At 71.6% G+C, this 461,373-nt stretch carries 393 protein-coding genes and 10 pseudogenes (2 of these 403 cut by a window edge); 173 read left to right on the forward strand and 230 right to left on the reverse strand.

Translation table 11 applies throughout. The features are described from left to right. A protein-coding gene (locus J2S41_RS21620; protein WP_310369922.1) for a sensor histidine kinase crosses the window boundary here: on the reverse strand, nucleotides 1-2,247 show its 5' portion. Its footprint begins 198 nt before the window's first position; 2,247 of the gene's 2,445 nt are visible here — the first part of the coding sequence; the start codon lies at nucleotides 2,245-2,247; its stop codon lies beyond the left edge, outside the window. A 187-nt stretch (nucleotides 2,248-2,434) separates the two neighbouring features. Then, entirely contained in the window at nucleotides 2,435-3,124 is a 690-nt protein-coding gene (locus J2S41_RS21625; RefSeq protein WP_310369924.1) for a TetR/AcrR family transcriptional regulator, read from the reverse strand. A gap of 83 nt (nucleotides 3,125-3,207) precedes the next feature. Between J2S41_RS21625 and J2S41_RS21630 the strand changes: the two genes are divergently transcribed. Next, nucleotides 3,208-3,891 carry a DUF4386 domain-containing protein gene (locus J2S41_RS21630; RefSeq protein ID WP_310369927.1) on the forward strand — a complete coding sequence of 228 codons (684 nt, stop codon included), beginning with the start codon at nucleotides 3,208-3,210 and terminating at the stop codon, nucleotides 3,889-3,891. A 111-nt stretch (nucleotides 3,892-4,002) separates the two neighbouring features. Here the strand turns inward: J2S41_RS21630 and J2S41_RS21635 are convergent, their stop codons facing one another. The 4 genes from J2S41_RS21635 to J2S41_RS21650 are packed head-to-tail and all read right to left on the reverse strand — an operon-like array spanning nucleotide 4,003 to nucleotide 8,181. After that, nucleotides 4,003-5,823, reverse strand: coding sequence for a glycosyltransferase family 39 protein (locus J2S41_RS21635; RefSeq protein ID WP_310369929.1), 1,821 nt, complete (start codon nucleotides 5,821-5,823; stop codon nucleotides 4,003-4,005). Between the two features lie 58 nt (nucleotides 5,824-5,881). Continuing rightward, nucleotides 5,882-6,361 (reverse strand): VOC family protein, encoded by a 480-nt coding sequence (locus J2S41_RS21640; protein WP_310369931.1) that lies wholly within the window; start codon nucleotides 6,359-6,361, stop codon nucleotides 5,882-5,884. Between the two features lie 51 nt (nucleotides 6,362-6,412). After that, entirely contained in the window at nucleotides 6,413-7,510 is a 1,098-nt protein-coding gene (locus J2S41_RS21645) for a Gfo/Idh/MocA family protein (RefSeq protein ID WP_310369933.1), read from the reverse strand. Then, complete coding sequence (locus J2S41_RS21650; RefSeq protein WP_310369935.1) at nucleotides 7,480-8,181, reverse strand: ThuA domain-containing protein; 702 nt, start codon at nucleotides 8,179-8,181, stop codon at nucleotides 7,480-7,482. Before J2S41_RS21650 ends, J2S41_RS21645 begins: the two co-directional genes overlap by 31 nt. Before the next feature lie 67 nt (nucleotides 8,182-8,248). Here J2S41_RS21650 and J2S41_RS21655 point away from each other — a divergent pair, with 67 nt between their 5' ends. Further along, on the forward strand, nucleotides 8,249-8,737 hold the full coding sequence (locus tag J2S41_RS21655; protein WP_310369937.1) for a hypothetical protein: 489 nt from the start codon (nucleotides 8,249-8,251) through the stop codon (nucleotides 8,735-8,737). A gap of 110 nt (nucleotides 8,738-8,847) precedes the next feature. Further along, nucleotides 8,848-10,890, forward strand: coding sequence for a cellulase family glycosylhydrolase (locus tag J2S41_RS21660; RefSeq protein ID WP_310369939.1), 2,043 nt, complete (start codon nucleotides 8,848-8,850; stop codon nucleotides 10,888-10,890). Between the two features lie 50 nt (nucleotides 10,891-10,940). On the opposite strand, the gene J2S41_RS21665 is transcribed toward J2S41_RS21660, so the two are convergent. Continuing rightward, nucleotides 10,941-12,179, reverse strand: coding sequence for a hypothetical protein (locus J2S41_RS21665; protein WP_310369941.1), 1,239 nt, complete (start codon nucleotides 12,177-12,179; stop codon nucleotides 10,941-10,943). Then, complete coding sequence (locus J2S41_RS21670) at nucleotides 12,176-12,691, reverse strand: SigE family RNA polymerase sigma factor (protein WP_310369943.1); 516 nt, start codon at nucleotides 12,689-12,691, stop codon at nucleotides 12,176-12,178. Before J2S41_RS21670 ends, J2S41_RS21665 begins: the two co-directional genes overlap by 4 nt. A gap of 253 nt (nucleotides 12,692-12,944) precedes the next feature. Here J2S41_RS21670 and J2S41_RS21675 point away from each other — a divergent pair, with 253 nt between their 5' ends. After that, nucleotides 12,945-15,173 (forward strand): S8 family peptidase, encoded by a 2,229-nt coding sequence (locus J2S41_RS21675; RefSeq protein WP_310369944.1) that lies wholly within the window; start codon nucleotides 12,945-12,947, stop codon nucleotides 15,171-15,173. Here J2S41_RS21675 and J2S41_RS21680 read toward each other — a convergent pair. Beyond that, the gene (locus J2S41_RS21680; protein WP_310369945.1) at nucleotides 15,163-15,825 is read right to left on the reverse strand and encodes a GNAT family N-acetyltransferase; all 663 of its coding nucleotides are present in this window, start codon (nucleotides 15,823-15,825) and stop codon (nucleotides 15,163-15,165) included. The two genes, J2S41_RS21675 and J2S41_RS21680, sit on opposite strands and share 11 nt — an antisense overlap. Beyond that, nucleotides 15,822-16,418: a hypothetical protein gene (locus J2S41_RS21685; protein ID WP_310369947.1), complete on the reverse strand. Its 597-nt coding sequence runs from the start codon at nucleotides 16,416-16,418 to the stop codon at nucleotides 15,822-15,824. The genes J2S41_RS21680 and J2S41_RS21685 overlap by 4 nt, the downstream gene beginning before the upstream one ends. Nucleotides 16,419-16,437: 19 nt before the next feature. Here J2S41_RS21685 and J2S41_RS21690 point away from each other — a divergent pair, with 19 nt between their 5' ends. Then, entirely contained in the window at nucleotides 16,438-16,818 is a 381-nt protein-coding gene (locus tag J2S41_RS21690) for a RidA family protein (RefSeq protein WP_310369949.1), read from the forward strand. Nucleotide 16,819: 1 nt separating this feature from the next. On the opposite strand, the gene J2S41_RS21695 is transcribed toward J2S41_RS21690, so the two are convergent. Both J2S41_RS21695 and J2S41_RS21700 read right to left on the reverse strand, forming a co-directional pair. Next, nucleotides 16,820-21,607 carry a diguanylate cyclase gene (locus J2S41_RS21695; RefSeq protein ID WP_310369951.1) on the reverse strand — a complete coding sequence of 1,596 codons (4,788 nt, stop codon included), beginning with the start codon at nucleotides 21,605-21,607 and terminating at the stop codon, nucleotides 16,820-16,822. 94 nt (nucleotides 21,608-21,701) lie between these two features. After that, nucleotides 21,702-22,280, reverse strand: coding sequence for an NADPH-dependent F420 reductase (locus J2S41_RS21700; RefSeq protein ID WP_310369953.1), 579 nt, complete (start codon nucleotides 22,278-22,280; stop codon nucleotides 21,702-21,704). Between the two features lie 86 nt (nucleotides 22,281-22,366). Between J2S41_RS21700 and J2S41_RS21705 the strand changes: the two genes are divergently transcribed. The 3 genes from J2S41_RS21705 to J2S41_RS21715 all read left to right on the forward strand — a co-directional run bounded on the left by J2S41_RS21705 (nucleotide 22,367) and on the right by J2S41_RS21715 (nucleotide 23,946). Next, nucleotides 22,367-22,855 (forward strand): MarR family winged helix-turn-helix transcriptional regulator, encoded by a 489-nt coding sequence (locus J2S41_RS21705; RefSeq protein ID WP_310369955.1) that lies wholly within the window; start codon nucleotides 22,367-22,369, stop codon nucleotides 22,853-22,855. A 61-nt stretch (nucleotides 22,856-22,916) separates the two neighbouring features. Continuing rightward, nucleotides 22,917-23,285 (forward strand): group I truncated hemoglobin, encoded by a 369-nt coding sequence (locus tag J2S41_RS21710; RefSeq protein WP_310369957.1) that lies wholly within the window; start codon nucleotides 22,917-22,919, stop codon nucleotides 23,283-23,285. 37 nt (nucleotides 23,286-23,322) lie between these two features. Further along, entirely contained in the window at nucleotides 23,323-23,946 is a 624-nt protein-coding gene (locus J2S41_RS21715) for a LysE family translocator (protein ID WP_310369958.1), read from the forward strand. 449 nt (nucleotides 23,947-24,395) lie between these two features. Here the strand turns inward: J2S41_RS21715 and J2S41_RS21720 are convergent, their stop codons facing one another. From J2S41_RS21720 to J2S41_RS21730, 3 genes are all read right to left on the reverse strand, one after another. Next, on the reverse strand, nucleotides 24,396-25,226 hold the full coding sequence (locus J2S41_RS21720) for a DUF72 domain-containing protein (protein ID WP_310376446.1): 831 nt from the start codon (nucleotides 25,224-25,226) through the stop codon (nucleotides 24,396-24,398). A gap of 62 nt (nucleotides 25,227-25,288) precedes the next feature. Continuing rightward, nucleotides 25,289-26,248: a permease prefix domain 1-containing protein gene (locus J2S41_RS21725; protein ID WP_310369960.1), complete on the reverse strand. Its 960-nt coding sequence runs from the start codon at nucleotides 26,246-26,248 to the stop codon at nucleotides 25,289-25,291. Continuing rightward, nucleotides 26,245-26,589 carry a PadR family transcriptional regulator gene (locus J2S41_RS21730; RefSeq protein WP_310369961.1) on the reverse strand — a complete coding sequence of 115 codons (345 nt, stop codon included), beginning with the start codon at nucleotides 26,587-26,589 and terminating at the stop codon, nucleotides 26,245-26,247. Before J2S41_RS21730 ends, J2S41_RS21725 begins: the two co-directional genes overlap by 4 nt. Before the next feature lie 117 nt (nucleotides 26,590-26,706). Between J2S41_RS21730 and J2S41_RS21735 the strand changes: the two genes are divergently transcribed. The 3 genes and pseudogenes from J2S41_RS21735 to J2S41_RS21745 all read left to right on the forward strand — a co-directional run bounded on the left by J2S41_RS21735 (nucleotide 26,707) and on the right by J2S41_RS21745 (nucleotide 29,957). Beyond that, complete coding sequence (locus J2S41_RS21735) at nucleotides 26,707-27,744, forward strand: alpha/beta hydrolase (protein WP_310369962.1); 1,038 nt, start codon at nucleotides 26,707-26,709, stop codon at nucleotides 27,742-27,744. A gap of 175 nt (nucleotides 27,745-27,919) precedes the next feature. Beyond that, nucleotides 27,920-28,354, forward strand: a pseudogene (locus J2S41_RS21740) (CE1 family esterase); the annotation flags it as partial. Between the two features lie 49 nt (nucleotides 28,355-28,403). Then, nucleotides 28,404-29,957 (forward strand): recombinase family protein, encoded by a 1,554-nt coding sequence (locus J2S41_RS21745; protein WP_310369963.1) that lies wholly within the window; start codon nucleotides 28,404-28,406, stop codon nucleotides 29,955-29,957. A gap of 633 nt (nucleotides 29,958-30,590) precedes the next feature. Here the strand turns inward: J2S41_RS21745 and J2S41_RS21750 are convergent. From J2S41_RS21750 to J2S41_RS21770, 5 genes and pseudogenes are all read right to left on the reverse strand, one after another. Further along, nucleotides 30,591-30,836: pseudogene (locus tag J2S41_RS21750) on the reverse strand (YciI family protein); the annotation flags it as partial. Between the two features lie 63 nt (nucleotides 30,837-30,899). Further along, nucleotides 30,900-31,073, reverse strand: a complete 174-nt coding sequence (locus J2S41_RS21755) for a hypothetical protein (protein ID WP_310369965.1) — start codon at nucleotides 31,071-31,073, stop codon at nucleotides 30,900-30,902. Between the two features lie 878 nt (nucleotides 31,074-31,951). Next, on the reverse strand, nucleotides 31,952-32,347 hold the full coding sequence (locus tag J2S41_RS21760) for a hypothetical protein (protein ID WP_310369966.1): 396 nt from the start codon (nucleotides 32,345-32,347) through the stop codon (nucleotides 31,952-31,954). Nucleotides 32,348-32,690: 343 nt separating this feature from the next. After that, the gene (locus J2S41_RS21765; RefSeq protein WP_310369968.1) at nucleotides 32,691-33,293 is read right to left on the reverse strand and encodes a hypothetical protein; all 603 of its coding nucleotides are present in this window, start codon (nucleotides 33,291-33,293) and stop codon (nucleotides 32,691-32,693) included. Nucleotides 33,294-33,475: 182 nt separating this feature from the next. Then, nucleotides 33,476-37,036, reverse strand: a complete 3,561-nt coding sequence (locus tag J2S41_RS21770) for an ATP-binding protein (RefSeq protein ID WP_310369969.1) — start codon at nucleotides 37,034-37,036, stop codon at nucleotides 33,476-33,478. A gap of 272 nt (nucleotides 37,037-37,308) precedes the next feature. On the opposite strand from J2S41_RS21770, the gene J2S41_RS39875 reads away from it, so the two are divergent. Beyond that, nucleotides 37,309-37,644, forward strand: coding sequence for a DDE-type integrase/transposase/recombinase (locus J2S41_RS39875; RefSeq protein ID WP_374728144.1), 336 nt, complete (start codon nucleotides 37,309-37,311; stop codon nucleotides 37,642-37,644). Nucleotides 37,645-37,744: 100 nt separating this feature from the next. Here J2S41_RS39875 and J2S41_RS21780 read toward each other — a convergent pair whose 3' ends face one another. The 6 genes from J2S41_RS21780 to J2S41_RS21805 all read right to left on the reverse strand — a co-directional run bounded on the left by J2S41_RS21780 (nucleotide 37,745) and on the right by J2S41_RS21805 (nucleotide 43,072). Continuing rightward, nucleotides 37,745-38,371 carry a hypothetical protein gene (locus J2S41_RS21780; RefSeq protein WP_310369970.1) on the reverse strand — a complete coding sequence of 209 codons (627 nt, stop codon included), beginning with the start codon at nucleotides 38,369-38,371 and terminating at the stop codon, nucleotides 37,745-37,747. Nucleotides 38,372-39,086: 715 nt separating this feature from the next. Continuing rightward, nucleotides 39,087-39,569, reverse strand: coding sequence for a hypothetical protein (locus tag J2S41_RS21785; protein WP_310369971.1), 483 nt, complete (start codon nucleotides 39,567-39,569; stop codon nucleotides 39,087-39,089). Nucleotides 39,570-39,905: 336 nt separating this feature from the next. Further along, a complete protein-coding gene (locus tag J2S41_RS21790) occupies nucleotides 39,906-40,511 on the reverse strand; it encodes a hypothetical protein (RefSeq protein WP_310369973.1) in 606 nt (201 codons plus the stop codon). 498 nt (nucleotides 40,512-41,009) lie between these two features. After that, on the reverse strand, nucleotides 41,010-41,429 hold the full coding sequence (locus tag J2S41_RS21795) for a hypothetical protein (protein ID WP_310369975.1): 420 nt from the start codon (nucleotides 41,427-41,429) through the stop codon (nucleotides 41,010-41,012). 363 nt (nucleotides 41,430-41,792) lie between these two features. Next, the gene (locus J2S41_RS21800) at nucleotides 41,793-42,749 is read right to left on the reverse strand and encodes a Mom family adenine methylcarbamoylation protein (protein WP_310369977.1); all 957 of its coding nucleotides are present in this window, start codon (nucleotides 42,747-42,749) and stop codon (nucleotides 41,793-41,795) included. Further along, the gene (locus J2S41_RS21805) at nucleotides 42,746-43,072 is read right to left on the reverse strand and encodes a hypothetical protein (protein ID WP_310369979.1); all 327 of its coding nucleotides are present in this window, start codon (nucleotides 43,070-43,072) and stop codon (nucleotides 42,746-42,748) included. Before J2S41_RS21805 ends, J2S41_RS21800 begins: the two co-directional genes overlap by 4 nt. Before the next feature lie 481 nt (nucleotides 43,073-43,553). Between J2S41_RS21805 and J2S41_RS21810 the strand changes: the two genes are divergently transcribed. Continuing rightward, a complete protein-coding gene (locus J2S41_RS21810; protein WP_310369981.1) occupies nucleotides 43,554-43,868 on the forward strand; it encodes a hypothetical protein in 315 nt (104 codons plus the stop codon). Continuing rightward, the gene (locus tag J2S41_RS21815; protein ID WP_307240571.1) at nucleotides 43,865-44,185 is read left to right on the forward strand and encodes a winged helix-turn-helix domain-containing protein; all 321 of its coding nucleotides are present in this window, start codon (nucleotides 43,865-43,867) and stop codon (nucleotides 44,183-44,185) included. Before J2S41_RS21810 ends, J2S41_RS21815 begins: the two co-directional genes overlap by 4 nt. A gap of 242 nt (nucleotides 44,186-44,427) precedes the next feature. On the opposite strand, the gene J2S41_RS21820 is transcribed toward J2S41_RS21815, so the two are convergent. The 4 genes from J2S41_RS21820 to J2S41_RS21835 are packed head-to-tail and all read right to left on the reverse strand — an operon-like array spanning nucleotide 44,428 to nucleotide 48,546. Next, nucleotides 44,428-45,570 carry a hypothetical protein gene (locus J2S41_RS21820; protein ID WP_310369989.1) on the reverse strand — a complete coding sequence of 381 codons (1,143 nt, stop codon included), beginning with the start codon at nucleotides 45,568-45,570 and terminating at the stop codon, nucleotides 44,428-44,430. After that, nucleotides 45,567-46,469, reverse strand: a complete 903-nt coding sequence (locus J2S41_RS21825; RefSeq protein WP_310369992.1) for a class I SAM-dependent methyltransferase — start codon at nucleotides 46,467-46,469, stop codon at nucleotides 45,567-45,569. The genes J2S41_RS21820 and J2S41_RS21825 overlap by 4 nt, the downstream gene beginning before the upstream one ends. Before the next feature lie 39 nt (nucleotides 46,470-46,508). Beyond that, complete coding sequence (locus tag J2S41_RS21830) at nucleotides 46,509-47,189, reverse strand: potassium channel family protein (protein WP_310369993.1); 681 nt, start codon at nucleotides 47,187-47,189, stop codon at nucleotides 46,509-46,511. After that, nucleotides 47,182-48,546 carry a TrkH family potassium uptake protein gene (locus J2S41_RS21835; protein ID WP_310376447.1) on the reverse strand — a complete coding sequence of 455 codons (1,365 nt, stop codon included), beginning with the start codon at nucleotides 48,544-48,546 and terminating at the stop codon, nucleotides 47,182-47,184. The genes J2S41_RS21830 and J2S41_RS21835 overlap by 8 nt, the downstream gene beginning before the upstream one ends. A gap of 674 nt (nucleotides 48,547-49,220) precedes the next feature. Here J2S41_RS21835 and J2S41_RS21840 point away from each other — a divergent pair. From J2S41_RS21840 to J2S41_RS21860, 5 genes are all read left to right on the forward strand, one after another. Next, nucleotides 49,221-49,829 (forward strand): DUF998 domain-containing protein, encoded by a 609-nt coding sequence (locus tag J2S41_RS21840; RefSeq protein ID WP_310369995.1) that lies wholly within the window; start codon nucleotides 49,221-49,223, stop codon nucleotides 49,827-49,829. Between the two features lie 52 nt (nucleotides 49,830-49,881). After that, nucleotides 49,882-51,168, forward strand: coding sequence for a glycosyltransferase (locus J2S41_RS21845; protein ID WP_310369997.1), 1,287 nt, complete (start codon nucleotides 49,882-49,884; stop codon nucleotides 51,166-51,168). Nucleotides 51,169-51,270: 102 nt separating this feature from the next. Next, nucleotides 51,271-52,578, forward strand: coding sequence for a Na+/H+ antiporter NhaA (gene nhaA / locus J2S41_RS21850; RefSeq protein WP_310369999.1), 1,308 nt, complete (start codon nucleotides 51,271-51,273; stop codon nucleotides 52,576-52,578). Nucleotides 52,579-52,678: 100 nt separating this feature from the next. After that, nucleotides 52,679-53,572 carry an ABC transporter ATP-binding protein gene (locus tag J2S41_RS21855; protein WP_310370001.1) on the forward strand — a complete coding sequence of 298 codons (894 nt, stop codon included), beginning with the start codon at nucleotides 52,679-52,681 and terminating at the stop codon, nucleotides 53,570-53,572. Next, the gene (locus J2S41_RS21860; RefSeq protein ID WP_307240557.1) at nucleotides 53,569-55,182 is read left to right on the forward strand and encodes an efflux permease Rv1217c-related protein; all 1,614 of its coding nucleotides are present in this window, start codon (nucleotides 53,569-53,571) and stop codon (nucleotides 55,180-55,182) included. Before J2S41_RS21855 ends, J2S41_RS21860 begins: the two co-directional genes overlap by 4 nt. Nucleotides 55,183-55,231: 49 nt before the next feature. On the opposite strand, the gene J2S41_RS21865 is transcribed toward J2S41_RS21860, so the two are convergent. Next, nucleotides 55,232-55,498, reverse strand: a complete 267-nt coding sequence (locus J2S41_RS21865) for a hypothetical protein (protein ID WP_310370002.1) — start codon at nucleotides 55,496-55,498, stop codon at nucleotides 55,232-55,234. 22 nt (nucleotides 55,499-55,520) lie between these two features. Continuing rightward, a complete protein-coding gene (locus tag J2S41_RS21870) occupies nucleotides 55,521-56,504 on the reverse strand; it encodes a hypothetical protein (RefSeq protein ID WP_310370003.1) in 984 nt (327 codons plus the stop codon). Between the two features lie 22 nt (nucleotides 56,505-56,526). Between J2S41_RS21870 and J2S41_RS21875 the strand changes: the two genes are divergently transcribed. Then, nucleotides 56,527-56,667: a hypothetical protein gene (locus tag J2S41_RS21875; RefSeq protein ID WP_310370004.1), complete on the forward strand. Its 141-nt coding sequence runs from the start codon at nucleotides 56,527-56,529 to the stop codon at nucleotides 56,665-56,667. Between the two features lie 475 nt (nucleotides 56,668-57,142). On the opposite strand, the gene J2S41_RS21880 is transcribed toward J2S41_RS21875, so the two are convergent. The 10 genes from J2S41_RS21880 to J2S41_RS21925 form a co-directional block, all read right to left on the reverse strand. Continuing rightward, nucleotides 57,143-57,964 carry a class I SAM-dependent methyltransferase gene (locus J2S41_RS21880; protein WP_310376449.1) on the reverse strand — a complete coding sequence of 274 codons (822 nt, stop codon included), beginning with the start codon at nucleotides 57,962-57,964 and terminating at the stop codon, nucleotides 57,143-57,145. Between the two features lie 101 nt (nucleotides 57,965-58,065). Beyond that, nucleotides 58,066-58,524, reverse strand: a complete 459-nt coding sequence (locus J2S41_RS21885; protein ID WP_307240547.1) for a hypothetical protein — start codon at nucleotides 58,522-58,524, stop codon at nucleotides 58,066-58,068. A gap of 177 nt (nucleotides 58,525-58,701) precedes the next feature. After that, nucleotides 58,702-60,000, reverse strand: a complete 1,299-nt coding sequence (locus tag J2S41_RS21890; RefSeq protein ID WP_307240545.1) for an MFS transporter — start codon at nucleotides 59,998-60,000, stop codon at nucleotides 58,702-58,704. Continuing rightward, on the reverse strand, nucleotides 59,997-61,106 hold the full coding sequence (locus tag J2S41_RS21895) for a PLP-dependent cysteine synthase family protein (protein ID WP_307240543.1): 1,110 nt from the start codon (nucleotides 61,104-61,106) through the stop codon (nucleotides 59,997-59,999). The genes J2S41_RS21890 and J2S41_RS21895 overlap by 4 nt, the downstream gene beginning before the upstream one ends. A 188-nt stretch (nucleotides 61,107-61,294) precedes the next feature. After that, a complete protein-coding gene (locus J2S41_RS21900; protein WP_307240541.1) occupies nucleotides 61,295-61,669 on the reverse strand; it encodes a hypothetical protein in 375 nt (124 codons plus the stop codon). A gap of 163 nt (nucleotides 61,670-61,832) precedes the next feature. Then, nucleotides 61,833-62,489 (reverse strand): DUF305 domain-containing protein, encoded by a 657-nt coding sequence (locus J2S41_RS21905; protein ID WP_307240539.1) that lies wholly within the window; start codon nucleotides 62,487-62,489, stop codon nucleotides 61,833-61,835. Nucleotides 62,490-62,576: 87 nt separating this feature from the next. Further along, nucleotides 62,577-63,029 (reverse strand): DUF6153 family protein, encoded by a 453-nt coding sequence (locus J2S41_RS21910; protein ID WP_307240538.1) that lies wholly within the window; start codon nucleotides 63,027-63,029, stop codon nucleotides 62,577-62,579. 151 nt (nucleotides 63,030-63,180) lie between these two features. Continuing rightward, nucleotides 63,181-64,065: a L,D-transpeptidase family protein gene (locus J2S41_RS21915; protein WP_307240536.1), complete on the reverse strand. Its 885-nt coding sequence runs from the start codon at nucleotides 64,063-64,065 to the stop codon at nucleotides 63,181-63,183. 204 nt (nucleotides 64,066-64,269) lie between these two features. Next, nucleotides 64,270-66,177: a heavy metal translocating P-type ATPase gene (locus J2S41_RS21920; RefSeq protein WP_374728145.1), complete on the reverse strand. Its 1,908-nt coding sequence runs from the start codon at nucleotides 66,175-66,177 to the stop codon at nucleotides 64,270-64,272. A 336-nt stretch (nucleotides 66,178-66,513) separates the two neighbouring features. Beyond that, a complete protein-coding gene (locus J2S41_RS21925; RefSeq protein WP_310370008.1) occupies nucleotides 66,514-67,683 on the reverse strand; it encodes a phosphoadenosine phosphosulfate reductase domain-containing protein in 1,170 nt (389 codons plus the stop codon). Between the two features lie 91 nt (nucleotides 67,684-67,774). Between J2S41_RS21925 and J2S41_RS21930 the strand changes: the two genes are divergently transcribed. Both J2S41_RS21930 and J2S41_RS21935 read left to right on the forward strand, forming a co-directional pair. Beyond that, the gene (locus J2S41_RS21930; protein WP_310370009.1) at nucleotides 67,775-69,007 is read left to right on the forward strand and encodes a hypothetical protein; all 1,233 of its coding nucleotides are present in this window, start codon (nucleotides 67,775-67,777) and stop codon (nucleotides 69,005-69,007) included. Between the two features lie 170 nt (nucleotides 69,008-69,177). After that, on the forward strand, nucleotides 69,178-69,684 hold the full coding sequence (locus J2S41_RS21935) for a helix-turn-helix transcriptional regulator (protein WP_310370011.1): 507 nt from the start codon (nucleotides 69,178-69,180) through the stop codon (nucleotides 69,682-69,684). Between the two features lie 920 nt (nucleotides 69,685-70,604). On the opposite strand, the gene J2S41_RS21940 is transcribed toward J2S41_RS21935, so the two are convergent. Together J2S41_RS21940 and J2S41_RS21945 are read right to left on the reverse strand one after the other, a co-directional pair. Next, nucleotides 70,605-71,828 (reverse strand): IS110 family transposase, encoded by a 1,224-nt coding sequence (locus J2S41_RS21940; RefSeq protein WP_310370012.1) that lies wholly within the window; start codon nucleotides 71,826-71,828, stop codon nucleotides 70,605-70,607. A gap of 243 nt (nucleotides 71,829-72,071) precedes the next feature. Further along, nucleotides 72,072-72,671, reverse strand: a complete 600-nt coding sequence (locus tag J2S41_RS21945; protein WP_310370014.1) for a hypothetical protein — start codon at nucleotides 72,669-72,671, stop codon at nucleotides 72,072-72,074. 1,061 nt (nucleotides 72,672-73,732) lie between these two features. Between J2S41_RS21945 and J2S41_RS21950 the strand changes: the two genes are divergently transcribed. Next, nucleotides 73,733-74,224: a DUF4259 domain-containing protein gene (locus J2S41_RS21950; RefSeq protein ID WP_310370016.1), complete on the forward strand. Its 492-nt coding sequence runs from the start codon at nucleotides 73,733-73,735 to the stop codon at nucleotides 74,222-74,224. Nucleotides 74,225-74,421: 197 nt separating this feature from the next. Here J2S41_RS21950 and J2S41_RS21955 read toward each other — a convergent pair whose 3' ends face one another. Then, complete coding sequence (locus J2S41_RS21955) at nucleotides 74,422-74,613, reverse strand: hypothetical protein (protein WP_310370018.1); 192 nt, start codon at nucleotides 74,611-74,613, stop codon at nucleotides 74,422-74,424. Between the two features lie 1,167 nt (nucleotides 74,614-75,780). Between J2S41_RS21955 and J2S41_RS21960 the strand changes: the two genes are divergently transcribed. Next, nucleotides 75,781-76,026: a hypothetical protein gene (locus J2S41_RS21960; RefSeq protein ID WP_510183737.1), complete on the forward strand. Its 246-nt coding sequence runs from the start codon at nucleotides 75,781-75,783 to the stop codon at nucleotides 76,024-76,026. 270 nt (nucleotides 76,027-76,296) lie between these two features. On the opposite strand, the gene J2S41_RS21965 is transcribed toward J2S41_RS21960, so the two are convergent. Together J2S41_RS21965 and J2S41_RS21970 are read right to left on the reverse strand one after the other, a co-directional pair. After that, entirely contained in the window at nucleotides 76,297-76,617 is a 321-nt protein-coding gene (locus J2S41_RS21965) for a hypothetical protein (protein WP_310370022.1), read from the reverse strand. 88 nt (nucleotides 76,618-76,705) lie between these two features. Further along, entirely contained in the window at nucleotides 76,706-77,860 is a 1,155-nt protein-coding gene (locus tag J2S41_RS21970) for an ATP-dependent DNA ligase (RefSeq protein WP_310370024.1), read from the reverse strand. On the opposite strand from J2S41_RS21970, the gene J2S41_RS21975 reads away from it, so the two are divergent. Together J2S41_RS21975 and ligD are read left to right on the forward strand one after the other, a co-directional pair. Further along, nucleotides 77,840-78,049 (forward strand): hypothetical protein, encoded by a 210-nt coding sequence (locus J2S41_RS21975; RefSeq protein WP_310370026.1) that lies wholly within the window; start codon nucleotides 77,840-77,842, stop codon nucleotides 78,047-78,049. The two genes, J2S41_RS21970 and J2S41_RS21975, sit on opposite strands and share 21 nt — an antisense overlap. Beyond that, nucleotides 78,049-79,239 carry a non-homologous end-joining DNA ligase gene (gene ligD / locus J2S41_RS21980; protein WP_310370028.1) on the forward strand — a complete coding sequence of 397 codons (1,191 nt, stop codon included), beginning with the start codon at nucleotides 78,049-78,051 and terminating at the stop codon, nucleotides 79,237-79,239. The genes J2S41_RS21975 and ligD overlap by 1 nt, the downstream gene beginning before the upstream one ends. Before the next feature lie 154 nt (nucleotides 79,240-79,393). Here ligD and J2S41_RS21985 read toward each other — a convergent pair whose 3' ends face one another. The 3 genes from J2S41_RS21985 to J2S41_RS21995 form a co-directional block, all read right to left on the reverse strand. Then, on the reverse strand, nucleotides 79,394-79,834 hold the full coding sequence (locus tag J2S41_RS21985; protein WP_310370030.1) for a DUF6283 family protein: 441 nt from the start codon (nucleotides 79,832-79,834) through the stop codon (nucleotides 79,394-79,396). Between the two features lie 428 nt (nucleotides 79,835-80,262). After that, nucleotides 80,263-81,210, reverse strand: coding sequence for an alpha/beta hydrolase (locus J2S41_RS21990; protein WP_310370032.1), 948 nt, complete (start codon nucleotides 81,208-81,210; stop codon nucleotides 80,263-80,265). Nucleotides 81,211-81,682: 472 nt separating this feature from the next. Continuing rightward, on the reverse strand, nucleotides 81,683-81,835 hold the full coding sequence (locus tag J2S41_RS21995) for a hypothetical protein (RefSeq protein WP_310370035.1): 153 nt from the start codon (nucleotides 81,833-81,835) through the stop codon (nucleotides 81,683-81,685). A gap of 926 nt (nucleotides 81,836-82,761) precedes the next feature. Here J2S41_RS21995 and J2S41_RS22000 point away from each other — a divergent pair. The 5 genes from J2S41_RS22000 to J2S41_RS22020 all read left to right on the forward strand — a co-directional run bounded on the left by J2S41_RS22000 (nucleotide 82,762) and on the right by J2S41_RS22020 (nucleotide 87,708). Further along, nucleotides 82,762-84,441, forward strand: coding sequence for a ParB/RepB/Spo0J family partition protein (locus J2S41_RS22000; protein WP_310370037.1), 1,680 nt, complete (start codon nucleotides 82,762-82,764; stop codon nucleotides 84,439-84,441). 67 nt (nucleotides 84,442-84,508) lie between these two features. Continuing rightward, a complete protein-coding gene (locus J2S41_RS22005) occupies nucleotides 84,509-85,132 on the forward strand; it encodes a hypothetical protein (RefSeq protein WP_310370038.1) in 624 nt (207 codons plus the stop codon). Continuing rightward, a complete protein-coding gene (locus J2S41_RS22010) occupies nucleotides 85,129-85,752 on the forward strand; it encodes a hypothetical protein (RefSeq protein ID WP_310370040.1) in 624 nt (207 codons plus the stop codon). Before J2S41_RS22005 ends, J2S41_RS22010 begins: the two co-directional genes overlap by 4 nt. Continuing rightward, nucleotides 85,749-86,588, forward strand: a complete 840-nt coding sequence (locus J2S41_RS22015) for a phosphoadenosine phosphosulfate reductase domain-containing protein (protein ID WP_310370042.1) — start codon at nucleotides 85,749-85,751, stop codon at nucleotides 86,586-86,588. The genes J2S41_RS22010 and J2S41_RS22015 overlap by 4 nt, the downstream gene beginning before the upstream one ends. A gap of 373 nt (nucleotides 86,589-86,961) precedes the next feature. After that, entirely contained in the window at nucleotides 86,962-87,708 is a 747-nt protein-coding gene (locus tag J2S41_RS22020; protein WP_310370043.1) for a hypothetical protein, read from the forward strand. 846 nt (nucleotides 87,709-88,554) lie between these two features. Here J2S41_RS22020 and J2S41_RS22025 read toward each other — a convergent pair. Continuing rightward, the gene (locus J2S41_RS22025) at nucleotides 88,555-89,508 is read right to left on the reverse strand and encodes an IS481 family transposase (RefSeq protein WP_310376450.1); all 954 of its coding nucleotides are present in this window, start codon (nucleotides 89,506-89,508) and stop codon (nucleotides 88,555-88,557) included. Nucleotides 89,509-90,543: 1,035 nt separating this feature from the next. Here J2S41_RS22025 and J2S41_RS22030 point away from each other — a divergent pair. The 12 genes from J2S41_RS22030 to J2S41_RS22085 all read left to right on the forward strand — a co-directional run bounded on the left by J2S41_RS22030 (nucleotide 90,544) and on the right by J2S41_RS22085 (nucleotide 99,711). After that, the gene (locus J2S41_RS22030; RefSeq protein ID WP_310370044.1) at nucleotides 90,544-91,371 is read left to right on the forward strand and encodes a hypothetical protein; all 828 of its coding nucleotides are present in this window, start codon (nucleotides 90,544-90,546) and stop codon (nucleotides 91,369-91,371) included. An 82-nt stretch (nucleotides 91,372-91,453) separates the two neighbouring features. After that, complete coding sequence (locus tag J2S41_RS22035; RefSeq protein ID WP_310370046.1) at nucleotides 91,454-91,768, forward strand: hypothetical protein; 315 nt, start codon at nucleotides 91,454-91,456, stop codon at nucleotides 91,766-91,768. 74 nt (nucleotides 91,769-91,842) lie between these two features. Continuing rightward, nucleotides 91,843-92,232 (forward strand): hypothetical protein, encoded by a 390-nt coding sequence (locus J2S41_RS22040; RefSeq protein WP_310370048.1) that lies wholly within the window; start codon nucleotides 91,843-91,845, stop codon nucleotides 92,230-92,232. 105 nt (nucleotides 92,233-92,337) lie between these two features. Further along, a complete protein-coding gene (locus tag J2S41_RS22045; protein WP_310370050.1) occupies nucleotides 92,338-93,165 on the forward strand; it encodes a hypothetical protein in 828 nt (275 codons plus the stop codon). Between the two features lie 56 nt (nucleotides 93,166-93,221). Continuing rightward, a complete protein-coding gene (locus J2S41_RS22050) occupies nucleotides 93,222-93,914 on the forward strand; it encodes a hypothetical protein (RefSeq protein WP_310370053.1) in 693 nt (230 codons plus the stop codon). 515 nt (nucleotides 93,915-94,429) lie between these two features. Beyond that, nucleotides 94,430-94,657 carry a hypothetical protein gene (locus J2S41_RS22055; protein WP_310370055.1) on the forward strand — a complete coding sequence of 76 codons (228 nt, stop codon included), beginning with the start codon at nucleotides 94,430-94,432 and terminating at the stop codon, nucleotides 94,655-94,657. A 72-nt stretch (nucleotides 94,658-94,729) separates the two neighbouring features. Further along, a complete protein-coding gene (locus J2S41_RS22060; RefSeq protein WP_310370057.1) occupies nucleotides 94,730-95,293 on the forward strand; it encodes a hypothetical protein in 564 nt (187 codons plus the stop codon). Between the two features lie 71 nt (nucleotides 95,294-95,364). After that, nucleotides 95,365-96,165, forward strand: coding sequence for a hypothetical protein (locus J2S41_RS22065; protein ID WP_310370061.1), 801 nt, complete (start codon nucleotides 95,365-95,367; stop codon nucleotides 96,163-96,165). A 257-nt stretch (nucleotides 96,166-96,422) separates the two neighbouring features. Next, entirely contained in the window at nucleotides 96,423-96,908 is a 486-nt protein-coding gene (locus tag J2S41_RS22070; RefSeq protein ID WP_310370063.1) for a hypothetical protein, read from the forward strand. A gap of 183 nt (nucleotides 96,909-97,091) precedes the next feature. Further along, entirely contained in the window at nucleotides 97,092-97,865 is a 774-nt protein-coding gene (locus J2S41_RS22075) for a hypothetical protein (RefSeq protein ID WP_310370065.1), read from the forward strand. Nucleotides 97,866-98,494: 629 nt separating this feature from the next. Further along, nucleotides 98,495-99,070 (forward strand): hypothetical protein, encoded by a 576-nt coding sequence (locus tag J2S41_RS22080; RefSeq protein ID WP_310370066.1) that lies wholly within the window; start codon nucleotides 98,495-98,497, stop codon nucleotides 99,068-99,070. Nucleotides 99,071-99,234: 164 nt separating this feature from the next. Continuing rightward, nucleotides 99,235-99,711 (forward strand): hypothetical protein, encoded by a 477-nt coding sequence (locus J2S41_RS22085; RefSeq protein WP_310370067.1) that lies wholly within the window; start codon nucleotides 99,235-99,237, stop codon nucleotides 99,709-99,711. Between the two features lie 131 nt (nucleotides 99,712-99,842). On the opposite strand, the gene J2S41_RS22090 is transcribed toward J2S41_RS22085, so the two are convergent. Beyond that, nucleotides 99,843-100,307: a hypothetical protein gene (locus tag J2S41_RS22090; protein ID WP_310370068.1), complete on the reverse strand. Its 465-nt coding sequence runs from the start codon at nucleotides 100,305-100,307 to the stop codon at nucleotides 99,843-99,845. A gap of 240 nt (nucleotides 100,308-100,547) precedes the next feature. Here J2S41_RS22090 and mobF point away from each other — a divergent pair, with 240 nt between their 5' ends. Beyond that, nucleotides 100,548-104,789: a MobF family relaxase gene (gene mobF / locus J2S41_RS22095; protein ID WP_310370070.1), complete on the forward strand. Its 4,242-nt coding sequence runs from the start codon at nucleotides 100,548-100,550 to the stop codon at nucleotides 104,787-104,789. Nucleotides 104,790-104,792: 3 nt separating this feature from the next. Then, nucleotides 104,793-105,797: a hypothetical protein gene (locus J2S41_RS22100; RefSeq protein ID WP_310370072.1), complete on the forward strand. Its 1,005-nt coding sequence runs from the start codon at nucleotides 104,793-104,795 to the stop codon at nucleotides 105,795-105,797. 157 nt (nucleotides 105,798-105,954) lie between these two features. On the opposite strand, the gene J2S41_RS22105 is transcribed toward J2S41_RS22100, so the two are convergent. Beyond that, entirely contained in the window at nucleotides 105,955-107,313 is a 1,359-nt protein-coding gene (locus J2S41_RS22105; RefSeq protein ID WP_310370074.1) for a sensor histidine kinase, read from the reverse strand. A gap of 752 nt (nucleotides 107,314-108,065) precedes the next feature. Here J2S41_RS22105 and J2S41_RS22110 point away from each other — a divergent pair. Next, nucleotides 108,066-108,698, forward strand: a pseudogene (locus J2S41_RS22110) (IS5 family transposase); the annotation flags it as partial. A 251-nt stretch (nucleotides 108,699-108,949) separates the two neighbouring features. Next, entirely contained in the window at nucleotides 108,950-109,825 is an 876-nt protein-coding gene (locus J2S41_RS22115; protein WP_310370075.1) for an IS5 family transposase, read from the forward strand. Here the strand turns inward: J2S41_RS22115 and J2S41_RS39880 are convergent. Then, entirely contained in the window at nucleotides 109,761-109,958 is a 198-nt protein-coding gene (locus J2S41_RS39880) for a hypothetical protein (RefSeq protein WP_374728260.1), read from the reverse strand. The genes J2S41_RS22115 and J2S41_RS39880 overlap by 65 nt on opposite strands. On the opposite strand from J2S41_RS39880, the gene J2S41_RS22120 reads away from it, so the two are divergent. Together J2S41_RS22120 and J2S41_RS22125 are read left to right on the forward strand one after the other, a co-directional pair. Then, nucleotides 109,893-110,069: a hypothetical protein gene (locus J2S41_RS22120; protein WP_310370077.1), complete on the forward strand. Its 177-nt coding sequence runs from the start codon at nucleotides 109,893-109,895 to the stop codon at nucleotides 110,067-110,069. The two genes, J2S41_RS39880 and J2S41_RS22120, sit on opposite strands and share 66 nt — an antisense overlap. Continuing rightward, nucleotides 110,053-110,400, forward strand: coding sequence for a hypothetical protein (locus J2S41_RS22125; protein WP_310370078.1), 348 nt, complete (start codon nucleotides 110,053-110,055; stop codon nucleotides 110,398-110,400). The genes J2S41_RS22120 and J2S41_RS22125 overlap by 17 nt, the downstream gene beginning before the upstream one ends. Nucleotides 110,401-110,658: 258 nt before the next feature. On the opposite strand, the gene J2S41_RS22130 is transcribed toward J2S41_RS22125, so the two are convergent. Continuing rightward, a complete protein-coding gene (locus J2S41_RS22130; protein ID WP_310370080.1) occupies nucleotides 110,659-111,006 on the reverse strand; it encodes a hypothetical protein in 348 nt (115 codons plus the stop codon). Nucleotides 111,007-111,461: 455 nt separating this feature from the next. On the opposite strand from J2S41_RS22130, the gene J2S41_RS22135 reads away from it, so the two are divergent. The 3 genes and pseudogenes from J2S41_RS22135 to J2S41_RS22145 form a co-directional block, all read left to right on the forward strand. Next, complete coding sequence (locus tag J2S41_RS22135) at nucleotides 111,462-112,592, forward strand: hypothetical protein (RefSeq protein WP_310370082.1); 1,131 nt, start codon at nucleotides 111,462-111,464, stop codon at nucleotides 112,590-112,592. A gap of 20 nt (nucleotides 112,593-112,612) precedes the next feature. Further along, a complete protein-coding gene (locus J2S41_RS22140) occupies nucleotides 112,613-112,753 on the forward strand; it encodes a hypothetical protein (protein WP_310370084.1) in 141 nt (46 codons plus the stop codon). A 349-nt stretch (nucleotides 112,754-113,102) separates the two neighbouring features. Beyond that, nucleotides 113,103-113,473: pseudogene (locus tag J2S41_RS22145) on the forward strand (helix-turn-helix domain-containing protein); the annotation flags it as partial. On the opposite strand, the gene J2S41_RS22150 reads toward J2S41_RS22145, so the two are convergent. From J2S41_RS22150 to J2S41_RS22215, 14 genes are all read right to left on the reverse strand, one after another. Further along, entirely contained in the window at nucleotides 113,455-114,861 is a 1,407-nt protein-coding gene (locus tag J2S41_RS22150) for an MFS transporter (protein WP_374728261.1), read from the reverse strand. The pseudogene J2S41_RS22145 and the gene J2S41_RS22150 overlap by 19 nt on opposite strands. Before the next feature lie 97 nt (nucleotides 114,862-114,958). Next, nucleotides 114,959-115,327, reverse strand: coding sequence for a MarR family winged helix-turn-helix transcriptional regulator (locus tag J2S41_RS22155; protein WP_310370087.1), 369 nt, complete (start codon nucleotides 115,325-115,327; stop codon nucleotides 114,959-114,961). 539 nt (nucleotides 115,328-115,866) lie between these two features. After that, nucleotides 115,867-116,322, reverse strand: a complete 456-nt coding sequence (locus J2S41_RS22160; protein WP_310370089.1) for a hypothetical protein — start codon at nucleotides 116,320-116,322, stop codon at nucleotides 115,867-115,869. Between the two features lie 57 nt (nucleotides 116,323-116,379). Next, nucleotides 116,380-117,456 (reverse strand): M23 family metallopeptidase, encoded by a 1,077-nt coding sequence (locus tag J2S41_RS22165; protein ID WP_310370091.1) that lies wholly within the window; start codon nucleotides 117,454-117,456, stop codon nucleotides 116,380-116,382. Further along, the gene (locus J2S41_RS22170; protein ID WP_310370093.1) at nucleotides 117,453-117,962 is read right to left on the reverse strand and encodes a hypothetical protein; all 510 of its coding nucleotides are present in this window, start codon (nucleotides 117,960-117,962) and stop codon (nucleotides 117,453-117,455) included. The genes J2S41_RS22165 and J2S41_RS22170 overlap by 4 nt, the downstream gene beginning before the upstream one ends. Next, nucleotides 117,959-118,528 (reverse strand): hypothetical protein, encoded by a 570-nt coding sequence (locus tag J2S41_RS22175; protein WP_310370095.1) that lies wholly within the window; start codon nucleotides 118,526-118,528, stop codon nucleotides 117,959-117,961. Before J2S41_RS22175 ends, J2S41_RS22170 begins: the two co-directional genes overlap by 4 nt. Then, the gene (locus J2S41_RS22180) at nucleotides 118,528-118,851 is read right to left on the reverse strand and encodes a hypothetical protein (protein ID WP_310370097.1); all 324 of its coding nucleotides are present in this window, start codon (nucleotides 118,849-118,851) and stop codon (nucleotides 118,528-118,530) included. The genes J2S41_RS22175 and J2S41_RS22180 overlap by 1 nt, the downstream gene beginning before the upstream one ends. Further along, entirely contained in the window at nucleotides 118,848-119,453 is a 606-nt protein-coding gene (locus J2S41_RS22185) for a hypothetical protein (protein WP_310370099.1), read from the reverse strand. The genes J2S41_RS22180 and J2S41_RS22185 overlap by 4 nt, the downstream gene beginning before the upstream one ends. Then, a complete protein-coding gene (locus J2S41_RS22190; protein ID WP_310370101.1) occupies nucleotides 119,446-121,308 on the reverse strand; it encodes a type IV secretory system conjugative DNA transfer family protein in 1,863 nt (620 codons plus the stop codon). The genes J2S41_RS22185 and J2S41_RS22190 overlap by 8 nt, the downstream gene beginning before the upstream one ends. After that, nucleotides 121,305-122,855, reverse strand: a complete 1,551-nt coding sequence (locus J2S41_RS22195) for a putative type IV secretion/conjugal transfer ATPase (protein ID WP_310370103.1) — start codon at nucleotides 122,853-122,855, stop codon at nucleotides 121,305-121,307. Before J2S41_RS22195 ends, J2S41_RS22190 begins: the two co-directional genes overlap by 4 nt. Further along, nucleotides 122,852-124,342 (reverse strand): SCO6880 family protein, encoded by a 1,491-nt coding sequence (locus tag J2S41_RS22200; protein ID WP_310370105.1) that lies wholly within the window; start codon nucleotides 124,340-124,342, stop codon nucleotides 122,852-122,854. The genes J2S41_RS22195 and J2S41_RS22200 overlap by 4 nt, the downstream gene beginning before the upstream one ends. Nucleotides 124,343-124,362: 20 nt before the next feature. Then, nucleotides 124,363-125,862, reverse strand: a complete 1,500-nt coding sequence (locus tag J2S41_RS22205; RefSeq protein ID WP_310370107.1) for a hypothetical protein — start codon at nucleotides 125,860-125,862, stop codon at nucleotides 124,363-124,365. Between the two features lie 341 nt (nucleotides 125,863-126,203). Beyond that, nucleotides 126,204-126,566 (reverse strand): hypothetical protein, encoded by a 363-nt coding sequence (locus J2S41_RS22210; RefSeq protein WP_310370108.1) that lies wholly within the window; start codon nucleotides 126,564-126,566, stop codon nucleotides 126,204-126,206. A 46-nt stretch (nucleotides 126,567-126,612) separates the two neighbouring features. Then, nucleotides 126,613-127,524 carry a MinD/ParA family ATP-binding protein gene (locus tag J2S41_RS22215; protein ID WP_310370110.1) on the reverse strand — a complete coding sequence of 304 codons (912 nt, stop codon included), beginning with the start codon at nucleotides 127,522-127,524 and terminating at the stop codon, nucleotides 126,613-126,615. A gap of 483 nt (nucleotides 127,525-128,007) precedes the next feature. Here J2S41_RS22215 and J2S41_RS22220 point away from each other — a divergent pair, with 483 nt between their 5' ends. Beyond that, nucleotides 128,008-128,451, forward strand: coding sequence for a helix-turn-helix domain-containing protein (locus J2S41_RS22220; protein ID WP_310370112.1), 444 nt, complete (start codon nucleotides 128,008-128,010; stop codon nucleotides 128,449-128,451). A gap of 151 nt (nucleotides 128,452-128,602) precedes the next feature. Here the strand turns inward: J2S41_RS22220 and J2S41_RS22225 are convergent, their stop codons facing one another. Together J2S41_RS22225 and J2S41_RS22230 are read right to left on the reverse strand one after the other, a co-directional pair. Beyond that, on the reverse strand, nucleotides 128,603-128,884 hold the full coding sequence (locus J2S41_RS22225) for a helix-turn-helix domain-containing protein (RefSeq protein WP_310370113.1): 282 nt from the start codon (nucleotides 128,882-128,884) through the stop codon (nucleotides 128,603-128,605). A gap of 509 nt (nucleotides 128,885-129,393) precedes the next feature. After that, complete coding sequence (locus J2S41_RS22230) at nucleotides 129,394-129,774, reverse strand: hypothetical protein (protein ID WP_310370115.1); 381 nt, start codon at nucleotides 129,772-129,774, stop codon at nucleotides 129,394-129,396. A gap of 1,037 nt (nucleotides 129,775-130,811) precedes the next feature. Between J2S41_RS22230 and J2S41_RS22235 the strand changes: the two genes are divergently transcribed. The 5 genes from J2S41_RS22235 (at nucleotide 130,812) to J2S41_RS22255 (ending at nucleotide 135,480) form a co-directional block, all read left to right on the forward strand. After that, entirely contained in the window at nucleotides 130,812-131,672 is an 861-nt protein-coding gene (locus J2S41_RS22235; protein ID WP_310370117.1) for a hypothetical protein, read from the forward strand. A 373-nt stretch (nucleotides 131,673-132,045) separates the two neighbouring features. Beyond that, entirely contained in the window at nucleotides 132,046-132,264 is a 219-nt protein-coding gene (locus J2S41_RS22240; RefSeq protein ID WP_310370118.1) for a hypothetical protein, read from the forward strand. A gap of 114 nt (nucleotides 132,265-132,378) precedes the next feature. Next, on the forward strand, nucleotides 132,379-133,098 hold the full coding sequence (locus tag J2S41_RS22245) for a tryptophan 2,3-dioxygenase family protein (RefSeq protein ID WP_310370119.1): 720 nt from the start codon (nucleotides 132,379-132,381) through the stop codon (nucleotides 133,096-133,098). Then, complete coding sequence (locus J2S41_RS22250) at nucleotides 133,095-134,240, forward strand: aminotransferase class V-fold PLP-dependent enzyme (RefSeq protein ID WP_310370120.1); 1,146 nt, start codon at nucleotides 133,095-133,097, stop codon at nucleotides 134,238-134,240. The genes J2S41_RS22245 and J2S41_RS22250 overlap by 4 nt, the downstream gene beginning before the upstream one ends. Nucleotides 134,241-134,250: 10 nt before the next feature. After that, complete coding sequence (locus J2S41_RS22255) at nucleotides 134,251-135,480, forward strand: tryptophan 2,3-dioxygenase family protein (protein ID WP_310370121.1); 1,230 nt, start codon at nucleotides 134,251-134,253, stop codon at nucleotides 135,478-135,480. A 71-nt stretch (nucleotides 135,481-135,551) separates the two neighbouring features. On the opposite strand, the gene J2S41_RS22260 is transcribed toward J2S41_RS22255, so the two are convergent. The 3 genes from J2S41_RS22260 to J2S41_RS22270 all read right to left on the reverse strand — a co-directional run bounded on the left by J2S41_RS22260 (nucleotide 135,552) and on the right by J2S41_RS22270 (nucleotide 138,301). Beyond that, entirely contained in the window at nucleotides 135,552-136,166 is a 615-nt protein-coding gene (locus J2S41_RS22260; RefSeq protein ID WP_310370122.1) for a hypothetical protein, read from the reverse strand. A 355-nt stretch (nucleotides 136,167-136,521) separates the two neighbouring features. Continuing rightward, nucleotides 136,522-137,760 (reverse strand): MAB_1171c family putative transporter, encoded by a 1,239-nt coding sequence (locus tag J2S41_RS22265; RefSeq protein ID WP_310370123.1) that lies wholly within the window; start codon nucleotides 137,758-137,760, stop codon nucleotides 136,522-136,524. Next, the gene (locus J2S41_RS22270) at nucleotides 137,753-138,301 is read right to left on the reverse strand and encodes a hypothetical protein (RefSeq protein WP_310370125.1); all 549 of its coding nucleotides are present in this window, start codon (nucleotides 138,299-138,301) and stop codon (nucleotides 137,753-137,755) included. Before J2S41_RS22270 ends, J2S41_RS22265 begins: the two co-directional genes overlap by 8 nt. 212 nt (nucleotides 138,302-138,513) lie before the next feature. Between J2S41_RS22270 and J2S41_RS22275 the strand changes: the two genes are divergently transcribed. Then, nucleotides 138,514-139,218 carry a phosphatase PAP2 family protein gene (locus J2S41_RS22275; protein ID WP_310370127.1) on the forward strand — a complete coding sequence of 235 codons (705 nt, stop codon included), beginning with the start codon at nucleotides 138,514-138,516 and terminating at the stop codon, nucleotides 139,216-139,218. 33 nt (nucleotides 139,219-139,251) lie between these two features. Here the strand turns inward: J2S41_RS22275 and J2S41_RS22280 are convergent, their stop codons facing one another. Continuing rightward, nucleotides 139,252-139,686: a helix-turn-helix domain-containing protein gene (locus J2S41_RS22280; RefSeq protein ID WP_310370129.1), complete on the reverse strand. Its 435-nt coding sequence runs from the start codon at nucleotides 139,684-139,686 to the stop codon at nucleotides 139,252-139,254. Nucleotides 139,687-139,926: 240 nt separating this feature from the next. On the opposite strand from J2S41_RS22280, the gene J2S41_RS22285 reads away from it, so the two are divergent. Next, complete coding sequence (locus J2S41_RS22285) at nucleotides 139,927-140,925, forward strand: DUF6545 domain-containing protein (protein WP_310370131.1); 999 nt, start codon at nucleotides 139,927-139,929, stop codon at nucleotides 140,923-140,925. 275 nt (nucleotides 140,926-141,200) lie between these two features. Here J2S41_RS22285 and J2S41_RS22290 read toward each other — a convergent pair whose 3' ends face one another. From J2S41_RS22290 to J2S41_RS22350, 13 genes are all read right to left on the reverse strand, one after another. Next, nucleotides 141,201-142,061, reverse strand: a complete 861-nt coding sequence (locus tag J2S41_RS22290; protein WP_310376452.1) for an inositol monophosphatase family protein — start codon at nucleotides 142,059-142,061, stop codon at nucleotides 141,201-141,203. Nucleotides 142,062-142,316: 255 nt separating this feature from the next. Then, nucleotides 142,317-142,928, reverse strand: coding sequence for a DUF6879 family protein (locus tag J2S41_RS22295; protein WP_310370132.1), 612 nt, complete (start codon nucleotides 142,926-142,928; stop codon nucleotides 142,317-142,319). 79 nt (nucleotides 142,929-143,007) lie between these two features. After that, nucleotides 143,008-144,342, reverse strand: coding sequence for a tetratricopeptide repeat protein (locus J2S41_RS22300; protein WP_310370135.1), 1,335 nt, complete (start codon nucleotides 144,340-144,342; stop codon nucleotides 143,008-143,010). Nucleotides 144,343-144,376: 34 nt separating this feature from the next. Then, entirely contained in the window at nucleotides 144,377-144,754 is a 378-nt protein-coding gene (locus J2S41_RS22305; RefSeq protein WP_310370137.1) for a hypothetical protein, read from the reverse strand. A 66-nt stretch (nucleotides 144,755-144,820) separates the two neighbouring features. Further along, the gene (locus J2S41_RS22310) at nucleotides 144,821-145,735 is read right to left on the reverse strand and encodes a hypothetical protein (protein WP_310370139.1); all 915 of its coding nucleotides are present in this window, start codon (nucleotides 145,733-145,735) and stop codon (nucleotides 144,821-144,823) included. A gap of 141 nt (nucleotides 145,736-145,876) precedes the next feature. Beyond that, nucleotides 145,877-146,482: a hypothetical protein gene (locus J2S41_RS22315; RefSeq protein WP_310370140.1), complete on the reverse strand. Its 606-nt coding sequence runs from the start codon at nucleotides 146,480-146,482 to the stop codon at nucleotides 145,877-145,879. Further along, the gene (locus J2S41_RS22320; RefSeq protein WP_310370142.1) at nucleotides 146,479-147,099 is read right to left on the reverse strand and encodes a GNAT family N-acetyltransferase; all 621 of its coding nucleotides are present in this window, start codon (nucleotides 147,097-147,099) and stop codon (nucleotides 146,479-146,481) included. The genes J2S41_RS22315 and J2S41_RS22320 overlap by 4 nt, the downstream gene beginning before the upstream one ends. 5 nt (nucleotides 147,100-147,104) lie before the next feature. Continuing rightward, the gene (locus J2S41_RS22325; protein ID WP_310370144.1) at nucleotides 147,105-148,394 is read right to left on the reverse strand and encodes a hypothetical protein; all 1,290 of its coding nucleotides are present in this window, start codon (nucleotides 148,392-148,394) and stop codon (nucleotides 147,105-147,107) included. A gap of 376 nt (nucleotides 148,395-148,770) precedes the next feature. Continuing rightward, nucleotides 148,771-149,598 carry a hypothetical protein gene (locus tag J2S41_RS22330; RefSeq protein ID WP_310370146.1) on the reverse strand — a complete coding sequence of 276 codons (828 nt, stop codon included), beginning with the start codon at nucleotides 149,596-149,598 and terminating at the stop codon, nucleotides 148,771-148,773. A gap of 27 nt (nucleotides 149,599-149,625) precedes the next feature. Next, nucleotides 149,626-150,549, reverse strand: a complete 924-nt coding sequence (locus tag J2S41_RS22335; RefSeq protein WP_310370148.1) for a S1 family peptidase — start codon at nucleotides 150,547-150,549, stop codon at nucleotides 149,626-149,628. A gap of 274 nt (nucleotides 150,550-150,823) precedes the next feature. Then, nucleotides 150,824-151,621: an SAM-dependent methyltransferase gene (locus J2S41_RS22340; RefSeq protein ID WP_310370150.1), complete on the reverse strand. Its 798-nt coding sequence runs from the start codon at nucleotides 151,619-151,621 to the stop codon at nucleotides 150,824-150,826. Nucleotides 151,622-151,963: 342 nt separating this feature from the next. Next, a complete protein-coding gene (locus tag J2S41_RS22345) occupies nucleotides 151,964-152,575 on the reverse strand; it encodes a GNAT family N-acetyltransferase (RefSeq protein ID WP_310370152.1) in 612 nt (203 codons plus the stop codon). After that, nucleotides 152,572-154,020 (reverse strand): APC family permease, encoded by a 1,449-nt coding sequence (locus tag J2S41_RS22350; RefSeq protein WP_310370154.1) that lies wholly within the window; start codon nucleotides 154,018-154,020, stop codon nucleotides 152,572-152,574. Before J2S41_RS22350 ends, J2S41_RS22345 begins: the two co-directional genes overlap by 4 nt. On the opposite strand from J2S41_RS22350, the gene J2S41_RS22355 reads away from it, so the two are divergent. Next, nucleotides 154,010-154,141 carry a hypothetical protein gene (locus tag J2S41_RS22355; protein WP_310370156.1) on the forward strand — a complete coding sequence of 44 codons (132 nt, stop codon included), beginning with the start codon at nucleotides 154,010-154,012 and terminating at the stop codon, nucleotides 154,139-154,141. The genes J2S41_RS22350 and J2S41_RS22355 overlap by 11 nt on opposite strands. Before the next feature lie 37 nt (nucleotides 154,142-154,178). On the opposite strand, the gene J2S41_RS22360 is transcribed toward J2S41_RS22355, so the two are convergent. The 5 genes from J2S41_RS22360 to J2S41_RS22380 form a co-directional block, all read right to left on the reverse strand. Further along, complete coding sequence (locus J2S41_RS22360; protein WP_310370158.1) at nucleotides 154,179-154,961, reverse strand: GPP34 family phosphoprotein; 783 nt, start codon at nucleotides 154,959-154,961, stop codon at nucleotides 154,179-154,181. A 667-nt stretch (nucleotides 154,962-155,628) separates the two neighbouring features. Continuing rightward, nucleotides 155,629-156,654 carry a CPBP family intramembrane glutamic endopeptidase gene (locus J2S41_RS22365; RefSeq protein ID WP_310370160.1) on the reverse strand — a complete coding sequence of 342 codons (1,026 nt, stop codon included), beginning with the start codon at nucleotides 156,652-156,654 and terminating at the stop codon, nucleotides 155,629-155,631. Nucleotides 156,655-156,835: 181 nt separating this feature from the next. Then, nucleotides 156,836-157,894, reverse strand: a complete 1,059-nt coding sequence (locus tag J2S41_RS22370) for an ABC transporter substrate-binding protein (RefSeq protein WP_310370162.1) — start codon at nucleotides 157,892-157,894, stop codon at nucleotides 156,836-156,838. 186 nt (nucleotides 157,895-158,080) lie between these two features. Then, nucleotides 158,081-158,767, reverse strand: coding sequence for a class I SAM-dependent methyltransferase (locus tag J2S41_RS22375; protein ID WP_310370164.1), 687 nt, complete (start codon nucleotides 158,765-158,767; stop codon nucleotides 158,081-158,083). Nucleotides 158,768-158,947: 180 nt separating this feature from the next. Further along, entirely contained in the window at nucleotides 158,948-159,586 is a 639-nt protein-coding gene (locus J2S41_RS22380) for a hypothetical protein (protein ID WP_310370166.1), read from the reverse strand. Nucleotides 159,587-160,390: 804 nt separating this feature from the next. Here J2S41_RS22380 and J2S41_RS22385 point away from each other — a divergent pair. Further along, nucleotides 160,391-161,614 carry a helix-turn-helix domain-containing protein gene (locus J2S41_RS22385; protein WP_310376455.1) on the forward strand — a complete coding sequence of 408 codons (1,224 nt, stop codon included), beginning with the start codon at nucleotides 160,391-160,393 and terminating at the stop codon, nucleotides 161,612-161,614. 47 nt (nucleotides 161,615-161,661) lie between these two features. Here J2S41_RS22385 and J2S41_RS22390 read toward each other — a convergent pair whose 3' ends face one another. Continuing rightward, nucleotides 161,662-163,494 (reverse strand): prolyl oligopeptidase family serine peptidase, encoded by a 1,833-nt coding sequence (locus tag J2S41_RS22390; protein WP_310370168.1) that lies wholly within the window; start codon nucleotides 163,492-163,494, stop codon nucleotides 161,662-161,664. Between the two features lie 310 nt (nucleotides 163,495-163,804). Between J2S41_RS22390 and J2S41_RS22395 the strand changes: the two genes are divergently transcribed. After that, the gene (locus J2S41_RS22395; protein WP_310370170.1) at nucleotides 163,805-164,188 is read left to right on the forward strand and encodes a transposase; all 384 of its coding nucleotides are present in this window, start codon (nucleotides 163,805-163,807) and stop codon (nucleotides 164,186-164,188) included. Between the two features lie 23 nt (nucleotides 164,189-164,211). After that, nucleotides 164,212-164,442 (forward strand): transposase, encoded by a 231-nt coding sequence (locus J2S41_RS39885; protein WP_374728262.1) that lies wholly within the window; start codon nucleotides 164,212-164,214, stop codon nucleotides 164,440-164,442. On the opposite strand, the gene J2S41_RS22400 is transcribed toward J2S41_RS39885, so the two are convergent. Further along, the gene (locus J2S41_RS22400; RefSeq protein ID WP_310370172.1) at nucleotides 164,399-165,349 is read right to left on the reverse strand and encodes an aminoglycoside phosphotransferase/kinase family protein; all 951 of its coding nucleotides are present in this window, start codon (nucleotides 165,347-165,349) and stop codon (nucleotides 164,399-164,401) included. The two genes, J2S41_RS39885 and J2S41_RS22400, sit on opposite strands and share 44 nt — an antisense overlap. Continuing rightward, nucleotides 165,346-165,933, reverse strand: a complete 588-nt coding sequence (locus tag J2S41_RS22405) for an HD domain-containing protein (protein WP_310370174.1) — start codon at nucleotides 165,931-165,933, stop codon at nucleotides 165,346-165,348. The genes J2S41_RS22400 and J2S41_RS22405 overlap by 4 nt, the downstream gene beginning before the upstream one ends. Before the next feature lie 35 nt (nucleotides 165,934-165,968). Between J2S41_RS22405 and J2S41_RS22410 the strand changes: the two genes are divergently transcribed. Beyond that, nucleotides 165,969-166,418, forward strand: coding sequence for a hypothetical protein (locus tag J2S41_RS22410; RefSeq protein ID WP_310370176.1), 450 nt, complete (start codon nucleotides 165,969-165,971; stop codon nucleotides 166,416-166,418). Here the strand turns inward: J2S41_RS22410 and J2S41_RS22415 are convergent. The 3 genes from J2S41_RS22415 to J2S41_RS22425 all read right to left on the reverse strand — a co-directional run bounded on the left by J2S41_RS22415 (nucleotide 166,415) and on the right by J2S41_RS22425 (nucleotide 168,840). Beyond that, nucleotides 166,415-167,005, reverse strand: coding sequence for a hypothetical protein (locus J2S41_RS22415; protein ID WP_310370178.1), 591 nt, complete (start codon nucleotides 167,003-167,005; stop codon nucleotides 166,415-166,417). The two genes, J2S41_RS22410 and J2S41_RS22415, sit on opposite strands and share 4 nt — an antisense overlap. 183 nt (nucleotides 167,006-167,188) lie before the next feature. Continuing rightward, on the reverse strand, nucleotides 167,189-168,391 hold the full coding sequence (locus J2S41_RS22420; RefSeq protein WP_310370179.1) for a helix-turn-helix domain-containing protein: 1,203 nt from the start codon (nucleotides 168,389-168,391) through the stop codon (nucleotides 167,189-167,191). A gap of 122 nt (nucleotides 168,392-168,513) precedes the next feature. Continuing rightward, complete coding sequence (locus J2S41_RS22425; protein WP_310370181.1) at nucleotides 168,514-168,840, reverse strand: hypothetical protein; 327 nt, start codon at nucleotides 168,838-168,840, stop codon at nucleotides 168,514-168,516. A gap of 200 nt (nucleotides 168,841-169,040) precedes the next feature. On the opposite strand from J2S41_RS22425, the gene J2S41_RS22430 reads away from it, so the two are divergent. Further along, nucleotides 169,041-169,214 (forward strand): hypothetical protein, encoded by a 174-nt coding sequence (locus J2S41_RS22430; RefSeq protein WP_310370183.1) that lies wholly within the window; start codon nucleotides 169,041-169,043, stop codon nucleotides 169,212-169,214. A gap of 21 nt (nucleotides 169,215-169,235) precedes the next feature. Here J2S41_RS22430 and J2S41_RS22435 read toward each other — a convergent pair whose 3' ends face one another. Continuing rightward, nucleotides 169,236-169,613, reverse strand: coding sequence for an HIT family protein (locus tag J2S41_RS22435; RefSeq protein WP_310376457.1), 378 nt, complete (start codon nucleotides 169,611-169,613; stop codon nucleotides 169,236-169,238). Between the two features lie 388 nt (nucleotides 169,614-170,001). Then, nucleotides 170,002-170,538 (reverse strand): integrase core domain-containing protein, encoded by a 537-nt coding sequence (locus tag J2S41_RS39890; RefSeq protein ID WP_374728146.1) that lies wholly within the window; start codon nucleotides 170,536-170,538, stop codon nucleotides 170,002-170,004. A 27-nt stretch (nucleotides 170,539-170,565) separates the two neighbouring features. Here J2S41_RS39890 and J2S41_RS22445 point away from each other — a divergent pair, with 27 nt between their 5' ends. From J2S41_RS22445 to J2S41_RS22455, 3 genes are all read left to right on the forward strand, one after another. Further along, nucleotides 170,566-170,733 carry a hypothetical protein gene (locus J2S41_RS22445; protein WP_310370185.1) on the forward strand — a complete coding sequence of 56 codons (168 nt, stop codon included), beginning with the start codon at nucleotides 170,566-170,568 and terminating at the stop codon, nucleotides 170,731-170,733. 488 nt (nucleotides 170,734-171,221) lie between these two features. Then, a complete protein-coding gene (locus J2S41_RS22450) occupies nucleotides 171,222-171,695 on the forward strand; it encodes a hypothetical protein (protein ID WP_310370186.1) in 474 nt (157 codons plus the stop codon). Nucleotides 171,696-171,715: 20 nt separating this feature from the next. Continuing rightward, a complete protein-coding gene (locus J2S41_RS22455; RefSeq protein ID WP_310370188.1) occupies nucleotides 171,716-172,375 on the forward strand; it encodes a 3'-5' exonuclease in 660 nt (219 codons plus the stop codon). A gap of 367 nt (nucleotides 172,376-172,742) precedes the next feature. On the opposite strand, the gene J2S41_RS22460 is transcribed toward J2S41_RS22455, so the two are convergent. Then, entirely contained in the window at nucleotides 172,743-172,976 is a 234-nt protein-coding gene (locus J2S41_RS22460; RefSeq protein ID WP_310370190.1) for a hypothetical protein, read from the reverse strand. A 29-nt stretch (nucleotides 172,977-173,005) separates the two neighbouring features. On the opposite strand from J2S41_RS22460, the gene J2S41_RS22465 reads away from it, so the two are divergent. After that, nucleotides 173,006-173,272, forward strand: a complete 267-nt coding sequence (locus J2S41_RS22465) for a PfkB family carbohydrate kinase (RefSeq protein ID WP_310370193.1) — start codon at nucleotides 173,006-173,008, stop codon at nucleotides 173,270-173,272. Here the strand turns inward: J2S41_RS22465 and J2S41_RS22470 are convergent. Continuing rightward, a complete protein-coding gene (locus J2S41_RS22470; RefSeq protein WP_310370195.1) occupies nucleotides 173,262-173,864 on the reverse strand; it encodes an NUDIX domain-containing protein in 603 nt (200 codons plus the stop codon). The genes J2S41_RS22465 and J2S41_RS22470 overlap by 11 nt on opposite strands. Nucleotides 173,865-174,606: 742 nt before the next feature. Then, a complete protein-coding gene (locus tag J2S41_RS22475; protein WP_310370197.1) occupies nucleotides 174,607-175,554 on the reverse strand; it encodes a phosphotransferase in 948 nt (315 codons plus the stop codon). A 221-nt stretch (nucleotides 175,555-175,775) separates the two neighbouring features. On the opposite strand from J2S41_RS22475, the gene fxlM reads away from it, so the two are divergent. The 3 genes and pseudogenes from fxlM to J2S41_RS22485 all read left to right on the forward strand — a co-directional run bounded on the left by fxlM (nucleotide 175,776) and on the right by J2S41_RS22485 (nucleotide 177,696). Continuing rightward, complete coding sequence (fxlM, locus tag J2S41_RS22480; RefSeq protein WP_310370199.1) at nucleotides 175,776-177,002, forward strand: methyltransferase, FxLD system; 1,227 nt, start codon at nucleotides 175,776-175,778, stop codon at nucleotides 177,000-177,002. 282 nt (nucleotides 177,003-177,284) lie between these two features. Next, a pseudogene (locus J2S41_RS39895) lies at nucleotides 177,285-177,422 on the forward strand (pentapeptide repeat-containing protein); the annotation flags it as partial. 31 nt (nucleotides 177,423-177,453) lie between these two features. After that, complete coding sequence (locus J2S41_RS22485) at nucleotides 177,454-177,696, forward strand: pentapeptide repeat-containing protein (protein ID WP_310370200.1); 243 nt, start codon at nucleotides 177,454-177,456, stop codon at nucleotides 177,694-177,696. A gap of 420 nt (nucleotides 177,697-178,116) precedes the next feature. On the opposite strand, the gene J2S41_RS22490 is transcribed toward J2S41_RS22485, so the two are convergent. The 3 genes from J2S41_RS22490 to J2S41_RS22500 form a co-directional block, all read right to left on the reverse strand. After that, nucleotides 178,117-179,346, reverse strand: a complete 1,230-nt coding sequence (locus J2S41_RS22490) for a hypothetical protein (RefSeq protein WP_310370202.1) — start codon at nucleotides 179,344-179,346, stop codon at nucleotides 178,117-178,119. A gap of 490 nt (nucleotides 179,347-179,836) precedes the next feature. After that, nucleotides 179,837-180,112: a hypothetical protein gene (locus J2S41_RS22495; RefSeq protein ID WP_310370205.1), complete on the reverse strand. Its 276-nt coding sequence runs from the start codon at nucleotides 180,110-180,112 to the stop codon at nucleotides 179,837-179,839. A gap of 498 nt (nucleotides 180,113-180,610) precedes the next feature. Further along, the gene (locus tag J2S41_RS22500; RefSeq protein ID WP_310370207.1) at nucleotides 180,611-181,051 is read right to left on the reverse strand and encodes a hypothetical protein; all 441 of its coding nucleotides are present in this window, start codon (nucleotides 181,049-181,051) and stop codon (nucleotides 180,611-180,613) included. A 652-nt stretch (nucleotides 181,052-181,703) separates the two neighbouring features. On the opposite strand from J2S41_RS22500, the gene J2S41_RS22505 reads away from it, so the two are divergent. Beyond that, entirely contained in the window at nucleotides 181,704-181,979 is a 276-nt protein-coding gene (locus tag J2S41_RS22505) for a hypothetical protein (RefSeq protein ID WP_310370209.1), read from the forward strand. A 23-nt stretch (nucleotides 181,980-182,002) separates the two neighbouring features. Here J2S41_RS22505 and J2S41_RS22510 read toward each other — a convergent pair whose 3' ends face one another. After that, on the reverse strand, nucleotides 182,003-182,317 hold the full coding sequence (locus J2S41_RS22510; protein WP_310370211.1) for a spore germination YkwD domain-containing protein: 315 nt from the start codon (nucleotides 182,315-182,317) through the stop codon (nucleotides 182,003-182,005). A 131-nt stretch (nucleotides 182,318-182,448) separates the two neighbouring features. Then, nucleotides 182,449-182,739, reverse strand: a complete 291-nt coding sequence (locus J2S41_RS39900; RefSeq protein ID WP_374728147.1) for a FadR/GntR family transcriptional regulator — start codon at nucleotides 182,737-182,739, stop codon at nucleotides 182,449-182,451. Nucleotides 182,740-182,886: 147 nt separating this feature from the next. Here J2S41_RS39900 and J2S41_RS39905 point away from each other — a divergent pair, with 147 nt between their 5' ends. Continuing rightward, the gene (locus J2S41_RS39905; RefSeq protein WP_374728263.1) at nucleotides 182,887-183,201 is read left to right on the forward strand and encodes a DUF6221 family protein; all 315 of its coding nucleotides are present in this window, start codon (nucleotides 182,887-182,889) and stop codon (nucleotides 183,199-183,201) included. Nucleotides 183,202-183,267: 66 nt separating this feature from the next. On the opposite strand, the gene J2S41_RS22515 is transcribed toward J2S41_RS39905, so the two are convergent. The 4 genes and pseudogenes from J2S41_RS22515 to J2S41_RS39910 form a co-directional block, all read right to left on the reverse strand. Continuing rightward, complete coding sequence (locus J2S41_RS22515; protein WP_310370212.1) at nucleotides 183,268-184,557, reverse strand: competence protein CoiA family protein; 1,290 nt, start codon at nucleotides 184,555-184,557, stop codon at nucleotides 183,268-183,270. Between the two features lie 142 nt (nucleotides 184,558-184,699). Then, a complete protein-coding gene (locus J2S41_RS22520; protein ID WP_310370213.1) occupies nucleotides 184,700-184,831 on the reverse strand; it encodes a hypothetical protein in 132 nt (43 codons plus the stop codon). Then, on the reverse strand, nucleotides 184,809-185,111 hold the full coding sequence (locus J2S41_RS22525) for an NUDIX hydrolase (RefSeq protein WP_310370214.1): 303 nt from the start codon (nucleotides 185,109-185,111) through the stop codon (nucleotides 184,809-184,811). The genes J2S41_RS22520 and J2S41_RS22525 overlap by 23 nt, the downstream gene beginning before the upstream one ends. Before the next feature lie 276 nt (nucleotides 185,112-185,387). Beyond that, nucleotides 185,388-185,956 (reverse strand): annotated as a pseudogene (locus J2S41_RS39910) (transposase). 26 nt (nucleotides 185,957-185,982) lie between these two features. On the opposite strand from J2S41_RS39910, the gene J2S41_RS22535 reads away from it, so the two are divergent. Further along, nucleotides 185,983-186,621, forward strand: coding sequence for a hypothetical protein (locus J2S41_RS22535; protein ID WP_310370216.1), 639 nt, complete (start codon nucleotides 185,983-185,985; stop codon nucleotides 186,619-186,621). A gap of 321 nt (nucleotides 186,622-186,942) precedes the next feature. On the opposite strand, the gene J2S41_RS22540 is transcribed toward J2S41_RS22535, so the two are convergent. From J2S41_RS22540 to J2S41_RS22550, 3 genes are all read right to left on the reverse strand, one after another. After that, nucleotides 186,943-187,068, reverse strand: coding sequence for a hypothetical protein (locus J2S41_RS22540; RefSeq protein WP_310370218.1), 126 nt, complete (start codon nucleotides 187,066-187,068; stop codon nucleotides 186,943-186,945). A 341-nt stretch (nucleotides 187,069-187,409) separates the two neighbouring features. Next, nucleotides 187,410-187,925, reverse strand: a complete 516-nt coding sequence (locus J2S41_RS22545; RefSeq protein ID WP_310370220.1) for a helix-turn-helix domain-containing protein — start codon at nucleotides 187,923-187,925, stop codon at nucleotides 187,410-187,412. Between the two features lie 1,331 nt (nucleotides 187,926-189,256). Next, nucleotides 189,257-191,260 (reverse strand): tetratricopeptide repeat protein, encoded by a 2,004-nt coding sequence (locus J2S41_RS22550; protein ID WP_310370223.1) that lies wholly within the window; start codon nucleotides 191,258-191,260, stop codon nucleotides 189,257-189,259. 412 nt (nucleotides 191,261-191,672) lie between these two features. On the opposite strand from J2S41_RS22550, the gene J2S41_RS22555 reads away from it, so the two are divergent. Genes J2S41_RS22555 through J2S41_RS22565 form a run of 3 tightly spaced genes read left to right on the forward strand, consistent with a single transcriptional unit; the run spans nucleotide 191,673 to nucleotide 194,641 of the window. Beyond that, complete coding sequence (locus J2S41_RS22555; RefSeq protein ID WP_310370225.1) at nucleotides 191,673-191,948, forward strand: CU044_2847 family protein; 276 nt, start codon at nucleotides 191,673-191,675, stop codon at nucleotides 191,946-191,948. A 6-nt stretch (nucleotides 191,949-191,954) separates the two neighbouring features. Further along, the gene (locus tag J2S41_RS22560; RefSeq protein ID WP_310370227.1) at nucleotides 191,955-193,937 is read left to right on the forward strand and encodes a trypsin-like serine peptidase; all 1,983 of its coding nucleotides are present in this window, start codon (nucleotides 191,955-191,957) and stop codon (nucleotides 193,935-193,937) included. Further along, entirely contained in the window at nucleotides 193,934-194,641 is a 708-nt protein-coding gene (locus J2S41_RS22565) for a tetratricopeptide repeat protein (protein WP_310370229.1), read from the forward strand. The genes J2S41_RS22560 and J2S41_RS22565 overlap by 4 nt, the downstream gene beginning before the upstream one ends. A 96-nt stretch (nucleotides 194,642-194,737) precedes the next feature. Here the strand turns inward: J2S41_RS22565 and J2S41_RS22570 are convergent. The 3 genes and pseudogenes from J2S41_RS22570 to J2S41_RS22575 form a co-directional block, all read right to left on the reverse strand. Further along, a pseudogene (locus J2S41_RS22570) lies at nucleotides 194,738-196,017 on the reverse strand (IS256 family transposase). Nucleotides 196,018-196,116: 99 nt separating this feature from the next. Next, nucleotides 196,117-196,524: a phosphotransferase gene (locus J2S41_RS39915; RefSeq protein WP_374728264.1), complete on the reverse strand. Its 408-nt coding sequence runs from the start codon at nucleotides 196,522-196,524 to the stop codon at nucleotides 196,117-196,119. 483 nt (nucleotides 196,525-197,007) lie between these two features. Continuing rightward, complete coding sequence (locus tag J2S41_RS22575; protein ID WP_310370231.1) at nucleotides 197,008-197,517, reverse strand: glycine-rich domain-containing protein; 510 nt, start codon at nucleotides 197,515-197,517, stop codon at nucleotides 197,008-197,010. A 318-nt stretch (nucleotides 197,518-197,835) separates the two neighbouring features. Between J2S41_RS22575 and J2S41_RS22580 the strand changes: the two genes are divergently transcribed. After that, nucleotides 197,836-198,432, forward strand: coding sequence for a hypothetical protein (locus tag J2S41_RS22580; RefSeq protein ID WP_310370233.1), 597 nt, complete (start codon nucleotides 197,836-197,838; stop codon nucleotides 198,430-198,432). An 876-nt stretch (nucleotides 198,433-199,308) separates the two neighbouring features. Here the strand turns inward: J2S41_RS22580 and J2S41_RS22585 are convergent. After that, nucleotides 199,309-199,908 carry an MFS transporter gene (locus J2S41_RS22585; protein WP_310370235.1) on the reverse strand — a complete coding sequence of 200 codons (600 nt, stop codon included), beginning with the start codon at nucleotides 199,906-199,908 and terminating at the stop codon, nucleotides 199,309-199,311. A 219-nt stretch (nucleotides 199,909-200,127) separates the two neighbouring features. Between J2S41_RS22585 and J2S41_RS22590 the strand changes: the two genes are divergently transcribed. Together J2S41_RS22590 and J2S41_RS22595 are read left to right on the forward strand one after the other, a co-directional pair. Then, the gene (locus J2S41_RS22590; RefSeq protein WP_310370237.1) at nucleotides 200,128-201,438 is read left to right on the forward strand and encodes an extracellular catalytic domain type 1 short-chain-length polyhydroxyalkanoate depolymerase; all 1,311 of its coding nucleotides are present in this window, start codon (nucleotides 200,128-200,130) and stop codon (nucleotides 201,436-201,438) included. Nucleotides 201,439-201,716: 278 nt separating this feature from the next. Continuing rightward, nucleotides 201,717-201,896 (forward strand): annotated as a pseudogene (locus tag J2S41_RS22595) (IS5 family transposase); the annotation flags it as partial. A gap of 93 nt (nucleotides 201,897-201,989) precedes the next feature. On the opposite strand, the gene J2S41_RS22600 reads toward J2S41_RS22595, so the two are convergent. From J2S41_RS22600 to J2S41_RS22625, 6 genes are all read right to left on the reverse strand, one after another. Beyond that, the gene (locus J2S41_RS22600) at nucleotides 201,990-203,105 is read right to left on the reverse strand and encodes a tetratricopeptide repeat protein (protein WP_310370239.1); all 1,116 of its coding nucleotides are present in this window, start codon (nucleotides 203,103-203,105) and stop codon (nucleotides 201,990-201,992) included. A 14-nt stretch (nucleotides 203,106-203,119) separates the two neighbouring features. Continuing rightward, nucleotides 203,120-203,539, reverse strand: a complete 420-nt coding sequence (locus J2S41_RS22605) for a tetratricopeptide repeat protein (protein ID WP_310370241.1) — start codon at nucleotides 203,537-203,539, stop codon at nucleotides 203,120-203,122. Next, a complete protein-coding gene (locus J2S41_RS22610) occupies nucleotides 203,536-205,788 on the reverse strand; it encodes a CHAT domain-containing protein (RefSeq protein ID WP_310370243.1) in 2,253 nt (750 codons plus the stop codon). The genes J2S41_RS22605 and J2S41_RS22610 overlap by 4 nt, the downstream gene beginning before the upstream one ends. A gap of 44 nt (nucleotides 205,789-205,832) precedes the next feature. Beyond that, nucleotides 205,833-206,165 (reverse strand): hypothetical protein, encoded by a 333-nt coding sequence (locus J2S41_RS22615; protein WP_310370245.1) that lies wholly within the window; start codon nucleotides 206,163-206,165, stop codon nucleotides 205,833-205,835. Between the two features lie 102 nt (nucleotides 206,166-206,267). Next, entirely contained in the window at nucleotides 206,268-208,022 is a 1,755-nt protein-coding gene (locus J2S41_RS22620; protein WP_310370246.1) for a tetratricopeptide repeat protein, read from the reverse strand. 32 nt (nucleotides 208,023-208,054) lie between these two features. Then, complete coding sequence (locus J2S41_RS22625; protein ID WP_310370248.1) at nucleotides 208,055-208,285, reverse strand: hypothetical protein; 231 nt, start codon at nucleotides 208,283-208,285, stop codon at nucleotides 208,055-208,057. 404 nt (nucleotides 208,286-208,689) lie between these two features. Between J2S41_RS22625 and J2S41_RS22630 the strand changes: the two are divergent. Further along, nucleotides 208,690-209,532: pseudogene (locus tag J2S41_RS22630) on the forward strand (cellulose binding domain-containing protein); the annotation flags it as partial. Nucleotides 209,533-209,610: 78 nt separating this feature from the next. Here the strand turns inward: J2S41_RS22630 and J2S41_RS22635 are convergent. Then, a complete protein-coding gene (locus J2S41_RS22635) occupies nucleotides 209,611-211,227 on the reverse strand; it encodes an acyltransferase (protein WP_310370249.1) in 1,617 nt (538 codons plus the stop codon). 158 nt (nucleotides 211,228-211,385) lie between these two features. On the opposite strand from J2S41_RS22635, the gene J2S41_RS22640 reads away from it, so the two are divergent. The 3 genes from J2S41_RS22640 (at nucleotide 211,386) to J2S41_RS22650 (ending at nucleotide 215,161) form a co-directional block, all read left to right on the forward strand. Next, nucleotides 211,386-213,650, forward strand: a complete 2,265-nt coding sequence (locus J2S41_RS22640) for a hypothetical protein (protein ID WP_310370250.1) — start codon at nucleotides 211,386-211,388, stop codon at nucleotides 213,648-213,650. Nucleotides 213,651-213,770: 120 nt separating this feature from the next. Next, nucleotides 213,771-214,358 (forward strand): LuxR C-terminal-related transcriptional regulator, encoded by a 588-nt coding sequence (locus J2S41_RS22645; protein WP_310370252.1) that lies wholly within the window; start codon nucleotides 213,771-213,773, stop codon nucleotides 214,356-214,358. Nucleotides 214,359-214,546: 188 nt separating this feature from the next. Further along, complete coding sequence (locus J2S41_RS22650) at nucleotides 214,547-215,161, forward strand: response regulator transcription factor (protein WP_310370253.1); 615 nt, start codon at nucleotides 214,547-214,549, stop codon at nucleotides 215,159-215,161. Here J2S41_RS22650 and J2S41_RS22655 read toward each other — a convergent pair. The 4 genes from J2S41_RS22655 to lanKC form a co-directional block, all read right to left on the reverse strand. Next, nucleotides 215,051-216,808 (reverse strand): ATP-binding cassette domain-containing protein, encoded by a 1,758-nt coding sequence (locus tag J2S41_RS22655; protein WP_310370255.1) that lies wholly within the window; start codon nucleotides 216,806-216,808, stop codon nucleotides 215,051-215,053. The two genes, J2S41_RS22650 and J2S41_RS22655, sit on opposite strands and share 111 nt — an antisense overlap. Next, nucleotides 216,763-218,481: an ATP-binding cassette domain-containing protein gene (locus J2S41_RS22660; RefSeq protein WP_310370257.1), complete on the reverse strand. Its 1,719-nt coding sequence runs from the start codon at nucleotides 218,479-218,481 to the stop codon at nucleotides 216,763-216,765. The genes J2S41_RS22655 and J2S41_RS22660 overlap by 46 nt, the downstream gene beginning before the upstream one ends. 183 nt (nucleotides 218,482-218,664) lie before the next feature. Then, the gene (locus J2S41_RS22665; RefSeq protein ID WP_310370259.1) at nucleotides 218,665-218,784 is read right to left on the reverse strand and encodes a SapB/AmfS family lanthipeptide; all 120 of its coding nucleotides are present in this window, start codon (nucleotides 218,782-218,784) and stop codon (nucleotides 218,665-218,667) included. A 65-nt stretch (nucleotides 218,785-218,849) separates the two neighbouring features. Beyond that, complete coding sequence (gene lanKC, locus J2S41_RS22670; protein ID WP_310370260.1) at nucleotides 218,850-221,402, reverse strand: class III lanthionine synthetase LanKC; 2,553 nt, start codon at nucleotides 221,400-221,402, stop codon at nucleotides 218,850-218,852. Between the two features lie 234 nt (nucleotides 221,403-221,636). On the opposite strand from lanKC, the gene J2S41_RS22675 reads away from it, so the two are divergent. After that, nucleotides 221,637-223,070 carry a WGR domain-containing protein gene (locus J2S41_RS22675; protein ID WP_310370261.1) on the forward strand — a complete coding sequence of 478 codons (1,434 nt, stop codon included), beginning with the start codon at nucleotides 221,637-221,639 and terminating at the stop codon, nucleotides 223,068-223,070. Nucleotides 223,071-223,432: 362 nt separating this feature from the next. Here J2S41_RS22675 and J2S41_RS22680 read toward each other — a convergent pair whose 3' ends face one another. The 4 genes from J2S41_RS22680 to J2S41_RS22695 all read right to left on the reverse strand — a co-directional run bounded on the left by J2S41_RS22680 (nucleotide 223,433) and on the right by J2S41_RS22695 (nucleotide 229,532). Next, nucleotides 223,433-225,010, reverse strand: a complete 1,578-nt coding sequence (locus tag J2S41_RS22680) for a helix-hairpin-helix domain-containing protein (protein WP_310370262.1) — start codon at nucleotides 225,008-225,010, stop codon at nucleotides 223,433-223,435. Nucleotides 225,011-225,144: 134 nt separating this feature from the next. After that, entirely contained in the window at nucleotides 225,145-226,323 is a 1,179-nt protein-coding gene (locus J2S41_RS22685; RefSeq protein WP_310370264.1) for a vWA domain-containing protein, read from the reverse strand. Then, nucleotides 226,323-227,504, reverse strand: coding sequence for an AAA family ATPase (locus J2S41_RS22690; protein WP_310370266.1), 1,182 nt, complete (start codon nucleotides 227,502-227,504; stop codon nucleotides 226,323-226,325). The genes J2S41_RS22685 and J2S41_RS22690 overlap by 1 nt, the downstream gene beginning before the upstream one ends. A gap of 654 nt (nucleotides 227,505-228,158) precedes the next feature. Then, complete coding sequence (locus J2S41_RS22695; protein WP_310370268.1) at nucleotides 228,159-229,532, reverse strand: hypothetical protein; 1,374 nt, start codon at nucleotides 229,530-229,532, stop codon at nucleotides 228,159-228,161. Between the two features lie 210 nt (nucleotides 229,533-229,742). On the opposite strand from J2S41_RS22695, the gene J2S41_RS22700 reads away from it, so the two are divergent. Continuing rightward, nucleotides 229,743-230,936 (forward strand): cytochrome P450, encoded by a 1,194-nt coding sequence (locus J2S41_RS22700; RefSeq protein ID WP_310370270.1) that lies wholly within the window; start codon nucleotides 229,743-229,745, stop codon nucleotides 230,934-230,936. 9 nt (nucleotides 230,937-230,945) lie between these two features. Here the strand turns inward: J2S41_RS22700 and J2S41_RS22705 are convergent, their stop codons facing one another. Together J2S41_RS22705 and J2S41_RS22710 are read right to left on the reverse strand one after the other, a co-directional pair. Next, nucleotides 230,946-231,389, reverse strand: coding sequence for an SSI family serine proteinase inhibitor (locus tag J2S41_RS22705; protein ID WP_310370272.1), 444 nt, complete (start codon nucleotides 231,387-231,389; stop codon nucleotides 230,946-230,948). Nucleotides 231,390-231,512: 123 nt separating this feature from the next. Continuing rightward, nucleotides 231,513-232,907 carry an FAD-binding oxidoreductase gene (locus J2S41_RS22710; RefSeq protein ID WP_310370274.1) on the reverse strand — a complete coding sequence of 465 codons (1,395 nt, stop codon included), beginning with the start codon at nucleotides 232,905-232,907 and terminating at the stop codon, nucleotides 231,513-231,515. A gap of 105 nt (nucleotides 232,908-233,012) precedes the next feature. Here J2S41_RS22710 and J2S41_RS22715 point away from each other — a divergent pair, with 105 nt between their 5' ends. The 3 genes from J2S41_RS22715 to J2S41_RS22725 are packed head-to-tail and all read left to right on the forward strand — an operon-like array spanning nucleotide 233,013 to nucleotide 235,792. Continuing rightward, nucleotides 233,013-233,846 (forward strand): helix-turn-helix transcriptional regulator, encoded by an 834-nt coding sequence (locus tag J2S41_RS22715; RefSeq protein ID WP_310370275.1) that lies wholly within the window; start codon nucleotides 233,013-233,015, stop codon nucleotides 233,844-233,846. A 43-nt stretch (nucleotides 233,847-233,889) separates the two neighbouring features. Continuing rightward, nucleotides 233,890-234,750 (forward strand): alpha/beta fold hydrolase, encoded by an 861-nt coding sequence (locus J2S41_RS22720; RefSeq protein WP_310370276.1) that lies wholly within the window; start codon nucleotides 233,890-233,892, stop codon nucleotides 234,748-234,750. Between the two features lie 52 nt (nucleotides 234,751-234,802). Continuing rightward, nucleotides 234,803-235,792 carry an acyltransferase domain-containing protein gene (locus J2S41_RS22725; protein WP_310370277.1) on the forward strand — a complete coding sequence of 330 codons (990 nt, stop codon included), beginning with the start codon at nucleotides 234,803-234,805 and terminating at the stop codon, nucleotides 235,790-235,792. Between the two features lie 305 nt (nucleotides 235,793-236,097). Here J2S41_RS22725 and J2S41_RS22730 read toward each other — a convergent pair whose 3' ends face one another. Continuing rightward, nucleotides 236,098-237,108, reverse strand: coding sequence for a macro domain-containing protein (locus J2S41_RS22730; RefSeq protein ID WP_310370278.1), 1,011 nt, complete (start codon nucleotides 237,106-237,108; stop codon nucleotides 236,098-236,100). A 293-nt stretch (nucleotides 237,109-237,401) separates the two neighbouring features. Between J2S41_RS22730 and J2S41_RS22735 the strand changes: the two genes are divergently transcribed. Together J2S41_RS22735 and J2S41_RS22740 are read left to right on the forward strand one after the other, a co-directional pair. After that, complete coding sequence (locus J2S41_RS22735) at nucleotides 237,402-239,096, forward strand: AbeC-like domain-containing protein (protein WP_310370279.1); 1,695 nt, start codon at nucleotides 237,402-237,404, stop codon at nucleotides 239,094-239,096. Continuing rightward, nucleotides 239,097-240,137, forward strand: a complete 1,041-nt coding sequence (locus J2S41_RS22740; RefSeq protein WP_310370281.1) for a 5'-methylthioadenosine/S-adenosylhomocysteine nucleosidase family protein — start codon at nucleotides 239,097-239,099, stop codon at nucleotides 240,135-240,137. A gap of 144 nt (nucleotides 240,138-240,281) precedes the next feature. Here J2S41_RS22740 and J2S41_RS22745 read toward each other — a convergent pair whose 3' ends face one another. Further along, on the reverse strand, nucleotides 240,282-241,577 hold the full coding sequence (locus J2S41_RS22745; RefSeq protein ID WP_310370283.1) for a hemolysin family protein: 1,296 nt from the start codon (nucleotides 241,575-241,577) through the stop codon (nucleotides 240,282-240,284). A gap of 226 nt (nucleotides 241,578-241,803) precedes the next feature. On the opposite strand from J2S41_RS22745, the gene J2S41_RS22750 reads away from it, so the two are divergent. Then, nucleotides 241,804-242,451, forward strand: coding sequence for a TetR/AcrR family transcriptional regulator (locus tag J2S41_RS22750; protein WP_310370285.1), 648 nt, complete (start codon nucleotides 241,804-241,806; stop codon nucleotides 242,449-242,451). Here the strand turns inward: J2S41_RS22750 and J2S41_RS22755 are convergent. From J2S41_RS22755 to J2S41_RS22770, 4 genes are all read right to left on the reverse strand, one after another. Beyond that, nucleotides 242,426-243,361, reverse strand: a complete 936-nt coding sequence (locus tag J2S41_RS22755) for a S66 peptidase family protein (RefSeq protein ID WP_310370286.1) — start codon at nucleotides 243,359-243,361, stop codon at nucleotides 242,426-242,428. The genes J2S41_RS22750 and J2S41_RS22755 overlap by 26 nt on opposite strands. A gap of 170 nt (nucleotides 243,362-243,531) precedes the next feature. Continuing rightward, nucleotides 243,532-244,509, reverse strand: a complete 978-nt coding sequence (locus tag J2S41_RS22760) for an ion transporter (protein ID WP_310370288.1) — start codon at nucleotides 244,507-244,509, stop codon at nucleotides 243,532-243,534. A 53-nt stretch (nucleotides 244,510-244,562) separates the two neighbouring features. Then, a complete protein-coding gene (locus J2S41_RS22765; RefSeq protein ID WP_310370290.1) occupies nucleotides 244,563-245,519 on the reverse strand; it encodes a glycerophosphodiester phosphodiesterase family protein in 957 nt (318 codons plus the stop codon). A 55-nt stretch (nucleotides 245,520-245,574) separates the two neighbouring features. Further along, the gene (locus J2S41_RS22770; protein WP_310370291.1) at nucleotides 245,575-246,231 is read right to left on the reverse strand and encodes a response regulator transcription factor; all 657 of its coding nucleotides are present in this window, start codon (nucleotides 246,229-246,231) and stop codon (nucleotides 245,575-245,577) included. A gap of 6 nt (nucleotides 246,232-246,237) precedes the next feature. On the opposite strand from J2S41_RS22770, the gene J2S41_RS22775 reads away from it, so the two are divergent. Further along, nucleotides 246,238-247,269, forward strand: a complete 1,032-nt coding sequence (locus tag J2S41_RS22775; RefSeq protein WP_310370293.1) for a sensor histidine kinase — start codon at nucleotides 246,238-246,240, stop codon at nucleotides 247,267-247,269. A 21-nt stretch (nucleotides 247,270-247,290) separates the two neighbouring features. Here the strand turns inward: J2S41_RS22775 and J2S41_RS22780 are convergent, their stop codons facing one another. The 4 genes from J2S41_RS22780 to J2S41_RS22795 all read right to left on the reverse strand — a co-directional run bounded on the left by J2S41_RS22780 (nucleotide 247,291) and on the right by J2S41_RS22795 (nucleotide 253,140). Beyond that, complete coding sequence (locus J2S41_RS22780) at nucleotides 247,291-247,911, reverse strand: hypothetical protein (protein ID WP_310370295.1); 621 nt, start codon at nucleotides 247,909-247,911, stop codon at nucleotides 247,291-247,293. Nucleotides 247,912-248,412: 501 nt separating this feature from the next. Then, nucleotides 248,413-249,153 (reverse strand): TetR/AcrR family transcriptional regulator, encoded by a 741-nt coding sequence (locus J2S41_RS22785; RefSeq protein WP_310370298.1) that lies wholly within the window; start codon nucleotides 249,151-249,153, stop codon nucleotides 248,413-248,415. 29 nt (nucleotides 249,154-249,182) lie between these two features. Next, nucleotides 249,183-250,037 carry an LLM class F420-dependent oxidoreductase gene (locus tag J2S41_RS22790; protein WP_310370300.1) on the reverse strand — a complete coding sequence of 285 codons (855 nt, stop codon included), beginning with the start codon at nucleotides 250,035-250,037 and terminating at the stop codon, nucleotides 249,183-249,185. A gap of 94 nt (nucleotides 250,038-250,131) precedes the next feature. Further along, nucleotides 250,132-253,140, reverse strand: a complete 3,009-nt coding sequence (locus J2S41_RS22795; RefSeq protein WP_310370302.1) for a discoidin domain-containing protein — start codon at nucleotides 253,138-253,140, stop codon at nucleotides 250,132-250,134. 170 nt (nucleotides 253,141-253,310) lie between these two features. Here J2S41_RS22795 and J2S41_RS22800 point away from each other — a divergent pair, with 170 nt between their 5' ends. Further along, nucleotides 253,311-254,009: an aggregation-promoting factor C-terminal-like domain-containing protein gene (locus J2S41_RS22800; RefSeq protein WP_310370305.1), complete on the forward strand. Its 699-nt coding sequence runs from the start codon at nucleotides 253,311-253,313 to the stop codon at nucleotides 254,007-254,009. 162 nt (nucleotides 254,010-254,171) lie between these two features. Here J2S41_RS22800 and J2S41_RS22805 read toward each other — a convergent pair whose 3' ends face one another. The 5 genes from J2S41_RS22805 to J2S41_RS22825 all read right to left on the reverse strand — a co-directional run bounded on the left by J2S41_RS22805 (nucleotide 254,172) and on the right by J2S41_RS22825 (nucleotide 260,351). Further along, nucleotides 254,172-255,551 (reverse strand): FAD-dependent oxidoreductase, encoded by a 1,380-nt coding sequence (locus tag J2S41_RS22805; protein ID WP_310370306.1) that lies wholly within the window; start codon nucleotides 255,549-255,551, stop codon nucleotides 254,172-254,174. Between the two features lie 109 nt (nucleotides 255,552-255,660). Beyond that, nucleotides 255,661-257,295: a methyl-accepting chemotaxis protein gene (locus tag J2S41_RS22810; RefSeq protein WP_310370308.1), complete on the reverse strand. Its 1,635-nt coding sequence runs from the start codon at nucleotides 257,293-257,295 to the stop codon at nucleotides 255,661-255,663. 77 nt (nucleotides 257,296-257,372) lie between these two features. Then, nucleotides 257,373-258,875 (reverse strand): tripartite tricarboxylate transporter permease, encoded by a 1,503-nt coding sequence (locus tag J2S41_RS22815; RefSeq protein WP_310370311.1) that lies wholly within the window; start codon nucleotides 258,873-258,875, stop codon nucleotides 257,373-257,375. Nucleotide 258,876: 1 nt separating this feature from the next. Further along, nucleotides 258,877-259,365 carry a tripartite tricarboxylate transporter TctB family protein gene (locus J2S41_RS22820; RefSeq protein ID WP_310370312.1) on the reverse strand — a complete coding sequence of 163 codons (489 nt, stop codon included), beginning with the start codon at nucleotides 259,363-259,365 and terminating at the stop codon, nucleotides 258,877-258,879. Next, nucleotides 259,362-260,351, reverse strand: coding sequence for a Bug family tripartite tricarboxylate transporter substrate binding protein (locus J2S41_RS22825; RefSeq protein ID WP_310370314.1), 990 nt, complete (start codon nucleotides 260,349-260,351; stop codon nucleotides 259,362-259,364). The genes J2S41_RS22820 and J2S41_RS22825 overlap by 4 nt, the downstream gene beginning before the upstream one ends. Before the next feature lie 98 nt (nucleotides 260,352-260,449). On the opposite strand from J2S41_RS22825, the gene tcuA reads away from it, so the two are divergent. Next, nucleotides 260,450-261,892 (forward strand): FAD-dependent tricarballylate dehydrogenase TcuA, encoded by a 1,443-nt coding sequence (tcuA, locus tag J2S41_RS22830; RefSeq protein ID WP_310370316.1) that lies wholly within the window; start codon nucleotides 260,450-260,452, stop codon nucleotides 261,890-261,892. 8 nt (nucleotides 261,893-261,900) lie between these two features. Here tcuA and J2S41_RS22835 read toward each other — a convergent pair whose 3' ends face one another. Both J2S41_RS22835 and J2S41_RS22840 read right to left on the reverse strand, forming a co-directional pair. Continuing rightward, entirely contained in the window at nucleotides 261,901-262,566 is a 666-nt protein-coding gene (locus J2S41_RS22835; protein ID WP_310370318.1) for a response regulator, read from the reverse strand. Continuing rightward, a complete protein-coding gene (locus J2S41_RS22840; protein ID WP_374728265.1) occupies nucleotides 262,563-263,735 on the reverse strand; it encodes a sensor histidine kinase in 1,173 nt (390 codons plus the stop codon). The genes J2S41_RS22835 and J2S41_RS22840 overlap by 4 nt, the downstream gene beginning before the upstream one ends. A gap of 279 nt (nucleotides 263,736-264,014) precedes the next feature. Between J2S41_RS22840 and J2S41_RS22845 the strand changes: the two genes are divergently transcribed. Continuing rightward, nucleotides 264,015-266,165, forward strand: coding sequence for a glycoside hydrolase family 3 C-terminal domain-containing protein (locus J2S41_RS22845; RefSeq protein ID WP_310370320.1), 2,151 nt, complete (start codon nucleotides 264,015-264,017; stop codon nucleotides 266,163-266,165). A 9-nt stretch (nucleotides 266,166-266,174) separates the two neighbouring features. Here J2S41_RS22845 and J2S41_RS22850 read toward each other — a convergent pair whose 3' ends face one another. After that, nucleotides 266,175-266,705, reverse strand: a complete 531-nt coding sequence (locus J2S41_RS22850; RefSeq protein WP_310370322.1) for a GNAT family N-acetyltransferase — start codon at nucleotides 266,703-266,705, stop codon at nucleotides 266,175-266,177. A 140-nt stretch (nucleotides 266,706-266,845) separates the two neighbouring features. Here J2S41_RS22850 and J2S41_RS22855 point away from each other — a divergent pair, with 140 nt between their 5' ends. From J2S41_RS22855 to J2S41_RS22865, 3 genes are all read left to right on the forward strand, one after another. Then, nucleotides 266,846-267,691, forward strand: a complete 846-nt coding sequence (locus tag J2S41_RS22855) for a peptidoglycan-binding protein (protein WP_310370324.1) — start codon at nucleotides 266,846-266,848, stop codon at nucleotides 267,689-267,691. Nucleotides 267,692-267,888: 197 nt separating this feature from the next. Continuing rightward, nucleotides 267,889-269,097 (forward strand): hypothetical protein, encoded by a 1,209-nt coding sequence (locus J2S41_RS22860; protein WP_310370326.1) that lies wholly within the window; start codon nucleotides 267,889-267,891, stop codon nucleotides 269,095-269,097. Between the two features lie 80 nt (nucleotides 269,098-269,177). After that, entirely contained in the window at nucleotides 269,178-269,651 is a 474-nt protein-coding gene (locus J2S41_RS22865; RefSeq protein WP_310370327.1) for a hypothetical protein, read from the forward strand. Between the two features lie 53 nt (nucleotides 269,652-269,704). On the opposite strand, the gene J2S41_RS22870 is transcribed toward J2S41_RS22865, so the two are convergent. From J2S41_RS22870 to J2S41_RS22890, 5 genes are all read right to left on the reverse strand, one after another. After that, nucleotides 269,705-271,030 carry a hypothetical protein gene (locus J2S41_RS22870; RefSeq protein WP_310370329.1) on the reverse strand — a complete coding sequence of 442 codons (1,326 nt, stop codon included), beginning with the start codon at nucleotides 271,028-271,030 and terminating at the stop codon, nucleotides 269,705-269,707. Between the two features lie 15 nt (nucleotides 271,031-271,045). Then, nucleotides 271,046-271,558 carry a SigE family RNA polymerase sigma factor gene (locus J2S41_RS22875; protein WP_310370330.1) on the reverse strand — a complete coding sequence of 171 codons (513 nt, stop codon included), beginning with the start codon at nucleotides 271,556-271,558 and terminating at the stop codon, nucleotides 271,046-271,048. A 452-nt stretch (nucleotides 271,559-272,010) separates the two neighbouring features. Continuing rightward, nucleotides 272,011-272,307 carry a cold shock domain-containing protein gene (locus J2S41_RS22880; RefSeq protein WP_310370331.1) on the reverse strand — a complete coding sequence of 99 codons (297 nt, stop codon included), beginning with the start codon at nucleotides 272,305-272,307 and terminating at the stop codon, nucleotides 272,011-272,013. A 4-nt stretch (nucleotides 272,308-272,311) separates the two neighbouring features. Next, nucleotides 272,312-273,211: an aldo/keto reductase gene (locus J2S41_RS22885; RefSeq protein WP_310370332.1), complete on the reverse strand. Its 900-nt coding sequence runs from the start codon at nucleotides 273,209-273,211 to the stop codon at nucleotides 272,312-272,314. Nucleotides 273,212-273,269: 58 nt separating this feature from the next. Further along, the gene (locus tag J2S41_RS22890) at nucleotides 273,270-274,007 is read right to left on the reverse strand and encodes a S1 family peptidase (protein WP_310370333.1); all 738 of its coding nucleotides are present in this window, start codon (nucleotides 274,005-274,007) and stop codon (nucleotides 273,270-273,272) included. A 105-nt stretch (nucleotides 274,008-274,112) separates the two neighbouring features. Between J2S41_RS22890 and J2S41_RS22895 the strand changes: the two genes are divergently transcribed. Then, nucleotides 274,113-275,627 carry a PP2C family protein-serine/threonine phosphatase gene (locus tag J2S41_RS22895; protein WP_310370335.1) on the forward strand — a complete coding sequence of 505 codons (1,515 nt, stop codon included), beginning with the start codon at nucleotides 274,113-274,115 and terminating at the stop codon, nucleotides 275,625-275,627. A gap of 16 nt (nucleotides 275,628-275,643) precedes the next feature. On the opposite strand, the gene J2S41_RS22900 is transcribed toward J2S41_RS22895, so the two are convergent. Together J2S41_RS22900 and J2S41_RS22905 are read right to left on the reverse strand one after the other, a co-directional pair. Continuing rightward, nucleotides 275,644-276,039, reverse strand: coding sequence for an ATP-binding protein (locus J2S41_RS22900; RefSeq protein ID WP_374728148.1), 396 nt, complete (start codon nucleotides 276,037-276,039; stop codon nucleotides 275,644-275,646). Next, on the reverse strand, nucleotides 276,023-276,343 hold the full coding sequence (locus tag J2S41_RS22905) for an STAS domain-containing protein (protein ID WP_310370338.1): 321 nt from the start codon (nucleotides 276,341-276,343) through the stop codon (nucleotides 276,023-276,025). Before J2S41_RS22905 ends, J2S41_RS22900 begins: the two co-directional genes overlap by 17 nt. Before the next feature lie 170 nt (nucleotides 276,344-276,513). Here J2S41_RS22905 and J2S41_RS39920 point away from each other — a divergent pair, with 170 nt between their 5' ends. The 4 genes from J2S41_RS39920 to J2S41_RS22930 all read left to right on the forward strand — a co-directional run bounded on the left by J2S41_RS39920 (nucleotide 276,514) and on the right by J2S41_RS22930 (nucleotide 283,892). Further along, nucleotides 276,514-278,142: an AbfB domain-containing protein gene (locus J2S41_RS39920; RefSeq protein WP_374728149.1), complete on the forward strand. Its 1,629-nt coding sequence runs from the start codon at nucleotides 276,514-276,516 to the stop codon at nucleotides 278,140-278,142. Between the two features lie 6 nt (nucleotides 278,143-278,148). After that, nucleotides 278,149-278,937: a hypothetical protein gene (locus tag J2S41_RS22920; RefSeq protein ID WP_310370340.1), complete on the forward strand. Its 789-nt coding sequence runs from the start codon at nucleotides 278,149-278,151 to the stop codon at nucleotides 278,935-278,937. Between the two features lie 351 nt (nucleotides 278,938-279,288). Beyond that, entirely contained in the window at nucleotides 279,289-281,064 is a 1,776-nt protein-coding gene (locus J2S41_RS22925; protein WP_310370341.1) for an HSP90 family protein, read from the forward strand. Continuing rightward, the gene (locus tag J2S41_RS22930; protein WP_310370343.1) at nucleotides 281,061-283,892 is read left to right on the forward strand and encodes a tetratricopeptide repeat protein; all 2,832 of its coding nucleotides are present in this window, start codon (nucleotides 281,061-281,063) and stop codon (nucleotides 283,890-283,892) included. The genes J2S41_RS22925 and J2S41_RS22930 overlap by 4 nt, the downstream gene beginning before the upstream one ends. A 325-nt stretch (nucleotides 283,893-284,217) precedes the next feature. Here the strand turns inward: J2S41_RS22930 and J2S41_RS22935 are convergent, their stop codons facing one another. Both J2S41_RS22935 and J2S41_RS22940 read right to left on the reverse strand, forming a co-directional pair. Further along, nucleotides 284,218-285,411, reverse strand: coding sequence for a hypothetical protein (locus J2S41_RS22935; protein WP_310370345.1), 1,194 nt, complete (start codon nucleotides 285,409-285,411; stop codon nucleotides 284,218-284,220). Nucleotides 285,412-285,768: 357 nt separating this feature from the next. Further along, nucleotides 285,769-287,364 carry an amidohydrolase gene (locus J2S41_RS22940; protein ID WP_310370348.1) on the reverse strand — a complete coding sequence of 532 codons (1,596 nt, stop codon included), beginning with the start codon at nucleotides 287,362-287,364 and terminating at the stop codon, nucleotides 285,769-285,771. A gap of 102 nt (nucleotides 287,365-287,466) precedes the next feature. On the opposite strand from J2S41_RS22940, the gene J2S41_RS22945 reads away from it, so the two are divergent. The 6 genes from J2S41_RS22945 (at nucleotide 287,467) to J2S41_RS22970 (ending at nucleotide 298,298) form a co-directional block, all read left to right on the forward strand. Continuing rightward, complete coding sequence (locus J2S41_RS22945) at nucleotides 287,467-288,759, forward strand: tetratricopeptide repeat protein (RefSeq protein ID WP_310370349.1); 1,293 nt, start codon at nucleotides 287,467-287,469, stop codon at nucleotides 288,757-288,759. A gap of 191 nt (nucleotides 288,760-288,950) precedes the next feature. Then, complete coding sequence (locus J2S41_RS22950) at nucleotides 288,951-291,620, forward strand: fibronectin type III domain-containing protein (RefSeq protein WP_374728150.1); 2,670 nt, start codon at nucleotides 288,951-288,953, stop codon at nucleotides 291,618-291,620. Nucleotides 291,621-291,998: 378 nt separating this feature from the next. Further along, nucleotides 291,999-293,018: an AAA family ATPase gene (locus tag J2S41_RS22955; RefSeq protein ID WP_310376463.1), complete on the forward strand. Its 1,020-nt coding sequence runs from the start codon at nucleotides 291,999-292,001 to the stop codon at nucleotides 293,016-293,018. Then, complete coding sequence (locus tag J2S41_RS22960; RefSeq protein ID WP_310370350.1) at nucleotides 293,018-294,166, forward strand: DUF58 domain-containing protein; 1,149 nt, start codon at nucleotides 293,018-293,020, stop codon at nucleotides 294,164-294,166. The genes J2S41_RS22955 and J2S41_RS22960 overlap by 1 nt, the downstream gene beginning before the upstream one ends. Beyond that, entirely contained in the window at nucleotides 294,160-296,463 is a 2,304-nt protein-coding gene (locus tag J2S41_RS22965) for a transglutaminase TgpA family protein (RefSeq protein ID WP_310370351.1), read from the forward strand. The genes J2S41_RS22960 and J2S41_RS22965 overlap by 7 nt, the downstream gene beginning before the upstream one ends. 71 nt (nucleotides 296,464-296,534) lie before the next feature. Continuing rightward, the gene (locus J2S41_RS22970) at nucleotides 296,535-298,298 is read left to right on the forward strand and encodes a hypothetical protein (RefSeq protein WP_310370352.1); all 1,764 of its coding nucleotides are present in this window, start codon (nucleotides 296,535-296,537) and stop codon (nucleotides 298,296-298,298) included. Nucleotides 298,299-298,307: 9 nt separating this feature from the next. Here the strand turns inward: J2S41_RS22970 and J2S41_RS22975 are convergent, their stop codons facing one another. The 3 genes from J2S41_RS22975 to J2S41_RS22985 all read right to left on the reverse strand — a co-directional run bounded on the left by J2S41_RS22975 (nucleotide 298,308) and on the right by J2S41_RS22985 (nucleotide 301,568). Continuing rightward, nucleotides 298,308-299,198: an NAD(P)H-hydrate dehydratase gene (locus J2S41_RS22975; RefSeq protein WP_310370353.1), complete on the reverse strand. Its 891-nt coding sequence runs from the start codon at nucleotides 299,196-299,198 to the stop codon at nucleotides 298,308-298,310. Then, nucleotides 299,182-299,913 (reverse strand): histidine phosphatase family protein, encoded by a 732-nt coding sequence (locus J2S41_RS22980; protein ID WP_310370355.1) that lies wholly within the window; start codon nucleotides 299,911-299,913, stop codon nucleotides 299,182-299,184. Before J2S41_RS22980 ends, J2S41_RS22975 begins: the two co-directional genes overlap by 17 nt. Nucleotides 299,914-299,996: 83 nt before the next feature. After that, a complete protein-coding gene (locus J2S41_RS22985) occupies nucleotides 299,997-301,568 on the reverse strand; it encodes a glucuronyl esterase domain-containing protein (protein ID WP_310370357.1) in 1,572 nt (523 codons plus the stop codon). Nucleotides 301,569-301,754: 186 nt separating this feature from the next. On the opposite strand from J2S41_RS22985, the gene J2S41_RS22990 reads away from it, so the two are divergent. Continuing rightward, the gene (locus J2S41_RS22990) at nucleotides 301,755-302,426 is read left to right on the forward strand and encodes a GntR family transcriptional regulator (protein WP_310370359.1); all 672 of its coding nucleotides are present in this window, start codon (nucleotides 301,755-301,757) and stop codon (nucleotides 302,424-302,426) included. Nucleotides 302,427-302,707: 281 nt separating this feature from the next. Here the strand turns inward: J2S41_RS22990 and J2S41_RS22995 are convergent, their stop codons facing one another. After that, nucleotides 302,708-303,853, reverse strand: a complete 1,146-nt coding sequence (locus J2S41_RS22995) for a PucR family transcriptional regulator (protein WP_374728151.1) — start codon at nucleotides 303,851-303,853, stop codon at nucleotides 302,708-302,710. A 47-nt stretch (nucleotides 303,854-303,900) separates the two neighbouring features. Between J2S41_RS22995 and J2S41_RS23000 the strand changes: the two genes are divergently transcribed. The 3 genes and pseudogenes from J2S41_RS23000 (at nucleotide 303,901) to J2S41_RS23010 (ending at nucleotide 306,975) form a co-directional block, all read left to right on the forward strand. Beyond that, on the forward strand, nucleotides 303,901-304,995 hold the full coding sequence (locus J2S41_RS23000) for a ferredoxin reductase (protein ID WP_374728266.1): 1,095 nt from the start codon (nucleotides 303,901-303,903) through the stop codon (nucleotides 304,993-304,995). Nucleotides 304,996-305,034: 39 nt separating this feature from the next. After that, nucleotides 305,035-306,156 (forward strand): annotated as a pseudogene (locus J2S41_RS23005) (fatty acid desaturase family protein); the annotation flags it as partial. 168 nt (nucleotides 306,157-306,324) lie between these two features. Further along, on the forward strand, nucleotides 306,325-306,975 hold the full coding sequence (locus J2S41_RS23010; RefSeq protein WP_310370363.1) for a DUF3159 domain-containing protein: 651 nt from the start codon (nucleotides 306,325-306,327) through the stop codon (nucleotides 306,973-306,975). Here the strand turns inward: J2S41_RS23010 and J2S41_RS23015 are convergent. Together J2S41_RS23015 and J2S41_RS23020 are read right to left on the reverse strand one after the other, a co-directional pair. Further along, a complete protein-coding gene (locus J2S41_RS23015) occupies nucleotides 306,945-308,384 on the reverse strand; it encodes a glycosyltransferase family 2 protein (protein WP_310370366.1) in 1,440 nt (479 codons plus the stop codon). The two genes, J2S41_RS23010 and J2S41_RS23015, sit on opposite strands and share 31 nt — an antisense overlap. A gap of 35 nt (nucleotides 308,385-308,419) precedes the next feature. Next, nucleotides 308,420-308,794 (reverse strand): response regulator transcription factor, encoded by a 375-nt coding sequence (locus tag J2S41_RS23020; protein WP_310370367.1) that lies wholly within the window; start codon nucleotides 308,792-308,794, stop codon nucleotides 308,420-308,422. Nucleotides 308,795-308,951: 157 nt separating this feature from the next. Here J2S41_RS23020 and J2S41_RS23025 point away from each other — a divergent pair, with 157 nt between their 5' ends. After that, complete coding sequence (locus J2S41_RS23025; protein ID WP_310376467.1) at nucleotides 308,952-310,655, forward strand: sensor histidine kinase; 1,704 nt, start codon at nucleotides 308,952-308,954, stop codon at nucleotides 310,653-310,655. Nucleotides 310,656-310,694: 39 nt separating this feature from the next. Here J2S41_RS23025 and J2S41_RS23030 read toward each other — a convergent pair whose 3' ends face one another. From J2S41_RS23030 to J2S41_RS23040, 3 genes are read right to left on the reverse strand one after another with little or no spacing between them, the layout of a single operon-like run. After that, a complete protein-coding gene (locus J2S41_RS23030) occupies nucleotides 310,695-312,749 on the reverse strand; it encodes an ATP-binding protein (protein ID WP_310370369.1) in 2,055 nt (684 codons plus the stop codon). A 9-nt stretch (nucleotides 312,750-312,758) separates the two neighbouring features. Continuing rightward, nucleotides 312,759-313,133 carry a response regulator transcription factor gene (locus J2S41_RS23035; RefSeq protein ID WP_310370371.1) on the reverse strand — a complete coding sequence of 125 codons (375 nt, stop codon included), beginning with the start codon at nucleotides 313,131-313,133 and terminating at the stop codon, nucleotides 312,759-312,761. After that, nucleotides 313,130-313,513 carry a response regulator transcription factor gene (locus J2S41_RS23040; protein ID WP_310370373.1) on the reverse strand — a complete coding sequence of 128 codons (384 nt, stop codon included), beginning with the start codon at nucleotides 313,511-313,513 and terminating at the stop codon, nucleotides 313,130-313,132. The genes J2S41_RS23035 and J2S41_RS23040 overlap by 4 nt, the downstream gene beginning before the upstream one ends. Nucleotides 313,514-313,665: 152 nt before the next feature. Between J2S41_RS23040 and J2S41_RS23045 the strand changes: the two genes are divergently transcribed. Further along, nucleotides 313,666-313,899, forward strand: a complete 234-nt coding sequence (locus J2S41_RS23045; protein ID WP_310370376.1) for a hypothetical protein — start codon at nucleotides 313,666-313,668, stop codon at nucleotides 313,897-313,899. A 202-nt stretch (nucleotides 313,900-314,101) separates the two neighbouring features. On the opposite strand, the gene J2S41_RS23050 is transcribed toward J2S41_RS23045, so the two are convergent. Further along, nucleotides 314,102-314,593: a hypothetical protein gene (locus J2S41_RS23050; protein WP_310370378.1), complete on the reverse strand. Its 492-nt coding sequence runs from the start codon at nucleotides 314,591-314,593 to the stop codon at nucleotides 314,102-314,104. Between the two features lie 319 nt (nucleotides 314,594-314,912). Here J2S41_RS23050 and J2S41_RS23055 point away from each other — a divergent pair, with 319 nt between their 5' ends. Then, nucleotides 314,913-315,554, forward strand: coding sequence for a hypothetical protein (locus J2S41_RS23055; RefSeq protein ID WP_310370380.1), 642 nt, complete (start codon nucleotides 314,913-314,915; stop codon nucleotides 315,552-315,554). A 326-nt stretch (nucleotides 315,555-315,880) separates the two neighbouring features. Further along, the gene (locus J2S41_RS23060) at nucleotides 315,881-316,063 is read left to right on the forward strand and encodes a hypothetical protein (RefSeq protein WP_310370381.1); all 183 of its coding nucleotides are present in this window, start codon (nucleotides 315,881-315,883) and stop codon (nucleotides 316,061-316,063) included. A 633-nt stretch (nucleotides 316,064-316,696) separates the two neighbouring features. Here J2S41_RS23060 and J2S41_RS23065 read toward each other — a convergent pair. Beyond that, nucleotides 316,697-319,621, reverse strand: a complete 2,925-nt coding sequence (locus J2S41_RS23065) for a glycoside hydrolase family 48 protein (protein ID WP_310370383.1) — start codon at nucleotides 319,619-319,621, stop codon at nucleotides 316,697-316,699. Nucleotides 319,622-320,480: 859 nt separating this feature from the next. On the opposite strand from J2S41_RS23065, the gene J2S41_RS23070 reads away from it, so the two are divergent. Both J2S41_RS23070 and J2S41_RS23075 read left to right on the forward strand, forming a co-directional pair. Next, nucleotides 320,481-321,935 carry a GH1 family beta-glucosidase gene (locus J2S41_RS23070; protein ID WP_310370385.1) on the forward strand — a complete coding sequence of 485 codons (1,455 nt, stop codon included), beginning with the start codon at nucleotides 320,481-320,483 and terminating at the stop codon, nucleotides 321,933-321,935. 92 nt (nucleotides 321,936-322,027) lie between these two features. Further along, the gene (locus J2S41_RS23075) at nucleotides 322,028-323,626 is read left to right on the forward strand and encodes a protein kinase domain-containing protein (RefSeq protein ID WP_310370387.1); all 1,599 of its coding nucleotides are present in this window, start codon (nucleotides 322,028-322,030) and stop codon (nucleotides 323,624-323,626) included. On the opposite strand, the gene J2S41_RS23080 is transcribed toward J2S41_RS23075, so the two are convergent. Continuing rightward, nucleotides 323,623-324,015 (reverse strand): RidA family protein, encoded by a 393-nt coding sequence (locus J2S41_RS23080; protein WP_310370389.1) that lies wholly within the window; start codon nucleotides 324,013-324,015, stop codon nucleotides 323,623-323,625. The genes J2S41_RS23075 and J2S41_RS23080 overlap by 4 nt on opposite strands. A 66-nt stretch (nucleotides 324,016-324,081) precedes the next feature. On the opposite strand from J2S41_RS23080, the gene J2S41_RS23085 reads away from it, so the two are divergent. Next, nucleotides 324,082-324,852, forward strand: a complete 771-nt coding sequence (locus tag J2S41_RS23085) for a Rossmann-fold NAD(P)-binding domain-containing protein (RefSeq protein ID WP_310370392.1) — start codon at nucleotides 324,082-324,084, stop codon at nucleotides 324,850-324,852. A 48-nt stretch (nucleotides 324,853-324,900) separates the two neighbouring features. On the opposite strand, the gene J2S41_RS23090 is transcribed toward J2S41_RS23085, so the two are convergent. The 6 genes from J2S41_RS23090 to J2S41_RS23115 all read right to left on the reverse strand — a co-directional run bounded on the left by J2S41_RS23090 (nucleotide 324,901) and on the right by J2S41_RS23115 (nucleotide 332,432). Further along, complete coding sequence (locus tag J2S41_RS23090) at nucleotides 324,901-325,323, reverse strand: roadblock/LC7 domain-containing protein (protein WP_445343930.1); 423 nt, start codon at nucleotides 325,321-325,323, stop codon at nucleotides 324,901-324,903. After that, nucleotides 325,320-328,358 carry a sensor histidine kinase gene (locus tag J2S41_RS23095; protein ID WP_310370394.1) on the reverse strand — a complete coding sequence of 1,013 codons (3,039 nt, stop codon included), beginning with the start codon at nucleotides 328,356-328,358 and terminating at the stop codon, nucleotides 325,320-325,322. Before J2S41_RS23095 ends, J2S41_RS23090 begins: the two co-directional genes overlap by 4 nt. Before the next feature lie 281 nt (nucleotides 328,359-328,639). After that, complete coding sequence (locus J2S41_RS23100; RefSeq protein WP_310370396.1) at nucleotides 328,640-329,986, reverse strand: FGGY family carbohydrate kinase; 1,347 nt, start codon at nucleotides 329,984-329,986, stop codon at nucleotides 328,640-328,642. Between the two features lie 25 nt (nucleotides 329,987-330,011). Continuing rightward, on the reverse strand, nucleotides 330,012-330,608 hold the full coding sequence (locus tag J2S41_RS23105; protein ID WP_310370398.1) for an ATP-dependent Clp protease proteolytic subunit: 597 nt from the start codon (nucleotides 330,606-330,608) through the stop codon (nucleotides 330,012-330,014). Nucleotides 330,609-330,669: 61 nt separating this feature from the next. Then, on the reverse strand, nucleotides 330,670-331,332 hold the full coding sequence (locus J2S41_RS23110; protein ID WP_310370400.1) for a response regulator transcription factor: 663 nt from the start codon (nucleotides 331,330-331,332) through the stop codon (nucleotides 330,670-330,672). Further along, nucleotides 331,311-332,432, reverse strand: coding sequence for a sensor histidine kinase (locus J2S41_RS23115; RefSeq protein WP_310370402.1), 1,122 nt, complete (start codon nucleotides 332,430-332,432; stop codon nucleotides 331,311-331,313). The genes J2S41_RS23110 and J2S41_RS23115 overlap by 22 nt, the downstream gene beginning before the upstream one ends. A 233-nt stretch (nucleotides 332,433-332,665) precedes the next feature. Between J2S41_RS23115 and J2S41_RS23120 the strand changes: the two genes are divergently transcribed. The 6 genes from J2S41_RS23120 (at nucleotide 332,666) to J2S41_RS23145 (ending at nucleotide 338,859) form a co-directional block, all read left to right on the forward strand. After that, a complete protein-coding gene (locus J2S41_RS23120) occupies nucleotides 332,666-333,694 on the forward strand; it encodes a serine/threonine-protein kinase (protein ID WP_310370404.1) in 1,029 nt (342 codons plus the stop codon). Continuing rightward, nucleotides 333,691-334,806, forward strand: coding sequence for a substrate-binding domain-containing protein (locus tag J2S41_RS23125; RefSeq protein ID WP_310370406.1), 1,116 nt, complete (start codon nucleotides 333,691-333,693; stop codon nucleotides 334,804-334,806). Before J2S41_RS23120 ends, J2S41_RS23125 begins: the two co-directional genes overlap by 4 nt. Then, nucleotides 334,803-336,410, forward strand: a complete 1,608-nt coding sequence (locus J2S41_RS23130) for a substrate-binding domain-containing protein (protein WP_310370408.1) — start codon at nucleotides 334,803-334,805, stop codon at nucleotides 336,408-336,410. The genes J2S41_RS23125 and J2S41_RS23130 overlap by 4 nt, the downstream gene beginning before the upstream one ends. Before the next feature lie 45 nt (nucleotides 336,411-336,455). Further along, nucleotides 336,456-336,863, forward strand: a complete 408-nt coding sequence (locus J2S41_RS23135) for a hypothetical protein (protein ID WP_310370410.1) — start codon at nucleotides 336,456-336,458, stop codon at nucleotides 336,861-336,863. Between the two features lie 89 nt (nucleotides 336,864-336,952). Next, nucleotides 336,953-337,126 carry a hypothetical protein gene (locus tag J2S41_RS23140; RefSeq protein WP_310370412.1) on the forward strand — a complete coding sequence of 58 codons (174 nt, stop codon included), beginning with the start codon at nucleotides 336,953-336,955 and terminating at the stop codon, nucleotides 337,124-337,126. Nucleotides 337,127-337,851: 725 nt separating this feature from the next. Beyond that, nucleotides 337,852-338,859: a hypothetical protein gene (locus J2S41_RS23145; RefSeq protein ID WP_310370414.1), complete on the forward strand. Its 1,008-nt coding sequence runs from the start codon at nucleotides 337,852-337,854 to the stop codon at nucleotides 338,857-338,859. Between the two features lie 195 nt (nucleotides 338,860-339,054). Here J2S41_RS23145 and J2S41_RS23150 read toward each other — a convergent pair whose 3' ends face one another. Next, nucleotides 339,055-341,322: a SulP family inorganic anion transporter gene (locus tag J2S41_RS23150; protein WP_310370415.1), complete on the reverse strand. Its 2,268-nt coding sequence runs from the start codon at nucleotides 341,320-341,322 to the stop codon at nucleotides 339,055-339,057. Between the two features lie 308 nt (nucleotides 341,323-341,630). Next, complete coding sequence (locus J2S41_RS23155; protein ID WP_310370416.1) at nucleotides 341,631-343,550, reverse strand: anthranilate synthase family protein; 1,920 nt, start codon at nucleotides 343,548-343,550, stop codon at nucleotides 341,631-341,633. A gap of 311 nt (nucleotides 343,551-343,861) precedes the next feature. Here J2S41_RS23155 and J2S41_RS23160 point away from each other — a divergent pair, with 311 nt between their 5' ends. Further along, nucleotides 343,862-345,511, forward strand: a complete 1,650-nt coding sequence (locus J2S41_RS23160; RefSeq protein WP_310370418.1) for an ABC-F family ATP-binding cassette domain-containing protein — start codon at nucleotides 343,862-343,864, stop codon at nucleotides 345,509-345,511. A 42-nt stretch (nucleotides 345,512-345,553) separates the two neighbouring features. On the opposite strand, the gene J2S41_RS23165 is transcribed toward J2S41_RS23160, so the two are convergent. The 6 genes from J2S41_RS23165 to J2S41_RS23190 form a co-directional block, all read right to left on the reverse strand. After that, nucleotides 345,554-346,714: an ABC transporter ATP-binding protein gene (locus J2S41_RS23165; RefSeq protein ID WP_310370420.1), complete on the reverse strand. Its 1,161-nt coding sequence runs from the start codon at nucleotides 346,712-346,714 to the stop codon at nucleotides 345,554-345,556. Nucleotides 346,715-346,721: 7 nt separating this feature from the next. Further along, the gene (locus J2S41_RS23170; protein WP_310370422.1) at nucleotides 346,722-347,609 is read right to left on the reverse strand and encodes a carbohydrate ABC transporter permease; all 888 of its coding nucleotides are present in this window, start codon (nucleotides 347,607-347,609) and stop codon (nucleotides 346,722-346,724) included. Further along, the gene (locus tag J2S41_RS23175) at nucleotides 347,609-348,454 is read right to left on the reverse strand and encodes a carbohydrate ABC transporter permease (RefSeq protein WP_310376469.1); all 846 of its coding nucleotides are present in this window, start codon (nucleotides 348,452-348,454) and stop codon (nucleotides 347,609-347,611) included. Before J2S41_RS23175 ends, J2S41_RS23170 begins: the two co-directional genes overlap by 1 nt. Nucleotides 348,455-348,501: 47 nt before the next feature. Continuing rightward, nucleotides 348,502-349,713, reverse strand: a complete 1,212-nt coding sequence (locus J2S41_RS23180; protein WP_310370424.1) for an ABC transporter substrate-binding protein — start codon at nucleotides 349,711-349,713, stop codon at nucleotides 348,502-348,504. Between the two features lie 202 nt (nucleotides 349,714-349,915). Further along, entirely contained in the window at nucleotides 349,916-350,932 is a 1,017-nt protein-coding gene (locus J2S41_RS23185; RefSeq protein WP_310370426.1) for a Ppx/GppA family phosphatase, read from the reverse strand. Between the two features lie 815 nt (nucleotides 350,933-351,747). Beyond that, nucleotides 351,748-353,046, reverse strand: coding sequence for a PA0049 C-terminal domain-containing protein (locus J2S41_RS23190; RefSeq protein ID WP_310370428.1), 1,299 nt, complete (start codon nucleotides 353,044-353,046; stop codon nucleotides 351,748-351,750). Between the two features lie 164 nt (nucleotides 353,047-353,210). On the opposite strand from J2S41_RS23190, the gene J2S41_RS23195 reads away from it, so the two are divergent. Next, on the forward strand, nucleotides 353,211-353,513 hold the full coding sequence (locus J2S41_RS23195; RefSeq protein ID WP_310370430.1) for a hypothetical protein: 303 nt from the start codon (nucleotides 353,211-353,213) through the stop codon (nucleotides 353,511-353,513). Between the two features lies 1 nt (nucleotide 353,514). On the opposite strand, the gene J2S41_RS23200 is transcribed toward J2S41_RS23195, so the two are convergent. Next, nucleotides 353,515-356,127, reverse strand: coding sequence for an MGH1-like glycoside hydrolase domain-containing protein (locus J2S41_RS23200; RefSeq protein ID WP_310370432.1), 2,613 nt, complete (start codon nucleotides 356,125-356,127; stop codon nucleotides 353,515-353,517). 132 nt (nucleotides 356,128-356,259) lie between these two features. On the opposite strand from J2S41_RS23200, the gene J2S41_RS23205 reads away from it, so the two are divergent. From J2S41_RS23205 to J2S41_RS23220, 4 genes are all read left to right on the forward strand, one after another. Further along, nucleotides 356,260-358,161, forward strand: coding sequence for an amylo-alpha-1,6-glucosidase (locus J2S41_RS23205; RefSeq protein ID WP_310370434.1), 1,902 nt, complete (start codon nucleotides 356,260-356,262; stop codon nucleotides 358,159-358,161). A gap of 163 nt (nucleotides 358,162-358,324) precedes the next feature. Then, the gene (locus J2S41_RS23210; protein ID WP_310370436.1) at nucleotides 358,325-359,668 is read left to right on the forward strand and encodes a glycosyltransferase family 4 protein; all 1,344 of its coding nucleotides are present in this window, start codon (nucleotides 358,325-358,327) and stop codon (nucleotides 359,666-359,668) included. 100 nt (nucleotides 359,669-359,768) lie between these two features. After that, on the forward strand, nucleotides 359,769-361,637 hold the full coding sequence (gene glgB, locus J2S41_RS23215; protein WP_310370438.1) for a 1,4-alpha-glucan branching protein GlgB: 1,869 nt from the start codon (nucleotides 359,769-359,771) through the stop codon (nucleotides 361,635-361,637). A 92-nt stretch (nucleotides 361,638-361,729) separates the two neighbouring features. After that, a complete protein-coding gene (locus J2S41_RS23220; RefSeq protein WP_310370439.1) occupies nucleotides 361,730-362,218 on the forward strand; it encodes a DinB family protein in 489 nt (162 codons plus the stop codon). Between the two features lie 1,263 nt (nucleotides 362,219-363,481). On the opposite strand, the gene J2S41_RS23225 is transcribed toward J2S41_RS23220, so the two are convergent. Both J2S41_RS23225 and J2S41_RS23230 read right to left on the reverse strand, forming a co-directional pair. Continuing rightward, nucleotides 363,482-364,153 carry a response regulator transcription factor gene (locus J2S41_RS23225; RefSeq protein WP_310370441.1) on the reverse strand — a complete coding sequence of 224 codons (672 nt, stop codon included), beginning with the start codon at nucleotides 364,151-364,153 and terminating at the stop codon, nucleotides 363,482-363,484. Next, nucleotides 364,150-365,541 carry a sensor histidine kinase gene (locus tag J2S41_RS23230; protein WP_310370444.1) on the reverse strand — a complete coding sequence of 464 codons (1,392 nt, stop codon included), beginning with the start codon at nucleotides 365,539-365,541 and terminating at the stop codon, nucleotides 364,150-364,152. Before J2S41_RS23230 ends, J2S41_RS23225 begins: the two co-directional genes overlap by 4 nt. 227 nt (nucleotides 365,542-365,768) lie before the next feature. On the opposite strand from J2S41_RS23230, the gene J2S41_RS23235 reads away from it, so the two are divergent. The 4 genes from J2S41_RS23235 (at nucleotide 365,769) to J2S41_RS23250 (ending at nucleotide 369,694) form a co-directional block, all read left to right on the forward strand. Then, on the forward strand, nucleotides 365,769-366,248 hold the full coding sequence (locus tag J2S41_RS23235; protein WP_310370446.1) for a DUF1707 SHOCT-like domain-containing protein: 480 nt from the start codon (nucleotides 365,769-365,771) through the stop codon (nucleotides 366,246-366,248). Nucleotides 366,249-366,388: 140 nt separating this feature from the next. Further along, nucleotides 366,389-367,201 (forward strand): metal-dependent hydrolase, encoded by an 813-nt coding sequence (locus tag J2S41_RS23240; protein WP_310370448.1) that lies wholly within the window; start codon nucleotides 366,389-366,391, stop codon nucleotides 367,199-367,201. A 98-nt stretch (nucleotides 367,202-367,299) separates the two neighbouring features. Beyond that, the gene (locus tag J2S41_RS23245; RefSeq protein ID WP_310370450.1) at nucleotides 367,300-368,400 is read left to right on the forward strand and encodes a hypothetical protein; all 1,101 of its coding nucleotides are present in this window, start codon (nucleotides 367,300-367,302) and stop codon (nucleotides 368,398-368,400) included. A gap of 88 nt (nucleotides 368,401-368,488) precedes the next feature. Then, a complete protein-coding gene (locus J2S41_RS23250; RefSeq protein ID WP_310370452.1) occupies nucleotides 368,489-369,694 on the forward strand; it encodes an outer membrane protein assembly factor BamB family protein in 1,206 nt (401 codons plus the stop codon). A gap of 13 nt (nucleotides 369,695-369,707) precedes the next feature. On the opposite strand, the gene J2S41_RS23255 is transcribed toward J2S41_RS23250, so the two are convergent. From J2S41_RS23255 to J2S41_RS23265, 3 genes are all read right to left on the reverse strand, one after another. Then, complete coding sequence (locus J2S41_RS23255) at nucleotides 369,708-370,817, reverse strand: transporter substrate-binding domain-containing protein (RefSeq protein WP_310370454.1); 1,110 nt, start codon at nucleotides 370,815-370,817, stop codon at nucleotides 369,708-369,710. 142 nt (nucleotides 370,818-370,959) lie between these two features. Then, nucleotides 370,960-371,898: a carbohydrate binding domain-containing protein gene (locus tag J2S41_RS23260; RefSeq protein WP_310370455.1), complete on the reverse strand. Its 939-nt coding sequence runs from the start codon at nucleotides 371,896-371,898 to the stop codon at nucleotides 370,960-370,962. Nucleotides 371,899-371,958: 60 nt separating this feature from the next. Beyond that, a complete protein-coding gene (locus J2S41_RS23265; RefSeq protein WP_310370456.1) occupies nucleotides 371,959-372,972 on the reverse strand; it encodes an aspartate-semialdehyde dehydrogenase in 1,014 nt (337 codons plus the stop codon). A 190-nt stretch (nucleotides 372,973-373,162) separates the two neighbouring features. On the opposite strand from J2S41_RS23265, the gene J2S41_RS23270 reads away from it, so the two are divergent. From J2S41_RS23270 to J2S41_RS23285, 4 genes are all read left to right on the forward strand, one after another. Beyond that, nucleotides 373,163-374,212 (forward strand): DUF4037 domain-containing protein, encoded by a 1,050-nt coding sequence (locus tag J2S41_RS23270; RefSeq protein ID WP_310370458.1) that lies wholly within the window; start codon nucleotides 373,163-373,165, stop codon nucleotides 374,210-374,212. A 35-nt stretch (nucleotides 374,213-374,247) separates the two neighbouring features. After that, entirely contained in the window at nucleotides 374,248-374,892 is a 645-nt protein-coding gene (gene lexA / locus J2S41_RS23275; protein WP_374728152.1) for a transcriptional repressor LexA, read from the forward strand. Between the two features lie 37 nt (nucleotides 374,893-374,929). After that, nucleotides 374,930-376,633: a bifunctional 3'-5' exonuclease/DNA polymerase gene (locus J2S41_RS23280; protein WP_310370461.1), complete on the forward strand. Its 1,704-nt coding sequence runs from the start codon at nucleotides 374,930-374,932 to the stop codon at nucleotides 376,631-376,633. Between the two features lie 115 nt (nucleotides 376,634-376,748). Further along, a complete protein-coding gene (locus J2S41_RS23285) occupies nucleotides 376,749-377,258 on the forward strand; it encodes a DUF2199 domain-containing protein (RefSeq protein ID WP_310370463.1) in 510 nt (169 codons plus the stop codon). Nucleotides 377,259-377,303: 45 nt separating this feature from the next. Here J2S41_RS23285 and J2S41_RS23290 read toward each other — a convergent pair whose 3' ends face one another. The 11 genes from J2S41_RS23290 to J2S41_RS23340 form a co-directional block, all read right to left on the reverse strand. Further along, nucleotides 377,304-378,209 (reverse strand): carbohydrate ABC transporter permease, encoded by a 906-nt coding sequence (locus J2S41_RS23290; protein ID WP_310370465.1) that lies wholly within the window; start codon nucleotides 378,207-378,209, stop codon nucleotides 377,304-377,306. A gap of 12 nt (nucleotides 378,210-378,221) precedes the next feature. Continuing rightward, a complete protein-coding gene (locus tag J2S41_RS23295) occupies nucleotides 378,222-379,130 on the reverse strand; it encodes a carbohydrate ABC transporter permease (protein ID WP_310370467.1) in 909 nt (302 codons plus the stop codon). 61 nt (nucleotides 379,131-379,191) lie between these two features. Beyond that, the gene (gene ngcE, locus J2S41_RS23300; RefSeq protein WP_310370469.1) at nucleotides 379,192-380,613 is read right to left on the reverse strand and encodes an N-acetylglucosamine/diacetylchitobiose ABC transporter substrate-binding protein; all 1,422 of its coding nucleotides are present in this window, start codon (nucleotides 380,611-380,613) and stop codon (nucleotides 379,192-379,194) included. A gap of 57 nt (nucleotides 380,614-380,670) precedes the next feature. Next, the gene (locus tag J2S41_RS23305; RefSeq protein ID WP_310370471.1) at nucleotides 380,671-381,591 is read right to left on the reverse strand and encodes a MurR/RpiR family transcriptional regulator; all 921 of its coding nucleotides are present in this window, start codon (nucleotides 381,589-381,591) and stop codon (nucleotides 380,671-380,673) included. Between the two features lie 377 nt (nucleotides 381,592-381,968). Beyond that, nucleotides 381,969-383,306 (reverse strand): radical SAM protein, encoded by a 1,338-nt coding sequence (locus J2S41_RS23310; protein WP_310370473.1) that lies wholly within the window; start codon nucleotides 383,304-383,306, stop codon nucleotides 381,969-381,971. A 206-nt stretch (nucleotides 383,307-383,512) separates the two neighbouring features. Then, a complete protein-coding gene (locus J2S41_RS23315) occupies nucleotides 383,513-386,698 on the reverse strand; it encodes an ATP-binding protein (protein WP_310370474.1) in 3,186 nt (1,061 codons plus the stop codon). A gap of 307 nt (nucleotides 386,699-387,005) precedes the next feature. Beyond that, complete coding sequence (locus J2S41_RS23320) at nucleotides 387,006-387,839, reverse strand: ABC transporter permease (RefSeq protein ID WP_310370476.1); 834 nt, start codon at nucleotides 387,837-387,839, stop codon at nucleotides 387,006-387,008. Then, on the reverse strand, nucleotides 387,836-388,789 hold the full coding sequence (locus tag J2S41_RS23325; protein WP_310370478.1) for an ATP-binding cassette domain-containing protein: 954 nt from the start codon (nucleotides 388,787-388,789) through the stop codon (nucleotides 387,836-387,838). The genes J2S41_RS23320 and J2S41_RS23325 overlap by 4 nt, the downstream gene beginning before the upstream one ends. A 96-nt stretch (nucleotides 388,790-388,885) precedes the next feature. Next, on the reverse strand, nucleotides 388,886-389,602 hold the full coding sequence (locus J2S41_RS23330; RefSeq protein ID WP_310370480.1) for a hypothetical protein: 717 nt from the start codon (nucleotides 389,600-389,602) through the stop codon (nucleotides 388,886-388,888). Nucleotides 389,603-389,638: 36 nt separating this feature from the next. Continuing rightward, nucleotides 389,639-391,123: a CoA-acylating methylmalonate-semialdehyde dehydrogenase gene (locus tag J2S41_RS23335; protein WP_310370482.1), complete on the reverse strand. Its 1,485-nt coding sequence runs from the start codon at nucleotides 391,121-391,123 to the stop codon at nucleotides 389,639-389,641. Next, the gene (locus J2S41_RS23340) at nucleotides 391,123-392,430 is read right to left on the reverse strand and encodes an aspartate aminotransferase family protein (RefSeq protein ID WP_310370484.1); all 1,308 of its coding nucleotides are present in this window, start codon (nucleotides 392,428-392,430) and stop codon (nucleotides 391,123-391,125) included. Before J2S41_RS23340 ends, J2S41_RS23335 begins: the two co-directional genes overlap by 1 nt. A gap of 123 nt (nucleotides 392,431-392,553) precedes the next feature. Between J2S41_RS23340 and J2S41_RS23345 the strand changes: the two genes are divergently transcribed. The 4 genes from J2S41_RS23345 to J2S41_RS23360 all read left to right on the forward strand — a co-directional run bounded on the left by J2S41_RS23345 (nucleotide 392,554) and on the right by J2S41_RS23360 (nucleotide 396,383). Further along, nucleotides 392,554-393,018, forward strand: coding sequence for a hypothetical protein (locus J2S41_RS23345; protein ID WP_310370486.1), 465 nt, complete (start codon nucleotides 392,554-392,556; stop codon nucleotides 393,016-393,018). 87 nt (nucleotides 393,019-393,105) lie between these two features. Further along, a complete protein-coding gene (locus J2S41_RS23350; RefSeq protein ID WP_310370487.1) occupies nucleotides 393,106-393,825 on the forward strand; it encodes a lysophospholipid acyltransferase family protein in 720 nt (239 codons plus the stop codon). Between the two features lie 171 nt (nucleotides 393,826-393,996). Continuing rightward, nucleotides 393,997-394,941, forward strand: coding sequence for an acyl-ACP desaturase (locus J2S41_RS23355; protein WP_310370489.1), 945 nt, complete (start codon nucleotides 393,997-393,999; stop codon nucleotides 394,939-394,941). 95 nt (nucleotides 394,942-395,036) lie between these two features. Then, nucleotides 395,037-396,383: a MurL-like N-terminal domain-containing gene (locus tag J2S41_RS23360; protein ID WP_374728267.1), complete on the forward strand. Its 1,347-nt coding sequence runs from the start codon at nucleotides 395,037-395,039 to the stop codon at nucleotides 396,381-396,383. Here J2S41_RS23360 and J2S41_RS23365 read toward each other — a convergent pair. Next, nucleotides 396,362-398,290, reverse strand: coding sequence for a globin domain-containing protein (locus J2S41_RS23365; protein WP_310370491.1), 1,929 nt, complete (start codon nucleotides 398,288-398,290; stop codon nucleotides 396,362-396,364). The genes J2S41_RS23360 and J2S41_RS23365 overlap by 22 nt on opposite strands. Nucleotides 398,291-398,547: 257 nt before the next feature. Between J2S41_RS23365 and J2S41_RS23370 the strand changes: the two genes are divergently transcribed. Beyond that, complete coding sequence (locus J2S41_RS23370; protein ID WP_310370493.1) at nucleotides 398,548-403,980, forward strand: ATP-binding protein; 5,433 nt, start codon at nucleotides 398,548-398,550, stop codon at nucleotides 403,978-403,980. 163 nt (nucleotides 403,981-404,143) lie between these two features. Here the strand turns inward: J2S41_RS23370 and J2S41_RS23375 are convergent, their stop codons facing one another. Beyond that, nucleotides 404,144-404,587 carry a hypothetical protein gene (locus tag J2S41_RS23375; protein WP_310370495.1) on the reverse strand — a complete coding sequence of 148 codons (444 nt, stop codon included), beginning with the start codon at nucleotides 404,585-404,587 and terminating at the stop codon, nucleotides 404,144-404,146. Then, the gene (gene fxsT / locus J2S41_RS23380; protein ID WP_310370497.1) at nucleotides 404,580-407,342 is read right to left on the reverse strand and encodes an FxSxx-COOH system tetratricopeptide repeat protein; all 2,763 of its coding nucleotides are present in this window, start codon (nucleotides 407,340-407,342) and stop codon (nucleotides 404,580-404,582) included. The genes J2S41_RS23375 and fxsT overlap by 8 nt, the downstream gene beginning before the upstream one ends. A 570-nt stretch (nucleotides 407,343-407,912) precedes the next feature. Between fxsT and J2S41_RS23385 the strand changes: the two genes are divergently transcribed. Continuing rightward, nucleotides 407,913-409,079, forward strand: a complete 1,167-nt coding sequence (locus J2S41_RS23385) for an alpha/beta hydrolase (RefSeq protein WP_310370499.1) — start codon at nucleotides 407,913-407,915, stop codon at nucleotides 409,077-409,079. A 54-nt stretch (nucleotides 409,080-409,133) separates the two neighbouring features. Here J2S41_RS23385 and J2S41_RS23390 read toward each other — a convergent pair whose 3' ends face one another. Next, nucleotides 409,134-410,753: a PucR family transcriptional regulator gene (locus tag J2S41_RS23390; RefSeq protein WP_310370501.1), complete on the reverse strand. Its 1,620-nt coding sequence runs from the start codon at nucleotides 410,751-410,753 to the stop codon at nucleotides 409,134-409,136. A 58-nt stretch (nucleotides 410,754-410,811) separates the two neighbouring features. Between J2S41_RS23390 and J2S41_RS23395 the strand changes: the two genes are divergently transcribed. The 6 genes from J2S41_RS23395 to J2S41_RS23420 all read left to right on the forward strand — a co-directional run bounded on the left by J2S41_RS23395 (nucleotide 410,812) and on the right by J2S41_RS23420 (nucleotide 415,705). After that, on the forward strand, nucleotides 410,812-411,579 hold the full coding sequence (locus J2S41_RS23395) for an SDR family NAD(P)-dependent oxidoreductase (protein WP_310370504.1): 768 nt from the start codon (nucleotides 410,812-410,814) through the stop codon (nucleotides 411,577-411,579). A gap of 98 nt (nucleotides 411,580-411,677) precedes the next feature. Continuing rightward, complete coding sequence (locus J2S41_RS23400; RefSeq protein ID WP_310370506.1) at nucleotides 411,678-412,133, forward strand: hypothetical protein; 456 nt, start codon at nucleotides 411,678-411,680, stop codon at nucleotides 412,131-412,133. Continuing rightward, entirely contained in the window at nucleotides 412,130-412,900 is a 771-nt protein-coding gene (locus tag J2S41_RS23405; RefSeq protein ID WP_310370508.1) for a sulfite exporter TauE/SafE family protein, read from the forward strand. Before J2S41_RS23400 ends, J2S41_RS23405 begins: the two co-directional genes overlap by 4 nt. Before the next feature lie 65 nt (nucleotides 412,901-412,965). Further along, the gene (locus J2S41_RS23410; protein WP_310370511.1) at nucleotides 412,966-413,775 is read left to right on the forward strand and encodes a TrmH family RNA methyltransferase; all 810 of its coding nucleotides are present in this window, start codon (nucleotides 412,966-412,968) and stop codon (nucleotides 413,773-413,775) included. A gap of 363 nt (nucleotides 413,776-414,138) precedes the next feature. Beyond that, nucleotides 414,139-414,879, forward strand: coding sequence for an LPXTG cell wall anchor domain-containing protein (locus J2S41_RS23415; protein WP_310376472.1), 741 nt, complete (start codon nucleotides 414,139-414,141; stop codon nucleotides 414,877-414,879). A gap of 289 nt (nucleotides 414,880-415,168) precedes the next feature. Beyond that, nucleotides 415,169-415,705 (forward strand): hypothetical protein, encoded by a 537-nt coding sequence (locus tag J2S41_RS23420; RefSeq protein ID WP_310370513.1) that lies wholly within the window; start codon nucleotides 415,169-415,171, stop codon nucleotides 415,703-415,705. 136 nt (nucleotides 415,706-415,841) lie between these two features. Here J2S41_RS23420 and J2S41_RS23425 read toward each other — a convergent pair whose 3' ends face one another. From J2S41_RS23425 to J2S41_RS23445, 5 genes are read right to left on the reverse strand one after another with little or no spacing between them, the layout of a single operon-like run. Continuing rightward, nucleotides 415,842-416,132, reverse strand: a complete 291-nt coding sequence (locus J2S41_RS23425) for a hypothetical protein (protein ID WP_310370515.1) — start codon at nucleotides 416,130-416,132, stop codon at nucleotides 415,842-415,844. Beyond that, nucleotides 416,129-417,340, reverse strand: coding sequence for an extracellular solute-binding protein (locus J2S41_RS23430; protein ID WP_310370516.1), 1,212 nt, complete (start codon nucleotides 417,338-417,340; stop codon nucleotides 416,129-416,131). The genes J2S41_RS23425 and J2S41_RS23430 overlap by 4 nt, the downstream gene beginning before the upstream one ends. A 58-nt stretch (nucleotides 417,341-417,398) precedes the next feature. Then, nucleotides 417,399-418,247 (reverse strand): hypothetical protein, encoded by an 849-nt coding sequence (locus J2S41_RS23435; RefSeq protein ID WP_310370519.1) that lies wholly within the window; start codon nucleotides 418,245-418,247, stop codon nucleotides 417,399-417,401. 5 nt (nucleotides 418,248-418,252) lie between these two features. Then, nucleotides 418,253-419,368: an SPFH domain-containing protein gene (locus tag J2S41_RS23440; protein WP_310370521.1), complete on the reverse strand. Its 1,116-nt coding sequence runs from the start codon at nucleotides 419,366-419,368 to the stop codon at nucleotides 418,253-418,255. Continuing rightward, on the reverse strand, nucleotides 419,369-419,842 hold the full coding sequence (locus tag J2S41_RS23445) for an NfeD family protein (protein ID WP_310370522.1): 474 nt from the start codon (nucleotides 419,840-419,842) through the stop codon (nucleotides 419,369-419,371). A 202-nt stretch (nucleotides 419,843-420,044) separates the two neighbouring features. Between J2S41_RS23445 and J2S41_RS23450 the strand changes: the two genes are divergently transcribed. Next, on the forward strand, nucleotides 420,045-421,373 hold the full coding sequence (locus tag J2S41_RS23450; protein ID WP_310376474.1) for a serine hydrolase domain-containing protein: 1,329 nt from the start codon (nucleotides 420,045-420,047) through the stop codon (nucleotides 421,371-421,373). Here the strand turns inward: J2S41_RS23450 and J2S41_RS23455 are convergent. Beyond that, entirely contained in the window at nucleotides 421,345-422,160 is an 816-nt protein-coding gene (locus J2S41_RS23455) for a DUF3097 domain-containing protein (RefSeq protein WP_310370524.1), read from the reverse strand. The genes J2S41_RS23450 and J2S41_RS23455 overlap by 29 nt on opposite strands. Nucleotides 422,161-422,276: 116 nt before the next feature. Here J2S41_RS23455 and J2S41_RS23460 point away from each other — a divergent pair, with 116 nt between their 5' ends. Continuing rightward, entirely contained in the window at nucleotides 422,277-423,077 is an 801-nt protein-coding gene (locus J2S41_RS23460; RefSeq protein WP_310370526.1) for an Rv1486c family protein, read from the forward strand. Between the two features lie 231 nt (nucleotides 423,078-423,308). On the opposite strand, the gene J2S41_RS23465 is transcribed toward J2S41_RS23460, so the two are convergent. The 6 genes from J2S41_RS23465 to fabG form a co-directional block, all read right to left on the reverse strand. Further along, on the reverse strand, nucleotides 423,309-423,773 hold the full coding sequence (locus J2S41_RS23465; RefSeq protein ID WP_310370528.1) for an Lrp/AsnC family transcriptional regulator: 465 nt from the start codon (nucleotides 423,771-423,773) through the stop codon (nucleotides 423,309-423,311). Nucleotides 423,774-423,782: 9 nt separating this feature from the next. Beyond that, nucleotides 423,783-424,172, reverse strand: a complete 390-nt coding sequence (locus J2S41_RS23470) for an Asp23/Gls24 family envelope stress response protein (RefSeq protein WP_310370531.1) — start codon at nucleotides 424,170-424,172, stop codon at nucleotides 423,783-423,785. Nucleotides 424,173-424,224: 52 nt separating this feature from the next. Then, entirely contained in the window at nucleotides 424,225-425,007 is a 783-nt protein-coding gene (locus J2S41_RS23475) for an HAD-IIA family hydrolase (RefSeq protein WP_310370533.1), read from the reverse strand. A gap of 35 nt (nucleotides 425,008-425,042) precedes the next feature. After that, nucleotides 425,043-426,125 carry a ferrochelatase gene (locus J2S41_RS23480; RefSeq protein WP_310370535.1) on the reverse strand — a complete coding sequence of 361 codons (1,083 nt, stop codon included), beginning with the start codon at nucleotides 426,123-426,125 and terminating at the stop codon, nucleotides 425,043-425,045. Nucleotides 426,126-426,245: 120 nt separating this feature from the next. Continuing rightward, the gene (fabI, locus tag J2S41_RS23485) at nucleotides 426,246-427,013 is read right to left on the reverse strand and encodes an enoyl-ACP reductase FabI (RefSeq protein WP_310370537.1); all 768 of its coding nucleotides are present in this window, start codon (nucleotides 427,011-427,013) and stop codon (nucleotides 426,246-426,248) included. 29 nt (nucleotides 427,014-427,042) lie between these two features. Further along, nucleotides 427,043-427,750: a 3-oxoacyl-[acyl-carrier-protein] reductase gene (gene fabG / locus J2S41_RS23490; RefSeq protein ID WP_310370539.1), complete on the reverse strand. Its 708-nt coding sequence runs from the start codon at nucleotides 427,748-427,750 to the stop codon at nucleotides 427,043-427,045. Nucleotides 427,751-427,914: 164 nt separating this feature from the next. Here fabG and J2S41_RS23495 point away from each other — a divergent pair, with 164 nt between their 5' ends. The 3 genes from J2S41_RS23495 to J2S41_RS23505 all read left to right on the forward strand — a co-directional run bounded on the left by J2S41_RS23495 (nucleotide 427,915) and on the right by J2S41_RS23505 (nucleotide 430,945). Further along, nucleotides 427,915-429,171 (forward strand): sensor histidine kinase, encoded by a 1,257-nt coding sequence (locus J2S41_RS23495; RefSeq protein WP_310370541.1) that lies wholly within the window; start codon nucleotides 427,915-427,917, stop codon nucleotides 429,169-429,171. 22 nt (nucleotides 429,172-429,193) lie between these two features. Next, entirely contained in the window at nucleotides 429,194-429,859 is a 666-nt protein-coding gene (locus J2S41_RS23500) for a response regulator (RefSeq protein ID WP_310370542.1), read from the forward strand. A 147-nt stretch (nucleotides 429,860-430,006) separates the two neighbouring features. Beyond that, the gene (locus J2S41_RS23505) at nucleotides 430,007-430,945 is read left to right on the forward strand and encodes an alpha/beta hydrolase (RefSeq protein ID WP_310370544.1); all 939 of its coding nucleotides are present in this window, start codon (nucleotides 430,007-430,009) and stop codon (nucleotides 430,943-430,945) included. 1,683 nt (nucleotides 430,946-432,628) lie between these two features. Here J2S41_RS23505 and J2S41_RS23510 read toward each other — a convergent pair. The 3 genes from J2S41_RS23510 to J2S41_RS23520 are packed head-to-tail and all read right to left on the reverse strand — an operon-like array spanning nucleotide 432,629 to nucleotide 435,613. Further along, entirely contained in the window at nucleotides 432,629-433,579 is a 951-nt protein-coding gene (locus J2S41_RS23510; RefSeq protein ID WP_310370546.1) for a VWA domain-containing protein, read from the reverse strand. Next, entirely contained in the window at nucleotides 433,576-434,496 is a 921-nt protein-coding gene (locus J2S41_RS23515) for a DUF58 domain-containing protein (RefSeq protein ID WP_310370548.1), read from the reverse strand. Before J2S41_RS23515 ends, J2S41_RS23510 begins: the two co-directional genes overlap by 4 nt. Before the next feature lie 4 nt (nucleotides 434,497-434,500). Beyond that, nucleotides 434,501-435,613, reverse strand: a complete 1,113-nt coding sequence (locus tag J2S41_RS23520) for an AAA family ATPase (protein WP_374728153.1) — start codon at nucleotides 435,611-435,613, stop codon at nucleotides 434,501-434,503. A 297-nt stretch (nucleotides 435,614-435,910) separates the two neighbouring features. Between J2S41_RS23520 and J2S41_RS23525 the strand changes: the two genes are divergently transcribed. From J2S41_RS23525 to J2S41_RS23545, 5 genes are all read left to right on the forward strand, one after another. Next, on the forward strand, nucleotides 435,911-436,105 hold the full coding sequence (locus tag J2S41_RS23525) for an acetone carboxylase (RefSeq protein WP_310370549.1): 195 nt from the start codon (nucleotides 435,911-435,913) through the stop codon (nucleotides 436,103-436,105). A 70-nt stretch (nucleotides 436,106-436,175) separates the two neighbouring features. Continuing rightward, nucleotides 436,176-436,715 carry a PH domain-containing protein gene (locus J2S41_RS23530; protein WP_374728154.1) on the forward strand — a complete coding sequence of 180 codons (540 nt, stop codon included), beginning with the start codon at nucleotides 436,176-436,178 and terminating at the stop codon, nucleotides 436,713-436,715. 1 nt (nucleotide 436,716) lies between these two features. Next, nucleotides 436,717-438,129, forward strand: a complete 1,413-nt coding sequence (locus tag J2S41_RS23535) for a PH domain-containing protein (protein WP_310370552.1) — start codon at nucleotides 436,717-436,719, stop codon at nucleotides 438,127-438,129. A 53-nt stretch (nucleotides 438,130-438,182) separates the two neighbouring features. Then, on the forward strand, nucleotides 438,183-438,602 hold the full coding sequence (locus tag J2S41_RS23540) for a thioesterase family protein (RefSeq protein ID WP_310370554.1): 420 nt from the start codon (nucleotides 438,183-438,185) through the stop codon (nucleotides 438,600-438,602). A gap of 10 nt (nucleotides 438,603-438,612) precedes the next feature. Then, on the forward strand, nucleotides 438,613-439,455 hold the full coding sequence (locus J2S41_RS23545; protein WP_310370555.1) for an MBL fold metallo-hydrolase: 843 nt from the start codon (nucleotides 438,613-438,615) through the stop codon (nucleotides 439,453-439,455). A gap of 7 nt (nucleotides 439,456-439,462) precedes the next feature. Here the strand turns inward: J2S41_RS23545 and J2S41_RS23550 are convergent, their stop codons facing one another. Continuing rightward, a complete protein-coding gene (locus J2S41_RS23550; protein ID WP_310370556.1) occupies nucleotides 439,463-440,074 on the reverse strand; it encodes a superoxide dismutase family protein in 612 nt (203 codons plus the stop codon). A 128-nt stretch (nucleotides 440,075-440,202) separates the two neighbouring features. Between J2S41_RS23550 and J2S41_RS23555 the strand changes: the two genes are divergently transcribed. The 4 genes from J2S41_RS23555 (at nucleotide 440,203) to J2S41_RS23570 (ending at nucleotide 447,754) form a co-directional block, all read left to right on the forward strand. Continuing rightward, nucleotides 440,203-441,132, forward strand: coding sequence for a carbohydrate kinase family protein (locus tag J2S41_RS23555; RefSeq protein ID WP_310370557.1), 930 nt, complete (start codon nucleotides 440,203-440,205; stop codon nucleotides 441,130-441,132). 321 nt (nucleotides 441,133-441,453) lie between these two features. Continuing rightward, nucleotides 441,454-442,881 (forward strand): glycosyltransferase, encoded by a 1,428-nt coding sequence (locus J2S41_RS23560; protein WP_310370558.1) that lies wholly within the window; start codon nucleotides 441,454-441,456, stop codon nucleotides 442,879-442,881. Then, the gene (locus tag J2S41_RS23565; RefSeq protein WP_310370559.1) at nucleotides 442,878-446,168 is read left to right on the forward strand and encodes a glycosyltransferase; all 3,291 of its coding nucleotides are present in this window, start codon (nucleotides 442,878-442,880) and stop codon (nucleotides 446,166-446,168) included. The genes J2S41_RS23560 and J2S41_RS23565 overlap by 4 nt, the downstream gene beginning before the upstream one ends. A gap of 125 nt (nucleotides 446,169-446,293) precedes the next feature. Continuing rightward, entirely contained in the window at nucleotides 446,294-447,754 is a 1,461-nt protein-coding gene (locus tag J2S41_RS23570) for an aminopeptidase P family protein (protein WP_310370561.1), read from the forward strand. A gap of 214 nt (nucleotides 447,755-447,968) precedes the next feature. Here J2S41_RS23570 and J2S41_RS23575 read toward each other — a convergent pair whose 3' ends face one another. Beyond that, nucleotides 447,969-448,889, reverse strand: coding sequence for an ArsR/SmtB family transcription factor (locus J2S41_RS23575; RefSeq protein ID WP_310370563.1), 921 nt, complete (start codon nucleotides 448,887-448,889; stop codon nucleotides 447,969-447,971). A 299-nt stretch (nucleotides 448,890-449,188) separates the two neighbouring features. On the opposite strand from J2S41_RS23575, the gene J2S41_RS23580 reads away from it, so the two are divergent. Then, on the forward strand, nucleotides 449,189-450,385 hold the full coding sequence (locus J2S41_RS23580) for a carbohydrate-binding protein (protein WP_310370565.1): 1,197 nt from the start codon (nucleotides 449,189-449,191) through the stop codon (nucleotides 450,383-450,385). A gap of 855 nt (nucleotides 450,386-451,240) precedes the next feature. Further along, nucleotides 451,241-453,271: an ATP-binding protein gene (locus J2S41_RS23585; RefSeq protein ID WP_310370566.1), complete on the forward strand. Its 2,031-nt coding sequence runs from the start codon at nucleotides 451,241-451,243 to the stop codon at nucleotides 453,269-453,271. A 10-nt stretch (nucleotides 453,272-453,281) separates the two neighbouring features. Here the strand turns inward: J2S41_RS23585 and J2S41_RS23590 are convergent, their stop codons facing one another. Together J2S41_RS23590 and pulA are read right to left on the reverse strand one after the other, a co-directional pair. Next, on the reverse strand, nucleotides 453,282-453,851 hold the full coding sequence (locus tag J2S41_RS23590; RefSeq protein WP_310370567.1) for a Uma2 family endonuclease: 570 nt from the start codon (nucleotides 453,849-453,851) through the stop codon (nucleotides 453,282-453,284). Between the two features lie 120 nt (nucleotides 453,852-453,971). Beyond that, nucleotides 453,972-459,470, reverse strand: a complete 5,499-nt coding sequence (gene pulA, locus J2S41_RS23595) for a pullulanase-type alpha-1,6-glucosidase (protein ID WP_310370569.1) — start codon at nucleotides 459,468-459,470, stop codon at nucleotides 453,972-453,974. A 187-nt stretch (nucleotides 459,471-459,657) separates the two neighbouring features. Between pulA and J2S41_RS23600 the strand changes: the two genes are divergently transcribed. Together J2S41_RS23600 and J2S41_RS23605 are read left to right on the forward strand one after the other, a co-directional pair. Continuing rightward, nucleotides 459,658-460,047: a DUF6841 family protein gene (locus tag J2S41_RS23600; protein WP_310370570.1), complete on the forward strand. Its 390-nt coding sequence runs from the start codon at nucleotides 459,658-459,660 to the stop codon at nucleotides 460,045-460,047. Between the two features lie 245 nt (nucleotides 460,048-460,292). Beyond that, nucleotides 460,293-461,373: the 5' end (the start) of an aconitate hydratase gene (locus tag J2S41_RS23605; protein ID WP_310370572.1), read on the forward strand. Its footprint extends 1,694 nt past the window's final position; 1,081 of the gene's 2,775 nt are visible here — the first part of the coding sequence; the start codon lies at nucleotides 460,293-460,295; the stop codon falls past the right edge of the window.

A 461,373-nucleotide genomic window follows, 5' to 3' on the forward strand; every position in this document is an offset into this window, starting at 1 on the left:
CGGCAGCGGCGGGCGGGACGCGGCCCGGGGCGTCGGCGGTGCGTGCGTGGGTGCGATCGTCTGACCTCCTACGGCGGGGATCCCGTCCTTGATCGCCGGCATCTCGGCGGTCGGGTACGAGTCGTCCATCGGCGGTTCCGCCACGGCCACCGGGGCCGCCGTGGTCGCGGGGGTCTGCGGCGCCGGTGCCGCGGCGGGCTCGGGCGCGCGGCGCGGCACGGCCGGCGGCACGGCCGCGGGCGGGGTCATCCGCTCGCGGGTGGCCGGCGGCGTGGCGGCCGCGTCCGGTGCGGTCAGGATCAGGCGGGTGGGCAACAGCACGATCGCCATCAGGCCGCCGTACGCGCTGGTGCGCAGCGAGACCTGGATGCCGCCGCGCTTGGCCAGCTCCGCGACGACCCAGAGACCGACCTGGGCGCCGTCACGCAGCGCGGTCACGTCGGGCGTGGGCGCGTCCGCGAGCATCGCGTTCGCCTTCTGCAGCGCGTCGTGCGGCATGCCGACGCCGGCGTCCTCGATCTCGATGACCACGCCGTGGCTGGCCTGGCCGCAGCTGATGAAGACCTCGGACTCCGGCGGCGAGAACGTCAGCGCGTTGTCCAGCAGCTCGGCCAGCAGGTGCGTGGTGCCGGCGACCGCGGCCGCGGCCAGCGACAGGTCCGGCGTGTTGCGCAGCGTGACCCGGCGGTACTTCTGCGTCTCCGCGATCGCGCCGAGCAGCACGCGGCGCAGCGGCACCGGCCGGTGGAACCGGCGGCCGATCTGCCCACCGGCGAGGATGACCAGGTTCTCCAGGAAGCGACGGGTCTGCGCGAGCTGGTGGTTGACGTCGAACAGCTCCGCGAGCACCTCCTCGTCGCCGAGCTTGTTCTGCAGCTCCTCGATGGTGCGCAGGCCGCGTTGCAGCGGGCGCTGCGGGCGGCGGGCGACGCCCATCAGCATCGCGGTACCGGCGGCACGGGTGGCGGCCTCGTCGACGGCCGCGCCGACCGCCGCGTTCAGCGACCGGTTCAGCACGTCCGCGAGCCGGCCGATCTCGTCCTGGCCGTAGTCGCGGCTGGCCAGCTCCACGTGCGTGTCGATCTTCTCCCGGCGGCGCAGCCGCTCCATCATCTCCGGAAGTCGCTTGTCGACCATCGTGGCCGCGTCCCGGCCGAGCTGCTCCAGGCGCACCGACAGCGCGCGGTCGACCAGGATGCGGGACTGGCGGACGGCCCAGACGATCGCGGCGACCGCGACCAGGATCGCGGCGAGGCTCACCAGCAGCGCGGTGATCAGCGTGGTGTTGGCGTCGCCGAGCGTGCGCGCGGAGACCGCGTCGGCCTGGGTGATCGAGAGGTCGAGCAGCCCGTCCGAGACCTGGGTGGTGACCGCGTCCCACGCGGCGGCGTCCACGCGCAGCCCGGGCGGCACGGTGTCGCCCCACGGCCCGGCCGCGATCAGCTCGTTCTCCGCGGCGATCAGGCGGGACCAGGCGTCGCTCTTGAGCAGTGCGTCGTACCGCTCCTTGGCGGCCGGCTCCAGGCTCTCGGCCGCCTCGTCCAGCTCGCCGTGGTACGCACCGAGCAGGCCGACGAACTCGCGGTGCTCCTCCGGCGTCAGCGACCGCGCACCGTACGCGCTGGAGATGATCGAGCCGGACCGGGACATCAGGTCGGAGACGCGGAACGTCTCGGTGGCCGTGATGCCGCCGAGCGCGCCGTCCTTGGCCGGCACCACCCGGGCCTGCTCGTCGAAGAGTGCGGTGGCCGCGTCCAGAATGCCGTCGTAGTAGTCGGTGACCTTGTCCCGCGACGTGGCCCGGTAGTCGATCGCGCTGCGCTGCTGCGGCAGCTGGTCCAGCCGGGCGACCAGGTCGTCCCACCGGGTGGTGATCGAGCGAGGCGCGATCGCCAGCGCGGTGTCGGCACTGGTCCGCATCTCCGCCAGCGCGGCGTCGGTGCGGGCGCGCTGCTCCTGGAGGTCCGGCGCGGCGGCGCCGTCGGCCTGCGCGGCGAAGTCGATGCTCAGCCGCCGTTCCCGCTGCACGTTGGCCAGCGCGGTGGCAGCCGGGATGGAGACCTCGCGCACGCTGGTGGCGACCGCGCGGGCGTAGTAGCCGTTGAAGACGAGGTATCCGGCGCCGGCCAGGGCCAGGACCAGCGCCACGACGCTGGGGATGAGGACGAGCCGGATGACCCGCCGGCTGATCGACTGCTGTCGTCCGCCCTTCGCCTGAGCGGCTCTGGTGTCGGGTCGCTTGGTCACGATGCTTCGAGGTTCCTAGCCGGGTGCGGGCATGCGGGCATGCGGGCGAAGAAAGCTGACAGCCCTCCCCATCCGCCGACCGGCCACACAGGATCGCCGGGCCCGGTCGACGAGGGCGATTCGCCGACCCTACCGAAGACGCCCGGTTTGCACCACCCTGAGTGGACGCCCAACGGTCCACAAGAGACTATCGCTGAGCTGCGGCGGCGCGTTCCAGACCGTCCAGGAGCAGGGCAAGCGTGAATTCGAACTCAGTCTGCGAGTCACACCATCCGAGGACCGGGTCGGCCGCGTCGTGCAGCTCGGCCGCGACCATCGCGGTCAGGTGCGGCAGCCGCTCCGCCATCGCGGCGAGATCCGCCTCGGCCGCGTCCACGTCCGCGGCACCGCCGGCCGCCTCCGGCCGGAACAGCTCCTGGGTGAACCCGAGCGCCATCGTCCCGAACGCGTGCACGGCCCGGTGCGCCAGCCGGTGCGACAGTCCCGCGCCGGTCATCGTCCCCACGATGCCGTCGTAATAGGCGAACAGCCGCGGCGGTACGGTCGTGCGCGCGCCGAGCAGCGCCGGCGCCCACGGGTGGCGCAGCACCACCACGCGCGCGGCCAGGAACGTCCGGCGCAGCCGCTCCTTCCAGCCGGTGGCGTCGTCCACCACGTCCGCGGCCGCGGCCTGGATCTCCGCGATCAGCGCGTCGGCCACGCCGTCGAGCAGCGCCTCCTTGCCGGGCAGATGATGGTAGAGCGACATCGCCTCGACGCCCAGTTCCGCGCCGAGCCGGCGCATGGTCAGCGCCTTCAGCCCCTCCACGTCCGCCACCCGCGTGGCGGCGGCCAGCACCCGGTCCCGGGTCAGCGGCGGGCGTTCCTCCGTGGTCATGGCTTCCCACCCTTGCATCCACCCGCTACCTTACAACGTAAGGCGTCCATTCCTCAGGACCTCGGACTCGCAGGAGCCGCCACATGCGCGCCACCGCCCGTCTCACCGGCCTCTTCTACCTCGCCCTCGCCGTCGCCGGCGCCCTCGGATACCTCACCGTCCGCCCGATGCTCTTCGCCGCCGGCGACCCGGCCGGCACGCTCGCCAACCTGACCACGCAGCCCGGGCTGGCCCGCGCCGGCATCGCGCTGGAACTCTTCCTCGTGCTCGCCCAGTCGCTGTGCGCGGTCTGGTTCTACCGGCTGTTCCGCCCCGTCGACCCGTTCGCCGCCGCCTGCATCGCCGCGTTCGGCCTGATCAACGGCATCGCCGTGCTCGGCAGCGCCGCCGCACTCGGCACCGCGTACCAGATCGCCGCCGACCCGTTCGACGGCGCCGCCGGCGCCGTCCAGCTGCTCTACCTGCTCGGCGACAACCTGTGGACGGCCGGCTCGATCTTCTTCGGCCTGTGGCTGATCCCGATGGGCGTGTGCGTCCTCCGCGCGGGCGGGATGCCCCGCGCACTCGGCTGGCTGCTCATCGCGGGCGGGCCGCTCTACGTGGCAAGCGCGTTCACGCCATACCTGCTCCCCGGCACCCCACTGGTCGACGACCTGCTCGCCATACCCGCCTCCATCGGCGAGATCTGGATGGTCCTCTACCTGCTCATCCTCGGCCCCCGCGGCATCCGCACCCCCACCCCGACACCCGCCCCAGCCCTCACCTGACCTCCCCCCCTGGCGTCGATCTAGGCCGGATTCGCGCGAACGGAGATCAACGCGCTGGAACCCGACCTAGATCGACGCCACATGGTGGGCGGGCGCGCGGGGGGGGGGTGGTCACTCGCGGGGGGTGGTGACGCCGAGGCAGGTGTCGGCGGCGGCGGTGGCGGGGGTCGGCGTCCCGGGGGGTGGCGGGGGCGTGGTGGTGGCGGGGCGCAGGATGACCGTGTAGAGGGCGCCGATGCCGAACTTGTCGGGGCCGGAGACCGTGCCGAAGTCGGTCAGTGCGGCGGCGATCTTCGCCTCGCCGGGGGTGCCTCCGGCCTGCATGCCGGCGTAGACCAGCAGGCGGGAGTAGCCGCGCGCGGTGTCGGCGAGCGGGGTGGCCTTGGCGTCCTTGCATCCGGTCCAGAGGACGTTGACCGGGGCGAGGGTGGTGGCGCCGGCGTACCACTTGATCGCGGGCCAGGCGGACGGGGTGACCAGGAGGAGATCGCCGTCCTGGCGTGCGGCGGCGATGGCGGCGACGGCGGAACGGTCGTCGACGCCGTTGGTGAGCGGGGCCGGGCGGGCGGTGGCGACCGCGGCGGGGGCCAGCGCGAGCACGGCCACGGCGGTGAGCAGGGCGGCGCCGGCGGCGGCCACGAGGGTACGGACCGCGACCGCCGGGCTCCGCAGCGCGCTCAGGGAGCGGAGCCGTGTGCCCAGGGAGCGGACCAGCGTGGCCACGATCAGATCGGTGGCGATGCCGACGGCGATGAACAGCGGTGGCAGCAGTTGAATGGCGAACCTGCCGTAGAGCGGTACCGCGTGGACCGCGGCCGCCGCGAACGCGGTGACCACGGGGGCGGCCAGGATCACCCCGAGGGCCCACCGTGGCGCGCTCCGCCACCCGGGTGCCGCCACCGCACCGGTGTGCGGCTCCGACGGCCCGGCGGCTTCCGCTCCGGACGCGGGCGCGTCACCGGAGGGCGACGGGTCACCGGGAGAAGCGTCGCCCGAGGACGCCGAAGCCCCGGCCGGCTCACCGGAGCCGGCGGGGGCGGGGGTGAGGGAGGCGCGGCGCGGGAGGAGCAGGGCGGCGAGCACGCCGGCCCCGGCCAGGAGCCAGAAGGCGGCGCCGAGCGTTCCCGGTACGCCGATCGGGTCGCCGGCCAGGGTGAACGGGCGGCGGATCAGCCATCGGACCGTGGGCACCAGGCCCTCCGGCGGGAAGCCGAGCCGGGCGTTGAGCGCGGCCAGCGCGGTGTCGCCGATCGCGAACCGCAGCGCCAGCACGTAGTGCACGCCGATCGACAGAATCCAGAGCGCGACGCCGGCCGCGTGCCGACGCACCGTCGCCACCGGACCGGCATCGCGGACCGCCACGATCAGCATGACCAGCGCGATCCCCGGCATCACCATGATGGCCGCGGTGCTGAACAGCCCGCTGATCGCCGCCGCGCCCCAGAAGGCCAGCGGGCCGGTCCAGCGCGACGGGGGTTCCGCGGCCGGGCGGCGGATCGCGGCGATCGCCAGGAACAGCAGCAGGAGCACGGTGAACGCGTCCGCGGAGTACTGCTTGAGCTCGGTGGCGTAGCGCATCAGCGAGCCGTTCACCGCGAGCAGCGTGACCAGCGCGAGCGTTCCGGCCGGGCCGAGCAGGCGGCGGCCGGCGTAGTAGGCCAGCACCAGCGTGCCGATGCCGAACAGCAGCGGGATGAGCCGCAGCGCGCGCTCACCGTCGCCCAGGATCAGCAGGACCACGCGCTCGGACCAGAGCCACCCGATCGGCGCGCTCTGGTCGTGAGCGAGGTCGGTCGCGAGACCCGCGAAGCCGCGGTCCCGGATGTTTATAGCGATCATCTGCTCGTCGAGCCAGAGCGGCCGGTCGGCGAACCACCGGGCCACTCGGGCGGCCGAGCCCAGAATGACGACGAGAAGAGCCAGTATGCGCACGATCGGCAGATGATAGCCCCGGTCGATCGTGATCGGGCGGGCGGGCGCCGGGTGCGGTTCAGCCCGCGCGCAGCACCGCGTCGAGCGTGGTGAACACGGCGTCGTCGCCGCCCTCCCACGGCGGCGCCGGGTCGGGCTGACCGGGCGCCGGGGACCACAGCCACCACAGGTCGCCCCACGGGTCGCGCATGCGGGCCAGCGTCGTCTCGCCGTAGAACGGGATCGGCTCGGTGACCACGACGGCGCCGCGCGCCACCGCCCGGGCCAGCACCTCGGCCGCGTCCCGCACCCACACCTGCAACAGGCCGGGGCGGGCCGGCCAGCCGTCCAGCCGGTCGACCATCATGAGGTCGACGGTGCCGAGCCGCACCTGCGCGTGGATGAGTTTGCCGTCCGGCATCGGCGTCCGCGCCGCCACGGTCTCGGTCACCCCGAAGACCTCGCAGACGAACTCGATCAGCCCGGCCGCGTCGTCGACGATCACGAACGGGTTCAGAGCGGCGGCGCCGTCCGGCGCCACCAGCATGGTGTCGGTCATGCCCCCACCCTGTACCGCTCAGCGGTCAACCACTGACCGCTGAGCGGCCGGTCAGCGGCGCCAGGTCTCCGCGGGCGTGAGCGGGACCGGGGACGGGCGCTCGGCCGTGGTGGTCAGCGGGATGCGCCGGCCCTCCGCGGCGGAGCGGAGCAGCGCGGTCATCGCCTCCAGCACGTGCAGCGCGAGCGCTCCCCCGGCGCGCGGCTCCGCGGCACCGGTGGTGATCATGTCGAGCAGGCCGATGCCGCGCCCGGCGTCCACGTAGCCGGCCGACGGGGGCAGCACCCGCCAGGCGTCGCCACCCAGCGGGAACACCCGGACGTCGCCGTCGAACATGTTCGGGTCCGGTACGGCCAGCGTGCCGGACTCGCCGTGCACCTCGATCGGGGCGGCGCTGGTCCGTACCCCGTCGAAGCTCGTGGTGATCGTGGAGAGCGCGCCGCCGGTGTGCTCCAGGACGCCGGTGACGTGCGTGTCCACGCCGACCGGGATGCGCTCGCCGGCGCGCGCGCCGGACCCGATGGTGCGCTCGCCGCGCAGTCGCGCGCCCGCGCCGGTCACCGCGCGGATCGGGCCGAGCAGCTGGACCAGCGCGGACACGTAGTACGGCCCCATGTCCAGCAGCGGGCCGCCGCCGGGCGCGTAGTAGAAGTCCGGGTTGGGGTGCCAGCGCTCGTGGCCCGGCGTCACCATCACGGCCAGTGCGGACAGCGGGCGGCCGATGCTCCCGGCGTCGATCGCGGCGCGCGCGGTCTGGATGCCGGTGCCGAGCACGGTGTCCGGCGCGCAGCCGATCCGCACGCCCGCCCGCGCGGCGTGCTCGACCAGCGGGCCGGCCTCCTCGAAGGTGGCCGCCAGCGGCTTCTCCCCGTACACCCCCTTCCGCTCGGTCATCGCGCGCAGCGCGATCTCGGCGTGCGCGGCCGGGATCGTCAGGTTGAGCACGGTGTCCACGTCCGGGCTGCCGAGCAGTTCGTCCACGGTCAGCGCGCGGGCGCCGGGCACGCGGGCGGCGATCGCGGCGGCCCGCTCGGCGTCCAGGTCCGCGATCGCGGCGACCCGGACCGCGGGGTGGCCGGCCAGCGTCTCCAGGTATGCGCCGGAGATGTAGCCCGCGCCTATGATGCCGATGCCGTGCGGGTCGCCCACACCATGCCCCTCTCCACGATGGTCCGTACGCTCGGGTGTTCCAGCACGTCCAGGCTGTGCCCGGGGGTCGACACGGCGATCCGGCCGGCGCCCCAGCGGCGGGTCCACACGGCCGGCGAGGTGACCGGCCGGTGCCACGGATGCCACGGCGGCGCCGGGTGCGTGGTGGTCGCCAGCACGTCGTTGAGGTCGTCGTGCAGCACCCAGTACTGCTCCGTGGTCAGTGTGAAGTCGTCCAGCCCGGTGGTGATCGGGTGTGCCGCGCCGAGCGCGGTGAACTCGACCGTGTACGGCAGGAAGTTGTCCTCCGGCCCGCCGGCGCACGCGCCCGGCTCCTTGCTCGGATGCGTGGCGAACTGCCCGCCGACCAGTTGCAGATAGTCCGACGACGCCCGGAACGAGTCCGCGATGCCGCCGTGCCACCCGGTGAACCCGGTGCCGGCCGCGACCGCGTCCCGCAGCCCGCGCACCGCGTCGCCGCCGATCTCCGACATGGTCACGCACTGCACGATCAGATCGGTGCGCGCCATCTCCGCCGCGTCCGCGTAGATCCCCGGATCGCCGCTGACCCGTACGTCGTAGCCGTTGTCCTTCAGGAACGGCAGGAACAGCTCGGTCGCCTCGACCGGCCGATGTCCCTCCCACCCGCCTCGCACCACCAGTGCCCTCATCCATCCATCATCCCGCATGGATCGGGTTTGCGGAGATCTACCGGGTACGGCGTGAAAGGCTGTCCGCATGTGGGAGACCGCCCGGATGGCCGGGTATTTCGCGGCGCACGCGGTGTGGAGCGTGTCGGACGGGGAGACGCTGGTACCGATGTACGGCTACGAGACGCCGGACGGTCGGCGCGGGCTCGACCGATTCCCCGGCGATCTGCGGGCCGCGGCCACGGCGGTGCGGGCGGCGCTGCGGGACAACCCGCACGGCGCCGTGCACGCGGTGTCGGTGCTGGACGCGTTCATCGACCTGCCGGGCGGGAAGACGGACGCGCTGATCGTGGAGGCGGTCGGCTATCCGCCGGCGGACTTCGCGCTGCGCATGGCGATTCCGTACCGGCCGGAGGACGGCGCGGCGGGGTTCGCGGTGCACCGCCCGAAGTTCCTCGGCGTGACCGGCGCGCCCCAGGAGGAGTACCAGAAGGTGGCGGAGGCGTTCTTCGAGGGCGTCGACGCGCACGAGAAGGCCGGCCCGATCTGGGCCGCTCACCTGGACGAGTCACGCTGACCGGCACGCCGGACCATCAACGTAGCTCGATTGACAAAGTTTGACGAATCAACTTAGCCTCCGCGTGACCGGGTCTTCGCCCACACCCGGAGGACAGGAGTCGCACGACCATGACACTCACGAGCCGGTGGCGAGCCGGCCTCATCGTCAGCGCCGCGGCCGCGCTGCTCGCCGGCGGGGTCGCGGTCGCGACCACCGCGCAGGCGGCGGCCGGGTGCCGGGTGACCTACGCGGTCGGGTCGCAGTGGAACGGCGGGTTCACCGCCGACGTCGGCGTCACCAATCTGGGTGACGCGCTCGACGGCTGGACGCTGACCTGGACGTTCCCGGGGAACCAGACCGTCACCCAGGCGTGGAACGCCACCGTCACGCAGCACGGTGCCGCGGCCACCGCGCGCGACGTCGGCTACAACGCGAGCCTCGGCACGAACTCCACCGTGTCGTTCGGCTTCAACGGCTCATGGAGCGGCTCCAACACCGGCCCGGCCTCGTTCGCGCTGAACGGCACCACGTGCACCGGCGCGGTCGCCCCGACCACCGGCGGCCCGGCGAGCCCCACCCCGACCGCCACGCCGCGGCCGGCCGGCAACGCCATGGAGGCGGTCGCGGCCATGCAGCCCGGGTGGAACCTGGGCAACTCCTTCGACGCGGTCGGCGCGGACGAGACCGCGTGGGGCAACCCGCGCGTCACCGAGGAACTGCTGGACAACGTGCGCGCACAGGGGTTCAACAGCATCCGGATCCCGGTCACCTGGAGCAACCACCACGGGCCGGCGCCGGACTACCCGATCGACCCGGCCTGGCTGGCCCGCGTTCAGGAGGTCGTCGGCTGGGCCCTGGACGACGGCTTCTACGTGATGATCAACATCCATCACGACTCGTGGCAGTGGATCAACACGATGCCCACCGACCGGGCTAACGTGACCGCGCGCTACACCGCGCTCTGGACGCAGCTCGCGGCCGCGTTCCGGGACGCTCCGGCGAGGCTCACGCTGGAGAGCGTGAACGAGCCGCAGTTCACCGGCTCCTCCGGTGACGCGCAGAACGCGGAGCTGCTCAACGAGCTGAACACGACGTTCCACCGGATCGTGCGCGCGTCCGGCGGCGGCAACGCCACCCGGCTGCTGGTGCTGCCCACCCTGCACACCTCCGCGGAGCAGGCCCGGATCGACGAGCTGACCGCCACGTTCACCGCACTCGACGACCCGAACCTGATCGCCACCGTGCACTTCTACGGGTACTGGCCGTTCAGCGTGAACGTGGCCGGCGGCACCCGGTTCGACGCGACCACGCAGCAGGACCTGATCGACCAGTTCGACCGGGTCCACAACGCGTTCGTGGCGAAGGGCATCCCGGTGATCATCGGGGAGTACGGACTGCTCGGCTTCGACCGGCACACCGGCACCATCCAGCAGGGCGAGAAGCTCAAGTTCTTCGAGTTCCTCGGCTACTACGCCAGGTTGCGAAAGATCACCACGATGCTCTGGGACAACGGCCAGCACTTCGGCCGGACCAGCTTCCAGTGGTCCGACCCGGAGCTGTTCGCGCAGATCAGGTCCAGCTGGACGACCCGGTCCGGCACCGCGTCCAGCGACCAGATCTACGTGCCCCGGACCGGCGCGATCACCGCGAAGTCGCTGACGCTGAACCTGAACGGCACCACGTTCCAGGGGCTGAACGGCGCTGATTACACGCTCAACGGCAACACGCTGACGCTCAGCGCCGAGACCGTCACCCGGCTGGTCGGCGACCGCGCCTACGGCGTCAACTCGACGCTCCAGGCCCGCTTCTCCACCGGCGTGCCGTGGCGGATCGACGTCATCACGTACGACCCGCCGCTGCTGTCCGCCGCGACCGGCACCACCGAGACGTTCGCGGTGCCGACGCAGTTCCGCGGCGACCAGCTGGCGACGATGGAGGCGAAGTACGCGGACGGGTCGTTCGCCGGCCCGCACAACTGGACGTCGTTCAAGGAGTTCGACGTCGCCTTCGCGCCGGACTACCCGGGCAACCGGATCGTGCTCAAGCCCGCGTTCTTCGCGGAGGTCAACGAGGGTGCACGGGTGACGCTCACGTTCCACTTCTGGAGCGGCACCACGGTCACGTACCACGTGACCAGGTCGGGCACGTCCGTGACCGGCACGCTGTCGTGACGGCGGGGGTGCGGCGGCGGAGAACCTCTCGCCGCCGCACCTCCCTCCGGTCAGGCGCAGGTGGAACGGAACGGGGTTCCGGTGGCCTCCGGCGGCATCACGTACCCGGTCACCACGCGGTTCTCGGAGAGGCCGATGAGCTCGTAGAGCGTGCCCTCCGCCGCATCCGGGTCCAGCACCCGGACCTCGCCGCCGACCAGCAGGACCGCGTGGTGGCCGCGCGAGAACACGATCGGCGCGGACACCGCCGTGCCGGCCACCGTGCCGTCCGTGGCGACGTCCGACGGCCAGATGATCTGCGCGGGCAGCCGCTCGATCTTCTTCGTCGGCACGTGGTAGCGGAACGCGGACCCGTCCGAGACCAGGCCGACCACCCAGTCGCCGCGCATCGCGGTCGGGCGCACCCACTCCGCGCCCTCGGGGAGCGGCAGGAACGCCGGATCGGCGTCCGCGGACGGCCAGATCACGCCGGTGCCGACCGCACCGTCCAGGGTGATCTCGGTGGTCTCGCCGCGGCCGATCGTGCCGAGCACGCTCTTACCGTCGTCGCCGAGCGCCACCACCTCGCCGGACCGGTAGCCCTCCGGCAGCGCCAGCTGGGTCGGCTCGGCCGCGGGCGTGGCCCAGACCACCGGCCGCTCGCCGGCCTTGCCACCGATCGCGGTGCCGGTCTCCGCGACCGCCACGGCCTGCGCCTGCTCGCCCTTGAGCGGCGTCGGCGTGTTGTCCACGTACGCGTAGGCCCGCGAGGTCTGCGAGGGCGCGTAGGCCCAGGCGACGAACGTGCCCGACGAGTTGATGTCGGTCACGATCAGCACGCTGCCGTCCCCGTCGACGCCGGGGGCCGGCGGCACCTGGCCGACCTCGGCGCCGTTGTCGAGCAGGTAGGACGTGCCGTACTTGCCTTCGCTGACCACGGTCCACCGGCCGGTGCGGTCGACCGCCATCGGCGTACCGGCACGCGCCGCGAACTCGGTGACGGCGCAGGCCGCCCCCTCCGGTGCCGGCTCGCCCACGCCCACCGGGACCGGCGGTGGCACCGGCGCGGACGACCCCGCCGCCACCGGCGTGCCGGCCGAGCCGCCGCCGGGCAGCGAGGCGAGGCCGACGCCGGCCGTCACGGCCAGCACCGCGGCGAACGTCGCGCCGCCCGCCACCGTCCGGGTGCGGCGCCGCCGCGTACCGACGCGCATGGTCTCGTCCACGTCGATCCTCGGGTCGGTCGGCGGGTCCTCCGCCAGTGGCGCGAGCATCCGCCGGGCCTCCGCTTCCTCGTTGTCGTTCTTCATCGGGATACCTCCAGGGTCAGGCTCGGCATCCGCTCGCCGAGAATCCTGCGCATGGCGGTCAGGGCGTGCTTGGTCTGGGACTTGACGGTGCCCTCGGACACGCCGAGGACCTGTGCCGTGTCGGCCACGCTCTGATCGCAGAGGAACCGCAGCACCAGCACGGCCTGCTGGTTCGGGGTGATCCGGGCCAGCGCGGCCCGCAGCACCTGCCGCTCCTCCACGTTCACGGCGCCCGACTGCTGCTCGGGGGCGGCCTCGCCGAACAGGCGCACCTTCCACCACCCCCGGCGGCGCTCGTTGAGGAATGTGCGCACGAGGATCCGGTGCACGTACCCGTCGACGTTGTCCGCCTGCGACACCCGGTGCCATCGCGAGTACACGGTGGTCAGCGTCTCCTGCACCAGGTCGTCCGCCTGGTGCGTGTCGCCGCTGAGCAGGTACGCCCATCGGCGCAGCGTCACCATCCGCCCGTGCACGTACGCGAGGTAATCGGCGTCCGTACCGTCGCTCATGTCCGCTCCTGTCGACATGTCACGAACCAGAGACACGAGCGGCCCGCATCCGGTTGTAGAAGAACCCGGAAAATCATCATGCGGTACGCGACACACCTTCCCGATCCCGGGAGGACGCGCACGCCGTGCCGGTGCACGAGCGGAAAGTAGCGAACCGGGATCAGGTTCCCAGCGAAGCGTGTAGATCTCATCACTGCCTATATCGACGCATCCTCCCTAGCATGGCCATGCTGCCTAGACAGGGAGGAATTCCTTGATATCGGTACGAAGAGGCCGCGCGCTCGCCGCCGCGGTGGTCACGCTGATGGCCGTCGGCACGGGTGCGCCCGCGACGGCGGCGGAACCCGAGGGCAGGGTGCTCAACGCCGACGGCCCGAACGCCATCGCCGGCTCCTACATCGTCGTCCTCAAGGACGCCGCCGTGACCGCGGAGGCGGTGCCCGGCACGGCCGGCGCGCTGGCCGGACGGCACGGCGGCGCGGTCGTCCGCACGTACCGGCACGCGGTGCGCGGCTTCGAGGCCACGCTCACCGAGCGCGCGGCGCGCCGGCTGGCCGCCGACCCCGCGGTCGCGTCCGTGACCCAGAACGCCACGGTGACCGGCTCGGACGTGCAGTCCCCCACGCCGTCCTGGGGCCTGGACCGGATCGACCAGCGCGCGCTCCCCTTCGACGACAGCTTCACCTACCCGGGGAACGCGCCCAGGGTGACCGCGTACGTCATCGACGGCGGCATCAACCTCACGCACGCGGAGTTCACCGGCCGGGTCCGGTCCGGCTGGGACTTCGTGGACAACGACGCGGACGCCACCGACTGCCGCGGGCACGGCACGCACGTGGCCGGCACGGTCGGCGGCACCACGTACGGCGTGGCCAAGAACGTCGAGCTGGTCGCCGTGCGCGTGCTCAACTGCGAGGGCAGCGGCACGATCGCCTCCACCATCGCGGGCATCGACTGGGTCACCGCGGACCACGAGGCCGGCACCCCGGCCGTGGCGAACATGAGCCTGAACGCCGCCCGGGTGTTCCCCGCCGAGGACGAGGCGGTACGCCGGTCCATCGCGGACGGCGTCACCTACGTGGTCTCGGCCGGCAACGACAACGGCGGCAACGCCTGCGACCACACGCCCGCGGGCGTGCGTGAGGCGATCGTGGTGGGCGCCACCGGGCCGGACGACGCCCGCGCGCCGTTCTCCAACGTCGGCTCCTGCGTGGACCTGTTCGCGCCCGGCGTGGACATCCTCTCCGCGAACATCGGCGGCGACACCGCGACCCGCCTGTGGAGCGGCACCTCGATGGCCGCGCCGCACGTCGCCGGCGCGGCCGCGCTGGTCCTGGCCGACCACCCCACGTTCACTCCGGCCGAGGTCGCGGACGAACTGCTCCGGGAGGCGACCCGGGACGTGGTCGGCGCCCCCGGCACCGGCTCACCGAACGCGCTGCTCCACGTGGACTCCACCGCGCCCGCGAACGACTTCTCGCTCGAGGTCACGCCCGCGACCGGCACCGTCACCGCCGGCGGCAGCGTCACGGCCACGGTCGCCGGCACCGTCACGCGCGGCGCGGCGCAGCAGGTCACGCTGGCGGCACGCGGGCTGCCGGCCGGCGCCACCGCGACGTTCGCACCCGCGACGATCGGTTCCGGCGGCACCACCGAGCTGACCGTCGCCACCACCGCGAAGACCGCGCCGGGCAGGTACGACGTGCTGGTCGTGGGCGCCGGCCCGAGCGCGACCCGGCCGGCCTGGTTCACGCTCACCGTCGCCGGGGCCGCCGGCTGCGTCGGCGCGAACGAGAGCAACCTCTCGCTGGAGAGCGACCACCCGGTCGAGGTGCCGATCACGATCACCGGGTGCGCCGGGAACGCGGCCGCGAACAGCACGGTCGAGGTGCACCTCGACCACACCTACGTCGCCGACCTCGAGGTGAAGCTGATCGCGCCCAGCGGCAACGAGTACAACCTGGTCAACCGCACCGGCGACGGCGCGGACGACCTCGACTACACGTTCACCCACGACCTGTCCGCGGAGCCGGCGGACGGCGTGTGGAAGCTGTGGGTGTTCGACAACGCCCCGAGTGGCTCCGGCGTGACCGACTCCTGGGCGCTGCACCTGGGCGGCGAGCAGCTGCCGGCGCCGGTCTGCGGCGGCGTCTCCGCCGCGGACCACCCGTTCCTGGACATGGAGACGGTGGAGGACCCGATCACGGTCGACGGCTGTGACCGGGCCGCGTCGGCGCACAGCTACGTCGAGGTCCGCATCCTGCACCCGCAGGAGCGCGACCTGGCCGTCTACCTGGTCGCGCCGGACGGCGAGCGGATCGGCCTCCAGGTCAACCACGCCCACTTCACGCCGAACTCCATCCGCACCTTCATCGCCGACCTCTCCGGCAAGCCGGCGAACGGCGTGTGGCGGCTGCAGGTGGCCGACGGCATCTGGGGCAGCGAGCCGGGCCTGCTGGACGGCTGGAAACTCACGCTCTAGCGTCGGCGTGCGAGGCGAACCACTCGGCGGCGAGCATCGCGAAGTCCAGCTCGGTGGTCCACTCGCCCTTGAAGAACTCGTTCTCGACCAGGCGCGCCTCCTGACGCATGCCCAGGCGGCGCGCCAGCCGGGCCGAGGCGACGTTGCGTTCGTCGATCCGCGCGATGATCCGGCGCAGGCCGAGCTCCTCGAAGCCGAGCCGGAGCATCGCGCGGGCGGCCTCGGTCGCGTACCCGTGGCCGCCGTAGGCCGGGTTGAGAATCCAGCCCACCTCGCCGCCCGCGTGCAGCCGGCTGTGATAGAAGAGGATCACGTCGCCGATCAGCTCGCCGGTCGCGGCCAACTCCACGCCGAGCGTGAGGTTCTGGCCCTCCCCGGTCAGCGCGTGGTTGGCGAACACGCCCTTGATCCGGGTCTGGATGTCGTCCCGGTTCTGCGGATTGAACGGCACGTACCGGCAGAGGTCGGGAATGCTGCGGTAGGCGACGAGCGCGTCCGTGTCCGCCAGGGTGAGCGGCCGCAGCAGCAACCGCTCGGTGCGGACGGGGTAACTGGGGTGCAGTTCACTGGGCATCGCCTGCGATCCTGCCAGCCCGCCGCCGTGGACGGCCAGCAGGCCGGCTCCCGCGACCGCGGCGCAGCCGGCGATCACCGGGTCCGGACCGTGGTGGTGACGCGGACCAGCGCCGGCCGCGGCGGCACCGAGCCGAAACCGAACCGGACCGGGGGCGTCACGTCCGCGAGCGGGCCGAGATCCGTGCCGTCCCAGGCGGCGCGGAGCTCGGCGACCGGCCGCAGGTCCCGCGCGCCGTACCACTCGCGCCGCCCGTTCCCGGCCGACCCGCGGGTACGCACGCCCGGCAGCAGCAGCCGGGCCGGGTGGTCGATCAGCGTGATCCAGGCGGGCGCGCGGGCCAGCGGCGGCGGCACGGCCCGCAGCAGCGCGCCGAGCGGGCCGCGCCGGCCGGGCCGGAAGCGCGCCACCAGCGGCCCGGCCGCGATCCGCCACCACTCCCCCGCGCTCACCTCGACCGGGCCGATCCGCACCTCGTCGAACCGGTAGGTCGCGGCCACGAACGCCGCCACGTCGTCGCCGGGCGCGAGCAGCAGGCGGTGCCCGTCCGGGCGCTCCACCATCACGTCGGAGAACGCGCCGAGCGGCGAGCGCGGCCAGTGCCCGAGCACGATCCGGGTCCCGGACCGGGTGCCCAGCCCGGCGATCCATCCGTCGAATCTCCACCGCATGTGCCGTACCCTTCCCCCGATGGCGCAGCGACGCACGGTTTCCAGCGGATCCATGTTCGAGGAGCGGATCGGGTACGCCCGCGCCGTGGTCCACGGCGATCACGTGTACGTCTCCGGGACCACCGGCTTCGACTACGCCACCATGACCATCTCGGACGACGTGGTGGAGCAGGCCGAGCAGTGCCTGCGCACCATCGGCGCGGCGCTCGCGGAGGCCGGCTGCACGTTCGCCGACGTGGTCCGGGTCCGCTACCTGCTGCCGGACCGCGCCGACTTCGAGCCCTGCTGGCCGGTGCTGCGGCGGTACTTCGGCGACGTCCGGCCGGCCGCCACCATGCTGGTCTGCGGCCTCGCCGACCCGCGCATGCGGATCGAGATCGAGGTCGACGCGCGCCGCTGAGTCAGCCGTGCGCCACGACACGGTTGCGGCCGTCCCGCTTCGCGGCGTAGAGCGCCTCGTCGGCCAGCTTGATCAGCGACTCGTGCCGGCCGACCCGGTCCGGGACGGCCGCGGCCACGCCCACGCTGACCGTGACCACGCCGTGCTCGGACAGCTCGTGCTCGTGCGCCAGCGCCGCGACCGCCGCGCGCATCCGCTCCGCCACCACGACCGCGGTCTCCCGGTCCGCGCCCGGCAGCACCGCCACGAACTCCTCGCCGCCGAACCGCGCCACCGTGTCCGTGTCCCGGACCGCGCGGACCAGCGTGCGCGCCACCTGGCGCAGGCACTCGTCGCCGGCCTGGTGCCCGTAGAAGTCGTTGAGCAGCTTGAAGCGGTCGATGTCGATCAGCGCGACGGCCAGCGGCATCCCGGGGCGCACCGACCGGCGCCAGGCCTCCTCCAGCACCTCGGTGAGCCGGCGCCGGTTCGCCAGCCCGGTCAGCGGATCGGTCACGGCCAGCATCTCGAGCTGCTCGTTCGCCGCGCGCAGCGCCTCGGTGCGCTCCGCCACCTTGCGTTCCAGGCTGGCGTAGAGCAGCGCGTTGTCCAGCGAGACGGAGAGCTGGCCGGCGATGAGCTGCACCGCGTCGATGCCGTTGACCGCGAACGCGTTGCGCCCGTGCCGGCTCTCCAGCACCAGCATGCCGCGCGGCTCGCCGCGGCTCAGGATCGGCACGATCAACATCGAGCATCCGGGTAGCGACCGCAGGTACGCGTCGCCGCGGAACCGGTCGTCGTCCGAGGTGTCGCCGATCAGCAGCGGCACGCCGGTGCGCTGCGCGTACCGGATCGCGGTCACCGGCAGCCGGCCCGCCGCCTCCGCCAACGGCACCACGTCCTCGTCCGCGTCGAGCAGGAACCAGCCGCCGGACTCCACGTCGCGCAGCACCAGCCGCACGCCGGTCGCGCCGGTCAGCGCGGTCAGCACCTCCGCCACGCGCTCCTGGAGGCGCCCGACGCGGGTGGTGGAGCTGAGCGCCTGCGACGCGCGCAGCACGGCCAGCAGGTCGACCGCGTCCGACGTGATCACGGTGCTGCCGCCGGGGGTGCGGCGGCCGGCGTCGCGCAGGAACGGGTACGCCGCGGCCAGTCGCGCGCAGACGCCGGTCGCGCCCCACTCGCCGTACCGGTGGAAGGCGTCGGTGATCAGCCGCTCGCCGGCGTGCCGCAGTCCCTCGCCCAGGTGGTACCGCCCGGCCCGCTCCGCGATCAGCGCGCGGTGCCAGGGACGGCGGCTCCCGGCCAGGTGCAGCGCCTCGTCGTAGAACCGGATCGCGCTGTCGAAGTCGGCGTCCACGGCCGCCCGCTCCGCCTCGATCAGCAGGTGCAGGTGGGCCAGGTTCGCCGGGCCCTGGGCGGCGCGCGCGGCCAGCCAGAACCGGTGGCGGTCCAGCTCGGCCAGCAGCTGCGGGCGGCGCGGCTCGCCGGGCCGCCGCAGCCGCCCGGTGAGCGCCAGGCAGCGCAGCAGGCAGCCGAGCTGGCTGAGCGGCGTCGCCACGCCGACCGTCATCGCGTCCTCGACCGAGGTGGCGCGCTCCAGCGCGTCGTCGTCGCCGAGGATCGCCGCCACCAGCGCCTCCGCGAAGAGCAGGTGGGCGGCCGCGATCGGCACGTGGCGCACCCGGGCCAGGTGGCCGGCCGCGGAGAACTCCCCGTCGTCCAGCGAGCCGGTGTTGCGCAGCGCGTGCACCAGTTGCCGCCAGCAGATCAGCCCGCCGGCGATCAGGTCGTTGCCGGTCCGGGCGGCCAGCGCGAGCCCGTGGTCCACCTCGGTGGCCAGCTCGTCCAGCGTGGCGCCGCAGTCCATCAGCATCGAGGCGCTCACCCAGTACGTGATGCCGGCCAGCACCTGGTCCCCGGCGCGCAGCAGCCCCTCGCGGGCGCGGCGGAGCTGGCGCAGCGCCTCCTCCAGCGGCTCGAACCACGGCAGCGCGGAGGTCGCGCACAGGTACCGGGCCTGCGAGGTGGCCGGTTCGTACCCGTGCGCCTCGCTCTCCGCCAGCACCTCCAGCGCGGCCAGGTATCCGGTGCGGTAGTCGTCGCGGGCCAGCACGGTGAGGAACATGACGTGCCCGACCGGGCCGATCAGCTCCCGGCACGGCCCGCCGCGCACGCGCAGCCGCACCGCCTCGGAGACCAGCCACGGTACGACCGCGGGCCGCGCCAGGTACGCGGACAGCAACATCTGGTTGATCAGCAGGCCGGCCGCCGCGGTCCCCGGGTCCGTGTTCTCCGGCAGCCCGTCCGGCGTCGACGCCCACGCGGACACCAGATCGACGCCGGTGTGCACGGCCTCCGCCAGGTCCGGCCCGTCCGGGACCGGGTGGCCGAGCGCGGCCAGCACGGCGAGCCCGAGGTCGCACGCCTCCGCCGCGCGTCCGCGCCGGGTCAGGCTGCCGGCCTGCAGCGTGGCGGCCGGTGCGAGCCGCAGCGGCGGGGCCGCGGCCCGGACCGCCTGGTAGACCGCGTCCGCCTCGTCCAGCCGGGCGAGGCCGATCAGCGCGGCGTGCCGCTCCACGTCGATCGCCAGCCGCAGCCCGTCGTCGTCCGGCCCGTCGCCGCGGACCAGCCCGGCCGCGGCGGCGAGCAGCTTCTCGGTGGCCGCGTAGTTGGAGACCAGGCGCGCGTGCCCGGCCGCGGCGACCAGCAGCCCGACCGCGCGCCGCCGCTCGGCCGGGTCGGTGACGTCCGCGGCCACCAGTTGGTACTGCTCCGCCGCCAGCCCGTCGCATCCGGGCTCCGCGGCCAGCCGGCGGGCCAGCCGCAGGTGCCGGGCGCGCCGGTCGGCCGCGTCCCGGCCGGTGTACGCGGCCTGCCGCACCCGGTCGTGCCGGAACCGCACGCCGCCGTCCGGCGCCGCGACCAGCAGCCCGTCCTCCAGCGCCGGGCCGAGCGCGCGCTCCGGGTCGCCGTCCGCGAGCACGGCCAGCACGCCGCCGGAGAGGTGACCGCCGAGGCAGGACAGGTCCGCGACCAGCTCGGCCGTGTCCTCGGGCAGCGCCGCGATCCGCGCGCCGAGCAGGCTCAGCACGTCGCCGTCGCCGATGTGCCGGCGCAGCGCCTCCGGGTCCCACCGCCATCCGCCCGGCCCGGGGGTCAGCACGCCCTCCCGGCGCAGCGCGTTGACCAGCACGACCGTGTCGAACGGGTTGCCGCCGGTGCGCGCGTGCACGGCGGCGGCCAGCCCGGCGCCGTCGTGCGCGGGCAGCCGCAGCAGCTCGGCCAGCAGCGCGCCGGTGTCCGCGTCGCCGAGGTTGGACAGCTCCAGCCGTACCGGTGGGTCGGGCATGTCCCGCCAGCGGTGAAGCAGTGCGGTGAGCGGATGGGCCGCGTCCAGGTCCGCGTCCCGGTACGTGCCGACCAGCAGCAGCCCGGTCAGCTCCTCGGCGCCCAGCACCTCGTCGATCAGGCTCAGCGGCGCCGGGCCGGACCACTGCATGCCGTCCAGCACCAGCACCACCGGCCGGTCCGGGCGCGCCACGGCCTGCAGCAGCTTGAGGCCGGCGCGGGCCAGCCGGGCGGTGGCGGTGCGCGGGTCCACGGCGCTGCCACCGGCCGGGATGCCGAGCACGGCCTGGAACTCGGGCACGATCGCGACCAGCAGCCCGGCCTCGATGCCGAGCGCGTCCCGCAGCCGCCAGCGCGCCTCGATCAGCTCCTCCTCCGGCTCGGCGAGCAGCAGCCGGGCGATCGCGGCGACCGCGAGCCGCACCGGGCTGACGTCCGCGCCGCGCCGCAACGCGTCGAAGGCCGCGGAGACGAACCAGCCGCCCGCGCCGGTGACCGTGGGCCGGAGCTGGTCGATCAGGCTGCTCTTGCCGACGCCGGGCGACCCCGAGACCAGGACGCAGCGGGTACGGCCGGCGACCGCGTCCCGGAACGCCCCGCGCAGCGTCTCCAGTTCCTCGTCCCGGCCGACCAGCCGCCCCGGGGGCACCAGCCGCGCCGGGAAGTCGTGCCCCCCGGGCGGGAACACCGCGCCGGGTTCCGCGGCCATCCGGCGCAGGTCGTGCAGCAGCCCCTCGGCGCTCTGGTAGCGGCGGCCCGGTTCCTTCTCCAGCAGGCGCGCGACGATCGCGGCGAACTGCGGGCCGGCGTCCTCCGGCGGCGCGGGCACGGTGGCGAGGTGGTGGCGGATCAGGTCGAGCGGGTCCCCGTCCCGGCCGAACGGCGGTGCGCCGGTGGCCAGCTCGTAGAGCGTGGCGCCGAGCGCGTACAGGTCCGCGCGCTGGTCGACCGGCCAGCCGGTGCGCCCGGTCTGCTCCGGTGCCAGGTACGGCAGCGTGCCGGTGATCTCCGAGTGGTGGGTGAAGCCCGGCCGCTCCTCCGCGAACGTGGTGGCCAGGTCGAAGTCGATCAGGATCGGCCGCCGCGGCGTACCCTCGGCCAGGATGTTCGCCGGGTTGATGTCCTTGTGCACCACGCCGCGCGCGTGCACGTCCGCGACCACCTCGGCCAGCTCGGTGGCGAAGCGGACCAGTTCCTCCGCGGGCATCGGCCGGCCGGCGCAGCTCTCCGCGAGCGTGGGCGCGTCGTAGCCGGCGATCGCCACCTGGTCGTCGCGCACGTCCACCGGCGCGGCCTGCTGCACGCGCGGCAGCCCGGCCAGCCGGTGCAGGATCGCGCGCTCGTGCCCGGCCCGGCGCGCGGCCTGCGGGCCGCGCGGCGTCTTGATCAGCACGCCCGGCTCGCCGGCGACCCGGACGATGCTCGTGCGCTCGCTGTCGTAGACGACGCCGTCCCTCATCGACGTCCCGATCGGCGGGCTCGCCCGGTTTGTGAGGTCTTTGCCGGAACGGCCGGTGCCCGTACCCGCCCGGGAGCGGGCACCGGCGCACGGCTCAGTTGACGACGGCGAACCCGCCGGTCCAGGTGATCTTCTCGCCGGCCGCGAGCGTGATCTGGAGGAGGGCGAGCGCCTCCAGCTCGCGGGCGCGCTTGAGGCCGCCGGCGTCGACCGCCTTCAGACCGCCGCCCTGGACGAGCGCGGCGACCGCGGCCTTGGCGTCCGCGTCATCGCCCGCGATCAGGACCGTGGTCGGGGCGGCGCCGCCGACCGAGCCGGACGCCAGCGTGCCGCCGAAGGTGGTGTTGAAGGCCTTGACCACGCGGGACTCCGGCAGTGCGGCCGCGATCTCGGCGGCGGCGGACCCGTCGGCCGGGACGACCAGGCCGTCGAAGGTCGCGAAATCGATCGGGTTGGTCAGGTCGACCACGACCTTGCCGGCCAGCTCCGCGCGGCGGGCCGCGACGACGCCGGCGACGGCCGCGTACGGCACGGCCAGCACCACGATGTCGCCGGTGACCGGCTTGCCCGCGTCCGCGCTGTTGAACAGCTCGACCGAGTTGCCGCCCTTGGCCGCGAGGCCGGAGACGGCCTGGCCCATGTTGCCGCTGCCGATGATGCTGACGTGCGCCATGACGCTCTCCCTCGTGCTCTTGGTTGTTGCTACAACCATTGCACGCACAGGTTGTCGCTACAACCATCTGTGGCACAATTGTGAACGTGGACACGCAATGGCTCACCCGCCAGCAGCTGGCGGCCTGGGTACGGCTGATCGCCGTGGTCGAGCTGCTGCCCGGCGTGCTGGACTCCCAGCTGCGCCGGGACTCGCAGCTCACCCACTTCGACTACTACGTGCTCGCGATGCTCTCCGAGGCGCCCGACCGGAAGATGCGGATGACCGAGCTGGCCGAGCACACCACCGCCACGCTCGCCCGGCTGTCCCACGTCGTACAGCGCCTGGAGGCACGCGGCCTGGTCGAACGCCGGCCCTGCCCGGGCGACAAGCGCGCCACCAACGCGCACCTCACCGAGGCGGGCTGGGCCAAGGTCCAGGAGGCGGCGCCGGGCCATGTCAACACGGTGCGCCATCACGTGATCGACGCGCTCACGCCGGCCCAGATCACCCAGCTGCACGAGATCACCGAGGCGATCCTGAACCGTCTCGACCCGGACGGGCGCGGCACCACGCTCCACCACCGGTACGACTGACGGACGCGGACCCGACAGCGCGCTTGCCCCGGCGCCGGGCGCGGATGGAGCATCGACAGACATGACGCTGTACGAGTCCATCGGGGGTGAGCCCGCGGTCCGGGCCGCCGTGGCGGAGTTCTATCGGCGGGTCGTCGCCGACCCGGAGTTGGCCGGCTACTTCGCCGGCGTGGACCTCGCCCGGCTCAAGGCGCACCAGCGCGCGTTCCTGGCCACGGCGGTCGGCGGGCCGGGTGCCTACCACGGACGGTCCATGACGGACGCGCACGCGGGCCTGGGCATCACCGGCGCGGCGTTCGACGCCGTGGTCGCCCATCTGGCGGCCGCGCTGACCACGCTCGGCGTGCCCGAGCCGGAGATCGCCCGCATCGCGGCCACGCTGGCTCCGCTGCGGGCGGACATAGTCGAGGACCGGATGAGCAACGGGTGACCTGGCGGTCGGGCAGGTCGCGGCGCACGCTGGGACAATGATCGACTGGGCCGGATTCATCCCCGCCGCGCTGCTCGTCTCGCTCATCCCCGGCGCGAACCAGCTGCTCGGCCTCGGCAACGCCGTACGGCACGGCTCGCTGCGCGCGCTGGCCGGCATCGGCGGCCGGCTGGCCGCGTTCGTGGTGCTGATCGGCCTGGTGGTGGCCGGCCTCGGCGCGGTGCTGGCCGCGTCCGCCACCGCACTCGAAGTGATCAAGTGGGTGGGCGTGGTCTACCTGGCCTGGCTCGGCGTGACCAGCCTGCGCGGCGCACTGCGCGCCGAGGCGCAGCACACCCGGTCCACCACCCGGCACGGCGTCGCACCGATCGTCACGCACGAGTTCGTGGTCGCGATCAGCAACCCGAAGGCGCTGCTCCTCTTCGCCGCGCTGCTCCCCCAGTTCACCGACACCACCACCCCCGGCGCCGACCTGCGGCTCGCCCTGCTCGGCGCCGCCTACCTCGCCATCGAACTCCTGGTCGGCCTCCTCTACATCGCGGTCGGCCGCCGCATCGGCGCCAGCGGCATCCCCGCCCGCACCCAGCGCCGCGTCGCCGTCGGCACCGGCATCACCTTCCTCGGCATGGCCGGCCTCCTCGCCGCCGACGACCTCACCTGACCCCCCGCCACCCGCCCCGCCCGCCCCGCCGGCCCCGCCCCGCCCGCGCCGCCCGCCCCGCCCCTCCGCGTCGATCTAGGGCGGATTCCCGCGGTCCGATCTCCAATCACGTGAATCCCCCCTAGATCGACGCGGAGGGGGGCGGCAGGGCGGGCGGGGCGGGCGGGTCCGGCGGGGCGGGCGGGCTGGGACGCGTGGGGCGCTGGGGAAGGCGCACGGCGGGAGCCGCGGTGTCAGTGACCACACGGATGCCGGCTCCGACCGGCGGACCGGAGCGGAGCGCCAGCGGAGTCGGAGGGGAGCCGGAGGTTTGCCCGCGGGAGCATGCGGGCCGGACCCGGCCGGGAGCGGGAAGATCGGGGTCCGGAGTCCGCGCGGTGCCCGCGGGCCGCACCACACCGGAACGGAAGCGGGGTCCGATCAGAAGCCGGAACCGGAGCGGGGTCCGATCAGAACAGGGTGAGGGGGCCGATCGGCTCCGGTTCCGGAAGGGGTGGCAGGGCGGGGATGCGGGCGCGGACCTGTGCGTGGAAGCGGCGGGCCAGGTCCGGGGCGTCCGCGTTGTCCGGGGTATGGATGAAGATCGTGGGTGAGCGGCCCTCGCGGAGCCAGTCCGCGGCGACGTCGACCCAGCGCTGCCAGCCCTCGACCGTCTCGTCCACCCTGTCCCGGCCGAGGTAGCGGATGATCGGCTGGTCGGTGAGGGCCCGGGTACGCAGCGGCATGCGCGGCTTCTTGGTCCAGGCCTCGCGCTCGCCGTCGCTGGTGGGGCGCTTCGCGAAGAACGCGGTGGTGTCGAACGGGACCCACTCGGCGCGGTGCGGGGCGAGCGTCTCCTCCAGCGCCGCCGCGGCGCGCGGGTCGTCGAAGAAGGCCTGGTGGCGGACCTCGACGGCGTAGCGATGGCCGGCCGGGAGGCGGTGCAGGAAGGCGGCCAGCGCGGGTACGTCACCGGGGCCGAACGAGCCGGGCAGCTGAATCCAGAGCGCGTGGACGCGCGGGCCGAGCGGCTCGATCGCGTGCAGGAAGTGCGCCAGCGGCTCGCGGGCGGCGGGGCCGAGCCGGTGTTCGTGGGTGACCGGTTTGGGCAGCTTGAGCACGAACCGGAAGGACTCGTCCGTCGCGGCGGCCCAGGTCTCGGTGGTCTCCCGGGACGGCGTGGCGTAGAACGTGGTGTTGCCCTCGACCGCGTCGCACCAGCCGGCGTAGGCGCGCAGCCGCTCCGCGGCGGTGGACGGGTGCGGCAGGAAGCGGCCCTGCCAGGGCTTGAGGGTCCACATCGCGCAGCCGACCGAGAGACGCATGGGGTGCACCGTAACAACGGTGCACCCCATGCCCGTGATCAGATGCGGCCGGTGCCGGCGATCCGGGCGGGCAGGCCGCGGCGGGCACGCTCGGCACGGACCGCGATCTCCACGATGTCCCACACCGCGGCGATCGCGAACGTCGCCATCACCGCGAGGCTCGCCCAGTAGAGCGGCTCGCCGCCGGGCGCGAGGCCGGGGAAGGCGGGGTTGAAGATCTCGCCACGGTACGCCAGCCAGACCACCGGCACGGCGACGGCCAGCGCGAGCACCGCGTTCGCGGCCGCGGTCGCCCGGGTGTAGCCGGCCCGGAAGACCCAGAGCGCCCAGGCGGCCTCCAGGACCAGGACCACGATGAGGTACGGCCACCAGAACGACCAGTTCGCCGGGTCGAGCACGGGCACGTCGGTGAACGTGAACTGCTGCAGCACCAGGCCGGCGATGAGCAGCACGGGCCACGCCACGTTCGGCACCAACTGGCTGGTGGCCAGCCGGTCCGGCTCGTACTTCGGCAGGTCCGCCGGCGTCCACGGGCCGGCCAGCGCACGCCGGCCCACGTCGACGCGCTCGATCACGGCGAACGTGGCGGTGGCCCAGAAGCCGAGGTGGGTGCCGACGGAGAGCGTGGTGGTGACGATGCCGCCGATCACCGGGCCGATCGCGGGCGACTCGATCAGCCGCAGCACGGTGGTGACCGTCACGACGATCGGCAGCACCACGGTGTACAGCATGATCATTAGACGGCGCCAGGCCGGATAGACCTCCGGCCCGATCAGGTGGCGGGGACGGTCGGTATATCGGTCGGCGAGCCGGTCGGGGTCGCCGAGCTCCAGCAGCGTGCGCTCGATCGCGGCCTCGCGCGTGTCGCCCGCGTCGACGCGGGCCTCCACCGCGTCCTCGATCGAGGCGCGCAGCTCACGGTCGAGGTCGGCGCGCTGACTCTCCGGTATGCGGCGCAGCGCGGTGGTCACGTACCGGTCGATGAGGGTGGCGGTCATGCGGGGCTCCCGGGGGTGTCGAGATCGGTGATGGCCTTGTCGAGGCGGGTCCACTCGGTGCGGAGCGCGTCCGCGACCGCGTCGCCCGCGGGGGTGGTCGTGTAGAACTTGCGCGGCCGGGCCTCGTCCGTGTTCCACGCGCTGGTGAGCAGGCCCTGCGCCTCCAAGCGGCGCAGCAGCGGGTACAGCGTGTTCGCCTCCACCTCGAAGCCGGCCGCGGCCAGCGTCTCGAGCAGCGAGTATCCGTAGCCGGGCGCCCGCAGCACGGTGAGGCTCGCGACGACGACCGTGCCACGGCGCAGCTCCTGCAGGTGGCTGGAGAGCGTCGCATCCATTGTCATGTCCACAACGATAGTGTGTCACACACACTATGGCAATGGCTTACAGCAAAGTGTGTGCCCACGGTGCCACCGGACGGGCGGCGCGCGCGTCTATCCGTACGAGAGAAGGGATGTCCTATGAGGAAACTTCTGCGCGCGGCCGTGGCGGTCGCGGCACTGGCCGCCACCGTCGTGGGCGTGCAGACCGCGCAGGCGGGCACCGACCCGGTGGCCGTGGCCGGCTACGACCTCGGCGACACCGCGTTCACCGACCCGGTGGACTGGCCGGACGGCGCGTCCGAACTGCGCGCGGTCGTGCACTACCCGCGGCGCTCCAGCGGCGCGCTGCCGGTCGTGGTGCTGCTGCACGGCCAGCAGTTGAGCTGCTACTCCACGGACGAGGCGGACTGGGGGTCCTGGCCCTGCCCGGCGGGCGTGCCGCCGTACCCGAGCCACCGCGGCTACGACTACCTCGGCCGCGCGCTGGCCCGGGACGGCTTCGCGGTCGTGTCGCTCAGCGCGAGCGGCCTGAACCACCACATGGGCGTGGCGCAGCAGCGCGCCCGGCTGGTCAACCGGCACCTGGAGCTGCTCAAGGAGATCACCACCAGCGGCGGCGTCCCGGTCACCGATCTCGCCACCGGGCGGCCGGCCGACCTGCGCGGCCGGCTGGACCTGACCCGCGTCGGCACCATGGGCCACTCGGTCGGCGGCGAGGGCGTCATGCACCAGGCCGCGGACAGCCAGCGCGGCGCGGTGCCCGCGGGCGTGCGCATCCGCGGCGTGGTCTCGCTGGCCTCGCCGGGACCGAGCGGCTTCTACGACACCCGGGTCACCACCGCGCCGATCGCGGTCGTCTCGGCCGGCTGCTGGGGGCTGGGCAGCGAGGAGTACACCCAGGCGGAGGGCGTGCACGGCTTCCGGACCCGGGTGGTCAAGGGCAACCACAACTTCTACAACACCGAGTGGACGACCGGCCCCGGCCCGACCGACGGCGACGACACCGAGTGCCCGGAGCAGACCGGCCGGCCGACCGCGGAGCAGCACCGGAGTCTCGCGGTCACCTACCTACGCGCGTTCTACGGGTACGCGCTCAACGGCGACCGGTCCGGCCTGCCGGTGCTGACCGGCGCGCGCCCGTTCCCCGGCGTGGCGACGGAGACGGTCACCTTCTGACGAGCGGCGTGCGCGGGGTGGACAACCGGATCGGGATTCATACACACTGATCGATGTTCCTGAGCCGGAGCGCGCGGGCCGGGCAGCCCGCGCGCTGGAGCGACCCCGCGCATCCCGCGACCCGTGAAGGAACCCACCCGTGCGATCACGACTCAAGCCCGCGCTCGCCGCGCTCATCGCGCTGCTGAGCGCCGCACTCGGCGCCGTCGTCCTGGCGCCCCCGGCCTCCGCCGCCGCACTGACCGAGATCACCTCGTTCGGGACCAACCCGAGCAACCTGCGCATGTACCTCTACGTGCCGGACACCCTGGCCGCGCGGCCCGGCCTGCTGGTCGCGGTCCACTACTGCACCGGCACCGGCCCGGCGTTCCACAGCGGCACCCAGTTCGACGAGCTCGCCGACCGGTACGGCTACATCGTGATCTACCCCTCCGTGACCCGGTCCAGCCAGTGCTTCGACGTCGCCTCCCCCGCGGCGCTCCGCCGCGACGGCGGCAGCGACCCGGTCGGCATCAAGTCGATGGTCGACTACGTGCGGGCCCGCTACCCCGTGGACGCCGGCAAGATCGCGGTCACCGGCGTGTCCAGCGGCGCGATGATGACCAACGTAGATCGAGCTAAAATGCACTAACGATGATCCAACATCGGGGGTGCAACCAATGAACATCACTGCACGGATGGCGTTATTGCGCGGCGAGTCGCCGATGCCCAGCGAGAAGCAAGGCGTTGGCTACATTCGTGTCTCAAAGGTAGGCGACCGCGGCGACGACCTCATTTCGCCAGAGCTTCAACAGCACGCCATAGAGACATGGTCCGTGAACCATGGGGTGCGTATCACAAAGTGGATTATTGAGTTGGACGAATCGGGTCGCAGCTTCGCTCGCCGCAAAGTGGCGGAAATTGTCGCCGACATCAAAGCGGGCCGCTACCAATACGTCGTCCTTTGGAAGTGGTCCCGCTGGGGCCGCAACATGCGTGAATCACAAATCTATCTCGGCCAGGCGGAAGAGGTAGGCGGCATCGTTCGCGCCGCCACTGAGGATTTTGACCCAACAACCACAATGGGGCGCTTCAGCCGCGATCAGATGCTTCTCGTGGCCCAGCTCCAGTCAGACATGCTCTCAGATAGCTGGAAGGAAGTGCATGAGCGTCGCCGCCGCTTGGGCCTTCCGCACACCGGCATGAAACACTGGGGCTATATATATGAGAACAAGTCATATCGGCCAGATCCCGATTTTTCGCCGATACTTGCGAACGCATACGAGAGGTATGTCGCCGGAGAGTCCCTTGGAAAGCTTCACAGGGAATGGAATGCGGCCGGCCTACGGACCACCAGAGGGAATCTGTGGTACCAGTCCACTCTCGGATCCATGCTCGACACCGGGTTCGCAGCCGGCTTGCTTCGGGAAAAGCAGAACACGAAGCGCAGCGGTAGAGGGAATCTTGCAATCCAGAGCTGGGACTCGTGGCGTATCGGATCCCACCAGCCGATTATTCCGATGTCCCTATGGGACGGGTACGTTGCACGGCGGCTCCAGCAGGCGGCGATGCCTCCGCGCTCACGCGTCGCAGCGTATAGCCTTTCCGCGCTCCTCAGGTGCGGGTGGGAGAACTGCAATAGCCCCATGACGATCCGTCATAGCAATCAGACACGAAGACTTCCGGACGGAACAAGCGAAAGGGTAAAGTACCGCAATTGGGCCTGCCGGGCAGCCTGGGAACGAAAGTCACATGCCCCCAATTACATCTCGCACACGCGGGCCGAAGCGCAAGTTCTCGCATGGCTAGTAAAGCAGTCTTCTCCCAATGTCGAGATCACCCGAGAAGCCAGGCGCGCCGCCGCGGCCCGCCAAGTTCAAGGAGAGACCGAGTCGCTCGACGCCGAGTTGGCGCGCCTCAAGGTGAAGCGTGCGCGGCTTGTCGATTTATATACGGATTCCGCGATTGATCGGAGCGACTACGATCGTGCGCGACATGATGTGGAGTCATTGATATCAGAGCTTTCCACACGATTGGCGACGGCGCATGCGCGGCGGAAGTCCACTGGCCCGGAGTTGGTCCGGGATTTCGGTAGCTTGCTTGACGAGTGGCCGCGACTGGCTCCACACAATCGCCGTGAAGCACTTTCTAGGGTTGTCAGCAAGTTTATTGTGCTGCCTCGAGGACTAACCGAGGCGGACGAGCGGGTACAGCCCGTTCCTCTATGGGAGTAGCAACATACATCCTCTGCTACTTTTCGTCGCATGCGGCGGCGCGATGACTACTCGAAGAACGCAGCATCACCGCAGTCTCCAATTCATCCAGGCAAGCGTCAACATGGGCGCGTGCTACGACTTCCCAGAATCGGCGCCAGCACTCCTCCCTGCTACCGATCCGACCAGACGCGCGCGAAGCTTGCTCATCTGTCACTTTGACCCCCGGCAGGCTGGCTCGCTTGTTGATGAAATCCAGAGTCAAGGGAACTCGCAGCCGGGTCGGTTGTCCACGATGCGGCTCAAATGGTTCGGGTTAGCGCATCATTTGGTTCGGTTTTCTTGTGTGAGCGTGGGCCAAGTTTCGGCAGGTCGCTGGCGTGACGCCTTGCTGCGGTGCTGCTTTTTCGTCGATTGGCTCATCGGCGGGAGGAGCCGCACCGCTGCGGGGCCGGGCTCCTGTAGCGCGGACCGCCACGCCGTCCGCTCGATCATTCGTAGCGTCGACATACCGTTTAATCGATACATGCCACAACGAACATCGATGTAAGCTGCCCGTGTAGTGGCCGACAGGAGCCTAGCTTTGCCTGGCTGGGCTGCCGCACGACGCCCGGGCCGATGATTTCTATTCGCGCGCTACGATGGCGATCAGATCCTCGTCTCCGCGAACGGGCCGTCGGTGACCAACGGTCGGACCTCGCCGTCGTAGCGGATGAACGTGCCCTCAAGTGCGAGCGCCTGGCTGTCGACGAACTCGCCGGTGGCCCCCAGCCACGCGGCGAAGTCCCGCATGTAGCGCGCGTGCGCGGAGATCTTCTCCGGCGTCTACTTCTCCATCGGCACGTCGCTGGCCGGGGCCGGCGTGCCGCGGGAGTGTTTGAGCAGCAGATACTTGGCCATCGTGCTCTCCTCGCGGAGCCGGGTGCGGATTCTCGGCGTCTCACCACAGATCGGTCTGTCGGCTCAGCCCCGCACGTCTCTCATCCAAGAACCGAGCAGCTCATGCAGGGCCTGCACGGCGGCGGCGGACTCCCGGGCGTGCACGAGCGCGCTCCGGGCCGCGTCGTTGATCTCGTCCGCCCGGCCCGAGCAGTGCAGCGCGCCCAGTCCGGTGATGACGCCCGCAAGGTCGTCCACGATCCGCCACGACTGCTCCGGCGGAATACGCCGGAGGGTGGACTCGACCTCCGCGACGACGTCCGCGATCGCGCCACCGGCCTCGGCACCGGACGGGGCGCGTCCGGGGATCGCCGATCGATGAGCCGGGAGACCCGGTCGGAGATGTCCTCCAGCAGCCCCGACGTCCGCGCCAGAACATGCGACAGCACGCTCGCGATGTCCCCGCCCAGCTTCGCCGAGTCCTGCGGGAAGTTGTGTATCGCCCCCGGATCCTGAAGCAGCGAGACCACGAGCGCCGTGCCGCTGAGGAACATGCCGATCCGCGACTGGGAGGACCCGGACGGCGGCTCCGCCATCGCCCTCGCGGCCGCGACGCCGGTCGGCCCCCAGTTCGCGAGCAGTTCCCCGGAGAGCCGCTCCACTGTGGTCGCGACGTCCCGGAACCGTGCCTCGAGGTCTCCGCCGTCACCGACGTGCCGCTGGGAGGCGAAGTCGTAGAGATCCAGCAGGTCCCGGGTCACCGACGGTGGCGGCGTGCTCCTGGGCGGCGGCCATCGGATCTCTTCGGCCTCCAGCGCCGCGTGCAGCAGGGCACCCACCTTGTGCAGGAACCGCCGGGGGTCACCGACGTCCACCGGACTCGCGGCGATTGGCGAGAACCGCGGGTCGCCGAACGGGATGCTCTGGACGTTGCGGTGCATGACGGTGACGATCGTGTGGGCGGCCGCGTCATGGTCCGCTTCCCGCCCGCGATCGAGAAGGACGGAACACTGCTTCCGCACCAACTCCAGGTCCGGTAGCAGCCACCGCAGGATCTCCTCGGGCTCCGGCGCGGGAGGCTCGGAGGATTCGATGGTAGTTCGATCCGGCCGAGTTACCCGTTCGCACCTGGGACGTCAGGCTGGTGGCAGCGTGAGCCGGTAGTCGTGGGAATCACCGTTGCCGCGTTGCGCGAGCCAGCCAGCGAGTGCTAGTTGGGGTAGGTCGCTGGAGAGCACCATCGCGGTGAACCTGTCGTACGTCAGGGCCCAGTCGGCGGGGTCGTCTTCGTTTCGCATCGCATCCGAGACGTGCTGCTCAAACCACGTAACGATATCGAAGTCGAGCAGCTGACCTTCGTCGTCTGCGGCGGCCGCGAGAGCAGCGGCCAAGTGAAGGCGGTAAAAGGCCCGTTCTCGTTGTAGGTGGGCTTCAGCTTCCGGTAGCCACTGCTCTGCTGTAACGAAAGTGGAGCCAGTGATAAATCCCCAGCGGTCGTCGTCGGTGGTGATGTCCGGACGTTTCGTCGCCATCAAGGAGTCCTTTCGGTGTTGATGGTGCCGTCGGGCCTAATTCTGGCGTGTCGGAAAAGCGGGCCGGCGCGGATGCGCCGTCCACGCTTTGCCGGATCGGATGATGCTCCAGGACGAATACGGGCTGCGGCATCCCGCTGCCCGTGCGCTCACCAGCTGGCAGGCCGAAGCCTTGGAATCCCTGATCATCGACCCGATCACCCCCGTACACTCCGTGGCCGTCCCGCGAGGGGTACCTCAAAGGACAACACCGCGCCCAAGCCATGCTCGACGCGGGGGTTCGTCGCGCACTAATCCTGCCTCACTGACCCCGAGGCCACGGCTTCGCGCCCTGGGTCACATGCTATTTCCGAGAAGGCCTCATCCGGGGCTGCAGCTCGCGCCAGGACTCGAGCGCTTCCCGACCCTTGCGTGCCGCTTCGACCGTGGCCTCGTCCAGCACGATCCAGCTCTGGCCTTCCGCGGCCGCAGTCACGCGCAGCTCGATCTGCTCAGGCGTCGACGCATCCGGGTCCTCGACGTGCTTGAAGGCAACCTTCCAGCGTGCGCGATCACCGACTCGCAGCGGCGACGGCGCGACATCGTCCTGCGTCCAGACCGCGGTCCGTTGAAGCACCTCAATGCCCGGGTTAACCCCGTTCTGTCCGGTCGGGAAAGACACGCCCTCGCTGAGCAGCTCAACGCGCACCTCGTCCAGATCGGCCGGCTCGCGTAGTTGCCGCATCAGGCGCGGCCACCCGCCTGAACCCGCCGGGTCACCGCCGACATCCTCGACCAGCGCTTCGAAGACGGGAGTCTGCTGGCGGTGCAGCGCGCGCTCGGCCGCGATCGCTGACCGGGTGGCCGCCTGTCCCGAAACCTTCGCCGCTGCTGCGGACCGCCGGGAGTACACCCAGGAGATGACTGCCGCGCCCACCGCGATGATCGTGGCCGCCCAGGCCGCCATCTAGCTTGACTCCACCGGTCCTCCACCGTTCACTCCCTACACGTGATGCACACCGTATCGATGCGACGCTCGGGGTCGGCCGCCCGAGCGCGTGCACGGCGCTGTCGGGGGCAGAGTTCTCCGCGGCCCAGCGATCACGCCGGCTCGCCAGCCCCGGGGCGGCGGCACGCCTCGGCACTCTCTTATCGCCAGCCGTGGCGCCGTTCTTCTTCCTCTGCGGCTTCGGCGGCCGCCAGAAGTCGTTGTTGCTGTTGTTTGCCGGCGATAGCAATGGATTCAAGCGCGGGTACACGCTCTTGGAGATGGGCAAAGAACTCGATGAGGTGCCGGTGGGTCGCCGCGCCGTGGTCGACGAGAAACGTGCCTGTTCGAGGGCTGGCGATGACCTGTGCGATGTCCTCAGGGGTGATGCCGCGCGCGAGCAGGATCGGGCCAAGGCTCTCGACGGCTTCGTCCTGACATCCGGCTAGCGCATCGATTAGGTTCTTGGTGCTGATCGCGTCGTCGGATAGGAGGCGGGTGGCCAACTCGCGGTCGTAGGCGGTGAGGTAGGTGAGCCAACCGCGGCTGATCCAGCGGCTGTCGCCGCAGCGTCGTGCGAGGCGTTCGCGGTGAGTTTGGGGGAGCAGCCGTAGGTGTCTTTGGCTCCCGCGAGGTTCGAACTGTGCATACCTGTCCGCGCTGCTGTCCTCGATACGGCGTGTGAACCATTGTTCGGCCATGTCGGGATCTTGCTCGGCAAGGTATCCGAGAGTTTCTGCAGCTCTGTACCGCTGGAAATCGTTGTTGATGTATTCGCAGCGTAGGCGAAGAAATGCCTCCCGCCAGCGCGGCATCCACCTAGCAGGCAGGAATGGGCCTTGATTGGTCCCTCGGCCGTAGCCGATATCGAAGGCGAGCGCGGCGCGGCCTGCAACAGCATCGTCGGAGTGGGACAGCAGGTGATGCCGTGACGCGTCGGACGCAGCGTTGAAGATGAGTTGATCCAGGATCCAGTCATCGCTGTCGTGCAGGCTCTGAAGAATCTGTGCACCCAGAGGAGTGATTTCGGGCAGAGGTAGCACGGCGGTGATTGCCGCGCGCCGCAAAGCGTCATCCCCCAGGATGACCGTCATGACTGTTTCGTCAGGCAGCGCGAGACCGTCGTCGAGGCAGCGCCGGAGTGAAGCGGTGACGAGGGGCGCGTGCTGATGGGCGACCGCAGCTTGGCACCAGGCGGGTGGGTCGATCAGGAGAGGACGCATGACGTCTGCGAGCAGGATGGTGGGATCGTGCTGGACTGCATGACGGCTGTACTTGGCCAGCACGACGGCTCGTGCACAGCCAGCTTGCGGCCCCATCCCTACAATCCGGACCGCGAGGTTGCGAAGCGCGGTGCTCTGCGCCTGCATCACCGTGTCGATGTCGCCGTCAAGGTACGGGTCGCGTTGCCCGACCAGATCGACAAGGTCGGTATCGACGCTGAACAGGGCCGGTCGGGGTTCGTCGGAGCGCCCGCGTCGTCGAAGTTCGTTGAGCATTCGGTTTGCGTGGAGGGCCACGCCTGGTGCGGCCTGAACCGCCTCGCGCAAGGATTCAATCATTGCCGTACCGCCGCGGTGCCCGGCCAGTCGTTGCTGATCAGTGACCCGGGCACCACCCGGCGACAGCCCCTCACCGAGACGCAGCCAGGAGCCTGCCAGATCGGTCAATGTCACCAGTGCCTCCGCCGGGCAAGGCGCGCCGTCGAGGCCATTGGCCGAGCGGAGCGCTCTGGCGACTTGTTCCCAGAGCCGCACCAGTTCCTCGAGGTGGTCGGCGGGCTCAACGCGATCAGCGAGAGTCGCTTGACCGGGCCTTCCGGGGTCTTGCCAGGCGGCACGGCCGTTTACGGCGAACACCGCTGAGAGCACCTCTGCGGATTGGACCCATGACTGCTCTGTGCGTCGACCGGCAAGCCAACGGAGCGTGCCGGTGAGGAGCCTGCGGCGCACCTCGAGATTCGTACCGATGTCGGGATGTATCCGGTTGGCAAGGTCGGTCAGCACATAAAGCGGATCTTGCGATGCGTGCCGATGTCCGTACGGGGTGTCATGGGCTAGATCGAGCAACGCAGCGATGGACTCCGAAGTAACCCAGCTTCGGACAGCGCTCTCGAGGAGGGTAACGGCATCGTCTCGTGCCGGATCCAACATTACCCCATGCACAGGGATCGGTTCACGAGGCGAGTTGAGCAGCTGCTTGGCCTGCGCGACGGCATAGCCGGCGGCGCTCTCGTCCAAGCGCGCGTACTCGCAGATCGTGTGAACAGTCTCTCGACTCCACTCGGATGGATCAGGAAGTGTCTGAATGAAGGACTCCACAGCATTGCGCGCGGATGACGAGCCGGTGGACAGGGCTACGTCTAGGGCGACGCGAGCGAAGTCGTGGTCGCGTCGGGGAAATGCTTTCTGAATCGTCGACCATTGGCGTTCTGGTCGTTGGCTGAAGAAGCGATGCGCGACTAGAGGCGCGCGCAGCGCAGGAAGCAATTGCCAGCCGTCGCGCGTTTCCTCCAGGAGACCATTGCGGGCGAGCCGGTGAACAACCGCGGTCAGTTGTCCGAGCGGAATTCCGATGAACGTGGCCATGGTCTCTAACGGCGCCGCAGTGACATATCCGACCGCGGCGATGCAGGCCAGCACATCAGGCTCGATCTCGGTCGTTGCGGTCTCATGGACGAATCTGATGGCGCTGTCCACCAGTGCAGATCCACTGACGACCGCGTCACTCTCGCCCTTAATGAGGAGGTTGGCAAGGATGATCGCCCAGCCGGGCCGGCCTTCGGCTTGGTCGAGGACGACGGTGCGGGCAAGGTGCCCGGTAATGCCAAGGTACTGAATGATGTCGTCGATGTCAGGCCGCGGCAGGGGCGCCAAGGTGATCGGTTCAGCGTGTGCGATAGTCCGCTGAAGATCGTCACTCTTGCTCGGCCAGGTACTAACGATGATCGAGAACGTCTGTCCCAATTGGTGGCGTGCGGCGATCAGAGCGGCGAGGACGTTGAGGCAGGCATGACCGTCGTCCACCACCACGGCTGAGGGACGCATCACCCGCAGGTCATCAGCGAGACTTGCTGCCGCAGCTGGCTCCAGGAACGTAACACCTCCTCCTAGGGACGCCAGCAGGCGCGTCTTTCCCACGCCAGCCACACCGATCAAAATAATGTCTCTAGCCCTAGCGATCATGTCGCGCAGCTGCTCCACCTCGGCCTGCCGTCCGATGAGGTCCGCCACGGCAAAACTCTGCGAAGGCCGCTCCGTCAAAGCCGACAAGTCGCCACGGACATCAAGGAGACGCTCACGCCACAAAGCATTGTTGACCAGTTGCTCCGCAAACCAGGTGCCGTCGAAAATGTGAGGCTCCGGGATGCCACGATCGGCACACAACCGGGTAAGGGTGCGTCGCTTTTGCGCGTTGATCTCACGCAGGCTCGCCACTACAACAAGATCGACCTGCAGCCCTTCCTCGGCCATCCGGGCTAGGCTGCCACGAACATTGGGCACCGGATCGCCAATAGTGGCCATCAAACGGCCCCGAGCGCTCAGATCCTCAGCATTCAACGGGAAGTAGATGTCTGCATCCCGGCCGAAATCGTGCCCGCCAGAGACCGCAGACAGGCCGGGGTAAACAGCCCTGAGGAGCGCACAAGCGCACTCTTCAAAAACGCGCGGACGATCAGGCGGGTGCCGCATCGTATCGCGGATTCTGTCGTAAAGATCCACCTGCTGACCCCTTCTCGCGCATGACTGCTGATCGAGCCACCGGCTGCACATGCTAACGACCGACAGGGACTTGTGACTCATGTGCGTAAGAGCCGGGTCGTTGTGGCGACGTCGCCGACCGTCTAAGCGGCCTGCAGACCCGGACGGGCGATGGAGTTGATCTGCCCGGCGCGTCCGCGTCACAGGCGTCTGCACTCCAGCAGGAGATCCGTGGAACGCGGTGCGAGCAGGCGACCGCCAAGGAGTAGCCGAGCCGCTGGCCGCGCAGCGCTGTGGCCAGTGTCGGGTCACCGCCACAGGCCTCGTCGCTCGCGACCCACCGACATGGCATTCCCACTGCGCGCGCCCCGTGGCGGAGGCGGCTCTACCTGGCCATCGTCATCGACCTGGCCTCATGCCGTGTCGTCGGCTGGGCGGTCACCGACCATCTCGAAACCGACCTCGTCGACGCCGCCCTGTCCGACGCCCTGGCCCGGCGCCCGCCCACCGACGGCCTCGTCTTCCATTCCGATCACGGTTGTCAATACTCCAGCGCCCAGCACGCCCGCCTCGCGAAGCGGCACGGCGTGGACCGCTTGTGGCGGGAGCGCTGGCGCGTCCGGGACTAACGCGAAGGTCAGCGCAGCGGCGTACAGCCCGTCCCAGTGCGGCGCGATCGTGCCGCACCAGCGGCGCACCTGGCTGGTGCGACACGATCTGGGGCGCCTACTACTCGGCGTCCGGCCAGGTAATCGGCTGGGTGTGCAGCAGGATGACGGCGTCGCGCTCGATCGGCCACAGCGGCCAGTTGCTGGGAATGGTCAGCCGGATCGGCATCGTCGAGTGGCCGTACCAGCCGTCAAACGGGTAGCTGGCCATCTGCAGCCCGTGCGCCCGGGCGTAGGTCTCCAGCGTCTCGGGAACCTCATCGACGTAAGGCTGGGTGAGCAGGAACGCGCCACGGCCGTTGTGCTGCACCCAGATCTGGGTGTGATCCATCCTGGCGCCGCGACACGCGGACGGCGCGGCGCACGAGTCCATCCGGTACAGACCGTGCACACAGCGCCCGGCATTGCCCTTGAACAGCAGCAACTGGTGCTCGAGAGCCCACTGCCGGGCCCGGGCGGCCACGTCACTGGTGCCGTACACACTGAACTCCTCGGCCAGCGGCGGCACCAGACTGAACCGGCTGCCCAGCATGGACGAGTCCGCCGCGTCCTGACGCGGCGGGGACACCGGGTCGCGGCCGCCGTCGGCGGTGGCGCGACGCCGGGCCTCGGTGTACGACTCTCCGGTGTCCGCCTGCCGGGTCCGGGTAGCCCGGGTCGACGCGCGCCGCTTCGAACTCTCGCTCATGATTTGATCCCTCTCAACGGAGTTCCACGCCCTCCGCGAGATTCGTCATGAGCCTGCGGTGAAGGGGTTGCTGCACACGCGCTGCGTCGGCGACGGCTTGTCCTCGTCACCCGCTCTGCGCGGCGTGGGCGCGCGATGCGGGCTCGGAAGCAGGCCGGGCGTGACCGGCCAGCTTCCACAGTAGCCCGACCGGGCAACATTATCGATCCTCGAACCGGCAAAACGATCGCTCCTGCAGCCGGGTGTCGTCGGCGGCGATCGGCCCGGCGAATACCCGGAATTCGACGTTCGAGGGCAGGTCGCGAGGGCTGGGGCGCACGCGGACATGCTCGGGTAAGCGACGTTGAGCAGGCGCAAGAGTCCTCGTCGACATACCAGAGGCCGCGGCAGCACTGGCCGGAGGTGCCCCGCCGCGGCCGCCGAGTTGGAAGTCGGTGGGCCCGTTGGCAAGCCGGGCCATGTCCTAACACATGGAGTGTTGCCAGGGCTTCATGGATCGCGTCGGCAGCCACCGCCAAGGCCGGATGTACCGTACTGGCCGGTCGTGAGGCTCGTCGGCGTGGTGGCCCCAGATCCCGCCGCTCGTCATCGCGCACACCGGCGAGGGGGTAAGACGCTTCGGTCAGAACGAGTAACCACATGGCGGCGGTAGCGACTTCCGTCGGTTCCTGAACCGGGCACACCTTCCCGCCCCGCATCCGATGGGCCTGCATGGTCAGTCAGGGTGGTTACGGTTCGCGAGGGCTTGCCGCCGGCGGTGTCCGCGTTGTTTGGCGCTGTCGGGGTCAGAACCGAGCGCGAGGCCGATCTGCTGCCACGTCGCACCGTTGGCTCGTGCGGCGTCGATAAGTCGAAGTTCGTCCTGGTCGACCTGGTGGCGGTACGCCTGCATGCCCGCGAGCGCGTCGAGGTAGTCCGACGGGTTCTTCGGCTCCTGGCTGGGGGTGCGGGTGGCGAGGCGTTCGTGCGCCGCGGTGCTGGAGGTGTACGCGGCGGGGTCGTTCGCGAGGTGCGGTGGCGGCGCGAGTGCAGTGGCCGAGACGGTGACCGTCGTGCCGTCATCGAGCAGTACCGCGATCTCGGTGTTTCCTGTGTCGGGGACGGCGCCGAGGACGGCGCCGAGGACGGCGCCGCGGCGGCCCTCGGGTTCTACGCGCACTCTGCCGTTGACTGGTGCACTTTCTGCCGGCTCCGTCACAGGTCAACGATACGTTGACTTCAGGAGGAACAGCTTGCGGCCTGCCGTTGGACGTCCGCGCCGGCCGGCGGCAATACCCTTTCGACGGTTGCGGTGGGACGGCGCCGAAGTCTTTGCGGGAGACTGAAATTTAGGCGCCGCCCTTGCACGATTCTACCGAGCCTGATCGCGGCACCGCTATCGGTCCGGGACGCGTGCCAGCCTTGCGGACGGCCGCGGATCAGATTCGCTGCCTTGGCCCATTGTCGCGACGTGACGCAGCGGCCGTACCGATGGTCGCGAACGAATGCGCCCACGACTACGGCGAACGTTCGTCGGGCGGCCGATGAGCTTACGTCAGCCCGGCAGCCTGACGGCCGCGATGATGGCCGGCGCTATGCGGCCGTGTCCGATTCTGCGGCCGTCGGGAAGAGTCGTGAAGCCGCATGTCTGGCAGAAGTGACTGGCTGCCCACAGGTGTTGTGCGGCGGAGATCGTCGCCCCGATACGTCGTTCCGTTCGCCACAGGACAGCACTCACCAGGCCGCCAGAAATCATCAACATCACGGCGGTGCAGGCGAGCAGGCCGACGCCGCCCGTGTGTTCGCCGGTCAGCGCCGACATGGCGGCAACGTATCCGGCCAGAGCGAGCCCACCGGCACCGGCGAGCGCGACGATCCCCGGCGGGACCCAAGACCCGAGGGCTCGCGGTGGCGCCAGCCGCGCGCCGAGGTCCGTTATCGACACGCCTGCCTGCGTGTGTTGCCAGCTCATGCCGGTGGCGCTCACGGAGGAGTTCTGGGATGAGAACGTCGCCCGGCTGTGCTGGTACAGCACCGGGACACTGACCAACGCGCCGCCGCATCCGCAGACAGCAGCACGCTGTGCGGGTGGAGCGGGATTCGGCCTGTGGCTCTGCGCGGTCACTGTGTGGCGTGGTGCCGGCTCGTACTTGCTGGACATCGCCTTCACCTCACCGGGTCATTTCGTGTTCGCGATTACTACGGTAGATGACGGACCTCCATGATCGACAATTGGATATGGGAATGTCCGTGCACCCGGCTAACGCGCAGCAGTCCTCCACCTGCGATGCGCTGCGACAGCATTACGAACCGTGGTAATGCGGCAGCGATGGCGTCGTAGAGTCGGGTTTGAGCCACTTTGGAAATGCGGTGTCGATGGATTGCGGCGAGGTACGCAGACGTCAACACCGGATTAGCCCGGTGCCTTGCCCGCATTGACCTCTGGGCCGGAGCCGCAGGCTGCCACCTCGCCGCGGTATCACCGACTTGAGCGCGACCGAGTGCGCCGCATCACCGCGCTGCTCGACCTGACGAACCGGATCGCGGCAATCGCCGTTCCGGCTAGTCGGACTGATCCTCTGGCCGCCGCAGGGGTCGCTATGGAAACTGGGCGGCGCGTGCCCGCCGAGCCTGCGGCCAGCCGGGACCTGGCCGCAGGCTAGATCGTCGCCGTCCCGTTCTTCGGCGCAGGTTTGGGCGGTGCTAGTTCGGGCCTCAACTCCGTTCCCGCGGTGGCCAGGGACCCGACGGCGTCCCGCCACCACCACAACGCCGTGCCGATACCGATGCGCGGGGCCGCCGCCGACAGGCCCGGCCCACGCATCTGCTTCACGTCCACGCCGGGAATCAGTACCGGAACCTGGCGGCCGTCCGACAACGGCACCCGCCAGGCGAACCATCCGCCCGCGTCGGAGTCGGGATCGCGTACCGGTTCTCCCTCGATCTGCGCCACGCGCCGCTTGACCGCGCTCACGTCCAATTCCTCGGCGCGCTCGCGTACATCCGCCAGCAGCGTGGTGAGCGCGACCGCGGCGAGTTCCGCGGTGGCACCCTCCATCTCATCCCCCGGTTTGATCATGAAGTGACACTACGAGATGTCGCCGTTACCGCACCACGGCGGCCGGCGCCAGGACCGCACCAGACCACTGGACCTGGCCGGAGCCGCGTGTCCTCGATCGTCCGCGATCGTCGTCCCTCATGCACGCGGGCAGCAAACCTCGATCGTCGCGGTCGTTGCGTGGGCTGTACCGCGGCGCCGGCCGGTCTGCGTCGGCGCAGGGCTTGCCTGAAAGGTGCGCGGCGTACCCGCACCGCTATGGCGAGTTGCCGGCCGCGGGTTGCCATGCTGAGCGGCTACGCCGCCAGCGCGGTCAGACGGGACATCGGACTGGCCGCGGGAGCACGTCGGCTACGACACCGCGGCGGCGCGGCGGCGCGGTGTTCAGGCGGCGTGATCGATCGTGAGCTGGACGGGTTGACGGTCGCGTTTGGGGTACGGGCGGGCCGGCATCGCAATGGTGACGCGGCTGCGTTCAGCCTGGGTGCGGCCCAGCCGGAAGACGTAGCGGTGATTGCCTGGGTGCGCGGCCGTGCGCGCGCCGAGCTGGCGTAGTGCGCCGGCGAGCCAGTCGGCGGGGTGTTCGCCCGGCGCCGGGGCGGCGGCGCCTCGGGCGACCAGGCGGGTGATGAGGCCGTTTCCGCCGCGCTCACCGCCGGTGATCTTCGCGGCGGAGCGGGCGATGACGCTGGTGCCGTCGGGCAGCAGCCACAGGGTGCGGGCGGTGCCGCGGCCGGTGTAGACGGCGCCGAGGGCCTGGTAGACGACGCCGACGTGGCCGGGCATGAGCAGTTGAGGGCCGGTGGGGGTGGCGCGCCAGCGTGGTAGCGGGTCGGAGAAGGCGACCAGGCCGCGTACGCCGTGCGCGGCGGCGTCGCGGAACATCTGGGCGCAAAACCAGGATTCGGCGTTGGCTGGCACTTCGTCGCGCAGCACCAGCCGGGACAGCTCAAGTGACTCGTGGTAGGGCACCAGGCCGGGCAGCGGGTTGGTGAGTACCTTGTCGTGCATGGGAATGCCGAGTACGGCGACCCCGACAAGCCGGCCGCCGGCGTACGCCGCGGCGTCGGTGGGGGCGTCGGGGTGCAGGTCGATCAGGCCGTAGCGGCGCTTGGCGTTGGGCCAGCTCCTTGAGTAGTGGTGGGCGAGCACGAACGCCTGGGCGAGGGGTTCTGGCAGGTCCACGACGCCGTAGCGGTCGGCGTCGAATCCGCCTTCGCTGCGGTGGCGCCAGCTGTGGGTGCCGCCGGTCCATCGTTGGCACCAGCCGCTGGCAGGCTCCCCCGCTTCCAGGGCGGGCATCGTCGTGAGCCTTCGCCGTCCCGCCGGGGTGGGGTTCATGCCGCCTCCGGCATGTCGAGGAGCGTGTCCTGCTCGGCGCACGGCGGTGCGGCGGCCGCAGGAAGGTGCCGCCACGGCCCGGTGGGTGCGTGCGCTGGGCAGTACCGCCGCGGGTCGCGGGTGCCGGCCAGCACCGGCGACCCGCAGTCGGGGCAGGTCGTCCAGCGCACGTCGAATCCGGTCGGGCCCGGTGCCGGTGAGATCAGGGAGAGCGGGCGCTGGTACTGGAACGCATCGTGCAGGTCGGCTTCGACGGCCTCGTAGGCGGCGACGGTCGCGGGTGCCATGCGCTTGGCGATCGCCAGGTCCGCGCGGGAGCCCATGATGCACACCCGGCAGCTGTTGTGTTCTCCAGAATCCAGCTGTCTCATGAGCCGGTTGAGCTTGCAGTCTGCGCGTGCGATTTGCGCCGCCGTTCACGATCAACAGTCGGCGATCGACGCGGTTGGTGTCGCTTCTACGACCATCTGCGTGCATCCTCGCGTCGACCGGGCGCGGATCACCTCGCGCTGTTCCCCCTCGGCCTAGGTGGCTCGCGATAGGTATGCCAGCACCTGTGCGCGTCGGCGCTTGCAGCACTTGCCGCTTCGCATGTACTTTCCATGTGGAAAACATTGGGGAGGCTGCCACATGAGCGGAATGACGAGTGGAGAAGCTGCGGAGGCCCTGCAGGTGGTAGGCCGGGGTGTGCGAACGGGGGCCGCTGTCGTCGGTCCTCGTAGTCCGACCCGCTATGTCCTGATAACCGGATTGCTGGCAGCTGCGTTGGGGGCGTGCTTCGATATCCCGGCCTCGCTGTGGGGAGTGGGTGCGATCCTGCGTTTCCCGCTGCCTCTGGTGGTCTGTGCGGTCTGGACGGTGTACACCCGGTGGGAGTGGCTGGCCCGGCCTCGGTGGGCGGGTTATGGGAGTGCGGTCGTCGTCGCGCTCATCGTCTTGCACGTGGCGGTTTTCGCCGTTGCGGGCGTTGCCGGCATGGCGTTGCGTGATGCGGGCGTCCCGGTGCCGTTCGCGATCGCGGGACTGATCTATGCCGTGCTGATGATGACGATCGTGGGTTTCGCCGCGCGCCGTCTCGCGGGCCGCTATGCCGATCGCCTGGCCAGGGAGCCTCGATGAGCAATGAGTGGGAGCTGAATCCGGTCATCAACACCACCACCCGGCTCGCCATCATGGCCGTGCTGGCGGGTGCGGAGGAGATAGAGTTCGGCGTCGCCCGGCAGGCGGCCGGTATTAGTGACTCGGTGCTGTCCAAGCAGGCTACCGCCCTGGAGAGGGCGGGATATCTGAAGGTGCGTAAGGGCAGTATCGGGCGGCGTCCGCGGACGTGGCTGTCGCTGACCGATGCCGGCCGGACTGCGATCCGGAGTCACATCGCCGCTCTGCAGGGCCTGCTGGCTCGTGCGAACGCGGCGGCATCCGATGCGCCGGGGTGACGCGGGTGGATGCCGGCCCGCATGCGTTGCCGTGCAGACCGGCGCCGATTCACGGCAGAGCTGACGCGAACACCGTGGTAGATCGCGTCAGTAGCCACTTCGGCTGCGGCGGCGATGCAGGCCGGGCAGGTGGTGGAGCTAGGGAGACGGCGGTGCGGCCCACCGTGAGCCCACCGCAGCTGGTCCGGGTACCGCTGGGCCGGGGTGCCTGCCGTGACGACATCCCTGCCCGGGACCGTGGATCAGCCCGGGTAGAGATCAGCCGGCAGGGCTCGGATCGGGTCGTAGGGGATCGTTTCCACGGCGAGTACAGGGCCCAACGGCGTACGAATCGTCTCGTCGATCTGCACCGTGCACCAGGCGCCGGGCCGGGGCTCGCCGTAGAGGGTTGCCCGGGTGCTGCTGGGTACCCGGTTGCAGTCGTGCGCGGTGTCCTCCGTTTCGGTGAGGGGAAGGATGAGTTCGTCGGCGGTGCGGGCCGGTCCTGGAACGAGGATGGTGAGGCAGTCGCCGTCGTCGACGAGGCGGGCTTCGCGGACCGGCTGGGCCGTGGTGAACAGTGCGTGCAGGCCGCGGTCCCATGCACGGGCCAGTGACAGCAACGCAGCTCCGGCACCGGCCTCTACGGTCGCGACGACGAACAGGAGCGTGATGTCGTACGGCTCGGTGCGAAGCTGCCGCAGCCCGGCCGCATCGACGAGGACCGGCACCGTAGCGCCGACCGGATAATCGGTAGCGGCCAGGACCTCGGCGTTCCACAGCTGGCCACCAGGCAGCTCTACTTCAATGGCGTCCTCCGCCACCTGGGCGCGCACCACGGCGGTGACGGTCTCGGCGCTGTTTTCCCGGGCGGTGGCCGCGTGCTGCCGCCAGAAGGTCCAGCCTCCGAGGGCGACGCCCGCGATGAGGAGCAGGGTTCCGGCCAGCGCCGTCAGCGCGTGTAGCTGGGGCAGCTGTGCCGGCCGTGGTGGTGTGCGGTGCCGGAGCGCAGTGCCGGTTGCCGGTGCCGGGCGCAGCCGGGCGACGCCCGCGGTGATGGCGACCAGCGCGAGCGGCAGCGCGGCCCGCCAGCCGAGGCCGCTGTCGTCGGTGATGATGCTGAGCGGCCACAGGACGGCGCTGGCCGCTGCGGCCCAGACCGCGGCCGGCCGGTGAAGGTAGACCATCACCGCGGCAGCGCACAACGCACCGACCGCGGTCGCCGTCACGGGTTCCGGCCCGCACGGGTCGGCCGCGGTGCACGGCTGCTCGGGCACGGTGAACACGGTGATCAGAAAGATCGACGCGGCGACCGCGGCGATCACATGATCGGCGTACGGCCGAGGGCGCGCCGCCCGGTCCATCCGCACGACCGCCGACGGCGACAACCGGCCCGGGCCGATCATCGGGAGTCCCCGGCGGTCGCGTCCTGGCGCTCGGCGAGGACGAAGCGTTCGATGCCGGAGACCGGCAGGTCACGCCCGGTCGGTGCGAGATACCGGCTCGTGTACTCCTGCGCGCCGACGTGCTCACGCACGATCCATCCGTAGGGTCGCAGAAGTGTGGTGATCTCGGCGGGGTCGAGACCGAACCGCCAGATGTGCTGCCGGTCGACGAAGTCGCGCCGGGCGGGTGCGGCGTCGTAGTCGCTGGTGCCGTCGAGGTAGTCGGCGCGCAGATAGGTGAAGATCAGCCGGCTGCCGGGTGCGGCGGTACCGAGGAAGGCCAGCGTCCCGAGAACGGCGTCCTCGGTGAGGTACTGAGTCACCGCCTCCCAGACGAACATCGCCGGCTCCGCGGGCGCGAATCCGGCCGCACGCAGCGTGCCGGTCAGGTCGTCGGTGGCGAAGTCGATCGGCACGAGCGTGGTGCCGGCGACCAGTCCGGCCGGAAGGGCACGGGTTCGCTGGCGTTTGACGGCGATGTTCGCGGGCAGGTCGAGTTCCCAGGCGTGGGCGCCGGCCGGGGTGATGAGCCGGTACGGGCTGGTGTCGAGGCCGGCGCCGAGGATGACGTACTGCCGGATGCCGGCGTCGAGCGCCGCTCTGATCTGGTCGGTGGCATACCGTTTGCGGCACAGCACCCCGGCCCACAGCCCGTGTGCGCGGGCGTCGGTGGCGGCGACCAGCATCCGGTAGACCGCATCCCACCGGCAGCTTCGGGCGATCCAGCGCTGTGCGGTGGGCAGCATGCGGACCGCGAGCGGATCGTCGTACAGGCGCTGACCGGGCGGCCGCGCGTGTTCGGCGGCGGCGACGACCATCGGGCCGTACGCGGTCTGCGTGGCGGGATTGCGTGGCGCCATGGATGCGCTCCTTCACGGTGCGGGGTGAGGAGGTGCGGGTCAGTCGGTTTCGGCGAAGCGTTCGACTTTGTCGATGGCGCCGACGACCAGGACGATGTCGCCGTAGGCGAGCACGGTGTCCGGGGTGGCGTAGGTGAAGCCGCGTGGTGCGCCGGGGGCCGGTGCCTGGGGTTTCACGGCGACGACGGTGACGCCCCAGCGGCTGCGCAGCCTCGATTCGCGTAGCGGGACGCCGACGACGTCGCGGGGTGGGGTGGTCTTGATGACGGCGAAGTCGGCGTCGACTTCGACGTAGTCGAGGATCCGGCCGGAGAGCAGGTGGGCGACGCGTTCGCCCATGTCGTTCTCCGGGAAGACGACGTGGTGGGCGCCGACGCGGGAGAGGATGCCGGCGTGCTGGGCGTTGACGGCTTTGGCCCAGATGTCGCGGATGCCGAGGTCGGACAGCAGCGCGGTGGTGAGGATGCTGGCCTGGATGTCGGTGCCGATCGCGACGACCGCGCGGTGGAAGGCGGTGATGTCGAGCTGGTGCAGGGCCTCGGCGTCGGTGCTGTCGGCGGTGACCACGTGTGGGAGCCGTCCGGCGAGTTTCTGCACGACGGCGGGGTTGCCGTCGATGGCGAGGACTTCGGTGCCGCGCCGGTCGAGTTCGACGGCGAGGGCGGTGCCGAACCGGCCGAGTCCGATGACGACGACGGGTGCGGTGGGTGTGTCAGCCAACGATGGTTCTCTCCTCGGGCAGTTCGTAGCGCTGGTCACGGTCGCGGAGCGCCAGTGCGGAGGCCAGGGTCAGCGGGCCGATCCGCCCGGCGAACATCAGCACCACCAGCAGCAGATGCGCCTGCGTCGGCAGGTCCGCGGTGATGCCGGTCGACAGGCCGACGGTCGCGAACGCCGAGATCGTCTCGAACAGCACCGCGTCGAGGGTGTGCGTGGTCACGGCCAGCAGTGTGAAGGTGGCGGCGATGACCGTGCCGACGCTGAGCAGGGCGATCGCCAGGGCCTGGCGCTGGTTGGTGGCGGGGATACGGCGGCGCCCGGCGTTGACGTGAGCCCGGCCGCGGATCTCCGACCAGAGCATGAAGGCCAGCACCCCGAACGTGGTGACCTTGATCCCGCCCGCGGTGCCGGCGCTGCCGCCACCGATGAACATCAGCACGTCCGTGGCGAGCAGGCTCTCCGGCCGCAGCGCGCCGATGTCGACGCTGTTGAACCCGGCGGTCCGCGCCATCGCGGAGGCGAAGAACCCGGCCAGCAGCCGGTCACCCGGTGCAAAGGCGCCGAGGGTACGGGTGTTCGTCCATTCCGCCGCCGTGAACACGGCCGTGCCCGCGGCGAGCAGGACCGCAGTCAGGGTGACGGTGATGCGGGTCATCACCGACCAGCGGCCCGGGCGCCGCCATCCGCGGGCGAGCTCGAAGACGACCGGGAAGCCCAGACCGCCGACGATGACCGCCGCGGCCACGGTCAGGCAGATCCACGCATCGCCGGCGTAGCGGACCAGGCCGTCGGCGTGGAGAGAGAACCCGGCGTTGTTGAACGCGGAGATCGCATGGAACACACCGCTGTAGAGCGCATCCGCCGGTGCGAGCCCGTAGCCGGTGATCAGTCTGATGGTCAGTACAGCGGCGACGAGGGCTTCGGTACCGAGGCTGAACAGCACGATGCGGCGCACCAGCCCACGCACGTCGTGCAGGCTGAGACTCTTCGTCTCCGCCTGCGCCAGAAACCTCGCACGCAGCCCGAGCCGGCGGGACAGCAGCAGGGTCAGCATCGTAGCCAGCGTCATGATCCCCAAGCCCCCGGCCTGGATCAGCAGCAGGATGACCGCCTGCCCGAACGGCGACCAGTGGGTGCCGGTGTCGACCGTGGCCAGGCCCGTCACACAGACCGCGGACGTCGCCGTGAACAACGCGTCGACCAGCGACGCAGGTTCATCCGACGCGGTCGCCCACGGCAGGCTCAGCAACCCGGTGCCGGCCGCGACCGCCGCGCCGAACCCGACCGTGATCACCTGGGCGGGATGCCGGAACCGGTCGGCTCGCCGCCGCCACGCGCGTGCTGGCCCGGCTAGGATTTCGCGTCCGCGCCGGGTCAGCATCCGGTGCGGCGTGGTGATCGCAACGGCAGCCTCGCCCGCCCCGGCACGCACCGCGGCTCAAGTCGGCCCGAGGCGGGGTCACGGTAGACCGGTGCCGGTGATATCGGCGTACACGGTGGCAGCAGAGACATGGTGGCGGGGCTTCCTGTGGGCACGATGAATCGAACATCGCCGACCAGGCTTCCCGGCACACCTGCGCGCAGCGTATCAGCGGGACGCCTCCGAGACGGGCAGCATGGCATGCCGGCGGGACCGGCCTCGGGGACGCCGCGCGGTGAACCGCCCGACACGAATCCGGTCGGCCGCGCTGTCACACAGCTCAGTGACAGGCTGCCCGGACGTCAGCCCCGCGTGCGTGATGACGCCGTCGTCGGGCCGACCGCGAGGAGTCGAGTCGGTTTCTCAGTCGCAACTCTGCTGGCCCTTGGCGAGGACACTCATTCACCCGTCGAATTGCCGGCGCTCGTGCGCCATGGCGGCAGGCCAGCCGGCGCGACGATCAGCAGCGTGACAAGGAGCGGCAGGCGGTCTACAGTGCACGGCAATCGATGTCGTCTGATGGTGTGCCGGGAAGTCTGGTCGGCGTCGGAGTCATCATGCGCGCCACTCGAGTGCTGCGATGGATTTTCTTGTGCGGTGCGGTCTGCCCCGTGCTGCTGCTCGTCGGTCTGCTGTGGGGCGGTGCGACGCGGGACGGCTATGACCAGGTGCGTCACGGCGTCAGCCAGCTGACCTCGGGCGACGGCAACGTTCTGATCCGGCTGCTGTTCGCGGTCTGTGGGGTGTTGCTGCTGGTGGCGGTGCTGATCGCTGGCCGCCGCCCGATGCCGGGGCCGGTGTGGCAGTGGCGCCTGCTGGGTGTGGTGGCGGCGGGGTTGATCGTCGCGGGGGTGTTCCCGACGGATCCGGCCCTGGGATATCCGCCCGCCGCCTCAGAAGCGATCACCGTGGCCGGGGCGGTGCATCAGGTGGGCGGCACGATGCTGTTCGCCGGGATGATCGCCGCAGCCGTCGTGGCCGGTCGAGATGCCCGGCGGCGCGGCCGGTTCCGGTGGGCGGCCGTGTGTGTGGCCGTGGCTTGGGCGGTGGCGGGGCTGGCGGTCGCGGCGGGGATCGTGTTCCGGCTGGTACAGCGCGACATCATCGGCACGGGGCCGGCCGGGCTGCTGGAACTGCTGTCGATGGCGTGCGGACTGTGCTGGGTCAGCGCCGCCATGCTGCGCGACAGGTCGTCGTGGGCGTACGCTGACGGCCGGTGAGCCGGGAAGTCTGGTCGGCGCGACATTTTGCGTGCGACGAAAGGGCTCACCCATGAAGGTTCTGATGCTGACGCTGGGCACCCGCGGCGACGTGCAGCCGTTCATCGCCCTCGCCCACCACCTGCGGCACCGCGGTCACGAAGCGCTCATCGCGGCACCTGCGCGGTTCGCCGCACTGGCCGCCGTCCACGCCGTGCCCTTCGCTGTGCTCGACGACGGGCCGCTGCGGGTGCTAGACGACGGTTCGGGCGTCGAGGACGTCGCCAAGGGCGGGATCCGGGGGAAGGCGGCGCTCATGCGGCGGATGCCGGCGATGTTCGGCCGGGTCCTCGACGACTGCTGGCAGGTCGCCTCGACCGGCGAGGGTGCCGGCGCGGACGTGATCGTGCACAACGGTCAGGTGATCGCCGGGCAGCACGTGGCCGAGAAACTCGGCGTGCCCGCCGTGCTGGGCCTGCCTCTGCCGATGTACGTGCCGACCCGTGAGTTCCCGTGGCCGGGCCAGGACGTCTCCGACCGGCTGCCGGGCCGGCTGAACCGGGCCACCTACGCCGGGATGCAGGCGCCGGCGCTGATGTTCGGCCGCACCGTCGACCGGTGGCGTGCCGGGCTGGGCCTGCCACGGCGGCGCGGCCGGCACGATCCGGCGCGGCGCCCCGACGGCGGGCCGGCGCCGGTGCTGCACGCGATCAGCCCGGCGGTCCTGCCGCGCCCGGCGGACTGGCCCCCCACGGCGCAGGTCACCGGCTACTGGTTCACCCCACCGGCCACCACCACCGCCGGCGGGGCTGTCGAACCGCATGTGCGGGCGCTGCTGGACGGCCGGCAGCCGCCGGTGTTCGTCGGGTTCGGCAGCATGGCCGGCCCGGCCCCGGCCGCCGCCACCCGTACCGTGCTGCAGGCCCTCGATCTGGCGGGCCTGCCGGGGGTCGTGGCCGGCGGCTGGGGTGGCCTGCAACGGTTCGTCTCCGACCGGCATGCGTTCGTCGCCGGTGATGTGCCGCACGAGGTGGTGTTCCCGCGGTGCGCGGTGATCGTCCATCACGGCGGTGCCGGGACCACCGCGGCCGCCGCGCGTGCCGGTGTCCCGCAGGTGATCTGCCCGTTCGTGGCCGACCAGCCGTTCTGGGGCCGGCGCATGCACCGGCTCGGTGTCGCCCCGCCACCGGTGCCGCAGACCCGCCTGGACGCGGCCGCGCTCGGCGCCGCGATCCGGCAGGCCGCCCGCGACGCGGGGATGGCGGAGGCGGCGCGGCTGCTCGGCGAGCGGATCCGCGCGGAGAACGGTGCCGCGGACGCTGTCGACGCATTGGAGCGGGTCGTGGGCGTGCGCCGGTGATCTGTGCCGCTGCACCGGCCGGCCGGTCACGGTAGGTTGGGTGCAGGTGTGCCGGGAAGGCTGGTCGGCGATGGTTTCGTCGTGCCTTCCTGAGGGAGTCTCATGTCCGGTGTGCCGCCACGTCCCGCCCGTCACCTGTTCGGCCGCCGCAGCTGGCCCGAGGCCCGGCGGATCGCCGAGATCCTGCGCGCGGAGACCGTCGGCGGCGCGCTGCTGCTGGGCGCGGCCGTGCTGGCGCTGCTGTGGGCGAACTCGCCCTGGTCGGAGGCGTACCGGACGCTGAGCGAGGTGACAGTCGGCCCGCACGCGCTGCACCTGGACCTCACGCTGGCGCAGTGGGCCGCGGACGGTCTGCTGGCGATCTTCTTCTTCGTCGCCGGGCTGGAACTCAAACGCGAGTTCATCGCCGGTGACCTGCGCGACCCGCGCCGCGCCGTCATGCCGATCGCAGCCGCGGTCGGCGGCATGGCCGTACCCGCCATCATCTACACCGCGATCAACGCCACCGCCGATGGTGGCGCGCTGTCCGGCTGGGCGGTGCCGACCGCAACCGACATCGCCTTCGCACTCGCCGTCCTCGCCGTCGTCGGTTCGCATCTGCCAGCCGCGCTGCGCACGTTCCTGCTCACCCTCGCGGTCGTCGACGACCTGCTCGCCATCCTGATCATCGCGGTGTTCTACACCAGCTCGCTGCAGCTGCTTCCGCTGGCGGCGGCGCTGATTCCGCTGGGGCTGTTCGGGTTCCTGGTGCAGCGCCGGGTCCGCTCCTGGTGGCTGCTGCTGCCGCTGGCCGCCGCCGCGTGGGCGCTGGTGCACGCCTCCGGCGTCCACGCCACCGTCGCCGGCGTCCTGCTCGGCTTCCTCGTCCCGGTCGTGCGCCGGGCCGGCGGCGACGGACCGGGCCTGGCCGAGCACTTCGAGCACCGCTGGCGGCCGCTCTCGGCCGGCGTGGCGGTGCCGGTCTTCGCGTTCTTCGCCGCCGGCGTCTCGGTCGCCGGCGCGGGCGGGCTCGGCGCGACCATGGCCGACCCGGTCACTATCGGCATCATCGCCGGGCTGGTGGCAGGCAAGGCGGTCGGCGTGCTCGGCGCGACCTGGCTGGTGCAGCGGTTCACCCGATCCACGCTCGGCGACCAGCTCGGCTGGTGGGACGTGCTGGGCCTGTCGCTGCTGGCCGGGATCGGGTTCACGGTGTCGCTGCTGATCGGCGAGTTGGCGTTCGGCGCCGGCAGTGTGAAGGACGAGCACGCCCGGATCGGCATCCTGGCCGGCTCGTTCCTCTCGGCGCTGCTGGCAACCGTGGTGCTGCGTGTGCGCAACCGGCATTACCGGCGACTGCGCGAGATCGAGGAGCGCGACGCCGACGCGGACGGTGTGCCGGACGTGTATCAGGGCGAGTCGCGGGCCTGACACTTCCCCGCCGGTGTGGGCGGGAGTACGGTGGCCGATAGGTGTGCCGGGAAGTCTGGTCGGCGGTCCTGATCCGCTTGCGACCGAAGGGCTTCCTCCGATGGACGAGTCCGTGCTGCGCACCATCAACCTCACCAAACGGTACGGCCGGCTGACCGCCGTCGACGACCTGACCCTGGACGTCGGCGCCGGTGAGGTCTTCGGCTTCCTCGGCCCGAACGGCGCCGGGAAGTCCACCACCATCCGCATGATCCTCGGCCTGGCCCGCCCGACCGCCGGGCGGGCGCTGATCGCCGGCGTCGACGCGGCCGACGTGGCCCACGCGCACCGGCATCTGGCGTACGTGCCGGCCGACGTGGCGCTGTGGCCGCAGCTGACCGGCGCGGAGATCCTGCACCTGCTCGCCTCCACCGGCCCGGGCACCGACCTCGCCTACCGCGACGCCCTGGTCGAGCGGTTCGACCTGGACCCGTCGCGAGCGGCGCGTACCTACTCCACCGGCAACCGGCAGAAGGTCGCGCTGATCGCGGCGTTCGCCACCCGCGCCCCGCTGCTCGTGCTGGACGAGCCGACCAGCGGCCTGGACCCGCTGATGGAGCAGCAGTTCCGGGCCGCGGTCGCCGAGGCGCGCGAGCGCGGGCAGAGCGTCTTTCTCAGCTCGCACCAGCTCGCCGAGGTCGAGGCGGTCTGCGACCGAGTGGGGATCCTGCGCGCCGGCCGGCTCGTCGAGGTGGCCTCCGTGCCCGCGCTGCGGGCGCTGCACCGAGCCGAGGTCACCGTCAGCTACACCGGCCAGCAGCCCACGCTGACCGCGGTGCCCGGCGTCGATGGTGTGCAGACCACGGGCGAGGGCCGGCTGCGGTTCGCGCTCACCGGTCCACCCGCGCCCGCACTGAGGGTGCTCGCCGCCGCCGACGTGACCGCGCTCGCTGTCCGCGAACCCAGCCTCGAGGAGATGTTCCTCGACTACTACGGCACGGAGAACGGACGATGACCGCCCCGGCGCTCACCCTCCCGGCCCGGCCGGGCGCGGCGGTCACCGGGCTCGCCGTCCGGCAGATCCGCCGTGGCGGCGCGATCGTTCTCCTGCTCGCCGCCGGCATGCCGGCCCTGGTCACGGCCACCTACGACGGGCTGACCGCCGATCCGGCCGCCGCGGCCGGGCTGACGCGGATCGCGGCGAACCCGGCCATCCGCACCCTGTTCGGCACCCCGATCGCGCTCGACCACGCCGGCGGCTTCACCGTCTGGCGCATCGGCACCGTCCTGACCGTCATCCTCACCGTCTGGGCCACGCTCACCACCACCCGCGTCCTGCGCGGCGAGGAGGAAGCCGGCCGCTGGAGCCTGCTGCTGGCCGGCCGATCTACGCCGCGTGCCGTCTTCCTGCAGCACCTCGCCGTCATCGCGGCCGTCCCGGTTACGGCCGGCATCGCGGTCACGGCCGCGCTATGGACCGCCGGGCCAGACCTGGCCGGGGCGATCGTGCACGGCGCGGGAGTCACCGCTGCAGGGCTCTTCGCGGTCGCGGTCGCCGCCCTCTCCGCGCAGATCTTCCCGGCCCGGGCCCCGGCCACCGGCACGGCGATCGCCGTGCTCGGCGCAGGCCTGCTGCTGCGCATGATCGGCGACGGGCTCACCGCGCTCGGCTGGCTGCACTGGCTGTCGCCGTTCGGGCTGCTCGCCCTCAGCTCCCCGTACGGCCGCGACGATCCGCTACCGCTGCTGCTCCTGACCGCCGCCGCCCTCGCGATCGCTGCGGCCGCGCTTGCCGCCGTTGGCCGGCGTGACCTCGGCGGTGGCCTGACCGCACCGGCAGCCGGCCGCGCACCGCGGCGGTGGCTGCTGGGCGGCCCGGCGGCGTTCGCGGTGCGCCGAGCGATCGGGCCGGTGCTCGCCTGGACCGCCGGGATCGGCGCCTACTTCCTGCTCATCGGACTGACCGCCCGTTCCGTCACCGAGTTCCTGACCGGCAACGCGGTCTTCGCAGACGCGGCCGCGCAGGCCGGATTCGCCGGCATGCACACCGTGGAGGGCTTCACCGCCAGCCTCTTCGCGCTGCTCGCCCTCCCGGCCGGCGCGTTCACCGCGGTCCGGATCGGCGCGTTCGCCGCCGCCGAGACCGACCGGCGCCTGACCCCGCTCGCCGCCGCGCCACTGACCAGGACCCGCCTGCTCGCGGCCGAGACCGCCGCGACCACCGGCGGCGCGCTGATCCTGCTCACCGTCGCGGCGCTGGCGACCTGGGCGGGCGTGACCGCGGTCGGAGGCGGGCTGACGTTACCGGCGGCGCTGGCCGGCACGTTCAACACGCTGCCGATCGTCGCGCTCAGCCTCGGTGCCGCCGTCCTGGCTCTCGGCGGGGCACCACGCGTGACCGTCCTCGCCGGCACGCTGCCAGCCACCGGTGGCTTCCTGCTCCAGGTCCTCGCCGACGCCACCGGCGCACCCACGTGGGTGAGAGAACTGTCGCCGTTCCCGCATCTGGCACCGGTACCCCTCACCGGGGTCGCCTGGCCAGCTGCCGTGACGATGACAAGCATCGCGGTCGCGCTGGCCGTTGCCGGAACGCTCGCCTACCACCGCCGTGACCTGCGCAGCTAACGCGGCCATACCCGGCCCGCAGGCTCCGAGTCGGCGTCACCCTCGTGGCCTATGGCCGTGCGGCAAGCGGGATGACGATGGAGGAGTGGTGCTGGGCGAGTTCGTCGCGGAGCGCGATGTTGTCGTGGTGGAGTGCGGCGATCGTGGTCGCTGCGGCGGCGAGGCGCTGCTGAAGGGCAGCGCATTCGCGGGTCTTACGGCCAAGCTGCGCGCGTAGCTGGTCGAGTTCCTCCGCGCTGGTGCTGGACGGCGCAGTGTCGTGGTGTGCGGCGACGGCGCGGTCCCATGCGGTGAGCAGGTCGCGTGCGCGGTTCATGGTGGCCCGGCTGACCCCGGCCTCACGGTAGACGTTTTCCTTGGTGAGTTTGCCGTCGGTATGGCGGGCACGGCCTCGTAGCAGGCGGGTCATCGCCTCGCGCAGGGCTTGCTCGGTGGCAGGGGACACGGTCATCGGGTGGCCTTGGCGATGACCTGGTCGACGTCGTCGAGTTGCCGTTGTAGTGCGGCGTGGTGGCCGGGTGCGAGGCGGGGGTTGTCCAGCAGCGTGAGCAGGCTGCGGCGCTCGGTTCGCCAGATGGCGGTGTGTGTGCCGGTGATGAGGCTGTTGGCGCAGCGGCCGGGCTGCATCGGTCGATGAGCGGGCCGCGGTGGCCAGGTGGCACGATCGCGTTTTCCAGGCATTTCGCGCCGGCGGGGTCGGCGTCGTCGAACAGGCAGTGGTTGAGGGTGCCGAACCGTAGCGGGATGCGCGCCTTGCGGAGCAGGTCGTGTGCGGTGCGGGCGTCGCCGTGGCGGGCGAGCGCGGTCTGGCGGATCTCCCGGAAGGTGCTGGCGAGGCGTTCGGCGGCCGGGCCTGAGCCGATGGTGGGGCCGGTGTGGTGGTTGTCGTAGAGCTCGTGCAGGTGGGTGAATCGGGCGTGGTCGAGTGCGGTGTCCAGCAGCGCGGCCCAGGATGTGTCGGTGGCGGCGTAGCCGGGTGTGGATCGGTTGGCCAGTGCGCGGACGGCGACGTGTTTGAGCGGGATGCCGAGGGCGATCTCGGAGCTGGGTTCGGTGCCGGCGAGCGTGGCCATGGTTTTGCGGAACATGTGCGGGGCGATATGTCCCGCCGGGATGAGCAGCCCGGTTGAGGTGCTGGTGGCGTTGACGTGGGTGATGAAGCTGTTGACGATGGCGCCGCTGCTAAACCCGGAGGTGCGCGGCTGGTGCGCGAGCCGGCCGGCGCGGTCGTTGACGTTGCCGAAGACCAGGTCGGGGTGGGGCCTCGCCGACCGCGCGGTCAGCCAGCACCTGGCGAAACTGCGCATGTCCCGGCTGGTCACCGCACGTAGGCAGGGAACGTTCATGTTCTACTCGGCCGCCGACGACCACGTGCGGCGGCTGCTGGCCCAAGCGCTGCATCACGTCGACCACATCGATCCGCAAACCGCCGAGGACACCACGGCACCCACCGTCGCACCGCGCGTAGCCGGTCAGCCGGCCTGACCGCCGCGCAGCACGGGGTCGACGCGGCGCGGCCGTCACCGACGTGAACCCACCCGCGCAGCCCACGCGGTGGCAACGGACTGCGCGCCCGCGGCCCCCGCCATCGGTTCGCTGATAAGCAGGTGGCTGACCTGGTACGTCATCGCGATCACTCACCCCGAGACCTACGCGTCCCGGCGGCCCGCCGCGAACAGGTGACCGTCGAGGTCCGCGTCATCGGCGGACTCCCGTCTCGACCAAGCCGATGCTGTCCCGCGCCCGCAGCCGCTGACGCTGAACCGATCCACCCGGGGCTGTATCCGGCGAATGTCGCGGCCAGCACCGGCTCCGGGGCGGCTGGATCCGGTGCGGTGACGAAGCCGGGCGAGCAGATCGGCAGGGGCGTCGGTGGTACTGGGGCAGGCGGGCGCGCGGGTGTCGTGCGGGCCCGCCTCCTTCGGCCGCGACGGTGCCGTGCTGCTGCGGCCGGTGGCGATCAGGCCGGCGATGCGGAGTGTGGCGCGGGATTGGTGTAGACGGATACGTGGGTGTGCGCCCGCGGGTCGAAGGGCCGGCCGGTCAGGTCGCGGTGGCGGCCGGTGAGGGTGAGGCCGGCGGATTCGGCGAGCAGGTCCAGTTCGGCGGGCAGGACGTAGCGCAGCCGGTTGGCGATGACGCGGGGCTGTCCGTCGGTGTGAGTGATGCGCAGCGTCTCGATGGTCTGGGCGGTGGTGTCGAGGCGGCCGACGGACACGGCGGGGCGTTCGGGATCCCACCGGTCGACCTGCAGGGAGTGGCCGTGATGCCAGCGATCCGGGTCGGGGATGAAGCCTTCGACGACCAGGCTGCCGCCGGGGGCGAGCCGGGCCGCGGCGGCGGTGATGCAGGCGCGCTGGTCGGCCTGGTCGGTGAGCAGGTACAGGGTCGAGAACGCGATCAGCACGCAGCCGAACATCTCCTCGGCGGGCGGGTGGAGCATGTCGCCGAGACGGGCGTCGACGCGGCCGGCGCCGGGCTTGGCGCGTAGCCGGTCGAGCATGGCGGGTGAGTTGTCGACGCCGACGACACGCATGCCGGCCGCGGCCAGGGGCACCGCGAGACGGCCGGTGCCGACGCCGAGCTCGAGCACGGACGCCGGGCGGGCGTGACGGCGCAGGAACTCTACGACGGCGGGGATGTCGTCGCGGTCGTCGTAGAGGGTGTCATAGTCGGCGGCCCAGGTCTGGCCGTAAGCGGCGCCCGTGAGGACGACGGAACCAGCAGTGGTGGGTGAGGTCATCGTTGTTCGCCTTACGGAGGTCGCGGGGCGGCGGCGCATCACCGGGTGGCCGGAGGCCGACCCGCGGTGTGCGGGGCCGCGAGGACGATGCCGGCGTGGGAGAGGTGTGCGCCGGTCGGGCGTGGTGTAGCGCCGTCGTCCTATATGCGAAGCGAGATCAGTTCCGTACGCGTACGCCCTGGCCCGCCGGCCGTGGCCGGGAGGGCTGGGCGCCGTGCGGGTGCCGGGACGTGCTGGACCGCAGGTGCGGGGAGGGCGACGGTGTCCGGCTGCGGCAGCGCGGCGTCCGGTATCAGCTCGGCTGCCGGGGCGCACTCGTGCGCCCCTGACAGATGCTCGAAACAGAACACCTGATGGGGCACGGCCGTGCCGGCGCCGGTGTGGGCGTGCCCGGCGACCGGCTGCGCGGTGGTGTGGGCGTGCCCGTCCGCGGCCGGCGCGGCGGTGTGGGTGTGGGCGGGCGCGCAGCAGGTGATCAGGGCGTGTGTCTGCCCGGCGAGCGCGCACAGCAGCAGCAGGATGAACAGGCGTCCGGCGGCGCGCATCCGCGCGCCGTCGCGGGCGCGTGTGATCCCGTGCCGGGCCGATGCCGCCGTCATGGTCGGCAGCGTAACGACGCGCGGGGCGTGGGCGGCACCGACCGGTCGGATGGTTGTCGGCGTCTTTTCCGCTGGTCTTCGGCCTTGCGGGTGCCGGGACACGCGCAGGCGCCCCGGCACCCGGTGTGGTCGCGCGGAACGCCGCCGGTCGCCGGGCGCGCCGGCGGGGTGTGCGGGTCAGCCGCCGCGGCTGCGGGCGGTATGCGGTGTGCCTGCGGGCGCCGGCGGCGGTGGGTGCAGGTGCCCGGCGCGGGACAGGCCGGTGAGTGCGGCGGCGCCGAGCAGGCCGGTGGCAGTCAGCGCCAGCCAGGGCAGGGCGGGCCAGCCGTGGCGGGTGGCGGTGTCGATCGCGGCGCCGGTGAGCAGGTTCCCGGCGGCGATGCCGATCCCGGCGAGGGTGTTGTACAGCCCGTAGTACGTGCCGACCAGGCGTGGCCCGGCGAACGTGACGATCGCGGCCATCTCGAATGGGTACACCAACATCGTGGCGATGGTCAGCAGCACCGTGCCGGCCAGGACCGGCCCCAGGGCGAGCGCGGCCGCCCAGGGGCCGGCGCCGGGTGCGGGGCTGAGCGTGGCGGTGGCGGCGAGCGGCAGGAACGCGGCGGCCATCAGCGCCAGCCCGCGGGTGATGGCCTGCGGGGCGCTCCAGCGGGCTTTCGCCCAGGCGGTGAGGCGGACCTGCCCGGCGACGGTGAGCAGCCCGGAGACTGCGAACAGGGCCGCGACGGCGGTGTCGGTACCGGTGATGCGGCGCACTTCGATGGGCAGGCCGAGGTAGATCTGGAAGTTCAGTACGTAGGAGGTGATCATCGCGGTGGCGAACAGCAGGAAGCCGCGGTGGCGCAGCGGCTGCCGCCACCCGGGCCCGGCATGCGACTCATCCGGTGATGCCGGTGGGGCGTGGCGGGCCGGCAGAGCCCGCGCCTGCGCGAGCAGCAGCACCGCGAACAGCAGCGCGGCCACGGTGCACACCCACTGGAACGAGGCGGTGAGCAGGGCCAGGCCGATCAGTGGGCCGGTCAGGATTCCGGCCTGGTAGAAGACGTTGAACAGGGCGAACGCTTCGGTGTGCCGGTCGCCGGCGTCGGCGGCGAGGTAGGCGCGCACAGCTGGGTTGAACAACGCCCCGGCCAGCCCGGTCGCCGCCGAGGCGACGAGCAGCGCGGTGAGGGTGTCGGCGGCGCCGAGCAGGCCGAACCCGGCGACGCGCAGGCCGAGGCCGGCCAGGATCAGCGGTTTGTAGCCGATCCTGTCGGCCAGGACGCCGCCGAGCAGGAACATGCCCTGCTGGGAGAGGTTGCGCACGCCGAGGATCAGGCCGATCGCCCAGGCGGCCATGGCCAGGTCACCGGCGAGATGCCCGGCGAGGTACGGCATGAGCATGTAGAAGCCGATGTTGATGGTCAGCTGGTTGACCATCAACAGTTGCACGGGCCGGTCGAAGGATCGCAGCGCGGTCAGGGTGCCGGTCACGGCGTGTTCCCGGCCGGGTCGATGACGCGGGTGCAGCGCGTCCAGCGGGTCGCCTCGGCCTCGCCGGGATGGTCCAGCTGCTGCGGACCGAGTGCGGGCGGGTGGCCGAGCAGGTCGTGGCGGTGGCAGTAGTCGTCGCTGTAGACGGTTTCTGCGTAGCGGTGCGGGCCGTCGGGGAAGACCGCGGCGATGCGGGTGTCGCCGGGCAGGGTCCGGGCCAGCCAGGAGGCGACCAGCGCGACCGCGCCGACGCTCCAGCCGCCGCTGATGTAGTGCCCGGCGGCCAGGCGCCGGCACGCCCATACCGCTTCGGCGGCGGCGACCCAGTGGACCTCGTCGAAGGCGGGGTAGTCGACGTTGCGCGGCAGGATGCTGCTGCCGAGCCCGCGCATAAGCCGAGTCCGGGCCGGCTGGCCGAAGATCGTGGACCCGCACGCGTCGACGCCGACCAGCTTCAGACCGGGGAAGAACTCGCGCAGCACCCGCGCGGTCCCGGCGGAGTGCCCGCCGGTGCCGACGGAGCAGACCAGCACGTCGACGCGGCCCAGCTGCGCGGCGAGTTCCAGGGCCAAGGGCTGGTAGGCGTCGGCGTTGTCGGGGTTGTGGTACTGGTCCGGGCAGAAACCGCCGTGCGCCTCGCGCAGCGCGGTGACCCGGTCGCGGCGGGCCTGCTGCCAGCCGCCGTCCGGGTGCGGTGTCTCGACCAGGTCGATACGGGCGCCGTAGGCGGCCAGCAGGTTCCGCATCGACGTTTCCATGCCCGGGTCGGTGACCAGGGTGACCGGGTGGCCGTGAATCAGGCCGGCCAGGGCGAGACCGAGACCGAGGGTGCCGGAGGTCGACTCCACGATCGGGGCCCCGTCGGGCAGGTCGCCGCGTTCCCGGGCGCGCTGGATGAGGTGCAGACCGGGCCGGTCTTTGATCCCGCCGGGGTTGTGGCCTTCGAGTTTGGCCCAGAACCCACGGTCGGTCGCGTCGGTGATGTCCGGGGTCCACAGCACCGGCGTGTTCCCGACGAGCTGGTCGAGGTGGTGGCAGGTGGAGCTGGAGATGAGCTGGCTGGGTGAAGGCCGCCGGTCGAGCCGGGACCCCATCAGGTCGATCATGTGCGAAGCCGCTTTCAGGACATGCGCCACCGGCCCGCGCACCCAACGAACAGGGGCGCCAGCAAGGGTGGCACAGGGTCAACAGGGTCGCGGAAGGCATGCCGCCGTCACACCGGCCCGGGCCCGCGGCATCGGTCATCGCGGAAGAGGGGCGAAGCGGGTGGCGGCAGGCGGCAGGCCGGGGCCTGTCAGATGCGGTGGACGCAGGTCGTCGAGAGCACGCCGGCCGCGGATCTGCCGGGCGGGTGCGCGGCATCGGCGGTGACCGTCACGGGCACCGCACCGGCCCGGACCGGAACGTCCGGAACGACCTCGGCCAGATCGACGACGCCCGTACTGACCGGCGGCAGGAGCGCGGCGGTGATGCACGGATGCGCGTCGTGCGGCCGTTCGCCGGTCGCCGGGACGGCATCACCGGCGCCAGGCCCGGCCGGGTCCGGTGGCGCGACGACCGCGGCGTGCGCGACGTGCGCATGGTGGGGGTGCGGCAGCGCATGATCGGCCATCGCGGCGCAGAACACGATCAGCGCCACGGTCGTCATCCGCATGACCAGCCCGAACATGAACCTTTCCGTCCCGCATCCCTGACACACCGAATGGCAAATGTACCAAAAATACCTTTGGCGGCGTGTGCGAAACGCGCTTCGCGAATCCCGGTCGGCCGGAGGTGCAAGGCCCGGTGGGCGGGACGCGATCAGCGCCCGCCCACCCGGTCGAGGGCACCGGTCAGAGGCGGGCGAGGATGCCCTTCATCGTGGTGATCTCGGCCTGCTGATCGGTGATGATTTTCTGGGCCAGGGCCTTCGCGTCGGCGTTAGTACCTTGCTGGACTTCCTGCTGCGCCATGTCGATGGCGCCTTCGTGGTGGCTGATCATCATGGTGAGGAAGTGCGTGTCGAACGCGGCGCCGGTGGCCTCGGTGAGCATGCTCATGTCGGCGTCGGACATCATGCCGGGCATCGACCCGTGGTGCATGCCCGCGTCCATGCTCATGTCCGGTGCTGGCCGGCCCCAGGCGGCCAGCCAGCCGGTCATGGTGTCGATCTCCGGCTGCTGGGCCTGCGCGATCTTGCCGGCGAGAGTCTTGACCTCGCTGTCGGCGGCCCGGCCGTCGGCGAGGGCGGCCATCTGCACCGCCTGCTGGTGGTGCGGGATCATCGCCTCGGCGAAGCTGACGTCGGCGTCGTTGAACGATCCAGCCGACACCGACGCCGCCGGTGCGGCCGCCGACGCGCTCGCCGGCATGTGGTTCATGCCCCCGGCGTCCGGGTCGGCGGAGTGATCACCGCCGCAGGCCGACAGCAGCAGCGTGGCGGTAACTGCAGCACCGGCGAGGAGGGTACGGCCCCGCATCGTGGTCGGGGGCAGGGAAATACGCATCATGATGGAATGTGACCTTTCGGCAGGATTCGGGTACGCGTGCGGGCGCCTCGGCCACGACCGATCGCGGTCGCCGTCGAGGTGGGTCGCCTATATGCGCAGTACCGCTACCGAGGCCAGCGTCAGACCTGCAGGCCGGTCCGGCGGTGCGCGCGGCATCAACGCCCGCAGCACCCCCGCCGCCATCAGGCGCTGCCGGTCGTAGCCGGCGGCAGCCAGCCACAGCAACATCACCAGCACGACCAGGCCGGTCAGGATCGCCAGACACACGCTCCAGACACCCGCGCCGTGGCCACCGTGCCCGCCGCAGCGGTCGTCCGGGCACACCGTCGACGCCGTCCACGCCGCCATCGTCACGCCCACGGTGACCTGTGCGTGCGTGCCGGCCGCCGACTCGTGCGTGCCGGTACTCGCCGGGTGGTGGGTGTCGGTGCGGACACCGGTATGGCCGAGGGTGTGCATCAGCGCCAGGCCGAGGACGGTCGCCAAAAGCAGCATCAGCCGGGCCGTACGGCCCGGCACGATCGCTGCTGCCCCGCTCACCGCCCCACCGTAGCGTCTGCGGCCTCCGCCGATGACGACACCACCCGGACACAGACCCTGGCCCCGGGCCGTGCCCGGCTCCGCCCCGGACCTGTGCCGCCCGGGGCGGATGCCCGCCTGTCACCCGCCCGGGTGAAGGACCCCCCTCGGGTCAGGTGCCGGGCCGGCGGCCGAAGGTGCGGACCTTGGTGCCGGTCTTCAGCTGCTTCCACATCGCCACCGCGTCGCGGTGCAGGAGGTTGACGCAGCCGTGCGAACCGCGGGCCGCGTCGTGCAGGTACGTGGTCGTCTCGTGGAAACCGATCCCGCCGTTGAACCGCTGCCAGTACGGCAGCCACACCTCGTACGGGTTCGACCACTCCCGGACCGCGCGCTTGTTGATCCGGTACGTCCCGGCCGGGGTGGCGTGACCGCGGAACCCGGTCCGAACCACGGTCGGCCCGAACACCACGTCCCCGTCACGCATCACCCACACCGTCTGCAGGGTCAAGTCGACGCAGGCGGTCACCCCGGCGCCGGCCTTGCACTGCCGGACCCGCTTCGGGTCGGTGCTGGCCGCGAGGCGCCGGGCGACATCCGCCGTGGTGGCGTCCGCCTGCCCGACGGCGGGCTCGACACCGAACCGCTGCTGAAACGCCCGGATCGCGGCGCAGTCGGCCGGCGAGGACCGGCCGTTGACGCTGACCGGACCGTAACCGCCCAGACGGGCGAGAGCGGCTTCGATGTCGCGCTGCCACCGGCCACCCGCACACGCCACCGCAGCCGCGGCGGCCGGGGCAGAGGCGGCCGCGGAAGGGCGGGAGGCCTGCGGGCGGGAAGCGGGCGGACGGGAGACGGCAGCATCACCGCGTGCGGTCCGGGCGGGTGCGGGGTCCTGGCGCAGCACCCGCACGCCCGGCGCGCTGAGGTCCGCCGCGGCCTGTGCGGTCGCGGCCTGTGCGGGCGGCGGGGCCGTATTCATCAGGTCCAGCACGTCACCGGCGGCGGCCGAGGCCGCCAGCCCGAGCACCACGGCCGCGCTCAACAGATACGTCACCGCTTGCGAACCCGCCACCCGGGCAACCACCCTTCACCGCACCACCACCGACGCTCACCACGATCGCCGCCACGGCGCCCGGATCGCGGTCCCGGCCGGGAGCAGCCATGGTGCAACACACCTCGGCACGCGTTCGCAGCCCCGGGCGGTGGTCTGCCTCGGGCTGCGATCACGCGGCCTGGTGGGTGTTCGGCCGGGACCGGGTCACGGCCGGGGCGCCAGACGCACCCGGCGCAGCAGTTGGGCGTTGAGCGCGACCACGATCGTCGAGGCGCTCATCAGCACCGCTCCGACCGCCGGGCTCAGCGTGATCCCGGCCCAGGCCAGCACGCCCGCGGCGAGCGGGATCGCCACGACGTTGTAGCCGGCCGCCCACGCCAGGTTCTGGATCATCTTCCGGTAGGAGGCTTGCGACAGGCGGATCACGCCGGTCACCGCCCGGGGGTCGGAGGAGGCCAGCACGACACCGGCCGACTCGATCGCCACGTCCGTACCCGCGCCGATCGCCAGGCCGACATCCGCGCGGGCCAGCGCGGGCGCGTCGTTGACCCCGTCACCGACCATCGCCACCCGCAGCCCGCGCTCCTGCAACCCGGCCACCGTCCGGTCCTTGTCGGCCGGCAGGACCTCGGCGAACACCTCATCCTCGGCGGTGAAGCCGAGGTCGGCCGCGACGGCCTCGGCGACCGGCCGCGCGTCACCGGTGATCATCACGATCTTGCCGATCCCGGCCTGACGCAACTGCGCGATCGCCTCGCGCGCTTCCGGCCGCACCTCGTCCTCCAGACCGAACGCCCCGATCACCGCCGGTGTCCCGGCGTCGTCCAAGCGCAGCAGGTGCAGCACCGCCGCTCCACGCCGCGACCACTGCCCCGCCGCCGCCTCCAGGTCGGCCGGCACCGTCGCGCCGAGCTCCCGCAGCAGAGCGGGCCCGCCGACGGCGTAGGTGCGCCCGTCCACGACCGCCTGCACGCCCCGGCCGGTCAGCGACCGGAAACCCGTCGCCCGCCCGCGCAGACCCCGCTCGTGGGCGGCCGTGGTCAGCGCCCGCGCCAGCGGGTGCTCGCTGTCGGCCTCGACCGCGCCGGCGACATCCAGCACCCGCGCCTCGGTGAACCCGGTCGTGGCAGCGATGCCGGTCACGGTGTGCGCACCCTTGGTCAGGGTGCCGGTCTTGTCGAACAGCACCGCCTCGACCGTGCGCATCCGCTCCAGCGCCAGCCGGTCCTTGACCAGGATCCCGGCCCGCGCCGACAGCGCCGTCGACAACGCGATCACCAGCGGGATCGCCAGGCCCAGCGCGTGCGGGCACGCGATCACCAGCACCGTCACGGTCCGCACCACCGCCTGATCCAGGTCACCGAGCAGCCACCAGACGACGAAGGTCAGGACCGCGGCGGCGGTCGCGATGTAGAACAGCAGCGCCGCGAACCGGTCCGCCAGCACCTGTGCCCGGCCACTGGCCGCCTGCGCCTGCGCGACCAGCCGGCCGATCCCCGCCAGCGCCGTGTCCTCACCCACCGCCTCCACCCGGACCCGGATCGCCGAGTCGGTCGCGACCGTCCCGGCCACCACCCGATTTCCGGCACCCCGGGACACCGGACGGGACTCACCGGTGATCATCGACTCGTCCAGAGCCGCCGTGCCCTCGACGATCCGTCCATCAGCCGGCACCCGCGCACCCGAGCGCACCAGCACCAGATCCCCGACCGCAAGCGCGGCCACCGGCACCCGCTCGGTGTCACCGTTGGCGGCAAGCCGTTCGGCGTCGTCGGGCAGCAGCGCGGCCAGCGCCGCGAGCGCGCCCTGCGCCTGCCCGATGGCTTTCATCTCCTGCCAGTGCCCGAGCAGCATGATCGTCACCAAAGCCGCCAGCTCCCACCAGAAGTCCAGTCCGAACACCCCGACACTGGTCGCCAGCGACGCCACGTACGCCACGGTGATCGCCATCGCAATCAGCAGCATCATTCCCGGTGCCTGGTCCCGCACCTCGGCGACCGCACCGGCCAGGAACGGCCACCCGCCGTAGAGGAACACCGCGGTACCGAGTACCGGGCCGACCCACGCCATACCGGGGAAGTCGAGGGTGTAGCCGAACCAGTCCATGATCATGTGGCTCGTTGCGACGATCGGGACCGTCAGCACCAAACTGAGCCAGAACTTCCGCCGGAACGCATCCGGATCGTGACCGGCGTGCTTGTCGTGCCCGCCATGACCCGCACCCCCATGCGCGGACGCGTCATGTCCGCCACCGTGACCGGCGTGCGCCGCCGGATGCCCGTGATGATCGTGCGTGCTCGCGATGCCCGCCGTGGCGTGCGTGCGTGTGGTCACGGCCCCGGGTGCTGCGTGACCTTCGTGGTCTCCGGTCGTCATGTCGACCACCTCCAATGCGCCGAAGGTATACCCCCCGGGGGTATAGGGCAAGGGGTGGTGGGGTTCCCGGCGTCACAGCGACGACGACGGCCGGGGCCGGCGCCGGATGCGGGGTATGAGCTGGTGATCCGAGGCACGCGACCTGCGAGACGGGGTCTTCGGATCTATCAGGCGAGCGGGATGATCTTGGACGTGTGGTGCGGAGCGGGATACGGCCATCGATGGAGATGAGACATCGGCAAACCCTGGAGAGAAGAGCCGGGACAGATCCTCGTCGTAGGCGGGGTGGTAGGGCACTCCGGGCTCGCGGATGTCGGCCCACACCTGCTGCGTGGTGAGCTGGTGGATCGGCAGCCATTCCCACACGTGCCGGCTCGCCTCGGCGCTGACGCCGAAGTGGAACGCGAACGGCCGCCGGGCGGCCCGGTCGGCGGACTCCTGAGCGCGAAAGCCCATCACTTGCAGCACCCGCACTGGACGGGTCAGGGTGTGCTCGGTGCGAATCTGTTGGCAGAGGAACTCGGTGAAGCCCTGGCCGGGCGCGGTCTTCCAGTCGCTGGTGCAGTAGCGCGTCCACATGGTCGCCCAGCCGCGCGGTGAGCCGTCTCGTTTGCGGCGCGTGGCGAAGTCGTCGAGCAGGTCGCCGTCGACATCGCGGCGCGCGTAGTGCATCAGCCCGGCCCACTGCCCGCGGCTGGTCAGCACCTCGCCTTGGCGGCGAGCGTTCCACACTGCCCAGCCGCTCTCGCCGGAAAGTGAGATGTTCCCGCGGGCGGCTTGCTCCGCGGCCAGCTCGGGCACCTGCTGCCACTCGATACGCGGTTCGTCGCCGTCCTCAAGGGCTTTGTCGAGGACCAGGTGCAGTACCGCGACCCGGTCGAGCACGCCAGCGGCGGCGAGGATGCGCAGGACCCGGCGTAGCGCGGTTTGGCTGTCCTTGCCGCCGCTGGTGTGGATGACGATGAGGTCGTACCAGTCGAGCCAGCCCGGCGTGGCAGGCTCGGGTGCGCTGGCGGCCTGCCGGATCAGCGGCAGTTTGCGTGACACGGCCGCGACGAGGTCCTGCGGCGTGATCGTCGGCGGGATCACGGTGGTCACGGATCTGGGTTCGGCAATGAGGCCGACTGCTTTGCGGCGCGCCTGGAGTTGCACGTTCCAGTGCAGCGACTCCCGCAGGCCGGCGTCGGCCAGTGCGCGTAGATAGGGCGCTGCGGTTGGCGCTGCTGGAGTCCTGGCTTCCATGATCGCCGTCCTTTCTGCGTGTTCGGACACCCGTAACGCCCGAAGATCATGGTATCATGAATCATACGTATGAGACATGATAGGACGGGCGATGGGCAAGCCGGTGGTGTTGTCGTTGGGCATGGGGATCGACAGCGCGGCGATCCTGGCGCGGTGGCTCACCGATGCGGGCTCACGGGACTTTCCGCTGAAGGACCTCGTGGTGCTCACGGCGATGGTGGGCAGCGAGTACCGGGCCACCGAACATCTGATGACCACCTACCTGCTGCCGTTGATGCGCGCGCACGAGGTGCGCTACGTGCAGATGTCGCGCCAGCCGCGCACGCCCGGCACCCGCAAGGTGGTGCCGGGCTATGTGGTGCTCGACGACTCCATCACGCCGCGGCGGATGGTGATGCGCGGGCCAATCACGCTCGTCGACGAGTTGCGCGCCACCGGCACGGTGCCGCAGACGGCCCGTAACGCCCGACGATGCTCGTTGAAGTGGAAAGCCGAGCCACTGGACGCCTGGATCGCACGCAACGTCGCCGGGGAATTCCGGCACGTGATCGGGTTCGCGGCCGACGAACTAGGCCGGGTGGCCAAGGACCGCTCATTCAGCACCGATCCGCGACGGGTCTCGGAATTCCCGCTGGTGACCTGGGGCTGGGACCGGGCCCGCTGCGCGGCGTACCTCGCGGAGCTGTTCGGCGAGGCGTGGAGCAGGTCGTGCTGCGGCTTCTGCCCGTTCCAGGCCGGGCCAGAGGCGCCGCTGATGTTCCGGCGTTGGACCGACGATCCAGACCGGGCCGTCGAGGCCCTCACGCTGGAGGCCGCCGCGCTCGCACTCAATCCCCGCTCGACACTGTTCGGCACCCGCGCCTCAGCACTGCAGCGCAGCATCGCGCAGGGACTACCGGCCGCCGAGCGCGTCACGCGGCAGCTAGCCGCTGCGACGTGGGCCGCCTACGAGGTCCGCCGGATCAAGGGCCCGTCACGCAGCAATCCGCACGCCATCACCGCAGACCGATCGGTACGCACCACCGCGCGCGGGACTCGGGCCGAGGTCGAGCGGCACATCGCCGCGCTGGCCGGCACACAGCAACTGCGCCTGGAGGTAGACGTGTACGGCTATGTGCGTGCTTGGGCACGTGAGCGCGGTGACATATATCCGCTGATCGAGCACCTGTGGGTGGCCGCGCCCGCGGGTGTCGCCGACAAGGCACCGACCGGATTCGAGGACCGCTGGGCGGACGCGATCGGCGCGCCACGACCCCTGCCGGACACCGGCCAACTGGCCTTGCCCATCGCCGTGCATGCGACGCCCCCATCCGCCCGACGCTGATTGACCTTGAATCCTGAAATCCGTTCGCCCGGGGTAGGCCGCCGCCGTACGGCGGCCTGGGCGAGCCCCGCTCCCAGGGCCCTTTCATCCTTTGGCTGCCCACCACCGCGCTCCGAGCTGCCCATGCGGCATCCTTGTCCGGTCGGGACGGTGGATGGCCGGGAGGGCGTGTGGGCAGAAGTGCGGTCGAGGCATTCGACCCGCAGCGGCTGCGTGAGGCGCGCGAGCGGGCAGGGCTGACGCAGCGCGACATCGCGGTGAGGCTGCTCGAGGCCGACCTGGCCGCGAAGGGCCGCGACCCGTCATCACTGACCGGCGAGGCCTGGGCCAAGGCGGTGGAGACCGAACGGATCCGCGTCATCGACTACGAGCAGGGCACACACGCACCGCGCGCGGTGCTGCTGCGCCGGCTCGCCGAGGCGCTCGGCGTCGACGCCTTCGAGCTGTTCGCCGAGGGCACGCCGCGAACCCTCGTCACCCTGCGCAGCAGGTTAGGGCTCAACCAGGCGGACGTGGCCGCGCACCTCACCGTCGGCCGCGCCTTCTACGCCCGTGTCGAACAGGGCCGCGCTTCGATGCGCAACGCCGCCGACCAGCAGGCACTGGCCGCGGTCCTGAAAATCAGCATCGACGAGGTGCGGACCCTGACCAGCGCCACGACACCGCCAGACGCCTAACCCCCACGATGCGGCCCACCAAAGCCGGGCGTTCCACCCAACCTTCGCACTCGCGGGCCGCGGAATGTATGGGACAGGTGAATGAGCGGCGTCGAGCCAGGCAGGAAAGCAACGCCGAAGAACTTGATCAAAGTTAGCGCGGGACTCAGATCCACGTTGCGGTATTCAACGTCGCAGACTTCCGTTTCGTGCGCCGGGCGACCGCCCCGGCGCACGACTAACGGTAAAACATCTTGCAGCGTGGCTACAGAAACACGAGGCGCTCATGCGGTGCGAAAGCCCCGTCTAATCTGCCTGGTCAGCTAGGGCCACAGCCATGCATGACGATGATCGGCATAGCAGCGGCGAACAGCCGAACGCCCCAGATGATCCGCTCCCCTGCCTGACGCCATTTGCGGGTACGAACGCTGGCGTTTCGGGCACTACGCCGCCTACGGCGACGACTGATACCGGTCAAGAATCATCCTCCTCGCAATGGCCAAGCTCGCCTCCTTTGCAAACTCGGCACCCTTTCCCGTCACTGACATATGCAGCATCAGTCGCGGGTGGTGACCACCTTAGCGGACCCTCGAAAGCACATTGAGGTGATCTTTTATGCATAGACCTTTAGCGGTATTCACCGTGTTGACCGCAAACGCAATAAAGGCTATCGCCCGACGGAAACGGGACTCTTCAAAGCGGGCGAAAGGATCCAAAACGGCCAACAAAAAATGTGACGCACGCAACACTATGTCCGGTGTCGTGTTCTTACGGACCGGCTCGGCTATGCGGATAGCGCCGCCCGCCTGGACGCATCGGTATCGCCGTGCCGCTCGCCAGACAAGGCATCGGCACGGGTGCCCGGCCCTCTCAACCTACGACGGCCCGGCGCGACCGCCGCGGGTCCATGGGCAACTACGCGGATGCCGGATCCGTGCCGCTCACGCGGTGTCGTCGGCGGGCTTCCAGGCCGCGTGCTCGTCGTTGGCGATCTGGTGGGCGAGGCAGTGGTGGAGTTGTCCGAGGAAGCGGCTGTAGACGCGGCGTAGCGCGGCGGCGTGCCGGTCGCCGGCGGCTCTGCGGTGGTCGTAGTGGGCGCGGGCGCCGGGTGAGGCGCGCAGGGACGCGTAGGCCCATAGATGGCCGGTTTCGGCGAGGATGGCGCTGGTGTGCCGGCGGTGCCGGATGACGGTGCTGCTGCCGCTGGCCCAGGTGATGGGGGCGGCTCCGGCGTAGGCGCGCAGGCCTCGGGCGCAGGTGAACCGGGTGAGGTCGTCGCCGAGTTCGCCGAGTAGCCGGGGTGCCAGCAGCGGGCCGAGTCCGGGAAACGACTGGTAGATCGGTGCCTGTGGGTGGGTGGCGAAGAGCTGTTCGGTGTGCGCTTGGAGGGTTGCGGCGGCGGTGAGTGCGGTGTCGACGAGGTCGAGCAAGACGGCGGTGATCGCGGCACGGGCAGCGGTGACGTGGGGGTGTTCGCTGAGCGCGGGGGCGTGGAAGACCTGGTGCAGGCGGGTGGCGTGGTCGGTGATGCCGCGGACCCGGCCGGCCTGCGCCAGCAGCCGTTGCAGGCGCGGGACGGTGAGGCGGCGCGCGGCGGTGGGGGTCGGGGCGGTGCGCAGGATCAGGCGGGCTTCAGGGCGGTTGAGGCAGCCGGGGCTGGGCCAGGCGATGACGGCGGCGGGGAAGTAGGTGTCGAGGTGGCTGCGCAGGTGGCGGGTGTGGTGGCGTAGCTGGTGGGCGGTGCGGCGTTGGGCGCGCGCGGTGGTGCGGATGGCGCGGGCGAGGGGTGTGGTGGCTGGATCGGGCCGGGACGGGGCGGTGGCGACGACGTGTGCCAGCAGGAGCGCGTCGCCGCGGTCGGATTTGCGGCCGCGGCTGCCGTACCGGGCGCGGTGGGCGTGGGCTTGCTGGGGTGGGATCGGCACGACGCGGGCGCCGTGCCGGCGTAGATAGGTCGGTAGCAGGCCGTCGGCGGTTTCGATCCCGATCGGGATGCTGCGCCAGCGGCGGTGTAGTCCGGCGAGGGCGTCGATGATCTGGGCGAGCCCGTCGGCGGTGTGCGGAACGCGGAGCTGCAGGACCGGGCCGGCCGGGCCGATGACGGCGAGATCGTGATGGGTGGTGGCCCAGTCGATGCCCGCCCATAACTGCCGGACAGAGGTCATATCGCTCTCGCCTTCGCGTGAAGGGTGGGGTGCCGGTCCGGGCGCGCGATCTCACCGGAGAGCTCGGTGGCTCGGGATCTCAAGAGGCGTCTCCCGGACCGGCACGTGCATGACTGCCTTGGCCCAGCCCGCCACAGGTAGCAGACCGGCGGCGGGCTTGACCAAGGTCAGACGGTGGTGCCGTGGCCGGCCCGAAGCCGATCCGCGAGCGCGGCGTGGCCGGGTAGCCACTGGCCGAGCCGGTCAAGTGCCGGCCGGTCGCCGCGGTGCGTGCCGAGCACGACCAGTCCGGGCGGGGCGTCGGGCAGCGGCGCGGTGCTGCCATCGGCGTGGAGCCGGTGGGCCGGCACGGAGCTGTCCGGGTGCCGGAATCGACATGATCGTGCCGTCACCGGGGATCCAGCGGATCGTGTACCCGTCCAGCAGCGTCGTACGGAACATGCCCGCGGCGGCTCTGGCAGGCTCCGGCGGCCGGCGGACGGCAGCAACAACGCCGGCGATCGCTGCACGGCCGGCGATGGAGTCGATCCGCCCGGCACGCACGCGAAGCACACGTGCGGGCAGACGTCGTGCGCGGGCGGCCTCGAGGTCGTCCCACAGCCACAGCTGCGTGCAGGCGGAGACGAACACCGCGCCGACCGCGGGCGGCCGGCCGTCGACCGGGATCTGCAGGTCCTGTACGACGACCGCGCCGGCGCGGACCGCGCGGTGTCGGCGCATCGCCCGCAGACGTCGCGCGGTCCGGGCGTGGGCTTCGGTGAGGTTGGCGAAGATCTCCAGCTCAGCGTCGCCGACACTCCGTCGTATCGGACGTCGGCCTGCCAGTCCTCCGCGATCCACCACCCGAACATCCGCGGCCCCGCCAGCCTGGCGACGCGGCACCGCGGGCACCGCGCCGGGTGCCTCGATTCATACCGCAGCGGATGAAGCAGCGGCTCGTCACCGGTCATCAACAACCGCACCTGCCAGGCAGTCAACGCCATGTCCAAGCGGCCACCGTCCACCGCGCGCACGGTCCGCGGGCGCCCGGTGCCCGGATCACGGATCTCCGCGACCGTCACCTGCTCCCGCAGCGGGCACGGATCCTCGGCAAGCGGATCTGCGGTAACCCCGCGCATACCGATATCGTCCACGTTCGCTGCCCCCTGATGAGGTGCCCACGTCCACACGCGAGCCAGCAGCGCAGCACACCGCTACGCCACACGGTCAAAAAAGGGATCCTCGGCACCAGACCGTTCGTCGGATCTGGGCCGCTACCAGCCACATTGGGCGGAAACGCACGTCGATATCCTCGCGACCTAAGCGGTCGCGCTGGGCGCCACCATAGCGACCCGCACACCGTACTCGCTACCCGCCGCCGCCCGAACCATCCGGCCACCTTGGGCCGCCCTCGGCTATGTACCCGGCGACCGGCCCTCAGCGCGCTGGCCGGGCGGGCCCGGTTCGCTGGGCTCCGCCGCCCCACGGCGTCCGAGTGGCGCGGCTTCAACGTCGTGTTTCAGCCAGCGCCGTGATCACACATGTGTGCGCGGCCGCAGCGCCGCCTTCCCTTTCGCCCGCCGCGCTCCCCCCGAGCGGTACCGCCGGCGGCATGGACGGGACGGTGCGGCTGTGGGACGCCACCACAGGCATCGAGCGCACCACACCCACCAACCATCGAAACCATGCCGCGTGGTCCCCCGGACGGCACCTGGCTCGCCGGCGCCAGCGTGGACTGGCTTTGAGCGCGTCTGTCGGTCCCGGCTGATCGCCTGTCTTGGTCCCACCTGTCGTTGGTCGGTTTTTCTATGCGCGTTTTCGGGACCCGCCCCGCTGGGGTGGTTCGTGGCAGCGGCGGCGCCTGGTGACCCGGAGCCTAGGTCTGGCAGGGTTGAGCTGGCGCATGTCCGTGGGCTGGTCAGTGTGTGACTCGGCTGGAAGTGGGCTGGTTGTGGTGCGAAGATCTTCCGGAACGGGAGGTCAACCACGTTATGGGCACCTGGGATGTCGAGCCTTTCGGCAACGACGACGCCGCGGACTTCGCTTTCGAGCTGGACGACGCGCCGGCGGCGGCGCGCATCGAGATGATCGGCGCGGTCCTCGAACGCGTCGCTCATGACGACGACCACCGCCTGTCGGATCCACCACGAGCAGTCGCCGCTGCGGCGTTAGTCGCGGCGCAGTGCCCAGCCGGTGAGCCAGTTACCTCGACCTCCGGGCCGAGGACGTCCATGCCTCAGTTCCCGGACCACCTGCGACATCTGGCCATCCAGGCGTTGGACCGCGTGGTTGAAGCGCCGACGTGGCTCGCTGAGGCCTGGGACGAGTCACCGGACGGCTCGGCATGGCGTCGGACCATCGCTGATTTGCGCAAGGTTCTCGATCCTGCGCAGAGGGAAGCACTCTTCGATCTTTAGGTGACGCCGTCGATGGCCGGGACCAGGGCTGGCCTGCGGTTTGTTCGCCATTTCGGGACCCATCTCGATCGGGTGGATTCGATGTACGCCAGTTTCGGACCCACCTGAGCCGGTGCGAACATCGGCGGGTCCGGACGGGAGTTCGCCGATGCCGCTGATCTCGAACGTTGACCTGTTCGCGGCGATTCGGGGGACTCCTACGCCGGCATGTCGGTGCGGGCGATGGCTAGCAACTCCAAAGTGAACCGGCGCACCGTCCGCGCAGCTTTGCAGTCGGCGTGGCCGCAGCCGCGCAAGTCAATGCCGCCGCGGGCGTCGAAGCTGGATGAGCTCGACGCTCTCCTGCGCACGAAGAACATCACCGGCGGCCCCGGCTGGTTGATCGACATGCTCGCGCTCACCCGCCAACGGCTACGGGGTGGGACCGAAACTCAAACACATTGGTCAAGCCAAGACTGTCGAACCGGGCGCAGAAGAGCCGCCCATCCGGGCACCGTTCTCACGACCGAAGCCAGTGGACGGCACGGTGCGGTTATGGGACGCCGCCACCGGCTCTGCACGGGAGGGATGACGCAAGCACGCATGAAGCCGACGGGGTACGGCCTCCGGCCGGTGGGCGGCGCGCCGGTCAACCTAGCCGCCGTCGCCGAACTGGTGGACGTGGTCTTCTGCCGGCCCAGGCCACGCCGGTGTATGGGTCGGGGTCGTGGCCGGTGTCGTGCTGGTGCCAAGTCCTCACCGAGCCAGCCCCCGCACCGCTCCTCGGTAGGCCCGCTGCACCTGGTGATGCGCCTGTGTATTGATCACGGACGCTCTGGCCTCCAGTGCTGTCACGCACTTATCATTGGGCCCCGGCGGCCGCGGCTTCGGCCGCTCACCTTGACCTCAACTCGTCCGGCCTTGCCATACTGGGCGCACGACATAGCGTGGAGGCCTCGCATGACAGATAAGCGGTCAGGTGAGACGGTGTGGGTATCTAGCCCTAACGACGGACAGACCCCGGTCGTGATTACGTCGGTGCCGGCACCGCGCGGCTTTAGACGGCACGGCTGGCTTATGATAGTCGGCCCGATGTGGGTTATGGCCATCGTGGTGTCGCTTTCCATTGCGCTGCCATTCGACTCGTTCGACGGGTGGAGCGTTACGCTTTTATCAATGTTGCCGATTTTCCTAGTGGCGTTCGCCACACGGGCGATTCACTTTTTCTGGTATCGCATCTTGTTCCGGCAGCTTCGCCCCCAACCTCGGCCAGAATGAAAGCTGGCTGTCGCTATTACGCAGTTTGCCGCTTTCCGTAGCTGCTATTGCCGGTGAGCGGCGAGTAGGTTCAGGGACCAGTGCAGTGCCACATCCGGGCGCTTTGCGAATGTGTACGGCACGCGGCGCCTAAACCGATGCTCTCCAGCCTCCCGCGGCGAGGCCGTGTGGCACGTGCCCGTACCGCGAGTCCGGGATCTGGACCGCAGAGACGTATGGGCGGTTCGTGCTGTACGACCTGCCGACCCCGGGTATGCAGCGGATGGGCGGGCGTCCACGACACCGGGTACCTGGCCGGTGTGCGACTTGCCTTCAGCAACCGCGACATGACGGCGGATACCCTACGGGCGATCTTGACGTATACGTCACCGGTACCGTTGTTCGAGTCCGGCAAGGCCGCGTTCGAGCACGGTATCCGCGACATCGACAATCCCAGCCCTGCCGCCAAGGACGCCATTGGAAAAATCGAAAAAGTACGCGACGACCTGAACTACCTCGACGGGCCGAAGCCTGCCATGACGAACAGCGAACTCGACCTGGAATAGAAGCATCGCGGGCCACTCCCCCAACCACGCCGACCCGCAGCGACCAGGCCATAAACCCTCCCGCGGCCCTCGAAGCTTCTCGAGGAGTGGCATCACGTTCGGGCTACGCGAGGCGCAACAGATTCATTCCGGGCTCTATCCCCGCCTAGCGGGGCTGCTGGAGACGACGGTGCGCGGCACCCGACAGGCACGTTGATCCGGCGGGAAAGGCGATCAGCTCTTCTATTTGCGCACGGAAACCGTGCGAGCCTGCACCATGTACCGCCGTCGTTAATTGCGCGCAGGTACGGAAAGCTCCCGCAGGCGCCACTGAGACGCTTCAAGATCAGCCGACCGCGTCCCCCTCCTTGGCGAGGCGCCGGAGCGCGGCAACGGCGACCCAGACGAGATCCGATGGTTCACGCCGAGCAACAGGGCCAGCCCCATCTCCTGCACGGCTCTGACGTCACCGTCCGCTTCGACGGCCTGCCGGTACTCGGCGAGGAGCCGGTCGAGCCTGGTGTTGCCGGCGGCGACATGCTGGTCGGTGATCGCGGTGCGGCGGGCGCGCAGGTGGCTGAGGTCGGGCAGGTCGGGCTCGTGTGCTGCCATACGGCGATCCTGCCTCGCGTTACGCGCCCTGTCCGGCCCCCGGGTTGTTCACCGCCCCGACCGGGTGAACTCTCGCGCTGACACGTACTCAGGCCGCATATCCTGCGTCGAGTGACCACAGTGGCAGGACCGCCGGGTCCAGGTCGGGCCTGGTACGCACGTATCGCAGCGGGTGCCGCCACCGGCCGTGCTCGTACGCGACATCGACCTCGACGGCGATGAGCGGCTCGACCGGCAGATACGGCAGCGGCCGGCGCTCGGTCAGGTCACCGGCCCATGACGCCGGCAGCGGCTGCGGCCATACCCCGCGCGCCACCGGGCGCAGCACACCGTCCAGGGCGGTGCGCTGCTGTGCGCCGAGCCGATGGGTGCGTCCGACGTACCGCAGCCGGCCGCCGGCGTCGAGCCGGCCGAGCAACAGCGACACCGGCGCGGCCACGCTGCCCGTGGCCCCGGCGACGATCGCCTCCGCCGTGCGGCGTAGCTTCCGCTTCCCCCAGCCCGCCCGGCCCGGGGTGTAGAGGCCGGCCGCGGGTTTGGCGACGATCCCTTCCAGGCCGGCTGGCGCGTAATCGGCCATCCAGGTGCGGGCTTCACCGGCGTCCATGGTCTGCGCGCACAGCGACAGGGCCGGCGGCGCGCCGTCCAGTAGCTGCCGCAGATGCGCGGCTCGCGCGGCGAGCGGACGTCGCAGCAGCACCGTGCCGGAGTCGGCGAGACAATCGAATGCGACCAGATGCGCGGGATGGGCGGCGACTTCGGCGGCGAGTGTTCGGCCTGCGGTGATGCGCCGGCCGAGCGCGGCGAAGTCGGTCCGCCCGCGCGCGGGGTCCCAGCTGACGAGTTCGCCGTCAAGGACGGTCCCGGCCGGTAGCCATTGCGCCAGGTGCAGCACCACGTCCGGGAAGTACGGGCGCAGGTCACGCTGGTGCCGCGAGTGCAGCAGGACCCGGCCGTCGTCGCATCGCCAAGCCACGGCGCGCCACCCGTCCCACTTCGGCTGAAAGATCCAGCCGCGCCCGTCCGGCAGCGCGGCGATCGCCGCGGCGCGCATGGGCTCGATCGGCGGCCGCAGACGCCCAGCATCCGCAGGTTCCGACACCTGCCACCGTAAGATCCACCCGCCGGTTGACGTGCGGAAACGGCGAAGACGACGTTGGCCGGGCCGAACTACACGAATGGCATTCGTGATCTTCTCGCCCTGGTGGGGTATCACGAGCTGGTGCAGCCCGTCCTCGTCCACGGCCCCTGGCAGGTCGAGACCGTCCTGCTCGACCGCGGCGACGGCTACCGCGAATGGGTCGAGGTCCGCCGCGACGACCACGTCTGGCACGTCCCCACGCTCACCGCAGCGCAGGACATCCTCAGCCAGCACGGCCTGCGCCTGGCCGACTTCACCCAGGCCGACACCGTCGACGACGGGTGCGAATGATGCCGCCGCTACCGGAACCGATCACGCCGATGCTCGCCACCTCCGGCGATGTGCCCTCCGGCCCGGGCTGGGCCTTCGAGATGAAATGGGACGGTATCCGCGCCCTGGCCTACACCGACCCGGGCGGGACCGTGCGCGTGTACTCCCGCAACCGGCGGGACGTCACGGCCAGCTACCCGGAACTACACGCCCTCGGCGTGCTGCTGCCCGGCCGCGGCACGGTCCTCGACGGGGAGATCGTCGCACGCGATGACGCCGGCGTGCCGTCGTTCGACCGGCTCCAGGACCGCATGCACGTCACCACGCCGACCCCCGGGCTGCTGGCGGCGGTGCCGGTCTGCTTCCACGCCTTCGACCTGCTCGCCCTCGACGGCACCGACCTCACCGGCCGGCCGTACCAGCAGCGCCGCGCCCGGCTCGACGAACTCGGCCTCACCGGCGAGGTCGTATCCGTGCCCGCCGCACACGCCGCCGCCCACGGCCCCGCGGCACTACGCGCCGCGCAGGCCGCCGGCCTCGAGGGCGTGGTCGCCAAACAGCTCGACAGCCCCTACGAGCCGGGCCGGCGCAGCCGCTCCTGGATCAAAACACCCCTGGTCCGGACCCAGGAAGTCCTCATCATCGGCTACACCCACGGCACCGGCCGCCGCGCCGGCACGATCGGCTCACTGCTGCTGGCCGCCCACGACCCGACCGGGCGGCTGGCCTACTGCGGGCACGTCGGCACCGGCTTCTCCGACGCCACGCTGCGCGCCCTCCACGCGCGGCTGGTGCCGCTGCACCGCGCCGGGCCGCCGCTGACCGGTGTGCCACGCGAGCACGCCCGCGGCGCCATCTGGGTTACGCCGCTGCTCGTCGGCGAGGTCGCCTATCGCACCATCACCACCGACGGCCGGCTGCGCCACCCGGTATGGCGCGGCCTGCGCCCCGACCGTGACCCCACCGACGTCCGCCTCCACCCCACACACCCGGCCGTGCCGGCGCCGCCTGCGCCGCGTATCGACGGGATGATGCAGACACCGGACGGGCGCTGGCAGGTCCACGCCGTCTCCTTCGGCCACCACCGCTGGTACCGCGTCCAGTACGACGACACCATCACCGACAAGCTCCACCTCACCGACGTGCACCGCATCCTCGCCGACGCCGGCATCGCCATCGACCAGCTCACCGAAACCACCCCGGCCGCCTAACACGCCCCCGGGGCCGCAGCCACCGAGAGACCGGCGCCGCGACGTGGCGGCCACGTGCACCAGACTCAGCCGGCAGCGACGTGGAGCGCCGGTGCGGTGCGGGCAAGCTCGCCGACCATTGCACGAGCGCACTACCTGCGCGGGAACGCCGCCGTTAGTCGTCTGGCGGCGTGCGCCGCTGCCTCGACCGGGACGGCGGCGGCGCGCCGGGGTTCTCGGGCCAACTGTCGATCATGGCGGCGAGAGATTCATGCAGTTCCGGCCAGTCGTCGCCAGGCTGCAATGCCTGTGCGGGAAGCTCGCCGGTCAGTACGGCCATGCGGACACCGAGGTGGTGCGGGCCGACGACGGCGAGCCATCCGGCGCACAACCGCAGCGGGTGCGCGGTTCCGGGCTGGTCCTTGTGACAGGCCATCACCGGGGCGTCCATCGCAGCCTCCCGCCCGGGCTGGCCATCGGCCGCCCGTAGCTTGCGCATGTCCGCCACCGAGAACGCCGGCAGATCCGCCTCCACCCGCCACGGGCAGCCCGGCTGGCCCGCACACGGCCGCTCTCGACGGTCCACCTCGTGCACACCCGGGTCCTGTCCCGCCATCTGATCAGCATGCCGCACCAGCCGATCCGGCTGCGAGGCCGTTTCCCCTTCCGAGGCTCCTCCACGCCCGTGGCCACCTTCCGCTGCGATGGCAGGCGGTTTCCCGGGAATTGAAGGCCTCGCCGTGACGGTCATACGACGCGAGCGGACCGCGCAATGTCCTGCCGCACGTACTCTTGCCGGCCCCGGTCACTGGCCGGCCGCGGCACCCGGCATGGCGTACCGACCCCCGGGCCTTGCTGGCGAGCGCTCGTCCGCACCGCCGCCTGCGGTCTTGGCGGTCGAGGTACGGGCCGATACACACCGACGCGGCCAGCCGCTCCCGCGGGCTCCGGCACACGCCGCATCCACGACGGCGGCCCCCGCAGGTTCATGCAGGCACGGGTGCGCGGGCCCGCCCCGCCCCGGCATCGCACCGCCCGCCGCGGTCAGGTACAGCTCCTGGCATCCGGGGTTCGGCCGGGCCCGCGGATGGTCCTGGCCCAGTCCGAAATCGCGCGGGCTGCCCGTGGGGCGGACTGGTGCATGGTGATCGAATGGCCGGTGTCCTTCACCAGCACCGCGGACAGCCGGGCCCGCCCGAACAACGTGCCCTCGCGGGCACACAGGTCCGCGGCGGAGCCGCACCGCAGACCCGCGCGCGGGTTGCAGAACAACGCGTCGTGATCGCCGAGCAGCAACAGCACCGGGCGGCGAAGCCTCCGGGTGTACCCGGGATCGGCGATGGCAGCCAAGGATGCGAGTTCACCGATGGTGCCGGTGCTCTTCATGCGCTCATCGAGCGCGACCAGCCGCCGGCTGCTGCCGGGCAGGTAGTGGAAGAGGGCGCCGCGCGTGCCGGGCATGGTGGTCAGGTAGCCGTCCGGGCTACCGGCGAAAGCCGGATCGGCGGCGGCCGGGTGCAGGCGTGCACGGGCTGCCTCCTGGGCAAGCGGGTCGGCACCGTGCATGTACCCGGTCAACGCCAGCGCGTCGACGTCGTCGTACGCAGCGGCCTCCACCGTCCAAATCATCGACCCATAGGAATGCCCCACCGCGATCACCGTCTCATACCAGCCCAGACGACCGTCCCGCACCGCGGCCACCACCTGGTGCGCCACGTACGCCTCGCTCACGACGTCCACCTCCCCCGCCGGCGGCCGGTCGCTGCGACCGGTCCCGAGCCGATCCACATAGAGCACCGCATAGCCAGCCGCGACCGCCTCCTGCGCGTACGAGCGCCCTGCGGGGCGCGCAGACGTGGTCCAGTACCGGTGGTCGTAGGTGAGACCAGCTAAGAGCACCTGCACTGTGCGGGTCGGACGATCCGGGGTACACAGCCAGCTCGCCATCCGGTAGTGCGGCGCCAGCATGTCGCCATTCAGCGTGACGTTCATTGTCAGTGGCGTACATCTCCCGGAATGCGCTGCCGCGGGCGCTGCGACGACGAAGATAGCCATGAGGGCGATGAGCGTGACTAGTCCCAGCACGCCCTGCCTGCCGCAGCTTCTCGACGTAGATGTCACCTCTCGGACGGACTGTCGAACGGCTTGCATGATGCCTGAAACACGAACGGCGTCAAGTAGCATCCGAAGTTCTTTCCCTTCCGCGAGATATAGACGTTTCTGCATTTCCTCGCGTCCGTGCAGTAGAAATCGTTGAGCACCAAAACGAACAGGGCGTTCGAGTCCGTCGGGAACCTCGCGAGCTGAACGCGCAAGACGCTCCAGGCTGACAGTCCTGAAAGTACCGATGTCCGGATGGACACTAGCGCTAAAACCACCAGGCGGCAGCTTTCCGATCCGTTTGGAACAAATACTCAGGTGCTATCATGGGCACGGGAGGCGCTTTGCCGCAGTTCAACGCGATTCAGCATCTGTCCATAAAGCCGGGCCGCTCGAACCCGTCCCCGCACACCAGGACCCGCGCGCCGTCGCGGTGCTCGACGACCGACGAGCACCAGGCAGCCGGCTCGCCGTCGCAGTAGACGACCGTCCACACCTTGCCGCGCGTCTCCACCACCTCATGCTCGGCATGCGCCACAGGACGCCGGCCATGCCGCGCAGGGTCGCGATGAATGCGGGATAGCGAAGGTCCCGGCCGGGCAGGTGGACCACCTCGGCATCGATGGCGCGCATCCGGTCCATCGCGTCAGCCCACCAGATCGGTCCGGTCACCTCGCCGTCGCGGGCCAGTTCAGCGCAAAAGGGTGCGACCCCCATCCATAGCTGCCAGCCGTCGCGAACCGGGGCGGAGACGACGACGCCCACGACGCCTCCCGGGTGACGATGATCGCGCCGTCGCCGCTGAGGAGGCCCGCGCACGACCAGGCACGCTGCATAGTCATCCCGTCAGATCCGAGGGACCAAGAGCCACACCACCGGCCGCAGCCGGCCGGTAAACCGGAGCGGCCTTCGGCCGCACCTTTCAGCCATTCTTCGGCCACCGGGCGACGCCCGACATTGTGGGTCACGGGAACACGGCCTCAAATTCGCCACGCGCGGGCGGAAACATCATGCACAACCCGCATGATCTTTCCGCCCGAGACCCCGCCTGTCGGATTTGACCCCGCGTTCCCGCTCGGACGACGAGCAAGCTCGCCGCCCAGCGGCCGAAAAACGGCTTCCAGCATGCCCACCACCATGTCCGATACCGACCAAGCTCAGGCAGCAGCATTAGGGGCAAGACACTGCACACAACCCCAGTCGCACGCCACCACCCAGTCAATCTGGCAAATCGCACGACAGACGCTGGGACCATATTTCCGTAGCTTTCATGAATGCTCGCCGCATAACAACTAGACAAGCTGCCACGCACACCGACCCCTACAGGAATATGACCCACGCCACATCGCCATTCACTACACAGGACAGATCTTTGGGGTATTATTAATGCAGGTCGGACGGCAAACCGACCACACGCCAACAACCCGAAAGGAGCCACACCTCGTGGCCGCAACCTCACAGGGCAACAAGCCCTACATCAAAGACTTCGACCCGCGCGAGGTCCTCGACTCGAACTCCACGGCCGGTGCCAACATCCGCACCAGTATTGGCGAGCTGGAGGAGCTGGCCGCCTCGATCGGCGAGTCCGAGACTGGCATGGTCCAGTTCCCGATCCTGGTCCCGCGAGAGGACGGGACGATGCGACTGGTCGCCGGATTCCGGCGCGTCACCGCCGCGATCGAAGCCGAGCTGGAGTCCCTTCACTTCACTGTCCGTGCTGACTGGGCGCATCTGCCTCTGACTGACATCCGCGCAGCGATGATCGTCGAGAACACGCACCGTAAGGACCTCACCGTCAAGGAGGAGGCCGACGCCTACGCCCAGCTCGCGCTCGACGGGATGCCGGTGGCGCAGATCGCCAAGGCGACCGGCCGTAAGCGCGACTTCGTCGAAGGCAAACTCGCGCTGTCGAAGCTCACCGACGACAAGGCGATCCAGCTCGCCAACGAAAACCGGCTCAACCCCGAGATCGCGGCAGCCCTCCAGGAGTTCGAGGGCCAACCCAAGATCCAGGAGCGGATCATCCGCAAGGTCGGCGAGTACACCAACCTCGGCCGGTGGGGCGGCGAGCACATCGCTAACGCCGAGCGCGCCAAGCAGCAGGCGCGCATCAGCACCGCCGAGCGGATGCAGGAACTGCGCCAGGGCGGAGCGGTCATCCTGAAGAAGAAGCCGGAGAACTTCGGCCACAGCTCCCGCGAAGCGGACGTGACGACGCTGCGCGACGCTGACGGTAATTCGCTCGACGGCGATAAGCTCGTCTTCAAGCCCGGGTTCGCCGCGATGCGCGACTCCAACCAGGGCTACCCGCGCGTGGTGATCGTCTGCCTCGACCCGGAGAAGCACGGCTACACCCGGCGCAGCTACGACCGGTTCGTCACCGACGAAGCCCGCGCCGAGGAAGAGCGGGCGGAGGCCGCACGCACCGCCCGCGCCGAGGCCCTGGCCGCCGCCGCGCAGGTGCGGCACCGCTTCTACGCCGAGACCTACGGCAACGCCCGTTCCAAGCTCGCCAAGGCGATCCTCGCCCAGGCCCAGCGTCTTGCCGCGATGGCCCCCGGCAGCCTGTCGTTCTACGGCGACGGCAACAGGCTGGTCACCAGCATCTCCGGCACCGACCCGGACACGGTGACCGAGGCCACCAGCACCGACCGGATCCACCGGATCCTCATCGCCCGGTACGTCGTCTACCGCGAGCGCAAGCTCACCGCAGCCATCGCGTACGACCGCCCCGACCACGAGGCGGCAGCCTGGCTCGATCAACTCGTCGCCGCCGGATACGAACTGAGCGAGACCGAGACCACGGCACGAGCGACGCTGCGCGGCGAGCACCTCGACACCGCCGACCCGCGCACCAGCACCGACGACCACACCCGGCCCTGCCCCCAGTGCGGCGCGGACATCGACGAGTGGTGCGACGACGAGTGCGCGCTCTACGACACCTCCGACGAATACGAGGCCGCCCCCGTCCCCGACGAGACGGTGGACGACCCCGGCGACACGCGGCCGCCGCTAGCCGTCATCGACGGCGCGCCCGACACCGACCAGGACGGCGAGACCGCCGACCCCGCCGCGCAGCCGGACCACCTGCCCGCCGACGACCAGCTCGCGCACGCCGCCTGATCACCCGCTCAGGGGTACGCCCGGCTTGACCGCCGGGCGTACCCCGCCCCGGAACCGGAGACATGCCATGACCACGACCATCGCACCGGCCCACGAGCGTGATCAGGACCGGCACCACCTGCTCGCCACCGGCCTCACCGAAGCCGACGCACACCTGCTGCTGGACACCCTCGCCGCCCAGTTCGGCTGGGTCTATGCCCTGTGGTCCCGCGCCAGCGTCACCAGCAGCCTCAACGCCAACGCCCAGCGGCTGACCCGCACCCTCACCGACGACGAATGGAACCGGATCACCGGCACCCGCGCCTGGACCGAGCAACTCCCGCTCGCCGCCTACGACGCCGCCGACAACACCCGACTCCTCCTCACCGCTATCGCCGACGCCGGACTTGAATGCCTGCGTTGCGGCACAAGCCTGCACGAGCCGCCAACCGTCACCGGCCGTCTCTGCCCAGCCCACCGCACCGGCCCGGCCGGACAGCCCGCCGTCGTCGACCCCGACACCGCCACCCTGTACTGGCTCGACGGCAACACCCTCATGCACTGGCAACCCGACGCCGACTCCTGGGCCCGTCCCCGGACCGGCCTCCCCTACACCGGCGACCCGGACGCCGATCCCACCGCGCACCGGCGTGCCGTGCGTGCAGACGCCGCGCTGCGCCTGACCGCCACCATCGAGCGGAGCCCGTCATGATCCCCACCCCGCTCCCCCGAGGCGTCCGCCTGCCCACCCGCCTCACCGACGCCGCTGCCCGCACGATCCTCACCGAAATCTCCCGCCGCACCGGATGGGCAATCGCGGTCTGGAACCGTGCCGACGCTCAGCAGGCGCTCACCGACCTGCTCCACCCGCCGCACGACGACAACCCGCTCACGCCGGCCGTCGAGGTCACCGACGCGGAGTGGGCGCGCATCGCCAGCACCCGCGCCTGGCGGCTGGACCTGCGCGATCGCGCCGAGGACGCGATCACCCGGGACGAGGTCCTGGAGGAAGCGCTCTACCAGGCCGGACTGATCTGCGACACCTGCTGCGCGCGGCTCCACGAGCCACCGACCGTCACCGGCTACCTCTGCCCGGCCCACCGCACCGGCCCCGCCGGGCAGCCAGCCGTCGTCGACCCCGACACCGCGACCCTGTACTGGCTCGACGACGACACCCTCATGACCGGGCCACGGAAGACCGACGCCGCGCATCGTCCCCGCGCTGGACAGCCTTACACCGGCGACCCGGACACCGACCCGCACACCCATCAACAGGCCATGCGCGCCTACGCCGCCCTGACCGCGAAACGCACCACTGGCACCGGCCGGTGACCCGTTCCCCGGTCATCATCCCGCCCCGGCCGCAACGGCCGGGGCGGGTCGACCTGACCGCCTACGACATCGTCCTGATCAACACCAGCGCCGGAAAGGACTCCCAGGCCATGATGGACCTCGTCTGCCGCATGGCCCGCCGTGCCGGAACACTGGGCCGCCTCGTCGCCCTGCACTGCGCGCTCGGCGACGTCGAATGGCCGGGCACGGCGGAACTGGCCGCCCGGCACGCCGCGCACTACGGCATTCGGTACGAAACCCGCGCCCGCCCGCAGGGCGGCCTGCTCGACCAGGTCGCCGCGCGCGGCAAGTGGCCCAGCGCCACCGCCCGCTACTGCACCAGCGACCACAAACGCGGCCCGAAACACCGGCTGCTCACCGAGCTGGTCCGCGAGCTGAACCTGCACCGGCCCGCCCAAATCCTCGACTGCACCGGCGAACGCGCCGCCGAATCCGCCGCCCGCGCCAACAAACCCGCCTACGCCTTCAACCGCGCCGCAAGCACCAAGACCACCCGGCACGTGTGGACGTGGCGGCCGATCCACCACTGGAGCACCCGCACCGTCTGGCAGCGCATCACCGCCAGCGGCGTCCCCCACCACCCCGCCTACGACCAGGGCATGACCCGGCTCAGCTGCTCGCTGTGCGTGCTCGGCTCCCGCGCCGACCTCACCCGCGCCTGCCAGCTACGCCCCGACCTCGCACACCGCTACGCCGAACTCGAACGGCGCATCGGCCACCGCTTCCGCGTCGACCTGTCCATCGCCGACCTCATCACCGCAGCCCAGAGCACCCCCGCCCCATCTTCCAGCCGCCTGCTCGCGCTAGCCAGCTGACCCGCTGCTCGGCCACCGTCAGGTGGCCGAGCAGTGCTGCCGACCCGCCGGCGCGTTCCGACGCCGGCGGGTCGGCAGCTGCACCCGCCCGTGGGTGGCTACAGCCGGCGCCATAGCCGGACCCGCTGCACCGGCCTGCACTCATCCGGAGGAGAGCACCGCAATGTCGCCTCGACGTCCGCCCCGCGGACCAGTTACAGTGAGCCCAACAATTCCGGGATTTCCACGCCGTCATGGCATGGTCAACTCCTCAAGGATTGTTGGCGTTGATGGCCGGGGTCCGTTTGCCGCGGGCACCCCCTCGGGGGCGCAGTCTCCCGGCCATCACTCATTCCGGCGGCCGCGAGGACGCCCGCGACTGGACAAGGCCCCCATGCCCTCTCGAGACATCGCCGGCCGCCCGGCGCTCGACCGGGACGGCATCGCCGAACGCTACGACCGCAGCTCGAACCTGATCGATTGGCTTGTCGCCGGACGCGACGCCAACGGGTTTCCCTCCCCGATCGAGGTGGAACAGGGCGGGCGCGGTGTACGTCTTCGCAACGGGCAACTTCACGGCCGCGAGTGGTACGCCGTCGAGGACACCGACGCCTTCTTCACCGCATACGCCACCGCGGGCCAAGCTCGCGTAGCCGGCACCCCGCTAGCCGGCGATCCCGAGGAGCTCCTCGACGCACGCAAGATCGCAGTTGAACTCGACATCAGCTACGACACCTGGCGTGGATGGGTGAAAGACAGCATTCCCGACTGGGAGGCCGGCCGGCCCGGCTACGTACCCTGGCCCGACTTGGTCGAGCAAGCGGACGGCCCTCACGGCTATGTGCACCGGTACTGGAAGCGCGGCACCATCCAAACCGCTTTCGTCGACGCCCGGCCCGGCAAAGGCCGGGGCGCCAAACGAGGCCGGCCACCAGGCGGCGGCGCGACACTCAACGACTACCATGCCGCGGTCGACCGGCTCCCAGCAGGCGCCACGGTCAACGACATCGCCCGCGAGATGAACGTCAGCGCCCAAGTCGTCAAACGTCTACGCCGCAAACTTCGCGATGAGCAGTCCTCGCAGGCACCCCCGGCGGCCCTGATAGAGCACAACACATTGGATCGGGACACCGACCGCTGACGCGTCGAGGTGCCCAGGATTCTCGAGCACACCTTGCTGGCTACCCGGTCTGATCCTGAGTCTCGCGTCACCGACGTGCGTTCAGGAGCGTCCACGCAGGTCGAGCGGCTCGACTCGGCGGCGGTCGTGGTGTTCGTGGCTGATCTGGGTTCTGATAGGTCGCCGCGGTGACGCAGGCCGTCCCGCGCCTGGAGCGGCTGCCGTTCCCGCCCCGGCTTCACCGCAGTGGCTGGCAAGATAGGGATCGTGACTGACCGGAGCTTCTACAGTGACCGCGCACACGGACCTCAGGAACGAACTTCTGACAGCCTGCCGAGCCACACCCGCCGCGGCCTGCTGGGTCTACTGAACAGCAGGATCAGTGCGAATTGGTTCGCCGGCGAGTTTCCCGAACAATGCGCCGACGGCAGAGGCGTCGTCGGCACAGACACACTCGCATTAGCCGACAATATTCAGGCTCTCGTACCGGATGCGGACTGGCCACTGCCGAGCAACGGAGACACTGCGACTGACGAGACGATCTTCGACCTCATCGAATGGGGCGCACAACGCATCGCGGAACCCGAGGAGATCGATTGGCACCGGTTCTTCAATCATTCAGAGCTCGGTTTCAACCGAGCTAAAGGACTTAAAGCTTTCAGGCAAGATGTTAATCAAATGCTTGAGCGCGGTCGGGTAATGTACGAACTGACGGGCTCAGGCCAAATCGAGCGTCTCGGCACAACCGAAGTGCAGCTAGTAAGGCAGACACTTCGGCCAAACACTGGCGACGCCATGCTCGATCGACTACTCGATGAGGCGCGCACAGACTATGCCGCGCATCAACAGGCCACACGACGGCATGCACTAGATGTGCTGTCCCGACAGGTTGGTGACGCGGTGGGCGGGTGGGTGGCCGCCGAGGGCGGTGTGGGGTCGGTGGTAGTTGTACCAGTCGAGCCAGCCGGGGTAGGCGTCGCAGCGGGCGGTGTCGGTGGTGTAGGGCTGGTGGTAGGCCCATTCTTCGGTGAGGGTGCGGTGGAAGCGTTCGACTTTGCCGTTGGTCTGGGGTCGCCAGGGCCGGGTGTGGCGGGGTTGGATGCCGAGGTCTGCGCAGGTGGTGTGCCAGGTGTTTTTGGTGTAGGCCCAGGCGTTGTCGGTCAGGACGCGGTGGACGCGCACGCCGTGTGCGGTGAACCATGCGGTGGCGCGGCGTAGGAATCCGGCGCAGGTGGCGGCGGTTTCGTCGGGAAGGATTTCGGAGTAGGCCAGGCGGCTGTGGTCGTCGAGGGCGGTGTGGATGTAGGCGTAGCCTGCGCCGTTGCGGTTGGTGCGGCCGGCGGGTCGGCCGAGGGTTTTGTGTCCGCCGCCGTCGGGGATACGGGCGAGTTTCTTGACGTCGATGTGGACGAGTTCGCCGGGCTGGTCGCGTTCGTAGCGGCGTACGGGTTCGCCGGTGGCCCGGTCCAGGCAGGCCAGGACTGGTTCGCCGTGCCGGACGAGGATGCGGTGCGCGGTCGACGGTGCGATACCGGCGCGGGTGGCCAGCCGGGCAGGGCCGATGCGGTGCGCACGGCGCATCGCGAGGACGTGTGCCTCGACTGGGGCGGGGGTGCGTGCGGGGCTGTGGTGCGGCCGGCTGGAACGGTCGGTCATCCCGGCTGGTCCGTGTTCGCGGTAGCGGCGGGCCCACCGCTGTGCGGTGGTCGGCGAGACCTGGAACCGCGCCGCAGCGGCCCGTAACGGCCATCCGTCATCGACCACGCAACGCGCCAGGCGCAGCCGCCCGGTCGGTGTCAGGGATGCATTAGCGTGAGTCACGAGGACCTTCCTGAGATCGGTGCGGCTGTTGTGGTAGCTCCACACCTATCCGGAAGGTCCTCACCTCATCAAGATCCCGTACCCGTCACCAACGTCCCGAGACAGCACAACTAGAACGCCTCTGGGACGCCTTTGAGCGGCTGAAGACCATCGAAGGCCCAGCAGCCGACAAGAAAGCAAGCATCGAGGCGCTACTCCGACACATCACCGATGCCGAGTGGCGCGAGGTCATCAACCAGGAAATGAATTCCCTTACCACACTTGGAAATAAATTTGACATCCGACACTACGAAACTCGTGTCAACACCGTGCCACCAAACGCCGAGGACTATCTGTTTTCCCGAATGGGCGGCCTCATTGTATACTTACTTGGCGAGAGCAACAGATTGCACGGGAGTCATTAAGCACCAACTTTTGCGCAATGGCTAGCCAGAGGCCGATCATCGATCGGTACGCGCAATCACACCAAAAGAACCTCGATCTAAATCAAATCCAAGATCGAAACCCGAATTTCAAAATTATGCTTGCTCGGTGTCGCCGTGGCCCGGTCCGTCGCTCCCGCCAGAGAACGGCAGGGCCGGCACAGAACGCCGACCCTGCCTGCCAGTTGGGTGGGTGGCCGGGTTTCGGCCTCAAGGCCGGCCGAGGGCCAAGAGGCTTCGCCGGAGCCGCTTCGCGGCACTGCCTTCTGGGGCCGCACCCGGCTTCGCATCCCGGTCACCTCGCCGTCAAGGGCACGCAAAACATCTCGGCACAAACCGCCGAGATCTTTTGCTCTTCGGCCCTTGACCGCGAGCCTCCGCCGGGATGCACAGGCGCCGATTCCGGCGGCGGGTGGCACCCGCCGCCCCGCCCATCCGGGCGCGGCAAAACCCCACGCGGCCGCAATCTCCCAACCTGCCGTGGCCGAAAAACCAGGACATAGACGAGCTGTCCAAATACCTATTTTTGGGGTATTATTGATACAGGCAGGGAGAAGGGCACACCGGCCCGAACTCCATTCTCGCACCCAGCTTTAGGGAGATGAGTCGCTACATGCAGGTCACCAACACGGCCATCACCGTCGTGCACTTCACCGGCCCCGACGACGCCGCGTTCCTCATCGAGACGGAGCGCGGCCCAGCGGGCATCACATTGCGAGCGATCCGCGCATCGGACCGGCGGCAGATCCTGGCTATCTGGCCACACACCCCCGACGCCCACGACGCGTTCCGGCCGGCGTTGGCCGCCGCGTACGGCGTGCCGGTGGCCAACATCCACGCCGACATTGACAGCGGTCACGGCTACGCGGACGGGTGGCAGCCGGCGCCGGTGCCGGAGCACGGGTGGATCGACGACCGCATGGGGTTCCCCGTCGCGAACCCGGCACTGCCCCACCTCGCCGCCGGCCGCATCCGCGCAGCAGACCCGCCCACGTGCGCCGACTCGCACGGGCACACCGCCGGCACTGAGGGATGCGCATCCGTCGCGTGCGTCGGCATCCCGGCGCGACTCAAGCTGCCGTGGGCCTCCGACGTCCCGGAAACGCCGGTCAGTACTGTCGAATACGGCGAGATCACGGCGTGCAGAGAACTGATTACCGCCCTGCGGGACCTGGGATTCACCGCCACCACCGGCACGGTCGCCAACGGCGACCCCGAGGCATATGGCCACAACCGCAGCTACAGCGTGCACGCGTTCACCGTCAACGGCCACGACGTGATGGCGGTCGCCTACACCTCCCGTGGCCCGACCGGCCGGGAATGGTTCACCAACGCCGTCTATATCGACGGACGCCTGATCGATGGGGACGTGGCCGGCAATCGGCCGGGCAGAGTGCAGATCAACGCCATCACCTGGGCGATCCGCGAGCACCTCAGGTAAGCACTAGCCAACCCTGCCTTAGTGGGGTATTATTAAGGTAGGTCGGACGGCAAACCGGCCCACGCCAACAATTCAGGAGTAGATGCTGGACGACGAGCAGAAGATCATCGCCGAGTGCGTGGCGGCGCGGCGCGAAGGCCGCCCCATCCGCGATGCCGCCGCCCGCATGATCGCCTCGCAGTACCACACCGGGCAGAGCTCGCCCGGCTACGCGTTCGCCTCGACCGGCGCGATCACCGGCGTCGGAGCGGACCTTCACGAGGACCTCTTCCGAGGCGTCGTCATCGAGGGCTACTGGCACTCTCTCATTCCCGCCTGTTTCGCCGACTATATCGACAATCGCCGCGCCGTCGGGCACACCGGCCCGCAGCCCGGTTGGTCCAACCTCTGGCTTTGATCACCTTTCACCGGCCGCGCGCGTTGCCGCGCGCGGCCCCAGATGGGTCATCAACGACGAGAGGGCGGAACCCCATGATCGGCTACGAGTGCGTCGTGCACTTCGACGGCGACGCGTATCAGGACTTCGAGGCCACTCTGTATCCGGACACCACAGCCGAGGACCGGCGCACCGGCAATCTCTGCGGCCGGGTCGACCGCGCCGCCGCGCTGGCCCACCTCAAGCAGTGGGACTACGGCGAGCCCGCTGAGCCCTATACCGGCGACGGTTACGTGATGACCTGGCACACCGGCCTGTCGTTCTGCGCCCTCTACCGCGAGGTGAATTCCGACGACGACATGGACAGCGGCGGCCGGGAGCCCATCACCGACCCAGCCGGCTATTTGCCCTGCGGTTGCCACGGCACCACCCGGGAGCACCACTGCCGCGACAACCTGTCCGCCGAGATCGACCACGACGTCTGAACAGGCACCCCAACACCGGTAGACATCCACACAGTTTGGGGTATTATTAAGTCAGGTCGGACGGCAAACCGGCCCACGCCAACAACCCTTCCCGAAGGAGCCCACATGGCCCACGCCCGCAGCACCCGGAAGCCGCGGAAGAAGTACCAGCCGACGCCCGAGCAGATTGCCGCCACCGAGGAGCGGGACCGCGCGCTGCACGCCGAGGCCGCCGCCGCAATGGCCGACCCGGACGTGATCCGCCAGCGCGTCGCCCAGGCGCTCGGCCCCGGCATCCCCGCCCAGATCCGCCGCTGGTCGCTGCGAAACGTCCTTCTCATCCTCAGCCAGGCCGAGCAGCGCGGGATCACGCTCACCGACGTCGACACCAAGAGCGGATGGGCCAAGCGCGGCCGCCGCCCGGCCAAGGGACAGACCGGCTTGCGCATAGTGCGCCCGGTCGGTGCCATCGACAGCGACGACAGCACCGACGAGGCCACCGACGCGCCCGCGACCGACGCGCAAGACGAGAGCATCGTCCGGTTCCGCATGGTGCCGCGCTGGGACATCTCCCAGACGGTTCCGTTCAGCACCTCCGGCGACGACAGCACGGACGCCGTCTGCTCCGGATGCGACGCCGCGCCCGGTGAGCCCTGCCGCCCTGCCTGCATCTGCCTCGCGTGCGGCGCGCCCGCCGCGCCGGACGAGTCCCCGGCCGACGCGTTGTGGAACAACCTCACCGACCAGATCACCCGCGCCGGATACCGATTCGTGTGGCCCGACGGCAGCATCGGCCCGGCCGAGGTTCGCGCCGACCACGACGCCCGCGCCGCCTACGCCGGAATAGCCGCCCTCTCCCCCGAGGGCCTCGCCGATCTCGCCGTGATCCTCGGCGAAATCATCACCCGCGCCAGCCGCCGCCGCGCCGCCCTCGCCCCGCCCGCCGCCCCCTGACGACCCGTGGCCGGGGAGCCCGCTCTCCCGGCCACCCGCCCGAGGAACCACCCCGCGTGAGCAAGTACAGCGCCGCCAAGTGGGAAGCCACCATCACGGCCCTGCTGGCGATGTCCGAAGACCCCGCCCTCACCGACGAGCACCGCCAGGAGTGCGCGGCCAAGGCCGCCCAGCTCATGACCCGCCACGGCCTCACCGCCGCCCAGCAGCACACCACCCCCGAGAGCGCCGACCTGTGGCCCTACGCCGTCGACGGCGCCGACCATTTCGGCGCCGCCCGCGCCCGCGCGGCCGCCGCCATCGCCACCGCGATGGGCTGCAGAGCCGCCGTCCAAACGAACCCCACACCGGCCCCGTGCATGGTCGCCATTGTCGGGGTGCCCGCCGACCTAGACGCCCTGCGCACGCTCCTCCCGCCCGTCATGCGCCAAGCGAACCTCGCCGCCGCGTCCGCCGCCGCCCGCGGCAACCGCGACCCGCGCTATCTCGCTGGATTCCTCACCGGCTACGGCACCGCCGTCGCCGAGCGCATCACCACCCGTCGCAGCAAAACCACCGAGGAGATGCCCGGCGCAGCCGTTGTGCTGGCCGCTCGCGCCACCGCCGTCGATGACCTCTACGCCGCGCGTATCACTCCACATAGCCGCGCCGTGCGCGTCGCCGCCGACGACCCGGCCGGCCGTGCCGCCGGTTACACCGCCGGACGCACGGCCGACCTCGGAGATGCCCGAATCGACACCACCGACTAAGCCCTTTGAGCCCCAGTACGCGTTCCGGCCCGAGCGCGCGACACACGCTCGGGCTGATCGCGCGCGACAGCGGAAGGCAGCGAGACCAGAGCCGCTTCGCGGCACTGCCTTCTGGGGCCGCGCCCGGTCCAGCAACACGGCCACAGAAATCCACACTCGCCAGTCGGATATCCCGTCCGAATTCCGAGAGAACAGAATGCGGAGAGCCATGGCAGACGAACCAGGACGAATACGTCATCGGCGACAGCGAGGTACGGTCGCGCACCGAGGAGGAGAAGCGATTCCGGCGGCAACTGCGCGAAGAGGCCGAGCGCGCGGATGCCACGAGCCAGGAGCCCGAGTGGACAGGAGGCGCGGGCATCGCCGGTTCGCTCTGGCGCGACGGGCCGCCCTTTTATGCAGGATCAACCCGGCGGGAAACGAAGTCACCACTAGCCACCCGGTCGATTCTGGGGTATTATTAGGAGAGGTTGGACGGCAAACCGGCCTAACGCCAACAATCGCAAGGAGTTCCCATGGAGTTCTCTCCACAGCTCATCCACAACATCGAGCAGGCGGCCGCCGCGCACCGCAACGGTGACAGCGCCACCGTCCGGGAGGTCTACCACCGGATGCACGAGGCCGGGATGTGCCAGGAGGCACACGCGCTGATCAGGGTCCTCAACGAGGAAACCCAGACGCGGCTGCTCATGTCCACGCTGACCGGAGGCCCGACCTTCCAGGTCCAGTTCTACGCGATCTAGCAGCCCTGGCGGGCCGGGGGCCACACCCCCGGCCCGCCATCCACCGCGCGCGACTTTGGGGAGCGAACCTCCATGACGGCCATACCCGTCGAAACGCACACGCCGACGACCCACGTACTCGCCCGGTTCGAGCACAACGGTTACGACGACTCCGACTTCTACGCCATCGTGTGGGACGGCCACCGCGCCGGCCTCACCGAGTACGGCAGCACCCGCTACTACGGTGGCACCAACCCCGGCCCGGACGCCACCGCCGCACACCACGCCGCCGCTCGCGCCTGGATTCTCGCGCCGCTGACCGACCAGCTGCGCGCCGACGCCGAGGCTCACGCCCGCGCGCTCGACCAAGGCTGCGCCGCGCGCTCCACCACCACCCGGGGCAAGAACCACGGCGTCACCGGGCAGATCAAACGCCTCACCGAGAGAAGGTTCCGGGGGCACGCCACGCTGCGCGCGCTGATCGTCATCCACGGCACCGGCGAACAGCGCTGGATGGACGCCGACCGGCTGGAGCGCACCGACCCCGAGCCCATCGACGACAACGCGATCAACGATCGCGCCCGCTACCTCGCTGAGCGCGCCGACTGGCTGGACCTCATCCACCGCGCCGGTCTGCGACACGGTGCGTGGAGCTAACACCACCCCGGTCCGGAAGGGACGGCAAACCCTTCCGGACCGCCACGCCAACAAACCCGAAGGACCCGCCCATGCTGCCGCTCGACGAGATCACCGCCTACAGCATCCGCACCGAACAGGAACGCCACGACGAGCGCCGCGTCGCGGCCGCGCGTGCCGAGGCCGCCGCCGACCACGCCGCCGCCCTCATCATCGCCGAAACCGCGCTCACCGCCCGCCACGTCTGGCCGCTGGCCCGGTCACTCACCATCGACATCGACACCGACACCGACCGCGCCAGCCTGCACCAGGTCACCGACGCCCAGGCCCAGCCGCTGTGGCACGCCGACACCTGTGACTGCGCAGGGTTTCCCAACAGCACCGCCCCGCGCCACAAGACTGCCCGCGCCGTCGAGAACTACGTCATGGCCGCCCGCGAATACTCCCCCGCCATCGGCATCGAGACGGACGGCCCCGACGACGACACCCGACGCTACGAGATCGCGCTACCGATCATCCCTCGGGCAATCCCGGTCACCCCCACGCCACACGCTCACGAGCCCAACCGATGGGACTCTGCGGCGGTCATCACCATGCACTGCCGCTACACCCGCCGCACCGAACGTCTCGCCCTGCACTACATCGGCCCCGGCGGCACCAGCCGCCGCGAATACGGCGGCCCGCAGCTTCCCGGCCCGCACGCGGGATTCTTCCCGCTGGCGGACGTGATCGACAACTACGGCGGCACCGGCGCGCAATCCGCGCGCGCCCGCGCCGCCGGACAAGAGTTCGACGCCCAACCCGGCGACCTGCTGCTCATCGACGGGCACCTGTTCGAGATCCGCGACGACGAACCCGCCACCGGCTATCCCCGGCCGCACCTCATCAAGTAGCTCATCCGCCACGGTACGAGACCCGCTAACGGGCGCTGCAAGTCCTCAACGGTTGGGCGGCGGTGCCCGCCCAGCAGGCCCGCCCACGGCGTCAACGGTCCCCCGACATCTCACCGCCGCGTCACCGGAAGGGCGCACACCATGCGCCCGGCCGGCGGCGGCATATCGGCGCGATGGCCCCAGCCGTGAGCGGCGCTTTCCAGTCGGGTCGGACGGCAAACCGGCTCCCAACAACCGCTGAAGGAAGAAGCCACGCCATGAGCGCCTTCGTCGTCTCAGACGACCACATCGACGCCCTACTCACCGCAGGCTTGCATTCTCGCGGCCTCCGCTGGTTCTGGCCCGAAATCGACGCCGCCAGCGACCGCGGGAACTGGACCTCCGCCGCGCTACAGGCCCAATCCGAGCAACGGCGCCGCGAGCTGACCATCGACACCGCCGGACGCGTCGGCGCCGTACTGCTGGCCGAGAACCAGCGCAGCGTCAATCACCGCTACGACGAGGAAGAGCTCGAAATTCCTTACCTATTTCGGCCGGTCCCCGGCACCCCCGACCCGGTGACCACCCTCAGAATCATCGCTTCCTACGAATACCAGGCGTGCGAGCACCCCGGCTGGCGGAGCAGTGAGGCATACGCGATCTGCGACGCCCTCCGCCACGCCGCGATCGCCACGCTGCCCGGCTACGCCGCCGCCCCGGGGATCGTCACCGGCCGCGACATCTTCACCGCAAGCCGCCGCTAGACCCGCACGTGCGGGACGCCGGTATTCCGCCCGCGCCCCCGCACGGCGCAGGCCCTCACACACCGCAGTCACCAGATCTGCACAACAGCCGGACGGCAAACCGGCCCCACGCCAACAACCACGGGAGAGAACTTGACCAGCACGCCCCCACCCGCCCAACACGGACGCACCGGATCAGGCCCCATGGGATTCGAGCCGGACACGATCGCGGCCATGGTCCGCGCCACCGGCGCCCACTGCACCGTCCTGACCAACACCGGCGACACCGCCACCATCGCCGCCGGCAACCCAGACCCCGAGCGCTACTACCCGCTCCTGTGCCGGCTCGGCCATAACGTCTTGACACCACCATCGCTGCTCGGCGACTTCCGCATCAGCCCCGGCCACCCGGGCTGGCACACCCCGCAAGACATTCTCAAGGTCGGCGCCACCACTGACCGTGACATCGCAGACCTGGTCATCGCGTACCTCATCCGGCAACCGCACGGCGCACCGTGGCAACTACTCGACTCCGACACCCTCGACGACCTCGGCTTCGACGGCACCCTGCGCGGCCTCCCCCGCCGCACACCCAACCCCACGCCCGGACGCATCGCTGTCCCCCACCTCATCCGCGCGCTCAACACCCACGGCCTGACCGGCACCCGCTGGCACTCCGGCGGCGGCTGCTGGGTCGTCGCCGTCGGCCCCCGCAACCAGCACGGCCGGTTTCGCGCCCTCATCGGCCAAGTCCACCTCTCCGACAAGGCCGACTACATACCGCTCAACGACGACGCCGGCGCCGAACGCCACAACGACGCCACCACCAACGACCACATCTTCTTCACCAACGACGACACCGCGACCACCGCCGCCGACAAGATCGCCCGGTTCCTCAGCGCCCCCGGCCGATGCCCAGACTGCGGCTGGCCGGACAACACCGGCCACTTCCTCGAATGCGACCACGCCACCAACTGACCGCACCGGCCGGGAGGTGAGCAACTCACCTCCCGGCCCACGCCCGCGTTCCGAGGCGCACACGGAAGTTCGCGGGCGGCCCCGATGCACTGGCCCGCGGCGACACAAAGATCAAGATCGAAGTTCAAGATCATTCTTGCTCGGTGTCGCCGTGGTCCGGTCCGTCGCTCCCGCCAGAGAACGGCAGGGCCGGCACAGAACGCCGACCCTGCCTGCCAGTTGGGTGGGTGGCCGGGTTTCGGCCTCAAGGCCGGCCGAGGGCCAAGAGGCTTCGCCGGAGCCGCTTCGCGGCACTGCCTTCTGGGGCCGCACCCGGCTTCGCATCCCGGTCACCTCGCCGTCAAGGGCACGCAAAACATCTCGGCACAAACCGCCGAGATCTTTTGCTCTTCGGCCCTTGACCGCGAGCCTCCGCCGGGATGCACAGGCGCCGATTCCGGCGGCGGGTGGTACCCGCCGCCCCGCCCATCCGGGCGCGGCAAAACCCCGCGCACCGGACCGGCCCCATGGCCACAGAAAATCAAAATCCAACACCACGAATGACCTGTTGAAATGGCGCAGACCGGGGTATTATTAATATAGGTCGGACGGCAAAGCCGATCACCGCCAACAAACCGGGAGAACGACCCATGACGCCACCCCTTCCACTCGCCCCACAAGGCACACCACTCGTGCCCGCCTCGCCAGAGAAAACCCCGGCAGCATGCGAACAACAGAAGACCGATCACCAGATCATCGACCTCCTCCCCGGCTCAGCCGAGCATCAGTCGTCGCTCGACCTTCCCGCCGATCACGGATTTGCAGAGCTGCTCCGGGGTCCGTACGCGTTGCCGAAGCCCTTGGATGATCGCTCGCTGCACCTGATCGAGGAAGCACGCGCGCACGTCGTCCGCGCCGCCGACGCCCTGCTATGTGACCACGTCGACCGCAAGTGTCTTGCGCGGCCGCTCAGCGACTGGGACCGCGTCACGCAATTCTGGTCGGACGAGTCCATCGATCTACTGCTTCGCCTTAGCGAGCCCGGCTGCCCACAGGCCCCGATGGGCGCATGTCTGGTCGCACAGTTCCGAGCCATGGTGTCCGTGATCCTGACGCACCACAACCGGTGGGTGAACTGGACCGAGGCCACCGACGCCGCGGAACGCGTCGTGCGGCTTTCACGCTGGATCTACAGCGGCGGATACGCCCACGCCATCGGCGCTTAGCCGCCATCGCGGTCCGGGCTGGCTCGCCCGGACCGCGCCCCAAACCGGACACCCCATAGGCACACCACAGGACAACTTGGGGTATTATTAGATCAGGTCCGGTGGGGGCAGCGCAGCGAAAGCACAAGGCCACCCCCGCCCCCTCACCTTGCAAAGAGGACCCAATGGGACGACACCATCACGCCGCCACCACGCAGCCGCACACCATGCAGCCGCACACCCTCCACGGCGCACGCGTGGAGTACATCGGTGAAGACTTCGCTTGGTACGGCCACCAATTCACGGTTACCCACCGCGCCCATGTCGACGGACATCCCCGGTACGTACTCACCGACGATCACGGCACCCACAGAATCAGCGCCAACCCGACCGAAATCAGCCCCACCAACGACGCGCTCACCTCCACCTGGACACGGCACTTCCGACGGATCGTGGAATACATCAGCGCAAGGCACGGCGCCGAGTACGGCGAAGAGATCGCCGAAATTCTGCAATCCATCGGCCACGATGTCGTGAGCCGCCGCTACGCCCGAGCCCGACGACACCTGCTCGATCTGGAACACCACCTCAACTTCATCAACAGCGACGAGTACGAAACATCGCTCGCGCTACTCGTCGAAGTTCACGGCACCACGGACTAAGCAGAAACGCCGCCAAGTGGCAGGCAGACCACCGCCCGCCACTTTGGCGCGCGCAAGCGGAGCAACGGCGACCAACCTTCACCGAGGCCACGAGCAACACAGAAGAGCCGACCGGACGAACCACGAAACCATCAATCCGTACGGCCGACATCGACACCCGAGGAGACGCCCCCCTGAGAAGACTCTCCACGCCCGGCCGCCTCAGGCCCGGAGGGAAGACGACCCAACCCCGCTTCGGACGATTCGGCGCGGCGCCCTCGCCGCACCGGAACCTCCGCCAGGCTCCTCACAAACGCCGCAACGTCACTCTCAGACACCCGCCGATGCGCCGCCCGCACCTGCGTCACGTCCACACCCGCCACCTCCGCCGTTACCGCGTCATCCCGCAGGAGCACCGCCAAGCCCGCCAGCGAGACCAGGAGATCCGTCTCCGCCGCCACCACCTCCGCATCACAGACCGCCAACAGTTCGCGCCGACGCTGCGCCGCAGCCTGCGCCGCCCGCGCCCGCGCGGCAACCGCCCGCACTGCCGCATCCTCTTGCTTCCGCCGCATCTGCAGCGCCGCCGCCGCCTTGTTCGTCGTCCTACTCGCCACGAACGTGACGGTAAACGCCCGGCGCGCAGTCATACCAACATCTGACTCGCTTCAACCAGAACTCACATTCGTTCCATCCGAGCCACAAGTTCTAGACTCACATTCAGCGATGAATTTCAGGGTTGGCATACGTCATGGGCTGCCACTTCATCACCGGTAACATTTTGATTTGAACCGCGCGATACACCCCCTTGCATTACGGCATGCCCAGTCGGCGGCGCTGCCTTCTACGTTGGGCTGATGCTGAACGTCACGCGGATCTCGCCGGGGGCGGGCTACCGGTATCTGACCGAGCAGGTCGCCGCCGGTCGGCACGACATGCGCGCGCCACCCGAGGGGCCTACTCCGTACTACATCGATCCGCAGGCGCGTGGTGAGGCGCCGGGTTGGTGGGCCGGCGACGGCGCCCGCGTGCTGGGTGTCAGCGGGTGGGTATCGGAGCCGCAGATGCGTCTCCTCATCGGGGAAGGACGTCATCCGGCCGCGGGGTACCGGCTCGGCCGGGCGTGGCGAATCTATGCGCCGCAGACCGACGCGACCCGCGTTCAGGCGGTGGAACAAGCGTGGGCGGCGCTGCCGGACGACGCCACCGTGGAGCAGCGCGACAAGGCGTGGCTGGACATCATGACCGCGCCGGAGCGCCGCGCGGTGTCCGGTTATGACGTCACGGTGTCCCCAGTCAAGAGCGTGTCGCTGCTGTGGGCGTTCGGTGACGACGGCACCAAACGCGAGGTGATGGCCGCGCATCATGCCGGCGTCCACGCCGTGCTGGACCATCTGCAGCGGCACGGTGCGATGACCCGTGCCGGCACCAACGGGGTGCGGCAGATCGAGACCGCGGGGCTCGCGGCGCTGGTGTTCGACCACCGCATCTCCCGCGAGCGTGACCCGCAGCTGCACTCGCACATCGTGGTGTCCGCGAAGGTGCGCACCCTCGACCGGGACGGCCGTCCGCAGTGGCTGGCGCTGGACGGCCGTGCCTTCTATCAGGCCACCATCGGTGCGCGGATCTCGTACGAGCGTGCCGTCGAGGCGGAACTGGGCCGGCGTCTCGGGGTGCGGTTCGCGGCCGCGGAGGGCATGTCCACCCGGGAGATCGTCGGGATCAGTCCTGGGTCGCTGCGCCAGTACGCGAAACGGCGCGCGCTCATCGCCGGCGAGATGGAACACCGGCTGACCGGAGCCGGTGGGCAGCGCCGGCGGTTGCCCGGTGAGCGGTGGCGGGCGCTCGCGCAGGATGCGACGCTGCGGACCCGCGCGCATCTGCACGGCGGTGAGTCCACTGCCCAGGCGGTCGCCCGCTGGGAAGCCGAAGACCTCGCCGCGGGCCTGCACACCGCCGATGATGTGCGCCGCCTCCTGCGCGCCCCGGCGGCACCCGGCGAGGCCGCCGCGGCAGGCCAGCGGCTGCTGCGGCACGCGCTGCGGCACGTCACCGACCCGGCGGCGGTCACCGAGGACGACCTGCACCGGGCGGCAGCGCAGCTCGGCATCCGTGACGATCAGCGCACGGCCGCGGTGGACGCGGCCGTGCGCACGCACCCGGGGCTGGCGGTGGCGCGGGCGATCCGCACGCTCGCGCAGGAGCGTGCGGTCTGGGGTGTCGATCACCTCGAGTTGGCCATCGGCCGCGCCTTGGACGTCGACCACACTGGCGGGCCGGCGGCGGATTGGGCGCGGGTGCAGCGGCTCGCCGCGGATGCCGTCGCTACCCGCGCCGGTGGCCTGCGCGTGCTCACTCCGCCTGCCCCGGTGACGTTCGGTCCGAGTCTGCGCCGGCTCGTCGACGGGGAGAGCACGTACACCCGGCACCGGTCGCTGCGGCTGACCAGCCTGCCGGTCCTCGCCGCCGAGAAGGAGGTCATCGCGCACGCCGCCCGCAGGGGCGCCACCCCCGTTGCGGATGCGGTGCTCGACCGGGTGGCCGCGGACTTACGGCTCAGTGCGGAGAAACACGCGGCGCTGCGGTTCCTCGCCGATGACCGGCGGGTGGTCGGTGTGATCGGCCCGGCCGGCGCCGGCAAGACGTACCTGCAGAAGGCCGTCGCCGCCGCGGCGCGCCGGGCGGGGGTGCCGGTGCTGGGGCTCACGGTCGGGCAGTCCGCCGCTGACGTGCTCGCCGAGGCCACCGGGATGCGCACCGAAAATCTGGCGATGTGGCTGCACGCCCAGCACACCCCACCCGCCGGTGACCGTGCCATTCGGTGGCGGTTCGCCCGCGGGCAGTGGGTGGTCCTGGACGAGGCCTCGCAGGTATCCACCCTCGACCTCGTCCGCCTGCTGCAGCTGCTCGACGGGGTGGGCGGGAAACTGATTCTGGCCGGTGACCCGCAGCAGGTGCCCGCGATCGGCCCGGGCGGCATGTTCGGCCACCTGCACGCACTCGGCGCCGTCACCGAGCTGCGCGAGCTGCACCGGTTCACGCACCGCTGGGAAGCCACCGCCTCACTACGGCTACGGCAGGCGGACCCGACCGTCCTGGCCGAATACGCGCGCCGCGGGCGCATCATCGGCGGTCACCGCGACACCATCGTCGACCAGATGGTGGCTGCCTGGGCCGGCGACCACGCGGCCGGGCTGGCGTCGGTGATGCTGGTCGGCACCGAAGCTGAGGCCGCCGCGGTGTCCGTGCGCGCCCGCGCGCGGCTGATCGCCGCCGGGCTGGTGTCGGCGGACCGGCAGGTGCGCCTCGGCGACGACACGCACGCCAGTGTCGGGGACATCGTCGTCAGCCGCCGCAACGACCGGCGGCTCACCACCGGCGGCCGGCGGTGGGTCGCCAACCGGGACCGGTGGCGGGTCACCGCCATCACCGCCGACGGCGCGCTCGCGGTGCTCAACCTGCGCACCGGCGACGACACGATCCTTCCAGCCGGGTACGCGGCCCGGCACGTGCAGCTCGGCTACGCCGTCACCGTCGACTCCGCCCAAGGCCAGTCCGTCGACGTCGCTCGGGCGCTCGTCGACGACACGATCACCGCGCAGCGGCTCTACGTCATGCTCACCCGCGGCGCCCGCACCAACACCGCCTACGTCGTCACCGACGACGAACCCCCGGAAGGCACACCACCCGGGCCGGAGACCGCCAGCGTCGCCGTCCTGGCCGACATCCTGCGCCGTGCGACACCCGAGAAGTCCGCGACCGAAACGTCCCAGCAGCTGTGGGCCGACGCCGACGCCCTGCACGCCTGGGCGCCGATCTACGACGACCTGGCCGCCCGCGCCCTAACCCCCACCTACCTGACGATCATCGCCCGCTACACCGACCCGCACATCGTCGCCCGGCTCGCCGACGACCTCGCCATGCCCGCCCTCGTCCACCGGCTCACCACCCTCCGAGAAGCCGGCTACGACCTCGACCCGATCCTCAAAAACAGCATCGAGCGCCGCGAACTCGACACCGCCGACGACATCGCCGCCGTGCTGTCCTGGCGGCTGGACCGGCTCATCGGCCGCACCCTCGCCGACCCCCGCGCCGCCACCGCCCCCGGCCCCGCACTCACCTACACCGCCCGGATCCCCGACCTGCCCGACAGCGACATCACCGACGCCCTACGCCAAGTCGCCGCCCTGTGCGACCAGCGCACCACCGCCCTCGCCGACCTCGCCGCCACGCACCAGCCCGCCTGGGCGCGGCGGCTCGGCCCGGTCCCGGACGACGCCATCGGACGCCAGGTGTGGCTGGCGCACGCGGCGCTCGTCGCCGCCTACCGCGACCGCTACCAGATCACCGGCGACCACCCCATCGGCGGTGAACCACCCGTCACCGCGGTCGCCCAATGGGCGGCCTGGCACCGCGCCCGTATCGCCCTGGGCACCGCCACCGCCGCCGGCCACGTCCGCGACGCCGACACCGCCGCCCTGCGCGCGCTCGTCGCCGCACAACGCGCCGCCGACACCGCCGCGCCCCCGTACGTCGCCGACGACCTGCGCGCCGCGCACCTCACCCTCCTCCAGGCCGAGGAACACGTGCAGCAGCTGCGCACCCTCCTCACCGCCGCCACCACGGCCGCCCAACGTGCCCACACGCGGCTGGCCGCCACGAAGCCGCGGTGGTGGCACACACCCCGCCAGCGGGCACAGATCACCGGCCGCCGCGACACCGAGCAGAAACGCGTAGCCGATGCCGCCGCACGCACCGACACCCTGCGCGCCGCCCTGGAAGACGCAGGTCGGGATGTCGAAACCGCGCGAACGCGGACCGGCGGGCTGGAGGACCGGCACCGGGAATGGGTGCGCTGGTACGTCGACGCGCTACCCACCCGATACCGCGGGCTCGCCGCCGCGGCCGAACAGAAACGCCGCCTACGTAGCCGGGTCACGGCCGTCGCCGACGCGGTCCGCGACACCACCGCACGCGTCCACGCCATCGACGCGACCCGCGCACAACCACACTCCCGGCCCGCTGCGGACCGGCTCACCGACCTCGCCGACGCGGCACAACAACGACTCGCACCCGGACAACCGGAGCTGGAGGAATAACCCATGGCGGGACGTCACTGCGTCGCGTTCGTCGACGAATCGCTCCTGAAAGGTTCCCACTCGCCGGGGTTCTATCTGCTCGCGGCCGTCATCCTGGACCAGGACACCGCGGACCAGGCGCGCAACGCCATGCGCGCCGCCGTCGGCGGCGACTACTTCCATACCACCAAGCTTCATCACGCCGCCCGGTTCCGGGTCGTCGAGGACGCCCTCGACACGGTGGCCGCACACGCCGGCTGGGTGCACATCGTCACCCACGCCCCGCTGGACGTGCCGAAGGAGATCGCACGCCAGCGCTGCCTCGGCCAGATGCTGCCGGAGCTCAACCGCCAACGCGTGCGAGACGTCATCCTCGACAGCCGCGGCGCAGACCCCGACCCCGAGAAACGCGACTCCAACGACCTCCGTGACCGGCGCACCTACCGGCACCTCGTCCGCGAAGGCACCATCAGCTCTCGCATGGCGCTGCGTCACCAGCCCAGCCGCGACGAGGGATTGTGGATGGCGGATGCTGCCGCCTGGGCCACACAGCGCGTGCTTCGCAGCGACGACCCGGTGTGGTGGAACCGCATCGCGGACGTCACCACGGTCACCGACGCCGTCACCGGAACGGACCTGCACATCCGCGGGGACGGAGGTGGTGATAGGGCCGCTCTGCCACACGGTGATCACGGCCCCCAGAGAGCGAGCCAAAGCGCTCCACCCCTGTTATCACCACCAGCATACCCGTCGGCCGCAGACGCGCCGCCATCGTTTCCCGACGCCACCCTTACCGACCTGGTCATGCAGAGCCTGTACGCGCGCCAAGCCCATGCCCGTGTGGAAAAGCAGCTCTCCAGGTCGATCGCCGAACTGTCGGCCGAAGTGCGCAACCTCCACCACACCATCCAGCGCATCGCCGCTCTGCATCCCCCACAGTCCGACGCACCGGAGGCAACCCCGGAACCGCCGGACACCGGCCCGCAATCCGGCGTGGACGGCCGCGGCGACCTGCGAGCGCTGGAGTGACCATCCGGCCGTGATCAGCGTGCCCGGCGCCGCGCCGGCAGCCACGTCGTGCGGCCTCACCGTGGACAGCGCACCTGCTCCGCGACGCGCGTTCCCTCAGCGGTGGCGCATCATGTGGTGGGACATCGGCAGGCCCGAAGGACATCCGTTCGTCGTTTCAGTCCTCAGGCGGAGAGCCTTCCGCTGCGAACGGCTCTACGGGAGGAAGCGGTAAGGAGAGGACGAAGCACGCACCTGTCGGCTCTGCAGATCGATACGCGATGACGCCGTTGTTAGCTAAGGCCAACTGTTTGACAATGTAGAGGCCGAGACCTGTGCCTTTCTTGGTTGGCGCAACACCGCTGTCGGCACGCGTGTAACGATCGAACAGGTGCGGAACGAATTCTGCTGGCACCCCTTCTCCGGAATCGGACACCTCGATGCTGCCACCGCCAGCGCCCGTCGCACGGATATGCACGGGCGGATCGCCGTATTTAAGGGCGTTGCCAACAAGATTTGTAAGGATTTGATGGAGGTGCCGGGGGTCAGCAAGGACTCGAAGTGCCGGATCGATTTCGACAGTTACTTGCGCCTGCCGATCGGGTGCCATGTGGGTCAGCACGTCGTTCACGACACCCCGCACGTTAAGTGGCGTGGGCCGGGCCAGTAGGGTGTCACCGTCAAGTTGGGTGAGGGTAAGGATTTCTTCAACAAGGTTGTTCATGGAGGCCGCAGTAGCGGCAATTTTCTCAACATCTCCACGCTTGTCATCATCACTAGCGTCTAACCAATCGCCGATCAACAGCTCACAGAGCCCAATGACCGTCGCGATGGGTTGGCGAACATCGTGACTCAGCATTGCAACCAGGTCGGCGACGCGGTCATTCGCAATCTTAAGTTCAGCATTGGCCGCTTCTAGCTGATAGGCGCGCACCGTCAGCTCCTGGCGATGCCGGCGCAGCTCTTCGCTTTCCCGTAGAACCTCTCGATTACGACTAATGCTGCCCACCAAGATTACAGTCAGTAGACCAAGCCCCGATCCGCCCCCGGCAGCAATCCTAATCACCATATTTGAACTGTCAATCGGACCATACATTCCAACCAGAGGCGCGCCACCAATAAGTCGCCACGGCCTGCCCGGGATATCAAATCTGGCGAAACGCATACCATTGACGACAACTACATCTTCACTCCAGGGCGCATTCGACAACTCGGGCGCCACAACCGAAAGTCCCGTGGCGACACTCGGAAGAACTTCACTCGAAGCAATGATTGTGTTGCCGCTATCGACGACGTAAAGCTGCGCCCCGCCGACTGCAATAGCATGCGCTAAATATCCGTCCACAGAACCACCCCAGGGCACCAAATCTTGATCACCCGCATTCGAGCCAGTAGAGTTTGCCGCAATCTCAGAAAGGGCCCTAGCAGTAACTTGTAGTCGAAGATCAAAACGATCTTCCATCTCCCGCTTGTTTCGATCGGTCACCCATTGCGCGCCAGCAAATCCGAGAGCCGAGAGAATCAGCCATGTGATCATCGGCGCAACAAAGAAGCGGAACGACGGGTACGCGGAACTACCTAGACGAGTCACCAAAACACTATGCCAAGCCCGCAGCCGTCGAGGACCGTTTCGACTGCGCGACATCCCGAGGACATCGGGCAACAAGACAGGCCTACAACGCCTATCGCCGCCAGCCGCCCGTGGCACAGCTGCTAGCCGTCCGGCCGGCCCTCCGGCGTTCACTAATCAGTGCCGCATTCACTTTCCCATCGCGCACGGAAGCGATCGATCCGACATGGATGGCAGGAGAGGCACCCGTGCGTGATTATGTCGGCGAGAACGAGGGCCGTTTCTAGCTGAGTTTGAGAGCCAGTGGGTGCGGGCTGGCTTGAGCAATGTCGGTGAGTTCGAGCGCCACTTTCGTGCGAGTCGGCCGTCTGTCGAGATCGCGATCCGTCGGGTTCGGCGGAGGTCTCGAGGCGTTGGCGGGTGAGGGCGAGCATGTCGATCAGCCAGCCTGGCCCGCCGGTGATGTGCCTGGCTTTCAGCAGACGGTCGACTTCGTGGTGGACAGCGGGACCAGCGTCGACGAAGAAGTCCTCGCAGATTCCGAGTAGTAGCGGCAGCAGGTCGCTGTGGGGTTCGTCATGGCTCACCGGCTGGACACTGCGCCGCGATTAGGGCGTGTATCGAAGTCCTACGAGTTGCGGCGCGTTGATCGCTGAAGGTGGGCGAGGTCTCCGGTAGAAGGTTTTTCGACCAAGAAACACCTGAATACCCGAGACCTCGTGGACACCTTACCGGTGCTGCGGCGGCATGATCTGACGGACGCGCAGTGGGCGCGTCTGTCGCCGTTGCTTCCTGTTCCTGACCTGCGGCGTCCTGGCCGGCCACCGGCTGTGTCCCGGCGGACGACGATCGACGCGATCCGATGGCGGGTGAGGGCCGGAGCGTCGTGGCGGGACATCCCGTCGTGTTACGGCTCCTGGCCGGCGGCGTACGCATTGTTTCGCCGGTGGCAACGGGACGGGACCTGGGCGGAAGTCCTGGCCTGCCTGCAAGCACTGGCCGAGGCGGCGGGACGCATCATCGGGAACGTGTCGGTCGACTCGACCACCGCGCGGGCGCATCAGCACGCCGCCGGAGCACGCCGGGACAGCGCCGCCCAAACCGAACCACCGGGGGGCGTCGGTGACCCGGAACCTGACGACCACGGCCTGGGCCGCTCCCGCGGCGGCTGGTCAACGAAACTGCATCTGGCGTGTGAGCAGGGCTGTAAGCCTTTGGCGATCGTGCTGACCGCCGGCCATCGCGGTGACAGCCCGCAGTTCACCCGGGTTCTGGAACGCATCCAGGTCGTCAAGCTCTCCGGCCGGGTCCGGACCCGGCCGGACGCGGTCATGGCGGACAAGGCCTACTCCTTCTGGCTCTGACTTCGATACACGCTCTAACTGGACGTTTTAGTCAGGTATGTGGTGGTAGAGCTAGCTTCATGGATCGACCACGAACCCTCAACCGGTCCGATCCGACTGGTTCGCCCTACTCATCCGCATAGGCATTCGTCCGGTTGGGGCGCCTATCGTCCCCCGATCGTGTCTCATTGGCTTTCACCACGAAATCAGCGGACCCAATGTCCGCGCGGCGGCCGTTTCCGCAGCGTACGCCAGCACGCATGACCGACAGACGCACCTACCCCTCCAACCTGTCCGACGCCCGCTGGAACCTGATCGCACCCCGCCTGACCGCCTGGCGCCAAGCACGCACCGACGCCCGCACCGCACTCGGCATCAAAGGCCGCACCGCCACCCACGACCTACGCGAGATCTTCAACGCGATCCTCTACGTCAACCGCACCGGTATCCCCTGGCGCTACCTACCCCACGACTTCCCTCCACACCCGACGGTCTACGGCTACTTCACCACCTGGAGCAAGGAAGGCATCTTCACCGACCTCAACTACGACCTCACCGGCCTCGTCCGCGACCACCACGGACGCCCCGCCGCACCCACCGCGTCCATCATGGACACCCAAAGCGTCAAGACCTCCCACAACGTCCCCGCCGACAGCCAGGGCATCGACGCCGGCAAGAAAATCGCCGGCCGCAAACGCGGCATCATCACCGACGTCCTCGGCCTACTCCTCGCCGTCGTCGTGACCGCAGCATCCGTCAGTGACAACGCCATCGGCCGCGACCTGCTCGACCACGCCACCCGAACCCACCCCACCCTGACCAAAACCTGGGTCGACGCCGGCTTCAAGACCACCCTCGTCGAATACGGCGCCACACTCGGCATCGACGTCGAAACGGTCACCAAAGACCCGTCCAGCAAGGGATTCAGCGTCATCAAACGCCGCTGGGTCGTCGAACGCACCATCGGCTGGCTCATGCAACACCGCCGACTCGCCCGCGACTACGAAACCCTGCCTGACCACTCAGCCAGCATGATCACCCTCGCCATGATCGACAACCTCGCCAAACGCCTCACCCACGAAACCACCCACACCTGGCGCAACCCACCCAAAGAACAAAACACACAAAATACGTGAACCAGACGTCCTCTAACGCCGCAGCGGCGACTGCTCGCGGTGGATCCGACAGACGGTGATCGTCGTCATGAGCGACGCGTTCGAGGACCGCGCCAATCATCTCGATACGCGCCGCCGCTGGCGCGTCGTCCAGCTCGAACGCAAAGTCCGCGGCGTCATCGTTGCCGAAAGGCTCGACATCCCAGGTGCCCATAACGGGGTCAACCTACCCGGCTTAAGATCGCCGCATGCAGCCGCTCGTTGACATGACGATGGGTGCCGCGGGTCCACCGCACGAGGTGGTGCTGAAGCTCCAAGGCGGCGACGGCTGGGAGCTGAACGTCTGGGCCACCTTCGAGGATTTGGCCAAGCTCCGCTGCGTCCGAGTCGCCGCTTGGGACCAGCGTAGGTCGATCGCGGCTGGAACAAGTGCCGGTGGCAAGGTCTTCTGGTGTGGTCCCGGCGAGGGGTCAGACCCTGAGACCGCGACGGTGTTGATCGGCCACGACGACGAGGTGTGGGACATCGCCTTCCTGATACCTGTAACCCTTGTCGAGAAGGTCGGCACTCTGGCCAGCGAACGAGAGCTGGACTAACCAGTCGAGGCCCGCTGGCAACCTCCTGTCACCTGGCCCCGAACAGCGGCTGTCGTACTACGTTCCGGGGGAACCTGGTACCGCCGCCGCCACGCAGCACTCCAGCGGGGTGGGTCCCAAAGACACGCACACAGAAACCCGCGCAGGACGGGTGGGACCAAAGCAGGCGACCAACCGGGACCGTCGGACACGCCCAGAGCCAGCCCCCCGAGGTGCGAGCGGTCGGCGAGACCGCCCGCACCTTTCTCACGGCCCCGGTCAGGCCAGAACCCAGCCGGTGCAGTAGCCGGCGTACGGGTCGCACAGCCGCCAGGACGCCACGCTGTAATAGATCGGGGGTACGTCGTAGTAGTCGTTGTCAATGCCGGAGTAGCGAATCGAGCGGCCGTCCGGGACCCTGACATCGATCCACACCAGGCCGTTACCGGCCTTCAGGTCCCAGATGGCGAAGTACTTGACATTGTCGACGATGCCGAGGCCCGCCTGCCCGGTCGTCACGCCCAGGTAAGAAGTCTTGAGTTCCTTCCAGGAGGCGTGCGCCGGCGCAGCTCCGATCCCCACGAGGACGGCAGCCATAGCCGCGGTAGCCAGCAGTTTTTTGATCATCGTGATCCTCCGTTTGCTCGACTGCGATTGCATCGATCGTGTTGGAAGATCCGAACCGCACGCCATGCGCATCTGTCCCTGACCTGGGTGGATCTGTACTTGGGGGACAGATAACTGATCCACCGGCCACGATGCGCCGCCATGACGGACGGCACTGACAACCATGCCCGGGTGCGGCGGTCTATGCCGGGATGAGGGGCTGCCGTCCTAGCGGTGTGGGTCGGATAGCGGAGGATGGCTGGTCTCAACGGCTCGCAGTTCGAGGATGAAACGGGCGCGCACGGCGAGGGGCGTACGTCCACCGGCGCGGCAAGGCATGCGGATGCCGACAGCACACCGGAGGGCAGTCGCGGCTACTGGCGTCGGCCAGGTCGCGTTGACCGACGCCCTACAATCGAATCGATCAATGCACGGAGGGACATGTGGCGTCACAACCGGCACCGTGGTGGAAAAACGTGAACGACACGGCGCAGCTGATCACCTCGGTGGTGAACGCCGCAGCGTCGAAAGCGGGACGGGATGGTGTGTACGCCCCTCCCCCTGATACTGCACCGCCCCGCCGCCGACGCCGGGCGGCCTCCCTACGCCATCTCGCCGAAGTGATCCGCACCCACCGAATGGCACCCGGCATCGCAGTTGACAAGGACATCGTTGCCGGCGTGCTCGCCGGCGACCTGCGGTATCTGACTGATCTCGTGCCCGTCGTCGCGGTCACCCGGGCCTCGCACCACATCGCAGGCCTACCGTTCGGCGATGACGATGTCCAGCGCCTCGCCGTTGCTGTCGCGCACCTCAACGCCCTCCTCACGACAGCGTACGAATACGATCGACGCACCCCATACCTGCTGCCCGTACCGCGCCCGGCGTCAGCGCTCGTCGTCGAGCGGAACGCCGACCGGTGGCGCACCGCGCCGACCGACGTGATTCAGCTCGCCCCGGTATGGCTCATGCCGATCGAGCGCACGCCGCCACGGCGGGACTGGACGTGGCTTCGCCCGGCGGCCTGGATCGCCCTACTGATGATCTTCGCCAGTGGCGTGCTGGTCGGCGTGAGCGGGTCCCGGCTCGCCGACTCGTCCCCGCCTGCCGCCAACACACCGGCGCACATCGCGAGTTCAGCGTGCCGGCCACCCAGCAAACCCAGCGCCTCCGGCGCAGTCGTGATGGGAGCCCCCTGTGCGCCTTCGAGCAATTCGACATGGCGGGCTTACGCTTCCCCCGGGGAGTTGCGCCACACACCCACCGGATTCGTGGCCACCGTGCCCGCCGGGTCCACCCTGTCGTGGGAATTCCTCGTGATCAACAGTGGATTTACGATGATCACCGGCCATCGCTACCGGTTCGATTTCATCGCCACCAGCGACCGGCCGCTGAACATTCTGCTCCGTCTCCAGGACGAGGAGCTGCCGTACCGGCCGTCACTCGTCGCGAGCGTTCCCATCGACCGTACGGCCAGCCGACGCAGTTACACGTTCACCGCTGGCACGAACAGCAACGCGGCCGGCGAGGCCGTCTTCCAACTCGGCGGACAAGGGGCCTACACCGTCACGGTCGACGACGCCGTGCTTATCGAGGTCGACTCCTGACCGAACGCACCGAGACAGCGGTGCGGTCCTGGGTCAAGCAGGCCGAACTCGACGCCGGAACCCGGTCGGACAGGCTGACCAGCGATGAGCGAGCCGAGCTGGCCCGGCTGCGGGCGGAGAACCGCCGCCTGCAGGCGGCATCGACGAGGTACGCGCCCTGACGAGTGCCCCGACGCTCCCGGCCGTCTGACAGCAAGGCAGTGGCTCGCCGTCGGCAGACGGCATCCGCCACTTCGCTCTCATCCCGCCCGCACCGGTCGCACCGTGGGTCTATCCGTCACCGCGCGGGGTCAGCGGCCCCCGTGCAGGTGAGCATCCCGGACCGTGTGGCAGGCCACTAACGTAGCGACCCGGACGTCGTCGTCGCCATCTGCGGCTCGCCTGACTCACTGCAGGGCCGGCTGGTGGGCTGTCCACGAACGTTCGCCGGGTTTTGACACGCCGGGCGGCTTGCGTTGCCCGGCGATAGACCAGGGCAGTCTCGTCCGCGTTGGTCGCTGTTGAAGGTGGATGGTGCGAGGCGGCCGAGCGGTACGGGCGCGGCGGTTGACCCAGGACGAGGGCCGCAGATGCAACAACTCGTCCGGCGTGGCAAACACGGCTCGGTCCGGGATCGCCGGGCGTTGATCATGATGGCGTGAGTGTCACGGACCCCGGTCACGGCGATCGCCCGGCTGGTCGCCGCGCACGAGGACACAGTCAGGGATCTGATCCATATGTTCAAGCAGATGGGGTTGGCATGCCTCCACCCTCAGCGGACGGGAGGCCGTCCCCGCCGGATCAGTGAAGACGATGAGGCGTTCATCGTCGCGACGGCCACCTCTCATCCGCGTCGGCTCGGGCGGCCGTTCACGCTGGAGTTCTACCGCGTCGCCGGGGATGCACGACGCCCACGAGCACGCCGGGAAGCGCTCCACCAGAACGACGCGGTCACGAGCGCCGCTGCCAGCGCGGGTAGCAGACCCATCATGGCGAGCGCGTGCACAAGACCGACCGGTTGCCACAACGCCGAGCACATCGCCGAGCCGGCCGCACCACCGCCGAAGAAGGCGAGGTTCCCGATGCCGATCGCGCTGCCACGGCTCTGCGGCGCACGCTGCCCGACGAGCCCGGTGTAGACGGTTTGGGTGGTGCTGAACGCGCCGAACGCGACGGCGACGGTGGCGACGAGGACCGCCGGATGCGGCACGATCGCGGTGCCGGCGAGGATTCCGCCGAATGTCATGGCGACGATTGCGAGGACCCGGACCGCGCCGAGGGAAGGGACGTACCGGGACGCGATCTGGGCCAGCAGCACCGCGCCGGCAGCTCCTGGCAGGAGCACCACGCCGACGTCGACGGCGCTGTACTGGTGCTGCCGGTAGAGCACGTGCGGTACCGCGTACAGGGCGGCGAACATCCCGCCGTACACGCCGGCACCGATGACAGCTGCGGCACGCAGCTGCGCGTCGCCGAGGACCACGCGCAGCACGCCGGCGCCTTCCCGTCCGCGATGACGGCGCACCGTGACGATCGCCGCTGCCATCGTCGCGGCCAGGACCGCTACTGTCGCTGCGGCGGGAAGCCGCAGGGTGTGGGCCTGGATCAGCAGCAGTCCTCCCGCGGCGGCGATCGCGACGGCCGCGACGCCGGTGAGGTGCGCGGGCGGGCCGCCGGTGGGTTGGCGGCGGGTCAGCGGCAGTGCGAACGGCACGATCAGGAGGGCGGCGGCGGGCAGGACCATCGGCAGCCGCCAGGACACGAGGCTGGTCAGCCCGCCGGCGATGGTGGCGGTGGCCGAGACACACGCCAACGTCGCCCCGATCATGGCCAGGGCGCGCGGCCGGGCGGCTTCGGTGAGCTGCGCGGCTGCGGTCATGGCGGCCGTGGTGATCGCACCTGAGCCGGCGGCGAGCAGGAGGCGGCCTGCCACCAGCGTGAGCAGTCCCGGCGCGATGATGCAGATGGCGGTACCCGCGGCCAGCAGGATCGCGCCGGCGGTGAGGATGCGGCGGGTGCCGTAGCGGTCGGCCAGCAGGCCTGCGGTCGCGGTGGCGGTGCCGAGGCCGAGCGCGTGGGCGGTCAGGATCCATACCGCGGCGATCGGTGTCGTGCCCAGGGCGTCGACGGCGGCCGGGAGCGCGACCGCGGCGGCGCTGACGCCGTAGATCGCCGGTCCGTAGAGCAGGCCCAGACGCAGGCCGGCGCCACGACGGTGGCGTGGTGCCTCAGCGGTGTCCGCGGGCGCGGGGGCGTGGTGTGCGGACATGAGTCCTCCAGGGAGAGGCATCGTGAGGGCTGCGCGATGAGCAGGCGGTGTCGGGTTGGCCGGTGCCGGCAGGGATCGCTGGCGCGTGCGGCGGTGTCCACGTCCGGTCGGGAAAGGTTCAGGTGTTGGTGGTGGCGTGGTGGCGGCCGCGACGGGCGAGCTCACGCAGCAGCGCCGCGATCAGATCGCCGGATGGCAGGCCGCTACCGGCGAGGATGCTGGTTTGTGCGTCGTCGACCGCGGTGTGCAGGCGCTTGGCCAGCCGCATGCCGGCGTCGGTGGGGACCAGCACGATCGTGCGCCGGTCGTGCTCGGCGGGGATCCGGTAGACCAGCCCGCGCGCGATCAAGGTGCGGATCGCCGCCGTGAGGGTGGCTTTGGCGACGCCCGTCTCCGCGGCGATCCGGCGGGTTTCGATGCCCCGGGTGACGCACACCAGCAGGAGGGCGTCGAAGTGATTCCAGGTGAACCCTTCCTCGCGCAGCACGGTCCGCTCGATGAGGCCGCGGATCAGGTTCGCGGTGCGGCATAGCTGCACGATCGTCCCGGGCCGCGGTGCATGGTGCGGCCCGATGCTGCGGTGCGTGGGCGGGTATGGCGGTGCCGCGTTCTGCCCGTACCCGGCCGGCCGTCGTAGTGCCGGCATACCACCCTGGCGTGGCGGGGCGGGCACGGCGTCGGCGGGTCCGCGGTTTCTGCGCGGGGCGCTGGACGTGTCGTTGTGGCTTGCGTGCATCAGCGTGTCCTAGATCGACTATGCGGAGGAGGGGCGCGCAGGACGCGATACGGCTCGCGCCGCAGGCCGGGGTGGACGTCGGTGTCCGCGTCCGGGCTGCGCCGAATCCGGGGCGCCGCTGCACATCACCCGGCACAGCGCCGCATCCAGCGATGTCGGGGCAGCGTGCTCGTAGCCGCGGGCGGCCGGGTTCCGGCACCACCTGACAGGCATCTACCGCACGCGCTCGCCGCCGGAGGTGATGCGCGGACGCACGCACCGGTCGAGGCCACACCGACAGAATTACGGTGCTACTCCATGTTCATTTCAGCCCCGGCATCCCGCCTTGGATCATCATGGTCATAAACAGGGTCTGCGGCCGGCCCGCGTGCGTCGGCGTCTAGCGGTATCAACGGCGGTTCAGGCTCTCCCAGCTCGCGGCGGAGCTGTTTCGCGTCGAGCCAGTATTGGCTTTCTTGCGCGAAGCTGCTCCTGAAGCCTCCGGGGCGGTGCCATTGTTCGAGCACTTCCCATGCCGCGTCGGACGCATGCGATTTCACGATTTCGTCGGGGGACGTCTCCCATGGGATGTCGGCCTGCTCAGCGGCGATCTCGTCACCTCGGCCCTGCCAGTTCCGTAGCGCCGCTTCGTACGCTGCCAACGCGGCATCGAGCGCCGCGCCTCTACCGCCGGCACCCGCCCCACGGACGCCGTCAGTCGGCTCCTCCGGGATAGGCTCGGCAACTGTATTGTTGTCTGCATCCATTGCAATGACCTCCAGCCTTACGACATACTCGTGAATGCGCTTGCGGCACGGAATTGGTTAGCTTGCGGCCCCGAGAGCCGCACCCCTGGCGCGCATATACGCCACCGGGTCGATGGCATTTGCGGGACTCAGTTGGCATGTGTCATCGGCGCATGCGTTTTCGTGGACCTCGAAGTGGAGGTGTGGTCCGCTGGAGTTGCCGGAGCTGCCGACCAGACCGATCGGCACTCCCGCGGCGACTGTGGCGCCGACGGTGACTTCGGGGCGGCGGACCATGTGGCAGTAGCGGGTGCCGATCCCGCCGGTGTGGGCGATGTCGACGTACCAGCCGCAGCCGATCGTGCCGGGGCTGCCGTCGACGTCGCAGGTGCCGCTGGTGGAGTTGCAGGCGGAGGCGACCACGGTGCCGGCCGCGGCCGCGCGGATGACGGTGTGCCGTGCCGCGGACAGGTCGACGCCGGCGTGCAGCTCGCCGCCGCGCGGGCCGAACCCGGAGCCGACGACCGCATCGACCGGCCGGACCCACCCGCCGGGGCCTGCGGAGTGGCCGGTGCAGATGGCGAGGCTGGCGCCGGGGAGATCGGTGATCGCCGTCGCGCCGGTGACGGCCGCGACGACCCGTTCGGCGTCGTGTTCTTGTGCGCCGTACCGGTCCGGGAACGCCGATTTCTGGACCGTCTGGGCGGCCACGGTCAGCGGCATGGCCTCCCAGCCGGTCACCGTCAGCAGCGCGGTGTAGAAGCGTTGGCTGGCGTAGACCGGGTCCTGGAGTTGGGCCGGGGTGCCCCAGCCTTGGCTGGGCCGCTGCTGGAACAGGCCGACGGAGTCCCGGTCGCCGTAGGAGAGGTTGAGCAGCCGGGACTCGACCATGGCGGTCGCGACCGCGACCACCCAGCCCCGCGGCGGTACCCGCTGCTGCTGGCCGACCGCCACGATCACGGCGGCGTGGGCGACCTGCGCGGAGTCCCAGACGCCGACCGGATGCCACGCTCCGGTCGCCACCGGCCGTGGTGTGACCGCGCCGCTGCCGGTACAGGACGCCGACGCCGGCCCGTCGTCGGTGATGACCGCGCCGGTGCACAGCAGCACGATCACCGCGACGATCGCGACCACCAGCATGAGCACGCTTTTCATCCGTCCACCATCTGCACGGTGGCGACCAGCCAGCGGCCGTGCGATGCCACGCACACCAGCCGCAGCGTCCCGGCGTCGGTCGGCACGTCCACGACGACACGCAGCGTGGTGCTCTCCCGTGGCCATGCCTGCCCGGTGATCCGGGTGGCGGGCACGTTGGCCGGGTCGACGGTGCGCAGCATCGTCGCGTACTCGGCCGTCGCCAGCGCCGCGACGTCTTCTCGCCAGCGGTCCGCGGGCAGGTGCGGGCGCGCCCAGGCGTCGGCGAATCGGGTGGCCGCGTCCACGGCGGCGGCCGGCACGGCGGTCGGCAGCGGTGCGGCAAGACCGTCGGCATCCGGCGCCGGCGGGCCAGCGGACTCGGTGAGATGACCGCCGGCGTCCACCGCCTGCGTGCGGTCGTGTGCCGGCTCATGGTCGTGGGTAGCCGGCAGACACGCGGACGACATGATGAGCGCGGCGGCAGCGGTACACGACGCGGCGGCCGTCACCAGACGCGGCCTCATTCCGCTTCCACCGATGGGCTGATGGGTGCGTCCCGGCCGAGGTCTTCGTTGACCAGCGCGGCCATGCCCCGTAGCTGCTGGTGTATGGATTGCAGATCGCCTCGGTGGGGGTCGAGGCGTATCGCGGCGATGGCGTCCAGGAGCGCCTTCGCGCGGGTGGCGACCTCGTCCAACGAGGACTGCGGATCACCAGGGCGGTGGCCTTGGTCGTCGACCAGCTCGGTCATGTTCTGCAACCTCCAACGAATGGTGCGCAGGTCGGCAGGGCGTTGCGTATCTAGTCGCATGGCGTCGACATCGGCGGCGAGGGCCGCTGCCCGGGTAGCGATGTGGTCCAGCGGCGTCTGCACACCCGCGCGATCGAGGTGCCCGTCGGCTACGTCGGTCAGCCTTTGCAGCTGCCGCCGGATGGTGCCGAGGTCGGCCGGGACACGGTTGTTCTTGCGCATCGCGGCGATGTCGCCTCGCAGCCGGCTCACGCTGGTGTGCAGGTGCCTGAGCACCCGGGCCTGCGCCTGCTGTGTGGAATCGGCTGCACCGGAGAGGCCGTCAGCGGGGCCGGTCACTACTCCACCTCCGGTTCGTCGTCGACACCCCGGTCGTTGTCATCGAGGTAGGGATCGTGATCGGCCACCGCCTCATCGAAATCCGTCGACTGGCGCGCGTCGCGGCCTTCGACGTCGCTGGCTTCGGCTGCGCGAGCTTCGGCCTCCTGGGCTTCGGTCGCGCGCGCTTCAGCGGCGAGGGCTTTCGCCTCCGCGGCTCGGCGGACGTCCTGGATCGCGACGACGTGCAGGTAGACGCGCACCGACGCGTCGCGGATGCCGCCGATCCGTGAGATGAGGCGCGCCCAGTCCCAGTTGCTGGCCACCTCGGCGGGGTGAGTCATGACGCCACTTCCTTCCCTTCGGTGACCGCAGGCGCGTCGGGTGCGGGGCGGGTGGCGAGGTCCGCGGCGGCGGCGTGCAGGGCTTGGCGTTGCCAGTCGTCGGGCCATGGGGTGTCGATGCGGCGGCTGGTGTGGTAGCCGTGGCGGCATTTGCTGGTGTCGAGTTCGCGCCAGCGGGGCCGGGCCCGGTCGAGGGCCTCGTGCCAGCGCAGCGGCGCCTCGAGGCCCGCGCCCGGGTGGTAGGAGCCGTGCCAGGCCAGGCACACCGCGGTCAGGTCCTCGACCAGCGGCGGGTGGCGTGGCCAGCACGGGCCGAGGGCGTCGGTGAGCTGGTAGCGGTCGACGGCCCAGGCCACCCAGTCGATCAGCCACAGCCACACCGCCCGCGCGCCGTCGCGGTCCAGGTCCCGCCACCGCACCCGCGCCGGAGTCCATTCCGGCCGGCCGGCTGGTGCCTGCTCCTGGAGGCGGACGACTTCGTCGGCGAGACCGGCCAGGCCCGCGCGGAGCGCGTCGACCGCCCCGGCGAGGTCGGCGATCGCTTCCATCTCCGGGGACGCGTCCGCCGGCAGCTCGAACGTGAACGCGGGCTGGTCAGACATCGCCGTCACCGTCCCGGATCCGGTCGTTGAACGCGGTCGCGGCCGCTTGCAGATCCGGGCCGTCGTCGCGTTCCCACCACGCGGGCATGTCGACCTCGACCGGGGGCATGTTGCCCAGCAGCACCAGCGCCCGCCCGGCCGGCAGGTTCCGCAGCGCGGCCAGGTCAACGAGGTACTCGCGTTTGAGGTGCTCCTGGACGCTGGTGTGCGTCCCGCCCCAGTTGGTGGAGGCGGTCAGCTCCTGCGTCTGGCCGATGAGCGCCTGGGCGTCGCGGAGCGCGGAGACGTCCTGGGTGCCGCCGAGGACGATGCGGGCGTTCGCGCCGTCGCGCAGCGCCCGCCCGCCCCGCTGGCCCCAGCGTTCTTCGAGCTGGTGCTCGTTCTGGCAGGCGATCGACATCGAGATACCGGCGCCACCGCCGTCTGCCCAGTGGCCGGGCAGTGACGGCAGCGGGGCGACGTTGGTGATCTCGTCACCGAGGAAGTACAGGTTGGGTTCGATGCGGCCGCCGCGTGAGGTAAACGACGCCTGGAGGGCGTGGTGGAAGATGTCTTCGGCGATCGCCGCCAGCAGCGGCGCGACAGCGGCCTGGCTGGTGCGCGGTCCGACCAGATATAAGGTGCCGGACGCCGCCAGCCATGGAGCGACCTGATATTGAATGCCGCGGGGCGGGGAGCAGTTGGCCAGCACGGTCGGGTGGGAGAAGCAGTCCAGTGCGGCGAACACCACGGACTGGATGCTGTCTCTGGTGCGACCGGTCGCTTCCCGGTGATGAGCGAGCCGGTCCGCCCACGCGCTGACCTGGTGGTAGCGCAGGATCTTCTCGGGGCGCGCATCGGACGGGTTCGCCGCCCAACCGAAGATGTCTTCCAAGGTGCAGCGCTCGTCCAATGCTGCGGCGTGCAGCATGGCGCGGATCAGCGCCGCAGCCTGGTCCTGGAAGAACGCCCCGTTCTCGGCGGAGGAATCGATGCCGGCGCCGGCGGCGAAGCCCTTCGCGCGCAGGGCCGCGACTTCCATGTCCTCGGCGCCCTCGATCGGTGACCAGCGCAGCCGGGGCACGCCGGGCAGTTTGCCGAGCGGCTCGAAGATGAACGTGGGCCCGATCGCATCGCGGGCGGCGTAGGTGACGGCCGCGACGTCCAGGCGGGTGGAGGTCGTCAGGACCGCGCCGCGGGCGTCGAGTACCCGCGGGATGATGTACCGGGATGTCTTGCCGCCGAACCGCGCGGCGGCGGCGAGGAGTTCGGTGTATTCGTTGGCCAGGTACAGCGGCTCACCGGACATCGCGTGGTAGCCGAGTAGCCGGCCGACTTCGAGGGGATCCGTCCGCCGTCGCTCCTTGACCGCGATCACGGCCGGGGTGTCGGTGTCCCGGATCGTCAGGGCTGGCCGGAGCACGTCGACGCGGTCGAGGACCGCTTTCGCGGTGACCAGCTGGCGCAGGTCCTTGCGGCTGGCGAACCCGGACCGGTGCAGGTACTTGCGGCCCACCCGCACCGGCGCCCACACCAGCCCGGCCAGCGCGGCGGCGTAGAGCAGCAGCCACAGCGAATACACCAGCCCGGCGGGGCCGACGTCGGCGCGCGCATCCGGCGGCCACGCGTGCCGTGGGGTGGCCAGGTGGGCCGGCAGACGCAGCGAGATACCAAGCGCGTCCGCAGGCGTGGAGTCCGGCCACGCCCCGTGGGCGAGCAGCCCGGATAGCTGACCGGCGATCCACAGCGTGGCCGTGGCGATGACCGCGGTGACGACGCCGATGGCGAGGGCGGCCAGCCGGATGACGATGTCGAGGCGGTGGATGCCTTCGTGGGGCAGCCGGTGCCCGGGGGACATCAGCGGTGGCCTGCTCATGCCGGCACCCCCATCCCGGCGGTGGTGGCGGGCAGCGGCGGGGGCGTGTCGCCGAGCATCTTCTGCTCGGTGTTGACCATCGCCCACTCGGCACGCGACATCTGGTGCTTGACGACGTAGGAGCGGCCAGCAACCTTCCACAGGCCGGTGCCGCGTGGCAGCCGCTGCAGTAGCTGCGTCTCCACGTCGGTGGTGCCGAGGAACTCGGCGGCCGCGTCGAGGGAGCCGGGGGCCTGCCGGTAGGAGATCCGCACGCCGGTGTCCTCGATCAGGCCGCGCGCGATGCGTACCTGCTCGGACCCGGCGCTGCCTGACGCGGTCAGGTCGGAGAACCGGTGGAACGCCAGGACGTTCTCCGAGCCGAGGGCGCGGGCGAGTTTGAGCTGTTCGCGCATGCGGCGCATCGGCCCGAGGTAGCGGGCCAGCAGCGCGAACTCGTCGTAGAGGCACATGCGTGGTGGGGCGTCGGGACGGGTCAGTTCCGCCTCGAGCCAGGATTGGGCGCAGGTCATCGCCATCGCCGTCATCGCGTCCGACGTCCGCACCGCGCGCAGGTCCAGCACCGCACCGGCCTGCCCGAAGTCGAGGTGGGCGCTGGCGGCGTCGGGGGCGTCGAAGATCCCGCCGAGCGCGCCGGTGATCAATCTTTCCAGCGCCAGCCGCACCCGGCGGGAGTCGGCGACGAACTCGGCGAGGGTGTAGTGGACGCCTTCGAGCCGGTGTTTCCAGGCGTCGACGTCGGCCATCGCAGCCAGGACGGTCGACAGGGTGGGGGCGGGTTGCCGGCCGGGGCTGGTGCCGTCATCGGCGCGGGTGACCGCGTCGAGGGCGTAGGCGATCAGGGACCGTTCGGCCTCCGACAGCCGGTCCCCGATCTGGATTTCGAGCAGGCCTTCCAGCAGCAGAAGCCGGCGGGTGCGCTGGATCTGCGCCCATTCCGTCTCCGGCTGGCCCGCCAGCCGACCGATCCCGGCCAGCGGGTTCATGACCACGCCGAGACCGGGGCCGATCCGCAGCGGCCGGATCCCGAGCGCGCCGGCGAGGGGGTCGTATTCACCTTTGACGTCGACGATGTAGCTGCGCCGGCCCAGCGCGGCGTTACGGAACGCCAGGCACTTCAGCAGCGCGCTCTTGGCCGAGCGGATCTCGCCCGTGACGACCACGTTCGGGGCGCCGACCACGCCGAGCCGGTAGAGCTCGTGGACGGAGAAATAGAACGCCGCCCGCGAGTAGATCTCGGTGCCGATCAGCGGGCCGCGGGCCGGCAGGCCCGGGTCGTTGACGAACGGATACACCGAACAAAGTTGGGCGGAGGTGGTCTCCAGCGGTGGCAGCCGTAGCTGCCACGCCACCCGGCCCGCGGCCGGGCCGGGACCGCCGCGGGCGGTGACCGGCCCGGGCCCGGTCAGCCGGGCGAGGTCGCGGTCCAGGCGCCGCCGCCGGCGGCGGGCCTGCCGGGCAGCGGCGGCCTCGTCGGCGGCGGCCGCCCGCGCGGCGATCAGCGCGGCGAGGCTGTCCTCGCGGGGCAGACGGGTACGCCGGATCATGCCCACACCCCCGAACGGGGCTTCAGGCCGCGGGCCAGCGGCACCGCACCGGCGAGGAACGCCTGATCCTGCTCGCCGTAGAGGACGATCGCCTCGCAGCCGGCCCGGGCCAGGATCTGCCGGGCGACCCGCGCGTGCCGCTGCAACTCCTCCAGGGTGGCGGCGGTGACGGTGACCAGCAGCGCGTACCGGTAGCGCACGTGCCCGGCGGCCTGCTCGGCGTCGAGCTGGTCGACCGCGCGCGCCTCGGCCTCCTCCCGCGCGGTCCGTACCAGTTGCAGACGCTGCTTGGTGGCCCGCTCCCCCGCGGCGGCGACCTTGTCCCGCCGCGTCGCCAGCGCGGCCAGTTGCGGCGGGACCGGCTCGGCGACGAGCGTGACGGCGACCCGGCCGACCGTTCTGGCGAACAGGGCGCTCAGCCACGACATCGGGACCGGCTGCCGCGGCATCTCATACACCCACAGCGTCTGCGACAGCCCGGAGTCGTGCCGCAGATACGACCAGCCGAGCTGCTCCATCGCCGCCGGCCCGGCCGCGCGCGGCGCCGCACCCGCCGGTGTGCCGTCGTCGGTGCTGGTGTGCGGCAGCACCTCGGGGTCGAACTGCGAGCGCAGCACCCCGGCGTAGGCGCGCGGGGACAGCCACCCGCCGGTGCCGATGTCCGCCTCCCGCACGGCCGCCTCGATCCCGGCCAGCCGCTCCAGCACCACCACCGCCAGCGCCGTATCGGTGCCGCCGACGTCCTTGACCTCGGCGGCCAGCCGCCGCCGGTCGAGGACCACGGTCAAATAGATTTCGTGGCGTTGCGCGGCCGGCGCCGCCGCGGCGGTCAGCCCGGCCAACGACTCATACGCCGCCGACCCGGTGTCGGTGGCGTGCTCGGCCAGGTACCGCAGAGCGCTGTCGCCGGAGTCCGGGACGGTGCGGGTCAGCAGCGACCAGCGCACCAGCCCGGCCTGCGCGTACTCCCCACCGAGCAGGTTGATCACATCGGACCAGGCGGCCAGACGCTGCCGCTGCTCACCGCTGTCGGCCAGCGCGAACCCGGCGCCGAAGCAGCGCAGCGCCGCCGTCACGGTCCCCTCGACGCGGTGGACCAGCAGCCCGACCTCGGTCACACCATCCGCTGCGACCGCGGTCAGCCACCGGTATCCGGCAGCCGGGCCCGGCAGGTCCAGTTCCTCCCGCCGCGGCGCGAACGCCGCCCCGCGGTAACGGTGCTGGCGCATCACCCGTTGCAGCACCGCCCCGGCCACGATCGGCACCCACTCCGTGATCCGCCGGCCCCGCAGCCGCGCCAGCCCGCACACACCCAGCGCCAGCCCGGCGAGGAACACACCCAGCGCCGGCAGCGGCCGCCCGGCCGTGGCCAGATTCAGCGCCGTGATCGCGCACACCGCGCCGGCGAACACACACGCCAACTGCCCCGTCGAGAAACCGAGCATCGACCCGCGCGTCGCCCGTGGCGGGAACCGGAAAGTCGTCATGATCGTCGTCCTTTCTGCAGTCACAGCGGCACCACCGGCAGCTCGGCGGCGGTCCCGGCCGAGGCAGCACCCCGGCCGATCCCCGCACCCGCGCCCGGCTGTCCCGCCGGCCTGGGCTCGTCTGCGGCGACCTGCGGCGACGCAGACGCGGCTCCCGCTGCGGGTGTGGGTGCGGCAGGCGGCGGCACGGTCGCCGTGCTCGCGTCTGATCCGCTGCCCGGTGCGGCCGTCGCGCCGGGCGCACCATGGGGCCCGGCCGGTGCGGCGGCGCCTGTCGTGTCGGTCGCGGCCGCCGTCGTGTGCTCGCCCGCCGGCGTCCCCGCGCCGGAGCCACCAGGTGGCGTGGAGGTGTGTCCGTCCGGCTGGCCGGCAGCCGCTGGGGTGCGGTCCTTGCCGGTGTCGGTCAGCGTCTTGGTGTCCTGGGCGGTGCCGGCAGCGTCATCCCGGTGCGGCGTCCCGGCGTCCGCACGCCCGTCCGCCTCACCGGAAGACGCACCACTCCCGGCAGGGCGCGCCGGATCACCGGCCGCGGTACCGTCCCGCGCCGTCGTGCCGGGCGTGCCGGTGTCCGTGGCCGGGGTGTCGACGACGCTGGGGATACTGTCGCCGGCACCGTCCGACGGGCCGCCGCCGATCCTGCGCTGCGCCCAGTGCGACACCGCGTCCGTGCCGACGCCCATACCGGCCGCGCCCAGAAACCCGGGCGGGTCGAGATCGGCGATGTAGCCGTCCAGGATCGTCGTCAGCCGCAGCAGAATCCACGGCGCCGCCACCATCAGGAAGATCATCAGCAGGCCACGCAGGGCGTTGAGAAAGGCGTCGCTCTCGTACGGGGCCCGGGTGCCGTAGATCCAGAACGCCACGATCTGAAACTTGGACGCGGCGAGCGCGTTCACGGTCCAGAACCAGCGGCGGCCCCACGGCCGGGTCGCGTCCAGCGTCTGCCCCGCCATCGCCGCGACCCCGACCAGCCCCGCCCCGATCACCAGGACCCCGCGGAAGACCAGAATGATCCCGATCAACATCAACCCGACGATGGAGAACACCGCGATAATCAGGGCAATCAGCGCCGTGCCCGGCTCCGCGCCGAGCTGGTGCACGGCGTTGAGCCATACCGCGGGCTCCCAGTCGCGCGCCTGATTGCGGTCGATCAGCGCGAGGGTCGCCTCGTCCCACAGCCGCACCAGCGTGAACGCGATCCCGCCCGCGAACGTGATCCCCAGGACCGCCCGCAACGCGCCGAGCACGATCCGCACCGGGCTGCCGTCACGTGCCCGCAGCGCGTTCATGCCCAGGGAGAACGCGAACATCAGCAGCACGAACAGCGAGACGATCGAGGCGACGTCGTTGTAGACGCCGTAGAACGCGTCGTCCACTGTCACTGTCGTCTGGTCGAACACGATGGCCGCCAGCCACGACAGCATCCACCCGAACGCCGCCACCGCCAGATCGACGACACCGAAAACACCGATACGTACGGCATCGCTGACGCCTTCCTGCACCCGGCAGGACACGTCCACCAGCGCACAACCCCCAGCGCCCGGCCCTGGCACGCTCGGTCCCGGCACGTGCGGCGTCACTGACGGGCCGGATCTCGCCGGCGGGGCGGTCGCCGGCGCCGGGATCGGCGCCGGTGTCGGCGCGGGAACAGCAGCCGCCCGCCCGGGACCCACCGCACCTGCGCCGAGAATCAGGCCTGCCAATAGCGCCAGGACGATCCTGCACGATCGCTGACGAACCGACGGTGATCCTTCGCCGATAATTCCGGCTGGGAAGAGTTGTGCTCGCACCGGCGCACCCGATCCCGGGACCAGGTCGTGGGCGCGGACGCGCGTCCTGGCTGGCGGTCGCATCGCGCGTCTCACAACTGGTAGAGCATCGCGCCGACACTGACGAACGAGCCCACAAGGAACAGCAGGCCGCACACCCGCAGCAGCCACGTCCGGCCCCGGTTGTCGGCCGCGTGCGAGCCGAACACCGGCCCGAGCGCCATCATGATGATCGCGCCGGTCCCACCAGCGGCGCACGCCGCAACCCCGAGCCACAGGCCTGCGTTGATCAGCGTGTAGAACAGGTCCACCCGCGGGACCCCAGCCGGGTTGGGGTTGATCCGGTCCCAGTCGAAGCCGGTACCCGGCGTGCCGGTGGGCTCCGGCGCCACCAGCGGTCCCGCGATCGGGGACGCCATGGTGGTAAGCCATGCGGCCATCGGTGCGGTCAGCATCTCGTCGCCTCCCTGAAGAGTCAGTGCGTACGGCGGGGTAGCCGTGCTAGTCCTCATCCCGGCGCGGCGCCGGTGGTGCCGGTAGCTGCGGCGCGGGAGCCGCCGGTGGCACCGGCATGACCGGGCCAAGCCCTGTGATCGACGCCGGGCCCGGGCCGGTACACCGGCGCAGCACCGCGGCGGCAAGATCGGTCAGCGCGGTCCTCGTGGCCTTGTGCAGCACGCGCACGTCGATCGGATGCGGCCGGGCCAGGACCGGGTCGTAACCGATCCGCACGACGTGCCCGGCCGTCTGCTCCACCTGCCGCTGCACCGCGCGGGTATCCCGGCTGATCACCGGCGAAGTTGTCATCACCGCCACCACGCACCGGTCCGCGGCCGCGGACAACCCCGCGGTACGCATCCACGCCAGCACCGTCAGCAGGTGCTGCAGCGAATCCTCCGTGGCCCGGCCGACAAGGACCGGGGCAGCGGACGCACCCAGCGCACGCCAGGTGCCGCCGTTGTCGGCCGGCCGCAGGTCCAGCAGCGCCAGCCCGTACCGGGACGGCAGCGCGGCCAGCATGTGATGTGCCTCGCCGTACGACGGCGGGTGACGATCTGCGCTCATCTGCGACTCTCCAATGAGGATGTGCAGACCGGTCGGCCCGGTCTGCGCGAACTGGGCAACAAGGTCCGGGTGGCCGCGGGCGGCTGCGGCCACCGCGTCCCAGACCGTCCCCGGGCGGGTGGCGGCAACCCGATGCGTGAGGCCGCCCCAGGCCCGGCCGGTCAGGTCGGCCGCCGCGACGAGCGCCGGGCTGGCGAGGGCGAGCAGGCCGCCGAGCGCGGCCACGAGCGTCGAACGGCCAACACCACCGTCCGCCGACGACACCGCGATCGATGGGCAACCCGGCGGGAGCGCGGCCGCTTGCAGCCACACCCATTCGGCCTGGGTGCCCTGGAACTCCCGCGGCATCGGCCGCACGTCCGATGCCGACACCTGGTTCGCCTTCAGCGGCCAGGCGGAGCGGCCACCAGCCGGCGGGGATGGGGATGGGGATGGGGATGGGGCCGGCGAGGCGGACCCGCCTCGCCTCACCGGCCCCCGAGGCGTCCCGCGCCAGGTGCTCATGCTGGCGGCATCGGTCGCAGCGGGCCTGACCGCAAATGGCTGTACGGTCATGGCCGCCGCACCCCGTTCCCCCCTAGCCGGGGTATCTGCTGGTGCAGACCGTCGACCGGTAGGACGCCGGGCCTGTGGGCACGCGGGTGGTGCTGCGTGAGCGCCACCCGGGATCTAGAATCGGTGCCAACGCACGGTGAGCTAGATATTCGACGGCGAGTCAAATCACAGCCCTAACTTCGCGCCTACCTTCAGGTAGACGGATCGAGTACAGGGGATGATCGGTCTTACAGATCCGGCGAAGCTGCCGCACCGCCTGAGAGCACGGAGGTATCGGTGACAGAAAGCGACGCGGCCGAGGAAACGTTCGCCCTGGATACCTATGCAGGTCGAGTTAGCCTGCTCTTCCATTGCTTTCCGAAGAAGAACGGCAGGAAGTTCTCTTATCAGGAGGTCGCCGCTGCGACTGGGATCTCCAAGGCTTCGGTAGGAAACCTAAAGAACGGAGTCAACACTAATCCCAGCGCCGACGTAATTATCGCCTTGGCCATGTTCTTCGGCGTCCCCGCCGACTTTATATTGGGGCTGCGGAACGTCGAGAAGACGGCCGCCGAGCTTCGACACCTGAGGGAGATTATCCTTCTGGCCGGGATCAATGGCAGCGATCTCGGTAAGTTCTCCGCAATGTCCAGCGACGGGACTTCTACATCGCTAGAGAACATCGCGAGAATCCTGGCAGCAATCCAGCAAGTGGAAGCCGGCCGCCGCTCCAGCACCTAACGTCGATATTGGCCCGGCTCGGCATCCTGGCCCACACGCCACCTCATCTCTTTGCATGTGTAGAATTCTGGCCGGACCCAAGGCGGAGCGAAAGATGCTCATTCGTTAATCTTTCGTTGACCCGGCGGCGAACACCGTCATGGCGATACCCTCAAGAGCCACCAAGCCCAAGGTCCGAAGGCTCCACCGCGAGAACGCGGCAGAGCAGCCCTCGATAGTTGATGTCCGGCACCTTGTGCCCGTTTTCCCATCGAGAGACCATTGCCTTGAATGATTCATCCGACGGCAGGACATGGCGATATTCCTCCTCCGCGGCCTGGCGGCGCAGCCGGTCAATCAGCCGCGACTGAGACCATCCCCTCGCCCGCCGGGCAGTCCGGATGACGTGCCCCACCTGCACCGCTTCCTTCGAGCCACCTACGATCGGCTCCACATTGCCCTCCCCCACGCTCACTCACCCGATAGCGGCCCTTCGCCCAGGGACGCTCGACGCGCTCCGTAGAGCAGCAGCCATGAGGCCGATGCCACGCGAACATGAGGCCGCGCCGTGCGCCCCCCTGCACCATGGACGCGCCCGCCTACAAACCGTGATCGATCGAAAATGGTTTACCATACGAGACGATTTCGGGCTTCCCCGACGTCCACCGAGGAAGCCCAGCGAAGACATATGCGCAGCTCAGGGCAACATATAGCCTATGGCCAGCTTCACTCACATCGTCTATCAAACTAGACGAGACGAGCTGTTGGGGATGGCCGCATACGATGCCGAAGGGCGCGGTCGGCCAGCTCTCGGGCCAAGCGACACCCCTACCCCGCGAACTGGAAAGCCCGAACCGCATCGCCTTGAGACAGCACACCACGAGGACTACCGGAACGGCGCCGATTGCAGGCGCTCCGCATCAGAGGACGTTCGCAACCGGCACACGACAGACCCTCACGGCATCAGAAGTCGGCCACAGCCTTGAAGGAGTAGTACACGCCGGGATTCCACAGGATTTGGATCCGGAATCGCGTGCCGCGGGGAACGTCGGTGGCGACGTAGGCCCACTGGCCAGGGTTAGCTCTGGTCCACTTGCACCCGCCACCCGAGATGAAGTTGACGCAGACATGGAACGGCGCACCGGACATGTCACCGGCTCCGATGTTCTTCACAGAAATGCCCCTCGGGCATTGGCTGGTGGAGACGTACGAGCTAGTCGCCGACGGATACGCCTTCGCGATGACATGGTCGAGCGCCATGAACGGATCGGCTCCGTAGAGACTCGCGGAGAAGGGCGCACTGCGGCAGCCCGCCGCCAACGCCGGCGACGCGGGCGTTGCCACAGCCCCAACCAGGCCCGGCCAACACAGCGGCGATGATGGCCAGAAGCTTACTATCCCATGTTGTGACCATGTTGGCCCTCTCTCGTGAGACGCGGCGGTGGCTCCATTGCCTGATCGCCAATAGATCCGTGCCGACGGCACGCGCCCCACATGCCGCCATCGGGTGGGGTTCGGCGACCGGGCTGACCGTATGCAGCGCACGCATGAGATGCCACATATAGTTCGGAAACAAGCCAGTAATCGGGCCTCCCCCAAAGACGTTTCTCGGCACATCCCGAACATCAGCTCCGCCTGGTCGCCTTCAGCAGGCTGCGCATACCGGCAGGCATCGATACCCCAAGTACGCCACAGTCCGTCTCGGACATTCGGGAGACTACGTTCGGGATGACGCGGTTTCGTTGCAGGCGGTGACAGGCAAGCATTATGGTGCCACACCATGGCACCGGACCGATTCCGGACCTTTACAGGGTGCGATGGCAGCGAGGTAGATCACTGCGAGATTCCCGTGCAGCTATGTGGCAGCCGACAGTGGTCCGACATCAGTGAACCCGACTCTCCTCGAGATCTAGATTCGCGGCAGAGTCCGTGCCTCGTTGCGCCGCCGGGTAGCGCATTGATCGTCGTGCGATGTGGGCGCTCGCCTGAGGCCGACGCGTCTGCGCGTCCCGAGCGACTGGTCTTCTCGTTGACCGAGGTTGCGTGGATGACCGGGTTCTCGGAGCGCGGTATCGAACGTGACTGTCGTGCCGGCAAGGTGCGGCATGTACACCGCGGACAGACGCGCGGCATGACGCGCGAGCAGATCGAGGAACTGGTAGCGGTATACACCACGCATCCGCAGAGCCCACACTCCTCGCGCCAGGACGACCGGTCATCGGTCGAAGCCGCTGCGGAACGGACGCGACGGCGACTGCGCGGACGACGCTAATCCCCGCTGCTACAACGCTTCGCCGGCCACGCACACCAAGTGGCAGCACGCAGCGTGTGCAGTTGCCGTGCCGCCGCCGCTGATGATGACACGGGCACGGAGGTGGAGCGTGGAAGAGCGCGAGTTGCGCGCCGTAAGCCGATGGGAGTGGGAACGCATCCTGCTTCGCGCACGTCTCGGCGGGCTCATCCCTGCACGCGGGAAACGGGGCGGTGTCGCGGCGTCCACGATTCGTGTCGTCGCGCTCGTCTTCGCCTCACACGCAGACGCCAATACCGGCGGCCGGATCTGGCCGGGTGACGCCACCGTCGCGGTCGAGGCGGAGGTCGGTATTCAGGTCGTGCAGGCCGTCCGGCGCAGGCTCGTCGCATTGGGCCTGTTGCTGCGGGTGCGTGCACGCTCCCGCAGCCATCACGAAGGGGATGAATATCAGCTCACCCTGCCCATCGATTTGCTGGAGCATATTGAGATCCTCAGCCCCGAGGTGGTGCGCACCTCCGCCGCGGCGCTGTACGCGGCGCGGCGCGGCGCTCGCCGGCCTGCCAATGACACCCCCACACCCGCCCACCCCCGCGCCGGCGTGGGGGTGCCGCCGGAGCCCTCAGACGGGGCGGACAACGGCCACCGTGGGGGATCCAATGGCAGCGCCGACCAGCACCGTGGGGACTCCGATGGCGGCACCGTGGGGGACCCGGCGGCACGCGATACCAGCCCCGGACCAGCCACCAACAACACCAACCCCATACCACTCGACTCTCGTGCGGACGTCACCACTTCGCACGCACGCGCGTCCGCGAAGCGGCCTCAGCTGATCCGGTGCGCCCCTCACGGCATCGCCGGCCAGCCACGCGCCGATGGACGGTCTCCCTGCGCCATCTGCCGGGTGCTCGATGACCGCGCCCACGGCAAGCTGCGGCCGGCGTACCGGGATCCCGTCTCCGACTTGGCGCGGCTCCGTCACAGGCCCTGACGATGACCATTCCCCGCCAGGGCATCTGAGCGCACTGGCCAGGGTCTCCGCTGATCGACGTGCCGCGTCGGTGACGCCAACGGCGCCTACCGAAGGCGAAGATCTGACTCGGTTGATTCGCATTCATGGACAACGTGCGAGGGGCCTGATTTCGTAGTGACACGTTTGGGTCCGCCCACTAGTTTTTTCGACCATGATTTCGTGGCCGTTCACGGCTTCCTACGCAAGGATCACTGTGGCATTTCTTTGTTATGGGCCAGTCGGTCGCTATAACGTCGCGGCCGAAATTTGGGTTTGCATCGCTCTCGCCAGAGCGCGAGGGCCGCCGCGCCATCTCGCCACTATTCCTGTCCGTTCCGAACAAGGAGTTCACATGCGTATCAACCGCAGCAAGCTGATCGAGTCGATGTTCAGCCGGCGAGGACTGCAGAACCTGATCGCGGCGGCAGCGCTGACCGCCCCAGTGGCCGGCGCGGTCACGGGGGCGCTGGTGCCGCCGCCGTCGGTCCAGGCGGTTCCCCCGCCGTCGGTGCATGCAGCCTCGATACCGGACGGTTCCATCAACCCCGCGAGCAGCTACACCTACTACTAGCCGATCCCGGTGAAGGCCGTGGCACCGACCAGCACGCACGTCGGTACTGCGGCCTTCACCGTCTCCAGGCGTCCCTGGAGGTCGATGACCTGCCCACCGCCACGAGGAGTACCGATGTCACATGAGCACGCGCACCCGGTTTCACCCGGTGCCGGCGCGACAGGCTACGTCCGCTACATGCGCACGGACGTGCTGCTGTCGTTGCAGCGCAGTGCGGATGAGTGGGTGCACCCGGACGAGTTACTGTTCCAGGCCACCCACCAGGCTCACGAGTTGTTCTTGAAGGCGGCCTCGCACAGCCTCGCGCGTGCTGTCACGCAGATGGACGGTCATCGGCCGATGGCTGCGCAGCTGCTGGTGGATCGCGCGACGCTGACGCTGCGGCTGTTGACCGATCAGTTGCAGTTGCTGCGGACCATCTCTCCGGCCGACTTTCACACGATCCGGACGGCGCTCGGGCACGGTTCCGGTGTGGAGTCGCCTGGCTGGCAGGAGTTTCGGCTGCGGGCTCGCACGGCGAACACCGCGTTTCTCTCGTTGCTCGACACCGCGGCAATCGATCTGCGTCAGCTCTATCAGGGCGACCCAACCGTGCCACTGTATCGGCTTGCTGAGGCGCTGGTCAGCCTAGACGAGAGCGTTTCGCGGTGGCGCGCCGACCACTACGCGCTCGCGGTCCGGCTTCTAGGCCACAACGCGCGCGGTACCCAGCAAACCCCCGTCGAGGCGCTCGCGCGGCCGGTGTCACACCGCTTCTTCCCGCGCCTCTGGGCGCTACGCGCACTACTGACCGCGACCCCGCCACGGGTGGAATCCGGCGAGGGCGACTTGTGATCCCGCAGCAGATTGACCGGTTCCGCGCCAGATTCCCGGCGTTGGAGCAGAGGACGCACCTGGCCTCGTGCAGTATCGCCGCCCGGTCGGTCGACCTCGACCAGGCCATGACCGCCATGCTCGACGATCTCTCCGGGCCCGCGCCCTGGCCGGCGTTCGAGCGCCGGGCGGAGGACGCACGCCGCCTCTTCGCTGCCCTCATCGGCGCCGAGGCCGATCAGGTCGCGCTGCTGCCGAACGTGTCGATCGCCGCGCACCAGGCCGCAGCCGCGATCAGCTTCCGGCGCCGGCCCGAAGTGCTACTCGCGCGGGCCGAGTTCCCCGGGGTCGCCCAGGCTCTTGCCGCGCACCGTCGCCGCGGCGCACAACTGCACTGGATCGGCGCGCCCAGGCGTCTACTGACGGCGACGGAATTCCTGGAGAGCATCGGGCATCGCACCGCGCTGGTATCAGTACCGGTCGTCACGTACCAGAACGGCCAGCGTCTGCCCGTAGCCGAGGTCGCCGCCGCAGCGAGGGCTGCCGGCGCCCGGGTGTTCGTCGACGCCTACCAGGCCGTCGGCGTCGAGCGCATCCGTGTACGTGAACTCGGCTGCGACTATCTCGCCGCCGGCACCGGCAAGTACCTGTTCGGTCTGCCCGGACTCGCATTTTTGTACGCGCGCCAGCCCGATGGGCTTCCGCCGTTGCTGACCGGCTGGCTCGGACGCCGCCACCCGCACACCCTCCTCCCCGACGCGGACGACTTCCCCGCCACCGCACGACGGTGGGAGACCGGCACACCATCGGTTCCCGCCGTATACGCGGCCTCGGCCGGCCTCGGGATCGTCGCCGACCTCGACCTTGTCGACGTGCGTCGGCACGTCACAGGCCTGGTCGACGCTGCAGCCCGGCAGTTGGCTGCCCAAGGCGAACGTCTCCGCACCGCCCCCGAGGCCCATGCGCGCGGCGCGCACCTGGCCCTTGTCGACCCTGAGCCAGACCGGCTGGCCGCATGGCTCGCCCAGCGTCGCTTCTCCATTGCGCCTCGAGGTGACGTCGCTCGGATCTCCTTTCACGCCTTCAACCACCGCGGCGACATCGCGCGCCTGTGTGAGCACGTCCGCCAATACCGGCAGGCCACCCGACGACACCGAGCTTGAGGAGTCCAGCATGACCCAGGCCGATGCAGCGCTCTCCCTCGCTATGTGGAGTGGTACTGATCGACCCGCTGCGGCTGCTTTCCCGTACGAGCAGGTCGTCTTGGCGTTGCTTGCCACGGGCAAGCACCGCGCCGATCCGGGCGTGGTGGAGGCGTTGCGTAGCGCGCGCGCTCGGCTGACGGACGTCCGTGGGCCGCAACGTCAGCGGGCCCGCCTCGCTCGCTGGCTGGACATCGCACTGGACAAGTCCGACGGCTGTTACGACTACCAGTCCTACCTGGGCCTGGGTGTGCTGCCCGTCTTCGACCTGGTGCACCCTCCGGCCACCGCTGCGGCAGCGCTGCGTCATCACGATCGCGTTCTGGCCCTCCTGCTCAGTGACCTCTGCCGCTTCGAGGTCAGCGCCGCGGCACGGCAGACACACGTGTTGCCGCGGCTTCGGCCCGGCATCGATCGCGTCCGCAAGCGCTGCCGGTTCGCACTCGCCGCCGCCAGGCCTGGACTGGGACGCCTCGGGTTGGCCGATCAGATCTATGCGGAAGATCCCATCACTGCGGCATCTCAATTGGTGTACGTCATGGACTTGCTCACGAACACCGACGATCATCTGATACTCCGGCTGACAATGCTTCCGGTCGACACCTACCACGACGAGTACCTTTTCCTCCGTGTCCTGCAGTGCTTCGAGTTGCTGTTCTCGCTGCTCGTCGTGGACGTCCAAGACGTCATATCTTCGCTGTTCGCAGGCCGAGCGCGTCTCGCCTCATCGCGCCTCGACGCCGCTACCGGCGTTCTACAGGAGGCGCAGGCCTTGTGGCCACTGATCGCCACCATGCAGCCGGCCGCCTTCGCACACTTCCGGCAGAACACTGAGGGAGCTTCGGCTATCCAGTCACGGGCATATAAGTTACTTGAGTCGCTGTGTGCACGTCCGGCAGAGGACCGGCTTAGTTCGGTGGCATACTTGTCCGTACCGGATGTCCGCGCAAAAATCGTAGCTGGCCAAGCCTCTCTTGATGAGGCATTCCGCGCCACACGGGACCGGTTCGGCGCCGCGTCCGTGGCAGAGCTGCACCAAGCCATGGAACGGTTCGCAGTGACTATTCTGCGATGGCGGCGGAGCCACCTAGGGATCGCTACCAGGATGCTCGGCACCGACGAATCCGGAACTGGCAACACGAGCGGACTACCCTACCTGGCCACGGAAAAAGACCGGCAGGTATTCCGCACTTCCCCGTAGTACGCTGCAAGAAAACGAGCGCTCCGAACACCCGCGACAGATCGGAAAAGTGTGACAGCTTTCCCTATAGATTAAAGCGCCCGCGGCATCCTGACGCACCATGGCAAGCGCCCGAGACGATTGAAACCAAGAGCACGATACTGCTCCCGCATTTCCCGTGGCACACCTTGGACTCCAATCGCGATCCGGCGGACGTCCGCTTCTTCTGCGACCTGATGCAGCAGGATAGTCAGCGCGCGCTGACCGTCAGGCCCTTTATCACTTATAGCCTCGAGGGTTACCATGGTGACGTTACGATCCGACGCCCAGCGTCGGAGGTGGCGCCAGCCGCCACTGCCCATCTCAGCGTTAGCGGGATAGATAGTATGCGTGACGGCCAGCATGATTTCGACGCCAAGCACTAGGATGGCGGCCACTTCAGCGTGATCTAATGCCTGCCCTGCTGGCCCGACGGCGATTACCGCCATGCCAACCGCTGAAGGAAGAACGAGATAGAGCGCCGCCGACATCTGGGCGAACGCAAGGAGCCCGAGAGCTTTGCGTACCGGAAGTGTTCGCGGCCATGCCTGCCCGCTGAGGGTTAAGGCCTTATCGCCGTAGCAGCCGATGCTTCTATCGGCATGCGCAGCACCGAGCAGGGCCAGAGTGGCGGGCCAGGCGCACATGGCCGCCACCAGATGCAGCAAGGGATGCAGGGCAGCTTGGCGGCCACGGGCACGGGCAACGAGCCATGCCAAGGTAGGCAGGCTCCACCAGTCCGGGCCACGGGCAGCAAGCAGCCGGTGGGCCGGGCGCCTGCGGCGGGCCGCATTCCCCGGCGGCGATGTCTGCTTCGGCCACGCACGGGCGCACGCACGGACGCGGACTATCGCCACTAGCTCGGCGGATAGGGGCCCGTCGTCACTCCCGACGGCCTCGCCCGTCGGGGGTTCGCCACGTCGCGACATGGCGCATACCCCCTTGGCTAGGACGGTCCCGGCGTTGTCGGTCTCGCCGACGTGGGCTCGGAAGTAGTAGAGCTTGCCGAAATTGATTGCGACACTAGGAAGTAGCCGCGTTGGCCATTGCGAGAGCCTCCCTGGCGGCTGTTATCGCCGTCTCGGAGCTGAGGCGGTCCGAAATTGCGGCTTGGGCCTCCATTTCATCGTCGATATCGCCAGGGTGGGTAGGCGTGGCCGGGCTGAGAGCGACGTCGTCGGCCGGCTCCTCGATGGGCACGGTCGTGCGATACAGCTCGACTGCGACGAGAACACGAGCCGCCTCGCCCGCCACTTCACCAGCCCGCTGTCCTTCTACGACCACCGTGGCAGCATAGGCAATATCGAAGGCACGTTGAGCCGTGGTGGAAGCCAGAAAGTCGGCGATCTCTAGCCGACCGTCGCCTATTTCGATGTATCGGCGGTATAGCCAGCGAGGGCGCAGCAGAGGAAGATTCGCGGTAGCGAGCCGAGTGCCGGGCTGGCGGGCGATTTCCGGCGCGACGGAATAGAATGCGAGCCATAGCGGATAGAGGCGTCGATAGAGCCTATCCTGTGCGGGCCAGCGCCACGCGGCGACCACTGCTGTTCCGACGCTGGATATGGTGAAGCTTAGCGCAATAAAACCAATGCAGGAGGTGATGAAAAGCTGAGATCCGGCCGATTCCGGCCAGGGCAGATTACCACCCAGGAATTCTGTGATGATAAAGAGTGCCTTGTGCGCGACGTAGCCAAGCCCCAGCATACTGCCGATACTAAGAAGCCGTAAACTGAAGCGAACTATTTTTCGATTGACACGGCGCGCATAGCGCAGCGACATGCGCAAGATATCGGTGACCGCGATGGCGAGGTAGGCAAGGTAGAAGAGGAAGTAGACACCGATCTGCGGAAGTGTCGCGTATCGCTCCGAGAAGTTAACCGGCTCCGAGACGTCGACTGGAGCGAGCCAGAATGCAACAGACATGATGCCGATCACTGCGGCGAGCATCGTCAGGCGAACACGTACGCGGGCAGGAGCCTTGGGCGGGTCTCCCAGGTGGAGGAAAAGGACTTGGAACCCAGCCGCGGCGATGAGTGCTGAGCCATTCTCGAACACTTTTGCAAGGTTTGGCACACCGGACGCTTCATCGATTGCGAGGTATAAAGGCTCCCAGCCGATGGCAACCGCCGATCCGAAGCCAAAAAGAATCCCGCAGGTGGCGCGTGTCGCGGGATTGCTGGGCTCGCGTATCAGCGCGACGAGCTTGACCGCCAGCGCCGTGGCAGCGAACCCTAGGGCTATGAGGTGGCCGATCTCAGGCATACCATTTCCGATCGTCAGCCAGCACGCCGCTGAATCTGTAGGCGACGTGGTCGTCGGGTGTGTCGTTGAGGGTTTCGTGCGAGCCGAGCGTCGCGCGCGTGCCGAGCATGGTGGCGATGTCTTCGGCGTCGCGCTCGTCACTGATGTTGTACGTCTTGGGCGACCGGCCGAGCACGCTCTTGATCAGGGCAGGGTCGAGTTCAGTGAACATCTCGACAGCGCCCTGGAGGGTGATGACGTCCCCTTCGTGGCCCAGGATCAAATGGGCGAGCTCATGGAAGATGATGTGGTCGCGTACCACCGCCGGGGCCGTTGCGTCATAGACGATGACATCTTCGGGCTCATCCGCCTTGGAGATGGATATCAACAGCCCGCACCGCGCGACCCCGGGCGGCAGACGGGCGGTCATCAAGCGGATTGGCCGGCCGCGGGCCTCTCCGACCGCTTCGCACAGCGCGGCCGACGTAAGGGGTACCGGGAGGCGCACCCCAAGCCTGATCAACTCACGCTCGAATTGACGCGCCACGTTCTTGCCGAACATGCGTCGCCATCACCCCCTGAGCATCGCGGCGCTCCAGCTTCATGAAGCTGGCTGCCCACCCGCCCACTCCCGCTTGATCGCCGGTTGCCGCACCTCTAGAGCCGTCCACAATAGTGGCGGCCCGCATGGCAGCATAGGGTCACGCACCGGCATGAATCCATCTCGCTCAACATAGACCGGATAACGGAACATGAACGGAAGGTAAGAAACAGGTGACATCAGCAAGTTCGGCCAATCACGCAGAGACACGAGATGACACGACCGAACAGAGCCGGCAACAGCAGGGTGCCGCGACCGCCAAGGACAAGCCTGCGGCGCGCGACCGACTCAGCTTGGCGGCACGGTTACTTACCGAAGTCTTTGCGCCCGCAGTCCTTGCGGCAGTGATGCCGATCACAATGGCGCTGGCTGCAGAGTCCAATGTGGTTGCCGGGCTCGGTTGGGGTGTCCTCGGCGCGGCGTTCACAGCCGTAGTCCCTTACGCGATCATTCGCTTGGGCATGTGGCGCGGCGAGTTGAAGGACCATCACATCGGCGACCGCTCCAAACGCGCGAAGCCCTTCGCGCTGTCTCTGATATCCGTAGCCGTGGGCGCGGCCGTCATCGCCATCGCCGGAGGACCGCGCGAGTTGGTCGGGACGATCGCGGTGATGTTCACCGTGCTGCTCGCAGGCACGGTAGTGAATTTGTGGTGGAAGGCCAGCGTGCATGGCGCCGTGATAGCCGGCTCGTGCACCATGCTGATGCTCGCGTTTGGTTTCATGGCCTGGCCAGCGTGGATTCTGGCGGGCGCGGTTGGATGGTCGCGCGTTCGTCTTAGAGACCACACCACCGCCCAGGTCATTGCAGGCCTGGCCATGGGAGTACCAGTGGCGGCCGCAGTTTACAGCCTGATTACTGGTCTCTGGCGACCGTGAGTGAGGGGCGCGTACGGTGCGGACTGGCGCTCGCTAGACCGCACCGTCGGACTTGGACTTGTCCCAGTCGAGCACCTGGTTCACGATCGCGAGGAATCCTCGACGGCGCGCCGGGTCTAGCCCCCGGGCTTTGATGATGACGCCGGCGAGTTCCTTGTCATCCAGTGCTTCTTTGAGCGCCCTCAGCTCGGCCAACTCGGCGACTTGTTCGCGGATCCTGTCGCCCTGAGCGCCATCGGAGAAGTAATCCTCCGGGACGTTGAAGAATCCGGCGATCGCTCGGACGACCGCCCGCGTGGGGTTATCTCTTTCGCCGGAGAGGAGGTAGTTGACGTAGGCCTTGCTGAGGCCTGTGCCGCGTGCGATCTCGGCCGCCGTGTAGGGCTTGCGGTCCTTCGGGTACACCTCGTCGCGAAGGGCCGCAAATCGCCTGGCGAACGAGGTGATGGGCTGCTCTCGGCCCTCCACGACTCACCCCCACGCACCCTTGGTCGCCCTCAAGCTACGCCACGCTCCGTGTGACCACAATAGTGGACTCCAGCAGCAGTGTCGTTGCTTCGAGACATACGTGACCACTATTGTGGCCGAGTCGCTATCATCGACAACCAGTGCAGGTGGGGACGAAGGACCCACTCAACGCCGGCGGACATCAGCATCACCGTCGACGACAGGGCCAAACCGATTGCAGGTCGCGCAGGGGAGGACATCGTGGCCCCCGAATGGAGTCGGCTCGAGGAGCAGCTGCGCCTCATGGCGCTCGATATCCCCCGGCCGTTCAACCTCGACCAGTTTCGCCGCAATGTCGAGGAGGCTCGGGACCGCGTGGTCACCACCGTCTACTTCCAACCGGACTACCGCACCACCACGGTCTCCGCCGTCACACAGTGGTGGGCCACGTCTGAGGCGGACTACATCGTCGTCGATGAGTCGGCAGCACCGTTGCTCCAGGAGCAGGGGATCTTGCACGAACTGGCGCACATGCTGCTGGAGCACAGCGGACGACCGCTCATCGACTCCCTCACTCATCAGTTCAGGTTTGTCTCACAGGACGCGATTCTGCGAACCTTGGCACGGGACATCACCGCGTACCACGATCCGCAGGAGGCTGCTGCCGAAGCCCTCGCCAGCCTCATTCCCTTGCCCCCTGAGCGAGCTAGCACGACCCGCCTGCGGGGCCAGGCAACCGAGGCCATGCCAGACGCCCTTGGCCGCCTCTACCGCGCAGCGTGGCCGCTATGGAGCGAACTGGTGGGTATCCTCGACAGCCCACGTCTAGAATTTCTCACGCCCATACCGAGAGACACCCGGCTCCCCCTGCGTCTTCGGCGACTGGTTATCGAGAGCCTCGACGGCTTACACCGTCTCCGCCCGCACCTATCCGCGAAGGTTGCGGAGGCAGCACGAGATCAAGCCTTGGCCGCTGGCAACTCAATGAGTACCGCTCAAGTCATCGCCGACGCGGCAGCGATCGGCACCGCGATTGACCGTGCGGCAACCTTCAGCCACGCACGCCTTTGCACCTTCCCATCACCCGACCAGGAAGCAGTCGTCTCCCGCCGCCATGACCTGCGAGGGCCTTTACACAGCAGCACACCGTTCGCCAATGCCCATTGGCTAGCTCACGTCGCACAGGCGCTTGCGAGGAGTTTCATCGTTCGCCGAGTCCGCGAAGCGGCTGCGCTCCACGGGACCGACGGCATCCGATGACGTGCAGCTCAACGGTACGGAGCCAGGTTCGTCAACGCGGTCCAGCAAGGTGAAGCGCGGCCCCGGGCGCGCTGCCTCATGCGGTGGCTGGGGCCGTTGGCCAGTGGGTCAAGTCAGGTGACATGCAAGCCAATCAGCATAAGCGGAAATCGTCGGGCGGGTGGTCCTGTCGAGGTGTCGCTCGATGCGGTCGATCAGCGCGTGGCCGAGGCCGCGCAGCTACGCGATCGCGGTCGCGCTCGGCGAGCGAGCGGTAGTGGGCCGCACGCCGCGGGTTACGTTCCGGGCGTCTGTTGTCGCAGGTGGGTGGTGACGAGGCCGAGTAGGTGGGGGTGGAGGGCGCCGTTGGTGATGATCGCGCCGTTGATGTGGTTGTCGTAGCGCTGTGGGTTGCCGTGCAGGTCGGTGACGTGGCCGCCTGCCTCGGTGGTGAGCACGGCGAGGGCGGCGATGTCCCATGGGCTGGTGTACGGGTAGACGTAGCCTGCGGCGAGTCCGGCGGGGACGAAGAGCCCGTCTTGTACGGCGGACCCTGTGGTGACGAGGTCGGCGCCGGCGCGGACTGCGGCGTGCAGGAGTCCGGCGCTGTCCAGCGCGGGTACCTGCCCGCCGGGCAGGGCGAGGCAGGCACCGGTGAGGTGCTGTGCCTGGTTGACGTGCAGGGGCCGGTTGTTGCAGGCGGCTCCGCCGCCAGCCACGGCGGTGAAGATGCGGTGTGTGTGCGGGTCGCGGACGACGCCGAGCACGGGTGTGCCGTCGACGACCAGGGCCACGGACACGGCGCTGAGCGGGATGCCGGCGGCGAGCAGCCAGGTGGCGTCGGTGGGGTCGAGGACCCAGACCCGGCCGGGATGCGGCCCGTAGTCGGGAGGCGTGTCTTCCTCGGCCAGGAGCAAGTCGTGGGGGAACCGGGCTTGTAGCGCCTGGGAGAACAGGGTGTTGCCGGCCACGTCGATGGTGGTGACCGGTGTGCCGTCCGGTTTCACGGTCGCCGGGGCCGGGCGTGCGCCGGTCAGGAGGTCACCGATCGCGGCCGCCTGCGTGATCGCGAAGTCGAGTTCGTGCTGCCAGGGGCCGGATCCCGCGGGCGCGGCCGTCGACGGGTTTTCGGCGGTGTCCGGGTGCAGGCGTGCCATCGCCAAGGGGGGTCTCCCACGAGGGTTGAAGGGGTGTCGGCTGCGCGCGGATGGGGCGGCTGTCATGCGCGGTTGCGGTGTGCTGGCACCGCGCCGTGGTGTTCCACGGTGAGGGCCGCGCGGTGGGGCGGGCCGTGTCGTCCGGTGGTGCCGCGGCGGTGTGCCGGCGCGGCATGCGCGGTGGTCGCGTGGCCGGCCGTGCGCGGCCGGTGCCGCCCGAGCGGTGGGCGTCTGCCGGACGGCCGGCGTAAGGGGTTACCCGGCTGGTGGTGGTAGCGGTGCGACCTCGCGGGTGACGTAGTCGACGACGTCCTCGCCGTCGGCGTACAGCGATGCGATGAGGTCGCGGCAGGGGGCGGTGATGGTGCTGGAGGTGTGCCGGATCGCGCCGTCGGCGGCGCCGGCGCCGGTGTAGAGCACCTCGTAGGTGCGGTCCAGGCCGAGGCAGACCAGCTCCGGTAAGCGGGTGTGCGTCTCGAGCGCGCGGACATGGGCGGCGTCGAGGACGCGGATGCGGTCGGAGATGGCGCCCATCAGGGCCAGCGACCGCAGTTCCCATTGCAGGTATGGGGTCAGTGGCGGCTCGATCACCCGTACCCGGTAGGAGGTCAGGCCGATCTGGCGCATCCGGCGTGCGTCGTCCTCGTACTCCGTGCGCCGCGCTTTGATCAACCGCAGCGCGCGTTTCCAGTCGCCGGCGTGAAAGAAGGCCGCCCAGCTGGCGTCGCCGGGTTCGACGAATGTCTGGCGGCGTTCGAGTTTCCAGAAGTCGCCTTCCCTGATGTTCCAGAACTGGTCTGCGAACTCGGCGCGGAACTCGTCGGCGGTCAGCCGCTCGCCAGCGGGAAGAAGGATCGTATCTAGCATGCGGAGCTCCTCGTCCGGGGTGCGGCTCGCGTCGCGGTGTCGGCGCGCTGCCGGGGGTGGGTGGGGATGCCGGTGCCGGTCACGGCCGGCGGGCGCCGGCCGCGGTTCGTACCGCGGTGGTGGCCCGGGGCCCGCGGCGGGTCTGAAGGTTGTCGATGCGGTTGAGGAGGTCGGTGATGACGGTGTGGGTGTGGTCGCCGAGGTGGGCGTAGAGGTCGGCGGCGGTCTCGTAGTAGGCCCGGGCCTCGGGTAGGCAGCCGAGGCGCATGGCGAGGTCGCCGAGGTAGCGTGCTGCGGTGGCGTGGCCGCGGGGCAGGCCGAGGGTCACCATCTGCTGTAGGGCCATCGCGAGGATGAATTTCGCCGCGTCGTGGTCGCCGAGGGCGGTCAGTGCCCGGCCGGTCTCCAGGCCGACGCGGGTGGCGTGGTAGGGGTCGGTGCCGCCGGCGCGGATGAGCATGTCGCTGGCGATGGACAGCACGGGCAGCGCGTCGCGTGGTCGTTGTGCGTTGATGAGGATGACCGCGGTGGTCAGCGCGGACAGGCCTTGGCTGCGGTTGTCGCCGTGGGCGGTGAAGACGCCTTGGTGGGCGTCGAGCAGGCGCAGCGCCTGGTCGATGTCGCCTTCCGCGGCGTAGATGGTGGCCAGGCCCTCAGTGGCGGAGGCGGTGGCGATGATGCGGGTGCGTGTGTCGTCGATGCCGGTGGCGGACTGGATCGCCTGCTGGAACGCGTCGTCGGCGGCGGCGTGGTGGCCCCAGTCGTATTGGCTCCAGCCGGTGCGGCGCCAGGCGTGGGACAGCCAGACGGGGTCACCGGCCCGCACGGCGCAGTCGAGGGCGATGCCGTCGGCGGTGATCCGGTCGTCCAGCCCGCCGCGGACGTCGAACAGCACCCGCAGCGCGTCCACCAGCAGCCACACCAGGTGCGGGTCGGTGTCCTTGCGGTCGTGGGCGAGGGCGAGGAGGGTGACCCGCTCGTTCGCGAGCCAGTCCAGTGCCGCGGCCGGGGTGGGGAACGCGATCGCGGCCGGGTCGAGGTGGGCGATTTTCGCCGGGTACGGGGTGCGGTACGGGGCCACGATCGCGGCGGCGGCCCGTGCGTGGCCGAGGCACCAGTCGCCGAACCGTTCGGTCAGCAGTTGGCGGCGGCCCGGCCTGCGCTGCAGTTCTTTGGCAGCACGGGCCCAGAAGAGGGGCGGCATCCGGTATCGGCCGCCCGGTTCCGGCCGCACCAGGCCGGTGCCGGTGAGGTGGCGCACGTGCGCGTCGACGTCGGTGTCGGTGGTGCCGAGCGTGGCGGCCAGTGCCGGCACGCTGACGTCGTGGCCGGGTTGGACGGTGAACGCGTCGCAGCAGCCGCGGACCGGTGCGGGCAGAGCGCGATACTGCTTACGGAGCGGCAGGCTGGGCATCGCAGTTCCTCGTGTCCGGGGGGGGTGGGCGGGGTCAGAGGGTGGTGCGGGTGGCGTGGACGGCGGCTTCCTCGCGGTCACCGAGGGTGTGGTAGAGCGGCGGCGTGCAGGCGGGTGCGGGCGCCGTCACGGTCGCCGAGAGCGACCGCGAGTTCTCCCAGGTAGTGGTGGGCGAGGGCGCGCGGCCGCGGGGCCGGTCGACGGCGGTCATCGTGTGCAGGGCGGTGTGGTGAGGGCGGTGGGCGTCGTCGTAGCGGCCGAGCCGGGTGAGCGCGCGTCCGTGTTCGAGGCCGGCCCGGGGGGCGTGGTACGGGTCGGTGCCGCCGGCGCGGGCGAACAGGTGGCGGGCGTCGAGAAGGACGGGCAGCCCGCGGCCCGGCGGGCCCGGATAATCGGCGACGATGGTGTGCATGCGATGTCTTCCTGATCAGGCGGGGTGCGGGGACGGCAGCGGATCGGGCCGCGGGCGGGGGCGGGTTTATGTGGTGAGGAGGGCCAGGTCGATCTCCGCGACGGTGAGCCGGTGATCACTGAGCAGGTTGCTGCTGGGGAAGTCGTCGACGTGGTAGCCGACGGTGGCCGCCAGCGCCGCGGCGCTGTTGGTGGCGAGGATGTCCAGCCGGCGCGGTTCGCGCAGGTCTCCGGCGAACGGCGGGAATCCGGCGGTGGGCCGCCACGGCGCCCGCAGCGCGGGGGCGATGTCGCGCAGCCCGGCATCGATGAGCGCCTGGCCGGCGCTGCGGTCGACCGGGTGCATCCGGCGGCGGTAGAGGGTGCGCCGGCGCGCGCACTGGTCGGCGTACGCCGGCTGCCACGGGCGTGCCTGGAACGGGTCGGGGTCGTAGAAGCGGCCGAACCGGGTGCGGGCGGCCGAGGTGGCGTTGAAGTCGAACCCGAGCCAGGTCGGCAGCCCGGCCAGTCGGGACGCGCCGGCGAACCGGCGCACCATGGACGGTCGGCTCTCACGGTCGAACGGCGGGAAGTGCGCGACCCCTGCCTGCAACCGCACACCGCCGCACTCGAAGGCCACGAACAGCCAGTCATCGCGGTCTCCCGGCCGCGGGACCCGCTTGGACCCCGGCAGCGCCCGGATCCCGGGCCGCCAGAGCACGCCGAGTTTGGACCAGCGGGCGGGGTGGTAGCTGCACGCGGTCACCGAATGCGTGATCCCGCATTCCATCCCGGCCATCCGGGCCAGCGTCCACGTCTGCGTGGCCGTCTCGACCTCGGACTCCCCGGACAGCTCCTGCACCACGAGGATCATCGGCAGGTCCGGCCGGTACCCGCGGATCCGCTCGCCGATGGCCTGGTAGCGGGCGAGTGCCTCCGGAGTGGACTCGCGCCCGAACTCGTACAGGTTCCACGAACCGAACAACAGACGACCGGGTGTCATCACGTGGCGTCTCCTTCACGAACACCGGCCACCGGCATCGGCGCGCCGGCGGCACAACAGGTACGGCGGCCGCCAGGCGGCAACCGTTCGAGGGGTGGGGCCGGTGTGGCGTGGTGCGCCACACCGGTGCGGACATGCCCGTCATCGCTGCGTGCGCGGCTGCGGCCCGGGCGCCGGGCCTGGCCGGATCAGCAGCGGCGGTGAGGCGGTACCGAAGGTGCCGCCGGCCGGCCAGGGCAGCGCGGGCGCGGGCCGCACGCAGCCCGACTGGTGCGCCAGCATCGCGGCGTCGACGAGGTGCCCGAACGCGAGCACGCCGAGCGGCGGGCGCCCCGGCACCGGTACGGCCCCGACACCGGCCAGCACAGACGCCGCGGCCTGCTGCCGCCGGGTGATCTGCCGTACCGCGGCCGCGTCACACCGCCCCGGCCCCGGTACCGGCTCTCCCACGTCGGCGGGCCGACCCGGCACCAGTCGGGCCGCCGCGGGCGGACAGCACGTCGTGACAGCGACGTGGCACACCAGCACCACCACGACCACCGCGCGCAGCACACCCTTCCACGCGGCCTTGGTATGACCCGGGGCCGGCGCACCGTCGTGCGGCTGGCCGGTCCGCTGCCGCACGCCGCCGGCTGCGGCGGGTCCGCGTGCCGCACCGTCCGCAGCCCGGCCGCGGACGCCGGCAGCCGGTATACCGGCCGCGGTCTGGAGCGCGGCCTCGGCGGCGGTGTGGGACGCGCCGATCACCGGACGCACTTCGCACCCGTGGCGGCCGACGGGGAGACCGCCGAAGGAGTGCGGGCCATCGGATGCAGGACCGGGCCACCGCAGGGCAGGCGGATCGGGTCACCGTCGGCGGCGTATCCGGCGTGCCGGTAGAACCCGGTGGTGTCGCCGGTCGCCTCCACGTAGCCGGTCACGGCGTGCTGGTCCAGGTAGGCGTGGTGGTGTGCCAGCAGCGCGGTGCCGATCCCCCCGCCGCGGGCGGTGCCCGCGACGGCGAGCAGCGCCAGGTAGTCGCGGCCGGGCGGGCGCCGGGTCGTCAGGATGTCGTGCAGCAGCGGCAGGTTCGCCAGCGTCCCCTCGCCCCACATGGTCTCCCACTCCTGCGGGTGCGCCGGTGGCAGCGGCTGCCCCGAAGGTGTCCACACCGCGGCGGCCAGCCCGTCGACGACGTCGACGTGGCCGCGCACCAGCGCGTATTCCACGATCGGGCGCACCAAGTAGCCGGCCAGCGCGTCCCGGATGTCGTCGCTGGGCAGTGCCCAGCGCAGGACCGGGCTGTTGCGGTAGGTCAGGGCCAGCAGGCCGGTCACCCAGCCGATGTCGTCCTCGCCGGCGGGCCGCGGCATGTGTCCGCTCATGATTTCTACGCTGTTCCTCTCGCATGGTCGGGGCAGCGGTCGGCCAGCAGCTGCGCGACGATGCCGGCCTCCCGGCTGCCGCTTTCGATGAAAAGCTGGTGGGCGCGCCGCAGCCGGGCGTATTCCAGATCCGGTGCGCCGTCGGCGAGCGCGGCGAGCCGCCACAGCACCAGGGCCTGCCCGTGCGATGACCGGAGACTGGTCATCGCGGTCAGCGCGGCAAACAGCAGCCGCGCGGCGCGTTCGCGTGCGCCGCACGTGACGGCAAGACGCCCCTGCGCGATGAGCAGCAGTCCACGCGTGTACCGGTCCGGCACCGCCGGCAGCGCGCCCAGCAGGGTCCCCGCGGACCGCAACGCCTCCCGGGCCGCCCGATACCTGTCGCACGCATGGTAGGCGTCGGCCAGGCGCAGCTCGGCCAGCCCGGCCCGCCGCCGGTCGCCGAGGGCACGGAAGATGTGGCGCTGGCCGCGCAGCAGGTAGCAGGCGTCGGCGGCCTGGTCCAGGTCGACGGCGACCATCGCCATCGCCTCGGTCGCGGCCGCCCACCCCCACTCGTCGCGGCGGCGGCCGGCGACCTTGCGGGCGGCGCGTAACACCCCCAGCGCCTGCGCCAGCTCGCCGTGGTGGTGCAGGGTCTCGCCGTAGCGCAGCAGCGCCCGGGTGATACGCGCTTCGTCCCCGACCCGCTCGGCGCAGCGCAACGCGGTGGCGTCGGTGGCGACCCGCAGCCCCGGCACCCGCCACAAATGAGTCAGCGGCTCGAGGCAATCGGCTAGCTGCCAGGCCGAAAGCGGCGCACCCTCGGCGAGCGCGGCGACGGCCGCGGCGAGGTTGCGCTGCTCGGCCTCCAGCCAGCCGGCGGCCGCGTCGTAGCTGGGCAGCCGTACCACCCCGGGCGACAACCGGGTGAACCGGATCATGACGTCGGTGCGGTGGTACGGGCTGATCACATGCCCGGCCGCCAGCGCCCCGGCCAGCAGCCACTCCACCAGACGCTGCCACAGCGCCTCCCCATCCCCGGCAGCGTCGGCGATCCGCCGCGCCGGCTCCGCCACCGCCGGATGCACCCGGTACCGGACGCCCACCCCGTGCGCCGGCGTCACCTGCTCGGCGAGGCCGGCGGCCACAAGCCCGTCACCGCACCGCGCGGCGGTCTCGACGGTGCAGCCCAGCACGACAGCGACCGCCTCGACCGCGATGTCCGGGCCTCGGTGCCCGCCCAGCAGCCGGAAACAGCGCACCGTCTCAGGGTCAAGACCCGCCAGTCGCGCCAACGACCCGCTCACCGCCATCCCCACCCACCCGGCCGCGGCGCGAACGCATCAACGGTGTCGACACGGCCGGTCCACCTGACCCGGTCCTCGCCCCCGCACGGCCGGGGCACGGCCGGTATGCCGCGCGCGGCCGGCGCCGTCGTGGGCACCGGGATGGCGATGTCCTTCACCTCGCCGGCGGGCATGGGCGGGGCGAAGCCGGCTGCCGCGGCAGGAGCGCACCGCCGGGCCCGCAGCAACGCGTGCTGACGCCCGTACGCGCCAGGCTCGCCCCCGGCAACGGCCCCGCCCCGGGCGCGCGCACACCGGCTACCGCCGACGGCGGCGCAGCGCGCACGCACCGCCCGCCGTTGCGGTTTGCCCGGGTGGGCCGCGTGCCGGTCGGGTATCGCCGTCAGATGCGGGTGCATGCGCCACCGCCGGTGCCGATCGCCGTGCCCGCGCCGCAGCGGCTGGTACGGGCCTGGCGCGCCGCGGGCAGGGCCTGGCACCAGCCACGCCAGCGGTACAACACCTTCGCCGCGCGGGGATGCTGGAACGACCACAACGGGCACCGCGCCAGGTAGCCGGCGATCATCGTGTCGGTGAGGTCCTGACCGCAGACCTGGTAGTAGCCGGTGACCCGGCGTACGTACCCTCGGTAGGTCGCCGCCGTCGCCGCGGTCAGGTGGCCGTCCTCACGCAGATGCGCAGTCCAGGCATCGATCAGGTTATTCACGTGCGGCGGGATGCGCCGGTGCTCGTCAGCGGCGCTGGTGTCCCATCGGGCGCACACCGCCGCGGAACCCAGCCAGCGGCGGATGTGCGAGGCCGCGCAACTGCGGGTCCGCTCCGCCCGATACCCGGCGAGGAAGTCGGCCACCATCCTCGCGGTGAGTTCCTCCACCGGCACCGGATAGCGCTCGCGGAACCGGCGGACGGTGACGGCGTACCTGCGGATCGACGCCTTGTCCAGCGCCGTGGTGGTGCGTAACTCGTCGATGAACCGTGCGACTTCGCCAGCGCTGCGGCGCGGCGACGTTTCCACGTCCACTTCCTCGCGGTCCTTTCGGTGGGTGCCGTGCGGCGGTGCAGACCTTCCGACGGGTGCGGTGCTGGTCTGCTGCAGTTCCTGCGCTGGAGGGGCGCTGCTCGTGCGCAGCTGTCGGGGATCGGCCTCGAGCTCAGGCAGACGCTGATGACGTGGGGGTTGCGGTGTGCAGGCCCGTGGGCCGGCCTGCACACCGCTTCGCGCCTGCGGGCTGACCGATCAGCAGGTGATGCCGCAGCCCATCCACCGGTACGCCGACGACCCAGGCGCCAGCGTGCGCCCAGGGCGCGGCACGGCGGCGCCGCGGCCGGCGATCGTGTCGTTGATCCAGGTCCGGTAATAGACGGCGCTGGTGTAGACGACCGGGCCGGTACAGCCGGCCGCGGTCTCACGCGACGCGGTACCGGCCAGGTGCCAGATCGTCTTGCTGGTCTTGGTCGGTGTCATCACCGGGCCGCCGGAGTCGCCGTTGCAGGCCGCGACGCCGGGGCGGGCGGGGTCGGCGACGCACACCTCGCCGGCGTCGATGTCGGCCGCCGTGCACGCGGCCGGGTCCACGATGCGCAGGTCCGCCTCGGACATGTACCGCGGCGCTGTCGGATCGGCCGGCGGTGAGGAGGTGTACCCCCAGCCGACGATGCGGGCCTGCTGCCCGGCCGGCGGCGCCGGGGAGTGCCCGACCGGCGGCAGCGCGCTGGGCACGCTCCACACCGGCGTGTTCAGCCACAGCACCGCGATGTCGCCGTGCAGGCCGCCGCCCGGCGTGAGCCAGTCCCAGTCCTGGTGGGCGACGATCTTGGTCACGCCGGTCACCGGATCGCCCGCGAGCCGGTCGATCGCATCCCACTGGATCGTGTACCGGGCCGGGTCCTTGGGCAGGCCGTCCGTGGTGGTCACGCAGTGGGCGTTGGTGATCGCGTGCCGTGGCGTCCACAGGGTGACCGCGCAGGTATGAAACGACGGGTCGGTGCCGCGCTGCACCTGCAGCGACCCGACACCGCGATACACCTGGGTGGCCGGGCGGCCGCCGACGATCAGCGGCTGCGGGTCCTCGGCCGAGGCCGGTGCCGTCGCGGCGGGGCCGAGCAGCAGTACCGCCGCCGCCATCGCGGCCGTCACGAGCAGCCGGGCTGTGTGTCTCAATGCAGATCCTTCCCATCGGTGTCGGCTGCCGCAGACGCGGCAGACGCCCGCCACCGCACGACGCGGCGGCAAGTCAGGTGATGCGGCGGGCCGGCGGCTCACCATTCGCGGCGCCTCGACCGGGGGCGTCCCCGTGCGGCGGCTCTGCCGCCGGATCGTCACCACACGCGGGTAGGCAACGCTGACGGCTCCACCCGCCGCGATCCGCACGCCACGCGCGGCGGGATCAGGCCCGGTGAGCCGGGGCGGGCTGCCGCGCGGGAGCCGGCGCAGGTCATCGCGTGCGTCCGATCGCCGCATACACCCTCGGCACCGCCGCCGGGTGTGCGCGGGCGTCGTGGCCGGGCGTCCAGTCGCGGGCGGCGGTGATCCCCGGGCCCAGCAGGTCAAGGCCTTCCAGGGCCGCGGCGAAGTCGGCGGCGCTGATGCCGGCGTGCGGAAGATGGTGGCGGGTGTGGTGGTGCCAGCGGGCGCGGTCGGTGTCCGGCAGCCCGTCGAGGGTGCCCGCGGTCACGGCGAGCAGGCTGCCCGCGGGCAGCCGTCGGATGTACCGGGCGAGTATCGACGGGGTGTCGGCCCGGCCGGCGAGCCGGTCCACGGCGCCGATGAGCATCAGCCCGACCGGCGCGCGCAGGTCGATCACGTCGCGCAGCGCTGGGTGGTCGAGGACCGTGTCCGGGTTGGTCAGGTCCGCGGTCACCGCGACCGTGGTGCCGTACCCGACCAGACGGGCTCGCAGATGCGCGCTGATCTGCCGGTCGTCATCGACGAACGCCACCCGGGCCCCGGCGCTGATCCGCGCGGTCAGGGCCACGGCGACCTCGGCCGTGCAGATCCCGCCGCCGACGACAACGATCTGGCAGATCCGCTGTTGCGCCAGCTCGCGCAGCGCCCGCCGCCGGAACACGTCCGTTTCCAACTGCGCTTCGACGTACTCGGGCAGGTCGCGGGCGAGCGCGGCCGCCGCCGTGCGTTCGCTTTCGGAGCCGACCGGCAGACCGGCCAGCGCGGCGGCCACGAACGCCGGCCGCGGCGCCAGCGATCCGCCGCCGGGTGCCGCGGACTCAGTCATCGCCGCCCCCCGATACCCGCCAGAGCCCAGGCACCGGCTCCGGCCCGCGGGTGCGGCCCCCGGGGCACGGCCGCGTGCGGCGGACGGCCGCAGCAGGCATGGCCGCCGGGACGGCGGCCGGCGGGTGTCGGCGTGCCGGGCAGGCCACCAGCCGATACCACGGGCGCGGGCCGGTGGCCGGCCGGCACGGCCATGGCCGGGAGCGGAGAGCGTGTCACGAGAGTCCTTCACGATCGGGTGGGCGGATGGCGCGCCGACGTATCGGCGCGGCCGGGGGCGGCGCGCCATCCGGCGGGGTGGGTCCGTCGGCCGGCGCGGCGGCCGGCGGACGGTGGTGGGTGTCTACGTGCGCGGGTCGCGCCACATCGGGTACAGCAGCGGGCCGCCGCGGGTGACGGGGAAGGGGGCGCCGTAGTCGGTGTAGCCGTGGCGGCGGTAGAGGGCGCGGTTGCGGTCGCCGGTCGCTTCCAGGTACGCCGGAACGCCGAGCTGGTCCAGGTGCGCGTGGGTGGCGCCCAGCAGCGCCGACCCGAGCCCGCGCCGCTGCGCGGCCGGCCGCACCGCCAGGAACGCCAGATAGGTGTGTGGCCGGTCGAGCGGGTGATTTAGGGCGATCGCCGCGTCCAGGTCGGCGAAGCGGGGATGGTCCGGCCCGCACACTGCACGCAACCGTGCCGGGTAGCCGTCCGGCTCCGGTGGCGGGCGGCGATCGAGGTGGATCCAGCAGGCGACCGCGTCGTCGCCGATCATGTTCACGTAGCCGTGGGTGAGCAGCGGCTCGGCGAGCATGCCGAGGTAGCCGGGGTAGATCTCGGCGCGGCGGGCGGGGTCGGGCACCAGCCAGGAGGCGAGATCGCCGCCGTGCAGTGCGTCGGCCAGCACGGATGCCACCGCGGGTAAGGCGTCGATCCGGACTCTGCGCACCGGCGGGCCGGACGGTGTCGTGCCGGTCATCGAGGGTCTCCGCCGGTGGCCGGCAGCGGCGTGACCGGGTCGATCCGGGTCGGCACGCTGGAGCCCAGGCCGATCCGGGCGTAGACCGCCGGGCGGCTGCGGCGCAGCACCTCGGCCCACACCACACCGATCGCCCCGGCGGCGAGGAAGGCCGCAGGGAGGAGCCAGCGCACCGGGTCGGCCGCGTCGACGCCGAGAAGGACGTGGAACGTCTGGAGGGTCTCGACGAAGATCCAGGCCATCAGCGCCGAGGCGATCATCGGCGCGATGATGCCCTGCACGACGCTGACCGGCTCGTCGTCCATCGCGTCGGCGGGCTGCGTGCGGCGGCGGGTGCGCCAGCGGGCGAGGTGGAAGGCGGCCACGCTGACGGAGGTGACCGCCATCAGGATCAGCACGCCGAGGCCGGCCAGGCAGGTGATCCAGTAGAACAGGTGGGTCATCGGGTCCCAGCCGGCGATCGCGTAGAGCCCGATACACACCAGGCCGATGACGGACTGGGTGATCGACCCGCCGATCGGGGCGTTGGTGCGCGGGCTGACCTTGGCGAACACGGCCGGGATCACGCCTTCGCGGCCGAGGGCGAAGATGTACCGGGCGAAGGCGTTGTGGAAGGCGAGCCCGGCGGCCAGCAGGCTGGTGACGAACAGCAGCCGGCCGGCGGTGATGACGACGGCGGGGACGAAGGCGGCCGCGAGGGAGAAGATGAGCTCGCTGCCTTCGGCGGTGGCCCGGCCGACGATGTGCTGCGGCCCGGCCGCGACCGACATCGCCCAGGAGCAGAACGCGTAGAGCACGCCGATCAGCCCGAGCGCGATGAACGTCGCGTTGCGGACCGTGCGCCGCGGGTCCTTGGTCTCCTCGGCGAAGACCGCGGCGCCTTCCACCCCGACGAAGCCGGTGTAGCCGACCACGAACGCCACCGCGAAGCTTCCGCTGGTGACGAGCGTGGCGAGGTGGAGTGCGTCGTAGGTGATCACCCCGTCGGCCGGGTGGGTGACCTGCACCGCGGCGAGCACGGCCGCGATGAGGATCTCGCCAGCCAGCAGCACCGCGAGCACCGCGCCGTTGACGTCCACGCGCAACACGCCCATGACCGCGATGACGGCCCAGCAGATGAGCGCGAACACCCACCACGGCGCCGACCAGCCGAACTCGACGTCGAAGAACGTCGCCGCGACGGGCCCGGCGCCGCCGTACAGGCCGACCTGCATGGCGCCGTAGGCGACGACCGCGATGAACGCCCCACCGACGGCCAGATGCCGGCCGAGGCCCTGCCGGATGTAGGCGTAGAACGCACCGGCGTTCGGGATCCGCCGCGACATGTCCAGGAACCCGACGAAGAAGACGGCGAGGACGACCGCGACGGCGAGGTAGGCGACCGGGATGCCGAGCACGCCGGTCACGGCCCACTGCGTGGTCGCGCCGCCGGCGATGACGGTCATCGGCGCGGCCGCGGACATTACGATCGCGACGACGGGCCACGTGCCGAGCCGGGACTGGGCCAGCGTCGCCGCCACGACGCTGCCGGATCCGGATCTGGAAGGCATGACAGAAAACTCCTGACAGTGAAAGGGGGTGGGAAAAAGGGGATGGGCAGCCGTTACCGATGGACCTCGACGGCCTTGCCGATCGCCGCCCTGGTGCACAGATACAGCGCCCGCAGATCAGCAGGTACGGTCTCCAGCACCCGTTGCGCGTGCGCGACGGCGTGCGCCGTGTCGTCGTAGAAGACGTGACTCTGCAGGCCGCACGCCATCACCAGCGCCAGCAAGCCGATGTCCTCGGCGGTGAACGGCTCGTCGGCGCGGCACCGGCGCATCAGCTGCAGCGCCGGCCACGTCAAGAGGATGTTCGCCGGCTCGTACCGCTTCCGCAGCGTGCCGCGCACCACCGCTTTCCGCTCGGTGACCAGCCGGTCGACGGTACGGCGGTAGACGCCGCAGCTTGCGATGAACTCCAGCCACACCAGCGTCGAATGACCGGCCTGCGCTTCGTCGATCAGATACCGGAGGATCTCCGCTTCCAGCGCATCCTCGGGCAAGCCTGCGGCCTCGACCCGTCGTACGACGGTGATCGACTCGCTGCCGATCGCGATGTACTCGCGCAGGTCCCACAGCAAGGCGGCAGCGAGCCCGAGCTCCGCCGTCGCCGCGGAGACCCGGCACACGCCACGCGACTCGTGAAAGGCCCAGAAAAGGTCGTCGACGGTGCGGTGGCCCGGTTTGCGCCGCACCGTCGACGCGGCAGGCTGCCGTGCAGTGACGACGGCGACCGGCACCGTCGGCCCATCGACGGCAGCGGATGCACGGCCGGGAGTGGGACGCACTGCGCCGCTGTGGTGTTGTGGCCCCGCGTAGGCGTGCCGTCCGTATCCGTGCGTCATCTCGTCGCCTCCTCCTGATACTGAGCCGCAAAGTCACCGCTGTCGATGCCCGTGGGGTGGTCGGGCCGCGGCCGGCGCAGAGCGTTACACCGCGGCGGCACGACGGACCTCCTGACGGAAGGCCGTGAACGTGGCCCCGCGCCCGGCGGGCCAGGGCCGCTCCAGGGCACAAGGCCGCAGATGCCGGTCGATAGCCGTAGGCTCCGCACGGGGCGCGACGCAGTCCGGCCGGAAGTCGTTGACTCCGGTGGCGTTGTGCCCGACCTGATACCGCACGCGCACCGCAGCAGCCGACGCCGCCTCGACCGCGCCGGGCCACCACCGATCCTGGAACACCCACACCCGCTGCCCCGGGACGTACGAGGCTGCCGGCGGCACGTCCGACGGTTTCCGGTCCTCCGGACCGGTCGTAGGAACTGGCATCGCGACCTCCGCGCTTGCTGACATAACCTTTTCCGGATCGAGGGCCGCAGCGAAATGCCGCGCCCGTACGTGGCCGGCCCCAGAACCGATCAGTGATCGATCGGGCCGCGGTGACCGGGCGAGCAGACCGGGCCGGGTGGCCTGCGCCGGTGCTGCCGGCGAGGCCTCAACGCCGCGGTCGAAGGCAACGCCGCCAGTGGCAACGGCGCGCCCACCACAACGCGGTTCCCGGTGCCGGGCCCGGTCAGCCGGGTGCGGCGGGACCAGGGGTGGTGGTGTCGCGGGCGGTCTTCCTGGCCACGGTCGCGGCGTAACCGACGACGGTGACGAGCATGGCGGGCAGCCACAGCCAGGAGTCCACGTCCGCGACGCCGATGTCGGGGCCGAACGCGGCCAGCCCCGAGTGCAGGAGCCAGAGGACGCCGCCAGAGATGTTGGTGACCAGGTGCCAGGCGATCGCGGCTTCCAGCCCGCCGCTGTGGACGGTGACCCAGCCCAGCATGACGCCGACGAGGACCAGGGCCACGGCGCCGTGGACGGAATAGTCCGCGTGCAGCAGCGCCCAGACCGCGACCTGAGCGAAGATCGCCTGCCACGGGGAGCGGGTCACCCGCACCGCCTGCAACAGCCACCCCCGCTGGTACTCCTCCGCGATCGTCTGCGCCGCGAGCAACGCGACGATGATCAGCCCGCCGATCAACACGTCCCGCCCCGGCTCCCCGCCGAACGTCTGAGGCGCCGCACCGGACGGCGAGGTGGGCACCGCTGACGGGACCACGAGCCCGTACACGAGGAGGGTGCAGACCACCACACCGACGAACAGGAACTGGAAACCGGTGGCCACCAGCAGCCACCAGCCCAGCCGCGACCAGCGCAGCCGGCCGGCGATCGAACTGACCGTGCCGGCCGGACGGCGCTCGATGCCCCACGCGGCGGCCAGCACCAGCGGGGTACACACCGCGACGCCGAACAGCCGGGCGGCGAAGCCGGACGCCGGGCCGAGGACCGGCAGCTGCCCGCCGGGAAGCTGCGCGGCCGCGAACTCCAGCACCGCGCGCAGCCCTATCCAGACCGTGAAGATCACGATCGTGGCGGCGAGCGTGCGCCGCCACGACACGTGCGCGCTCAGCCGGTGGTACCAGACGACCGCCGCCACCTGCCCGGCGCCGGTATCCGGCGGTGCGGCCGTGCCGGCGGGTGGTGTGCCGGCGTCCGCGGCCGCCACCGTAGCCGCCAACGGCTGGCCGTCGTGGGGTTGATCGATTGTCATGCCTCTTCGATTCCTCACATCGTCGTGGTGGGGGGTGCGAAGGCCGGGGGACGCCCGGACCCTTCATCCGGGCCCGGCCTTCCGCACCCGCTGAGCCGCGGGTGTTCAACACCGCGGCCGTGCCGCCCGTGGGGCGGCGGACGCGGCCCGGGCAGAGCTAGTGCACCGAGCCGCTACAACGTCAGACTCCGCCGGGCCGCTGCGGGAACTGCACCGGCCGCGCCATCGCGAAGTCGATGTACGCGGCCGGGTCGAGGTCGCCGGTGATCAGCCCGCCGCCTTGGAGGATCGACACCGCGCGTGTGGCGCGGTCGGGGTCGATGCCGCCGAGCGTGCCGTCCCCGTTGGTGAACACCTGCGGGACCATGGCCTCGATCTCGCGCTGGGCCACACCGGGCCGATAGTGGTAGGGGTCGGCTTCGATGACCGCCGCGGCCTGGTCCGGGTGGGCCAGCGCGTAGGACAGCGACTTCAGTACCGCGTCGTGGAAGCGCTGCACCAGATCCGGCTGCTCGGTCATGATCCGGGTGGTGGTCGCCCACCCGTTGCCGTACGGGTCCGTCAGGTACTGCTCGAACGGCAACACCACCGCAGGCCCGGCGACGCCGTTGTCCTTGAGGACGCTTGCGGTGCCGTTCACGCCGATCAGCGTGTCCGTGATCGCATCGAGCTTCCCGGCCGCCAGGTTCGGCTTCAGGTCGTCCGGGTTGGAAATATCCTGCCAGTTGACCTTGGATGCGTCGAAGCCGGCGAGTTGCGCGTACAGCGGGAACAGCTCGGAGTTCGCGCTGCCGGGGAACCGGCCGATCGTCTTGCCTTCCAGCGACTTCGGCGACGTGGTGATACCCGCACCCGGCCGGGCCGTGATCGCGGCGATCATCCGCTGATAGACGCAGGCGAAGATCACGAAGTCCGTGTGGCCCCCACCGAACAGGATCGACGCGGCCGTGATGTCGCTGGTCACGAACTGCGCCCGGCCGCTGGCCAGGATCGCCATGTTGTCGCTGGTGCCCTTACCGCCCTGGACCTCCAGGGCGATCCCGGCGTCACGGAAGAAACCCATCCGCTCGCCGAGCAGGAGGTACGCGTCCTGGCCCTGGAGGCCAAACCCGGTCAGCGCGACCACGGGGGTCAGACCACTCGCGCTGGGCGCGGGCGTCGTGCCGTTGGTGGCGCAGCCGGTGACGGCGAGGAGCACCGCGAACGCGGCGCCGAACGCTCGCCGGATCCCGTGAACCATGAATACGACCTTTCGGATATTTCGGGCTGGGTGAGGGCGTGCGGGAACGGCGCGGCGTCCACACAGCACGCGGGACGTCGCGCTACCACCAGCGCCCATGTCAGGGGTGGGGGTGCCCCGGCCGGACCGTTCGACGGGCGGATTGCCGATCAGCCCGGCCGGGGCACAGGGGGAACGGAGCCAGGCTCAGTCGCCGGTACGGATCGCGGTGGTGCAGACCAGCGGGTTCGCCACCAGCCGCGTGGACGGGTGCCTCAACATCTCATGGAGCCGGCCGACGTCCTGCTCGCCGAACCCCTGCGCGGCCAGGTGCGGCCGCAGCCCGTCCGACACGGACACCAACAGCTCGCAGCCGGCGGTCGCACCGGGCCACGTCTCGGTGTGCACCTCGACGTGGAAATCGCTGTAGCCGGCCCGGGCGAGCACCCGCGGGATCTGCCTCGCCCACGTGGCCTCGTTGCCGAAGCCGTCCAGGATCTCCCGCAGCGCGCCGCTGTACCGGGCGTGCAACCGCTGCGCATCATCGACGGCGCTATACGCGACGTACCCGGTGTACAGGCCCATCTCCTCGACGACTATCCCGCCACCGCGCCGCACCGTACCGGCGGCACGCAGCAGCGCCTCCTCGCGCGCGGGAATGTGCGCGAACACCATCCGGGCGTGGACGCCGTCGAACGGTTCGTCATCGGGCACCGGGTCGGTCACGATGTCGTGCCGCTCGACCCGGACGACCGCGCCCGGATGCAGCGTCTTATCCGTGGCCCGGACGAACCCGGACGGCCCGACGACCTCCTGCATGTCCTGCGCCGTTCTGCCGTGGCCGGCACCGATTTCCCACCACCGCCCGCCCGCGCCCAGCCCCACCGACTCCATCCGCGCGATGCTGAAGCGGTCGAACATCGCCGACAAGTGGTCGAGGGAGGTGTCGCCAGCGGGGTGTGCGAGCCCATAGCTGCCCGCGCGGGCGGCTTCGGAAGTGCTGATAGCGGTCATGGGAACTCCTGAGTCAGATACAGGTGCCGGCCGGGCATGGCGAAGCCGCACACCAGAGGGCTAGGCGATTGGGATGGGATGGCGCGCCGGAAGATGCCGGTCGCGCAGTTCGGCGTGCAAGGGCTCCAAGGCGGCCCACTCGGCGAAGGGCGACAGGTGGCGGTCCGGCCAGGCCTCGTAGGGCAGCTCGAACGTCACGGGCTCGGCCGGAGCACCGTCGATGACTTCGAGGCGGACGAGGGTCGCGCCGTAGTCGCAGGTTCCCGGCGCTGGAAGGTTAGCCTCGATGGGCACCAGCGGCGCGACGTACCGGGCGCGCCCGGTACGGCCGTCACCGACCGTGGAGGATTGCACCTCCTGCCACGCGCTGGCGTGTTCGTACCAACACAGACCAGCGTTCGCCCCGCTGCACCAAGGCGGGTGCGACAGCAACCGCCGGATGCCATCCGAGCTGGCCCACGCGGTGACACGGCCGTACACCAGCCCCGTAGACAATGGAGGCTCACCCTCCGCAAGCCGCGCTGCCGTCAGGTCATGGAAAGCCCGAGCCGCCAGCGGCAGAACCTCAGACAGCAGCTTGTGCGGGCCGTGCTCGCGCAGCATCGACAGCTTCACCGGCAGGCATGGATACAACTCTCCGTCTTCCCAGCATCTCCACGAGCGCGGATGCGGCACATGGCGTGAGAGGTCCAGATCCATCAAAGCGGCGCTCCTCCCAAAGAGGTAATCCGGTCGGTGGTTGAGGCGGCGGCCGCGCGGAAGTTCGCCCAACCGCGCGGCCGCCTTTCGCTGTTCGGCTGAGGGTTGCGAGCCAGCAGCCGAGCACCGGGTCAAAGAACCCCGGTCAGGGCGGGTCCCCCCGCTCCACCGCAGCCGGGCCGGTCTGTGAGTCAGCCGTTGCGTTGCGGCGGCGGCAGCGGCCGGCCGACAAACCGCCGCGTCGCAACGCCTGGCGTCCTCTCGGCCACATCCGCCAGGTCAACCTGATATCGGTTGGTTCGTACCGCTCGCTACATGGAAGATTCAGAAAAGATCCGTTACGCAGCTTGCGCCTGGCCAGCGTCTGCCGGGCCCTCGTGCCGTTCGCCGCGGCTCGTCGGCTGAGCCTCACGTGTATGACCGGTATTGCCACCGCGGGCTCGTCGGATGCGCGCGGCACCCGACGACTGCGGGAGGTGCACCACGGGTTCCCTCAATCCGATACGCGTGCGTCATCCCAACTCCAGACCTCTGTCAAATCGCCGCATCCCCACCCGGAGGATGGGGAACGCTTGCGTATAACCGCCGCCAGGTGAGGCGTCTCAACGATCGCCATTGGGCGACGAGCGGTCGATAGGTTCGATGCGGACGGTAGCCGTGTCCGCATCGGTCATGCGCAGCGCCGGGGATTGCAAGCCGCCCGTAGACGGGCGACAATCGGTCCTCGTTTAGGTGGTCCGCGATGCCACGAAGGTTGCGATTTGTGTGAGTCAGACCCCAAAGAGGTTGGTTCCGGCCAGGTCAGTGCTGGACTACGTCGGTGCGCGGATCCGAGAGTTGCGGGCGGCTCGAGGGATGTCACAGGCGGACCTTGGCGTACTGCTGTTCGTTCATCGTGATCTTGTCCGCAAGATCGAAACGGCTGAACGGGTTCCTTCAGCAGACTTCCTTACGCGCTGTGACCAAGTGCTGGAAGCGCATGGGGCATTGGCGCGGTTGGTGCCGGTAGTCGAACGCGAGAGGGTTTTGCGTGCTGTGCGCGCAGATCAAACCAGCGAGGTAGCGTTTCGCAGCAGTGCGACCGACCGGCCGGTACTCGATTGGTTGCTCGCCGATTCTGCCGGTCAGCAATCAGCAGTAGACAACGACATCACCGCAGAAGCGGCGAGGGAGCTGGAGGATCTTCGTGACCGTGACCATGCAGAAGGTGCCGGCGCGACATATCCAGACGTTGAGGGCGCGCTCCGCGGGCGGTTGACCACATTAGCCACGACTGCACCGCAAATTGCGACCGGGATGCTCGAGCTCGCGGGGTATGAGGCTGTCGATCTCGGCGTTGACGGTTTGGCTCAGCAGCATTATCTGCGTGCGTTAGACCTGATGACCCGTACCGGTAACCACGTTTACGGCGGCTACTTGATTGCAGTTAGTCTCGCGCACCTCGCGTTGCACTGTGGTGACGAGCAGCAGGCTCTTCGGCTGGCCACTGCTGGCTTGCGCGGCACAGGGGATCGAGCCACCCCGGCGGTGCGGGCAGCGTTTCGCACAGTACAGGCACGTGCCTATGCCAGGCGCCGCGACGAGTCCGCCTGTGCAACGGCGCTGCTGCGAGCCGAGGCTGACTTAGCTCGCAGCAACCGAGCTGATGAGCCTTACTGGATTGGATACTTTGGCGAAGCCGACTTCGCCGACGAGAAGGCCCACTGCTTCTTCGACCTCGGCCTTTATGGGCTCACGCGCCGTGAGACTAGGACCGCACTCACCTTGCTATCCACTGACCGGGTACGTCGGATCGGCATCGACACCGCCCTCCAGGCTTCCGCCCTCGCGCGCGGCGGTGAACTCGACGAGGCCTGTTCTGTCGCCCGGCGGGCGATCGACCACATGGGTGGACTGGCGTCCTTCCGCGCCGGGCATCGGATCGTTTTGATGCTCGCCGAGTTGCAGCCGTACGCTCATCTGCCGCAGGTCCGTGACGTGATTGAATACGCCGATGCCACTCTTGGACCGCTTCTTAATCCGGGGTAACGATACTTTCGCGGTCGACAACTTTTCGATATGCCGCTAACTCCGCTTCAAGGGCAGCCCTTTGTGTCGTACCGTTCATATAGTGACCTATTCCGTCGAATATAAGAACTCCGGCGAGAAGGTTGCGTCGACTCACCTCTCGTGCTAAATCCTCGGCGTCCCTGGAAGGTGCGACCGCGTCGGCCGCACCATGAATGATCAGTACTGGCACGAATCTGTCTGGCATCGACCGGTGATATGGCTGAGGCAAGAATTGCGGCATGTGGTCGTTGGAATCGTGGTGCGGTCGTGCGCCACGAATTCGGATTTACGATGGCCGATCGCGCGACCGCCATCGCGAACGGCCCACTCCTGCAGGCCGCTTTCAGCGCGGTGTATCCGCCAGCGCTGGCCCCTGAGATGAAGACGGCGTCTGCGCGTACTCGGCCCTCTTCGATGAGTTGAATAGCACACGCCTCGCAGTCTTCTACATCGAACGCTCCCCAGTTGCCATCGAGTGCTTTGCGGAACGCTCGGCCATAGCCGGTGCTACCTCGATAGTCGACATCTGCTACGGCGAATCCACGACTTGTGAAGAATTGGACTTCGGAGTCCAGGCGCAGCTCGCTATGGTAGGTAGGTCCAGCGTGTGGTCGCACGATTAAGGGTGGCGCTTCATGTGGGGGCGGCATTGGCGGATATAATGTAACGATTACTGGTCCGCCAGCAGAGTCGACCTGCAGCACCTCAGGATGCGACAGCGTCTCTTCCGCTGACGATAGTGCTGGCCGACGGATCACTTGAACCGAGTCGCTCCCATCTGTTGCAACTAGTGCAATCTCGGAAACATTTGTAGTTGACGCGCCAATCAATCCAACACGGTCACCATGTGCCGCGAGATAGGGCTTGAACGAGGTGTACGGAGTCTCGATGGCTCGTGAACTGCCGTCAAGCTCGACGACCAGCAGTCGCTGCCGCGGACCATTCTGAGTCGTCATTGCAACCCGGCCGCCCGGCAGTAAGGCGTAATTTGCATAACCCGACTCCCAGGGCGCAGTCGCACACTCAGCAGACATTGGCGCTACGGCCTGCGGTTCGCCGTCGTGCCAACGGTAGAGGTTCCACCATCCCGATCGATCTGATATAAAGTATAACGACCCGTCGGCTGACCAGGTCGGCTGAACTGCCGATTCGTCCGCTCCGCCAGCAATGCGCCGCGCATTCGCGATCTGGCCACCTCTTGCATAATCGGCAACCCATAGCTCGCAGGAATCCCACGGCATGACGGAAGCGCTCCACTGCGACCAGGCCAGGCGGCCAGTAGTCCAGCGAGGCGAGGCAAGAAAACCGTTAACCGAAAGCAGAATGCGAATATTGGTGCCATTCGGTGTCGCCGTCACGAGGTCGTCACCGTTCTCATGCTCGCGAATCGCGAACACTTCACCGCTTCCTGTAGAAAGATCGCCGTAGGCGAAAGGACCTTCGGAGGTTAATGGCGACCCTGAAAATTGGCTCGTCTCGGCGTCCAACGCCGCAACCTGGTCCGGCTGGACGACGGTGTATGGTCGTCCTCCGTAGGCGTGCAGCCTGCTGCCGATGCCACCTCCCGATGCGCTGTGTGCAATTAGGCGGCCGGCGCTCCAGCGCATTACGACCGACTGATTCGCTGGTGGTTGGTACTCCAGCCACCACAGAGCGGTGCTGTCGCTGGTCAGCCAATCAAAGCTCGATCCTGGATCTGAAATACTCCACTCGCCCACGGGGACCTTGGTCACCGGTCGAAGCTCACCGTCCACGGACCGATCACAGCACACCGACCGAAGAGTGACAACGTGTGGTTGCCGCCGACAAGTGACCGGCCGCAATCCAACGCTTGCCGCCTGCGGGTGCTCTGCCGCCATGCATGTCGAGGCTGGTGTCCGCGCTGAGTGCCCGCTGCCCCACGTCGGACGCCTTGCGCGAGGCTTGCTCGCCCCACAGATGTTAGAAGATCACCGGCCCAGCACGGCGGATGCCTGGTGCTGATCGACGAGAAGCTTTGGTTAGCTGAACAACTGATGCGGACACCACCGCTGTCCGCATCAGCTGCCTTGCACCGACGAGTCGCAAGTTGTCGGATTAAAAGCTCCTAACACGATCTACTGAATCGATGTTGATCAGCGTCGCGTATTGGTGTCGAGTCTCGTTCGTACGGGTCTGAGTGCGCCGTGGGTGGTCGATGACGAGTTGTGGGCGTTGATCGAGCCGTTGTTGCCGCCGTGGCCGGAGAGGTCGCCTGGTCCGCGGCCGGTGCCGGACCGGTTGTGCCTGCAGGGCGTGTTGTTCGTGCTCTACACCGGGATCGGCTGGGAGGACCTGCCGCAAGAACTCGGGTTCGGGTCCGGGATGACGTGCTGGCGGCGGCTGCGGCGGTGGACCGACGCCGGACCCTTCGACCGGCTGCACCGGATCCTGCTCGCGAAACTGAACGCGGCAGGCCGCATCGACTGGTCGCGAGCGGTCATGGACGGCGGGCACCTCGACGCGAAAAAGGGGGTCCCGGCACAGGTCCGTCACCGGTCAACCGCGGCAAGCCCGGCAGCAAGCATCACCTGATCACCGACGGCGAAGGCACCCCGCTGAAGGTGCTCACGACCGGCGCGAACGTGCCGGACATCAGCATGGCCGTCGCACTGCTGGATTCCGTGCCGCCGATCGCCGGCCGGGTGGGCCGGCCACGCTTCCGGTTCCCGGTCCTGCTGGCCGACAAAGGCTATGACAGCAAAAAGTTCAGGGCCGAATGCCGACGACGTGGCACCCAGCCGATCATCCCGCAGCGCAGACCCGGAAGAGTGCGCAAGCACCCGTGACTTGACGTTGGACTGTGGTCAATAGCGTTTCGAGGGACGGGAGCATATTCCGGCCGAGGGCGGCCTGATCGAGTAGCCAGTTCGCGGCCCACATCCGGTGCCAGCCGAGTGCCCAGTCGGCGGCGGGAAGCCCGCCGCGCGTGGTGAGCGCGTCTCGGGCGCCGCCGGCGGCCACGTAGGCGCGGATGTGTGCGTGGAGGCGCTGTGGATTCGGTGGGCTGCGGGTGCCGTACCAGGTGGCCAGGTCCAGTAGGCCGGGGCCGATGAAAGTCTTGGCGAGGTCGACCAGGCGCAGGCCGCGGGCGCCGATGTGCACGGACGTCGGGTGCAGTTCGCCGTGCACGAGCCCGAACGGTGCGAGGCTGGCTCCGGCGGCGCGCTTCGCCGCTACTTTGTCGGCCGCGGCAAGCATGACCGCGATGTCACCAGTGACGTCCCCCAGCCGGGAGTTCCTGGTCAGTGTGCCGAGCGCGGTGAGCGCTTTCCCGGGCAGCATCGCCAGGTTCTGGTCAGACCAGACCGGCAGCGGGGAGAAGGGGGTCATGTCGCGCTGCTGGTGCAGGACAACGGCGACGCGTGCCGCATCACCGGCGGACGCTTCCCGGATGGGATGACCGAGGTCTTCCAGCAGCATCGTCAGGATGCCGTCGTCATGGCGGGCCGCGAGCACGTCCGGTACCGGTACTCCGGCCCGTCGGCAGGCCGTCAGAAGCCTGTCCTCGCCGGTGAAGGGTGTCTTCGCATACTTGAGGACCACTGTGCGGGCGTCGGTCAGGCGGATCCGTTCGACCCCAGAGTGGGCCCAGACACGAATCGGTGTGTGTCCCGCCGGTGCCGCGAGGCCGGCGTCGGTGCAGAGGCGCTGGAGGAGACAGCCGATGCGGTCTTTGTCCCAGTCTCCTGTCATGGCCGTGAACGGCGCGCCGCGGCCGTAGCGACGACGAGGTCCGTGACGACGCCACCCAACGCATCCGCCAGGCCAGCCGGGATGAGCGGGGCTGCCGCCAGGTGGAAGGCGGAAAAGTGCGGCACCAGATCGAGGAGCTGCGCTCGCTGGGAGAAGAATGCGGTGGTGTCGCCGGAGGCGGCTGCCCGGCGCAGCAGCGACCGCAGTGCGACGATCTTGTCGGCGGTCGAGACGAGCAGGACCGGCTGATCATCGATCAGCACGGCAGGGGCGCCGCTGTCGAGGGCTCGATGCTCGGCTTGAAGGGCCCGTACGACGCGGGTCGTCTCGGCGCTGTAGCGGGCGGTGAGGTACCCGTCGAGGTCGAAGCCGGCCGGGACGAAGTCGGGGCTGTCGTGCAGGAGGGCGGCGGCGACGATGTCGGGGGCGATACCCGGCTCGTGTGCGGCGAGGGTGGCGGCGACCTGGGTGGCGTGGGCCAGAGCCGGCCGGCCGTCGATGATGTGGCCCTCGCACCAGCGTTGGGCGTCGGTGAGGGCGTACTCGATGAGGGGATGCCGGGGCGCGGCGAGGACGCTGGTCATCGTGCGGGTACCGCCTTCGTCGATAGCATGGCCGCATGGTGGGACCACGGCCGCAATGGTCAGAGGACACCTGCGCGGTCTGCCCGGCGCAGCTGCTGGGTCCTGGCGACTTCGATGTGGTGGCCCGTCCGGGGCGGGAGTTCGGCTACCGGCCCGAGGTCGGCTGGCGGATCGGCCCGGACGGGACCGCCGTGTGTGTCCACCCGTACCGGGTCGGGCTACCACCCGGCCGGTACGCCTCCGCCGGCGCACCGCTCCCTTCGCCGGCCGAGGCGGTGCCGCTGCCGTCGGAGGAGGCGCTGCGGCTGCCGGAGGCACTCGACGATCTGGAGGGGTGGCTGGTCGCGACCCTGCGAATGGCAGGCGACGACGAGATCTTCTCCGCCGTGGCGCGTGCGGAACGCACAGCGGCCACCCGGTTCGCCCCCGGCGCAGTCGTCACCGCGCTGCGCCGGGTGCTGTCGCGCGAACTCGCGCGGCGTTAGCCGACCACGGCCGGGCTGCGGCCGGCGTCGAAGTTGATGTCGTGGGCGCGTCCCCAGCCACGCACGCCCGCGCCGGCGTAGACGGTGTCGAGGACGGTCAGCCGCCGGTCGACCTCCGCGGCGTCGAGCCAGTACCGCAGCGGCTGCTCACCCCACCCGGCAGCGGCGTAGTAGGTGTCGGTGACACAGCCGCGGGAGTAGGTGAACTCCTCCAGCTCCGTGGCGTGCGGGAACGTCACCCCGAGGTCGGCCTGCATCCGGGTCATGACCGTGAACTGCGCCAGGACCGCGTGGATCATCTCGTCGACCGGCGGCGGCACCAGCAGCTCGGCGGCCTTCTCGTCGCCGGTGAGGCCGAAGACCGCGGCCTTGAGCGCGAGCACCCGCAGCGCCTCGGTCAGCAGCGGCCCCGCATCGGTGTCCAGGTTCCACCTGGCGACCAGGGGGTAGCCGGTGAACGTCGCCCAGCACGTGCTGTACTTCATCGACGAGCTGGTCAGCCGCTGGTGCAGCGGGTGCGTCTCGATCGCGGCGAGGATCTGCGCCGCCCGCTCGCCGACCTGCTGCGGGTTCAACGTGGTGGTCATCGCGTGCGTCCCTTCATACGGGGATACCGGACGGGCACGGCGACGACGCCCTGTCGGCAGTAGCCGCCGCGTCCGGATACCCCGACGCTAAAAGCAATGACGCACGTTGATGTAAGACGCGCTGTCCCACTCCGGCAGGCGCGCGCGGGCACCGAGTAGGACGGGTGGGGTGAGCACCGCTGGTCAGGCAGCCGACAGACCCATCCGGTTCGCCAGACCCACCAGACCGGGCAGGCGGTGCTTGCGCCGCCGCGGCAACAACTCCGCCACCGTCGCCCGCGCGATCCCCTGATGATGCAGCGCCTTCGGGGCGATCCTCTCCGCCCGCAACAGCGTGCCGACCGCATCACCCGAGCGCCAGTCGAGGGTCTGCGCCCACGCCACATTGAGCAGGTACCGCATGTGCATGGCCGGCGGCACGCTCTCCGGACGCTCCACATCCCGGGTCAGCTCAAGCGCCCTCCGCGGCTTCTCCGCACTGATCTGCGCGTCGACCGCCCGCATCGCCACCACCGTCGGCCCGAACGCCACCCCGACATACCGGGTCGCCGAATCGGCCCCCATCCGCGCCGCCGCAGCCCTCATCAGCCCGATCATCTCATCCGCCTCGGCATGACGCCCGCTACGCGACAGCGCCACCGCCGTGTACCGCAACAACTCACCCCACACCGCGACTTGATCCAGCGACGCCTGCGACAACGCCGGCTCCACCTCCGCCGCCGCGGTCACCGCCAGATGCTCCGCCTCCGACCACAACCCCTGCCGGGACAGCAGCCACGAACGGGTGGCCTGCTGGCTGGCGAAGAGCAACTCATCGCCAGCCGCCTCCGCGGCCCGCCTCGCACCATGCAGCGCCAGATGCGCAAGATCCTCATGCGCCAGATGCGCCAGCAACGACGCGGCGATCTGCAACGCCTGCGCCAGCGCACCGTGCGCAACCGGCCGCTGCTGCTCCGGCACGGCGCTGATCGCCACATTCGCCGCCATCAACTGGGCCGGCAACTCTCTGGCGAGGAGTGGATAGTCACCGGCCCAATACCGCCGCCACAGCTGCCGTACCCCGTCCTGCACCTCAGCCACCGACAACACCGGCCCATCCACCGGCATCAGGCCGAGAACAGCCCGGCGCAACCGCAACAGCTCAGAGTCCTGGGCACCGTAAGGAAGGCCACGCGGCTTACCGAGCAACTCACCCGCATCAACATCCAGAGCGTGCGCCAGCCGCGTTAACGTCTCCAAACTCGTCGACAACCGCTGCTTCTGCTCCAGCTTCCGAATGACCGCAACCGAAACCGACGATGCCTCCGCCAAGCCCTGCTGCGTCATCCCCCTCCGCCGCCGCACCGCAACGAGGTGATCACCCAACGAGACGTTCTCCGCCGCCATCCTCGCCTCCCGGCCCGGTCGATGCCCATCGTCGGAGTTCCCATCAAGCCTATCCGCAGCAGCAATGGGGCACGGGAACGCCAGCCGCCCCCGACTACGGCTGGTGCTGCCGGGTGAATGTTTCAGCGCCACCCGCCTGGGGCGACCAGCCACACCTCGGCCGTCGACCGGGTGTTTTCGGCAGGTTGATAGGGCACCGCTTCGGCAGGTCCTTCGGCCACCACCAGGATCCAAGACGCTCGAATGCGGCGCACGTCAATGATCAAGATCGGCGCCTGGTTTCGGCACAGCAGGTCACCGAGGAGGAACTGTCCATCGAATTCCGGGCCGTCGTCATCGACACCCCGGCCGAGGCCGGTGACCTGCTCGCCGTGCTCGACCGAGCACTGAGCCGCGCCCGCCGGCACGCCTTCATCCTCGCCGGCCACGACCTCGACACCGACCTGCACCGCATGCAGGCGCTGTCCCCACACCCGCTGCGCGGCGCTGCCGGCGTCGCCGCGCTGTGGACCGACCGCACCACCGCGGACCGCGGTCTCGCCCTCATGATCGACACCAGCGCCGAAGCGCTCCCGGCCAGCTACCCACCACCGTCAGCCGCGGCGACCAACTCGACAACGCCAAGGCCCACCGCGCACCATGCATCGTCGTGCCCGACGAGCAGCTCACCGACGACCACGCGATCGCGGACGCCTGCGCGAAGCTGTTTCATCACCGCCGACCCGGCTCGCCGCACCCCGATCGGGACCGGGTACGTCAAGCCGCCACAAACATCGCCACGCAGCTCCTGCATCTGGCCCGCTCACAGCGACGCCTCCGTTGAGCACCATGGCCGTGCAACGTCTCAAGCGCGGCCCTCTGGCAGGTCACCTCGCCACAGCACATGCACATGCAGGTGCTTGGACTCCTGGTAGTCACCTTCGTTCGTCACGACACACGCCGCCCCATGCTCCTCGCGCACCATCGCGGCGACCTTCCGGACCATCTGGAACACGTCCATCAGCACTTCCTCGCCGGCATCACCGAGATTCACCAGCGACGGCACATGCTGCTTCGGGACCACGACGATATGCACCGGGTAGCTCGGTCGAGTGTGCTCGAACGCCAGCACCGTCTCCGTCTGCATCACGACCTTGACCGGCGTCCGGCCCGACAGCGCCTCGTCGCAGTAGAAGTCCGACACGTTCGCAGCAGGTACCGACGTAGTCAAAAAATCACCCATTCCGCATTCACCACGACCACCGCACCAGCGAAGATCGCGCACCGACACCATGTCCGCCGAACCCGGCGGCCAAACGGCGCATAGGCTACATGGAAGTTGCCCAGCACGCATAAACTGCGCCGCTCCGCGTCTCGAAATTTTCCGCCAACCACACCACTCGTCGCGTGCGACTGCATTCGTGAAACAGGTGAAATACGCGTGCCAGAAGATCCCAGTCACCGGTCGCTCGAGTAACCTTCCGCGCGAGCCCGCCAGCAGGGTGACGCCGCTAGGGTCGCGGGCCATGGACCGTATCGCGATCATCGGCTGCGGCGACGCCGGCAGGGCCGCCTTGACCGCCCGGCCTGGGCTTGACCCGTTTTGACGGACAGGGTCTATGAGTTGATCTTTAAGCTACCTTGAGCGCGGGTAGCAGGCTGATGACGGCGCCGCCCTCGTAAGCGGCGGGACTGAGGTAACCGAGGCTGGAGTGCCGGCGGCGGGTGTTATACCAGCCCTCGATGTACTCGAATATGGCTTGGTGGGCGGCCTTGCGGGTGGGCCAGGCCTGGCGGTGGATCAGCTCGGTTTTGATCGTGGAGAAGAACGATTCGGCGACCGCGTTGTCCCAGCATTGCCCGCGTCGGCCCACGCTCAGGCGGACGCCGTGCCGCTTCGCGAGGCGCGCGTGCTGGGCGCTGGTGTATTGGCAGCCGCGATCGGAATGGAAGACCAGGCCGTCGGCGGGCCTGCGCCGCCGGAGGGCGCGACGGTGCCCGACCTGGTCTCGGGCAGGCTCGATACCGTGATCGCCGGCTGCATCGACAACCTTCGCAGCTCGCACAGCGAGGCCGGAACCCCGTGCACCGCCTCGTTTCTGCTGTGCCTGTCGTGCCCGTGCGCCCGCGCGACTCCGGCGCACCTGCCGGTCCAGGTTCTCGTCCACGACGAGTTGCTCGCCCGCCAGGCACGGATGACTCCGCTGGCCTGGGCACAGCGGTTCACCACGCCGACCACACAGGTGGCGGGCCTGCTGGCCCAGTACGGGCCCGGCGCGGTCGCCGACGCCCGCGCCAACGCCACCGACGTCCAGCGGAAGCTGGTCGACCGGTTCCTGAGCCGAGAGCTGGACTGGACATGAGCACCGCCGCAGTCTCCCGCCGGCTGCCACAGCCGCCGACCCGGACGGGTCGGCCGGCCGCGGACACGCTGGTGCTTTCCAACCGACCGCTGCGCCCCGATGTCGATCCCGCCCGGTTGTCACGCTTCGGCGACGACCGGTGGGTCCTGACCCCTGCGCTGCACGAGGCCCACGCCAAGCCACTCACCCTGAACATGGCCGCCGTCCCGGCAGCGTTCCGCGAGGTGGTCAAGCACGCCGCGTGGCTGATGCTCAACGAGGACCTGGACGCCAACACGGCATTCGGGGGCGCACGAGCCGGCCAGCCGTCAAGACCGTCGCCGCCACGGTCGGGTTCATCACCCGGTTCTGCGAATGGCTGCGGCTGCGCGGCATCGCCGCTTCGCCGACGTCACCGCCGCGGATTCTGTCCAGTACGCGTTCGACGTTCGTCACAGCGACGTCAGCCACGGTCAGCGGGAGGATCTTCTCGCGGCGGTGGCGCGGCTGTGGGCGATGCGTTCATGCTGCCCGAGGCTGACCGGCTGCCCGAGGCACCGCCGTGGGGCGGCGAACGTATCCACGACGTCCCGGGCGTGCGGCGGGCCAGCGGCGAGAACTGCACGCCCGACCCCACAGCGCGATCGGTGCGCCACCGCCCACCGGCAACCGGCAACCGGCAACCGGCAACCGGCAACCGGCAACCGACCGAGCAAGACATGCGCGACGTTCTTGACCAGTTCGGATACGAATCGCCGTTCGTCATCGACAACGGCCACGTGTGGACACACGGGCTCGGCGAACAGCGTCGCTACGCTCTCCAGCACACTCTCCGATACCAAATCTGGGAGATCGACCAACCACACCTGCTCCACGCCCACGGCCGCTCACTCACCGGCCACCTTCCCCCAGAGGATCAGCAGTACGAGTTCGCGCGCATCCGCGACACGTTCACTCAGCAGATCGTTACCACCGACGACTGAACCCATCGACTCGGAGCCCGATGACAAGCACGAACTGGTTTCACGCTCCCCTGGCCGCCCTCGATCTCGAAGGCACCGGCGGCCAGGATAAAGACCACGAGGCCATCCTCGAGATCGCCACGGTCCGACTCATCGACGGCCGACCCGACTACAACACCGCCTTCCACACCCTCATCAACCCCGGCCGCCCCGTCCCACACCGGCCGTGGATCAGTCCCGGCATCACCGACGCAGACCTCACCACCGCGCCCACCACCGCCGAAGTCGGCGCCCGCCTCAAGCCGATGGTGCACGGCTGCTATCTCGTCGGCCACAACGTCCGCGTCGACTGGAAACTGCTCCACCGCCACTACCCCACCATCACCATCGCCGGACTCATCGACACGCTCCGGCTGGCGCGCACCGCAGTCCACGGCGTCCACCACTCCCTCACCTCGCTCCTCGACCACTTCGCCCTCACCGACGAGGTCACCGCCGCAACCGGCAGCCGCCCACACCGCGCCCTCTGGGACACCGTCGGCACCGCACTCCTCCTCCCCACGCTCGTCCAGCACCATTGGGCACGCGAGCCAACCCTCACCACGCTCCTCGGCCTCGCCGGCATCCCCGCGGACTCCCACATTCCATCGCCACCCGGCCAGCCGGCGCTATTCGACCTCGACGCACACCCCGACGTCTGACAACCGGCCACCAGCCGAGACCGGACGTGAAGCGACCATGACACATTCCGCGACGTTCACCATCGGCGGCGACCTCACCATCAGACAGACCGCTGGCTCAGAGCGGTGCGCTCCATAGCCGGAGGCCTCCGTCCGGTCAGCCGGGCGCCTACAGTCCCTGGGCGGGCGTGGACCTCGTCGGGGTGAGGGCCTCCAGCACGGCGTTTGCGGCTGGTGACACGTTCTTACCAGCATCCCAAGTCGAGCAACGGTCGGTCCGGGTGTTGCACGACGCGGGCGTCCGGCGCCACTGCCTGGATGAGACGAGGAGGTCAAGCCCATGTCGGGTTCGCACCAGCAGTCCAGGCCAGCGCCGAGTGACTGCCGCTCACACCCCGCCGCACCCGCGGGCCCGCCGGCGAACCGCGACACGGCGGAGCTGACGGTCGCCGCGAACCGTCGCCAGCGCGCTGGCCGCGTACACGGCGTCCGGGTCGGTCGCGGTCACGGCGATCGCGGCCTGGGCCACGGTCGTGCTCTTCGCGATCGGCCGCCACCGGTAGCTGACCTGCCACAACGCCGGTCGATCTCTAAGCGTGATCCCGGCACAGTGACTCACCATGATTCACAATCTCATGCGAGCGGGGCCTGGTGGTCGTCACCGCAGGACGACACGGCGCCTGGGCGCAATCAGCCGCCGGCCAGAGATGGCGAGCCACCGCCTTGGCGGTCGACGTCCGTCAGCCGCAGGGCGCCGGCGCGGCGTTCTCCGCCGGACTGATCCACACCTGGGACACCGGCCAGGACATCGCCGCCCGGCTCCGCTTCGCCTGCGCGGTCGGCAGCCTGTGGTGCACGCGGGCCACCAGCGACCCGCTGCCCACCGACACCGAGGTCGCGGAGGCACTCACACCGTGACGCGGGCCGACTCCAACGCCCCGGACAGCTTCGTCACGAACCGGCTCACCTGATCGGGGGCGAAGCAGTCGCCCACCCACCGATCAACGTCAGCCAGCCGGACCCAGCGGATACCGGCGAACTCGCGCGGGTCCGGCTGGATCGGCATGCCCTCCTGCCCCCGGATCACGTACCACAAGGTGACGTCGGTGTGCGCCATCGGATCGCCGTCGGCACCGACCCGGCTCTCAGTGACGAACAACGGCAGCGACCCGATCGCCGGATGAAACTCGGCGGCCACCCCCAGCTCCTCGCTGGCTTCCCGCACCACGGTCACATCAGGTAGCTCGCCGTCGTTGTGGCCGCCGGCGAATACCCACCTGCCGGCCTTGACGTGATCAACCTGCATCACCGTGCCGGCCGCGTCGTCCAAGAGCGCGAAAAACACCGCAAGATGCCGCGGCGGGACCGCGCCATGCTCCCGAAACAGCGGCTCGCCCGAATCGATCCACTCCAGCACCGACGCCTGCGTGGAAGCCTCGATCACATCGAGCGGGCGAATGCCCGCGACCAAATCACGGATCGCGTCACGAAGGGCCTCGTCAACGACCATCCTCAACCTTTCGACTCTCATCAATAAACTGTGGCTCACGCCGCGATAGAACCTACCGCGCTCCGAGCCGCTCTGGGCGACGCCACGGTGCCCGCGTTGAGGTGTCTGATCCCGTTGGAAGGACGCCGGTCCCTCCCGAGGGGTAGTCGCCGCCCGTGTCGCAGGCCGGGTCGAACGGTGCCGCACTACGGTCGCGGCCGTGGGCTTCGTCCGCGAGTTTGGGGCTCTGCCCCGTCTTGCGTGAAGGGTCATCACCCACGGCCTGGGCCCATTCAGCCGTAGCCTTGGTTCCCGGCGCCTTCGGCCATCACCGATGGAAGGGCGATGCGTCATCACGATTGGTGGGACAGAGCCCGAAACTGGCGGACACGAGAAAGGGCCAGTAGCCCCTGGGCCCCAAGATCACAGACAACTGGTACCCACGCAGACGCACAAAGCCAGGCATCTGGGCCCGCCGAACGACCCCAAAGCCGCCATCACCCTCCTGCGCCGAACCACCAGCCTCGGGGTCAATCACCTCGACACCGCCGACGCCTACGGAACCCCACACCGCCGAAGAACTCATCGCCGCTGTGCTTCACCCGTACCCAACCGACCTGGTCATCGCCACGAAAGGTCGACTTATGTTGCCAAGCCATCAGCCGGCTTTACCACGACGAGCGGCCTCAAGACTGCCCCGCACAGCCACCGTCTGGGGGTGGTCGGGGACGGCGTGAACTCGGCCAGCCGGACGCTGACGCGGTCAGGTGTAGGGGTTGTCGTTGCTGTGGAGCATCTCGACGCGGGCGTGCTGGGTGTCGAAGTCGGCGCGGCGGTGGTCGCGTTGTTTCCACAGCACGGCCAGCCAGCGCAGGGCGCAGGTGCGCTGGTTCGCGGCGAACTGGCGCCGGTTGGCATCGGTGATGCCGAGGTCGGGCAGCACCTGGGCCCAGATGTGGTCCGGGACGGCCCGGCCGGAGATGTGCTCGATGAGGTCGGCGGCGTCGAACGGCACGGTGCTGTAGCCGGCGTACTCGAAGTCGACGCAGCCCGCCCCGGTGTCGGTGATCATCCAGTTGAGCAGGTTCGCATCGCCGCGGGACAGCACGGGGGTGGTCGGGGTGGTGACGAGGTCCGCGTCCCCGCTGCGCTGCCAGGTAGTGAGCAGCTTCCGCATGGCGGGGGCGAGCGAATCGTCCGCCTGTGAGGCCAGCATCTGCGGCCACGTCTGGGTCAGCCGGATCATGTAGTGCTCGCCGGTGTCGATGCGGGGAAGGGTGGCCAGCAGGCCGGTCAGCCGCACGGTCTGCAGCCGGGCGGTGGTGTGCGCCAAGGCCCGCAGTGCGGCCATCTTGTCTGTGGCCTCAAGCAGTGGCTGGCCATGGAGCCGGCTCATGCCGATCGCCGGCTCGGCCGGCGTGTGGTCTAGCCACAGGGGGGCGGGGACGGTGGTGAGGCCGTGTGGGGCGAGCAGTGTCAGGGCCGCCCATTCCCGCTCTACCCGGTTGCGATCTGTCTTGACGTACAGCTTGATCACGACATCGTCGCCCGCCGAGGAGGTCCACAGGTAGAGGTCGTTGTGCATGCCGCCGGTGAGAGGGCGTAGGCCCAGCTCCGCCAGCGCGGTCTCGCCCTCGGCGCCGGTGTCGGCGCGTACGCGGCGCAGCTGTGCGAGCAGCTCGGCTGGGGTATCGACGAGCGGAGCAGTCATGCGGTACGGGTCCAAGTTCCACGGGATGTCTTCCGGAACTGACCGTAGTGCCCGGTCGAATGTGGGTCGCGTGACACCGCCGAGAATGTCACGCGACGGTGGTCAGGGCCCCAGGTGGCGTCAGGCCGACGGTGGTATTGACGTGGTGGACGTGACGCAGGAACGCGCACGCCACCCCGGAAACCCCCACCGCGCACACCGACCCCGCTACCCTCAGCGCGGTGACCACCGACACCACCACCATCGACGCCACCGACGCCGCCGCCCGCCAGCAGGGCCTGGCCGACTACATCCGCGACCGCGGCACCTTCACCGGCCACCCCCGCGTCGAAGCCGCGTTCCGGACCGTCTTCCGGCACCAGTTCCTGCCCGGCATCCCGCTCGACGTCGCCTACGGCAACCAGCCCGTGGTCACCAAAACCGCCGACGACGGCACCGCACTGTCGTCGGCGTCCAACGCCAACCTCGTCGCCGCCATGCTCGGCCAACTCCAGATCACCCCCGGCGACCGCATCCTGGAAATCGGCGCCGCGACCGGATTCAACGCCGCCCTCATGGCCGAACTGACCGGCCCCGACGGACACGTCGTCACCATCGAATACGACGCCGACCTCGCCGACGGCGCCGCCCGGCACCTCGCCGACGCCGGCTACCACAACGTCACCGTCGTCAGCGGCGACGGCGCCCACGGCCACGCCGACCACGCCCCGTACCAGCGGATCATCGTCACCGCCGGCGCCGCCGACATCTCCACCGCCTGGTGGCAGCAACTCGCCGCCGGCGGCCGCATCGTCATCCCCCTGCGCCTGCACCCCAGCGGCCTGTCCCGCTCCATCGCCTTCACCCACACCACACCCGGCCACCTCGTCAGCGTGGAAAACCCCCTCGTGTGCGGGTTCGTACCGATGCGCGGCACCGCCGCAGCCACCGAACGCCACATCCGCCTCGCCGAAGACGTCCTCCTCAAAATCGACGCCGCCGACCAGGCCGACGACACCGCGCTCGCCGACGTCCTCCGCCACCCGGGCGAAGCGCACTGGACCGGGATCCGCATCCACGACCAAGAACCCGCCGCGCACCTCGACCTCTGGCTCGCCACCACCAGCGACATCCCCTTCGGCCGGCTGTCCGTCGGCCCCGTCGCCCGCTCTAGCGGTCTACTCGACCCCGCGCTGCGCTGGGCGGGCGCGACCCTCCACGACGGCACCGCACTCGCCTACCTCGCCGTGCGACCCGTAACCGACGACGAAAACGAACTCGGCCTGATCGCACACGGACCCCAGACAGCCACGCTGGCGGCACGCGGCCTCGCGCTGCTACGCCAATGGGACACCGACCGGCCAGCCGTACCCACCATCACCGCCGTCCCCACACCCTCAGAAACCCCGCATCCCGCAACGCCCGGACACCTCCCCCGCCCGGACACGCTCATCACCATCACCTGGTAAGAGCAGAACTCGGACACAAAGTCCAGCACGCCCACGCAACGCACTTCGGGGACGCACCGCCACGGCGCCGACGCAGGTGATCACGCTCACCACGGCGGCCGTAACGCCCGTTAGAGTCGGTGGCCGCCGCCCACCTCCGCACCGGCGGCCGCCGATCACCAACTCCCCACCCCGCATCCCGGAGGACTGCCGTGCACATGATCAGCGACCTGTCCGGCCCCGGCGCTACCCCGGCCCGCCCGCCCGGCACCCGACTGATCGCGTCCATACCTCTCAGGCGCGGACATGGCCGGCGTGAACCTCAGCGGCGCGGACATGGTCCGCGCGAATCTGGTGGGTGCGAACCTGGAGCGCGCGCAGATGGTTTTCACGAGCCTGGGCGGCGCAGACATGGCCGGCGTGGTCTTGGCCGACGCGGACCTGTCCGGCGCTGCCCCCGGCCCACGCAAACTTGCGAAACGCGAACCTGCACGGCGCCAACCTGCACGGCGCAGCGCTGGAGGGCTCGGACCTGCGCAACGCGGATCTGGAGCAAGCGAACCTGAGGCGCGCGATGCTACGCGCCGCGAGTTTGCAGTCCGCGCATCTGTCCGGTGCGGATCTGCGAGACACTCTGGGCGTGACGCAGGCGCAGATCAGCAGCGTCACCCTGGACGAGAGAACACAGTTTCCGCCCGGGCGTACGCCGAACTGACCCGTACGCTGCGCGGTGCCTCTGCCGATCTGCCGCTGACCGATCCACTTGACCGAGGACAGCGCGCGGCGCGACGTCGCGAACACGGTCGCCGGCAGCCGCACCGCGGATTCGAGTGGCCTCATACCGTGCTGGCGCACGGATCGCGGCAGATCAGTACGTCGGGCAGCTCAGAGTAGGTTGGTTGCCAGCGGTGTCGAGAGAGACCGTGACGCGGCCGTACGGTTCGGTGCGCGAGCCGCGAAAAAGGCGTGAGCCTCCTTCATTTATTGATGGGTACCAAGCTCTTCGGGTCATCGACTGGTTCCGGGCATAGGGCGACCGTACGATTCTCGGGTGACAGACGATTCCAGTACGCCATCTCGAAGTCATGAGAGTCCTGACTGCGTCCTCCGCCCAGGCCTGGTCGGCCTGCGTCGATCACCTGTCCCTTCGTCCGGAAACGCGATCAGCGAATCTTCTGAGAAGCTCCACCAAGAGGTTGCCAACCACTCCAATTGCGATGCCCGCAACGTATAGATACTGGTCAGCTTCTTGGGCGGCGTACATGTCTTCGACGTGGGCGGTCCGGATTCTACTTTCCACCGCTATGGCTCGATCCTCAGCACTCTTAGAGCAAGAATTCCATTCGGCCAATTCGCCTTGCGGTCCGCCAGACCCGTAATACGCGAGTGTGGCGCCAGGAAATATGTGTAGGTACTCGGAATAGTCACCTGATCCCTCCTTGAATGGAGAGCGATCTGGATAGGTATAGCGAATCTCTTGCCCTCCCTTAACCTCAATCGACACAGATGCGCAGGCAGTAGGGGTGGCGCCCCTACGATCGTCGGATACCGTTGCGTAATCCGCGGGAGAGAATAGGTTGTAACTTCCGGCTCGCCCTTCCCAGAAGTCGTCTGCGGTGCCGAACTCGCAAACTAATCCTCCCGCATCAATAGAATCGCCCCCTGATGCCGCAACGTCGATCCTCACAACCGTGGACCAGAAGTTCAGTACGTCGTCTCCCACTTCTTCGGCTACTTCAGCAAGAGAATCTTCACCGGCGATGACTTCTACGCCAGCTCCGTGCACTGGGTCGCACAGACCGAGCCGTTCAGAAGCCGCGCCAGCTGCAAGCAGGTAGGCTGTCCCGCCTTCTGGTAATCCTTCGAGGTTTACCAAGACTTGGGATCCAGCGTTCGGTCTCATCGAAAGTTGAATGCCAGCCGCCGCCAATGGAAAACCGCCAGAGACGCGCAGTTCGAGACGATCTCCCTTATACCAGAAGACACTTCCCCCTGCACGATTGTCCAAGAAGTTTAAAGCGCTCGGGATGGCGAACCAGAGCAAAAGGACGGCTACCCCGCCGAGAATCAACGTTGACAGCCAACTTCGTCGAGGCGGCTCGGACATTGATTCTTCGGGCGCGGCCTCATTGGAGTCCGCGCAGGCTTCGGGGAGGGAGCCGGACGAGCTGCCGCTTGGCGCCCTATGAGATTCTTCGATCGTCGCCAGGGCTGCCAATTTCTCATATTGTGCACTGAAGAGTCCTCTGGCTGAGCTTTGGCGATATAGAGCAGCCGCTGCCAATACGGTCGCCCCTATCGATATCACGATACTTAAAGCTATTCCCATAGATGATTGCTTTTGGTCGGACATGAGCCTAGTCATGCAAGGCATGCTATTTGATTTGCGCTTTGCAGAACAGCCTCAAGCAGAGGCTAATCTCAATAAGTGGTTTCACTCTTCTCGACAGATGCGCGCATCCGGCACGCCAGCCGTTTCATGATCCGCCGCACCCACGGTAAACTGGTTCCGATGGCGCACCGGCAATGGAGATCCGCCAGTCGTACCGGCACTCGTCAACATCTCGGCTCGCGGCGCCGGCAACGTCGAGCCGGAACTCGTCGAACATCTAGAACCCGAATCTCAATCTAGCGAACGGAGGCCGACCGGCTCATTGACGCCTGCCAGCAGGGTGACGTCGCTACGGTCGCGAGCCATGGACCGTAACCACGCGATCACAGGCTGCGGCGGCGTCGGTAAGACCGTCTTAAGCGCACGCCCGACCACCAGCTCGGCCCTGTCGGTCATCAACCTCGACGCTGCTGCCGTTGGCGCGGCGTGCACGGTGGCCGAGGCGCCATCGGGCGCGAGGATGTCAGCCGCGGCGGCCGTAGAGATGATCGACCGCGCCGGGTCCGAAGTAGGGCGGGGAGGCCGCGATGTCGTGGGGTGGCCAGGACTGGACGTCACCGCAGCGCCGGCAGGCCCACGACCGATGCCCGCCGGAGGCGTTACACGGGCAGCCGATCCAGCCGATCAGCACCGTACCGGCCAGCAACGAATGTTGCTCGGGACCAGCACACCGCTCCGGCGCCTCCTCCCGGTACACGACCCGCCCGCGGACAAGGACCGTGCGGAGCAGACCCACCATGCACTCCGGGCAGGCTGGCACCACCCCCGCGTACGGCCGGATGACGGGGCCGTGATCTGCGCACACCCATTGGCCGGGCACCGGCCGAAGCGAGGGCCAATCTACGTGTTCCACCCACGCACCCTACCCGAAGTTCGTACACGTGTACGATTTCGTGGAATCGATCAGAGCGAGACCCGGCGAAGGAGCACCTTCCGAGAGTGCGCGGTACGTCCGCGACCAGCCTTCACGGGTACGGCAGCGCACAACTGCACCGCGCCGACCTCGCGAGCCGCATCATCGCAACCCCAGGCGTCGGCAAGCCGGGCTCGCCGTCCACGGCCAAGGACGCGCGGCACCGTGCCCCTGCACCGCCAGCACCTGCCACGACAGCGCGCCAGCCTGCACGGATGTCCGATCGGGCGGGCCGGCCACGCCGATGCCGGACTGACGCCGGGCCAGTCAGACCGGCGACCAACCGGTCCCGTTGCCCTCCCGCGGGCGGCGGGTCCGCCCGTTCTACCTGCGGCGGCACAGCGCGGCGAGGTCCTCCACGAACTTGTCGACGAGTGCGTGAATGTCCCGCTCTTGGGCACCGTGCGGGTCGAGCCAGGGCCTGCCGTCAACACGGAAATATTCCAGGACCTCGTGGACTCCCTCGGCGACGGCGTAGTTCGCGAACCGGTCGATCCATTCTTCGACGCTCCGAACACCGCCCGGTATCCCGTCCTCGGGTCGCTCCCAGCCTCCGGTCTGCACACCGTCTTCCGCGTAGGCGCACGGGATCGCCGGCCCGGTCAGTTCGCCGGGACCGAACTCGCGTCGCTGCGGCGTCCGTCCGTAGTTGAGCTGGAACGTAACGCGCCGCGCGGCCTCTTCAGCGTTTCCCGCGTTCTTCCTCTCGTCCAGGTACTCCTGCTCGGAGTCGAACGAGAGACCGTTATATATGAATTCGGGCATGCCTACCCCAGCTGATGGAACGAGTGTTGGACAGCGGGAAAGGTAACGCCGCGCTGCATACGCCTTACGTCGCGTCTCTCGGTCGGCGCACGGCCGATGTGGAGTCCCGTTCACCGTAACCGACTACCGGACCGCGGCATCTGGGCGCCGCGCGAGCGAGGGGTCCGCAACCCGGGTCGTGCCCGTCGTCAAAGGCGTGCAGCGCTACCACTGAGGGCTAAGCGCGCCTTCAGGCTGCGCAGGCGGGCACTCCGAGCGCACGCTTCGGTCCTCGATACGTACGGTGGATGGCGTGGCGCGCTACACACGACGGCGTACAGCGTCGCCGGGCCACCGCCGTACCGGCTCCAATCGCATGTGACCTGGAGGTTCCCGATGGCGTCACCGGCACCGCCGCAGATCCACCCGGCGCCGATCCGCCCGCCATCACCCTCGACGGTATCGGTGGCGCTCCCACCGTCAGCACCACCGGCGGGCATCTGCTCTACGCCGCCGCGTCGCGCGACGACACCAGCAACGCAGGCGCTGTGGCCGTCACCAGCCACCTCGGGGGTGTCCGCGGCCGCGAACTCCAGCCCGCGCCAGCCGGCCCGCGACGGCGTCACCGGCAACGCCACGCGCGGCGTAGCCGCCGTCCCGCAGGACCCGACCGATGAGCATCGCCGAGCACCGCCGCCTGCGGATCCTGCGTGATATCCGCGACGGGCACATCACCGTGACCGCGCGCGTCGCCTGGTTCGACCCCGACACCGGCACCCTGCTCGACGAGCCCGTCGTGTACGACATCGGCGCCGACCGCGCCGTGGGCCTCGCACCCGGCTGGTGGGACGCCCTGATCGCTGACGGGCTCCTGGAACTACAGGCCCACACCACCCGGTACACGCTGACCGCTACGGCCACAGCCCTCCTCACGGACGCCGCGCTATAACCGGCGTCGCCCGCTGCGGAGCGTTAGACGGCGCGCGACGTCCAGGGAAGCTCGTGGCCGGCGGCAAGGTCGGCGCTGTGCAAGACCACCTTGAGCACGTAGTCGCTATGCCCGTGCGCCTGCTCCTGGATCTGCCGGATCAGGTCCTCGGTGACCGGCGCGAGGCCGGCCTGCGCCCGGTGCCGGTTCACCCGCGCCAGGAGCATCGCCCGCTCGGCGGCGAGCGCCTCGTCCAGCGGCAGACCGGCCGTGTCACGAACCAGCTCGCGCAGCCGCCGCTCAAGGTCGGCCCTGATCGCCCGCTCACGCTCAACCGTTGCATAGGCGTTCGTCGTCATACCCGCCAGTGTGCCCGACACCTACGGCCGCACATCCCCGCGGCAAGCGACCAGACCCGCAGACCGCCAGCACCCACCCCACGACTCGACCGCCGCTCTGAAAGCCATGGTCCACGCGATCGCAATGCCGATCATCGCCGGCAGCCAGGCACGGCCCCGCTCGGCGGGCAGCAGCACGCACAACCGCAGGTACAACGGGACACCGGCCGCGCAGCGGCCACCCACCGGCCCCTGCCCTGCTGGCACACGATCTCCCCGCTGGTCTCCATCACCCTGACCGCCTCACGAAGCGATCCCAGCCCGACACCGAGTGAAGTCGCGATCTCCCGGCCCGGCGGTAACCGGTCTCCCGGAGCGAACCGTCCCTCGGCGATCCACCGGCGAATCTGCGTGATCACCACATCCGGCTGCGTCGCTGCCATTCGCTCACGATATCGCACCCTATCGTCATAGTCGATTATGCATTCGGCCGCCAAGCATCCAATGGGTACGCCGGTGATAGGGCGGCCACGCCACCATGAGCAGCATGCCCCTCGCCATAGTGGATCCGCTGGCAGCTCGAGCGCGCAATCGCGCGTTCGGTGGGTGCCGCAGCGGTGATCGCTGCCGTGAGCGCCACGGTGGTAGCGATCGCGCCCCGCTGGTGGGCTACTACCCGCCGGCCCGCCACACCTGCCGAGGCACACACAGCCCGTTGGACTCCGGACCACACCCTCCAACTCAACGCTGCTCTCCGGCGGATCCTGCAGCGCAGCGAGTTCACCGACGAGGTCAAAGACTTCGAGGCAGGCTACGACCAGGCACTCGCTGACGTTATCCGCGACCTCGCGTCCGCCTGGTCCCACCGGCCCGGATATCGCCCGGAATGGGCACCACAAAGGTGACCGGCTCCCACAGAAGTCGCACACGCGTGCGCTGAGCCCGCATCGATCAGCGCGCGAGACCTGCCGTCATATCGATGGGTCGCAGACAATCACGATCCGTTGGCCGGCACGGCACCGGCGAGCGATGGCCCGCTGCTCTTTATCGGAGGCGACATACACCGTCATCGACGACAGCCGGGCGGCGATCTCCGCGGTGATCCGTGACGCCACCGGGCAGATCACGGCCAGCACCCGCCCGTTGAAGATCAGCGAGACGCCCATCGCGTGGTCGATGTCGCCCTCACACGCCCACGGCACCATGCCGGATTGTGCCGCGACCAGACGCGTCACGAGCGGTGTGAGCTCCTGCTGACGTGCGCGCAGCGCCGCGCGGTTCGCTTCGTGCCGCTGCACGTCCTGCCCCCTGCCACCATCCGGCCGCCCCTGGGGCTTCGGTGGGACCTGCCGCTGCGGCGCCTCCGGCACGGGTGGGGTCGCTGGTGCAGCGTGCGGCTGCGCCGCGGTGCCCCACCGTTGGCGACGGCGGGTACGTAGTTCCGCCGCCGGCGCATCGGCTGCCGCCTGCGCCCGGCGGACGACGTCCTGACGCTCCAGATCAGCGCGGTGTGCCCACCACTTCTCCACGGTGGCAGGTGACCGTTGACGGGCGGTCTGCTTTCCGCCGGCCTTCGGTACGGCGAGTGTGGCGTGGACGAGGTCGTCCCGGCAGATCAACGCCACGAACGTCTCCAACGGCAGCGCAACCGCTTCCCACACCCTGTGGCCCGGGCACGGCAGCACTGCTGGCACGTCACGGTATCGCCGGCAGCGGCCCGGCGGGCAGTACCCGACGTCGAGCCGGGCGACCGGGCCCGTGACCTCGATCCGGGTCTGGTCGACGTCTACCACGACCGAGGGCGCGTCGTCGCGGACCGGGCGGTCGCGCACCCACACCACCTCAACGTCGTCCTCGGCGTACCGGGCCGTACGGGCTCGGGTGTCGTCGTGATGCTGGTACGCCAGCTGCGCCTCCCACGCCACCCGACGGCGGCTGTCCGGCGCACTGGCGAGCACGTCCGCACGCCAGCGCGCGCCCGGCCCGGTCGCCTCGAGGACGGCGTGCCAGCCCGCCCTCCGCACCGCCGCGGCAAGTGCCGACTTCAGCAGCCGATGATCCGGTGTCTCCCCGGTGAGCGGGCAGTCGGCGCACGCGGTGTCGTGGGCGAAGAACCGCAGCCCACGTGAGGAGATCTTCGCGTGCATCACCCCGCCGCAGGCGTCGCAGTGCAACGGCACCCGCGGCCGCACCCGGTAGATACGCTGCCACGGCACACCGATACCAAGATCCGCCGCTGTCGCGTCGAGCAGCCCACCCACACCCCGCGCCACCATAGGCATACTTCGATGGTGACGTGTGGTGTCCCGGATACACCAGACAGGGGCTCATCTGAGGCACACCACCGTTACCCGGCCAGCAGACGGTCCCGGCCGACGGTCGCAGCCTGGAACAGGCGGAAGGCTACAGCGCGAGGTTTCCCGCGCGGTGCTCGCGCAAGAAGTTGAGGGTGTTCGCCGACAGCTGTCGTTCCATCCCGGCCAGATCCGGCAGCGCGAAGTACAGGCAGTCGTCATGGGTCTGCGGTTCTCTCACCGACGGCGTCCCGGCCACGACCGCTGCCAGAAACCAGGTGTACCTCATGGGTGCGGGAGTCCTCCTCGAACGACTTCTCGCCCAGCCGGCGCACGATCACGACGTCGACGCCGACCTCCTCGCGCACCTCCCGGACCGCCGCCGCCCGCGCATCCTCCCCTGCGTCGATCTTCCCGCCGGGGATCTCCCACTGCACCCGCCCCGCGGTACGGCGATGCAGCAGCAGGATCCGTCCGCCCGCATCCGTGATCACACACCCTGCCAGCACCAGCCGATTCACCAATGCCCCTTCCCGTATTCCGTCCGAGGATCAGACGCCCAGGACGCCACCTTGCCCGCGACCCCGCCGTAAGGCGGGGCGCCACTGCGTGACAGCTCCGGACAGCACCGCCGACCGAGCCCTGATCGGCTCGCAGATCCCGGCCGGGCTCCGCCCGGTGCCAAGAAATGTGATGGGCGGTTGCGAGGGCGGTAGCCGGGCGCCGTTCCCACGTTAGAGCTCGACGGCTCGGGATTGACTCAGGCGTTTCCAGCCACCGTCCACGCACCCGCCACCTCATCCAGGCGCCGGGCCGGGAAACGCGCGGTCTTCGTCGTAGAACTCGCCGCGGGCCAGGCAGTGATGCAGCCCGGACAGCAGCCGCCCGCCGAGGTGACGTAACGCCCCGGCGTGCGTGGCGCCGGCCTCACGACGGCGGTCGTAGAGGGCACGGGCCCCGGGCGAGCGGGTCAGCGCCGAGAACGCCCACTGGTAGCAGACGTGCTTGAGGCGACGGTTGCAGATCCTGCGGTGGGTGACCAGGCTGCTGGCCCCGCTGGCCCACGTCAACGGCGCGAGCCCGCATAGGCCCGCAGCCCTTTCGCGGACGCGAACCGGGCCGGGTCGTCACCGATCTCCGCGAGCAGCCGCGCACCGGTCAGCAAGCCGCACCCAGGAAACGACAGATAGACCGCAGCGTGCGCATGAGCGTCGAACGCCTCGGTCAGCGACGTGCCGAGGTCATCAGCGCTGGCACAGGCGTGGTCGAACGTACGAAGCCGTCTGGGAACGCCACCCCGACGACACCGCCCGCTGGGCCGCCATCCACGGCGTCCTGCGCGCCGCCGACGCCGCCGTCGCACCACCCGCCGCGCCCGCCGTCGCGCCGCCCGTGCCGGAGTGGACCGACGCGGCCCGGGCCCGGCTCGCGCTCGCGGCCGCGGCCGCCGACCTCGCCGACACCGCCGCCGCCCTGGTCAGCACCGCGCACGAGGACGAGCACGCGTCCGCGCTGGAGCACTTGACCCGGATCGAGGAGATCGCCGGCGCGGTCGCCGAGGTGCGCAAGCTCGCCGTCATCCACGCGCGCGAACGGGCCATGCCGTGGGAGCGCATCGGCGACGCGCTCGGCGTCACCCGGCAGACCGCGCACGCCCGGTTCGGCGCCGTCGTCGACGAGTGGCACGACGTGCTCTACGACCCCGACAAGCACGGCTGGGCCTGGATGCCCGAAGGCGCGTACGACCCGGCCGCGACCGCGGCCACCCTCGACCGCTGGCTGGCCCGCCGCCACCACGGCGACGGACCGGCACCCACGGTCAGCGCCGGCCTGCCCACCTACGACCCGATGACCCGCGCCCGCGAAACCCTCGCCCGCGCGAACTGGCTCACCCGCCGCATCGGCGCCGGCACCGAGGTCAGCCCGGCCGCCAAGGCCGAGCACCACCGCCGCAAGGACGCCGCGCTGACCGCGATCGCCGACGACCCGACCACCCCGCCCGCACCGCAGGACGACCAGCCGACGGGCTGAGCCTGGACCCGGCCCGCGCTCGGCGGCAGCCGGTCCGCCCTCGATGACGTGCACCTGCCCGCTGGCCTTCTTCACGCGCCCGGCGGGCCGGTGCCGGCCGCCTCGCCGTCCACGGCGTCGATGCGGTCAGCAGGGGATCGGGTTCGGCTTGGAAAGTGTCGTACCTGGTGCGTACCGTACGACATGTCGAGTTACCCCGACGTGGACAATGCCGCTCCCACCAGGGGCGGGATTGAGATGGGACCTCGCCGCCCAGTTCTGCAGCCGAACGGCGAGGGACCCTTGTTTGGATTGATTCCGAGGTTGTGGCTTCCGCCTTGGTTAGGCGGGGCCGCAGCCCTGGAGCACGACCGCCAGGTCTGACCCGGCGCTGACGACGGCGGCCGCCGTGGCGAGCACGACGACGATCCAGTCCCAGCGGTGGGGCCGATCGGGCTGAGCGGGCATCCTTTTTCTCACCTCCTCCTTCCGTAGAGCTCTGCCGGAAGGAAGGGCGAGAACAGCTTGACACACGGGTATGACGGCTTCGGCCCTCGCTTGCCGCCAACGTGGCAAGCGGAGACGCCGACCATGCAAACCGCCAGAAGTGCCTGACCACCCTGCCAAGCGCAGCCTGAGCACGGATTTTGATACGAATCGCCGGTCAACGCGTCAGCATCTCGCCCACCAATATGGCGCGTAGCGCGGCGTAGGGGTCTTTCGCGCCGGTGGATTACTTCATATTCCTGACCCCGCCCCTGGTGGATAAGGCCGGGCAGTGCACGGTTGTCATCCGGCGCCTGGAGCAGTCATCGCGAGGACGCACGCCATCTGCCCGGCCGCGCGCGAGAGGTGCCGGTCGTCGGGCTGGGCGATGAGCAGGTGCTGCAGGATGACCAGATCGGTTTGCAGGCGCCGCAGCAGCTCGCCGAAGCCGACGAGGTAGAAGTCGGTGGCGTACTCCTCGCGATGCCCTGCCAGTGGTCGGTGTCGGCGTCGGTCGCGTGGCTCAGGCCCTGCCGCAGCGCCTCCAGCGTGATCATCGGTGACATCGTGCCGCTGACGGCCAGGCCGGTCAGCGTGCCCAGCAGCGCGCGCCGCCGCTGGTCGGCCTCCTGCCCGCCGTGGTACAGGGCGACCAGCTCGCCGCCGGCGTCCAGGGCGGTGTCGCACACCGCGGCGAACTCCGCCGAGCCCGTCCGCTCGCCCCGCTCCACCTGTCCGATGTAGCCCCAGTCGTAGCCGGTGCGGTCGGCCAGCGCGCGCAGGCTGCGGTAGGCCGACTGCGTGCGGCGTCGCCGCAGCGCCTCTCCGAAGGTCTCCACGGGCCTCTCCCTGCGAGCACGGCGAGGGAGTGTGAGCCCACGTGGGCTCCACTGCTCACCCCTGTTGATCGCTGTCCGTGCCTGGGACGCTACGGGCCATCAGGCGAGACCGTCCAGATCCCCCCACGGATGGGTCGCGCGATCCGAGCCGGCTGCGGCGGCAACTGGGACGCCCTTTTGCCGCCGCGGCCCGCAAGGGGACACGACGAAGGAGACCCCGCCCCATGCGCGCAACGCAGCAACCGCGGCGCGAGGGCCCCGACGAGGCACGCACCCTCGCCTGCAGCCTCGACCGCCTCTACCCCGAGCACTGGGCCGGGCCGAACCAACCCGGCTGCAAAGGCTGGCTGACGGCATCCGCGGGCACACCCGCACGTCACTGCACCTGCCAGTGCCACGCGGACGGCAAACGCACAGCTCAACCGCCGCCACCCGTGCCGCTGAAGCGTCGCTGAGCCCAGCGGCCGGGCGCCGTCGCGCCGCGCGCCGCGCGTCCGCGGCCGGCCAGAAAGGGCTGCTGCTGGAGCGGGCCGTCGCGTAGCGCCGCACCGGCTAGGACGGCCCTTGGGCACCGCGACCCCGCACCGGCCCCAGCGCGCGTTCGTCCGCGGCCGGTCTCGCCGGTCGTGCGCTGGCACCGTGCCCTGATCGGCGGTTCATATGGCGCACCGTCGGCCCGGTCCGGCTCCTGCCCTCGGGTGACGCGTACGGGAGCAGAGATCTCGCGCTCAGTCCCGAGCCCTGGGATCGCCGTGACGTCCTGCGGACCCCTGACCGCGGCATCCAGGGCTTCCGGAGCCGATCACCGTTCGGCGGCCTTGCCCGCCTCGGGGAACGCTGGCCGGTGTACCGCCGCCGGTACGCCCGGTCCTGATGACGTCGTCCGGTCGGGGCGGGCCAGACCGGAGGGCGGCGATGCGCGCGGCGCGGGCGGCCAAGCCGTCGAAGACGTCTTCTGCGGGCACCGGCATGAGGGCCGATAGGGCGCCGGTCACGTCCGGCAGGTGACTGGCTCGGGCGGGAATCCAGCGTGATCGGCCGTAGAACAGCAGGTGGCGCGGTGCGCTGTCGAGGGAGGCGTGGGTGATGAATAGGCCGTTGCTTCCCAGTAGCGTCGGCAGCGCGTGGTGCATCGCCCAGGCGAGCGCGGGCAGTTCAGCGCGCAGGCGCGCGAGATCTGCGCGCCGCTGCTGGTCATCGCCGGAAACGGGCGGGGGAAGGTCGCGGACCCGGATGTTGGTAGGGAATGTGTCACCAGATCCAAACGGCGGTGATCACATCTGCTCGACGTGATCGGCGCGATCTCCTCGAGTGGGGTTGAAGGCTGGTGGTCAGGGGTTGGCCCGGTGGATGACTGCGGTGCCTTTGGCGGTCAGGATGCCGGCGTGTTGCAGGGGGGTCAGGATGGTGATGATCTCGGTCATTACCGAGGTGCGGGCGGTGCCCTCGAGTGTGTCGGCCAGTGCTGCGAGGGTCACGCTCAGCTCTTCGGCGAGGTCGACGCGGGCTGGTTCCTGGTGTAGCAGCGTCCGGCGGGTGTGCGCGGCGCGGCGCAGGAGCGTTCTGGCCTCCTCCATCCGGCCTGCCCTGACGGCCAGGTCACCCAGCCGCTCGTAGGAGATGGACAGGTCGCGGGCGTAGCCGGTGTTGTCCGGCTCGGCGGCGGCCAGCCGCTCGCGGATGGTCAGGGCCTGCTGGTACAGGCCGGCGGCCCGCTCACCCTGCCCCACCGCCACGGCCAGGTCACCCAGCCGCTCGTAGGAGACGGACAGGTCGCGGGCGTGGCCGGCGTTGTCCGGCTCGGCGGCGGCCAACTGCTCGGCGATGGTCAGGGCCTGCTGGTACAGGCCGGCGGCCCGCTCACCCTGTCCCACCACCACAGCCAGGTCACCCAGCTTGTTGTAGGAGACGGCCAGGTCGCGGGCGTGGCCGGTGTTGTCCGGCTCGACCGCGGCCAGCCGCTCGCGGATGGTCAGGGACTGCTGGTACAGGCCGGCGGCCCGCTCACCCTGCCCCACCGCCCGCGCCAGGTCACCCAGCCGCTCGTAGGAGACGGACAGGTCGCGGGCGTAGCCGGTGTTGTCCGGCTCGACCGCGGCCAGCCGCTCGCGGATGGTCAGGGCCTGCTGGTACAGGCCGGCGGCCCGCTCACCCTGCCCCACCACCACAGCCAAATCACCCAGCTTGTTGTAGGAGACGGCCAGGTCCCGGGCGTAGCCGGTGTTGTCCGGCTCGACCACGGCCAACCGCTCGACGATGGTCAAGGCCTGCTGGTACAGGCCGGCGGCCCGCTCACCCTGCCCCACCGCCCGCGCCAGGTCACCCAGCCGCTCGTAGGAGACGGCCAGGCCCCGGGCGTAGCCGGTGTTGTCCGGCTCGGCGGCGGCCAACTGCTCGCGGATGGTCAGGGCCTGCTGGTACAGGCCGGCGGCCCGCTCACCCTGCCCCACCGCCCGCGCCAGGTCACCCAGCCGGTTGTAGGAGACGGACAGGTCCCGGGCGTAGCCGGTGTTGTCCGGCTCGGCGGCGGCCAGCCGCTCGCGGATGGTCAGGGCCTGCTGGTACAGGCCGGCGGCCCGCTCACCCTGCCCCACCGCCACGGCCAAATCACCCAGCTTGTTGTAGGAGACGGACAGGTCGCGGGCGTAGCCGGTGTTGTCCGGCTCGACCACGGCCAACTGCTCGCGGATGGTCAGGGCCTGCTGGTACAGGCCGGCGACCCGCTCACCCTGCCCCACCGCCACGGCCAGGTCACCCAGCCGCTCGTAGGAGACGGACAGGTCGCGGGCGTGGCCGGTGTTGTCCGGCTCGACCACGGCCAACTGCTCGCGGATGGTCAGGGCCTGCTGGTACAGGCCGGCGGCCCGCTCACCCTGCCCCACCGCCCGCGCCAGGTCACCCAGCCGCTCGTAGGAGACGGCCAGGCCCCGGGCGTAGCCGGTGTTGTCCGGCTCGGCGGCGGCCAACCGCTCGCGGATGGTCAAGGCCTGCTGGTACAGGCCGGCGGCCCGCTCACCCTGCCCCACCGCCCGCGCCAGGTCACCCAGCCGGTCGTAGGAGACGGACAGGTCCCGGGCGTAGCCGGTGTTGCCTGGCTCGGTGACGTGTCTGCGCTGGTCGATGAGGAATGCGGTGATGAAGATGGTTTGGGCGTCGGCGGCGCGGCCATGGTCGCGGGCGAAGATTCCGAGGGTGTCCGCAGCTTGGCTGAGCTGGTGTTGGACGGTGGGTGGGAGCGCGGCGACGCGGGTGTCGGTCAGCAGCGCGGCGTGAGCACGGCACAACGCATCCAGCAGACCGGCGCGGTGGACGGTGCCGGATCGGGCTGGCGTCATCGGCCGGGCTCCCCGGATAAGGACTGATCAAGCCGAGTTGCTTCGGCTAGTTCGGACAGAGTACGTGACGGTGGTGGTCGAGGGGTGTGCTACCGCAGGGGGATTCCGTCGTCCGATCGGCTGGGTGCCGCGCTGTTCGTCGTCTCGCACCGGTACGGGTGTCCATGGTGTGCTGTGGGGCACGGTGGTTGATGCTGCTTATGACGTTGACCTCTGGTGGTGTCGGCTTGCCGACTGGGCGACGGCTTTGCCTCGCGGAGGTGGGAGCGGGAGGCTATCGGGGCGCTGCTGAATGTGGTGGCGCGGTGACGTATCCGCTTCGGGGCGGGAAGGGGCAGTCGGGGTGAGTCAGCCGGGGCCGGTGCGGGCCAAGCATGTGGAACGAGTGCGGACCGGAGGGGCAGAGTTCTTTGTGGAACTCGCGGACGGCGGCGGGCCACAGACGGTCGGAGCGGACCGGTCGTTGTCCTTCGACGGTGTCCGGGACACGGTGCGGGCGGTGGCGGAACAATTGGGCGAGGTGTGGGAGGCGGTCCGCCCGGCAGAGGCAAGTGTGGAGTTCGGTCTGTCGTTGACGGCGAAGTCGGGGAAGCTGACCGGTCTGCTGGTCGCCGCCGACGGCGCGGCGAGTTTGAAGGTGACGTTGGTCTGGAAGAAACCGGGCACGGAACCGGACGGCCGGGAGTGAGCGGCGGTGCGCACGCGGATTGATGCGCGCCAGCTGCGCCGTCATGTGGTGCGGATCGACCGGGTCGACGGCACCGGCGTGTGCGGTACCGGATTCTTCGTTGCTCCTGGGTGGGTGTTGACCGCCGCGCACGTGGTCTATGACGACGACAGCGGGGCCCCGCTGTCGCAGGTGATGGTGGTGCCTGCCGATCCGGCGGTGGGTGAGCAGGGCGTGCGGGCGGAGGTCGCGTCGCGGTCAGTGCCGCCTGTCGCGCCCGGTGGATTGTGGCCGTTTCCAGATCTGGCGCTGCTGCAACTGCAGCCGGACGCCGAGTGGGTGGCGATCCATCCGTGCGTATGGCTGGTGGGTGAAGACCCGCTCGGCGAGACGTGTCACGCGTTCGGTTTTCCGCCCCGGGATGAGGGGATACCGCCGGGGGCACCGGCGTCGTTCGTGTTCGAGGGTGTAACCGGTGACGGTTTCCTGCAGTTGAAGGCGGGGCAAGCGGCGCCAGGGCTGTCCGGGGCTCCGCTGGTATGCCCGGCCCGGCGAGCGGTTGTCGGCGTGGTGACCGCGACCCGGGATCGGTACACCGACCTGGGCGGATGGGCCGCTCCCGTGGCCGCGCTGCTACCGGACCAGACCGGTGGATTGCCGGGAGCCGCGTCCGGGGTGTCGGACGATCTGGCCACGCTGGGCGGGAAGATCGCGGCGGCGGGCCAGGCCGCGGTGCTGGCCGCCCGGTCGCTCTGGCATGCGGTGCTGCCCGTTGACGGTGCCGAGCGGCTGGTGGACCAGCCGTGGATCGAGGCGCAGGTGACCCCCGGTGTCGGACAACCCTCGACGATGCTGCGCCCGGAGTTCGCGGTCGTGGACTACCTGTTCCGCGGCGACGCCCTCGACGTCGTCGCCGCCTGGTGTGAGCAACCGGAGCGGTTGTCGGTTCGCTACATCGACGCTGCAGGCGGTGCCGGCAAGACCCGCTTCGCGATCGAGGCCTGCCGGGCGCAACGGGCGCATGGCTGGGTGGCGGGCCTGCTCCCCGCCACCGGCGGACACCTCGAGGATCTACCGCTACCGCGGCTACTGGTGGTCGACTACGTCGAGGAACGCGACGCGGAAGCCCTCGCCGCCACATTGACCGCATTGAGCCGCCCGGAGTCGGCGTCGGCACTGGCGCCGGTCCGGGTACTACTCCTCAGCCGCCCGGCCGCCGGGACGGCGGCCGGGCATACCTGGGACCCATTGCGGGCGGTCGCTGCTGGCGCCACCCTGATGGCGCTGGACGCCGCCACCGACACCCCCACCGCAGTGACCGGGCTTACCAGCCCGCAACGACACGACCTATTCACCGCAGGCCTGACAGCGTTCGGCCAGACCTGGCACGGCCCCGGCTGGACCGCCCCGCAGCCGACGGTACAGCTGACAGGCCCGCACTACGACCGGCCGCTGGACGTGCTGCTGGAGGCGTTCGACGCGGCCCTGTCCGGCCCGCACTGGAAGCCTGACTCCCGCCCACCGGTGGACCGCGCCCTGGACCACGAGGCCCGACGGTGGACAGCCCGCCTCCCCGACCTCGACCCGGACCTGCTCCGCCTGTGCGTAGCCCTGGCCACCCTGGCCGGCGCCCGCGACGACACCGAAGCCCACACCCTGCTGGACCTGATCCCCGACCTCACCGATCCACAGATCCGCAGCCGGGTCGACCAGTGGCTACATCACCTGTATCCCGGACCCGACCGGTGGAACCCGCTGCGCCCCGACCGACTCGGCGAAGCCCTCATCGCCCACGTCCTGACCAACCAACCCGACGGCGGACTGACCCTACTTCACCAGGTCCTGGACCTGCCCTCCGACGCCCAGGTAGTACGGGCCCTCGACGTCCTGGTCCGCCTAGCCACCCACCACAGCGTCGTCGACACCGCCGCCACCGCGTTCGCTAACCGCTACACCCGCCTCACCGCGCGTCTGCTTGGTCAGTCCTCATCGGGGGAGCCCGGCCGATGACGCCAGCCCGATCCGGCACCGTCCACCGCGCCGGTCTGCTGGATGCGTTGTGCCGCGCTCACGCCGCGCTGCTGACCGACACCCGCGTCGCCGCGCTCCCACCCACCGTCCAACACCAGCTCAGCCAAGCTGCGGACACCCTCGGAATCTTCGCCCGCGACCATGGCCGCGCCGCCGACGCCCAAACCATCTTCATCACCGCATTCCTCATCGACCAGCGCAGACACGTCACCGAGCCAGGCAACACCGGCTACGCCCGGGACCTGTCCGTCTCCTACGACCGGCTGGGTGACCTGGCGCGGGCGGTGGGACAGGGTGAGCGGGCCGCCGGCCTGTACCAGCAGGCCCTGACCATCCGCGAGCGGCTGGCCGCCGCCGAGCCGGACAACACCGGCCACGCCCGCGACCTGTCCATCTCCTACGAGCGGCTGGGTGACCTGGCCGTCAGGGCAGGCCGGATGGAGGAGGCCAGAACGCTCCTGCGCCGCGCCGCGCACACCCGCCGGACGCTGCTACACCAGGAACCAGCCCGCGTCGACCTCGCCGAAGAGCTGAGCGTGACCCTCGCAGCACTGGCCGACACACTCGAGGGCACCGCCCGCACCTCGGTAATGACCGAGATCATCACCATCCTGACCCCCCTGCAACACGCCGGCATCCTGACCGCCAAAGGCACCGCAGTCATCCACCGGGCCAACCCCTGACCACCAGCCTTCAACCCCACCCGAGGAGATCGCGCCGATCACGTCGAGCAGATGTGATCACGGGTCCGTACCTAGATCGGTGTTTCCGGCTCTTGGTTAGTAGGTTTCGGCGGCCGGCCAGCGGTCACCGAAGGTGATGGCGAAGGCGTTCAGCACGGGCTTCCAGCGCATCGTCCATCGGGCGCGGCCGGTCCCTGTGGGTCCAGGCTGCGGGTCACAAGATACAGGCACTTCAGCGCGGCCTGCTCGCTCGGGAAATGTCCTCGAGCGCGTACGGCCCTGCGATAGCGGGCGTTCAACGACTCGATCGCGTTCGTGGAACAGATCACTTTCCTGATCTCGACGTCGTAGTCAAGGAACGGGATGAACTCGTTCCATGCGTTACGCCATAGCCGGATCATCGCCCGGTATTTCGTGCCCCATTTCTCTTCCAGGTCGTCTAGGGCGGCAGCCGCGGCGTCCGCGTTGACGGCGGTGTAGATCGGCCGGATATCACGCTTGATCGCGTCCGCGTCGGCCCGGGACGTCAGCCGGAACGTATTCCTGATCAAGTGGATGATGCATGTTTGGACGATGGCGTGCGGCCAGACCGCTTCGACGCTGTCGGGCAGCCCTTTCAACCCGTCGCAGACGACGAAGAACACATCGGCCACGCCGCGGTTCTTCAGATCGATCAGGACGCTGAGCCAGAATTTGGCGCCCTCGCCGCTGGTGCCGGCCCACAGGCCCAGGACGTCCTTGCGGCCGTCCACGGTGACGCCGATGGCGGCGTAGATGGGCCGGTTCGCGACCTGGCCGTCCCGAACCTTGATCACGATGGCGTCGACGAACACGGCCGCGTACACGCGGTCCAGGGGCCGCGATGACCATTCCGTCATCTCCGCGACGACTTTGTCGGTGATCCGCGAAACGGTCTCTTTCGACACCGACGCGCCATAGATCTCCGCGAAATGCGCGGAAATCTCCCCGGTCGTCATTCCTTTCGCATACAACGACAGCACGATCTCGTCGACCTCAGTCAACCGCCGTTGCCGCTTCTTCACGATCTGCGGCTCGAACGTGCCCTCCCGATCCCGGGGGACCTCGATTCGCACCTCGCCGACAGCGTCCGAGAGGACCGTCTTGCCGCGGCTGCCATTCCGCACATTCGTCGACTCACGTCCCGGCTCGGCCTGGTTCTTCTCGTGGCCGAGATGCTCGGTCATCTCCTCGTTCAGCGCGGTCTCAAGCACATTCCTGGTGAACAGCTTCAGCAACCCGTTCGGACCGGTCAGCTCCAACCCGCGGGCCTTGGCCTCGGCCACCATCGCCGCCGCGGCGGCCTGCTCCGGCGACAGCTGCTGCCCGTCACTATCGATCTTCTTCCGTGGACTCACAACGTTCGATGTCATCACGCACAGTGCCCATCCCGCCAGGTCTTCAGCCCGGCGTGTCGGGCCGGAAACACCGCTCCTGGCACAGTCCCTCCGGCGATGTCAGCCGACTGCTCGATGTGCCGACCACGCCTCGGCGGCCTCCGCTAGCGGAAGATGATGCGGGGCTGCGATGGTTTGATGCCATCCGCGCCAGAGGTCAGCCGCGGCGGCGGCGAAGCAGTCCAGTGCGTACGGTGTGGCGCCCTGCCAGGCCTCGGCCACGCTAACAACATCCTCGGCCGCGGCTGGGGTGTGGCCGGCGCGGATGAGCCTGATGATGAGTAGTGCGTACGGGATCCAGGGTGCGCCGATGCACGGGTTGGTCCAGTCGATGACCCAGGCGTGCCCGTCGTGGACGAGTAGGTTTCGTGGGGTCAGGTCGGTGTGGATGAGGGTGTCGCCGGTGACGGCGTCTGGTGGGATCCGGTCGGCCCATCTGCGCGAGAATGGCAGCTTCCGCGGGTGCAGGTGTCAACGCGTGGGTGAGGTCGTCGAGGGCCACGAGGACCGGCGCGATGTCGGGCGAGGCGGGGCTGAGGTCGGCGTGCCGGCCGGGGGCGTAGCGGTATCCGTGTAGCAGCCAACCCTCCGACGCGACCTCCCACCGCAGCCGCGGCACTCTGCCGGCCGGAAGCAGCGTGTTGAGTGCGGCCTCTCGGCGGTGCCCGCGTACCGCGTGCGGGTTGGCCGTACGCGTGTCGATGCCCTTGACGAAGATCCGCTCGTGCGCGGTGGTCAGGACCGTGGCGATATCGGCTACGGAGCCCGCCGCCAGATCCTCGACCGTGCGGATGTCCCCGGTTTCGCGCTGCACGGCAGCACGTACTCGTGGGGGAAGGTCGGACCACTGGCGGCGGGGCACTCTTTGATTCTCCTGCACGCTGGCGTAACCGGGCTTCGCCGAGCATAGGACGTGCCCCGTCGGACGGCGGGCTGCCGTCTCGTGTCTGGTCAGCGCGTGGGACGGTCGGTGCACCCCGAGTGGCATTGGGTGCAGTCGGCGGTGCCGCCGCTGGTCCACAACGGCAGGTCAAGCCGGTAGCCCGCGGTCACGATTGCGGCCGTCGCAGCGGTCAGCGGCAGGCCGTTGCCGGTATCGCTCGGGTCGTCGGGGAGGTGGTGGATGAAGCGTCCAGCGATGCGCTGGCAGAGGCCGGCGTACGCCGCGGTGTCCAGGATGAGGGTGTGCCAGCCGATGTCGACGAGCCGGGACGGGCCGATCGGTGTCGTCGTCACGGCGCAGGCGCCGAGGAATGCCAGGGCCTGATCGAGGATCCGGGCCGGCATGTCATCGGTGAGGTCGGGATGGTCCGCGGCGATGCGGGCCGTCAGGACGGTGAACAGTGCGGGATCGATCAGGTTCCGGCCGGACCGGGCGGCCGGGTCGGGTGATTCGTCCGGCCAGCACGCGGCGTCCGCGGTGACGGTGCCGTGGCCGATGAGAGTGACCGTGGGGTTCACGGGGTCCTCCGTTCTGCGGTGTGGTTGTTCTCAGCATCCGGCCGTCGGTGCCGGGCGGGAACGGACCGGTGTAGCACCTCCGTGGCACCTTCGGTGCCACGCTCGTCGATACGTGGTCCGATGGTGTGGTCTGGAAAAGGGGGCGGACCGGGATGATCGCGGTGGACCGCTGGACCGGTGCCCACGCGCAGGCGCTGCGGTACGCGCTGCGGATGAGCGTGCGTGCCTACGCTGCCTACCTCGGCGTCGCGGTCCGTACCGTGTCGAAGTGGGAGAGGCTCGGCCCGCGCACCTATCCGCGGGGCGTTTCCCCAGGAGGTGCTCGATGTCGCGTTGGCCCGCTGTGATGACGACACGCGCGCCAGGTTCGCCCTCGCCCTCGCCGCGCGCACGGCGGCACCGCAGGTGTCCACACCATCCGGGGACCTGGATCATGAGAGCTGGGTCGACGACATCGAGCGGGCGGCCGCGGCGCTGGCGGGGCAAAGTTTCGCGTTCGCCTCGGCGCTGCTGCAGCGCTGGACCGCCGTGACGGATCCGCACCGGCTCGGCGAGCGTGGCCACTACCTGTACGCGCGCAGCACGACACTGCTCGGCGACCTTCGCCGTGACCAGGGCATGATCAGCGGGCTGTTGTCAGCCGTGCACTCCTACACCATCGCGCGATCTGTCTACCAGCATTTCGCCGGGTGGTGCCCAGCGTGCTCTATCCCGTACACAGATCATGGCGGCGACCCTCAATACGTGCGACAGGCACCCGGCGTGCTCGCCTCGATCTCCCCGACCTTGGCACAGGCTCGCGTCGAAGAATCATCTGAGCGGTCTCGCGCAGCCTTGAACGCACACATTGAGATTCCTGCGCCCCACCATGACACAAAAGCTGACCAAAATCGATCTTTCTATTTTGCTCGATGAGATTTCGTGCATAGCCCGCATCATTGCATTCAGTTACGATGAGGTCAGCGAGGGGAGTACCCCGAGAAGAGTCTCACCGGTCAGTTCGGGAAGCCTTGGTTCCCCCGGTGGACCACCGCTAGCAGTCCCCCTGTGGGCCTGTGCGTAGCAGGTGGGGGAGACCTCGCGAAGACTTCATCATGGTTTTCGCCGGCCGAGAACCCCAAATACCATGGAGAGGGCCTACATAGGCCCATCTGAGCCCATGTCCGAGGCGCCGGGTCTCAGCTTGCCAGTGATGGTGCACTGGTCGAGCTGAGCGCTGCGCGTCGCAGCCCGACCAGCGCCTCGACGTGAGGTGTAGGTACTGTGGATCTCTCAGACTGGGTCGGCATCACCGCATCCGCCTTGGCAGCACTGGCTGCCATAGCCCAGACAGTGAACACTATTCTGGAGCGCCGATCTCGGCGCGCGAAGCAGCACAAGATCGGTACTAAAGACGTCGATCTTGCTAGCGACTCCTCCAGCCTGATCGACCCCCACGAGGAGCCTAGAAGGTAGATCTTGAATTCCGGGCAGCGCTGCATCTAGCCCGATAGTCGCAGATCCGTTCAAGGGCACAGAGGAGCTGCACCGGCGGGCGGATCGATACGATCGCAAGGCACTCAAGGATGATCCCGACATCCGCGACACCCGCACCCAGCACCTTACGGAAGGAGATAAGCAAAGCTCGCCAGGCGATACGGGCGCGATAGCGTCGGCCCGTATCGCCCGCAGCACGCGTGCCGTCCATCTACCTCGGCACTGGTGATGCAGTACGGCTTCCAGCGTCCCGGGCTCGACTCCACCGGACCGACACGGAGACAAGAACCGCACCCAGCGTGGATAGCAGGCCCATCATGGCGAGCGCATGGGTGAGACCGAGTGGTTGCCATAGTGCCGAGCAGAGGGCCGAGCCAGCCGCACCGCCGCCGAAGAAGGCAAGGTTCCCGATCCCGATCGCACTTCCGCGGAGCCGCGGTGCGCGTCGGCTGACGAGCCCGGTGTAGACGGTCTGGGTGGTGCTGAACGCACCGAACGCGACCGCGACGGTAGCGACCAGGAGCGCGGGATGCGGCACGACCGCGGCGCTGGCCAGGAATCCCCGAACATCACGGCGACGATCGTGAGGACGCGCACGGCGCCGAGCGACGGAACATACCGGGAGGCGATACGGGCGAGCACGACGGCACCGGCAGCGCCGGGGAGCAGGACCATGCCGACCTCGATGGTGCTGTATTGGTGCTGCCGGTAGAGCACGTGCGGTACCGCGTACAGGGCGGCGAACATCCCGCCGTACACCCCAGCGCCGACAGCAGCCATGGCCCGCAACTGGGTGTCGCCGAGAACGATGTGCAGTACACCGCCGCGCGGGCTGCGATGGCGGCGCACCGTGACGATCGCCGCCACCACCGTCGCGGCCAGGACTCCCGCCACGACGACGGCGGGGAGCCGCAACCATTACTCTGACCAGCGCGTGTTCTGACGATCAAGCCTGTCGCACTGCTTGCGAACAGGGCCACCCGCCAGGCCAAGGACCTCTTCGCGGCCCGTGGGTAGCACCAGCCGACCATCAAGTAGATAATGGTCGATACTCCTGGGCCGGGAGCGGTGGACGCCGGGCAAGCCTCCGCTGGAGTTCTAAGTTACCCGCGACTCTCGCGCGAAGGACTTCTTATGAGAACTCGATTGCTCGCCATCGCCTCTGTAGTACTGGTCGCGGTCGTGACCGCGCTCGGACTGCCCACACCGGCGGCAGCGGCCGCACTGACCGAGGTGACCTCCTTCGGGTCAAATCCATCAAATCTACGCATGTATCTATACGTGCCCGACAAGCTGGCGGCCAAGCCGGGACTGCTGGTAGCGGTGCACTACTGCACCGGAACGGGGCCGGCGTTCTACAACGGCAGCCAGTTCGACGAGCTGGCCAACCAGCACGGCTACATCGTCATCTACCCCTCGGTGACCCGAAGCAGCCAGTGCTTCGACGTCGCCTCACCGGCAGCACTGCGCCGAGAAGGCGGCAGCGACCCTGTCGGCATCAAATCGATGATCGACTACGTACGTGCCCGCTACCCAGTCGACGCAGACAAGATCGTAGCGACCGGCGTCTCCAGCGGCGGGATGATGACGAACGTTTTGCTCGGCGTCTATCCGGACGTGTTCAGCGCGGGGTCGGCCTTCGCGGGCGTGCCGTTCGGGTGCTTCGCCACCACCAACGGCTCGGAGTGGAACAGCGACTGCGCCAACGGGCTGATCACCAAGACTCCACAGCAGTGGGGCGACCTGGTGCGCAACGCGTACCCGGGATACTCCGGGCGCAGACCGCGCATGCAGACCTGGCACGGCACCAACGACGAAACACTGAAATATCCGAACTTCGGCGAACAGATCAAGCAGTGGACCAATGTGCACGGCCTGGCGCAGACGCCGTCATACACGGACACGCCGCAGTCCGGCTACACCCGCACCCGCTACGGCGCGACCGGCGACCAGGCCCCGGTCGAAGGCATCAGCATGGCCGGCGTCTCACACAACCTGCCGGTCAACGCAGCCGCAGCCATCCACTTCCTCGGCCTCGACACCACCACACCGACCTCCCCCAGCCCGACACCGACGACGCCGGGCCCCACACCCACCACCCCCCAACCGACCACACCGGCACCGGCCGGGGCCTGCCAGATCAGTTACACGATCAACTCATGGAACACCGGGTTCACCGCGTCCGTCGCGATCACCAACACCGGCACGGCAACCGTCAACGGCTGGACGCTCGCGTTCACCCTGCCCAGCGGCCAGACCGTGACCAACTCCTGGAACGCCACGATCAACCCGTCCAGCGGCGCGCTGACCGCCCGCAACGTGCCCTACAACGGCACGCTCGGCGCCGGAGCCACCCAGACCTTCGGCTTCCAGGCCACCCACACCGGCACCGCCACCAAACCGACCGCGTTCAGCCTCAACGGCAGCATCTGCACAATCGCCTGACTCCCTGTGCGACCGCCGGACCTTCCCGGCGGCCGCACAGTGCACATTCCGCCCAAACCAGCAGACGCACGAGCGACAGACCCGTCGCCTCTCCAGCGCTGGGCATGACGACGACCTTGCCGACCGCGAGCGCTAATCCATCATCCGCAGCAACAACTGACGGCATGTTGCATCTCGCAGCCACGCGGGCTGAATTCCCCGACAACCACACTGCACCCAACGAACTCCTCATCCGCACCTCGGGCAACCCCGACCCGCTGAACGACATGGAACCGGCAGTGGACCGCTCCACGACCGGCAAAGACGCCGGGGGAAGCCAGGCCGTAAGCGAGGGCTGGCCGTCGACGCTCTTCAATTGACTATCGGTGGTGGTGCCCGCGGCGTCGGTCACCACCACCGTGATCGATGTCCACCTGCTCGACAAGGTCGTCGAGCACACCCCGACCGTTACCCCGGCGTGAGTGGACACGGGGTTCAAGCACGACCTGGGCATCCACGGCGCCCTCCGTGAAGGTCACACCCGGGACGCTCCTCCGGTCGCGTCGAGGTGCTCAGGTCTCGGTGTGGGTCTGTGTCATCTGCCGGCGTATCTGCTCCAGCATCGCAGTGTCGTCGGCCAGATCCGGGTGCTCGACCTGCCGGTCCAACTCCACGACCAGCTCGAGTTCGGCGATCGCCGCCGCCAGATCACCATCAGCCCGCAAGACCATCGCCACGTTGTACCGGGTCACCGCCTCACCGGCCCGGTCCCCGACCTCCCGCGTAATCGGCAGCGCCTGCTCGTAGAAGGCCAGCGCCTCCCGCCGGTCGCCGAGACCGGCATACACCTGGCCGATGTTGTTGAGAGTGGTCGCTTCGCCGGCCCGATCCCCGACCTCCTGCGCAATCGTCAGCGCCTGCTCGCAGAAGGCCAGCGCCTCCCGCCGGTCGCCGAGACCGGCACACACCGAGCCGATGTTGTTGAGAGTGGCCGCTTCGCCGGCCCGATCCCCAACCTCCTGCTTGATCGTCAGCGCCTGCTCGTAGAAGGCCAGCGCCTGCCGACGGTCGCCGAGCCCCTCATACACCAAGCCGATGTTGTTGAGAGTGGCCGCTTCGCTGGCCCGATCCCCGACCTCCTGCATGATCGTCAGCGCCTGCTCGTAGAGGGCCAGCGCCTGCCGACGATCGCCGAGACCGGCATACACGTGACCGATGTTGTTCAGAGTGGTCGCTTCGCCGGCCCGATCCCCAACCTCCTGCGCAATCGTCAGCGCCTGCTCGTAGAAGGCCAGCGCCTGCCGACGATCGCCGAGACCGGCATACACCTGGCCGATGTTGTTCAGAGTGGTCGCTTCGCCGGCCCGATCCCCAACCTCCTGCGCAATCGTCAGCGCCTGCTCGTAGAAGGCCAGCGCCTGCCGACGATCGCCGAGCCGGGCACACACCGAGCCGATGTTGTTGAGAGTGGTCGCTTCGCCGGCCCGGTCCCCGACCTCCTGCATGATCGTCAGCGCCTGCTCGTAAAAGGCCAGCGCCTGCTGCGGGTCGCCGAGCCCGGAATACACGTGACCGATGTTGTTCAGAGTGGTCGCCTCACCGGCCTGGTCCCCGACCTCCCGCCTGATCGTCAGCGCCTGCTCGTAAAAGGCCAGCGCCTGTCGACGGTCGCCGAGGCCGTCATACACGTGACCGATGTTGTTCAAAGTGGTTGCCTCACCGGCCCGGTCCCCGACCTCCCGCTGATCGTCAGCGCCCGCTCGTAGAAGGCCAGCGCCTGCCGACGATCGCCGAGCCCGTCATACACCTCGCCGATATTGGATAGGGCGGCAGCTTCGCCGACCCGGTCTTTGGTCTGCCGGTGCAGGGCCAGGGCCTGTTCGTAGTCGGCCAGCGCCAACTGCGGGCGCCCGGTCGAGGAGTACGCCCAGCCTCGCTGGTAGAACGCGTTCGCGTCCGGGCCCAGGGTCAGCGTGGCGGTGGCGATGGCCTCTACCTGCGCGAACCGGGACCAGCCCAGCAGGACCCAGCCCAGTCCTCGCCCGACATCCTGCGCGATCGGTATCTGACGACCGGCAACAGCGAGGCGATGGACCTCGGTGGCGTGGGTGGTGGTGATCATGTGCCGGGTTCGGGGTCGGTGATCCAGAGGGGGTAGAGGGATTGGGCGGCGGCGGCGCAGGCGTGGGTGTGTTCGTCGTCGGTGAGGGGGAGCAGAGGGCGTAGCAGGTTGGTGACGTAGTAGCGGTGGTCGCCGGTGGTGGGGTCGGTGCCTTCCTCGATGAGGCCGAGTTGCACGGCGCGGGTGAGGTGTGGTCCGGTGTCGGCCGATGGGCTCAGGGCCTGGTGGATGGCGTGGACGGTTTCGGCCGGGACGGGCAGTTCGATGACGCTGACGGCGGAGAGCATGCGGCGCAGTTCGGGGTCCTGGGTGGACAGCAGTTTCTCGGCGAGGATGTCCTCGCGGAATCGGTCGGTGGTGTTCTCGATCGCGGTGAGCAGGGCGTTGATGTCGAGGGTGGTGTCGGCGACGATCAGGTCGAGCCAGTCCAGCAGGCGGGGGTTACCGTCTGCGGCGGTGATGGCGCGCTGCCGCATGGCGTAGTCGAGGTGGGAGCTGGGGCGCAGGTTGGCGAGGTTGCTGATCTTCTTGTCTTGTTCGACGCTGGTGAGGGTTTCCAGCGACTCGACGCTGATATGGGTACCTGGCGGGGTGGGGAAGCGGTAGCGGCTGGTGATGATGACCCGGCTGCGGCTGCCGGTCGCGTTGATGGCGGTGAGCAGGGCGGGCAGGATACCGGCGATGTCCGGGGCCAGGACGTGGCTACCGTCGCGCTGGTCGAGGTTGCCGTTCTCGAAGTCGTCGAAGACGAACAGGCACGGCGTCTGCCCCAGCGGGCCGTCGGGGTCCAGTAGGTACTGCAGCCGGGAGGCCAGCGGGATTCCCTCGTTGTCGAGGATCTTTCCGGCCTCGATCTGACGGTCCATGTCCGGGAATCGGATCTTGGTGGTGAGTTCGCGCAGTTTGATCGCGTCGACGCGGCCGACCCAGACGGCGCGTTGGTGGGTGGGCATGCGTTCCAGCAGCCGCGAGGCCAGGCTGCTCTTGCCGAGCCCGCCCATGCCGTGCAGGACCAGCGCCTGCGCCGCCGTACCGGTACCGGTGGGCTGGTTGAGGGTGCGCAAGCAGCGCTGGATGACCCGCCTGCGGCCGACGAAGGTCGCGCGGGACGCGACCCGTGAGGTTCCGGTCTGTGGGTCCAGGAACACCTGATCCGCGGCGCGAACCCGGATCGATTCCCGGCCGGGGGTGTTGCGGGGGGTGACGATGGCGGCCAGCGGGGAGCGGTCGGTGTAGACGCGCAGCAGATGCCAGTGCGGGCTGTTCTCGGCATACAGGTGTCTGCGCGCGTCGAGCAGGGCCCGGTCCAAGCGGCCACCATCAGCCAGGGCCCCGTAGAGGGTCGCGGCGCAGCCCGTGGCCGCGGTGTCGAAGACCGGTAGCGCCCAGCCCAGCACGGTGGGGGCACCAGAACGGATCAGGCTCTCACTCATCGACGGCACCTCCCCGCCGTCGGAACTGCCGGCGGTCCAGCAGCCGGACACGAACACCAGCTTCGGCCAGTTGCCGTCCAGAGCCTGGGCGATCTGGTCGGCGCTGGCGGTCACCTTCGCGCCGAGTTCGTTCTCCACCAGGAACGCCGGCCCATCAGTGGTGAGGGTGGCGTGGCCGCTGAGGTGCAGCACGTCGAAGTAGCCGTCACCGTAGTCGCGCATCACCGCACGCAGCCCGTCGAGGGTCCCGCTCTCCTCCACCACCAGCTCGGTGCCGGTACGCGTGGTCGCGGCCAGGATCGCGGACTCCTCGGCCTCGAAATTCAGCACCGGCTCCACCCCTTCCGGGGAGGTGGCCATAAACAGCACTCGTAACGGCCGATTCCCGGCCGCGACATCGGCCGGCAGCCCGGCGTGCCCACCGACGACCCTTACCGGCAGTACCGGCGCCCGGCCGGCCACCGCCAGATATCCGTCACCGGTCGCGAGCAGCTCCCACGGCAGATGCCGCAACCGCGCATCCCCCGTCGTGACCCGCAACACGGTTCCCGCCGGATGCTGCGATAACGGGGCCAGCCACCGCTGATCACCGTCGAGGAAATCGAACAGGCGGACGCCGAGCGCTTTCAACTGGGGAGAGGCGAACACCTGCTGCGCGATCGCGCCCTGCCGGTAGTCGCGATCGAAGAGCTCGGCCAGCGCCTGCGCGGCGGCCGCGTCCATACCCCGTGTCACCGGTGGCCCGTCACCATCGGACAGCCGCAACTCGCGATAGGTAGAGGTCTGCTCGAAGATCTCCACGTCGACGATCTTCATCTGATTCACCACGGCCGGGCCCACCTGAATCCGCCTGCCCGCCGTCAGCGCCGGTTCAGAGCCCGCTGGACGATGCCGTCCAGTTCGGCCCGCTCGACACCGGACACCTCGACACGGGTACCGTCGGCCAGCACCACCGTCACCACCACCTCGGCCTGCTTCGGCCGCTGCTCGTGCCACCAGTCCCAGATCGTCTTGGCCGTGTCGACCCCGGCGAACACCAACGCGATCACCGCGACCGTCAACCCGGCATCCCGCTCGACCTGCACCGGCGACACACTCTCCCCCGGCCCTTTGCCCTTCTCCAGCACCGCCTGCAACTCACCAGCCCACGACTGCGCGAGCGCACCCGACACCGTCACCGTCGCTGACATCATCACCATCACCCTGCCTTTCCTCGCCACTAGTCTGTCCACCCCGGCTCACTCGCCCCACCGCACGACACCCGCCAGGCGCCGCGCCCACCCGAGGCACGGGTCCTACCCCGACAACTCCCGGCGTATCTGCTCCAGCATCGCGGTGTCGTCGGCCAGATCCGCGTGCTCAACCTGCCGGTCCAACTCCACGACCTGCTCGAGCTCGGCGACCGCCGCCGCCAGATCACCAACCGCCCGCAACACCATCGCCACGTTGTACCGGGTCCCCGCCTCACCGGCCCGGTCCCCGACCTCCCGCATGATCGGCAACGCCTGCTCGTAGAAAACCAGCGCCTGCCGAGGGTCGCCGAGACCGGCATACACCCTGCCGATGTTGTTGAGGGTGGTCGCCTCACCCGCCCGGTCCCCGACCTCCCGTGCAATCGGCAGCACCTGCTCGTAGAAGACCAGCGCCTGCCGGTGGTCGCCGAGACCGGCATACACGTGGCCGATGTTGTTGAGAGTGGCGGCTTCGCCGGCCCGGTCCCCGACCTCCCGCGCAATCGGCAGCGCCTGCTGGTAGAAGGCCAGCGCCTGCCGGTGGTCGCCGAGACCGGCACACACCTGGCCGATGTTGGAGAGAGTGGTCGCCTCGCCCGCCCGGTTCCCGACCTCCCGCGCAATCGGCAGCGACCGCTCGTAAAAGACCAGCGCCTGCCGAGGGTCGCCGAGACCGGCATACACGTGGCCGATGTTGGAGAGAGTGGTCGCCTCGCCCGCCCGGTTCCCGACCTCCCGCGCAATCGGCAGCGACCGCTCGTAAAAGACCAGCGCCTGCCGAGGGTCGCCGAGACCGGCATACACGTGGCCGATGTTGTTGAGAGTGGTCGCTTCGCCGGCCCGGTTCCCGACCTCCCGCATGATCGGCAGCACCTGCTCGTAGAAGACCAGCGCCTGCCGAGGGTCGCCGAGACCGGCATACACCCCACCGATGTTGTTGAGAGTGGTCGCCTCGCCCGCCCGATCCCCGACCTCCTGCGCAATCGTCAGCGCCTGCTCGTAGAAGGCCAGCGCCTGCCGACGATCGCCGAGACCGTCATACACCTGGCCGATGTTGTTGAGAGTGGTCGCCTCGCCCGCCCGATCCCCGACCTCCTGCGCAATCGTCAGCGCCTGCTCGTAGAAGGCCAGCGCCTGCCGACGATCGCCGAGACCGTCATACACGTGGCCGATGTTGGTGAGGGTGGCGGCTTCGCCGGCCCGATCCCCAACCTCCTGCGCAATCGTCAGCGCCTGCTCGTAAAAGGCCAGCCCTTGCTGCGGGTCGCCGAGCCCGGAATACACGTGACCGATGTTGTTCAGAGTGGTTGCCGCACCGGCCTGGTCCCCGACCTCCCGCCTGATCGTCAGCGCCTGCTCGTAGAAGGCCAGCGCCTGCCGCGGGTCGCCGAGACCGTCATACACGTGACCGATGTTGTTCAGAGTGGTCGCCTCACCGGCCCGGTCCCCGACCTCCCGCGCAATCGGCAGCGCCTGCTCGTAAAAGACCAGCGCCTGCCGGCGGGCACCGAGCCCGGCATACACCGAGCCGATGTTGTTGAGAGTGGCGGCTTCGCTGGTCCGGTCTTCGGCCTGCCGGTGCAGGGCTAGGGCCTGTTCGTAGTTGGCCAGCGCCAACTGTGGACGCCCGGTCGAGGAGTACGCCCAGCCTCGCTGGTAGAACGCGCTCGCGTCCGGGCCCAGGGTCAGCGTCGCGGTGGCGATGGCCTCTACCTGCGCGAACCGGGACCAGCCCAGCAGCACCCAGCCCAGCTCCCGCCCGACATCCTGCGCGATCGGTACCTGACGACCGGCAACAGCGAGGCGATGCACTTCCACGACTTGTGGCAGCGAACCCGGCCCTGCCGCAGTCATGCGACGGTGCCGTAGCCGAGATCCCGGCCACCGAAGCCGCCACAAATCGGCAAGCCTCGCGTGATTCGACCGGTGCCATCACCGCAGCAATACCCGAGCCGGCCAGCTTTCACGGCGTCCACAACAGCGCACACCAACCCGACACCACCGGATACGCCACAACCACCACCCGCCGATGCGGAATCCAGCCCACCCGCATCGATACGGACGTAGCCGATCATCGACATGGCGATTACTGTACGTGCCACCGCGCATAGTGGGCGGACAACTAGAACGGCCCAGTAGTCATTGACGGATTTCTGACCGTACGACTTCATCGTCAGCATCGATGCGTTGCCAGTAAGAGCCGACCAGGAAGTCCCGCTCGGCGCGGTGGAGCTGGTTGATGGCCTGGGCACCATCCCGGCCGCGCCTGTTCAAACCTGCAACCCTCATCCGGCCTTCACGCGGATCAGACAGAGGACCGGCTTGAGAGTTCTGGGCTACAGGACCCGCCGAGTAGGCACCCAGAGGGAGTACGTCTGTGACGTAGGAGATCCACACTCCGCGGAGCGGAGCGGCCGACGAATCCGGCTTAGCTGGTGCTCCCAACACACCTGAGCTGCTGTTTCACATGTAGTGCACTTTGGGATTGACGACCAACGTGCTGCTCGGCGTCTACCCCGACGTCTTCACCGCGGGCTCCGCGTTCGCCGGCGTGCCGTTCGGGTGCTTTGCCACCACGAACGGTTCGGAGTGGAACAGCGACTGCGCCAACGGGCTGATCACCAAGACGCCGCAGCAGTGGGGTGACCTGGTGCGCAACGCCTACCCCGGCTACACCGGCCCGCGGCCGCGCATGCAGACCTGGCACGGCACCAACGACGAGACGCTCAAGTACCCGAACTTCGGCGAGCAGATCAAGCAGTGGACCAACGTGCACGGCCTGTCCCAGACCCCGTCCTACACGGACACGCCGCGGTCCGGCTACACGCGCACCCGCTACGGCGGCACCGGCGACCAGGCGCCGGTCGAGGCGATCAGCATGAGCGGCGTCTCGCACAACCTCCCGGTCGACGCGGCCGCCGCCATCCGCTTCCTCGGCCTGGACACCACCACCCCCACCACGGCAACGCCCACGCCCACGCCCACCGGCACCGCCACCCCCGCCCCCACCGGCGCGTGCCGGGTCACCTACACGGTCAGTTCGTGGAGCGCCGGCCTCACCGCCTCCGTGGCCATCACCAACACCGGCACGGCCACGGTCGACGGCTGGACGCTCGCCTTCACGCTGCCCAGCGGCCAGACCGTCACCAACTCCTGGAACGCGACGATCACGCCGGCCAGCGGCGCCCTCTCCGCCCGCAACGTTTCCTACAACGGCACGCTGGCGGGCGGCGCCACGCAGACGTTCGGCTTCCAGGCCACCCACACCGGCGACGCGGCGAAGCCCGCCGCCTTCGCCCTCAACGGCACGACCTGCTCGGTCGCCTGACGACCAGGCGGGCGGGAGTGCGGTTCGCCCCGTTCCCGCCCGCCGCGGCGGCCCGGACACCACGAGCCGCCCCACCGTTCACGCGGCCGGTTCCGGGCGGTGGACGCCGCGGGGGCGGTAGCCGAGGCTGGGGGCCACGCCCGCGAGGTCGGCGAGGAGGTGGATGAGGGCGAGCCACATCTCCGTGCCCTGCAGGCCCGGGACGGTGGCGCGGTCGCCGCGAGTCGTGGAACGGGGGGCCTGGAAGCCGAAGCCGGCGCCGTCGGTCCAGTGGGTGAGGGCGTCGCGGAGCAGGGTCGTGGCGAGCGCGGTGACCTCGGCCGCGCGGTAGCCTGAGGCACGGGTCAGCCACAGTGGATGCGCGACGTCCAGGACGTTGCAGGCGTTCTGGCGCTCGGGGCGGAAGAAGCGCGCATCCCGGGCGTGCCGCAACACCGTGTCCACAACCCTTTCGGGGTACGGAACGGGCAGGCCCCACTGCGCGAACGTCCCGCGGGACGCGCGGTAGAAGCCGTTCACGAGTTGCAGCAGGCCGTCCGCGGGGGCGGGCTCGCCCCACATGCCGGTGCGCGAATCGGCGCGCATCAGCAGCCAGCCCACGAGCGTCTCCTGTGGACCGGCGATGCCCTTGCGCGCGTTCCAGTGCAGCGCGGTGCCGAGCGCGTCCACCCAGGCGCCGGCGTGCCACGCGTGCGTGCGCCACGGCTGCCGCTCCAAACCGTCGACGACGATGGCGGCGGTCGCCTCGGCCACCGCCCGGACCGGCTCGGGAAACTCGCTGCCGAGCAGGTCCAGCGCGTACCCGACGGACAGCACGTGATAGCCGCCGTGCTCGTCGAAGAGCACGCTCTCGGGGGTACGGCCGAACTCCGGCACGAGTCCGGTCCGCGGGTCCTGCCAGCCGCGCAGGCGGTCGGCCTGCTCCGCCGCGGGCAGCTGGTCCGGGGCGCGGCCGAGCAGCAGGTCCGCTATCTCGATCGCGTCGCACTGTGCCCGTACCGTCGGCGGGTCCTCGGGTTTGTCCGTGAACAGGCCGCGGTCGGCGTCCCAGCAGCGGGCCAGCACGTCGGCGGCCTGCTCACGGGCGCGCCCGGCGAAGGTCGCGACCGCGGTGGCGAGGTCGTCGCCCGGTTCCGGCGGGCGGAGCGCGGGGACGCGCCAGCGGAGTACGCGGGCCGGGTTGCCGCCGACGACCGCGCCCGCGGGCACGTCCTTGGTGACGATCGCGCCGGCCGCCAGCACGCTGCGGTCGCCGACCTGCACGCCGTCCAGGATCACCACGTGCGAGCCGATCCACACGTCGTCGCCGACCGTGATTCCCTTGCTGGTGAGCGGCTGCCGGAACACCTCCACGTCCGGATCGTCCATCGTGTGGTTGAACGCCAGGATCGAGGTGTGCGCGCCGATCCGTACCGCGTTGCCGAGGGTGACATTCCCGCGCACCACGGTGTAGGGGTTGATCGAGCAGTCCCGCCCGGTGCGCAGCCGACCGGTCAGGTAGGCGCCGGCCGCGACGTAACTGCGATCGCCGAGCCGCAGCTCGTCGTTGCGGACCGACGCGTGCTCGGACACGAAGCAGCCGGCGCCGATCTCGCCGCCGAGATCCCGCTGGTACGCGAGCTGGCGCGCGCGGGCGTCGTCGTCGGCCTCGGCCGCGTACAGCCACGGTGAGTAGTCGTAGTCCTGCGGCCCCATGTCGCACCCGCCTCTCTCCTCCCACCGAGTCTGGTCGATCTTGGCTTGGCCGGCCAGGGCCGGTGGACGTCGATCATGCGCTGCTTGCGGTCACGCTGCGATCATGTGCAGGCACTGCTACGTTCGGCTGAGCAGCATCGATTTCTACCGGGAGAGGAATGGACGGCCGAAGCCGGCGCAGACCCCAGGCGACCCGCCTGCTGCTCAGGCTCGCCCTGACCGCCCTCGGCTCCGCCGCCGCGGCCCTCTTCCTGCTGCTCCTCTCCCCGTCGTCCGCGCAGGCCGCTCCGGGTTTCGGTGCCGATGCGGGTACTACGGTCGGTGAGCTCGTGGACGGCGTGGCGGAGGCCGCCGGGCTTCCGGAGACCGCGCCACCGGGTAGCGACGACACGCCGGCGGCGACGGCCGAGCCGGCGACGGCCGAGCCGGCGACGATGTCCGATCCCGCCGCGGATGTGGCCCCGGCTCCGGTTCCCGACCCGGCGGAGGCCACGGCTTGGATTCCAGACCCCGGCCAGGAAGAACCCGCGGCCCCGAATCCCGGCCTGGAACGGGCCGCGGCCCCGGCACCTGGACGCGCTGGGACGGCGGCGCAGCATGTTCCCCACAGCCGGCCGGGCGTCACGGACGCTGTGCCTCCCGCCGCCGAGCCGGCCACGGTGCCGGACCTCGGGGAGAACTGGACGGCCGCGGATTCCGGTGTCGTCGGGGACGCCTCGATCGACGATGGACCGGCCCCCGAGGCCGAGGCTGCCGCGGACATGGATGCGGCGGGAGACGAGCCGAACCCCGACCCGGACCTCACGGCGGTCGGGGTCGCCACGGATGTCCCGGCCACCGGCACCGGACCACCCGCGCCGGTGACCATCGACGCCGTCACGCCGCTCACGGCGGTGGCCGAGGCCGTGGCGGAGCCGGCCGGCGCCGAGACCACGACGGCCCCGGGACCGGCGATCGAGACGGTGGTTCCACCGGCCGGGCCGGTGCCGGCAGCAGCGGAAGCGGTAGAACCGGTCACGGCGGTGGTCGAGGCCGTGGCGGAGCCGGCCGGCGCCGAGACCACGACGGCCCCGGGACCGGCGATCGAGACGGTGGTTCCACCGGCCGGGCCGGTGCTGGCAGCAGCGGCAGCGGTAGAACCGGCGCTCACCGCGGCCACCGCACTCCCGGCGCCGGTGGCCGGGATCGCCGTGGAGCCGGCCGGATCGGTGATCGACGACGCGGCACCGGTGCCGGAGACCGTCGCGACACCGGTTGAGCGGGTGGTGCGGTCCGTCGTGTCGCCGGCCGGCGTTCCCGCCGCTCCCGCGGTGGAGGTCGCCGTCGACACCATCGGCGCGATCAGAACGCCGACGCCCGCTGATCGGCTCGTGACAATCGGGCCCGCGACGGCCACGCACGCCGCACTCACCACCACGACGACCCGAGCCGTGACGACCACGCACGCCGCGATCACCGCCACGACGGCCCCAGTCGTGACGGCCACGCACGCCGCGATCACCGCCACGACGACCCGAGCCGTGACGGCCACGCACGCCGCGATCACCGCCACGACGGCCCCAGTCGTGACGGCCACGCACGCCGCGATCACCGCCACGACGACCCGAGCCGTGACGGCCACGCACGCCGCGGTCGCCGCGACGACGGTCCGAGCCGTGACGGCCACGCACGCCGCGGTCGCCGCGACGACGGTCCGAGCCGTGACGGCCGCGATCGCCGCGACGACGGCCGATGTCGTGACGGCAGCGCGGGTGGGCCGAGCCGCGATGGCCGCGATGGCCGGGCGAGCGGCGACGGCGGCGCGAGCCGCGATGGACGCCCACGCCGTCATGACAGCGCGGGCCGTCGAGGCGGCCAGAGCGACGATGGACGCGATGGCCGCGCAAGCCGCGAGGAACGCCCAGGCCGCCACGGTGGCCTACCGGGCGATGACCGGGCACGCGGCGACGGCGACGCACCCCGAGGTGACGGACCGGGCCGCGATGACGACGGCCACCGCACCCGCCCTACGGCAACCGGCCGCCGACCGGACGGCGGCCGGCATCGCCGCGGCGAGTGCCACGCAGCAGACGATCATCGGCCCCCCGGCTCCGCGGGCCGTCGCGGTCGAGCGGGTCGAGAGAGCGCGCGGGGCGCGCGGTGGTCCGGCCTGTCCCCCGGTCCGGGTGGCTGGGGCGGCGGGTGCGGACAGCGACGTACCGGCTGATGATTCCGGGAAGAACGGCCCGGCCGGGCCGGAACCGGGCGACGCGGGCTCGGGACCGGCGCACGGGGTTCTCCGGACCGGCGATGCGCCGAGTTCGCCGCAGGCGGACGCGGTGGTGAGGGCCGCCGTGGTCGATGGGTGCGCGGTACGCGCGGCGCGCCCGGCCGATCAGCATCGCGACTCGCGCGTGATCGAGGTTCCCGACTCGCCCGGATGATCGTTCCCACCGGTCACGGCCAGCGACACAGGCCGTGACCGGTCCCGCCTGACGAGATTCGGACCGGCGCGTCAACGGCCGGTGTGAGGCGTGAATGGGAGCGACGACGTGATACGCACGATGATCTTCTCTAACCATGTGCTGCTGCGGGAATCCCTGCATGCGGTGCTCTCCACGGAGCTGGACGTGACCTCCGTGGGAGGTGACGACGGTGAGGCGCTGACCGCGGCGCACAAGATCCGGCCGGATGTGATCGTGGTGGATCTGGACGGGCCGGGGCGGCACGGGCTGCGGACGGTGCGGCTGCTGGTGGCGGAGCTGCCGGAGTGCGCGGTGGTGGCGCTGACCGGCCGGCACACGCCGCACGCGCTGCGGCAGGCGCTGGCGGCGGGCGCGCGCGGGTTCGCGTCGCGGGAGCAGCCGCCGGCGGAGCTGGTGGACCTGATCCGGCGGGTCGGGCGCGGCGAGCGGATGATTCACCCGGGCACGGCGCTGGCCACGCTGGCGGCGATGAACAATCCGCTGTCGGCGCGCGAGCGGGACGTGCTGCGGCTCGCCGCGCGCGGGATGCCGAGCGCCGCGATTGCGGCCGAACTTTTTCTGTCCGAAGGAACAATTCGGAACTATCTATCTTCTGTGGTACGGAAACTAAACTGCAGAAATCGTCTCGAAGCGGCCCGGCTCGCGGAGGAGGCCGGCTGGATCTGAGGAATTTGGGCAGGTCAACGGCCGGGCCGAAACTAAACGGCCCGGCCGGAGACGGCCATCCGACAGTCGCGCATACGAGTTACCCACGAGTCCGAACCCGGTGTCCGTGTTGTGACTGTGCTTCAATGTGCACGGGTATTGCCATGTGGTTAAACGGTTGTGTCGATCTGTCGATAAGGGGCACGGACGTGGTGCGCATTCTGCTGGCAATGCCGCAGGGGCTGCTGCGCGGTGCGTTGAAATACGTGTTGTCCACGCACCCGGACATGGACGTCATCGCGGAGCGCGACGCGGTCGAGTCCACGATCGCGGCGGTGCGCTCGGACGCGCCGGACGTGACCGTGCTCGATCTCGAACTGCTCAACGGGCCGGGTAAGGACCCGGCCGGCGCGGCCCGGGCGGCACACTCGGAACTGCCGGACAGCAAGATCCTGGTACTGGTGGACCCGCGCCGGCCGGGGGTCGGCAGTCAGATCGCGGCGGTGCCGCCGTCGATCGGGTTCCTGGCGCAGACCGCGTCGCCGGAGCGGGTGGTGGAGGCGGTGCGCCGGCTGGCCGCGGGCGAGCCGGTGATCGACGCGGACCTGCTGGTCGCCGCGCTGACGCCGACCACACCGCTGACCGAGCGGGAGCTGCGGGTGCTGGAGGTGGCGGCGCTCGGCTCGCCGGTCAAGGAGATCGCGCGCACGATGTCACTCTCCCCCGGCACGGTGCGCAACCACCTCTCCCGGATCATCGCGAAGACCGGCGCACGCAACCGGATCGAGGCGATCCACTTCGCCAAGGAGAAGGGCTGGATCTGACAGGTCCTGGTAGGACTCGGACGTGGCCAGTAGCCCGGCGTGGGTGCCGAGCACCGGCCGGGCGCCGTCGAAGAGCAGCACGTGCCGGCCGCGGGCGGCGGAGCTGAGCCGGTGCGCGATGACGATCAGCGCGCCGGGCCGGGCGGCGAACGCGGCCTCCACGCGCGCCTCGGTGGCCGGGTCGAGGTGGCAGGTGGCCTCGTCCAGGATGGCCAGCGGCGCGGCTGAGACGTACGCGCGGACCAGGGCGATCAGCTGCTTCTCGCCGGCCGACAGCGTGGCCGGGTCGATCATGCCGTCCAGGCCGCCGAGCCGGTCGATGAGCGGCCAGGCGCCGAGCGCGGCGATCCCGCGCAGCACCGGCGCGGACGGGGCCAGGTAGCGCAGGTTCTCCAGCACGGTGCCGGTGAACACGTACGCCTCCTGCGGCAGCAGCACCCGGGCGGCGCAGCGCACCTCGCCGTGCTGCGGCGCGATCAGCCCGGCCATCAGCGCGGCCAGCGTGGACTTGCCGATGCCGCTGGCGCCCACGATGACCAGATGCTCGCCGTCCTCCACGTCCAGGTCGAAGCGGTCCAGCACGGGCGCGGCGGCCGGGCCGTACCGGAACGTCACGTCGCGCATACGCAGCAGCCCGTGCGCGGGCGGGGCCACCTCGTGGTGCTCGGGCGCGGGCCGGACCAGGATGCGCCGCAGCGTGATGCCGTAGCGCAGCCCGCCGGTGGCGAGCCCGGTCATCAGCAGGTGCAGCGCGGGCACCAGCCCCTGCCGCACGTAGACCATGGCGCCGAGCAGCGCGCCCGCGCCGATCCCGCGGCCGACCAGCCATGGGGCGGCGGCGAGCAGCACCACCAGCGGTCCCCAGCCGCCGATCGCGAGGCAGGCGCCGCGCAGCGCACCGGCCGTGCCGAGCGCGCGCTCCGCCCGGGACTGCGCCTCGACCGCGTCCGAGACCACGCCGCCCGCCCACCGGCCGGCGCCGGCCGCGGTCACGTCGCGGTGCGCGCGCAGCATCGGCTCCGCGGTCGCGGCCAGGTCCTCGTCCGCCCGCGCGTAGGACAGTTGCCGCGCGGCCAGGCGCGGCAGCAGCGCGGCGAACAGACCCAGACCGAGCAGCAGCGGTACGGCGACGAGCGCGGCCAGCACCGGCGCCAGCGCGACCAGCCCGGCGATCGCGGCGAGCAGGCTGAAGGCGAAGCCGCGCACGGTGGTGAGCAGCCCGGCGAGCGTGTCCCGGACCACCTCGACCTGGCGGGTCATCCGGGCCACGGCCGCGCGGTCCGGCCGGGCGGCGCCGCGCAGCGCGTCCGTCACCACCCAGCGCACCAGCCGGTCGCGGAACGGCTCCACCACGTCGCCGAGCCGCCGGTACGCACCCCGCGCCCCGAGCGCGCCGGCGCCCGCGGCCAGCGCGTAGCCGCCGAGCCAGGCCAGACCGGTGGTCACGTCGCCGGCCAGGAAGCCGTCGTCCAGCGCGCGGGCGGTGGCGTAGCCGCTGATCAGCGCGGGCGCGGTCTCGACCAGCGACCAGACGGCCAGGCCGGTGACCGCGCGCCGGTCCCGCCACAGCTCCCGGACGGTGTACCGGGTGGCGGCGCCCATCAGGTGCCGCCCGCCGAGAAGACCGCGCGATAGCCGGCGTCGCACCAGAGCTCGCGGTGCGGGGCGCAGCCGCGCAGCCGGCCACCGTCCAGCCAGGCGACCAGGTCGGCGCGCGCGGCCGTGGCCGGGCGGTGGGTGACCACGACGCGGGTGACGCCGGCCGCGTGCCGGGTCAGCGCCGCGCCGATCCGCGCCTCCGTCACACTATCCACACTGGACGAGGCGTCGTCGAGCACCAGCAGCCGGCCGCCGTGCAGCGCGCGGGCCAGCCCGAGCCGCTGCGCCTCGCCGCCGGACATCGGCGCGTCCGCGAGCGGGGTGTCGTATCCCCGGGGCAGCCGCCGGACGTAGTCGTCGATCGCGGCGACGCGCGCGGCCTCGGCCACGAACGCCGGGTCGCGGCCCATCGCGATCGCGTCGCCCACGGTACGGCCGGCCAGCGCGGGGCGCTCGAAGCCGTAGCCGACCGCGGCCGCGAGCGCGTCCCGGGCCAGCGCGGCCAGCGGCACGCCGTCGAGCCGTACCGTGCCCTCGTCCGGGTCGCGCAGCCGCCCGGCGACGGCCGCGAGCGTGGACTTGCCGGAGCCGGACCGGCCGACGACCGCGAGCGTGGCCCCGGCCGGCACGGTCAGCGTGATCCGGTCCAGCAGCGCGCGGCCGTCCGCGGCCCGGACCGTGACGCCCTCCAGCCGCAGCGTGCCGGGCACGACCGGCAGCCGGGAGGCGCCGGGGATCACCGGGAACCGGAACGCCGCGCGCGGCGGGTCCGGCAGCCCGAGGGTGCCGTACCCGCGCGGCCGTTCCGCGATGATCTCGGCGGCGCGGGCGGCCCCGCTGCGCGCGCGGACCAGGCGGTTGAGCGTGCCCAGGATCGCGCCGAGGCCGGCGCCGAGCGCCGCGTACTGCAGCGCCGCGGTCAGCTCGCCGGGCGTGATCCGGCCGGCGGCGAGCAGCACGCCGGCCACCGCGACCACGGCGATCTGGGTGAGCGGCGCGAGCAGCGCGGTACGACCGGCCGCGACCGCGAGCGCGGCCCAGGTGCCCCGGCCGTGCGTGCCCAGTTCGGGCAGCGGGCGCAGCACGCGGCGGATCTCGGTCTCCGCGGTGCCGGCCGACGCGATCGTGCGCGCGCCGGCCATCGCCTCGGCCAGCAGCGCCGCGATGGCGCCCTGGACGCGCTGGTAGCCGCGCGCGGACTCGGACGCGCTGACCACGAACCCGCGCAGCAGCGCGGTGAGCAGCAGCAGCCCGGCGACGAGCGCGACCGCGAGCCACGGGTCGATGAGCGCAAGCGCGATCAGGCTGCCGATCGGCGGCAGCACGGAGACGAGCCCGCCGACGGTGGCGCCGACCGCGGAGCCGGCGTCGGCGGCCTGAGCGCCGAGCCGGGAGACGAGGTCGCCGGCCGGGCGCCCGATCGGGTGCGGGAGCGCGAAGATCCGGGCGAGCAGCGCGTGGCGCAGGTGGGCGGTGGCCCGGGCGGTGCCGGTGGCGGTGGCCAGCCCGGCGAGCACGTCGGCCAGCGCGGCCGTGACGACCAGCGCGGCGGTGACGGCGATCCAGGAGCCGGGGTCGCGGGCCAGCACGGCGTCGACGGTGCGGCCGATCGCGGCGGGGATGAGCAGCGCGGCGACGGCGCCGGTGACCGACGCGACCGCCAGCACGACCGCGTGGCCGCCGGCCGCGCGCACGCAGCCGAGCAGGATGCGGTTCGTCATGCCACCACGCTCCGGCGGATATGGGCCCGCCCCGGCGCATGTACCGCGCCGGGGCAGGACCAGGTGTGGGTGGTGCGTGAGCCTAAGCTCGATGAGTCTTTTTCAACCTGGTTACCGGGTCAACGCCTCGCCCACACTGCCCGGGGTCGGGTGTACCGGGGTTGGGACCAGGTTGAAAAACACTCAGTTACAGGTGGTGACGCTCAGCGAGCTGTCGCCGCAGAGCAGCAGGCTGGCCTGGCTGCCGCCGCCACCGTCGGTGGAGTCCTCGATGTGCATGCCCTGGAGGTCGAGCAGCGTCATGCTCAACACCTTCTCTCTCTGTCGTTCTGACGGGTGACTGTTCCTTCTTCCGCGCGCCGGAAGTCTCATGCCGGTGCTCCGGCGGGTACGGCCGTGCGTGGCGCGGGCGCATCGGCGGTGGTGGTCGGTGCGAGCAGCGGCAGTGCCGTGCCCTCGGGGTCGCGGGCCATGGTGAGCGCGAGCAGCACGCCCGCGGACCCGGTGGCCACGTCGGTGGAGAGCCGCAGCAGCTGCTCGCCGGGGAAGGCCAGGTGGTCGCCGTACGGCAGCGCGTGCCAGACCAGCGCGCCGGCCTGCCGGGCGAGCTCCGGCGCGTCCGCGACGATGCCGGCGCCGACCCGCGAGGCGAGGTAGGCGACGATCCCGGCGCGCCCGGCGAACAGCCCGGACTGTGCGTAGAACGGGGACCGGGCCGCGCGGCTGATCGCGTCGGACGCGTCCCGGAACCGCTCCGAGGGCGCGTGCCGCAGGTAGCGGTCGAGCGCGATGCCGATGCCGGCGCTGCCGTGCGCGAGGTACGGCATGGTCCGCCAGCCCTCGTTCACGTGCATCGCGCCGTCGTCGGTGAGCACGCAGGCGTGCAGGTCCCGGTCGAGCGCGCGGGCGGCGAGGTCGAGCAGCGCCGGGTCGCGCGTGGTCTCGTACCGGCGCAGGAACAGCATCGCCGGGCCGCTCCAGCCGCGCGTCAGACCCGCGTGCGGGTGCGACCTGCCGCTGATGTCCGCGGGCGGCGGCGCCGCGTCGAGCCGGTCCGCCAGCAGCGAGACCACCTCGTCGGCGGCGGCCCGCTCGCCGAACCGGTCCAGGCTCAGGCCGACGCCGGCCAGGCCGCTGACCAGGTCGTGGTTCAGGTCGCGCCAGGGTTCGCCGAGGCAGATGTCCAGCAGGTCGCGGGCCTCGCCGGTGCGGCCGAGCGCGTCCAGCGCGAACGCCACGCCGTGCAGCCCGTCCCAGAGCCCGAGCCGGCTGCCGGACGGCGGTGGCGCGACCCGGTCGGCGAGCCACTGCTCGTGCTCCGGGAAGCGGCCCGCTCCGCAGGTGTGCAGCGTCCACAGGACGCCCGCGGCGCCGTATCCGAGGCTCAGCCCGCCGCTGCGGAACTGCTCGATGTCGCCGGGGAACAGCCGGTCCTCGCGGGTGGGCGTGGCGGTGGCCAGGATGCCGGTGGCGATCCGGTCGCGGTCCAGCGTGATCGGCGGGGCCGGTGGCGCGTCGTCGCCGCGGATGACCCGCACCGCGTCGTCGGTGTACTCGGCCGGGACCGGGAAACGGGACCGGATGATCGAGGCGAAGTGGGCGGCCTTCTCCGGCGCCAGGCGCAGCACCGCGGTGAGCGGCAGGAACAGCGCGAGTCGCAGGCAGGCCAGCGCGTACTCGTCGACCGCGAAGCCGGTCCGGTCGCGCGGCGCCGCGAACGCCTGGTTGCGCAGCGCCGGCCGGGCGTCCTCCGCGATGTCGCGGGCGGCCTCGAAGTCGAGCAGCGTGATCCGGTCGTCCGGGCCCACCATCACGTTGAACAGGTGCAGGTCGCCGTAGACGATGCCGCGCCGGTGGATCTCCCGGATCACGCGTTCCACCTGCGCGTGCACGTCGAGCGCCCAGTCCGTGAACGTGCGCAGGTCGTCGTCGGTCGCGTCCGGCCCGGTGAGCGGGTACCGGCGGACGAGCGCCTTGTTGAGCGGCTCGCCCTCGATGAAGTCCAGTGCGAGGAAGTCGTGGTCGCCGAGGCGGAACTCGTCGTGCACCCGGGCGACCCGCGGCACGTCGGCGAGCGCGCGGAGCATGTCGCGTTCCCGGCGCAGGCGGGTGACCGCGTCCGCACCGGTGGCGTCCAGCCCGGCGTGCGGGCGGGCCTCCTTGAGCACCACGCGGTCGCCGGTGCGCGTGTCCCGTCCGGTGTAGAGCCCGCCGCCGTTGGAGAAGTGCAGAACCTTCTCGATGGCGTACGGGACGGAGGCGACCTTCGCGGCGCCGCGCGCCTCGAGGTGCGGGCGCAGGAAGGCGGGCAGCTCGACCCACTCCGGGACGGTGAACACCGGGTCGCGGCGGTCGGGGACGAGCGTGCCGGTGGCGTTCGCGATCGCGGGGACCACCTTGCCGGAGTCGTCGAGGCAGTAGCGGGCCGCGAAGCCGCCGTACCGCACGTAGACCGGGCCGTCGCCGTATCGCAGGTCGGAGAGGATGTACGGGCCCTCCCGGCCGGCGAGCAGCGCGGACAGGTCGGCACAGACCTGCTCGAGCTCGGCGTCGTCGTGCGGGTAGACGGTGATGAACTTGCCGCTACTGCCCCGGCCGGCGTACTTGCTGTTGCGCATGAGGAGCATCTGCGGGCCGCGCAGGAACTTGAACCCGATCCCACGCGTGGTGCAGTAGTCCCAGACGATGGTGAGCACCTCGGCCGCGTCCTCGCGACGTGCGGAGATGTGCACCTTCCAACCCTGCGGGGGCAACGGGTCCTCGTCCGGGCCGACGACCGTCCAGTCCTGCTGCGGTGCGCGCTTCCAGCCGTCCGGGAGGATCAGGTCCTCGCCGTACTCGGTGGTGCGGGCCTTGGTGTTGGTGAGGGCGTCGTAGAAGAGCGGATCGACAGCGCAGTACGAGTCGTAACGCTCGTCCATCTCAACCCCCTCGGCCGTTCGGCTGTTGACATCGACCAGAGTGGCCTATCGACAGGGGGCTGCTGAAGTGCTGCCAGTCATGGGACACGTGCCTTATCTGCACGGGAAGTCATGACAAAACGCAGGTTTAAACGGGCCCGTTCTGGCAATGGACGCGGCCGCCCGCGCGCGGAGAATGTCGTACCCGTTGGATAGGTTCTGCGGCGTCGACGTTCTTTGACGAAAGGGTTCCCGATGCCGGCCGACACGACGTACCTCGAGCTCTCCGAGGACTCCGGGAGCGCGCACAAGTTCTATGAGGTGACCGTCGACGGCACGGACGTCACCATCCGCTATGGACGGATCGGGGACCACGGCCAGGTGAAGCGATCGTCGTTCACCACCGAGGACAAGGCGCGGGCGGAGGCGTCCAAGAAGATCGGCGAGAAGGTCCGCAAGGGATACGCACCGGCCGTGCCCGGCGGCCGCCAGAAGCGCTCCGTCACCCGGCGGCAGATCGTCAGCACCCGCTCCACCGCGCACGCCGCGCCGATCCTCTGGCGTTACGCGTCGGGCAGCGCCGCGTTCGGCATCTTCGTCGACGACGACGTGTGCATGGTGGGCAACGAGGCCGGCCTGGTCACCACGCTCGGCCACGACGCGCGGGTGCTGCGCCAGTTCCGCCTGCCGGACGGCGTGAAGTGCATCGTCGCCGACGACGGGTGGCTCTACGCGGGCTGCGACGACGGCAACGTCTACGACCTGTCCGGCAAGGTGCCGCGGCTGGCGTACCGGATCGCCCCCGAGATCGACATCTACTGGCTGGACATCCACGACGGCGTGCTCGGCGTCTCCGACGCGCGCGGCGGCATCTCCGCGATCGACCACGAGGACGAGTTCCTCTGGCAGCGCCCCGGCCGCGGCAGCTCCGCCTGGATGGTCCGGTGCGACGCCGACGCCGTGCACCAGGGCCACTCCGCGGGCGTGACCAGCTACGACTGGCGCACCGGCGCGGAGCTGTGGCACACCGACACCCGCGGCGCGGTGCTGTTCGGCTGGCAGGAACCCGGAAAGCTGTACGCGGGCACCTCTCAGCGGCAGGTCGTCGAGCTGGACAAGAACGGCGCACGCCACCGGACGTACCAGTGCGACGCCGCCGTCTTCTCCTGCGCCGCCTCCCCGGACGGCCGCTTCGTCTTCGCCGGCGACAGCTCGTCCTCCGTCTACTGCTTCGACAGCAGCGGCACCCGGCTGTGGAAGCTCGCCACCGGCTGCGGCTCGGCATACTCGATGCAGTACCACGACGAGCGCCTCTACATCGTCACCACCAACGGCACGCTGGCCTGCATCGACGCCAGCGAGGCCGCGATCAGCGCCGCGATGGGCGGCACGCTGCCGCAGGCGGTCGACGTCAAGGCGCCGCCCGCGATGCCCACGGTCGCGCCGTCCACCACGGTCGAGGTGGTGCACGACCCGGCCGACGCGGCCGGCGGCGTGGTGGTGGAGTGCGTGGAGGACGGCGGGCGCCTCCGCATCCGCGTCGTCTCCTCGGGCTACCACCAGAGCTGGCAGGTCCAGTTCCCGAAGGGCATCCGCGAGCCCGGCGCCCGCTACGTCGTCTCGGGCATCCGGGAGGCGGCGCGCGGCGGCTTCTACCGGGCGTACGGCGACATCCGCCGCCTGCGCTGACCGCCTGAGCGGCCCGCCGCGCGTTTCCGCGGCGGGCCGTGGGCCGCCGCTGCCTGCCACTCCCGGTCTCGTCCCTGGCGGGCTCCAGGTCCCGTCTCGGGCGCGCCCCGGGTCTCGCTCTGGCAGAGCTCCCAGTTTCGCCTCCGGCAGAGTTTCCAGTTTCGCCTCCGGCAGAGCTCCCGGTTTCGCCTCCGGCAGAGCTCCCGGTTTCGCCTCCGGCAGAGCTGCCGGTCTCGCCACTGGCGGGCTCCCCGGCGCGGTCGGGCCCACCGGCTCGGGCGAGGGCTACCGCGCCCGGACGCGGAACGGCCGCCGCCGTGCCCGGGGCACGTGCGACGGCCGTGGTGCGGTCGTTCCTTCGGTCAGGCGTTGGCGTTCTTCTCGTCGGCGAGCTGCCGCGCCTGGACCGGCCAGTTGGGGACGCTGGCGGTGGCGCGGATGCCGGCGGCGGTCAGCGCCGCGCGGACACCGGCCTCACCGGCGGCGGCCAGCTCGGCGTAGGTGGTGATCCCGGCGGCCTGCAACGCCTGCGCGGACTTCGGGCCGAGACCCGAGATCTTCGTCAGGTTGTCGACCGACGCGGCGGCGGGCGCGGCCGGCGCGACCACGGGCTCCGGATCCGCGGCGACGATCGGCTCCGGCGCGGTCGCCGTGGTCTCCCCCACCGGCGTGGTGATGGCGGGCTCCGCGACCGCCGTGGTGATCGCGGGTTCCGCGACGGGCGCGGGTTCCGCCGCCGCGGGCGTCGCCGGCGCCTTGGTGATGGCCGGCTCAGCGACCGGCTCGGGCGAGGTGGTCGGCTCGGCAGCCGCCGGTGTCGCGGCCGAGGCCGCCTTCGCGGCCGAGGCCGCCTTCGCGGCCGAGGCCGCCTTCGCGGCCGAGGCCGCCTTCGCGGCCGAGGCCGCCTTCGCGGCCGAGGCCGCCTTCGCGGCGGGAGTCGCCTTCGTAGCGGGGGCGGCCTTCTTCGCCGGGGTGGCCCGCTTGGCCGGCGCGGCCTTCTTCGCGGCGGTGGTCTTCCTCGGCGCGGGCGCCGCCACCAGCGCGGTGTCCGCAACCGGCGCCGCCTCCGCAACCGGCGCGGTGTCCGCAACCGGCGCCGTCTCCGCAACCGGCGCGGTCTCCGCAACCGGCGCGGTCTCCGCAACCGGCGCGGTCTCCGTGGTGGCGGCCGGAGCCTTGACCGCGGTGGTCTCAGCCGACGTGACCTCCTGCGCCGCCGCCGTCTCGTCCTGCACGACCGCCGCCGTCGCATCCCGCGCGGGCGCCGACTCGCCGGACGTCGCCGGGGTGACGACCGGCGTCGTCCCGGCCGACGTAGGTGCCGGCTCCCCGGCCACCGCCGCCGTATCGGCCACAGTGGTCTCCGCCGGCGTCGGCGCGGCCTTCTCCGGCGCGACCGTCGCACCGTCCGCCGCGGTCGAGGTGGCAGCGGCGGAGTCGGACGACGTGCTCGATGCCGCTGCGCCGGTCTCGCCGGACGACGCGCCCTTCACGGCGGCGTCGGTGTCGGACGACGACGTCTTGGCCGGCTCCACCGCGAGCGACGGCGTCGCCACCTCGGTCGCCGGGTCGGCGACGGACGCGGCGTCGGCGGCCGGCGCCGCCGTCTCACCCGTCGCGGTCTCGCCGGACGACGCGGCCGCGGGCGTCGTCTTCGCCCCCGCGGCCGAGGCCTCGACCGAGGCGGCCGACGACTCCGCCTCGGGCGTCGACGCCGGGTCCGGCGTGACGACGACCGAATCCGGGGTATCTGAAGAATGCGGCTTGGCGACGGTGGGCGCGGCGCCGGAGCCCGAAGGCTTGCGGAGCCGGCCCATCAGCCACCAGCCGACGAGAATGCCCACGATCGCCAGGGCAATGATGATGGGAATGTTCCGCATGAAAAGCCTCCCGATATACGGAGGCGGCATTGTAGCAACGCTTCCACCACACTCGTTCACGCAGAGCCCTCGGCGTCCCACGCAGCCCTGACCAGGCCATGCGCGGGCGACGGGACGGGAAACGCGACGGAAACACGACTCCGTACCGTGACCGCTCGCATTCATGGTGTTCGGCGCCACGCGTACCCGGCCGGTCAGCCGATCCGGACCACGCGCGCCCACGGTGGCGTCTCCACCCATCGCCGCGCCGGCCTGGAGAACAGGCCGATCACGGTGCGCGCGGCCGGCCGGGTGGACGGCCACGGCGTCTGTCCGTCGGTGAGCGTCACGATCACGTCCGGCCGCCGTTTCAGCGCGGCGGCGAAGCCCTCGCGCAGGTCCGTACCGCCGCCGCCGACCAGCGGGATGTCCTCCTCCCGGCACAGCCGGCCCACCGCGCTCACGGCCGCGTCGCAGGACATCACGGTGACCAGGTCGCGCCGGCCGCCGAGCGCGCGCCCGATCGCGGCCACCTCCAGCAGCGCGCTGCCCAGTTCGTGGTCCGCGACCGAGCCGGACGTGTCGACGACCACGCACACGGTCGGCGGGCGGCGGCGCAGCGCGGGCAGCACCACGCCCGGCACGCCCGCGGCGCGGCGGGCCGGCCGCTGGTACGTGTAGTCCTCCCCCACGCCCGCCGTGGTGGCCGCGGACCGGACCGCGGCGCCGAGCAGGTCCCGCCACGGCTGCGGCGGGTGGACCACCCGCTCGGCCCAGCGCCGCCAGCCGTCCGGCGCCTCGCCGGGCGTGCCCACCAGGCCGCGCGCCACCCGGAACCGGATCGCCTCCCGTTCCGCCGCGGTCAGCCCGTGGGCGCCGGCCGCCCCGAGTTCCCACGCGCGGTCGCGGCCGTCCGCGCCGCCGCCGCAGTCGAGCCAGGCGTGCGCCTGGGTGCGCGGGCCGAGCGTGAACCGGCCGAGGTACCACTCCATCACCTGCCCCGGCTCCAGGCCGAGCGAGCTGGGGAGCACCGCGTCGGCCGGCGCGGGGAGGCGCTCGTCGTACACGTCATCGTTGATCTCCGCGTCCGCCGCGATGTTCATCCGCAGCCGCTCGCCCGGTCCGTCCACGCCGTGCCGGCGCGCGTAGTCGTCGCCCCGCCCGGGATGGTCGCGCAGCAGGTGGGACACCTCGTGCACCCACACGCCGGCCAGGTCCACCAGCGACCGCCGGGCCACGAACGCGGGCGACACGTAGCACCGCCAGTACCGGTCCACGCCCATCGTCGGCACCGACCGCGACTCGACCACGCGCAGCGCGAACAGCGCGGTGGCCAGGTAGGGCCGCTCCCGGGCGGCGAGCAGCCGGGCCGCGTACAGCTTGTCGTAGTCCATCAGGCCGCACCCGCCCGGCGGGAGAGCGCGACCGTGCCGGCCAGCCGGTCGATCAGCGCGGGCACGTCCCAGTCCGCGCGGCGCAGCGCGGCCAGCGCGGTCGCCGGCACCACCACCAGGTCCGGCGGCCCGGTCTCGGCCGCGCGGGCCAGCACCGCCCAGGCCGCGTCCCACCGGACGCGCGACGGCCGGTCCGCGAGCGCCGCGACCACGCCGTCCAGCACGGCCTGGCGCAGGTCGCCGCGCTCCGGCAGCGGCGCGTGCTCCGGGTCGGCGAGCACCGCCTCCGGGTCCGGCAGGTCGAGCCGGTCCAGCCCCGCCAGCAGTTCCAGTCCCGGTCCGTCGCCGACCGCGCCGCGTACCAGCATGGACAGCACGTCCCGCGAGGTGCCCGCGGCCCGCGCGAAGGCGACCAGCCGCAGCGTCATCTCCCAGCTCCGCGGCGACGGCCACGCGCCGCCGCGCACCTGCTCGGACCCGGGCAGCCGGTGCACCAGCCCCGGCCGCGCGGTGAGGAACGTGCTCAGCGCGCGCCGCGCGTACGCCAACGCCTCCGGCAACCGCTCCGGATCCAGCCTCGGCAGCGTCGCCCGCGGCCAGACACCACCGAGCCCGCGCGCCACCACCTGCGTATCGTGTGTCCACTGGAGATGGACGAACCGGTTCGCCAGCGGTGGGCTCAGCTCCCAGCCGTCCGCCGCCGACCCGCGGGGGTTCGCCGCCGCCACGATCCGCACGCCGGCCGGCAGCGTCAGCGCGCCCACCCGCCGCTCCAGCACCACCCGCAGCAGCGCCGCCTGCACCGCCGGCGGCGCCGTCGACAGCTCGTCCAGGAACAGCAGTCCCTTCCCGTCCCGTACCAGCCGCACCGCCCAGTCCGGCGGCGCCATCGCCACGCCGCGCACCGCCGGATCGTCCCCCACCACCGGCAGCCCCGCGAAGTCCGACGGCTCGTGCACACTGGCGATCACCGTCGTCAACGGCAGCCCCAGATCCGCTGCCAGCTGCATCAGCCCCGCGGTCTTCCCGATCCCCGGCTCCCCCCACAGCAACACCGGCAGATCCGCCGCCACCGCCAGCGCCAGCGCATCCAGCTGATCATCCCGCCGCGGCTCCGTCTCGGTCCGCTTCAACAGGCCCAGCAGCTCATCCGCCACCCCGAGCCGCACACCATCACTCACCAAAGCCATCACCTTCGTTTCTCTAAGATCGAATTCATCCATCGGACGCACCCGCGCCCTCCCTCGGCCCGACGCACGTTTTCGGCCGCCGGGGCGCGTGCGGTCAGTTGTTCCGCGCGGCCGGCCAGCACCCGGCATCTCGCCATGCATCGCGACCGGACACAGCCTCGGATCGCCACCTCATGACCTGCCGACGGCCTTGAGACACCCGCACCGGCCGGGCAGAGCACCTCACTGCGCAACCCACCCGGCGGTCCCGTCCCGTGCCCGAAATTCCGGACATGGCGGTCCGCCACAGCACCCACCCGCGGACCCTTTGCTCTGCTTACCGCCGGTCGCACCGGCCGCACCGGACGCGGGTAAGCAGGGCAGAGGCACCGAACACCGACCGCGCTCCGCCGCCTCCGCTCTGCTCACCGCCGCATCGCACCGACCGGCAGCGGTCCACCAAGCGTGCGGGTAAGCAGAGCAAAGGCACTGGAAACCGGCTGTCCCCGGCACCGGCTCGCATTCCGCCGCACGCCGCCAACCGGTGCCGGGCCGCGTCACGCAGGGGCGTAAGCAGAGCGAAGGCCGCCGGAGCACCCCGGGTCGAGCGGCCGGCGGTGGACCCGCCCGGGGACGGGTGCCGGCCGGCGGCGCGGGCCGTGGTGGTCAGCGGCGTCTTCGTGGTCGGGGGCGGCGGGACCGTCCGGGGTCGCGGTGGGCGAAGGGGTCGGAGCGTGGGGCGCGCTGGTGGGCCGGGTCATGGGTGGGGCCGGTGGGGGTGAGGCCGGCGCGGTACATGCCGTAGACGAGGCGCTGGTGTGCGGCGGCCCGCAGTTCGTGGCGGAGCGGGCCGTCGCGCAGGGTGGCGGCCGGGCCGAGCAGGGACTCGACCGTGCGCAGTGCGCCCTCGGTGTCGCCGTGGTCCAGGCGGGCACGCACGTCGTCCAGGGTGGCGGGGTGCCGGTGCAACTCGTCGATGACGCGCAGGCAGGGCAGCGGCGTGCCGGTCAGCGCGGCCAGCAGTTCCTCGCGCCTGATCTCGGCCGGGTCGTGGTCGAGCGGCCGGAGCACTCCGTCCACCACCCCGATCCGGTGGTCGGCGTCGCGGCAGCGCACCGTGCGTACCGTCGGCGGCGGGGTGGGGGCCGGGACGGGACCGGTGGTGCGCCGGCCGGGCGCCAGGGCGGCGGCGACCAGCGGATGCAGCTCGTCCGGCGTGATCATGCCAGCGCGCAGCAGCGTGAGGTCGGGCGGCTGCCAGACCGCCGCGTCCGGCAGCACCGGCAGACCACGCCCGCGCGCCGGGACCAGCACCGGCGGCGCGTCGCCCGGGATGCGCAGCACCAGGTGCTCGTGCGCACCCAGCCGGATCGCCACGGCGCCGCCCCGGGCCCGCGGCAGCAGGGCCGCCTCGGCCACCCAGCGGTCGACCGCGCACCCGCGCTCCCGCAGCCGGTCGAGCCGCACCGGATCGCCGGGCGGAACCGGCGGCCCGGCATCGCGGCCGGGCGCGGCCGTCCCCGGAAGGCCGGCGCGGGACCGCAGTTCCGGGGCGCGCCGGGCGTCCCAGAGGTGGCGGTGCAGGTCGAGGCGGAAGCGGGGATGTGGATGCCGCCCCTCGCCGGGCCGGGCGGACCACAGCGCGAGGCTGATCCGCTGCCCCGCGTCCGCCCAGGCCGGTGCCGTGCGCACCACCAGCCACAGTGGGCCGTCGGCGGCGGCGTAGCGGGCCAGGCCGACGGTCAGCGCGGGGCGGAGCAGGCCGTCCGGGGCGACCCGGGGCAGGTGCCAGCGCAGCAGGTCGGGGGCGAGGTGCCGAAGGTCGGACCGGAGTTCGGCGGCGAGCGCGGTGCCGTGGGTACGCGCGACGGCGCGCACGTTCAGGTCGACCTCGACGCGGGCCGCCGCGCAGGCGCCCGCCCAGTCACCGGCGCGGCGACGCGCGTCGGCAGACTCGATCATGGAGGGCGGCACCGCGTACGCGCGGATGTGCCGCCAGAGGCGGAGGCGTGAGTCCGTGTTCACGGCCGGGGAGCGCATCAGCACTCACCTTCGGTGAAACGGGCCCCCAATCTGCGAAGAGTAGGAGTCTTCATCGTCGCGAACCGTACCACGGCGGCCGGCCGGCGCGCGCCCGCCACGTCGGCCGGCCGGCCACCGCGAGAGGGACACCTTACCGTCCACAGTGCACGGCGCTCGCACCGTACCGACGCATTCCGCTCTTGGTAGTTGATGCGGCACACTCGGTGAATGCCCTACCTCGACGTGCTCGCACCGTCGTTCAGCTTCACCTCGCCGGAGACGCTCGCGGCGCAGGACGCGGGCTGGTACGCGGACAGCCCGATCGGCCCGGTCGTGCTCCGCTACGCGGAGGCCAACGACCTGCTCCGGGACAAGCGCTTCGACCACGGCGGGGAGGGCTACCTGCTGCGCAACGGCGTGACCGGCGGGCCGATCCACGACTGGTACGTCCCGATGATCGTCAACCATGACGGCCCGGACCACCGGCGGCTGCGCGGCCTGGTCGGGCGCGCGTTCACGCCGCGGATGGTGGAGTCGCTGCGGCCGTTCATCCGCGCCCGGGCCGAGCGGCTCGCGGACGAGATGACGGGCGCGGACGGTGTCGAGTTCGTCGACGCGTTCGCGGACCGGCTGCCGCTGGCCGTGATGTGCGAGCTGCTCGGCGTGCCCGCCGCGGACTACGACGTGTTCAGCCGGTGGTCCTCCGACATCGGCCTGGTGTTCGGCCTGGCCAACGGCGGGGACACGGTCGCGCGGGTGGAGCGCGCGGTGGCCGGCCTGGACGGCTACGTGGACGAGCTGATGGACCGCAAGGCCGCGGCGCCGGGCGAGGACGTGATCTCCGTGCTGCTCGCGGCCATGGCCGAGGACGGCACGGCCAGCCGCGACGAGGTGCGCAACCTGCTGGTCACGCTCGTGTTCGCGGCCCACGACAACACCCGGCACCAGTTCTCCAACTGCATCGTCACGTTCGCGGAGCACCCGGCGCAGTGGACCCTGCTGCGCGACGATCCGTCGCTGGCCGGCCGGGCGGTGGAGGAGTGCATGCGCTGGCGCCCTTCGGCGGGCAACCTGTTCCGCCGCGCCGCGGTCGACCTGACGTTCCACGGCGTGGACATGCCGGCCGGCACGTTCGTGACCGCGGCCGTGCTCACCGCGCAGCGCGACCCGCGGGCGTACCCCGGCGGCCGGGTCTTCGACATCACGGCCACGCGCGAGGCGCCGCTGCTCCAGTTCGGCGCGGGCCCGCACTACTGCCTGGGTGCCGCGCTGGCCCGCACCGAACTGCTCGAGGCGCTGCCCGTGCTGGTGAGCCGCTTCGGCCCGCCCGAGCTGCCGCCGGAGCCGCTGGACTGGCGCCCGCCGCTCGGCACCCAGGGCCCGGAGTCGCTGCCGATCCGCTTCGCGAGCGCGCCGGCCTGACCGCGGCGCTCAGCGTACGCGCGAGGTGAAGACCGTGCCGGCGGCGATGCCGAGCTGGCACGCGTTGCCGAACGTGCGGCGGTCGTTGACCGCGCGCGTGCCCCAGTAACCGGTCGCGGCCGCGGTCACCGGGCGGTAGTCGGCGGTGCAGAGCACGCCGTCGCGCGGCGGCAGGTTGAAGACGTTGCCGCCGACCTTCTGGAGCGCGGTGCAGGCGGCGGCCGCGGACGGGTGGTTGCCGCCGGCGGGACCGCAGGTCAGCGTGAGCGGCGGCGCGGCACGGCGGGCCGTGTCGTCCGTGATCACGGTGAGCGTGAGCCGCGCGTACGGCCGGGTGGCCGCGCTGCTGCCGGGCCGTCCGCCGGGCTGGTGGGGCGCGGCGGGGGCGGCGCCGGGCAGCAGTGCGACCGTGGCGGCCGTGGCCAGGGCGGCGGCCGCGAGGTGGCGGATCATGACAACTCCCGAGGTGAGACGCGGACGAACAGGTCCGGTCTACTCCCCGGCCGGGGGCATGTCCGCTAAACCGGGCAAACTAGTACGTTGTGTCCGCCATCTTCACCCGTCCGGCCACCGCCGTCACGCGGGAGGGATGTTGTGATTCGCCCGGAAGAGGTTCCCCGGGTCGTACACCTGCTTGATCTTCGAGAGGCGGTCGTAGATCTCATCGCCGTAGGCGGCGCGCACCTCCGCCGGCGTGGCGCCCTCGTCCACGGCGGACAGGAAGTTGGCCATCTGGCGGCCGTGCGCCCACGGCGACACCGCGTCCAGCACGCGGCCCAGGTAGCCGCGCAGCTGCGGCAGCGCCTCCGGGCCGCCCACGCCGAAGCCGAACAGCACGAACGGCATGCCGCGGGTGGCGACCGCGTTCGGCGGCTCCGGCCGGCGGTCCAGCGCGCCGCCGAGCGCGCGCAGCTCCACGCTGACCAGCGGGCAGCCGGTGCCGGGGCCGACCAGCGCGAGCAGCGCGTCGACCGCCTCGGCGGGCAGGTCGCGCAGGCCGGTCGTGCGGTCCACGTACGGCAGCGGGCCCGGCGGGTCGGTGTGGATCAGGCCGACCTCCGCGTACGGCCGGTCGCGCACGCCGTCGACCAGGATCGGCGCCGCCCCGCGCATCGGCGCGAACACCCGCTCGCCCTCCGCCGCGTCACCGATGAACGCGAACCGCAGCGCCACCACGAACGCGCCGCGCAGCGGCTCGGGCAGCGCCGGGTCCGGGGGCAGCCGCTGCACGGCCACGGACGTGGTCGCGGACTCCGGCAGCGCGGGCGCCCAGGTGCGCCACGCGTGCAGCAGCGTGGGCGCGTGCTCGCCGGCCACGAAGACCGCGCCGCCGTAGAACCGGGTCACCGGGAACAGCTCCACCTCCAGCGCGGTGACCACGCCGAAGTTGCCCTTGCCGCCGCGGACCGCGAAGAACAGGTCCGGGTCGGAGTCCGCGGTGACGCGCCGGGCGTTGCCGTCCGCGGTGACGATCTCGACGGAGCGCACCGTGTCCGCGCCGTAGCCGTACAGCCGGCCGAGCGTCGGGCTGTGGCCGCCGCCGAGCAGGTATCCGGTGGCGCCGACGTGCGGCGCGGAGCCGTTCACCGGGGCCAGGCCGGCCGGCGTGGTGACGGCCAGCACCTCGGACCAGAGCGCGCCGCCGCCGATCCGCGCGGTGCGCGCGTCCACGTCGACCGTCACCCGGTTGAGCCGGCGCAGGTTGATCAGGACGGCGCCGTCCGCGCCGCGCACCTGGTGACCGGTGGTGAGCGTGGCGACCGGCAGGCCGTGCTCGCCCGCGAACCGGATCGCGGCCGCGACGTCCCGGCCGCTGGCGGCACCGACGACCACGGCCGGGCGCATCGGCGTGTACGGGTTGTAGGTCGCGCACTCCTCGTCGAAGCCCGCGTCGCCGGGCGCGGCGACCAGCCCCGTGACGGTGGCCGCCAGCGCCGCCACCGCCGCCTCGTCGATGCCGTGTTCACTCACAGGTGGTGCCTCTCTGCCGATGCGAGCCCGGTGCACAGTGCGATACGTCGCTGCTCGGGCACCAGTTCATCGACTGCTCATCCGGCCACCCGCTACCGTGTGCCGATGACGATCGCGCCTACCACGCGGACCGCCCGGCTGGCCGAGCTCGGTGACTTCCTCCGGCGGCGGCGGGACGCGCTGACGCCGCGCGAGGCCGGGCTGCCGGACGGTGGGCGGCGGCGTGCGCCCGGGCTGCGGCGGGACGAGGTGGCCGCGCTGGCGCACCTGTCCGTGACCTACTACGAGCGGCTGGAGCAGGGGCGCGGCCCGCACCCGTCGGCCGCCACGCTGTCCGCGCTGTGCGGCGCGCTGCGGCTCACCGGCGATCGCCGCGAGCACCTGTTCCGGCTGGCCGGGCAGGCGGCGCCGCCGTGCCCGGACCCGGACGGCACGCCGGACCCCGGCCTGCTCTCGTTACTGCACGCGAACCCGCTCACGCCCGGCTACCTCTCCGACGACCTCGGCACCGTGCTCGCGCAGAACACGCTCAACGTCGCGCTGTTCGGCACGTTCACCGGCCTGCCCGGCTGGGCGGGGAACCTGGTCTGGCGCTGGTTCACCTCGCCGGCCTGGCGGGAGCTGCTGGAGCCGGGACAGGACCACGCGGAGACCGCCCGGGCGTACGTGACGGACCTGCGGGCCGTGGCGGCGCAGCGCGGGCACGACGAGGCCGCGGTCGCGATCGTCACCGACCTGCGCGCGGCCAGCGCGGAGTTCGCCCGGATGTGGGACGAGCACGACGTGTCCGCGCTGCACTGCTCCGCGAAGCGGGTGAACGGCCTGCACCTGGACTGCGTGGTGGTCACCAGCCCGCACTCCCGCCAGCGGCTGTTGCTGCTGCACCCCGTGCCCGGCACCGGCACGGAGCAGCGGCTCGCCGCGCTAGCCACGTCCTAGTGGTGCGTGGTTGCGCCGGGCGCGCGTTCCTAGCGTGTCCGGCGTGAGTGACAACCACCTGAACCCGATCGTCCTCGTCCCCGGCTTCTGGCACGGCCCCTGGGCCTGGAGCCCGGTCACCGAGCGGCTCGCCCGCCGGGGCGTACCCTCGCTGGCCGTTGATCTCGATGGCGGCGGCCTGCGGAGCGGGTCGCCGGCCGCGCGGTGGGCGCGCCCGTTCGACCCGGCCGCGTTCGCGACCGCGCCGTCGCCCGTCGCGGACGTGACCGCCACCTCGGCCGCGGAGACGCTGATCGCCCAGTTGCGCGGCCTCGGCCGGCCCGCCGTGGTGGTCGCGCACAGCATGGCCGGCATCGTCGCCACGCGCGCGGCCGAACTGGCGCCGGAGCTGTTCGCGGAGCTGGTCTACGTGGCCGGGTACGCACCGGTGGCGGGCATGCCGGGCGCGGCGTACGTCGCCGAGCCGGAGAACGCCGGCTTCCGGATCGGCGCGCTGCTGGCCGCGGACCCGGCGGTGACCGGCGCGCTGCGCATCGACCCGGCGGACCCGGACCGGCGCGCCGCGATCCGCGACTGCTTCTACCACGACGTGGACGCCGCGACCGCGGACGCGGCGATCGCGCTGCTCAGCACGGACGGCGGCTTCGGCATCGCGGGCGAGGCGTTCCCGGTGACGCCGGAGCGGTACGGCCGGGTGCCGCACACCTACGTGCTCTGCACCGAGGACCGGGTGGTCCCGCCCGCGCTGCAGCACCGGTTCGCCCGCGAGATCGACGCGGTCTCCGCCCGCCCGGCCACCGTGGTCGAGCTGAGCACGTCGCACTCGCCGTTCCTGTCCGCGCCGGACGCGCTGACCGACGCGCTCGTGGCCGCCCACGACCGCGCCACCGTCCACCATGGCTGATCACCGGCCGTTCCGGCGCACCCCGGGGGCCGCGGCTGGTTAGGATCAACGCGTGCAGTTGGAGGACATCGCCGCCCGGCTCGGGGTGCCGTTCGAGGACGTGGAGCGCGTGCACCGGCTCGCCGGCGACCTGCCGTCGGCCCCGCTGCCCGCCAAGGCCGACGCGCCCGCGCTCCTCGACCGGCTCGCGGTCCGGCCGGACGACGCCGCCGAGATCATGGCGGGCTGGCCGGACCCCGGCTCCCCGCTGTGGACCGAGGAGCTGCGCTGGCTGCTCGACCGCTCGATCGCGCTGGTCCGCGCGGACCTCGGCGGCCACGGCTGGCTGCTCCCCGGCCCGGAGCTGCCCCGCGACCGCGGCCCCGCCTGGCTCCACCTGTACGTGTACGCGTATCTGGCACTGACCGGCGTGGTGCTGGCGTACCACCGGGAGCGCGGCATCCCCGAGACCGTGTCCTGGGCGACGCTGGCGGACCTGGGCCGCAACCTGGCGATCGACCGGCGGATGCACCGCGAGGGCTGGCCGGTCATGCAGGCCTGGCTGACGCTGCACGCCCGCGGCGGCCTCTACGAGCTGGGCCGGTTGCAGTACCAGCGCGGCGGCACCGCACTCGACCTGCACATCCCCGAGTCCGGCCCGCTGACGCCGGACGCGGTCTCGGCCTCGCTCGACCGGGCCCGCGCGTTCTTCCCGCGCCACTTCCCGGACGAGCCCTACACCGCGTTCGCCTGCGGCTCCTGGCTGCTCGACCCGCAGCTCCTGGAGTACCTGCCGGAGGACTCCAACATCATCGCCTTCCAGCGCCGGTTCGCGCTGGAGCCGTACGAGGAGCCCGAGGGCCTGGACGCGGACGTGGAGGTGCTGCGCTTCGTGTTCCGCACCCTGAACACGCCGCTCGACCGGCTGCCGCGCGACACCGTGCTGCAACGCGCGATCGTCGACCACCTGAGGTCCGGCCGTCACTGGTACATCCGCCGCGGCCGCTTCCCCGTCCAGCCCGAATCCGGCCCGGCCCGGCCGCCGCGGACCGGCCGGTCCTGATTCTCGCCCGGTCGTTTCCCGCCGGGAACCCGCACGATTCGTATTCGGATCACCGCGAGAACGGCATGCTCCGGAAGAGACCGACATTGCTACCGCATCCGCAGATACTCCTTCGGTAATGCGATGGGGGAACGCCAGCGAATGCGTCGGCGACCGGTTATCGATAGAGAGTTCTCGCCGATTCGGCATATCGAGCGGAAGACTCGGGAAGGTATGCCGAGCCCGCGCTGGACCGCGTCGCCGACACTCTCCGGAAAAACCGGTCCTCCCCGCCGCGAGTCGATCGTGCAGCGCAGTTGCGGAAGCTACCGTCCGAGGCCGATTCCGGCGGTCCGAAAAGCGGTCTGGCACGCCGCCAGGTCGAGGCCGGAGTAGGCAAGAAAGAGAATCCCCGACACGGCGGCGCTCGTCGTGAAGCGCAGGTATTCGCGGGCCGCGGCCACCAGCCGCACGGCGATCTCCCGCCGGTCCCCGCCCGCGCCACCCGTGCCCAGCAGCGGGAACAGGACCGTGAGATCCCGTTCTTTCAGCTCCTCCACCCGCCGCATGACGGCGGGGACACAGCGGCCGATGTCGCTGATCGGCCGTGAACCCAACCCCGGCTCGGCCGACACGGCGGCCGCGTGCGCGATGTAGCGGACGTTGTTGCGCACGGCCAGTTCGCCTGAACCGGTGACGATCACGGAACCGGCCGGCACCGGACGCCGCCCGGCCACCTTCGCGTCCAGTTCGTCCGCGATCACGTCGTCCACGATTCGCCCCAGATCGTCGTGCCGAGCGCCCAGATACCGAATGACGGCGGACACCGAGAAGTCGATGAACCGGGCCATCATCATCTCGGTGTTCTCCGAGTTGACCCAGACCTCGGCACACCGGACATCGCAGATGTCCCCGGTGACGACGCCGACCGTACGGGTCCGGCCGTCCACGTCGGAGACCACTTCCTGCGTGAATATCCGCTGCTCGGGCAGCTTTCCCGGGTGGATTCCACCGTTGCCGCCCCGGCTTCGCGCGGCCCACAGCCTCGCGTGCTCCCGGCGCCATCGATTCAGCAGTTCGCTACGAAGTTCGGAGTCCTGACCGTGCGTGGCGGCCAGGCACACGCCCACTATCGCCCTGACGATCTCCCAGCGCGGCGGCGCGACGATCCGCCCGTTGAGGATCTCGAACAGTCGCGCACGGCCCACCGGGATGTCGTTGTGCGCCGCCAGATACGCCTTGGTGAGTCCGGCCTCCTCGCGCAGCAGGTCAAGGCGTCGACAAAAGTCACCTAAAGTATCGGCGCCAGCACTTTCGGCACCGCCGGTCGAGATCATTCCGTCTCCCCCCATCCGGAGACCGGACGAAACCAGACGGGCCTTGAGCAGGCCGCACGTCAAGGAAACGTCCGTCTTGGTCCAGATTTATTGCATGCGCGCAGCGGATCGCGCCACTGTCTCTAGCGACTCTCCGCGATGGATCAATACGCGCCTCAGCCGGAGCGCGTACGTGTATCAACCTCGAGGCGACAGCACAAGCCTAGTGGACGAGCAAGCCGGACTCGCATGAATGAACGGCCGATATCCGCATCCGGAAAGACCTGCGCGAGCGGGCCGATGGGGGGAACGCGATGACCATCATCCTAGATCAATCAAATTCACATCATGATGATCAATTCTACGAACGCTCTCCGATGCGCACAGTCGATCAATTGATGTGCGCCGCCGCGCACAACGTCGATAGATTCGCCGGGTACGTCACATTCATGCTGCTCCACCGTCTCCAGGCGGGATCGCCGTCCTGCGCCGACGATCCTGTGGCGCTGCTGCGGCACGCCGTGCGGGCCGACCGGCTGCGCGTCGCACGGGACATCGCGCTGGCCGTCCTGGTCGTCGTGACGATGGGTGTGGACGTGGCCATGATGACGACTCGGTCCGGCGTCCACGTCGCGACGGCGACGACCCTGATCGTCGCCGGGATCGTCACCGGCCGCCGGGCCATGTGGCTCGGCGTAACCGCCTGCTGCTCCTGGGCCTGGCGGAATCGAGGGCATCCCCGAAGCGGCTTCGCCGTGGCCCTGGCCGGGGTCGGCCTCATCTCGCTCACCGTCGTCGCCTGGGAGGTGCAGGCCTGGCGCTACCTCGTGCCCCCGGCCGCCGCGCTGCTCACCGGCTACGTGATCGTGGCCGCGGAACGGATGATCGCGCATGGCCGGGCCGCCGCGATCCTCGCGCCGGGCGCGCCGCCGCCCGGTGAACTCGCGCCGCCGCTGCCCGCCAAGCTCGAAACGCGCATCGCCCGGCTGGCGACGATGAACGTCGTGGTCTACGCGCAGTCGCGCGCCCCGGCGCCGTTCGTCGGCAGCGGCATGCCGGTCCGGCCCTGGAACCTCGCCTTCGACGTGCGTCGCGGCGCGGACGACGGCAACAACGGGGAGAAAATCTTCAAACAGTTCGATCTGGCCGCCTTCCACCGCTGCCTGGAGGAGTCGTTCGACATCGAGTGCCGGATGGAGAGCACGACCGCACGGCAGCTGACCACCGGGCACCGGCTGTACGTGGACGGCCGGCACGTCCACCGGATGCCGGACCTGTCGCCGGAACGGGCCTCGATGCCGATCGACACCGTGGATTGGGCATATCTGAGCGACGAACTGCGCCATCCGGAGCGAGCCGGCAGCCGTCGCGTCTATTTCTACATCCAGGAGTCGTGCCGGGGCGGGGAGCTGGTCGTCGCCATCTATCTGCGCGCGACGCTGACCGGTGGCAAGCTGTCGATCGAGATCGTGCCCCAGGTCATCCCGCCGTTGCACCCGAACTTCAAATCGGCGGCCGGGCAGGTGAGCGTCCGCCGGTGGAACCGCGTCGTCGACTCGCTCCGCTTCGCCGTGTTCCGGGCGCCGTCGGCGATCGTGGACAGCGTCGGCGCCTGCGCCGTCCGTCTCGGCCGGGCGGCGGCCTACCGGAGTCGCCGGGTCACCCGGCGGCTCGCCGAGCGGCTGGGCCGGACGGGAGACGTCGGCGCCACCATGTCGATCCGCGAAGGCGTGGCCTGGACCAGCCCGGACGACTTCGACCACTTCGTGGTCAACGACCTCATCCAGATCAACGAGCACCTTCAGGAACGGCTCATCGCCACGGTCAAGGCATACCTCGACCGGCTCGGGATCGACACGTCGTGCCTCGAGGAGACGGTTCGTATCAACACCACCGTGCAGAACTGGCACATCGGGAACGTCCGCGCCGACATGGTCGGCTTCGGCAACAACAACTCGTTCAACGGTCCCGGCCCGCTGGCCGGCGGCGGAGCCAATGGGGGCGAATAGATGAGCCAGACGTTCAACGTCAACACGGTGAACAGTGACAACGTCCAGATCGGCAACCACAGCGTCATGTACGCGCGCCACCTGGACGCAACACCCGTCCGCGAGGACGGGCCGACGATCGCGCTGGCGACCGCGCTGCCGGAGGAGTTCGCGGCGATGTACGGACTCCTGGACCGCCCGTCCGGACCGTTCCCGGTACAGGACGATCATGCGATCTACGTCCGCGGTAGCCTGCCCGGCCCACACCCGAATTCATCCCACGACGTGGTCCTGACCCTGCTGAAGGACACCGGGAACGGCGCGTCGGCGGAATCGACCGCGAACCTGGCGCGTAGCTTCCCCTCCGTGGTCCTGGTCTGCATGGTGGGCGTGGCGGCCGGGGTGCCCGCCCCCACGAAGCCGGACCGGCACGTACGGCTCGGTGACATCGTCGCGGCGACCTGGGGCATTGAGGACTACGACCACGTCGTACAGACCGACGACGGCGCGCGGCCCCGCCAGCCGTTCCCGCGCCCGTCGCCGCTGCTCGTCAGCGCCGCCCAGTACCTTGCCGCCATGGAGATTCGCGGTGAGCGCCCCTGGCTGGACCTCATCGACCGAGCGCTGACCGCGCTGCCCGCCCACGCCCGGCCGGACGGGACCACCGACCGGATCTACGCCGCCGACTCGGACCGGGTGATCCCGCACCCGCCCATGAGCCGGTCGGGTCACCTGCCCGGCCGGCCGAAGGTCCACCGAGGCCTCATCGGCAGCGCCGACCGGGCGCTGCGTAGCGCCGCCTTCCGGGACGCCGTGGCCGCGAAGACCGGCATGATCGCGTTCGAGATGGAGGGAAAGGGGCTCGGCAGCGCCGGCTTCGCCAACGGTCTCCAGTGGTTCGTGGTGCGTGGCATCAGCGACTACGGCGACGCACGCACCACTCTCCGCTGGCGCGGCTACGCGTCGACGGCCGCTGCCGCCTACACCCGGGCGCTGCTGGGCCACTGCGCTCCCCTGCTGCCCCGCGGCGGTCGGCCACAGGCCGCCGGCGCTCGGGCCTGACCGGACTCGCCGGCAGGCTCACGGCCGGGTGAGCGCGCGATCGATCGGCTGGTCCGCCGCGCGAACCGGAGTGGCGCCCGGTGAGCCCCGCCGCGCCGGCACGACGAGCACACCGTGCGCCACCACGCAGGAAAACGGGTGCGGTCAGGCCTCCGGGGACTCCGAAGCGGGAGGTGGCAGGGTACGGATGCGGAGTTTCGTGATGGCGTGGCCGGTGATCTCGACGACCTCGAAGGAGAAGCCCGCCGTCTCGACGATCTCGCCGGGGGTCTTGGGGATGTGGCCGAGGCGGGCCAGGACCAGGCCGGCGACCGTGGTGTAGTCGCCGTCGTCGTCGGAGGCGGGGAGTTCGATGCCCAGGTCGGGGAGGTCGTGGATGGGGAAGCCGCCGGGGAGGAGTTGGGCGCCGTCGGGCTCGCGGACGACGGAGAGGATGTCGCGGTCGGTCTCGTCGTAGATCTCACCCACGATCTCCTCGACCAGGTCCTCGATGGTGATGATGCCGTCGATGGCGCCGCGTTCGTCGACGACCAGCGCGAACTGCTGGTGCTGCTGGCGGAGCTGGCGCAGCGCGTCGGAGACCTTGAGCGTCTCGGGCAGGAAGACGGCGGGGGAGGCGAGGTCGCGGACCGGGCCGGTGGCGTCGTAGAGGTCGCGCAGGTGGACCATGCCGAGGACGTCGTCGAGGCCCATCGGGCCGGTGACCGGCGCGCGGGAGTGGCCGGACTCGATCAGCATGCGCAGCGCGTCGTGAGCGGGGGTCTCGGCGCGCAGCGACGTGACGTCGCGGCGGGGGACCAGGATCTCGCGGAGGATGCGGTCCGCGATGTCGAACGCGCCGCTGATGATGGTGCGCTGTTCCGGGGAGAAGTCGCGCTGCGCGGTGATCATGTCGCGGATCTCCTCGGTGGAGACCTCCTCACGGCCGGCGCCGGGGTCGCCGCCGGTCAGCCGCACCACCAGGTTCGTGGTGGTGCCGAGCAGCCAGATCACCGGGCGGGACACGGTGGCGAGCAGGTCCAGCGGGCGGGCGGCCAGCAGCGCCCAGCCCTCGGCGCGCTGCATCGCGATCCGCTTCGGCGCCAGCTCGCCGATCACCAGCGTGACGAACGTGAGCAGCATCGTGACCAGCACGATCGCGACCGGCTCGGCCGCGTCGCCGAGCACGCCGAGCGGTGCGATCAGCGGCCTCGCCAGCGAGGTGGCCGCGGCGGCGGAGGCGAGGAATCCGGCCAGCGTGATGCCGATCTGGATGGTGGAGAGGAACCGGTTCGGGTCACGGGCCAGCCGGGCGAGCGTCCGGCCGCCGCGGGACACCTTCTCCAGGCGCTGGAGCTGGCTCTCCCGCAGCGAGATGAGCGCCATCTCGCTGCCGGAGAAGGCGGCGTTCACGAGCACCAGAATCAGGACAAGCGCGATCTGCGCTCCATAGCCACCCACGGTGAGCCTTCCGGGTACGAACCGACGTGCGGAGAATGATCCACATTCTGCCAGCAGTCCTGTGACTACCCGGTTGACCTAGGCATACGCGGCGTGGCCCGCCGTGACGCGGTACCCGGGCAGGAGCGTCCCCGGGCAGCGCCCACCGGAGCGGCCGCCGGCGGGCCGCGGTCCGCCGACCGCGCCGGCACGCGCCTGGAAGACTCGCGGTGAAAGGAGGCGCGAGGTGACGGCGAATCCGGTGCGGGGCAGCGCACGCGCGATGGCCACCCGGGAGACCATTCTCGCGGCGGCGGAGCGGCTGTTCGCCGAGCGGGGTGTGGAAGGGGTGTCGAACCGGCAGGTGAGTGAGGCGGCCGGGCAGGGGAACAATGCCGCGGTCGGCTATCACTTCGGCACGAAGACGGATCTGATACGGGCGCTGGTCCGCGATCGGCAGTCCGGTGTGGACATCATTCGGCGGCGCATGCTCACGGCGCACGCGGACAGCACGGACCTGCGGGACTGGGTGGCGTGCATGGTGCGGCCGTTCACCGAGTATCTGGCGGAGCCGGGGGCGCCGAGCTGGTACGCGCGGTGCGTCGCCCAGTTCATCTCGCACCCGCTGCTGCGGGACGTGATGATCGAGGACGCGCTGGCGGCGCCGGAACCGCGGGCGGTGGCGGACGGGATCGAGCGGCTGCTGCCCGCGCTGCCGCCCGAGGTCCGCGCGGCCCGGTTCGACATGGTGCGCACGCTCGTGCTGCACACCTGCGCGGAACGCGAGCGCGCGGACGCGGACGCGGCGACCTGGGACGCTACCGCGACCGCGCTGATCGACGCGATCGTGGGGCTGCTGACCGCGCCGGTCAGCGGACGCCGGCCGACACCGTGAGCGTGCCGGCCGCGACGTCGATGGTGGCGGGCGCGCCGATCGGGACCGTGAGCTGGCCCTTGCCGTGGCCGATCCGGAGGCCGCCGAGCACGGGTACGCCGAGCGTGCCGAGCCGCTCCGCCACCACGGCGGCGGCGCTGGGCGTACCGGCGGAGGCGGTGAACTGGCCCACGGCGACGCCCGCGATCCGGTCCAGCGCACCGCTGCGGATCAGCTGGGTGAGCATGCGGTCGTAGCGGTACGGCGCCTCGTTGACGTCCTCGAACAGCAGGATCGCGCCGTCCAGTTCGGGCAGCGAGCCGGTGCCCACATCGGACGCGATCATGGTGAGGTTGCCGCCGATCAGCGGGCCGGACGCGGTGCCGTCCACCCGGACCGCGGCGCTCGGCTCGGCCGGGTCGCGGGTGAGCACGATGTCGTCGCAGGTCATCAGCGCGCCGCGGAGCGATGCGATGGACGCGGCGCCGGTGCGCTCGTCGGTCCAGGCGGCCAGCGGGCCGTAGAAGCTGACCAGCCGCGCGTCCCGCCACAGCCGGCTGTGCAGCACGGTCAGGTCGCTGAAGCCGACGAACACCTTCGGGTCCGCGCGGACCGCGTCGATGTCCAGGCCGTCGATGATGCGCTGGGTGCCGTACCCGCCGCGGGCGCCGATCACCGCGCGCACGGCCGGGTCGCGGAACGCGGCGTTGAGGTCCCCGAGGCGCTGCTCGTCCGTGCCGGCCAGGTACCGCGTACCGGCGTAGACGTGCTCGCCGTACTGCACGACCAGGCCGAGCTGCTCCAGCACGGCCTGCCCGCGGTCGAGGCGGGCGTCGCCGGGATGCGCGGTCGCGACGATCCGGACCACGTCACCGGGTACGAGCGCGGGCGCGCGCCGCACGCGAAGGGCGGTGAGGTTCGGGGCGATCATGGGCGTCTCCCGGGTGACGAGGCGTCGATGAGGCCGCCATAGCGCGGTGATCACCAGGGTCGGCGCGGGCACCCGCACCCGTCAACCGCGCGATGTCCCCTTCGGCCGCATCCGGCAATCGGCGGCCCGGTGCTGTGCTTGAGCAGCATTCATGTGCTGCGTGAAATCTTTCAACGGCCGGCCCGGGCGGGCTGCGCGGGCGCGGCCGGGCCCTGCCGCGGCAGCCGGCGCTCCACGTCGTCCAGGATTCGCCGCACCTGCGCGAGCTGGTCCTGAATGGACGGCTCGCCGGACCCGGACGTCGCCGCGACCGCCTGGTGCGCGGCGGCGACCGCGGCCTGGCCCGCCGCGAGCGCCGCCTTGCCGGCCGCGCTCGCCGCCCGCTCCGCCGCGTCCGCGAGCCGCTGCGTCTCCTCGGCCGTCGGCTGCTTCGACGCGGCCATCTCCTCGTGCGCCTCCTGCAACGTGGTCAGCACCAGGCCGACCAGCAGGTTGGTGAGCAGGTAGCAGGCGGCGACCATGTAGGACACGTAGTAGAGGACGGCCCACTCGGTCACCTCCCGGCCGGCCACCAGCGTGTCCGTGATGCCGTCCAGCGACAGCAGCAGGAACAGCGTCAGCATGGCCTCGCCGACCGTGCCGTACCGCTCCGGGAAGGCCTCGCCGAACATCATCCAGCCGAGCATCGCGTACGCGTAGAGGACCAGCACGGTGACGGAGAGGAAGCCGCCCAGCCCGGGCAGCGCCCGCCGGATGCCGATCAGGATGACGCGCAGGCTGGGGAAGAGGCGGAACGTGCGGACCATCCGGGCCAGGCGCAGCAGGCGGAGCAGCGTCACGTTCTCCCGCACGCCGGGCAGCAGCGGCGCCACCACGATGAGCAGGTCGAAGACGTTCCACCCGTCGCGGAAGAACCCGGCCGGCGCGCGCAGGTGGGCGCCGAACCGGACCAGCAACTCGGCGACGAATCCGGCCAGGCAGAACCACTCTATGCCGCTGATCACCGCGCCGAACGACGCCACCAGCGGATCGTAGGTCTCCAGCCCGAGCGCCAGCGCGTTCACCACGATCAGCACCAGCCCGGCCAGGTGGAACCAGGTCGCCTCGACCGCGTCCGTACACGCCTCGGCGATCTTGGTGGTCGTCATCGCTCTCCTCGGCCGTCGTTGCCGAGCGCAGCCTATGACATCGTGGACGGTGCTCAGCGGCGGGCGGCGATGCGGTCCACCCGGTTCGTCCACAGCCACCCGGACCAGCCCTCCGGCACCTCGGCCAGCGACTGCGCGGTGTCGAAGCCCTCGGACCACGGGCCGTCGCCGGCGACCAGCACCACGCGCGTGTCGGCCGCGCGCATGCGGTCGACGAAGAGGTTCGGCCAGCCCCAGAGCAGTCGGCCGTACCGGGCGGGCAGGTGCAGCTCGATGTGCCGGCACGCGCCGGGCACCACGCCGGTCGCGCCGACCGCGAGGTACGCGACCAGGCAGTCCGTCATGATCTTCTTGGACGCCACCCGGAAGCCGGGCAGCTCGGCGCGGATCACGTCCATCGCGGTGTCACCGCCGTACGCGGCCATGGTCGCGCGCCGCTCCGGCGTGAGCGAGCGCAGGTAGGCCGCGACCGGCGCGCCCTCGTCGTCGTTCTTGACGTCCAGCAGCAGCTCCCGGTCCGGGAACGCGGCCACCACCTCCTCGACCGCGGGCATCAGGCCGACGCCGGTGCCGCGCAGCGGATGGGTGGCGCCGCCGTCCGCGGTGTAGCCGTAGCCCAGGTCCAGGCCGCGCAGGTACTCGTACGGGTGATCCGCGACCGCACCGCGGCCGTTCGTCCGGCACTCCAGCGTGCTGTCGTGGAACACCACCAGCCGGCCGTCCGCGCTCACCTGCACGTCGAACTCCAGCATGTCCGCGCCGGCCGCGAACGCCGCGCGCATCGACACCAGGGTGTTCTCCAGGTACGCGTGGTCCGGCGGGTGGATCCGGCTCGCGGTGCAGGTGTCGTTCGCCACGCCGTCCAGCGGGAACGTCTGCGCGATGCCCCGGTGCGCCAGCAGCGGCGGATCACCGTCCCGGCCGCCCCACAGCCGCGAGCTGTTGACGACGGCCACGGTGGCGGCCAGCACGACCAGGACGGCGGCGGTGATCAGGAGCTTTCGTCTCACCGGGGCAGCGTGCCACCGTCCCGGGCGTGCCGGAACCGGCGAACGATCTAGTCCCTTAGGGCAGGTCGCGGGCGAGCAGCGCGGCCTGGGTGCGGCTGGTCACGGCCAGCTTCGCCAGCACGCTGCTCACGTGCACCTTCACGGTGCGCTCCGCCAGTGACAGGTCCCGGGCGATCTCCTGGTTCGACAGCCCGCGCCCGATCAGCGCCAGGACCTGCCGCTCGCGCGCCGTCAGCCCCCGGCTACCGTCCCGGCCGCCCACCCCTGGCCGGGCCGAAGACCGTACCCCTGCGGGCTCCGGCTCTTGATCTTTGCCCCAGAGCAGGCGGGCCGCGGAGGAGCTGAGCGCGGTCACGCCCGCGTGCGCGCCGCGCACCGCCGCGGCCAGCTCCGCGCCGCCCGCGTCCTTGAGCACGAACCCGGCCGCGCCCGCCGCGAGCGCACGCCGCACGTCCGCGGCCCGGCCGACCGTGGTCAGCATCAGCACCGGCGGCGCCGGCCGCGGCAACCGGCCCAGCACCCGTACGCCGTCCTCGCCCGGCAGGTAGAGGTCGAGCAGCACGACGTCGGCCTCGTGCCCGGCGAGGAAGCCGAGCAGCGCGGGGCCGTCCGGCAGCTCCGCCACCACGTCCAGGTCCGGCTGCGCGCCGAGCACCAGGCCCAGCCCTTCCCGGACCAGCGCCTGGTCGTCGACGACGACAACCCGGATCATGTGCCCATGCTATTCACCGCGCTCCGACGGTACGGCGCCCCGCTCACCGACGTGGCCCTGACCGGCGCGACCGCGCTTCTGTTCGCGGGCTCCGGCACCGCGGTCTCGGTGCCGCTGGCGGTCGCGCAGGTGGCGCCGCTGCTGGTCCGGCGCCGGTTTCCGGCCGCGGTGCTGGTCGTGGTGGCGGCCGCGACCGCCGTGCACACCACCGCGGGCATGGCCCGCGCGGTCGGATTCCTGCCGGTCACCGTCGCGATCTTCACGGCGGCCGCGCACCGCACCACGCTCGCCCGCTGGATACTCTGCCCGGCCGCCGGCCTGGCCGTGGCCGCCGCGAGCGGGTCGCGGCACGGGCCGGTCGAGGGCGTGCTGCTGGCCGCCGTCATGGTGATCATCGCGTGGCTGGCCGGCGTCGAACGCGACGAGCACCTCCGGCTGCGCCTGGAGGCCGCCGCCTCCGCGGACCGCGAGCGCCTGGCCCGCCGCGTCCACGACACGCTCGCCCACACGGTCACGATCATGCTGTTGCAGACCGAGGCGCTGCGCGCCACCGCGCCGCTCGGCCCGGCCGATCAGCGCCGGATCGACCTGGTGCTGTCCGCGGGCCGGGAGGCGCTGGCCGACGTCCGCGCCGCGCTCGCGGACTCGGCCCCCACGCTGGACCTGGGCGATCGACTCGCGCTGCTGCGCGCGTCCGGCCTGCGCGTGCCGGAGTCGCTGCCGCCGGAGTTGGTCACGGACCTGGAGCCGCCGGCGCGCTCGCTGGCGTCCCGCCTGGTCGGTGAGGCCGCCACCAACGCACTGCGCCACGACGGCCCCGGCGCCCGGCTCTCCGTGGCCGCCACCCGCGCCGGCACATCGCTGATGATCCGCATCGTCAGCTCCGGCGGCCCCCGCGCGACGCCGTCGACGGCGACCTCGGGCTTCGGCCTCGAAAGCCTCTCCCAGGACATCACCGGGTACGGCGGAAGCCTGCACTACGGCCCGTCCGGCGACGCGTGGGAGGTGGTCGCGGTGCTCCCGGCCACGACTCGGTAGCCCTCGGCCGCGGCGATGGACTCAGGAGGGGTCGGCCGCGCGCCTGCGCCGGCGGGAGAGCCACTCGGCCAGCGCGGCGGCGGAGACGGTGACGACCGCGCCGGCGCCGCCCGCGACCACCGCGATCCGGCGGCGGCGGGAGTTGTCCCGCTCGACCGCGTCCGCGCCGGCGAGCGGCACCACGGTGATCTTCGCGCCCTCGGTGAGGCCCAGCGACTGCTGGCGGGCCACCACCTCCTCGCCGATCAGCCCGTCCATCACGTCGATGACGCGCCGCGCCTCCGCCTCGGTGTCGGCCAGCACCTCGATCGCGATGATCGCCGCACCCGTGTTGATCACCGTGACGGTCCACTCGCCGCGGTAGCCCCGCTCGTACAGGTCCTCGGCCAGCCGCGGGCTGTCCAGCCGTACCGTGATCACGTCGGCAAGCGTGACCGGGTTCCACGGATTCGTCGTGACCGTGTCCCCGATCGCCGGGCTGTACTGCTCCCGCTGCGGCAGCAGCGTCACGTGCCCGGTCACCTTCGCCTGCTGCGGAACGCCGAACATCGCCCACGCGACCGCAGCTACCGTCAGCAACATCAGCGGCGCGGTGACCGGCCACCGGCGCAGGATGATCCTGCCGACATCCGCGAAGTCCATCGTTTCCCCTCGTCACGGCATTATCCCGCGCCGGGACCGTACCGCGCTTTCCTGTGATCTCGTTGTGAGCCCCTACGCTGGGTGACTGCGCACCCTCGGCACCCGGCCTTCTCCCGCGGCGTGCGCCGGCCACACCCACGCAAGATCAACGGTCGAATGTACGTCAGCCACGTTGCCGGCGCCCCATAACGCGACTGGCCGTTGATCTTGGGGTGTTAGGGCGCCGCGCGGCGCTGACATCCCCCGGCCGGTCCGGCCTGGCCGCATCCGGGATGCGGGTGCGCCGCGACCAGCGGTACCGCCGATATGCCGAAATATCGAGCGCTTGCGCCCGGCCATGCGAGGCCGCGAGTTAGCGCCCGCCGGGGCCGGCAGTCGCCGGTAATCCCGGCCGGCGGATGACCCCACTCAAAACCGGCGGGCGACCGAGACCTGGACCGGCAGGTGACCGCCGGCCGGTGGCCGAGGGCGGGACCGGTGGGTGGGTGGGCCCCGGGCGGGTCAGGTGGTGGTGAGGCGGTCGAGCCATTCGGCGAGGAGGGTGCGTTCGCCGGGGGTGAGCGGGGTGAGGTCGGGGAGGGAGGCGCGGAGGGTGATGGCGGCGCTGGCCACGTTGCCGGTGGCGGCGGGGGTGGATGGGGAGGACGGGGTGACGATGGTGGCGAGGACGGACTCGCGGGCCATGGTGGACAGTGTGAGGTCGCGCTGGTCGGCGGGCATGGCGATCAGGGAGAGTGTGATGCCGCGGCCGGCCGCGTGGATGAGGTGGGCGGCGCGTTCCTCGCTGACCCGGAGGCGGCCGGCGCGGGCGACGCGCTGGACGATCTCGGCGAGGATCTCGCCGGACCGGCGGGCGGCGGTGGGCTCGGAGCCGGGGCTCGGGTTGCCGAAGATCAGCGTGTAGAACGCGGGCTGGGCCAGGCCGAAGCCGACGTGCAGGTCCCAGCCGGCACGCAGGTCGTCGACCGGGTCGTCGTGGTGCGGCATGGCGACCTTCTCGGCCAGGTAGGAGGCGAGGCCGTAGCTGCCGGTCGCGTCCAGCAGGCCGCGCATGTCGCCGAACTGGCGGTAGATCGCGGGCGCCTGCACGCCCGCGGCGGCGCTGACCGCCCGGGTGGAGACCGCGTCGCGGCCCCCCTCGGCCAGCAGCGCCGCGGCCGCCTCGACGATTCGCTCCCGTGTCCCCTTCACCGGCGCTCCGGAGGTCTGCGGGGCGTCGGTGGAGGGCGGGGAGACGTGCATGGCGCAAGGGTACAGCGGGTGGTGCCGGGTCAGAGCTTGGTCAGCGCCTCGCCCATCATGTCGGTGATCTTCGACGGCGTGGTGATGTCGTGCGCGTAGACGTAGGTGACCGTGAAGCCCGCGTCCCGGGCCGCGCTCGCCCGGCGCACGATGTCCTCGGTGGTGCTGGTCGGGTCGATGTCGAACATGGTGGTCTTCTCGATCTCGGCGTAGTCGCGGCCGACGTCGTCGCAGTGCCGGCGCAGCACGTCGAGCTTGTGCGCCGCGTCCGGGCCGAAGCCGAAGTTGCAGGCGTCCGCGTACTTCGCGACCAGCTTCAGCGTCTTCTTCTCGCCACCGCCGCCGATCAGCAGGTACGGCCGGGGCGCGCGCAGCGGCTGCGGCGAGTTGAGCGTGCGCTCCAGCCGGTAGTGCCGGCCCTGGTAGGCGTCCTCGGAGTCGGACCACATCTGCCGGCAGATCTGGAGCGTCTCCTCCAGCCGCTCGAAGCGCTCCGCGACCGGCGGGAACGCGAAGCCGAGGCCCTTGGACTCGTCCTCGTTCCACGCGGCGCCGACACCGAGGCCGGCCCGGCCGCCGGAGAGCACGTCGAGCGTGGTGACCGCCTTGGCCAGCAGGCCGGGCTCTCGGTAGGTCACGCCGGTGACCAGCGTGTGCAGCAGCACGGTCTCGGTGTGGGCGGCGATGAAGCCGAGCGCGGTGTACGCCTCGAGCATCTCGTGCTCGTACGGCCCGACGCCGCGGATCTGCCAGAAGTGGTCCATGACGGTGATCCGGGTGATCCCGGCCTGCTCCGCGGTGCGGGCGTGCCGGGCGAGGGCCGGTCCGAGCGCGGCGGCGCCGCCGTCCCAGGTGAAGTCCGCGATGTGCAGTCCCAGTTCCATACAAGTGAGAGTAGCCTCCGGAACGACATCGCGCCGCCCCGTGGACGATCCGGACGCCCCCACGCGCGTCGGGGACGCCCGGATCACCCGCCGCTTACCAGGTCAGACCGTGGCCGTACGGATAGAGCGGATTGCCGTAGGTGGACGGCACCGGCCGCCCGGCATCGATGTGCGCCCGGATCTCCGCCCGCTGCGCGTCCGTGGCGCCGAGGTCGAACGGCAGGTCCCAGGCCTCGCGCGCGTCCGCCTGCACGTCCTGCCCGCCCGGCCGCAGCACCTGGTCGAGCGTGCGCGGCAGCTGCCACGGCAGCTTCCCGGTGGGTTTGAAGTCACCGAAGACCAGGCTCGCGAGCGCGGGCCCGACCTCCTCACCGGCCCGGAAGTTGACCACGACGGCGTCCGCGATCTCGTGCCACTCACTGATCACGTACGGCCGGGCCATGGTCAGCAGCACCACCACGGGTACGCCGCGCGCCTTCCAGCTCCGGATCAGCTCGAGCTGGTCCGCGGGCAGGTACGGCTGGGTCTGCGGCCAGCTCGTCGCGTGCGTGTAGTACGGCTCCCCCACCGAGACGATCGCCAGGTTCGGCGCGGGATGGGTGTCCCGGTGCACGTTCACCCCGGCGGCCCGGCCGCGTGCGGCCAGCGCGTCGAACGTGGACAGTGAGCCGTACTCCTGGTGGAAGTAGCTGGTCCAGATGCAGCACGACCCGGTGTCCGCCGCGCGCGGCCCGGTCACCACCACGTTCGCGCCGGCCGGCAGCCGCAGCGGCAGCACGCCGTTGTTGCGCAGCACGGTCAGCGACCCGCGCGCGGCCTGGTTGGCCAGCGCCGCGTCGGCCGGCGTGTGCACCCGGTAGATGCCGTTGACCGGGTCGCCGTACGGGTTCTCGAAGAGTCCGAGCTGGAACTTCAGCCGCAGCACGCGCCGGACCGCGTCGTCGATCCGGGCGGCCGGCACCTGGGACAGGAACGTGCCGATGGAGAAGCCGGCCGCGCCCGGGTCCGCGCCGCCCATCACGTCGGATCCGGCCCTCGCCGCGCCGACCCAGGAGCCGGACGGCAGCCAGTCCGTGGTGATCAGGCCGGTGAAGCCCAGGTTGTTGCGCAGGTAGGCGAGGATCGGGGCGCTGTCGCCGGCGCCCGGGCCGCCCGGGTCCAGGAACGAGCTGCCCGCGTACCCCGGCATGATGTTGACGGCGCCGGCCTCCATCGCGGCCCGGAACGGGATCATGTGGTACTTGATCGTCACGCCGTCGTAGACGATCAGCTGCTCGCCGCCCGCGCCCTCGCCCGGCCAGTGCTTGACCGTGGCCAGCACGGACGACGGGTTCAGCTCCGGACCGCCCTGCAACCCGGCGACCAGCGCGCGGACCTGCGCGGCCGCCACGTACGCGTCCTCGCCGTTGCCCTCCTGGATGCGCGGGTAGAGCGCCTTCGTGCCGACCTCGGCCAGCGGCCCGAGCACGCCGCGGGTGCCCAGCTCGACCTGCTCCCGCCGCTGCATGTCACCGAGCTTGTACTGCAGCTGGTAGTCGCGGCCGGCCGCCAGTGCGCTCTGCGACGGATACGTCGTCTTGAAGCCGTGGATGGTGTCGCCGGCCGAGACGAACGGGATGCCGAGCCGCGTGCCGGTGGAGGCCAGCAGCTCGCGGTGCAGGTCCGGCGCCTCGGACGGGCCGAAGTGCCACCCCGAGCGGGGGTACGCCTGCGCGTTGTAGAACATCTGGTACGCCTTCTCCTCGGCCGTCATGCGGCCGAGCAGGTCGTTCACGCGCGCCTCGACCGGGCGGCGCCAGTCCTCGTAGACGTCGATCGCGCCGCTGCGGTTCGCGTCCCGCGCCCCGTTGATCACCGGTACGCCGTCCGCGATCGGGGTGAGCGTGGGCCGGTAGAGCCCGAACGTGCGGATCTGCGAGGTGGTCGAGCCGGCCGTCACGTACCAGCGGTAGGTCCATCGGTCCGGCAGGTCCCAGGTGGGCGTGTAGCTGGTGCCGCTCACCTCCGCGACCCGGGTGTAGACGTCGAGCAGGCTGCCGGACGCGGTGAAGTCGTAGTCGGTCCGGCTGACGTTGATCCACAACTGGTAGCGGGTGGCGCCGGCGACCGCGGCCCAGGAGAAGGCCGGCCGCCGGGTGTCCGTGATCAGTGCCTGGTCGGCCGGTGCGGTCAGCGCGAACTGGCCGGTGGTCGCGGGCGGCCGGGTCGGCCCGGACAGCAGCGGCGGCGCGCTGCCGGACGCGTCGACCGTGCCGAGCACCTGGAGTTCCCACAGCGAGTAGCCGTAGCCGGTGGCCCGCGCGGTGCCGGTCAGCCGCAGGTAGCGGCCGGTGCCGGAGACGGCCAGCGTCTCCACGCCGCCACGACCGGTGGTGGTGCTGTAGATCGTGGTCCAGGTGGCGGCGTCGTTCGACACCTCGATGCGGTATCCGGTGCCGTACGCGGATTCCCAGTTCAGCACCACGCCGGTGATGGTGGCGGTGCCCTGGAGGTCGACGCGGATCCACTGGTTGTCCGCGTGCTCGCTGGACCAGCGGGTGGTGGTGCGGCCGTCCAGCGCGGCGCCGGGCGCGTTGCCGCCCTCGTAGGAGGAGGCCGCGACCGGCTTGAACGCCGCGATGTTGGCGCCGCCGCCGGAAGTCGTGGTGCTGCCGTAGACCTCGAACTCCCACAGCGAGTACCCGTAGCCGGTGGCCCGCTCGGTGCCGAGCATCCGGACGTACCGCCCGGTGCCGTTGATCGTGATCGTCTGGACCCCGCCGGTGCCGGTGGCGGACGTGTGCACGGTGGTCCAGGTGTTGCCGTCGGGCGAGGTCTGGAGCTGGAAGGCGCGCGCGTAGGCCGCCTCCCAGGTGAGCACGACGCGGTCCAGCGTCGCGGTGGCGCCGAGGTCGACGCGCAACCACTGCGGGTCGGCGAACGCGCTGGCCCAGCGCGTGCCGGCGTCGCCGTCGACGGCCGCGGCGGCGGGCGTGCCCTCCCCCTCGACGGACGAGGCGAGCGCGGGCTTGCCACGGGAGAGCAGGACGGGGGCGGCCTCGGCGGGTGTGGCCACGAGCAGGCCGGCGAGCAGCAGCAACGCCGCCGCCAGTCTTCGTTTCATGGACATGAGGACTCCAAGAGCGGGGACGGATCCGGGAGAGCGCTCTCTAACGCTGAGCCTGATCGATGAACGTCGGTCCGTCAACCCCGATGGTCGCGCTCCGTGGAGCAGAAGAGAACTTCTCGCATCGTGGTAGCGTCCGCAACCATCGAGCGGAAGGAACTCCTCACGTGAAGTCGCTGGTCGGCAAGTCCGCCGCGGTGGCCGTGCTCATCGCCGGCGTCGGTGGCGGCGTCTATCTCCACCGGGACCGCGCGCAGGCCGAGGACTCCGCCGCCGCGCAGGCCGCCTGGGAGGCGAACCGCGCCGAGGAGCTCTACCTCAAGGAGCGCCACGGGGAGTACACGGAGCTTCGCGCCGCGCTGCACGACTCCGAGCGCGAGGCCGCCAAGCGCGCCGCCGCGATGGCCGAGGAGCAGGCGAAGCGCGCCCGCGCCGCGAACGACGCGGTCAGCCGCCGGAAGGCGGAGGCCGAGGCCGAGGAGGCCGCCGCCCAGGCCGAGCGCGACCGGGCCAACGCGGCGATCAAGCCGTACGACGGCCCGGTCCCGTCCTCCTGCTCGTCCTACTCCGGCCACCGCAAGACCGGCTGCTCCGTGATGGTCGGCCAGGGCTTCGACGTCTCCGAGTTCGGCTGCCTCGACACGCTCTGGACGCGGGAGAGCGGCTGGAACCCGAAGGCGGACAACCCGACCTCGGAGGCGTACGGCATCGCGCAGGCGAACCCGGGCAGCAAGATGGCGTCGGTCGCGGACGACTGGCAGACCAACCCGGTCACCCAGGTCATCTGGGGCCTGGGGTACATCAAGGGCCGCTACGGCACGCCGTGCGCGGCCCTCGAGCACTCCAACGCCGCCGGCTGGTACTAGGGCGAGTCTGGCGGATCTTCGCCGGCCTGCGGCGTGGCCCAGGCGCCGCCTGGCCGCACGTCGCGGAAGCCCACATACAACACCGGTATGCGGACTTCCGCGCCGCACACCCAGACGACACCTGGACCTCGCCTCGGCTCGACGAGATCCACCAGACACGCCCTATGCGATCCGCGCCAGGTTCGCCGACGCGGGCGCGAGCCGCTTAGCGATCGAGATCGCGGAGACGAGCGCGCTGTCCTGGCTGGCCACGTCCACGGTGTGCGCGCCGGCGAACCACAGGCGCTCGGTGCCCTGGTAGCCGGCGAGCGCGGCCTGGGCGGGCGCGAGGTCCGGCGTCTCCAGCGCGTGCAGGTAGTCGAACGTCGCGATGGTCTCGGCCGGCAGCTGCGCGCGGTGCGACACCCAGCTCTTGAACACGGAGACGTCCCGGAACGCGCCGTACCACATGGACGGCTCGCAGTACGGCCCGTCGGTGAGCACGTTGAAGCCGGACCAGTCCTGGCGGTTGACCGGCATGTACGCCGGGTCGGCGTGGATGGCGACCCGCGCCGGGATGTAGCGGAACCGGTTGTACGTGGACACCAGGCCGGACGTGCCGGCGAGCTGCCCCACGAGCGGCCCGGCCGCGTACGGCGGCTGCGCGAACACCACGTGGTCGGCCACGTGCGTGCGCCCGGCGCTGTCCGTGACGTGATAGACCTCGCCCTGCCGGGACAGCCCGGTCGCGGCCGAGTTCACGTGCGTGGTGACCGTGCTCAGCCCGGTGCTCAGCGCGGCCACCACGGCGCGCAGCCCGTCCACCGCGTTGTGGTAGTCGTACGGCGCGAGGAAGCCGTCGCCGAGACCGCGGATGACGAACGCGAGCACGGAGAACGCGGACATCTCCTTGACCTGCGGCACGGAGAAGCCGAACATCGCGCCGCAGAGCGGGAAGAGCAGGTCGTCGCGGACCCACTGCATCACCGGCAGCGAGTTGATGAAGTCCTCGGCGCTGGTGGTCCGGTCGCCGCTCTCCAGCAGTTGCGTGCCGCGGTCGGTGAACGACGCCATGGACACCAGCGCGCCCCAGTACAGCGGGTCGAACAGCGGCCACACCCGGTTGCTGTCCGGCGAGACCAGCACCGGGCGGGTCACGCCGCGCTTGCTCACGGTCAGGTTCATCGGCGCGGGCACGGTCGGCACGTGCAGCACCTCGGTCAGCAGCTTCCAGTACGTCGGGTGGCTCTTCGGCCCGAAGTACTGCGCGCCCGCGTCGACGGCGATGTGCGCGCCGCCGATGGTGACGTCGATCGACCGCGCGTGGCCGCCCAGTTCGGCGCCGGCCTCCAGCAGCACGACGTCGTGCTGGCCGTCGAGCAGCCAGGCCATCGACACGCCGGCCACGCCGCCGCCGATCACGACCACGCGCTGCCGGGCGGCGGCGACCCGGGCCTGGGCGGTTCCCGCGTGCGCGACGCCGGGCAGGGCGAGACCGGCGGCGCCGGCGGCCGCGGTCAGGCCGAGCACGGAACGCCGGGAGAGCTTCGATTGGTGGGGCACGACAACCTCCTGAGAGCGAATGTCAGCATCGTCGGCGGTCGATGACGCTACCGCAGAGATCGCTCTCAGGGGTGCCCTCCAGGACAAGCCCTCACGAACCGCCGCCGGATCAGACCCGGAAGCGGCCGACCACCGTCTCCAGCTCGCTCACCACCCGGTTCAGGTCCGCGACCGTCTCGCCGGCCTCCACCAGCGACTCCGTGGTGGCGCGGGCCGCGTCCGCCACGCCGTTGATGTTGTTGGCGATGTCCGACGTGCCGCCGGACGCGTCGCCGACGCTGCGGCTCATCTCGCCGGTGGTCGCGGTCTGCTCCTCCACCGCGGACGCGATGGTCAACTGGTAGTCGTTGATCCGCGCGATGATCCGGCTGATCTCGCCGATCGCCTCGACCGCGCTCTGCGTGTCCGCCTGGATCGCCTCGACCCGGCGGGAGATGTCCTCGGTCGCCTTCGCGGTCTCCTGCGCCAGGTCCTTGACCTCGCCGGCCACCACCGCGAAGCCCTTGCCCGCGTCGCCCGCGCGGGCCGCCTCGATCGTGGCGTTCAGCGCCAGCAGGTTCGTCTGCTCCGCGATCGAGGTGATCGTCTTGACCACGTTGCCGATCTCCGCGGACGACTCGCCCAGCTTCGCGATGGTGTCGTTGGTCTGGTTCGCCACGCCGACCGCCTCGGCCGCGACCTGGGCCGCGTCGTTCGCGTTCTGGCTGATCTCGCGGATCGAGGCGCCCATCTCCTCGGAGCCGGCCGCGACCGTGGACACGTTCGCGGAGACCTCGCCGGCCGCGTTCGAGACCACGTCCGCCTGGCTGGCGGCCTCGGCCGCGCTGGACGCGATCCGCTCGGTGGACGCGGACAGCCGCCGGGCGCCGTCGGCCAGGGTGCGGGAACTCTCGGAGAGCGCGGAGATCGTCTCGCGCAGCCCCTCGCGGGCCTCGTTCGTGGCGATCGCCATCGCGCCGATCTCGTCCCGGCCGTGTACCTCCGCGGCCCGGGTCAGGTCTCCGGCGGCCATCGCGCGCAGCGCGTCGCCGACGCTCTGCACCTGCCGGGTGATCGCCCGCGCCACCAGCAGCGCGACGCCGAGCGCGGCGAGCAGGCCGAGCAGCACGGACGCGATCAGGATGGTCCGGGCGCTCTCATATGAGGCCTGCGAGTCCGCGGCCGCCCGGTCCGCGTCCGCCGACTCGACGGCCTGCATCCGGTTCAGGCCCTCCGTCATCGCCTGCTCGGCCTCGCCGTACGCCGCGGCCACGTCCGACGGCGGCGTGAAGCCGGCCGGCGCGGCCTCGCCGAAGTAGGTCACGTCCCGGAGGTTCCGGTAGTCATCCCGGCCGGCGCTGAACGCCTCCACCGCCGCGGTGCGCTCCTCGCTGGCGTTCGTGCCGACGTTCAGCGCCTGGTACCGGCCCAAGGCGTCGTCGACCACCGTGTCCGCGGCTCTGGTCTCCTCGACCGCGGTGGGCTTCTGCGCCTCGGGGTAGAGCGAGTAGAGCATCATGGCGCGGTACATCGCGCCGATGCCCTGCCGGATCGTCGTGAGCTCGGCCATGCCGGCGACCTGCTCGTTCTTCATGTCCTTTAGCTGGCTGCTGAGCGCGGACATGCGCTGCACGCTCAGCACCCCGACCAGGATCGTGATGACGATGACCACGACGGACGAGGCCAAGATCTTGGTCCGCACGTTCGTGTCCGCCACCAGCCGGGTGAGGAGGTTACCCCGGCGCGGTTCCGCGACTTGACTCATCAGACAGGCCCTTCGCCCGTGAACGACACAGCAAACGCCACATCGACCCGAAACCGGGCGGGTTTAGGGAAAGCGATTCAGTCGTCGGTGGCGGCCGGACGGTTCCGGCCGAGGCGGCGGCGCAGCGCGACGGCGGGCGGGGCGAGCAGCGCCAGGATCGCCACGATCCAGAGCGTGACGGTGAGCGGCCCGGAGACGAGGATGGTCCAGTCGCCGTCGGAGAGCGCCAGCGCACGGCGCAGCTGCTGCTCCGCGAGCGGCGCCAGGATCAGGCCGACCACGGCGGGTGCGGCCGGGACGCCGGCGCGGCGCATGAGCAGCCCGACCAGGCCCAGCGCGACCAGGATGAGCAGGTCGGTGGTGGTGCCGCCGGCGGCGAACGTGCCGAGCGTGGCGAAGACCAGCACGCCGGCGTAGATGCCGTACGCGGGGATGGTCAGCAGGCGCGCCCAGAGGCGTACCAGCGGAAGGTTGAGGACCAGCAGCATGACGTTGCCGATGTAGAGGCTGGCGATCAGCGCCCAGACCAGATCGCCGGATTCGGTGAACAGCTGCGGGCCGGGTTGCAGGCCGTAGGACTGGAACGCGGTGAGGATGACCGCAGCGGTCGCGGACGTGGGCAGGCCGATGGTCAGCAGCGGCACCAGCACGCCGGCCGCGGCCGCGTTGTTCGCCGCCTCCGGACCCGCCACGCCCTCGATCGCGCCGCGGCCGAACTCGTCCGAGCGCCGGGACAGCCGCTTCTCCAGCGCGTAGCTCAGGAACGTGGGGACGTCCGCGCCGCCGGCCGGCAGGCTGCCGATCGGGAAGCCGATCGCGGTGCCGCGCAGCCAGGCCGGCCAGGAGCGGCGCCAGTCCTCGCGGGACAGCACCGCGGGCCCGTCGACCGGCATGACCCGGCTGTCGCCGGTGCCCGCGATCAGGTGGCCGAACGCCTCGCCGAGCGCGAACAGCGCGACCACCACGATCACCACGTCGACGCCGTCCAGCAGCGCGGGCAGGCCGAAGTCGAGGCGCGGCTGTCCGGTGAGCGTGTCGATGCCGACCAGGCCGACGGCCGCGCCGATCAGCAGGCTCGCGGCCCCCTTGATCAGGTCCGGGCCGAGCAGCGCGCTGACGGTCACGAACGCCACCGCCATCAGTGCCACGTACTCCGGCGGGCCGAACCCGACCGCGATGTCCGCCACCAGCGGCGCCGCGGCGCTCAGCGCGATCGTGCCGATGGTGCCGGCCACGAAGCTGCCGATCGCGGCCGTGGCCAGCGCCGCGGCGCCCCGGCCGGCCCGGGCCATCCGGTTGCCCTCCAGCGCGGTCACCACGGACGCGCTCTCGCCGGGCGTGTTGAGCAGGATGGACGTGGTGGAGCCGCCGTACATGCCGCCGTAGTAGATGCCGGCGAAGAGGATCAGCGCGGCGGCCGGGTCCAGCCGGAACGTGACCGGCAGCAGCAGCGCCACGGTCAGCGCCGGGCCGATGCCGGGCAGCACGCCGACCGCGGTGCCGATGGTGACGCCGAGCAGCGCCCAGAGCAGGTTGACCGGCGTGAGCGCGTCCGCGAACCCGGTCAGCAGCGCGTCCACGTCAGAACCCCCACGGTCCGGCCGGCAGGATCAGCCCGATCAGGCCGTCGAAGATCAGGAACACGGTGCCGGCCAGCGCGAACCCGTAGGCCGCGGTCCGCGTCGGGTGCGGCGCGCCGAGCAGCCACGCCGCGGCCGTGAACAGCCCGGTCGCGCACAGCGTCCAGCCGGCGAACGGCAACAGCAGCGCGAACGCGATCAACGCGGCGATCAGTGCCGCCAGGCGGCCCAGTCGCGCCGAGCGTTCCCGAAGAGCCGACATGGTACGAAGGGCGCCGCGCGACCGCACGCAGAGAGCGACGCCGAGCGCGCCGAGCAGCGCGCCGACCAGTGCCGGGGCCGCCGCCGGACCCACCGGCCCGCCACCCCCGCGCAGCGTGGCGGCGTCGGCCAGCACCACCCCCGCACCGACGATCATGACGAGGCCGAGCAGCAGGCCCGCGCGCTCCTCGCCGGCCCGGTCCGGGGCCTCTTCCTCGGGTGCCGTCATGCCAGTCCCATCCTCGCCAGCACGTCCGCCACGCGCCGCTGCTCGTCCTCGAGGAACCGCTCGAACTCCGGTCCGGTGAGCGTGGCGTCGCCCCAGCCGCGGTCCTCCAGCGTCTGCCGCCACGCCGCACTCGCGGTCATGTCCGTGATCAGCTTCTCCAGCGCGGCCTCGTCCTCCGGGCTGATCCCGTCCGGCGCCACCACGCCGCGCCAGTTGGACAACTCCACGTCCACGCCGGCCTCGCGCAGCGTGGGCACGTCCGGCAGCGACGGCAGCCGCTGCGCGCTGGAGACCGCGAGCGGCCGGACCGTACCGGCCTTGATCTGGGACATCATCTCGGAGACGCCGGAGACGCCCGCGGTGGCGCGGCCGGAGAGCAGCGTGGCCAGCGCCTCGCCGCCGCCGGAGTGGGCCACGTAGTTGACCCGGGCCGGGTCCGCGCCGATCGCGCCCGCGATCAGGCCGGTCAGGATCTGCTCGACGCCGCCGGCCGAGCCGCCGCTGAACGAGACGGACGGCAGGTCGGCCCGCATCCGGTCGGTCAGCTCCGCCAGGCTCCGGATCGGCGAGTCCGCGGGCACCACCAGCACCTCGTAGTCGGTGGTGAGCCGGGCCAGCGGCGTGGTCCGGTCCAGCCGCACCGGCGCGTCGTCGCTCTCGATCGCACCCACCATGACCAGGCCGAACACCATGACCTGGGTCGGATCGCCGTCGTACCGGGCGAACTGGCTGAGCCCGATCGTGCCGCCCGCGCCGGCCACGTTGTAGACCTCGGTGCGGCCGGCCGTCTCGCGCAGCGCGGCCTGCATCTCGCGCGCGGTCTGGTCCCAGCCGCCGCCGGGCGCGGCCGGCGCCATCAGCCGTAGCTGACGGCCGTGCAGGAACCCGGCGTCGGCCTGCTCGCCCCGGCCGGCCAGCGTGGTCGCGACCAGCAGGACCGCGACCAGCGCGGCCGCCGCGTACGGCATCGTGCTCCGCCAGCGCATCCCGGCCTCACCGCCCCTCAGCGTGGACTCAACGGCCGCTCCCTGTATACATTCAGCCGGTTGGATCTTCAAGCTTCTCAATGTTGCCGGAGGGACGCGTGTCGTACGACGTCGTGGTGGTGGGCGGTGGCAACGCGGGGTTCTGCGCGGCGCTGGCCGCGGCCGGTCGGGGGCGCCGGGTCCTGCTGCTGGAGAAGGGCCTGCCGGACGAGGCGGGCGGCAACAGCTACTACACGGCCGGCGCGTTCCGGGTGGCGCACGGCGGGCTGCCGGACCTGGCCGGCATCGTCGATCACGACGACCGGCACGCGGAGACCGTGCTGCCGCCGTACCCGCCGGAGGACTTCGTCCGCGATCTGGAGCGGGTGACCGAGGGCCGCACCGATCCGGAGCTGGCCGCCACCGTGGCCGGGGAGAGCCGGTCCGCGCTGGGCTGGCTGCGCACGCTCGGGCTGCGCTTCCGGCTGATGTACGAACGGCAGTCCTATCAGGACGCGGACGGCCGGCACGTGTTCTGGGGCGGGCTCGCGGTGGGCAGCACCGGCGGCGGCAAGGGCCTGATCGCGCAGCACACCGCGGCCGCCGCCGAGGCCGGGATCGAGGTCCGCTACGGGCACCGTGCCGAGCGGCTGCTGACCGAGGACGGCCGCGTGACCGGCGTGGCCCACGCGGACGGCGAAATCCGTGCCGAGTCCGTGGTGCTGGCCGCGGGCGGGTTCGAGGCGGACCCGGAGTGGCGGCGCGCGCACCTCGGCGACGGCTGGGAGCGCGCGCGGGTCCGCGGCACGCCGCTGAACACCGGCGACATGCTGCGCGCCGCGCTCGCGGCCGGTGCGGCGCGCGGCGGCGACTGGTCCTCCTGCCACAGCGTGGCGTGGGACGCCGGCGCGCCCGCCACCGGCGACCGGACGCTGACGAACCGGCTGACCCGGCAGAGCTACCCGCTCGGCATCGTGGTGAACCGGGACGGGCGGCGGTTCCTGGACGAGGGCGCGGACTTCCGCAACTACACCTACGCGCGGTACGGCGGGGAGATCCTGCGGCAGCCGGGCGGCGTGGCGTTCCAGGTCTTCGACGCGGAGATCCGCCCGCTGCTGCGCACCGAGGAGTACGACGCACCGGGCGCGAGCGTGGTGGTGGCGGACACGCTGGACGCGCTGGCGCGCGGCATGGGCGTGCCGGCGGACACGCTCACCGCCACCGTGACCGGCTTCAACGACTCGATCGACGAGACCGTCCGCTTCGACCCGTCCATCAAGGACGGACGCGCGGCGCGCACCACACCGCCGAAGAGCAACTGGGCGCTGCCGATCCGCACGGCGCCGTTCTACGCGTTCGCAGTGACCTGCGGCATCACGTTCACGTTCGGCGGGCTGCGCGCGGACCCGCACGGGCGCGTGCTGACCGGCGGCGGCACGCCGCTGCCCGGCCTGTTCGTCTGCGGCGAGATGCTCGGCGGGCTGTTCAGCGGCAACTACCCGGGCGGCTCCGGGCTGACCGCGGGCGCGGTGATCGGCCGCCGCGCCGGACTGCTGGCCTGAGCCTGGGGTCAGTCGTCCGGGCTGACCAGGCCGGTGCGGTACGCGTGGACCACGGCCTGCACGCGGTCGCGCAGGCCGAGCTTGGTGAGGATGCGGGAGACGTACGTCTTGACCGTCTCGGCGCCGATCACCAACTCCGTCGCGATCTCCGCGTTCGAGTGCCCGGCCGCGATCAGGCGCAGCACCTCCAGCTCGCGCGGCGTGAGCGTGGACGCCGCGGCGGCGGCCGGGTCGGCGGGGCGCAGGCGGGCCGCGTACCGGCCGATCAGCCGGCGAGTGACCTCGGGCGCGATCAGCGAATCGCCGCGCGCGACCGTCCGCACGCCGGCGATCAGCGCCTGCGGCGACGCGTCCTTGAGCAGGAACCCGGCCGCGCCCGCGCGCAGCGCCTCGTAGACGTACTCGTCCAGGTTGAACGTGGTCACGACCAGCACCTTCATCGGGTCCTGGACGCCGGCGCCGGCCAGCCGGCGGGTGGCCTCGATGCCGTCCATGACCGGCATGCGCACGTCCATCACCACCACGTCCGGCCGCAGCCGCAGCGCGGTGTCCACGGCCGACCTCCCGTCGCTCGCCTCGCCGACCACGGTCAGGTCGTCCTGCGAGTCCAGGATCGTGACGAACCCGGTACGCACCAGCGCCTGGTCATCCGCGACGAGCACCGAGACGGTCATGCCGGATCTCCGATCGGAATGCGGGCCCGGACGGTGAAGCCGCCGTCCGGGGCGGGGCCGGCGTCGAACTCGCCGCCGAACAGCTCGACGCGATCGCGCAGCCCGGCCAGGCCTCGGCCGGAACCGCCCACACCGGGCGCGGGGCGGCGCGTGGTCGCGGCCGACGTGGTGATCTCGATGTCCACGCCCTCGCTGCGGTGGTCGAGCCGGACCAGCGTCGGGCGGCCGGTCGCGTACTTGAGCGCGTTGGTCAGCGCCTCCTGCACCACCCGGTACGCGGTCAGCTCGCGGCCCGCGCCCAGGTCCGGCCGGTCACCGCGCTCGACCAGCTCGATCGGCTGGCCGGCCGCGCGCGACTGCTCCACCAGGTCCGGCACCTGCGCCAGCGTGGGCAGCCGGTCCATCGGCGCGCGCCGGGCCGGGTCCAGCACGCCGAGCAGGTCGCGCAGCTCGCCCAGCGCGCGGCGGCCGGTCTCGCCGATCGCGGCCAGGTTCGCCGTCACCTTCTCCTCCGAGGACGCCACGAACTGCGCGGCGCCGGCCTGCACCACCATCGCCGTGACGTGGTGGGTGACCACGTCGTGCAGCTCGCGGGCGATCCGCTCCCGCTCCGCGGCCAGCGCGGTCCGCGCGGCCAGCCGGCGGCGCTCGGCCTCCGAGGCGCGCGACCAGCGGGCCCACGCGCCGACCAGCCAGGCGCCGGCCAGCGCCAGGTAGAACAGCGGGAACCCGTCCGCGGACGTGGGCGACCCGGCCGCGATCAGCGCGGCGGTGAGCAGCGCGTACCCGGCGGTCGCGACCGCGGCGACGGTACGGCGCAGCCGCCGCTGGTACGCGCCCGCGCTGTACAGCGCCACCAGCAGGCCGACGCTGGCGAACGTCACGTACCCGCGCAGTTCCTGGACGGCGAAGCCGGTCGCGACCAGGGCGAGCGCGGTCTCCGGCCGGGTGCGGCGCAGCACCAGCGGCAGCGTCATGGCGAGCCCGGCCGCGACGCCGAGCGCGTCCAGCGGCCGGGCCGGCAGCTCACCGAGCCGGCTGCCGATCTCCGCCAGTGGCGGGAGGAAGCCGAGCACCGCGTAGAGCAGCGCGATCATCCCGTCGCGGGCCGTGATGCCGCGGCGTTGCCAGCGGGCTACCAGGTCGAGGGTCCACGGCAGACGCAGCAGCACCCGGGCAGCGTAGCGGTTGCCCATCGGCGGCTCCTTCGCGTCCGGCGCGGCGGTGGTGCCGCGCGACACCACCGACGCTACGGTCGCGCTGGAGCGGGCGAATCCCCGTCCGGGGATCAGCCCGGGGTCCCCCGCGCGGGGGACGCGCTCACGTCCCGGGCGCGATCGTGCCGGTGCAGAACGCGTTGGCCAGGTTCGGCCCGTTCTCTCGCGTTGCCGCGGCGTGCGTCGCGGCCTACTCTAAAACCTAAGGTTCACTTGGTTTTGGAGGACGGAATGCCGGACGAGCTGAGCACGGCGGAGAAGGCGGCGCTGACCAGCGGCAGCGAGTTCTGGCGGACCACCGCGGTGGGCGACGTGCCCGACGTCATGCTCACCGACGGGCCGCACGGCGTGCGCAAGCAGCTCACCGGCGCGGACCACCTCGGCCTGCTGGCCAGCGAGCCGAGCACCTGCTTCCCGCCGGCCGTGGCGCTCGGCTCGACCTGGGACCCGGCGCTGGTGCGGCGGGTCGGCGAGGCGCTCGGCGACGAGGCCCGCGCGATGGACGTCGCCGTGCTGCTCGGCCCCGGCATCAACCTCAAGCGCACGCCGCTCGGCGGCCGCAACTTCGAGTACTACGCGGAGGACCCGCTGCTCATCGGCGTGCTCGCCACCGAGTGGGTGCGCGGGCTGCAGAGCCGCGGCGTGGGCGCGTCACTCAAGCACTTCGCGGTCAACAGCCAGGAGACCGACCGCATGCGGGTCAGCGCGGACGTGGACGAGCGCACGCTGCGCGAGCTCTACCTGCGCGCGTTCCAGCGGGTGGTGCGCGAGGCCCGGCCGTGGACCGTGATGTGCGCGTACAACCGGATCAACGGCGTGCACGCGGCGGAGAACCGCTGGCTGCTCACCGACGTGCTGCGCGGCGAGTGGGGCTTCGACGGCGTGGTCGTCTCCGACTGGGGCGCGGTGGTGGACCGGGTCGCGGCCGTCCGCGCCGGGCTGGACCTGACCATGCCGGGACCGGACCCGGCCGGCGACCGCGCGCTGGTCGCCGCCGTGCGGGACGGCACGCTGGATCCGGCCGCCCTGGACACCGCCGCGGCGCGGGTGCGCGCGCTGGTCGCCCGCGCCGCCGACGCGGCGGCGGCGCCGGTCGACGCGGACGCGCACCACGCGCTGGCCCGGGAGGTGGCCGCGCGCGGCATCGTGCTGCTGAAGAACGACGGCGGCCTGCTCCCGCTGCCTGAGTCCGGCACCTCGATCGCGCTGATCGGGCGCGCGCCGCGGTTCCAGGGCGGCGGCAGCTCGCAGATCAACCCGACCCGGGTCGACGACCTGGTCGCCGAGGTCGCGGCGCTCACCTCCGCGCCGGTCGCCCACGTGGACGGCGCGGACCCGGAGCGGGCGGTCGCGGCGGCCCGGGCCGCGGACGTGGCGGTGGTGCTGGCGAGCAGCGGGAACGAGACCGAGGGCCTGGACCGGGACAGCCTGGAGCTGCCCGCGGAGCAGCTCGCGCTCATCGGCCGGGTGGTGGCGGCGAACCCGCGTACCGTGGTGGTGCTGACCAACGGCGCCGTGGTGCTGACCTCGCCGTGGGACGCGGCCGTGCCCGCCGTGGTGGAGAGCTGGCTGCTCGGCCAGGCGGCCGGTGGCGCGCTGGCCGACGTGCTGTTCGGCCGGGTCAACCCGTCCGGGCGGCTGGCCGAGACGATCCCGCTGCGGCTGGAGGACCATCCGTCCTACCTGGATTTCCCCGGCGAGGGCGGCCACGTGCGGTACGGCGAGGGCCTGTTCGCCGGTTACCGGGGCTTCGACGCGCGGCGGCAGGCGGTGGCGTACCCGTTCGGCCACGGCCTGTCCTACACCCGGTTCGGCTACGGCCCGGCCACCGCGGACACCGACGGCTCCGGCGTGGTGGTGCGGGTGCCGGTGACGAACGAGGGCGCGCGGGACGGCCGCGAGGTGGTGCAGGTCTACGCGAGCCTGCCCGGGTCGGCGGTGCGCCGCGCGCCGCGCGAGCTGAAGGGCTTCACGGTGGTGGAGGTGCCGGCCGGCGCGACCGTCACCGCGGAGGTCCGGATCGCGCGCGACGACCTGGCCTACTGGGACGTGCGACTGGGCCGGTGGGCGGTCGAGGGCGGCGCGTATCTGCTGGAGGCCGGCGCCTCGTCCCGGGACCTGCGCACCGCGGTCACGGTCGAGGTGACCGGCGACGACACCCGCGTGCCGCTGAGCGCCGACTCCACGCTCGGCGAGTGGATGGCCGACCCGCGCGGCGCCCGCGTGCTGACCGGGGCGCTCGCCGGCGGTCCACCCGGCATCCTCTCCGACCCGGAGGCGCTGACCTTCCTCGGCAGCCTCCCGCTGAGCCGGCTCGCCGCGTTCGGCCAGGGGCCGGACGCGGCGGCGCTGGCCCGGCTGGTCGAGGCCGCCAACGCCTGACCGGCGGCTCTAGAGGGCCTTGTGGAAGACCAGGAAGTCGCAGGGCGTGGCGACCTTCGGCGCGAGCGCCGGGTACGCCTCCGCGAAGTCGGCCTTGTGCACGATCCGGTAGCCGCTACGGGTGTACCAGTCGCGCAGGAACGCCTTGACCGGGTGCTCCCACTCCGTCGGGTACAGCAGCTCGAGCTGCATGACGGCCAGCCCCTGCCCGCGCGCCCAGTCCTCCGCGAACGCGACCAGGTCGCGCCCGATGCCGGTGCCGCGGTGCCCGGGGTGCGCGGCCAGCATGCCGAACTCGCCCTCGCCGCCGGGGAGCCGCCGCACCCGGACGGCGCCGACCAGCGCGGGGCCGAGCCGGGCCACCGCGATCTCGCCGGCCCGGATGAACGAGGCGATCTCGGCCGCGTCGGTGCGGGCCGCCTCGTCCCGCCAGATGCCCTTCTCGCCGGTCGCGTAGACCTCGTTGACCAGCGCGGTCACCTCGGCCACCAGCGCCGCGTCGGCGGCGGAGTCGGCGGGGAGCAGCGAGATGTCGGCCATGGGGACGTTCCTTCCCGAGTGGTGTTCCGGCAAGTATGGACCCGGACGCGCGCGGAGCCGCCCGCACATCCGTCCACCGGCCCACCGCCAAAAACCCTTAAATCCCGCCATAGCGGTACGGTGATCCCTACGCTCTTCGCATGAGAAGCTCCGTATCCGACGCGTTCCTGATCTTCACCGAGCCCATCGAGGGACGCGTGCCGTACCTCTATCTGGACAGCTGGGGCCTGGTCACGGTCGGCACCGGATGCCGGCTGGACTCCGTGGACGAGGCGATGACACTGCCGTTCGTGCTCGCGGACCAGCCGACGATCGGGGCGTCCACGCGCCAGATCCGTGAGGCGTACACGGCCGTGCAGTCCCGGCCGGACCTGGCCGGGCGGCCCCTCGACTTCGCCGGGCGCACCGCCGTGCGGCTGACCGAGGACGGCGTCGACGAGCTGGCCGCGCGCCGGCTCGCCGCGCTGGAGGACCGGCTGATCCGCACGCCCGAGTTCGCCGGGTTCCCGCGCTGGCCGGCCGACGCGCAGTTGGCGCTGCTCAGCCTGGCCTGGGCGCACGGCCCGGACTTCTCCGGCTGGCCGGACCTGCGCGCGGACTGCGCGGCCGGTGACTGGCGGGCCGCGGCCGACCACGGGCGCATCCAGGGCGCCACCCAGCGGAACGCGGCCGACCGGGCGCTGTTCCGCACGGCCGCGCATGCGACGGAGAACCACTGGGACCCGGACGTGCTCTGGTACCGGCCGCTCGGCCACCGCGCGGAGCTGCACCCGCGGGACAGCGGCGCGGAGGTGGTGCTGTTGCAGGAGCGGCTCCTGGTGCTGGGCTACCTGGCCACGGTCAGCGGCGTGCTGGACGTGGAGACGGAGCTGGCGCTGCGCGAGTTCCAGCGCGCGCACGTGCTGCTGGTCGACGGCGTCGCCGGGCCAGCCACCTGGGCCGCGCTCGGCACGGCCGTACCCGCGACGGTGGCCGCTCACACCTAAGGCGTGGCTGGTGGATCGCGTCGAGCCGAGCCGAGGTCCAGGTGTCGTCCGGGTGTGCGGCGCGGGCGCCGGATACCGGTGTTGTATCCGGGTGGTCGTGCCGTGCGGCCGGGCCACGCCGCGGGCCGGCGACGATCCGCCAGACACGCCCTAACGGCGTATGGCGATATTGATCGAGCCTGGCCGATAGTGGGCCGGTGGAGGCCGATCAGGTGCTGCGGCAGCGACTGCGGCGCGCCGTCCCGCCGCTGGTCGGCGCGGGCGTGGCCTGGTCGGTCTACCCACGTGAACAGCGCACGCCGATGAACACGGTGCTGGACATCGTCGCCGCGCGGCTCGGCGCGGACACCACGCTGGTCTGGGTCGACGACGGTACGCCCGAGGTGCTGGCCCTGCCCGGGCTGCCGGTGCCGGCCGTGGCCTGGAGCCGCCGGTCGCTCGCGTCCGGCCTGCTGCTCCGCACGCTGCTGCTGGCCGACCGGCTGCCGGCCCGTACCCGCCGGATCCTCTGCCGTCAGGCGGCACTGCACCTGCTCGCGGAGACCGCGCTGCGGCTCGGCAACCCGGACCTGGCCGCCCGGTGCGGCGTGGCCGCGTTCCTGGACCGGGAGTGGACCGCGCCGCACCCCGCCGGGCTGGAGTCCGCGGCGGACACCGAGGAGCGGCTCGCGCTGTGGTTCTACGCGCTGGCGCACGAGTTCGGCCACTTCGCGGACGCGCACACGCACGCGCGCGGCCCGCTCACCGACGCGTCCGTGCGCACCATGCTGCTGGCCGCGCGCCGGCAGGACGGCCACGACCTGATCGGCGACGTGCTGCACCGGCGCCCGCTGCACCCGGCCGACGTGCGCGCCGAGACCGTGGCCGACCTGTTCGCCGCGGACGTGCTGGTGGAGGCCGCCGCGCGGCTGCTGCCGGACGGCGGCCACCCGGTGCGGGTGATCGGCGAGGTGCTGCTCGCCGCGGCCGTGGTCGCGGCCGTCGAGCGCTGCCGCGCGTTCTGCACCATGCTGGGGCGGCCCGGCGACGGCCGGCTCGACCACCTCACCTACCCGGCCGCGGCGAGCGTGCGGTCCGCGGTGCTGCGCGCGCACCTGGCCGCCGCGATGACCGCGCGCTACTCGTCCGGCCGCCCCTCGCCGGTCAGCGCGCTCCCCCGCTGGGACCGGATCGTGGCCGGCGTGGCCGCGCCGCTGGAGCCCGCGCTGGCCGTGCTGGACACCGCCGTGACCGACGCGATCCGTGAGGCGCTCGACGAGTCCGTGCCCACGGAGTACCTGATCGAACGGCTGCGGCCGCAGGCCGGGCCGGCGTTGCGCGCGGAGGCGCGGGACTTCGTCCACCTGGTGCGCGGCAGCGGCCGGCACGGCGAGTGGCTGGACGAACTGGTGCGCATACTCGGCTGAGCTGAGTACCGCGGCTCAGGGCACCGGACCCGATCGTCCATAGATTCGACGGCGACGCCACGGACAGGGAGGTTACGGCGATGGCCGTCTACATGCATCGAGAGCGCACCGGCCGGGCGCCGCGGATCGCCGGGGTGGTGCTGGCCGTCGCGATGGCCGCGGCCGGCGGCTGGGCCGCCTACCGGTACGTGTTCGGCGCCGGCTTCCCCAGCGGCACGCACGACGTGCAGGTGTACACGGTGGACGGCGCGCTCACCACGCCCGGCGCGGGCCGCGGCGGTTTCCTCGGCATGTGCGACGCGGACACGTTCCACATCACGGTGGACAGTGCGGAGCTGTGCGTGTCGGTGAACGGCTCGCTCGGCACGGTGCCGGCGACCGGCACGGACCGCGGCATCGTGCTGGCCGGCCCGGCGGTGGCGTCGCTGCGCTCGCTGACCGCGGGCGAGGACGCGTCGATGATCCTGCTGCGGCACGACGGCGGGTGGGTGGCGGCGGTGGACAGCGGCGCGCTGGCGGACGGCGGCCCGCTGACCGCCACCCCGGTGGACTGACGACGTGACGTGGCGAGGGGCCCGCTCCGGGTGGAGCGGGCCCCTAGCCGTGCTCAGCCGACCGTGAACCGCACGGTGGCCAGGTTGTCGGCCTTGTTCGTTTCCGGCACCGCGGCGCCGGCCGCCGGCCACACGTTCGGGTCGGGAGCGGCGCGCACCTCGACGTACGCCACCTTCTCCGCGCCGGCCGGGAAGGTCGCGGCCGGGCCGGTGATCTCGAACGGGCCGCCGAGCGTGGTGTCGCCGGCCCCGGTCGGGCCCATCATGCAGAGGTACGCCGCGCCCGTGTCGCCGCTCCGGTTGCCGATGTCCGCGTCGTCGTCGCGCTCGCACCCCATCGGCACGTACTTCAGCTCCGCGCCCTTCGGCAGCGCGAACCCGACGACCGGGTTGACCGACGCCGTACCGCCGACCGTGATCGTGATGGTGATCGTGCCGGTGAACGTCTCGCCCGTGGTGGTGCCGGACATGCCGGCGGACGCGATCCGCAGATCGGCCGTGGCGGGCTGGTCGGGAGCCGCCGGGCCGGAGTCCCCGCCGGTCGCGCCGGGCGACAGGTGCGGGTTCGGCGGGAACGCCGTCTCGCCGGCGACCTGCCGGAACGTGCCGCCCTCCAGCGCGTAGGACCGCCACTGGTACTGGGTGTGCGACGGGTCGCCGCCGCAGCAGAACACGACGTCGCCGACCTCCACCCGGACGCGGTTGCCGTCCGCGCCGATGTTGCGCACGAGCGCCGGAATCCCGCCCTCCTCGTGCCCGGCGAGGTGGGTCGCCACCACGGTCCCGAGCGTGATGATCTTCCCGGCGCCGTCCCGGTCGAAGACGACCACCTGGTACTCACCGGCCTGGGCGACCTGGCAGTGCAGCACCGCCGCGGTCTCCTCGACGCCGTCGGAGTCCACGTCGACGTAGGCGGTGCGCACCAGCGTGACGTCACCCATGTCGCGCGCCTCGGGGGCGAGCCGCTGCGAGCCGGGCGAGCAGAACTGCGCGCCCGAGTACGGCCAGGCCGGCAGGTCGAGCATCGACTCCTTCAGCGTCGCGTCGTCGATCCGGCCGTCCGGCACCGGCGCGGTGGTCTCCACGCTCGCCGAGGGGCTCGGCGCCGGGCTGGTCGCGGACGCGGACGGGGTCGGCGGCTGGGTGGCCGTCTCGTCCGGCGGGTCGTTCGTGCCGATCACCCCGGCCGCGTAGGCGGCCACCGGGGCCGCGATGAGCAGCGCGGTCAGGCCGGTGGTGACACCGGCGCGGACCTGCCGGCGGCGGCGCACGGTGGCGCGTGCCGCGGCGGCGCCGAGCGGCGCGGGCAGGTCGGGCCCGGTGCGGAAGGCGGCGAACGCGTTGTCGATCGCGTCCGAGTGGAACTGTTCGTCCATCATGGCTGGGGCTCCGTTTCAGGCGTCGGTGAGCTGGGCGGCGAGGGCGGTACGGCCGCGATGCAGCCAGGACTTGACGGTTCCCTCGGCGACGTCCTCCTGCTCGGCGATCTGTGCGATGGACAGATCGCCGAGGTGGTAGAGGATGACGGCGCGCCGCTGCTTCTCCGGGAGAGTGGCGAGCGCGCGGGCCAGCGCGACCCGGTCGGGACCGGGCCCATCGACGTGTTCCTCACGATAGCGTCGTACGTGTGCCTGCTGGACCCGCAGCCGGCGGAACCGGCTGGTCGCCAGGTTCCAGGCCACCTTGCGCAGCCAGGCGAACGGGTCGTCGTACCGGGAGACCTTCTCCCATCGGGGCAGTGCGCGGCAGAACGCCTCCTGGACGACGTCCTGCGCCTGTCCGAAGTCGCCGGTGTACGCGAAGAGCTGGAGTGACAGCCGCTGAAAGTGCGTCGCGTAGAACGACTCGAACGTCGGCGGCCCTGTGTCATCAACCAATGCCGTGGCCGCCTCGCTGACCATCGTCATCTGCCCCTCCCCGTGTGATGTCGCGGTGTCCCCCGCGGCTCGCGACCAACACGCGTCCCCTCCCCCTTCGGTTGCAGCGGATCGGCTCCGCGACTGAAGCCTTCCCACCGGCGCCGGTACGCAGTATGCGGCGTCGACGCCTTGACATGCCTCGATCGTCCTACTGACAGTGACCGACGCGCACGGCATCGCGTTCGACACGAGCGACCCGGTGAACGAGCCGAACCCGCCGCATCGAGGCACCACGGTCGGCCCGGACGGGCAGCGCACCGGCGGTCGCGCGGCCCGACGTGCACACGTACGGCACCGGGCAGCGGACCGCCGCCCGCGACGTGGCCCGATCCCGCCGCTCACCGCGGTCGGCGTGACCGAGGCGCACGGGACCGCCCCGGGTCACGGACGGTGCGCGGCACGCGAACCCGTACGTCCACGCTGGAACCGCGCGGGCGCGGCTAGTCGTCGTCGAAGGAGAGCGAGAGCGTGCTGGAGTAGGCGGCGCCGGGGCCGGCCGCGGGGTCGTCCCGCGGATCGGACCCGGCCGGCCAGAACCGGACCGCGCGGAACGGATAGCCGTCCTGGCCCGGCGACTCCCAATCGAGCCGGACCGGCGTGCCCGGCGCCAACCGTGCGGCGCCCGGCGTCGCGGCGGCGCTGAAATGCGCCCAGCAGCCACCGGGAGTCTCGGCCGAGTCGAGCACGCCCCAGCCCTGGTCCGCGTGCCACTCGCGGACGGTCGCGTCCACCGTCATGTGATCAGTCCTCGATGGTCGACGGCGCGGTGCCGAGCGCGTCCAGCTCCGGCCACAGCGCGTCCGGGATCTCGGCGGTACGCATGGCCTCCAGGTCCGCGATGCGCGCGACGCGGCTCACGCCGACGATGGTGGAGTCGACGTGCGGGTTGCGCAGCGAGAAGTGCAGCGCGGCCGTGGGCAGCGCGACCCCGAACCGGGCGCACGTCTCCCTCGCGCGCTCGACCCAGGCCAGCAGCTCCGGCGAGGCCTCACGGTACGCGTAGCGGGTGTCGCGGCCGGCCAGCAGCCCACCGCCGAACGGCGCCGCGTTGAAGACGCCCATGCCGCGCGACACGGCCTCGGCGATCAGCGGCTCGGCGCGCCGGTCGACCAGCGTGTAGCGGTTGTGCGTGAGCAGCACGTCGAACGCGCCGCTGGTCACGTACCGGGTCATCAGCCCGATCTCGCCGGCCGCCACGCCGATCGCGCCGGCCAGGCCCTGCTCCTTCAGCTCGCGCAGGCCCTGCACGGCACCGCCGGGCGCGAACGCCTCCTCCACCGTGATCGTGTAAGGATCGTGCAGGTGCAGCAGCGGCAGCCGGTCCAGGCCGAGCCGCGCGGTGCTCTCCTCGAACGAGCGCCACACCCGGTCGCGGTCGAAGCGGCCGGTCACCGGATCGGCGTCGACCTTGGTGACGACGGTCTTCCCGGCCGGCAGCCCGAGCTCGCGGACGGCCCGGCCGAGCGCGGTCTCGCTGCGGCCACCGGCGTAGTTGTTCGACGTGTCGATCACCGCGGACGGGCCGGTGAGCAGCGCGCGGGCCAGCGCGGCGGACTCGGGCGCGGGCGAGCCGTCTGGCGCGGCCGGGTTGCCGAGCCACGACGTGCCCAGGCTGACGGGACTGACGGGGAAGCCGATCATGCACCCATCATGCACGTGGGGCCGGTGCGGCGCACCGGCCCCACGCCACCGCGCGGCATCAGGCGGGCAGCCCGCCGACCTGCGTGTTGACCCAGGCCCGGATCGACGGCAGGTCGCCGTAGATGGACGGGCCGGTGGCGCACGTGGAGTTGTTGTTGCCGGCCCGGCTGGTGACGCCGATCAGCTCCCAGCGCCCGCCGACGCTGCGGACCTGCGGGCCACCGGAGTCGCCGTAGCAGGCGCCGGCGTTGCCGTTCGGGTTGTTGGTGCAGATCTCGTACGCGGCGTCGATGTTGGAGCACCGACTGTCCGCCACGATCGAGGTGTCCAACTCGTGCGCGACCGTGGGCACGGGGCCGCAGCCGCGGGCCGGGCAGGTCTGGCCCCAGCCGATGATCCGGGTGGCGGTGCCGGTCGCACCGGACGCCGTGGGGATCGGCGCGGGCGCGTGCGAGACCGCGGAGCCGAGCTGGAGCAGCTTGACGTCGATCCGGGGGTGGGAGATCGCACGGGTGACGGAGACGACCGTACCGCCGCTGGTGCGGTTGACGCTCCCGACCCGTACCGTCGAGGGGGTTGAGCAGTGTGCGGCCGTGACGGCCCAGTTGTTCTTGATCAGCGAGCCGGTGCAGCCGGACAGGTAGACCATGAACGAGTAGTTCTCGGTGGCCGGCCGCCCGTTGACGACCAGCGTGCCGAACTCCGGGTCCGACTCCGGCGCCGCCACGGCGGCGGACGGCGCGAGCAGACCGGCGACCACGAGGCCGACGGCGGCGATGAGGCGAGAGATGCGCATGCCGCGACGCTAGGGCGCATCAGGTTATTTCGATACATCCCAATCGGGGCCTATCACCGGACGATGGCGCGATCCGCTCGCGGTGGCTGCGGATAAACTGTGTGGGTGGTGGACGACGGCGTGCTCGGGTCGGAGCGGGCCGCTGCGATCGTCCAGGAGGTCCTCGACGGGATTCCGGCCGGCTGGTCGTGGCTGGTGCCGATGGAGGGGGCGGACGGCGCGGTCGCCGACTTCCGCATCGCCGCGGCCGGGGACCGGGTGCCGGACATCTACCATCGCGGCGCGAGCCGGCGGGACAGCACGATCGCCACGCTCTACCCGACCATGGTCGGCGGGCCGCTGTGGCAGCTGTACCTGCGGGTGCTGGAGACCGGCGAGCCGGGTGAGCTGCCCGACTTCGGCTACGCCGAGTCGCGGTCCGGCGTGGTCGCGCACTCCGTCTTCGGCGTCAGCGTGCGGCGCGTGCTGGGCGGCCTGCTGGTGGTGTGGCACCGCGAGGACGAGCAGTTGCGCCGGCTGGCGCACACCGAGCTGATCGGCAACCTCGGCTGGTCCGAGTACGACCTGCACACCGGCCGCACCTCCTGGTCACCGGGCATGTACCGGATCTTCGCGCGCGACCCGGCCGACGGCCCGCTGCCACGCCTCGAGATGGCCGCGCTCATGCTGCCGGAGGACCGCGGCCTGGCCGAGACCGCGTGGCAGACGCTGGACAGCGGCGCCACGTCCGATGTGACCGTGCGGTTCCGGGTCGGCGACGACGTCAAGCACCTGCGAATCCTGTCGGACACCGCGCCGGACGGGGACGGCCGGCCGGTCAAGATCTACGCGGTGGTGCAGGACGTCACCGTGCGGGTGGACACGCGCACGGAGATCGAGCGGCTCAGCGACCAGCTGCGCAGCCGCGAGATGACCGCGATCGCCGAGCACCGCCTCGCCGGCCAACTGCAGAACATGATCCAGCCGGTGCCGCGCGAGCCGTTCGCGCTGGCCGGGCTGGAGGTGATGGTCGGCTACCTGCCGGCCGAGCGCGCGGTCCTGGTCGGCGGCGACTGGTACCACGCGCAGACGCTGCCGGACGGGCTGGTCGCGCTCGCGGTCGGCGACGTCGCCGGGCACGGGCTGGACGCGGCCAGCGGCATGGCCCACCTGCGGTTCGCGCTGGTCGCCTGGCTCTCCATCGGGCTTCGCGATCCCGGCGTGCTGCTCTCCCACCTGAATCGGCTCTGCCTCCAGCTCGGCATTACCGGCACCGCGATCATCGCGCTGTACGACCCGGCCGGCCGTACGCTGCGGTGGGCCCGCGCCGGTCATCCGATGCCGCTGCTGTCCCGCGACGGCGGCGCCGACGAGTTCGACCGCCCGTGCGGGCTGCTGCTCGGCGCCGCGGAGAGCGCGGAGTACCCGGTGCTGACGCCGGTGCTGCGCCCGGACGACGTGGTGCTGTTCTACACCGACGGGCTGGTGGAGCGCCGGGCCGGCGACCCGGCCGCGCAGGTCCTCCGGGTCCGCGACGCGCTCGCCGCGGCCGGCCCGGACCTGCGCCGGGTGCACGCGGCGCTGAACGAGCCGAGCACGTTCGACGACACCTGCACGCTGGCGGTCCGCGTCCTGCCGTGATCCGGCCGCCGGCAGGTCACAGGTCGAGGTGGATGCGCACCCGCGTGCTGCCGGCGACCACGGACGTCTCCACCTCGTCACAGATGCGCTCCACGATCGCGAGGCCGCGACCACGCAGCGCGTCCGCCGCCGGCATCGGGCGGCCGAGGACCGGCACGGCCGTGCCGTCGCGCACCTGGTTGACGACGTCGCAGGTCAGCCGGCCGCGCGCGGCATGCAGCGTGACCTCGCCGCCGGAGCCGGTGTGCTGGAGCGTGTTGGTGGCCAGCTCGCTCACCGCGAGAACCAGCAGCTCCGCGCGCTCCTCGGGAAGGCCGAGCGCGACGGCCCGGGCGGCGACGAAGGCGCGCAGCGCCGCGAGGTCGGTCGCGACCGCGTAGCGCATGCGCCCGTCCTCAGCCAACGGTGTCACCCGGCTCGGCGAGCAGCGGGCCGACCCCGGTCAGGTCGAGCACGGTGGCGACCGGCCCGGTCGCGTTGGTGACGTGCAGCCGGCCGCCGGCGGCGAGCGCGGCGTGATGCGCGGTGACCAGGCTGTGCACGCCGGTGGAGTCGATGAACGTGACGTGCAGCAGGTCGACCACCACGGTGCGTGCCGCGGCGACAGCGGCCAGCAACGTAGCGGTCAATTCCTCCCGAACCGCCAGATCACACTCACCGTCGAGCGTCACCACCGTCCGGGTGGGACCGCCGGACGTCCGCGCGCCGAACGCCATGTACGCCTCCCCTGTATCCGCCGCCCATCATGGCACCGCGATCGGCCCCGCGCGCCGGGACCCCGCGCCCCCGATCGGGTTGTCCCGCGGACGATTCACCGGCCCACTGTTCCTGGTGGCCATGATTCGGTACGGTCTGGGCTGCTTAAGGATCTGCTAAGGAGTGCGTGGTGACGAAGCGGTTCGCCCTGGTGGCGGCGGCGCGGAATGGCGACCGGCCGGCGCTGGCGGAGCTCGTCGCCGAGCAGCTGCCGCTCGTCTACAACGTGATCGGCCGGGCGGTCGGCGCCCATGCGGACATCGACGACGCGGTCCGGCAGACCATGCACCGCGTCGCCCGGGAGCTGCCGGACCTGCGCGATCCGGGCGCGTTCCGGGCGTGGCTGCTGGCGCACGCGCTGCGCCAGGCCACCCGGGTGCGCCGCGGCGGCACGCGCGCGCCGCTGCCGGAGGACGGCGACGCGCCGGACCCGGGCGCCGACTTCGTGGGGCTGAGCATCATCCGGCTCGGACTCTCCGGCCAGCGCCGGCGGCTGGCCGAGGCGACACGCTGGCTGGACGGCGAGCACGCGGTCCCGCTGTCGCTGTGGTGGCTGGAGGCGACCGGCGCGATCAGCCGGTCCGAGTCCGCGGCCGCGCTGCGCCTGTCGCTGGCGGACGCCGGCGCGCGCGTCGACCGCATGCGCGCGCAGCTCGACGTGGTGCGGACCCTGGTCAGCGCGCTGCGGGCGCGCCCGGTCTGCCCGGGTCTGCGGCTGGTCGCCACGGGCTGGGACCACCGGCCCGGTCCGGTCTGGCGCAAGCGGATCTTCCGGCATGTGGAGAACTGCCCGGTCTGTTCCGGCACCGCGGCCCACCACATCCCGGCGGAGCGGCTGATCAGCGGGCTCGCGCTGGTCCCGGTGCCGAACACGCTGCTCGCCGCGCTGCACGCGGACGGGCTGCTGCCCGAGCCGGCCGGCGCGACCGTGGCGGTGTCCCGCGGCACGGTCTACGAGCCGCTCGAACTGCTCGCCGGCCCGGCGGAGCTCACCCCGGAACCCCTGCCGCCGGTACGGCGCCCGTCCGCGGTCCTGGTCCTCGCCGCCGTGGCGACGATGGTGGTGCTGGTGGCGGGCGGCGCACTGGCGCTGACCCGCGCGCCGGAGAACGTGGCGCCGGTGCCGGTCGCGGCGGACCTGCCCCGGCGCACGCTGCCCGCGTCCACAGCGGACTCCGAGGCGTCGCCGTCCGCGTCGCCCTCGCTCAGCCCGTCCGCGTCGCCGTCGCCGTCGGCCAGCCCGTCCGCGACGCCGTCGTCCGCGCCCGGCGTGGCCGAGGTCGCGGCGCCGCCGGCCGCGCCGGCGGAGTCCTCGCCGCCGCCGGCCGCGCCGCCGGCACCCGCGCCCCCGCGGCCGTCACCCACGCCGGCCGAGAACCAGGTGACGCTGCGCGCGGTCAACTACCCCGACCGGTACGTACGGGAGCGCGGCGGTTACGCGGTGCTGGAACCGGGGGCGGCCACGCTGACCGCGGTCCCCGGGCTGGCCGACGCGTCGTGCCTGTCGCTGCGCCTGCCGGACGGGCGCTACCTGCGCCACTACGACTACCGGCTGCGCGCGTCCCGGCCGGACGGCAGCGCGCTGTTCCGTGCCGACGCCACGTTCTGCCCGCGGGACGGCGCGACCGACGGATCGATCATGTTGCGCTCCTACAACTACCCCAACCACGTGGTGCGCCACCGGAACTTCGCGCTCTACATCGACCGCCCGGACGGCTCCCGCGGCTTCTACCGCGACGCCTCGTTCGTGCTCGGCTGACCCGGCGTGCTGATCCAGGAGCGGCTCATCGCACGGGTCGGCGAGCTGTGCCGGGCCGACCCGCGGCTCACCGCCGCGCTCACCTACGGCTCGTTCGCGGCCGGGCGCGGCGACGCGCACAGCGACGTCGAGTTCTGGCTGTTCTTCGAGGCGGCGCCGCCGGACCCGGACGGCTGGCTGGACGGCATCGGCCCGCGCCTGCACGTGGTGCGCAACGAGTTCGGCGCGCACGTGGTCATCTTCCCGGGCCTGGTGCGCGGCGAGTTCCACGTCGCGACGGCCGCGGACATCCCCTCGGTCGCGACCTGGCCGGCGCGCGGCGCGCCCGCCTCGCGCATGGTGGTGCTCGACCGGACCGGGGAACTGCGGCGCGCACTCGACGCGCTGCCGGACCGGCCCGCGCTCCCGGCCACGGCGGCGGAAGTGGCCGAGCTGTGCGGCCGGTTCGCCAACTGGCTGCTCCTGGCACATCACGTGGCGTCACGCGGCGAGCTGCTGCGCGCGGTGGACGCGCTCGCCCACGCGCACCGGCATCTGCTGTGGATGGTCCGGCTCGCGGAGGACCGCACCCAGCACTGGCTCACGCCGTCCCGGGCGGCCGAGACGGACCTGCCGCCCGAGGTGGTGGCCGCGCTGCACCGGCTCACGGCGCCCGCGCCACACACGTCGATCATCGAGACCTGGCGGTACGGCCGGCACCGCTGGGAGCGCCTCGCCGACCGGGTCGGATTCGCGGTCCCGGACGCGCTGTTCGCCGCCCTCGACGGGCTTCTCCTCGCCGCGCCGTCCCGATAGAGCCTCGCCGGGAACCACCCGCGCAACCGGCAGGAAGACCGCCCGCGCAGGAAGACCACCCGCGCAACCGGCAGGAAGACCGCCCGCGGAACCGGCAGGAAGACCGCCCGCGGAACCGGCAGGAAGACCGACCGCGGAACCGGCAGGAAGGCCGCCCGCGGCCGACCGGTGCCCGCGGGAGCATGCGGGCCGGACCCGGCCGGAAGCGGGTATATCAAGATTTTTCATCGCCGTTCGGCCGACCCGGCGCGGCTGCTTTTCGCGGTGGTGGCGGACATGCCGTGAATCCGGTCCCGCGATGTCGCACCCGCCCTGTATCTTGTGCGCCTGTCGGACATGGGGGAGTCATCCGTGAGCAACACCTTCCAGGTGGATCTTCGGGGCATCGTCGATCTGCTGAGCCACCATCTCTACGGCAGCCCGCAGGTGTACGTGCGGGAGCTGCTGCAGAACGCGGTCGACGCGATCACCGCGGTGCGGCACGCCGAGCCCGAGCACGCCGGCCGGGTGGCGATCGAGTCCGCGGACGCGACCGGCGACGGCACGCTGCGCATCAGCGACAACGGCATCGGCCTGACCGAGGCGCAGGTGCACGAGCTGCTGGCCACGATCGGGCGCAGCTCGAAGCGGGACGATCTGGGCTTCGCCCGGCACGAGTTCCTCGGCCAGTTCGGCATCGGCCTGCTCTCCTGCTTCCTGGTGGCGGACGAGATCCGGGTGCACACCCGCCGTGGCGACGCGGCGCCGGTGATCTGGACCGGCTTCTCCGACGGGCGGTACGAGGTGCGTCCCGGCCCGGAGCGCGAGCCCGGCACGTCGGTCACGCTGATCCCGCGCCGCGGCGCCGAGACCTGGCTGACCGGCGCGGAGGTGACCCGGCTGGCCGCGCTCTACGGCGCGATGCTGCCGATCGAGGTCACGGTCGACGGCGAGCGCACCACGATCGGCACGCCGCCGTGGGAGCGGAGGGCCGACCGGCGCGAGAGCCTCCTGCGGTACGCGGAGAGCGTGCTCGGCTTCACCCCGTTCGACGTCATCGAGCTGCACGTGCCGGAGGCGGGCCTGACCGGCGCCGCGTTCGTGCTGCCCACGCCGATCAACCCGGCCGTGCGCGGCGGCCACCGGGTCTACCTCAAGCGCATGCTGCTGGCCGAGGCGGTCGAGGGCCTGCTCCCGGAGTGGGCGTTCTTCGCCCGGTGCGTGGTCGACTCCACCGAGCTGCGCCCGACCGCCAGCCGCGAGGCGCTGTACGAGGACGGCCTGCTGGAGACCACCCGCGAGGCGATCGCGGACCAGCTCCGCGGCTGGCTGGTGCGGCTGTCCAGCACCGACCCGCGCCGGCTCTCCGAGTTCCTCTCCATCCACCACCTCGGCGTGAAGGCGCTGGCCCTGCACGACGCGGACATGCTGCGCCTGGTCGAGCAGTGGTGGCCGATGGAGACGAACATGGGGCGCACCACGCTGGCCGAGTTCCGCGCGCGGCACGGCGTCGTCCGCTACGCGGCCACGCTGGACGAGTTCCGCCAGCTCGCGGCCGTGGCCGCGGCGCAGGACGTGGGCGTGGTGAACGGTGGTTACACCTACGACACCGACATCATCGAGCGGCTGCCCGCGCTGGACGCGGAGATCCGGGTCGAGCGGCTGGAGCCGACGGACCTGACCACCACGTTCGACGCGCTCGACCGGGAGACCGAGCTGCGGCTGCGCCCGTTCCTGACGGGGGCGCAGCGGCGGCTGGACCGGCTCGGCTGCGAGGTGGTGGTGCGCGCGTTCGAGCCCGCCTCGCTGCCGTCGCTGTACCTGGTGAGCCGGGCCGCCGCGTTCCACGGCGAGTTCACCGCCACCCGGGAGAAGGCGGACGACCTGTGGGGCGGCGTGCTGGACGCACTGGCGAGCGCCGCGCCGCCGGACCGCCCGCAGTTGGTGCTGAACCATCGCAATCCGCTGGTCCGCCGGATCACCGCGCTCGGCGATCCGGAGCTGACCGCGCTCGCGGTCGAGTCGTTGTACGGTCAGGCGCTGCTGCTCGGGTACCACCCGATCCGGCCGGCCGACGCGGCACTGCTGAACACGTCCTTCCTCGGCCTGCTCGGCCGAGCCGTCCCGGGATCGGGGGATCCGGCATGACCACTTCGGCGCAGGAGCTTTGGGGACTGCTGGCGCAGGCCGGTGACATGCCCTACGGCGCGGCCCGGATCGCGCTGACCGAGCAGGTGATCCGGCACGCGGACGCGGCCGGCGACCCGGAGCTGCGGTTCGTGTCGCGCATCCACGGCACGCAGGCCTATGTGTACGGTGGCGAGCCCGCGAAGGCGTTCGTCACGTTCTCCTGGTGCCTGGCCGAGTTCGACTCGCAGCCCGCGCCGTACCACGCGAACTGGACGCACACGCTGCTCTGGTACTTCAAGACCATGATCAGCCAGATGACCGGCTTCCCCGAGGTGCCGCTCGACCGCGCCCAGGCGGTGCTGGACGACATGGAGCGCCGCTACCGCGAGGGCGGGCACAGCCTCCAGGCGGTCTACAAGTACCGGTACGTGCTGGCCCGGCACGTCGGCGACACCGAGGCGACCGCGCGGTGGTACGAGCGGTGGCAGGCCGCGCCGCGCGACGAGCTGTCCGACTGCGAGGGCTGCGACCCGACCGGCAAGGCCCGCTACCTCGCCGACCAGAAGCGCGACGAGGAGGTCGTGGCGCTGGCCGAGCCGGTGCTGGCCGGCCGGCTGACCTGCACCGAGCAGCCGCAGAACATGCTGGCCACGCTGATGGTGCCGTACGTGCGGACCGGCCGGCTGGACGCGGCGGTGGACGCGCACCGCCGGGCGTACGGGCTGATCCGCAGCAGTCTCGCGGACCTCGGCGACATCGGCGACCACATCGAGTTCTGCGCGCGCACCGGCAACGAGCACCGCGGCCTGGAGATCGTGCAGCGGCACATCGACTGGCTGGACCGCGCGCCGTCCCCGGCCGCGGCCATGACGTTCGCGTCCGCGTCCGCGCTGCTGCTGGGCCGCGCCGCCGCGCTCGGTCACGGCGACACCGTGGTGCACCGCGCCGAGCGCGGCGACACCACGGTCGCGGCGCTCGCGGACGAGCTGGCCGCGGAGGCGCGCGCGATCGCCGCCCGGTTCGACGCGCGCAACGGCACGACCCGGCAGTCCCGCCGCGTCGAGGACATGCTCGCGGCCGAGCCGTTCGGCGTGGAGCTGCCGCTCTCCCCCACCGCGCGCGCCGCCGCGCCGGTGCCACCGGTGCCGCAGCGCCCGGCGCCGCCCGCGCCCGAGGTGCCGGCCGAGGCGACCGCGGAGCAGTTGCTCACGCTGGCCGAGGACGAGGAGGACGCGGACCGCGACGGCGGCCCGATCCTAAACGCGTTCGACGCGCGCTTCCCGGACCCGGCCGCGCTCGGCCCGGCGCTGGCCGCGAAGCGTGAGGCGCTGCGCGGCGGCCAGCACTGGGATCGGCGTGACGGCGAGGCCGCGGCCGCGGCCTGGGACCGCGCCGCCGAGCTGTACGCGGAGGCCGGTGACCACGGCGAGGCGGTCGCGGTGTCCGGCCGCGCCGGCATCGCCCGGCTGCTGCTCGGCGACGAGAGCGGCGCCGAGGCGGTGGAGCGCGAGATCGCCTACCGGGAGGAGCACGGCGGCACGCCGAAGGACGTCGCGGCCGCCTGGTCCCGGCTGGCGCTGCGACACATGATCACCGGCGACGCGGACGCGTCGATGGCGGCCCAGGAGCGCGCGGACGCGGCGCTGGCCGACGTGGACGAGCCGCGCATGCACGCGCGGTACGCGGTGCGCCGCGCCCAGATCGCGGCGAACGGGCACCGGCACGAGGAGGCGACCGAGGCGATCGGCCGCGCGCTGATCTTCTTCCGCGAGCACGGGCCGGACGACCAGCTCGCCGGCGCGCTGCTGCTGGCCGGGCAGCTTTCCACGGAGCCGGAGGCCGCGCTGGCGCTGTTCGACGAGGTGCTGTCGCTCGGCGACCCGGAGACCGTGGTCAACGGGCGGCTCGGCCGGGCGAACGCGCTGATGCGCCTGGAGCGGCCGGCCGAGGCGGTGCCGGAGCTGATCGAGGTCGTGGCGCTGCTGACCGAGCAGGACCTGCTGCCCGCCGCCGCGGCGGTGCGGCGGGATCTCGCGGAGGCGTACCAGGCGGCCGGCCGGCTCACCGAGTCGGCCGAGGTCGCCGAGGAGGCGCTGTCCGAGCTGCGCCGGCTCGGCGACGACGACCGGGCCGACGACGCGCAGCTGCTGCTGGCGAACACGTACCGGCAGCTCGGCGAGGACAAGATCGCGCTGATCCACTACGAGGCGCTGATCACGCGGATGACCGAGATCGAGAACTACGCCGGTCGCGGCCAGATCCGGGAGTACGCGGCGGAGACGCTCTACCGCGCCGACCGCGACGAGGAGGCCGCGGAGCGGTTCGGCGAGGCCGCCGACGACTTCCACCAGGCCGGCAACCTGCTCGCCGAGCTGCGCGTGCTGCGCCGCCGCGTCGCGTCGCTGCACTTCGCGGACGAGCCGGAGGAGGCGGTCGAGACCGTCGCGCTGGCCCGCACCCGCGACGCCGAGCTGCCCGCGGAGGCCACCGGCCACCCGCAGGTGATCTGGGAACGGCACATGCTCGGCTGGGAGGCCGGCCGCGTGCTGATGTCCCGTGGCCGCTACGCCGACGCGATCCCGTACCTGGCCGGCGCCGCCGCCGCGCTGCGCGAGATCGGCGCCACCGGCGAGGCCGACAACCTCGCCGGCATGTACGCCGAGGCCCTGTTCCGCTCCGGCGACCCGGCCGCCGCCGAGCCCGTGCTCCGCGAGGTGCTCGCCGGCGCCTCCCCCGACGCGGCCAACGTCCCGGCCGCGCTGCTCGCCGAGGTTCTGGACGCGCTCGACCGCAAGGACGAGGCCACCGCGCTCCGCTCCGAGTACGGCATCACCGCCCGCGAGTGACCGCGGCCCACGCCCGGGATCACGTCGTCGTGGTCCCGGGCGTGGGCACGTTCCACCCCGGCTCGCGGAGTGAGCTGCGAGATCCGCCCGGGCACGGCCTCGTCGCGCGCAGCCGCCGAGGGCCATCAGCCGCGCGGCCAGCACGGACCGGACCTGGTCCGGCCGCCGCCGTAGGCGCCGGTCACCGGGTCGCGCCACATCCGGAGCAGGCCGACCGCGGCAGGACGCTACCAGCCGGACATCCGGCCGTTCAATAGAGAGACGTGAATATTAACGGTGAAGCGGCGCCGCCCAGGTGGGCGGCGCCGCTTGCGCGTGACCGGGTCTAGCGGGTGACGCGGATGCGGATGACGTCGAGCGCGGGGGTCTGGTTGGCGCGTTCCATCATCGGGATGCGGTGGGAGCCGTCGCCGGCCCAGACGGCGCACTGGGCGGTGCCGGTCTTCGGCATGCCGGTGACATTGATGGTGACGGTGTCCGGGGTGCGGCCGCCGGCGCCGTCCTCGGTGGCGACGAAGAACGCGGGCGCGGGTGCCGGGTCCGGCGCCTGGTCGAGGCTGTCCAGCATCCGGCAGGCGGTGTGGAAGTGGCCGCGGACCAGGCCCTCGTCGGTGAGGAACGAGCTCTCCAGGTAGTAGCCGCCGGCGGCGGCGCCGAGGAACCGGTCGCGCACCAGGTTCCGCGTGCTGACCTGGAGCTGGAACTGCTGGCCGACGCGCACCCGCTCCGGCGACCGGGTGATCAGCAGCGACGGGTTGTTCGCGGCGGCGCCGACCTCGCCGAACTCCGTGTCGACGCAGCGGTTGCCCTCCTGGAAGCCGGTGTGCGGCTGCAGGTCGGAGGCGTCGCAGGAGTCACCGAGGATGTCCAGGCCGTTCGTACCGTTCCCGGCCTGCCCGTTGCCGTTGTTGTTGCCGTTGCCGTTGTTGCCGGTCGCGGCCGGTGTCGGCGTGATGCCGGTGGTGACCAGCGCGCAGTCGGCGAGCACCTCCAGGCCGGTGGGCTTCTGCGCGACCCGGCCGATCGCGATGGCGATCCGGTCGATGGTGGCGATGCGCTTGCTCTTGAGCGGGCCGAGGATCGCGTTGTTGACGAAGTTGGGGCCGCCCTGCCCCTGCGTGTCCTTCAGGCGCTTGTTGGCCTCGTCGATCTGCGTCTGGAGCAGCGCGAGGTTGCGGTCGACCTCGGCCTTGGCGCGGGCCGGCACGGCCGGCAGCTTGTCCGCCACGGACGGGCAGCTGATCGTGTTCGACGACACCGGCGCGGGGCTGGCCGGGCAGTCCGGCACCTGGCCGTCGCCCCAGTGGTTGCGGACCGTGCGGCCGTTCTGCTGCGTGGTGGTGGTGTCCGCGCCGCCCGGCGCGCGGCCGCCCGGCGCCTCCTTGCCGCAATTCTGCGAAACGGGCCTCGGTTTCCGCGGATTCCAGGTGCCGGCGTTGGCGAAGGTCGTGACCGCCAGTCCGCCGCCGAACACCGCGACCGCCGCAATGGCCGCGACAATCCATTTTCTGCGCCTCAACGCAACGCCTATACCCGCCCCGCGCCCCGACCTGCGCATTGTGCACCGTCCCCAAACCCGTCGCTGACCTGCAGATCCTGCAAGATCCAAGCGAAGCTCAAAGAATCCTGCGAAGAAGTTAGAAGTCTTTTCCGGGCAGCGTCAAGCGCGCGGGAAAACCAATGCGAATCCACAGTCGATCTTTAAGAAGACTTATGTTTGGATCGCGATCCGAAGGGTTAATCCGATCGGGTGATCGGGCACGGTTCAACGTACCCACGAAAATCTCGGTGAATTTCGCCGTTCCGCCGGCGACCGGTCGACCCTATCCGGCGGACATCGACGAGGAACAGCCGATTCATCCGGATCGGTGATGTTTCAGCCGGCGTTGAACACCTGCTCGCCGCCGACGTAGGTGCGCCGCACCCGGGTCAGCGCGATCTCCGCGGCCGGGCGGGCGAACGGGTCGCGATCGAGCACGGCCAGGTCGGCGAGCATGCCCGGCGCGATCCGGCCGGTCTCGTCGTCGCGGTGGCAGACGAACGCGCTGCCCTCCGTGTACGCGGTGAGGAACTCCCCCAGCGTGAGCGCCTGGTGCGCCAGGAACGGGCGCTCGGCCGGGCCGTCCGGCGCGGTCCGGTTCACCGCCACGTGCGCGGCGGCCAGCGGGTCCGGGCTGCTCACCATCCAGTCGCTGCCGGCCGCCAGCCGGGCCCCGGCGTCCCGCAGGGCCGCGAACGGGTACTGCCGCGCGGCCAGCACCGGATCCAGGAACGGAATGGTCAGCTCGTCCATCTGCGGCTCGTGGCAGGCCCAGAGCGCCTGCAGGTTCGCGGTCACGTCCAGCGCCGCGAACCGATCCAGATCATCCGGGTGTACGACCTGCAGGTGCGCCAGGTGGTGCCGGTTCCCGCGCGGCCCGTTCGCCGTGCGCGCGGCCTCGATCGCGTCCAGCGCCTCGCGCACCGCCCGGTCACCGAGCGCGTGCACGTGCACCTGGAAACCCTCCGCGTCCAGCCGCGTCACGTACGTCTTGAGCGACTCCGGGTCGATGAAGCTGAGCCCGGCGCCGTGCCCGTGCCGGTAGGGCGCGGTCATCGCGGCCGTGAAGTTCTCCGCCACGCCGTCCTGCATGATCTTGACGGTACGCGCGGTGAACCGGCCCACCGCGGTGCGGCGGTCCAGCAGCTCGGGCAGCTGCTCCAGGCCACGGTCCCGCTCCCACCAGAGCGCGCCGCGGACTCGCGCCCGCAGCGTGCCGGACGACGCCGCGCGCAGGTAGACCGGCAGCAGGTCGCGGTGGCCGTGCAGGCCCGGCCCCACCCAGGCGTCCTGCCAGCCGGTCACGCCGACGGAGAAGAGGCGCTCCTGGGCGGCGCGCAGCCCCGCGTCCAGTTCCGCGTCGGTGGCCGCGGGCACGTGCCGCCCGACCAGGTCGGCCGCGCCCTCGTGCAGCGTGCCGGACGGATGACCGTCCGGTTCGCGCTCGATCCGGCCGTCCGCCGGGTCCGGCGTGTGCGGGCCGATCCCGGCCACCTCCAGCGCGCGGGTGTTCACCCAGGCGCCGTGCGAGTCGCGGTTGGGCAGGTAGACCGGCCGGTCCGGAACGATCTCGTCCAGCGCGTGCCGGGTGGGGGTCCCGCCGGGGAACGCCTCCATCGCCCACCCGCCACCGACGATCCACTGCAGGTCCGGGCGCGCCGCGGCGTACCGCGCGACGGTCCGCAGGTACTCACCCGCGGTCCGCCGGTCCGTCAGGTCGCAGCGGAGCACCTGGACGCCGGCCGCGATCGGGTGCACGTGCGCGTCCTGGAAGCCGGGAACCAGCAGGCCGCCGTCCAGGTCGACGGTCTCCCGGCCGGTCAGCCCGGTGCCGACCGCGGCGATCCGGTCGCCGTCCACCGCCACGTCCGCGCGGTGCGTACCGCCGCGGGCGAAGATTCTTCCGTTCGTGAAGACCAGGTCGTGCGTCACGCTGCGATGATGCCCTACACCCGGAACGTGGCCACCGGGCTTCGCGACCCGCGCACGCCGTCACCGTGCCCAGCCGACGGCGTTTGTGAAACCATGTGGCGCGTGCCGCACGCTCCGCTCACCGCCGCCGTGAACCGCGCCCGGGCCGCCCAGGCGTCGGGTGACCTCATCAACGGCCGCGCGATGCTCGAGGACGTTCTCGAGGACGCGCGCCGCGCGCTGGGCAAGTCGCACGACGAGGTGCTGGACGCGGCGCTGGTGCTGGGCACGCTGCACGCGCAGGCGGACGACCCGGCCGCGGCGCGGCGAGTGCTGGAGGAGGCGTACGCGGCCGGTCAGCTCCGGCTCGGCGACGAGGACGCGCGGATGCTGGCGCTGTCCGCGGCGATCGGCGCGGCGGCCGAGGAACTGGGCAACCGGCACGAGGCGAAACGCGCGTTCACGCGGGTGGCGAAGCTCGGGCCGGGCACGGTCGGGCCGGACCATCCGATGGTCGCGCGGGCGCGGGCCTACCTGGGCGACGCGGCTCCGCCGCTTCCCCAGACCCATCAGGGGGTACGGAACGCGGAGCCGCCCACGACGCCGCTGCACCACGCGGCGCCGGTGCTGCCGGACCCGCCGACGATGCCGCTGCACCAGTCGTCGGCACCGCCGGTCCCGCCCGCGCTGCCGGACCCGCCCACCATGCCGATGCACCAGTCCTCGGCACCGCCGTATCAACAGCCGGCACCGCCGATGCACCAGTCCTCCGCGCCGCCGTACCAGCACTCCGTGCCGCCGTACCAGCAGTCCGTGCCGCCGTACCAGCAGTCCGTGCCGCCCTATCAGCAGTCCACGCCGCCCTATCAGCAGGCGCACCCGCAGTACCCGTACCAGCAGCAGGGGCACCCCACGCCGGTACCCCCGCCGCTGTTCGAGTCCGGGGCGCAGCCCCGGCGCGGGCGGGCCACGACGGTCGGCGTGGCGATCGCCGCGGTCGCCGCCGTCATCGCGGCCGTCGTCTCCGTCACCGTGCTGATCACCACCCGGGGCGACGGGGACGACACCGCGAGCCCGCCGCCGGTGCAGCCCACGGCGACGGCCGCACCGCAGGTCACCGGGCAGCCGCCGGGCGACGTCACGCTCACCGACGACGGCGAGGCGATCGAGCTGACCTGGACCGACCCGACGAACGGCACGGTGCCGTTCATCGTCGCGGGCGGCCGGGCCGGCGAGGAGCTGAAGGCGATGGCGAACCTGCCGCCCGGCCGGGTCGAGTACGAGATCAACGGCCTCAACCCGAACCTGGACTACTGCTTCACGATCGTGGCCGTCTACGGAACGGACGCCTCGAAGGTGGCCGCGTCGGAGCAGCGGTGCACCGCGCGGAACACGCCGGGCGGCCCGACCGGCTGACGCCGATCGTGACCGATCACGCATCGCAGGGGCGACTTTTACGGTGAGCACCCCATAAGATGACTCGCGTCTCTGCCCCGGTCGCATCATCGAGCCGCTAAGCCCTGGTCAACCAGGCAATACACGATGCGTTGAGAAGTCGTTACCCGGGGTGAGGCATTGGCAGTGGACGACGCGTAACGGGGAGAGTTGTGGCCACCACCGAAGCGACGCCGGGCACCATCGAGCCGCCGCCGGGGCGCAGGAAGCGATTGCGCACGCCCGGGGGCCTGGTCACGATCGGCACGGTGGCGGCGCTGGTCGCCGGCATGGCCGCGACCGTGTTCGGCCTGGGCGCCGCGGACCAGGCGGTGGCGAGCTTCGACGCCGCGTCCTGGCTGTGGAGCAAGTCCAAGGGCGAGCTGGCCCGGGCCAACGGCGTGACCGGCCGGGTGGACACCCGGTTCGCGGTCGCGGGCGCGGCCGGCCACCCGATGCAGGTCACCCAGACCGACCGCTTCCTGATCATGCGGGATCTGAACACCGGGCTGGTCAGCTCGCTGGACCTGACCTCGCTGCAGACGATCGCGACCGCGCAGACCACGGCCGGCGTGGGCGTCACCGTGGCGCTCGACGAGGACGCGGCGTTCATCATCGACTCCGTGCAGGGCGAGGTCCGCCAGCTCGACCCGCAGTCGCTGGAGCCGATCGGCGAGCCGGTGCGCTACCCGCCGGGCATCGCGGGCGGCACGTTCGACGGCGAGAGCCGGCTGTGGATCGCGGTGCCGTCCGAGGGCACGGTCTCCGCGATCACCCCGGCCGCCCTGTCCACCGCCGAGGCCGAGCGGTCCGAGGACGGCGGCCAGGGCGCCGGCGGGCCGAAGCTGATCCGCACCCACGGGGTCGCCGCGCCCAGCCACGACCTCACGCTGACCGCGCTGGACAACGGCGTGGCCGTGCTCGACCGCACGACGAACACGCTGACCATGGTGCGCGGCGAGGCGGAGCCGCTCCCGGTCACGCTCCCGCTGACCGGCGTCGGCATGCTGCCGGAGCGCACCACCGGCGCGCAGATCCCGGTCACGGTCGGCGAGGACCGCAAGGTCTACGTCGTCTCCGACACCGGCGCGGTGACCGAGTTCGCGATCCCCGGCGACGGCGCGCCGCTGCGCCCGGCCGTGCCCTGGGCAGGCCGGTTCTACGTGCCCGAGGAGGGCACCGGCGTGGTGCACGTGCTGGACGCCGCGGGCGTCCCGACCGGCACGTTCACGGTCGCGGGGGCGAACGGTGAGCTCGAGCTGGAGGTCCGGGAGAACCACCTGTTCGTGAACGCGCCGAACTCCGCGGCCGCGCAGGTCGTCGACGACGACCACCAGGTGAAGAGCGTCGACAAGTACGCGAACGACGTGCTCGGTGGCGACCCGCCGAAGGAGGCGCCGCCGCCCCCGCCGCCGCCCGCGAAGCCGCAGGTCGGCAAGCCGGGCGCGCCCAAGCAGGTGACCGCCGCGGCCGGCAACGCGCAGATCCGGCTGAGCTGGAAGCCGGCCGCGTCGAACGGCGCACCCATCACGAGGTACGTGGTGGAGGGCGCGGACAAGACCTGGGAGGTCGGCGCGGACCAGCGCTCGCTCCAGGTCGACGGCCTGACCAACGGCGAGACGTACCAGTTCACGGTGTACGCGGTGAACAGCGAGGGCGAGGGCCCGAAGGCGAAGTCGAACCCGGCCGTTCCCACCTCCGAGGTGCCGGACGCGCCGGAGAAGGTGACCGCCGCCGCGCAGCCGGACGGCACCGTGAAGATCACCTGGCCGGAGGCGAACGGCCAGGGCCTGAAGATCAAGTCGTACGCCGTGAACGCGATCTCGGCCGGCGCCACCACGCTGGTCGGCCAGGCCGACGGCACCGAGCTGGTCGTCCCGGCCGGCGAGCTGGAGTACGGCGCGCAGTACGCGTTCACGGTCACCTCGACCAACGAGCGCGGCGGCTCGTCCAAGGCGTCCCCGCCGAGCGAGACGGTCGTGCCGTTCACCGTGCCGGAGGCGCCGGAGGGCCTGGACGCGGCCACGGTCGCGGGCGAGGCCGGGGCGATCACGGTCACCTGGACCGCGCCCGCGGAGAACGGCCGCCCCATCACGAAGTACGTGGTGACCGCCGGCGACAAGACCGCGGAGGTGGCGGCCGGCGGCACGTCGACGAAGCTGACCGGCTTCGGCAACGGCGTGAACGTGTCGGTCAAGGTCCAGGCGGTGAACGAGGCGGGCGAGGGCAAGCAGGCCACCGCGACCGCGCGCACCGTCGCGGCGCCGCAGGTGACGGTCACCGGCTCGTCGGCGACGCAGACCGAGGTCACCGTGAAGGCGACCGTGGACGCGGGCGGCGGCACCGCCACCTGCAAGCTGACCGGCGGCGGCAAGTCCGTCTCCGGCGGCTGCGCCTCGCTGACCGTGACCGGCCTGTCGCCGAGCACCGACTACGACCTCACGCTCACCGCGACCAACGCGGCCGGCAGCGCGACCGCGAAGGTCGCGAAGACCACGAGCGCGGTCTACGGCCTGGCGGTCTGCAACAACAACACCTCCTCGACCGACAAGGCGCAGCACACCTGGTGCAACGACGCGGACAACGGCCGGCAGGTCTGGGCGGCGCCGAAGGACGAGGGCACGCTGCTCGGCCGCGCCGGCCAGAACCAGCGGCTCTCCGCGATCTGCAAGACCAGCGGCGAGGGCATCAGCGCGTACGTCTACAACCGGGGCAAGACCGACCCCACCAGCATCTGGATCAAGGTCAACTACGGCGGCAAGACGGGTTACATCTCGTTCGCCTGGTTCAATCTCGAGGGGCACGGCATCAACTCGACCGGTCCGCTGCCGGACTGCACCTGACCGATACGAATAGTGATGGAACGAGACCGAGATGAGCCCGTCCGCATGACCACCGCACCACCGCACGCCAACGGCTACGAGCAGGGCGGCCACTACGGCGCCGGTCCGTCGTACCCGTCGTCCTCGGAGGCGCCGACCGGCCTGCTCCCCGCCGTCACGTCGACCGGCGGGCCGGCCGTGCCGCAGCCCGGTCCGCACGGCGGCGGGCAGTACGACCAGTACGACCGCGGCGATCAGTACGGTTCGGGCCGGTACGGGCAGCAGCCGGCGCCGGCCGAGCCCGCGGGCCAGGCGTCCGGCGGCTACCCGTACGGGAGCACCGGCCAGAGTGCCGCGCCGCTGCCGCCCCCGCCTCCCGCACCGCCCACGATGAACACGATGAACCCGCCGGCCGCGCCGGTCTCCGCGCAGCCCGCCGCCGAGGGCCCGCTCTCCCAGCAGCAGGTCCAGGGCTTCGCGAACATCGCGAACGCGCTGGCCCAGAGCATCGGCACCGTGGTGCTCGGCAAGCCGGAGCTGATCCGGCTGGCGCTGACCGCGCTGTTCGCGCAGGGTCACGTGCTGCTGGAGGACGTGCCCGGCGTCGGCAAGACCACGCTCGCGCGCGCGATCGCCGCGTCGATCCACGGCGCGTGGCGGCGCATCCAGTTCACGCCGGACCTGCTGCCCGCGGACGTCTCCGGCGTCACGATCTTCAACCAGGCCACCCGCGCGTTCGAGTTCCACCCGGGCCCGGTCTTCGCGAACATCGTGATCGCCGACGAGATCAACCGTGCCTCGCCGAAGACGCAGTCCGCGCTGCTCGAGGTGATGGAGGAGCGCACGGTCACGGTCGACGGCGTGCCGCACCCGGTGCCGCGCCCGTTCCTGGTCGTCGCCACGCAGAACCCGGTCGAGATGGACGGCACCTACCGGCTGCCCGAGGCCCAGCTGGACCGGTTCCTGGTGAAGCTGTCCGTCGGCTACCCGGACGAGTCCGTCGAGATCGAGGTGTTGCGCGGCGCGAACGTGCGCTCGCCGGAGAGCCTGCCGCCGATCGCGGACACGAAGATCATCGCCGAGATGATCCGGATGGCGCAGCGCGTGCACATCGCCGACCCGCTGTACGCGTACGCGGTGCGCCTGGCCGCGGCCACCCGGCAGGACCCGCGCGTGCGGATCGGCGTGTCGCCGCGTGGCGTGATCGCGCTGACCCGGGCCGCCTGCGCGTACGCGCTGATGGAGGGCCGGGCCTGGATCCTGCCCGAGGACCTGAAGGTGCTGATCGTCCCGGTCTTCGCGCACCGCGTGCTGCTCACCCCGGAGGCGGCGCTGCGCGGCACCACCGCGGACGACGTGGTGGCCGACGCGCTCCGCGCGGTCCCGGTGCCGCTGCCCGGCGGCGGCACGCAGGCCTGATGCGCCCCACCCTGCGCGGCCTCGGCCTGGCCGGCGGCGCCGCCGTGCTGCTCGCGGCCGGGCTGCGCTTCGGCTACCCGGAGCTGGCCGTGCTCGGCGCGGCCGGGCTGCTCGCGGTGCTCTGGGCCGTGCTGTTCGTGGCGTGGCGGCCCAGGCTGTCGCTGTCCCGCGTCGCCGACCCGGACCGGGTGCCGCGCGGCGAGCCGTCCACGATGATCCTCACGCTGCGCAACGCGGCCCGGCGCCGGTCGGCCACGCTCACCGCGGCGGACTCGTGCGGCGGCCGGCCGGTCCCGGTGCCGCCGCTGCGGCTGCGCGCGGGCCGGGACACCACGGTGACGTACCCGGTGCCGACCCACCGGCGCGGCCGGATCCCGGTCGGCCCGCTGCGCGTCACCCGGGAGGACCCGCTCGGCCTGGTCCGGCTCGCGCAGGCGCACGGCGAGCCGGTCACCGTCTGGGTGCACCCGCGCATCCTGCCGCTGTCCGCGGTCCCGGCCGGCGTCACGCGCAGCCTGGACGGCCGGTCCGACCGGGTGCCGCAGGGCTCGATCACGTTCGACACGCTCCGCGAGTACGTGATCGGCGACGACCTGCGGCGCGTGCACTGGCGGTCGACCGCGAAGATGGGCGAGCTGATGGTGCGCGAGCAGCTCGACACCAGCCTGCCGCGCCTGGTGGTGCTGCTGGACGACCGGGCCGGCTCGCACACGCCACTCGCGGACGGTCAGTCGGCCAGCTTCGAGGCCGCCTGCGAGGCCGCCGCGTCGATCGTGGCCGCGGCGGCGCGCGAGGACCTGCCGGTGACCATGCACCTGGTCAGCGGCGCGGAGGAGCCGGGCCGGCCGCACCTGGACACGCTCACCGCGGCGGAACTGCACCGGGCGGACGCCGGCACGTTCCAGACCGCGACCACGCGGCTGCGGCAGCAGCGCTTCGGCGACACGCTGATCTTCGTGACCGGCCCCGGCGGCCGGGACGACCTGGGCCAGCTCGGCACGGTACGCCAGGCGTACCCGGTGCTGGTCGCGGTGCTCCTGGGCGTGGCCGGCGAGGGCCCGTCCGGCCAGGGCGCGGGCATGCTGGTGATCAACGCGGAGGACGGCGACGCGTTCGCCGCGGAATGGAACGGCGCGTCCGGATGGTGAGGATGGTGCGCGCGGCCGGGCTCCCGGTCGCGCTGATCGGCATGATCGCGCTCTGCGGCGTGCTGCTCGGCCGCGTCTACTCCGGCCCGCTGGTCGTCCAGCTCGTCGCCGGCGCGGCCGTGCTCAGTGTCGGCATCGGCACCGCGGTCCGCCGCCTGCCGTCCTGGACCGTCGCGCCGCTGTCCGTGCTGGCGCTGGCCGGATACACGGTGTTCGCGCTGCGGCTGGCCGCGCAGCGCGCCGGCCTGGACGCGCCGCTCGGCCAGACGCTGCTGGACGCGGCCCGCAACGGCATCCCGCGCATGCTCACCGCGATGATCCCGGTCGAGCCGACGCCGGACACGATCGTGATCCCGCTGGTCGCGGCGTGGCTGGCCGGGCTGGCCGCGACCGAGGTGTCCGGCCGGGCCGGCTGGGTGCTGCTCGGCTACACCGCGCCGGTCACGCTGTTCGCCGGCACGCTCTACGTGGTCGGGCCGAACGCGGACGCGGCGCTGCCGCCCACGCTCGGCTTCCTGGCGCTGGCCGCGCTGGGCCTGGCCACCGCGCCTGGCCGGGCCCGGGCGTCGCGCGCGCCCGGTGCGCCGGCGGTGGCGACCGCGGAGGGCGCGGAGCCGGCCGGCCGGTGGCGCCGGCTGATCGGGCCGGTCACCGCGCTGGCCGTGCTGCTGGCGCTGGTGTTCGCGGGCGCGCCGCGGATCGCCGGCGTGGTCACCGCGACGCCGGTCGACCCGCGCCGGTACGTGGAGCCGCCGCAGGTGGACAGCCTGGACGAGAGCCCGCTGAACCGGATCTCCGGCTGGGCGCTGAACCCGGACCAGCACCTGTTCGACGTGACGGCGCTGAGCGAATCCGACCCCGAGGGCGGGCTTCCGCTGGTACGACTGGCGGTGCTGAACGACTACGACGGCGTGACGTGGAAGGTCGGTGCCACGTACCGCGCGGCCGGCCGGGTGCTGCCGACCGAGCCGCCCGCGCCCGGCGCGACCGTGGAGCGCGTCGACCAGCGGCTCACCATCGCGGACCTGTCCGGGCGGCTGCTGCCGGCGGTGCCCACGCCGTCCGGCGTCGAGGGCACGCGGGTCGCGTACGACGCGGAGTCCGGCACGATGATCCGCCCCGAGGGGCTGACGCCCGGGCTGACGTACACGGTGACGTCCGCCCGGGAGCGGCTCGACCTGAGCGGCCTGCCGGTGGCGGACGTGCCCGGCGGCCCGGACGTGGCGCGGCTGCTGACGGTCGCGGACGGCGTGCCGGAGCAGGTGCAGCAACTCGCCGACCAGTTGGGCGAGGAGAACGGCGCGCCGTACGACCGGGCGGTCGCGATCGAACAGTTCCTGGCCACGCACTACCGGGTGGCGCCGGACGCGGCGAGCGGGCACTCGTACCCCAATCTGGGTTTCTTCCTCTTCGGCCCGCGCAACGCCGGCGGCCAGGAGGGCACGTCCGAGCAGTTCGCGGCCGCGTTCGGCGTGCTCGCCCGGCTGCTCGGCCTGCCGACGCGGGTGGTGGTCGGCTTCGCGCCGCGAGCAGAGCCCGGTGCGCCGCGAGCGGAGACCGGTGGCACGGTCCCGGTGCGCGGCGCGGACGCGTTCGCCTGGCCGGAGGTGCTGTTCGACGGCATCGGCTGGGTCTCGTTCAACCCGATGCCGCAGCCGGACACCGAGCCGCGCCCGGTCGAGGAGGACTTCCGCCCCGAGCCGGAGAAGTCCGAGGAGCCGCCCACGGACGCGCCGACGCCGTCGGTGGAGCCGTCCGCCAGCGCCTCCGCCGGCGCCCCGCCGGCCGAGGCGCCGTCCGGCTCCGCCCGGACCCGCGCCGTGATCGCCGGCGGCGTCTCCGGCACCGTGCTGATCATCCTGGCCGGCCTGGTGATCACGCTGCTCACCATGCGGCGCGCCCTGTCCCGCCGCCGCCTGCGCGCCGCCGACCCACGCGAGCGGGTCACCGGCGCCTGGCTGGAGGTCGGCGACGCGCTCCGCCTGGCCGGTAGCCCGCCCTCGCCGAACCTGACCGCCACCGAGTTCGCCGGCCACGCCGCCGCGACCGCCGCCGAGGCGGCCGAGCGTCTCCGAAAACCGGCGCCGCGCACCGCCGCACCCCCGCTCGACGAGTTGGCCGAGCTGATGAACCGCGACGCCTTCGCCCCCGGCACCGTCGACGCCACCCAGGCCGACCGCGCCGGCTCCCAGGCCACCGCCTACGTCACGGCCCTCCGCGCCCACCGCCCGTGGTGGCGCCGCCTCCTCTGGTCCCTCCACCCGGGCCCGCTCCGCTGGGCCCGCCGACGCCGCTGATCGGGACGCGACCTGCTTGTCACCGGTTGGAACGATGAGCGCACCTTGTCATCGAGCCGGCGGAGCGCGCGATGGGCATCTGGACGGGTTCAGGACTCAGCGCGACCGAGAGGCGCATGCGGCGCGCCATCAGTGCCCACGGCCTTTTCGAGGTGACGACCGAGCGGGACGGTCCCGCACGGGGGCGCTCCCGGACGGTACGCGCCGAGGCCATCGTGAGCGCGCTGCGGGCCGGTGGGCAGGCGCCGCCGCGCTACATCCGGATCAAGGGCGTTCGGATCGAGGGCGACCTGGACCTCGCGGCCATGACACTCACCTCGGTGATCGAGTTCACCTCGTGTCACTTCGATGGAGCGGTGAACCTGCGGGACAGCGATCTGGCCTCGCTGAAACTGCACGGGTGTTCGGCGGCCACCATCGATGCGCGGAACGCGCGGTTCAGCGGCAGCCTGGCGATCGTGGACGGAAGTCGTTGCCGAACGCTCCAGCTGGGCGGTGCCAGGATAGGCGGTTCGCTGGTCCTGGAGGGCTCGGATTTCGACGACCCGGCCGGCACCTGCATCTCGGCCTGGGGCATCCAGGTCGGCGGTTCGATGCTGTGCGGCCACGGGTTCACCTCGCACGGCGAGGTCAACATCGGTCACGCGGATATCAGCGGCGCGTTGTCATTCACCGGAGCCCGATTGCACCATCCCGACGGCTGGGCCCTGAACGCCCAGGGCGCGCGCATCGGATACGCGCTGTTTCTCGGAAGCGCGATCGATGACGATTCCGGCTTCCGGTGTGACGGAGCGATCCGCCTGGTCGGGGCGAAAATCGATGGTTTCGTATGCTGTTGGGACGCGCGGCTCAGGTGTCCGGGCCGCTATGCGCTCCAGGGTCTCGGCCTCACCGTGCGCGAGGATCTCCTTCTGAATAGCGGTTTCTCCGCGGAGGGCACGCTGCACCTCGACGGCGCGAGGATCGGGGGATATCTGAGCCTGGAAGGCGCCGCGCTCCATGGTTCCGGGAAAAGCGCGTTGCTGGCCCGCCGGATGCACGTGGAGGGCTCCGTGCGCTGCGGCGAGGATTTCACCGCGTTCGGGCCGGTGGACATGACGGGACTCTCGGTGTCCGGAGTCGTCGACTTCCGGGCGGCTGATCTGCGCTGTTGCCGCTCCGTGGACCTGTCGTACGTCCGTGCCAGGTCGCTGCGGATCGACTGGTCCTCTCCGCCGACCGCACTCGATCTCCGGCATGCGGAGGTGGACGTCCTCGCCGACGATCTGGCTACCTGGCCGAAGGTCATCGAGCTGACGGACTTCACGTACGGCCGGCTCGACCCACGGTGCGACGCCTCGGCCGGCGACCGGATCGGCTGGCTCCGACGAAGCCGTAGCGGGCACTCGCCCGGGGCGTACGACGTGCTCTCGGCCGTCTACCGGTCGGCCGGCCGCGACCGGGACTCCCGGCGTATCTCCATAGCGAAGTTCTGGAGCGAACGCGCCGCGTTCGGCCCGCCGGGCAGGGCGTGGAACTGGCTGATGTATCTCACGGTGGGCTACGGGTACCGCCCCTGGCAGGCGGTCCTCTGGCTGGCCGTCCTCCTGCTGGCCGGAACCACGGTGTTCGGCATGTCGTACCCGGACGACATCACCCGGGTGGCCGGCTCCGCCGAGTTCAGCCCGTTCGCGTACACCGTCGACGTGCTCGTGCCGGTCATCAACCTCGGGCAGCGGACCTCGTGGCAGCCGCACAACCTCGCCGCGTACGCGATGTGGTTCCTGACCGTAACGGGATGGCTCTTGACGACCGCGGTCATCGCGGGGGTAGCCCGCGTCCTGAAGCGGGAATGAGCCCGCGGGTCAGTGGAGCATCGCCAGGGCGGGGCCGATCTCGTCGAGGAGCTCGCGGGCGAGGAAGCCGATGCGGCCGTGGGCCGGGATCAGGCGCTGGCCGGCCGTGGCGTGGGCCCAGGCGGCCCAGCAGGCGGCCTGGGCCGGGTCGGCGCCGCGGGAGAGCAGGCCGGCGACGATGCCGGTGCGGACGTCGCCGCTGCCGGAGGTGCCCAGGCCGGCGTCCGCGGTCTCCTCCCGCCAGCAGCGCACCGAGCCGTCCGGGGACGGGCGGGACGCGATGTGGCCGTAGAGCGAGACCACTGCGCCGTACCGGTCGGCCAGTTCCGCGGCGGTGTCGTCCAGGTCGTCGCCGACGTCGTGGCCGAGCAGGAAGCGGGCCTCGGTCAGGTTCGGCGTGAGGACGGCGGTCCGCTCGGACTCTCGCACCAGGTCCGGTGACCGGCTGAGCGCGCCCAGCGCGTACGCGTCCAGCACGAACACGGTCTCCGGGCCGGCCGCGTCGAGCAGGCCCTTGAGCAGGCCCATGGTCTCGTCCACGTCGTCCAGGCCGGGGCCGACCGCGATCACGCGGGCCTCGGCGGCCAGGCCGGCGAGGCGTTCCCCGCACTCGCCGCGCACGGAGCCGCCGCCGGTCTCGGTCAGGCCGACGACCAGCGCCTCCGGCACCTGGATGCTGAGCGCGGCCGCGGTCGACTCGGCCACCGCGAGCTGCAGCACACCCGCGCCGGCGCGCAGCGCGGCCACGCCGGCCAGCAGCACCGCGCCGGGGGTGAACCGGGACCCGCCGACCACCAGCACGGTGCCGCGCGCGTCCTTGCCGCCGACCGGCACCGGCAGCTGCCAGTCGCGCAGTACCCGGGGCGTGATCACGGACGTGGGCTCAGACCGGTTCGGCATCGACGCCCTCCTCGCTGGTCGGCGTGGCTCCCTCGCGGTGCAGGTGGTGGACCACGGCGAAGTCCTCCAGCGCGAGCCGGCCGTCCTCGCCCGCGATCCAGCTGGTGATCGAGCAGTTGCCGACCGCGCCGTCGCGGGCCAGCTTCACCAGGTCGGGCTCGGACATCTCCTCGATCAGATAGCGCAGCAGGTAGACGATCGCCTCGTGGGCGAAGAGGATGACCCGGTCGCCGGCGTGGTCGCGGCGCAGGTCGCCGAGCAGGCTGCGCAGCCGCAACGTCACGTCGGCCCAGGACTCGCCGCCCGGCGGCCGGTAGTAGAACTTGCCGAGCCGGGAGCGGCGCTCCGCCTCCTCCGGCAGCCGCGCGCGGACGCCCTTGCCGGTGAGCAGGTCCAGGATGCCGAGTTCGCGATCGCGCAGCCGCTCGTCCACGGAGCTGCGCACCTCGATCGGCTCCAGCGCCAGCGCGGCGGTCTGCTGCGCCCGCAGGTACGGCGAGATCACCGCGACCGCGGGCCGGCGGTCGTCCGGCAGGTCGCCGAGCCACTGCCCGACCGCGCGCGCCTGCTCCCGGCCGGTCGACGAGAGCGGCACGTCGGCGTCCCGTTCCGGGATGTCGATGACCTCCTCGCCGGATTGCTCGGCGCGCGCCGCCGCGACGTTCCCGGTGCTCTCCCCGTGCCGTACCACGGCCAGCCAGCTCAGATCGTCCACGGACGGTGGCTTACCCGGCGACGCGATTCGGAAACGGACCGGGCCGGGCGTCACGCGGTGGGACGGACGCCCGGCCCGGCGCTCTATCGGGCCGCGCAGACCGGCGCGAGGCCGCTGCCGCTGCCCGTGCTCTGGAACCCGAACTCGGTCGCGCCACCGGCGGACAGCGCACCGTTCCAGGCCACGTTGGTGAACCCGACCGTGCCGCTGCTGCCGGCCGCGGACGCGTTCCAGGTGCTGGTCACGGCCGCACCCGAGGGCAGCGTCACCGACACGGTCCAGCCGGAGACCGCGGCGGTCCCGGCGGTGACCCGCACGGTGGCGACGAACCCGCCGTTCCACTGGTTGGTGGAGACGGTCGCGGCGCAGCCACCGGGCGCCGGCGGCGACACCGGCGGAGAGACGGACGGCGACACCGGCGGCGTGGCAGGCGGCGGCGACGCCGTGCCCGCGGTCAGCGTCGGCGTCTGCCAGGTCCGCCACTCCGCCAGGTTCCCCGCGGCCTGGCTGGAGATCCGGAACACCGCGGGGGCGCTGCCCGTACCCCGGAGGAACCGCTGGATGCTCTGCTGCAACGGCGCCCGCCACTCCGACCGGGTGGCGCAGTGCGTGCCGTCGGACACGTCCGACCAGTAGGAGATCGCGTCGGACGCGCCCAGCGCCCGGTAGATCTCGGCGCCACCGAGCGCCGCCACGCTGGAGGAGCGCGCGGCCAGCCAGTCGATGTGCGGGTTGTCCATGATGAACAGCCCGCGCGGCGCGATCATCCCGATCACCTCGTGCGTGTCGATCGGCAGCGCCGCCGGGTTCCCGGTGTACGACCCGAACGCGTCGCCGAGCCACGGCTGCTCGCCGTACGCGCTGCTCAGCGGCTGTGCCCCGCTCTCGCCGTTCACGCCGCGGAAGATCGGCGCGCCGCCGGTGCCGGACTCGATCGGCATGGTCAGCGCGATCCGCTGGTCGAACGCGCCGGTGACGAACGCGCCCTTGCCGTACCGGGAGCAGCCGGTGACGCCGGTGGCGTCCGCGCGCAGGACGGAGCCGCCCGACTGTTCCAGCACGTCGATGATCCGGCTGACGCCCCACGCCCAGGCGAGCAGGATGCCGGTGCTGCTGGACGCGCCGTACAGGGTGTAGAACGCGCCCTGCTTGTTGTTGCGGGGTGTGCCCTCACGGCCGACCGCGAGCGGGTCGTAGCTGATCACGGCCGCGCCGGCCGCCTTGATCGCGGCGGTGTCCGCGCCGAACCCGCCGAGCACCACGACCGCCGGGAACGGCCCGGTGCCGCTGGGCAGGTCCACGCCGGCGGAGAACGAGGCGCTGCGGCCGTTCTCGGAGACGTTCACGGTGATGTTGGTGCGCGAGACGGTGCCGGTCACGCTGGACGGCTTCGCGGGCTTCTCGCCGTACACGTACCGTTCGGCCTGGTCCTTGATCTCGGCGCGCCGGCAGCGCCAGTCGGACCGGGAGGTGATCCGCGACCCGTCGATCCGGGTGAACGGATCGGGCAGCTTCGCGTTGGCGGTGACGGTGCCCTGACTGATCGGGCAGTCGGCCCCCTCGTCCTCGACGGGCGCGGCGTGCGCCGGCCGCGGTACGGCGACGAAGATCAGCCCGAGCACGGCCACCACCAGGAGCACTCTCTTGAGAATCATGTGGTGGGGACTCCTTCCGGTAACGTGTCGGAAGTTCATGGAATCGAAGATCCTCGATTACCGACGCCCTCAGTCTCGGCTTGCAGATCGGCGCATGTCAATATGGGCGAACGCCTTCCGGAAAAGTTCCGGCACCCCACCGCGCCCGCTTGATGCGGCCGTTGTCCGAATGTCAGCATTGATCGCATGCCATCGCCAGCCCTGAACCGGGCCAGCCGCCGGGGTCTCGCCGACGAGTCCGCCGACCGCATCCGCGACGCGATCTTCTCCGGCGAGGTGCCACCGGGCGGCCCGCTCCGCGAGGTCGAGCTGGCCACCGCGCTCGGCGTCAGCCGCGGCTCCGTGCGCGAGGGCCTGCGCATCCTGGAGCGCGAGGGCCTGATCCGCACCGGCTGGCACCGCGGCACCACGGTCATCGAGATCACGCCGGAAGACGTCCGCGAGGTCTACGCCGTCCGCGCCGCGCTCGACCGGCTGGCCGCCGTCACCGCCCGCGACACCGCCACCGAGGCACAGCTCGGCGAGCTGGACGCCCTGGTCGGCGCCATGGCCGCGGAAATCGCCGGGAACCCGTCCGGGCAGCGCCTGGTCTCCCTGGACATCGCCTTCCACGACGCCGTCTACCTGGCGGCCGGCAACCGGCGCCTGACCGAGGCCTGGCGCGCCGTCCGCTCCCAGGTCTACCTCTTCCAGCTGCGCCGCGTCGCCCTCGGCTTCGCCCACTACCGCGCCCGCGTCGTCACCGAACACCGCGACCTGGCCACCCTCATCCGCTCCGGCGACCGCGACACCCTCGCCCACACCGCGGAGGAACACGTCACCACCGCCCACCGCGGCCTCCTGGCCCACCTGCCATAAACCGATATTCCCGCTCCCGGCGTGGTCCGGTCCGCATGCTCCCGCGGGCACCGGTCGTCGCTGGCGCTCCTCCCTGCCGGTCCCGCCGCCGCCCGCCGCCCGCCGCCCGCCACCCGCCGCCCGCCGCCCCCTTGCCGTCGATCTAGGCCGGATTCACGTGATTGGAGATCGACACGGCGGAATCCGCCCTAGATCGCGAGGCGGGGGGCGGGGGCGGGGCGGGGGGCGGGGGCGGGGCGGGGGGCGGGGGCGGGGGGGCGGGGGGGCGGGGGGGCGGGGGGTCAGAGGGCGAGGGCGATGGTGAGCATGGCGAGCCAGTCGGGGTCGCGGAGGCGGTCGCCGTAGAGTTCGCGGAGGCGGGCGACGCGGTAGCGGACGGTCTGTGGGTGGACGAAGAGTTCCGCCGCGATCTCCTCGCGCCGGCCGTGGTGGCGCAGCCAGCTGCGCAGCGTCTCCCGCAGCTTGGCCGCGGAGGTCTCGCCCTCGTCGGCCAGCGGCGCCAGCGCGCGGGCCCGCAGGTCGGCCAGCGCGGCCGGGTCCGCGCCGACCACCAGCGCCACCAGGTGTTCCTCCGTGTCGCCGAGCAGGCCGAGGGACAGTGCGCGGACCGCCCGCTGGTACGACTCCGCGGCCCGCTCCCACGGCCGGGCCGGCCCGATCACCGCGTCCCGCCCGGTCAGCAGCCGGCGGAGGTGGCCGCGACCGGCACCGTGCGCGTCCGGCACCAGCAGCACGGACCGCTCGCCCTCCACGTCGACCCGGAGCGTGCGCGCGTCGAGCATGTCGAGCAGGCCGCCGATCGCGTGCTCGGGCAGCAGCACGGCGGTGAGCGTGGCCGGCGGCGCCCATTCGGCCTGCTCCGCGGCGGCGGCCAGCGCGTGTGCCGGCTCGGCCGCGACCAGCGCCTGCCCGAGCCGTTCCAGGTGGCGGCGCCGGGCGCGGACCGCGGTGGCGAGTTCGTCCGCGTGCCCGGCCACGCTGGCCGCGGAGAGCTCGTCGATGTACGCGAAGACCAGCTCCGCGAAGTACGTGACGGTCATCGCGTCCACGCCCGCGCGCACGCTGATCACGGCCATGTCGCGCCAGGCCACGCGCGCGCCGACCCGGTACGCCGCGAGCAGCGCCTCCAGGCTGCGGCCGTGCCGGGCCTCGCCGCGGCCGAGCGCGTACGCACCTTCCAGCGCGGGCTCCAGCGGCGCGCCGGTGTCGCGGGAGAGCAGGTTCAGGAACGTGCCGAGCGCGGCCCGCACCGCCCGCTCGATCTTCTCGCCGAGCTCGCCCGCGAACGCCTCCGCGTACGCCGGGACCTCCGCCGTGATCGCCGCCACCGCATGGCCCGCGACCTCGGGCAACGCGAGTTTCAGGGGCGCCACCACCTCCGGCGCGAGCCGGAACGCCGGGACCGATGTCTTGTTCACAGCGAACAATAATGCCCGACGAAACTACCGTTTCTTGGTCAGGACTTACCCCGGCTATCGCCACCATGCTTGGTGACATGCCCGCAACCCGCAGCCTCAGGTCCGCCGCCTGGCGCGTCGTCGAGTTGATCACGACGCCGCTGGTGCCGAGCGACTACCTGGACGAGGTCGCCCCGCTGCGCAACGCGAACGTGCTGCGCGCCCGCATCGAGGAGGTGCACCGCGAGCACGAGCGCGCGGTCACGCTGGTGCTGCGGCCGGGGCGCGGCTGGCGCCGGCACGAGCCCGGGCAGTACCTGCGGATCGGCGTGGACGTCGACGGCATCCGGCTGTGGCGCAACTACTCGCTGACCAGCGACCCGGACCGGGCCGACGGCCGGGTCTCGATCACCGTGACCGCGATCGAGGGCGGCGTGGTCAGCAACCATCTCGTCCGCAACGCCCGGGTCGGCGCGCTGGTGCACCTCGACCCGCCGGCCGGTGAGTTCACGGTCCCGGACCCGGCGCCGGAGAAGGTGCTGTTCGTGACCGCGGGCAGCGGCGTCACCCCGATCATGGGCATTCTGCGCGGCGCGGGTGACCGGCTGCGCGACGTCGTGGTGGTGCACTCCGCCCGGACCGCCGCGGACGCGCTGTTCACCCCGGAGCTGGACGACCTCGCGGCCGAGGGCCGGATTCGGCTGATCGAGCGCACCACGTCGGTCGAGGGCCGGCTCTCCCCCGCCGGCATCGCCGCGCTGGTGCCGGACTGGGCCGAGCGCGAGACCTGGGCCTGCGGGCCGAACGAGCTGCTCGACGAGTTGGAGAAGCACTGGGCGGACGCGGGCGTGGGCGAGCGGCTGCGCACCGAGCGGTTCCGGCCGGTGATGATCGGCGCGGACGGCGCGGGCGGCGACGTCACGTTCACGAAGACGCAGACCACGGTGACCGCGCCGGGCGACGTACCGCTGCTGGACGCCGCCGAGGCCGCGGGCGTGCTGATGCCGTCCGGCTGCCGGATGGGCATCTGCTTCGGCTGTGTGCTGCCGCTGCGCGAGGGCGCGGTGCGTGACCTGCGCGACGGCGCGCTCATCGTCGCCGAGGCTGGCGACACCATCCCGATCCAGACCTGCGTCTCGGCCGCTGCCGGCCCCTGTCGCATCGATCACTGAGAACCGGACTCCAGGAGTGAGGACCACCGCGTGACCATCATGGAGAAGAAGGACGCCAACCCGATCGCCCACCTCACCCCCGAGGACATCGAGGCGATCGGCCGCGAGCTCGACGCGCTGCGCGACGAGATCATGTCGAGCCGGGGCGAGCGGGACTCCGCGTACATCCGCAAGGTCATCTCCACCCAGCGGCGGCTGGAGCTGGGCAGCCGCGCGGTGCTGCTGTTCTCGCTGTTCCCGCCGGCCTGGGTGGTCGGCACGATCGGCCTCTCGATCGCGAAGATCATCGAGAACATGGAGATCGGCCACAACGTCATGCACGGCCAGTGGGACTGGATGCGTGACCCGAAGATCCACTCCACCACGTGGGAGTGGGACAACGCGTCCCCGGCCGAGCAGTGGAAGCACGCGCACAACGAGATCCACCACACGTACACGAACGTGGTCGGCCGGGACAACGACCTCGGCTACGGCATCATGCGGGTGGACGAGGACCAGAAGTGGACGCCGGCGCTGCTCGGCCAGCCGCTCTACAACTTCATCAACATGTGCTTCTTCGAGTACGGCATCGCCGCCTACGATCTCCAGCTGGGCCGCAACCTGAAGACGCGGAAGCGCCGCCGCGACCCGAAGTTCAAGGCCGCGTACCGCCAGGTGCTGAAGAAGATCGGCCGCCAGATGCTGAAGGACTACGTGGTGCACCCGGCGCTGTCCGGCCCGTCGTTCCTGACCACGATCCTGGCGAACATGACGGCGAACCTGGTGCGCAACGTCTGGACGCACTCGGTGATCATGTGTGGTCACTTCCCGAACGGCGTGGAGACGTTCTCCAAGACCAGCATCGAGGGCGAGACGCGCGGCGAGTGGTACCTGCGCCAGATGCTCGGCTCGGCCAACATCCGCGGCTCGAAGTTCATGCACTTCATGACCGGCAACCTGTCGCACCAGATCGAGCACCACCTCTTCCCGGACATGCCGAGCAACCGGTACGCCGAGATCGCGCCGCGCATCCGCGACCTGTTCCAGCGCTACGGCCTGACCTACACCACCGGCCCGCTGCCGATGCAGGTGGCGTCCGCCTGGTACAAGGTCTTCCGGCTCGCGCTGCCGACCCGCGAGGACCTGCGCCAGCGCCGCGAGGGTGGCCGCGGCACCGGTGCGCCGCGCCCGCCGCGCAAGCGCGTCGAGGGCCACGCGTCCGCGCGCGGCATCCCGGCACCGGCCGGCGCCGCGGCCATGACCGCGACGAACTGAGGACCGATGACCCGGCGGGGGTACGGCGAAAGCCCGTACCCCCGCCGGGTCTTGATCGGTTAGGCTGCCCTAACCATGGAACAGAACAGGGAGTCGCTCGCCGATCTGCTCGGCGGGCGCCGCGGTGCGCTGGACGCGACGCTGCCGCCGGTCGCGTTCGTGGCCGGCTGGCTGGCCGGTGGCCAGTCCATCGCCATCGGCGTGACCGCCGCGCTGGTGGTGAGCCTGGGCATCGCCGGGTTCCGGCTGCGGCGCCGCGACCGGTTCGGCGCGGTGCTGGCCGGGCTGCTCGGCGTGGTGGTGGCCGCGATGATCGCGCTGTACACCGGGAACGGCGCCGACTTCTTCCTGCCGCGGCTGCTCAGCAACGCGGGCAGCGCGGTGGTCTGGGCGATCAGCATCGCGGTGCGCTGGCCGCTGCTCGGCGTGGTGGTCGGCACCGTGCTCGGCCAGCGGGCGCGCTGGCGGCGCGACCCGGCGCTGCTCCGCTCGTACGGCCTGGCCAGCTGGGTGTGGGTGTTGCAGTACGTGATCCGGCTGGCCGTGTTCCTGCCGCTCTACTTCGCGGGCCAGGTGTTCGCGCTCGGTGTGGCCCAGGTGGTGCTGACCTGGCCGCTGGTCGCCGCGTGCCTCGCGGTGAGCTGGTGGGTGATGGTGCGGACGCTGCCGCGCGACCACCCCGGCCTGCGCCACCCTCAGGGCGACCGCACCGTGTCGAAGCCCTGACGCGGCATCGCGCCCCAGACCCGCTTCTTGTTCCGCCACGCCTGCCACGCGCCGCGCGCCTGAAAGTAGGCGAGCGCCTGCCGGTACCCGACGTTCTCCAGGGTCGCGGCGAGGAAGCCGCGGCCGAGGTCGTCCCAGCGCGGGTACCGGTGGAACGACACCTCCTCCAGCAGCAGCGCCGCCACGCTGACCAGCAGCCCGTAGCCGTACGCGACCAGCGCGAACCGCCAGGCGAAGTCGAGGTCGATCGCGTCCACCAGCAGCCCGGCCGGCACCAGGACCAGCGCGGACAGCTCGACGAACGGCGCCAGCAGCTCGAACACCACGTAGTACGGCAGCGCGACCATGCCGATCCTGCCGTACCGCGGGCGCAGCAGCATGCCGCTGTGCGTGCGGAGGATCTCCGCGATGCCGCGGTGCCAGCGGGTCCGCTGCCGGCCCAGCACGCACATGGTGGCCGGCGCCTCGCTCCACGACACCGGCTCGGCCACGAAGATCACCCGGTACGGCCGGCCGCGTTCCCGCAGGTGGTGGTGGAGGCGCACGACGAGTTCCGCGTCCTCGCCGATGGTGTCGTGCGCCATGCCGCCGACCTCGGCGAGCAGGTCGCGGCGGAACATCCCGAACGCGCCGGAGATCACCACCAGCCCGCCGAGCCGGGACCAGCCGGTGCGGCCCATCAGGAACGCGCGCAGGTACTCGACGATCTGCATGCGGACCAGCCACTGCCGCGGCATGCGCACGTCCACCACGCGTCCGCCGACCACGGCGCAGCCGTTCGCGATGCGCACCACGCCGCCCACGGCCGCGACCTCCAGCGGGTCGTCCGCGAACGGCTTGACCACGGAGAGCAGCGCCTCCGGGTCGAGCACCGAGTCCGCGTCGGCCATGCAGACCAGCGGGTGCCGGGACAGGTTGATGCCGACGTTGAGCGCGTCCGCCTTCCCGCCGTTGGCCTTGCGGACCACGATCAGGCCGTCCGGGTTCGCGCGGGCCACGTGCACGCTGATCACCGCGCCGTGGAACGGCACCTCGTCCGGCACCACGCGCGGCACCTGGACCAGGTCGAACTCGCGTTCCAGCCGCGCGAACGTGTCGTCGGTGGAGCCGTCGTCGATCACCACGATCTCGAACCGCGGATATCGCAGCGCCATCATCGCCTGCACCGCCGGCACGATGCTCGCGCCCTCGTTGAAGGCGGGCATCAGCACCGAGACCGGCTGGGTGAGCGGGCTGCGGAACAGGTCCTCCAGGCCGTTGAACGGCACCCGGCGCAGGTGCCGGAAGAACTCGGCCGCGGCCAGCAGCAGCAGCCCGAGATAGCTGCTGTTCAGGGCCACGAAGTAGACGAACACGACGACGTCGGCGACCGCGATGGCGGTCCGCACCCACGCCCAGTCATCCACCATGCGCGCCCACCCGGGTCGCGGCCGAGTCGGTCATGTCAGGCGCGTACCTCGACCATGAGCCGCTGCACGCGCTCGACCAGTTCCTTCGGGCTGAACGGCTTGACCACGTAGTCGTCGCAACCGGCCGCGTACGCCAGCTCGCGGTCCTGCGGCCGGCCCTGCGCGGAGATCATGATGACCGCGACCTTGGCGGTGTCCGGCGACTGCCGCAGCTCCCGGCACACCTCGATGCCGCTGAGGCCGGGCATCCGGACGTCGATGAGCACGGCGTGCGGGCGGAACCGGCGGATCGCGGCGAGCGCGGCGACGCCGTCGCTCACCGCCATCGTCTCGAAGCCGAAGCGGTCGAGCTTGTAGCTCACCAGTTGCCGGATGTCCGGATCGTCCTCCGCCACCAGGACGCGCGCCATGCCTCGCCCTTCCGTCGGACGGTTGGTTTGCCGTACCCTCGATCTCACCAGATATGCCGCTCATATGCGGATTTTTTCGCATACCGGCTTCGCACTCAAACGCAACCGGTGCCCGCTCATCGGCGTGCCGGGACCGCCGATGGTGCCCTCCGTGACGATGAGAGACCTGGTGCGCGGACGGACGTGGCGCGGCCCCGCGCTCGCGTCGACCGTTCTGGCCCTGGGCCTCGCGGCGACCGGCGCGGGCGCGCTGGCGCTGCACTCCGCCGAGAAGGACTGCGCCGACGCCGTGCTGCGGGTGCGCGCCGGCGCCACACAGGCCGCGGTGAGCGCGGCGGTGGCACGGCACACCACGACCGCGCAGCATCTCGCGGCGCTGGCCGGGAACGCGCCGGCCGCGCTCGACGCCGCCGGCCTGGCGCGCCTGTCCCGCAGCACGCTGCCGGGTGCGTACGACGTGCGCCTGATCGCGCCGGACGCGGGCCGCCTCACCGCGGTCGCGGGCCGGCCGATCGACGGCACCGCCTCCGGCACCTGGACGGCACCGCCGCCGGAGGTCACGGCCGCCATGGACGTCGCCCGCGACACCGGACAGCTCGCGGTCAGCGCGCCGCACCTGCTCCCGCACGACCGCGCGCTGACCGGCACCCGCCGCCAGCTGTCGTTCGTGCTGGTGGTGCCCGCGCGATCCGCGGACGGCGCCGAGTTCCGCGGGTGGGTGCTGCTCAGCCTGCGCGCCGGCGACTTCCTGGCCGAGGCGCTGGGCTCCGGCGGGCACGCCGCGGTCACGGCCGCGCTGGCCGACGCCGGCGACCCGGCCGCCCCGGTCGGCGTGGCGGCCTGGAACGCGGAGATCGCGCCGGCCGGCCCGGAGACCGTGGCGCTGCCGGTCGCGTTCGGGCAGCGGCAGCTCACGCTCACCGTACGCCCGGGCACGCCGCTGATGAGCGAGACGCGACGGCACCTGGACACGCTCGTGCTGATCGGCGGCGTGCTGTTCAGCGCGGCACTCGGCGCGCTGGTGCTGGTCCTGGTCGCCGCGCGGGAGCGGTCCGCCACGAGCGCGCGCCGCGCGCTCGCCGACCGCCGCGCCGACGCGGACGCGCTGCTGCTGGCGCAGTCCGCGCTGCGCGAACGGGAGGCCGAGCTGGCCGGGTTCTCCGCGCTCGCGGCCGACCGGCTCCGGGCGCCGCTGACGAACGTGGTCAGCTACGCCGACCTGCTCGCCGAGGAGAGCGGCCCGCGGCTGGACCCGGCGGCACTGGGCTTCCTGGACACGATCGGCCGCAGCACGCGGCGCATGCTGCACGTGGTGGACGAGTTGCTCGCCTACACGCTGGCGAGCGAGGCGCCGCTGCTCCTGGAGCCGGTCGACCTCGCGCGGGTCGCGGACGAGGTGGTGGCCGCGCACGTGGCGATCTCGCCGACGCTGCCGAGCATCGACGTCGGCCCGCTGCCGGTGGTGACCGCGGACGCGGCGCTGCTCCGCCAGTTGCTCGACCACCTGGTCGGCAACGCGGTGACGTACGTGCGGCACGGCGCCGCCGCCCGGGTGACGATCGGCGCGCGGCAGAGCGCGAACGGCTGGTGGCGGATCGAGGTCGCGGACCGCGGCATCGGCATCCCCGCCGAGCACCATCGCCGGGTGTTCGCGCCGTTCTACCGGACGCCGGCGGCCGAGGGCTACCCGGGCACCGGCCTGGGGCTGGCCACCTGCCAGCGGATCGCCGGGCTGCACGGCGGCCAGGTCGGCGTGGAGCCGAACCCGGGCGGCGGCAGTGTCTTCTGGTTCACGGTCTTCGACGGCCAGAGTGACCACCAGTCCGGTGAGCACCCGGTCTTCCTGGCGCACCGCGCCTGACGGTCTCCACCACCCCACCCCCCGGCCGCGCCGGTCCCCTCACGCCGAGGGGGCCGGCGCGGACCCCGTCGCGGCGGGTTCGCCGGCCGGCAGCCGGACCGTGACGGTCGTACCCACGTTCTCCTCGGAGACCGCGGTGATCGTGCCGCCGTGGTTGCGCACGATCGTGCGCACGATCGTCAGGCCCAGCCCGGTGCCGGGCACGGCCAGGTGGTTCGCGTTCGACGCGCGGAAGAAGCGGGTGAACAGCCGGTCCTGCTCGCCGGCCGGGATGCCCATGCCGGTGTCCGCGACCTCGATCTGCACCTCGTCCCCGTCGCGGCGCGCGGTGAGCGTCACCGCGCCGCCGGACGGCGTGAACTTGACCGCGTTGGAGAGCAGGTTCGACAGCACCCGGTCGATCTGGTCCCGGTCCGCCACGATGCCCAGGTCGTCCTCGGCGCTGACGGAGAGCGACACGCCGGACTTGTCCGCCGCGGGCCCGATCGCCGCGTACGCGCCGGAGATCAGGCCGGTCAGGTCGACCGCGCCACGGCTCGCCCGGAACGTACCCGCCTCGATCCGGGAGAGGATGAGCAGGTCCTCGATCAGGCCGCGCAACCGGGACGTGTTGCGCGCGATGACGCCGAGCATCTTCGCCTGGTTCGTGTTGAGCGGCCCGGCGTCCTCGTCCTGCAGCATCTCCACGTACCCGGCGATGCTGGTCAGTGGCGTGCGCAGCTCGTGCGAGACGGTCGACATGAAGTCGGTCTTGACGTCGTCGATCTCCTTCAGCCGGGACACCAGCTCCTGCTCGGTCTCGTAGAGCCGCGCCTGGTGCAGGCCGTGGCCGAGGTCCGCGGCGACCGACTCGGCCATCCGGATCTCCACCGGGTCCCACGGCCGCCCGTCCCCGGCGCGCATCATCGTCAGCACGCCCAGGCTCTCCGTACCGTTGCCGAACACGATCGACACCACGCCGGACGCGCGCGCCTCGCGGAAGCCGCGCCGCTCCGGCTCCGGCACGCCCGGGTCGGTCCCGGCCCGCACGTCCTCGGACACCCAGACCGCGCCCTGCGCCGCGGAGCCGAGCAGCCAGCCCGCGTCCGCCTCGGCCAGCGGCGCGCACGGCCCGGTGGCGCCCGGCGCGCACCAGGTCGTCGTGGTGCCGCCGGCCAGCCGGATCACCACGTGCTCCGCGTCCAGCATCTCGCCGAGCCCGCGCCCGGCCTCGGCCAGCACCTCGCCCTCGCTGAGATGGCTGCGCACCGCGGTGCCGACCCGGCGGGCCGCGAGCCGCAGCCGGCTGAGTTCCCGGTCGGCGTGGCGGGTCCGCTCGATCTCGGCGGCCAGCAGGTTCACCGCCTCCCCGACCGCGCGGACCTCGGCCGGGCCGTCCCGGGTGGGCACGCGCGCGTCGAACCGGCCCTCGCCCAGTTCGCCGAGCACGGTGACGAGCCGGCCCAGCGGGCGGGTGATCCGCCGCCGGGTCCAGGCGCCGCCGGCCACGGCCAGCACCGTGGCCAGGACGGTCACCGAGACGAGCGCGCCCACCGTGGTCCGGCGCAACCGCTCCGCCCGCGCGCCGAGCCGCGCCGCGCGGGCCGCCATGGTCGCGTCCAGCGCCCGGTTCTCGGCCAGGTACGCGTCGAAGAGGTTCTTGCCGTGCTCCGCGTACTCCACGGCCTGGTCGCTGCGCGGCGGGGCGAGCCGCTGCTGCGCGGCCAGCGCCCACCACGCCTCCGCCCGATCCAGCTGCACCGTGACCGCGGTGTTCTCGGCCGAGGTCAGCACCATGTCCTCCAGGCGCGTGGCGACGGCCGGATAGTCCCGCACCGCCGCCTCGTACGCCTCCAGGAACCGGGCGTCCGCGGTGAGCAGGTAGCCGCGCAGCGCGCGTTGCCCATCCGTCATCACGCCGCGCAGCTCCGCGTTGACCAGCCGCATCGGCACCACGTGGTCGTCCAACTCGCGCACGGACCGCACCTGCACCTCGGTGGCCGCGATCCCGGCCGCGCCGGACATCACGATCAGCGCCACCAGCACCGCGAACGTGCGGGTCAGCAGCGCCCCGACGCTGCCGGCCGCGCTCCGCGCCGGCGCCTGCGACGACATGTGCCGGCGTCAGGCCCGGGAGCGGGTGAGCAGCGACTGGATCCGGGAGACCAGTTCGCGAGGGCTGAACGGCTTGGTCACGTAGTCGTCGGCCCCGGCCCCGAACCCGCCCTCGATGTCCTGCTCCTGCACGCGCGCGGTGAGCATCACGATCAGCATGCCCTGCGTGCTCTCGTCCGCCCGCAGCATGCGGCACACGTCGATGCCGGAGAGGCCGGGCATGGAGACGTCCAGCACCGCGAGCGCGGGCTGGTTGCGGCGTGCGGCCTCCAGGGCGGACTGCCCGTCCTCGACCGCGATCACGTCGTAGCCGACCTGCTCCAGCTTGAACGCGACCAGATCCCGGATGTCGGCATCGTCATCGGCAATGAGTACGGCGGTCAATTCCCCTCCACCTCCGCGCGCGGCAGCGCGAGCCGCCGCATCAGCTCGGCCACGTCGGCCTTCCCGAACGGCTTGGCCAGGATCGCGGCCGTCGGCAGGTCGTTCAGGTCGTCGGCGTCCAGCACCGAGCAGACCACGATCGGGCAGTGCCCGGTGCGCGGGTCCTTGGACAAGCGCCGGATCACCTCCCGGCCGTCCAGGTCGGGCAGCATGACGTCCACCACGATCAGGTCGGGCGGGTTCGCGCGCGCCGCCGCGACGCCCTCCTCGGCCGTCCCGTACCCGGACACCGCGCAGCCGTTCCGGCCGAGATGCTGGCGGAGCAGGTCGAGGAGGTCCTCCTCGTCCTCGATCACCACGGCTCGCAGCACGTCACCCACACCCGCCATTGTCACTGACTTACCCCAAGATATCCCCTTGGTCCGAAATATCGGCTTAAGGTGTGCAACCTGCGTGCAACCGAGGCGCTCCCGCGACGTACCCCAGCGGGGGTTCCCTGGAATGCACCCGACCCGCTCGAAAGGAGCTCGCCATGGCCGTCCAGCCCGTCCAGGTCGAGGCCCTCTTCGCCTCCCACCTGCAGCGCTCGCAGCGCCCCACCGCCGAACTCATTCGTGACGCCGTCCGCGCCACGGTCGCCCGGCACGGTGAGAATGGCGTCGCGGCCCTGGTCGCCCAGGAGTACGGCGACCACCCGGAGACCTCCGCCGGCCGCATGCGCTGGGCCCACGCCGCCTGCGCCCTGGCCTACTCCACCGCCGCCTAGCTGCGGTTTCACCCCTCCTCGCATCGAACGGCATCTCCGCCGGTCCTGCCGACTCACCCTCGCCGCCGCGGTGGCTATTGTGGTCGGACTGCGGGCCCCACCCGCAGCTCGAAACCCACGTCCCCGCTCGCGAGGAGGCCGGCCGCGTGGCCGAGGAGCCCGACCCCCGCCCAGACGCGCCCGCCACCCCGGCAGCCAAAGATCAACCCCCGCCATCGGTACGCCGCACGCCCACTCCCGATTCGCCACCCTCAACACCCGGCGACTCGCGTACCGGCGACTCGGCACGCGTTGGCGACCGGCCGCCCCGGTCGGCGAGCACCACGCCCGCTCCGGCCCTCGGCGACTCGCGTACCGGCGACTCTGCAACCGTTGGCGACCGGCCGGCGCGCACCACGCCCCCATCGGGACCCGGCGACTCGCGTACCGGCGACTCTGCCGCCGCCGGCGACCGGCCGGCCTGGGCGGCGAGCACCACGCCCCGGTCAGCGCTCGGCGATTCTCCCGCTCCGGCGATCGGCGGCGCGCCGAACTCCGCGGACGCGGCGGCGCCGGCCGGATCGGCCGAGGCGCCGACCGGCTCCGGGCAGGGGGAGATCGCGCCGGACTGGGCCGGATCCACCGTCGAGATTCCGCTGGTCATCGCGGCGCTGGCGGCCGCGAACGGCACCGACCCGCTGGAGGAGGCACGCAAGCATGCGGCGGCTACCGGCCGTCCGCTGCCGCCGCGCCAGGCCGGCGCCGCGTCGGCGGCGCCCGGAGACCCGGCCGCCGCCAACCCCGTGACCCCCGCTGTCGCCGCCGGTGGTGGGCGAGCCGCGGATCGGGATGCGGGTGGCGCCGGGCGAATAGCGGCCGGGCCGGGCGCGGCGGGTGGCGAGGGGACGCCGGGTGAGGGCAGAGCGCGCCAGGCGCCCATGTCACCGGAAAAGGATGTGGATCATCCGGATGCCGCGAGGGCTGCCGGGTCGTTGAGTCAGCATGGGGTACCAGCAGACGATCGGGCAGCGGACATGGTGACCGGGTCGCATCGCGCGACCGGTGGGCTCCGCCGGTATCTCCGCGACTACGCGTGGATCATCGTGGCCATCGTGCTGGCCGTGGCCGTGGCGCTGTGCTCGCTGCCGTTCACCAGCAGACTCGCCCCGTCCTGGAAGGCCGGCGCCCCCGCGTCGTCGGCCTCCGTCCTCGCCGGCCTCGCCGCGGCCACCGCCGCGGCGGCCGGCCCGGACGCCACCCCCACGGCCGCACCGACGCCCTCCGCCGAGCCCGGCTCCCCGACGCCGGTCCCCTCCCCCACCCGGTCCCGCACCTCCGCCGGCACACCGCGGCCGGCATCGCCGGCGCCCGGCCGCGCCACGAACACCGCCCCCGGCCCGCGAACCACCACGGCCCTGCTCGGCCCGGTCAGCGGCGGCGAACTCCAGGCCACCATCCGCCTGTACTGCTGGCAGGAGTTCGGCGCCTCCGAGGCCCGACTCCGCTCCGGCACCGACCCCGCCACCGACAACTGGGAATGCCGCGGCCACGGCTTCCACGACCTGGTCGACATGCACGCGCTCTGCTCCTGGCGCCACGGCACCGGCGCCTACGCCGCTTTCACCGACCGCCACGACGCCTACTCCTGGCGCTGCTACCGCACCCGCTCCGCCTGACCCGCCGCCGCGAAGATCCCGCGCAGGTGCGGCACCGAGGCGATCGCCGGTCAGCTCGGACGCCGGCGGCGCCACGCGGCATCGGCCGGACCGCGCCCAGATCCCGGGCCCGGGCAGCGATCGTCGCGCTGCCGGACGGCACGCCGTTCGCGGTCACCGCGGGCAACCCTTCGAATCACCGCCCCACTCACCGATCCCGCCCGGCCGGAGATGAGCATTCCCGGCACGTGGTGACGGAACGCCGACAGGGCGGCTGCCCGAACGGGCGGTGTGCTGCGATAACGCGGCCTGCCAGAGTCACGCCCGTGACCGCACCCGATCAACCCATGGACGATGCCCTGACCGCGTACGCCGACGGCCGCGCGGACGGTCTGGCCGGTAACCCGGACGACACGCGGGCGAACGACCCCGACTACCAGATCGGCCTGTACGACGGGCAGGTGGAGATCTTCGAGAACAATCTCCTGGCCGCCGTCCGCAAGGCCCTCGGCGAACCCGAAGCCGCCTGACCGATATTTCCCCATATCTCGGTCGGTGCCGCCGGCTCCACGCCCGCTTCGCCACTGTGTGAGGCTCAGGCACAGTGGACGATCAACTCTCGCCCGCGACATGCCGAAATGTCGGGCGCGCAGCGCCGCCCGATCCCCGAGACTCATGACCACCCGAGCCGGCGCCCCCAATCGCCCGACACTCATGAAATCCCGATCCGGCACGAGACCGCGACCACAGGCCGCACGCATGAGGTGAGGGTGACATGCGGAGCGGCGATCTCCGGACATCCACGAGACCCGAGCCGGCCCGGGAGCGCGGCAACACGCCGAACCCCTGGCGTGCGGCGAAACGATCGGCGCGTGCTGGGGAGGGCTGGACCCGAGGCGGGGCCGGTGCCCGCTCCGAGCATGCGGATCGCGACCACGCCGGAAGCGGGAGGAGAGACATGGAACCGGGCGAGCGGCACCGTGGTGCCGCCCGCCCGGACGTGGGAGGGGTGGTGGGCCGGGAACCGGCGTTGGCCTGACGGCACCCGGCCCACCACGGGCCGGCCTGATCGTGGGAATCAGGCCGTGCGGCGCCGACGTGCGGGCGACGGCGCCGCTCTATAGGTGGCCCGGGCCCTCGTGGGAAGGGCCCGGGCAGGCCGGTTAACCGAGCAGGCGGTCGTAGTCGGCCAGGGCCAGGGCGATGTCGACCTGGGCCCAGAAGCGGTGGTACGTGAAGACCGGCGCCGGTCCGCCGTTCAGGTACGCCTCGACCTTGGGGAAGTCGGGGTCGTCGCGGAGGAAGGACCGGATGTCCAGGAAGGACTTGCCGGGTGCGATGACGTCGCCGTTGGGCATGGTGCCCTGGTAGCCGGACGGGATGAACAGGCCCTGCCCGGTGGAGGCGTTGTAGACGTCGTCGAACCGGTTGTAGTCGGCCTTGGTCTCCGGCACCGAGATGCCCAGGTCGTCCTTGTGCGTCAGCAGCGCGTCGAGCAGGGCCTTGGCGGTGGTCTGCGCCTGCGTGTTGCCGGACTTGGCACCGTAGTAAACCAGTGTCCGGGCGTAGGCGCCGGCCACGCCGACGTCCTGCGTGTAGTCGACGACGCTGACGTGCAGGCCGCTGTTGTTGACGCTGGTGGTGCCGGCCTGCCAGTTGCCGCCGGGCTGGCCGGACCAGCTCAGCGTGGACGGGACCTGGTAGGTGGAGCCGCTGACCGTGGTGTTGGCGATCGCCCAGGCGACCCACTTGTCCAGCACGGCCTTGGCGCGCGCGTCCCCGGACTCGTGGTAGTACTCGGCGACGCGCTCCATGCTCCACGCCTGGAAGCCGAACCACTGGTTCGACGGCGGGTCGTGGTAGACCGGCTTCTCGTCGTAGACCATGCCGTAGAACGTCGGCACGCCGGACGGGCGGGCGCTGTAGTTGCCCTTCCAACTGTTGGTCGCGCCGCCGGCGATGCCGCCCTCGGCGGACTGCAGCCAGGTGTAGAAGTCGATCTGCCGGGTCAGCGAGGTGGCCCAGTCGTTCTTGGCACTGGCCGACTTCGGGGTCAGCTCGGGGACGGTGGACAGCACCCAGGCCGCGAACGGGTTCTGGTAGCCGCCGTGGTTGTGGCTGGAGCCGATCCGCCACGACCAACTGCCGTTGGCCGTGCCCTGCGAGCCGCCCCACGCGTAGTACCAGGAGAGCAGGTACGACGCGCTGTCCTTGCCGGTCCCGGCCGGGCAGGACGGGGAGCCGCAGTTCGGGGTCTTGAAGTACTTGTCGTACATGGCGTAGCGCAGGTAGTCGCCCATCTTGGCGGCGTTCGCGATGGTGCCGGAGATCTGCGACTGGTTGCCCTGCTCCTTGGCCCACTTCAGCGCCCAGTAGGCGGCCTGGACCGCGCGGGCGTCGGCGTCGGGCGCGTTGGTGTAGCGCCACTGCTGCGCGTACGACGAGTCACCGATGAAGATCGGCAGGAAGCCGCCGTTGCCCTCACGCCCGAAGTTGAACGTCTCGCAGGACGGGTGCGGCACGGTCTCGAAGACCGACTCCTGCGGGCCGCGCTGGTACGTGTTGATGTACGCCGGGCGGGTGGTGCCGTCGCCGCACCGGCCGAAGCCGTAGACGTTGTCCACGTCGATCAGCCAGTGCATGCCGTACACGCTGGTGGTGCCGTAGGACGCCTGGAGCTCGGCGGCCAGCGGGTCCGCGCCGACCTTGACGGACGGGTCGAGCTTGCCGCCGACGGCCGGGTACTGGCTCGGCAGGTCCGCCTCGGGCGCGTAGTCCGCCGGGTCCGCCGGGTTGTAGTTGCTCTGCGTCTCGTCCGGGATGATGTACTGGTCCATGATCTGCCACGCCTGGTTGAACGGCGCCCAGTTCTCGGTGACGCGGCCGTACTGCGCCTCCAGGAACAGCCAGTAGCTGAACGCCTCGGACGTGGTCTCGTGACCGTGGTCCGGCGCCTCGACCAGCAGCGTCTCGACGGAGTGGTACGGCACGCCCTCGGGGCTGAAGTACCCGTTCGCCGGAGCCTTGATCTTGTTGTAGAGCTCCAGGAACTCCTCGCCGTACGCGCCCTCGGGGTTGGTGTCGCCGTCGTTGTCGGTCTCGGTGACCGTGGTGACGGAGGACGTGTGGCCGGGGGCGGACACGGTGACCGTGGCGGTGCCGTTCGTGGTGTCGGTGTCCTCGGCCGCGGTGATCGGCACGTTGACGCCGGTGGTCCAGTTGGACGGCGTGAGCGTGGCGCTGGTGGCGCCGAGCGTGACGTCCGCGTCGCCGGTCTTGGCCAGCGAGACGGTCACGTTGGACGTGGGCGCCGCGCTGAGCTTGACGCTGAGCGCGGAGCTGCCGCCCTCCGCGACCTGGAGCGTGGCGGGCGTGACGACGCTGGTCGCGGACGTGCCGGTGACCGTGAACGCGTGCTCGTCCGTGGTGGTCAGGCCGGCGTTGTCGTACGCCTTGGCCTGCACCGTGTACTCGCCGGCCGGGAGACCGGTGGTGGAGTAGCCGTACGGCGCCGTGGTGTCCGTGTTGATCAGCAGGCCGTTGCGGTAGAACTCGACCTTGGCGATCGAGCCGTCCGCGTCGTCGGCGGAGGCGGCCAGCTCGACGTTCGCCGGCGCGGTGAAGGTGGCGCCGTCGGCCGGGCTGGTGAGCGAGATGCTGGGTGCCGCGTTGGCGGCACCGGCACAGGTGGTGCCGTTGAGCGTGAACGCCGTCGGCTTCGCGTTCGTCCCGGTGTAGCTGGCGTTGAATCCGAGCGTGATGGACGCGCCGGTGGCGAGGCTGCCGTTCCAGGCCTCGTTGGACGCGGTGACGTTCTGGCCGGTCTGGCTGTACTTCGCGGACCAGCCGTTGGTGACCTGCTGGTTGCCCGGGAAGGCCCAGCCGAGGTTCCAGCTGCTCACCGGGTCGCCGAGGTTCTTGAGCGTCACGCTGGCGGTGAAGCCGTTGTTCCAGTCGTTGGTGGTGTAGACGACGTCACAGGCGGTCGCGGCGTAGGCCATGCTGACCGGCACGGTCACCATCCCGCCTGCGACCAGCACGCCGGCGGCGGTCATCGCCAGCCGTCTCCTGCTGGGCCGAATTCTCATCTGCTGATGTCTCCTCGCGGACCGGGCGTCATGCCGTCGCACGGGTGGAGCCGCGCGCGTGGATCGGACATGCCGACGCCGAGAAAGGTGGGGATGCGCACTGGGCGGCCGCACCGGAAGAGATCCGGGGCCCTCGGCGACCCGTCAAGCGTGGGGTTGTGTGGCTCCCGTCACGCGATGTCCGCAAGTCTCGCATGGGAGCGCTCCCGTAGCAAGTGACGGACGTCGATCCATGGAAATCAGCCCGTTGACCAGCACGTAAAGGTGTCCACGAGGTTTCCGGCGCGTTTTGGGTCTTTCACAATGGCGTGACGCGGACTACAGTCCCAATCAACGTCGATGGGAGCGCTTCCATCGACAGTCATTGAGGGAAAGTGCTACACCCTCACCGGTCGTAGCAGACCGCAACAGCCGTGGGGCTGGCGGCGGGCCAGCCCGGACTCCGCCACCAGCCATCCCATCGACCCGGTCGAAAGGAGGTGGGAACCACCAGCCACTCGCGTGGCCCGGCTCCCGCGCGACACGCACACGAGGAGGCCATTCCGAGGGTGCGTGCGTTCTCTGAACCCCGCTCTTTGAGGTTCGAGTGGGGACGGGGGTTGCCCTCCCCGTCCCCACACTAGTACCCGGGCGCATCATGCAGCGCCCCGTGTCACAAAGATTTCACGGGCCTCGGCAGCGACGCCGCCGGACGGGCGGTCTCTTCGGTCGCGCCCCTTGCCTGTTCACCGCCGCCGCCCCCGGCGGTGAGATCGATCATCATCCGACCTTCCCGTACCCATCCGCCAAGGTCCTGCGATAGCCTCGGGAGCGCTCCCACGCACGGTGGATGGGGCACCTCCCAGAGGGGATCACCAGCATGTCCGTACCGACCCGACGGGCCTCGTCAGCCTCGTTAGCCGCGCTGACCGAGGAACCGTCAACGGACTCACCGGTCCCGGCCGCCGCGTTGCCGGCCGTGCCGGTCGAGCCCGGCCCCGACCCGGAGGCGCGGCTCGGCCTGCGCTTCCCGGAGGGCTTCGGCTGGGGCGCCGCGACGTCCGCGTACCAGATCGAGGGCGCGGCGCGGGACGACGGCCGCGGACCGTCCGTGTGGGACACCTTCGCGCACACGCCGGGCCGCGTGGCCAACGGCGACACCGGCGACGTCGCCGCGGACCACTACACCCGGTACGCCGAGGATCTCGACCTGATCCGGGGCCTGGGGCTGAAGTCGTACCGATTCTCGATCTCCTGGCCGCGCGTGCAGCCGGACGGCCGCGGCACGATCAACCAGCGTGGGCTCGACTTCTACCGGCGGCTCGTGGACGGGCTGCTCGAGCGCGGCATCAGCCCGATGGCGACGCTCTACCACTGGGACACCCCGCAGGCGCTGCAGGACGACGGCGGCTGGGAGAACCGGGACACCGCCTACCGCTTCGCGGAGTACGCGGCCGCGGTCTTCGGCGCGCTGGGCGACACCGTACCCGCCTGGCTGACCATCAACGAGCCGAAGACCGTGGTGCAGAACGGCTACATCATCGGCCACCACGCGCCCGGCATCCGCGACGAGCCGGTGGCGTACCGGGTCGCGCACCACCTCGCGCTCGCGCACGGCCTGGGCGTGCAGGCGCTGCGCGCGACCGGCTCCGCGTCCCGGATCGGCGGCGCGCTCAACCTGCACCCGTGCTACGCCGCGGACGACGACCCGGCCACGCTCGAGCGGGTGCGGCTCTACGACGGGTACGAGAACCGGCTCTACCTCGACCCGATGTTCAAGGGGTACTACCCGGAGGACGTGCTGGCCGACCAGGGGCCGTCGTCGCCGCTGGCCCAGGCCATCCGGGACGGCGACCTCGCGATCATCTCGCAGCCGACCGACATCCTGGCGGTCCAGTACTACACGCCGATCTACGTGACCACCGACGGCGGCACCGTGCAGAAGTGGCCGACCACCGAGGCCGCCTGGCAGCAGGTCTACCCGCGCGGCATGTACGACATCCTCACCCGGGTGAGCCGCGACTACGCGCCCGCGTCGATCACCGTGACGGAGAACGGGCTGCCGTGCCCGGACGTGATCGGCGTGGACGGCTCGGTGGACGACGCGGCCCGGGTCAGCTTCCTCCGTGACCACCTGGCCGAGGCGCACCGCGCGATCCAGGACGGGGTTCCGCTGGAGAGCTACCACGTGTGGTCGCTGATGGACAACTTCGAGTGGGAGGCCGGGTACGACCAGCGGTGGGGGCTGGTCTACGTGGACTACCCCACCCAGCGCCGGATTCTCAAGCGCAGCGCCACCTGGTACCGCCGCGTCATCTCGGACAATTTGCTCTAAGAACCATTCGGGGGTACGCCGTGCGCGGCGTACCCCTTATTTGTTCCTTTGCTGGTTTGGTGGGGTTGCGCGCGCGACGGACACTTGGCCTCATGCCCGAGCCCGCCGCCGGAACCCGCCTCAACGGCCGCTACGTGCTCGACGGCCGGATCGGCCTCGGCGGCATGTCCGAGGTCTGGCGCGCGGCCGACGAGACGCTCGGCCGCGCGGTCGCCGTGAAGATCCTCTCCGGCACCGCGGCCGAGGACCCGCTGCTGCGCGCCGCGATCCGCCGCGAGGCCCGCGCCGCCGCCCGGATGACCCACCCCCATGCCATGCACGTGTACGACTACGGCGAGTTCTCCACCGGTACGGCCGTGCTGCCGTACATCGTGATGGAGCTGGTCGAGGGCTCCACGCTCGCGGACCGGCTGCTCACCGGGCCGCCGATGCCGTGGCGGGCCGCCGCGCGGATGGCCGCGGAGATCTCCGCCGCGCTGGCCGACGCGCACCGGCTCGGCGTGGTGCACCGCGACATCAAGCCGGCCAACGTGATGCTCACGCCGTCCGGCGCGGCCAAGGTGCTGGACTTCGGCATCGCCACGCTGGTCACCGCGGACCCGCAGCACGCCACCGGCTCGTTCGCCGGCCACCGGCCCGGCGGCACCGAGATCCTGGACGGCTGGCTGGCCGGGACGCCGCCGTACGCGGCACCCGAGCTGCTGCTGCGCGGCGAGGCCGGACCACCGGCGGACGTGTACGCGGTGGGCGCCACGCTCTACCAGGCGCTGACCGGCGAGCCGCCGCTGGCGATCACGACGTGGGAGGAGGCGGCGGCGGTCCACCGGTCGGGCGCGGCCACGCCGGCGCCGCTGCCCCCGGGCGTGCCGGAGTCGCTGGCCGCGGCCTGCCTGGCGTGCCTGTCCCGCGATCCGGCGGCCCGGCCGGCGGCCTCGGTCATCGCCAGGATCTTCGGCCGGTACGCCGCCGGTGCGGACGATCCGGCCCCGGTCTCCCCCGCTCCGGTGCCGCCCGGCACGGTTCCCGCCGGCCCCGTGTCGCCGGGGCCGGGCATCGGTGCCGGCCAGTCGCCGGGACGCCCGGGGACGGCCGGCCGGTTCGCGCCCGGTGCCGCTGCGGTCCCGGCCGCCGCCGCGCACACGTCCCTCGACGTGCCCGCGCCGGCCCGCCGGCCGGCCGTGCCGGCGGGGCGGTCCTGGTCCGGCCGGCTCCGCGGGCCGGGCGGCATCGGCGTGCTGGCCGCCGTGCTGATCGCCGGCGGCGTCGCGCTGGTCACGCTGGCCGCACCGCTGTTCGGCGCGGACACCCGCCGCGGCCCGGACGCCGCCGGGATCGGCGACCCCGCGGCGCCCGCCGCCGCCCCCGCCACGTCGGCGACCACACCGGACCGCTCCCCCAGCCCGTCCCCGTCCCCGTCCCCGGACGACGAGGTCGTCGCGGCGGGCACGATCCTCAACCGGCTCGACGCCGCGCTGGCGCAGGGCCTGGTCAGCCGCGACATCAACGCGCGCGCCGGCAGCCGACTCTTCGACGACCTGGCAGACCTGCGCCGCGACCTCGACGACCCGGAGGCGCTCTCCGAGGGCGCCGCCGACCTCCAGGAACGCCTGGAGCGCCTGGCCGACGACGGCGACGTGACGCCGGACGTCGCCTCCGACATGATCGAGATCGTCGACGACCTGGTGGTCTAGGTGTGTTGCAGCTCCGCCACCGCCTCGATCTCGATCAGCAGGTCCGGGTGGATCAGCCCGGACACCTCGACCAGCGAGCTGGCCGGCGGGTTCGCCACGTCCACGAACAGGTCGCGCGCGGCCCGCACGTCCGCCACCGCGGACACGTCGCGCACGAAGTAGGTGAGCTTCACCAGGTCGGCGAAGGACGCGCCGGCCGCGGCCAGCACCACCCCGAGGTTGTGGAACGTCCGCTCGGCCTGCGCGCGCATGTCGCCCACGCCGACCACCGCGCCGTCCTCGTCGAACGGCACCTGGCCGGACACGAACAGCAGCCCACCGGCGCGCATGGCGTGGCTGTAACCCGGTGGCGTGGCGAGCGAGGGCGCGTTGACCGCTTCAGGCGACATACCGGCATCGTACGAATGCGGGCAACGGGGTTTCCGCCGGCCGTGCGGAGCCACTAGAAATATCCTATGCGGACGATCGTGGTCACCGGCGGCACGCACGGCATCGGTCAGGGACTCGTCGAGCACTACCGGGCACGCGGCGACCGGGTCATCGCGATCGGCAGCACCGCCGTGCCCGGCGACGACACGATCCGGGCCGACCTGACCGAGGCGGAGACGGTCCGCGGGCTGGCCGGCGCGCTGCCCGAGCGCATCGACGCGCTGGTCATGTCCGCGTTCCGGTACAGCCCGGTGCGGGCGGAGACGGCGGCCGGCCTGGAGTACACGTTCGCGCTCTACGTGCTGAGCCGGTTCCTGCTGGTGGAGGCGCTGCTACCGGCGCTGGAGCGGGCGCCCTCGCCGGTGATCCTCAGCCTGTGCGGGAGCGGCGCCGGGCGCCCGCCGCGCTGGGACGACCTCCAGTCGCGGCGCGGTCGCTTCCGCGCGCTCGACACCACGCTGCGCGGCGCCTACGCCAACGACCTGCTGGGCACGGCGTTCCCGATCGAGCACCCCTCGGCCCGTACCCGATATGTGCTCTACAACCCGACGATGGTCGACACCGGGCTGTCCCGCGCCTTCGACGGGCCGACGAAGGTGCTGGTGGACGTGGCGTCCCGGCTGTTCGCCACGCCGGTCCCGCGGGCGCTCCCGCCGATCGTCCGGCTGATCGACGCGCCGCCGGACGCACCGGTCACCGCGTTCCGGGCCGGCCGCCCGACCCGGGTGGCGCGCGGCGCCGACGATCCGGCGTCCGCGCTGCGGCTCACCGCCGCGCTGCGCGCGCTGGCGCCGTGACGGCCGCCGCCGCCGGAGCACGCACCGGCGGCGGCACCGTGCGGTGACTCAGAACGGCAGGGAGCCCTGGAGCTCCGCGCGCAGCGCCGGCGTGAGCATCTCGCCGGTCTGCTTGGCCAGCCGCGCCATCTCGTAGCCGACCACGCCGATGTCCGCCTCGCGGACCGCCAGCGTGGCGAGGATCGAACCGTCGCGGATGCTCATCACCAGCAGGAAGCCGCGGCCCATCTCGACCACGGTCTGCTTGACGATGTCACCGTCGAACATGGTGGCCGCGCCTTGCGTGATGCTGTACAGGCCGGACGTGACCGCGGCCAGCTTGTCCGCGTGGTCGCGGGGCAGCCCGTCGGACACGGCGAGAAGCAGGCCGTCGGAGGAGACCACGATCGCGTGGGCGACACCGGGGACCCGCTGGGCGAACGCGTCGACCAGCCAGCTCAGGTCGCGCGCCTCCTGGCTCAGCACGGTCATTGACTGTCTCCCTCCCACCGGATCGCCGTGTGCGACCCGGTGTTCTCTGTTTCCTCGGTCTCAGCGGCGCGGATGCCGCTGTAGAACCTGCTGAGCGTCGTTCCGGTCGCCTCCGGATCCAGCTCCGCGACCTTGCGTTCGGGCGCGCGCCCGGCCGGGGCGGGTGTGCCCTGACCGTCGGGGAGCTGGGCCATCGGGACCCGCATGGGAAGGCCGGCCGAGTTGGTGCCGCCGGTGACCGGCGCTGCCGGGGCGGCCGGCGCGCGGTCCAGGGCGGTGGTGCCGCCGGTCGGCTTGCCGGCGCCGGACCGGTTCCACCAGGTGCCGCCACCGGACGCACCGCTGGCCGCGCCGAGCACGTCCTCGGCGCGGATCGGCCGGGCCGGTCGCGGCGCCGCGGCCACCGGGTACTCCCCGCTGGACTCGGCCGCGCGGCGCCCGCTGAACGCGTCGTACGCGGACGGCATCGCGAACGCGCCCGAGTCGGACGGCCCGGGGGCGGGCGGATCGGCGGCGGCGCGGGAACCGTACACCGGGTATCCGCCGGACTCCTCCGGTCCCGCCGGGGCGAACGTGGGCTCCGCGGGGTACGGCGTGAGCTCCGGCCGCGCCACGACGCCGGCCGCGGCCGAGCCGTAGACCGCGCCGGTGGTCCGTACCGCCTCGGTGGGCGCCGGACCCGGCGGCGTCGGCACCGCCGGGATGGTGCCCCCGGTGCGCTGCTTCGGCACCAGCGGCAGCGGCCCGGTCCCGGCCGAGTCGAAGAAGGTGGCGATCTCCGGCCGGGGCTGTCCACCGGCCGGTCGCGGCGACGGGCGGATCGCGCGCGGTGCCGGTGGCTGGTTCAGCCGCAGGTCGACCGGGGGCCGCGGCGGCAGCTGCGCCGCGGCGGCGGACCGGTAGCCGGTGGACGGCACCGCGGAGACCGGCGCGGCCGGCATCACGGTCCCGGACACCACGCCGGCCGCCTCGAAACCGGACGGCACCAGTTCACGCGGGCCGGGCATGACCGGCGGCCCGCCCGGTGCCGTGTAGACCGCGGGCAGCGCGGGCGCGGCGCCGGACGCGGGCAGCGCCATCGGCGCGCTCGCCTGCAACGCCGGGACCTGGGTGGACGGGCCGCGCAGCGCGCCCTCCGCGGGCGCCTCGGTGAGCACGGACGGCGGCAGCCACACGGTGGCGACCACGCCGCGCTCGCCGGAGCGCAGGCTCACCCGGATGCCGTGCCGGGCCGCGAGGTGGCTGACCACGAAGAGGCCCATCCGCTCGGACGCGGCCACGTCGACCGCGGGCGGCTCGGCGAGCAGCTGGTTGAGCTCCTGCACGGTGCCGGGCGTCATGCCGAGGCCGTCGTCGACCACCTCCAGCACGACGGTGCCGTCCGCGGCGAGCCGGCCGGAGAGGCGCACGACCGTGCTGGGCGGGCTGAACGCGGCGGCGTTGTCGAGCAGCTCGGCGAGCAGGTGCACGACGTCCGCGACCGCGTGGCCCATCACGTGCACGCCGTCGGGCGCGTCGTGCCGTACCCGGGTGTAGTCCTCGATCTCCGCGGTGGAGGCGAGCACGACCGCGGAGAGGGCCACCGGGTCCCGCCACCGGCGGGCGTTGTCGGAACCGGCTAGGACCAGCAGGTTCTCGTCGTTGCGGCGCATGCGGGCGGCGAGGTGGTCCAGCTTGAACAGGTTGGTCAGCTGGTCCGGGTCGCTCTCCTCGCGCTCCAGCTCGTCGAGCAGTTCCAGCTGGCGCTCGACCAGCACCTGGCTGCGGCGGGCGAGGTTGACGAACATGGCGTTGACGTTGCGCCGCATGGACGCCTGCTCGCGCGCGACGTCGACGGCGCTGCGGTGGACCGCGACGAACGCGCGGGCCACCTCGCCGATCTCGTCGCGGCCCCGGATCTGCGAGTCACCGACCGAGATGTCCGGAATACCACGTTGGACCGATCGGAGCCGTTCCAGCGTCTCGGGCAGCTCGGTCTGGGCGACCTTGAGCGCCTGCTCGCGGAGGCGCTTCAGCGGCCGGACGATGGACGTGCCGATGGCCAGCGACGCGGTGATCGCGGCAAGCAGGATGACCAGGATCGCGGCCGCGCTGATCACGGTGCTGCGGGTCTGCGCGCCGGACGCCTCGTCGACCGCGGCGATGCCGTCCCGGACGATCTCGTCCTCCACCGCGCCCACCACGGCCTGGCGCCGCTCGCTGGCGGTCCACCAGTCGTCCGCGGCCGGGAACTCACCGCTGGAGTTCAGCGTGATGGACTCCAGCCGCGTGTAGTCCAGCGCGGCCTGGTCGCGGGTGGTCGCCTCGTACGCCGCGATCTGCTCCGGCGTCCCCGCCACGCGCAGCTCGCGGACCGCGTCGACCAGCTCGCCGCGGAGCGCGCTGTACTCGTCGAGGTCGCCCTCGGCGTATCCGGCCGCCTTGCCCTCCGCGGGCTTCGCGGCCCGGAAGATGATCGCGCGCTGCCGGGCCAGGATCTCCTTGATCTCGGCCATCTCCAGCTGACGTTGCAGCGCGACGCCGAGCTCGGGCCGGTCGGAGCCGGCGGTCGGCGCGCCGAGCAGCGCGATCAGCGAGGTGATCGCGCGGGTGTACGAGTCGTCGACGGTCTTGATGTAGCCGGGGAAGTCGACGGTCGAGTCGGCCATGGCGTCGGCGAGCGAGGTGCGCAGCCGGGCCGTCGCCTCGACCGCGCCCATCGTGTCCGTGTACGACGCCTGCCAGGCGGAGGTGCCGTTCACTTCGCCGCCGGCCGCGCGCAGCGCCGCGACGGACGCGTCGGTGGCGGCGTAGTACTCCGCCATCGCGGCCTGCACCAGCGACGGGCGGCGGAACACGGCGGACAGGTCCTTCTGCGGGTTCACCTCGCCGATGGTCCGGTCGCGCTCGGACTGCAGGTCCTCGATCACGGCGGTGATCTGCGGGGCCAGCCGCGCCTCCCGCGCGTACTGGGCCAGGTCCATGCTCCGGCGCACGGAGTCGGTGACCTGCACGGCGGCAACCAGCAGGAACGCCACCGAGGGAATGATGAGCACCGCCACGATCTTGGTCCGGATCGGCCAGTCCTCGACACGCAGCCGCGACCCACCAAAGCGGGAACCGCGGCGGCGCCGGTCTGAAGGGGACGCCGATCGACGCGACGCACCCGTGGCAGCAGCCACCACACCTCCTGAGGTTCTCCGGTGTGAGGGGGGTGAACACCGAAGATGATCACATCCAAGCAGGTGAGGGCGGGAATCCCAATACGCGTGCTCGGACGGTTATCTGCGACCGCCAGTGTGGCCGACGCGCCGGTGACGAAGTCGCCGATGGGCCATCATCCGTTCGGGTGATCCGCCAGCAGGATCATCGCCGCGCCGACGGCACCGACCTCCGGGTTCTCCACCGCCTCCACCCGGCGCGGCGCCAGCGCGGACGCGAACGCGCGCCGCCACCACGCGGACGCCGCGACCGCGCCGCCGCCCAGCCGCACGTCGACCGCACGGCCGACAGTGGACTCAAGAACGGCCAGGTCAGTAGCGATCTGTGCGCAGACGCCGTCCATCAGCGCGGCCAGGATCTGCGGCCCGGTGGTGGTCAGCCCGAGCCCGCCGAGCCGGCCCTCGCCGGGCGGCGTCATGCCCGGCGGCCGGTCGCCGCCGAACCGCGGGTCGGCCCAGACGCCGACCCGGCCCGGGACGATCTCGTCGAGCGCCGCGTCCAGCGCGTCGCCCTCGGGCAGCAGCAGCGCGCGCTGCGCCCAGGCGAAGAGGTTGCCGCCGCCGGAGTACGCGCGGCCGGTCACGATCCGCGTGTGGTCCAGCCGGTACCGCCACAGCTGGGACGGCAGCGGCGGCATCGGCGCGCCGGCCGGCACCTCCTGCGCCACCCGCACGGCCGCGGACGTGCCCACCGTGATCGCCGCCCGGGACGCGTCGCCGGCGCCGGAGCCGACATTGGACGCGGCGCCGTCCCCGTACGGCGCGGCCCACTCCGCCTTCGCCAGCGCGGGCCAGCGGCCGGCGTACTCCGCGCGCAGCCGCCCGCGCCAGCCCGGCCCGGCCAGCGTGGGCAGCTCCTTCTCGCGCGCGCCGGCCAGCGACAGCGCCTCCGCGTCCCAGGTCTGCGCGCTCAGGTCCAGCACGCCGGCGCCGGAGGCCTGGGAGACGGAGATCGGCCCCTCGCCGAGCAGCGCGGACCAGACGTACTCGCCCAGGCCGGTGAACGCGGCCGGCGCGGTGCCGGACCGCTCGCGCAGCCACGGGATGCGCACGGTCCAGTAGAGCGGGTGCCACCAGGCGCCGGTCCGGTGGTGGAACGCGGCCTCGTCGGCCGGCCCGGTCGCGGTCTCGGGCGCGCGTGGGCGGGTGTCCAGCCAGGCCAGCACCGGGCCGAGCGGCTTGCCCGCGGCGTCCAGCGGGAGGATCGAGTGCCACTGCGCGCTGGCCGCGACGTGCGTGACGCCGTCCAGCCGGCCGGCGGCGTGCAGCTCGTCGACGCACTCGATCAGCGCGGCGAGGTAGGCCTGGGCGTCGAGCGTGGCGGCACCGTCGTCGTCCACCGTGGGCGACTGCTTGCGGCGGGCGAGCGCGCCCGGCACCGGCACGGCGTGGGCGTCCAGCACCAGCGCACGCACCGAGGACGTGCCGAGGTCGAAGGCGAGGATGTTTCCGAGAGGCGTCATCGCCCGTACCGTACCCAGTTATGGGTCAGGGTTTGCCGACGATCTCGTGCAGCAGGCCGTAGTCGCGCGCCTCCGCCGCGGTCAGCATCCGCCCGGCGCTCAGGTCGTCCTCGATCCGGTGCCGGGTCTGCCCGGTCGCCTCGGCCAGCCGCACGGCGAGTTCCTCCAGCTCACGGAGGTATTGACCGGCCGCCGCGGTGACCTGCTCGGTGGTGCCGGAGGTGGCCGTCGCGTGCGGCTCGGAGAGCTTGATCCGCGCGTGCCGGTAGCCCAGCCGGCGCTGCGCCGCGGCCAGCAGCGCGAGCGCGGCGCCGCCCGCCTCGGACGTGACCACCACGTGCACCGGCGAGCGCATCGCGTCCATCGCGTCGACCACCGCGAACGCGGCCGCCAGCTCGCCGTCCGGCGCGGCCAGGTGGATCTGCACCGGCGCGTCGCCGGCCGAGTCGAGGCTGAACAGCGCGGCCGCGGCCTGGGTCGCGGCCGGCTGGGTGATCCGCCCGCGCACCATCACGATCCGCTGGTCGAAGAGCCGCTCCTCGAGCCAGGGGCTCAGACCCTGATGCGGGTACGGTCCGGGCTCGTCCGGCCGGCCGGGCTGCCACCGATGGGGATCGCTCACCCCTTCTGTATAGCCGTCACGCCCCCACCACGCCGACCGGTTACGCCACGGGCAGAGCGGGTCAGAGCCGGGCGTCGTGGATCAGCAGCGCGATCTGCACGCGGTTGTTCAGGTCGAGCTTGGTGAGCACGCGAGAGACGTAGGCCTTGACGGTCGCGGTGCTCATCCGCAGCTCCGCCGCGATCTCCTGGTTGGTCAGGCCGCGGCCGACCCGCTCCGCGACCGACCGCTCGCCGTCGCTGAGCACGCCGAGCCGGGCGCGGGCCGCGTCGCGGCGCGGGTCCAGGCCGGCGCCCGCCACCGCGCCCATCATCCGGCGCAGCACCTCCGGCGAGAGCATCGGCTCGCCGGCCGCGACCCGGCGGATGGCGTCCGCGATCCGGGCCGGCGGCGTGTGCTTGAGCAGGAAACCGCTGGCCCCGGCACGGATCGCGCGCTGCACGTGCCGGTCGGTGTCGAACGTGGTCAGCACGATCACCTCGGGCGGGTCGCGGCGCGCGCGCAACGCCTCGGTGGCGGCCAGCCCGTCCAGCCGCGGCATGCGGATGTCCATCAGCACCACGTCCGGCCGGAGCCGGTCGACCGCGCCGGCCACCTCGTCGCCGTCGCCGACCGCGCCGGCCACCTCGATGTCGTCGAACCCGTCGAGCATCATGGCCAGCCCGGCGCGGACCAGCGCGTCGTCGTCGGCGATCAGGACGGTCACGGTCTCCACGGCAGCCATGCTCTCAGCCGGAAGTCACCGGCCTCCGTCCAGCCGTGCTCCAGCCGCCCGCCGACCAGGTCCACCCGCTCGCGCAGCCCGATCAGCCCGGCCCCGGCACCGGGCAGCCCGGCCGGGGGCGCGGCCGGGTTCGTCACCTCCACGGTGAGCCCGTCGCCGGGCCCGCCGCCGACCGTGACCCGCACCGGCGCGCCGGGCGCGTGCTTGCGTGCGTTGGTCAGTGCCTCCTGGACTATCCGGTACGCGTGCCGCCCCACCCGCCCGGGATCCTCCTCCGGCGCCTCCGCCCGCAGCTCGACGCGCGCGCCGGCCCGCCGGGACTCCTCGACCAGCGCGGGCAGGCCCGCGAGCCCCTGCTGCGGCCGGTCCTGGTCCGCGGCCGGATCGGCGCGCAGCACGCCGATCACGTCGCGCAGGTCCTCCAGCGCGTCGTAGGCGCACTCGCGGATCACCCCCGCGGCGCGCGCCTCCTCCTCGGACGCGCCGCGCCGTACCTCCAGCGCACCCGCGTGCACGGCGAGCAGCGAGATCCGGTGCGCGAGCACGTCGTGCATCTCCCGGGCCAGCCGTTCGCGCTCCAGGTGGCGGGCCTCCTCGACGCGCAGCCGCTGGCCCTCCTCGGCCTGCCGGGCACGCTCCTCCAGCGACCGGACCAGCAGCCGGTGCGAGCGCAGCAGCAGCCCCGCGGAGATCAGCACCAGGTCGGCCAGCAGCAGCACGGCCAGCGTCTCCCAGAACTCCCGGTCCGGGCCGCCCTCGTCGTGGATGAGCGACACCAGCAGCGTGGCGTCGACCACGAAGATCAGGAACGCCCACCGCGCGCCGCGCCGGGACGCGGCGCCGACCAGTGCGGCCGCGGCGAGGCCGGCCAGCGACGGCAGCGCGAGGGCGGCCACGCCCAGCGCCAGTGCGAGCAGCACCGGGCGGGACCGGCGCAGCCAGAGGAACAGCAGCACCGCGACGGTCAGGCCGGCCGCCTCGAAACCCAGCGGCGCGAACTCCTCGTCCCCGTCCACGGCGCGGGCGGTCCAGAGCCAGAGCAGGCCGGCCAGCACGCCGACCGCGGTCACGGTCAGGTCGTACGCCCAGCGCCTGTGCATGGGTCTCACGCTAGCGGCGCCCGGGCGGCCCGGACCGCGGCCGAAGGTCGACCCATCCGAAACCAAAGTCCGCCACTGACGAACATTCCCTGACCGGATGGCCAACGCCGGATGGCGCGCGCCCTTTTTCTCCCCGATTCACCCGTGTGAGCAGGTGCGCGGCGAGCGGCGGCCATGCGTGGCGGTCGTACCATCGCTGGCACGTTCAACCCAGCGGAAACCCGAGGTGGATGGTGACCTCGCCAGTCGGTCAGTACCAGCGGCTCGACCTCATCGGCCGGGGCGGCGGCATGGGCGAGGTCTGGCGGGCCCGCGACCTCGACCGCGGCGGCCGGGTGGTGGCGCTGAAGCTGCTCGCGCCGGACGCGCTGGACGACACGGAGCTCCGCGAGCGGTTCCTGCGCGAGATGGAGATCGCCGCGGACATCGAGAACCCGCACGTGGTCGTGGTCTACGACTTCAGCGCCAAGCTCCCCGAGCCGTACATCGCGATGCGCTACATCGACGGCCGCACGATGGCGGACGAGATCGCCGCCGGCACGATGACCATGGAGCGCACCGTCACCATCGTGGAGCAGATCGCGTCCGCGCTGGCCGCGGCGCACGAGCGGGGCCTGCGCCACCGGGACGTCAAGCCGTCCAACATCATGCTGGAGCGCGGCTACCGGGCCGGGACCGACCACGCGTACCTGATCGACTGGGGCATCGCGCAGCGCATCGACACGTCCGACCTGACCCGGGTCGGCCAGATGGTCGGCACGCCCGCCTACGTGGCGCCGGAGCGGCTGGCCAGCGACCACGCGGACGGGCGGGCGGACATCTACTCGCTGGCCGTGGTGCTCTACGAGGGGCTGGCCGGGCGGAAGCCGTTCGGCGGCCGGTTCACCATCACGGACCACCGCGACCGCGACCCGGACCCGCTGCCGGAGACCGTGCCGCCCGCGCTGCGCGCCGTGGTGATGAAGGGCCTGGCGAAGCGCCCCGCGGACCGGTACGACGACGCGCGCGCGTTCGGCGACGCGGTCTACCGGGCCTGGCAGGAGGCGCCGGCGGCGCCGGCGCCCGCACGGCGTACCCCCGCGGTCTGGCCCCTGGCCGCCGGAGGCGGGGTCGGCGCGGTCGCCGGGATCGGCCTGCTGGCCGCGGACCTGGTGGACACCGCGATGGCGGTCTGGGCGCTGCCCGCGCTGGTGATCGCCGGCGTGGTGGCCGGCTGGGCGCTGCGAGACACCCCTGAGGACACCGGAGGCGACGGACGATGAAAGCGCTGCGGATGGTCGCGCTGCTGGTCAGCGTGGTGCTGGTGGCGGTGGTCGCGTGGGCCGTGGTGCGCCGGGCCACCGGCGGGGAGGCCGCCACCGCGAGCGGCGGCTGCGTGGGCGAGCAGGCCCGGGTGAACGGCGTGATCGGCTCGGAGAAGACGCCCTACCTGCGCGATCCCCGCGTCACCGCGCGGCTCGCCTGCCTGGGGCTGACGCTGGTGGTCGACTCCAAGGGCTCGCGCGACATGGTCAACACGCTCTCCAACGACCAGCACCCGTACGACTTCGCGTTCCCGTCCAGCTCGACCACGGCCGAGCGGATCCGGCAGCTGCGCGGCGTGCACGACACGTACAAGCCGTTCTCGTCCGTGATGGTGGTCGCCACCTGGGAGCCGGTGGTGACCATGCTGCGCGGCGCCGGCGTGGTCACCACCGTGCAGGATCGCGACGTGGTCGACGTGCCGAAGCTGATCGAGCTGGCCCGCGAGGGCACCCGGTGGAACCAGCTCAAGGGCAACGAGGACTCGCCGAACAACAAGGTCGTCCTGCTGCGCACCACCGATCCGAAGGACTCCAGCTCCGCCATCCAGTTCCTGTCGATCGCGTCCGCGGTGCTCAACGGCGACCGGCCGGTGTCGTCCGCGGCCGACGTCGCCGGCGTCATGCCGGACCTGTGCCGGCTGATGGCGTATCAGGGCACCAAGGAGCAGACCAGCCAGGACCTGTTCGAGCAGTACCTGAGCGACGGCCCGGCGCGGTCGCCGATGGCGCTCATCTACGAGCAGCAGTTCCTGGACAAGACCTCGGCGATCACGGTGCCGCAGGACGGGCAGCACACCATGCTGTTCCCGAACCCGACCGTCTACTCCCGGCACACGGTGGTGCCGTTCACCGACGCCGGCAACCGGCTCGGCAAGGCCCTCGACCAGGACGAACAACTGCAGACCCTGGCCGCGGAGTACGGCTTCCGGCTCGACGGCCAGGCGCTCACCGACCGGCCCGAGCCGCCGGTGGTGCAGGAGCCGCCGGAGTACGAGCTGCTCGAATCGATGCTGCTGGAGCTGGAGAAGACCCCCTCGTTCGACGACACCACCGGGAAGTGTGCGAAATGATCCGGCGCGTCCTCGCCGCCGCGCTGGCGGCGTCCCTGCTCGCGGCCTGCACGTCCACCCCCGGCGCGGAGACGCCGACCGGCCCGGAGAACCTGTCCGGCCCGGCGGCCACGCTCCGGGTGCTGGCCGGCAGCGAGCTGGCCGACCTGGAGCCGATCCTCCGGGACGCCGCGGCGGCGACCGGCGTGAGCGTCAAGTTCGACTTCATCGGCAGCCTGGAGGGGGCGGAGAAGGTGGCGAGCGGCCGGGCCGACGGCGCGTACGACGCGGTCTGGTTCTCCTCCAACCGCTACCTGGAGATGGAGCCGGAGGCGAAGAGCCGGCTCGGCGCCTCCGAACGGATCATGAGCTCGCCGGTCGTGCTCGGCCTGCGCACCTCCGCCGCCCAGCGCCTCGGCTGGGCGAACCGCGCGGTCACCTGGTCGGAGATCGCGACCGCGGCCTCGCGGCGGGACTTCTCGTTCGCGATGACCGACCCGTCCGCGTCGAACACCGGCTTCTCCACCCTGGTGGCGGTCGCGTCCGCGCTCGACGGCAGCGGGCGGGCGCTGGACGCGGCCGCGATCGAGCGGGTGTCCGGGCCGGTCAACGGCTTCTTCAAGGCGCACCGGCTCAACGCCGGCTCGTCCGACTGGCTGGTGGACGAGTTCGTCGCCCGCAGCGGCGGCGGCCCGGACGGCCTGTTCACCTACGAGTCGTCGCTGATCGCGCTGAACCGGGAGCGGAAGCTGCCGGAGCAGCTCACCATCGTCTACCCGTCGGACGGCGTGGTCACCGCGGACTACCCGCTGACCGTACTGGCGAACGCGCCGGAGCAGGCCCGGGACGCGCACCGCCGGCTCACCACGTGGTTGCGCGGCGCGGACGTGCAGCAGCGGATCGGCGCGGACACGGCGCGGCGGCCCGCGCTGCCCGGCGTGCCGCTGCCCGAGGGACTGCCCGAGTCGCCGGTCGAGCTGCCGTTCCCGGAGACCCAGACCTCGCTGAAGGCGCTGCTCACCGCGTACAACGACGAGTTGCGCCGCCCGTCGCGCACGGTCTACGTGCTGGACGTGTCCGGCTCGATGGACGGCGACCGGATCGCCGCGCTGAAAACCGCGCTGTCCGGCCTGACCGGCGTGAACACGTCGCTGACCGGCGAGTTCTGCCGATTCCGCAGCCGGGAGGACGTGGTGCTGCTGCCGTTCAGCCAGGCACCGCAGACCGCGCGGACGTTCACGGTCGACGCGGCGGACCCGCAGCCGTCCCGGGACGCGATCCGCGCCGCGATCGACGCGCTGGAGGTCGGCGGCGACACCGCGGTGTACGACTCGCTGGTCGCCGCGTACGCGAGCCTGGACGCGGCCGCCGACAGGGACCGGTTCGTCAGCATCGTGCTGATGACCGACGGCGAGTCCAACCGGGGCCGCGACCTGGCCGCGTTCCAGCGGTTCCTGAAGGACCGGGGCGACGCCGCGGTCGCCACGCCGGTCTTCCCGATCCTGTTCGGCGAGGCCGCGGAGCAGGAGATGCGGGAGGTCGCCTCGGCCACCCGCGGCCAGACCTGGGACGCCCGCGACGGCGACCTGACCCGCGCGTTCTGCCAGATCCGCGGATACCAATGACTTGTGCCCTTCCGCATCGGCGGATCGCCCGGCAGTATGTGGCGCATGGGTGAACTGGTGCCGCTGCCGCGCCGGGGTGATCTCTTCTCCGACGTTCGCGGCGACGGGCGGGTCATGCGAGTCAGTCGCCACGACGAGAGCGGCATGGTGGTGCTCTCGCTCTGGGCGGACCGTCGGTGCCGTGCCTCGTTCCGCCTCGCGGACGCGGACGTCTCGCGGCTGGTCGAGGCGCTCACCGGCCTCTCCGCCGCCGGGGCGGACCCGGCCCGCGCGGTCGCGGCCGGCGTGATGTCCTGGGACCCCTCGTCGGATCTCTCGGTCTCGGCCGAGGCGGAGATCGGCGAGCCGGAGCCGTCCCGGTTGCCGGGCACCGGCTCGTTCGACGTGGTGGTCCGCCCGTTGTCCCCCGCCCCGCGCGACCCCGGCCAATGGCCGCCGGCAGCCGCCGGCTAGCTGAGGGTTACGCTGTGTGATTGTTCGCACCGGTGGCACTCGGGCGGGTGCGCGCTACGCTGGTGTGGCCGACGTTGGGAGGATCCCCCATGCCGACCCTGATGCTGTGGGTGTCGACGCTTGCGCTGCTGGCCGTTGCCGGCCTTGCCTGGCTGTCCGCGCGCTCGCGCACCCGCCGGGTGCCGGTGGTCCAGGTGATCGACCGGGAGGGCCGCGTGCGCAGCCTGCCGGCCGACGACCCCCGCATCTCCCGCCGCCTCTGACCGGTGCCCGGCCCCGCGCGGGCCGGGCCCGCATGCCGCTTCCTCGGCGAGGACATCCCCCGAGCGAGTGGTAAATGGAGATCGCCCTCATTTGGTGAAGCCTGCTATGGCATTCGCGTGAACGGTCCTTGCGATCATCCCCCGCCGACGGCAACGATGTGAACGTTCGACGCCATCGCGCGCCGGACGAAACGGCCTTCGCGACGGGCCGGCACACGAACAGCCACAATCGGCGCATCCGCGAAGACCGGCGCCAGGAAAGGCGATCGAAGCCATGAATACGGAGAAACGACCGGCCCTTGCCAGGCCGCACGGCGCACCGGAGGGCGAGGGCGGCACGAGCGCCGGTCCCGCCGGCGGGACGACCGGGTGGCTGGCCGCCGCGATACTGGTCAGTGTGGTGCTAGTGATCTTCGTCGGGCTGGCCATCACCGCCTGACGTCCCCGGGCCCACTCTCCCCCGCGGACCTGGGGACGGGCGGCGGGACGACGCCTAGAGCGCGGCCCCCGGTGCGAGGTTTCCGCCCTCGCCCTCATTCGGCAGCCTGATCGTGAGCCCCATTTTTCCGCTCCTCTTATCGAATGCGAGAACAGTTCGCCGCCACCCCGCGGCGAATTGAATTCGGCGAACAGCCTAACATTCACCCGTTACGGTGATCGGCTGAACGCTCATGTCGCCCGAAAGCGCCACCGGCGGTAATACGAATGCGTGCCATAATTCGGCGATGGCAGGCGATTCCGGTACGCGTGAGGCGGAAAGCAGGACCTATTCACAGGTCGCCGCCGGCGTGTGGGAGATCGTGCCGGGTGCCATCGGGGTGGCCTCCGGCGTCGCCGGTCTGGCGGGCTTCTCGAGGGGCGCCTCGCGGCTGGTGCTGCTGCTCACGGCCGTGGTCTGCGGGCTGATCGTGGTGGTCCGGCTCTGGACGATCTTCGTGCTGCGCCGCAACAAGGAGCTGAGGACCCGCATCCGCCGGCTGCAGACCGACAACGCCGCGCTCCAGGCGGAGAACGACGCGCTGGCCGGCACCAACCGCACGATCCGCGACGACCACGCGCGCATCCTCGGCGAGCGGGACCACCTCGTCGACGAGCACAACCGGTACGTCGGCGCCATCCAGCGCATCATCGACCGGGAGACCCCCGCGTTCGAGGAGGAACTCGAGGTCACGATAACCGTCGGCGCCGAGGACGAGGACGACGTGGTGGTCGAGCGGCGGCGCACCCGGCCGCGTGAGCGCGTCACGCACCGTTCGATGCGCCCGATCGTGCCGGCCGGCCGCCAGGCGCGGGTCTGCCGGCTCGCGGACATCGGCTACCGGGTGCGGTTCCTGGACGACGGCGCGCCGGTGGAGCAGTTCGCGCTGATCGAGGACGTCGGGCACCTGCGCGTCTGGCTCGTCTTCGACCAGCCGCTGGTGGACGAGGCCGACTGGGAGGTCACCTACCGCCCGGCCGGGCTGTGGCGCCCGCTCCGGCAGCGCGGCCGGGACGTGCTGCGCTGGCGCGACCAGCTGATCACGGCGGACGCCAAGCCGTCCGCGCTGTCGTCGTTCACGATCACGTTCCTGTTCCCCGGCGACCGCCCGGCGCCGTGGGTGACCGAACGTCACCAGTTGGGCAGCGTGGTCCCGGCCCGGCGTACCGGTGGCGGGCAGTGGGAGGTCCGCTGGAGCGATCCCGCGCCGGCCGGCCGCTACTACGAGTGGGACCTGCTGCAACCGCCGCGGTGAACACGAAGCGTCCCCGGGTGCCGGAGCACCCGGGGACGCGGGGCGTGATCTGAGGGTCTGTCTAGCCCGGGCCGATGTACGTCATCCGACTTCCCCTCGCCGCTGTCTCCACCGGCCCCTCCCGACCGGCTGAGATCCACTTTACGGCCGCTCTGACCTGGGCGGATCACGGAATCGTGCCATCGTGGACGGTGCCTAGACGGGGACCCTGGCGGCCGGCGAGAGGATGTGCAGGCGACCCTCCGCGATCTCGAAGTAGCCGCCGCACAGCTCCAGTTCCCCGGCCGCCTCGCGGGCCGCGACCGCCGGGTGGGTGCGCAGGTTGTCGAGCTGCTGGAGCACGTTCTCGCGGCCGAGCCGGTCCAGGCGGTCCGGGCCGTCGGGCCGGGTGGCGAGGCGGTCGAGGCTGTGCGAGCCGTGCCGCAGCCAGCCGCTCAGGTACGGCATGTTCCCCGCGCGCTCCGGCGTGAGCAGCGCGTCCATGGCGCCGCAGGCCGAGTGGCCGCAGACCGTGATGGTCTTGATCGGCAGCACCGCGAGCGCGTACTCGATGGCGGCGATGGTGGAGTCGTTCGGGTCGGCCTCGCCGTGCCGCGGCACCAGGTTACCGACGTTACGGACCGTGAACAGATCGCCCGGCCCGCTCGACGTGATCATGTTGGGCACCAGGCGCGAGTCGGCGCAGGTGATGAAGAGGTGGGTGGGTCGCTGCCCGTGGGCCAGCTCGCTGAACAGCGGCCGGACCAGCGGCGCCACGTGCGACTGGTACTCCTCGGTGCCCTCCTCCAGCTGGCGGCGGCCGGAGAGCGTGGCGGCGAGCGGGTGCCAGGCCGCGCGGTTGCGCACCGGCGGCGTGCGCCGCACCGGTCGCGGCAGTCCGGACCGGCCCGGCGCGTACCAGTGCTCGCGCACCTCGTCGATGCGGACGGTCCCGCCGCTCCGCTCGTACCCGGTGCGCCAGTCGTCGATCGCGGTGACGCCGGCGTGGTCCATGAAATCGATGTTCAACGAAAGATCGACAACCGCCTTCTCGGGTACGGCCGTGAGCGCCCGCAGCAGCGCCGGCACGCTGAGGAATGTCAGCGAGCCGTCCACCGCGACCCGCACCGGGCCGCCGTGCTGCGGCGTGACCCGCACGGCGATGGACGCCAGCCGGCGGATGGTGAGCAGCAGCGCGCAGCCGAGCCCGATCAGCACGCCCTCGAACAGGCCGAGCGCGACCACGCCGGCCATGGTGAGCAGGTAGACCGGCAGTTCGCCGTGCCGGTGCACGCCGCGCAGGTGGGAGAGGTTGACCATCTGCACGCCGATCGCGACCAGCAGCGCGGCCAGCGCGCCCAGCGGGATCAGCTCGATCGCGGGCGCCGCGACCAGCGCGAGCACCAGCACCCAGACGCCGTGCATGACGGTGGCGCGGCGGCTGCGCGCGCCGGCCTTCGCGTTCGCGGTGCTGCGGACCACCACGCCGGCGATCGGCAGGCCGCCGAGCAGGCCCGCGGTCAGGTTCGCGGCGCCCTGGCCGGTCAGCTCCCGGTCCAGGTTGACGCGCGGGCCGTCGTGCAGCCGGTCCATCGCCACCGCGCAGAGCAGCGACTCGACGCTCGCGACCAGCGCGACCGCGATCACGGCGCCCGCGACGGACGTCCAGCTCGCGTCCGGCCACTGTGGTGCGGCCAGCGCGGCGAGCGGGTCCGAGGGCAGGTCGACGCGGGCCACGTCCCAGCCGAGCACGGCCGCGACGCCGGTGCCGGCCGCGATGGCCGCGAGTGGCGCCGGTACGACCCGTACCCGCTGCGGCAGCCGCGGCCAGGCGATCAGCACGGCCAGCGTGAGCAGTCCGGTGGCGACCGTCAGGGTGTGGTTGGAGGCGAGCTGCCCCGGCAGCTCGACGAGGTTGTCCAGCGCGGAGCTCTGCGGCGTGCCGCCGAGCACGATGTGCAGCTGGGAGAGCGCGATGACCACGCCGACACCGGCCAGCATGCCGTGGATGACCGCGGGCGACACCGCGAGCGCGGCGCGGGCCACGCGGGACAGGCCGAGGACGAGCTGCAGGACGCCGGCCGCGGCGACGATCGCGCAGGTCGCGGCCCATCCGTAGGTCTGTACCAGGCCGGCCACGATCACGGTCAGGCCGGCCGCCGGGCCGCTGACCTGTACGGCCGAGCCGCCGATCAGGCCGCCGACGATGCCGCCGACCACGGCGCTGATCAGGCCGGCGACCAGCGGGGCGTCGGACGCGACCGCGATGCCGAGCGAGAGCGGCACGGCGATCAGCACCACGACCAGCGAGGCGCCGAAATCACCCCGCCAGGTCCAGGCCTTTGTGGAGCCCGGCTCGTTGGTAACGGGCGGCCCGTGCGCGCCGTCGGCCGCCGGTGGCGGGTCCGGATCGCCGGCCGGGAGCTTGCCGTCGCCCTGCGCGGCAACGCCGTCAGATACCCTTAAATGCTTAAAAATCGCCATATGCCACCTTCTTTGCGTACGTAAGGTGCGGTCCTTACGTGGCCACAGAGTAGCGATCAGGGGTTGATGGAGTGGCGGGTTCCGCGCCGAATCGTGGCGCGTTAACCAACGATTAATCCGTGCGAGTCGGCTCGGCAAAAACCCGGTTGCTCACGCCGTGGCACCGCGACCCGGCATGACGCCCGCAGGCTTGATACAAGCCGTGAAGTCGCTGAGAGAAGTCTGAAACCGAAGGCCCGGGCGGGGGCTCTCAAACCCGCCCGGACCCTCGGCGACCCCGGCATCATCAGGTGCCGCTATCAGACCTGCTACCCGCGCCCGGCCGGAATATGCGAATCAGAAACCGATTCCTGCGTGGGAGCGCTTCCGATCTCCGCAGCTCGGCCGGGCGTCCCGGGCATCAGGCCGGTGAGCAGGTCGGTCAGCACGATCAAGCCGTCCTCACTGAGCACCGACTCCGGATGGAACTGCACGCCCGCGAACCCCGGCCCGCGCAGCGCGTGCACCGCTCCGTCCGCGGGATCACGGGCCAGCTCCACCCGACCGTACCGGGTGGTGATCTCATCCGCGTCCGCCAGCGCCGTGTACGTCGAGTAGAACCCGACCCGGCGCGCCCTTCCGAAGAGTGAGACATCACGCGCGATCCCCTGGTACGGCGCGTCCCGTCGGTGCAGCCGCAGTCCCAGCATGTCGGACAGCACCTGGTGGGACAGGCACACCGCGAGCATCGGCCGCCCCTCCGCCAGCAGGTCCGCGATCAGCGCGCGCAGCGCCGCGCCCGGCGGGAAGCCCGGATCGGTCGGGTCGCCCGGCCCCGGCCCCGGCACCACCAGGTCGAACGTGTCCACGTCCGGCCCGGGCGCGGACCACGGGCGCACCATCACGTCCAGCCCGAGCGCGCGGAGCTGGTGCGCCAGCATGCCGGTGAACGTGTCCTCGCCGTCCACGATCAGCGCGCGCCGCCCGGCGAAGACCGGTTCCGGCGCGGTGGTGGCCCGGTCGTCCAGCCAGAACCGGGCGAGCCGGTCGTTGCGGGCCGCGAGCGCCCGCCGTACCGCCGGATGGTCGTGATCGTGCTTCTCCGCGGCCGGGGCGGTGCCGCGCGGGCGCAGGCCGAGCGCGGACAGCACGCCCGCGGCCTTGGCGTAGGTCTCCGCGACCTCGCCGGCCGGCGTCGAGTGCCGCACCAGCGTGGCGCCGACCGGCACGCGCACTTCGCCCTCGGGCGACAGCTCCGCGGTCCGGATCAGGATCGGCGCGTCCAGCGACTGGCCGCCGTCCGCGTCCCGGCCGAGCAGCGCCAGCACGCCCGCGTAGTAGCGGCGGCCCCGGCGCTCGTGCCGCGCGATCACCCGGGCCGCGTTCTCGATCGGGCTGCCGGTCACGGTGGGCGCGAACATGGTCTCCCGCAACACGTCCCGCACATCGCGCGCGGTGCGGCCGGCCAGCAGGTACTCGGTGTGGGTGAGGTGCGACATCTCCTTCAGGTACGGGCCGAGCACCTGGCCGCCGGCCTCGGCGACCGTGGCCATCATCTTCAGCTCCTCGTCGAGCACCATGTAGAGCTCGTCGCGTTCCTTCGGGTCGTCCAGGAACGCGCGCAGGTCCCCGCCGCCGGCGTGCCGGAACGTGCCGCTGATCGGGTTCATCATGACCAGGCCGCCGTCCACGCTGACGTGCCGCTCCGGCGTGGCGCCGACCAGGTACCGGGTGCCGGTCCAGATCAGGAACGTCCAGTACGCGCCGCGCTCGCCGGTCAGCAGGTTCCGGAACGCGGTCAGCGCGGCCGTGCGCGGGTCGTTGCGGACGGTCGCGCGGAACGTGCGGTGCACCACGAAGTTCGCGCCCTCGCCGCGCCCGATCTCGTCGCGCAGCACCTCCTCCACCGTGCGGGCGTAGGCGGCGTCGCCGACGTCGAAGCCGGCGTCCACGGTGACGATCGCGGTGTCCGGGAGCAGTCCGACCACCTCGTCGAGCGGACGGGTGGTCGCCGTGTCGATGCGCAGGCACTCCATCGGCGTGCCGTCGTCGACCGTGTCGAAACCCCGTTCCACGATCTGCCGGTACGGGACGAGCGCCAGCGTCTGCGGCCCGGTGCGGTCGTCGAGCGGCAGCTCCGCGAGCGTGCCCGCGATCGTGAGCCGGCCGGTGAAGACCTCTACCTGATCGGCGCCCTCGCGCCTGAGCAGCGCGAACGGCCGATCGCCGGTGATGATCTCGGTGAACATTGCGGTCTCCTGCGGTGTGGAGCCACCTCACTCGGCGGACCGTCCGTGCCACAGGACTCGCAGTGGCGGCCGCCTCGATCGGGCGGCCGCGGTGTGGTTACGCGCGGGGGTCGTGGGCCGCCGGGGAGGCGGGCCACCAGAAGTTCAATCGCGCGGACATGGTTGTGGAGCCTACACGGGGAAGTCGCTTGCCGGGGGGTACGGCACGTCGCTACCGTTGACCGCGATGTGATCCGTTGACACCTCCCCGACCCGCGCCCGAGGCCTGTGCCGCCCGGCGGGTTCCCTCTCGTTCCCCGAGGTGTCCCGGCATGTCCATGCCAGCTCTGCTCGCCCATGACCTCGTCCGTACGCTCGGCACCCGCCGCGTGCTCGACGGCGTCTCCCTCGTCGCCGCCCCCGGCCAGCGCATCGGCCTGATCGGCGAGAACGGCACCGGCAAGACCACGCTGCTGCGGCTGCTCGCCGGCGCGGACGTGCCCGACTCCGGCGACGTGGTGCGCCCCGGATCGCTCGGCTTCCTGCACCAGGAGCTGCCGTTCCCGCCCACCGCCACGCTCACCGACGTGCTCGACGACGCGCTGCGCGACGCCCGCGCCGTGCTCGCCGCCCTGGACCGGCTCGCGCTCGCCATGGCGCCCGATCCGGCCGAGGAGGCGCTGGCCGAGTACGGCACCGCGCTGGAACGGGCCGAGGAACTGGCCGCCTGGGACGCGGACCGGCGCGCCACGCTGGTGATGGCCGGTCTCGGGCTCGGTCACCTGGCGCTGTCCCGGGCCGTCGGGTCGCTGTCCGGCGGCGAACGCGGCCGGCTCGCGCTGGCCGCGCTGCTGGTCCGCCGCCCGGGCGCGCTGCTGCTGGACGAGCCGACCAACCACCTGGACGACGCGGCCGCCGCGTTCCTGGAGGAGCAGTTGCGCGGCCTGCCCGGCGTGGTGATCGTGGCCAGTCACGACCGCGCGTTCCTGGACGCGGTCTGCACCGACCTGATCGACCTCGATCCGGCCGCGGACGGCCCCACCCGGTACGGCGGCGGCTACACCGCGTACCAGGCCGCCAAGGCCGCGGAGCGGGAGCGGTGGCAGCGCCGGTTCGCCGAGGAGCAGGACGAGCTGGCCTCGCTGCGCACCGCGGTGTCGGTCACGGCGCAGCAGGTCGCGCACGGCCGCCCGCCCCGGGACAGCGAGAAGATGGGGTACGGGCACACGGCCGGCCGCGTACAGCAGCAGATCTCCCGCCGCGTGCGCAACGCGTCCCGGCGCCTGGAGGAACTGGAGCGCACGCAGGTCCGCAAGCCGCCCGCGCCGCTGCGCTTCCACCCGTCCACGCTGGCCACCACGTCCGCGTCCGGCCTGCTGGTCTCGCTGCGCGACGTGCGCGTGCCCGGCCGGCTGATGCTCGGCCGCCTGGACGTCTCCGCCGGCGACCGGGTGCTGGTCACCGGCCCGAACGGCGCCGGCAAGTCCACGCTGCTCGCGGTGCTGGCCGGCCACCTGAGCCCGGACGCGGCCGGCTCCTCGCCGGACGGCACGGCGATCGTCGAGGGTGACGTGCGGCGGCGCCGCGGCCTGCGGGTGGCGCTGCTGACCCAGGACACCGTGTTCGACCGGCCCGCCCTGGTCACCCGTGACCTCTACGCGGCCGTGCTCGGCGCGGACCGCGCGGAGAAGGTGCCGCTCGGCTCGCTCGGCCTGCTCCCGGCCCGCGCCCAGACGCTGCCGGTCGGCGAGTTGTCCGTCGGCCAGCGCCGGCGGCTCGCGCTCGCGCTGGTCATCGCGGACCCGCCGGAGCTGCTGCTGCTCGACGAGCCCACCAACCACCTCTCCCCTCGCCTGGCCGACGAACTGGAGGACGCGCTCGGCACCGCGGGCCCCGGCGCCGTCGTGCTCGCCAGCCACGACCGCTGGCTGCGCGCCCGCTGGCCCGGCTCCGAGGTCCGGATCACGCCGTCCGCGGGCTGACCGCGCGCCGGGGGCCGCGCGCTCGCGGCCCCCGGCATCGCCTCACAGCGTGAGGTTGCGGCCGGTGGAGGCGTCGAAGAGGTGCACCTTGTCCAGGTTGAGCCAGACCTCGTGCGGCTCGCCGGCGCGGACCCGGGACTCCGCGGCGAAGCGGGTGACCAGGTTGGACGCGCCGGAGGGGAGGTCGGCGCCGCCCGCGTCGGCGGCGAGTTCCTCCAGTTCGGCGGAGGTGGCGGTCTCGCCCTCGACGGTGAAGTAGGCGTACTTGTCCGAGCCCATCGACTCGACCAGGTCGACCGGGGCGGTGAACACGTGACCGCGTCCGCGCTGGGCGCCGTCGACCAGCGCGGCGTCCTCGAAGTGCTCCGGGCGGATGCCGAGGATCAGCTCGGCGGACAGCTCGTCCCGTACCCGGGCGGGGATCGGGATCTTTCCGAGCGGCGTCTCCAGCGAGCCGTCCGAGAGCGCGGCGGGCAGGAAGTTCATCGACGGCGAGCCGATGAACCCGGCGGTGAACAGGTTCGCGGGGTGGTCGTAGAGCTCCTGCGGGTGCCCGACCTGCTGCACCCGGCCGGCCCGCATCACCACCACGCGGTCGCCGAGCGTCATCGCCTCGGTCTGGTCGTGCGTGACGTACACGGTGGTGGTGCCGAGCTGTTTCTGCAGGCGGGACACTTGGGTGCGCATCTGCACGCGCAGCTTGGCGTCCAGGTTGGACAGCGGCTCGTCCATCAGGAACGCCTTCGGGCTGCGCACGATCGCGCGGCCCATGGCGACGCGCTGCCGCTGGCCGCCGGAGAGGTTCGCCGGCTTGCGATCCAGGTACGGCGTCAGCTCCAGGACCTTGGCCGCCTCCTCGACCTTCTGGTTGATCGTCGCCTTGTCCAACTTGGCCAGCTTGAGCGGAAAGCCCATGTTGTCGCGGACCGTCATGTTCGGGTACAGCGCGTAGGACTGGAACACCATGGCGATGTCCCGGTCGCGCGGCGCCTTGTCGTTCACCCGCTCGCCGCCGATCAGCAGCGAGCCGGAGCTGATGTCCTCCAGCCCGGCGATCATGTTGAGCGTGGTGGACTTGCCGCAGCCGGAGGGTCCCACCAGGATGACGAACTCGCCGTCCGCGATCTCCAGGCTGACCTCCTCGACCGCGGTCGTACCGTCGGGATAGCGCTTGCTGATCTTGTCGAGCACGATGTCTGCCACTAGCTCATCACCCCTTGACCGCGCCGTTCGTCAGACCGGAGACGATGCGACGCTGGAAGAACAGCACGAACAGAATGATCGGGATCGTGATCACCACGGCGGCCGCGGAGATCGCGCCGGTCGGGTCCTCGAACTGGGACTCGCCGGTGAAGAACGACAGCGCCACCGGCACCGTGCGGGACCGCTCGGTGGAGGTCAGCGAGATCGCGAAGAGGAAGTCGTTCCAGCAGAAGATGAAGACCAGGATCGCGGTGGTGAACACGCCCGGCGCGGCCAGCGGCGCGATCACCCGGCGGAACGCCTGCGCCTGGGTGGCGCCGTCCATCTTCGCGGCCTTCTCCAGGTCCCACGGGATCTGTTTGAAGAACGCGGAGAGCGTGTAGATCGCCAGTGGGAGCGCGAACGTGATGTACGGCAGGATCAGGCCCGGCCAGGTGTCGAACAACCCCAGCCGGCGCTCGATCTCGAACAGCGGGGAGACCAGCGACACCTGCGGGAACATCGCGATCAGCAGCGAGACGCCGACCAGCAGCCCCTTGCCGGGGAAGTCCAGCCGGGCGATCGCGTACGCGGCCATGGTGCCGAGCACCACCGCGATGGCGGTGGCGATCAGCGCGATGCCGATCGAGTTGATCAGCGCGCGGACGAACTGGTCGGTGGTGAAGATGACCCGATAGTTGTCGAGCGTCCACTCACGAGGGATGAAACTGCCGTCGGTCAGGGTCTCCGGCGTCTTGAACGACAGCGACGCGATCCACAGCACCGGGGTCAGCGCGAACACCACCACCACGACGTCCAGCAGGCCCCAGGTGGCCTTGGCGCGGGTCTCCTTGCTGACTCCTCCGCGTACCGTGGAAGCCCGCTCCTGATCGTGCTTCTCCGCCACGGCGGTCATCATCGCCTCCCGTCGTCGGAGGCACCGGGCGCGGCGGTGCCGAAGAGTTTGACGAAGACGAACGCGATCACCGCGACCGCCAGGAAGATCAGCACCGACATGGTGGAGCCGATGCCGAGGTTGAGCCCGCGCAGCAGGTTGTTGTAGGCGATCATCGAGACCGAGGACGTCTCGTTCGCGCCGGCGGTCAGCACGTAGATGTTGTCGAAGACCCGGAAGGCATCGAGGGTACGGAACAGCAGCGCGACCAGGATCGCCGGCTTCATCACCGGCAGCATCACCTTGGTGAACCGCTGCCACCAGGTGGCGCCGTCCATCGACGCGGCGCGCAGCAGCTCCTCCGGCACCAGCGCCAGGCCCGCCATCAGCAGCAGTGCCATGAACGGCGTGGTCTTCCAGATCTCCGCCACGATGATGATCGCCAGCGAGCCGGCCCGTTCGGTGAGCGGCGCGCCGTCCGGGGTAATGAGGTTGGCCAGGTAGCCGGTGTCCGGCGTCCACGCGTACCGCCAGGAGAACGCGGCCACCACGGTGACGATGCCGTACGGGATCAGCGCCGCGGTCCGGACCAGCCCGCGGCCGACCAGCGTGCGATGCATGATCAGCGCCAGGCCCATGCCGAGCACCAGCTCGATCGCGACCGTGATCACCGTGATCAGCATGGTGACGCCGAACGCGGTCCACCAGTACCCGTTGGTCAGCACGGTCACGTAGTTGTCCAGCCCGACGAACTCGCGCTCGTCCGGGAACTTCAGGTCGAAGCGCTGCAACGACAGCCACACCGAATACAGGATCGGGTACGCGGTGACCGCCACCATGACGAACGCGGCGGGCGCGCACAGCATCCAGCCGAGCCGCCGCTCCTGTTTCTTCCCCTCGCTCAGCTGCGTGCTCACGGCAGCACCCCCTTGGACTCCAGCGCGTCCTGGATCTCCTCGCGGAGCTGCTCGGCCGTCCGCTGTGGATCGATGTCGCCGGGTGGGGAGAGCGTGGCCGACATGACCGTGGAGATGTTCTGGTACGCCGGGGACAGCGGCCGCACGGACGCGTCCCTCAGCTCCTCCAGGATCACGTCCTTCATCGGGTACGCCTCGGCCATCTCCGGGGCGTCGTACACCGACTCGATCGTGGGCGGCACGCCGTCGTTGATCGCCGCGTACTTCTGGTGCTCCGCGTTCCGGATGCACCGCGCCGCCTCGAACGACTCCGCCGGGTACCGGCTGTACGCGCTGACCGCCAGGTTCGTGCCGCCGATGGTGACGCGGCTCGGCGTGTTCGCGTCCACCGCCGGGTAGCGGGCCCAGCGCACGTTCCGGGCCAGGTCCGGTGCGGCCTCCTGCATGGCCGGGTAGACGTACGGCCAGTTCAGCTGGAACGCGGCGTTGCCGCCCTGGAACTCCAGCCGGGCCGGGTCCTCCAGCGCGTTCGTGAACGACGGGCTGGTCACGCCCGCGGTGGCGAACCGCCGGAGCAGGTCCAGCGCCCGTACGGCGCCGTCGTCCAGCACCGCGGTCCGGCCGTCCTCGCTGAGGATGTTGCCGCCGGCGCTGGCCACCAGCGTGTTGTAGAAGACGACGAGGCCCTCGTACTGGGCGCCCATCGTGATCACCTGGTACGGCCGTCGCTGAGACTTGAGCTGCTGCGCCTGGGCGATCATCTCGTCCCAGGTGGCGGGCGGGTTCGGCACCAGGTCGGTGCGGTACCAGAGCAGCTGCACGTTGGTGTTGTTCGGCGCCGCGTAGAGCTTGTCCTCATAGGTCGCGGACTCGAGCGGGCCGGGCAGCGTGCCGTCGCGCACCTCGGCCGCGTCCGCACCGGTCCACTCCCGGATCCAGTTCGCGCCCGCGAACTCCTGGGTCCACGTGACGTCCAGCCCGAGCACGTCCATGCTGTCGTCCTCGGCCGCGAGCCGCCGTACCAGTTGCACCCGCTGATCGTCCGCGCCGCGCGGCAGCACGCGGTAGACGATCTCGTAGCGTCCGCCCGCGGCCGCGTTGCACTCGTCGATGACGTGCTGCATGTTCTCGATCGGCGGGTTGTAGAAGTTGATCGTCGGAGGGCCGTCGTCGCCCTGGCCGCCGCACGCCGCGAGCGGCACGGTCACCAGGGCCGCCGCCGCTGTCGCGAGCCGGCGGCGCCACGCTGATCGGTTCGGGGGTCCACCCATCCCTGTGCCTCGCCTCCCGTTGGAGATGGCGCGCGCCGAGAGGCTCAGGAACGCAGCTCTGAGCTCGCGGCACGCGGTCGGGTCGTCCGTATCCCCATCTCCCCCGCGCGCAATCCCGCGAAACTCCCCGTTAACACGACTATCGTCGCGGCTGTCCGTTCGGCGACGTCCCGATGCGGCGCACGACGGCCGGCGGCATCGTCAACGCCCGGTCCGCCCAGCTGTCCGCCGACTCGACGCGCTGCAGCAGGATGCCCTCGCGCAGCGCCCACGGGCAGATGGTGACCTCATCCAGCCCGAACATGTCCAACATGGTGTGCGCCACCAGCGCACCGGCCAGCGACTGCCGGGCCCGCGGCGCCGAGATGCCGGGCAGTCGCGCGCGCTTGTCCGCGGTCAGCGCGCCGAGCCGCCCGATCTGCCGGGCCAGTTCGTCCCGGCGCAGCACCCGCGGCACGAACGGGCCGTGCCGCAGCGGCGACGCACCACAGAGCTGCGCCAGCTGCTGGAACGTGCGGGAGGTGGCGACCGCGGTGCGCGGCGCGTCCCACCGCATGCGGCTGGCCACCTCGCCGAGCTCGCGGCGCAGGTACCGCCGCACCTTCTCCACCTTGCCGGATCCGGGCGGGTCCTGACGCAGGCGCTCCCGGGTGATCCGCGCCGCGCCGATCGGCAGCGACACCGCGAACGACGGCGCCAGATCCCGCCCGTACGCGATCTCCGCCGATCCGCCGCCGATGTCGAGCAGCAGCAGCGGCCCGGCGCGCCAGCCCATCCAGCGCCGCGCCGCCAGGAACGTCAGCTCCGCCTCCTCGGTGCCGGAGAGCGTGCCGAGCCGTACGCCGGTCCGCGCCTCGATCTGCGCCAGCGCGGCGTCCCGGTTCGGCGCGTCCCGCACCACCGCGGTCGCGTACGCGAACAGCTCGCGGACCTCCCAGCGCCGCGCCTTGGCGACGGCGGCGCCGACCGCGACGGCCAGGCGGTCGATGGCGTCCGGGCCGAGCGCGCCGTCCCGGCCGACCACCTCGGCGAGCCGCACCGGCTCCTTGACCGCGTGGACGGGCAGCGGCACGCCGTTGCCGATGTCCGCCACCACGAGCTGGGCGGTGTTGGAGCCGACGTCGAGCACCCCGATGCGCACGCCCTCAGTCTCCATGATCATTTCCTGGGACGGATGGCAGCTTAGAATTCTCGTTGCTGACGCATGAAACACTAGTGTTGTTCATCTCCTTCTGACAGCGGCCTGGTCCGCCGGAGTTCCTGGGATGAGGCCGCGTCAAACGCGCGCGCTTTCGCGGTGGCCGCGGTCAGGACACCGCGATCACCGTCACGAGGCCGGCCGGGCGGTCGTTCGCCCAGCTCAGGTGCGGTCACCGCGGCACGGTCGCCACTCGGCACCGGCAGCCACGCCGATCGCGGCCGGCCTCGAAGCGCTTTCCAGGTTAGGTGGCGACTTTCCGCCGTTCCCGCTCCACCGAGCACGTGACGCCGACGTCACAGACCCGCCGAGCCGCTACCGAGGCGGCATCCGGACGCGGGGATCAGCATTCCCGAGGGCTATGTCCCGAAATATCGGCCACCGGGCAGCGCGCTCTCGCACGGCGCCGCGTCACCAGGCACGCCGCAGGCCGCTCCGGCCACGAGGTGATCCGGCAGAGCACCGCGTCATCGGGCACGCCGCATGATCCGGCAAGCACCGTGTGATCACGCACGGCGCAGCGCACCGGGGCAACGCCGCAGCCGGCTCGACACGCCGGAGGCTGCTCGGGCGTGGCGCCGCGGGATCGGCCACTCGGTGGCCCGCTCTGGTCGTGGAACCGCAGGCCGCCACACGCGGAGATCGTCGGCGCGCGCCGACTCCGGGGCGGCAGGCGAGCGCGTGGCCGGGTCCGTCCGGGAGGGACGGCCCGTCAGCGAGCCCTCCGCGCACCCGGTGCCGGCAGGGCCAGCCAGCCGGAGCACGCCGCGGGATCAGGGAGCCGGCGACTCGGCCAGGCCGGCCAGGAGGATGGCGGTCGACTGGGCGATGATCGCGGCGCGGTCGGCCTCGAAGACCGGGTCGGTCACCTCGGTCGCGTTGCCGCCGTCGAACCACAGCACCGGCGTGTGCACGTGCCCGCCGGGCGGTGCCGACGGCGTCTCCGTCAGCAGCCGGGTCACCCGGTACGCACTCTCGTTGGACAGGTAGCCCCCGCCGCCGCCGTCCACCGCGATCGAGCCCTCCGTCGGCCCGTCGGCGCGCGTGACCGGGGTGGTGCTGCCCGCCGGGATCTCCGTGACCGACGTGTTGATCCGGACCGTGAACTGCCCTTCCGCCTCCGCCATCCGCTCCATCGGCAGCGTGCTGGGCAGGAACTCCGGCCCGGGCCCGACGTTCGGGAAGACGACCGGGGCGGTGAAGGTGCCGCCGCCCCAGAGCAGGAGGTTGTCCGGGACCGAGGGCGGGGTGGAGCGCCGCCGCCCGTTGAACGCCTCCAGGTCGAACGCGTCCGGACGCCCCTGGCTGATCGTGGTGACCATGTCGGGACGGCGGGCGAGCGCGGCACGGAACGCGTCCTCCACGATGCCCGCGTCGAAGTCGGGGTAGCGGACCGGGAACACCACGGCCTGCACCTGCACGCGGGTGCCGTCGAGCGCGGTGAGGACCCGGCCGTCGAGCGCGAGCGCGACCGCGCCGGACGGGTTGCCACGGCGGATCTCCGCGTCCAGCTGGAACGGGTCGAAGCCGGAGATCATCAGCTTGCGCACGCCGGGCAGCGGGCGGAACGCGCTGGTGGTGAGGCCTCGGGACGCGTACTCCAGGCGCTTCTCCCAGGCCGCGCGGTCGTCCGCGGTGTGCGCGAACGACGGCGTCCACTGGCGCAGCGCGCGGGTGAGCGCGAGCCGTGCCCAGTACAGCGGGCGGTCGTCGTCGGCCGGGAGCGCGGCGCCGATGGTGAGCGAGCGCTGCGCCCGGGCCACCGCGGACTCGAACAGCAGCCGGCCGGTGGCCTCCGCGTACGCCCCGGCGACCCGGCCGTCCGGCACCGCGCACAGGCCGCCGGTGAAGCCGCGCACCAGCGCGTCGAAGCCGCCGCGCGTGATGAGCTCGGCGGGGACGGAGGTGGTGCCGCCGGGCACCGGGCGGTCGAGCCGCGCCTCCTCGGCGGTGAGCGGCACGCCGCCGGCCGCGCAGCCGGTGACGTGCGCGGCGGCCGGCGTCGCCGTCGTCAGCGTGAGCGCCACGACCACTCCGCAGAGCATGGACAGTGCCCGAGCCAGCCTGGTCACGGAAGCCTCCTGGAGCGTCGATCCCGGCACGAGACTAACGAATATCGACCTCCGTCAGGTTGCCTGTGGACGACGAATTTTTTCGGTCCCGTGACGTTTGCCGCACCGGCCGGGATGGGTACCGGGCGCGAGCACGCACGACGGCACATTCAGGGGGTCGCGACATGTCCGAGCAGGACGAGCCGAAGGTCACGCTCGATGTCCGCCAGTTGGGACCGGTGGAGCGCAAGCTGCGCGGCGCGCTGGAGGAGCAACTGACCTCCGCGCTCCAGGCGGCCGCGCAGCGGGTCCGGGACGGCTACGCCGGCGAGCCGGTCGAGGTGGTGGGCGCGCGCCTGCTCGAGGAGACGCGCGCCGGGCTGCACCACGACATCGCGGACGCGTGGCAGCCGGACCCCGCGGAGTTGCACCGGCTGGCGGAGACGATCGTGCGCCGGGACACGATCGCCCACCACGCCGCGCTGTAGGTCAGGAGCGGTAGACGGTCAGGATCAGGTCACTGACCAGAGCGGTCCACCCGGTCTGGTGCCACGCGCCCAGGCCGGCGCCGTTGTCCCCGTGGAAGTACTCCGGGAAGACGATCAGGTCCTTCCAGTCCGGGTGGGTCTGGAACAGCTCGCACCGTCCGTAGATCGGCCGCCGCCCGGACCGGTCCGGCAGGAACAGCGAGATCAGCCGGTGTGACAGGTCGTCCGCCACCTCGGTCAGCGTGACCTTGCGCCCGGACCGGGTCGGGTACTCCACCAGCAGGTCGTCGCCGTAGAACGTGGCGAATTCGCGGATCGCCTCGATCAGCAGGTAGTTGGTCGGCATCCAGATCGGGCCGCGCCAGTTGGAGTTGCCGCCGAACAGCCCGCTGGTCGACTCGGCCGGCTCGTACCCGACCGTGAAGTCGGAGCCGCCGAGCCAGATCGTGAACGGCTTCTCCAGGTGGCTGCGGGAGAGCGTGCGCAGCCCGTACGGCGAGAGGAACTCCTCCTCGTCGAGCATGCGGGCGAGGATGCGCAGCAGTTGCTCCTGCCCGACCATGGCGAGCAGTCGCTGCTGCCGGCCGTCCCCGGAGAGCCGCCGCGCGCCGACGATCTCCGCGTACCGCGGCCGGCGGTTCTGGAACCAGCGCACCCGCGCGGCGAGTTCCGGCAGCCGGGACAGCGTGACCGCGGTGAGCGTGCTGGTGGCGGCGAGGGGCAGCAGCCCGACCACGGACCGCACCTTGAGCGGCAGTTTCACGCCGTCCGGCAGGCGCAGCACGTCGTAGAAGAACGAGTCCTCGTCGTTCCAGAGCCCCTGCTGGTACGCGGCCATGCCGATGTACGCGTAGTGCTCGAAGAACTTCGTGGCCACGTCCTCGTACGTGTGGTCGTGGATGGCCAGCCGCACCGCCATGTCGAGCAGGTTCAGCGCGTACATCGCCATCCAGCCGGTGCCGTCGGACTGTTCCAGCACGCCGGCCACCGGCAGCGCCGCGGAGCGGTCGAACGGCCCGACGTTGTCCAGCCCGAGGAACCCGCCCTCGAACACGTTGTTGCCGTTGATGTCCTTGCGGTTGACCCACCAGGTGAAGTTGAGCAGCAGCTTGTGCAGCACGCGGGCGAGGAAGTCGTGGTCCCAGCCGCCGTCGATCTCGAAGACGCGCAGCGCCGCCCACGCGTGCACGGGCGGGTTCACGTCACCGAACGCCCATTCGTACGCCGGGATCTGGCCGTTGGGGTGCATGTACCACTCGCGGAGCAGGAGCAGTAGCTGGGACTTGGCGAAGCCGGGGTCCACGCGCGCGATGGAGACGCAGTGGAACGCCAGGTCCCAGGCCGCGTACCAGGGGTACTCCCACGGGTCCGGCATGGAGATCACGTCGAAGCTGTTCATGTGCCACCAGGCGCTGTTGCGCCCGTGGCGGCGGCCGGCCGGTGGCGTGGAGCCGGGGTCGCCGCAGAGCCACTGCTCCACGTCGAAGTGGTAGAACTGCTTGCCCCACATCAGCCCGGCGATCGCCTGCCGCGCGACGTTCGCGGCCTCGCGCGGCGCCGCGGCCGGGATGACCTCGCCGAAGAACTCGTCGGCCTCGGCCGCGCGCAGCCGCAGCACGGTGTCGAAGCCCTCACCGAGATCAAGAACCGGCGACGGTACGGGCGGGGTGAGCGCGAGCCGCAGCCGGATCGTGGTCTGTGAGCGCGCCGGCACGGTGACCGTGTAGTGCAGCGCCGCCTTGGTGCCCTCGCCGTCCGGGTTGACCGTGTCCGCGCCGTCCACCACGTGGTCGTTGATGCCGTCCTTCGGGTACGGGCTGCGCCCCTCCAGCCCCCACAGCCGCTGGGTGTTGGTCTCGTTGTCGCAGCACAGCGCCGTCGGCTCGCCGGAACCCTCCAGCACGATCTGCCCGAGTCCGCGGTGCTGCCCGGTCAGCCGGTTGCCGGAGCCGAAGATCGTCGGCAGGTGGTCGCGGCCGGGGATGCCCCACGACCAGGTGTTGCGGAACCAGAGCGTGGGCAGCACGTGCAGGGTGGCCTCGTCCGGGCCGCGGTTGGCGAGCGTGACCACCATGCAGTAGTCGGTGGGTGAGGCCTTGGCGTACTCGACGGTGACGGCCCAGAACCGGTCCTCGTCGAAGACGCCGGTGTCGACCAGTTCGTACTCGCTCTCGTCGCGGCGCCGGGCCCGGTTGGTCCGGGTCAGGTCCTCGTACGGGAACGCGGCCTGCGGGTAGTGGTAGCGCCAGCGCATCCAGGAGTGGGTGGGCGTGGAGTCCTCGTACCACCAGTAGTCCTTGACGTCCTCGCCGTGGTTGCCGCCGTCGCCGCCGAGGCCGAACATCCGCTCCTTGAGGATGGAGTCCTTGCCGTTCCACAGTGCCAGCGCGAAGCAGAACGTCTGCCGGTCGTCGCAGACCCCGGCCATGCCGTCCTCGTTCCACCGGTACACGCGCGAGCGGGCGTGATCGTGCGGGAAGTAGTCCCAGGCGGTGCCGTGCTCACTGTAGTCCTCCCGCACCGTGCCCCAGGCGCGTTCCGACAGGTACGGCCCCCACGCTCGCCACGGCTGCTCGCCCGAGTCCGCCTGCGCGAGACGCTCCCGTTCACTCACCGGCGCCCCTCACCTCCTCGTGAATCTTCCATAGGAGAACTTCCCAAGACAAAGTCGATCACACTAAACATTGTCGCGTCGGCGGGTTTCCGCCAGTAACCAGACGCCGTGAGTGATAGGTGCGGGAATTACATGATCACGATCAGCTTCGGCCCTCAGGTCTGCGGTGCCCTGGTCGAGGGCGCCGCGCGCGAGTGGCTGGTCCCGGACGGCCTCGGCGGGTACGCCATGGGCACGGTCTGCGGCCTGCGCACCCGCCGCTACCACGGGCTGCTGATGGTGTCCGGCGCGACCGCGGCCGCGCGCACGCTGGCGCTGGCGAGCCTGGACCCGGTGCTCACGATCGGCGGCGACGAGTACCGGCTGGGCACGCACGAGTGGGCGTCCGGCTCGGTCGCCCCGGCCGGGCACACGTTCCTGGAGCGCTTCTCGCTGATCGACGGCCTCCCCCGGTGGCGCTGGCGGGTCGGGGACGTGGTCCTGGAGCGCGAGCTGGCCATGGTGTACGGACGCCCGGCGCTCGCCGTGGTGCACCGGCTGCTGGCCGGCGGCCCGGTCCGGCTGGACCTCCAGGCGCTGTGCACCTGGCGGGACGGTCACGGCGAGCGCGGCGCGGGCGGCGGTCCGCTCGCGGTCGACCGGGTCGCGGGCGGCGCCGTGATCGAGCGCGCGTATCGGCTGGACGGCCCGGACTGGCGGGCGGCCGGCACCTGGTGGACCGGCGTGCACCACCGCGAGGAGGCGGCCCGGGGGCTCGCGGCCGACGAGGACCTGTTCCACGCCGGCACGTTCGGCGCCGAGCTGCGTGAGCCCGGCGACGTGCTGGAGGTGCGGGCCTGGGCGGGCGCGCTGGACGACACGCCGCCGCCGGCCCGCGAGGTGATCTCCGCGGCCCGCCGCCGGAACCGCGCCGTGGTGGCCGCCGCCGCGCCCGCCGACGATGTGGACGCCACGCTGGCGCTGGCCGCGGACGCGTTCGTGGTGCGCACCGCGGACGCGCCGGACGTGGTCGCCGGATACCCGTGGTTCGGCGCGTGGTCCCGGGACACCATGATCGCGTACGAGGGGCTGCTGCTGACCACGAACCGGGCCGAGGAGGGCCGGCGGCTGCTGCTCGGCTACGCGGCCACCCTCTCCGAGGGCATGCTGGCGAACACCGCGGACACCGGCAGCGTCGAGTACAACACGGTGGACGGCACGCTCTGGTTCCTGCACGCGGTGGCCCGGCACGTGACCGTCACCGGCGACACCGACCTGGCCGAGGAACTGCTGCCCGCGCTGCGCGACGTGGTGGACGCGCACCTGCGCGGCACCCGCTACGGCATCCGCGTGGACCCGGACGACGGCCTGCTCACCCAGGGCGCCGCCGGGGAGGCGCTGACCTGGATGGACGCGCGGGTGCGCGGCGTGCCGGTGACCCCACGCGCCGGCAAGCCGGTCGAGGTGAACGCACTGTGGATCAACGGGCTCGCCGGTATCGTGGACCTCGCACGCCGGACCCGCGGGGACGCCGGCGCGGCTCCGGTCGCGCACCGCACCGCGCTGGCCTCGTTCCGGCGGCGCTTCCCCGCGCCCGCCGGCTGGCTCTACGACGTGGTGGACGGTCCACAGGGTGACGACGCCGCGCTGCGCCCCAACCAATTGCTGGCCTGGTCATTGCCGTACGCTCCGATGCGTGCCGACGCACGTGCTCTCCGCGCAATTTCCAAGGGACTGCTCACGCCCATCGGGCTGCGCAGCCTGGGTCCACGGGAAAAGGGTTTCCAGAGGGAACACCGTGGAAATTCTGACGGTAGGGATGGCGCATATCACATGGGGACCGTGTGGCCTTGGTGGGTCGGTCCATTCATCGATACGTGTGCGAAGTCCGCTGTGTCAGATGCCGAATTACTCTCCGGTATCGAAGGTCATTTGACCGAGTTTGGCCTAGGCTCTGTCTCTGAAACAGCGGATGGTGAGCCGCCCCACTCGGCCACAGGTTGCCCGTTTCAAGCGTGGTCGGTCGGGGAACTAGTTCGCGTCCGTCGGTGTTGATCAACCTTGGTTACACGGCGGCAACCGGGGTGTCTTCGCTGGTTTCCACGGGTACGGCAAGATAAGGCCATCCCAACGAGCGCGCTGACACCCTTCTGTTCCAGATTGTGAGGGGCGTCCGCTGGCGTGTGCCTAGGGACGAATCTGCGAGGGGGCCGGGCCTATGTCACCAAACGCCGACATCATCGAGATGCGCACCGCGCGACCACAACGCGTGCTGATGCTCTCCTGGGAGTACCCACCCGTGGTGGTGGGCGGCCTGGGGCGCCACGTGCACGCGCTCTCGATCGCGCTCGCCAACGCGGGCCACGAGGTGACGGTGGTGACCCGGCACGTGGCCGGCGCCCCGCTGGAGGAGTACGCGGACGGCGTCCGCATCGTGCGCGCGCCCGAGGACCCGCCGGTCTTCCCGCTCGCCACGCCCTCGCTCCTGGCCTGGACCATGGCGTTCAACCACACGCTGACCCGCGCGGCCCTGCGGGCGGCCGAGTCCGGTGAGTACGACGTCATCCACGCCCACGACTGGCTCGTCACGCACACCGCGGTCACGCTCAAGGAGCACCTCGACGTCCCCCTCGTCGCCACGATTCACGCCACCGAGGCCGGCCGGCACCAGGGCTGGCTCCCGGAGGAGATGAACAAGGCGATCCACACCGTCGAGTGGTGGCTCGCGCAGGAGGCGGTGCGTGTCATCGTCTGCTCGGAGTACATGCGGTGGGAGGTGAACCGGCTCCTCGACCTCCCCGCGGCCCGGATGGACGTCGTGCCCAACGGGGTCGACGACACCATGTGGCGCGCCCAGCCCCGCGCCGTCGCCGCCGCCCGGTCCAAGTTCGCCGGTGACGGCCCGCTGATCGGGTTCGCCGGCCGCCTGGTCTACGAGAAGGGCGTGCAGCACCTGGTGAACGCGGTGCCGAAGCTCAAGCACCGGCACCCGGGCCTCAAGGTGGTCATCGCGGGCGACGGGCCGTACCGGCCGGAGCTGCAGGAGGAGGCCGCCCGCCTCAACCTGCACGACACCGTCACGTTCGCCGGCTTCATGAACGAGAAGCAGTTGCCCGCGGTCCTCGCCGCCACCGACGCCACCGTCATCCCGAGCCTCTACGAGCCGTTCGGCATGATCGCGCTGGAGGCCGCCTCGGCCGGCGCGCCGATCGCGGTCTCCTCGACCGGCGGCCTCGCGGAGATCGTGGAGCCCGGCGTCACCGGCGTCACGTTCCCGCACAGCAACCCGGACGCGCTGGCGGACGCGGTCGACTCGCTGCTGGCCGACGAGGTGTTCGCGCGCCGCGTCGCCCGGCAGGCGCGCTCGATGGTCACCGAGCGGTACGGCTGGGGCACGATCGCGGCCCGCACCGCGGCCGCGTACGGCTCGGCCATCCGGGAAGCACCCGCCTTCAACACGAAGCAGGCCGAGGCGCAGCTCGCCGCCGGCCGGCCGAAGGCCGTCGTGCCCGAGGGCAACCTCCTGCACGGCTTGATGAACGCCGCCTCGTCCGCCGTCTAGGATCCCCCCGATCTCCGGCTCTCTCCGCTGGCCGCCGCCCCTCGCGACGGCCAGCGGAACCTTTTCCACTTCACATCCAGGTTGCGAGGCTTACCGCTCCGTGTCCGACAGCAACGACATCATCGGCGAGATCGACCGCTGGCTGCTCTCCCAGGGGCGGCACGAGAGGCTCTGGACGGTGCTGGGCGCGCACCCCACCGACGACGGCTGCCACTTCGCGGTGTGGGCCCCGAACGCGCGCGAGATCCGGGTGATAGGGGACTTCGCGGGCTGGGGCGCGGACGACGGCGTACCCATGCGGAATCTCGGCGACAGCGGCGTGTGGGCCGCGTTCGTGCCGGGCGCCACCGTGGGCCAGCACTACAAGTACAAGATCCACGGCGCGGACGGCTCGTGGATGGACCGGGCCGACCCGCTGGCCGTGGCGACGGAGACCCCTCCCCGTACCGCGTCGAAGATCTTCCGGTCCGAGCACAAATGGGACGACGGCGACTGGATGGCCGCGCGCGCGTCGCAGACCGAGCACCACCGGCAGGCGATGAGCGTCTACGAGGTGCACCTCGGCTCCTGGCGGCCCGGCCTCGGCTACCGCGAGCTGGCCGACCAGCTCACCGAGTACGTGGCCGAGCTGGGCTTCACACACGTGGAGCTGATGCCGGTGATGGAGCACCCGTTCGGCGGCTCGTGGGGCTACCAGGTCACCGGCTACTACGCGCCCACCTCCAGGTTCGGCAACCCGGACGACTTCCGCTACCTGGTCGACCGGCTGCACCAGGCCGGCATCGGCGTGCTGCTCGACTGGGTGCCCGCGCACTTCCCGAAGGACGAGTGGGCGCTGGCCCGCTTCGACGGCACCGCGCTCTACGAGCACCCGGACCCGCACCGCGGCGAGCACCCCGACTGGGGCAGCCTGATCTTCAACTACGGCCGCTGGGAGGTGCGCAACTTCCTGGTGGCGAACGCGCTCTACTGGCTGGAGGAGTTCCACGTCGACGGCCTGCGGGTGGACGCGGTCGCCTCGATGCTCTACCTCGACTACTCCCGCGAGCACGGCAAGTGGTCGCCGAACGAGCACGGCGGCAACGAGAACCTCGAGGCCATCGCGTTCCTCCGCGAGCTGAACGCGGTCGTCTACCGCGAGCACCCCGGCGCCGTCATGATCGCCGAGGAGTCCACCGCGTTCCCCGGCGTCTCCAAGCCCACCGACTGGGGCGGCCTCGGCTTCGGCCTGAAGTGGAACATGGGCTGGATGCACGACACGCTCGAGTACGCCGAGCGCGACCCGGTCTACCGCAAGCATCACCATGATCAGCTCACCTGGCCGTCCTGCTACGCGTTCGACGAGCAGTTCGTGCTGCCGATCAGCCACGACGAGGTCGTGCACGGCAAGCGCTCGCTGATCGCCAAGCTCCCCGGCGACCGCTGGCAGCGCCTGGCCGGGCTGCGCGGATTCCTCGCCTACATGTGGTCGTTCCCCGGCAAGCAGCTCCTCTTCATGGGCTCCGAGCTGGCCGACGAGCACGAGTGGGCGGAGCACCGCGGCCTCGACTGGCACGTGCTCGGCGACCCGGCCGTCCAGGGCGTGCACGCCACGCTCCGCGACCTCAACCGCGTCTACCGAGAGTCACGCGCACTCTGGTCGCAGGACACGCTGCCGCAGGGCTTCCGCTGGATCGCCCACGACGACTGGCAGAACAACGTGGTCTCCTACCTCCGCTGGGGCGATGACGGCTCGGTGCTCGCCTGCGTGGCCAACTTCAGCGGCGTCCCGCGCACCGGCTACCGCATCGGCCTGCCCCGGGCCGGCCGCTGGGACGAGGTGCTGAACACGGACGCCACCCACTACGGCGGGTCCGGCGTCGGCAACTTCGGCGCGGTCACGGCCACCGACGCCGGCACGCACGGCCTCCCCCACTCCGCCGAGGTCGCGGTCGGCCCGTACGCCGCCGTCTGGTTCCGCCCGGCCTAGATTTTCGCGACGCGCGGCCCTCACCGTTTTCGGTGGGGGCCGCGACGCATCTAGGACAGGACCTGTCCGCCATTGTCCATAGGCTCTACGTCATGACGACTCAAGAGCGCACGGACCTGGTGACGATGCTGGACCGCTCGCGGGGCTTCCTGCGGTTCACTGTGCAAAACCTGACCGACGAGCAGGCCGCGTCCCGCCCCGTGCCGAGCACCGAACTCTCGCTGGGCGGCCTGATCAAGCACGTGTCCGCGACGGAGCGCTCCTGGATCGCCTTCGCCACCGGCACCCCCGGCGCCCACGACAACGAGGAGGGCTGGGAGGACGGCTTCCGCATGGTCCCCGGCGAAACCCTCGACGGCCTGCTCGCCGACTACGCCAAGGTCGCCGCGCACACGGACGAGCTGATCGCCACCATCGACCTGGACGAGACCCACCCGCTCCCCGAGGCCCCCTGGTTCGAGCCCGGCGCCACGTGGACCAACCGCTACGTCCTGTTCCACCTCATCTCCGAGATCTCCCAGCACGCCGGCCACGCCGACATCCTCCGCGAGGCCATCGACGGCCAGAAGACCATGGGCTGACCCTTCTCCGCCCACTCCCGGCGGCCCCGGTGCCGCATGCTCCCGCGGGCACCGGTCGGCCGTGGCCGGCCTCCCTGTCCGATCCGTGGCCGCAAGCCCAGGGGGCCGCTCTCCATCCGCCACCCGCCGGCGGTCCGGGCATGCCACTCCGTCCCGTTTCCCGCCGGGCGGCAATCTCCCCGCGGCTCGCCGGTGTGGCGCTCCGCCTCTTCGCTATCGGAGGTGGTTCCCCCGCGTTCGGCAGGTGTGCCCCTTCCCGCACGATCCGCCGAAGTGGATCTTCTCGGACTTCCGGGTTGCCGCTCCCACGATGCATCGCATGATCCACCGGGCAGTCTCCGGCTCCCGGCTCGCCGGCATGCCGCCACCAACGGCCCCCCGCATGATCACAGCAACGCCGGCCTCGCGGCCCCCCGACGTGCGCGCCCCACGGTCCCCGCAGGAGCACCAAGCAACCCCCGCCTCGCGGCCCCCCGACGTGCGCGACCCACGCCTCCCGCAACAGCACCAAGCAACGCCCGCCTCGCGGCCCCCCGACGTGCGCGACCCACGATTCCGCATGATCGACTGATTAGTGATACGTAGAGCACGCCGGCGGGTGCTCTTTACGTGCTCTACGTATCAGTAGTCGTCGACCCTCACACGCAGCGCCCCCAATAAGGGGATATTTCGGGCATCGCCGACAGCGAGAAGGGATGAGGAGCCCGGCCGGATGTGGTCGGCGAGCCGTTGCCCTCAGGCTAGCTAGCGAGTTCGGCGGCAAGGCCGGTGGACATACTCCCTGGAGACCGGCGGTGGCTGGGACACCCGCGCAGAAACCGGCGGCATGCCGGGACACCCGCACAGAAACCGGCGGCAAGCCGGGACACCCGCACAGAAACCGGCGGCGACGCCGAGACACCCGCACAGAAACCGGCGGCGACGCCGAGACACCCGCACAGAAACCGGCGGCGACGCCGAGACACCCGCACAGAAACCGGCGGCGACGCCGAGACACCCGCACAGAAACCGGCGGCGACGCCGAGACACCCGCACAGAAACCGGCGGCGACGCCGAGACACCCGCACAGAAACCGGCGGCGACGCCGGGTGGACACGGGCGTTGAGGCCGGTGGAAGGCCGGGGATGGAGTCGCGCGGACAGGGCGGGGTGCGGCCCGCTGGGCTTGCGGCCACGGATCGGACAGGGAGGCCGGCCACGGCCGACCGGTGCCCGCGGGAGCATGCGGGAAAGGAGCCGCCGGGAGCGGGAAGATGAAAGACAGTCAGGTGAGCCAGGTGGGGCGGACCAGGGCGGATTCGTAGGCGTAGACGACGAGTTGGGCGCGGTCGCGGGCCGAGAGTTTGATCATGGCGCGGGAGACGTGGGTCTTGGCGGTGGCGGGGCTGACGTGGAGGCGTTCGGCGATCTCGTCGTTGTTGAGGCCCTCGCCGACCAGGGCGACCACCTCGCGTTCGCGGTCGGTGAGCGGGTCCGTGGTGGGGGGTGGCGGCGCGGGGGTGCTGCGGCCCCGGGTGGCGAACTCGGCGATCAGGCGGCGGGTGACGCCGGGGGACAGCAGGCCGTCGCCGGCGGCGACCGCGCGCACGCCGCGCAGCAGGTCGACCGGCTCGGTGTCCTTGACCAGGAAGCCGGAGGCGCCCACGCGGAGCGCCTCGAAGAGGTACTCGTCCAGCTCGAACGTGGTCAGGATGATGATCCGGGTGTCGGTCAGCGCGGGGTCGGCGACGATGCGGCGGGTCGCCTCCAGGCCGTCGACGCCGGGCATGCGGATGTCCATCAGCACCACGTCGGGGCGGGTGCGCGCGGCCAGCGTGGCGGCGGCCAGGCCGTCCGCGGCCTCGCCGACCACCTCGATGCCGGGCTCCGCGTCCAGCAGTGCGCGGAATCCGGCCCGGACCAGCGCCTGATCGTCCGCGAGCAGGACCTTGATCACTTCGACTCCCCCTCCGGCGCCGGCAGGTGCGCCACGACCAGGTATCCGCCGGACGCGGCCGGTGCCGCCGCCAGCGTGCCGCCGAGCGCCTCGGCCCGCGCGCGCATGCCGGGCAGGCCGATGCCGGAGCCCGGCGGCACGGTCGGGTCCGCGGTGCCCGGCTCGTTCTCCACGCGCAGGTCCAGGCCGGCCGGCGTGTAGCCGACCGTGACCGTGGTGGCGGCGCCACCCGCGTGCCGGCGCACGTTCGTCAGGGCCTCCTGCACGATCCGGTACGCGGCGCGGTCCACCTCCGCGGGGAGCGGCCGGGACGTCCCGCCGACGACGGTACGGCACGGCAGCCCGGCACCCTCGGTCAGCGCGTCCAGCCGGGCCAGCCCGGGCGCGGGCGCGCGCGGCGCGGACTCGTCCTCCTCGGCCAGCGCGCCCAGCACGGCCCGCACCTCGCGCAGCGCCTCCGAACTGGCCGTCTTGATCGCGGCGAGCGCGGACCTGGCCTGCTCGGGGCGGCTGTCCATCAGGTGCAGCCCGACGCCGGCCTGCACGTTGATCAGCGACAGGTGGTGGCCGATCACGTCGTGCAGTTCGCGTGCGATGCTCAGCCGCTCCTCGCTGGCCTGGCGCCGATCCTGTTCCTCGCGGGCGCGCTCCTCCTCCGCCTCGGCGCGCAGCATCTCGGCGAGTTGGATCCGCCGGGTGCGGCCCGCCTCCGTGCCGACCACCAGGACGATCGAGGCGAGCGCGATGATGGCCAGCGCCGCGAGCGTGGGCCGGGTGTCGGCGGGCACGCCGAGCCGGTCGGCGAACACGCGGCCGGCCAGTACGTACGTCACGAACGCGGTGCCGATCACGGCCGCGACCCGGATCGCGCGCTCGGCCTTCACGCCGTGCACCACCGCGGCGATCAGCGCCACGAAGTACGGGCCGCCCGGGTAGCCGATCAGCGCGTACGCGATGGCCGCCGCGGCCGCGACCGCCACCGGCAGCACCGGGGACACCCGGCGGGCCAGCAGGCTCACCGGCCCGGCCAGCAGCAGTGCGACCATGAGCGGCCCGAATCCGTCCCACGAGCCGGCCACCAGGCGTACGCCGATCACCTGCACCAGCGCCGTGAAGACCGCGATGCCGCCGAGCGAGTCGGGTTTCCGCCGGTCCGGGTCGGCCCAGGGCGGCAGGCCGTGCCCGTGCCAGCCCGAGCCACCCCAGCGGTCGAGATCCCGGTGCATCCGGCGGCCGCGGTCCCGGCGCCGTTCCTCACGCTCGCGGAGTTCCGACAGCCGGTGGGCGGCCGACCTGCCGGCGCCGCGCAGGCGGTCCGGGCCGCACGGGCGCACCGCCTCGGCCGCGGTGGCGTCGGCGTCGTGCGGGCCGGTGGGCGAATGTGGCACGCCCCCGACGGTAGGCCACGGCGGGCCCGCGCGGCGTCGCCGAGGCGTGGCACGCTGCCTACCCTCGGCGCGGTACGCCCGGCGCGGCGCGCTACTCCCCGCGGCGTAGCCGCCGGGGGCGACACCTCCGCACGGGGCGCGCACGTCACCTCCCACGGCCCGACGCGGCGGCACCCGGGCGCGGCGCAGGCTGGACAGCGTCGTCAGCCACAGACCGGGAGGACACCATGGAAGGCACACAGACCGGCCGGATCCGCGCGTCGGACGCCGAGCGGGAGCAGACCGCGGAGATCGTGCGCGCCGCGATGGGCGAGGGCCGGCTCGCGCTGGACGAGGGCGAGACGCGGCTGACCGCGGTCTACGCCGCCGTCCACCGCGACGAACTGGCACCGCTCACCGCCGACCTGCCGGGCCGCGGCCTGCCCGGGCTGGCCCGCACGCCGGAGCGCCGCGCCGCCGCCCGCCGGCACCTGCGCACGCACGCCAGCGTGGTGCTGCTGGTCAGCGGCGTGCTGATCGCGATCTGGGCGGCCACCGGCGCGCACTTCTTCTGGCCGGTGTTCGCGATCGTCCCGATGCTGCTCAGCGTGTTCAAGCACGCGGCGATCATCCGCGCGGGCGGCACCTGGGCGGGCCGGGACTGGCACGGCCACGGCCCGTGGGGGCACGGCCATCCGCGCGACCGCTTCCACGCGTACCACCACTGAGCCGCCGGGGCACCGGCATGCTCTCCGACACGTGTCCCAATTGGACCCGTGGCGGTGTTTGATCACGTTGGGCGGAACTGACATTGTGTGGCGGCCCGCGCCGACCGTGCGCGGGCTGAACCCTGGGGAGGGTACGCACGATGATGGGGCCGCAGCATGCGCTGTCCGGCGCGGCAGCCTGGCTGGCCGGTTGCTGGGCGCTGGACCAGTTCGCCGGGTACGAGCAGTCGCCGCTCGCGATCGCGATCGGGACCGCGATGTGCGCGGGAGGGGCGCTGCTGCCGGACATCGACCTCTCCGGCCGGGTGACGAAGAACCGGGGCGGCGCGACCGTGGCCCGTACGTTCGGCGTGTTCTCGCTGTTCGTCGCGGAGGTGGTGGAGAAGTTCTCGCTCGGCGTCTACACCGCGACGCGGCTGAGCAAGGACCCGAAGCGGGACAACGGGCACCGCACCTTCACGCACACGCTGCCGTTCGCGGCGCTGATCGGCTGGGGCACGTCCGCGCTGTGCACCGCGTTCGGCAAGTGGGCCGTGATCGGCATCCTGTTCTTCATGATCGGCCTGGCGTTGCGGGGGCTGTTCGACGAGTGGGCCGAGCGCGCCGGCTGGGTGGTGATCACGCTCCTCTCCGCCGGGGCGGCGTACCTCACGTTCCTCAACCTGCCGGGCGACCGCGGATATCCGATGCTCGGCGTGGCGATCGGCGTGGGCTGCGTGATGCACCTGTTCGGCGACATGATCACGAAGTCGGGGGTGCCGATCCTGTGGCCGATCCCGACCGGTAAGGGCCGGCTGTGGCGGATGATCGGCATAAACGACGACTGGGCGATCAAGGTCGGCGGCAAGTTCGAGACGATCTGGCTGCGCGGCGCGTTCACGCTGATCTCGCTGGCGTCGGCCGGAGCGCTGATGGGCCGCGCCGTGCTGAGCCGGTTCAACATCGAGATCTAGGAAGATCCTGACCGGGGGGTACGGCGTTCAGCCGCCGACCCCTCGATGGTCCTCCGAGGTTCGCCGGGGCATTCATGATCGACTATTAGCGTCGGCGCATGACGATCAGGCTACTGATCCTGGCTCTGCTGCTGTGGTCCGTCCCGTCCCCCGTCTCCGCCGCTCCCGCGCCCGCCTACGGCGGGTTCCGGGTGGTCCGGGCGTCGCCCGGCACCCCGTCCACGCCCGCCGTGAGCCTTCCCGCCGGGTACGAGCTGATGCCCGGCGCGAACTACTCCGTGGCCAGCCGGGCCGAGTTCTACGCGTTCGTCCGCGGACCGTCCGCCGCGGCCGTGACCGTGACCGTGTCGTGGCCCGGGCAGTGGGTCGCGGACGTCATCTCCGGCAAGGCGCACGTGGCGGTGGAGCACGACGCGGCCGACCCGTTCACGGTCCGGTTCGCCGTCCCGGTGACCGGCACCTCCGTCAACCAGAACACGCTGCAGGTGTTCTCGTACCCGAGCGGCGACACCGCGACCGGCGTCTACTGGCGGATCGAGCACAACGATCCGGACCGCGTGGCCGGGCCGTGGACCGGCGTGGCATGGCCGGGCAACCAGGCCGCCGCGGTGATCAACTACATGGTGGCCGCGAATCTGGTGCTCCAGGACTCGGGGCTGGCCGCGGAGGCCCGGCGGCGCGGGCACTTCTTCGCGCTGATGGGCTTCGAGACGAACAACGCGCTGCACCCGGACAACCCGCCGCACTGGCACCTGTCGTACTACCCGGGGCCGACGTTCGGCGCGGCGGGCGCGCACGTGCCGCACTTCTGGGTGGACGTGGCCGGGAAGACGTTCTACAACGGCATGGACGTCCAGGGGCGCGGGCGCGGCACGTTCCATGTGGGCGATCCGGCGGAGATCCGGGACCCGGCCGGCGCGCTGATCATCACGATGACGATCCGGGCGGACGGCGGCCTGGACCTGCGGGGGCCGGACGGCCCGGTCTACTCGATCACGTCGGCCGGCGGTGACTTCGGCGCCGAGGTGCGCGTGCTGAGGGCCGGCGCCGGGTGGCGGTGGGTCCGCAACAGCGACGCCGTGACCGGCGGGATGCTGGTCACGCAGGTCGGCGGGCTGGGCACGGACGCGTACCACCAGACGCTGGTGTACCGGTACGACCGGCTCACCGGCACGATCCTGGAGATCTATCGGAGCTGACCGGGCGCGGCGCGTTGGCCGGATTGCGGCGGGCCGCGCCCATACCATCGGCATATCGGACTTTTCATCCTTTTTGCCGGAGGGGATCATGAGACGACGACGCCTGGTGGCCGCGCTGGCCACGATCCCCCTGCTGGTCGCGGTGCCGGCCGCGGCCGGCACCGGCACCCGGCCCGGCGGCGGCTGGAGCCACGCGCACGGCGACGCCGGGCACACCGGCTACCAGCCGGTCACCGGCGGCCTCACCCCGGCGACCGTGACCGGGCTGCACGACGGCTGGCGGGTCGCCGGCGCGCCGCACGGGAAGCTGGTCGCGGCCGGCGGCGCGCTCTACCTGCCGGCCTCCGAGCAGGGCACCGTCCGGATCCGGAAGCTCGACGCGCGTACCGGCCGGGACCTGCCCTTCGGGGTACGCGCCCGGCTGTGGCTGGGCACGCCCGCGGCCGTGGACGACACGATCGTCACGGTCGCGTCCGACGGGCCCGGCCGGGACGAGTTGCGCGCCTACTCCCCCACCGGCGCGGAGCGCTGGCGCGCGCCGATGCCGGGCGACGCACCGGCCGACGACCTCGCGGTGCACAACGGGCTGGTCTTCGTGGGCGGCGGCTGGAAGTGCCGCTACACCTGCGAGTACACCCGGTTCCGGGCCTACCGGCTGACCGACGGCACGCTCGCCTGGGAACAGGACGTGGCCGGCGACGCGCAGTACGAGGCGCCGGCCGTGGCGGGCGACACGCTGATCTGGCCGATGCGGGACGCGACCGGCACCCGCTCGGTGGCGTTCGACGCCGCGACCGGCTCACCCCGCTGGAGCGTGCCCACCGGCGGCGGCCTCTACCAGGTCGCGGTCACGGAGGACGCGCTCTACACGATCGAGGGCGACCAGGTGTGCGCCCGGCACGCCGGGAGCGGCGGCGCGCGCTGGTGCCGGGGCGATCTCGGCTACCTGACCGTGGCGCTGGCCCCGCAGCGGGCGGACGCACACGACACGCCGGCCGTGCTCTACGCGGGCAGCGGCGACACGATCCGCGCGCTGGACCCGGCGGACGGCCGCACGCTCTGGTCGGCCCCGGTCCGCGGCGAGGCCCGCACGATCACGGCCGGCGGCGGCCTGGTCTTCGCCCAGCTGTGGAGCCCCCGCGAGACGCGGATCGCCGCGCTGGACGCCTCGGACGGCCGGGTGCTCCACGACCGCGTGCTGTCCCGCGAGGGCATCTTCGGCACGGTGGTCCCGGCGTACGGCCGGCTGTTCGCGGTCGACCCCTACCAGGCGGTGCTGGCGCTGGAGCCCTGACGGGCGGGCGGCCTCAGAGCAGGCGCGGACCGGGCGGCTGGCACGGCTCGGCACCGGGCGGGCGGACGTAATCGCTCTCCGCCAGGCCGAGCGGGACCAGGTTCGCCGCGAACGACTCCGACCAGCTGTACCGCAGGAAGTCGTCGATCACCTTGCTGATCTCCTCGCACAGCCGCGGCATGTTGTTCGGCATGGCGACCGCGTACTTCTCCGCGCCGTACGTCAGTGGGGCGGAGATCTTCAGGTCGCGGTCCTCGGCGTACCCGGCGATCAGAGACCGGTCGTGGGAGACCGCGTCGTAGTGCCCTTTCTTGAACTGGCTGAAGCACGCCGCCAGCGAGTCCTCACGGACCGGCCCGAAGCCGGCCTGCGTGAGCTTCTTGTCGCTGTTCGAGTCGCGCAGCACGCACACCTTCCCGGGCGGTATGTCGGCGATGCTCGTGGCGCCGGTGCGGCTGACGAAGCCCTGCATGTCCACGAAGTACGGGCCGGCGAAGTCCACCCGCTCCGCGCGCTCCGGCGTCATCGAATAAGTCGAGACCACCAGCTTCACCGGACGCTGCCACGGCTGGCCCGGCGCGGCCCGCCACCGGCCGGCGAGGGCCGCCTCCCGGTTGTCCAGCGTGGAGAGGTCCACCCACACCAGGTTCGCGCCGGTGAAGTGCGCCCCGATCTCCCGGACCAGATCCGCGTCGAAGCCGACCGGCGTGCCGCCCGGGCCGTCGGTGTGCCAGCCCTTGTACTGGTGGTCGACGTAGCCGATGCGCACCTCGCCGGACATGTACTCGAAGGGGTCCGGTTCACGGCGCACCCACCAGAAGACCGCGCCGGCCAGCAACACGACCACGGTCAGCGCCGCGACCAGCCGGCCCCGGCGCAGCCGCCCGGTCGGCACCCGCAGCCACGGCGTCGTGAACCACCCCTGCACGATCAGGATCGACACGACGATCGCGGCCACGCTCAGCGGCAGCCCGGCGATCGCCGCGACGTCCGCACCCCACGCCCGGTTGAGCAGCAGCAGGACGGTGAGGCCCGCGGTGGCGAGCGAGGTGGGCGTCAGCCACCACAACAGGTTGCGCAGCACCGGCCGCGTCCGCGCGGCCCTCTCCGGCGTCTCGGTCACATCGACCTCCCCCTTTGAGGACCAGAGGACCAGAGGGGTACGCCGTGCGGGCCCGATTCCGCAGCACATCGCAGTGCGGTCTTGTTCGTGCGGGTCACGGCCCTGCCGCGGAGCGCGACACCGCAGGACTCCGGACTCGGCGTCAGATCCGGGTCAGCGCCACGTCGGCGACCTCGATCGTGAAGTCCGGGTGGCCGCCGAGTTGGAACGTCAGCTCGCTCTCCAAACTCGAGTGCTCTCCCGTGAACGTCCAGGAGTACGTCTGCGCCTCGGTGGTCACGTCGATGGTCTTGTAGAGGCTTTCCTCATAGTTCGGCGGCCGGTTCAGCTGGACCCGGACCCGGATGCTCACGTCGGTGTCGGCCCGAGCCCGGAACGAGAGCCGGTACCGATGCCCGCTCGTCACCGGTAGACAACCCCGGACCACGATCAGGTCGTGGGGCTTGTTCGAGCCGCCGTTGACGACCGCCCTCCAGCTACGACGGGTGGAGTCCTCCAGCCGGACTCCGCCGTGGTTCGCCCACCAGTCGTCGAACCTCGGGTCGTCGGGAGGGGTCGGGCGCGGCACGTCCAGCAGGTCGCCTCCCACGGCCGGCGGACCCTCCGTGCAGGTCGGCACCGGCGGCAGCGCCTCCCGATCCGGACCACGGGTGATCAGCCAGACCGCGACGACGCTGAGCGCCGTCACGGCGGCCACCACCGCGCCCGCGATCGCCAGGACCAGCCGCCGCCGACGGGGCCCGGGCCGCGCCGGCGCGGGTGCGGGCGCGGCCGGCTCCGGCGGCTCGGCGGACGGCGCGGGGCGCCGCCGGTACAACTCGTGCTCGCGGACCATCATCGCGTGCCGGGAGCGCCACCACTTCACCCGCTCCTCGTCCGCGCCGCAGGCCTGGACGATCGGCAGCACCATGCGGTCGAACGGCGGCGGCGTGCGGACCTCGCCGCGCAGCACCGCGTACACCTGGGACTCGCTCATCGGGTGTGCACGCACCACGTCGGCCCGCTTCAGTCCCGCGTCGCGCACCAGATCGCTGAGTTCGTCGCAGAAGCGCCGCACCGGATCGTCGCGGCCGTCGCCCATCGCCAGACACTCCCGAGTCGAATGTGGTCACTCGACATCGTAGAGTAATCGATCGATGTCTCAGACGAACAGCTCCGCGATCTGCACCGCGTTCAGCGCGGCACCCTTGCGCAGGTTGTCGTTGGAGCAGAAGAAGGACAGGCCGTGCTCGGCGGTCTCGTCGGCACGGATGCGGCCCACGTAGGTGGGGTCCTGGCCGGCGGCCTTGAGCGGGGTCGGCACCTCCTCCAGCGCCACGCCGGGCGCCGAGGCCAGGATCTCGCGCGCGCGGGACGGCGACAGCGGCCGGGCGAAGCGCGCGTTGACCTGCAGCGAGTGGCCGGTGAAGACGGGCACGCGCACGCAGGTGCCGGAGACCTTCAGGCCGGGGATGCCGAGGATCTTGCGGCTCTCATTGCGGAGTTTCTTCTCCTCGTCCGTCTCGTTCAGCCCGTCGTCCACGATGGAGCCGGCGAGCGGGAGCACGTTGAACGCGATCGGCTGGGAGAACTGGCGCGGCTCGGGGAACTCGACCGCGGACCCGTCGTGGGTCAGCTCGGCGGCCCGGTCCGCCACCTTGACGACCTGGTCGGACAGCTCGGAGACGCCGGACAGCCCGGCGCCGGAGACCGCCTGGTACGTGGCGACGACGAGCGCCTCGAGCCCGGCCTCCTCGTGCAGCGGGCGCAGCACCGGCATCGCGGCCATCGTCGTGCAGTTCGGGTTGGCGATGATGCCCTTCGGCCGGTCCTGCGCGGCCCGCGGGTTGACCTCGGCCACCACCAGCGGCACGTCCGGGTCCATCCGCCACGCGGACGAGTTGTCGATCACGATGGCGCCGGCGGCCGCGACCGACGGCGCCAGCTCCTTGGACGAGCCCTTGCCGGCGGAGAAGAGCACGATGTCGAGACCGGCGAAGTCGGCCGTGGCCGCGTCCTCCACCGTGATCTCGCCGCCCGCCCACGGCAGCGTGCGACCCGCCGACCGGGCCGACGCGAACAGCCGCAGCTGCTCGACCGGGAAGTTCCGCTCCGCCAGGATGCGCCGCATGACGCCGCCGACCTGGCCCGTTGCTCCGACAATGCCAATCCGCATGACGACGAGGTTACCGACCGGAGGCGGGCGGTTCTAATCCGAAATCCCACCAGGTGAACGGGGGTGTCCGTACCGTCGCAGGTCTTCTGCGCCGGTGGCGGGCCGGCCGGGATTTCTGCGGTCGCCGCGGATGCGCGCCGGAGGAAAAATATGCCGCGAATACGCCACACCGGGCTGCCATCATCCATTCATGGACACCGGGATCGCGCTCGCTCGTGCGTACCACCGGGAGGTCGTGGGTCCGCTGCTGAGCCGCGAGGTGCCGCGGTTGCCGCACGCGGCCGGCCGGCTCGGCTCCGGCTCGGACGTGCTGGGCTTCGACGACGCGACCAGCCGCGACCACGACTGGGGGCTGCGGCTGACCCTGCTGGTCGACGACGCGGACGCGGACCTGGTGCCGTACCTGGACGATCTGCTGGAGCGCGAGCTGCCGGACCGGTTCCGCGGGCACCCGGTGCGGTTCGCCATGACCTGGGACGAGCGCGCACGGCACAAGGTGTCGGTCGCGACCGTGCCGGCGTTCGCCCGGGACCGGCTCGGCATCGCGTTCGACCCGGCGGACAGCGCGGGCTGGCTGATGCTGACCGGGCAGGCGGTGCTGGAGGTGATCGCCGGGCCGGTCTTCGCGGACACCACGACCGCGCTCGGGCCGCTGCGCGCGGCGCTGCGGCACTACCCGGCCGAGGTCGAGCGGTACGTGCTGGCCGCGGGCTGGCACCGGCTCGCCCGCCTGCCGCTGCACGCGCGCGCCGCCGCGACCGGCCAGCCGCTGCACGCACGCCGGCTGGCCGGGACGCTGGCCGAGGACGTGATGCGGCAGGCGTTCCGGCTGTGCCGGGCGTGGGCGCCGTACGACAAGTGGTTCGAGCGCGCGTTCCAGCGGCTGCCGATCGCGGCCGAGCTGACCGGCCCGCTGACCACGGTGCTGCACAGCGTGGACCCGCGGGTACGCGAGGACGCGCTGGTCACCGCGGTCCGCGTGCTGCTGGCCCGGCAGCGCGACCTGGGCCTGCCGACGCCGCCGGACGGGGTCGGCCCGTTCTTCGAGCGCGCCTCGCGCGCGGTGCGCCCGGAGGTGCCGGCCGCGCTCCTGGACGGCCTCACCGACCCGCTGCTGCGCCGCCTGCCGCCCGAGATCGGCGCGATCGACCAGTGGCTGGACAACCCGTGGCTGCTGGCCCGGCCGGAGGCGCGCGCCGCCTTCGCCGCCGCCTATGAGCAGTGGCTACGGCGCGCCTGAGCCGCACCGGCCGCCCGGTGAGGCAGGATCTGCGGGTGCAGTGGGCTGAAGATCTCGACACCTCCGTGCTGGCGCCGCGTCAACGGGCGATCCTGGGCGTCATCCGGGACTGGGTGGTGCGGCACGGCTACTCGCCGAGCACCCGGGAGATCGGTGACGCGGTCGGGCTGTCGTCGACGTCCTCGGTCAGCCGGCACCTGCGCACGCTGGAGGAGCTGGGCTTCCTGCGACGCGGCCGGACCGCGACCCGCCCGGTGGACGCGCGGATGTTCCTGGAGTCCGCCGACCGGCCGGAACGCGACGAGGAGACCGTGGGCGTGCCGCTGGTCGGCGTGATCGCGGCCGGCGCGCCGATCCTCGCGGAGGAGGCGGCCGAGGAGACGCTGCGGCTGCCGCGTGACCTGGTCGGCCGCGGCACGCTGTTCTGCCTGCGCGTCCGGGGCGACTCGATGGTCGACGCCGCGATCTGCGACGGCGACGTGGTGGTGGTCCGGCAACAGCACGAGGCGTACAACGGCGACATCGTGGCCGCGATGATCGACGAGGAGGCCACGGTCAAGGTCTACCGCCGCCGTGCCGGGCACGTGCTGCTGGAACCGCGCAATGACGCGTACCGGCCGATCGACGGCGACCGGGCCGTCATCCTGGGCAAGGTCGTCTCCGTGCTGCGCCGCGTCTGACGGTTGTTCTGTCGTACCCGGGGCGCAGAATGAGGGCGTGCTGGTGGCGGCGGTTCCGGGGGAGGACCGCGGCGGGCGACTCGCTCCGCTGCGCCCCACCGGCGCGCCCGCCGGCCGGGTCACGCCGGTCGCCGACCTGCCCGCGGCCGTCGCCGCCCGGGAGCGGCGCGACCATCCCCGCTGGCTCTGGGCGAGCACCGACGCGATCTATCCCGGGCTGCTGCGCGCCGGCGTGCGGGTCGACCGCTGCCACGACCTGGAGCTGACCGAGACGCTGCTGCTCGGCTACGACGGCCGCTGGGGCGAGCCGCGCGCGCTGCCCGCCGCCTGGGCCCGGATCGCCGGCGGCCCGGTCCCGCGCGACCCGCCGCCCCGCCAGGCCGAGCCGCCCGGCGGCGGCCAGCCCGCGCTGTTCGACACCGCCCCGCCGCCGGCCGAGATCGGCACCGACCCGCTCACCGCGGTCACCGAGGTCTACGCCGACCAGGTCGCGCGGATCGCCCGCACGGCCGACCCCGGCCGGTTCCGCCTGCTGGTCGCGGCCGAGTCGGCGGGCGCGCTGATCGCGGCCGAGATGGCCCGCGAGGGCCTGCCGTGGCGCGCCGACATCCACGACCGGCTGCTGGTCGAGCTGCTCGGCCCGCCGTCCCCGGTCGGCGGGCAGCCGCGCCGGCTGGCCGAGCTGGCCGGGTTGATCAACGGCGCGTTCGGCGTGCGCGGCCTGCACCCCGACTCCCCCGCCGAGCTGCTGCGCGCATTCGCCAAGGCCGGGTTCGACCTGCCCAGCACGCGCCGCTGGGTGCTGCGCGACGTCCGGCATCCCGCCGTGCCGTTCGTGCTCGAATACAAGGAGCTGTACCGGATCTGGACCGCGCACGGCTGGGCCTGGCGCGACGCCTGGGTGCAGGACGGCCGCTTCCGCCCGGAGTACGTGCCCGGCGGCGTCGTCTCCGGCCGCTGGGCCACCCGCGGCGGCGGCGCGCTCCAGATCCCCAAGGTCGTCCGCCGGGCCGTGGTCGCCGACCCCGGCCGGAAGCTCGTGGTCGCGGACGCCGGTCAGCTGGAGCCGCGGGTGCTCGCCGCCGTCTCCGGCGACGCCCGCCTCGCCGAGGCCGGTGCCGCCGGTGACCTCTACGCCGCGCTGGCCGCCGACTCGTTCGGCGGCGACCGCGCCAAGGCGAAGCTCGCGCTGCTCGGCGCCATGTACGGTCAGACCGGCGGCTCCGCGCTCCCCGCGCTCGCCGTGCTGCGTCGCAGCTATCCGCGGGCGTTCGACTACGTCGAGGCCGCCGCCCGCACCGGCGAGCAGGGCGGCCTGGTCCGCTCCTGGCTCGGCCGCACCTGCCCGCCCCCGTCCGCCTCGTTCGCCGCCGACGGCACGCTGCTCACCGCCGACGCCGGCGACACCGGCGGCGGGTCCGCCCCCGACACCGGCTCCCGCCCCGACGCCCGCGCCCGCGGCCGCTTCACCCGCAACTTCGTCATCCAGGCCACCGCCGCCGAGTGGGCGCTCGTCCTGCTCGCCACGCTCCGCACCGCACTCGCCGGCTCGGACGCCCAGCTGGTCTTCTTCCAGCACGACGAGGTCGTCATCCACTGCCCCGCCGACCAGGCCCGCACCGTCGCCACCGCCGCCCAGCACGCCGCCGACCAGGCCGGCCGCCTCCTCTTCGGCGACTCCCCGGTCCGTTTCCCCCTCGACCCCTCCATCGTGGACTGCTATGCGGACGCGAAACCCTGAAAGGTTGCGCCGCCCGCCGGCTTCGCCGGCGGCACGTTCCGCCGGCCGGTCCGGCCCGTCCGGTCCACCATGGTCGGGCCCCACGGAGGGGGCGGTGGGCCGATAGGGTCGCGGCGTGATCGATCAGGGATATGAGTGTGGGCACTGCGGGGAGCGGCACGAGGGGCTGCCGTTCAGCTACGGGTCCGGGGCGCCCGCGTACTGGCGGGAGGAGTTCGCGGCGGATGAGCGCAGCAGGCTGGAGGACGAGATCTGTGTCATCCAGGGTGAACACTTCTTCGTGCGGGCGCGCCTGGTCATCCCGGTCCACGACGCGGGCGAGGACTTCGAGTGGGGGATCTGGACCACGCTGAGCCGGCCGAACTTCGCCCGCATGCTGGAGGTGTGGGACACGCCGGGGCGGGAGGCGGAGCCGGCGTACTTCGGCTGGCTCTCCACCGAGCTGCCGGTCTACCCGGAGAGCACGATCAATCTCAAGCTCATGGTGCACACCGCGCCGCTCGGGGAGCGTCCGCACGTGCTGGTCGAGCCGACCGAGCACCCGCTCGCGGTGGAGCAGCACCGGGGGATCACGCTGGCGCGGGTCCGCCAGATCGCCTCCCTGGTCCAGCACGCCGGCGCCTGAGAGCGGAAAGGGGCGGCCGGAGCCGCCCCTTCTGCAGAACAGGGACTACTTCACCGCGCCCGACGTCAGACCGGACTGGATCTGCCGCTGGAAGATCGCGTAGATGACGATCATCGGCAGGATGGCCATGGTGAGGGCCGCGAACAGGCCGCCCCAGTCCGCGTGGAAGCCGGCCGTGGTGGAGATGTTCGCGATGCCCTGGGTGAGGACCCACTTCTCCTCGGCGCCCTCGCCCTGCAGCAGCGCGAGCGGCAGCAGGTACTGGTTCCACTGGCCGATCACGTTGAAGATCGTGATGCTGATCAGGCCGGAGCGGGCCATCGGCATCATGACCTGGAAGAAGAGGCGGGTGTGCGAGGCGCCGTCCATGATGGCGGCCTCGGCCACCGAGTTGGGCAGCGACTTGAAGAACGCGGCCAGGAAGAACACCGTGAACGGCAGTGAGTACGCGATGTACACCAGGATCAGGCCGACGTACGAGTTGAGCAGCCCCAGGTTGCGTACCACGAAGAAGAGCGGGACCAGCGCCAGGAACACCGGGAAGGCCAGGCCGGACACGAACAGGTAGTAGATGATCCGGTTGCCGAAGAACGTGTAGCGGGCCAGCACGTAGGCGGCCATCGCGCCCAGCAGCATGGTGCCGGCGGTGCTCAGGCTGACGACGAAGACGCTGTTCAGGAAGTACTGGCCGACGTTCGCCTCGGTCCAGGCGCGGGCCCAGTTGTCGAAGCGGAGCGTGGCCGGCAGCGTCCAGGCGTCACCGAAGATCTCCTCGTTGTCCTTGAACGAGGCGAGGAACGTCCAGACCAGCGGCGCGATGATGAGCAGCGCCCAGACCGCGAGGAACAGGTGCCCGAAGCCGGCCAGGATGTTGATCTCGCGGCGGGTCTTCTTCTCCGGGGACGGCGTCGCGGACGAGACCGGGGCGGGGGTAGCGGTGTCGATTGCCATGGTGATCCCGCCTCACATCTCGACGGATTCGCGCCGGCTGACCCGGAGGCTGAGCGCGGCGAACGTGATGGTCAGGAAGAAGAGTGCCACGCCCATCGCGGAGGCGTAGCCGTACTTGGAGTAGACGAAGGCGTTCCGGTAGATCTCCATGCCGATGACGGTGGTGGAGCCGTCGGGGCCGCCCTGGTCCACGGTGAGCGTCTGCACGATGGCGAAGCAGTCGAACGCGGCGATGCCCAGGTAGACCCAGGCCACCTGCAGCGTGTCCCACAGCAGCGGCAGCGTGACCCGGAAGAACATGCTCGACCGGGTGGCGCCGTCCAGCATCGCGGCCTCGTAGATGTCCTTCGGGATGTTGGACATGCCGGCCGAGAACAGCACCACGTAGAAGCCGACGCCCTGCCAGACCAGCACCGCGACGATCGACCAGAGCGCGAGCTTGGGATCGATCAGGAAGCCGATCGGTTCCAGCCCGGCCTTGCTCACCAGGCTATTGATCATGCCGGAGCCGTCCGGGCGGTAGACCGACTGGAACAGCACGCCGAGGATGGCGATCGCCAGCACCTGCGGGAGGAAGAAGACGACGCGGTAGAACTTGGAGCCCCAGACGCCGGCCATCATGCCCTTCTGGGAGCCGCCGCCGACGTTCAGCATGAACGCGAGGAACAGCGCGATGATGATCGTGATCAGCGGCAGCGCAAGCAGCAGAATCCCGTGGTGCCGTAACGCCTTCCAGAACACCTCGTCCTGGAACAGCCGCGTGAAGTTCTCCAGGCCGACGAACTGGCCGGGAGACAGTCCTCGCCAGTTCGTCAGCGCCATGTAGAAGGCCTGCGCGTACGGCGCGATGACGAAGACGACGTAGATCGTCACGGGTGCCGCGAGGAACCCGATGACGAACGGGTACTTGCCGTGCCGCATGTGGATCAGATCCTCAGGAAAGATGGGCGGGACGCGGAACCCGCGCCCCGCCCTGCCTACATCAGCGGGTGAACTTCGTGATCGACGAGTCGGCCTTGATCGCGTCGGCCTTCTTCTGCATCCGCTCCGCGAACTGGTCGGCGTTCTCGCGGCCGAACATCAGCGCGTTCGTGGCGGTACGCAGCTCGGTGTCGAGCTCCTTGTACCAGCTGTCGAAGCGGTACGAGAAGACGTTCGCGCCGGCCGCCTTCAGCACCGTGGAGGCGCTGGTCAGGCCCGGTGAGAGCTGGATGCCCTCCTCCGCGCCGGCGACCGCGGTCAGCGACTTGTTCAGCTCGATGAAGCCCTTGGCGCCCGCCTTGGACAGCATCTGGCGCGCGTACTCCATACCACCGCGGGGGTTCTTGCCCTTGGCGGAGACGAAGTACGGCTCACCCGCGGTGGCGTACAGGCCGGTGGCCGGCAGCGCGTCGGAGGCGGTCGCGGACGGGATCGGCATGACCGCGTAGTTGAAGCCCTCCGGCGTGGACGCGGACTGCTCCGCCTCCAGCCACGAGCCGGACGGGTAGATCGCGACCTTGCCCTGGTTCTGCTGGAGCTGCACCTCGGTGTGGATCAGGCCCTCGTGCGCCTTGTCCATGTACTTGGCGCCGATCTCCGCCCACTGCGTGGCCGCGGTCTTGATGGCCGGGTGCTTCCACGCGCCGTCCGCCAGGTTGTCGATGTTCTTCAGCACGTCCGGGCCACCGATCTTGGCGGCCGTGGCCAGGATGACCAGGTACTGGTAGTACGGCGCGTTCTTGCCGGCGTACGAGTACGGCGTCATGCCGGCGGCCTTGATCTTGTCCAGCAGCGCGGTGAAGTCGGCCCAGGTGGCCGGCACCGTCCAGCCCTTCTCCTTGAAGAGCTTCTCCGAGTACCAGAGGCCGTAGACCGTGAAGACGTAGTTCAGCACGTACGGCTTGCCGTTGTACGTGCCGGACTCGACCGTGCCGGCGACCAGCGTGTCGGAGACCTTCTTGGCCGGGTCGTCCACGGACGGCGCCGCGAACAGCTCGGACAGGTCCTGCAGCTGCCCGTCCTGGATCAGCGTGCCGAAGTCCATGTACTTGGTGCCGGAGTTGTTCACGAAGTCCGGCGGGGTGCCACCGGCGAACCGCGGCTGCAGCGTCGTCGCGATCTCCTGGGTGGCGGAGTGCTTGATCTGCGCGTTCGGGAACTTCGTCTTGTACAGCGGCTCGTGCACGTCGGTGGCGTACTTCTCGCCGTAGCCGCCGTTGAAGATGACCACCTCGAGCGGGGCCGCCGGGTCGACGCCGAGCGGGTTCTCCGCGCTCTTCTCGCCCTCCGCCTGGTCGGTCGCGCCGCCGTCGCCGCCGCCGGCGACGCAGGCGGAGAGGAAGCCCATGGCCGGGGTGGCCAGCAGGCCGGCGGCCGCGGTCCGGCGGAGCACTGTCCGGCGGGTGAGGTCGTTGTCAGACATGGTGTCGCAGCTCCTTGATGACGAACTACATACCGTTGGCGGAGGGAAGGGTTTCAACTAATCTTTGCGGCCCTTGTGCCCGTCGACTGCCCGGGCGGTGCGCTGAAAGGCCGCATGGGAACGTTCGGTGGTCCGCTGCGCGACCGCGATGTAGAGCAGGTCCAGCACGACCAGCTGCGGGTGCCGCGCGGAGAGCGCGTCCGGCCGGAACGTGGTGGCCTGCGTCGCGGTCAGCAGGACTATGTCGGCCAGCTCCGCCAGCGGTGCGCGCGGAAAACTGGTCAGGGCCACGGTGGTGGCACCGTGACTGCCGGCCTCGGCCAGCATTTCGATCGTCTCGCGGGTCTGCCCGCTGTGCGAGATGCCCAGCGCGACGTCCCCGTTCCGCATCAGCGCGGCGCTGGCCAGACCGTTGTGCACGTCGGTCCACGCCCACGCCGGCACGCCGATGCGGTGCAGGCTGAACTGAATCTCCCCGCCGACCAGCGCGCTGCCGCTGGCGCCGAAGATGTTGACCCGGTCCGCGGTGGCGATCGCCGCCGCCGCGCGCTCCACCTCGGAGAGGTCGAGCAGCGCCGCCGTGTCCTGCATGGCCCGCGTGTCCGCGGCCATGAGCTGGTCGAGAACCCGCTCCAGCGGGTCGCTCGGCTGGATCTCGCGCCCGATGTCGACCGTCCACCCGGCCGCCCGGGCGCGGCCGGTCTCGGCCGCGATGTCCAGCCGCAGGTCGGCGTACCCCTCGAAGCCCAGCGCCCGGCAGAACCGGGTCACCGTCGCCGGCGAGGTGCCGCTGCGCTCGGCCAGCTCCACGATCGTGGACCGGGCCGCGACGGCCGGGTCGGCCAGCACCTGCTCCGCGACCCGCTGCAGCGCGCCGGTGAACTCCGGCAGCCGCGAGCGCACGCGCACCAGGACGCCGCCCTCCCGCACGGAGGCATCGTGCACCGCGGTCACCGCGGCGGTGTCTACCTCCGTCATTAACGCGCCTCCGAAAAGAATGTTTACTGTTTGGTGGTAAAACTTCTTACTGACGCCCCCCTCGTGTCAAGACTTCGGTTGAAGTTTTCAAACCGTTACCGAGCCTGCGGTCACCGATCGTTCACACCCGCGTGCTAACGGAACCCTAAGGACTTGCATCAAGCTGCATAAACGCTGCCCACGGTGCGGTTACTGGCCGTCAGCGCGGCGCGTCGCGTCTTAACAAGATCGAAATCCATGAGGGTACGTGCGGCAACGTGGCCCTGATCGCACGGGAGTCCACGCCACCCTCCGTGAAAATCCGTCTTACCGCGCCGGCACACGAAAAAGCCGGCAACCCGTGATCGGGTTGCCGGCTTTCGCACGGTTCGCGGCGGTCACACCGTCGCGGGCGTCTCCTCCGCGATCGCGGTGTCCGCCGGGAGCGTGTCCATGAACGAACTGACCGAGAAGACCGCGTTGCCGGCGCCGGGCGGGCCGTAGCCGGGCGGCGGCAGGATGCCGTTCGCGTCCATGGTCGCGCGGTACCGGTCCAGCAGCCGGATGTGGTACTCCAGCGGCGCGCCCTCCGGGTTCATCTTCCCCAGCGGCGTGGTCGGCTCCGGGCACCAGGTGGTGAACCGCGGCAGGATGCCCCGCGACATGAAGTACTGCAGGCCCTCGCCGGTCGAGTCGATCGCCTGCTCGACGTCGCGGAAACCGCCGGGCGCGGCCATCTCGATGCCGGCCACGAAGTTCGGGATCACGTTCCGCGGGCCGAAGATCTCCGCCGAGTCGAGAATGCGGCGGTGCCATTCCTCACGGCCGACATAGCGCTCCTTGCCCGGGCAGTAGAGCTCGAACAACCGCTTGTCCCACACCTCGTAATTGGGGTGGTAAATGCGCACGCCGTAGTCGTAGAAACGCTGCACGTCCGCCTTGGGAAGCGCCTGCGCCACCACCTTGCCGATCCAGCGCCCGGGGAACCGCTCCTCGATCGCCTTCGCGTACCGGCCGTAGAAGTCCGCCTCGGCCAGGCCGTCCACCTTGGAGGTGACCGAGCCGCCGGTCAGCGTGTAGGCCTTGGATGCGCCCAGCGTGTCGTACCTGTCGATGATGTCGAGCGCCTCCAGCACCTCCTGCACCGGCTTCACGCCGGTGTAGGGGCGGCCGGCCGCCTTGTGCTGGCGCCAGTTGTGGTTGATGTCGCAGTACTGACATTCCTCCTTGGCGCCGAAATACTGGCAGACCCGGAAGACGGTCAGGTAGATCAGGTAGCCCCACTGAATGGTGGGCGCCACCTCCATCACCGACTTACCGTTCCGCAGCGTGTGCCGGTAATAGTCCGGCATCGGCGGCAGGCCCACGTCCGAGATCGCGCGGCCGTCCAGGAACAGCTTCGCCCGGCCCTCCTCGTCCGCCGCGATCTTGTACGGCGACGCCGGGTTGACCCGGACGGAGACCACGGTGCGGCGCAGGCCGTACGGCCCGCCGGTCAGGATGATCTCCTCCGGCGGGCGGCGCAGCGCGGCCTCGCCCAGCTCCGGCAGTGTCCGGTGGTCGAACGAGAAGATGAAGTACGACTTGGGCTTGACCTCGCCGTCCTCCCCGTCGGTGAGCATCGAGCCGTCGAAGGCGACGCCGCCACGCAGCAGGTCCTCCTTGATCACGGCCTCTTTCGGGATGTGCGGGAACCTTGCCATCAGGTCCTCGATGACGTCGGTACGCCTATCCATCCGCGATCTCCGTCCTGCAAGTGGGTCGTGCGTCGACTCCCAGCGAGCAATTGTCCACCTGGCGCGCACCCGACTGCCAGGTGATGGTCAACAACTCCGGTGTACCCGGGTGGGGCCAGGTTGACAAAGGCTCGGTCTCCACCTCACCATCCGTCCTCGGCGAACACCCCGGGGGCACTGACCGCTGTGCCCCCTGTCACGGCGGCTCAGGGGGTGGGCAGCAGCGCGACCGCCGCCTCCCGGGACAGTCCGCGCCCGCGCGCCACCGCGGCCGCGAACGCCGTCTCCCCCAGCTCCGCCGCCAGCGCGTCGGTCAGCGCCGCCACGTCCATGCTCAGCCGGTCCGGCCCGCCCCGGATCGCCTCCACCGCGCCCGGCAACTCCGCCGCGTCGGCCGGCCGCCCCTCCGCCCGGCGCAGGAACGCGAGCGCCACGCCGGCCCGGGCCAGCACCGGGATGTCCGCGGACCGGATCGCGGCCGCCACCGCGCCGGGCAGCAGCGCGGCGGCCGTCTCCGGGTCCCCGCGCAGCGCCGCGATCACCGCCAGTCCGCAGTCGATCAACACGTCGACCTGCGGCGGCGCGGTCCGGGCCGCCGCCATCAGCGCCCGGGAGCGCCGCAGCTGCGCCTCGCCCCGGTCCAGGTCGCCGAGCGCGGCGAACGCGACGCCGAACGACAGGTACGCGAACGACTGCGCCCGCAGCGACCCGGACTCCGCACACTCCGCCAGCACCGCCTCGAACTCCGCGCGCGCCCGCGCCGGGCCGTCCCGGCGGGCCGCGATCAGCGCGCGCCAGATGCGCTGGTGCGCCAGGTCGTCGCTCACGTTCAGCGTGCGCAGCAGCGTGGTCGACTCGTCGAGCACGGAGAGCGCCGCGTCGAACTCGCCGGCCACCGACAGCGCCTCGGACAGCTCGGTGAGCGACACCGCGAGCCCCAGCCGCTCGCCGAGGTCGCGGAAGATCGCGCAGGCGGTCTCCAGCTCCTCGCGCCGGCCGGCCGGGTCGCCGTCGTTCTCCCGCACGTGCGACCGGATCACGTGCATCATGGCGTGCAACCACGGATCGGGCCCGGCCAGGTGCCGCTCCATCACCGCGAGCGCGGCCGGCGTGTCGTCCTCGAAGACCGGCAGGCCCGCCTCGATCAGCGCGATGAACGGATGCCGGTGCGCCCCGCCCAGCCCGTCCAGCACCGCACGGATCTTGGCCAGCGCCGCCGCCTGATCGATCTCGGTGAACCGCGGAAGCAGGCCCGCGACCAGCACGATCGCGCGCGCGTCGGCCGGCGCCGGGCCGGGCAGCGCGGCCGCGGCGCCGCACCACTCCAGCGCCTCGGCCTGCTTGCCGGTCACGATCCAGTACATGCACAGCGCCGCGGCCAGCCGGACCGCGGTGTCCGCGTCGCCGGCCTCCACCGCGAACCGCAGCGCCGCGATCAGGTCCGCGTGCGCGCCGTCCAGCCGGGCCAGCCACGCCAGCTGCTCCGCGCGGCGCAGGTGCGGCTCGGCCTCCTCGGCCAGCGACAGGAAGTGCCGCGCGTGCGCGACCCGGGTCCGGTGGGCCTCGCCGGACACCGAGAGGCGCTCCGCCGCGTACGCCGCGATGGTGTCCAGCATCCGGTAGCGCGGCTCGGCCGCGTCCGCCGCGGACGCGATCTGCACCAATGAGCGGTCGACCAGGGAGAGCAGCACGTCGCCGGGCACGCCGGAGACCGCCTCCGCGTCGGCCGGGGTGAACGCGCCCGGGAACACGGCCAGCCGCTCCGCGAGCCGCGCCTCCTCCGCGTCCAGCAGGTCCCAGCTCCAGGCCACCACCGCGCGCAGCGTCCGGTGCCGGGGCAGCGCGGTCCGGCTGCCGCCGGTGAGCAGCGCGAACCGGTCGTCGAGCCGGCGCACCACCTCGTGGATCGGCAGCGCCCGCAGCCGCGCCGCGGCCAGCTCGATCGCCAGCGGCATCCCGTCGAGCCGGCGGCAGACCTCCACCACCGCGCCCACGGTGGCGTCGTCGACCGCGAAGTCCGGCCGGGCCGCGACCGCGCGGTCCCGGAACAGCCGCACCGCCGCCCAGCCGAGCGCGTCCGGCGCGCGCACCTCCGCCGCCGGAGGAAGATCCAGCGGGGGTACGGGACAGAGCACCTCCCCGGCGATCCCCAGGCGCTCCCGGCTGGTCGCGATGATCCGCAGTCGCGGGCAGCGGCCGAGCAGCTCGTCCGCGAGCCGGGCCGCGCCGGCGACCACGTGCTCGCAATTGTCCAGCACCAGCACCGCCTCGTGCGGCGCCAGCAGCTCCACCAGCCGGTCGATCGGCGACGACACGCCCGCCCCCGGCCGGCGCGTGCCGCCGAACGCGGTCACCCGCAGCCGTTGCAGCGCGCCGAGCGCGGCCTGCGCCACGTCGTCGTCCGAGGCCACCGGCGCCAGCTCGACCAGCCACACGCCGATGCCGGCGCTCCCGGCCGTACCCTCGAAGATCTCCTGGGCGACCGTGGTCGCCAGCCGCGTCTTGCCGGCGCCGCCCGGACCGACCAGCGTGACCAGCCGGCCCTCGGCGAGTTGCTTGGTGAGCAGCGCGCGCTCCGGTTCGCGGCCGACGAAGCTGTTCAGCGCGGCGCGCAGGTTGGTCCCCGCGGCCGGCGAGGCGGACGGCCGCGGCTGCCCGCGCAGCGCGGCCAGGTGCACCGCCTGCACCTCCGGCGACGGGTCCACGCCCAGCTCGGCGGCGAGCCGCTGGCGCAGCTGCGCGTAGGCGGCCAGCGCCTCGGCGACGCGACCGTCCGCGATCAGCGCGCGCATGCGCAGCGCCTGCACGCGCTCGCGCAGCGGGTGCGCGAGCGCCAGCTCGCCCAGCTCCGCGACGAGTTCCGCCGGCACGCCCGCGTCACCGGCCGCGGTGAGCTCCGCCTCGGCCCGGTCCTCCGCCGCCGTGAGCCGCAGCTCCTCCAGCCGGGCGGCGGCTCCCAGCGCGTACGGCGCGTCGGCCGCGTCGGCCAGTGCGGCGCCGCGCCACAGCCGCAGCGCGTCCCGCAGCGTGGCACCGGCCTCCTCGGCGCGTCCCGCGCGCAGCGCCCGCCGCCCGTCCGCCACCAGCCGCTCGAACTCGGCCGCGTCCACCGCGTCCGCCGGCAGCTCCAGCAGGTATCCGGCCGGCGTCGACCGCAGCACGCCCCCGTCCGGCAGCGCCCGCCGCAGTCGCGACACCAGCTGCTGCACCGCCCCCACCGGATCCGCCGGCGCCCCGTCCGCCCACAGCGCGTCCGCCAGCGCCGCCACCGGCACGGCCCGCCCCGGCTCCAGCGCCAGCCGGATCAGCAGCGCGCGCAGCCGTCCCCCGGCCACCTCGACGGCCACCCCGTCGGCGGCCACCTCCAGCGGCCCCAGAATTCCCACCCGCACCAGGCCACTGTCTCACCCCCACGCCTTCCCGCACTCCCCCACGGGGCGCAGCCCTCTCTCATCCCCGGGTGGTAGCTCGACCGCACGCCGTACGACGCGAGCGCCGCCGGCCCGGCGGAGACGCCGAACTCGCGGGAACGGTGGCCGGGTGCGGGATCGGACGAGGAACCGCCCTCGGACGAGCCGCCTGCCGCGAGCCGCCGCCGGGGCGGTCTCCGAGGTGCGGCGGCCTGCCGCTGGTGGACAGCGGCGGAGCCGCCGCCGGCCCGGGGAGAGGCGCGGCGGCGGCGGACCCGGTGGCAGGGGGTCAGGTGCGGCGGCGGTAGGCGCGGACCGCGAGGGGGGCGAAGACGACCAGGATGGCGAGGGACCAGGCGAGGGTCTTGAGGACCGGGGCGCCGGCGGGGGTGTCGCCGAGCATCAGGGCGCGGGCGGCCTCCATCGCGTGGGTGGCGGGGTTGATGGTGACCCAGGCCTGCAGCCAGCCGGGGAGCGTGTCGGTCGGGACCATCATGTTGGTGCCGAACGTCAGCGGGAACATCACCAGGAAGCCGAGGCCCTGCACCGCGCCGGGCGACCGGACCACCATGCCGATCAGCACGGACACCCAGCTCAGGCAGAAGCCGAACGTCATGGTGACCAGCGCGGCGGCGAGCAGCTGGAGCGGGTCGGTGCCGATCCGGAAGCCGATCGCGTAGCCGAACGCCAGCAGCACCAGGATCGCGACCACGAACCGGATCAGGTCGCCGAGCACGGAGCCGATCAGCGGCGCGGACCGGGCGATCGGCAGGCTGCGGAAGCGGTCGAAGACGCCCTTCTCGATGTCGGTGTTGAGGTTGGTGCCGGTCACCGTGGACGCGAACATGACGGTCTGCACCATGATCGCGGGCAGCAGGAACTGCAGGTAGTCGTGGGTGGAGCCGGCGATCGCGCCGCCCAGCAGGTAGACGAAGATGACGACGAACAGCACCGGCTGGAGCGTCACGTCCAGCAGTTGCTCCGGCGTGCGCAGCGTCTTGAGCAGGCTGCGCTTCGCCAACTGCAGGCTGTGCCGCACCAGGCCGAACGGCCGGGGCCGCGGGCGGACCGGGATCGCGTGGGCGTCGGTCAGCGCGGACGCCGTACCCGTGGAGGTGGTCATGCGGGTTGCTCCTCACGCGTGTCGTGGCGGCCGGTCAGGCTGAAGAAGACCTCGTCCAGGCTGGGCAGGCGCAGCGCCAGCTCCAGCACCGGGATGCCGGCCGCCGCGAGCTGCCGGACCACGTGGCCGAGCGCGGCGTCGCCGTCGACCGGCACGGTGAGCACGCCGCGGCTGGGCGACTCCGGCGCCACGCCGGCCACGCCGTGCAGAATGTCCGCGACCGCGGGCGCGTGCTCCGGGTCGAGCGGGCGGACCACCACGGTCTGGCCGCCGACGATGTGCTTGAGCTGCGCGGGCGTGCCGTGCGCGATGACCCTGCCGTGGTTGATCACGGAGATCTCGTCCGCGAGAGCGTCCGCCTCCTCCAGGTACTGCGTGGTGAGCAGCACGGTCACGCCGTCGGTGACCAGGTTGCGGACCATGGCCCAGACGTCGTCGCGCTTGGCCGGGTCGAGACCGGTGGTCGGCTCGTCCAGGTAGATCACGTCCGGCCGGCCGACCAGGCTCGCGGCCAGGTCGAGGCGGCGTCGCATGCCGCCGGAGTAGGTCTTGACCGGGCGCCCGCCGGCCTCGGTCAGGTCGAACTGCGCCAGCAGTTCGACCGCGCGGGCCCGGCCCTCGGCGCCGCGGTAGTCCAGCAGCGCGGCGATCAGCCGCAGGTTCTGCATGCCGGTCAGGTCCTCGTCGACGGACGCGTACTGCCCGGTGAGGCCGATCAGGCGGCGCACCTTGACCGCGTCCTTGACCACGTCGTAGCCGCCGACCGTGGCGCGCCCGCCGTCCGGGCGCAGCAGCGTGGCCAGGATTCGGACCGCCGTGGTCTTGCCGGCGCCGTTCGGCCCGAGCACGCCGAGCACGGTGCCCGGCCTGCCGATCAGGTCCACGCCGTCCAGCGCGGTCGTCTTTCCGTAGCGTTTCACCAGGCCCTCGGCCTGGAATGCGGCGGTCATGGTCACCCCTCGGGTCATCGTCGCGGTGTTGCGATCCCAAGACTGCGGGGCGGCGCTGACAGCACGGGCACAGATCACTGACACGGCCCGGGCGGCTCATGTCAGGCCGGCGACCACGTCCAGCGCGAACGGGCGGATGACCTCGGTGACGGTGCGGTCCAGGATGCCGGGCAGCGTCCGGGCCGTGACCCGGTTCTCCTCCGGGATGTCCGACTCGGCGGCGAACGACGGCTGGTAGGTGAGGTCGATTCGCGCGTTGCCGTCCCGGATCACGCAGTCGTAGAGCACGTTCACGGTGTCCAGGTCCGCGACGCCGACGCACAGCGACTCGTCGCCGGCGCCGGCGATCACGGTTTCCGCGCTCAGCACCCGCGCCTGCCGGATCAGGCTCGACCGGTTCGCGAAGCCCTCGCGCGCCTTGTCGATGCCGCTCGACCGCCAGTCGCGGTACCGGTAGGTCACGGCGATGTCCAGCGTGCCGCGATCGGCGAACTCGATCGCGCAGGTGTTCTCCGGGTCGCCGAGGCCGCCCAGGCCCTTGCCGTCGAGCGGCGTCCCGGCGCCGATCAGCTCCCGGGTCTGCGCGCCGGTCAGCGTGGCGCACACCCGCGGCGGCGTGCGGTGCGGCCCGTCGGGGAAGGTCAGGTAGCGGATGCCGAGGAACGCGGCCGGCAGCACCACGGCCACGGACAGGACCGCGGACAGCACGATCAGCGCGATCGCGGCCGGGTTCCGCCGTCGTGGCGCGGGCGCCGGTGGCTGCCCGCCCACGAACACGAACGGCGGCGACTGCTGGGGCTGGTACGGATGCACGCACGCACCCTAGTCAGCCGCCGCCGGGCGCGCGCGTCAGCTCTGCGTGGGGAAGCCCAGGTTGAGCCCGCCGTGCGACGGGTCCAGCCAGCGGCTGGTGACGACCTTGCCGCGGGTGAAGAAGTGCACGCCCTCCAGCCCGTGCGCGTGGGTGTCGCCGAACAGCGAGGCCTTCCAGCCGCCGAACGAGTAGTAGGCCATCGGCACCGGGATCGGCACGTTCACGCCCACCATGCCGACCTCCACCTCGTGCTGGAAGCGCCGGGCCGCGCCGCCGTCGTTGGTGAAGATCGCGGTGCCGTTGCCGTACGGCGAGTCGTTGACCAGGGTGAGCGCCTCGTCGTACGAGCCCGTGCGGACCACGGAGAGCACCGGGCCGAAGATCTCGTCCCGGTAGATCGACATGTCCGGCGTGACGTGGTCGAACAGCGTGGGCCCGAGCCAGAACCCGCCGGGCTCGCCGTCCACGGCCGGGTCGCGGCCGTCCACCACCGCGGTCGCGCCGGCCTCGACCCCGGCGGCGACGTAGGACGCGACCCGGTCCCGGTGCGCGCCGGTGACCAGCGGGCCCATGTCGCAGCCGCGCCGGCCGTCGCCGGTCCGGATGCCGGACATCCGGAAAGCGATCTTGGCGACCAACTCGTCCGCGATCGGCTCCACGGCCACCACCACGGAGATCGCCATGCAGCGCTCGCCGGCCGAGCCGAACCCGGCGTTGACCGCGGCGTCCGCGGCCAGGTCCAGGTCGGCGTCGGGGAGCACGACCATGTGGTTCTTCGCGCCGCCGAGCGCCTGCACGCGCTTGCCGGCCGCGGTGCCGCGCTGGTAGACGTACCGGGCGACCGGGGTGGAGCCGACGAACGAGACCGCCTTGACCGCGGGGTGGTCGAGCAGCGCGTCGACCGCCTCCTTGTCGCCGTGCACCACGTTGAGCACGCCCTCGGGGAGCCCGGCCTCGGCGAACCACTCGGCCAGCAGCACGGCCGCGCCCGGGTCCTTCTCCGACGGCTTGAGCACGACCGCGTTGCCGGCCGCGATCGCGATCGGCACGAACCACAGCGGGACCATCGCCGGGAAGTTGAACGGGGAGATGACCGCGACCACGCCGAGCGGCTGGCGGATCGCGTACGAGTCGACGCCGGTGGACACGTTCTCGCTGAAGCCGGCCCGGACCAGGGTGGGGATGCCGCACGCGTACTCGACCACCTCGAGGCCGCGCTGCACCTCGCCGGCCGCGTCGGACAGCACCTTGCCGTGCTGCGCGGTGACCACGGCGGCCAGTTCGTCCCGGCGCGCGTTCATGATCTCCCGGAACGCGAAGAGCACGGCGGACCGCTTCGCCAGGGACGCGTCCCGCCAGCTGCGGGCCGCGTCCGAGGCGACCCGCACGGCCGCGTCCACGTCGTCCGCGGACGCGAACACCACCGTGTCGGCGACCGTGCCGGTGGCCGGGTCGAAGACGTCACCGGTCCGGGTGGAGGTGCCGGGCCAGGGCTTTCCGCCCACGAAGTGCGCGATCACTAGAGGGTCACCGCCTCTGCGTCTGCCGTCGCGATCGCGTTCACCAGGATCTGGAGGCCCTCGCGCGCCTCGTCCTCGGTGAGCGTGAGCGGCGGTCCCATCCGGAGCACGTTGTTGTAGAGGCCGCCCTTGCCGACCAGCAGCCCGTTGCGCCGGCACTCGTCGAAGACGCGCACGGTCGAGGCCGCGTCCGGCTCGGTGGTGCCCGGGTGCACGAACTCCAGCCCGATCATCAGGCCGCGCCCGCGTACCTCCGCGAGGATTCTGTAGTCGGGTTGGGCGGCCCTCAGGCCGTCGAGCAGGATCGCGCCGGTACGGGCCGCGTTCGCCTGCAGGTCGTGGTCGAGCACGTAGTCGAGCACCGCGTTGCCGGCGGCCGTGGAGATCGGGTTGCCGCCGAACGTGGAGAAGCTGATCGCCGGCACCGCGTCGATCACCTCGGCCCGTCCGACCACGCCGGCCAGTGCGAACCCGTTGCCGATGCCCTTGGCGAAGGTCAGCAGGTCCGGCGTCACGCCGTGCGCCTGGTAGCCCCAGAAGTGCTCGCCGGTGCGGCCCCAGCCGGTCTGCACCTCGTCCGAGATCAGCAGGATGCCGTGCGCGTCCAGCACCTTCTTCAGCGCGCCGAGCGTGCCGTCCGGCGCGTGGACGAAGCCGCCGACGCCCTGGATCGGCTCCGCGATCAGCGCGGCGACGTCACCGGCGGTCTGCGTGGCCAGCACCTCGCGCAGGTCTTCGACCGCCGCGTCGATGTGATCGGAGTCGGACAGCGAGGCCAGCAGGCCGCGCACCCGGTCGCCCGAGTGCAGCCAGGAGACGGAGAACGGGTTGAGCGAGCTGGCCGACCAGCTGCGGTGCCCGGTGACGCCCATGGTGGCGAGCGTGCGGCCGTGGTAGCTGTTGCGGATCGCCAGGATCTGGTTGGAGCGGCGCAGGTTCGCGGCCATCAGCAGCGCGGCCTCGTTGGCCTCGGAGCCGGAGTTGGTGAAGAAGACGCGCGCGTCCGGGATGCCGGAGACCCGCGCGATCTTCTCGGCCAGCTCGACCTGCCGGCGGATCAGGTACAGCGTGGAGGTGTGCACGACGCCGGTGGCCAGCTGGCGCTCCACCGCCTCGCGGATCTCCGGCACGTCGTACCCGATCATGTTGGTCAGCACGCCGCCGAAGAAGTCCAGGTAGCTGCGCCCGTGCTGATCGACCACCCGCCGGCCGGACCCCGAGACGATCTCGATCGGGTCGTCCGGGTAGTAGATCGGCATCCACGACGGCAGCACCGCGCGATGGCGCGCCAGCAGGTCATCGCTCATACCCCTGCACGCTTCCATCCGAGCCCGGGCAGGGCAACTGACACGCTGTCGCCCCGTGCTCGCCCGGTCCTGACACGTTGCCGGCCGCGTTTCGCCGGATCGAGAACCGGGAATCCCGCTCGCATGGCGGACGATACGGTGCGGGCCCGTTACTCCCAGGGCGCGAAGTTCGGATTGATGCTGCTGTTCCTGCTGGCGTTGAGCGTGGCGCAGCCGTTCATCTTCTGGCAGTTCGAGCTGCCACTCTGGCAGCGCCTGCTGCTGCCGGTGGTGACGGTCACGCTGAGCTGGTGGTGGGCGCTGTTCCGGATGGTGTACCGGATGACGCTCACCGGCTCCGAGCTTCGACTGCGCGCGGCGCTGTGGTCGTGGCGCATCCCGCTCGCCGAGGTGGACCGGGTCGGCGGCGCCGGCGGGCAGAACCTGGTCACTGTGCGCCGCCGGGACGGCAAGAGCTGGAGCGCGCTCAGCGGCAGCGGGATCGTGGAGTTCGCGGAGCGGGTCGCGGAGGCCGCACCGGGTGCGCGCGGCGCGGACGCGCTGGTCCGCACGGAGGACCGGATGACGCGCTTCTTCGAGAAGAGCTGACTATCATAATCGGACTTTCGGGCGTTTCCCCCCGTCATCCGCCGGGCACAGGAGGCGTTCCCCAGGTCGGAGGGCTACCGTTACGCCATGTCAGAAGTGGTGTACCCGCCAGTCATCGCAGCGTCGAAGCTGATGTTCAAGGTTCTGGACCTCAAGATCCGGGTCGAGGGCGCGGAGAACGTGCCCCGCACGGGTGGCGCGGTACTGGCCAGCAACCACATCGGCTACCTCGACTTCATCTTCGCCGGCTTCGGCGCACATCCGGCCAAGCGCATGGTCCGTTTCATGGCCAAGCAGGAGGTCTTCAAGCACCGGATCTCCGGCCCGCTGATGCGCGGCATGAAGCACATCCCGGTCGACCGGGAGTCCGGCGTCCAATCGTTCCGGGACGCGCTGACCGCGCTGAAGAGCGGCGAGGTGGTCGGCATCTTCCCGGAGGCGACGATCAGCCGCTCGTTCACGGTCAAGGACGTCAAGTCCGGCGCCACCCGGCTGGCCATGTCCGCGGGCGTGCCGCTGATCCCGCTCGCGCTCTGGGGCACGCACCGGCTCTGGACCAAGGGCCGGCCGCGCACCCTCACCCGGCGGCACACGCCGATCACCATCCTGGTCGGCGAGCCGATGCAGGTGAACCGCAAGGACGACGTGAACGCCGCCACCGCGGAGCTGCGCCGCCGGATGTCCGCGCTGGTCGAGAAGGCGCAGCGGGAGTACCCGGACAAGCCGAAGGACGACGAGGACCGCTGGTGGCTGCCGGCCTACCTGGGTGGCACGGCGCCGCAGCCGGCCGCCGCACCGGCCGCCTGATCATCCGGCTCCCGGCGGCGCCTCGACGGCCATAATTGCCTGGTTACCGACGGGTCGGGCGAAGTCAGTTTCCGGCCGGCGGGGTGGTCTCAAAGCTGCGAACCTACGGTACCGTAACCGTAGGTTCGCCTCGCCCAAGCCGGGCCTGCCCCCCGTACCCCTGGAGGTCTCGTGACCGTCGACCAAGAAACCACGCGGGCGCTCCTGCTCGAGCTCGAGCCCGTGGTGGAGACCAACCTGAACCGGCACATCGGCCTGGCCAAGGAGTGGTTCCCGCACGAGTACGTCCCGTGGTCCGACGGCACGAACTTCGACGGCCCGCTCGGCGGCACCGCCTGGGCGCCGGAGCAGTCCAAGCTCTCCGAGGTCGCCCGCACCTCGCTGATCGTCAACCTGCTCACCGAGGACAACCTGCCCAGCTACCACCACGAGATCGCGGTCATGTTCGGCCGGGACGGCGCCTGGGGCGACTGGGTGCACCGGTGGACCGCCGAGGAGGGCCGGCACGGCATCGCGATCCGCGACTACCTGCTGACCACGCGCGCGGTCGACCCGGTGGAGCTGGAGCGGCTGCGGATGACGCACATGTCCGCCGGCTTCCAGAACGACCACGACCAGAGCATCCTGCACTCCATCGCGTACGTGTCGTTCCAGGAGCTGGCCACCCGCGTCTCGCACCGCAACACCGGCAAGTTCTCCGGCGACCCGGTCTGCGACGCCATGCTCGCCCGGATCGCCACGGACGAGAACCTGCACATGGTCTTCTACCGCAACCTGCTGGAGGCCTCGCTCCAGGTCTCCCCGGACCTGGCGATGCGCGCCATCTCGGACGTGGTCCGCTCGTTCCAGATGCCCGGCCACGGCATCGAGAACTTCTCCCGCAAGTCGGTCCAGATCGCCATGGCCGGCATCTACGACCTGCGCATCCACCACGACGAGGTGCTCATGCCGGTGCTGCGCAAGCTGCGCGTGCTGGAGACGCCGGGCCTCACCGGCGACGGCGCCAAGGCCCGCGACGAGCTCGGCGAGTTCCTCGACAACCTGGACGCGCAGGCGACCCGGTTCACCGAGCGCCGCGAGGCCAACCGCGCCCGCCAGGCCGCCCGCAACGGCTGACGCCCCGCGCGCCGGGTGGCGGGCGGAGCTACCATTGCGCGCGGCCGGGGGACGGCCTGGCTGGCGGGCACGGTGAGGGGCTGGAATCGGTGGCGTTGAGCGCGGACGAGATCCTGCGGCGGGACCTCTTCACGGCGGAGGGCTACGACCTCGACGTGGAGACCGGGACGGTCGCGTTGCGGTACGCGCTGACCGGGCCGGGGGTCGCGCCGCTGCGGTTCACCGAGACGGTCACGCTCCCGGTGCCGGAGACCGCGCCGGACGAGGACGCGGTCGCGCGCACCCACCGCGTGCTGGAGCTGCTGCTGATCGCGGCCGGCGTCTCCTACTACAAGGTGGCGGCGCCGCCCGCGATCGCGCTCCCGCACCGGCTCGGGCCGGCCGCGCGGGCGCTGGCCACCGCGATCTACACCAAGGGCATGGGCGAGTTCGCCTACCGCAACGCGCTGCCGCACGTGCTGACCGTGGAGATCCGCACGCCGGAGGGCGCGCCGGACGCCGTACCGGTGCACGCCCTCGATCTGGAGAACCGGCCGCTGTCCGCGGTCGGCGGCGGCAAGGACTCGATCGTCACGCTGGAGGCGCTGCGCGCGGCGGGCCGCGATCCGGTGCCGTTCTCGGTCAACCCGAACGGTGTGATCGAGGCGGTGAACCGGGCCTCCGGGCTGACCGCGCTCGCGGCGCGCCGGCGGATCGACCCGCTGCTGTTCGAGGTCAACAAGGCGGGCGCGCGCAACGGCCACGTGCCGGTCACGGCCGTGAACTCGCTGATCGCGGTGGCCTCCGCCGCGTTCAACGGCCTCGGCCCGGTGGTGATGTCCAACGAGCGGTCCGCCTCCGACCCGAACCTGGTCTGGCACGGCGTGGAGATCAACCACCAGTGGTCCAAGGGCGTGGAGGCCGAGGGGCTGCTCCGGGACGCGCTGGCCGAGCACGCGGGCCTGACCGACGCGTACTTCTCGCTGCTGCGCCGCCTCTCCGAGCTGCACATCGCCCGGCTGTACGCGGAGACCGACCGCTACGACGACGTGGTGACCAGCTGCAACCGCGCGTTCCTGCTGCACAACGCGACCACGCGCTGGTGCGGCGACTGCCCGAAGTGCCGCTTCGTGTTCCTGGCCATGGCGCCGTCGATGAACCGGGACCGGCTGCGCCGCATCTTCGGTACGGACCTGCTGGCCGACCAGGCGCAGATCCCGGGCTTTCTCGAGCTGCTCGGCGTGGACGCGCACAAGCCGTGGGAGTGCGTCGGCGAGGTGGAGGAGTGCGTGGTTGCGCTCGACCTGCTTCGCCGCGACCCGGAGTGGCAGGACGAGCCGGTGGTGAAGGCGCTGGCCGACGCGGTACCGGACAGCGCGTGGGAGACCGCGTCGCACTCGGACGTGTTCACGCCGGGCGGCGCCTCGTTCGTGCCGGGCAGCTACCCCCGGGTCGGCGAGTAGAGCCGGTCGAACGCGCCGGTCAGCGCGGGCGGGCCGTCCACGTAGACGTCCCAGTCCGTCCAGTCCGCGGCGCCGGCGACCACGTGCGCCAGGCTGCCGCCGAGGAACCGGCCCTGCGGCCCGGCCGCCACCACCACCTGCACCTGCGCGTCCAGGCACTCGGCCGCGACCGCGCGCAGCGGCTCCAGGCCGTAGATCTCCGCGACCGTGCGCACGCCCAGGTAGAGGCGCACGGCCCGGTGCTGCCGCCGCCAGGCCACCTCGGTCATCAGCGCCTTCATGGTGGCGAGGCCGGTGCCCTCCGCGATCAGCAGCAGGTCGCGGCCGGACTCACGGTCGAACGGCAGGTGGTCGACGGCCGGGTGCAGCCGGACCCGCTCCCCCGGCTCGGCCTCGCGCAGCAGCGCGGTGCCGGCGTAGTCGGTGGGGTGCGCCTCCACGTGCACCTCGATGGTGTGGTCCGGCGTGGCCGGGTTGCCGATCGGGTACGCGCCGGTGGCGCCGTCCGCCTCCAGCACCGCGCGCTGCCCGGCGCGGTGCGGGTACGGCAGGTAGGTGCGGATCCACAGGATGGACAGGTCGTCGCGCCAGTCCTGGCGGGCCACCACCGTGCCGAGCCAGGTCAGCGGCGCGTACCCGGCGTCCTCCTCGCCCTGCTGGAGCCACTGCGCGGCGAGCTTCCACGTCGACCGCCAGGCCACGTCGTGCTCGGGCCGCCAGGCGCCGGCCATGCTGGCGCGCAGCGCGTCCAGCATCGCCATGCCGAACGCGTCTATGTGCGCGCGCTGCACGCCGAACTCGCGCAGCACCGGGCCGAGCTGCCCGCAGCCGGCGGCCAGCACCTGCGGGTTGTCCAGGTTGTCGACCAGCCAGCCGAGCGCGTCGCGCAGTTGCCGCCGGTGCACCTCGCCGCTGGGCGGGAAGAGCGGGCGCAGCTCCGGGCGCGCGGTGAACAGGTGGTCGTCCAGCCGGTGCACGGCCTCGTCGACGGAACCGACCAGTTGCAGTGACTCGCGCAGCCGGGTCTGCAGCGCGTGCAGCGCGGACTCCTCGCCGGGCCGGAAGCCGTCGACCGGCGCGCCGGGGCCGGCCGCGGGGCGGTGCGGGCTGACCCGGATCGGCACCACCGCCTCCCAGGCGGCGTGGGGCAGGGACGGAGATCCGGGGGTACGGGGTGCGGTGCTCGCGGGGTAGGGGCAGGCGGGGGCCACGACGGGCGGGCCGGGGACGGTGGCGCCGGGGACCACGGGCGGCGTGGTGATCGGGACCGGCGGGGTGGTGGGGCCGGGAGTCGCGGGCGGGGCGGGGACCGGTGGTGGGCCGGGGATCGTGCCGTGGCCGGGGATAGCGGGCCGGGCGTGGCCGGGTGGATGCGGATGGGCGGGCTGTCCCGGGTGACCCGGAACCGGCTGGACCGGTTGACCCGGCTGGCCGGGCTGAGCCGGCTGGCCGGGCTGACCCGGCTGGCCGGGCTGAGCCGGCTGGCCGGGCTGACCCGGCTGGCCGGGCTGACCCGGCTGGCCGGCGCCCGGCCCGGGCGCCGGTGCGAACGGCACGGTGGCACCGGACGGGAGGCCGCCGGGCGTGGCCGGGGCCGTGGGTGCGCCCGCGCCGTACCGGCCCTGGGGTGCCGCGTTGCGCGGTGCCGCGGTGCCGCGCGGGAGGCCGAGCGCGCTCTGCTGCGTACCCGCCTGCTGGGTCGCGGTGTGCTGTGCCGCCTGCTGGGCCGCGCCGCCGCCGATCGGCGCCCAGGCCTGCGCGGCCGGCTGCGGCGCGCTCTGCCCGGCCGGTGGTGGCGCCGGGACGTTACCGTGTGCGTGCGGCAACTGCTCGACGACCTTGCCGACGCGCAGCGCGTGCAGCAGCGCCTGGAGGTCCCGGTGCCCCGCACCGCCAACGTGGGTCACCCTGTGCATTCTCCCGAACCCGAGCCGACTTCGGGTGTGATCTAGCCCGTTAGCACCCGGTTTGCACCGCTTACCCGGGGACAACGAGTCGGCCGAGTGTCGGTTACCTCCATGTAGTGTTGTCAGGTTCCGACAATTTGGGACCGTGTCCAGTGGCGGGTCCAACGGTTCCATACCGCCCGGTAACGACGAAGCTTGTTGACGGGGCCGATCGAGGGCCCCGCACCGTTGTGTACGCACTTTGGGAGGCTCGGTCGGTGTTCAACCGCATCGCCATCGTCAACCGCGGAGAGGCCGCCATGCGGCTCATCCACGCCGTCCGCGAACTGAACGCCGAGACGGGAACATCGCCGATCGAGACCGTCGCGCTCTACACCGACGGTGAGCGCGGTGCCACGTTCGTCCGCGAGGCCGACCGTGCGTACTGCCTCGGGCCCGCCTCCGCCCGGCCGTACCTGGACCACGCGGTGCTGGAGCGCGCGCTGGTCGCCACCGGCGCGGACGCGGCCTGGGTGGGCTGGGGCTTCGTGGCCGAGGACCCGGCGTTCGCGGAGCTGTGCGAGAAGATCGGCGTCACGTTCATCGGCCCGAGCGCGGACGCGATGCGCAAGCTCGGCGACAAGATCGGCGCGAAGCTGATCGCCGAGGAGGTCGGCGTCCCGGTCGCGCCGTGGAGCCGCGGCGAGGTGGCCAGCCTGGAGGCGGCCAAGGAGGCGGCGGCGGGCATCGGCTACCCGCTGATGCTGAAGGCGACCGCGGGCGGCGGCGGGCGCGGCATCCGCGTGGTCCGCAGCGACGAGGAGCTGACCGAGGCGTACGAGCGGACCAGCCTGGAGGCCGAGCGCGCGTTCGGCAGCGGCGTGGTGTTCCTGGAGCGCCTGGTCACCGGCGCGCGGCACATCGAGGTCCAGGTGATCGCGGACGGCCAGGGCAGCGCCTGGGCGCTCGGCGTGCGCGACTGCTCGGTGCAGCGCCGCAACCAGAAGGTGATCGAGGAGTCCTCCTCCGTGGTGCTCACCCGCGAGCAGGCGCGCGAGGTGAAGGCGTCGGCCGAGCGGCTGGCGCTGGCCGTGGACTACAAGGGCGCGGGCACGGTCGAGTTCCTGTACCACCCGGGCGAGAAGCTGTTCGCGTTCCTGGAGGTGAACACGCGGCTCCAGGTGGAGCACCCGATCACCGAGGAGACCACGGACTTCGACCTGGTCAAGGCGCAGATCCACGTGGCCTCGGGCGGGCGGCTGGGTGAGCTGATCCCGGCGGAGAAGGGACACGCGGTCGAGGCGCGGCTCAACGCGGAGGACCCGGACCGGGACTTCGCGCCGTCGCCGGGCCGGATCGTGCGGCTGGAGCTGCCGAGCGGGCCGGGCATCCGGGTGGACACCGGCGTCAGCGAGGGCGACGTCATCCCGGCCGACTTCGACTCCATGATCGCGAAGATCATCGCGTACGGGCGTACCCGGGACGAGGCCCTGGGCCGGCTGCGGCGGGCCGTCGCGGAGACCATGGTGATCATCGAGGGTGGCGCCACCAACAAGAGCTTCATCCTGGACCTGCTGGACGCGCCCGAGGTGATCGACGGCAGCGCGGACACCGGCTGGATCGACCGGGTGCGCGCGGAGGGCCGGCTGGTCTCCACCAAGCACTCCGGCATCGCGCTGGCCGCGGCCGCGATCGAGGCGTACGAGGACGAGGCGCAGGTGGAGCGCCAGCGGCTGCTCTCCACCGCGCACGGCGGGCGCCCGCAGGTGCAGCACAAGAGCGGCCGGCCGATCGACCTCAAGCTGCGCGGCGCGACGTACCGGGTGACCGTGGCCCAGACCGGGCCGCGCTGGTTCCGGGTCGGCATCGGCGACGCCGCCACCATCGACGTGGAGCTGGACCGCTACGACGAGCACACCGGCCGGATACTGGTCAACGGACGGCGCTTCCGCCTGGTCACCGACACGCACGGCCCGATCCACCTGGTCGAGGTGGAGGGCGTCACGCACCGGGTCAGCCGCGACGAGGGCGGCGTGCTGCGCTCCCCCGCGCCCGCGCTGGTGGTCGCCACGCCGCTCGCGGTCGGCGACGAGGTCGAGGCCGGCGCGCCGGTGCTGGTCCTGGAGAGCATGAAGATGGAGACCGTGCTGCGCGCGCCGTTCGCGGCCAAGCTGCGCGAGTGCCTGGTCTCGGTGGGAAGTCAGGTGGAGACCGGCGCGCCGCTGCTGCGCCTGGAGCCGGTCGGTGACGGCACCGCGCAGGACGCCGCGGAGACCGCCTCGGTCGACCTGGACCTGCCGGCGGAGGTGGACGGGCTGACCGCCGAGGAGCGGGTGGCGCACGGCATCGCCGACCTGCGCAGCCTGCTGCTCGGCTACGACGTGGACCCGCGCGACGAGCGCCGGGCGCTGGCCGCCTACCTGGCCGCGCGCGACGAACTGAGCCACCGGCCGCTGGAGGAGGAGGCCGGGCTGCTCCAGGTCTTCGCCGACCTGTCCGAGCTCAGCCGCAACCGGCCGGCCGGCGAGGAGGCGTCGGCGGACACCCGCGTGCACAGCTCGCGGGAGTACTTCCACGCGTACCTGCAGTCGCTGGACGTGGACCGGGCCGGGCTGTCCGACACGTTCCGCGGCCGGCTCGCCCGGGTGCTCGCGCACTACGGCGTCACCGACTTCGAGCGCACGCCGGAGCTGGAGGAGGCGGTCTTCCGGATCTTCCTGGCCCAGCAGCGCGCGTCCGCGGACGTCACCGTGATCGTCACGTTCCTGCGGCGCTGGCTGACCGAGCCGCTGCCCGGCGACGGGCTGCGCGAGCTGGTCAGTGGCGCGCTGGAGCACCTGATCGCGGCCACCCAGCTGCGCTTCCCGGTGGTCGGCGACCTGGCCCGCTCGATCGTGTTCCGCTGGGCCGCGCAGCCGATGCTGCGCCGCAAGCGCGCCGAGGTGTACGCGCAGGTCCGCAACCACCTGCGGGTCCTGGACCAGAACCCGGACGCGCCGGACCGCGGCGAGCGGATCGCGTCGATGGTGTCCTCGTCCGAGCCGCTGGTCCGGATTCTCGGGCAGCGCATCGGGCGGCCCGGCGTGGATCACGGCCCGATGCTGGAGGTGCTCAGCCGCCGGTACTACGGCAACCGGGGGGCTTCGGACGTCCGTACCGTCGAGGTCTCCGGGTTCTGCTTCTTCACCGCCGCCTATGAGCGGGACGACGCGCGGTTCCGCCTGGTGGCGACCGCGTCGGACTTCGGCTCGCTGCCGTCCGTGCTCGCCGCCGCGTCCGGGCTGGTGTCGGCGGACTCGGTCGCCGACGTCTACCTGACCTGGGCCGGGCAGCCGTCGCCGGACGAGATGGCGGACGCACTCGGCGCGGTGCTGGCCGAGTCCGGGCTGCTGGAGTCCGTGCAGCGGGTGACGTTCTCGGTGGCCGGGATCAGCGGTGGCGCGATGCACCACCACTTCACGTTCCGGGCGCCGATCGGCGAGGACCGGGTGATCCGCGGACTGCACCCGCTGATCGCGGAGCGGTTGCAGGTGCCGCGCTGGCGGAACTTCGACCTGACCCGGCTGCCCACCGCGGACGAGGACGTCTACCTGTTCCGCTGCGTGGCGCCGGAGAACCCGGCCGACGAGCGGCTGGCCGCGATGGCGCAGGTCCGCGACCTGACGCCGCTGCGCGACGGCGACGGCCGGATCGTGGCGCTGCCCGCGGTCGAGGGCGCGCTCGACGCCTGCCTGGACGCGATCCGCAAGGTGCAGGCGCAGCGCCCGGTCAAGAAGCGGTTCGACACCAACCGGATCACGCTGTACGTGTGGCCGCAGGTCGAGCTGAGCATGGAGGAGCTGAACGCGGTCGCCCAGCGGGTGCTGCCGGTCACCGCCGGCGCGGGCCTGGAGCAGGTCGAGTTCATCGGGCGGCAGCGCGACGCGGCCACCGGCGAGCCGGTCGAGATCGCGGTGCGGCTGGGCTTCGAGGCCGGCATGACGGTGTCGTTCACCACGCCGTCCACCGACCCGATCGAGCCGCTGGACGACTACCGCTCCAAGGTGATCTCGGCGCGGCGGCGCGGGACGACGTACCCGTACGAGCTGACCGCGCTACTCGGTTCCTTCGAGGAATATGACCTGGTCGGCTCCGTCCTCGAGCCGGTCGACCGGCCGCGCGGGCACAACACCGCCGGCATCGTGACCGGAGTGGTGACCACGCCCACCGAGCGGTACCCGGAGGGCGTCAAGCGCGTCGTGCTGCTCGGCGACCCGACCAAGGCGCTCGGCGCGCTGGCCGAGGCGGAGTGCGCGCGGGTGATCGCGGCGCTCGACCTGGCCACCTCGCTCGGGGTGCCGGTCGAGTGGTACGCGCTGTCCGCGGGCGCCCGGATCTCGATGACGTCCGGCACGGAGAACATGGACTGGGTGGCGGCCGCGCTCAAGCGGATCGTGGAGTTCACCCAGGCCGGCGGCGAGATCAACATCGTGGTCGCGGGCATCACGGTCGGCGCGCAGCCGTACTGGAACGCCGAGGCCACCATGCTCATGCAAACCCGCGGAATCCTGATCATGACGCCGGACTCGGCCATGGTGCTGACCGGCAAGCAGTCGCTGGACTTCTCCGGCGGCGTGTCGGCCGAGGACAACTTCGGCATCGGCGGCTACGACCGGGTGATGGGGCCGAACGGGCAGGCGCAGTACTGGGCGCCGGACCTGACGGCGGCGCGAGACCTGCTGATGACGTACTACGACCACTCGTACGTGCTGCCGGGCGAGTCCGGGCCACGGCGGGCGACCACGTCGGACCCGTTCGACCGGGACGTCTCGGACTACCCGCACTCGGTGCCGGACAGCGACTTCACCACGGTCGGGGAGATCTTCTCGGCGGAGAAGAACCCGGACCGGAAGAAGCCGTTCGACATCCGTACGGTGATGCGCGCGGTCTCCGACTCCGACCACGTGGTGCTGGAGCGGTGGGCCGGCATGGCCGACGCGGAGACCGCGGTGGTCCAGGACGTGCACCTGGGCGGCATCCCGGTCACGCTGCTCGGCATCGAGTCCCGCTCGGTGCCCCGCCGGGGCTTCCCGCCCACCGACGGCCCCGACACGTACACGGCCGGCACGCTCTTCCCACGCTCCGCGGCGAAGGCCGCCCGGGCGATCAACGCGGCCAGCGGCAACCGCCCGCTGGTGGTGCTCGCGAACCTGTCCGGCTTCGACGGCTCCCCCGAGTCGATGCGCCGCCTCCAACTGGAGTACGGCGCGGAGATCGGCCGCGCGATCGTCAACTTCGACGGCCCGATCGTGTTCTGCGTGATCTCCCGCTATCACGGCGGCGCGTTCGTGGTCTTCTCCAAGGCGCTCAACCCACGGATGACCGTGCTCGCCGTCGAGGGCTCGTTCGCCTCCGTGCTGGGCGGCGCCCCGGCCGCGGCCGTGGTCTTCTCCGGCGAGGTCAACGCGCGCACCGCGAAGGACGCGCGGGTGACCTCGCTGGAGACCCGGATCGCCGCCGCCTCCGGCACGGAACGGGCCGCGCTGGTCGCCGAGCTGGCCGAGACCCGATCATCGGTACGCGCGGAGAAGCTGGGCGAGGTCGCCGCCGAGTTCGACGGCATCCACAGCATCAAGCGCGCCGTCGAGGTCGGCTCCGTCGACGCGATCATCAAGGCCGCCGAGCTGCGCCCCCAGCTCATCGCCGCGATCGAGCGCGGCCTGAACAGCTAGCCGCGTAGTCCGTCAGGGGCCGGTCTCTCGCTGGAGAGACCGGCCCCGCGTCATTCATGCCGTACGCGGTGGGCTGCCGGGCGTCGTCGACGGTCACGGGAGCCGTCAACGCGCCACCGGCCGGGCTCTGCCACCGGAAAGCAGAAGGCCGGGGTGGACCGGTCTAGAAGGCGGTGATTGTTGCCAGTGTGATTCCGTGTGCGCAGATGGCGATGTGGAGGCCGGTCCATAGTGTGTGGAGGCGGAGGCGGTGCAGGAGGGGGAATGCGTTGTAGTGGTCGGTGCGGCTTTGGTTGAGGTTGGCGTCTTCGTCGAGGGTTCCCATGTCCTTGAGGGTGGTGGTGAGGGCGCGTGCTTGGCTGAGGTGGTAGGTGGCGCGTTCGTGGTATTTGGCGGAGATGACGGCGCCGTAGAGGCCGAGAATGGCGATGAGGGCGCCGAGCGCGGCGGTGGGTGGGGTGAATTTCTGCTGGACGATCAGGCCGGTGAGTGCGGCGACGATGACGAGGATGAAGTTGGTCATGGTGGCGCGCTGGTTTTCGCATTGACGTAGTTGCTGGCGGTGTTCGTTCCAGTAGGCCAGAACGGCGTCGGCGGAACTACTCACTGTCTGCTCCCCGGGGTGGCTCCGGTGGCTGCGTCGCTTGATGGCGGTGATCGTCGAGCCGGGTGAGGTTGGCGCGGATGGTGGTGGTCTGTGGGTGGTCGGGGCCGAGGGCGGCCAGGCTGATGGTCAGGGCCTGCTCGTATTGGGTGCGGGCCTCGTCCAGCCGGCCCAGCGCCTGCAACACACTGCCGAAGTTGTTGCGCCAGATGCCGATGTCGGGGTGGTTGGGGCCGAGGGCGGCCAGGCTGATCGTCAAGGCCTGTTCGTATTGGGTGTGGGCCTCGTCCAGCCGGCCCAGCGACTGCAACACGCTTCCGAGGTTGTTGCGCCGGATGCCGATGTCGGGGTGGTCGGGGCCGAGGGCGGCCAGGCTGATCGTCAGGGCCTGCTCGTACTGGGTGTGGGCCTCGTCCAGCCGACCCAGCGCCCGCAACACGCCGCCGAGGTTGCCGCGCCAGATACCGATGTCGGGGTGGTCGGGACCGAGGGCGGCCAGGCCGATCGTCAAGGCCTGCTCCAACTGGGTGTGGGCCTCGTCCAGCCGGCCCAGATCCTGCAACACGCTGCCGAGGTTGTTGCGCCGGATGCCGATGTCGGGGTGGTCGGGACCGAGGGCGGCCAGGCTGATCGTCAAGGCCTGCTCCAACTGGGTGTGGGCCTCGTCCAGCCGGCCCAGATCCTGCAACACGTTGCCGAGGTTGCTACGCCGGATGCCGATTTCGGGGTGGTCAGGGCCGAGGGCTGCCAGGCCGATGGTCAGGGCCTGCTCGTACTGGGTGTGGGCCTCGTCCAGCCGACCCAGAGCTCGTAATACGCGGCCGAGGCCGCCGCGCCAGATACCAATGTCCGGGTGGTCGGGGCCGAGGGCGGCCAGGCCGATCGCCAGGGCCTGCTCGAACTGGGTGTGGGCCTCGTCCAGTCGGCCCAGATCCTGCAACACGCGGCCGAGTTCGTCGTGGCGCCAGGCGGTGTCGGGGTGTTCAGGGCCGGATGCGGCGCTGGTGAGGTGCAGGGCGCGTCGGGCGAGTGGTTCGGCTTGCCGGTACTGACCCGACTCACGTAGATAGGCGGACGCGCGGTGCAGCAGGAAGCCTGCGTCGTCTTCGCCGACGTGTAGCCGTTCGGCGTGCTCGGCCACGGCCAGCACCTGTGGCAGCAGACGCTGGCAGTCATCCCAGCGCTCCACCTCCCAGCTGTCGTCCGGAAACAGCGCACGCACCAGCGTGGTCGCGACACCGGCCCAGCGGGCTTCCTCGGCCGGGTCGAGGCGGGCCTGGACGACGGTCTGAACGAGGCGGTGCATCTCGGTATGGGCCGGGGTCAGCTCGATCAGCGCGTACCGGCCCGCGGCCTCCAGCAGCCGGTTGTAGGCCAGCCGGTCCGACACCACCACACCAAGCTCCGGCGGCAACAGGTCCGGCGCCTCAGCGACCAAGCCCCGCGGAACCTGCGGCGCGAGAAACGCCAGCAGCGTCAGTAATTGCTCGGCCAGTGGCTGTGTCGTGTGGACCCGTTCCAGTGACAGTGACCACACCGTGGCCACCCGCCGCCTATCAGCGTCTCTCGGTGTACCCGCACCATGATCTGCCGGGGCTGGTGTGAAGATCTCCCGGGCATGGTCGCGGACCAGCCGGACGTAGACGGCCAGGTCTTCGCCGGTCTGTTCCAGATAGGCCGCGGCTTCCTCCACCGCCAGCGGCAGGTCCCCCACCAACTCCGCTAGTTCTGACAGCAGCCGTTCGTCGTCGTGCCGGGTCCGGGACCGCAGGAAAGCCACCGACTCCGCCCGCGACCACACACCCACCTGCACCGTGCGCGCCTTTCCCCGCCAGTCCGGCCAGCGGGAGGTCACCAGCACATGCCCGCCACCACCGGCCGGGATCAGACCGGCAAGCGACGACGGCTGCTCCGCGTTATCGAAGATCAGCAGCCACCGGTCCGAGCTTTGCAACCGGCCGAACACGGCCGCGACCACATCCGGATCGTCGACCGGCACGGTCAGTCCGAGCTCCCGGCCGAGCGCGGCCAGCTGCCCTGCCACGGTGGCGGGCTGTTCCGCGTCGATCCACCACATCACGTCGTAGTCACTGCGGAACCGGTACGCGTACTCGACCGCGAGGGTGGTCTTACCCACCCCACCCAGTCCATGCAACGCCCCCGACACCACCGCCGCCGGCCCCGGTGACCGTAACCCCTCATACACCTGCCGCACCACGCTCTCCCGGCCGGTGAACAACAGATTCCGCTGCGGCAGATTCGCCACCTCCGGCCCGGCACCGGGAAACCGCACCGGCCGCGGCACACCACCCCGCCCCGGATAAGGCGCCGACGCCGGCCGTGGCCGGTCGGTGTCCACCGCCGCCAGCAACTTCCGCCGCGCACCCACCTCACCGACCTCGGTCAGGTCCACATACACCCGGCTGGCCAGCAACCCTGGTGGCTCACACGGCTGCACCAGCACCGGGATCAGCACACCGAGTTCACCCGTCGGATCCCGCGCGAACGCCGCGCGCCACTCCGACTCGCCGAATTCCGACACCAGATACGCCGGCGACAACACCGCGATCGTCCGCTCCGCGTCCACAATCGCCGCCTGCATCTCATGCACGAAATCCCGGCCCGGCCGAAAATCCGCCGCCTGATACCGCGTCGAATACCCCGCCCCTTCAAGCTGCACCGAGATCCACGCAGCCCAACCGCGATTCTCACTCGCATAGCTGATGAAGAAATCCAGCCCCGACCGCTCTCCAGCCACCCCAAAGCCTCCCCGGCAACCAGCGAACGCCCATGCTACCGAGCCCACACCACCCACAGTGCACACAGAAAAGATCAACACACACGACAACACGAGAGAAGCGGAAGAACAGCCCAGCACGGCAATTCACCGTTTCGAAGATCGACGCCATAGCTGCCCGAGTCATGATCAGATATACGGATCTGCCGCAGACAAAGGCGACCGGCGTCCCAGCGTCATCACGGAATTGGCGTAGGAAGCCGCCGGGGCCGTGGAGGGTCGGGGCAGGCGGACGATCGAGGCGGGCACGCCGGTGGCGGCCAGGTCGCGCAGCACGCCTCCGGCGGCGCCGCGCGGGCCGGTACGGCAGCGGCGCCGCGTGGACGCGCTGACCGCGCGGCTGGCGGCGCAGGCCCGGGATCGCGGTGTTCACGACCGTGTGGGAGCGGTGGGCGGCGTCGGAGCGCTGATGCGGAACACGGTGGACCGAATGCACGGCGCCGGAGCGTGCCGCCGGTGGGGGGTGCCCTACCCGGCTTCCGGGGGGTAGCGGGAGTGACCGGGTGCCGGCCGGCTCGGCAGAGTCGGGGCATGTTGTCGATACGGATGAATGCCGCCGCACTGTGCGGCGTGGTGCTGGCGGGGTCGGTGGGCGTCGCCCCGGCGACGGCCGCGCCGGTCGGCTCGCTCGTCTCCGTCACGCCGGTCGTGACGATGGACGCGGCGCAGGCCGGCGCCTATCTGAGCGGGTACGGGCTGGACGCGTCACGCGTGCGGTACGGCGTGGACGCGAAGCGGATCGTGTACCGGACCGTCGACCCGGAGGGCGCGCCGACCACGGCGAGCGCGCTGGTGGTGCTGCCGCTCGCCGGCGACCGGGCACCGCGGCAGGTGGCGTGGCTGCACGGCACCACGGCGTACCGCGGATCGGTGGCGTCGGTCAGCGACGGCGGCGATCGCGCCGCGGCGGTGCTGTTCGCGTCCGCTGGCTATCTGACCACGGCGCCGGACTATCTCGGGCTGGGTGAGGGGCCGGGCACGCATCCGTACGCGCATCCGCCGTCGACCGTGACCGCATCGGCCGACGCGCTGCGCGCGGCGCGGCGGCTGGCCACCCGGCACGGGCTGCGGCCGGACCAGCGGGTGCTGGTCACCGGGCATTCGCAGGGCGGGCAGGCCACGATGGCGCTCGGCCAGGCGCTGCAGCGGGAGTCCGCGCTGGGCGCGCTGGCGCCGATCGCCGGCCCGATGCGGCCGAGCACGCTGATCGCGGACGCGCTGGACGGCCGGATCGCGCACGCGGTGGCGTACCTGGCGTACTGGACCGTGGCCTGGAACCGGCTCTACCAGCTGTACGACTCGCCGGCGGAGGCGTTCCGCGACCCGTCGGTCGAGGCGCTGTTCGACGGCGAGCACCGCAACGAGGAGGTGTTCGCCCAGCTGCCGGCGACGGTGTCCGAGCTGTTCACGGACGAGTACCTGGCCCGGCTGCGGCACCCGGACGGCGTGCTGCGCGACGCGCTGGCCGACGCGGACCGGTACTGCGACTGGCGTCCCCGCGTCCCGGTGCGCCTCTACGCCTCCAGCGGCGACCTCGACGTCCCGATCGCCAACTCGCACTACTGCCGCGACCGGCTCCGCTCCCCCGCCGCCGTCATCGACCTGGGCGCGACCGTCGACCACGGCCAGGCCTTCCAGCTCGCCCTGCCCCGCGTCCTCGCCGACTTCGACCGCACGGCGTACGCCGGCGGAGTGTGATCTCCCCATGGCCGGGCCGGTCTCGGTACGGACACCGGCCCGGCCGTCGTCCGGTCAGCGGTCGCGGATGGAGGGGAGGGCGAGGAGGGCGACGTGGAGGGAGAGGCAGGTGTCGACGGAGTCGAGGTCGGCCTGGAGGATGCGGGAGATGCGGGAGAGGCGTTCGTAGAAGGCGGGGCGCGACAGGTGGGCGGCGGAGGCGGCGGCCGACTTGTTGCGGCCGTTGTCCAGGTAGGCGCGCAGCGTGTCGAGCAGCTGGTCGCGGGGGTTTCCGGCGTCGTGGGCGAGCAGCGCGCCGAGTTCGCGTTCGACGAAGGTCTGCAGGCGGGGCTCGTCGCGCAGCAGGTGCAGCAGGCCGGCCAGGCCGACGTCGGGGAGGCGGAAGACGGGGACGTCGCGGCGGTCGTGGCGGGCGGCGTCGGCGACCTGGCGGGCCTCGGCCAGTGAGCGGCGGGCCTCGCGGAGCGTGGGGGCGCCGGTGCCGGCGGCGACGATGACCGCGGGGGCGTCGGCGCCGCGCGCGCGGTGCAGCGCGGCGGCGACGTCGGACAGCGCGCGCTCCTCGGCGGAGGCCGCGCGCAGGGCCAGCAGGGCACCGACCGTGGTGTCGTCGATGGCGCTGGTCAGGCCCGGGATCGCGGTCTCGCTCAGGGCGGTGCCGACCGCCTCCGCGAGGTCGCGCAGGCGGGCCTGGCCGGAGTCGGCGAGATCGGGGCGGGGGTCGCGGAAGCGGATGACCACGCCGACCAGGTGGCGGCGCTCCAGCGGGACGCCGAGCGCGCGGGCGCGCAGTGCGACCTCGTCGACCGGGCGGGCGTGGTCCAGCAGCGCGGTCAGCAGCGTGCGGTGGATCTGGCGTTCCAGGCCCTCGGCGTCCCGGCGGATCAGGCGGCCCAGCGCGAGCGTGGAGGCGGCCCGTTCCAGCAGGATGGCGAGGCGGGACGGGGGCGCGGCCGGGCCGGGCCAGCGCAGCAGCAGGCGGCCCCAGTCCTGGCCGCGCGCGCCGACCGTGGTGACCAGCCAGCCGGAGAGGTACGCGGTGCGGGAGGCGGGCTGGAGCCGGCGCGAGTGCTGCTCCCAGTCGTCGAGCAGCAGTTCCGGGCGGTCGCCGGCGGTGTCGTAGGCGAGCACCTGCCGGGACAGGTTCTCCAGCACCACCGGGCAGCCGGACAGCAGCGCGGCCTGGTGCACGACCTCGGACGGCTCGGCGCCCTCCACGGACAGCTCGGTGAAACGCTGGTGGATCTCCTCGGTGGCGCGCAGTTCGGTCAGCTGGGCGTCCACGATCAGCGCGTGCACGGCCTCGGTGATGCGGACGAACCGGACGGTGCGGCGCAGCTCGATCAGCGGCAGCCCGTGCCGGGACGCGGCCGCCACCATGGCGCGCGGCAGCGACGAGGCGAACCGGCCGCGGCCCAGCTCGATGACCAGCCCGGCGGCGCCGACCTCGGCGAGCGCGTCCACGAACGCGCGCAGCGCGTCGTCCGAGGGCGGCAGGCCGATGCCGGTGCTGAGCACGAGTTCGCCGCCGCGCAGCAGCGTGGCGATGTCCGGCACCTCGGCGACGTGCACCCACCGGACCGGCTGGTCGAGCGCGGACGCGCCGGCCAGCACGCGAGGAAGGCCGTGGCGGACCGGGTCCAGCGCCAGGATCTCGCTCACGGTGGGGAACACGCCGCAAGGCTACCCAGCTAAGGTCTGCTGGCTGAACAACCGAGAGGTGGGGCTAGGGATGGCCAGGGTTCTGATAACCGGCTCGTCGAGCGGGATCGGGCGGGCGGGGGCGAACGCGCTGGTCGCGCAGGGCCACGAGGTCGTGCTGCACGCGCGGAACGAGCGCCGGGCCGCGGAGGCCGGGCAGGCCGTGCCGGGCGCGCTCGGCATCGCGATCGGTGACCTGTCCTCGTTCGCCGCGACCCGGAAGCTGGCGGTTCAGGCGGCGGAGTTCGGCCCGTACGACACGATCGTGCTGAACGCGGGCGTGGGGCGGCTGCACGACCCGGATCGCGCGCTGTCCGAGGACGGCAACGAGCTGACGTTCCAGGTCAACACGCTCTCCGCGTACCTGCTGACGGCCCTTCTGCCCCGCCCGAAGCGGTTGGTCTTCACGTCGTCCGCGCTGGCCGGGCAGGGCGTGCTGGACCTGGACGACCCGAACTACGAGCGCCGGCCGTACCACGGGCGTGAGGCGTACTGCTCCACGAAGCTGCACCTGGTGCTGCTGGCGTTCGGCCTGGGCCGCCGCTGGCCGGAGGTGGAGAGCATCGCGTTCGATCCCGGGTTCGTGGCGACGCAGATGACGGTGCGCAACGGTGACGTGGCGCCGCTGGACGCGCAGCACGCGGGCGACCGGCTGGCCCGGGTGGCGGTCGCCGGCACCACGGCGGCCAACCGGTACGACACCGAGCGGGCGTGGCAGCCGGGCGCGGCCGAGCTCGACCCGGCGAGGCAGGACGGCCTGCTGCGCGTCTGCGCCACGCTGACCGGCGTCACGATCTAGGGGCGTGTCCGGCGGATCTTCGCCGGGCGTGGCACGCTTGGATCCGTGGGACGCCCACCACGCCTGCTCGGCGCCGGCCTGATCAAGCGGGAGGCCTGATGTCCGTCGCGGTCGCGGCGCCGCACCCGGCGGCGATCGACGCGGCCCCGCCGCACACGCTCTGCCCCACGAGCGCCACCACGCCGGACGGCGACGTGGTGGCGCTCGGCTGCCGGGGTGGCCGCTCCCAGCCCTGGATCCCGGCCCAGGTGGCACCGTTCGTGCTGGACTCGGAGGACCTCGCCGGGCTGCTCGCCCGGCCGCGCTGGATCATCGGCGGGCGCGAGATCGACCGGGACGTACCCACGCTGCCGCTGGAGCCGGGCACGCCGGGCGTGGACGCGCTCGTCCGTACCGCCGAGGGTTTGGATCTGGTCGTGGACGTCACGGCCGGGCCGCACGACGACGCCGGCCACGTGCGGGTGGCGCGGCTGACCGGCGGCGCGCTGGCCGCCGCCGGCGACCCGCGCGCGGACGGGCTGGCCGCCGTCCTTCCGGCGGGCGGGCCGCGATGAGCTGGCTCGACGCCGCGCTGCTGGTGGCGGCCGGGCTGGCGGCCGGTATCGTGAACGCGATCGCCGGCGGCGGGTCGCTGATCTCGTTCCCGACCATGGTGGCGATCGGCATCCCGCCGGTGTCGGCGAACGTGAGCAACTCGCTGTCGGTGGCGCCCGGGTACGCGTCCAGCGTGGTCGGCAGCCGCGCGGACCTGGCCGGGCAGGGCCGCCGCGTGCTGCGGATCGTGCCGACCGCGCTGGCCGGCGCCGCCTGCGGGTGCGCGCTGCTGCTGAACACGCCGCGCGACCTGTTCGACTACGTGGTGCCGTTCCTGGTGCTGGGCGCCACGATGACGCTGGCGTTCCAGGCGCGGCTGCGCGCGCTGGTCGGGCATCCGCGCGAGGTGTCGCCCGCGCGCGGCGTGGTCATGCTGCACACCGCGGTGTTCCTGTGCGCGGTCTACGGCGGCTACTTCAACGCCGCGCTGGGCGTGCTGCTGGTCGCCGGGCTGGCGCTGGTGCTGGACGAGACGCTGGCACGGGTGAGCGCGCTGAAGAACCTGCTCTCCGCCGTGGTGGGCGTGGTGACCGTGGCGGTCTACAGCGCGTTCGGCCCGGTCGACTGGGCCGCGGTGGCGGCGGTGGCGCCGGCCACCGTGGTCGGCGGCTACCTGGGCGCGCGGCTGGCCCGGCGGCTGCCGGCCGCGGTGCTGCGCGTGGTGATCGTGGTGTTCGGCACCGCGGTCGGCGTCTGGCTGCTGGTGCGCGCGCTGTTCCTCTCCTGAGCCCCGACGCGCGCCGTCGAGTACCGCTCCGGTTTCCGGTATCGCGGCTGCGAGAATGCGGAACCGTGCCAGCCGAGCAGATCACCTCGCCCGACGACGACCGGATCGCGGACTACCGCGCGCTCACCGACGTGGAGTTGCGCACCCGGTGGGAGCCGCCGAACGGCCTGTTCATCGCGGAGGGCGAACTGGTGATCCGGCGCGCCGCCCGGGCCGGCTACCGGCTGCGCAGCGTGCTCGTCGACGCCAAGCGCGTGGACCAGCTCGCCGATCTCCCCGGCGACGCCCCGTTCTACGCCGCCACCCCGCCGGTCCTGGAGTCGATCACCGGCTTCCACGTGCACCGCGGCGTCCTCGCCTCCTTCCACCGCAAGCCCCCGCTCACCGTCACCGACGTACTCACCGGCGCGCACCGGCGCCTCGCGGTGCTGGAGGGCCTCAACACGCACACCAACTTGGGCGCACTGTTCCGCAGCGCCGCCGCGTTCGGCATGGACGCGGTGGTGCTCTCCCCGGACTGCGCCGACCCGCTCTACCGCCGCGCCGTGCGGGTCAGCATGGGCGAGGTCTTCGCCATCCCCTACGCCAAGGCGGAGGACTGGCCGGGCGCGCTGGACGAGATCCGCGCCGCCGGCTTCACGCTGCTGGCCATGACGCCGGCGCCGGACGCCGTACCGCTGCAGGGCCTGTCACCCGCGCAGCGGGCCCGGCCCGCGGTGTTGCTCGGCGCGGAGGGGCCGGGCTTGACGCGGCGGGCGCTGGCGGCGGCGGACGCGCGGGTCGCGATCCCGATGCACCGCGGCGTCGACTCCCTCAACGTGGCGACGGCGGCGGCGGTGGCGTTCTGGGAGCTGTCCAGAGAGGACGAACTTTAGCCTTTCCCGCTTCCGGCGTGGCCGGGGTCCGCATGCTCCCGCGGGCACCGGTCGTCGCTGGCGCTCCTCCCTTCCGCTTCCGCGGGTGACCGGCCCACACCCCGCTGCGGCCGGCTCGCGTGACGGTCCACTGTCGAGAGACTTATCTCAAGATCACCGAGGGTTGCGGCGAAGACATCACGGAGTGACGCCGCCGAGTCGACCAATCCGAAAACCACCAACCAAACGGACAGATCGCGTCACCGAAATGCGGTGAATGGCGTGATGATCCGTCGCCTAGGCGACATCGATGCCGTTCTTGATTTCGCGACGGCCAACGGTAATATCTCCACGTTTTTGCTTGCAACGGGGAGGAAGATCCATATGCGATGGAAGGTTTCGGCCGGTGTCCTGGTGGCGCTGGCCTTCATGATTCCGGCGGCGCCGGCGACGGCTCACGCCGCGCAGCCGGGGCTCGACGCGGCCTGCCAGACGGTCGAGCGCGTGGTGTACAAGGATTTCCGCCAGATCGTCACCATTGATCTGGATGCCGCCACCGATGTGGACGTCCGGGTGCTGGCCAACCAGATCCTGGCCGAGGCGAAGACCGAGTCCCTGCCCGTCGTGTCCCGCGTCCTGCAGGAGCGGCTCGACGGCACGCCGGAAAGCCTGCGGCAGTTCCTCAAGACGGAGCTGCGGCAGGCCTGGACGACGGATCTGCGGATCTCGGTGGGCCGGTCGTTGACGGGCGCCGGCACCAACGTGAAGGCCGCCGGGCAGGACGTGCTCAACAAGGGCACCGTCGACGGCTACCTGGCGTACCTGAACGAGGGCCTGTACGCGGCGCGTGCGCTGGACTGCGCGTCGCAGCCGACCCCGACGCCGACCGCCACACCGACCGGCACGCCCAGCGCCACCCCCGGCGCCACGCCGGGCGGCACGGCGACCGCCGCACCGACCGCGACGTCCTCCGCCAGCCCGGTCGCCGGCGGCGAGGGTGGCGGCGGGCTGCCGGTGACCGGTGCCGACACCGGAACCGTGGCCGCGATCGGCGCGGCGATCCTGCTCCTCGGCGGCGTCGCCTACCTGATCGGACGCCGGCGCCGTTCCCGTTTCGTGGCATAGCCGCTCCACCCGCCCGGCTGGCCCCCTCGTCCAGCCGGGCGGAATCGGCACCGTGACCCCGGGGCGACCAGGGAGCACGCATGCCGGAGGCCGACTGGTCGCGGACGGGGGCGGCTACCCGACCGGGACCGGCGGACGGCGGCCCCGGCCTGGAGAGAGGACTTCGCCCGCTTCGCCCTCGGCTGGCGCCTCGATCGAGTCCCGGCTCCGCGACGAGATGACGCTCCCGGCCGGCGGCGGATCCGTATAACGGCTGGCGAGCCGGACGGCCGTGAGCCATCGTTGAGTCGTGATCACGGTTCAGCGGGTACGGGTCCGATGGAGCGCCGCCGCGCGGGGCGCCCCACACGCCGACCTCCGCCGGGGGCTGAGTGCCGCGGTGCCGCTGCCCGTCCTGCCGCCGGGGCACGAGGTAGCGGTTCACGACGTGGTCTACGACGAGGGCACCGGATATCGGCGCCATGACGACGTGCGCGGCGACGGCGCCGTGCAGGCCGTTGAGCTGGGCCTGTGGTTCACCACCGCGGGCACCACCGTGATCGTCGACCGGATACCCGGCGGCGCGGCGTTTCCCCGCGATCGTGGCAAGTCCCGCCTGTTCGCCCTCGCGCCGGGACAGGTGGGCCGCTACCGGGCCAACTTCCGGTTCACGTTCACCCGATGCTCTTGCGACCCGAGCTGGTTCTACGAGGACTGGCTGGTGCACGTCGGCAACGGCCCGCCCGGGCCCGGCTGGTTCGACCGCGGTGACCCGGACCACCACGCCGACCACCGCGTGCATCTCTACGGCGGAACCACCTCGCCGCGGAGCCGCGTCCGCCGCTAGGGCGTCTACAGGACGATCTCGTCATCGACCAGGATCGGGTGCGGCGAGGCGCACGGGGTTGGGCGGGCACCGCGGGACCGGTGCCCGCTCCGAGCATGCGGGCCGCACCACGCCGGGAACGGGACGATGAAGCGGATTACTGGCTTTCGCTCTTTTCCGGGCGGCGGCGCAGCAGCGCGGCCGAGAAGAAGAGGTAGACCGGGACGATCGCGCCGACCACGCCGATGATGGTGTCGGTCTGGTCGAGGCCGAGGATCAGCACCATCACCGCGATGCCGGCCACGCAGAGCAGGCCGACGCCGGCCGCGAGCAGCTGGCGGACGGACGGTGGGCGCTCGCGGAGCCAGCGGAGCAGGTAGTAGACGAACGTCTCGACCGCGATGATGCCGGCGGTGACGCCGATCGCGATCCAGTGCGCGGCGATCACGAGAGTTCCCGGTGCATCGCGTCGATGAACTCGCGTTCCACCGGCCGGCCGTCCCGGAGCGCCGGCAGCGCGTGCCGCACCATCACGTCGGCGAACGCGCGGTAGCCGGGGTGGATCGGGCGCAGCCGCGCGCCCTCGACCAGGTCGCGCAGCAGGCCGAGGTGCGGGACGGCGCGGACCACGCCGACGTTGTCGTCGTAGGCGCGGCGGTGCGTCGGCACGAAGCCGTGCATGGCCAGCACCTTCTGCGACTCCGGGCCGGTCAGGAACTCGATCAGGCGCCAGGCCTGGTCCCGGTGCGGGCCGCCGGCGACCAGCGCGAGGTTCTGCCCGCCGAGCATGCCCTGCGGCAGGGCCAGCACGTCCAGCTGGTCGGCGGGCGCCTTGTCGCGGCGGTACGCCTCCAGCGCGGGCCACGCGGTCGGCCAGTTCCGCAGGTAGTCCGCCTCTCCCTCGTTGAACCGGTCGGTGGCGGAGTCCTCGGTGTCGGCCGCGATCAGGCGCTCGGCGGTCAGCGAGTTGCGAATCGTGTTGAGCACGGTGCGCCAGCGGATCAGCGCCTCGTCCGGCGGGAGCTGGGAGAGCAGCCCGTCCTCCTCCCGGAGCAGGCCCGAGTCGAGCGTCGCGACCAGTTCCAGCACGTTGACCACGAAGGCCTCGTAGGAGGCGGAGTTCGCGGGGCTCAGCTGCATCAGCAGCGTCCCGGGATTGCGCTCGGTGAGGAATTCGGCGAGCCGCGGCTCGGTGGTCCCGCCCGGTCCGCGCCGGAACAGCACGCCGACGTCGGAGTTGAACGGCACGGCGTAGTCCCGGCCCTGCCACTGGCAGGTCTGCAGCGGCTTGGAGAGGTACGCCCGGTTGTGCGGGACGTCGATCGGCTCGATCAGGCCCTCCTCCGCGAACGCGGGCACGTCGATCACGTCCAGGTTGACGATGTCGACGGTGTGGTCGCGGGCCGCGTTCTGCAGCTCGACGCGCTGGTCGGAGGTGGACGACCCGTACGGCACGATGGCCGCCTGCGCCTCCGGGTGGGCCACGTTCCACTGCCGGATCAGCGTTTCGCGGCCGCCGGAGTCGTCGGAGCCGCTGCCGATGCGAAGCGTGATGGGTGGGCCGGGGGCGGAGAGCAGGTAGGTGGCGGACGCGGTGATCGATCCGCAGGTCAGCACGCCCACGAGGAAGGACCGGCGAGAGTACGGCTGCACCATGGACACCCCCGTCGCCACCTGCGTGAACGACCTTCGAGCATAGACCATCGCCACAACGTCAGCCGGGGAGCGCGCACCGTTCCCGGACGAAGCCGAACAGCGTGGCCCGCGCGCCGGCGGGCACGTCGATCAGGGTGTACACGGGCGGAGCGTCGCCGACAGCGAGCCAGGCGGGGAACTCGTACGGCTTCTTCACCTCGCCGACCGCGTGCGGGTCGCACCGGTTGGAGTCGATCGTGACGGGGAGGTCCACCGCACCCTGCGTGGCCGCGAGCGTGCGCGCGGACGAGGCCGGCGTCAGCGTGTAGAGCACGCTGCCCCGGACCTCCGTCATCGTGACCGGCGCGGTCCCGCCGGTGCGGGTCAGCCGGACCACCGCGTCCAGCGCGCCGTCCGGGCGGGCGCGCAGCCCGGCGAGCGTGGCGGTGGCGACCCGGGCCACCTCGGCCTGCTCGCAGTCCGCGCGCAGGAGCGAGGTTAACAGCTCACTGGGGTACGGCAGTGGCAGCGCGACCTCCCGCGTGCCGTCGCCGTCCCGCACGCCCAGCACGGCCGTGGCCGGCTCCGCGGTCAGCGTGGCCGCGGGCCCGGTGCAGACGCCGTGGCCGTAGCCGACGCGGATGTCCGTGCGCACGTCGCCGGTCCGCACCAGCGTGTCCGTGTCGATCGGCCCGGTGCCGGCGAACGACCGCGACCACAGCTCCGCGCGGACCACCTGGACCGGCGCGTCGCCGCGGTTGCTGAGCTGGATCTTGACGGTGCGCAGCGCCTGGTCGGTGCGGTACTGCACCAGGTCCGCGCCGAGCGGCACCGGCGGCCTCCTCGTGACGACCGCGGCCACCACCACGGACGCGGACGCGATCGCCACGAGGGACGCGACACCGATCAGGACAGCTCTCCACCGCACGGGCGCTAAGCCTTCTCCACCCGCGACGGCTCGTACAGGCCGGTCACCGCGGACGCGGGTGCCGGTGCGGACGCGGGCAGGCCCTTCGGCGCGCCGGGGTCGGCCGGCGCGCTGACCTCGGCCTCGGCGGCCTTGGCGGCGTCCGCGACCTCGCGGGCGGCCGCGGCGGCCTCCTCGGCGGCGCGGGCCGCCTCCTCCTCCACGTCGGTCGCGACGTTGGTCGCGGCCGGCGCGTCGTCGGCGGTGCCGGCCAGGCCGCCGAGCGCGCCGCTGAGCCCTTCCAGGGCCTTGGTCAGCTCGGCCGGGACCACCCACACCTTGTTGGCCGAGCCCTGCGCGATCTGCGGCAGCGCCTGAAGGTACTGGTAGGCCAGCACCTTCTGGCTCGGGTTCGCGGTGTGGATGGCGTCGAAGACCGTGCGGATCGCCTTGGCCTGGCCCTCGGCCTGGAGGATGCGGGCCTGCCGGTCACCGTCGGCGCGGAGTACCGCGGCCTGCTTCTCGCCCTCGGCCGTGAGAATCTGCGCCTGCTTGTGACCCTCCGCGTTCAGGATCGCGGCGCGGCGGTCCCGCTCCGCGCGCATCTGCTTCTCCATCGAGTCGCGGATGCTGACCGGCGGCTCGATCGCCTTGATCTCCACGCGGGTGACCTTGATGCCCCACCGGCCGGACGCCTCGTCCAGCACGCCGGAGAGGTGCCGGTTGATCTCCTCGCGGCTGGTCAGCGCGCGCTCCAGGTCGAACGAGCCGATCACGTTGCGCAGCGTGGTGACGGTGAGCTGCTCGATCGCCTGAAGGAAGTTCGCGATCTGGTACGTCGCGTCCGCCGAATTGATCACCCGGAAGTAGAGCACGGTGTCGATCGAGACGCTCAGGTTGTCCGACGTGATCATTCCCTGCGGCGGGAAGCTGACCACCTGCTCACGCACGTCCACCTTGGTCCGGACCTGATCGATGAACGGCACCAGCAGATTGAGTCCGGGCGTCAGGGTCCGCTGGTATTTCCCGAGACGCTCCACGATGTATTCGCGCTGCTGCGGCACGATCTTCAGCGCCGAGGCGAGCGTGACCACCACGATGAGGGCGATGGCGCCGACGAGCACGCCGATGATTGTTTCCATCTATTCCTCCAACTCCGCCCGCGCGGCCGGCCCGATTCCCTCGCGCCAGACGTAGACGGTCGCTCCCCGAACCTTGATCACTCGAACGCGCTCGCCGGCCTCGTACGACTCGGTGTCGTCGAACGGCCGCGCGCTCCACAGCTCGCCACCGATCTTGACCTGCCCGTGCTCGCCGTCGACCCGCTCCAGCACCGTGGCGGTCTCGCCCTCCAGGCTGTGCGCGCTGAAGTGGTGCGGGTCGTCGCCGGACTCGGCGGTCAGCCGGTGCTTGCGGATCACCGGCCAGAACGCGGCCATCGTGGCGGCGGAGACCCCGGCGAACACGGCGAGCTGCACGGCCACACCGAATCCGAGCGCGGCGGCGCCGGCCGCGGCGAACGCGCCGGCCGCGAACATGACGAGGAACAGCGTGGCCGTGAAGATCTCGGCGACGGCCAGAACGGCGCCGAGCGCGATCCACAGAATGGGCTCCACGAATCGATCGTGTCACGCCCGCGCACGTACCGCGAATGCTCGGGATCTTGATTGATTCATCGATTCTCCGCACGGCCCGCGCGGCAACGTCCCGGGCGCCGGAAATGCGTTAGATTGTCGTGCAATGTACCGGTCTTCCCCCGGACCGCGGTATGACGAAAACCTTAACGAAGAACGATTCCCCTGTACGGGAGTGAGTCTCTTGTCGCTGTTGCCGGAAACCAGCAGGCGGGTCACCGAGATCGTCACGTCGGCGCAGTCAGCCGGCCGGGTGCCGTCACTGGTGCTCGGCGTCGTGCGGGACCGGGCCCTGGTCTGCTTCACCGGCGCCGGCGAGCAGCCCCGCCCGGACGCGAAGACGCAGTACCGGATCGGCCCGATCACCAAGACGATGACCGCGGCGATGGTCCTCCAGCTGCGCGACGAGGGCGCGTTCTCGCTGGACGACCTGGTCTACCGGCACCTGCCCGGCACCTCCATCGGCGGCGTCACGCTGCGGCAGTTGCTCGCGCACGTGGCCGGCCTGCAGCGGGAGCCGGACGGCGACTGGTGGGAGCGCACCACCGGCGGCGACGTGGACCGGCTCGTCGAGGGGCTGTCGTTCGAGAAGATCGCCTGGCCGCCGTACCGGACGTACCACTACTCCCACCTGGCGTACGGCGTACTCGGCGCGGTGCTCCAGCGGGTGACCGGCGAGACCTGGCCGTCGCTGCTGGCCAAGCGCGTGATCGACCCGCTCGGCATGAAGCGCACCACGTACCACCCGGTCGAGCCGTTCGCCCGCGGGTACGTCGTGCACCCCTGGCACCACACGCTCAGCGAGGAGCCGCGGCCGGACGCGGGCGCGATGGCACCGGCCGGGCAGCTCTGGTCCACCGTCACCGACCTGGCCAAATGGGCGGCGTTCCTGGCCGACCCGGTCCCCACCGTGCTGTCCCGCGAGACCGTGGCCGAGATGTGCGCGCCGGTCGCGATCAGCGACCTCGAGTCGTGGACGCACGGGCACGGCCTGGGCGTGGAGCTCTACCGCGTCGGCGAGCGCGTCTTCACCGGTCACAGCGGATCCATGCCCGGGTACGCCGCGCAACTCACCGTGCACCGCCCCACCCGCACCGGCGTGGTCGCGTTCGCCAACGCGTACACCATGCCCACGCCCGGCGGCCTGCGCGCGGTCAGCACGGACGCGCTCACCGCGGTGCTCGACCTGGAACCGCCGCTGCCCCGGCCGTGGCGCGCCCCCGGCACGCCGCCGCCCGCGGACGCCGAGCCGCTGTGCGGGCGCTGGTGGTGGATGGGCCGCGAGTACGAGGTCAGCTGGCACGGCGAGGCGGCGGAGCTGCGAATGACGTGCGTGACGCTGCCGGGCCGGGACGCCTGGCACTTCCGCCGCGAGCCGGAGGGCCGGTGGCGCGGCCAGACCGGGTCCAACGCGGGCGAGATCCTGCGGCCGATCGCGGACGACGCGGGCGCGGTGTCCGCACTGGACATCGCGACCGCGGTGTTCACCCGCGCTGCTCCCGCGGCACCGTGACGAAGTCGATCAGCCGCTCCATCGAGTTGATCAGCGGGGTCTCCAGGTCGCGGTAGCTGGACACCGACGTGAGGATGCGCCGCCACATGTCCTGCGGCGTGGCGACGCCGAGCGCCTCGCAGACGCCCTCCTTCCACGGCCGCCCCGGCGGGATCACCGGCCACGCGCGGATGCCGATCCGCTCCGGCTTCACCGCCTGCCAGACGTCGACGTACGGGTGGCCGGTGACGAGCACGTACGGCGAGGTCACCGACGCCACGATCCGGCTCTCCTTGGAACCCGGCACCAGGTGGTCGACCAGCACGCCGAGCCGCCGGTCCGCCGACGGCCGGAACTCCGCGACCGCGCCGGACAGGTCGTCGATGCCGTCCAGCGGCTCCACCACCACGCCCTCGATGCGCAGGTCATCGCCCCAGACGCGCTCGACCAGCGTGGCGTCGTGCACGCCCTCCACCCAGATCCGGCTGGCCTTGGCCACCCGCGCCGGCACGTTCGCCACCGCGATCGACCCGGACGCGGTGAGCGTCCTGCCCGCGGCCGGCTGCCGCGGGCCCGGCCGCCGCAGCGTCACGGTCTCGCCGTCCAGCAGGAACGCGGCCGGCTCCAGCGGGAAGTTGCGACGGCGGCCGTGCCGGTCCTCCAGCACCACCGCGCCGTACTCGAACCCCACCACCGCGCCGCAGAACCCGGACGACACGTCCTCGACCACCAGGTCCGGCTCCGCGTCCACCACCGGGATCGTCTTCCGCCGGCGCCGGTTCCCGGCCAGCACGTCGTCCCCATACATGGTCAGGACCGTAACCCGCTCACGTTTGCCGAACCATCACCCACGCCGTGGTCACGTGACGTTCTCGACAGTGCGACGGGCGACATTCGTCGTACCCACGCCGTACCCTCTTCTGCATGTCCCCCACCGCAGGCGCCACGACGCTGGTGGCGCGCCGGTCGACCCGGTTCACGGCCTGGGTGCGCGCCTGGCGTGCCGGCCTGGTCCCGTTCGACGACCTGGCCGAGGAGATCACCACCTTCGCGCCGGACGAGGAGCACCTGGCCGCCGACGCCCCCGGCACCTGGTCCGACGTCCCGCTCGGCACCGCGCTCCCCGCCTTCGCCAAGCTCCACCCCGACGAGATCCGCCTCGTCCTCCCGGTCCCCGGCGACCCCCGCGGCCTCCCCGGCCCCGGCGAGTTCACCAACGCCGCGCTCGCCGCCGGCGAGGGCGTCCTGGCCCGCGGCTTCGGCCTCGTCCCCGAGGTCCGCACGCACACCTCCGGCTCCGGCGTCACGTTCTCCACCGTGCTCTGGCGCTTCCACCCCCTCCCGGACACGGCGCTGCGCGCCTCCCTCACCGAGCCCTCCGCCGCCGAGGCCGAGGCGGACCTGTCCGCCGCGCTCGCGGAGTCCACCACGGCACTGACCCGCCTGGACATCGCGCACTGGCGGCCGGAGCTGGCGGGCGCGCTCGCCGCCATCCGCAAGCCGGACGCGGGCACCGACCTGCCGGCCGGTTTCGACCCGCGGGCCCGCCGGCTGTATGCGCGGGCGGCCGTCCTGGACCGGGTCCTCGCCCTGGCGGAGACGGCGGCGCCGGGCGGCGCGGTCAACAACTTTGAGGCGCAGCAGCGCGATGCGGCGCTGCGGCCCCTGACGACGGCGTGCCGGCGGGCGCTGGTGGCGGCCTGTAACGCGCCGTTGCGGCTTTGACGGCCGGAGATCGCTTTTCCGCTTCCGCCGGGGTCGCTTCCCGCATGCTCGGGGCGGGCACCGGTCCCGCGGTGGTCTTGCGGGCGGTTCCCTGACGGCACTGTCCCGCTGATGTGGCGACGCTGATCGAGGCGCGCGCGCCGTGCCCGGAATCTCATGGGACCGGAGCCGGACCGCGCGACAGGACTGATCTTCGACCGCCACGCTCTCAGGCGGCGGGAGTCGGGACGGCTACAGCAGCGGCTCCACCGGTCGGCGGCGCAGGTGTTCGTAGACGAGGGTGGTGCGCAGTTCGGCCACCGCCCGGTGGGCGGCCAGACGGTCCAGCACCAGCGAGTCCAACGCCCCCGTCCCCGGCACCGCCACGTGCACCAGGAAATCGTCCCCGCCGGCGGTGTGGAAGGCGGCCAGCGTCTCCGGCAGGGACAGGGCCAGGGAGCGGAACTCGTCCACCGCGGCCCGGGTCTTGGGTGACAGGCGGACGCCGATGATGGCCTGCACGGGGCGGCCGATGGCGGGCAGGTCGACCTCGGTGTGGTGGCCGGTGATGATGCCGTCGGCGTGCAGCAGGCGGACGCGTTCCAGGCAGGTGGACTCCGCCGTACCGATGATCCGGGCCAGCTCGCGGTTGGTCTGGCGGGCGTTGCGCTGGAGTTCCGCGAGCAGGCGCCGGTTCACCGTATCGAAATTCGGCACAAAATAGGACTATACCGAGGTGGCGGTGCCGTCCACCTCGATGTCGTCGACCTTGACGTTGACGGCGGAGACGGTGAGGCCGTACTTCTCGACCGCCTCGATGACGGCGACCCGGACGGCCTCGGTGACGTCGGCGACGACGGAGCCGGCCTCGATCACGAGCACCACGTTGATCTCGGCGGCGGTGCCGGTGATCTTCGCGTTGACGCCGCGGGTGGCGTCGCCGACCTTGTCCAGGCCGACCCGGTCGAAGACGGTGTTGAAGAAGCGTGCCACGTCGCCGCCGAGGTCGGTCACGCCGGGCACGGCGCGGGCGGCCGCGGCCGCGATCTTCTCGACGACCTCGTCGTCCACGCTGGTCGTGCCCCGCGTGGCCCCGTTGTCCGCAACGTCGGTCATTGTGTGTATCTCCCCTGGTCCGAAAAGTCCCGGGGCAGCCTACAAGGACCGGTCAGATCTCGTCGATCAGGTCGGCGACGGAGTTGACCACTCGCGACGGACGGTACGGATAGCGGTCCGCCTCCGCCTCGTCCGAGATCCCGGAGAGGACCAGGATGGTGTGCAGGCCCGCCTCCAGGCCGCACAGCACGTCGGTGTCCATCCGGTCGCCGATCATCGCGGTGGTCTCCGAGTGCGCCTCGATGGTGTTCAGCGCGGAGCGCATCATCATCGGGTTCGGCTTGCCCACGAAGTACGGGTCCACACCGGTCGCCTTCGAGATCATCGCGGCGACCGAGCCGGCGGCGGGCAGCGCGCCCTCCACGGACGGGCCGGTCGGGTCCGGGTTCGTGCAGATGAACTTGGCGCCGTCGTTGATCAGGCGCACCGCCTTGGTGATGGCCTCGAAGCTGTACGTCCGGGTCTCGCCGAGCACCACGTAGTCCGGGTCGTAGTCGGACAGGATGTAGCCGACCGCGTGCATGGCCGTGGTCAGCCCGGCCTCGCCGATCACGTACGCCGTACCGCCGGGACGCTGGTCGGACAGGAACTGCGCGGTGGCCAGCGCGGCCGTCCAGATCGCGCTCTCCGGCACCTCGAAGCCCATCCGGGACAGCCGGGCGTGCAGGTCGCGGGGCGTGTAGATGGAGTTGTTGGTCAGGATCAGGAACGGCTTGCCGGACGACCGGAGCCGGTTGATGAACTCGGGCGCGCCGGGCACGGGCAACCCCTCGTGCACCAGCACACCGTCCATGTCGGTCAGCCAGCTCTCCACGGGCTTGCGCTCCGCGCCCATCTGCCTCTCCCTCGGGAAGATCACACCACGGAAGCTCATCGAGCCGGACGCGCCGGCGGCTTGCAGCAGTCCACCGCACAGTAGTCCCAGACCGGAATGCTGCCCAGCCGCCGCCCCGGCGCCGACGCGCAGACCGGCTCCGGCGCGGTGAACGGCGCGCGCGGGCCGTCGGACGGCGGCTCGGACAGTCGCTCGGTCACCAGCTCGCGGACCATCGTGACGTAGCGCGGATCGTGCCCGGGCGTGCCGGCGCGCGCGTAGCCCAGCCCCAGCTCGGCGGCGGTGTCGCTGGCCTCGTTGTCCAGGTCCCAGATCACCTCGAGGTGGTCGGAGACGAACCCGATCGGGCTGACCGCCACGTCCGTCACGCCCTTCTCGGCGAGCGCGGTGAGGTGGTCGTTGATGTCCGGCTCCAGCCACGGCACCTGCGGCGGGCCGGACCGGCTCTGCCACACCAGGTCCCACGGCACGTCCGTGCCGGCCGCGGCGGCGACCAGCGCGGCGGTCTCCTGGAGCTGCGCCTCGTACCGTCCGCCGGTCGGGCCCGCGGTGGCGGCCATCGAGTTCGGGATGGAGTGCGCGGTGAAGACGATCCGGGTGGAGTCGCGGCGCGCCGGGTCGAGCCGGCCGAGCGCGTCGCGCAGCGCGTCCGCGTGCGGCTCGACGAAGCCGGGGTGGTCCCAGAACTGGCGCAGCTTGTGCACCTGCGGCGCGCCGTCGCCCACCACGGCCTGCGCCTTGGAGATGTCCTCCCAGTACTGCCGGCAGGACGAGTAACCGCCGTACGCGCTGGTCGCGAAGCCGAGCGCGGTGCGGATGCCGTCCGCCTTCATCCGGGCGAGCGTGTCCGCCATCATCGGATGCCAGTTCCGGTTGCCCCAGTAGACCGGCAGGTCCACCCCGTTCGCCGCGAAGTCCGCCTTGATCGCGGCGATCAGGTCGCGGCACTGCTGATTGATCGGGGAGACGCCGCCGAAGTGCAGATAGTGCTCGGCGACCTCGAGCAGCCGCTCACGCGGCACCCCACGGCCGCGCACCACGTTCTCCAGGAACGGCATCACATCATCGGGGCCCTCGGGCCCGCCGAACGACATCACCAGCAACGCGTCGTAACCCACGGCCCCAGTCTGCCCGCTCCACGCGGACCGCGAGGCGTCAGCCCCCTGGAAACGCGACCAACACAACACCAAATCATCAGCGGGTACGGGTACCCGTACCCGCTGACGCGGTGTGGGGTCTCAGGCCCCGATGGCGTGGTAGCCGCCGTCGACGTGCACGATCTCACCGGTGGTGGCCGGGAACCAGTCGGAGAGCAGCGCCAGGATCGCCTTCGCGGCCGGCTCCGTGTCGTAGAGGTCCCACTTGATCGGGGCCCGCTTGGTCCACTCGTCCTCGAACTGATCGAAGCCCGGGATCGACTTGGCCGCCATCGTGCGCAGCGGGCCGGCCGAGACCAGGTTGCTGCGGATGCCCTCCTTGCCGAGGTGCAGCGCCAGGTAGCGGTTCGCCGACTCCAGGCCCGCCTTCGCGACGCCCATCCAGTCGTAGACCGGCCAGGCCACGGTCGCGTCGAAGGTCAGCCCGACGATGCCGGAGCCCGGGCCCATCAGCGGCTGGCAGGCCTTGGCGAGCGCCGGGTACGAGTACGTGGAGACCTGCACGGCCGTGGCCACGTCCTCCCACGGCGCGTCCATGAACCCGCCGCCGAGGCAGCTCTGCGGCGCGAAGCCGATCGAGTGCACCACGCCGTCCAGGCCGTCGACGTGCTCGCGGACCTTGTCCGCCAGCCCGGCCAGGTGCTCGGAGTTCGACACGTCCAGCTCGATGACCGGCACCGGCTTGGGCAGGCGCTTCGCGGTGCGCTCCACCAGCGAGAGCCGGCCGAAGCCGGTGAGCACGACCTCGGCGCCGGCCTCCTGCGCGAGCTTCGCCGTGGAGAACGCGATCGACTGATCGGTGAGCACGCCGGTGATCAGCAGGCGCTTGCCCTCAAGCAATCCAGACACTGTTCTTTATCCCTCTAGGTGAGTAACTCTCAGTGACCCATGCCCATGCCGCCGTCGACCGGGATGACCGCGCCGGTGACGTAGACCGCGCCGTCGCCGGCGAGCCAGGTCACCACGGACGCGACCTCCTCCGGCGTCGCCATCCGGCCGAGCGGGATCTGCTTGCGGATCTCCGCCTTGCGCTCGTCGGAGAGCACGTCCGTCATCGCGGTGTCGATGAAGCCGGGCGCCACCACGTTCGCCGTGATGTTGCGGGAGGCGAGCTCGCGGGCGATCGAGCGGGCGACGCCGACCAGGCCCGCCTTGCTGGCCGCGTAGTTGACCTGGCCCGGGTTGCCGGACAGCCCGACCACCGAGGAAATGAAGATCATGCGACCCCAGCGGGCGCGGACCATCTTCGGCGTGGCGCGCTTCGCCACCCGGAACGCGCCGGTCAGGTTCGTCTCGACCACGTCGGTGAACTGCTCGTCCGTCATCCGCAGCAGCAGCGTGTCCGCGGTCATGCCCGCGTTCGCCACCAGCACCTCGACCGGGCCGAGCTTCTCCTCGACCTCGGTGAACGCGGCGTCGATCGAGGCCGGGTCCGTCATGTCGCACTGGACGCCGAACAGGTCGCCGTCCGGGGCACCGGTCCCCCGGTGGGTGATCGCGACCCGGTCGCCCTGCTTGGCGAAGGCCTGAGCGATGGCCAGGCCGATCCCGCGGTTGCCTCCGGTCACCAGCACCGTGCGCGCCACGGTCACTCCCTCTGTCGGCCTGCCGGCTGGCAGGCGGTCGGGGGTGAGCCTAGGCGCTACCGATTGGTAAACGGTAACCATCGGTGCCGGTGAGGCGAGTCATACCAGGGTATGAGTTCCGCAGGGGCACGACGCGGGCCGGGTGGGCGCCGTAGCCTGCTCAGATGCTGAGGAGCACCCCGTGGCGCGATCTCGGCCGCCTGCTCGGCGGCCCCGACGTCCCGGCGCCGCCGCCGCGCCCGGGCACGTTCCGCCACCGGGCGCGGCCGTTCGCGGTGCTGCTGCTGGTCCTGCTGGTGGGCGCCGGCACCGCGGCCGGCGCGGCGTACATCCAGTCGGAGCGCGCCGTCTCGGTCGAGCAGTCGATCATCGTGGCCGCGCCCGGCGTGCTGCCGCTGCTGCTGGTGTTCCGGCGTCCGCTGATCGCCTGGCGGCTGACGTACGCGGCGATGTTCGCCGGCGCGCTCTGGAAGAACCCGGCCGAGGACTGGCCGTGGCACCCGGTGCAGAGCATCGTGACGCTGCTGGTGTTCGCGGTCGTCGCGTCCCGGGTCAAGGCCGGCATGGTGTTCTGGATCGGGCTGCTCGCGCTGCTCCCGATCGGCACGTTCACCGGCGACCAGGCCTGGCCCGGCGTGTGGCTGCTCTATCTGGTCGCGCTGGTCCTGGGCGACCAGGTCCGGCGGCGCACCCGCGCGGAGCAGAGCCTGGAGGCGCAGGAGGAGATCACCGACCTGGCCCGGGCGCAGCGCGCGGTGCTGGAGGAGCGGGCCCGGATCGCGCGCGAGATGCACGACGTGGTCGCCCACCACATGTCCATGATCGCGGTGCGGGCGGAGACCGCGCCGTACCGGCTGGCCGAGCTCTCCGACCCGGCCAAGGAGGAGTTCGCCGCGATCGCCGGCGCGGCCCGGGAGACGCTGGCCGACATGCGCCGCCTGCTCGGCGTGCTGCGCACCAGCCGGGAGGAGGACCCGCAGCTCGCGCCGCAGCCGACGCTGGCGGACCTGCCCGCGCTGATCACGGCCGCGTCCGAGGCGGGCATGCCGGTCACGCTGGAGATGGACGAGATAGAGCCGGCGCCGCCCGAGCCGGTGTCGCTGGCCGCGTACCGGATCGTGCAGGAGGCGGTGGCGAACGCGGGCCGGCACGCGCCGGGCGCGGTGGTGCGGGTGACCGTGCGGGTGGAGGAGCAGACCCTGCACGTGACGGTGGCGAACGGGGCGGTGCCGGCCACCGCGGACCCCGGGCCGCGCGTGATCGGCGGGACCGGGCACGGTTTGATGGGGATGCGGGAACGGGCGCAGGCGCTCGGCGGCACGTTCATCGCGATGCCGTCCCGCGGCGGCTTCGAGGTGTCCGCGACCTTCCCGCTCCGTGCCGTGCTGGACCCGGGCGCCGCCCCGACCACCCGTCCCTGACCCGACCAAAGGCTGGCCCTTCTTGATCAAGGTTTTGATCGCCGACGACCAGGCGATGGTGCGCGAGGGGTTCGGCGCGCTGCTGGCCGCGCAGCCGGACCTGCTGGTCGTCGGCTCGGCCGCGAACGGCGAACAGGCCGTGGCCGAGACGCGTCGCCTCGACCCCGACGTGGTGCTGATGGACGTGCGCATGCCGGTGATGGACGGGCTGGAGGCGACGCGGCGGCTGCTGGCCGCGCCCGGCACCGACCGGCCCAAGGTGCTCATCCTGACCACGTTCGACCTGGACGACTACGTGTTCGAGGCGCTGCGCGCCGGGGCCAGCGGGTTCCTGCTGAAGGACGCGCCCGGCGCGGACCTGGTGCAGGCGGTCCGCGTGGTCGCGGCCGGCGAGGCGCTGCTGGCCCCGTCCGTGACCCGGCGGCTGATCGCGGAGTTCACCGCGCGCCCGGCCCCTCGCGAACGGACGCGGCCGACCGCGCTGCACGCGCTCACCGCGCGGGAGACCGAGGTGCTGCGCCTGATCGCGCGCGGGCGGTCCAACACGGAGATCGCGGCCGATCTGGTGGTGGCGGAGCAGACCGTGAAGACGCACGTCAGCCGCATCCTGAGCAAGCTCGGGCTCCGTGACCGCGCCCAGGCGGTGGTGCTGGCCTACGAGACCGGGCTCATCTCCCCCGGCGAGTGATCGGCGTGCTGCCACTCCGGCGGTAGTGAACGGATCACGGCGGCGTCACGTACCCCCGGAGAGCCAGTCGAAAGGCGGCTCCGGGGAGTGATGTGAGGACGGCGGCCGAGACCGCACAGTGTCCTCCCCAGCGAGGAGAGGACCGCCATGACGGGACGCACGTTGATGACCGCCCTGGTCGCCGTGGTGCTGTGGGCGAACCTGCCCATGTCGCCGGTGCACCGGCCCGGCCAGGTCCGGCCGCGGCTGGCCGCCACGATCTCCGGGACGCTCGCCGGCTGCGCCACGCCGCACGAGTGCGCGCTGCGGATCGACCGGCTCTACGCGGCCAGTGCGGCATCGATGCGCGCGGCCGGGCAGCCGTACGCGTCCTGGGCCGGCCGGTCCTTCCTCGGCTTCGACCGGCGCGGCGACGGCCAGGCCGTGGAGGTCATCGGCGACCTCGCCACCGCCGAGCGGATCACCGTGGTGGTGCCCGGCGTCGCCACCACGCTCGGCACCTTCACCGACGGGCTCGGCCACGTCACCCGGCGCGCGCCCGCGACACAGGCCCGCGCCGTGTACGACGCCGCGCTGGCCCACGACCCGGGCGCGCGCGTCGCCGTGATCGCCTGGCTCGGCTACGACCCGCCGGACGGCATCGGCGTCTCGGCCGCGCGCGAGGAGGTCGCCCGCTCCGGCGCGCGCTCGCTCGGCGCGCTGCTCTCCGCGCTGAACCCGGACGTGCCGGTCACGCTGATCGGTCACAGCTACGGCGCTATCGTGGCGGGCTTGACCGTCCGGTCCGGCGCGCCGACCGTCACCGACGTGATCGCGCTGGGCGCGCCCGGCATCGGCGCGGAGCACGCCACCGATCTCCCGGGGGTACGGGTCTGGGCAGCCAGGGCGGACTCGGACTGGATCGGTCGGGTGCCGGCCGTGCGGCTGCTCGGTTTCGGTCACGGCACGCCGCCGGCCGCCCCGTCGTTCGGCGCGCTGCCACTGCCGGTGTCACCCGAGACCGAGCACGACGGCTATCTCACGGCCGAATCGCCCACGCTGCCGGCCGTGGCCGCGCTCGCGCTGCCCACCGTGGCCGCGCACTAACACGTCACGATCGGGTTGCGGTGACCGTTGTCCATGATCGGACAACGGTCACCCTGCGTACCCAGGGCGCATCGTGACGTATCCCGGACATCGACGGGTTTACCCTCCCCCGTTTGCGGGAACGAGGTTTTCTGAGCTGGTGTTATGCGCGCCGGCGTCCCCTTGCCGCCGATGCGACGTCCACACGCGACACGGCCCCGGAGTTCACCGGATGGTCAAACACGGTCGTGCGTGACGGGTGTAGGGTGGCCCTCGGTTCGGGTCCGGAAACGACTGCGGGAGGTGATTGCTATGCGAGATAGCGATCCCCCCAGTCATAGCCGGGCCACCCGTCAGTTCCGCTGACGCCGCTCCCGGCGTCTCCATCCAGCGACTGACCCGGTGACCGCTTCCTGAGACTGCACGCCCCACCCCTCCGAGGGCCCGGGGCCTCCGTCCGTGCGCGTGTCGCGCCGCACACGGACGCCGGGAGCGTGTGCGCGTTTCTCTCCCCTCGCCCACCCGCCATGGGCGCGGACCATCACCGGAGACACCACCATGAGCCGTTACGTAGCCCCGCTCGGCCTGATGCTCGCCACCGCCTGGGTCGTCACCCTTTTCGTCCTCGCCAGCGGCACCACCAGCTGATCCTCACGCCATGGGTGCGGCACCGATCGACGCTCTCGTCACGCGTACGACAACACCAGTCGGCACCCTCCGCACGCCCGCAACGACGCCCTCTTCCCGCGTGCGACGGCAATCGCTTGATCCTCTCGGCGCGCAGGCGACAGCAACCACGTGGTCCCTTCGCCGCGCGCGCGAAGCAACCACGTGGCCCCATCGCCGCGCGCGAAGCAACCACGTGGCCCCATCGCCGCGCGCGCGAAGCAACCACGTGGCCCCATCGCCGCGCGCGGCGAGGGGACCAGTTGGCCTACAGCCGCGCGTGCGGTCGGGATGCGCGGCTCCGACCGCCGGCACGATCCCGTCGTGGTTGCGTCGATCGGGGATACACGAGCGATATTGCCGACGCCGAAGCTTGGCTGGCCGCTCGGCCTCCGGCCGCTCGCAGGTCAGGACGACGACCGCCGTCGGTCGCACGGTCGTCTGTTTAGGGTTTCTTTCCGCTCGGGCTCGTCCCGCGCACATCGCCTAGTTCTTCCTAGGAGGCTAGCCTCATTCCGGTGGCGATCCGCCGGGCCAGCAGGCCACCAGAACCGCGGGTGACCAGACCGCCAGACCGCCAGACCACCAAGTCGCCATATAGGCGAACCGGCATACCGGCCAACAGATTTGCGGTGCAGGCGGCAGAGCGGCCGGCGCGCGGCAGGCGGCCGGCGCGCGGCAGGCGGCCGGCGCGCGGCAGGCGGCAGGCGGCCGGCGGGCACGGCCGGCGGGCACGGCCGGCGGGCACGGCCGGCGGGCACGGCCGGCGGGCACGGCCGGAAAGCTTCGAACCGCCAATCTGCGGGAGTCGCAGGAGCGGCAGGCGGGAAATGCCAAGGCGCCAGGCCGCCAGAGCTACAGACCGGCAGACATGAGGCCGCCCAGGAACGCCGCCACAGAATGCCGCCCGAGAATCAGGCCGGCAGACCGCCGGACCGCAAAAGGCCGATCGGCAGGCTGAAGGCGGGGCGGAACGAGAGCACGGTGCCTCCGGCGCCCGAGCGGCGTGGGGGCACCGTGGACGGGTGGCCGGGGAGGTTACGGGAGGCGGGAGGACCAGAGGAGGCTGCAGACGGCGGCGACCAGGCCGAGGAGGAGGGCGAAGCCGGCGTACCACTGGGTGACCTCGCGAGGTTCGATGCGGTAGCCGATGGAGCTGCCCATGTCCTCGTAGACCTGCTTCAGCTCGGTGACCGAGGCGGCCTCGTAGAAGTAGCCCTTCGTGGCCTCGGCGAGTTGGGCCAGTGAATACCGGTCGACCGGGACGGGCTGGAGGTCGCCGCCGATGTCGACGATGCCGCTGTCGGTGCCGAAGGCGATGGTGGAGACCGGGACGTTGGCGGCGACGGCGGCGGAGCCGGCCTCCTCGATGGAGCGGCCGGAGGTGCGGTAGCCGTCGGAGAGCAGCACGATTCTGGCGGGGGGTGCGCCGTCGGCGCCGTCGGCGGGGACGGAGCGGATGGCGTCGAGGGAGGTGAAGACGGCCTCGCCGGTGGCGGTGGCCTCGGCGAGCGTGAGGCCGTCGATCGCGGAGATCACCGAGGAGCGGTCCTTGGTGGGGGCGACCAGGACGTTCGCGGACTTGGCGAAGGAGACCAGGCCCACGTTGAACGACTCGGGCAGTTCGCCGACGAACTGCTTCGCGGCGACCTGCGCGGCCTCCAGGCGGTTCGGTGCCACGTCGTCGGCCTGCATGGAGAGGGAGACGTCCATGGCGAGGATGATGGTGGCCCGCTCCAGCGGCTTCTCCGTGTCGACCGACGGGCGGCCCATGCCGAGCGCGAGCGTGAGCAGCGCCAGCAGGAACGCGGTGGGGCCGATGTGCTTGCGCCAGCCGAGCCCCTTGGGCGCGAGCGTGCGCAGCAGCTCCACGTTGCTGAAGCGCACCGCGACCGTGCTCTTGCGCAGTTGCCGCCACACGTAGGCGCCCGCGGTCGCGAGCACGGGCAGGAGCAGCAGCAGCCAGTACGGTTCCAGGAATCGAATCATCGCGTCGTCCCTCGGGTCCGGGCGTGCCGCTGGGCGGCGACGAAGCGGACCATGTCGAGCAGCCAGTCGGAATCGGTGCGCAGCCGGAGGTGGGCCGCGCCGGCGCCGCGGAGCGCGGACGCGATGGCCGCGCGCTGGGCGGCGGCTCCCTCCGCGTACCGCCGGCGCAGTTTGGGGTCTGAGGTCTGGACCTCGTGCACGGCACCGCTCTCCGGGTCGACCACGGCGAGCACGCCGACGTCGGGCAGTTCGAGCTCGCGCGGATCGACGATCTCGATCGCCAGCACGTCGTGCCGCACCGCGAGCTTCTTCACCGGCCGGACCCAGGTGGACGGGTCGGACATGAAATCGGAGATGATCACCGCGACGCCACGGCGGCGGGGCGGCTTGTTGAGCAGGTCGACCAGTTCGCCGAGGGACGAGCGGCCGGGCGCGCTGGGCAGCGCGGCGACGCGCCGGAGCAGGCCCTGCGCCTCCTTGCGGCCGGGCCGCGCCGGGATGCGCTCGGTGCTGCCGCCGGTGCCGACGACGGCGCCGAGCCGGTTGCCGCCGCGGACCGTGAGGTGGCCGACCGCGGCGACGGCCGCGACCGCGAGGTCGCGCTTGAGCCAGCGCGCGGTGCCGAAGTCGAGGCTCGCGGAGAGGTCCAGCGCGATCCACGTCTCCAGCTCGCGGTCGGCGACCGTGCGGCGCACGTGCGCCACCGTGGTGCGCGCGGTGACCGGCCAGTCCATCCGGCGTACGTCGTCGCCGGGCGTGTACTCCCGGGACTCGCCGGCCTCGGTGCCGGGACCGGGCAGCAGGCCGGCGTAGTCGCCCTGCAGCAGGCCGTCGAGTTTCCGGGTGACCAGCAGCTGCAGTCGCGAGAGGACCGCTTCGGATCGCGTCGACTCGGCCGGCGCGAAGCCCCGGATCATCCGATCACCTGGCCCCCGGCCAGCCGGCCGGCGTGGTCGCGGGGCCCGGCGTGGCGCCCTGGCGCGGGGTGACCGTGGGCAGCGGCACGGTCGCCATGATCCGGGCGACCACGTGGTCGGCCGGCACGTCGTCGGCGAGCGCGTCGTAGCTGAGCACCAGCCGGTGGCGCAGGATGTCCGGCGCGATGTCCTGCATGTCCTGCGGCAGCGCGTAGTCACGGCCGCGCAGCAGCGCCAGCGCGCGGGTGGCGCGGACGATGCCGAGCGAGGCGCGCGGGCTGGCGCCGTACTGGATGAGCCGGGCCACGTCCTGCATGCCGTGCGCGGCCGGGTCGCGGGTGGCGAGCACCACACGGACCGCGTAGTCGATCAGCGCGTTGTGCACGAAGACCTGGTCGGCCTTTTGCTGAAGCTTGATCAGGTCGTGCGGCGTGAAGATCGGCATCGGCTCGGGCGCGCTCACGCCCATCCGGTAGACGATCTCGCGCTCCTCCGCGTCCGTCGGGTAGCCGACCACGATCTTCATCAGGAAGCGGTCGCGCTGCGCCTCGGGCAGCGGGTAGACGCCCTCCTGCTCGATCGGGTTCTGCGTGGCCATGACCAGGAACGGGTGCGGGACGCGGTGGCTCTCGCCGCCGATCGACACCTGCTGCTCGGCCATGACCTCCAGCAGCGCGGACTGCACCTTGGCGGGCGCACGGTTGATCTCGTCGGCGAGCAGGAAGTTCACGAACACCGGGCCCAGCTCGACGTCGAACTTCTCACTGGACTGCCGGTAGATCCGGGTGCCGACGATGTCCGCCGGGACCAGGTCGGGGGTGAACTGCACGCGGGAGAACGTGCCGCCGACGACCTTGGCCAGCGTCTCGACCGCGAGCGTCTTGGCCACGCCCGGCACGCCCTCGATCAGGCAGTGGCCGCGGGCGAGCAGCGCCACGAACATCCGCTCGATCATCCGGTCCTGGCCGACGATGACGCGCTTGACCTCGAAGAGCGCCCGCTCGACCTGGGTGGCGTCCTGCGCCGGCGTCGTGCCCGCGGGCGCCGGCGCCGCGTCGGCGGCGGGCTCCGGAGCGCTGGCGGAAACGGGCACCTCGGGCGTGGTCTCTTCGGCCACCGGTCCTCCACAACGTGGGACTACGGGTTTCTCTTTGATCAAAGGCTAGTCCGCGGGACACACCAAGCGTGACACGTCCCGATTCCGGCCGCTTCAGACAACCACACTTGCCTGACACGGAGCTGGGAGTACGCCGGGAGTACGTCGAGTCCCGCGGAGGGTGGGTGGACAGGTGCCACGGTCCCGTGTGTACCATTTCAGCCGTCGCCGGGCGGCTTCCCCCGTGGCCGCCCGGCGACCCATCAGACGCACCGTGCCCCGCCGGGCTTCAGGTGTCGCACCCGACGCGGGGGTCCCATGACAGCGCCCGAGGAACCCATCTGTTCGGCCAAGGGCTGCAAAGCGCCCGCGACCTGGCGGCTGTTGTGGAACAATCCCGCGCTGCACCCGCCGGACCGCCGCAAGACGTGGCTGGCCTGCGACGATCACCGCGAGCACCTGTCCACCTTCCTCGACGCCCGCCGCTTCCTCCGCGACGTCGAGCCGTTCTGACCCGTTCCGGCCAGTGACGCCGGGAACGCGGGGCGCTTCGGGCGCGACGCGCGTGGGCGCGGCGACTACCGTGGATGCCGTGACTGAGACGCCCGCACCCCCGGACAGCGGCGAGGTTCGCATCAACGCGCTGGAGCCCTGGCCGGACACGGTCGAGTGGAAGCCGGTGTCCCCCAGCCTGATCCGGGTCGAGTTGGTGCGCCTGGCGATCTGGCTGGTCATCCTGCTGGCCGCGCTGATCACCGGCTGGCTGCTGGTCGGCCACTGGCTGTTCGGCGCCGGCGTCGGGCTGGTGCTCCTCTTCGGCGCGTGGCGCGCGTTCGTGATCGGCCGGGCGGTGCGCGCCTGGGGCTACGCGGAGCGCGAGCGCGACCTGCTGGTGCGGCACGGGCTGCTGGTGCGCCGGCTGTCCATCGTGCCCTATGCGCGGATGCAGTTCGTGGACGTGACCGCCGGCCCGCTGGAGCGCTCGTTCAACCTGGCCACCGTGCAGCTGCACACGGCCGCCGCGGCCAGCGACGCGAAGGTGCCGGGCCTGCGGCCGGCCGAGGCGTCCCGGCTGCGCGACCGGCTGACCGCGCTGGGCGCCGACCGCGCCGAGGGCCTGTGACATGACGGAGGTCGTCCCGGACCCGCCGCGGCAGCGGCTGCACCCGCTGAGCCCGCTGCTGAACGGCGCCCGCACGCTCGTGGTCATCATCGGCGCGGTCTCGCTGTCGCAGATCAACGAGTTCGGCTGGGAGCGCTTCGCGCTCACGTTCGCCGTGATCGCGGCCGGCATCGTGGTGTTCTCGCTGATCAACTGGTGGAACACCGGTTACCACGTGGTCGGCCGCGAACTGCGCATCCACGAGGGCCTGTTCTGGCGGCGCACGCGCGCGATCCCGCTGGAGCGGCTGCAGACCGTGGAGGTGCGGCGCCCGCTGCTGGCGCAGCTGACCGGCCTGGCCGAGCTGCGGCTGGAGGTGGTCGGCGGCGGCAAGACCGAGGCTCCGCTGGCGTTCCTCACGGTCGCGGACGCGGAGGCGCTGCAGGAGCGCCTGGTGCGCCTCTCCGGGCCACAGGCCCGCGAACAACAGGCCGCCGAGGGTACGGCGCCGGACGGCACGGCCGCGCCCGGCGCGGAGGCCACGGAGTCCACGGAGGCCGCCCCCGCGGCGTACCCCGGAAGGGACTCGGGTTTTCCGCTGCACGCGGTGCGCAACGCGGACCTGGTGCTGAGTCAGGTGCTCACGCCGCAGACGTTCTTCCTGCCGCTGGGCGTGGCGTCGGTGCTCGCGCAGTTCAGCTTCGTGGGCGAGTTCAATCCGGTCGCGATCTTCTCCACGCTCGCGGCGGTCGGCGGCGTCATGCTGGCGCCGGCCCGCCGGGTGCTCAACGACTGGAGCTTCCGCCTCTCCGACGTGCCGCTCAGCGGCGAGGGCCGGGGCCTGCGGATGGCGTACGGGCTGCTGGAGACGCGCAACCAGACCGTGCCGCTGCACCGGCTGCAGGCCGTCACCGTCACCTGGCCGCTGCTCTGGCGGGCCAAGCGCTGGCTGCGCGTGCGCTTCTCGGTGGCCGGCGTCGCGGGTCCGGCCGACGGCAACGAGCAGCAGTCCGACCGGCTGCTCCCGGTCGGCGACCCGGAGACCGGGCGCCGGCTGGTCGCGCTCGCGATGCCGGGCCTGGACCTGTTCACCGTGCGCGTCGCGCCGCCGCCGCCGCGGGTGCGGTGGCTGCACCCGTTCGCCTGGTCGCGGATGGGCGTGGGGCTGAACGCACGCGTGTTCACCGTGACGAAGGGCGTGGTCACGCGCGAGTTGGTGGCGGTGCCGTACACCCGGATTCAGAGCGTGCGCGTGGTGCAGGGACCGCTGCAGCGGCGCCTGCGGCTGGCCACCGTGCACGTCGACACCGCGGGCGGCGGCGGGGCGGAGGCGCCGGACCGCGACATCCACGAGGCGTGGGCGCTGGCCGCCGCGCTCACCGCCCGCGCGCACGCGGCCCAGGCCGCGCCGGCCGCCCAGCCTGCGGCGATGTGATCTTGACATAGCCTGCACGGCGCCTGGGTGCGCTCTGCGCATAGGCTGTGGCCATGGAAGAGCAGCCGGCACCGGTCCTCGCCCCCGGCCTGACCGCCCGCGTCGAGCTGGCGGTCGGCGACTCCGACACCGCGCAGGCGCTCGGCTCCGGCGACGTGCCGGTGCTGGCCACACCGCGGGTGCTGGCGCTGGCCGAGACCGCCACGGTGGCCGCGACCGCCCGGCAGATGCCGAGCGGCATGACCACGGTCGGCGTCCGGGTCGAGCTGGCGCACCTGGCGGCCACGCCGATCGGCCGCACCGTCGCCGCGCAGGCCACGCTCGCCGAGGTCGACGCCCGCCGGCTGGTGTTCGAGGTGCACGTCACGGAGGTCGCCGACGTGCCGTACGAGCAGCGCCGGGTGGTCGCGGAGGGCCGCGTCGAGCGGATGCTGGTCGACCGGCAGCGCTTCCTGTCCAAGGCGTTCGACTGAAAGGGCATCCGTGAGGTTCGTTGAGGTCGCCGACCGCGTCTACGTGCTCCGCTACCCCATCCTGGACGTCAACTCGACGCTGATCGTCGGGGACGGCGAGGCGCTGCTCGTCGACACGCTCGCCACCGGCCGCCAGGCCGCCGACCTGGGCGAGGCCGCGCGTGCCATCACCAGCTTCCCGTGGGCGCTGGTGAACACGCACCACCACTTCGACCACTGCTTCGGCAACGCCGCGCTGGCCGATCCGATCCGCCCGGTCTGGGCGCACGAGGAGGCGAACCGGCTGCTGCTGGAGACCGCGGAGGCGCAGCGCGCCGAGTGGATCGCGCGCTGGTCGGAGAGCGACCCGGTGCACGCGGAGGACCTGGCCCGGGTGGAGGTGCGCGGCGCCAGCGACACGTTCGCCCAGGACATCCCGCTGGACCTCGGCGGCCGGCTGGTCCACCTGCGCCACCTCGGCCACGGCCACACCGCCGGCGACATCGTGGTGCACGTGCCGGACGCGGGCGTGGTCGTCGCCGGCGACCTGGTCGAGGAGTCCGCCGCCCCGTCGTACGGTGACGACTCGTACCCGCTGCACTGGCCGGAGACGGTCGCCGCGCTGCTCCGTCTCGACCCGCTGACCACGATCGTGCCCGGCCACGGCGCGCCGGTCGACCCGGCGTTCGTCAAGGCCCAGCACGAGGACCTGACCACGGTCGAGTGGACGCTCCGCGAGGCCTACGGCGACGGCGCCCCGGTCGAGGACGCGGTCCGCGCGGTCCTGGAGAAGTCCTCCCTCGCGCTCACCGACACGGCCGCGCGCTCGGCCGTCCGCCGCGCCTACGCCGACCTCTCCGGCACCACGTCCTGACTCGGCGTCACTCCGGGAGGGTGATGCAGGCGAGGCGGGGGCCGGCGGTGCCGGCGCGGCCGGGGGCGGTGTCGGTGTGCTGGGCGTGGATGACCAGGGAGCGGGGTGGCGCCTCCTGGTTGAACCGCCACGCCACGCGGGAGTTCACGGAGGCGGTGCCGGCGACGTCGGTGGTGAAGTCGAGCCAGACCTCGTTGCTGGGGTTGGCGTAGGACGGGTCCACCGACGGCGGGGAGGCGGACGCCTTCGGGTCGCGGTGGTGCTGGTAGTGCGGGCCGGCGTCCTCGCCCTTCGGGCCGCAGACGTTCGTGTGCAGGTGGGCGCCGTACGCGCGGGACGGCAGCAGGCCCTCGACGTCGAGCTGCACGGTGGTCTCGACCACGGCGGGTGAGACCGTGACCAGCGCGCTGGCGCCGATCGGCACGAGCGCGGGATCGTAGGTGATCGCGGTCTGGTCCTCGGCCCAGGCCGCGAACGTGCCGCCCTCCGCGTACGCGCGGAGCACGGACGCGGTCGACGGGGTCGACGGCAGCGCGGTGTCCCGGTCGTCCGTCCCGCATCCGGTGGCCGCGGTGACCAGCCCCGCCAGCCCGAACCCGATCATGAGTGCCCGTCGCATCCGCCCACTCCTAACCGAAAAATCCGACAAATCATGGTATTGCGCTGCCCATTGTTCCAGGGTTCCACTCGCCGATGGTGCGGAAGGCCTGGGAGGATCGGGAGAAATCTGTCGGGGAGGGCACGGGAATGGCGTACGCGGTGGTGCTCGGCGAGGCACTGATCGACCTGCTGGAGACCGAGCACGAGGGCCGGCCGGTCTACCGCCAGGTGATCGGCGGCGCACCGCTCAACGTGGCCACCGGCATCGCCCGGCTGGCCGGCCCGGGACACGCCGAGTTCGGCGGCGCGCTCGGCGACGACGTGCTGGCCGGCCGCATCGAGGCGTTCCTCTCCGACGCCGGCGTCGGCACCCGCGCGGTGGCCCGCGTCGCGGCGCCGACCGCGCTCGCGGTGGCCACGTTCGACGGTGCCGAGCCGGACTTCCGCTTCTACGGCGAGCCGCCGTCGTACGCGCTCTACGACGACGTGCCGCGCGACCTCGTGGACCGCGCGGCCGTGCTCTACTGCGGCTCGATCAGCCTGCTGCGCGCGCCGTTCGTGGACGCGGCGCGCGCGGCGTGGGCGGCCGGCGGCCCGCTGCGGCTGTTCGACCCGAACGTGCGCCCGCGGCTGCTGCCGGACGAGGCCGCCTGGGAGCGGCAGCGCGCGCTGGTCACCGAGTTCGCCGCCCGCGCCGACCTGGTCAAGCTCAGCTCGGTGGACGCGGAGGGCCTCTACGGCGAGGGCCCGGCCGAGGTCGCGCGCCGGCTGCACGCGCTGGGCACGCCGGTCGTGGTGGTCACCGCGGGCGCGCGCGGCGCGCTGGTGTCCACCGGGGACGAGCAGTCGTTCGTGCCCGCGCCGGTGGTCGAGGCGGTGGACGCCACCGGCGCCGGCGACTCCGTGATGGCCGCGCTGGCGTACCGGCTGATGATCGAGGGTCGTCCGGCCGGCCACGCCGGGTGGCGCAACTACGCCGAGTTCGCGCTCTCCGTGGCCGCGCTCGTCTGCGAGCGGGTCGGCGGCGCGGTCGCGATGCCGACGCTGGACGACCTGTCCCGGCGCTGGGCCGAATAAAGATCATTGAACAATGCTCACCTGGGGATATGTTCGAGCGCACCGATTCGTGGTTTCGGGGACACGATAGTTGCGTTAAAGCAAAGTTTCCCATTCGGCGCGACGGTCCACACGGGGCTAGATTGACCGTGCCACAAGAATTTCTCACCTAATCGCACATCCCGCATTCGCGCGCCATCGGCCCGCGAAACGGTCCCGCACGCCCGAAAACGGTTCTCCCCCGGCTCCCGACCGGCACCCCACGGCCGCGCAGACCACGACGCCCATCGTGCGGCCGGGCGTGACCGCACCCCCGAATCCCCCAGTGTCCCGGAGACCTCCATGCCGTATGCCACGGCCCGGCAGGACCCGCCCGGTGTGCGACCGGCCGCCCTGTCCCCACTCGAGCACGATGCCCGGATCACCGCCACCCGTACCCAGAAGATCGTGCTGGGCATGCTCGGCGCGCTGCTCGCCCTCGCCGTCGCCGCCGCCGCCTTCGGATGGACCGGCGGCCTGCTCGCGCTGCTCGCGCTGATCACCGCGCTGTACCTGGCCGATCTGGCCTTCTGCGCATGGCTGGTGACCGGCACGATGTGGCGCGACCGCGCGCACCGACCACCCGTACCCCTGCTGGAACTGCCGCGCTGGCCCACGTTCACCGTGCTGTGCCCGATGTACCGGGAGACCGCGGTGCTGCCACAACTGATCGACGCGATGGAGGCGCTCGATTATCCGAAGGAGTCGTTGCAGGTGCTGCTGCTGCTGGAGGAGGACGACACGGAGTCGGTCACGGCCATCCGCGGCATGCGGCTGCCGTCCACGTTCGAGGTCGTGGTGGTGCCGGAGTCGCGGCCGAAGACGAAGCCGAAGGCATGCAACCACGGCCTGCTGCTGGCCCGGGGCGAATACGTGGTCATCTTCGACGCCGAGGACGTCCCCGAGCCGGACCAGCTCAAGAAGGCCGCGGTCGCGTTCGCCACCTCGCCGGCGAAGGTGGCCTGCCTCCAGGCGCCGCTGAACTTCTACAACCCGCGGCAGAACGTGCTGACCCGGCTGTTCACCGCCGAGTACAGCCTCTGGTTCGACCTGATGCTGCGCGGTCTGCAACGGATGGACGGGCCGATCCCGCTCGGCGGCACGTCGAACCACTTCCGCACGGAGGTGCTGCGCGGTCTGGGCGGCTGGGACCCGTACAACGTGACCGAGGACGCGGACCTCGGCATCCGGCTCTACCGACAGGGGTTTCGGACCGGGATGCTGGACAGCACGACGTACGAGGAGGCGAACCCGGAAATCCGCAACTGGATCCGGCAGCGCTCCCGATGGATCAAGGGTTACCTCCAGACGCTGCTGGTGCACACCCGCGGCGGCTGGGTCTCCGACCGGCACTTCCCGACGTTCCTGCTGGTCGTCGGCGGCAAGGCGATCGTGAATTACATCAACCCGCTGATGTGGGCGCTGACGATCACTTATTTCGTATTCCGCGGCACGATCGGCGACGAGATCGAGGCGCTTTTCCCGGCCCCGGTCTTCTACGCCGCCGTGGTCACGCTGCTATTCGGAAATCTCTTGTTCGTCTATACATTCCTCCTCGGCAGCGCGCGCCGGGGAAATCACGACCTCATCAAGTACGGCCTGCTCGCCCCGTTCTACTGGCTGCTCATGTCGGTGGCCGCGCTCAAGGCGCTCGGCCAGCTCGTGTTCAAGCCGCATTACTGGGAGAAGACCGAACACGGCCTTCACCTCGGCAAGGGCGGTGCGGCATGACCACTACCGTGGAGGCGACGGCGGCACCGTTCCGCTACCGCCCGCCCGCGCGGCTGACCTCACTGTCCGTGGTGATGCCCGCCCACAACGAGGGCGAGAACATCGAGGCCGCGATCCTGGAGGCGCTGGAGGCCGCGACCTCCGTGTCGGACCGCTACGAGGTCGTGGTGGTCGACGACGGCAGCACGGACGACACCGCCGCGGTCGTGGAGCGCCTGATCGCCACGTACGGCGAGTCGGTCCGGCTGATCCGCAACGAGGTCAACCTCGGGTACGGACCGACCGTGCGCAGGGCGCTGGAGAGCGCGCGGATGGACTGGATCCTGTTCACCGACAGTGACTGCCAGTTCGACCTGAGCGAGGTGGCGCTGCTGGTGCCGCTGACCGACGACGCCGACATCGTCAGCGGCATCCGCCGGAACCGGCAGGACACGTTCCGCCGGCGGCTGAACGCACACATCTTCAACGCGGCCGGCCGCGCCTTCTTCGGCACCGGCGTCCGCGACGTGGACTGCGCGTTCAAGCTGATCCGCCGCTCCGCGTTGCGCGGGCTGGAGCTGACCGCGACCAGCGCGATGATCAATACGGAGCTGTTCTATCAGGCGCGCCAGCACGGGTTGCGCGTCGTGGAGCAGCCGGTCACCCACCTGCCGCGGAGATTCGGCGAGGCCAGTGGCGGCGACCCGCGGGTGATAGCGCGCGCGATCCGCGAGTTCTTCGTCATGCGGCATCGGTTCAACGGCGTGGCGCGGTCCCGGCTGCGGCTGCACACCCGGCTGGCCGGCCTGCTGGCCGCGGTCGCGGGGCTGCTGGCGACGTGGTGGACCGTGGCGAACGGGCACGTGCTCGCGTACGGCGACTCCGAGGCGCACCTGAACATCGCCAAGCGCGTGGTGAGTGGCCTGACCAGCGGGCTCGCCCAGCTCGGCAGCGTATGGCTGCCACTGCCGCACCTGCTGATGGCCCCGTTCGTGATCCACGACGACCTGTGGCGGACCGGCCTGGCGGGCGCGGCCGTCGGCGTACCGTCGCTGATCCTGCTGTCCGTGTCCAGCTTCAAGCTCGCGCACCTGCTCACCGGCAGCGTGGCGGTGAGCTGGCTGGCGCCGCTGGTCATCCTGGCCAATCCGAACACGCTCTACCTGTCCGCGACACCGATGACCGAGGTGCTGCTGCTGGCCATGGTCACCACGTCGGTCTACTTCCTGGCCAAATGGATCATGAAGGACGGCGTGAACGATCTCGTGCTGGCCGGGCTGTTCGGCTGCCTGGCCACGCTCTCCCGGTACGACGGCTGGGCGCTGGTCTGCCTGGAGGCCCTCGCGGTCGGCGTGATCGCGCTGGTCCGGCACCGGCGGGCGCGCAGCGTCGAAGGGCTGGGCGTGCTCTTCTGCGTACTGGCGTTCTCCGGCATCGGCGCCTGGCTGTTGTGGAATCAGCTCATCTTCGGCGATCCGCTCTACTTCGCGGACAGCGTCTACGGCTCCGCGGAGCAGCAGCAGTTCTTCCTGCGCCACGGGCTGCTCCCGACGTACCACGATCTGGGCGAGTCGTTCCTCTACTGGTTCGAGGACGTGCGCCTGATCGCGGGTGCCACGCTCGGCGTGCTGGCCGCGGCCGGCCTGGTCGTCCTGCTGGCGCGCGCCGTGCGGCACCGCACGCTCGGCCCGGTGCTGATCGCCGGTGTGGCATTGAGCTGCTTCGCGTTCTACATCCTGTCGCTCTACCTGGGGCAGGCGTCGCTGATCCTGCCGCGGTTCGCGCCGGACACCAGCCCGTACACCATGTCCAACCTCCGGTACGGCCTTCAGGCACTGCTCCCGATCGCGCTGTTCACGGCCGTGCTGGCGTCGCTGAAGCCGCGGATTCTGGTGCCGATCCTGGCCGTGGTGGTGCTGGCGCAGGGCGTGGCGCAGGTGGCGACCGGCCGGGTGATGTCGTTCGAGGACGGCACCCGCGGCCTCTCCTCCCAACTGGTCTCGAAGGGCCCGGACAGCCCACCGGTCGAGGCGTGGATGCGCGCGCACTACGACGGTGGCCTGGTACTGATGGACGACTACCGGCGGCCGATCGGCCCGGTGGAGAGCGGCGTGCCGATGAGCCGCTTCATCGGCGTGGGCAACAAGCCGTACTGGGCGGAGAGCCTGGACAATCCGGGACGGTGGGCGACCTGGATCATCCTCCAGCAGGGCGAGACGGACGCGGTGTGGCGCGGCTTCACGCCACAGAGCCGCACGATCCTGGAGGACCACTTCGTCGAGGTCTACCGCAGCGGGTCGATCCACGTCTATAAGCGGCGGCCTGCCGGGGACGGGTTCGTGGTCAAGCGCGGCCAGCACCTGTACCTCGGTGACCAGCGGTGGAACGCGGTCGGCGTGAACAGCTACGACCTGCTCGAGCAGACGCCCGCCACGATCGAGACCCGGCTGCACGCGCTGGCGAACGACGGCCACAACACGGTACGCACATGGTGCTTCGACGCCGACGGCGGTGTCACGACGGAGACGCTGGCCACGCTGGATCACGTGGTGCGGACCGCGCACGGGCGGGGCCTGCGGATCATCTGCACGCTGGCCAACTTCTACGACGACTTCGGGGGGCCGGCGCACTTCGCGCCGACTGGCGACTTCTACTCGTCGGAGGCGGCGCGGACGGTGTACCGCGACCAGGTGCTCCGAATCCTGGAGCACCGGGGCGCGGACGGCACCCGGCTTGCCGACTCGCCCGCGATCCTGGCCTGGGACCTGATGAACGAGCCCCGGCCGTACTCGGGCACGCCGGACGGCGCGGTGGCGCGGTGGACCGAGACCATGGCCGGGTTCATCGGCAGCCTGGACCAGCGGCACCTGGTCACGGTGGGAAGCGAGGGGTTCATGGGCGGCTACCCGCACGATCCCACGCTCGCCGGGCGGCCGGGCGCGGACTTCGGCACGCTCTGTTCCGTACCGTCGATCACGCTCTGCTCCGTCCACCTGTTCCCGAAGTACCTGTCGTCGCCCGCGGACGTGGGTGAGCGGGCGCAGGCGTGGCGCGCCGAGGCGGACCGGCTGCGCAAGCCGGTCATCATGGAGGAGGTCGGCTTCTCACTGTCGGACGGCGGCGACGAATTCGCGCGCGCCGCGTTCTACGCCGAGACGGCGAAGGCGGTCGGCTACAACGACCTCGACGGGGCGCTGCTCTGGAACCTCGGCGCGGACGCGGATCGCACGTTCACGCTCAGCTACGCCGACGCGGCGTCGCGTGAGGTTCTGACGAACTGGGCGGAGACGATCCCGGCGGCGGAGTGAAGATCATGTAGCCGCCGGGCGGGCACACCGGGACGGGTGACGACACGGTAACGTCGAGGGATAATCCCTCGGCCCGCGGATCACCCCTCCCGCGCGCCGGCACTCATCCCCGGGAGGCAGGACCCATGGCCGAGAAAGAGGCCCCGAAGACGGAGTCGCACGACCCCGACTTCCCCGAGGCGCTGCTGCAGTTCATGCGCTCCGGCTGGCGGGACGACTCGCTCACGGTCGCGCGGGTGACCGAGGCCGACCGTTACGCGGCCCGACGCGCCCGGCTGTCCGCCGCGTTCCCCGGCGAGACGCTGGTCATCCCCACCGGCCAGGAGAAGGTCCGGGCCAACGACACCGATCACCCGTTCCGGCCCGGCAGCGACTTCGCGTACCTGACCGGCGACCACGACCCGGACGGCGTGCTGATCATGCGCCCGTCCGGCGACGGCCACGACGCGGTCCTCTACACCCGGCCGCGCTCCTCCCGCGAGACCGACGAGTTCTTCCGCAGCCGCGACGGCGAGCTGTGGGTCGGCCGCCGCCACACGCTGGCGGAGAAGTCCACGCTGCTCGGCATCGAGACCGCGGCGCTGCGCGACTCCGAGGCCGCGCTCGCCGGCTGCGCGCCGGCCCGCACCCGCGTGCTGCGCCGCATCGACCCGCGCGTCGACGCCGCCGTCCGGCCGTACGATCCGGAGAAGGCCGGCGCCCGCGACCGCGAACTGGCCTGGACGATCTCCGAACTCAAGCTGGTCAAGGACGAGTGGGAGATCGCCCAGCTGCAGGCCGCGATCGACGCCACCGTCCGCGGCTTCGAGGACGCGGTCCGCGTCATCCCCGCCGACCGCGGCGTCTCCGAGCGGCTCATCGAGGGCGTCTTCGGCCTGCGCGCCCGCCACGACGGCAACGACGTCGGCTACGGCTCCATCGTCGGCGCCGGCGCGCACGCCACGATCCTGCACTGGGTCCGCAACAACGGCGTCACCACGCCCGGCGAGCTGCTGCTGATGGACATGGGCGTCGAGGGCAACCACCTCTACACCGCCGACGTCACCCGTACCATCCCGGTCAACGGCACGTTCTCCCCGCTCCAGCGCCAGGTCTACGACATCGTGCACGCCTCCCAGCAGGCCGGCATCGACCTGATCAAGCCCGGCGTGAAGTTCAAGGACGTCCACGAGACCTGCATGCGCGTGCTCGCCGAGGGCCTCTCCGACCTCGGCGTGCTCCCGGCGAGCGTGGACGAGGCCATGGACCCCTCCTCCACCGTCTACCGCCGCTGGACCCTGCACGGCTTCGGCCACATGCTCGGCATCGACGTCCACGACTGCTCGCACGCCCGCAAGGAGGCCTACCGCGACGGCGAACTCGGCGAGAACTTCGTCCTCACCGTCGAGCCCGGCCTCTACTTCCAGCCGGAGGACGACCTGGTCCCCGACGAACTGCGCGGCATCGGCATCCGCATCGAGGACGACGTCCTCGTCACCCCGGAGGGCGCCGTCAACCTCTCCGCCGGCCTGCCCCGCAGCTCGGCCGAGGTGGAGACGTGGCTCGCCGCCCAGCGCGAGGCGGGCCCCCGCCTCCCCGGCGCCTGACCCGGCCCGCTTCGTGGGTACGTCACGGTTCACGTGACGTACCCACAGGCCTTTCTCTGCCCGCTTCCGGCGGGCCGAGTCCCGCACGCTCCCGCGGGCACCGGTCGTCGCAGCGCTCCTCCCTGCACGATCCGAGGCCCACCCCACCGCCGCACGCCCGGCGCGACCCGCGCCAAACCCACCAGGATCGGTTCGTCGGCGCGCCGATCCGGGATCAGCCGGAGACCCCGCCGGTAAGCAGTGCGTAGGCCAGTGACGTCACCGAATGGTGGGCGGCGTTGCCCCGGCGGCTCGTCGTGAGCAGCCCGGCGGCGCGCAGGACGGCCAGATGCTGCGAGGCGGACGGGGTGCTGATGCCGGCCCGGCGCGCGAGATCCGTGGTGGTGCCGGGTGCGTCCGCGGCGGCACGCAGCACCGCCGCGCGGGAGCGGCCGAGCAGCGCCGCCAGCGAGTCCTCCCCCGCCGGGCCGCCGGGTGCCGCGGAGCCGGGCTGGGGCGATGCGACGGGGTAGGCGATGAACAGCGCCGCCGGGTCGGTGCCGACCCAGGGTCGGACGGCCGCCACCGACGGTACGAAGGTGACCCCGGCGCCGTTGGGCCGCAGGTCCACGTCGTGGTCGGCGTCGACGACGAGCACCGGATTGTGCCAGCGGACGCGGGGGTGGATCGTGCCGAAGAGGCCCTCCACACCGGACAGGGCCAGCGAGCGCGCCTTGGCCCGCACGTCGCGCTGGACGTCCGCGCTGGCGTCGGAGCAGGCGGGGGCGGTGTGGCGGTCGTGCTCGCGGCGTACCGCGTCGATCAAGCGGTGAAACGCGGCGCGCTCGCCCGCGGCGAGGCTGTGGTGCCAGGCGTTCAGCGCGCCCCCGGTGAACGCGACGAGTTCGCGGCGGATCCGGGACCGGCCGGTGTCGGCCAGCCGGGACAGCGACGCGTCCAGCGGCTCCGGCGCGGGACCGTCCGGCAGCGGGGCCAGGAAGTCCGGGTACGCGCCTGCGTGCGCCAGATCCCGCAGCTCGCGGCCCGGGCGGGTGGCGCGGGCGGCGACGGTGGCGAAGACCTCGTGCAGCGGCAGCGGCGCCGGGAGCAGCCGGGTGCGCGCGAGGTCGTCGGGGCCGAGCCAGATGCGGATCATCCGCGTGCCGTGGTCGCCATGCCGACGAGACGCCGCGGCCGGCCGGATACGTTGTCACCCCTGGCGATCGAGGGCGATACATAGCATCCTCGACGAGGGTCATCGCGGTCGTCGCGCGGCCCGGGCGGCACAGTACGATCATCGGCGCCGCGGGACAAGGGAGAGTCACAGCGATGCCGAGTCGCGATTCGGGCCGGGACAACGAGCCTGAAATACCTGGTGGTCGACCGACGGACGGTTCCGCTCCCCAGCCGGGGACGCCACCGGCCGGCCGGATCGACCACGAGGCCACGATCGTCATGCCTCTGGTGAAGCCTCGCACCGCCCCGGACGCCGGCACCACGCCCGCCGCGACCCCGCCGGGTCCCGCCGCCCGCGACGACGCGGCCACGCAGGCGCTCCCGACGCTCGACCCGCAACCCGCCGACGCCCCCACGGCCCGCGACCCGGAGCCGGCCCGCCGGGACGCGGCCACCCAGGCGCTCCCCGCGCTGGATCCGAAGCCCGCCGCCACGGACGCCCCGGCACCGGGCATCGCCGCCCCGTTGAGCGAGGACACCGTCATCCTGCCCGCGCTCCGCGGCCGCACCACCAAGCAGGAGCGCGAGCGCCCGCCCACGAACATCCAGCCACCCGCCGAGCCGGAGACCGAGCCGGCCGCGGCCCCGCCCGTGCCCGCGCAGCCCGAAGATCCTGAAACGCCGCACCGCCGGGGCCCGTCCCGCGCCATGATCGGCGTGGTGATCGCGGTCGTGCTGGTGCTCGCGGCCGCGTGGTTGCTGGTCAGCCTGCCCGGCGTGCCCGGCGGCGCGGACTGGGCCGGCAGCGGCGACCGCAAGTGGCCGCCGGACGCGCCCAGCGTCACGCCCACCACGGAACAGCAGGTCAGCGCGCCACCGCCGAGCGCGCCGTTCGTGTCGCCCGCGCCCGGTCAGAGCACGGACAACGGCCTGGTCGTCCCGCCGCCGAGCCCGGCCGCGCAGCGGCCGGCCGCCGCCACCCCCAACCCCGGTACCTCACCCAGCCGCGACCCCGCGCCCAGCACCGGCGGCGCCGCGAGCCCATCGGCGCCGGCCGGGCCGCTGGACGGCGAGGCCGGCACCGCGCCCAGCCAGATCGAGGCGGAGAGCTTCGCCTGGCAGTGGGGCGTGACGGCGGCGGCACTCGACGGCGCCTCCGGCGGGCGCGGCGTCTCCGCCGTCAGCAACGGCGACTGGCTGCGCTTCGACTCACTCAACTTTGGCAACGGCGCCCGCACGCTCACGGTCCGGATCGCCAACGGCTCCGGCTCCGGCGGCCGCATCGAACTCCGCTACGACAGCCCGTGGTCCTCCCCCGCCGCGTCCGTCGCCGTCGACAACACCGGCGGCTGGGCCCAATGGCGCACCCGCAGCGTCTCCTGCACCCCCACCACCGGCACCCGCACCGTCTTCATCTCCTTCGTCAGCCGCTCCTCCACCGATTTCGTCTACCTCGACTGGGTCTCGTTCGCTTAGCACCGGCTTTCCCGCTCCCGGCCCGGTGCGGCCCGCATGCTCCCGCGGGCACCGCGCCAACTCCGGGGACGACCCCGGACCCCGACCTTCCCACTCCCAGCCCGGTACAGCCCGCATGCTCCCGAGGGCCGACCTCCGGCTCCCCTCCGGCTCCGCTGGCGCTCCGCTCCGGTCCGCCGGTCGGAGGCGGTATCCGTGTGGTCACCACGACCCGCGACCACCATCGTGGTCACGCCGCGCCACGCGACGGACGACCGGCTCTCGCCGCACCGGACGGCGCACACGCCGCGCGGCGCGCCGGACCACAACGCGACCACCGCCACGGCCGCGGAGCCGCACGGCCGCGGAGCCGCACGGCCGCGGAGCCGCACGGCCGCGGAGCCGCACGGCCGCGGAGCCGCACGGCGGCGAGGACGCACGGCGCGGAAGCGCCACGCGATCGCCGCTGCCGTCTGGACCGGCACGGCGAAGGCCACGCGACCACCACCACCGCCGCGTGCGGAGGCGCGGCCGGTGGCCGGGCTGGCCGGGAGTGGCGGGTTGTGGTGAGCGGTTGCGGAACCGGCTCCGATGCGGCGGCGGAGCGAAGGCGGAGCCGGCGCGAGGTTGGCCCGCGGGAGCGTGCGGGGCGCGACCACGCCGGAAGCGGGAATATCGGGGTCGCGGTTGTCCGGTGTCCGCGGGGAGGCCGGATCGGAAGCGCGGAGAGAGGCGGGGGCAAACGGCCCTTGGGCAGGGCGGATGTGGGAATATCAAGGGGCGGAGAGGGAAGCCCCAAACCCTCATAAACACCCCGCACCGGCCGATGGGACGCCGAAGACCCAGTTCAGCGGAGATCGGACCCGGGCGGCGGCGATGGCAGCGCGTGAGGCGAAGGACAGGCACACGGGCATCCGGAGGCGGGATGCGGCGCCGCGTGACGGGCGGTCGGCGGGGCGGCAGCTGACGTTCTACTTCACGGTGCTGGTGGTGCTGCTGGCGCTGACCGCGGTGGCGCGCGCGGTGGTGATGGAGTACGCGACCCGGCAGATGACCGAGGTGGCGAACCGCTGGTATCCGGCCGGCGTGGCGAACGCGTCGGTGCTGCAGTCGCTGAGCGACGTGCAGTCGGGGATCCGGGCGTACCAGCTGACCGGCGACACGGCGTTCCTGGACGCGTACTCGGCCGGTACGGCGGGGTTCCTCGCGGCCGTGGACGAGCTGCGCCCGCTGCGCGACTCGGATCCGGATCTCGGCACGCTGCTGGACCGGCAGGAGACGCTCGGCACCCGGTGGTGGCAGACGTACGCGGAGCCGGTCGCGAACGGGCGGGACATCGACCCGGCGGAGGCGGCGTCCGCGTTCGCGCCGATCCCGGCCGCGAACGCGGAGGCCCGGGCGCGGATCGACGTGAACGCGGCCGCGTCGATGGCCGCGGCGAAGGACCTGATCCGGCTGGTGAACGCGGTCTCCGCGCTGATCACGCTGGTCACCGTGGCGGTCACGCTGTACCTGGCGTACCGCGCGGTCGGCGACATCATCCGGCCGCTGCGCGCGCTGACCATCACGCTGCGCCGGCTGAACCGGGGGGACTTCCACGAGCGCGCGCCGGTGTTCGGGCCGGCCGAGGTGCAGAACGCGGCGACCGGGGTGAACGCGCTCGCGGTCGAGAACCAGCGGCTGCGCGTACGCCAGGAGCACGAGGGCCACATGCGCGAGGTGGCCCGGACGATCGGCGTGGCGGTCCGCGCGCACCTGGACATCGACACCGTGCTTCAGGAACTGGTCGACAAGCTCGGCCCGGTGATCGGCGCGGACCGGGTGTACGTGCAGCTCTCCGGCCTGGCCGGCGGGCTGCGCCTCAAGCAGTGGCACGCGCCCGGCCTGGTGCCGCTGCCGCCGAGCCTGCTCACCCAGGCGCCGGGCCGGATCGACGCGGCCATGTCGGAGCAGGACCCGGACGCACCGCCCGGCATCCACGTCCGGCAGGGCCGGATTCTGATGGAGGTCGGCGGCGAGGACGGCGCGTCCGGCACGGTCACCATGGCGTTCCCGCGCGAGTACGAGGTCCCGGAAGGTGAGCTGGGCCTGCTGGCGCTGGTCCGCGAGGACATCGAGCGCGCGCTGCACCACGCCTCGATCTATGCGGAGCAGAGCCGGCTGCTGGCCGAGGTCAAGGCCCTGGACGAGCACAAGGAACGTTTCCTCGCCGACGTCACCCGGGAGATCCGCAACCCGCTGAGCAGCATTCAGGGCTACCTGGAGCTGATCGACGAGTCACCCGCCGAGATGCCCGCGCCCGCCCGCAAGATGATCGGCGTGATCGACCGCAACGCGCACCGGCTGCGCGCGCTGGTCGACGACATGGTCACGCTCTCCTCGATCCGCCCGCGGATGGCCAGGGCGAAGGGCCGCCCGATCCCGATCGCGGACGTGGTGACCGCGGTGGCGGACGAGTTCCGCCCGCGGTTCGAGGCGCAGGAGGTCACGTTCACGGTCGACTGCCGTGCCGCCGAGGCCGAGGTCGGCGGCGACGCGGAACTGTTCGCCCACGCGCTGCGCAACCTGCTGGACAACGCCGCCAAGTTCACCTCGAAGCCCGGCACCGCCACGCTCCGCTGCACCATCCCGCCCCGCAAGGTCGGCGACGCCGGCACCTCCGTGATCACGGTCAGCGACACCGGCATCGGCATCCCCTCCGAGGAGGTCGACCGCGTCTTCGGCGAGTTCTACCGCGCCTCGAACGCGGTCCGCGCCGCCGTCGAGGGCCCCGGTCTGGGCCTCAGCCTGGTCAAGGAGATCATCGAGGCGCACTCGGGCCGCATCAAGATCACCTCGGAGCTCAGCCGCGGCACCCAGGTCACCGCCGAACTCCCCCTGCTCCGCGCCGCCCCGACAACCGCCTGAAACCCCTCACCTAGCGCTTGAGCACCAGTGAGTCGGTGGGAATCTCCATCGGGAACGGTTCGGCCGAGGTGAGCGTCCCGCCCGGCTTGGCCGTGGCGTATTCGACGTAGTGGTCACCGTGCCGCCGGAACAGCCACATGGTGATCTGGGCCGGATCGGCCGCGTCCGGCTCGACGAGCAGGTACCACTCGATGCGCGCAGCCGCGTAGAGCTGCATCTTCGTGACCCGGTCGCTGATGGCGTTGCTCGGTGACGTGATCTCGCAAACGAGCACCACGTCAGCCGCCTCGGTGACTGTGGCCTCGAACGAGGCGTCGGCCACCACGACATCTGGAATCACGATCCGGTCGGTGGCGAGACGAACGTTCGTCGCCTCCATCGGGATCAGGCCCGCCTCCATGACAGCGGGAAAGACGGCCCTGACCAACATCATCGAAATGATCTGGTGCGCGTTCCTCGGTGCCGGACTCACCAGCAGCATCCCGTCGATCAACTCGATGCGGTTGTCAGTCTCGCCTAGTGCGAAGTACTCGTCCTCGGTCCAGGGGAACGGATGGGGATCGAACGCGGACACACTCATCGGCGGACTCACCTCCTAACGGCACAGGATGCTGCCACACAGTGTCACATGATCGCCGTCCCATCCGCACGATCGGTCACGCTCGGATGGGTGAGCGGGTCCGGGGACCCGCTCACCTGCTCAGGACTGGACGAAGACCGCGACCGTGCGGGGTGGGACGGTGAAGGTGCCGGTGGTGGCGTCGAACGATGCGGTGCGGAGGGTCTCGTCGGCGGAGGTGCGGAGGACGGGGTGGAGCGAGACCGCGGCGCCCGTCAGGGACGGGACGGTCTGGGTCGCGGTCGTGGGAGTGGCGTTGAAGACCACGGTGATCGAGCGCCACCGCGGGTCCGGGCCGGACAGCAGCATGGTGATCACGCCGGGGGTCTCGGCCGGGCCGGAGAGCGGGAACGACAGGTGCTCCTGGACCGCGGCCGCGGTGCCGAGCGAGAACAGCGGCGACGACCGCCGGATCTCCAGCAGTTCCCGGTAGCGCGCGTCCGCCAGGTTGATCGCGTCGCAGCCCGGCACCAGCGCCGGATCGGCCAGCAGCGGGCGCGCGTAATCCCATTTGTCCGCGTTGTCGGGAGCGGGTGGCAGACCCCGGCCGAAGCCGTTGCCCGCGGCGCAGTCCCAGGAGATCTCGTTGAACCAGTCGCCGGAGTTGAACGAGTTCCGGTCCAGCGACTTCGACCGCAGCCGCTCCGACCCGGCCGTCACGAAGCCGACGCCCTGGCCGAGCACCACCGTGGCCAGGCCGAGCGTCTGCATCCGCGCCCGGTCCACGGCCGGCGTGGACCGCGGCAGCTTGAACGCGAGCGCGTCGTACAGGATCTCGTTGTCGTGCGCGTCCACATAGGTGATCGCCTCGCCCGGTGCGGCCGTGTAGCCGGTCGGCGAACCGTTGTACGGAATCTCCGCGCCCGCCTGCGACACCCCGGTCGACGACGCCACGAACCGATATGACGCGAGATTTCCGGACAGACCAACCTTGATCTGGTCCTGGCGCAGCAGCAGCGCGGCCCGCTGGTCGGCCGCCGAGCCGTTCACCGGGTCGCCGTTGGGGTCGGTGAACAGCCCGGACGCGAAGCCCTGCACGCGCGGGTTCGCGTCGAACGGCCCGCCGCCGCGGACCGCGTCCCGCAGCCGGTCGTTGAACGTGCCCACGCCGGTGCCGGCCATGTTCGCCTGGGTCGCCTGCACGAACCGCGCGTCGCCGGCCACCTCGCCGAAGTTCCAGCCCTCGCCGTACAGGTAGATGCCCTTGCCGTCGACGCCGTCGCGCTCCACCGTGAGCGCGTCGAGCGCGGACCGTACCGCCATGATGTTGGCCTTGGGGTGGTGCCCCATCAGGTCGAAGCGGAATCCGTCCACCTTGTACTGCCGGGCCCAGGTGACCATGGAGTCGACCACCAGCTTGCCCATCATCGCGTGCTCCGGCGCGGTGTTGGAGCAGCACGTCGAGTTCGCCACGGTGCCGTCCGCGAGCAGCCGGTGGTAGTAGCCGGGCACGATCTGGTCGAGCACCGAGTGCGGGTGCACGCCGTGCGCGGCCGTGTGGTTGTAGACCACGTCCAGCACCACGCGCAGCCCGTCCCGGTTGAGCGCGGACACCATGGAGCGGAACTCGGCCGTCCGCGCCGCGCCGTCCGGGTTCACGGCGTAGCCGCCCTCCGGCACCGTGTAGTGCAGCGGGTCGTACCCCCAGTTGTAGCCGTCGGTGTCCGCGACCTCGGCCACGCAGGCCTGCTGCCGGTCCGAGTCCGGGGGCAGCGACGCCAGGTCGCAGGCGGGCCGCGCCTGGTCGGCGCGCCGCTCCGGGGTGGTGGCGAAATCGAAGGACGGCAGCAGGTGTACGTGGGTGACGCCGGCCGCGGCCAGTTCGCGCAGGTGCGTCGCGCCGGCGGACGCCCGCGAGGCGAACGCGAGATAGGTGCCGCGTTCGGCCTCGGGCACGGTGCCGTCCGCGATGCTGAAGTCCCGTACCGACAGCTCCTGGATCTGGATCCTCGACGCGGGCACCGCGGCCGGTTTCGCCGCGGCGAGCGCGTCCCAGCCGGGCGGCGCCAGCGCCGGATCGTCCAGGTCGACGAGCTGGCTGTGCGTGGAGTCCGCGGCCAGCGCGACCGAGTAGGGGTCGGTGACCGACGCGGTGACCACCTCGCGCGCGGCCGGCTGCCACGCGGTCACCTCGAACCGGTAGAACCTGCCGGCGGCCGACCGGTCGAGCCCGGCCGACCACACGCCGGTCCGGTCGTCCCGGCGCATGTCCACGATGGACGGCGCGGCGGACGGCGTGTCGAAGAGCTGGAGCCGCACGGTACGCGCGGTCGGCGCCCAGACCGACACCGACGGCGTGCCGTCCGGCGCGAACACCGGCCCGAGCCGGGCCCGCACCGCGTCCGGGTAGACGTCGTCGAGCACGCCCGGCAGCTGCACGGCCGTGGCCGCCAGCAGCCGCCCGGTGTGGTCCCGCTCGGTGACCACCACCTGCCCGCGCAGGATGTCCGTGACCCGCGCGCTCGCCGGCACCTCCAGCGCGCCGTACGCCCACAGGTGCGGGAACCGCTGCCGCTGCGCGTCGGTGAGCCCGTTGCGCCGCGCGGTCAGCGGCACGACCGAGTGGTCCCCGGTCAGCTCGCCGTTCGCCACACCGATCCCGCCGGACGGCGACCAGGCCAGCGCGTACGCCTTGCCGTCGGCCGGGCGGCCCTCGCCGGACGTGGGCGTGGCCAGCCGCGCCCAGGCGACCGTGGACCGGTCCAGCCACTGCGCCTCGGCCGTGCCGAGGTCGACGTCCGGGCTGAGCGTGCTGGTGCCGGCCGGGAGCAGCCGCCCGGCGACGCCGGCCTGGAGCCACACCTCCCGCCCGGCGGAGGCGAACTCGAGCCGCTGATCCTCCGGCAGGTCCTTCACGTCACCCCGATGCACGATGTAGTTCAGTCCGGCCGCGCCGGGCGCCAGCGGCACCTCGAAGACCGCGCCGTACGCGTCCTGCCGCACCGGCATCAGGGGCGCGTCCCAGGTGGTCGGCGTGGCCGCGCCGTCCCAGACGTGCAGCCCCCAGCCGTCGTAGTCGCCGGCCGGCCGCCGATAGTGGATGATCGCGGTGCCCTGGTCCGGCACCGGGTCCGGCTCCCCGGTCGCGGCCTGCCGGGTGGGATAGAGCGTGGGGTCGCCCTGGCGGACCCACACCTCGCCGGTCGCGGTCACGTCCACGGTGCGGTCCACGGCCGGGTCCTTGGTCCCGGACGGGTCGACGACCAGGAACCCGACGCTCCGCGCGCCCGGCTTCAGCTTCACCCAGGCGAACCGGCCGTACGAGTCCTCGCCCGCGAACGGCTGCCCGGCCGGCCAGGTGGTGGCCCACGCCGGGTCGATGTCACCCCAGGGGTAGAGGTTCCAGCCGTCGTAGTCGCCGGCCGGGCGCTGGTAGTGGACGACGAGCCAGTCCCGGCTCGCGGCCTGTGGTGGAGTCTCGACGGTGGCGGTCGCGGTGGCGGAGGCGGTGCGCCCCTTGCTGTCTCGCACCACTGCCTTGTAATCGATCGAGGCGCCGGCGGGCAAGCCCTGCGGGTCGTGGCGGACCCGGTACGGCGCGCGCGTCGCGGTCCCGAGCAGTTCCCACCGACCGCCCGGCCGCCGCGCCGCCACGGTGACGGTCGCGGCCGGGTCGCCGCCGAGCACGGTCGCCTCCACGCCGTCGTCGGTGGCGCTCAGCCGCAGTCCCGGCCGGTCCGGCGGCGCCGGCACGCGGGCGGCGGCCCGCAGCGCGATCGCGGACATGGCCGGCACCGTGACGGTGACCCGCCGGTCCGCACCGGAGGTGACGGCCGCGCCGCCGCCGTAGATCGGCGAGAAGCGGGTGGACGGCGAGAACGTGTCGATGGTGACGGTCTGCGCGGTGGCCGCGTTGTTGACCGCGATCAGGTGCTCCACCCGCTCGTCGGCCAGCAGCCGGGACGCCGCGAACACGCCCGGCCCGCCGGCCGCGTGCCGGGTGGTCTGGGTGCCGTCGGCCAGCGCCGGGTAGCGCTCGCGCAGCGCGCCCAGCGCCGCGATGGTGCGGTAGATCGGGTGCCGGGTGTCGTAGTTGTCGGTCGCGTGCGTGCGCGCGGTGCCGATCAGGTCGTCGTCCAGGTAGTCGGCGGTGCGGCTGGCGAACATGTCCTGCCGCGCGTCCTTGTCGCCGCCCGGGCCGGTGAAGCCCTGCTCGTCCCCGGAGTAGATCACCGGCTGGCCGCGGGTGAGGAACATCAGCTCGTGCGCGAGCTGCGCCTTCCTGAGCCGCTCCTGGTCGGAGCCGCCGGAGGCCGCGATGAACGACCCGATCCGGCCCATGTCGTGGTTGCCGAGGAAGGTGGGCAGGCGGCCCGCGTCCGTGTCCCGCGAGGTGTAGAGGTCGTCCGCGGCGTACACGTCGGCCAGCCCGCGCGCGGTGCCGGTGCCGGTCACGAAGCCCTGCGCCGCGGCCTGGAACGGGAAGTCGAGCGTGGCCGGGAGCCCGCCGCGCCGTACGTACCCGGAGGTGATCTCCGGATCGGCGCTGTAGACCTCGCCGAACATGAAGAAGTCGTCGCCGCCGGCCCGCGCGATCCCCTGGCTGAACCGCGGCCAGAAGTCCATGTTGACGTGCTTGACCGTGTCCATCCGGTAGCCGTCGACGCCCAGCTCGCGAATCCAGTCCGCGTAGATGTCGGTCATGCCGTCGACCACCTCGGGCCGCTCGGTCCACAGGTCGTCCAGGCCGAAGAAGTCGCCGTACTCGCTGTTCTCGCCGGTGAACGTCGAATCGCCCCGGTTGTGGTACATCGCCGGATCGTTCAGCCAGCGCGGCACCTTCACGGTCGCGTCCGACGGCTTCCGGAACACCGGCGTGTACGGCCCGGCGTCCTTGGTGACGCGCGGGAACGGCCGCGTGCCGTCCGCGTGGTTGCGGTCCTCGAACGCGTTCCCGGCCGCGTCGACGTACGGCGACGCCGTCTTGGGGACGTAGCCGTACTGGTTCTCCGCGTACGCGATCACGTCCGCCGTGTGGTTGGTGATGATGTCGAGGTAGATCTTGATGCCCCGCCGGTGCGCGGCGTCGACCAGCCTCCTCAGGTCCTCGTTCGACCCGAAGTGCGGGTCCAGCCGGGTGAAGTCGGTGATCCAGTAGCCGTGGTAGCCCGCGCTCACGTCCGCGCCCGAGCCCTGCACCGGCTGGTTCTTGAAGACCGGCGCCAGCCAGATCGCGGTGGTGCCCAGCCCCTGGATGTAGTCCAGCTTCTCGATCACGCCGCGCACGTCGCCGCCGTGGTAGAAACCCTTGTCCGCCGGGTCGTGCCCGGTGCTCAGCCGGTCGCCGGGCAGCCCGCCGCGATCGTTGCGCGGGTCGCCGTTCGCGAATCGGTCCGGCAGCACGAAGTAGAACTGCTCCGCCTCCCGCTCCCGGTCCCGGGCGGCGGCGCCCTGCACGGCCAGCGCACCGTCGGACGGCTCGGCGCTCCAGGCCACGCCGCCGGTCTCGGTCCGCAAGGGTTGCGCGGCCGGTCCGGGCGAGGCCACCACCGCGCCGAGCGGCAGCGCCACCGTCACGGCCACGGCCGCGACCAGCTTCTTGACGATCATCAGACGGTACGGGAGAGCCACGGAATCCATCGACGGCCTTCCTCGGGATCGGTGTGGCCGCACGTTAACCCTTGCTGCAAAGCCATGCAAGAGTTTGCAATTGATTCGCAAGCTTGCGGCCGGCCTTGCGCAAGCCCGGCGGCCGTCGATCCCGGCGCCCTGCGTGATCGGTGTGTCGGGCCGTTTGGTGACCATGCTGGCAGGAAACTCTGGAGATGTGAGCGCCACGACTGATCTGGACACGTTGAGTGACTTCTTCGACCGCTATGGCGCCGCGCTGACCGCCGGTGACCTCACCGGGATCGCCGGGTGCTACGCCCTGCCGGGCATGGTGGTCTCCGGCTCGTACAGCTTCACGTTCGCCTCGCCGACCGCGGTCGCGCTGAGCTTCCTCGGCGCGGCGCCGGAGTACCTGGAACGCGAGCTGGTCGCCGCGCACGCGCAGATCCGCGACGTGCAGCGCCTCGCGGAGGGGCTGGCGATGGTGGCGGTGGACTGGGAGTTCCTGGACAGCCACGGCGCCGCCGTACCGGGGCAGAGTTTTCGCTATCTGCTCCGGGCGACCGCGCACGGCCCGGAGATCTGCACGGTCATCTGCACCGGCTGAGGCCGCCCGCCACGGGTCGCCGGTTCCCTGTATGCTTCTAGCAAGACGGACGTACGGTTTTTGGGCTGGGCTTCGGAGCACCGGAGCGGATGGTTAGCCCGACCTAACCGACACGAACGGGTAACACGTACGAAAGACTGTTTGAGGACTACTCACGGTCAGCCCGTTTTCCGGGAGCCAGCACGCCGAGCGGCGAGTGGCCCCGGGGGCCGAGGGACCGCAGGGACAGCGGGAAGGAGTACGACGTGGCGAGCCTCGACACCTTCGGTGCGAAGAGCGAGCTGCGCGTCGGTGACGCGAGCTACGAGATTTTCAAGATCAACAAGGTGGAAGGTCACGACCGCCTGCCGTACAGCCTGAAGATCCTGCTGGAGAACCTGCTCCGCACGGAGGACGGCGCGAACATCACCGCCGACCACATCCGCGCGCTGGGCGGGTGGGACCAGAACGCGGACCCGAGCGTGGAGATCCAGTTCACGCCGGCCCGCGTGCTGATGCAGGACTTCACCGGCGTGCCCTGCGTCGTCGACCTGGCCACCATGCGCGAGGCGGTCAAGGACCTGGGCGGCGACCCGACCAAGGTCAACCCGCTCGCGCCGGCCGAGCTGGTCATCGACCACTCGGTGATCGCCGACCTGTTCGGCCGCGAGGACGCGTTCCAGCGCAACGTGGAGCTGGAGTACCAGCGCAACCGCGAGCGCTACCAGTTCCTCCGCTGGGGCCAGACCGCGTTCAACGAGTTCAAGGTCGTCCCGCCGGGCACCGGCATCGTGCACCAGGTCAACATCGAGTACCTCGCGCGTACGATCATGGAGCGCAACGGCCAGGCGTACCCGGACACGGTCGTCGGCACCGACTCGCACACCACCATGGTCAACGGCCTGGGCGTGCTGGGCTGGGGCGTCGGCGGCATCGAGGCCGAGGCCGCCATGCTCGGCCAGCCGGTCTCCATGCTCATCCCGCGCGTGGTCGGCTTCAAGCTCTCCGGCGAGGCCCCGGCCGGTACCACCGCCACCGACCTGGTGCTGACCATCACCGAGATGCTCCGCAAGCACGGCGTGGTCAGCAAGTTCGTCGAGTTCTACGGCCCGGGCGTCTCCGCGGTGCCGCTGGCGAACCGCGCCACCATCGGCAACATGTCGCCGGAGTACGGCTCCACCGTCGCGATCTTCCCGATCGACGAGCAGACCATCGACTACCTCAAGCTGACCGGCCGCACCGAGCAGCAGGTCGCGCTGGTCGAGGCGTACGCCAAGGAGCAGGGCCTCTGGCTGGACCCGGACGCGGAGCCGGACTACAGCGAAAAGCTGGAGCTGGACCTCTCCA

This window comes from Catenuloplanes atrovinosus, from assembly GCF_031458235.1.
GTDB classification, from domain to species: Bacteria; Actinomycetota; Actinomycetes; order Mycobacteriales; family Micromonosporaceae; genus Catenuloplanes; species Catenuloplanes atrovinosus.

Coding starts and splice junctions, on each gene's coding strand:
- J2S41_RS21625 (WP_310369924.1), bottom strand. CDS start 3,124: ATGACCACGGAGGAACGCCCGCCGCTGACCCGGGACCGGGTGCTGGCC.
- J2S41_RS21630 (WP_310369927.1), top strand. CDS start 3,208: ATGCGCGCCACCGCCCGTCTCACCGGCCTCTTCTACCTCGCCCTCGCC.
- J2S41_RS21640 (WP_310369931.1), bottom strand. CDS start 6,361: ATGACCGACACCATGCTGGTGGCGCCGGACGGCGCCGCCGCTCTGAAC.
- J2S41_RS21650 (WP_310369935.1), bottom strand. CDS start 8,181: ATGAGGGCACTGGTGGTGCGAGGCGGGTGGGAGGGACATCGGCCGGTC.
- J2S41_RS21655 (WP_310369937.1), top strand. CDS start 8,249: ATGTGGGAGACCGCCCGGATGGCCGGGTATTTCGCGGCGCACGCGGTG.
- J2S41_RS21660 (WP_310369939.1), top strand. CDS start 8,848: ATGACACTCACGAGCCGGTGGCGAGCCGGCCTCATCGTCAGCGCCGCG.
- J2S41_RS21665 (WP_310369941.1), bottom strand. CDS start 12,179: ATGAAGAACGACAACGAGGAAGCGGAGGCCCGGCGGATGCTCGCGCCA.
- J2S41_RS21670 (WP_310369943.1), bottom strand. CDS start 12,691: ATGAGCGACGGTACGGACGCCGATTACCTCGCGTACGTGCACGGGCGG.
- J2S41_RS21685 (WP_310369947.1), bottom strand. CDS start 16,418: ATGCGGTGGAGATTCGACGGATGGATCGCCGGGCTGGGCACCCGGTCC.
- J2S41_RS21690 (WP_310369949.1), top strand. CDS start 16,438: ATGGCGCAGCGACGCACGGTTTCCAGCGGATCCATGTTCGAGGAGCGG.
- J2S41_RS21695 (WP_310369951.1), bottom strand. CDS start 21,607: ATGAGGGACGGCGTCGTCTACGACAGCGAGCGCACGAGCATCGTCCGG.
- J2S41_RS21700 (WP_310369953.1), bottom strand. CDS start 22,280: ATGGCGCACGTCAGCATCATCGGCAGCGGCAACATGGGCCAGGCCGTC.
- J2S41_RS21710 (WP_310369957.1), top strand. CDS start 22,917: ATGACGCTGTACGAGTCCATCGGGGGTGAGCCCGCGGTCCGGGCCGCC.
- J2S41_RS21715 (WP_310369958.1), top strand. CDS start 23,323: ATGATCGACTGGGCCGGATTCATCCCCGCCGCGCTGCTCGTCTCGCTC.
- J2S41_RS21720 (WP_310376446.1), bottom strand. CDS start 25,226: ATGTGGACCCTCAAGCCCTGGCAGGGCCGCTTCCTGCCGCACCCGTCC.
- J2S41_RS21725 (WP_310369960.1), bottom strand. CDS start 26,248: ATGACCGCCACCCTCATCGACCGGTACGTGACCACCGCGCTGCGCCGC.
- J2S41_RS21730 (WP_310369961.1), bottom strand. CDS start 26,589: ATGACAATGGATGCGACGCTCTCCAGCCACCTGCAGGAGCTGCGCCGT.
- J2S41_RS21735 (WP_310369962.1), top strand. CDS start 26,707: ATGAGGAAACTTCTGCGCGCGGCCGTGGCGGTCGCGGCACTGGCCGCC.
- J2S41_RS21745 (WP_310369963.1), top strand. CDS start 28,404: ATGAACATCACTGCACGGATGGCGTTATTGCGCGGCGAGTCGCCGATG.
- J2S41_RS21760 (WP_310369966.1), bottom strand. CDS start 32,347: ATGGCGACGAAACGTCCGGACATCACCACCGACGACGACCGCTGGGGA.
- J2S41_RS21765 (WP_310369968.1), bottom strand. CDS start 33,293: ATGGCGGCCTGGGCGGCCACGATCATCGCGGTGGGCGCGGCAGTCATC.
- J2S41_RS21780 (WP_310369970.1), bottom strand. CDS start 38,371: ATGAGCGAGAGTTCGAAGCGGCGCGCGTCGACCCGGGCTACCCGGACC.
- J2S41_RS21790 (WP_310369973.1), bottom strand. CDS start 40,511: ATGTCCAGCAAGTACGAGCCGGCACCACGCCACACAGTGACCGCGCAG.
- J2S41_RS21795 (WP_310369975.1), bottom strand. CDS start 41,429: ATGATCAAACCGGGGGATGAGATGGAGGGTGCCACCGCGGAACTCGCC.
- J2S41_RS21800 (WP_310369977.1), bottom strand. CDS start 42,749: ATGAACCCCACCCCGGCGGGACGGCGAAGGCTCACGACGATGCCCGCC.
- J2S41_RS21805 (WP_310369979.1), bottom strand. CDS start 43,072: ATGGGCTCCCGCGCGGACCTGGCGATCGCCAAGCGCATGGCACCCGCG.
- J2S41_RS21815 (WP_307240571.1), top strand. CDS start 43,865: ATGAGCAATGAGTGGGAGCTGAATCCGGTCATCAACACCACCACCCGG.
- J2S41_RS21820 (WP_310369989.1), bottom strand. CDS start 45,570: ATGATCGGCCCGGGCCGGTTGTCGCCGTCGGCGGTCGTGCGGATGGAC.
- J2S41_RS21825 (WP_310369992.1), bottom strand. CDS start 46,469: ATGGCGCCACGCAATCCCGCCACGCAGACCGCGTACGGCCCGATGGTC.
- J2S41_RS21845 (WP_310369997.1), top strand. CDS start 49,882: ATGAAGGTTCTGATGCTGACGCTGGGCACCCGCGGCGACGTGCAGCCG.
- nhaA (WP_310369999.1), top strand. CDS start 51,271: ATGTCCGGTGTGCCGCCACGTCCCGCCCGTCACCTGTTCGGCCGCCGC.
- J2S41_RS21855 (WP_310370001.1), top strand. CDS start 52,679: ATGGACGAGTCCGTGCTGCGCACCATCAACCTCACCAAACGGTACGGC.
- J2S41_RS21860 (WP_307240557.1), top strand. CDS start 53,569: ATGACCGCCCCGGCGCTCACCCTCCCGGCCCGGCCGGGCGCGGCGGTC.
- J2S41_RS21865 (WP_310370002.1), bottom strand. CDS start 55,498: ATGAACCGCGCACGCGACCTGCTCACCGCATGGGACCGCGCCGTCGCC.
- J2S41_RS21875 (WP_310370004.1), top strand. CDS start 56,527: ATGTTCTACTCGGCCGCCGACGACCACGTGCGGCGGCTGCTGGCCCAA.
- J2S41_RS21880 (WP_310376449.1), bottom strand. CDS start 57,964: ATGCGCCGCCGCCCCGCGACCTCCGTAAGGCGAACAACGATGACCTCA.
- J2S41_RS21885 (WP_307240547.1), bottom strand. CDS start 58,524: ATGACGGCGGCATCGGCCCGGCACGGGATCACACGCGCCCGCGACGGC.
- J2S41_RS21895 (WP_307240543.1), bottom strand. CDS start 61,106: ATGATCGACCTGATGGGGTCCCGGCTCGACCGGCGGCCTTCACCCAGC.
- J2S41_RS21900 (WP_307240541.1), bottom strand. CDS start 61,669: ATGTTCGGGCTGGTCATGCGGATGACGACCGTGGCGCTGATCGTGTTC.
- J2S41_RS21905 (WP_307240539.1), bottom strand. CDS start 62,489: ATGATGCGTATTTCCCTGCCCCCGACCACGATGCGGGGCCGTACCCTC.
- J2S41_RS21920 (WP_374728145.1), bottom strand. CDS start 66,177: ATGATCATGGACTGGTTCGGCTACACCCTCGACTTCCCCGGTATGGCG.
- J2S41_RS21925 (WP_310370008.1), bottom strand. CDS start 67,683: ATGGAAGCCAGGACTCCAGCAGCGCCAACCGCAGCGCCCTATCTACGC.
- J2S41_RS21930 (WP_310370009.1), top strand. CDS start 67,775: ATGGGCAAGCCGGTGGTGTTGTCGTTGGGCATGGGGATCGACAGCGCG.
- J2S41_RS21940 (WP_310370012.1), bottom strand. CDS start 71,828: ATGACCTCTGTCCGGCAGTTATGGGCGGGCATCGACTGGGCCACCACC.
- J2S41_RS21955 (WP_310370018.1), bottom strand. CDS start 74,613: ATGTCGATCAACCAGCCGGGGCCGCCGGTGATGTTCTTCGTGCGCAGG.
- J2S41_RS21965 (WP_310370022.1), bottom strand. CDS start 76,617: ATGGCAGCACACGAGCCCGACCTGCCCGACCTCAGCCACCTGCGCGCC.
- ligD (WP_310370028.1), top strand. CDS start 78,049: ATGCCGCCGCTACCGGAACCGATCACGCCGATGCTCGCCACCTCCGGC.
- J2S41_RS21985 (WP_310370030.1), bottom strand. CDS start 79,834: ATGGCGGGACAGGACCCGGGTGTGCACGAGGTGGACCGTCGAGAGCGG.
- J2S41_RS21990 (WP_310370032.1), bottom strand. CDS start 81,210: ATGAACGTCACGCTGAATGGCGACATGCTGGCGCCGCACTACCGGATG.
- J2S41_RS22005 (WP_310370038.1), top strand. CDS start 84,509: ATGACCACGACCATCGCACCGGCCCACGAGCGTGATCAGGACCGGCAC.
- J2S41_RS22010 (WP_310370040.1), top strand. CDS start 85,129: ATGATCCCCACCCCGCTCCCCCGAGGCGTCCGCCTGCCCACCCGCCTC.
- J2S41_RS22020 (WP_310370043.1), top strand. CDS start 86,962: ATGCCCTCTCGAGACATCGCCGGCCGCCCGGCGCTCGACCGGGACGGC.
- J2S41_RS22030 (WP_310370044.1), top strand. CDS start 90,544: ATGCAGGTCACCAACACGGCCATCACCGTCGTGCACTTCACCGGCCCC.
- J2S41_RS22035 (WP_310370046.1), top strand. CDS start 91,454: ATGCTGGACGACGAGCAGAAGATCATCGCCGAGTGCGTGGCGGCGCGG.
- J2S41_RS22040 (WP_310370048.1), top strand. CDS start 91,843: ATGATCGGCTACGAGTGCGTCGTGCACTTCGACGGCGACGCGTATCAG.
- J2S41_RS22045 (WP_310370050.1), top strand. CDS start 92,338: ATGGCCCACGCCCGCAGCACCCGGAAGCCGCGGAAGAAGTACCAGCCG.
- J2S41_RS22055 (WP_310370055.1), top strand. CDS start 94,430: ATGGAGTTCTCTCCACAGCTCATCCACAACATCGAGCAGGCGGCCGCC.
- J2S41_RS22060 (WP_310370057.1), top strand. CDS start 94,730: ATGACGGCCATACCCGTCGAAACGCACACGCCGACGACCCACGTACTC.
- J2S41_RS22065 (WP_310370061.1), top strand. CDS start 95,365: ATGCTGCCGCTCGACGAGATCACCGCCTACAGCATCCGCACCGAACAG.
- J2S41_RS22070 (WP_310370063.1), top strand. CDS start 96,423: ATGAGCGCCTTCGTCGTCTCAGACGACCACATCGACGCCCTACTCACC.
- J2S41_RS22075 (WP_310370065.1), top strand. CDS start 97,092: ATGGGATTCGAGCCGGACACGATCGCGGCCATGGTCCGCGCCACCGGC.
- J2S41_RS22080 (WP_310370066.1), top strand. CDS start 98,495: ATGACGCCACCCCTTCCACTCGCCCCACAAGGCACACCACTCGTGCCC.
- J2S41_RS22085 (WP_310370067.1), top strand. CDS start 99,235: ATGGGACGACACCATCACGCCGCCACCACGCAGCCGCACACCATGCAG.
- mobF (WP_310370070.1), top strand. CDS start 100,548: ATGCTGAACGTCACGCGGATCTCGCCGGGGGCGGGCTACCGGTATCTG.
- J2S41_RS22100 (WP_310370072.1), top strand. CDS start 104,793: ATGGCGGGACGTCACTGCGTCGCGTTCGTCGACGAATCGCTCCTGAAA.
- J2S41_RS22105 (WP_310370074.1), bottom strand. CDS start 107,313: ATGATCACATGGCTGATTCTCTCGGCTCTCGGATTTGCTGGCGCGCAA.
- J2S41_RS22115 (WP_310370075.1), top strand. CDS start 108,950: ATGACCGACAGACGCACCTACCCCTCCAACCTGTCCGACGCCCGCTGG.
- J2S41_RS22120 (WP_310370077.1), top strand. CDS start 109,893: ATGAGCGACGCGTTCGAGGACCGCGCCAATCATCTCGATACGCGCCGC.
- J2S41_RS22125 (WP_310370078.1), top strand. CDS start 110,053: ATGCAGCCGCTCGTTGACATGACGATGGGTGCCGCGGGTCCACCGCAC.
- J2S41_RS22130 (WP_310370080.1), bottom strand. CDS start 111,006: ATGATCAAAAAACTGCTGGCTACCGCGGCTATGGCTGCCGTCCTCGTG.
- J2S41_RS22150 (WP_374728261.1), bottom strand. CDS start 114,861: ATGCCTCTCCCTGGAGGACTCATGTCCGCACACCACGCCCCCGCGCCC.
- J2S41_RS22160 (WP_310370089.1), bottom strand. CDS start 116,322: ATGGATGCAGACAACAATACAGTTGCCGAGCCTATCCCGGAGGAGCCG.
- J2S41_RS22165 (WP_310370091.1), bottom strand. CDS start 117,456: ATGAAAAGCGTGCTCATGCTGGTGGTCGCGATCGTCGCGGTGATCGTG.
- J2S41_RS22170 (WP_310370093.1), bottom strand. CDS start 117,962: ATGAGGCCGCGTCTGGTGACGGCCGCCGCGTCGTGTACCGCTGCCGCC.
- J2S41_RS22180 (WP_310370097.1), bottom strand. CDS start 118,851: ATGACTCACCCCGCCGAGGTGGCCAGCAACTGGGACTGGGCGCGCCTC.
- J2S41_RS22185 (WP_310370099.1), bottom strand. CDS start 119,453: ATGTCTGACCAGCCCGCGTTCACGTTCGAGCTGCCGGCGGACGCGTCC.
- J2S41_RS22190 (WP_310370101.1), bottom strand. CDS start 121,308: ATGAGCAGGCCACCGCTGATGTCCCCCGGGCACCGGCTGCCCCACGAA.
- J2S41_RS22195 (WP_310370103.1), bottom strand. CDS start 122,855: ATGATCCGGCGTACCCGTCTGCCCCGCGAGGACAGCCTCGCCGCGCTG.
- J2S41_RS22200 (WP_310370105.1), bottom strand. CDS start 124,342: ATGACGACTTTCCGGTTCCCGCCACGGGCGACGCGCGGGTCGATGCTC.
- J2S41_RS22210 (WP_310370108.1), bottom strand. CDS start 126,566: ATGCTGACCGCACCGATGGCCGCATGGCTTACCACCATGGCGTCCCCG.
- J2S41_RS22215 (WP_310370110.1), bottom strand. CDS start 127,524: ATGCCGCGGGAGTTCCAGGGCACCCAGGCCGAATGGGTGTGGCTGCAA.
- J2S41_RS22240 (WP_310370118.1), top strand. CDS start 132,046: ATGCGTATCAACCGCAGCAAGCTGATCGAGTCGATGTTCAGCCGGCGA.
- J2S41_RS22245 (WP_310370119.1), top strand. CDS start 132,379: ATGTCACATGAGCACGCGCACCCGGTTTCACCCGGTGCCGGCGCGACA.
- J2S41_RS22255 (WP_310370121.1), top strand. CDS start 134,251: ATGACCCAGGCCGATGCAGCGCTCTCCCTCGCTATGTGGAGTGGTACT.
- J2S41_RS22265 (WP_310370123.1), bottom strand. CDS start 137,760: ATGCCTGAGATCGGCCACCTCATAGCCCTAGGGTTCGCTGCCACGGCG.
- J2S41_RS22270 (WP_310370125.1), bottom strand. CDS start 138,301: ATGTTCGGCAAGAACGTGGCGCGTCAATTCGAGCGTGAGTTGATCAGG.
- J2S41_RS22290 (WP_310376452.1), bottom strand. CDS start 142,061: ATGGCACGCCTGCACCCGGACACCGCCGAAAACCCGTCGACGGCCGCG.
- J2S41_RS22295 (WP_310370132.1), bottom strand. CDS start 142,928: ATGCTAGATACGATCCTTCTTCCCGCTGGCGAGCGGCTGACCGCCGAC.
- J2S41_RS22300 (WP_310370135.1), bottom strand. CDS start 144,342: ATGCCCAGCCTGCCGCTCCGTAAGCAGTATCGCGCTCTGCCCGCACCG.
- J2S41_RS22305 (WP_310370137.1), bottom strand. CDS start 144,754: ATGCACACCATCGTCGCCGATTATCCGGGCCCGCCGGGCCGCGGGCTG.
- J2S41_RS22310 (WP_310370139.1), bottom strand. CDS start 145,735: ATGACACCCGGTCGTCTGTTGTTCGGTTCGTGGAACCTGTACGAGTTC.
- J2S41_RS22320 (WP_310370142.1), bottom strand. CDS start 147,099: ATGAGCGGACACATGCCGCGGCCCGCCGGCGAGGACGACATCGGCTGG.
- J2S41_RS22325 (WP_310370144.1), bottom strand. CDS start 148,394: ATGGCGGTGAGCGGGTCGTTGGCGCGACTGGCGGGTCTTGACCCTGAG.
- J2S41_RS22340 (WP_310370150.1), bottom strand. CDS start 151,621: ATGACTGAGTCCGCGGCACCCGGCGGCGGATCGCTGGCGCCGCGGCCG.
- J2S41_RS22345 (WP_310370152.1), bottom strand. CDS start 152,575: ATGACCGGCACGACACCGTCCGGCCCGCCGGTGCGCAGAGTCCGGATC.
- J2S41_RS22355 (WP_310370156.1), top strand. CDS start 154,010: ATGACGGTCATCGGCGCGGCCGCGGACATTACGATCGCGACGACGGGC.
- J2S41_RS22350 (WP_310370154.1), bottom strand. CDS start 154,020: ATGACCGTCATCGCCGGCGGCGCGACCACGCAGTGGGCCGTGACCGGC.
- J2S41_RS22360 (WP_310370158.1), bottom strand. CDS start 154,961: ATGACGCACGGATACGGACGGCACGCCTACGCGGGGCCACAACACCAC.
- J2S41_RS22365 (WP_310370160.1), bottom strand. CDS start 156,654: ATGACAATCGATCAACCCCACGACGGCCAGCCGTTGGCGGCTACGGTG.
- J2S41_RS22370 (WP_310370162.1), bottom strand. CDS start 157,894: ATGGTTCACGGGATCCGGCGAGCGTTCGGCGCCGCGTTCGCGGTGCTC.
- J2S41_RS22375 (WP_310370164.1), bottom strand. CDS start 158,767: ATGGAGTCGGTGGGGCTGGGCGCGGGCGGGCGGTGGTGGGAAATCGGT.
- J2S41_RS22380 (WP_310370166.1), bottom strand. CDS start 159,586: ATGGATCTGGACCTCTCACGCCATGTGCCGCATCCGCGCTCGTGGAGA.
- J2S41_RS22390 (WP_310370168.1), bottom strand. CDS start 163,494: ATGGCGGCAGAGCACCCGCAGGCGGCAAGCGTTGGATTGCGGCCGGTC.
- J2S41_RS22400 (WP_310370172.1), bottom strand. CDS start 165,349: ATGACAGGAGACTGGGACAAAGACCGCATCGGCTGTCTCCTCCAGCGC.
- J2S41_RS22405 (WP_310370174.1), bottom strand. CDS start 165,933: ATGACCAGCGTCCTCGCCGCGCCCCGGCATCCCCTCATCGAGTACGCC.
- J2S41_RS22410 (WP_310370176.1), top strand. CDS start 165,969: ATGGTGGGACCACGGCCGCAATGGTCAGAGGACACCTGCGCGGTCTGC.
- J2S41_RS22415 (WP_310370178.1), bottom strand. CDS start 167,005: ATGACCACCACGTTGAACCCGCAGCAGGTCGGCGAGCGGGCGGCGCAG.
- J2S41_RS22420 (WP_310370179.1), bottom strand. CDS start 168,391: ATGGCGGCGGAGAACGTCTCGTTGGGTGATCACCTCGTTGCGGTGCGG.
- J2S41_RS22435 (WP_310376457.1), bottom strand. CDS start 169,613: ATGGGTGATTTTTTGACTACGTCGGTACCTGCTGCGAACGTGTCGGAC.
- J2S41_RS22445 (WP_310370185.1), top strand. CDS start 170,566: ATGACTCCGCTGGCCTGGGCACAGCGGTTCACCACGCCGACCACACAG.
- J2S41_RS22455 (WP_310370188.1), top strand. CDS start 171,716: ATGACAAGCACGAACTGGTTTCACGCTCCCCTGGCCGCCCTCGATCTC.
- J2S41_RS22460 (WP_310370190.1), bottom strand. CDS start 172,976: ATGGTGAGTCACTGTGCCGGGATCACGCTTAGAGATCGACCGGCGTTG.
- J2S41_RS22470 (WP_310370195.1), bottom strand. CDS start 173,864: ATGGTCGTTGACGAGGCCCTTCGTGACGCGATCCGTGATTTGGTCGCG.
- J2S41_RS22475 (WP_310370197.1), bottom strand. CDS start 175,554: ATGACTGCTCCGCTCGTCGATACCCCAGCCGAGCTGCTCGCACAGCTG.
- J2S41_RS22490 (WP_310370202.1), bottom strand. CDS start 179,346: ATGACTAGGCTCATGTCCGACCAAAAGCAATCATCTATGGGAATAGCT.
- J2S41_RS22495 (WP_310370205.1), bottom strand. CDS start 180,112: ATGGTGGGTCTGCTCCGCACGGTCCTTGTCCGCGGGCGGGTCGTGTAC.
- J2S41_RS22500 (WP_310370207.1), bottom strand. CDS start 181,051: ATGCCCGAATTCATATATAACGGTCTCTCGTTCGACTCCGAGCAGGAG.
- J2S41_RS22505 (WP_310370209.1), top strand. CDS start 181,704: ATGAGCATCGCCGAGCACCGCCGCCTGCGGATCCTGCGTGATATCCGC.
- J2S41_RS22510 (WP_310370211.1), bottom strand. CDS start 182,317: ATGACGACGAACGCCTATGCAACGGTTGAGCGTGAGCGGGCGATCAGG.
- J2S41_RS39900 (WP_374728147.1), bottom strand. CDS start 182,739: ATGGCAGCGACGCAGCCGGATGTGGTGATCACGCAGATTCGCCGGTGG.
- J2S41_RS22540 (WP_310370218.1), bottom strand. CDS start 187,068: ATGCCCGCTCAGCCCGATCGGCCCCACCGCTGGGACTGGATCGTCGTC.
- J2S41_RS22550 (WP_310370223.1), bottom strand. CDS start 191,260: ATGACGCCAGCCCGATCCGGCACCGTCCACCGCGCCGGTCTGCTGGAT.
- J2S41_RS22565 (WP_310370229.1), top strand. CDS start 193,934: ATGACGCCAGCCCGATCCGGCACCGTCCACCGCGCCGGTCTGCTGGAT.
- J2S41_RS22590 (WP_310370237.1), top strand. CDS start 200,128: ATGAGAACTCGATTGCTCGCCATCGCCTCTGTAGTACTGGTCGCGGTC.
- J2S41_RS22605 (WP_310370241.1), bottom strand. CDS start 203,539: ATGATCACCACCACCCACGCCACCGAGGTCCATCGCCTCGCTGTTGCC.
- J2S41_RS22610 (WP_310370243.1), bottom strand. CDS start 205,788: ATGAAGATCGTCGACGTGGAGATCTTCGAGCAGACCTCTACCTATCGC.
- J2S41_RS22615 (WP_310370245.1), bottom strand. CDS start 206,165: ATGATGTCAGCGACGGTGACGGTGTCGGGTGCGCTCGCGCAGTCGTGG.
- J2S41_RS22625 (WP_310370248.1), bottom strand. CDS start 208,285: ATGTCGATGATCGGCTACGTCCGTATCGATGCGGGTGGGCTGGATTCC.
- J2S41_RS22635 (WP_310370249.1), bottom strand. CDS start 211,227: ATGGGGCCGCAGGACTACGACTACTCACCGTGGCTGTACGCGGCCGAG.
- J2S41_RS22640 (WP_310370250.1), top strand. CDS start 211,386: ATGGACGGCCGAAGCCGGCGCAGACCCCAGGCGACCCGCCTGCTGCTC.
- J2S41_RS22645 (WP_310370252.1), top strand. CDS start 213,771: ATGATCTTCTCTAACCATGTGCTGCTGCGGGAATCCCTGCATGCGGTG.
- J2S41_RS22660 (WP_310370257.1), bottom strand. CDS start 218,481: ATGACGAACCGCATCCTGCTCGGCTGCGTGCGCGCGGCCGGCGGCCAC.
- J2S41_RS22665 (WP_310370259.1), bottom strand. CDS start 218,784: ATGACGCTGCTCGACCTCCAGGGCATGCACATCGAGGACTCCACCGAC.
- lanKC (WP_310370260.1), bottom strand. CDS start 221,402: ATGGACGAGCGTTACGACTCGTACTGCGCTGTCGATCCGCTCTTCTAC.
- J2S41_RS22675 (WP_310370261.1), top strand. CDS start 221,637: ATGCCGGCCGACACGACGTACCTCGAGCTCTCCGAGGACTCCGGGAGC.
- J2S41_RS22685 (WP_310370264.1), bottom strand. CDS start 226,323: ATGGACTACGACAAGCTGTACGCGGCCCGGCTGCTCGCCGCCCGGGAG.
- J2S41_RS22695 (WP_310370268.1), bottom strand. CDS start 229,532: ATGCGCTCCCCGGCCGTGAACACGGACTCACGCCTCCGCCTCTGGCGG.
- J2S41_RS22700 (WP_310370270.1), top strand. CDS start 229,743: ATGCCCTACCTCGACGTGCTCGCACCGTCGTTCAGCTTCACCTCGCCG.
- J2S41_RS22705 (WP_310370272.1), bottom strand. CDS start 231,389: ATGATCCGCCACCTCGCGGCCGCCGCCCTGGCCACGGCCGCCACGGTC.
- J2S41_RS22715 (WP_310370275.1), top strand. CDS start 233,013: ATGACGATCGCGCCTACCACGCGGACCGCCCGGCTGGCCGAGCTCGGT.
- J2S41_RS22730 (WP_310370278.1), bottom strand. CDS start 237,108: ATGATCTCGACCGGCGGTGCCGAAAGTGCTGGCGCCGATACTTTAGGT.
- J2S41_RS22735 (WP_310370279.1), top strand. CDS start 237,402: ATGACCATCATCCTAGATCAATCAAATTCACATCATGATGATCAATTC.
- J2S41_RS22740 (WP_310370281.1), top strand. CDS start 239,097: ATGAGCCAGACGTTCAACGTCAACACGGTGAACAGTGACAACGTCCAG.
- J2S41_RS22755 (WP_310370286.1), bottom strand. CDS start 243,361: ATGATCGCCCCGAACCTCACCGCCCTTCGCGTGCGGCGCGCGCCCGCG.
- J2S41_RS22760 (WP_310370288.1), bottom strand. CDS start 244,509: ATGACGACCACCAAGATCGCCGAGGCGTGTACGGACGCGGTCGAGGCG.
- J2S41_RS22770 (WP_310370291.1), bottom strand. CDS start 246,231: ATGATCCGGGTTGTCGTCGTCGACGACCAGGCGCTGGTCCGGGAAGGG.
- J2S41_RS22775 (WP_310370293.1), top strand. CDS start 246,238: ATGCTATTCACCGCGCTCCGACGGTACGGCGCCCCGCTCACCGACGTG.
- J2S41_RS22780 (WP_310370295.1), bottom strand. CDS start 247,911: ATGGACTTCGCGGATGTCGGCAGGATCATCCTGCGCCGGTGGCCGGTC.
- J2S41_RS22785 (WP_310370298.1), bottom strand. CDS start 249,153: ATGCACGTCTCCCCGCCCTCCACCGACGCCCCGCAGACCTCCGGAGCG.
- J2S41_RS22790 (WP_310370300.1), bottom strand. CDS start 250,037: ATGGAACTGGGACTGCACATCGCGGACTTCACCTGGGACGGCGGCGCC.
- J2S41_RS22795 (WP_310370302.1), bottom strand. CDS start 253,140: ATGAAACGAAGACTGGCGGCGGCGTTGCTGCTGCTCGCCGGCCTGCTC.
- J2S41_RS22810 (WP_310370308.1), bottom strand. CDS start 257,295: ATGAGTCAAGTCGCGGAACCGCGCCGGGGTAACCTCCTCACCCGGCTG.
- J2S41_RS22820 (WP_310370312.1), bottom strand. CDS start 259,365: ATGACGGCACCCGAGGAAGAGGCCCCGGACCGGGCCGGCGAGGAGCGC.
- J2S41_RS22825 (WP_310370314.1), bottom strand. CDS start 260,351: ATGCGCTGGCGGAGCACGATGCCGTACGCGGCGGCCGCGCTGGTCGCG.
- J2S41_RS22835 (WP_310370318.1), bottom strand. CDS start 262,566: ATGACCGTCTCGGTGCTCGTCGCGGATGACCAGGCGCTGGTGCGTACC.
- J2S41_RS22845 (WP_310370320.1), top strand. CDS start 264,015: ATGCCGGACGAGCTGAGCACGGCGGAGAAGGCGGCGCTGACCAGCGGC.
- J2S41_RS22850 (WP_310370322.1), bottom strand. CDS start 266,705: ATGGCCGACATCTCGCTGCTCCCCGCCGACTCCGCCGCCGACGCGGCG.
- J2S41_RS22855 (WP_310370324.1), top strand. CDS start 266,846: ATGAGAAGCTCCGTATCCGACGCGTTCCTGATCTTCACCGAGCCCATC.
- J2S41_RS22865 (WP_310370327.1), top strand. CDS start 269,178: ATGGCCGTCTACATGCATCGAGAGCGCACCGGCCGGGCGCCGCGGATC.
- J2S41_RS22870 (WP_310370329.1), bottom strand. CDS start 271,030: ATGATGGACGAACAGTTCCACTCGGACGCGATCGACAACGCGTTCGCC.
- J2S41_RS22875 (WP_310370330.1), bottom strand. CDS start 271,558: ATGACGATGGTCAGCGAGGCGGCCACGGCATTGGTTGATGACACAGGG.
- J2S41_RS22880 (WP_310370331.1), bottom strand. CDS start 272,307: ATGACGGTGGACGCGACCGTCCGCGAGTGGCACGCGGACCAGGGCTGG.
- J2S41_RS22885 (WP_310370332.1), bottom strand. CDS start 273,211: ATGATCGGCTTCCCCGTCAGTCCCGTCAGCCTGGGCACGTCGTGGCTC.
- J2S41_RS22890 (WP_310370333.1), bottom strand. CDS start 274,007: ATGCGCATCTCTCGCCTCATCGCCGCCGTCGGCCTCGTGGTCGCCGGT.
- J2S41_RS22905 (WP_310370338.1), bottom strand. CDS start 276,343: ATGGCGTTCGGCGCGCGGACGTCCGGCGGTCCCACCCGGACGGTGGTG.
- J2S41_RS22930 (WP_310370343.1), top strand. CDS start 281,061: ATGACCACTTCGGCGCAGGAGCTTTGGGGACTGCTGGCGCAGGCCGGT.
- J2S41_RS22955 (WP_310376463.1), top strand. CDS start 291,999: ATGAACCCGCCGGCCGCGCCGGTCTCCGCGCAGCCCGCCGCCGAGGGC.
- J2S41_RS22960 (WP_310370350.1), top strand. CDS start 293,018: ATGCGCCCCACCCTGCGCGGCCTCGGCCTGGCCGGCGGCGCCGCCGTG.
- J2S41_RS22965 (WP_310370351.1), top strand. CDS start 294,160: ATGGTGAGGATGGTGCGCGCGGCCGGGCTCCCGGTCGCGCTGATCGGC.
- J2S41_RS22970 (WP_310370352.1), top strand. CDS start 296,535: ATGGGCATCTGGACGGGTTCAGGACTCAGCGCGACCGAGAGGCGCATG.
- J2S41_RS22975 (WP_310370353.1), bottom strand. CDS start 299,198: ATGCCGAACCGGTCTGAGCCCACGTCCGTGATCACGCCCCGGGTACTG.
- J2S41_RS22985 (WP_310370357.1), bottom strand. CDS start 301,568: ATGATTCTCAAGAGAGTGCTCCTGGTGGTGGCCGTGCTCGGGCTGATC.
- J2S41_RS22990 (WP_310370359.1), top strand. CDS start 301,755: ATGCCATCGCCAGCCCTGAACCGGGCCAGCCGCCGGGGTCTCGCCGAC.
- J2S41_RS23010 (WP_310370363.1), top strand. CDS start 306,325: ATGGAACAGAACAGGGAGTCGCTCGCCGATCTGCTCGGCGGGCGCCGC.
- J2S41_RS23015 (WP_310370366.1), bottom strand. CDS start 308,384: ATGGTGGATGACTGGGCGTGGGTGCGGACCGCCATCGCGGTCGCCGAC.
- J2S41_RS23020 (WP_310370367.1), bottom strand. CDS start 308,794: ATGGCGCGCGTCCTGGTGGCGGAGGACGATCCGGACATCCGGCAACTG.
- J2S41_RS23025 (WP_310376467.1), top strand. CDS start 308,952: ATGAGAGACCTGGTGCGCGGACGGACGTGGCGCGGCCCCGCGCTCGCG.
- J2S41_RS23030 (WP_310370369.1), bottom strand. CDS start 312,749: ATGTCGTCGCAGGCGCCGGCGCGGAGCGCGGCCGGCAGCGTCGGGGCG.
- J2S41_RS23045 (WP_310370376.1), top strand. CDS start 313,666: ATGGCCGTCCAGCCCGTCCAGGTCGAGGCCCTCTTCGCCTCCCACCTG.
- J2S41_RS23055 (WP_310370380.1), top strand. CDS start 314,913: ATGGTGACCGGGTCGCATCGCGCGACCGGTGGGCTCCGCCGGTATCTC.
- J2S41_RS23060 (WP_310370381.1), top strand. CDS start 315,881: ATGGACGATGCCCTGACCGCGTACGCCGACGGCCGCGCGGACGGTCTG.
- J2S41_RS23065 (WP_310370383.1), bottom strand. CDS start 319,621: ATGAGAATTCGGCCCAGCAGGAGACGGCTGGCGATGACCGCCGCCGGC.
- J2S41_RS23070 (WP_310370385.1), top strand. CDS start 320,481: ATGTCCGTACCGACCCGACGGGCCTCGTCAGCCTCGTTAGCCGCGCTG.
- J2S41_RS23075 (WP_310370387.1), top strand. CDS start 322,028: ATGCCCGAGCCCGCCGCCGGAACCCGCCTCAACGGCCGCTACGTGCTC.
- J2S41_RS23080 (WP_310370389.1), bottom strand. CDS start 324,015: ATGTCGCCTGAAGCGGTCAACGCGCCCTCGCTCGCCACGCCACCGGGT.
- J2S41_RS23085 (WP_310370392.1), top strand. CDS start 324,082: ATGCGGACGATCGTGGTCACCGGCGGCACGCACGGCATCGGTCAGGGA.
- J2S41_RS23090 (WP_445343930.1), bottom strand. CDS start 325,323: ATGACCGTGCTGAGCCAGGAGGCGCGCGACCTGAGCTGGCTGGTCGAC.
- J2S41_RS23100 (WP_310370396.1), bottom strand. CDS start 329,986: ATGACGCCTCTCGGAAACATCCTCGCCTTCGACCTCGGCACGTCCTCG.
- J2S41_RS23110 (WP_310370400.1), bottom strand. CDS start 331,332: ATGGCTGCCGTGGAGACCGTGACCGTCCTGATCGCCGACGACGACGCG.
- J2S41_RS23115 (WP_310370402.1), bottom strand. CDS start 332,432: ATGCACAGGCGCTGGGCGTACGACCTGACCGTGACCGCGGTCGGCGTG.
- J2S41_RS23125 (WP_310370406.1), top strand. CDS start 333,691: ATGAAAGCGCTGCGGATGGTCGCGCTGCTGGTCAGCGTGGTGCTGGTG.
- J2S41_RS23130 (WP_310370408.1), top strand. CDS start 334,803: ATGATCCGGCGCGTCCTCGCCGCCGCGCTGGCGGCGTCCCTGCTCGCG.
- J2S41_RS23135 (WP_310370410.1), top strand. CDS start 336,456: ATGGGTGAACTGGTGCCGCTGCCGCGCCGGGGTGATCTCTTCTCCGAC.
- J2S41_RS23140 (WP_310370412.1), top strand. CDS start 336,953: ATGCCGACCCTGATGCTGTGGGTGTCGACGCTTGCGCTGCTGGCCGTT.
- J2S41_RS23145 (WP_310370414.1), top strand. CDS start 337,852: ATGGCAGGCGATTCCGGTACGCGTGAGGCGGAAAGCAGGACCTATTCA.
- J2S41_RS23150 (WP_310370415.1), bottom strand. CDS start 341,322: ATGGCGATTTTTAAGCATTTAAGGGTATCTGACGGCGTTGCCGCGCAG.
- J2S41_RS23155 (WP_310370416.1), bottom strand. CDS start 343,550: ATGTTCACCGAGATCATCACCGGCGATCGGCCGTTCGCGCTGCTCAGG.
- J2S41_RS23160 (WP_310370418.1), top strand. CDS start 343,862: ATGTCCATGCCAGCTCTGCTCGCCCATGACCTCGTCCGTACGCTCGGC.
- J2S41_RS23170 (WP_310370422.1), bottom strand. CDS start 347,609: ATGACCGCCGTGGCGGAGAAGCACGATCAGGAGCGGGCTTCCACGGTA.
- J2S41_RS23175 (WP_310376469.1), bottom strand. CDS start 348,454: ATGCTGTGCGCGCCCGCCGCGTTCGTCATGGTGGCGGTCACCGCGTAC.
- J2S41_RS23185 (WP_310370426.1), bottom strand. CDS start 350,932: ATGGAGACTGAGGGCGTGCGCATCGGGGTGCTCGACGTCGGCTCCAAC.
- J2S41_RS23195 (WP_310370430.1), top strand. CDS start 353,211: ATGTCCGAGCAGGACGAGCCGAAGGTCACGCTCGATGTCCGCCAGTTG.
- J2S41_RS23205 (WP_310370434.1), top strand. CDS start 356,260: ATGATCACGATCAGCTTCGGCCCTCAGGTCTGCGGTGCCCTGGTCGAG.
- J2S41_RS23210 (WP_310370436.1), top strand. CDS start 358,325: ATGTCACCAAACGCCGACATCATCGAGATGCGCACCGCGCGACCACAA.
- J2S41_RS23220 (WP_310370439.1), top strand. CDS start 361,730: ATGACGACTCAAGAGCGCACGGACCTGGTGACGATGCTGGACCGCTCG.
- J2S41_RS23235 (WP_310370446.1), top strand. CDS start 365,769: ATGGAAGGCACACAGACCGGCCGGATCCGCGCGTCGGACGCCGAGCGG.
- J2S41_RS23240 (WP_310370448.1), top strand. CDS start 366,389: ATGATGGGGCCGCAGCATGCGCTGTCCGGCGCGGCAGCCTGGCTGGCC.
- J2S41_RS23245 (WP_310370450.1), top strand. CDS start 367,300: ATGACGATCAGGCTACTGATCCTGGCTCTGCTGCTGTGGTCCGTCCCG.
- J2S41_RS23250 (WP_310370452.1), top strand. CDS start 368,489: ATGAGACGACGACGCCTGGTGGCCGCGCTGGCCACGATCCCCCTGCTG.
- J2S41_RS23260 (WP_310370455.1), bottom strand. CDS start 371,898: ATGGGCGACGGCCGCGACGATCCGGTGCGGCGCTTCTGCGACGAACTC.
- J2S41_RS23265 (WP_310370456.1), bottom strand. CDS start 372,972: ATGCGGATTGGCATTGTCGGAGCAACGGGCCAGGTCGGCGGCGTCATG.
- J2S41_RS23270 (WP_310370458.1), top strand. CDS start 373,163: ATGGACACCGGGATCGCGCTCGCTCGTGCGTACCACCGGGAGGTCGTG.
- J2S41_RS23290 (WP_310370465.1), bottom strand. CDS start 378,209: ATGGCAATCGACACCGCTACCCCCGCCCCGGTCTCGTCCGCGACGCCG.
- J2S41_RS23295 (WP_310370467.1), bottom strand. CDS start 379,130: ATGCGGCACGGCAAGTACCCGTTCGTCATCGGGTTCCTCGCGGCACCC.
- ngcE (WP_310370469.1), bottom strand. CDS start 380,613: ATGTCTGACAACGACCTCACCCGCCGGACAGTGCTCCGCCGGACCGCG.
- J2S41_RS23305 (WP_310370471.1), bottom strand. CDS start 381,591: ATGACGGAGGTAGACACCGCCGCGGTGACCGCGGTGCACGATGCCTCC.
- J2S41_RS23310 (WP_310370473.1), bottom strand. CDS start 383,306: ATGGATAGGCGTACCGACGTCATCGAGGACCTGATGGCAAGGTTCCCG.
- J2S41_RS23320 (WP_310370476.1), bottom strand. CDS start 387,839: ATGACCACCTCCACGGGTACGGCGTCCGCGCTGACCGACGCCCACGCG.
- J2S41_RS23325 (WP_310370478.1), bottom strand. CDS start 388,789: ATGACCGCCGCATTCCAGGCCGAGGGCCTGGTGAAACGCTACGGAAAG.
- J2S41_RS23340 (WP_310370484.1), bottom strand. CDS start 392,430: ATGAGCGATGACCTGCTGGCGCGCCATCGCGCGGTGCTGCCGTCGTGG.
- J2S41_RS23345 (WP_310370486.1), top strand. CDS start 392,554: ATGGCGGACGATACGGTGCGGGCCCGTTACTCCCAGGGCGCGAAGTTC.
- J2S41_RS23350 (WP_310370487.1), top strand. CDS start 393,106: ATGTCAGAAGTGGTGTACCCGCCAGTCATCGCAGCGTCGAAGCTGATG.
- J2S41_RS23385 (WP_310370499.1), top strand. CDS start 407,913: ATGTTGTCGATACGGATGAATGCCGCCGCACTGTGCGGCGTGGTGCTG.
- J2S41_RS23395 (WP_310370504.1), top strand. CDS start 410,812: ATGGCCAGGGTTCTGATAACCGGCTCGTCGAGCGGGATCGGGCGGGCG.
- J2S41_RS23400 (WP_310370506.1), top strand. CDS start 411,678: ATGTCCGTCGCGGTCGCGGCGCCGCACCCGGCGGCGATCGACGCGGCC.
- J2S41_RS23405 (WP_310370508.1), top strand. CDS start 412,130: ATGAGCTGGCTCGACGCCGCGCTGCTGGTGGCGGCCGGGCTGGCGGCC.
- J2S41_RS23415 (WP_310376472.1), top strand. CDS start 414,139: ATGCGATGGAAGGTTTCGGCCGGTGTCCTGGTGGCGCTGGCCTTCATG.
- J2S41_RS23430 (WP_310370516.1), bottom strand. CDS start 417,340: ATGGTGCAGCCGTACTCTCGCCGGTCCTTCCTCGTGGGCGTGCTGACC.
- J2S41_RS23440 (WP_310370521.1), bottom strand. CDS start 419,368: ATGGAAACAATCATCGGCGTGCTCGTCGGCGCCATCGCCCTCATCGTG.
- J2S41_RS23455 (WP_310370524.1), bottom strand. CDS start 422,160: ATGTATGGGGACGACGTGCTGGCCGGGAACCGGCGCCGGCGGAAGACG.
- J2S41_RS23460 (WP_310370526.1), top strand. CDS start 422,277: ATGTCCCCCACCGCAGGCGCCACGACGCTGGTGGCGCGCCGGTCGACC.
- J2S41_RS23470 (WP_310370531.1), bottom strand. CDS start 424,172: ATGACCGACGTTGCGGACAACGGGGCCACGCGGGGCACGACCAGCGTG.
- J2S41_RS23475 (WP_310370533.1), bottom strand. CDS start 425,007: ATGGGCGCGGAGCGCAAGCCCGTGGAGAGCTGGCTGACCGACATGGAC.
- J2S41_RS23495 (WP_310370541.1), top strand. CDS start 427,915: ATGCTGAGGAGCACCCCGTGGCGCGATCTCGGCCGCCTGCTCGGCGGC.
- J2S41_RS23505 (WP_310370544.1), top strand. CDS start 430,007: ATGACGGGACGCACGTTGATGACCGCCCTGGTCGCCGTGGTGCTGTGG.
- J2S41_RS23510 (WP_310370546.1), bottom strand. CDS start 433,579: ATGATTCGATTCCTGGAACCGTACTGGCTGCTGCTGCTCCTGCCCGTG.
- J2S41_RS23515 (WP_310370548.1), bottom strand. CDS start 434,496: ATGATCCGGGGCTTCGCGCCGGCCGAGTCGACGCGATCCGAAGCGGTC.
- J2S41_RS23525 (WP_310370549.1), top strand. CDS start 435,911: ATGACAGCGCCCGAGGAACCCATCTGTTCGGCCAAGGGCTGCAAAGCG.
- J2S41_RS23535 (WP_310370552.1), top strand. CDS start 436,717: ATGACGGAGGTCGTCCCGGACCCGCCGCGGCAGCGGCTGCACCCGCTG.
- J2S41_RS23540 (WP_310370554.1), top strand. CDS start 438,183: ATGGAAGAGCAGCCGGCACCGGTCCTCGCCCCCGGCCTGACCGCCCGC.
- J2S41_RS23550 (WP_310370556.1), bottom strand. CDS start 440,074: ATGCGACGGGCACTCATGATCGGGTTCGGGCTGGCGGGGCTGGTCACC.
- J2S41_RS23555 (WP_310370557.1), top strand. CDS start 440,203: ATGGCGTACGCGGTGGTGCTCGGCGAGGCACTGATCGACCTGCTGGAG.
- J2S41_RS23560 (WP_310370558.1), top strand. CDS start 441,454: ATGCCGTATGCCACGGCCCGGCAGGACCCGCCCGGTGTGCGACCGGCC.
- J2S41_RS23565 (WP_310370559.1), top strand. CDS start 442,878: ATGACCACTACCGTGGAGGCGACGGCGGCACCGTTCCGCTACCGCCCG.
- J2S41_RS23570 (WP_310370561.1), top strand. CDS start 446,294: ATGGCCGAGAAAGAGGCCCCGAAGACGGAGTCGCACGACCCCGACTTC.
- J2S41_RS23575 (WP_310370563.1), bottom strand. CDS start 448,889: ATGATCCGCATCTGGCTCGGCCCCGACGACCTCGCGCGCACCCGGCTG.
- J2S41_RS23580 (WP_310370565.1), top strand. CDS start 449,189: ATGCCTCTGGTGAAGCCTCGCACCGCCCCGGACGCCGGCACCACGCCC.
- J2S41_RS23585 (WP_310370566.1), top strand. CDS start 451,241: ATGGCAGCGCGTGAGGCGAAGGACAGGCACACGGGCATCCGGAGGCGG.
- J2S41_RS23590 (WP_310370567.1), bottom strand. CDS start 453,851: ATGAGTGTGTCCGCGTTCGATCCCCATCCGTTCCCCTGGACCGAGGAC.
- pulA (WP_310370569.1), bottom strand. CDS start 459,470: ATGGATTCCGTGGCTCTCCCGTACCGTCTGATGATCGTCAAGAAGCTG.